The sequence below is a fragment of the Pseudomonas sp. B1(2018) genome, from assembly GCF_003097365.1.
Classification (GTDB): domain Bacteria; phylum Pseudomonadota; class Gammaproteobacteria; order Pseudomonadales; family Pseudomonadaceae; genus Aquipseudomonas; species Aquipseudomonas laurylsulfatiphila.
In genome coordinates this window covers 1-335,607 of the sequence record NZ_PYUK01000007.1, presented here as the reverse complement: position 1 = coordinate 335,607, position 335,607 = coordinate 1, and the positions used below count along the sequence as shown (strand labels likewise).

The 335,607-nt window shown below is 59.9% G+C and carries 292 protein-coding genes, 3 tRNA genes, 1 other RNA gene and 6 pseudogenes; 127 read left to right on the top strand and 175 right to left on the bottom strand.

Features of this window, described 5'->3' with window-relative positions:
• Window positions 1-569 precede the first annotated feature (569 nt).
• Entirely contained in the window at window positions 570-830 is a 261-nt protein-coding gene (locus C9422_RS14100; protein ID WP_116581072.1) for a DUF6429 family protein, read from the bottom strand.
• Window positions 831-1,465: 635 nt separating this feature from the next.
• On the opposite strand from C9422_RS14100, the gene C9422_RS14095 reads away from it, so the two are divergent.
• From C9422_RS14095 to C9422_RS14075, 5 genes are all read left to right on the top strand, one after another.
• Window positions 1,466-1,942 carry a formate dehydrogenase subunit gamma gene (locus tag C9422_RS14095; RefSeq protein ID WP_056855147.1) on the top strand — a complete coding sequence of 159 codons (477 nt, stop codon included), beginning with the start codon at window positions 1,466-1,468 and terminating at the stop codon, window positions 1,940-1,942.
• Entirely contained in the window at window positions 1,942-3,501 is a 1,560-nt protein-coding gene (locus C9422_RS14090) for an NADH-quinone oxidoreductase subunit NuoF (RefSeq protein ID WP_116581064.1), read from the top strand. Before C9422_RS14095 ends, C9422_RS14090 begins: the two co-directional genes overlap by 1 nt.
• Entirely contained in the window at window positions 3,498-6,380 is a 2,883-nt protein-coding gene (fdhF, locus tag C9422_RS14085) for a formate dehydrogenase subunit alpha (protein WP_116581063.1), read from the top strand. The genes C9422_RS14090 and fdhF overlap by 4 nt, the downstream gene beginning before the upstream one ends.
• Window positions 6,377-6,598 (top strand): formate dehydrogenase subunit delta, encoded by a 222-nt coding sequence (locus C9422_RS14080; protein ID WP_116581062.1) that lies wholly within the window; start codon window positions 6,377-6,379, stop codon window positions 6,596-6,598. The genes fdhF and C9422_RS14080 overlap by 4 nt, the downstream gene beginning before the upstream one ends.
• Window positions 6,599-6,877: 279 nt before the next feature.
• Window positions 6,878-7,918: a DMT family transporter gene (locus C9422_RS14075; protein WP_007971954.1), complete on the top strand. Its 1,041-nt coding sequence runs from the start codon at window positions 6,878-6,880 to the stop codon at window positions 7,916-7,918.
• Window positions 7,919-7,945: 27 nt separating this feature from the next.
• On the opposite strand, the gene C9422_RS14070 is transcribed toward C9422_RS14075, so the two are convergent.
• The 8 genes from C9422_RS14070 to C9422_RS14035 form a co-directional block, all read right to left on the bottom strand.
• Window positions 7,946-8,293, bottom strand: coding sequence for a potassium channel family protein (locus tag C9422_RS14070; protein ID WP_116581061.1), 348 nt, complete (start codon window positions 8,291-8,293; stop codon window positions 7,946-7,948).
• Window positions 8,294-8,581: 288 nt separating this feature from the next.
• Window positions 8,582-10,225, bottom strand: a complete 1,644-nt coding sequence (locus C9422_RS14065; protein ID WP_116581060.1) for a fatty acid--CoA ligase — start codon at window positions 10,223-10,225, stop codon at window positions 8,582-8,584.
• 23 nt (window positions 10,226-10,248) lie between these two features.
• Entirely contained in the window at window positions 10,249-12,027 is a 1,779-nt protein-coding gene (locus C9422_RS14060; RefSeq protein WP_116581059.1) for an acyl-CoA dehydrogenase C-terminal domain-containing protein, read from the bottom strand.
• A 6-nt stretch (window positions 12,028-12,033) separates the two neighbouring features.
• The gene (locus tag C9422_RS14055; protein WP_116581058.1) at window positions 12,034-14,553 is read right to left on the bottom strand and encodes an RND family transporter; all 2,520 of its coding nucleotides are present in this window, start codon (window positions 14,551-14,553) and stop codon (window positions 12,034-12,036) included.
• Between the two features lie 16 nt (window positions 14,554-14,569).
• The gene (locus tag C9422_RS14050) at window positions 14,570-15,661 is read right to left on the bottom strand and encodes a YCF48-related protein (protein ID WP_116581057.1); all 1,092 of its coding nucleotides are present in this window, start codon (window positions 15,659-15,661) and stop codon (window positions 14,570-14,572) included.
• 192 nt (window positions 15,662-15,853) lie between these two features.
• Window positions 15,854-17,212, bottom strand: coding sequence for a DUF1329 domain-containing protein (locus C9422_RS14045; RefSeq protein ID WP_116581056.1), 1,359 nt, complete (start codon window positions 17,210-17,212; stop codon window positions 15,854-15,856).
• 41 nt (window positions 17,213-17,253) lie between these two features.
• Window positions 17,254-19,257, bottom strand: coding sequence for a DUF1302 domain-containing protein (locus C9422_RS14040; protein WP_116581055.1), 2,004 nt, complete (start codon window positions 19,255-19,257; stop codon window positions 17,254-17,256).
• Between the two features lie 123 nt (window positions 19,258-19,380).
• Entirely contained in the window at window positions 19,381-19,947 is a 567-nt protein-coding gene (locus tag C9422_RS14035; protein ID WP_116581054.1) for an alpha/beta hydrolase, read from the bottom strand.
• A gap of 354 nt (window positions 19,948-20,301) precedes the next feature.
• On the opposite strand from C9422_RS14035, the gene C9422_RS14030 reads away from it, so the two are divergent.
• Window positions 20,302-21,354: an AraC family transcriptional regulator gene (locus C9422_RS14030; RefSeq protein ID WP_007971971.1), complete on the top strand. Its 1,053-nt coding sequence runs from the start codon at window positions 20,302-20,304 to the stop codon at window positions 21,352-21,354.
• Between the two features lie 132 nt (window positions 21,355-21,486).
• Here the strand turns inward: C9422_RS14030 and C9422_RS14025 are convergent, their stop codons facing one another.
• The 10 genes from C9422_RS14025 to C9422_RS13985 all read right to left on the bottom strand — a co-directional run bounded on the left by C9422_RS14025 (window position 21,487) and on the right by C9422_RS13985 (window position 31,499).
• Window positions 21,487-24,165 carry an RHS repeat-associated core domain-containing protein gene (locus C9422_RS14025; RefSeq protein WP_165824776.1) on the bottom strand — a complete coding sequence of 893 codons (2,679 nt, stop codon included), beginning with the start codon at window positions 24,163-24,165 and terminating at the stop codon, window positions 21,487-21,489.
• Between the two features lie 106 nt (window positions 24,166-24,271).
• Window positions 24,272-24,412 (bottom strand): hypothetical protein, encoded by a 141-nt coding sequence (locus C9422_RS32215; RefSeq protein ID WP_165824774.1) that lies wholly within the window; start codon window positions 24,410-24,412, stop codon window positions 24,272-24,274.
• Window positions 24,413-24,719: 307 nt separating this feature from the next.
• Window positions 24,720-25,730: a YeiH family protein gene (locus tag C9422_RS14020; protein ID WP_007979219.1), complete on the bottom strand. Its 1,011-nt coding sequence runs from the start codon at window positions 25,728-25,730 to the stop codon at window positions 24,720-24,722.
• Window positions 25,727-26,053 carry a Rieske 2Fe-2S domain-containing protein gene (locus C9422_RS14015; RefSeq protein ID WP_007979217.1) on the bottom strand — a complete coding sequence of 109 codons (327 nt, stop codon included), beginning with the start codon at window positions 26,051-26,053 and terminating at the stop codon, window positions 25,727-25,729. Before C9422_RS14015 ends, C9422_RS14020 begins: the two co-directional genes overlap by 4 nt.
• Window positions 26,050-26,712: a DsbA family oxidoreductase gene (locus tag C9422_RS14010; protein WP_116581053.1), complete on the bottom strand. Its 663-nt coding sequence runs from the start codon at window positions 26,710-26,712 to the stop codon at window positions 26,050-26,052. Before C9422_RS14010 ends, C9422_RS14015 begins: the two co-directional genes overlap by 4 nt.
• A complete protein-coding gene (locus C9422_RS14005) occupies window positions 26,709-28,040 on the bottom strand; it encodes an MFS transporter (protein ID WP_007979212.1) in 1,332 nt (443 codons plus the stop codon). Before C9422_RS14005 ends, C9422_RS14010 begins: the two co-directional genes overlap by 4 nt.
• A gap of 92 nt (window positions 28,041-28,132) precedes the next feature.
• Entirely contained in the window at window positions 28,133-29,185 is a 1,053-nt protein-coding gene (locus C9422_RS14000; RefSeq protein WP_116581052.1) for a 3-keto-5-aminohexanoate cleavage protein, read from the bottom strand.
• Window positions 29,186-29,285: 100 nt separating this feature from the next.
• The gene (locus C9422_RS13995) at window positions 29,286-30,134 is read right to left on the bottom strand and encodes a TauD/TfdA family dioxygenase (protein WP_007979208.1); all 849 of its coding nucleotides are present in this window, start codon (window positions 30,132-30,134) and stop codon (window positions 29,286-29,288) included.
• Between the two features lie 13 nt (window positions 30,135-30,147).
• On the bottom strand, window positions 30,148-31,128 hold the full coding sequence (locus C9422_RS13990; protein WP_116581051.1) for a quinone oxidoreductase: 981 nt from the start codon (window positions 31,126-31,128) through the stop codon (window positions 30,148-30,150).
• A gap of 107 nt (window positions 31,129-31,235) precedes the next feature.
• Window positions 31,236-31,499: a hypothetical protein gene (locus tag C9422_RS13985; RefSeq protein WP_116581050.1), complete on the bottom strand. Its 264-nt coding sequence runs from the start codon at window positions 31,497-31,499 to the stop codon at window positions 31,236-31,238.
• A 119-nt stretch (window positions 31,500-31,618) separates the two neighbouring features.
• On the opposite strand from C9422_RS13985, the gene C9422_RS13980 reads away from it, so the two are divergent.
• The 4 genes from C9422_RS13980 to C9422_RS13965 all read left to right on the top strand — a co-directional run bounded on the left by C9422_RS13980 (window position 31,619) and on the right by C9422_RS13965 (window position 34,878).
• On the top strand, window positions 31,619-33,541 hold the full coding sequence (locus tag C9422_RS13980) for an alkaline phosphatase D family protein (protein WP_116581049.1): 1,923 nt from the start codon (window positions 31,619-31,621) through the stop codon (window positions 33,539-33,541).
• Between the two features lie 140 nt (window positions 33,542-33,681).
• On the top strand, window positions 33,682-34,164 hold the full coding sequence (locus C9422_RS13975; RefSeq protein ID WP_116581048.1) for an adenylate kinase: 483 nt from the start codon (window positions 33,682-33,684) through the stop codon (window positions 34,162-34,164).
• 208 nt (window positions 34,165-34,372) lie between these two features.
• Window positions 34,373-34,627, top strand: coding sequence for a type II toxin-antitoxin system prevent-host-death family antitoxin (locus C9422_RS13970; protein ID WP_056728535.1), 255 nt, complete (start codon window positions 34,373-34,375; stop codon window positions 34,625-34,627).
• Window positions 34,624-34,878 (top strand): Txe/YoeB family addiction module toxin, encoded by a 255-nt coding sequence (locus C9422_RS13965; RefSeq protein ID WP_116581047.1) that lies wholly within the window; start codon window positions 34,624-34,626, stop codon window positions 34,876-34,878. Before C9422_RS13970 ends, C9422_RS13965 begins: the two co-directional genes overlap by 4 nt.
• 8 nt (window positions 34,879-34,886) lie before the next feature.
• Here C9422_RS13965 and C9422_RS13960 read toward each other — a convergent pair whose 3' ends face one another.
• Entirely contained in the window at window positions 34,887-36,062 is a 1,176-nt protein-coding gene (locus tag C9422_RS13960) for an aspartate aminotransferase family protein (RefSeq protein WP_116581046.1), read from the bottom strand.
• A 102-nt stretch (window positions 36,063-36,164) separates the two neighbouring features.
• On the opposite strand from C9422_RS13960, the gene C9422_RS13955 reads away from it, so the two are divergent.
• Complete coding sequence (locus C9422_RS13955; protein WP_116581045.1) at window positions 36,165-37,070, top strand: LysR family transcriptional regulator; 906 nt, start codon at window positions 36,165-36,167, stop codon at window positions 37,068-37,070.
• Window positions 37,071-37,131: 61 nt separating this feature from the next.
• A complete protein-coding gene (locus C9422_RS13950) occupies window positions 37,132-38,145 on the top strand; it encodes a sensor domain-containing diguanylate cyclase (RefSeq protein ID WP_116581044.1) in 1,014 nt (337 codons plus the stop codon).
• Window positions 38,146-38,149: 4 nt separating this feature from the next.
• Here C9422_RS13950 and msrA read toward each other — a convergent pair whose 3' ends face one another.
• The 3 genes from msrA to msrB are packed head-to-tail and all read right to left on the bottom strand — an operon-like array spanning window position 38,150 to window position 41,212.
• Window positions 38,150-38,857, bottom strand: a complete 708-nt coding sequence (gene msrA, locus C9422_RS13945; RefSeq protein ID WP_116581043.1) for a peptide-methionine (S)-S-oxide reductase MsrA — start codon at window positions 38,855-38,857, stop codon at window positions 38,150-38,152.
• A 30-nt stretch (window positions 38,858-38,887) separates the two neighbouring features.
• On the bottom strand, window positions 38,888-40,660 hold the full coding sequence (locus tag C9422_RS13940) for a cytochrome c biogenesis protein DipZ (protein ID WP_116581042.1): 1,773 nt from the start codon (window positions 40,658-40,660) through the stop codon (window positions 38,888-38,890).
• A 33-nt stretch (window positions 40,661-40,693) separates the two neighbouring features.
• The gene (gene msrB / locus C9422_RS13935; RefSeq protein WP_116581041.1) at window positions 40,694-41,212 is read right to left on the bottom strand and encodes a peptide-methionine (R)-S-oxide reductase MsrB; all 519 of its coding nucleotides are present in this window, start codon (window positions 41,210-41,212) and stop codon (window positions 40,694-40,696) included.
• 275 nt (window positions 41,213-41,487) lie between these two features.
• On the opposite strand from msrB, the gene C9422_RS13930 reads away from it, so the two are divergent.
• The 4 genes and pseudogenes from C9422_RS13930 to C9422_RS13915 all read left to right on the top strand — a co-directional run.
• Window positions 41,488-42,207 carry a response regulator transcription factor gene (locus C9422_RS13930; protein WP_116581040.1) on the top strand — a complete coding sequence of 240 codons (720 nt, stop codon included), beginning with the start codon at window positions 41,488-41,490 and terminating at the stop codon, window positions 42,205-42,207.
• On the top strand, window positions 42,204-43,724 hold the full coding sequence (locus C9422_RS13925) for a HAMP domain-containing sensor histidine kinase (protein WP_116581039.1): 1,521 nt from the start codon (window positions 42,204-42,206) through the stop codon (window positions 43,722-43,724). Before C9422_RS13930 ends, C9422_RS13925 begins: the two co-directional genes overlap by 4 nt.
• A 180-nt stretch (window positions 43,725-43,904) precedes the next feature.
• Window positions 43,905-44,117: pseudogene (locus tag C9422_RS13920) on the top strand (ATP-binding protein); the annotation flags it as partial.
• Window positions 44,118-44,297: 180 nt separating this feature from the next.
• Window positions 44,298-44,510 (top strand): annotated as a pseudogene (locus tag C9422_RS13915) (ATP-binding protein); the annotation flags it as partial.
• A gap of 138 nt (window positions 44,511-44,648) precedes the next feature.
• Here C9422_RS13915 and C9422_RS13910 read toward each other — a convergent pair.
• The 4 genes from C9422_RS13910 to C9422_RS13895 form a co-directional block, all read right to left on the bottom strand.
• Window positions 44,649-45,404 carry a class II aldolase/adducin family protein gene (locus C9422_RS13910; RefSeq protein ID WP_116581038.1) on the bottom strand — a complete coding sequence of 252 codons (756 nt, stop codon included), beginning with the start codon at window positions 45,402-45,404 and terminating at the stop codon, window positions 44,649-44,651.
• Window positions 45,401-46,351: a GTP-binding protein gene (locus C9422_RS13905; RefSeq protein ID WP_116581037.1), complete on the bottom strand. Its 951-nt coding sequence runs from the start codon at window positions 46,349-46,351 to the stop codon at window positions 45,401-45,403. Before C9422_RS13905 ends, C9422_RS13910 begins: the two co-directional genes overlap by 4 nt.
• Window positions 46,348-48,096, bottom strand: a complete 1,749-nt coding sequence (locus C9422_RS13900) for an amidohydrolase (protein ID WP_116581036.1) — start codon at window positions 48,094-48,096, stop codon at window positions 46,348-46,350. Before C9422_RS13900 ends, C9422_RS13905 begins: the two co-directional genes overlap by 4 nt.
• Before the next feature lie 81 nt (window positions 48,097-48,177).
• Window positions 48,178-49,782 carry a 5-guanidino-2-oxopentanoate decarboxylase gene (locus C9422_RS13895; RefSeq protein ID WP_116581035.1) on the bottom strand — a complete coding sequence of 535 codons (1,605 nt, stop codon included), beginning with the start codon at window positions 49,780-49,782 and terminating at the stop codon, window positions 48,178-48,180.
• 310 nt (window positions 49,783-50,092) lie between these two features.
• On the opposite strand from C9422_RS13895, the gene C9422_RS13890 reads away from it, so the two are divergent.
• From C9422_RS13890 to C9422_RS13860, 7 genes are all read left to right on the top strand, one after another.
• The gene (locus tag C9422_RS13890) at window positions 50,093-50,998 is read left to right on the top strand and encodes a LysR substrate-binding domain-containing protein (protein WP_116581034.1); all 906 of its coding nucleotides are present in this window, start codon (window positions 50,093-50,095) and stop codon (window positions 50,996-50,998) included.
• Window positions 50,999-51,300: 302 nt separating this feature from the next.
• The gene (locus C9422_RS13885) at window positions 51,301-52,392 is read left to right on the top strand and encodes an ABC transporter ATP-binding protein (protein WP_116581033.1); all 1,092 of its coding nucleotides are present in this window, start codon (window positions 51,301-51,303) and stop codon (window positions 52,390-52,392) included.
• 89 nt (window positions 52,393-52,481) lie between these two features.
• Window positions 52,482-53,594: an ABC transporter substrate-binding protein gene (locus tag C9422_RS13880; protein WP_102701075.1), complete on the top strand. Its 1,113-nt coding sequence runs from the start codon at window positions 52,482-52,484 to the stop codon at window positions 53,592-53,594.
• Between the two features lie 10 nt (window positions 53,595-53,604).
• Window positions 53,605-54,477: an ABC transporter permease gene (locus tag C9422_RS13875; RefSeq protein WP_015093576.1), complete on the top strand. Its 873-nt coding sequence runs from the start codon at window positions 53,605-53,607 to the stop codon at window positions 54,475-54,477.
• Between the two features lie 7 nt (window positions 54,478-54,484).
• Entirely contained in the window at window positions 54,485-55,312 is an 828-nt protein-coding gene (locus tag C9422_RS13870; protein WP_116581032.1) for an ABC transporter permease, read from the top strand.
• A 210-nt stretch (window positions 55,313-55,522) separates the two neighbouring features.
• Window positions 55,523-56,227 (top strand): hypothetical protein, encoded by a 705-nt coding sequence (locus tag C9422_RS13865; RefSeq protein ID WP_116581031.1) that lies wholly within the window; start codon window positions 55,523-55,525, stop codon window positions 56,225-56,227.
• Between the two features lie 381 nt (window positions 56,228-56,608).
• Entirely contained in the window at window positions 56,609-58,039 is a 1,431-nt protein-coding gene (locus C9422_RS13860) for a PLP-dependent aminotransferase family protein (protein ID WP_116581030.1), read from the top strand.
• A gap of 105 nt (window positions 58,040-58,144) precedes the next feature.
• Here C9422_RS13860 and C9422_RS13855 read toward each other — a convergent pair whose 3' ends face one another.
• The 10 genes from C9422_RS13855 to C9422_RS13810 form a co-directional block, all read right to left on the bottom strand.
• A complete protein-coding gene (locus tag C9422_RS13855) occupies window positions 58,145-58,945 on the bottom strand; it encodes an N-acyl homoserine lactonase family protein (RefSeq protein WP_116581029.1) in 801 nt (266 codons plus the stop codon).
• Window positions 58,946-58,959: 14 nt separating this feature from the next.
• Complete coding sequence (locus C9422_RS13850) at window positions 58,960-59,919, bottom strand: diiron oxygenase (RefSeq protein ID WP_116581028.1); 960 nt, start codon at window positions 59,917-59,919, stop codon at window positions 58,960-58,962.
• Window positions 59,920-59,986: 67 nt separating this feature from the next.
• Window positions 59,987-60,745 carry a TauD/TfdA family dioxygenase gene (locus tag C9422_RS13845; protein WP_116581027.1) on the bottom strand — a complete coding sequence of 253 codons (759 nt, stop codon included), beginning with the start codon at window positions 60,743-60,745 and terminating at the stop codon, window positions 59,987-59,989.
• A gap of 21 nt (window positions 60,746-60,766) precedes the next feature.
• Window positions 60,767-61,639 (bottom strand): branched-chain amino acid aminotransferase, encoded by an 873-nt coding sequence (locus C9422_RS13840; RefSeq protein WP_116581071.1) that lies wholly within the window; start codon window positions 61,637-61,639, stop codon window positions 60,767-60,769.
• A 31-nt stretch (window positions 61,640-61,670) separates the two neighbouring features.
• Window positions 61,671-63,011, bottom strand: a complete 1,341-nt coding sequence (locus C9422_RS13835) for a KamA family radical SAM protein (RefSeq protein ID WP_116581026.1) — start codon at window positions 63,009-63,011, stop codon at window positions 61,671-61,673.
• A gap of 32 nt (window positions 63,012-63,043) precedes the next feature.
• Entirely contained in the window at window positions 63,044-63,688 is a 645-nt protein-coding gene (gene yfcF / locus C9422_RS13830; protein ID WP_116581025.1) for a glutathione transferase, read from the bottom strand.
• Window positions 63,689-63,920: 232 nt separating this feature from the next.
• A complete protein-coding gene (locus tag C9422_RS13825) occupies window positions 63,921-64,406 on the bottom strand; it encodes a cupin domain-containing protein (protein WP_116581024.1) in 486 nt (161 codons plus the stop codon).
• A gap of 84 nt (window positions 64,407-64,490) precedes the next feature.
• Entirely contained in the window at window positions 64,491-64,985 is a 495-nt protein-coding gene (locus C9422_RS13820; RefSeq protein ID WP_046040191.1) for a RidA family protein, read from the bottom strand.
• Between the two features lie 49 nt (window positions 64,986-65,034).
• A complete protein-coding gene (locus tag C9422_RS13815; RefSeq protein ID WP_116581023.1) occupies window positions 65,035-66,315 on the bottom strand; it encodes an acetyl-CoA carboxylase biotin carboxylase subunit family protein in 1,281 nt (426 codons plus the stop codon).
• A 42-nt stretch (window positions 66,316-66,357) separates the two neighbouring features.
• Complete coding sequence (locus tag C9422_RS13810) at window positions 66,358-67,458, bottom strand: hypothetical protein (protein ID WP_116581022.1); 1,101 nt, start codon at window positions 67,456-67,458, stop codon at window positions 66,358-66,360.
• 148 nt (window positions 67,459-67,606) lie between these two features.
• Between C9422_RS13810 and C9422_RS13805 the strand changes: the two genes are divergently transcribed.
• Together C9422_RS13805 and C9422_RS13795 are read left to right on the top strand one after the other, a co-directional pair.
• Window positions 67,607-69,025, top strand: a complete 1,419-nt coding sequence (locus tag C9422_RS13805; RefSeq protein ID WP_116581021.1) for a PLP-dependent aminotransferase family protein — start codon at window positions 67,607-67,609, stop codon at window positions 69,023-69,025.
• 622 nt (window positions 69,026-69,647) lie between these two features.
• Window positions 69,648-69,926 (top strand): DUF3077 domain-containing protein, encoded by a 279-nt coding sequence (locus tag C9422_RS13795; protein WP_116581020.1) that lies wholly within the window; start codon window positions 69,648-69,650, stop codon window positions 69,924-69,926.
• A gap of 91 nt (window positions 69,927-70,017) precedes the next feature.
• On the opposite strand, the gene C9422_RS13790 is transcribed toward C9422_RS13795, so the two are convergent.
• The 7 genes from C9422_RS13790 to cyoA all read right to left on the bottom strand — a co-directional run bounded on the left by C9422_RS13790 (window position 70,018) and on the right by cyoA (window position 76,869).
• Window positions 70,018-71,529, bottom strand: a complete 1,512-nt coding sequence (locus tag C9422_RS13790; protein WP_116581019.1) for a Fic family protein — start codon at window positions 71,527-71,529, stop codon at window positions 70,018-70,020.
• Window positions 71,530-71,607: 78 nt separating this feature from the next.
• On the bottom strand, window positions 71,608-71,799 hold the full coding sequence (locus C9422_RS13785; RefSeq protein ID WP_116581018.1) for a hypothetical protein: 192 nt from the start codon (window positions 71,797-71,799) through the stop codon (window positions 71,608-71,610).
• A gap of 223 nt (window positions 71,800-72,022) precedes the next feature.
• Window positions 72,023-72,910 (bottom strand): heme o synthase, encoded by an 888-nt coding sequence (cyoE, locus tag C9422_RS13780; protein ID WP_007970374.1) that lies wholly within the window; start codon window positions 72,908-72,910, stop codon window positions 72,023-72,025.
• A gap of 11 nt (window positions 72,911-72,921) precedes the next feature.
• A complete protein-coding gene (gene cyoD, locus C9422_RS13775) occupies window positions 72,922-73,269 on the bottom strand; it encodes a cytochrome o ubiquinol oxidase subunit IV (RefSeq protein WP_007970373.1) in 348 nt (115 codons plus the stop codon).
• Window positions 73,270-73,896, bottom strand: a complete 627-nt coding sequence (locus C9422_RS13770) for a cytochrome o ubiquinol oxidase subunit III (RefSeq protein ID WP_007970372.1) — start codon at window positions 73,894-73,896, stop codon at window positions 73,270-73,272.
• A 3-nt stretch (window positions 73,897-73,899) separates the two neighbouring features.
• A complete protein-coding gene (gene cyoB / locus C9422_RS13765) occupies window positions 73,900-75,930 on the bottom strand; it encodes a cytochrome o ubiquinol oxidase subunit I (RefSeq protein ID WP_008000699.1) in 2,031 nt (676 codons plus the stop codon).
• A 3-nt stretch (window positions 75,931-75,933) separates the two neighbouring features.
• Window positions 75,934-76,869: a ubiquinol oxidase subunit II gene (gene cyoA, locus C9422_RS13760; RefSeq protein ID WP_007970370.1), complete on the bottom strand. Its 936-nt coding sequence runs from the start codon at window positions 76,867-76,869 to the stop codon at window positions 75,934-75,936.
• A 27-nt stretch (window positions 76,870-76,896) separates the two neighbouring features.
• On the opposite strand from cyoA, the gene C9422_RS13755 reads away from it, so the two are divergent.
• Window positions 76,897-77,157 (top strand): hypothetical protein, encoded by a 261-nt coding sequence (locus tag C9422_RS13755; protein WP_007970369.1) that lies wholly within the window; start codon window positions 76,897-76,899, stop codon window positions 77,155-77,157.
• Between the two features lie 551 nt (window positions 77,158-77,708).
• Here the strand turns inward: C9422_RS13755 and C9422_RS13750 are convergent.
• Both C9422_RS13750 and hmpA read right to left on the bottom strand, forming a co-directional pair.
• Window positions 77,709-78,218: a disulfide bond formation protein B gene (locus C9422_RS13750; RefSeq protein WP_007970367.1), complete on the bottom strand. Its 510-nt coding sequence runs from the start codon at window positions 78,216-78,218 to the stop codon at window positions 77,709-77,711.
• Window positions 78,219-78,422: 204 nt separating this feature from the next.
• Window positions 78,423-79,604 carry an NO-inducible flavohemoprotein gene (gene hmpA / locus C9422_RS13745; protein ID WP_116581017.1) on the bottom strand — a complete coding sequence of 394 codons (1,182 nt, stop codon included), beginning with the start codon at window positions 79,602-79,604 and terminating at the stop codon, window positions 78,423-78,425.
• A 156-nt stretch (window positions 79,605-79,760) separates the two neighbouring features.
• Between hmpA and norR the strand changes: the two genes are divergently transcribed.
• The 4 genes from norR to C9422_RS13725 all read left to right on the top strand — a co-directional run bounded on the left by norR (window position 79,761) and on the right by C9422_RS13725 (window position 83,415).
• Window positions 79,761-81,311: a nitric oxide reductase transcriptional regulator NorR gene (norR, locus tag C9422_RS13740; protein ID WP_116581016.1), complete on the top strand. Its 1,551-nt coding sequence runs from the start codon at window positions 79,761-79,763 to the stop codon at window positions 81,309-81,311.
• Window positions 81,312-81,500: 189 nt separating this feature from the next.
• A complete protein-coding gene (locus C9422_RS13735) occupies window positions 81,501-82,403 on the top strand; it encodes a chemotaxis protein CheV (protein WP_007970363.1) in 903 nt (300 codons plus the stop codon).
• 3 nt (window positions 82,404-82,406) lie between these two features.
• On the top strand, window positions 82,407-82,889 hold the full coding sequence (locus tag C9422_RS13730) for an N-acetyltransferase (protein WP_007970362.1): 483 nt from the start codon (window positions 82,407-82,409) through the stop codon (window positions 82,887-82,889).
• A gap of 199 nt (window positions 82,890-83,088) precedes the next feature.
• A complete protein-coding gene (locus C9422_RS13725) occupies window positions 83,089-83,415 on the top strand; it encodes a hypothetical protein (RefSeq protein ID WP_116581015.1) in 327 nt (108 codons plus the stop codon).
• A gap of 176 nt (window positions 83,416-83,591) precedes the next feature.
• Here C9422_RS13725 and C9422_RS13720 read toward each other — a convergent pair whose 3' ends face one another.
• The gene (locus tag C9422_RS13720) at window positions 83,592-83,849 is read right to left on the bottom strand and encodes a hypothetical protein (protein WP_116581014.1); all 258 of its coding nucleotides are present in this window, start codon (window positions 83,847-83,849) and stop codon (window positions 83,592-83,594) included.
• Between the two features lie 213 nt (window positions 83,850-84,062).
• Here C9422_RS13720 and C9422_RS13715 point away from each other — a divergent pair, with 213 nt between their 5' ends.
• Complete coding sequence (locus tag C9422_RS13715) at window positions 84,063-85,037, top strand: D-glycerate dehydrogenase (protein WP_116581013.1); 975 nt, start codon at window positions 84,063-84,065, stop codon at window positions 85,035-85,037.
• 178 nt (window positions 85,038-85,215) lie between these two features.
• Entirely contained in the window at window positions 85,216-85,725 is a 510-nt protein-coding gene (locus C9422_RS13710) for a DUF2165 family protein (RefSeq protein ID WP_116581012.1), read from the top strand.
• 23 nt (window positions 85,726-85,748) lie between these two features.
• On the opposite strand, the gene C9422_RS13705 is transcribed toward C9422_RS13710, so the two are convergent.
• Window positions 85,749-86,651, bottom strand: a complete 903-nt coding sequence (locus C9422_RS13705; protein ID WP_116581011.1) for a DMT family transporter — start codon at window positions 86,649-86,651, stop codon at window positions 85,749-85,751.
• A gap of 151 nt (window positions 86,652-86,802) precedes the next feature.
• Between C9422_RS13705 and C9422_RS13700 the strand changes: the two genes are divergently transcribed.
• Window positions 86,803-87,678, top strand: coding sequence for a helix-turn-helix domain-containing protein (locus tag C9422_RS13700; RefSeq protein WP_116581010.1), 876 nt, complete (start codon window positions 86,803-86,805; stop codon window positions 87,676-87,678).
• 558 nt (window positions 87,679-88,236) lie between these two features.
• On the opposite strand, the gene C9422_RS13695 is transcribed toward C9422_RS13700, so the two are convergent.
• The 5 genes from C9422_RS13695 to C9422_RS13675 all read right to left on the bottom strand — a co-directional run bounded on the left by C9422_RS13695 (window position 88,237) and on the right by C9422_RS13675 (window position 94,302).
• Window positions 88,237-90,666: a TonB-dependent receptor gene (locus C9422_RS13695; RefSeq protein ID WP_116581009.1), complete on the bottom strand. Its 2,430-nt coding sequence runs from the start codon at window positions 90,664-90,666 to the stop codon at window positions 88,237-88,239.
• A gap of 254 nt (window positions 90,667-90,920) precedes the next feature.
• Window positions 90,921-91,910: a FecR family protein gene (locus tag C9422_RS13690; protein ID WP_116581008.1), complete on the bottom strand. Its 990-nt coding sequence runs from the start codon at window positions 91,908-91,910 to the stop codon at window positions 90,921-90,923.
• Window positions 91,907-92,479 carry an RNA polymerase sigma factor gene (locus tag C9422_RS13685; protein ID WP_116581007.1) on the bottom strand — a complete coding sequence of 191 codons (573 nt, stop codon included), beginning with the start codon at window positions 92,477-92,479 and terminating at the stop codon, window positions 91,907-91,909. The genes C9422_RS13690 and C9422_RS13685 overlap by 4 nt, the downstream gene beginning before the upstream one ends.
• Window positions 92,480-92,732: 253 nt before the next feature.
• Complete coding sequence (locus C9422_RS13680) at window positions 92,733-93,140, bottom strand: HPF/RaiA family ribosome-associated protein (RefSeq protein WP_007970346.1); 408 nt, start codon at window positions 93,138-93,140, stop codon at window positions 92,733-92,735.
• 214 nt (window positions 93,141-93,354) lie between these two features.
• The gene (locus tag C9422_RS13675; protein WP_116581006.1) at window positions 93,355-94,302 is read right to left on the bottom strand and encodes a LysR substrate-binding domain-containing protein; all 948 of its coding nucleotides are present in this window, start codon (window positions 94,300-94,302) and stop codon (window positions 93,355-93,357) included.
• A 135-nt stretch (window positions 94,303-94,437) separates the two neighbouring features.
• Here C9422_RS13675 and C9422_RS13670 point away from each other — a divergent pair, with 135 nt between their 5' ends.
• The 3 genes from C9422_RS13670 to C9422_RS13660 all read left to right on the top strand — a co-directional run bounded on the left by C9422_RS13670 (window position 94,438) and on the right by C9422_RS13660 (window position 96,442).
• Window positions 94,438-95,814 carry an L-serine ammonia-lyase gene (locus C9422_RS13670; RefSeq protein WP_116581005.1) on the top strand — a complete coding sequence of 459 codons (1,377 nt, stop codon included), beginning with the start codon at window positions 94,438-94,440 and terminating at the stop codon, window positions 95,812-95,814.
• Window positions 95,815-95,885: 71 nt separating this feature from the next.
• Window positions 95,886-96,149: a hypothetical protein gene (locus C9422_RS13665; RefSeq protein ID WP_165824773.1), complete on the top strand. Its 264-nt coding sequence runs from the start codon at window positions 95,886-95,888 to the stop codon at window positions 96,147-96,149.
• Window positions 96,125-96,442, top strand: coding sequence for a DUF3509 domain-containing protein (locus tag C9422_RS13660; protein WP_116581003.1), 318 nt, complete (start codon window positions 96,125-96,127; stop codon window positions 96,440-96,442). Before C9422_RS13665 ends, C9422_RS13660 begins: the two co-directional genes overlap by 25 nt.
• Here the strand turns inward: C9422_RS13660 and C9422_RS13655 are convergent.
• Window positions 96,439-96,939, bottom strand: a complete 501-nt coding sequence (locus C9422_RS13655) for a phosphate-starvation-inducible protein PsiE (RefSeq protein ID WP_007970338.1) — start codon at window positions 96,937-96,939, stop codon at window positions 96,439-96,441. The two genes, C9422_RS13660 and C9422_RS13655, sit on opposite strands and share 4 nt — an antisense overlap.
• 275 nt (window positions 96,940-97,214) lie before the next feature.
• Between C9422_RS13655 and C9422_RS13650 the strand changes: the two are divergent.
• Window positions 97,215-97,454 (top strand): annotated as a pseudogene (locus C9422_RS13650) (YebG family protein); the annotation flags it as partial.
• Between the two features lie 116 nt (window positions 97,455-97,570).
• Here C9422_RS13650 and C9422_RS13645 read toward each other — a convergent pair.
• Window positions 97,571-98,590, bottom strand: coding sequence for a Glu/Leu/Phe/Val dehydrogenase dimerization domain-containing protein (locus C9422_RS13645; protein WP_116581001.1), 1,020 nt, complete (start codon window positions 98,588-98,590; stop codon window positions 97,571-97,573).
• Between the two features lie 183 nt (window positions 98,591-98,773).
• On the opposite strand from C9422_RS13645, the gene C9422_RS13640 reads away from it, so the two are divergent.
• Window positions 98,774-99,577, top strand: a complete 804-nt coding sequence (locus C9422_RS13640; RefSeq protein WP_116581000.1) for a SirB1 family protein — start codon at window positions 98,774-98,776, stop codon at window positions 99,575-99,577.
• 86 nt (window positions 99,578-99,663) lie between these two features.
• On the opposite strand, the gene maiA is transcribed toward C9422_RS13640, so the two are convergent.
• Genes maiA through hmgA form a run of 3 tightly spaced genes read right to left on the bottom strand, consistent with a single transcriptional unit; the run spans window position 99,664 to window position 102,924 of the window.
• Window positions 99,664-100,299 carry a maleylacetoacetate isomerase gene (gene maiA, locus C9422_RS13635; protein ID WP_116580999.1) on the bottom strand — a complete coding sequence of 212 codons (636 nt, stop codon included), beginning with the start codon at window positions 100,297-100,299 and terminating at the stop codon, window positions 99,664-99,666.
• Between the two features lie 12 nt (window positions 100,300-100,311).
• Entirely contained in the window at window positions 100,312-101,616 is a 1,305-nt protein-coding gene (fahA, locus tag C9422_RS13630; RefSeq protein WP_116580998.1) for a fumarylacetoacetase, read from the bottom strand.
• Between the two features lie 3 nt (window positions 101,617-101,619).
• Window positions 101,620-102,924 carry a homogentisate 1,2-dioxygenase gene (gene hmgA, locus C9422_RS13625; protein ID WP_116580997.1) on the bottom strand — a complete coding sequence of 435 codons (1,305 nt, stop codon included), beginning with the start codon at window positions 102,922-102,924 and terminating at the stop codon, window positions 101,620-101,622.
• Window positions 102,925-103,089: 165 nt separating this feature from the next.
• Here hmgA and C9422_RS13620 point away from each other — a divergent pair, with 165 nt between their 5' ends.
• Complete coding sequence (locus C9422_RS13620) at window positions 103,090-103,890, top strand: IclR family transcriptional regulator (protein WP_116580996.1); 801 nt, start codon at window positions 103,090-103,092, stop codon at window positions 103,888-103,890.
• A gap of 60 nt (window positions 103,891-103,950) precedes the next feature.
• On the opposite strand, the gene C9422_RS13615 is transcribed toward C9422_RS13620, so the two are convergent.
• From C9422_RS13615 to C9422_RS13595, 5 genes are all read right to left on the bottom strand, one after another.
• Window positions 103,951-104,262: a hypothetical protein gene (locus tag C9422_RS13615; protein WP_007970328.1), complete on the bottom strand. Its 312-nt coding sequence runs from the start codon at window positions 104,260-104,262 to the stop codon at window positions 103,951-103,953.
• 64 nt (window positions 104,263-104,326) lie between these two features.
• Entirely contained in the window at window positions 104,327-105,016 is a 690-nt protein-coding gene (locus C9422_RS13610) for a hypothetical protein (protein WP_116580995.1), read from the bottom strand.
• A gap of 168 nt (window positions 105,017-105,184) precedes the next feature.
• Window positions 105,185-107,731 carry a LuxR C-terminal-related transcriptional regulator gene (locus C9422_RS13605; protein WP_116580994.1) on the bottom strand — a complete coding sequence of 849 codons (2,547 nt, stop codon included), beginning with the start codon at window positions 107,729-107,731 and terminating at the stop codon, window positions 105,185-105,187.
• A 142-nt stretch (window positions 107,732-107,873) separates the two neighbouring features.
• Window positions 107,874-109,244 carry a DUF1329 domain-containing protein gene (locus tag C9422_RS13600; protein WP_116580993.1) on the bottom strand — a complete coding sequence of 457 codons (1,371 nt, stop codon included), beginning with the start codon at window positions 109,242-109,244 and terminating at the stop codon, window positions 107,874-107,876.
• Between the two features lie 24 nt (window positions 109,245-109,268).
• Window positions 109,269-111,062, bottom strand: a complete 1,794-nt coding sequence (locus tag C9422_RS13595; protein ID WP_116580992.1) for a DUF1302 domain-containing protein — start codon at window positions 111,060-111,062, stop codon at window positions 109,269-109,271.
• A 773-nt stretch (window positions 111,063-111,835) separates the two neighbouring features.
• Between C9422_RS13595 and C9422_RS13590 the strand changes: the two genes are divergently transcribed.
• A complete protein-coding gene (locus tag C9422_RS13590) occupies window positions 111,836-112,606 on the top strand; it encodes an N-acetylmuramoyl-L-alanine amidase (RefSeq protein ID WP_116580991.1) in 771 nt (256 codons plus the stop codon).
• Between the two features lie 74 nt (window positions 112,607-112,680).
• Here the strand turns inward: C9422_RS13590 and C9422_RS13585 are convergent, their stop codons facing one another.
• The 4 genes from C9422_RS13585 to C9422_RS13570 form a co-directional block, all read right to left on the bottom strand.
• The gene (locus C9422_RS13585; protein WP_116580990.1) at window positions 112,681-113,592 is read right to left on the bottom strand and encodes an SDR family oxidoreductase; all 912 of its coding nucleotides are present in this window, start codon (window positions 113,590-113,592) and stop codon (window positions 112,681-112,683) included.
• 295 nt (window positions 113,593-113,887) lie between these two features.
• Window positions 113,888-114,790, bottom strand: coding sequence for an alpha/beta fold hydrolase (locus C9422_RS13580; protein ID WP_116580989.1), 903 nt, complete (start codon window positions 114,788-114,790; stop codon window positions 113,888-113,890).
• On the bottom strand, window positions 114,790-115,572 hold the full coding sequence (locus C9422_RS13575) for a class II aldolase/adducin family protein (RefSeq protein ID WP_007970317.1): 783 nt from the start codon (window positions 115,570-115,572) through the stop codon (window positions 114,790-114,792). Before C9422_RS13575 ends, C9422_RS13580 begins: the two co-directional genes overlap by 1 nt.
• A gap of 215 nt (window positions 115,573-115,787) precedes the next feature.
• Window positions 115,788-116,243, bottom strand: coding sequence for a flavodoxin (locus C9422_RS13570; RefSeq protein ID WP_116580988.1), 456 nt, complete (start codon window positions 116,241-116,243; stop codon window positions 115,788-115,790).
• A gap of 102 nt (window positions 116,244-116,345) precedes the next feature.
• On the opposite strand from C9422_RS13570, the gene C9422_RS13565 reads away from it, so the two are divergent.
• Window positions 116,346-116,822: a PAS domain S-box protein gene (locus C9422_RS13565; protein ID WP_116580987.1), complete on the top strand. Its 477-nt coding sequence runs from the start codon at window positions 116,346-116,348 to the stop codon at window positions 116,820-116,822.
• A gap of 54 nt (window positions 116,823-116,876) precedes the next feature.
• On the top strand, window positions 116,877-117,482 hold the full coding sequence (locus tag C9422_RS13560) for a hypothetical protein (protein ID WP_116580986.1): 606 nt from the start codon (window positions 116,877-116,879) through the stop codon (window positions 117,480-117,482).
• Window positions 117,483-117,485: 3 nt separating this feature from the next.
• On the opposite strand, the gene C9422_RS13555 is transcribed toward C9422_RS13560, so the two are convergent.
• Window positions 117,486-118,445, bottom strand: a complete 960-nt coding sequence (locus C9422_RS13555) for a MerR family transcriptional regulator (protein ID WP_116580985.1) — start codon at window positions 118,443-118,445, stop codon at window positions 117,486-117,488.
• Between the two features lie 223 nt (window positions 118,446-118,668).
• Here C9422_RS13555 and C9422_RS13550 point away from each other — a divergent pair, with 223 nt between their 5' ends.
• The 7 genes from C9422_RS13550 to C9422_RS13515 all read left to right on the top strand — a co-directional run bounded on the left by C9422_RS13550 (window position 118,669) and on the right by C9422_RS13515 (window position 123,224).
• On the top strand, window positions 118,669-119,238 hold the full coding sequence (locus tag C9422_RS13550) for an antibiotic biosynthesis monooxygenase (protein ID WP_116580984.1): 570 nt from the start codon (window positions 118,669-118,671) through the stop codon (window positions 119,236-119,238).
• Window positions 119,239-119,409: 171 nt separating this feature from the next.
• A complete protein-coding gene (folM, locus tag C9422_RS13540) occupies window positions 119,410-120,120 on the top strand; it encodes a dihydromonapterin reductase (protein WP_116580983.1) in 711 nt (236 codons plus the stop codon).
• A 20-nt stretch (window positions 120,121-120,140) separates the two neighbouring features.
• Entirely contained in the window at window positions 120,141-120,701 is a 561-nt protein-coding gene (gene folE / locus C9422_RS13535; protein WP_102701473.1) for a GTP cyclohydrolase I FolE, read from the top strand.
• Between the two features lie 2 nt (window positions 120,702-120,703).
• Window positions 120,704-121,075, top strand: a complete 372-nt coding sequence (gene folX / locus C9422_RS13530; RefSeq protein WP_007970304.1) for a dihydroneopterin triphosphate 2'-epimerase — start codon at window positions 120,704-120,706, stop codon at window positions 121,073-121,075.
• A 99-nt stretch (window positions 121,076-121,174) separates the two neighbouring features.
• The gene (locus C9422_RS13525; RefSeq protein WP_116580982.1) at window positions 121,175-121,471 is read left to right on the top strand and encodes a DUF1244 domain-containing protein; all 297 of its coding nucleotides are present in this window, start codon (window positions 121,175-121,177) and stop codon (window positions 121,469-121,471) included.
• A complete protein-coding gene (locus C9422_RS13520; protein WP_116580981.1) occupies window positions 121,464-121,802 on the top strand; it encodes a HopJ type III effector protein in 339 nt (112 codons plus the stop codon). Before C9422_RS13525 ends, C9422_RS13520 begins: the two co-directional genes overlap by 8 nt.
• 165 nt (window positions 121,803-121,967) lie before the next feature.
• Window positions 121,968-123,224 (top strand): aspartate aminotransferase family protein, encoded by a 1,257-nt coding sequence (locus C9422_RS13515; RefSeq protein ID WP_116580980.1) that lies wholly within the window; start codon window positions 121,968-121,970, stop codon window positions 123,222-123,224.
• 163 nt (window positions 123,225-123,387) lie between these two features.
• Here C9422_RS13515 and trxB read toward each other — a convergent pair whose 3' ends face one another.
• Window positions 123,388-124,344: a thioredoxin-disulfide reductase gene (gene trxB / locus C9422_RS13510; RefSeq protein ID WP_007970300.1), complete on the bottom strand. Its 957-nt coding sequence runs from the start codon at window positions 124,342-124,344 to the stop codon at window positions 123,388-123,390.
• Between the two features lie 315 nt (window positions 124,345-124,659).
• On the opposite strand from trxB, the gene cysZ reads away from it, so the two are divergent.
• Window positions 124,660-125,415 carry a sulfate transporter CysZ gene (cysZ, locus tag C9422_RS13500; protein ID WP_116580979.1) on the top strand — a complete coding sequence of 252 codons (756 nt, stop codon included), beginning with the start codon at window positions 124,660-124,662 and terminating at the stop codon, window positions 125,413-125,415.
• Between the two features lie 215 nt (window positions 125,416-125,630).
• Here cysZ and C9422_RS32025 read toward each other — a convergent pair whose 3' ends face one another.
• The gene (locus C9422_RS32025; RefSeq protein ID WP_133249015.1) at window positions 125,631-126,428 is read right to left on the bottom strand and encodes a hypothetical protein; all 798 of its coding nucleotides are present in this window, start codon (window positions 126,426-126,428) and stop codon (window positions 125,631-125,633) included.
• 31 nt (window positions 126,429-126,459) lie between these two features.
• On the opposite strand from C9422_RS32025, the gene C9422_RS13490 reads away from it, so the two are divergent.
• Window positions 126,460-127,659, top strand: coding sequence for a glycosyltransferase family 1 protein (locus C9422_RS13490; protein WP_116580977.1), 1,200 nt, complete (start codon window positions 126,460-126,462; stop codon window positions 127,657-127,659).
• A gap of 119 nt (window positions 127,660-127,778) precedes the next feature.
• Here C9422_RS13490 and C9422_RS13485 read toward each other — a convergent pair whose 3' ends face one another.
• The 3 genes from C9422_RS13485 to C9422_RS13475 form a co-directional block, all read right to left on the bottom strand.
• The gene (locus tag C9422_RS13485; protein WP_007970295.1) at window positions 127,779-128,882 is read right to left on the bottom strand and encodes an NADH:flavin oxidoreductase; all 1,104 of its coding nucleotides are present in this window, start codon (window positions 128,880-128,882) and stop codon (window positions 127,779-127,781) included.
• Window positions 128,883-129,070: 188 nt separating this feature from the next.
• Window positions 129,071-129,553 (bottom strand): glutathione peroxidase, encoded by a 483-nt coding sequence (locus C9422_RS13480; RefSeq protein WP_008046206.1) that lies wholly within the window; start codon window positions 129,551-129,553, stop codon window positions 129,071-129,073.
• 122 nt (window positions 129,554-129,675) lie between these two features.
• Window positions 129,676-130,161, bottom strand: coding sequence for a peptidylprolyl isomerase (locus tag C9422_RS13475; protein WP_007942189.1), 486 nt, complete (start codon window positions 130,159-130,161; stop codon window positions 129,676-129,678).
• Here C9422_RS13475 and C9422_RS13470 point away from each other — a divergent pair.
• The 3 genes from C9422_RS13470 to C9422_RS13460 all read left to right on the top strand — a co-directional run bounded on the left by C9422_RS13470 (window position 130,130) and on the right by C9422_RS13460 (window position 133,520).
• The gene (locus C9422_RS13470) at window positions 130,130-130,456 is read left to right on the top strand and encodes a DUF3565 domain-containing protein (RefSeq protein ID WP_033047364.1); all 327 of its coding nucleotides are present in this window, start codon (window positions 130,130-130,132) and stop codon (window positions 130,454-130,456) included. The two genes, C9422_RS13475 and C9422_RS13470, sit on opposite strands and share 32 nt — an antisense overlap.
• A 61-nt stretch (window positions 130,457-130,517) precedes the next feature.
• Window positions 130,518-132,617 carry a phosphate acetyltransferase gene (gene pta, locus C9422_RS13465; protein ID WP_007970292.1) on the top strand — a complete coding sequence of 700 codons (2,100 nt, stop codon included), beginning with the start codon at window positions 130,518-130,520 and terminating at the stop codon, window positions 132,615-132,617.
• Window positions 132,618-133,520 carry an acyltransferase gene (locus C9422_RS13460; protein ID WP_116580976.1) on the top strand — a complete coding sequence of 301 codons (903 nt, stop codon included), beginning with the start codon at window positions 132,618-132,620 and terminating at the stop codon, window positions 133,518-133,520.
• Window positions 133,521-133,674: 154 nt separating this feature from the next.
• On the opposite strand, the gene cysN is transcribed toward C9422_RS13460, so the two are convergent.
• From cysN to C9422_RS13435, 4 genes are all read right to left on the bottom strand, one after another.
• On the bottom strand, window positions 133,675-135,573 hold the full coding sequence (gene cysN, locus C9422_RS13455) for a sulfate adenylyltransferase subunit CysN (RefSeq protein WP_007970287.1): 1,899 nt from the start codon (window positions 135,571-135,573) through the stop codon (window positions 133,675-133,677).
• Window positions 135,574-135,626: 53 nt separating this feature from the next.
• Window positions 135,627-135,968: a four helix bundle protein gene (locus C9422_RS13450; RefSeq protein ID WP_116580975.1), complete on the bottom strand. Its 342-nt coding sequence runs from the start codon at window positions 135,966-135,968 to the stop codon at window positions 135,627-135,629.
• Window positions 135,969-136,072: 104 nt separating this feature from the next.
• Window positions 136,073-136,990, bottom strand: coding sequence for a sulfate adenylyltransferase subunit CysD (gene cysD, locus C9422_RS13445; RefSeq protein WP_116580974.1), 918 nt, complete (start codon window positions 136,988-136,990; stop codon window positions 136,073-136,075).
• 258 nt (window positions 136,991-137,248) lie between these two features.
• Window positions 137,249-138,007 carry a Nif3-like dinuclear metal center hexameric protein gene (locus C9422_RS13435; protein ID WP_116580973.1) on the bottom strand — a complete coding sequence of 253 codons (759 nt, stop codon included), beginning with the start codon at window positions 138,005-138,007 and terminating at the stop codon, window positions 137,249-137,251.
• 103 nt (window positions 138,008-138,110) lie between these two features.
• Between C9422_RS13435 and algW the strand changes: the two genes are divergently transcribed.
• Window positions 138,111-139,271, top strand: coding sequence for a Do family serine endopeptidase AlgW (algW, locus tag C9422_RS13430; RefSeq protein ID WP_007970284.1), 1,161 nt, complete (start codon window positions 138,111-138,113; stop codon window positions 139,269-139,271).
• Window positions 139,272-139,392: 121 nt separating this feature from the next.
• Here the strand turns inward: algW and hisC are convergent, their stop codons facing one another.
• The 10 genes from hisC to C9422_RS13375 form a co-directional block, all read right to left on the bottom strand.
• Window positions 139,393-140,445, bottom strand: a complete 1,053-nt coding sequence (gene hisC, locus C9422_RS13420) for a histidinol-phosphate transaminase (RefSeq protein ID WP_116580972.1) — start codon at window positions 140,443-140,445, stop codon at window positions 139,393-139,395.
• Window positions 140,446-140,447: 2 nt separating this feature from the next.
• A complete protein-coding gene (gene hisD, locus C9422_RS13415; protein ID WP_104450951.1) occupies window positions 140,448-141,773 on the bottom strand; it encodes a histidinol dehydrogenase in 1,326 nt (441 codons plus the stop codon).
• Between the two features lie 125 nt (window positions 141,774-141,898).
• Window positions 141,899-142,534, bottom strand: a complete 636-nt coding sequence (gene hisG, locus C9422_RS13410; RefSeq protein WP_007970278.1) for an ATP phosphoribosyltransferase — start codon at window positions 142,532-142,534, stop codon at window positions 141,899-141,901.
• Between the two features lie 127 nt (window positions 142,535-142,661).
• A complete protein-coding gene (murA, locus tag C9422_RS13405) occupies window positions 142,662-143,927 on the bottom strand; it encodes a UDP-N-acetylglucosamine 1-carboxyvinyltransferase (RefSeq protein ID WP_007970276.1) in 1,266 nt (421 codons plus the stop codon).
• A gap of 22 nt (window positions 143,928-143,949) precedes the next feature.
• Window positions 143,950-144,189: a BolA family protein gene (locus C9422_RS13400; protein ID WP_015093504.1), complete on the bottom strand. Its 240-nt coding sequence runs from the start codon at window positions 144,187-144,189 to the stop codon at window positions 143,950-143,952.
• A 114-nt stretch (window positions 144,190-144,303) separates the two neighbouring features.
• Window positions 144,304-144,609, bottom strand: a complete 306-nt coding sequence (locus C9422_RS13395; RefSeq protein WP_007970274.1) for a lipid asymmetry maintenance protein MlaB — start codon at window positions 144,607-144,609, stop codon at window positions 144,304-144,306.
• Window positions 144,606-145,247, bottom strand: coding sequence for a phospholipid-binding protein MlaC (locus C9422_RS13390; RefSeq protein WP_116580971.1), 642 nt, complete (start codon window positions 145,245-145,247; stop codon window positions 144,606-144,608). Before C9422_RS13390 ends, C9422_RS13395 begins: the two co-directional genes overlap by 4 nt.
• Window positions 145,248-145,258: 11 nt before the next feature.
• Window positions 145,259-145,726, bottom strand: coding sequence for an outer membrane lipid asymmetry maintenance protein MlaD (gene mlaD, locus C9422_RS13385; protein ID WP_007970271.1), 468 nt, complete (start codon window positions 145,724-145,726; stop codon window positions 145,259-145,261).
• A complete protein-coding gene (gene mlaE, locus C9422_RS13380) occupies window positions 145,726-146,523 on the bottom strand; it encodes a lipid asymmetry maintenance ABC transporter permease subunit MlaE (protein WP_095965888.1) in 798 nt (265 codons plus the stop codon). The genes mlaD and mlaE overlap by 1 nt, the downstream gene beginning before the upstream one ends.
• Complete coding sequence (locus tag C9422_RS13375; protein ID WP_116580970.1) at window positions 146,523-147,332, bottom strand: ATP-binding cassette domain-containing protein; 810 nt, start codon at window positions 147,330-147,332, stop codon at window positions 146,523-146,525. The genes mlaE and C9422_RS13375 overlap by 1 nt, the downstream gene beginning before the upstream one ends.
• A gap of 276 nt (window positions 147,333-147,608) precedes the next feature.
• Here C9422_RS13375 and C9422_RS13370 point away from each other — a divergent pair, with 276 nt between their 5' ends.
• The 10 genes from C9422_RS13370 to C9422_RS13325 all read left to right on the top strand — a co-directional run bounded on the left by C9422_RS13370 (window position 147,609) and on the right by C9422_RS13325 (window position 154,694).
• On the top strand, window positions 147,609-148,583 hold the full coding sequence (locus C9422_RS13370; RefSeq protein ID WP_116580969.1) for a KpsF/GutQ family sugar-phosphate isomerase: 975 nt from the start codon (window positions 147,609-147,611) through the stop codon (window positions 148,581-148,583).
• On the top strand, window positions 148,583-149,107 hold the full coding sequence (locus C9422_RS13365; protein WP_116580968.1) for an HAD family hydrolase: 525 nt from the start codon (window positions 148,583-148,585) through the stop codon (window positions 149,105-149,107). Before C9422_RS13370 ends, C9422_RS13365 begins: the two co-directional genes overlap by 1 nt.
• Before the next feature lie 7 nt (window positions 149,108-149,114).
• Window positions 149,115-149,687: an LPS export ABC transporter periplasmic protein LptC gene (gene lptC, locus C9422_RS13360; protein WP_104450947.1), complete on the top strand. Its 573-nt coding sequence runs from the start codon at window positions 149,115-149,117 to the stop codon at window positions 149,685-149,687.
• Window positions 149,674-150,222, top strand: coding sequence for a lipopolysaccharide transport periplasmic protein LptA (gene lptA / locus C9422_RS13355; protein WP_104450946.1), 549 nt, complete (start codon window positions 149,674-149,676; stop codon window positions 150,220-150,222). Before lptC ends, lptA begins: the two co-directional genes overlap by 14 nt.
• Window positions 150,222-150,947 carry an LPS export ABC transporter ATP-binding protein gene (lptB, locus tag C9422_RS13350; RefSeq protein ID WP_007970262.1) on the top strand — a complete coding sequence of 242 codons (726 nt, stop codon included), beginning with the start codon at window positions 150,222-150,224 and terminating at the stop codon, window positions 150,945-150,947. Before lptA ends, lptB begins: the two co-directional genes overlap by 1 nt.
• A gap of 245 nt (window positions 150,948-151,192) precedes the next feature.
• Window positions 151,193-152,686: an RNA polymerase factor sigma-54 gene (locus tag C9422_RS13345; RefSeq protein WP_033047360.1), complete on the top strand. Its 1,494-nt coding sequence runs from the start codon at window positions 151,193-151,195 to the stop codon at window positions 152,684-152,686.
• Between the two features lie 74 nt (window positions 152,687-152,760).
• On the top strand, window positions 152,761-153,069 hold the full coding sequence (gene hpf / locus C9422_RS13340; protein ID WP_007941242.1) for a ribosome hibernation-promoting factor, HPF/YfiA family: 309 nt from the start codon (window positions 152,761-152,763) through the stop codon (window positions 153,067-153,069).
• A gap of 12 nt (window positions 153,070-153,081) precedes the next feature.
• On the top strand, window positions 153,082-153,546 hold the full coding sequence (gene ptsN, locus C9422_RS13335) for a PTS IIA-like nitrogen regulatory protein PtsN (protein ID WP_116580967.1): 465 nt from the start codon (window positions 153,082-153,084) through the stop codon (window positions 153,544-153,546).
• A gap of 2 nt (window positions 153,547-153,548) precedes the next feature.
• Entirely contained in the window at window positions 153,549-154,406 is an 858-nt protein-coding gene (rapZ, locus tag C9422_RS13330) for an RNase adapter RapZ (protein WP_116580966.1), read from the top strand.
• A 15-nt stretch (window positions 154,407-154,421) separates the two neighbouring features.
• Window positions 154,422-154,694 (top strand): HPr family phosphocarrier protein, encoded by a 273-nt coding sequence (locus C9422_RS13325; protein ID WP_116580965.1) that lies wholly within the window; start codon window positions 154,422-154,424, stop codon window positions 154,692-154,694.
• Window positions 154,695-154,774: 80 nt separating this feature from the next.
• Here C9422_RS13325 and pmbA read toward each other — a convergent pair whose 3' ends face one another.
• A complete protein-coding gene (pmbA, locus tag C9422_RS13320) occupies window positions 154,775-156,121 on the bottom strand; it encodes a metalloprotease PmbA (protein ID WP_102702298.1) in 1,347 nt (448 codons plus the stop codon).
• Window positions 156,122-156,229: 108 nt separating this feature from the next.
• Here pmbA and yjgA point away from each other — a divergent pair, with 108 nt between their 5' ends.
• Window positions 156,230-156,754: a ribosome biogenesis factor YjgA gene (yjgA, locus tag C9422_RS13315; protein WP_007970253.1), complete on the top strand. Its 525-nt coding sequence runs from the start codon at window positions 156,230-156,232 to the stop codon at window positions 156,752-156,754.
• Between the two features lie 103 nt (window positions 156,755-156,857).
• Here yjgA and tldD read toward each other — a convergent pair whose 3' ends face one another.
• The 8 genes from tldD to mreB form a co-directional block, all read right to left on the bottom strand.
• Window positions 156,858-158,300: a metalloprotease TldD gene (gene tldD, locus C9422_RS13310; RefSeq protein WP_007970251.1), complete on the bottom strand. Its 1,443-nt coding sequence runs from the start codon at window positions 158,298-158,300 to the stop codon at window positions 156,858-156,860.
• A gap of 12 nt (window positions 158,301-158,312) precedes the next feature.
• Entirely contained in the window at window positions 158,313-159,167 is an 855-nt protein-coding gene (locus tag C9422_RS13305) for a carbon-nitrogen hydrolase family protein (protein ID WP_116580964.1), read from the bottom strand.
• Between the two features lie 157 nt (window positions 159,168-159,324).
• Entirely contained in the window at window positions 159,325-163,128 is a 3,804-nt protein-coding gene (locus C9422_RS13300; RefSeq protein WP_116580963.1) for a YhdP family protein, read from the bottom strand.
• A gap of 75 nt (window positions 163,129-163,203) precedes the next feature.
• Window positions 163,204-164,661, bottom strand: coding sequence for a ribonuclease G (gene rng, locus C9422_RS13295; protein WP_007970246.1), 1,458 nt, complete (start codon window positions 164,659-164,661; stop codon window positions 163,204-163,206).
• 57 nt (window positions 164,662-164,718) lie between these two features.
• Window positions 164,719-165,315, bottom strand: coding sequence for a nucleoside triphosphate pyrophosphatase (locus C9422_RS13290; RefSeq protein ID WP_116580962.1), 597 nt, complete (start codon window positions 165,313-165,315; stop codon window positions 164,719-164,721).
• A gap of 32 nt (window positions 165,316-165,347) precedes the next feature.
• Window positions 165,348-165,839 (bottom strand): rod shape-determining protein MreD, encoded by a 492-nt coding sequence (mreD, locus tag C9422_RS13285; protein ID WP_007970244.1) that lies wholly within the window; start codon window positions 165,837-165,839, stop codon window positions 165,348-165,350.
• On the bottom strand, window positions 165,839-166,975 hold the full coding sequence (gene mreC, locus C9422_RS13280) for a rod shape-determining protein MreC (protein ID WP_116580961.1): 1,137 nt from the start codon (window positions 166,973-166,975) through the stop codon (window positions 165,839-165,841). The genes mreD and mreC overlap by 1 nt, the downstream gene beginning before the upstream one ends.
• A 143-nt stretch (window positions 166,976-167,118) precedes the next feature.
• Window positions 167,119-168,156: a rod shape-determining protein MreB gene (gene mreB, locus C9422_RS13275; RefSeq protein ID WP_002555108.1), complete on the bottom strand. Its 1,038-nt coding sequence runs from the start codon at window positions 168,154-168,156 to the stop codon at window positions 167,119-167,121.
• A 211-nt stretch (window positions 168,157-168,367) separates the two neighbouring features.
• Between mreB and gatC the strand changes: the two genes are divergently transcribed.
• The 6 genes from gatC to C9422_RS13245 all read left to right on the top strand — a co-directional run bounded on the left by gatC (window position 168,368) and on the right by C9422_RS13245 (window position 173,631).
• Window positions 168,368-168,655 (top strand): Asp-tRNA(Asn)/Glu-tRNA(Gln) amidotransferase subunit GatC, encoded by a 288-nt coding sequence (gatC, locus tag C9422_RS13270; protein ID WP_007976465.1) that lies wholly within the window; start codon window positions 168,368-168,370, stop codon window positions 168,653-168,655.
• Between the two features lie 16 nt (window positions 168,656-168,671).
• Window positions 168,672-170,123, top strand: a complete 1,452-nt coding sequence (gatA, locus tag C9422_RS13265; protein WP_007976467.1) for an Asp-tRNA(Asn)/Glu-tRNA(Gln) amidotransferase subunit GatA — start codon at window positions 168,672-168,674, stop codon at window positions 170,121-170,123.
• Between the two features lie 10 nt (window positions 170,124-170,133).
• Entirely contained in the window at window positions 170,134-171,579 is a 1,446-nt protein-coding gene (gene gatB, locus C9422_RS13260; RefSeq protein ID WP_116580960.1) for an Asp-tRNA(Asn)/Glu-tRNA(Gln) amidotransferase subunit GatB, read from the top strand.
• Window positions 171,580-171,767: 188 nt separating this feature from the next.
• Entirely contained in the window at window positions 171,768-172,142 is a 375-nt protein-coding gene (locus C9422_RS13255; RefSeq protein WP_116580959.1) for a septal ring lytic transglycosylase RlpA family protein, read from the top strand.
• Window positions 172,143-172,192: 50 nt separating this feature from the next.
• A complete protein-coding gene (locus tag C9422_RS13250; protein ID WP_116580958.1) occupies window positions 172,193-173,254 on the top strand; it encodes a calcium/sodium antiporter in 1,062 nt (353 codons plus the stop codon).
• Window positions 173,251-173,631: a carboxymuconolactone decarboxylase family protein gene (locus C9422_RS13245; protein WP_116580957.1), complete on the top strand. Its 381-nt coding sequence runs from the start codon at window positions 173,251-173,253 to the stop codon at window positions 173,629-173,631. The genes C9422_RS13250 and C9422_RS13245 overlap by 4 nt, the downstream gene beginning before the upstream one ends.
• A gap of 99 nt (window positions 173,632-173,730) precedes the next feature.
• On the opposite strand, the gene C9422_RS13240 is transcribed toward C9422_RS13245, so the two are convergent.
• The 9 genes from C9422_RS13240 to C9422_RS13200 all read right to left on the bottom strand — a co-directional run bounded on the left by C9422_RS13240 (window position 173,731) and on the right by C9422_RS13200 (window position 185,388).
• A complete protein-coding gene (locus tag C9422_RS13240; protein ID WP_116580956.1) occupies window positions 173,731-174,672 on the bottom strand; it encodes an AEC family transporter in 942 nt (313 codons plus the stop codon).
• 159 nt (window positions 174,673-174,831) lie between these two features.
• A complete protein-coding gene (gene garD, locus C9422_RS13235) occupies window positions 174,832-176,385 on the bottom strand; it encodes a galactarate dehydratase (protein WP_116580955.1) in 1,554 nt (517 codons plus the stop codon).
• A gap of 11 nt (window positions 176,386-176,396) precedes the next feature.
• Window positions 176,397-177,776, bottom strand: a complete 1,380-nt coding sequence (locus tag C9422_RS13230) for an MFS transporter (protein WP_116581070.1) — start codon at window positions 177,774-177,776, stop codon at window positions 176,397-176,399.
• Window positions 177,777-177,979: 203 nt separating this feature from the next.
• Window positions 177,980-179,425 carry an aldehyde dehydrogenase family protein gene (locus C9422_RS13225; RefSeq protein ID WP_116580954.1) on the bottom strand — a complete coding sequence of 482 codons (1,446 nt, stop codon included), beginning with the start codon at window positions 179,423-179,425 and terminating at the stop codon, window positions 177,980-177,982.
• A gap of 61 nt (window positions 179,426-179,486) precedes the next feature.
• Window positions 179,487-180,398 carry a 5-dehydro-4-deoxyglucarate dehydratase gene (kdgD, locus tag C9422_RS13220; RefSeq protein WP_007981458.1) on the bottom strand — a complete coding sequence of 304 codons (912 nt, stop codon included), beginning with the start codon at window positions 180,396-180,398 and terminating at the stop codon, window positions 179,487-179,489.
• A 413-nt stretch (window positions 180,399-180,811) separates the two neighbouring features.
• The gene (locus C9422_RS13215) at window positions 180,812-181,561 is read right to left on the bottom strand and encodes a FadR/GntR family transcriptional regulator (protein WP_015093478.1); all 750 of its coding nucleotides are present in this window, start codon (window positions 181,559-181,561) and stop codon (window positions 180,812-180,814) included.
• A 186-nt stretch (window positions 181,562-181,747) separates the two neighbouring features.
• Entirely contained in the window at window positions 181,748-183,475 is a 1,728-nt protein-coding gene (locus tag C9422_RS13210; protein WP_116580953.1) for an ABC transporter ATP-binding protein/permease, read from the bottom strand.
• Between the two features lie 97 nt (window positions 183,476-183,572).
• Window positions 183,573-184,133 (bottom strand): response regulator transcription factor, encoded by a 561-nt coding sequence (locus tag C9422_RS13205; RefSeq protein WP_007973041.1) that lies wholly within the window; start codon window positions 184,131-184,133, stop codon window positions 183,573-183,575.
• Window positions 184,126-185,388, bottom strand: a complete 1,263-nt coding sequence (locus C9422_RS13200) for an ATP-binding protein (RefSeq protein WP_015093476.1) — start codon at window positions 185,386-185,388, stop codon at window positions 184,126-184,128. Before C9422_RS13200 ends, C9422_RS13205 begins: the two co-directional genes overlap by 8 nt.
• 417 nt (window positions 185,389-185,805) lie before the next feature.
• On the opposite strand from C9422_RS13200, the gene C9422_RS13190 reads away from it, so the two are divergent.
• The 10 genes from C9422_RS13190 to C9422_RS13145 all read left to right on the top strand — a co-directional run bounded on the left by C9422_RS13190 (window position 185,806) and on the right by C9422_RS13145 (window position 199,165).
• Window positions 185,806-186,522 carry an SIMPL domain-containing protein gene (locus C9422_RS13190; protein ID WP_116580952.1) on the top strand — a complete coding sequence of 239 codons (717 nt, stop codon included), beginning with the start codon at window positions 185,806-185,808 and terminating at the stop codon, window positions 186,520-186,522.
• Window positions 186,523-186,969: 447 nt separating this feature from the next.
• On the top strand, window positions 186,970-188,595 hold the full coding sequence (locus C9422_RS13185) for an ABC transporter substrate-binding protein (protein ID WP_007973045.1): 1,626 nt from the start codon (window positions 186,970-186,972) through the stop codon (window positions 188,593-188,595).
• 303 nt (window positions 188,596-188,898) lie between these two features.
• On the top strand, window positions 188,899-190,500 hold the full coding sequence (locus C9422_RS13180) for an ABC transporter substrate-binding protein (RefSeq protein WP_116580951.1): 1,602 nt from the start codon (window positions 188,899-188,901) through the stop codon (window positions 190,498-190,500).
• A gap of 174 nt (window positions 190,501-190,674) precedes the next feature.
• Entirely contained in the window at window positions 190,675-192,108 is a 1,434-nt protein-coding gene (locus C9422_RS13175; protein ID WP_116580950.1) for an OprD family porin, read from the top strand.
• 78 nt (window positions 192,109-192,186) lie between these two features.
• Complete coding sequence (locus C9422_RS13170; protein WP_116580949.1) at window positions 192,187-193,782, top strand: ABC transporter substrate-binding protein; 1,596 nt, start codon at window positions 192,187-192,189, stop codon at window positions 193,780-193,782.
• 73 nt (window positions 193,783-193,855) lie between these two features.
• Complete coding sequence (locus tag C9422_RS13165) at window positions 193,856-194,866, top strand: ABC transporter permease subunit (RefSeq protein WP_007973049.1); 1,011 nt, start codon at window positions 193,856-193,858, stop codon at window positions 194,864-194,866.
• 10 nt (window positions 194,867-194,876) lie between these two features.
• Window positions 194,877-195,788, top strand: a complete 912-nt coding sequence (locus C9422_RS13160) for an ABC transporter permease subunit (protein WP_007973050.1) — start codon at window positions 194,877-194,879, stop codon at window positions 195,786-195,788.
• Between the two features lie 10 nt (window positions 195,789-195,798).
• The gene (locus tag C9422_RS13155; protein WP_007973051.1) at window positions 195,799-196,767 is read left to right on the top strand and encodes an ABC transporter ATP-binding protein; all 969 of its coding nucleotides are present in this window, start codon (window positions 195,799-195,801) and stop codon (window positions 196,765-196,767) included.
• Window positions 196,767-197,747: a peptide ABC transporter ATP-binding protein gene (locus tag C9422_RS13150; protein WP_007973052.1), complete on the top strand. Its 981-nt coding sequence runs from the start codon at window positions 196,767-196,769 to the stop codon at window positions 197,745-197,747. Before C9422_RS13155 ends, C9422_RS13150 begins: the two co-directional genes overlap by 1 nt.
• Before the next feature lie 230 nt (window positions 197,748-197,977).
• Complete coding sequence (locus C9422_RS13145) at window positions 197,978-199,165, top strand: hypothetical protein (RefSeq protein WP_116580948.1); 1,188 nt, start codon at window positions 197,978-197,980, stop codon at window positions 199,163-199,165.
• A 193-nt stretch (window positions 199,166-199,358) separates the two neighbouring features.
• Here the strand turns inward: C9422_RS13145 and C9422_RS13140 are convergent, their stop codons facing one another.
• The 3 genes from C9422_RS13140 to C9422_RS13130 form a co-directional block, all read right to left on the bottom strand.
• The gene (locus C9422_RS13140) at window positions 199,359-199,613 is read right to left on the bottom strand and encodes a hypothetical protein (protein WP_007973054.1); all 255 of its coding nucleotides are present in this window, start codon (window positions 199,611-199,613) and stop codon (window positions 199,359-199,361) included.
• 146 nt (window positions 199,614-199,759) lie between these two features.
• Complete coding sequence (locus tag C9422_RS13135; protein WP_116580947.1) at window positions 199,760-200,995, bottom strand: MFS transporter; 1,236 nt, start codon at window positions 200,993-200,995, stop codon at window positions 199,760-199,762.
• Between the two features lie 220 nt (window positions 200,996-201,215).
• Window positions 201,216-202,799 (bottom strand): peptide chain release factor 3, encoded by a 1,584-nt coding sequence (locus C9422_RS13130; protein ID WP_007973058.1) that lies wholly within the window; start codon window positions 202,797-202,799, stop codon window positions 201,216-201,218.
• Window positions 202,800-203,244: 445 nt separating this feature from the next.
• Between C9422_RS13130 and C9422_RS13125 the strand changes: the two genes are divergently transcribed.
• The 7 genes from C9422_RS13125 to C9422_RS13090 all read left to right on the top strand — a co-directional run bounded on the left by C9422_RS13125 (window position 203,245) and on the right by C9422_RS13090 (window position 211,259).
• Window positions 203,245-203,934, top strand: a complete 690-nt coding sequence (locus C9422_RS13125; protein WP_178082421.1) for an ABC transporter permease — start codon at window positions 203,245-203,247, stop codon at window positions 203,932-203,934.
• Window positions 203,935-203,954: 20 nt separating this feature from the next.
• Entirely contained in the window at window positions 203,955-204,848 is an 894-nt protein-coding gene (locus C9422_RS13120) for a glycine betaine ABC transporter substrate-binding protein (protein WP_116580945.1), read from the top strand.
• A 12-nt stretch (window positions 204,849-204,860) separates the two neighbouring features.
• Window positions 204,861-205,514: an ABC transporter permease gene (locus C9422_RS13115; protein WP_007973063.1), complete on the top strand. Its 654-nt coding sequence runs from the start codon at window positions 204,861-204,863 to the stop codon at window positions 205,512-205,514.
• Window positions 205,511-206,668: a betaine/proline/choline family ABC transporter ATP-binding protein gene (locus C9422_RS13110; protein ID WP_116580944.1), complete on the top strand. Its 1,158-nt coding sequence runs from the start codon at window positions 205,511-205,513 to the stop codon at window positions 206,666-206,668. Before C9422_RS13115 ends, C9422_RS13110 begins: the two co-directional genes overlap by 4 nt.
• A 920-nt stretch (window positions 206,669-207,588) precedes the next feature.
• On the top strand, window positions 207,589-208,752 hold the full coding sequence (locus C9422_RS13100; protein WP_007973066.1) for a type III PLP-dependent enzyme: 1,164 nt from the start codon (window positions 207,589-207,591) through the stop codon (window positions 208,750-208,752).
• Window positions 208,753-209,007: 255 nt separating this feature from the next.
• Window positions 209,008-210,186, top strand: coding sequence for an alpha-xenorhabdolysin family binary toxin subunit A (locus C9422_RS13095; protein ID WP_116580942.1), 1,179 nt, complete (start codon window positions 209,008-209,010; stop codon window positions 210,184-210,186).
• Between the two features lie 59 nt (window positions 210,187-210,245).
• Window positions 210,246-211,259 (top strand): alpha-xenorhabdolysin family binary toxin subunit B, encoded by a 1,014-nt coding sequence (locus C9422_RS13090; protein WP_116580941.1) that lies wholly within the window; start codon window positions 210,246-210,248, stop codon window positions 211,257-211,259.
• Window positions 211,260-211,360: 101 nt separating this feature from the next.
• Here C9422_RS13090 and C9422_RS13085 read toward each other — a convergent pair whose 3' ends face one another.
• Window positions 211,361-212,131, bottom strand: a complete 771-nt coding sequence (locus tag C9422_RS13085) for a tetratricopeptide repeat protein (RefSeq protein ID WP_116580940.1) — start codon at window positions 212,129-212,131, stop codon at window positions 211,361-211,363.
• Window positions 212,132-212,812 (bottom strand): Fe2+-dependent dioxygenase, encoded by a 681-nt coding sequence (locus tag C9422_RS13080; protein WP_116580939.1) that lies wholly within the window; start codon window positions 212,810-212,812, stop codon window positions 212,132-212,134.
• A gap of 207 nt (window positions 212,813-213,019) precedes the next feature.
• On the opposite strand from C9422_RS13080, the gene C9422_RS13075 reads away from it, so the two are divergent.
• A complete protein-coding gene (locus tag C9422_RS13075; protein WP_116580938.1) occupies window positions 213,020-215,344 on the top strand; it encodes a TonB-dependent siderophore receptor in 2,325 nt (774 codons plus the stop codon).
• 237 nt (window positions 215,345-215,581) lie between these two features.
• Window positions 215,582-218,110, top strand: coding sequence for a sulfite reductase flavoprotein subunit alpha (locus C9422_RS13070; RefSeq protein WP_116580937.1), 2,529 nt, complete (start codon window positions 215,582-215,584; stop codon window positions 218,108-218,110).
• A 119-nt stretch (window positions 218,111-218,229) separates the two neighbouring features.
• Here C9422_RS13070 and C9422_RS13065 read toward each other — a convergent pair whose 3' ends face one another.
• The 4 genes from C9422_RS13065 to ptsP form a co-directional block, all read right to left on the bottom strand.
• A complete protein-coding gene (locus C9422_RS13065; protein ID WP_116580936.1) occupies window positions 218,230-219,771 on the bottom strand; it encodes an alkaline phosphatase in 1,542 nt (513 codons plus the stop codon).
• 101 nt (window positions 219,772-219,872) lie between these two features.
• On the bottom strand, window positions 219,873-221,612 hold the full coding sequence (locus C9422_RS13060; protein WP_116580935.1) for a PTS fructose-like transporter subunit IIB: 1,740 nt from the start codon (window positions 221,610-221,612) through the stop codon (window positions 219,873-219,875).
• An 11-nt stretch (window positions 221,613-221,623) separates the two neighbouring features.
• Window positions 221,624-222,565 carry a 1-phosphofructokinase gene (gene pfkB / locus C9422_RS13055; protein WP_116580934.1) on the bottom strand — a complete coding sequence of 314 codons (942 nt, stop codon included), beginning with the start codon at window positions 222,563-222,565 and terminating at the stop codon, window positions 221,624-221,626.
• Window positions 222,565-225,426: a phosphoenolpyruvate--protein phosphotransferase gene (gene ptsP, locus C9422_RS13050; protein WP_116580933.1), complete on the bottom strand. Its 2,862-nt coding sequence runs from the start codon at window positions 225,424-225,426 to the stop codon at window positions 222,565-222,567. The genes pfkB and ptsP overlap by 1 nt, the downstream gene beginning before the upstream one ends.
• A gap of 290 nt (window positions 225,427-225,716) precedes the next feature.
• Between ptsP and cra the strand changes: the two genes are divergently transcribed.
• Together cra and C9422_RS13040 are read left to right on the top strand one after the other, a co-directional pair.
• A complete protein-coding gene (gene cra / locus C9422_RS13045) occupies window positions 225,717-226,712 on the top strand; it encodes a catabolite repressor/activator (protein ID WP_116580932.1) in 996 nt (331 codons plus the stop codon).
• Window positions 226,713-226,715: 3 nt separating this feature from the next.
• Window positions 226,716-227,492 (top strand): TatD family hydrolase, encoded by a 777-nt coding sequence (locus tag C9422_RS13040; RefSeq protein WP_116580931.1) that lies wholly within the window; start codon window positions 226,716-226,718, stop codon window positions 227,490-227,492.
• On the opposite strand, the gene C9422_RS13035 is transcribed toward C9422_RS13040, so the two are convergent.
• From C9422_RS13035 to C9422_RS13015, 5 genes are all read right to left on the bottom strand, one after another.
• The gene (locus tag C9422_RS13035; protein WP_104450898.1) at window positions 227,493-227,882 is read right to left on the bottom strand and encodes a hypothetical protein; all 390 of its coding nucleotides are present in this window, start codon (window positions 227,880-227,882) and stop codon (window positions 227,493-227,495) included.
• 244 nt (window positions 227,883-228,126) lie between these two features.
• The gene (locus C9422_RS13030) at window positions 228,127-230,157 is read right to left on the bottom strand and encodes a methyl-accepting chemotaxis protein (RefSeq protein WP_116580930.1); all 2,031 of its coding nucleotides are present in this window, start codon (window positions 230,155-230,157) and stop codon (window positions 228,127-228,129) included.
• Between the two features lie 205 nt (window positions 230,158-230,362).
• Complete coding sequence (ampE, locus tag C9422_RS13025) at window positions 230,363-231,199, bottom strand: regulatory signaling modulator protein AmpE (RefSeq protein ID WP_116580929.1); 837 nt, start codon at window positions 231,197-231,199, stop codon at window positions 230,363-230,365.
• Window positions 231,196-231,756: a 1,6-anhydro-N-acetylmuramyl-L-alanine amidase AmpD gene (gene ampD / locus C9422_RS13020; protein ID WP_116580928.1), complete on the bottom strand. Its 561-nt coding sequence runs from the start codon at window positions 231,754-231,756 to the stop codon at window positions 231,196-231,198. Before ampD ends, ampE begins: the two co-directional genes overlap by 4 nt.
• A gap of 62 nt (window positions 231,757-231,818) precedes the next feature.
• A complete protein-coding gene (locus C9422_RS13015; protein WP_116580927.1) occupies window positions 231,819-234,005 on the bottom strand; it encodes a DUF1631 domain-containing protein in 2,187 nt (728 codons plus the stop codon).
• 263 nt (window positions 234,006-234,268) lie between these two features.
• On the opposite strand from C9422_RS13015, the gene nadC reads away from it, so the two are divergent.
• Window positions 234,269-235,117 carry a carboxylating nicotinate-nucleotide diphosphorylase gene (gene nadC / locus C9422_RS13010; RefSeq protein ID WP_007973096.1) on the top strand — a complete coding sequence of 283 codons (849 nt, stop codon included), beginning with the start codon at window positions 234,269-234,271 and terminating at the stop codon, window positions 235,115-235,117.
• A gap of 136 nt (window positions 235,118-235,253) precedes the next feature.
• On the opposite strand, the gene C9422_RS13005 is transcribed toward nadC, so the two are convergent.
• On the bottom strand, window positions 235,254-235,559 hold the full coding sequence (locus C9422_RS13005; RefSeq protein WP_015093442.1) for a DUF6388 family protein: 306 nt from the start codon (window positions 235,557-235,559) through the stop codon (window positions 235,254-235,256).
• Window positions 235,560-235,861: 302 nt separating this feature from the next.
• Here C9422_RS13005 and C9422_RS13000 point away from each other — a divergent pair, with 302 nt between their 5' ends.
• The gene (locus tag C9422_RS13000; protein ID WP_116580926.1) at window positions 235,862-236,401 is read left to right on the top strand and encodes a hypothetical protein; all 540 of its coding nucleotides are present in this window, start codon (window positions 235,862-235,864) and stop codon (window positions 236,399-236,401) included.
• 14 nt (window positions 236,402-236,415) lie between these two features.
• On the opposite strand, the gene C9422_RS12995 is transcribed toward C9422_RS13000, so the two are convergent.
• From C9422_RS12995 to rlmE, 16 genes are all read right to left on the bottom strand, one after another.
• Window positions 236,416-236,491: transfer RNA gene (locus C9422_RS12995), tRNA-Thr, on the bottom strand.
• Window positions 236,492-236,630: 139 nt separating this feature from the next.
• Window positions 236,631-238,736: a polyribonucleotide nucleotidyltransferase gene (gene pnp / locus C9422_RS12990; protein WP_007973102.1), complete on the bottom strand. Its 2,106-nt coding sequence runs from the start codon at window positions 238,734-238,736 to the stop codon at window positions 236,631-236,633.
• A gap of 206 nt (window positions 238,737-238,942) precedes the next feature.
• Complete coding sequence (rpsO, locus tag C9422_RS12985; RefSeq protein WP_015093441.1) at window positions 238,943-239,212, bottom strand: 30S ribosomal protein S15; 270 nt, start codon at window positions 239,210-239,212, stop codon at window positions 238,943-238,945.
• 142 nt (window positions 239,213-239,354) lie between these two features.
• A complete protein-coding gene (gene truB / locus C9422_RS12980; protein ID WP_116580925.1) occupies window positions 239,355-240,272 on the bottom strand; it encodes a tRNA pseudouridine(55) synthase TruB in 918 nt (305 codons plus the stop codon).
• A gap of 3 nt (window positions 240,273-240,275) precedes the next feature.
• The gene (rbfA, locus tag C9422_RS12975; RefSeq protein WP_007973108.1) at window positions 240,276-240,677 is read right to left on the bottom strand and encodes a 30S ribosome-binding factor RbfA; all 402 of its coding nucleotides are present in this window, start codon (window positions 240,675-240,677) and stop codon (window positions 240,276-240,278) included.
• Between the two features lie 159 nt (window positions 240,678-240,836).
• Window positions 240,837-243,362, bottom strand: coding sequence for a translation initiation factor IF-2 (gene infB, locus C9422_RS12970; RefSeq protein ID WP_007973110.1), 2,526 nt, complete (start codon window positions 243,360-243,362; stop codon window positions 240,837-240,839).
• A 27-nt stretch (window positions 243,363-243,389) separates the two neighbouring features.
• Entirely contained in the window at window positions 243,390-244,871 is a 1,482-nt protein-coding gene (gene nusA / locus C9422_RS12965) for a transcription termination factor NusA (protein WP_007973112.1), read from the bottom strand.
• A gap of 59 nt (window positions 244,872-244,930) precedes the next feature.
• Entirely contained in the window at window positions 244,931-245,389 is a 459-nt protein-coding gene (rimP, locus tag C9422_RS12960) for a ribosome maturation factor RimP (RefSeq protein ID WP_007973115.1), read from the bottom strand.
• Window positions 245,390-245,527: 138 nt separating this feature from the next.
• Window positions 245,528-245,604, bottom strand: a tRNA-Met gene (locus C9422_RS12955).
• 97 nt (window positions 245,605-245,701) lie between these two features.
• A tRNA-Leu gene (locus tag C9422_RS12950) sits at window positions 245,702-245,787 on the bottom strand.
• A gap of 22 nt (window positions 245,788-245,809) precedes the next feature.
• Entirely contained in the window at window positions 245,810-246,193 is a 384-nt protein-coding gene (secG, locus tag C9422_RS12945; protein WP_017336473.1) for a preprotein translocase subunit SecG, read from the bottom strand.
• A gap of 4 nt (window positions 246,194-246,197) precedes the next feature.
• Window positions 246,198-246,953, bottom strand: a complete 756-nt coding sequence (tpiA, locus tag C9422_RS12940) for a triose-phosphate isomerase (RefSeq protein ID WP_007988681.1) — start codon at window positions 246,951-246,953, stop codon at window positions 246,198-246,200.
• Between the two features lie 66 nt (window positions 246,954-247,019).
• A complete protein-coding gene (gene glmM / locus C9422_RS12935) occupies window positions 247,020-248,357 on the bottom strand; it encodes a phosphoglucosamine mutase (RefSeq protein ID WP_116580924.1) in 1,338 nt (445 codons plus the stop codon).
• Between the two features lie 16 nt (window positions 248,358-248,373).
• Window positions 248,374-249,225, bottom strand: a complete 852-nt coding sequence (folP, locus tag C9422_RS12930; RefSeq protein ID WP_102698876.1) for a dihydropteroate synthase — start codon at window positions 249,223-249,225, stop codon at window positions 248,374-248,376.
• Between the two features lie 8 nt (window positions 249,226-249,233).
• Window positions 249,234-251,144: an ATP-dependent zinc metalloprotease FtsH gene (gene ftsH, locus C9422_RS12925; protein ID WP_033047686.1), complete on the bottom strand. Its 1,911-nt coding sequence runs from the start codon at window positions 251,142-251,144 to the stop codon at window positions 249,234-249,236.
• A 199-nt stretch (window positions 251,145-251,343) separates the two neighbouring features.
• Window positions 251,344-251,976, bottom strand: coding sequence for a 23S rRNA (uridine(2552)-2'-O)-methyltransferase RlmE (rlmE, locus tag C9422_RS12920; RefSeq protein WP_007988685.1), 633 nt, complete (start codon window positions 251,974-251,976; stop codon window positions 251,344-251,346).
• A 105-nt stretch (window positions 251,977-252,081) separates the two neighbouring features.
• Between rlmE and C9422_RS12915 the strand changes: the two genes are divergently transcribed.
• Window positions 252,082-252,390: a YhbY family RNA-binding protein gene (locus C9422_RS12915; RefSeq protein WP_007942889.1), complete on the top strand. Its 309-nt coding sequence runs from the start codon at window positions 252,082-252,084 to the stop codon at window positions 252,388-252,390.
• Between the two features lie 9 nt (window positions 252,391-252,399).
• Here the strand turns inward: C9422_RS12915 and C9422_RS12910 are convergent, their stop codons facing one another.
• The 8 genes from C9422_RS12910 to grpE form a co-directional block, all read right to left on the bottom strand.
• Window positions 252,400-252,804 (bottom strand): MFS transporter, encoded by a 405-nt coding sequence (locus tag C9422_RS12910; RefSeq protein WP_116581068.1) that lies wholly within the window; start codon window positions 252,802-252,804, stop codon window positions 252,400-252,402.
• 28 nt (window positions 252,805-252,832) lie between these two features.
• Window positions 252,833-253,309, bottom strand: coding sequence for a transcription elongation factor GreA (gene greA, locus C9422_RS12905; protein WP_032829443.1), 477 nt, complete (start codon window positions 253,307-253,309; stop codon window positions 252,833-252,835).
• 2 nt (window positions 253,310-253,311) lie between these two features.
• Entirely contained in the window at window positions 253,312-256,533 is a 3,222-nt protein-coding gene (carB, locus tag C9422_RS12900; protein ID WP_116580923.1) for a carbamoyl-phosphate synthase large subunit, read from the bottom strand.
• A gap of 117 nt (window positions 256,534-256,650) precedes the next feature.
• A complete protein-coding gene (gene carA, locus C9422_RS12895) occupies window positions 256,651-257,787 on the bottom strand; it encodes a glutamine-hydrolyzing carbamoyl-phosphate synthase small subunit (protein WP_095965946.1) in 1,137 nt (378 codons plus the stop codon).
• Between the two features lie 259 nt (window positions 257,788-258,046).
• Window positions 258,047-258,850 carry a 4-hydroxy-tetrahydrodipicolinate reductase gene (gene dapB, locus C9422_RS12890; RefSeq protein ID WP_007973131.1) on the bottom strand — a complete coding sequence of 268 codons (804 nt, stop codon included), beginning with the start codon at window positions 258,848-258,850 and terminating at the stop codon, window positions 258,047-258,049.
• Window positions 258,851-258,860: 10 nt separating this feature from the next.
• Window positions 258,861-259,985 (bottom strand): molecular chaperone DnaJ, encoded by a 1,125-nt coding sequence (dnaJ, locus tag C9422_RS12885; protein ID WP_007973132.1) that lies wholly within the window; start codon window positions 259,983-259,985, stop codon window positions 258,861-258,863.
• A gap of 296 nt (window positions 259,986-260,281) precedes the next feature.
• Window positions 260,282-262,198, bottom strand: a complete 1,917-nt coding sequence (gene dnaK, locus C9422_RS12880; protein ID WP_007973133.1) for a molecular chaperone DnaK — start codon at window positions 262,196-262,198, stop codon at window positions 260,282-260,284.
• Window positions 262,199-262,300: 102 nt separating this feature from the next.
• Window positions 262,301-262,867: a nucleotide exchange factor GrpE gene (grpE, locus tag C9422_RS12875; RefSeq protein ID WP_007973134.1), complete on the bottom strand. Its 567-nt coding sequence runs from the start codon at window positions 262,865-262,867 to the stop codon at window positions 262,301-262,303.
• A gap of 240 nt (window positions 262,868-263,107) precedes the next feature.
• Here grpE and recN point away from each other — a divergent pair, with 240 nt between their 5' ends.
• Window positions 263,108-264,781, top strand: a complete 1,674-nt coding sequence (gene recN, locus C9422_RS12870) for a DNA repair protein RecN (protein ID WP_116580922.1) — start codon at window positions 263,108-263,110, stop codon at window positions 264,779-264,781.
• 181 nt (window positions 264,782-264,962) lie between these two features.
• Here recN and fur read toward each other — a convergent pair whose 3' ends face one another.
• The gene (fur, locus tag C9422_RS12865) at window positions 264,963-265,367 is read right to left on the bottom strand and encodes a ferric iron uptake transcriptional regulator (RefSeq protein WP_003197684.1); all 405 of its coding nucleotides are present in this window, start codon (window positions 265,365-265,367) and stop codon (window positions 264,963-264,965) included.
• Between the two features lie 97 nt (window positions 265,368-265,464).
• Here fur and C9422_RS12860 point away from each other — a divergent pair, with 97 nt between their 5' ends.
• A complete protein-coding gene (locus C9422_RS12860) occupies window positions 265,465-265,992 on the top strand; it encodes an outer membrane protein assembly factor BamE (RefSeq protein ID WP_007973139.1) in 528 nt (175 codons plus the stop codon).
• Window positions 265,993-266,053: 61 nt separating this feature from the next.
• Here C9422_RS12860 and C9422_RS12855 read toward each other — a convergent pair whose 3' ends face one another.
• The 3 genes from C9422_RS12855 to C9422_RS12845 are packed head-to-tail and all read right to left on the bottom strand — an operon-like array spanning window position 266,054 to window position 268,206.
• The gene (locus C9422_RS12855) at window positions 266,054-266,368 is read right to left on the bottom strand and encodes an RnfH family protein (protein ID WP_116580921.1); all 315 of its coding nucleotides are present in this window, start codon (window positions 266,366-266,368) and stop codon (window positions 266,054-266,056) included.
• Window positions 266,361-266,795 (bottom strand): type II toxin-antitoxin system RatA family toxin, encoded by a 435-nt coding sequence (locus tag C9422_RS12850; protein WP_116580920.1) that lies wholly within the window; start codon window positions 266,793-266,795, stop codon window positions 266,361-266,363. Before C9422_RS12850 ends, C9422_RS12855 begins: the two co-directional genes overlap by 8 nt.
• A gap of 7 nt (window positions 266,796-266,802) precedes the next feature.
• Window positions 266,803-268,206, bottom strand: coding sequence for a sodium-dependent transporter (locus C9422_RS12845; RefSeq protein ID WP_007973143.1), 1,404 nt, complete (start codon window positions 268,204-268,206; stop codon window positions 266,803-266,805).
• A 118-nt stretch (window positions 268,207-268,324) separates the two neighbouring features.
• On the opposite strand from C9422_RS12845, the gene smpB reads away from it, so the two are divergent.
• Window positions 268,325-268,807, top strand: coding sequence for an SsrA-binding protein SmpB (gene smpB, locus C9422_RS12840; RefSeq protein WP_007973144.1), 483 nt, complete (start codon window positions 268,325-268,327; stop codon window positions 268,805-268,807).
• 152 nt (window positions 268,808-268,959) lie between these two features.
• Here the strand turns inward: smpB and C9422_RS12835 are convergent, their stop codons facing one another.
• Complete coding sequence (locus C9422_RS12835; protein WP_007973145.1) at window positions 268,960-269,727, bottom strand: GntR family transcriptional regulator; 768 nt, start codon at window positions 269,725-269,727, stop codon at window positions 268,960-268,962.
• 261 nt (window positions 269,728-269,988) lie between these two features.
• On the opposite strand from C9422_RS12835, the gene C9422_RS12830 reads away from it, so the two are divergent.
• From C9422_RS12830 to C9422_RS12770, 12 genes and pseudogenes are all read left to right on the top strand, one after another.
• Complete coding sequence (locus C9422_RS12830) at window positions 269,989-271,683, top strand: lactate permease LctP family transporter (protein WP_007973146.1); 1,695 nt, start codon at window positions 269,989-269,991, stop codon at window positions 271,681-271,683.
• A 150-nt stretch (window positions 271,684-271,833) separates the two neighbouring features.
• The gene (locus tag C9422_RS12825) at window positions 271,834-272,658 is read left to right on the top strand and encodes a (Fe-S)-binding protein (protein WP_015093424.1); all 825 of its coding nucleotides are present in this window, start codon (window positions 271,834-271,836) and stop codon (window positions 272,656-272,658) included.
• Window positions 272,655-274,112, top strand: coding sequence for a LutB/LldF family L-lactate oxidation iron-sulfur protein (locus tag C9422_RS12820; RefSeq protein WP_116580919.1), 1,458 nt, complete (start codon window positions 272,655-272,657; stop codon window positions 274,110-274,112). Before C9422_RS12825 ends, C9422_RS12820 begins: the two co-directional genes overlap by 4 nt.
• The gene (locus tag C9422_RS12815; protein WP_116580918.1) at window positions 274,109-274,780 is read left to right on the top strand and encodes a lactate utilization protein; all 672 of its coding nucleotides are present in this window, start codon (window positions 274,109-274,111) and stop codon (window positions 274,778-274,780) included. The genes C9422_RS12820 and C9422_RS12815 overlap by 4 nt, the downstream gene beginning before the upstream one ends.
• On the top strand, window positions 274,777-277,587 hold the full coding sequence (locus C9422_RS12810; RefSeq protein WP_116580917.1) for an FAD-binding and (Fe-S)-binding domain-containing protein: 2,811 nt from the start codon (window positions 274,777-274,779) through the stop codon (window positions 277,585-277,587). The genes C9422_RS12815 and C9422_RS12810 overlap by 4 nt, the downstream gene beginning before the upstream one ends.
• A 189-nt stretch (window positions 277,588-277,776) precedes the next feature.
• Window positions 277,777-278,052 (top strand): hypothetical protein, encoded by a 276-nt coding sequence (locus C9422_RS12805; RefSeq protein ID WP_116580916.1) that lies wholly within the window; start codon window positions 277,777-277,779, stop codon window positions 278,050-278,052.
• Window positions 278,053-278,225: 173 nt separating this feature from the next.
• Window positions 278,226-278,504, top strand: a complete 279-nt coding sequence (locus tag C9422_RS12800; RefSeq protein ID WP_116580915.1) for a hypothetical protein — start codon at window positions 278,226-278,228, stop codon at window positions 278,502-278,504.
• Window positions 278,505-278,598: 94 nt separating this feature from the next.
• Window positions 278,599-278,992, top strand: a transfer-messenger RNA (tmRNA) gene (ssrA, locus tag C9422_RS12795).
• Window positions 278,993-279,107: 115 nt separating this feature from the next.
• Window positions 279,108-279,450: pseudogene (locus tag C9422_RS12790) on the top strand (integrase); the annotation flags it as partial.
• 228 nt (window positions 279,451-279,678) lie between these two features.
• On the top strand, window positions 279,679-280,965 hold the full coding sequence (locus tag C9422_RS12785) for a hypothetical protein (RefSeq protein ID WP_116580914.1): 1,287 nt from the start codon (window positions 279,679-279,681) through the stop codon (window positions 280,963-280,965).
• 2,240 nt (window positions 280,966-283,205) lie between these two features.
• A complete protein-coding gene (locus C9422_RS12775) occupies window positions 283,206-283,790 on the top strand; it encodes a restriction endonuclease subunit S (protein ID WP_116580913.1) in 585 nt (194 codons plus the stop codon).
• Window positions 283,787-285,166, top strand: a complete 1,380-nt coding sequence (locus C9422_RS12770; RefSeq protein ID WP_165824775.1) for a class I SAM-dependent DNA methyltransferase — start codon at window positions 283,787-283,789, stop codon at window positions 285,164-285,166. Before C9422_RS12775 ends, C9422_RS12770 begins: the two co-directional genes overlap by 4 nt.
• Before the next feature lie 289 nt (window positions 285,167-285,455).
• Here C9422_RS12770 and C9422_RS12765 read toward each other — a convergent pair whose 3' ends face one another.
• From C9422_RS12765 to C9422_RS32390, 3 genes are read right to left on the bottom strand one after another with little or no spacing between them, the layout of a single operon-like run.
• Window positions 285,456-286,763 carry an McrC family protein gene (locus tag C9422_RS12765; protein WP_116580911.1) on the bottom strand — a complete coding sequence of 436 codons (1,308 nt, stop codon included), beginning with the start codon at window positions 286,761-286,763 and terminating at the stop codon, window positions 285,456-285,458.
• A complete protein-coding gene (locus C9422_RS12760) occupies window positions 286,760-289,348 on the bottom strand; it encodes an AAA family ATPase (RefSeq protein WP_116581067.1) in 2,589 nt (862 codons plus the stop codon). Before C9422_RS12760 ends, C9422_RS12765 begins: the two co-directional genes overlap by 4 nt.
• Window positions 289,349-289,380: 32 nt before the next feature.
• A complete protein-coding gene (locus C9422_RS32390; protein ID WP_218279148.1) occupies window positions 289,381-289,554 on the bottom strand; it encodes a hypothetical protein in 174 nt (57 codons plus the stop codon).
• Between the two features lie 752 nt (window positions 289,555-290,306).
• On the opposite strand from C9422_RS32390, the gene hsdR reads away from it, so the two are divergent.
• The 3 genes from hsdR (at window position 290,307) to C9422_RS12735 (ending at window position 296,576) form a co-directional block, all read left to right on the top strand.
• Entirely contained in the window at window positions 290,307-292,673 is a 2,367-nt protein-coding gene (hsdR, locus tag C9422_RS12745; protein ID WP_116580910.1) for an EcoAI/FtnUII family type I restriction enzme subunit R, read from the top strand.
• 88 nt (window positions 292,674-292,761) lie between these two features.
• Window positions 292,762-294,231: a class I SAM-dependent DNA methyltransferase gene (locus C9422_RS12740; protein ID WP_116580909.1), complete on the top strand. Its 1,470-nt coding sequence runs from the start codon at window positions 292,762-292,764 to the stop codon at window positions 294,229-294,231.
• On the top strand, window positions 294,228-296,576 hold the full coding sequence (locus tag C9422_RS12735; RefSeq protein WP_116580908.1) for a restriction endonuclease subunit S: 2,349 nt from the start codon (window positions 294,228-294,230) through the stop codon (window positions 296,574-296,576). Before C9422_RS12740 ends, C9422_RS12735 begins: the two co-directional genes overlap by 4 nt.
• A gap of 263 nt (window positions 296,577-296,839) precedes the next feature.
• Here the strand turns inward: C9422_RS12735 and C9422_RS12730 are convergent, their stop codons facing one another.
• Entirely contained in the window at window positions 296,840-297,103 is a 264-nt protein-coding gene (locus tag C9422_RS12730; RefSeq protein WP_007973164.1) for a hypothetical protein, read from the bottom strand.
• Between the two features lie 225 nt (window positions 297,104-297,328).
• Between C9422_RS12730 and C9422_RS12725 the strand changes: the two are divergent.
• Window positions 297,329-297,526 (top strand): annotated as a pseudogene (locus C9422_RS12725) (hydrolase); the annotation flags it as partial.
• A gap of 162 nt (window positions 297,527-297,688) precedes the next feature.
• Here the strand turns inward: C9422_RS12725 and C9422_RS12720 are convergent.
• The 3 genes from C9422_RS12720 to C9422_RS12710 form a co-directional block, all read right to left on the bottom strand.
• A complete protein-coding gene (locus C9422_RS12720; protein ID WP_116581066.1) occupies window positions 297,689-299,536 on the bottom strand; it encodes a CocE/NonD family hydrolase in 1,848 nt (615 codons plus the stop codon).
• Between the two features lie 88 nt (window positions 299,537-299,624).
• Window positions 299,625-301,067, bottom strand: coding sequence for a YfcC family protein (locus C9422_RS12715; protein WP_116580907.1), 1,443 nt, complete (start codon window positions 301,065-301,067; stop codon window positions 299,625-299,627).
• Between the two features lie 106 nt (window positions 301,068-301,173).
• Complete coding sequence (locus C9422_RS12710; protein WP_116580906.1) at window positions 301,174-302,094, bottom strand: LysR family transcriptional regulator; 921 nt, start codon at window positions 302,092-302,094, stop codon at window positions 301,174-301,176.
• A 229-nt stretch (window positions 302,095-302,323) separates the two neighbouring features.
• Here C9422_RS12710 and C9422_RS12705 point away from each other — a divergent pair, with 229 nt between their 5' ends.
• The 4 genes from C9422_RS12705 (at window position 302,324) to C9422_RS12690 (ending at window position 306,581) form a co-directional block, all read left to right on the top strand.
• On the top strand, window positions 302,324-303,547 hold the full coding sequence (locus C9422_RS12705) for an OprD family porin (protein WP_116580905.1): 1,224 nt from the start codon (window positions 302,324-302,326) through the stop codon (window positions 303,545-303,547).
• 373 nt (window positions 303,548-303,920) lie between these two features.
• Entirely contained in the window at window positions 303,921-304,382 is a 462-nt protein-coding gene (locus C9422_RS12700; protein ID WP_116580904.1) for a cysteine hydrolase family protein, read from the top strand.
• Between the two features lie 315 nt (window positions 304,383-304,697).
• On the top strand, window positions 304,698-305,060 hold the full coding sequence (locus C9422_RS12695) for a DUF6124 family protein (RefSeq protein ID WP_116580903.1): 363 nt from the start codon (window positions 304,698-304,700) through the stop codon (window positions 305,058-305,060).
• Between the two features lie 114 nt (window positions 305,061-305,174).
• Window positions 305,175-306,581: a DUF2252 domain-containing protein gene (locus C9422_RS12690; RefSeq protein ID WP_116580902.1), complete on the top strand. Its 1,407-nt coding sequence runs from the start codon at window positions 305,175-305,177 to the stop codon at window positions 306,579-306,581.
• 414 nt (window positions 306,582-306,995) lie between these two features.
• On the opposite strand, the gene C9422_RS12685 is transcribed toward C9422_RS12690, so the two are convergent.
• Both C9422_RS12685 and C9422_RS12680 read right to left on the bottom strand, forming a co-directional pair.
• On the bottom strand, window positions 306,996-307,829 hold the full coding sequence (locus C9422_RS12685) for a phosphatase PAP2 family protein (RefSeq protein ID WP_116580901.1): 834 nt from the start codon (window positions 307,827-307,829) through the stop codon (window positions 306,996-306,998).
• A gap of 34 nt (window positions 307,830-307,863) precedes the next feature.
• Entirely contained in the window at window positions 307,864-308,535 is a 672-nt protein-coding gene (locus C9422_RS12680) for a histidine phosphatase family protein (RefSeq protein ID WP_033047688.1), read from the bottom strand.
• Between the two features lie 260 nt (window positions 308,536-308,795).
• On the opposite strand from C9422_RS12680, the pseudogene C9422_RS32905 reads away from it, so the two are divergent.
• Together C9422_RS32905 and C9422_RS32900 are read left to right on the top strand one after the other, a co-directional pair.
• A pseudogene (locus C9422_RS32905) lies at window positions 308,796-309,809 on the top strand (methyl-accepting chemotaxis protein); the annotation flags it as partial.
• 42 nt (window positions 309,810-309,851) lie between these two features.
• Window positions 309,852-310,715, top strand: coding sequence for a methyl-accepting chemotaxis protein (locus tag C9422_RS32900; RefSeq protein WP_371317832.1), 864 nt, complete (start codon window positions 309,852-309,854; stop codon window positions 310,713-310,715).
• A 146-nt stretch (window positions 310,716-310,861) separates the two neighbouring features.
• On the opposite strand, the gene C9422_RS12670 is transcribed toward C9422_RS32900, so the two are convergent.
• The 8 genes from C9422_RS12670 to C9422_RS12630 all read right to left on the bottom strand — a co-directional run bounded on the left by C9422_RS12670 (window position 310,862) and on the right by C9422_RS12630 (window position 321,433).
• Window positions 310,862-311,281: a type II toxin-antitoxin system VapC family toxin gene (locus C9422_RS12670; RefSeq protein ID WP_116580899.1), complete on the bottom strand. Its 420-nt coding sequence runs from the start codon at window positions 311,279-311,281 to the stop codon at window positions 310,862-310,864.
• Window positions 311,278-311,523: a plasmid stabilization protein gene (locus C9422_RS12665; protein ID WP_007973186.1), complete on the bottom strand. Its 246-nt coding sequence runs from the start codon at window positions 311,521-311,523 to the stop codon at window positions 311,278-311,280. Before C9422_RS12665 ends, C9422_RS12670 begins: the two co-directional genes overlap by 4 nt.
• An 87-nt stretch (window positions 311,524-311,610) precedes the next feature.
• Window positions 311,611-312,984 (bottom strand): DUF1329 domain-containing protein, encoded by a 1,374-nt coding sequence (locus C9422_RS12660; RefSeq protein ID WP_116580898.1) that lies wholly within the window; start codon window positions 312,982-312,984, stop codon window positions 311,611-311,613.
• A 133-nt stretch (window positions 312,985-313,117) separates the two neighbouring features.
• Window positions 313,118-315,073, bottom strand: coding sequence for a DUF1302 domain-containing protein (locus C9422_RS12650; RefSeq protein ID WP_178082420.1), 1,956 nt, complete (start codon window positions 315,071-315,073; stop codon window positions 313,118-313,120).
• Window positions 315,074-315,113: 40 nt separating this feature from the next.
• Window positions 315,114-316,415, bottom strand: a complete 1,302-nt coding sequence (locus C9422_RS12645; protein WP_116580897.1) for a phospholipase — start codon at window positions 316,413-316,415, stop codon at window positions 315,114-315,116.
• 238 nt (window positions 316,416-316,653) lie between these two features.
• Complete coding sequence (locus tag C9422_RS12640) at window positions 316,654-318,222, bottom strand: FGGY-family carbohydrate kinase (protein ID WP_116580896.1); 1,569 nt, start codon at window positions 318,220-318,222, stop codon at window positions 316,654-316,656.
• Between the two features lie 20 nt (window positions 318,223-318,242).
• Window positions 318,243-319,832 (bottom strand): glycerol-3-phosphate dehydrogenase/oxidase, encoded by a 1,590-nt coding sequence (locus C9422_RS12635; protein WP_116580895.1) that lies wholly within the window; start codon window positions 319,830-319,832, stop codon window positions 318,243-318,245.
• Window positions 319,833-319,837: 5 nt separating this feature from the next.
• Window positions 319,838-321,433 carry an FAD-binding oxidoreductase gene (locus tag C9422_RS12630; RefSeq protein WP_116580894.1) on the bottom strand — a complete coding sequence of 532 codons (1,596 nt, stop codon included), beginning with the start codon at window positions 321,431-321,433 and terminating at the stop codon, window positions 319,838-319,840.
• 210 nt (window positions 321,434-321,643) lie between these two features.
• On the opposite strand from C9422_RS12630, the gene C9422_RS12625 reads away from it, so the two are divergent.
• On the top strand, window positions 321,644-322,672 hold the full coding sequence (locus C9422_RS12625; protein WP_116580893.1) for an AraC family transcriptional regulator: 1,029 nt from the start codon (window positions 321,644-321,646) through the stop codon (window positions 322,670-322,672).
• Window positions 322,673-322,691: 19 nt separating this feature from the next.
• On the opposite strand, the gene C9422_RS12620 is transcribed toward C9422_RS12625, so the two are convergent.
• The 8 genes from C9422_RS12620 to C9422_RS12585 all read right to left on the bottom strand — a co-directional run bounded on the left by C9422_RS12620 (window position 322,692) and on the right by C9422_RS12585 (window position 331,654).
• Window positions 322,692-323,060, bottom strand: coding sequence for a glyoxalase superfamily protein (locus tag C9422_RS12620; protein WP_104450850.1), 369 nt, complete (start codon window positions 323,058-323,060; stop codon window positions 322,692-322,694).
• 288 nt (window positions 323,061-323,348) lie between these two features.
• Complete coding sequence (locus tag C9422_RS12615; protein ID WP_116580892.1) at window positions 323,349-324,806, bottom strand: amidohydrolase family protein; 1,458 nt, start codon at window positions 324,804-324,806, stop codon at window positions 323,349-323,351.
• Between the two features lies 1 nt (window position 324,807).
• On the bottom strand, window positions 324,808-325,668 hold the full coding sequence (locus C9422_RS12610; RefSeq protein WP_007973204.1) for a MurR/RpiR family transcriptional regulator: 861 nt from the start codon (window positions 325,666-325,668) through the stop codon (window positions 324,808-324,810).
• Window positions 325,669-325,682: 14 nt separating this feature from the next.
• On the bottom strand, window positions 325,683-327,032 hold the full coding sequence (locus C9422_RS12605; RefSeq protein ID WP_102698907.1) for a gluconate:H+ symporter: 1,350 nt from the start codon (window positions 327,030-327,032) through the stop codon (window positions 325,683-325,685).
• Window positions 327,033-327,253: 221 nt separating this feature from the next.
• A complete protein-coding gene (locus C9422_RS12600; RefSeq protein ID WP_116580891.1) occupies window positions 327,254-328,699 on the bottom strand; it encodes a SulP family inorganic anion transporter in 1,446 nt (481 codons plus the stop codon).
• Window positions 328,700-328,910: 211 nt separating this feature from the next.
• Complete coding sequence (locus C9422_RS12595; protein WP_116580890.1) at window positions 328,911-329,804, bottom strand: NAD-dependent epimerase/dehydratase family protein; 894 nt, start codon at window positions 329,802-329,804, stop codon at window positions 328,911-328,913.
• A 103-nt stretch (window positions 329,805-329,907) separates the two neighbouring features.
• Complete coding sequence (locus tag C9422_RS12590) at window positions 329,908-330,819, bottom strand: LysR family transcriptional regulator (RefSeq protein WP_007973212.1); 912 nt, start codon at window positions 330,817-330,819, stop codon at window positions 329,908-329,910.
• Between the two features lie 244 nt (window positions 330,820-331,063).
• Window positions 331,064-331,654: an NAD(P)H-dependent oxidoreductase gene (locus tag C9422_RS12585; RefSeq protein WP_104450844.1), complete on the bottom strand. Its 591-nt coding sequence runs from the start codon at window positions 331,652-331,654 to the stop codon at window positions 331,064-331,066.
• A 163-nt stretch (window positions 331,655-331,817) separates the two neighbouring features.
• Between C9422_RS12585 and C9422_RS12580 the strand changes: the two genes are divergently transcribed.
• Entirely contained in the window at window positions 331,818-332,132 is a 315-nt protein-coding gene (locus tag C9422_RS12580; RefSeq protein ID WP_116580889.1) for a putative quinol monooxygenase, read from the top strand.
• Here the strand turns inward: C9422_RS12580 and C9422_RS12575 are convergent.
• The gene (locus C9422_RS12575) at window positions 332,122-332,886 is read right to left on the bottom strand and encodes a sulfite exporter TauE/SafE family protein (RefSeq protein ID WP_116580888.1); all 765 of its coding nucleotides are present in this window, start codon (window positions 332,884-332,886) and stop codon (window positions 332,122-332,124) included. The genes C9422_RS12580 and C9422_RS12575 overlap by 11 nt on opposite strands.
• Before the next feature lie 215 nt (window positions 332,887-333,101).
• On the opposite strand from C9422_RS12575, the gene C9422_RS12570 reads away from it, so the two are divergent.
• The 4 genes from C9422_RS12570 (at window position 333,102) to C9422_RS12555 (ending at window position 335,479) form a co-directional block, all read left to right on the top strand.
• On the top strand, window positions 333,102-333,986 hold the full coding sequence (locus C9422_RS12570; protein WP_116580887.1) for a LysR family transcriptional regulator: 885 nt from the start codon (window positions 333,102-333,104) through the stop codon (window positions 333,984-333,986).
• A 42-nt stretch (window positions 333,987-334,028) separates the two neighbouring features.
• On the top strand, window positions 334,029-334,607 hold the full coding sequence (locus tag C9422_RS12565) for an NAD(P)H-dependent oxidoreductase (protein WP_116580886.1): 579 nt from the start codon (window positions 334,029-334,031) through the stop codon (window positions 334,605-334,607).
• Between the two features lie 49 nt (window positions 334,608-334,656).
• The gene (locus tag C9422_RS12560) at window positions 334,657-335,028 is read left to right on the top strand and encodes a MerR family transcriptional regulator (RefSeq protein WP_116580885.1); all 372 of its coding nucleotides are present in this window, start codon (window positions 334,657-334,659) and stop codon (window positions 335,026-335,028) included.
• Between the two features lie 106 nt (window positions 335,029-335,134).
• On the top strand, window positions 335,135-335,479 hold the full coding sequence (locus C9422_RS12555) for a cupin domain-containing protein (RefSeq protein ID WP_007900627.1): 345 nt from the start codon (window positions 335,135-335,137) through the stop codon (window positions 335,477-335,479).
• Window positions 335,480-335,607 lie beyond the last annotated feature (128 nt).

Here is a 335,607-nt window from a genome sequence, read left to right as displayed (position 1 = left end):
GCTCAGCAATCGTTGGTTACATCTTTGATTTCTCGCGGAGTAACTTGTGATGCTGATAATCTGTTGACTAGCAGTCTGACTCCACAAGCACCCACACGAATTGCTTGATTCAGTTGTTAAAGAGCGGCTGGTCAAGATCTTTCGTCTCAACCGAGGCGTGCACTATACAGCACACGCTCTCAAATAACACCCTTAAAAGCGCATGATTTTTTTAACAAAATCAATTACTTAAGCCAAACTCAGCATCGAACTGCTCGTTAGCGGGAGGCGAATAATACAGGATTAAAACACGTGGTCAACCCCCGTCTAAAAATTCTTTTCCCTACCTAAAGAGCCTGGGTTGCCACTATGAAAACTTCCAAGGTCCGAACAAAACATCAGGGCAGCAGAGTACCCAGACCACGTCGTCACTAAATCGCCCCTTATTTCGTAGACGCTGACTGACCGCTTTTGGCTGTGGATTGCTGCCTGTCGCGACAGGCTGAAAACAACCCAGGCTGAGTGGGGGGACTGAATGGGGATGCATTTATTTTCGATATCAATCCAACCATCGTGACCGCAGTATGAAGTCAGGTATCAGAGCTCGACTCAAGCTCGCCTTGAGTTTTCACGCCGAACAATTGGTCGGCTATCCACCGACCTCGCTCCAGCCCTTCCTCCGTTAACCAAATTGATTTGTTCCTGCTCACCGGATTACTGATGAAACCATGTTCATGCAATCGGTTCATGGTCTCGAAGTCGAACCCTTTCCAAGCGTTGCCGCTGTCGAAACTGAAGGTTGCCAAAAGGGCAAGCACGGCGTCTTCAATGAGTTTGTCGTCGTATTCCATGATCATTGCTCCACTCATGATCAATAGCTGTCGTCGACTCTATGGTGAGCGTTCCATCCCCGCAGACATCCATGAAATTATAATAGTGCGCTCAGCCAGGCGGCACGGGTTAGCAGGCCCACGGCTTTTGCATCCAGCTTTTCAACTGAGCAGGTATCGCCAGGCAACTGATCCAGCATTGATGCTGTCTGGGCTGGCGCTTTCGCGGGCAAGCCCGCTCCCACAAGGTTGTGTAGCGGCATAGGTCAACGCATCTGCTCCGTAAAACGGCCCTTGGTTCTGATGCTTTTTCTCTCCCGTATTGCTTGTTATACATCATTCATCGACCGGCCCTCCGGGCATTAGGCCAGTGTGTGAACGCCCCGTGCGGCACTCATCTAGACTTAATGGATAGTCGTAGGCAGAACCGAGCACGTCGCTTTGGTGCAGGTCGATCAATAGCGGCGTGGCAAGCTGCCCTTTATGCCCAGTAGAGGTGCGGCGAAGACCGTGCCGGGCACAACAAGATGCCCGCTCAGGGTGCCCTGGCCAACGGCCAAATTGCCACGATACCGTGACGTGGTGTGAGTGCCGCAGCCGACACTTTCGGACGACCGACGACCTTCTGGTTTGTCCGTGACCGTGAGGATTGCTGAATGCCTGATGAGATGTTGCACCTGCCTGTGGTCAACAGTTTGCTGGAGCGCCACAAGGGCTCTGCGGGTGCGCTGTTGCCCATTCTTCATGATATTCAGGAGCGTATCGGTTACGTCCCCGATGTCGCCGTCCCCGAGATTGCCCATGCCCTGAACCTGAGCCAGGCCGAGGTTCGTGGGGTGATCAGTTTTTACCATGACTTCCGTACCGCGCCGCCCGCGCGGCATATCCTGCGGCTGTGCCGGGCCGAGTCGTGCAAGAGCCGTGGTGCCGAGCAGTTGGCCGCGCAGTTGCGTGAGCGTCTGCAACTGGATGATCACGGCAGCAGCGCCGATGGCAGCATCAGTTTACGGCCGGTGTATTGCCTTGGTGCTTGTGCCTGTTCGCCCGCGTTGGAACTGGATGGCCGGGTGCATGCGCGGCTCAGTGCCGAGCGTCTGGATGCCTTGCTCGACGCTTGCCGGGAGGACGCGTGATGCCAGCTTTCTATGTGTCTGGTGATTCGGTTGCCCGTGCCGTGGGTGCAGAAGATGTTGTGGTAGCTCTTATCACCCATGCCCGGGGACGCGTTGTGCCGCTGGAGATAAAACGCACCAGCTCGCGGGGCCTTTACTGGCTGGAACCACTGCTGGAAGTGGACACGCCGCAAGGCCGTTTCGGCTTCGGTCCGCTGACAGATGCTGATGTGCCGTCTGTGCTCGAAGCGCTCAAAGGCGACCCGTCTTCTCATCCACTGGCCCTGGGCCTGGTGGAAGAGTTGCCCTATCTGAAAACTCAGCAGCGCCTGTTGTTCGCCCGCGCTGGCATCACCCAGCCGCTACACATCGACGATTACCAGGATCATGGCGGTTTCGAGGGTTTGAAAAGAGCCATCGCCATCGGAGGCGAACAGACTGCGACTGAGGTGTTCGATTCCGGTCTGCGTGGCCGAGGCGGTGCAGCCTTCCCCGCTGGGATCAAATGGCGCACGGTGCGCGCTACCGAAGCCACGCAAAAGTATATCGTGTGCAACGCCGACGAAGGCGACTCCGGCACTTTCGCCGACCGTATGTTGATGGAAGGCGACCCCTTCCTGCTGATCGAAGGCATGGCCATTGCTGGCCTGTGCGTCGGCGCCACCTATGGCTACATCTATGTGCGCTCGGAATATCCGGATGCCGTGATCATCCTGCGCAACGCGCTGCAGATTGCCCGGGAGAACGGTTACCTCGGCGCCAATGTTGGCGGCAGCGGTCAGGCCTTTGATATGGAAGTGCGCGTCGGTGCCGGTGCGTACATCTGCGGTGAAGAAACCGCGCTGCTGGACTCCCTCGAAGGCAAGCGCGGGATCGTCCGCGCCAAGCCGCCGATCCCTGCCTTGAAGGGCCTGTTTGGCCAGCCGACGCTGGTGCACAACGTGCTGACCCTGGCCTCGGTGCCGCTGATTCTGGCCAAGGGTGCGCAGTTCTATCGTGATTACGGTATGGGCCGTTCCCTGGGCACCATGCCCTTCCAGTTGGCGGGCAATATTCGTCATGGCGGGCTGGTGGAACGGGCTTTTGGCCTGTCGCTGCGGGAGCTGGTGGAAGACTACGGCGGAGGTACCGCCAGTGGCCGGCCGCTAAAGGCTGCGCAGGTGGGCGGCCCGCTCGGCGCCTGGGTGCCGCCGTCGCAATTCGACACGCCGCTGGATTACGAAGCCTTCGCCGCCATCGGCGCGATGCTCGGTCACGGTGGTGTGGTGGTGGCGGACGACTCATTGGACATGGCCCACATGGCGCGTTTCGCGATGGAGTTCTGCGCCGAGGAATCCTGTGGCAAATGCACGCCGTGCCGCATCGGCTCGACCCGGGGCGTCGAGGTGATCGACCGCCTGCTGGCCGCGCCTGACCAGAGCGGTCGCGATGAGCAGGTGATCATCCTCAAGGACCTGTGCGACACCCTGCAATACGGTTCGCTATGTGCGTTGGGCGGCATGGTTTCCTTTCCGGTCGCCAGCGCCCTCAAGCACTTCCCCGCCGACTTCGGCTTGCAGCCCTCGGAGGCCGAGCAATGATTACTCTCTTCGACCCGAACACCGATATCGATCTGGGCACCCCTGCCCGTGAGAGCCAGGTGCAAGTCACCCTGAGCATCGACGGTCGCAGCATCAGCGTGCCCGAAGGCACCTCGGTGATGCGCGCCGCCGCGCTGCTGGGCACCACCATTCCAAAACTCTGTGCCACCGACAGCCTGGAAGCCTTCGGCTCCTGCCGCATGTGCCTGGTGGAGATCGACGGCATGCGCGGTTATCCGGCGTCCTGCACCACGCCGGTCACTGAAGGCATGAGCGTACACACCCAGACGCCGAAGCTCGCGACCCTGCGCCGTAACGTCATGGAGTTGTACATCTCCGATCACCCGCTGGACTGCCTGACCTGCTCGGCCAACGGCAACTGCGAGCTGCAAACCGTGGCCGGTCAGGTCGGCCTGCGGGAGGTGCGTTACGGCTATGAAGGCGACAACCATCTGGCCGATGTGAAGGACACGTCCAACCCGTATTTCGACTACGACCCGAGCAAGTGCATCGTCTGCAACCGCTGCGTGCGCGCCTGCGAAGAAACCCAGGGCACCTTTGCCCTGACCATTACCGGGCGCGGTTTTGAATCCCGCGTGGCCGCCGCCGGTGGGGATAACTTCCTCGACTCGGAATGCGTGTCCTGCGGCGCCTGTGTACAAGCCTGCCCTACTGCGACCCTGATGGAAAAAAGCGTGGTGGAACTCGGCCAGCCCGAACGCAGCGTGATCACCACCTGTGCCTACTGCGGCGTGGGCTGCTCGTTCCGCGCCGAGATGAAAGGCGACCAGCTGGTGCGCATGGTTCCGGACAAGAACGGCCAGGCCAACCACGGCCACTCCTGCGTCAAGGGGCGCTTTGCCTGGGGCTACGCCACCCACCCGGATCGCATCACCAAACCGATGATCCGCAAGCACATCAACGACCCGTGGCAGGAAGTCAGCTGGGATGAAGCGGTGACCTACGCCGCCAGCGAATTCCGCCGGCTGCAGCAGAAATATGGCCGCGACTCCATTGGTGGCATCACCTCCAGCCGCTGCACCAACGAAGAAACCTACCTGGTGCAAAAACTGGTGCGCGCCGCGTTCGGCAACAACAACGTCGACACCTGTGCGCGGGTTTGCCACTCGCCGACCGGTTATGGCTTGAAACAAACGTTGGGCGAGTCCGCCGGTACCCAGAGTTTCGACTCGGTGATGCAGGCCGACGTGATCCTGGTGATGGGCGCCAACCCCAGCGACGCCCACCCGGTGTTCGCCTCCCAACTCAAACGGCGTCTGCGTGAAGGCGCGCGGCTGATCGTCATCGATCCACGACGCATTGATCTGGTGGACTCGGTGCACGCCCGCGCCGAATACCATTTGGCCCTGCGCCCGGGCACCAACGTCGCCATGCTCAACGCGCTGGCTCATGTCATCGTCACCGAAGGCTTGCTCAATCAGGCCTTTATCGACGCCCGTTGTGAGGGCAGCGATTTCGCGACCTGGAGTGAGTTCGTCAGCCGTGCGGAAAACTCGCCGGAAGCCCTTAGCCCTGTCTGCGGTGTCCCCGCTGCCGACATCCGTGCGGCTGCGCGCCTGTATGCCACCGGTGGCAATGCGGCGATCTACTACGGTTTGGGCGTCACCGAACACAGTCAGGGCAGTACTTCGGTGATGGGCATCGCCAACCTCGCGATGGCCACCGGCAACATCGGCCGCGAAGGCGTGGGCGTAAACCCGTTGCGGGGGCAGAACAACGTGCAGGGATCCTGCGACATGGGCTCCTTCCCCCATGAGTTGCCTGGCTACCGACACATTTCCAACGAGGTGGTACGGGCGCAGTTCGAACAGGCGTGGAACGTCACCCTGCAACCCGACCCGGGCCTGCGCATTCCCAACATGTTCGAGTCGGCCCTGGCAGGCAGTTTCAAGGGTCTGTATTGCCAGGGCGAAGACATCGCCCAGAGCGATCCGAATACCCAGCACGTCACCGCCGCTTTGTCGGCCATGGAGTGCGTGGTGGTGCAGGATATTTTCCTCAACGAAACCGCCAAGTTCGCTCATGTGTTCCTGCCGGGCAGTTCGTTCCTGGAAAAGGACGGCACCTTCACCAACGCCGAACGGCGCATCTCCCGGGTGCGCAAGGTCATGGACCCGCTGGGCGGTAAGGCCGACTGGGAAGGCACCGTGGCCCTGGCCAATGCCCTGGGTTACCCGATGAACTACAAACATCCGTCGGAAATCATGGATGAAATCGCCAGCCTGACGCCGACCTTCACCAACGTCAGCTATGCCGAACTGGACCGCCACGGCAGCCTGCAATGGCCGTGCAACGCCGAGGCGCCGGACGGTACGCCGACCATGCACATCGAGGAGTTCGTGCGCGGCAAGGGGCGTTTCATGCTCACCGGCTACGTGCCCACCGAGGAGAAGGTCAACACTCGCTATCCGCTGCTGCTGACCACCGGGCGCATCCTCAGCCAGTACAACGTCGGCGCCCAGACCCGGCGCACCGACAACGTGGCCTGGCACGACGAAGACCGCCTGGAAATCCACCCGACCGACGCCGAGAGCCGTGGCATCAACGAAGGAGACTGGGTCGGCATCGGCAGCCGCGCCGGGCAGACCGTGCTGCGTGCGCGGATCACCGAACGGGTCGCCCCGGGCGTGGTGTACACCACTTTCCACTTCCCGGAATCGGGGGCCAACGTGATCACCACCGACAACTCCGACTGGGCCACCAACTGTCCGGAGTACAAGGTCACGGCCGTGGAAGTCAGCCGCGTGTATCACCCTTCGGAGTGGCAGAAGCGCTTCCAGGAGTTCAGCGAAGAACAGGACCGTTTGCTCAAGGATCGCCGCCACGCCCGTGGTGATAAAGCCGAGGTGCGCCGATGAGTACTGACAACCTGATCAAGATGGCCAACCAGATCGCCCAGTACTTCGCCAGCCAGCCGGACCAGCAACAGGCGGTGCTCAGCGTGCGCAATCATCTGCAGATGTACTGGGCACCGAGCATGCGCAAGGAATTACTTGCCTGGCAGACGGAGCACCAGGGGGCGGATTTGCACCCGCTGGTGCAGGCGGCGGTGAGTGGGGCGGGTTGGGAGGCTTAGTCGGAAGGAGCCCGGATGAATACCTGTGGGAGCGGGCTTGCTCGCGAAGGCGTCAGTCCAGACAACATTGATGTTGAATGTACTGGCCCCTTCGCGAGCAAGCCCGCTCCCACAGGGTTATGTGTTGGGGTCGAGATTCAGGTTAGCCTTGAAGTGATCGGGGGCTTTCAATGATTCACGGCAGGTGTCGGGAAATCATCGCGGGCAGGCCACAAGCGCTCATTTCCTGCACTGAGCGTATCCTGTTCACGACTATCGTCCCTGAGCCCCGGAACCACCATGACCAAAAGCATTCTCTACGCCCTGGGCGCTGCGGCCCTGTTCGGCGCCAGCACGCCCTTGGCCAAGTGGCTAGGCTTGAATGTGTCCCCCCTCCTCCTCGCCGGCCTGCTTTACCTGGGCAGTGGCGTCGGGCTGACGCTAACCCGCCTGATCCGTGATCGTGGCTGGCAGCCGACAGGCCTGACAGCCCCTGAATGGCCATGGTTCATCGGGGCCATTGTGTTCGGTGGCGTTCTGGGGCCGGTTGCATTGATGTTTGGACTGACCCTCACCTCTGGCACCACCGCATCACTGTTGCTGAACCTGGAAGCCGTGTTGACCGCACTGATGGCCTGGGTGGTGTTCAGGGAGAACGCAGACCGGCGCATTGTTGCGGGGATGATCGCCATTGTCGCCGGGGGCGTATTGTTGGCGTGGCCTCGCACTTCGGCAGAGGTTCATGGCTGGTTGGGGCCTGTCGCGGTGGCGCTGGCCTGTTTTTGCTGGGCCATTGATAACAACCTCACCCGTAAGGTGTCTGCGTCGGATGCGTTGTTTATTGCCGGCACCAAAGGGTTGGTAGCTGGGGTCGTCAATTGCGCACTGGGAATCGCGCTGGGCATGCACCTGCCAGCATGGTCGCTGCTTGGGCCAACCCTGCTGGTGGGCTTTCTGGGGTATGGCGTGAGTCTGGTGCTGTTCGTCCTGGCGTTGCGGGGGCTTGGTACGGCGCGCACTGGGGCTTACTTTTCTACGGCACCGTTCCTGGGAGCCGCGATAGCGATCCTGTTTTTCGGTGAAGCCGTGACGTGGGTGTTTTGGATCGCTGCCGGCCTGATGGGGCTTGGGGTCTGGATTCATCTGACCGAGAGTCACTCACACGAGCATCGGCACGAACCGCAAATCCATGACCACAAACACGTCCATGATGAGCATCATCAGCATGAACACGACTTTGAGTGGAATGGTGAGCAACCCCATAGCCATGTGCACCAACACTCACCGATCGTCCACAGTCATCCGCACTTTCCCGACATCCATCACCGACACTCGCATTGAGCCCCGGAGGCTGTGGCCATCACGTCCTTACTCGACGTCCTTCTGCCGTGACGCCGTCACCGTCACTTCAATCGCCCGGACACTGATCGCCGCGAATGTCGCCGTCATCAGCACCCCATTGAACCCCAGCAGGATCGCCAGTACCCGAGACACGGCCAGTTTGGGCACCAGTTCTCCGTAGCCGATGGTCAGGCCGGTCACGAAGGCGAAGTAGACGCCGTCATACGGGCTCCACCCTTCCAGTTGGGCGATGATGAGGCCGAACGCGATGATCACCAGCAGCAGTATCGAGAAGATCGGCCACACCACTTTGAAGTAGAACCAGACGGCCTTGTAGAACTCGTGGCGGACGTTTGATGCACGGGTGAGGTTCATGTCGTGGGCTTCCTGGGGTTTGACTGATGCACAGCGGTTCAATACCCCGTTCAGCTTGGCACAAGCGCTGAAAACTGCGACCAATGGGGCGTTATCTCTGGCCAGGACTATGACAAAGATGACGCCAAGCGGGCTATCCGGAAACCGCCCGGCGCCGGTGGATTCCTGTAGGAGCGAGCCTGCTCGCGATGGTCGTCAACGATAACGCGTGCTTCCTGTTTAAACGCGGCGCGCTCCAGTCCATCGCGAGCAAGCTCGCTCCCACAACAACAGTGCCAGGTTTATCCCTCAGTTCACTTCCGTTTCCCGGATCAGCTTCTTGTTGATCTTGCCAACACTGGTCTTGGGGATTTCGGCAACGAACTTGAACTGCTTGGGGATCGACCATTTGTTGATGCGGCCGCCGTCGACGAAGGCTTGCAGGTGCGTCTCCAGAATCTTGCGGTCCAGGTATTGCCCCGGCTCGCACACCACCATTGCCATGGGCCGTTCGCCCCACTGCTCATCGACAATGCCCACCACCGCGACGGACATGACGCCCGGGTGTTCGCTGATCAGGCTTTCCAGTTCCAGGGAGCTGATCCACTCGCCGCCGGTCTTGATCACGTCCTTGATGCGATCCTTGATTTCCACGCCGCCCTGTTGGTCGATCGAGGCCATGTCGCCGGTGTGCAGCCAGCCGTTGTGCCACAGCTCCGCACCTTTGTCCGGGGCTTTCAGATAGCCCTGGGTCAGCCACGGTGCGCGCACCACGATCTCGCCCAGGGACTCGCCGTCATGGGCCACGTCGTTGCCTTCGGCGTCGATGATCTTCAGGTCGACCAGCGGCACCGGTGTGCCGGTCTTGATGCGGATCGGCAACTGGGCTTCGGCAGATAGCTGAAGGTCCTCGTCGCGCAGGTAGGTCAGGCACAGCAACGGGCAGGTTTCCGACATGCCGTAGCCGGCGTGCACCACCATGCCTTTGGCGCTGGCTTCACTGGCGATGCCAAGCGTCAGCGCACTGCCGCCCAGGAGCATTTTCCAGCCGTCGAAACGGGTCACCTTGCCTTGCTCACAGTTGAGGATCATCTGCAGGATGGTCGGCACGCAGTGGGAGAAAGTCACCTTCTCTTCGCGGTACAGCTTGACCAGGCTGTTGGGTTCGTAGCGGCCCGGGTAGACCTGCTTGATGCCCATCAGCGTCGCGACATACGGCACGCCCCACGCATGCACGTGGAACATCGGCGTGATCGGCATGTACACATCGTCGGAACGCAGCAGCGGCTGGCCTTGATAGACGCCCAGGGTGCCGACGGCATTCAGGGTGTGCAGCACCAGTTGCCGATGGCTGAAGTACACGCCTTTCGGGTCGCCGGTGGTGCCGGTGGTGTAGAACAGCGTGGCGACCGAGTTCTCGTCGAAATCCGGGAAGTCGTACTGGTCCGGGGCCAGGGACAGCAACTGCTCGTACTCACCGAGCACCGGCAGCGAGGTCGCGGTCGCCTCGTCATCGGTGAGCTGCAGGTAGCCTTTTACCGTTTCCAGCCGTCCGTGGATCTGTTCGACCAAGGGCAGGAAGTCGTCATGCACCAGCACCAGGTCATCCTCGGCGTGGTTCATGGTGAACAGCACCTGCTCCGGCGACAGACGAATGTTCACCGTGTGCAGCACCGCGCCGATCATCGGCACGGCGAAGAAGCATTCCAGGTAGCGGTGGCTGTCCCAGTCGAGCAAGGCCACGGTGTCACCGGCCTTGACCCCGGCCGCCGTCAGCGCATTGGCCAGGCGGCGGATGCGCTGGTTGAGCGTCTGGTAGCTGTAGCGCAGTTTGTCGGCGTAGACGATTTCCCGGCCCGGCTCGTAACGCACGCCGGACAGCAGCAATTGCTTGATCAGCAAGGGATAGGCATAAGCGCCGTCGGCGGGCGGGATTATTTTTGTTTTCAGCATGGTTGGAGTTCCTTGTCCTTCGATCAGAACTGATCGGCTTTCAGCTCGTAGAGGCAGTCACTACCGGCCTTGACCGATGCGCTCAACGAGTGGATACGCGGCAGCAACCGGGCGAAGTAGAAACGCGCGGTGGCCAGTTTGCTGGTGTAGAAGTCGTCTTCGGCATCCCCGCTGATGACGGCCTTGGCCATGCGCGCCCACATGTAGGCGTATGCGGTGTAGCCAAACACGTGCAGGTACTCGACCGAGGCCGCGCCGATTTCATTCGGGTTGCCCTGGGCCCGGTCCAGCAGCCACGCGGTCAGCTCGTCGAGGGTGTCCACGGCGGCATTCAGCGGCTTGGTGAACTCGTCGAGGTCGGCACTGGCGTTAGCGGTAAAGTTGCGGATTTCCGAGGCGAACAAGCGGTAGAGCGCCCCGCCGCTGCCGACGATCTTGCGCCCGGCCAGGTCCAGGGACTGGATGCCGTTGGTGCCTTCGTAGATCTGGGTGATGCGCACGTCGCGCACCAATTGCTCCTGGCCCCACTCGCGGATGTAGCCGTGGCCGCCGAAGACCATCTGACCGTGCAAGGTGGTTTCCAGCCCCATGTCGGTGAGGAATGCCTTGGCCACCGGGGTCAGCAGCGCCACCAATTCCTGCGCGCGATTGCGCGTGACTTCGTCTTCGCTGTACCTGGCCGTGTCCAGTTGCAACGCGACGTAGCTGGAGAACGCACGGCCGCCTTCGTTCAAGGCTTTCATGGTCAACAGCATGCGGCGCACGTCCGGGTGCACGATGATCGGGTCGGCGGCCTTATCCTTGTTCTGCGCACCGGTCGGCGCACGGCTTTGCAGGCGGTCGCGGGCGTAGGCGACAGCGTTCTGGTAGGAACGCTCGCCCTGGGCCAGGCCCTGGATGCCCACACCCAGACGTTCGTAGTTCATCATGGTGAACATCGCCGCCAGGCCTTTGTTCGGCGCGTCGACGATCCAGCCGGTGGCGCCATCGAAGTTCATCACGCAGGTGGCGGAGGCCTTGATGCCCATTTTGTGTTCGATGGAGCCACACGACAGCGCATTGTTTTCACCCAGCGAACCGTCGGCGTTGACCAGCACCTTGGGCACCAGGAACAGCGAGATGCCCTTCGGCCCCGCCGGTGCATCCGGCAGGCGCGCCAGTACCAGGTGGATGATGTTCTCGGTCAGGTCGTGGTCGCCGCCGGTGATGAAGATCTTGCTGCCGCTGACCTTGTAACTGCCATCGGCCTGGGGTTCGGCCTTGGTGCGAATCAGGCCCAGGTCGGTACCGGCGTGGGCTTCGGTCAGGCACATCGAACCGGTCCAGGTGCCGGCGTACATGTTCGGCAGATAGCGTTGCTTGAGCTCTTCGCTGGCATGGGCCTTGATCGACAGGCAGGCACCGGCGGTCAGCATCGGGTACAGGCCGAACGACAGGCTGGCCGAGTTGACCATCTCTTCGACCTGAGCCGAAATCGCCTTGGGCATGCCCATGCCGCCGTACTGCGGATCACCGCCGACACCGACCCAACCGCCCTCGGCGAAGGCTTGATAGGCCCCGGCAAAACCCTCTGGCGCGGTGACCGAACCATTGCTCCAGGTACAACCCTGTTCGTCGGTGGCGCGGTTCAAGGGTGCGATGACTTCGCCAGTGATCTTGCCGGCCTCTTCGAGGATGGCGGCGGCGGTTTCTTCATCGATCACGTCGGCCAGGCCGGGCAAACTGGCCCAGAGCCGGGACACCTGGAAAACCTCGTTGAGTACGAAGCGCATGTCGCGCAGGGGAGCTTTGTATTCAGACATCTTGGCTTACTCGGAAGTGGTCAGGGCATGGGGCATGCCCGGACGTTCAGTGGATTCAGTGTTCTCGGCGGCGGTAGCGGAGCCCGGCTGCGGGGCCCGTTCGCGCAGCAGGAAATACGACAGGGCTGGAATCAGGATCAGCGCACCGAGCATGTTCCACAGGAACATGAAGGTCAGCAGGATGCCCATGTCGGCCTGGAACTTGATCGGCGACCAGACCCAGCACACCACGCCGGCGGCGAGGGTGATGCCCACCAGCCCGACCACCCGGCCGGTGAAGGACACAGCGTTGCGGTAGGCCTGGGACAACGGCAGGCCCTGGCGCTGGAAGTGCAGTTGCACGCTGAGCAGGTACAGGGCGTAGTCCACGCCGATGCCGACGCCGAGGGCGATCACCGGCAGGGTCGCGACTTTCACGCCGATGCCCATGGCCACCATCAAGGCCTCACAGAGGATCGAGGTCAGCACCAGCGGCAACAGCGCCACCAGCGTGGCCCGCCAGCTGCGGAAGGTGATCAGGCAGAACAGCGTTACTGCCGCGTACACGTATAGCAGCATGGTGTGATTGGCTTCACGCACCACGATGTTGGTCGCTGCCTCGATACCGGCGCTGCCGGCGGCGAGCAGGAACTGGCGATCGTCGCTGCTGTTTTCCTTGGCGAATTTGTCAGCGATGGCGACTACCGCATCGAGGGTTTCAGCCTTGTGATCCTTGAGGAACGCGATCACCGGCATCAGCGAGCACTCGGTGTTGAACAGCTCCGGGGAGTTGACCGAGGCTTGCTGCGCGGCGTAGTTGAGCACGTCCTGGTTGCGCTGGATGCTGTTGAGCTTGGGGTTGCCTTCGTAGGTGCCGGCGGTGATCTGTCGTACCGCGTTGACCAGCGAAGCCGTGGCCTGCACACCCGGATACTGTTGCAGTTCCCAGGCCAGGCGGTCGGCGAGCACCAGGGTCTTGTAGTTCAGGCAGCCTTCCGGCGCGGTCTTGATCATCACCGCGAACAGGTCGCTGGACAGCGCGTAATGCTGGGTGATGTAGGCGTTGTCGCGGTTGTAGCGCGAGTCGGCGCGCAACTCCGGCGCACCGCTTTCCAGGTCGCCGATTTTCAGGTTGAGGCTGACCACATAGCCGCCAATGCCCATCAGCACCGCGACCAGCACGGCGCCCGTGGCCCACTTGGCAGTAGTGAAGCGATCGAGCGCGTCCCACAACCGGCCGAAGCCTTTGTGCTTTTCGGCACGGGTATCGATTTTCAGCGCGCGTTCGGCGGCCTTGGTGCCAACACCGACATAGGACAGCGCCACCGGCATCAGCAACAGCGAGGTGAAGATCAGCACCGCGACGCCGATGCTGGCGGTGATCGCCAAATCCTGGATCACCGGGATGTCGATCAGCATCAGCACCGCAAAGCCCACGGCATCGGCCAGCAACGCGGTGACGCCGGCGATGAACAGGCGGCGGAAGGTGTAGCGCGCAGCGATCAGCTTGTGGGTGCCACGGGCGATGTCCTGCATGATGCCGTTCATCTTCTGTGCCGCATGGGACACGCCGATGGCGAAGATCAAAAACGGCACCAGCACCGAGTACGGATCGATGGCGTAGCCGAGCCAGGCGACGATGCCCAGCTGCCAGACCACCGCGACCAGCGAGCAGCCGACCACCAGCAAGGTGCTGCGCACGCAGCGGGTGTAGGCGTAGATGATGGCCAACGAGGTGACCACCGCCAGACCGAAGAACATCATCACCTGGATCAGGCCGTCGATCAGGTCGCCCATGAGTTTGGCGAAGCCGATCACCCGCACCTTGTAATGGCCGGTGCCTTCCACCCCGGACTTACGCGCAGCGCTGTCGCCGGCGTATTCGATCTTGTCGCGCAACTGCTCTTCGAGCATCTGCGAGAACGCGTGGTAGTTGATGCGCTGGCCACCGGCGGCGGCCTTGTCCAGCAGCGGCACGATCAGCATGGTCGACTTGAAGTCGCTGGCCACCAGGCTGCCGACAATGCCGGCACGGGAAATGTTCTGGCGCAGCTGTTCGATCTGCTCAGGCTGCCCTGAATAGGTGTCGGGCATCACCGGGCCACCCTGGAAACCGTCTTCGGTGACTTCGGTCCAGCGCACCGCCGGACTCCACAGCGACTTCATCCAGGCGCGGTCGACGCCTTCGGTGAGGAACAGTTGGTCGTTGACCTGCTTGAGCACGTCGAGGTATTCGGGATCGAAAATATCGCCCTGGGTGTTCTCCACCACCACCCGCACCGAATTGCCCAACCCGCGCAGGGAGGCGCGGTTTTCCAGGAAGTTCTGGATGTACGGCTGGCTCTGCGGAATCATTTTCTCGAAGCTGGGGCGCAGCTCCAGGCGCGTCGCCGCCATGTAGCCGAGCACCACGGTGGCCAGGGCCATCAGCAGCATGAACAGCGGACGGAAGTTGAACACCAGGCGTTCCAGGCGGTTGCCGGAGCGGTGGTCGAAATCACGCACATCTCGGATCACCGGCATGGCGTCTTGTTTGATGTTGCCCATGTCTGGGTTCTCGCTCTTAGGGTTCGAGGGCTGGATCGGCGGACAGCGTCCGGGCACCACGGCTTCCCGCCAGCACCAGTGCGCCGTCGGTGGACTGCGCAGCACCGGCGACCGGCGTCGGTGCCGGTTGCCGCACCAGATGCATCTGCGCGCCCGTCCCCTGGCTGACCAGCATCTGCCCGCCCTGGGTGAACAAGCGATAATTGCCACGGGCATCGATCAGGCCCGCGGTGATGCTGACGTGCAGGCCGCTGTCCAGCGCAGTCCAGCTCTGGCCGCCATCGGTACTGCGCAGCACGTTGCCGCGCAGGCCGTAGACCAGCACTTCGCCGGGCTTGCCGAGCACGCCGAAGAAGCTGCCCTGATACGGCGTCGGCACGGCATTGAAGCGTTGGGCGTTGTCGTCCCACTTGAGCAACAGGCCTTGCTCGCCGGCGATGTACAACCCATCGCCAGTGGAGGCGATGGCGTTGAGGTGAAAGCCCTGTGGGTTGTCGGTGCGGTCCTGGAATGGCGTCCAGGTCTGGCCGCCGTCGTCGGTGCGCAGGATCAGGTTGAACACGCCGACCACATAGCCGGTTTTTTCGTTGGCGAACCAGACGTCGAGCAGCGGTTTGTCCGCGCCCTGATCGACTAGCCTTTGGCCCTCGGTAGCCAGAAGCGGCCATTGCTCGTTGCCCGGCTCGGCCTTGGCCAGCGCCGTGTAATGCTTGATCAGCAATTCGCCGATCTGGCGACCATCGAGTTGCTTTTGCCAGGTCGCGCCGGCGTCGCTGCTGTGCAGCACCACGCCGTCATTGCCGACCGCCCAGCCTTGGGTGGTGGTCGGAAAATTCACCGCAGTGAGGTCGGCACTGGCCGGTACGACGGCCTGCTGCCAGTGGTTTCCCGAATCATCGGAAAACAGAATATGGCCACGCTGGCCGACGGTAATCACGCGCCCGCCGGCGCGGGTCATGCCGGACAACGGGCTGTTGATCGCCAAGGCACTGACCCTGGCGGGCAGGTCCAGCACATCGACGTAATCGGCCGCCTGGGCGATGCCCTGCGACAGGCCGAGCACAACACCGAACGCCAAACGCACAATATTATTTTTATACGAACACATGCTGCGTCCTCTTCGGAAAACCGCGTCGAGGCACACTTGCGTGTGCCAGACGTGCAGGTCATGCCCTTGTAGGAGCGAGCTTGCTCGCGATGGTCGTGAACGATGACGCGTGCTGTCTGGATGCCCGCGTCGCCTTCTGGTCCATCGCGAGCAAGCTCGCTCCTACAGGGTGAGCGTTTGCTTGCGGTTGACTTAGCGAATGCCGGCGCCTGCCAGCGATTCCGAAGACCACTGCGCCTTGGAGAGCGGCTCGATGTACTTGATGCCGCCGTAAGGACCGACCACACCGTTGATGTTGTACGAACCACCCACCAGGTCGTAGATCATGAAGGGCGTCGAATCCGGAACCTGCTTGTCATAGCTCTGGCTCAGGAAGGCGAAGGAACCACGATAGAGCTGACCACGGGCGTCATATTGATCCGAGGCCAGAGCGGTCCAGCTGTCTTCGTCGAGGTAGAAACGGCGCTTGGCGTAGATGTGACGGGCACCGGCCTTGAGGTTGCCTTCGACGACCCACACGCGGTGTTTTTCCCAGCGCACGAAGTCAGGCGACAGGTGATTGGCAGTGGTCAGCGACTTCGGATCCTGGACGTAGGTCAGCTTGTAGGTGTTGTAGGGCACGATCATTTCCTGCTTGCCCACCAGCTTCCAGTCGTAGCGGTCCAGCGCACCGTTGAACACGAACACGTCGTCGTAGGTGCCTGCACCGGCGGTACCCGGGTTAGGCGTGTCGTACGCCAGGCTCGGCGCCAGTTTCACCCGACGCTGACCCGGCAAGTACTGCCAGGCACGACGCGGCTGCTGCAACGGGTTGGCGGCGTCCTTGAGCATGATCGCCTCACCGGCCCGGCGCGCAGGGCCGGTGTATGCCAGCTTCATCTGGTAGTACACGTCGGCGCTGCTGATCGGCTGCGAGAGGTTTTCATAGATCGGGTAGGAGATGTTCGCCTGCCCGGTGGTCGCCAGGCTCGGCACACCGGCGGAGTCAACGTTCCAGGAGTCGTACTTGGAGCTGATGCTGACGCCCTGGTAGCGCAACAGGAAGTTCCACATCGCTTCGTTGCCCGACTGCGGAATCGGGAACGGAATGCCCGGCAGCACGTTGTCGATGGCCAGGCCACCTTCCAGGGACTTGGCGCCGCTGGCGTTCTTCACGCCGTTGTCCAGAATCGCTTGAGGCAGCGAAACGGTGCGGTGCGTCGGGAATACGTCGACACGGAACGTCGGGAAACGCTTGGCCAGTTCTACCGTGGTTGCCGTGAGCAGGCCCTTGTATTGATCGACGTTCTTGCCGTCGATCACCAACAGCGGCTTTTCGCTGGCAAACGGATCCGGGCGCATGCTGTCGCCGGCTTTGAAGCCGGCCGGCGCGGTGGTCAGGCCACCGTTGTAGGCGGGGATGGAGCCATCGGCGTTCCCGGCTTTTTCAGCCCCTACCTGTGTCAGGCTGGTGCCCAGTTTGGCAGCTTCCTGGGCTGAAACAGCGGCCTGTGCCTGGGCGGCAAGGACCATGGCCAGCGAAGCGGCCAACACGGTTTGTACAAATTTCATCTTGTTATTCTCCTGCTTGCATTGAGCAAATCAGTGGTGAATCAGAATGTTGTTTTCATCGTCAGGTACACGGCGCCACGGTCCTCGGTCGTGGCACCCCCTCCGGAGAAGGACGAGTAGCCGCCGGCGTAGCAGGCGTAGTTTTCGTTGCCGCTGAAGGCGTTCGGGGTGGAGCCGTCGCCGCCGTTCGGGCCGGTGCTCACACCGCTGACGTTGCACTTGTCGGTCTGGCCGAAGGAGTCCACGTACTTCAGGTCGACAAAGTATTTGTTGTACACAATGGCGCCGACGCCCACGGCATAGTTGCCGGTGTCCTTGGCACCGCCACCGGAGACCGGCGACACGCCATCGAGACCGACGTTGACGGACATCGGCGCGTTGAGATCGACACCGGGAAACACCTGGTACCAGGTCGGTGTGAAGTTGACTGCCAGGCCCCAGTTGTCACGGGTCGGCGCGTCGATGCCGCGATAGCTGTCCTTGCCCTTGTAGAGCGCTTCGTTCTTGCTATCGAGCTTGAGCAGGTTGCTGTAGTACAGCTCGGCCAGCACGGTGGCCTGATCGAATACCGGGGTTTTCGGCAGGGTCATCAGACCGTTGAGTGTCCAGTGCAAGGTGTCGCCTGTGGCGCTCATGCTGTCGCCACGGCTCGGGGTGTCGTAGACCACACCGGTGGCGTCCGTACGTGCAGGCAGCAAGCCCAGACCTTGACCCAGGCCCAGCGGGCTGCGGGTACTGACGATCGCCGGGATACTGGCCAGCGGCATGTTGTGGCGAACGTTCAGGTCCGAACCGACGCTGATCCCGCCGACATCCTTGGACAGGCTCAGGCCAAGGATCTTGATGTTGTCGGCATAGGCCAGTTGATAGGTGGCGGTGTCCAGCGAATTGAGAGTGTTGATCACCGCCGGCACTTGCCCCGCCGGACGGGTGCCGTTCGGGTTGGCCGAGGTAATGCCCCTGGCGTCCAGATAGGCTTGCGGCAGGATTTCCGAAGTTTCGCGGTAGTAAACGCCGAGGGTGCCATCCAGCCACGCCGGCGACCACTTGGCCATGACGCCCCAGTCGCCGCTGTCATGCGGTGTCAGGTCCTTGCCGCGACGCACATTGGTCAAGGCGTTGCACGGCGCCAGGCCACAACCCAGCGGGCTGCCCGGTACCACGGCGTTGGTGTTGCCCAACAGGAACGATTGCGCGCCGAAGCCGACCAGGTCGGAACCACCGTAATAGGTGCCCGCTTCCGGCAGGCGCGCGGCATCCCAATTGAGGAAATACTGGGCACCCACGGTCAGCTCGGGATTGACGGTGAACGTCATCGACAGCTGGTTACGCGGAACGAACAGTTCCTTGGCTTCGGTACCCGGCGACGCGGCAAGCTTGGCCAGGTCGAGACCGGACTGGCCATAGCTGACCGAGTGCACCGGGTTGAGAATGGTCTCGCCCCAGAACACGTTGTGCTGGCCGGCCTTGACGCTGAACATCGACTCCTCGCCCACTTCGGTGCTGTAGAACACGAAGGCATCGAGGATTTCGCCGGAAGGACCGCTGTAGTAGCGCTGGGCATAGTTGCTCAGGTGCGGGCTGCCGTTGCCGACGTTGTCATGGGTGACCCCGGCCAGGCGCGGGTCGTTGGCAATCAGGCCGGAACGCGCATCGTTGCCGTTGACGAACGGGTTGGAATTGGAGCCGGTGTTGTCATAGGCCTTGTCGTACCAGCTGGCGGCGCTGACGCGAAAACCCATGGCGTTCTTGTAGACCACGTCCATTTCGGTCAACAGGTCGATACGGTTGGTGATGTTGGTGCCGGCCTTGCGGAAGTTGTAGTCGCCGTCGTTGTTGTTCGGCGTTCCCAACATGCGTTTGTCGGCGCTTTCGGTGCGCACGCCGTAGTTGTACTTGATGGTGTTATCCACCCGTACGTTCCAGTCCGGATTCCCCGTCTCGATTTCGGCCCCATGGGCCACCGGTACGCTTGCCGCGAGAATGGCCGAGGCCAGCAAGGTGTAGCGTGGAGCGGTGAAGCCATGACTCTTGTTGTTGTGCATTGCGTTGTCTCCGCCTTTTTGTATTTGTTTTTAGCGCAGCCGCCCTCACGCAAACCTCTTCGGGTTTGCGTTTAAGGAATGAGGGCAAATGCCGGTGGCGTACTGCCAGTCCAGCTCCTTGTACTAGCGGTCCAGCTCCAGGATGAGTGCTTCGGCTTGTGGCCAGTGGCCAAATCCTGCGGCCGGATTGAGGTGACCGACATCGCCCAGATTGAGCAATTCGGCGCCCCAGCCTTCTGCCATGCGGGCGACCGCAGGCAGCGTGGCAAGGTGATCGTTGGTGCTGCCGGCGACGATGCTGCGAAATGGCAGCGGGCCTTGTGGCAGAGGATTCCAGCCCTGGCTACGCAGGGTTTCGGAAGATGGATAGTTTGCCGGCCAGACCGCATCGAGGTCCGGTGGCGCGGCCAGCAAAGCGCCCTTGATCGGACGGCTGTAATGCGCAGCCCAGTGCGCGACCATCAGTACGCCGGCACTGTGGGCCACCAGAATCACCGGCCCGTCGATCTGTTCGAGTTCGTGCTGGATGGCCCGCACGCGAGCCATGCAATCGAGCTTGTCGGTCTCCAGTGGCGGGACGCTACGCACGTTGCTCAGCCTGGCTTGCAGCAACGTTTGCCAATGTTCGGCCACGTGCTCGCGCAGACCTGGAACGATCAGAACGGTGGCGGCAGTTTGCAGTTTGTCCACGGTCAACACCTTCGCTTTCTCGATAACTCGACTGGCTGTTTTCGCCAGGGGCTTTTTGTAGGGTCGACATTAAATTGCGCCCACCCGAAGCGCTTTACATTGGACGTCAGGCACTTTTCTTTTGATGACAAATTGTCGGACACTCGGACGCGTGACCGCCGGTCTAAAAACCCCGCAGGTTGGCGCAAGGTCACTGTAATCAACGGATGAGCGCTGATGGCTCCATGCAGCGTAGAAGATGAGTGAGCGCACAGCATGAAAACCATCAACGACATGACAACTGTTCAACTGTTGATACGCTGGATATAGTCGCCACGCTCACGCCAATCACCACCGGCACAGGGAAGCCCTCGCATGACCAAGCTTGTTCGCGCCGCCGTCTTGACCAACTACCTTGAGGTCACCCAGTACCTGGGTTTCAACCCGCGCGACGTGCTGGCCGCTGTCGGCCTGAGCAGGGCCCAACTGCAAGCCCCTGAACACCGCATCCAGATCGATGCCGCCGTACGCCTGCTGGAAGACTCCGCCACCGCCAGCGGTTGCCAGACCTTCGGCCTGAGCATGGCCGAGTCGCGCCAGCTCTCGGACTTCGGCGTGGTCAGCCTGCTGCTCAGTCACCAGCGCACCCTGCGCGATGCGTTGCAGGTCGTGGTGGATTACCGACACCTGATGAACGACTCGCTGGCCATCTTCATCGAAGAGGCCGGCAAGATGGTGATCATTCGCGAAGAGGTGGTCACCGAAACGCCCATGCCCAGCCGCCAGGCCACGGAGCTGGCCATCGGCGTGATGTTCCGGCTGTGCTCGGCCCTGCTGGGCTCACACTGGCATCCCTACAGCGTCAACTTCATGCACCAGGCACCGGACAACCTGCACCTGCACCGCCGGCTGTTTGGCTGCAAACTGGAGTTCGGCAGCGAGTTCAACGGCATCGTCTGCCCCGACATCAGCCTCGACATGACCAACCCCAACGCCGACCCGGCCATGGCCCGCTACGCCCAGAGCTACCTCGACTCGCTGCAGGGCCACGAAGGCACCTCGATGCTGTTCGAAGTACGCAAGGCCATCTACCTGCTGCTGCCCATGGGGCGCGCCACCATCGAACAGGTCGCCCAGAGCCAGGGCATGAACGTGCGCACCCTGCAACGCCGCCTCAAGGACGACGGCTGCGCCTTCAACGACGTGATCAACGACGTGCGTCGAGACCTGGTGCTGCGTTACCTGGACAACCCGAACTACTCGCTGAGTCGGATTGCCGACATGCTTGGTTATTCGATGGCGAGTTCGTTTACGCGGTGGTTTATCAGCCAGTTCGGGATGCCGCCGGCGACGTGGCGGGCGCAAAAGCAGGGGGCTGCGAAAATGCAGGTGGATGCTGTGGGGCAGGTTGTTCCGAAAGAAACCTGATTCGGTTGGATTACCGATATCCTAAAATTTTTTACTTCGCATCTAAGTCGTTCGCACTTAAGTCGGTCCTCCGCCCTCCTATAGAGAATCAATCATTGGCCAACCAACAGCCGCCATCGTTTGATGTGTGCTTTAGGAACGACTCAAGTTTTGATGTATTTCACGATGATGCCGTTTAAGGATATCTGACCGTTTAAATTTTTCGTTACAGTCCAGCACCGTGCAGCGAAAAGGCCGCGCGTCACTGTGAATGACGCTATGGTTGTTCAACGTACCCAACTGCTTAAACTTTCTGCCACATTTCGTGCATGCATAGAGCCGCTCATCGGTATGCACTTTTAGATGTATGTTAAGGTTCCACTTTGTTTTAAAAGACTTCCTGCAAGTGGGACAGACATGAGGATTTGACACTCCGGATGAAACACCCGACGGACCGGGAACGTGAGCCGACTCTCTATCCTCCCGGCCGGAAGGAGCTGCTTGATCCCCTGTCAAGGCATTTGGCACTCTAGAAACAGGACCTGACGGGCCGGGGACGGGAGGCGCCGGAGTGCCCGATGTCGGTTGGAACAATTGGGTCTCGTCAATATTATACAAATCCTCCAAGCTGGCAGGCTCTTCTTGATCCCCTATCGGGTCGCCAACTTCGGTAGAGTTAACTGGGGTTCGGGGACCAACAACGTTGGTTTCAATTATGTCTGTCGGTATAGGTGGATTGGTCGTCGTTACAGGTGGACTGGCCGTCGGTTCAGGCAGAGCAAACCCACGTTGACGATCTAAAGAGCGTTCGTACAACACGCCCTGAACACGCGCCGCCGCCGCCCCTGCTGCATCAAGTAACTCACCGCCTTCTTCTACATACTTTGTTTTAAGTACCCTCATCCGCCCGTCACTGTCAGCAAAACTCACCGGCGAATTCCTAACAAAACAGTACAGATTCAACCCATCCACCGCCCCTGCCGGGTCCGGATTGATCCAGCGACTCAACCACGGCGCAAAATAGCGATAACCGTAGTAATACAACCCGGTCGCATCCCGCTCCTTGCCCGAATAACGCAGGGTTTTCCAGGCGCTGCTCTGGTCGCTGTGGTTCTCCCAGGCCGTGCCGCCGAACGGGTAATACGCTTCCCGACTCTGCACGTTGGCGTGATCGTCGAGTTCCAGCGTGCCGGAGCCCAGATGGTCGGTCAGGTGATAACGCAACGCGAACGTCGGCGCCTGCGACCCTTGCAGCCATGTCACCCGATTGCGCCCGGCCTCCAGGTCAAGCACCTGATGCGCAGGGGCGCCGTTGCGAAAGTGGATCTCCAGTCCCGGCAGGTAGCGCACTTCGCTGGTCACGGTTCGAGCGTCGGTCAGGGCCGTGCGGACTTTGCGCAGGCGCTTGCCTCCGCCACCGTAGAGGTAGCGTTCGGTGTCGTCGGCTTCATTCTCCCGTTGCACCGGCGACACGCTGGTCAGCTGGTTGCGCAAATCCCAGGTCATGACTTGGCCGCGCTGCAGACAGCGCAGGTTGCCATTGCGGTCGAAACGGTTGTCGAAATCCAGCGGCTGATCCTCTTCGAGCAGGCTGCGATTGCTGTTCGCGGCAACGGCCCAGCTCCGGGTGAAGGGTTGCGCGCCGAGGTGCCGCAGTTCGGTCATGTTGCCGGCCGGGTCGTAGTCGTATTCCTCGCGGTAGTTCAATACAGCGTTGGGGTCTGCGGAGGTTCGATACTGGCTGACGGGATAAACCGAAGATCGCTCGGCCTCCCAACCCGTGGCGCCGATCAACTGGCCGAGGCTGTCATAGTCGAAGGTGCGCAACGCCTCTATGCGCTGGTTCTTGAAGAAGCGCACTGGCAATGCGTGGTCCTTGATGCCCACGATGTTGCCAGCCGCATCGACTTCGTAACTCAGATCCTGCACGGGTGACGCGCCAGGCAACCCCGCGGCCAGACGCAACAAGCGCCCGTCGCTGGGGGCGTACTCGGCCTCGGTGACCACGCCATTGCCGGCGGTTTCGCGTTCGACCTGACGGCTCGGGTTGTAGCGAATGTCGTGGACCAGGCACTGGCCGGGGGCAGGGTTGTTCGCCGGTTGCAGCCAGCCCTCCTTGAGCTGCCCAGCCACGGTGTAAGCGAATCGCCGACGGTGGCCGCCGGCATCGACAAGGCTCAGCAAATCCCCCGCCGGACTGTAAGACCAGCGACTCTCCAGCCCCACCCCGGGCTCAAGTAATGCATCACGTGCCGACTCGTCCAGCGGCCAATCGGGTGTGTCCAACTCCGTGAGAAAGTGGCTGATTTCACTTTGCGCCAGCCCCAGCAAATCGTACTCGGGCATATGCCGGGTACCGGCGGGATCGTCGTGGCGAATCAGTCGACCACACTGATTGCCGACTTCGATATCGGCGGCGCCGTATGTGAAACGCTCGACCACCCGCCCCGCCTCACCACGTGCCTGCTCCAACACCGTCGTCGGGCGTAGCGAGGTGTCGTATTCTAAGTCCTGCCGCGAGCCTCGACTGTCCCACTGGCTCAGGGTTTCACCGGCCTGCCCCAGCAGTAACACCCGCCAACCGGCGTCGACGCTATCCGTCGCCAGCACAGTCCCTGTCAGGCTGAAACCGTGCCCCATCGCCGGAACCGGCAACCGCGCATCCCACTGCTCAACCCCACGCCCCGCCGCATCGAACACCTGCCGCGTGACCCGGGGCCTCGGCGTTTGTCCGACCGCCGCGCGCCAGTAGCCCACGCCACGCACAGCGAGCCCTCGCGGATCCATGGCCGTAAGGGTGGGCGTGGCGTGATGCACAGAGGGATTGTTCATGGGCTCTGGATAGCATTCGCGGTCGGCCAGCGTCTACTGTCAGAAATTACAGGTGAAGCCAGGGCATGAACGTGCGCCCCCTTCAACGCCCACGACGGCTGCGCCTTCAATCGCTGGCAAGCCAGCTCCCACAGGGGACCGTGCCCACGCTGAAACTGTAGGAACAGCCGGTCGACGCTCGATTGCTGGCGATGAACTCCAGTGCGCCGCGCTCATCCAGTTCACCCGCGTTATCGTTAACGACCATCGCTGGCAAGCCAGCTCCCACAGGGGGCCGTGCCCACGCTAAAACTGTAGGAGCCAGCCTGCTGGCGATGGACTCACGTGCGCCGCGTTTATCCGGTTAACACGCGTTATCGTTGACGACCATCGCTGGCAAGCCAGCTCCAAGGGACCGCGTCCGAGTCCAAACCTGTGAAAGCCGCAAAAAAAAACGGCGACTGCTGGTACAGTCGCCGCGAAAGACCGGTGTTTGTGACACCGGTCGAGAGCCCCACGGCATGAGGAGTCAACGCCGTTTGGCCCTGCCATAAAACCTGTGCGTGACGAGGTGTTCAGAGCCCCCAGCGCAGCAGCAACAACACCAGCACGACGAGGAACACCGTCTCCCCCACCATCAGCAGGATCGGCTTGATCCCGACCGCCGCCAGCTCGCGCAAGCGGGTCTTCATGCCCAGGGCACTGATGGAAATCACCAGGCACCAGCGCGACAGTTCGTTGACCGTGCCTTGCACCGCCGGCGCTATCCATCCAGTGCTGTTGATGCAGGCCAGGATCAGAAAGCCGACGGCGAACCACGGCAACAGCGGCGGGCGCTTGCCGGTCGGGTCGGCGCCTTGCATGCGGGTGATCATCGCGGCGGTGACGATCACCGGCAGCAGCATCGCAACGCGCATCAGCTTGACCACCGTGGCCGTGTCGCCGGTCTCGGTCGACATGCTGTAGCCGGCGCCGACCACCTGGGCCACGTCGTGGATCGTGGCGCCGAGGAAAACCCCCGCCACCTGTGGCGACAACTGCAGCCAGTTGGCGATCATCGGGTAGACGATCATCGCCAGGGTCGACAGCGCCGAGACGCCGATCACAGTGAACAGCGTGGCCCGCTCTTTCTGCGGATGGTTCGGCAGCGCCGCTGCCAGTGCCAGGGCCGCCGAAGCGCCGCAGATGGCGGTCGCGCCGCCGGTGAGCATGCCGAACAGGCGCTGGAAACCCAGGGCCTTGGCGGCGATCACAGAGACGCTGATGGTCACCACCACCAGGATCACCACCAGCGCAATTGGCTTCCAGCCCAGCGCGGCCATTTGCTCCAGGGTGATGCGCATGCCCAGCAGCGCCACGCCAATGCGCAGCACCGTGCGGGCGGTGAACTCGATACCGGCCTTGCACGGGCCGTCATCGGCGAGAAAATTCAGGGCCATGCCCAGCAGCAAGGCGAACAGCATGACCGGCGCACCGTAGTGCTCGGACAGGAACGACGCGGCGGCCGCCACGATCAGGCTGACGATAAACCCCGGTGCCAGTTCGCGCGTGCGACTGTGGATGCGGGTGAGAGCAATGGCGCTCATGGCGCGGCCTCCTCGGAAACGATGACGATAAACGCCTGGTCGTCGATGATCTCGACCGGGTAGTTGGTGACTTTGACTTGCCTGGAGTTGAGCAAATAACCGCTATGCAAATCGAAGCGCAGGCCATGGGCGCAGCATTGAATCACCCGGCCCTCAAGACGCCCGCCACACAGCGAAGCGCCCTGATGCGGGCAGCTGTCGTCGATGGCAAACAGCTGCCCGTCGACGTTGAACAACGCCAGGCTTTTGTCCTCGAATTCGAACAGCGCCCGGCCACCGGCCTGCGGGTGTTTGCCGGCCGGCACGGGAATGCGCCGGGTCATGCTGGCTGCCGCTCGCGATCACTTTCCTTGAGGGCCTCGTTCATGGCCCCGAGCAGCGCCTGAGCAGGTTGTGCACCGATCACCGTCATGCGGTTGTCGAACTTGAAGCTCGGCACGCCACTGGTCGCGCCGGGAGATCCTTCGAACGGCGTGGCATCGCCCTTCAGGCAATCGAGCAGCCCTTCCGGAGCGACGCCGCAGGAGCGGGCAATGCCCAGCAAGGTCTCGCGGCAACCGAGGTTTTCACGTCTCTGGAAATAAGCGGCGAACAGTCGTTCGAGCAGCATTTCACGCTGACTGGCATTGCCCAGTTCGCTGACACGCTCGAACAATCGATGGGCGTCCGCGGTATTGGGCATCGTCTCGATGCGGCTGAGGTCGATGGCCAGGCCAACCGCACTGGCCGCCTGCTGGACCTGCTTCTGGCGCATGGTCATGGCGTCGGCATTGCCCAGGCGCTTGCGGTAGAAGTCGGCAAAGGGTTCACCCTCTACCGGAATCTGAGGCAACAACTGCACGCCATGCCACACCGTGGTGATCTGCACGTCCGGGTGACGACTGCGAAACTGCACCTGCGCATGCTCCAGTTGGCGTTTGCCGATCAGGCACCAGGGGCAGATAAAATCGAAAAACACATCAATACGTAAACGACGACTCACAACTTCACCTCTAAACCCGCTTCACCGACAGGGTCAGGCACGCTCTGACCCTGAAGCCGGGCAATATCTCTGTGGTAATGACACTTGGCATAAAAGAACACCGCCGCCGCCGCGAGGCTGACCAGTGGCACCAGTTGAAACGCGGCATGCAGACCGATGAGGTCGGACACCCGGCCGGTGATGAACGGTCCCGGTGCCAGCCCCAGCATGTTGTTGGCCAGGGTCAGCGTGGCGAACGCAGTACCGTGCACCGAGTAATGGGTCAGGTTGGCAACCATCGCACCGGCGGGGCCGGTGGTGCCCGTGGCAATCGCCATGCCCAGGCAGATCAGCAGCAGTTGCACTGGCCCTGCCTGCAAGGCAAACGCCGCCGACAACAGCAGGCAACTGCCCAGGCAGAAGCCGATGGCCAGGCTGACCTTGCGCTCCGGCGAGTTGCGACACAGGCGGTCGCTGAGCATGCCGCACAGGATCATGCCCGCACCGCTGCACAACACGATGATCGCCGCCATGCCGCCGGCCTTGTCGGTGGGCATGTCGTAGTAGCGGTTGAGGTAGCTGGGAATCCACACCATCACCGTACCGCCGACGAACAACTGCAAGCCGCTGGCGATGTAGGTCGACACCACCGAACGGCTGGACCACAGCGTGCGTAGCGGACGCTTGACCGCCGCAGCCGTCTTGTTCGCAATCTGCGCGGCACGTTGTGGCGCAATGCGCGCTTCCTTGACGATGAGCGGATAAAGCAGCGCCAGCACCAGGCCAAACAACGACATGCCGGCGAACGACCAACGCCAGCCGAGCTTGGCGGCAATCGCACCACCCAACGCCATGCCCAACACCGAACCGAACATCCCGCCTGCCATGAAGGCACTGGCCAGGGTGGCCCGCATGTGTTTGGGGAACACCGAAATCACCACCGCGATGCCCACGCTGCCGTAGGCGGCTTCGCCGACACCGACCATGAACCGAGCGATGAACATCTGTTGGTAGTCCTGCGCCAACGCGCAACCCAGGGTCGCCACGCTCCACAGGAACGCCATCAGCGCCAGGCTCTTGACCCGGCCGAAGCGGTCGGCCATCAACGACAGGGGAAACGTCAGCAGGCCGACCATCAGGGCAACGATGCCGCTGAGCAGACCCAACTGTCCGTCGCTCAACGCCCACTCAGTCTTGAGCAGGGGGAATACCGCGTTCAGTACCTGACGCGACATGTAATCGGAAATCAACAGGCCGAACGTCAAGGCAAAGACGATCCAGGCATATTGGCGCGCAACGCCGACTCCGCTGGAGTCGTCATCGTCAGCGGCTATTGGGTGAAAGGCCATGCAGCCTCCTCAAGAGCTTTGTTTTATTTTTGTTATCAAGCGTGTAACGGTCAGGCGGACGAGAGGTCACGGCCTCTCGTCCCGACCCTCGGTCAACCGCGTTGCGGTACACCTTTTTGCCCAGCCTTGCGGTTGGGGGCCATGCCGTTGGCCAACAGGGTTTCTTCGATGGTTTCGTACTGCACGCCGATGCGGTAGATCTCGCGGGCTTCTTTGCCGGTGGCGATTTCGCGGCCCAGTTCGTGGGCGATGCGCACGGTTTGCTGGATCTGTGCCACCGAGCCGAAACGATCGCCCTTGTGATCAATGATAGTGTCTTCATTGCCCACGCGCGGGTGCATGCCCATGGCCATCGACATGGTGTTGAATGGCATGACGTTCTTGAGCAACGATTCGGAGGTCAGGGTGCAACCGTCCGGCGCGCGGTGGATGAAGTTGAAGAAGTTGAACGGGTTCGGGCCGTCGAAGCCGCCACCGATGCCGATCCAGGTCAGGTTCAGCGGGCCCTTGTAGATGCCCCTGCGCACCAGGCGCTCGAGGGTTTCCATGGCGTGCATGCCGGTCAACTGGAAGTGCGGCTGGATGCCGTTCTCCGTCAGGCGCTTGAGGTGCTCGGCAACCCAGGCCGGGCCTGCCGGCACGGTCATTTCGCTGTAGGCGGCCTGGAACATCGGGTTGGCCAGGGAGGTGCCTTCCAGGTATTCCGGATACAGCAGCTCCATGATGTTCATCTGGGTGGTGTTGATCGCCACGGTGACCTGATCCGGCTTGGGGGTCAGCTCGGCCAGCATGTGGCGAGTGTCGTCGGACAGCCACTTGGCCGCTTCACCGTCGCTTTCCGGGGCGAAGGAAATCGAACCGCCGACCTGGATGATCATGTCCGGCACGGCTTCACGCACACCGGCGATCAGCTCGTTGAATTTCGACAGGCGCTTGGAGCCCTTGCCGTCCAGTTCACGCACGTGCAAGTGCAGAACCGTGGCGCCGGCTTCATAGCATTCGACCGCTTTCTGGACTTGCTCGTCCATGGTCAGCGGGATGTCTTCCGGAAAGTCTTCCGGCATCCACTCCGGGCCGTACGGGGCCACGGTGATGACTACCTTTTCCATGTTTTCCGGGTGCAGCGAGTCGTCGAAGAATTGCATGGTCTACTCCAGTTCTTATGCCAGTTCTTATGATTGTCCCGCCCACCCGGGGTCGTGCCGGGTAAGCGTGCTTAAGAGTGCGAATGCAGGTGGCGTTCGATCAGAACGTCTTGTCGCCGATGATCCCGGCACGTTCCATCTTGCGATGGCAGGGCGGGTAATCCATGACGGCGTAATGCTGGGTACTGCGGTTGTCCCAGATGGCGATGCTGTTCGGCTTCCAGCGCCAGCGCACCTGATACTCGGGGATGTACGCCTGACTGATCAGGTAGCGCAGCAACTCGCCGGCGCCGGGGTTGGCGTCCTGGCCGAAGCGCACCCGCTCAGGGGTGTGGTAGTTGCTGAAGTGGGTGGTGAAGGCGTTGACGAACAGCACCTTCTCGCCGGTTTCCGGATGGGTGCGCACCACCGGGTGCTCGGCGTCCGGGTACATCGCCTTGAGCGCCAGACGCTTTTCAATCGGCATCGCCGCACCGAAGCTCGCTTCGATGCTGTGGCGGGCACGCAGGTCGGCGATCTTGACCTTTACGTCTTCCGGCAAGTTCGCATAGGCCTGGACCATGTTGGTCCACATGGTGTCGCCACCCACAGGCGGGCATTCCACGCAACGCAGCACGCAGCCCATCGGCGGTGCTTCGCGCCAGGTGGCGTCGGTGTGCCAGGCGTTTTCATAGCGGTCCATCGGCTGGTCCGGATTCTTGTAGATCCGCACCAATCCCGGATGATCCGGATCACTGCCGGCCACCGGATGATCTTCCAGCTCGCCGAAACGTCGGGCGAAGGCCACGTGCTCGGCGCGGGTAATGTCCTGATCGCGCAGGAACACCACGCGGTGCTTGAGCAACTGGGCACGAATCTCGGCAAACAGACCGTCGTCATGCACCGCGTCGGCCAGGTTGACGCCGATCAGTTCGGCGCCAATGCTGCAGGTCAATTGTTCGACTTTCATGGCTGGCCGCTCCTTAAACGACGAAAATCGAAGAACCGGTCGTCTTGCGCGATTCAAGGTCGCGATGGGCCTGCACCGCGTCCTGCAGGGCGTAGTGCTGGTTGATCTCGATCTTGATCCGGCCGCTGCCGACGTGGTCGAACAATTCGCCGGCCAGGGCGGCTTTTTCGGCCGGATCGCTGATGTAGTTGGCCAGGGCAGGACGGGTCAGGTACAGCGAACCTTTCATCGCCAGCATCACCGGGTCGAACGCCGGGATCGGTCCGGATGCGGTACCCACGCAGACCATCAGGCCACGGGGTTTCAACGAATCCAGCGAACCCATGAAGGTGTTCTTGCCGACACTGTCGAACACCACGTTGACGCCCACGCCGTCGGTCAGTTCGCGAACACGAGCGGCGACGTCTTCATGGCTGTAATTGATCGTATGGTCGCAACCGTGAGCCCGGGCGATTTCCGCCTTTTGCTCGGTCGAAACCGTGCCGATCACGTTCAGGCCCAGCAACTTGGCCCACTGCGAAACGATCAGGCCGACACCGCCGGCAGCGGCGTGCAGCAGGATGGTGTCGCCGGCCTTGAAGTCGTAGATGCGGCGCATCAGGTACGAAGACGTCAGGCCGCGCATGGTCATGGCGGCGGCGGTTTCGAAGCTGATGGTTTCCGGCAGCTTGATCAGCGGCGCGGCCGGGATCAGGCGCTCGGTGCTGTAGGCGCCGAGGGTATTGAGAAAACCGGTGTAGGTGACGCGATCACCGACTTCGACGTTGGTGACCCCTTCACCAACGGCCTGGACCACGCCGGAAGCCTCGACGCCCATGCCATTAGGCAGCGGAATCGGATAGGTACCGTTACGGAAATAGGTGTCGGCGTAGTTCAAGCCAACCGCCACATGACGGAGACGAACCTGGCCTGGACCGGGTTCGCCGACTTCGACGTCCTCGTAACGTAGAACTTCGGGACCACCGGTTTCATAAAAGCGTACGGCTTTGGCCATTTTTCTTATTCTCCAATCTGCAATATGGGCGTGTTGCATCGAATTGCGCTGATTGGACTGTAGGACGAGGCCTGTTGTGACGCTTCTCATCAGGCGACAATGGCTTTTCATTTCATGACAGGCGGGGGCGCTCCCTCCTTGCCGTCGTTCGGCTGGTCAGTGGTTTTTTCGCCAGCGGCCGGTGCTTGCGGCTTGCCGAATCCGGCCTTGGCGTTTTCGGCCTTGCTCTTGTGGATATCGCAGCCCTCCAACTCGCTGACCTGGGTGCAACCGGACTGCTCGAGCTGTTTGCGGTACTTGTCGTTGATGGCATGGGCCGGGGATTGGGCAATGAGCAAAATGGCCAATGCCGGCAGGATGATTTTGTACATGCGTTCCTCTCTCCCATTGAAAAATGCCGACACATGGCGCGGCAGACTCACTCTAGCCTGCCCCGTCGCCACCTGCGCTATCATCGCCCGCCTCGATGCCCCAGGAGCCTTGAACCCGGATGTCCGAAACACTGCCACTGCCCGATGATCACCCAGCCCTGCCGCCGGTCCTGGCAGGCCCGCTGCTGCGGCGCCTCGAGCCCACGCGGCTGGTGCTGTGGCTGGTGGGTTCCCGGGCGCTGGCGTTGACCTTGCGCCTGCAGGGCGTCGGTGACATCCGCCTCGACAGCGGGCAATGCACGGTGATTGCCGTAGGGGCTCATGCCTTTGTGCACATGATCGACGTGCCACTCGATGGCGCCCTGCCCTGCGACGAGTCGATCGACTACGACCTGCTGATCGACGGTGCAGAACACGGCATCGCTGACTGGGCGCCGCACCTGCTGTACGGCGATGCCCCTTGCCCGAACTTCGTCCTGCGCGCACGGGTCGATCAGTTGCTGCACGGTTCCTGCCGCAAGCCTCACCACCCGGCGGCAGACGGCTTGCTCTGCGTCGACCGCTTGCTGGCGCAGGAACATGCAGCCAGGGACCGCCCGGCACTGCTGATGATGACCGGCGATCAGGTCTACGCCGACGATGTCGCAGGGCCAATGCTGCGGGCGATTCACGCCTTGATCGAGCGCCTGGGCCTGTTCGGCGAACACCTCGAAGGCGCCGTGGTCAGCGACAGCGCCAGGCTCTACGAGCATCCGGCCAGTTACTACCACCGTGCGGACCTGCTGCCGGCGCTGCAAAGCAATGAAACCCTGCGCGAGCGTTTCTTCGGTGGCGCACGCAAGCCGATCTTCACCAGCAGCAGTGCCGACAATCACCTGGTGACCTTCGCCGAAGTCATGGCCATGTACTTGCTGGTCTGGTCGCCCGTGCCCTGGGCTCTGATCGCCCCCCAGGTACCGACGCTGACACCGGAGCGGCTCCAGCGCTACGCCCTTGAACAGACGCGCATCGATGCCTTCACGGCCGGCCTTGGCAACGTCGCCCGGGCACTGGCGCATCTGCCGACGCTGATGATTTTCGACGACCACGACATCACCGATGACTGGAACCTGTCCGCCCAATGGGAGGAAACGGCGTACGGCCATCCGTTCTCCCGGCGCATCATCGGCAACGCACTGCTGGCGTACATGCTGTGCCAGGGCTGGGGCAACAACCCGGACGCCTTCGCTGCCCTGCTGCACAAGGCCGGGGCGTTGAGCAGCAGCACACAGGAGCGCCACCTCGACAGCAGGGTTCAGGACGACCTGATCGATGACCTGCTGAAATTCCAGCACTGGCATTACGTGCTGCCGACCACCCCGGCCATGGTCGTGATCGACACCCGCACCCGGCGCTGGCGCAGCGAAATGAACCTCAAGCAGCCTTCCGGCCTGCTCGACTGGGAAGCCCTGAGCGAACTGCAACAGGAACTGCTGGACCACCCGAGCGCGATCATCGTTTCACCGGCGCCGATCTTCGGCGTCAAACTGATTGAAACCGTGCAGCGAGTCTTCAGCTGGTGCGGTTATCCACTGCTGGTGGACGCGGAAAACTGGATGGCCCACCGCGGCGCGGCCCAAGTGATCCTGAACATATTCCGCCACTCGCGCACGCCGGGTAACTACGTGGTGCTGTCGGGCGATGTGCACTACTCCTTCGTCTACGAAGTGCTGATCCGCCATCGCAAGGCCGGGCCACGCATCTGGCAGATCACCAGCAGCGGCATCAAGAACGAATTCCCGGCCACCCTGCTCGAATGGTTCGACCGCCTCAACCGCTGGCTGTACTCACCACGCTCGCCGCTGAACTGGCTGACCAAACGTCGACGCATGCGCATCGTGCCGCATGTCCCGGAACACGCCGAAGCTGGAGAGCGGCTGTGGAACTCGGCGGGGATCGGGCAGGTGTTCTTTAATGAAAAGGGTCAGCCGCAGGACATTTTTCAACACAACGCCAATGGCTCACCAAAGACACGAATGGTTGCGCCGGAGGGTGAGTACTAAAGGTATAACCCCTGTGGGAGCGAGCTTGCTCGCGATGGCGGCGTATCAGTCGACATCGATGTTGGCTTTGAGTCCGTCATCGCGAGCAAGCTCGCTCCCACAGTGATCCTCGTCAGGCACATAGGTAGAGGCAACTCGGCATGAACCTCACCCGCACCCTGATCATCGGCAACTCCGGCTCCGGCAAGAGCTGGCTGGCCGAACGACTGACCGGCCACCTGCAAGTGCCATGGATCGATCTGGATAAAATTCACTGGCTGTCCGACGAACACAGCATCCCCCGCCCCCGCGCCGAAGCATTGGCCATGGCACGGATCGCAGCCGACGAGCAGCGCTGGGTAATCGAAGGAGTTTACGGCTGGATCGCCAGCGAAATCCTCCATCGCGCCACAGCGTTGATCTGGCTGAGCATCGGCGACAAGGAATGCGTCGCCAACATTCGCCAGCGGGAAACACAGGATGACGAACGGTTGGTGGCATTGCTGGAGTGGGCTGGCAGCTACCGCAAGCGAGATGACTCAAGTGGATTTGCTGCACACCAGCGCCTTTTCGATGGGTTCTGCGGCGAGAAAATCCGATTGGCGGATCGAAAGGAAATCGTAGCGCTGATTCATCACCTGTAGGATTGCGTAGCTGCGGTCGGACACAAACCCAATGGATGGCATGTAGCTCAGAATGGGATTACATCTGTCACGGAAACGTCCTGAGGAACATTCGGCGATACTCGATACTGACGTGAATGCACTGTCTGCGTAACAACCACTCGTAGGTATCGCCTTGCTAACATGTACTCATTTCTGTACGGTCTTTGCATCAAGCGAGGACAATCACATGGAAACCATCAACTACACCAACGCTCGGGCACACCTGGCGCAAACCATGGACCGGGTGAATGAAGATCGCGCCCCGCTACTGGTAACCCGTCAGAAAGGCGAGCCGGTAGTGATGATGTCATTGGCCGAATACAACGCTCTCGAAGAGACTGCCTATCTGCTGCGCTCCCCCGCTAACGCTGAGCGCCTGATCAAATCAATCGGTAACCTGCGAGCCGGCAAAACCAAAACCAGGCAACTGATTGAAGAATGAATATCGAGTTCACCCCGGAAGCCTGGGACGATTATCTCTGGTTCCAGCAGAACGATAAGGCTGGGCTCAAACGTATCAACCTGTTGATCAAGGCTATCCAGCGCGAGCCCTTCGACGGTCTGGGAAAACCCGAAGCGCTCAAGCATAACTTGAGCGGATTCTGGTCACGCCGGATTACGGCTGAACATCGTCTGGTCTACGCCGTTGAAGACGGCGAAATACGCGTCGTGATGTGCAGGTACCATTACTGAGCAGAACTTCAGCTCTCTTTCACCACACCACTCACCCCTCTGACAATCATCTCCACCTCCCGCCCATCAATCGTCAGCGGCGGTAGCAGGCGAATGGTTTTGCCCCGCGTGACGTTGATCAGCAAGCCATGATCCCGCGCAGCGATCAGGCTCAGGTCACGGATCGGTTGCTTGAGTTCGATGCCGATCATCAGCCCCTGACCACGGATCGCCATGACGTTCGGGTTGCCCGCCAACTCGGTGCGCAATCTGTCGAGCAGGCGCGCGCCCTGGAGCCGTGCGTTTTCCAGCAGCCCTTGTTCTTCAACGATATCCAGTACGGTGCAACCGACCCGGCAGGCTAATGGATTACCGCCGAAGGTGCTGCCGTGGCTGCCCGGCGTGAACAGTTCGGCCGCCTTGCCACGGGCCAGGCAAGCGCCGATGGGCACGCCGTTGCCCAGGCCTTTGGCCAGGGTCATGACGTCCGGAACGATGCCTTCGTGCTGGAAGGCGAACCACTGGCCGGTGCGGCCGATACCGGTCTGGATTTCATCGAGCATCAACAGCCATGAGCGCCGGTTGCACAGTTCGCGCACGGCCTTGAGATAGCCCGGTGGCGCCAGTTGCACACCGCTTTCGCCCTGGATCGGCTCCATCAGCACCGCCACGATCCGCGAGCCATGGGCTTGTTGCACCTTGTCCAGTGCGTCGAGGTCGCCGAACGGTACTTTGACGAAATCCCCCGGCAGCTTGTTGAAACCCAGGCGTACCGCCGGGCCATCGCTGGCCGACAAGGTGCCGAGGGTGCGGCCATGGAACGCGTTCTCCATGACCACCACCAGCGGCTGTTCGATACCTTTGTGCCAGCCGTGCAGCCGGGCGATTTTCAGTGCGGTTTCGTTGGCTTCGGCCCCGGAGTTGTTGAAAAACGCCCGGTCCATGCCCGCCAGCCGCGTCAGTTTCTGCGCCAGCCGTTGTTGCCAGTCGATGCTGTAGAGGTTCGACGTGTGCAGCAGCAACCCGGCCTGTTCGGTGATGGCGGCGACGATTTTCGGGTGGGAGTGGCCGACGTTGGTCACCGCCACACCGGCGACCGCATCCAGGTATTCGCGCCCGGCCTGATCCCACAGGCGAGTGCCCAGGCCCTTGTTGAAGCTCAGGGCCAGGGGTTGGTAAGTGCTCATCAGGCAGGCGGCGGTCATGACGTCAAGCTCCAGCAAGGGTCGGTGTTTTTGCAGTATGGTTAGCCACCTGAGCTGGATAAACGCTGTAAAACTTCAATCATTTAAAAGCTGGGCTTGATAATGGATCTGTTCCAGGCAATGAGCGTCTACGTGAAAGTGGTGGAGACCGGCAGCATGACCGCCGCCGCTTTGCAGTGCGATATGTCCACGACCATGGTCGGCAACCACCTCAAGGCCCTGGAGCAGCGGCTGGGTGTACGCCTGCTCAATCGCACGACGCGGCGTCAGCGGCTGACCGAGTTCGGCGTCGCGTATTACCAGCGTTGCCTGGAAGTGCTGGGGCTGGTGGCCGATTCCGAGCGTCTGGCCGAGCAGGCCCTCGACGAACCGAGCGGGACGCTGCGCATCACCGCTCCCCTGACCTTCGGCACCGAACGCCTGGCGCCGGCACTGAGTGAGTTCAGCCGGCAAAACCCGCGGGTGAAACTTGACGTGGTATTGACCAACAGGCGCCCGGATCTGCTGGAAAACGGCCTGGACGTAGCCTTTCGCCTCGGCGCGCTGGAGCCCTCCAACCTGATCGCCCGCCCGCTGATCGACTACACCCTGACCATGTGCGCATCCCCGGACTATCTGGCCCGTCGCGGCACACCGCAAACGCCTGAAGACCTGCGACACCACGATTGCCTGTCCTTTGCCTACCCGGCCGGGGATGACTGGCAATCGGTGCAAAAGGAATGGCGCCTGGCCGGCCCCGAGGGCGAAGTCAGCGTGGGGGTCGGCGGGCCGATGCTGATCAACAGTTCGGCCGGATTACATCAGGCGGCGCGGACCGGCATGGGCATCGTGATGATGCCCGACGCCCTGGTCGAGCAGGACCTCAAGGACGGAAAGCTGTTGGCCCTGATGCCCGATTACTGCCCGCCCCGCCGGCCGATGCACCTGGTCTATGCCCAGGATCGCCACCGTTTGCCGAAACTGCGACGCTTCGTCGAATTCGCCGTACAGATGTGGGGCAAGCACTAGTCGGCCGAACAGGCCATGCACTAATCTGCTGACAGGCGAGTCACTGGCAAGGAGAGCTCAGATGGGCGAAGCATCGAATATCGAACCGTTGAAGTTCAATGTCGAAGACATGAGCGACGGCATGCTGCACACCATTCTCGAGCTGGTCAGCGACGGCATTTGGGACTGGAACGCCAACACCGGTTTCGTCTACCGCACGGCACGCTGGTACGAGATGCTCGGCTATACGCCTCATACTCTGGACAACAACGTGCTGACTTGGGAAAACGTCATCCATCCCGATGACTACCCACGCGTCATGGCCCTGTTTGACGACTACCTGAGTCAGCGTGCCTGCGGTTATCAGGCCGAATATCGCTGCCGCATGCAGGACGGCAGCTACCTGTGGATAGAAGACCGCGGCCACATCCTGGCGCGCAATGCCGATGGTTCGGTAGCGCGGATGATTGGTGCGCATCGCAGCATTGAAGACAAGCGCCGACTGTTCGAGGCGCTCGAACGACGCAATCACTCCCTCGAAGCGTTGATCGAAGAACGCACTCAGGAGTTGTCACGGGTCAATCATCAATTGCAGCTGCAGCTCGAAGAAAACCGCAAGCTGGCGCAAACCGATGCGCTGACCGCCGTTGCCAATCGCTATCGACTCGAACAGGTCCTGCCCCAGGCCTGCGACCGCGCCCAGCGCTTTCGCGAACCCCTGTCCTTGATCGCCATGGACATCGACGACTTCAAGACCATCAACGATCACTACGGCCATGCCTTGGGCGATGCCGCGCTGGTGCATGTGGTCGAGAACGTCAAACGCTTCGTGCGCGAGGGCGACCTGCTGGCCCGTTGGGGCGGCGACGAGTTCATCATGACGCTGCCCAACACCCCGTTGGCCGAAGCCCGGAGCCTCGCCGAGAAGATCCGCCACGGCCTTGCGGACTTGCTGCCCGTGGGAGACTTTCAGGTGACCATGAGTTTCGGCGTGGTCCAGCGCTTTGAAGAAGAACAGCAGACTGGCCTGATGGCACGGGCCGATCAGGCGCTGTACCGCTCGAAAATCGCCGGCAAGAACGTGATCTCGGGATAACCCCTTACCTCCCCGCCTTCACCAACACCGGTTGCTCCTGATAGCGATCCGGGTACAGCTGCTTGAGCTGCGCCACTTTCGGTAGATCGTTGATCACGATGTAGGGATAGGTCGGATGTTCGGTGAGAAAATCCTGATGTTCCTCCTCCGCCGGGTAGAAGCCGTTGTAGCTTTCCAGCCGGGTCACGATCGGTTTGTTGAACGACTTGGCGGCGTCGAGCTGGGCGATGTAGGCCTGGGCGACTCGTTGCTGTTCGCTGCTCCTGGTAAAGATCGCCGAACGATACTGGGTGCCGGTGTCCGGTCCCTGGCGATTGAGTTCGGTCGGGTTGTGCGCCACCGAGAAGTAGATTTGCAGCAAGGTGCCGTAGCTGACCTGAGCGGGATCGAAAGTGACTTCGACCGACTCCGCATGGCCGGTATTGCCGTCGCTGACGCGCTCGTATTGCGCGGTATCGGCCGCCCCGCCCGCGTAACCGGAGACGGCGTTTTTCACGCCTTTGACATGCTGGAACACCCCTTGGACACCCCAGAAGCAGCCGCCGGCGAACACCGCGGTTTCGCTGCGGGCCTGGGTGGTTTCGTCGAGGGCCGGCGGTGGAATGAGCACCGCCTCTTCGGCACCACCGAAGGAGAAGGCCGAGCATTGGCTGATGATGCCGGCAGCGGCCAGCCCCAACAATGTACGGCGCCAGGTGAACAGGGTTTTCATGAAATGGACTCCTGAAAAAAACAAGGGCAATCAGCCGAAGGTAAAGGCGTAGGCCGATGCGCCCGGATCAAGAAACTCGATGCTGAAGGTCCGGTCTTGCACACCACCGCTCTGGCGCACCAGTTGATACAAACGCTGCTCGGTCACGGTGCCGCTGCCATCGGGCGCCACGTCCATACCGTGGTCGTCACCCGGTGTCTTGCCGTCGATCAGCACCTTGAAGCGCACCGGTTTGCCATCGGCACCGGGGCCCAGCACCAGATGCAAGTCACGGGCGTGGAAGCGGTAGACGATGCGGCTGTCCGTTGCGCTGGCAGTGGCTCGCTCGGAGCCGACATGCCACTGACCGCTCAGGCTCCAGTCGTTGAGCGCCAGTTGTGCAGGCGGGTTGTAGGTGGCGACCTTGTCCGGCACCAGCGCGGTTGGCGGCACGAAATGCTCGGCACGCTGGTAGCCGACATAGGTTTCCGGCGACTGCACTTCGCTGCTGTCCGGCGCCATTTGCACGCCATCGGCCTTGGCCTCGATCAGCCCGTCCGACACCTTGCCACCCGCCTCACGCAGCAGTTGCTGGATGACCCGCTCCGACTCGGCGTACTCGCCTTCACCGAAGTGGTGATAACGAATACGGCCCTGAGCGTCGGCAAAGTAATGCGCCGGCCAGTACTCATTGTTGAAGGCACGCCAGATCTTGAACTCGTTGTCGATGGCCACCGGGTAGTGGATGCCCAGGTCCTTCATGGCTTTGGTGACGTTGTTGACGTCACGCTCGAAGGCAAACTCCGGCGCATGCACACCGATCACCACCAGGCCCTGATCGCGATACTTCTCGGCCCAGGCTTTCACATAAGGCAGCGAGCGCAGGCAGTTGATGCAGGAGTAGGTCCAGAAATCCACCAGCACCACCTTGCCTTTCAAGGCCTGGGCATCGAGGGGTGGCGAGTTGAGCCATTGCACGGCGCCCTCCAGTGGCGGCAGGCTGCCTTCGACCGGCAAGGTGCCCGGGGATTTCTCGGCCACTTGCACCGCGCCGCCGGTAGTCGAGTTCTGCGCCATCATCGCCCCGCTGTTACGCGGTAACTTGCCGGACAGTTTCTCCACCAGCGCTTGCTCGATACCACCGGTAGACGCCGTGGAAAACCGCGCCAGAATCCCCGTATCCAGGCCCAGGCCAATCGCCGCCACACCGGCCAGCATTGCGCCGCCCAAGCCACGACGAACCCATTCGCCTGCGCCAATCGAGCGTTTCATCGCCGTGAAAACCTTGCCGCCCAACAGCAACGCCAGCGCGAGGGAGGTGGCAGCACCCGCGGCATAAGCCAACAGCAAAAAGGTGGTCTGGATGCTCGCGCCTTGCAGCGCCGCACCCGTCAGCAGCAGGCCCAGGATCGGCCCGGCGCAGGGCGCCCACAACAGGCCGGTTGCCACGCCTATCAGGAACGAGGCACCAGGACGTGGCCGCGCATCGGCGCCCGCCGCTTCCGACAAACGACTGCCCGCCGCCACCAGCGGCCGGGTCAGGCGCTCGGCCAACTGCGGCAGCAACAACGTCAGGCCGAACAACGCCACGAACACCAGTGCCAGCCAGCGCCCGTACTGATTGAGCTGCACCACCCAGCCACCGCCCACCGCGGCCAATGTGGCAACCAGCGCGAAGGTCAGCGCCATCCCGACCAGCAGCGGCAATCCGCTTTTGACGAAGGGTTGCCCGGTGCGGGCGAAGACAAACGGCAACACCGGCAGAATGCACGGGCTGACAATCGTCAGCACACCACCGAGATAAGCGAGGACCAGCAGCCACATGGCGTTTACCTGCAAAAAGTGAGTGGAAGGGAATCACACCGTCTTCGGCACGAATTTCAGCGCCAGGCCGTTCATGCAGTAGCGCAGGCCGGTGGGTTTCGGGCCGTCATCGAAGACATGGCCCAGATGCCCGCCACAGCGCCGGCAGTGCACCTCCTCGCGGACCATGCCGAACGCACGGTCCTGCCGGGTGGCCACGGCCTCGTCCAGCGGAGCCCAGAAACTCGGCCAACCGGTGCGGCTGTCGAACTTGGTGGCCGAGGAAAACAGCGGCAGGTCGCAACCGGCACAGGCGAAAGTACCGTCGCGGTGCTCGTTGTTCAGCGGGCTGCTGTAGGCCCGTTCGGTGCCCTCCTCGCGCAGGATGTCGTACTGCTCGTCACTGAGGATCGCGTGCCATTCGCTGTCGCTGTGGGTCACTTCGAACTCCTCGGCCGCGCTGGCCTCACTGATCAAGGCCGAGCCTGTGGAAAACTTCGGCAACAGGCCGATCGCCAGGGCTGCAACGCCCAACCCGCCGCCCGCCAGAAGAAATTGCCGTCGTGAAAACATGCTCGCCTCCAAAATTCCAGGGGTGTTTCATGCAACACAGCCTAGGCTTTGGGTGATCGCCAAATCCTCACGGGAAGTTAAACAATTCGTGATAACTCGGGCCCCGAAAAACCCGCACAATGGGTATGCCCTTAACTGGCTTCACTGACTTCACTGGCTTCACTGTAGGAGCTGCCGCAGGCTGCGATCTTTTGATCTTTAAAAACAAGATCGCAGCCTGCGGCAGCTCCTACAGTGAGTGGCACTACGCACAATGCGCTGAAGGATTGACCTGGATGGAACAGACCAAACGCGTCCTCGTGGTCGAGGACGACCAGCACATCGCCGACCTGATCTGCCTGCATCTTCGCGATGAGCAGTTCGAGGTGGTGCACAGCGCCGATGGCGATGAAGGCATGCGCCTGCTGCAGCAAGGCAACTGGGACGCACTGGTCCTCGACCTGATGCTGCCCGGTGTCGACGGCCTGGAAATCTGCCGCCGCGCCCGGGCCATGGCGCGCTACACGCCAATCATCATCACCAGCGCGCGCTCCAGCGAAGTGCACCGGATTCTCGGCCTGGAGCTGGGCGCCGACGACTACCTGGCCAAGCCCTTTTCCATGCTCGAGCTGGTGGCCCGGGTCAAGGCGCTGCTCCGCCGGGTCGATGCCATGGCGCGCAACCTGAAGATGGACGCCGGCAGCCTGCTCACCGACGGCCTGGCCATCGACCCGATCACCCGCGAGGTGGCCCTCGACGGACGACGCCTGGACCTCACGCCCCGGGAATTCGACTTGCTGTACTTCTTCGCCCGCCAGCCCGGCAAGGTGTTTTCGCGCATGGACCTGCTCAACGCCGTGTGGGGCTACAGCCACGAAGGCTACGAGCACACGGTCAACACCCATATCAACCGCCTGCGCGCCAAGATCGAGGCCGACCCGGCGCAACCGGTGCGCATCCTCACGGTCTGGGGCCGCGGCTACAAATTCGCCACCGGGGAGGAGCCGCAGCCATGAGGCTGACCCTGACGCAACGCCTGTCCCTGGTGTTCGCCGTGCTGCTGCTGGTGTGCTGCGGCACGTCGGCGTGGATGCAGGTGCGCTCCAACCAGATGCATGAACAGGAAGTGGTGCAAGGCTTGTCCCGCGACCTGGCGCAGCACATCGCCAGCGACACGGTGCTGATGGACACCCAGGGCCTGATGCCCAACGCCGTGCGCGATTTGTTCAGCAAGCTGATGCAGGTCAACCCCAGTGTCGAGGTGTACCTGCTCGACACCGAGGGCAAGATTGTCGGCAGTGCCGCGCCCGAGGGCCGGATCCGTCGGGAGCGGGTCGACCTCGCGCCGATCCAGCGCCTGCTGCGGGGCGATCCGCTGCCGATTCCCGGCGACGACCCGCGCAGCGTCGATGCCCGTAAAGTGTTCAGCGCAGCACCGCTGAAGGTGGATGGCAAACCGGTGGGCTATCTCTACGTGGTCCTGCTCGGTGAGGATCACGACCGCCTGGCCGAACGCGGTGCAACCAGCGCGGCGCTCAACACAGCACTGCTGTCCATCGGCCTGGTGGCATTGCTGTGCCTGATTGCCGGTCTCACCGCGTTTGCCCTGATCACCCGGCCGTTGCGCCGCTTGACCGAAACCGTGAGCCAGTTCGACATTGATGGCGTACCGGTCACAGCGCCCCTGCCCGTCGCGGTGGAAAAAGCCGCCAGCCACGATGAAATCGCCGTGCTCGATGCCGCGTTCCGGCAGATGCAGGCCCGCCTGGGCGAGCAATGGCGTTCGTTGACCCGCCAGGACCAGGAGCGCCGCGAACTGGTGGCGAACATCTCCCACGACTTGCGCACGCCGCTGGCCTCGCTGCACGGCTATCTGGAAACCCTGTCGCTCAAGGACGCCACGCTGTCCCCTGCCGACCGCCGTCGCTACCTCGGCATCGCGCTGGACCAGAGCCGCAAGGTCGGTGGTCTGGCGCAGTCGCTGCTGGAACTGGTACGGCTGGAGCACGGCTTCGTGCAGCCGGTGCTGGAGCGCTTTTCCCTGACCGACCTGGCCCAGGACATCTTCCAGAAATTCGAACTCACCGCCGAAGCGCGCCAGGTCGAACTCAAGGCCACGTTCGCGCCAAACGCCTCGGCGGCCTGCGCGGATCTCGGCTTGATCGAACGGGTGCTGACCAACCTGTTCGACAATGCCTTGCGCCATACACCACCAGGTGGAGACATCGAACTGGGCCTGCGCCCGCAAGGGTCATTCATCGAGGTCACGGTCAGCGACACCGGCCCGGGCATCGCCCCGGAACTGCGCGAAGGTTTGTTTCTGCGCCCGTTCAATATCGGCGGCGCACGGCGTGATGGGGGGTTGGGGCTGCGGATTGTGCATCGCATCCTGCAATTGCATGGGCGCGAAATTCAGTTGATCGATATACCGGGGCGGGGGGCGACCTTTCGGTTTTCGTTGCCGATCGATGAAGAGACAGCGTCGGCGCTGGCGGTGCGGTCGATGAACCTCAATACACCGCGGCAGGCCTGAGAGACCGAGGCGCCTGCATCGCGAGCAAGCTCGCTCCCACAGGGTTTTCGGGTGTTCACAGATTTTGCGTACACCCACTAACCCTGTGGGAGCTGGCTTGCCAGCGATGAGGCCAGCCAGAACAACCGAAAACTTCGATCAGCCCCGATACCCCGGCGCCACACGATCCAGTATCCGCAACTGCGCCCGTTCAACATCGGTGGCGCACGGCGTGATGGCGGGCTGGGGCTGCGGATTGTGCATCGCATCCTGCAATTGCATGGGCGCGAAATTCAGTTGATCGATATACCGGGGCGGGGGGCGACCTTTCGGTTTTCGTTGCCGATCGATGAAGAGACAGCGTCGGCGCTGGCGGTGCGGTCGATGAACCTCAATACACCGCGGCAGGCCTGAGAGACCGAGGCGCCTGCATCGCGAGCAAGCTCGCTCCCACAGGGTTTTCGGGTGTTCACAGATTTTGCGTACACCCACTAACCCTGTGGGAGCTGGCTTGCCAGCGATGAGGCCAGCCAGAACAACCGAAAACTTCGATCAGCCCCGATACCCCGGCGCCACACGATCCAGTATCCGCAACTGCGCCCGTTCAACATCGGTGGCGCACGGCGTGATGGCGGGCTGGGGCTGCGGATTGTGCATCGCATCCTGCAATTGCATGGGCGCGAAATTCAGTTGATCGATGTGCCGGGGCGGGGGGCGACCTTTCGGTTTTCGTTGCCGATCGATGAAGAGACAGCGTCGGCGCTGGCGGTGCGGTCGATGAACCTGAATACACCGCGGCAGGCCTGAGAGACCGCGGCGCCTGCATCGCGAGCAAGCTCGCTCCCACAGAGTTTTCGGGTGTTCACAGATTTTGCGTACACCCACTAACCCTGTGGGAGCGAGCTTGCTCGCGATGAGGCAGGCACAAACAACCCGAGATTCCGATCAGTCGCGATAACCCGGTGCCACCCGATCCAGCATCCGCAACAACGCCGCCCACGCCAGTTGCATGGCATCCGGATCGTTCAACTCACCGTCTTCCAACGGCCGCCCCGGATCATTGAACTGCCGCTCGGTATGCGCGCAGACCTCATGCGACGGCAGAACAACTTCACCGGCCGCTTGCGCGGCCAACTGGATTTCGCAGGCCTTTTCCAGGTAATACATGCGCATGAACGCCTGCCCTACCGTCTCGCCCACCGTCAGCAAGCCATGGTTGCGCAGCATCATCACCGGCTTGTCACCCATGTCCGCCACCAGCCGTTGTTGCTCACTCAAGTCCAGCGCCACGCCTTCGTAATCGTGATAAGCGACGCGGCCGTAGAACTCCATGGAAATCTGGTTCACCGGCAACAACCCGCACTTCAACGCCGCCACCGCGCACCCGGATTTAGTGTGGGTGTGCAGCACGCATTGCGCATCTTCCCGGGCACCGTGGATGGCGCTGTGGATCACGAAGCCGGCCGGATTCACCGGGTACGGCGAGGGCTCTACGGCATGGCCGTTGAGGTCAATTTTCACCAGGTTGGACGCGGTGATTTCGTCGAACATCAGCCCGTAAGGGTTGATCAGAAAGTGATGCTCCGGCCCCGGAATGCGCACCGAGATGTGGGTGAAGATCAAATCGGTCATGCGAAAGTGCGCAATCAGGCGGTAGCAGGCCGCCAACTCTTCACGCAAACGTTGCTCTGTCGATGTCATATCCCGGCAACCTCTTTCACAGTGCAATCTTCCAGCCCTTGCCCCAAGGCCTCCCAGCCATCGAAACCCCGGCGAGCGATGAACACCAGGCGTGTGGCATCGGCCCGGACGTCATCCAGTGCCGGCAGAAACTGACTGCGGGTGCCGACATGTTGCAGCCAGTGCGCCGTGCTGCCCGGCGTCAGCAGCACCAGGCCTTTGACCCGGAATACATCGCTGGGCAGCGCCCTCAACCAGCCACGCAAGCACTCGGCATCGAGGGCCGCATTGCTCTGCCACAACCAGCTGCTGAACATCTCGCCGTGATCGCCATCGGACACCCGGGTCAGCGGTTTCTGTGCCCGAGGCTCAAGGTCCAGATCGGTATCCAGCCACAACGCATCGGGCAACTCGGCTTGCACACTTTCATGCACACGCGTCCTGGCGCCCAGTGCATCGCGCAACGCCTGCAACTGCGCCTCATCGACCAGGTCGGTCTTGTTAAGCAACAGCAGGTCGGCAGCGGCCACCTGCGCCCGAGCCAGGCGCGCGTATTCACCCTCGAGTTGCAGATGGCGGGTGGCGTCGACCACCGTGATCACCATATCCAGTTGCATCTGGCTGCGCAGCTGTGGATAAGCCAGGGTCTGCACGATGCGCTGCGGATCGGACACTCCGCTGCACTCGATGACGATGCGCTCCAACCTTGGTTCAAGCTGCGCCAGGCTGGCGAGTTGCGCCAGCAGGTCTTCCTGCACCGTGCAGCAGATGCAGCCGTTCTGCAGGCTGTACACCGCGTCGGTGACTTCGGAAACGATGGCCGCATCGATGTTCAGCTCGCCGAAATCGTTGACGATCACCGCCAGCCGACTGCCTTCGGCACGGCGCACCATACGGTTGAGTAGTGTGGTTTTACCGGCGCCGAGAAAACCCGACACCACGGTCACAGCGATACGTGGGGAAGTCATTCTGCCTTGCCCTCCAGCACCGGTGGTTCGCCTTGCCAGACGGCTTTGAGGCCGACGGTTTCCAGCGTTGAGTGGCGGTCGTAGACCAGTTGCCCTTCAACGAAGGTCAGCAGCACCTGGGTCTTGTGAATGTAGTTGCGTGCCGGTGCAGCGAACAGGTCACGGTCGATGACGATCAGGTCCGCCGACTTGCCCACTTGCAGGCTGCCGGTGCTGTGTTCCAGGCCCATGGCCACGGCGCCGTTGCTGGTGATCACGGTCAGCGCCTGTTCGAGGCTGATCGGGTCACCGAAGCACGCCGGGTCGTCGTTCCACGGGTTCTGCCGGGTGATCATGGTTTCCAGCGCCAGCCACGGGTCGATGGACGCCACCGGCCAGTCGGTGCCCATCACCGCCGTGCCACCGGCGGCGAGCACGCCTTTGAAGTCGTAGATGCGCTTGAGGCGTTCCTGGCCGTAACCGGAACGCGCGCCGCTGGCGAACGGCGTCGGATACCAGGCGGCCGGGGAAAACTCGGCGATGACATTCAGTTCCTTGAAGCGCGGCAGGTTGCCGGGGTGCAGCAAGGTGCTGTGGGCGCACTGGTGGCGAACACCGCTGAAACCGTTGCGACGACGGGCCTCGGCCACGGCATCGAGGAACACGTCGGAGGCGCCGTCGCCGGTGCAGTGGGCGATCACGCGGATGCCCTTGCGGTCCATGTCCACCACCATGTCGGTGATGTGTTCCGGGGTCAGGTTGAGCTTGCCGCGCCAGCTCGATTCCTGCGGCCACGGGGTCAGCAGGTACGAAGACTTCGGCTCCACGGTGCCGTCGAAGTGGAACTTCACCGCGTTGGCGCTCAGGCGCGCGCTGCGGTAGTAGTGACGTTCGCCGGCCAGCAGCTCCCAGCGTCGACGCACCGGGAAGATGTCGTCCTGCCAACTGATCGCCGCTTCGATGCGCACCGTCAGTTCGCCGCTGTCGTCGAGTTCCTTGAGGGCCTGCAAACGCTGTTCGCAGACGTGCACGTATTTGCTCGCCGTGACGCCGCGCGAGCTCTGGAAGTGCACGCCATCGCGGTAGGCACGGCGCAGCACGCTGACCGGAGTTGGTGGCATGGCGGCGTGGATCATTGCATAGGCACCGTCGATCATCAGGCCGGTGGGTTCGCCGGTCAGCTCGTCACGCTCGAAATAACCATTGCGCGGGTCGGACGTGTGGCGGTCGATGCCGGCCAGCTCCAGGGCCTTGGAGTTGACCATCATGGTGCCCCACATGCGGTCGAGCAGTGCCACCGGGCGGTCCGGCATCACGCTGTCGAGCCACTCGCGGCCGGGGGTCAGGCCAGCCTCGCGGAAGGTGTAGCGTACCCAGTACTGGCCGTAGATCCAGCCGTCGCCGGGATGGCTGTCGGCGTAGGCGAGGATGCTTTCGCGCAACTGCTCCGGGGTAGGGTCTTCAATGCCGACGTCGAGGTCATCGGCGTAGCGCGGCGCCAGCGCGAGGTCGGGGTGCGTGTGCATGTCGTGCAGGCCCGGCATGCAGAATGCGCCTTGCAGGTCGTGCACGCGGGTGTTCGGGCCCTTGAACATCTCGATCTGGCCGAGGCTGGCGACTGCGATCAACTTGCCGTCGCGGATAGCCACGGCCTCGGCCCACGGGTTGGCCGGGTCCTGGGTGTAGATACGTCCGTTGGTGAGGATCAGGTCGGCGTAGGTCCCCTGCACGGAATGGGTAGAGGAAAAGTTATCGGACTCAGCCATGTAAGCCACCTTCGAGTTCAGGAGATTGAAAGGTCGACCGGACGTTGTGCGTGTCGGCGACCTGAAAAATTTGTTGTTGTTTTAGTCAGCCAGAAACATGGTGGCGTCGACCTCGATCATCACCGGCTCATCGCTGCTGCCGAGTTGCCCCAGCAGCTCGCGCAAACCGTCCAGGTCGCGTGCCCGGTGATGGCTGACGTGGCAGCTTTGCGCGAGGGCGGCGAAGTCCGGCGTGAGGATGTCCACCCCCAGCAACGGCACCGCCTTGGCGTTCATGTAGTCGCGGATTTCGGCATAGCTGCTGTTGTTCCACAGCAGCAGGATCACGCCGACGCCGGCCTCTTTGGCGGCGATCAGTTCGGCGCTGGAAAACTGCAAGCCACCGTCGCCGACCAACGCCACCACCGGGCGCGAAGGTTGGGCCAGCTTGGCGCCGATGGCGGCGGGCAAACCGTAGCCGAGGGTGCCGTAGCCACTGCCGGCGTTGAACCAGCTGTTGGGGGTTGGCGCCCGGTAGCCGAGCGCGCCCTGGTACACCGGTTGGGTCGAATCGCCGACGATCAGTGGCTGCGGCAAGTGATCGCGCAGGGTATCGAGCAGCGCTTGCATACGGGATTGTCTGGCGCTCCAGCCGGCGTGTTCGAGGGCGTTGACCTTGCCCGCTCGCTCAGCCGCCCAGGCTGGATCGGCCTGGCGCTGCGGCAGTCGATCGAGCAACAACAGCAAGCCTTGCCCGGCATCGCCCAGCAGGCCGACCGAGGCCGCTTGTACACCGAGTATTTGCATGGGATCGATGTCCAGGCGAATCAGCGGTGCCTTGAACTGCACAGGGCCAAGACCGAAAAAGTCGTAGTCGGTTTCCCCGAGTTCGGTGCCGACGGCCAGCACCAGGTCGGCCTCGGCAAATAGCTCACGACCATGGGCCGAGGACTGCACACCGTCGAGCAGCAAAGGATGTTCGGGGGCCAGCAAACCGCGGGCGTTGGTGGTCAGCGCCACAGGGGCCTGCAGGCGTTCGGCGAGTGCGGTGAGCGCCTCACTGGCCTGGCGTGCGCCACCACCGGCGAGAATTAACGGACGCTTGGCGTTGTTGATCAGGGCCACGGCGTCATCGATGGCTTCCGGCGCCGGGGCCGGTGCGGCCGGCAATGAACGCGGGTGCAGGTCCAGCCCGTCGGCAGACATTTCCAGCACATCCAGCGGAATCTCGATGTGCACCGGCCGCGGCCGCGTACAGCCGAACAAGGCAAAGGCCCGTGCCAGCACTTCCGGCAATTGCGACGGGTGTTGCAGCGTATGGCTGAAAGCACAGACCCCGGCGACCAGCGCGCGCTGATCCGGCAATTCATGCAGGTGGCCATGGCCCAGGCGCAGGTGTTCGCGACGGTTGCAGGTAGAAATCACCAGCATCGGCACCGAGTCGGCATAGGCCTGGCCCATCGCGGTGATGATGTTGGTCATGCCCGGTCCGGTGATGATGAAGCACACTCCGGGCTTGCCGCTGGCACGGGCATAACCATCGGCCATGAACCCGGCGCCCTGCTCGTGGCGCGGGCTGATGTGCTTCAGGCGACTGCCGTGCAGGCCACGATACAACTCGACGGTGTGCACGCCGGGAATGCCGAAGACGGTTTCAACACCATAGCCTTCCAGCAACTGAACGAGCGCCTCGGCACAACGGGTCATGCAGCACCTCTTGGATAAGGGGCCAACTCGGCCCAACGACGGATGGGGCTAGTATTGTTGAATCAACCGATACAACAATCGATTTTTTTTGGCCTGACTGTTCGATTTACGTCACCATACAGAAGAGCAAGCGCTAACCTTGTGGCGAGGGAGCTTGCTCCCGCTGGGTCGCGCAGCGGCCCCATTACCCATCGCCTGTTGGGCCAGATGTACTGCAAAAACAGCTTTGCGACTGCTGCGCAGTCGAGCGGGAGCAAGCTCCCTCGCCACAGGTCTGGCTCATGTCTTCAAACATTCAATGGGATGATTTATGCGTTTTCCTTCGATGACAGCCCTTCGTGCGCTGGATGCGGTTGCCCGCACAGGCAGCGTGTCGGTCGCGGCCCGTGAACTGAACCTGACCCGCAGCGCCATCAGCCACCAGATCAGCAAGCTCGAGGAGTGTGTCGGTTTCGCCCTGACCGAGCGCATTGGCCGAGGCATCGGCCTGACGTATCAGGGCGAACGCTATGCGCGGGAAGTGCACGGGATTCTGTTGAACCTGCTCGACGCCGGACAGTTGGTCGACGACCAGGAGATTTCCGGACGGTTGTGCGTCAGTTGCGCGCCGGGGTTCGCCACCTATTGGTTGTGCCACCACATCGGTGCTTTTTTGCGGCAGTACCCGCAAGTGCAGTTGCAACTGGTTTCCCCGCGCACGCCGGACGACACCAACAACCACAACGTCGACCTGTTCATCGCCTACGGGATTGGCGACTGGCCGGAAATGAATGTTGAAGAGATTGTGGCTTTGCGCTTCTTCCCGGTGTGCAGCCCGCGCCTGATCAACGCCTTGGGCGGCCTGAAAAGCCCGCAGGAACTGAGCAGCTACCCCTTGTTGCACATGACCGACTACTCGGACTGGCGCGTGTGGCTGACCGCCGCGGGGGCTTCCGCGGTCAACGCGACGAGCGGCATCCTGTTCTCCGATGCCCACTGCGCCCAGTCCGCGTGCATTGCCGGCCAGGGCATTGCTATTGGCGACAACCTGATCAGCGGCGATGCCTTGTCCAAGGGTTTGCTGGTGCGCCCGTTCGACATCGGCATCGATTTGCACCGTGGCTACTACCTCGCGGCAGACCCGCAAAAGGCCGACCGCGCCGTGGTCCAGGCCTTCGGCAACTGGGTCAAGACCCAGCTGCAATCGTCCCGCCAGACCTGGCAGGACACCCTGTAAAAGCACATCACATTCCCCTGTGGGAGCGAGCTTGCTCGCGATGAGGCCACCACAGTCACCATTGATGTCGCCTGATAAATCGCTATCGCGAGCAAGCTCGCTCCCACAGGGTAGAAGCTCTATTTCGGGGCCTCTGGCCGAGGCGAAATACACAGCTTATTTGTTCAATAAAACTAACCAATACGAGCAAAATAATTCCATTGATGTAGCGATATTTTTAACAATAATAAGTCCCCAAAGCCCATTTCGGATTCGCATCCGTCCTCGTACGTCTTATGGGCAATAAAAAGAGGAACCTCATTGTGTCCAGCCGTTCAGCGATCCAGCTCAGCGCTCAAGGTATCAGCCAGTATTACGGCCGTTTCGCGGCGCTGGATAACGTCGATCTCGACGTTCGCCAAGGCGAATTTCTTACCCTGCTGGGTCCGTCCGGCTCGGGCAAGACCACCTTGCTGATGATTCTGGCCGGCTTCCTCAGCCCGACCTCGGGCAAGCTGATGGAGCAAGGCGTCGATATCATCCGGCGCTCCGCCGAGAAGCGGAACTACGGCATGGTGTTCCAGGGTTATGCGCTGTTCCCGCACATGAGCGTGGCCGACAACGTGGCCTACCCGCTGCGCATCCGCAAAGTCCCCGTTGAAGAACGCAATCGCCGGGTCAAGCACATCCTCGAAGTGGTCGGCCTCGGTGCGCATATGCACAAGAAACCCGCCGAGATGTCCGGCGGCCAGCAGCAGCGCGTGGCGATTGCCCGGGCGCTGGTGTTCGAGCCGGAACTGCTGTTGCTCGACGAACCGCTGTCGGCGCTGGACAAGAACCTGCGCGAACAACTGCAAACCGAGCTGCAACGCATCCACCGTCAGGTCGGTACCAGTTTCGTGTTCGTCACCCACGACCAGAACGAAGCGTTGGCGCTGTCCTCGCGCATCGCGATTTTCAACCACGGCAAGCTGACCCAGGTCGACACCCCGGAAAACATCTACAACCGCCCCGAGAGCCGTTTTGTCGCCGAGTTCCTCGGCAAGATGAACCTGTTCCCGCTGGACAACCTGACCCGCAACGGCCAGAACGCCAGCGGCCGCTGCGGCACCAGCGTATTGCATGCCCAGGCGCCGAACGCACTGAGTGCGGCACCGATCGTGCTGGCCGTGCGCCCCGAGCACATGGAATTGCACAGTGAGTGCCCGACTCGCGACGGCTACAACGTGATGCCCGCGCAACTCACCGACAAGGTCTATCAAGGCTCCAGCACCCATCTGGCACTCAAGGTCGGCGGCGATACGCTGCCGATCAACCTGTCCGTGCCCGGCAATCACCCGGGCGCTTCGATGCCCAGCGGCGCGCCGGTGTGGCTGAGCTGGCCGGTGCAGCAAAGCTTCCTGCTTCAGGCCTGAACCCCCAAAAAAAGCGTCACAAAGCTCTCTTCCAATGACAACAAAAAGGCCGGTGCCCACGCAGGCACCGGCCGACTGAGGACTTGCCCATGCGCCAGGATCACCAACAAGACTGCATCGAAGTGCTTATCGACAAGGCCCGCGACGGTCAGATCAACCGCCGCACCTTTATCCAGGCCATGGGCCTGCTGGCAGCGGTGCCCCTGGCGCTGCGCAGCGGCATCAGCTGGTCGGCGGACAAGCCGCTGGTGGTGGTCAACTGGGGCGGCGACGCCCTGAACGCATTCCGTTCGGCATGGACCGACACCTTCACCAAGAACACCGGCATCCAGGTGCGCATCGACGGTGCCGGCCCGACCGAAGGGGCCATCCGCTCGCAGTTGGCCAGCGGCCAACCGAGCTGGGACGTGGTCGACGTCGAGAGCTACAGCGCCATCGTGCTGGGCCGGGAAAAGATCCTGCAGCCACTGGACTACAACACCATCAAGCGCGATCAGGTGGCCCCGGCGCTCTCCTCCGACTTCGGCATCGCCAGCTACCAGTTCAGCTACGTGATGGCCTGGGACAGCGAAAAATTCGGTGAAAACGGGCCCAAGACCTGGGCCGATTTCTGGGACGTGAAGAAATTCCCCGGCAAGCGCACGCTGTACAAGTGGATGAACGGCATGCTCGAAGCGGCGTTGCTCGCCGATGGCGTTCCGCCTGACCAGCTGTACCCGCTGGACGTGCCACGGGCGCTGAAGAAGATCGACGAGATCAAACCTCACGTCCTGTCGTTCTGGAGTTCGGGTGCCGAGAGCCAGCAACTGATGGTCGACGGCGAGGTGTCGGTGGGTGCGATCTGGCACACCCGCGCCAAGCTGCTCAGCGAAGACACCGACAACCGCGTGCGCTGGAGCTTCGACAACGGCTTCATCAACTCCAGCAGTTGGGCGGTATTGAACGGCAACCCCGGCGGCACTCAACCGACCATGCAGTTCATCCAGCAAGCCTTGCAGCCTGAAGGCCAGCTCAAGCTGTTCGAACTGCTGGGCAATGGGCCTTCCAACAGCGCCACGGAAAAGCTGATGTCGGCCAAGCAACTCGAAGCCAACTGCGCCTCTGAAGAAAACCTGAAGAAGCAGATCGCTCTCAACGCCCAGTGGTACGCCGACAACTACTCCAAAGCCCTGGAAGAGTACCTGACGCGGTTGTCCAAGTGAGCCTGTGACCATGACCACCACCCTGACCTCGACCCTGACCGCCCCCAAGCCCCGCTTCAGCTCGCCGGGCCTGGAGCGCGGCCTGCTGCTGTTTCCGCTGCCGGTGTTGCTGCTGGTCTTCTACGTACTGCCGTTCCTCGGCGTGGTCGGCTGGAGCTTCTCGCTGCCGACGCCGGGCATCGAGCAGTACCAGCGCATCGCCACGGACCCGGCGATCCACGAGATGCTCTGGCGCACGTTGCGCCTGTGCCTGACCGTCAGTGGCCTGGCCTTGATCATCGGTTACCTGCTGGCCTACTGCTGGGTGTTCAGCCCGCCGTTCTGGCAGCGCGTGGTGGAGATCTGCATCTTCATTCCGTTCTGGATTTCCGTACTGGTGCGGGCCTTCGGCTGGTTGATCGCCCTGCGCAGCAACGGCGTGCTCAACAATGGCCTGATGGGCATGGGGCTGATCGACCAGCCGCTGCAACTGAGCCGCAATGAGATAGGCGTAGTCATCGGCATGCTCCACGTGATGATCCCGTACGCGGTGTTCCCGCTGCTGTCGACCATGCGTCAACTCGACCAGCGTGTGCTCATGGCCTCTCGCGGCCTGGGGGCCGGTGCCTTGCGCACCTTCTGGCAAGTGCTGCTGCCGCAGACCCTGCCGGGCATCCTGGGCGCGTTCATCATGGTCTTCGTGTTCTGCCTGGGCTTCTTCATCACCCCGGTGCTGTTGGGTGGCGGGCAAACGGTGATGATCGCCGAGTATGTGTTCCTGCAAATGTTCCAGACCAGCAACTGGGGCCTGGGCGCAGCACTGAGCGTGGTGTTGCTGGCCCTGGTCAGCGCGCTGATCTGGGTGCTGTTGAAAATGACCCGCGTCAACCGACTGGTAGGCTGAGATCACTATGAATACCCATCGCACAAGCCTGAGTACGCGGCTGTTGGCCGTGGTCGCCATGGCCTTCATGCTGTTCCCGCTGCTGACGGTCATTCCAGTGTCGTTCACCAGCAAGCGTTTCCTGTCGATGCCCGAAGGCAACTGGTCGCTGCGCCACTACGAAGCGCTGGTGAGCAACCCGGACTGGTTCCACGCCATCAGCCAGAGCCTGACCATCGCCTTCGCCACCAGCGTCATAGCCACCTTGCTGGCCGCGAGTTTCAGCCTGGGCATCTGGTACATGCGCTCGAAATGGGCCACGGCCCTGATCGGCCTGGTGCTGCTGCCGATGGCGATCCCGCCGGTGATTTCCGCGCTGGTGCTGTACTTCATGGAGACCAAGCTCGGTCGCTTCGCGCCGGGCATGGGCTACGACACCCTGACCGGCGTGGTGATTGCCCACGTGATCATGGTGGTGCCGTACGGCGTGGTGACCATGCTGGTGGCCCTAAGCCAGATCGACCGGCGCATCGAACTGGCCTCGCGCAACCTTGGTGCCAGCCTGATGCAGACCACGTTCATGGTGATCCTGCCGAACCTGAAACTGGGTCTGGCCTCCACCGCGCTGTTGGGCTTTGCACTGTCCTGGGAAGAAGTGGCGGTGACGCTGTTCATCACCAGCGTCAACGTCGACACCCTGCCCAAGCGCATCTGGAGCGGCTTACGCGATAACGTCGACCCGAGCGTCGCGGCGATTTCGGTGTTGCTGATCTCGCTGACGTTGCTGGTGCTGATCGGACGGTTGGTGATGCAGTATCTGGCGGATAAACGAGCGCAGAAACTCCTGCATCCCTGACTGAATACGCACCCCTGTAGGAGCTGCCGCAGGCTGCGATCTTTTAATCCTGATTTTCAAGATCAAAAGATCGCAGCCTGCGGCAGCTCCTACAGGGGCTTCGTCTATTGGGCCGTGACAACGCGGCGTCGGTCCAATAGATTAGGCGGCCTGAAAAAGCCCCCGGGCTTTCTCGCCCCTATTCAAGCTGAAAAAAGTAGTGAAATTTCAATGTCCGATTCCAACACCGCTGAATCCGTAGTCACCTTGTCGTCCAAAGCGGAATACGAAAACTCCATCAATCTTTCACAACACGTACCCCAGGCGAAAACCATCAGCGAGATGGTGCTGGACGCTTTCCAGTCCACCCGCGAGAGCGACCAGATCCGCGAACTGCGCGCCGCCATTCGGCAGGCCCACGACAGCTTCGACGACGACAAGGCCTATGAACTGATGGGCCAGCTCAAGCAACTCAAGGACGCCGAAGCCGCCGACATCGCCGCGCTGGAAGACCTGAGCAGCAAGTTCCCGATCAGCCGCATCCTCTCCAGCTTCAAGGACGACCCGGCGTTCCAGGAAATCGTCTACGGCCTGGCCCTGAAGGTGCTGAACCAGACGCACCAGGCCATCAGCAACCCGAGCGGCGGCAAGAGCAAGGCCGCCAAGGCCAAGAAAGAAGTCGAAGTGTTCACCATCAGCAAGGACGGCATCAGCGTCACCCTGCCGCTGCGCACCCCGCGCTCGCGCCTGAACGTCGACCGTGAAGCCCTGGAGTTCCTCGGTTTCATCTTCGTGGGTGAAGGCGAAGAGGCGGAACTGGAAAGCGAGACGTTCCTGGACAACAGCGGCGCCGAGCAGGCGGTCAACCGCAAGAACATTATCACCGCCCTGCAACAGCAGACGGCGTTCGATGGGTACAGCATCGCCGCGCAGTAATACCTGATGTTGTGACTTGCGAGCTTGTCTGTGGCGAGGGGGCTTGCCCCCGTTCGGCGGCGAAGCCGTCGTAAACTCGGTGAATGCGGTTTTCCTGAAAGACTCAAATAGCTTGATTGGGGTGGCTGCGCCACCCAGCGGGGGCAAGCCCCCTCGCCACAGGCAAGCTCCCTCGCCACAGGTCACTCACTGACTCAAATAAGAGCCCTGCCCTAGCGCAGGGCTTTTTATTGCCCGTGATTCGGGCAAAACCGCGATTACTCTTCCAGTATCGACGCAGAACAACACTTCCCTTCACCCATGAGCACCACGGGTCCGCCTGCGGGGAGCGTCAACTCACTTTCCAGCCCAGACCTCGGTGGTGCAACTGCTGAGGTCATCATGAACACGACCCCTTTGTATCGCCAACTGGCCAATCACTATCTGGACGCTATCCGCAGCGGCACCTTGAAAACCGGTGAACGCTTGCCCTCGATCCGCTTGATGATGGAAAAACACGCCGTCAGCCTGTCGACCGCGGTGCAGGTGTGCCGGGAACTGGAAGACTGCGGCGTGCTGGAAGCCCGACCGCGTTCCGGCAACTACATTCGCCAGCCCGACACCCTGCCCAGGCCCGCCCCGGTTGCCTCGGCGCCAGCGCTGGATACCAGCGCCTATGTCGGCATTCATCAACAGGTCTCAACGGTGCTCAAGGCCAGTCAGCGCGCAACGGTCAAGGTCAATTTCGCCAGCGCCTACTGCGCGCCGGAGCTTTATCCGCTGAAGACCTTGCAAGACAACATGATCAAGTCGCTGCGCTACGACACCTGCCTGCTCGGCGCCGCGGGCTCGACCTGCGGCAACAGCGCATTGCGCCACCTCCTGGCGCGGCGGGCGCTGGCCAGCAAGACCCACCTGGCCCCCGAACGGGTCGTGATTACCAACGGCGCCACCGAAGCGATCAACCTGGCCTTGCGTGCGGTCACCCGCCCCGGCGACACCGTGGCCGTGGAGTCGCCGACCTTCTACGGTCTGCTGCAAATTCTCGAAAGCCTGAGCCTGCGGGTACTGGAAGTCCCGGCCTCGGCCCACACCGGGCTCAATCTGGCGGCCCTGGAAGGGCTGCTGCAAGGCCCTGAACGGGTCAAGGCGTTGATCGTCATTCCCAACCTGCAAAACCCGCTGGGCAGCATCATGCCCGACGCCCACAAGGCACGGCTGGTGCAACTGTGCGCCGAGCACGACACCGTGCTGATCGAGGACGATACCTACGGCGACCTGGTGGACACCGAGCAGCCGCTGTCCACGCTCAAACATTGGGACCGCAGCGACAACGTGATCTATTGCGCCTCGTTGAACAAAACCCTGGCACCCGGCATGCGCCTGGGCTGGATCAGCGCCGGGAAATGGCACGACCGTGTGGAGATGCTCAAGCACACGCAGTCGCGGGGGTGCGAGCTGTTATCGCAACTGGCGGTCAGCGAATTCATGCGCACACCGTCTTATGAGCGTTACCTTCGACGGTTGAGGAAAACCCTGACCGTACAACGCGCGCAGATGAGCACGGCGATCACCCGCTATTTTCCCATCGGCACCAGCGTGACCCACCCACAAGGCGGCACGTTGTTATGGGTGGAATTGCCTCGCCGGCATTCATCCATGGCGTTTTTTCACGAGGCGCTGAAGGTCGGCATCCAGATTTCTCCTGGGGATATCTTTTCCAACACCGAGCGCTTCAATCACTTTGTGCGCATTGGCTGCGGCGCGCCGTATTCGCCGCGGATCGATGAGGCCTTGGCGACCTTGGGCAACATCCTAAAAAACCAGTTCTAACCACAATCCCCCTGTAGGAGCTGCCGCAGGCTGCGATCTTTTGATTTTGATTTTTAAAGACCAAAAGATCGCAGCCTGCGGCAGCTCCTACAGGGGGTGTGGGATTTATCGGGGGGGTTGGTGCAGGCAAATGATATGCGGGTCGTCATTCCAGTGCGGGAAGCGCTCGGCGATCAGCGGGTCGTGGCCGGGGATGACGTGGTCTTCGCCATCGGCCAGGCGGTCGATCTCGGTGAAGGCTTCGAGGGTTTGCGCCAGGTCATCGAGGATCGGGAACGGACTGCGCTCACGAATGTTGACCCACAGGTGCGCGGCATCCGAGGCCAGTACAATCCAGCCGCGCTCAGTATTCACCCGCACCACCTGGCTGCCGGGCGTATGCCCGCCCACCGGGTGCAAGGTCACGCCGGGAACGACCTCGACGACTCCACCGTGCAAACGCATCCGCCCTTCGAACAGCGGCGGCAGCGCCGACATTACGTCCTCGACCTCGTAGGTTTTGTTCAGCGTGCGATGGGACATTTTCGGCCCGGTGCAAAAACGCAGTTCCGCTTCCTGCAAATGCACGGTCGCCTTCGGGAACAGCCCGAGGTTGCCGGCATGGTCCCAGTGCAAATGAGTGAGGATCAGGTGCTCGACCCGGGCCGGATCGATGTCCAGCTGCCGCAGGGATTCTTCCGGCAGGCGGTACATCTGGCGATTGCGCCGGTCCGCCGTGGCCGGCTGGAAACAGGTGTCGACCACGATCACCTGCTGCTCGTTGCGGATGACCCAGAAGTAGTAATCCAGCGGCATCGGCGCATTCGGATCACCGCAACAGGCGTCGTAGAGAAAATTCTCCCTGGCGGTGCGCTGGGCGTTTGCGCCGACACGGATGGCGAACACTTCGTACACAGGCGTGGACATAGTCACCTCCGGGCTCAGGCGGCCGCCGTGGTTTTGAGGGTCGGACGGAAGTCGAAATCGATCTGCTCGCTGATGCCCAGGTCCTGTGCCAGTTTATGCAGGCCGCTGTAGTCGCGCATGATGGTCGCGTTCCTGTTGCTTTCGCGGGTATCGGCAATGATCAACGCCGCCTCCTCGACCCCGAGCTGCGTCAGAATCGCCTCCCACATCGAGTAGTCCTGAGCGATAAAGGCACTCAGCGCCACCGACAGGTTGCGTGCGAAAAATTCCCGCTGGGTCGGCTGCATATTGGCGTACATGACCTTCGCCACTTCAGCCAGCACCTTGCTGTGTGCGTATTCGTCGCGGTTGTGCTCCTCGGCCACCTGGCGGTTCTGCGGCTGGATGGTCTGGTCATCCGCCAGCAAATCCAGATAGGCGTTGACGCTGATTTCGGCCACCACCGCAAAGGTGATCGCCGCCAGATCCCGCTGCCATGGCTCGGTCAGCTCTGCCTGCAAGGCCTTCAGGCGCAGGTAAGTGACGGACGGCGGCAGATCCAGATCCTGATCCAGCGCCCGCTCCAGCCTGGTCCGTTCGATGGCGCGCAGGTGCATCAGCGTGTGGTAGTGCTCGTCGATCAGGGTCTGTTGCATGGCCTCGCGAAAATGCCAGTCGTCCTTGCCCAGGTACTGATTGGCAATGACGCTGAGGGCCGGATTGACAATGTGTTCTTCGGCGGTGACGGTGCGCAGGTTGTAGCCGATCCAGCCCCAGGTCACCACGCTGCTTTTGAGCTCGTCACTCAAGGCCTGGAATGTCGGGTGATGGAAAAACGGCACCATGCACTCCGGGTAATCCGGGCGCAGCGGGTCGAACGCTTCAATGATCTGGGCCCTGTCCGGCGCACAAACGGAGGCGCGCCGGGTCCAGGCCTGGTTGAGCCGCACGATCAGTTGATGATCGACCTGGGCGATCTCGATTGCTGTTTGCATGACGCGATACCTGTAAGACGCGTACCCGCCAAGGGGTACGCCAAAAGAATGAAGGGCGCCGGAAAAATCAGGCCAGCCAATAGCGGGTCAGGTTGCGCGCCGGATCAGTGTAACGACTGCGGGCGTGAATCATCCGCCAGTTGTCCCAAATCAGCAGGCATCCGTCGGGAATCAGCACCGGAATGTTGTGCTCGACGAAGTACGCCTCGCCGAGCGCGGCAAACCTGGCCAGCGGCGAGGTGCTGTTGGCGACCAGGGATTGTTGTAGAGCTTCCTTTGACGGGTTTACATCGCCATAGTGAAACTGGTTGTAACTGAAGCGGAAAATATCCCCGTCCTCCGTGGGCGTGAGGATGTACTCCTTGACCCGCCGTTGTCCCGGTTCGCCCGGTTTGGCGGTGGCGACAAATTCTACGGGCGTGTCATCCAGCCACTCTCGCAATTCTGGTTCACTGCGCTCCAGGGACTTGAGAAATTCGTAGCCGTCCACCAAACCGGTGTGCCCGCCGCCACACGTCGCCTGTTTATGGCAATGCAATGCCAGGTAACGCGGCGGCGGCCCGTACACAGGCGCCTCTGTGTGCGGGCCAATGCCGTTCATGCTCTGGGAATACGGCAAGTCTTCGTAGCCTGGCTTGCGGGTAATGGCGAAGGCTGTCTGGCCGTTGAACTGCGGAATGATCGAACCGAACTCATGCAAGGTGCCTACGACATCATCGGCAAACTCTTCCGCGGTCAGCACGGTCCAGCCCAGCGTCGACAGCTCTTCATGACGATGGCCGAGCGAAATGTAAGGTTGAGACGCAACAATCCCTTGATCTGACATGGTGAGATTCCTGGCAGGTGATCAGGCGTTTACGGTTGAGGTGTAGGCGGCAATGAAGTCGCGGCAGGCTTCGCCCGGTCGGTAGCGCTGCTCATCGATGCTCTGCACCGGGGTAATTTCGGCGGCGGTGCCGGTGAGAAAACACTCGTCGAAGTCGCCGAGCTCCGTAGGCAGAATCGTCCGTTCGACCACCTGATAATCCAGCGCCCTGGCCAGTTCGATCACGGTTTGCCGGGTGATGCCGTTGAGAAAACAATCCGGCAGCGGCGTGTGCAGCGTCCGGCCTTTGACGAAAAACACATTGGCGCTGGTGGCTTCGGCGACGTGGCCGCGCCAGTCGAGCATCAAGGCATCGTGGTAACCCGTGCTCTCGGCGTCGTGCTTGCTCAGCGTGGCGATCTGGTAATGCCCGGAGGCCTTGGCCTCGAACGGGCTGCTGCAGGGTGGCGGACGGCGCCAGCTCGCGGTTTTCAAGCGGATGCCGGCCATGCGCGCCGCCGGGTCGAAATAGCTCGGCCACTGCCAGCAGGCAATGGCCACGTGCACACGGTTGAAGCGCGCCGAGGTGGAGATCATTTCACTGCCGCGCCAGGCCACCGGGCGCAGATAACCCTCGAGCACCTTGTTGCGTTGCAGCAGTTCCTGGCTCGCCGCTTCCAGTTCGGCCAGCTCATAGGGAATGGCAAAATCCATCAGGTGCGCCGAGCGGTACAGCCGCTCGCTGTGCTCTCGCAGCTTGAAAATTTTACCGTTGTAGACCCGCTCGCCTTCATACACGGTGCTCGCGTAATGCAGGCCATGGGTCAGTACATGCAACTGCGCCCGGGACCACTCGACGAACTCGCCGTCGAGCCAGATGACACCCTCGCGCTGATCGAACGGGATACTGCTCATTTCCATATCTCCCCATTGCTCATGAATGTTCCTACGCCGTTTCCAGCAACACCGGTATCAATTCCGGCACGGCGGCGAGCTCGGTCTGAAAGAAGAACGAACGCTCGCCGAAGGCCGGTTGCAAGTCGTCGAACCAGGTCACCTGCGGATCGAAGCGCGCGTAGAACGTGCGCAACACCCATTGCGGATTGCGTGCCTGGAGGAACTGCAGGACGAAGACTTTTTCCCCGGCGACGGTCTCGATGCCGTTGATCAGCACCTTGCCGTAGAAGGTGCTCATGGACGGCCCGCGCACCGTTCGCGCAAGCCCCGACACCGTGCGGTACGCCGCCTGGAAGATCTCGAAAGCCCGGGCTAGCGGCATCGCGAAGTAGTGGCTGGGGCCGGTGTCACGCTCGACGAACATGTAATAAGGCACGGCCCCGAGCCGCACGCCCTCGGTCCATAGTGCGGCCCAATCGGCGGGGTTTTCGTTGATGTGGCGGATCACCGGCGCCTGCATGCGCAGCGTCGCGCCCGTCGAGCGGATGCGCTCGATGGCCTGGCGGGCAATGGCCTGGCGGATCTCCACCGGGTGGTTGTAGTGGCCCATGATCGACAGGTTCTTACCCACCGCGACGATGCGCCGGAACAGTTCCAGCAGCTCGGGCGCATCCTTGTCGCTGACAAAACGCTGCGGCCAGTACGCCACCGATTTGGTGCCGATGCGGATGCTCTTGAGGTGTGGCAATTGCAGCAACGGCTCGATGTAACCGGCCAGCGAGCGGGTGTTCATGATCATCGGGTCGCCGCCGGTAATCAGCACATCCGTGACTTCGGTATGCACCCGCAGGTAACTGACCAACTCCTGGGACTCGCGAGCATTGAACTTGAGTTCTTCCTCGCCGATGAACTGCGCCCAGCGGAAACAGAAGGTGCAGTACGCGTGACAGGTCTGACCGGCACCGGGGAAAAACAGCACGGTCTCGCGGTACTTGTGCTGGATGCCCGGCAGGACTTTGCCGTTGAGCGTGACGCCGTTGTGGGTCAGCTGCCCGGCCGGATGCGGGTTCATGCGCAGCCAGATCGCCTCGATCCGGCGCTTGATCGCCGCGCTGTCATCCAGTTCGATCAGTTGTTTGAGCGAGGCATATTCCTCTGGCAGCAACATGTCCTTGTGGGGAAAGGTCATGCGAAAAACAGGATCGTCCGGAATGTTGTTCCAGTCGATCAGCGTGCCCAGCACGTATTCGTTGGTGCGAAACGGCATGACCCGGGCCACCACGGTCATGGCCTCCTGCAACGCCGGCGTCAGCTTGTGCCAGTAAGGTGTGTCGCGGATGGTGCGTGAGTTATAGGGTTTGTAGCGTTCGTGCTCCGACAGTCCTTGCATGGCCGCGCTCCTGGTGGTTGCCCTGAGTGTTGTTAGGCGATGGCCGGCGCTTTGCGCTCTATGTCCATCCACGCCCGAACGCTGTCGCGATCCCACTGGCGACGCACATAGGCCTGGAGCCGTGCCGGCACCGGGTCGCCGTTGGCAACCAGGCGGTTGAGCATGATTGCCAGGTCGGTGTCGGCAATGCTCCAGTCACCGAACAGATGTTCGGCGCCCTCCTCCAGCAAATGGTCGGCGACGAACAACAGGCGCTCGACGGCGGCTTGGGCCTCGTCGGACAGCGCGGTGTTTTTCTTGCCGAAGTACACCAGGTCAAACGGGCGCTCCTTGCGCACCACCAGCAAGTCACTGCGCAACCAGGCCTGCAATTGACGGGCGCGGGCACGCTGCTGGAGGCCCTGCGGATAAAGTTTTTTATGCCCCGGGCAGAGTTCATCGAGGTACTCGGCAATCGCCGAGGATTCCGACAAGGCAAAATCGTCGTGAACCAAGGTTGGAATTTTGCAGGTCAGCGAAAGATCGCGATAACTCGCCCGATAGTTTTCGCGTGATTTCAGATCCACCGTGACAAGTTCAAATGAAAGTTGCTTTTCCTTGAGCGCGACAAAAGCCGACATCGCAAAAGCGCTGACATGATCGGCGCCAACATACAGTTTGAGCTTCCTGTTTTCCATAGAGCACTCCATTCACTGACTGCAGGGATTAACGTGCATTGGAGGTGATCGTAGTTAGTTGAATGGAGGCTGAATAGATACAGAATTTGTCCGTTTCAATCGATACAGAAAGTTGTTTTTTACCGGCAGACACGCAGCCAAAAGCGCTGCAAATGGGGATACAGGGGCAGGCCTCTAAAACAAAAAAAGGGAGCCAACGAAGATTGGCTCCCTGGGTTGATGCGTTGGGAAATTACGGCTGGGTGGTGATCAGGCCATGGCTGTCGGCAAAGTTCGAGAGCAGTGCCATTTGTGGCATGTTGCTCATGTTGAGCATCGCCAGAGGCTCGTGTTTGCTGGTGTTGACGAAGCCATGCCGGGTCCAGGCCGGCACCAGCAGCACGTCGCCGCTGCTGACGTTGACCGCATCGGCATCGCCGAGGGTCAGCACGCCGCTGCCACACTGGATAACGAACAGATGCCACCAGGAGTGGGCATGACCGTTGAGCGTTACACCGGGGTTCAGCCATTGCATGGCGATCGCCATCCCGGGCGTCACTGCACAGCCGTCAATGCTCTTGTCGTTAGCCAGCGCGACAATATCAACATCGCTGGCCTCAAGGGTCTGACGCATATCCGCAAGTTCGGTGCCTTTCCACACCTTGGCACTTTGCTGTCGATGATGCAGGCTCTGACGAAAGTCCTTGTATGAAAAAAACGCACCTTGAAAGCTATCCATTCGCACGTCCTTTCTTTTTATTTCCCACACTTTAGCGCTAAACCTTAAGTGATAGGGTTCAGCGCTGTAAAGTCTGGAATTAATTTACAAAACCGATGGGCGCAAGGCGGCAATCATGTCCACTTCTATCGCGGCATTCTTCGGTAATTGATAAACACCGACTGTAGTGCGCGTATGTTTACCGGCATCCCCCAACACGTGGCTGAACACATCCGAGGCGCCGTTGGCCACTTCGCTCAAGTCGACAAAATCCGCCGTGGACTTCACATAGACCGTTACCCGGATCAATGACTTGATCTTGTCCAGAGAACCGATGGCATCGACGATCAACGCCAACCCGCGCATCGCACTGATGCTGGCAGCCGCTTGCGCATCGGCCATGCTGAGGTCCAGCCCGACGCGGCCTGGGTAATGGATCTTGCCGTTCATGCGTGGCACCAGGCCGCTGATGTACAGCTCATCGTGATGACGGATCAGCGGCGCGTAATGCCCGCCTGCGGTGTTTTCGCCGTAGATGTCATAGCCAAACTCTTTGGCCAGGGCGATGAAACGTTCATCGCAGGTCATGTGCTGGATCATTGATCGAACCCTCTTGATCGGTAATGCAAAAAAACGGCTGCTTGCGGGCTCAGCACACGGCGCGGGTGGCCGGTGCCAGGCAAGTGACCTCGATGCGTGACTCAATCGACTCGGCCAGGCGCAACAGGTCGTGGCTCAGTTGCCCGTAGTGTTCGTTGAACAACACGATGTGGCCGACGAACGAGAAGTTGTCTTTCACTAGTGCACTGACCGAGTCGCCAATCCGCTTGGCGTACTGCCCTTCCACCAGGTCGATGCGCAGAGCGCGGGCCAGGGCCTCGATGTCTGGCGTTGCCCGCAGGATGCCGCCGGCCGGCGCCCGGAGCAGGCGAATGCCGCAGTAGCCGCGAGCCACTGGCTCATGCTGCTCGGTCTTGCCTTCCACCGCCCAGCGCACCCAGCGTTCCCACGGATCGAAATTGACGAAGGCGCGCTTGGCCAGGTCCCAGATGTGCATGCCGCCGGGGCGCATGTTGGTTTCCACAGCGCTGGTCAGGTTGTCGCAGCGCAGGAACACTTCGTTGTGCCAGGCACCGTTGTCCCGGGACACCAGACCCGCCATATGCCGACCGGCAGCCATCAAGCGCGCCTGGGCCTCAGCCGGCAGCGGTGCGGGCACGACTTGCTGGATCTCGGCGCGGTAGGCGCCTTCGGTGGTGGTTTTTTCAGTCACCCAGGTGCTGCCGGCCACACAGTCCCAGCTGTATTCGCGAGCGTTCTGCACCAGCTCTTCAAGAACGATGCCGCCTTCGCGGTAGGGCTTGAGGGCGAGCCAGGCGTCATCGCACTCCGAAGGGTGATGGATCACGCGACAGCCTCGGCTCGCCCCTTCGCAGGCTGGCTTGATGAAGGCCTTGCCGCCCAGTTCGACGACGCGCTGGCGCAGTTCCGGCAGGCTTTCGACCCGCACGGAAAACACCGGCCGGTATTCGTCAGGGGAGGTGCTGGCCGTCGCTTCAAGCCGGCGAAAGATCTGCTTGTCCAGGCCCGCCCGCGCTTCGTCCGGGGTAATGCCCGGCAGGCCGAAGTGACTGGCCAGCGCGGCACCGAGCAGCACGCCGCGATCGGAGAACGGCAGCACGCCGATCAGCTTCCAGCTGTCGGCATTCAGGCACCCCACCACGAGTTCAAGGGACGCCGCCACGTCTTTCTCGGCCAGCGAAGTGCTGCAGACGTGATCGGCCACCTGGTCGTCATGGGGCTGAATCTTCTCGACCAGCAGGATGAGCCTGGCGTTGTAGAGCGACTTGCACAGCTCGCGCAGTTTCTGGATGTCGTGAACCCGATTGCCGTTGTAACCGACCACTACCACGCATGAAGTCGTATTCATAATGCCCCCGACCTGCAAAGTGAAACCCGCAACGGCGATGACTCAGTCATGCAACGACGCATTGGATTGACGGTTGAGCCAGTACCAGGCCAGGATCCCGCCGGCGCCGATGGCGGCGAGGACCAGCGCGTTGTACGGCGCCGGCACCACTCGCATGATCAACACGGTCAGCCCGGCCCCCACACCCAGGGACACTTCCTTGACGAACATGTTGTTTTGCTTGACCGAGAAGTAATCGAGGTAGCTGAAGGCGCATTCGGCGATCGACAGCAGCGCCACCCAGATCAGCGCCCCGACAAGGGTTTCGACGTGGAACGCGGCTGGCGAAGACAACACGGCAAAGCCGCCGACGATGATCCCGATCACCGCCACGACCTTGAAGCGCCCGGTGCGCTCGATCAGCTTCATCACCGGCACCTGGGCGAACACCACCACGGCGCTGTTGAGGATCAGCATCAAGCCGTACCAGGCCGGCAGCTCGCCGGTCTTGAGCAGGATCGCCTGTGGCAGGATCGAGAACACCCCGAACAGCTTGATGCCCATGATGATCCCGGCAATCACCCACGGCAGTTTGTTGCCCCAGCTGCTGCCGACCTGACTGGCCGGACGGGCCAGCACCGGTTCGCTGGTGAAGGTCGCGCCGAGGGCGATCGGCAGGCACAGCAACACGAACGCCGCCGCACCAAGGAAAAACATCGTTGGGGTGAGCAGCGGCGACAGCAGGATCAAACCGGCCACCAGGCTGCCCATGTTCATGGCCACGCGGTTGTAGGCCGCGCCTTCCTTGGTCTGGGCCGCTTCGCTCTTGATCAGGTAACCGGCGATGGCAATGCCGTAGGCAAAGAGTGCGGCGGCAAACATCACCATGCCTTGATTGCTGGTCAGCGCCAGCAGCACCAGGCCAAGGCCGGCACACAGCAGCGTGACGCTCAGGGAGCGGCGGCCAAGCACCAGTAAAGTCAGGGGCAACAACAGCAACAAGGCACGATATCCAAGGGCCAGGATGCTGTTGGTGGCCGTGTCGAGCCAAACGTTGGCCTTGCCCAGCACTGCGAACAGCGAAACAGCCGTGATGATCCGGATCGTGAATAACCGCAGGTTAATGACCGGCTTGGCCACCGCGACCGTTGTTTCGACACTCATGCAGCACCTCAGGAACCGGATGAACGCCCGCCGACAAAGGCCGACATTCAGAAAAGTCTGTAAGGGCATGGTAGAGAGAGAGGCTTGTCCTGATCAGGGCAAGTTCGTATAGAATCCAACGAACTTTACTGCCGGAGAGACCAGTAAAATGCAGGTTCAACGTGCAGTCATCAAAGCCATTGAATTCCAGCCCGGCGCGCCGCTGGTGCAGCAGATCGTCGATCAGCTGACCCAGGCGATCAGCACCGGTGGCCTGCCCCACGGCGCCAAGCTGCCGCCGATTCGCGAACTCTCCGACTTGATGAACGTGGGCAAGTCCACGGTGGTCGATGCGCTGGACCGCTTGCGCGCCAAAGGGCTGGTGGTGTCACGCCAGGGCTCGGGGCATTACGTGCATCGCTCCGAAGCGGCGCTGAAAAGTGGCACAGGCCCGGACCTGCAACCCCAGGACACCCTGAGCGTGGTACGCCGCGCACTGCTGCTGGACAACGGCGCACTGCGCCCCGGCTGCGGTTTCCTGCCGACCTCCTGGCTGCCCGCCGAAGAATTGCAGAAAGCCGTGCGCGGCACCCTGCGAGCGACCTCGTTGCGCATGGGCGAGTACGGCGTGGCCGGCGGTTACGTGCCGTTGCGCCAGGCCTTGCGGGTCAAACTGGCGACCTTCGGCATCGAAGCGCCGGTGGACCAGATCATCACCACCGCCAACACCATGCAGGCCATCGACCTGCTGATGCGACTGCTGGTCAAACCCGGCGACACCGTACTGCTCGACGACCCCTGCTACTTCAACATGCACGCCAACCTGGCGCTGCACGGGGCCAAAGTCATCACCATCGCCCGGGATTGCGACGGCATGGACCTAGACGCGCTCGAGCAACTGCTGATCGCCCACAAACCCGTGCTGTACATGACCAACAGCACACTGCACAACCCCACCGGCCACTCGTTCACCCCGGCCCAGGTCTACCGCTTGCTGGAACTGAGCCACCGCCATGGCTTCCACATCGTCGAAGACGATCTGTACTGCGACATCCAGCAACGCCGCACCCCGCGCCTGGCGGCCAGCGGGCTGGATAATGTGAGTTATGTGTCGGGCTTCTCCAAGACCCTGACCGCCAACAGCCGCGTCAGCTACACCGTGCTCTCACCACAACTGGCGGCGCGGATGGTCGCGCTGAAAATGGCCTGCGGTGGCGTGACCTCGGAACTGGCGGAGCAGATCACCTGCACCATGCTCAGCGACGGCAGCTACGCCAAGCATGCGCGGCGCACGGTGGATCGGTTGTATGAATCCAACAGCCGAGTGGCCAGTTGGTTGGCGGAGGCCGGGTGTTCGCTTTCCTCGTTGCCCGGCGAAGGCGTGTTTATCTGGGCGCGGTTGCCGGATGGATTGCATGCCGAGAACCTGGCTCGACAAGGGCTGGAGAACAACATGGTGTTGGCACCGGGGACCTTGCTGAGCAAAGGGCCGCATGCCAGTCAGTTCCTGCGTTTCAATGTGGCGCACAGCGATAGTCTGCAGGTGCGGGAGCGGTTTTTCCGGTTGCTGGATAAACCCCATAAATAACTGACTGCTCTCAATCCTGTGGGAGCGGGCTTGCTCGCGAAGAGGCCGTCACATCCAGCATCAATGTTGCCTGGCACACCGCCTTCGCGGGCAAGCCCGCTCCCACAGGAGGTCAGCGTCGTACATAAAATTGGCGGCACCACCCATCCAATGTGGGAGCGGGCTTGCCCGCGAAGAGGCCGTCACATCCAGCATCAATGTTGCCTGGCACACCACCTTCGCGAGCAAGCCCACACAGGGGTTGTGGTGTCCCGGTCATCCCCGGCCAGCAGATCGCTACGATTGCCGACTCCATCCTTGCCGGTTAACTTCGCCCGGTCGCTGCCAATTCAGCGACCGGGCCTGAGAACCCGGGTAAACTGCACGCGCACTAGCGCCCAAATCACGATTGTTGGCGTTTTTTTATGCCCGCATTTCGTGCAATGGCGGCTGTGCGTGGGAGACCTTTGGGTCTGCCGGGTCGTGCAACCGGTTTCTCAGCCTGCGCATAGCTGCCACCCATTCGCCTGAGAACGAACGTGGCGGCTCTACTTTGATTTCTGGAGTATTGCCAATGCACGCTAATGATCTGTCCACTTCACCGGTCATCCCACATCACCTGACCTACAGGAGGTGAAGCCCAATGACCAATCCCCAAGACCTCAAAACCATCAGCCTCACCCCATTCTCCTACCACGCCAACGAACCACTCTTCCGCATCAACGCCGGTGTCCCGGTGATCGAAGCCCTCTACCACGCCTCCGACCTGCTCCACCTCGCCAAATTGCTCGCCTCAGACGCCGCCATGGTCCGCGACTCCGACCGACACGCCTGGGCCTCGCATTTTTTGCAGGACATGAGCAAAGCAATCATCGATGACGTGGTGAAAGTGCTCGACGCACCGTGTAACAACCGCGTTTGAATGAAAAAGCCCCGCGCTTCTAGAGAAACGTGGGGCTTTGAATGTTCGTGTCGTGCCCTGAATCATACTTACTAGTGCAGCACTCTAGTCGCTACTCGACAGCAGTTTCAGCTTGTAGTTTTTCCTCTTCCTGCGCCCTAAGCAAGGCTTGCGTGACCTGCTCGATGTAGTCAAATACTTCTTCCTGAACCGAGTACTTGAATTGCTTACGGCGGTGCTTCGACACCATGCCATTTTGCGCTAGGCACATCATCGCCAGGTTGGACAAGTCACTGCCCCTGACGTCGTAGCGCTCATCGACTGCCTTGACGATCTTGTCGTAGTTTTCGAGAAAAACAGTCTCCTCACGCAACTCAACTTCAAGCGCTCGCTTGGCCATTTCCAGAGTAAACCGTACGCCTGGCGTGGCATCCCAGAAACGATAGATTGCCGGATGCCCCGTGAAGTTGAACGACAAGTTTCCTTGATCAATCCATCGGACGTCCCAGAACTCACGCGCAGGACGAGAGAACTCCTGCAAGGTTTCCAGATACAGACGCTCTTCTCGCTTCATTGCAACCGATACGGGGAGCAGAAAGCCGTTTTCCAAAGCACCTGCACGGCACAGTGTCTGATGGATGAGAAAGCGAGAAAGTCGACCATTTCCATCCATGAAAGGGTGTAGGAAGACGAAACCGAATGAAATGACTCCGGCGGCAACTAGTGGGTCAACGTGCTTTGTCGCTTCATTTCCCAAAGCCATAAGCTGATCCATCAGCTCCCGACACAGATCAGGTGCAGGCGGAACAAACGTTACACCCGCAGCACCTTGCAGACCATTTGCCAAGTGGTTCTGCTCATGGCGGAACGCAGCAGCCATATCATAGGGATTGGAAATCGTCGCATTCTGGAGGGTCACCAAATAATCCTCGCTCAATGGAATGCGTTCATGCGCCTGTCTGAGCAATTGAATAAAACGTCTGGATTTTTCCTCGCTCGGCGAATCCTTCTCGATGGCAAACGAGTCCCGGGTTTCATTCAGGTAGGCCCAGTTGATCGCTCGATCCATCATTCCTGATGGCAGGTTCTGAATGAATTGCTGGGCGCGCGCAAGAATATCGTGCTCTAGCAGAGCAGTGATTTGAGGTGTCCGTTCAACCGTCGCGCAGTAAGCCAAAGTGCCAATACCGTTGAACTCCACACGCCAGCGAGAGTTGCGCTCCCCTGGCATCGTCAAATACTGTTTCGGGTCGAATAAAGGGATGAAGCTACCCTTTACTGGAGAGTGCTGAGTCAAGCCTTCGCCAGTGAACGCTTCGTAAAGGAAACAAGCCTTGCGGATGTAGATCCCGTTCGGAGCTTTTTGCAATTCGGCCTCAAGTGCTTGTGCCGGAATCTGAGGTAACGCTTGGGCTAGAATGGTGAGGTTGATGCCTTCATGCTTCAAGGCGAAGAGCACATGCCCCAACAGATCGTCTGAAGCAGGGGCAATCCCAGGTGGAACTGCCAATGTGTCACCGATTCGCTCAAGCCGTGTAACGGGCTGCACCTTGGCGGGCTGGCGCAAAGGAAAGGCTGAAAGCTGCAGCGTGTCTTGCAGGCATGCGTACCCAGCTGAACTCATCGCGCAGATCCTCCTTTTGATCAGGCCGGACATTTTTTCTTTAGTCGGCCAATAAAATCTTAATATTCCAAGATTATCTCAATTTTTTCTTAAGTCGCAGTTTAAATGCTTGTCGCCTGGAAGCGCATGCGCCTGGAGTTCTTGCGTACTCATATCAGCGATTTGCAAGTCTTCCACCGCATTGCGGCCCTTCATAAACATGGCTTCGCGTTGAACGCTCATTTCTTCAACGCCCTGTATCAACTCGTCAAACAGGTTCCGTTCTCTCATTCATCCCTCCTCTAATGTCATCGAAGACGTATACGTCGCCGATGTTGTCTGCCCTACTGATCTATTAATGGGTGGATAGAGACCCTACCCGAGCAATGCAGGTGCCGGCGTTAGGACACTTCCCAAATGCCATACTCCGTTTTCCGAAATGACTAAAATCCCCCCAAACAAAAAACCCCGCTCTTCTCTCGAAGGCGGGGCTTTTCGTTACAGCATCTAAACCTTACGGCGCGTACGTCAGCAGCAACTCGGTCGGCACTTTGAAGTCCAGGGACATCATCACGCTCAACGCGGTAATGGTGAAGATCGAGAACACGAACAGCTTGCGTGCCCAGACCGTGTCATCCACTGCCTTGTAGCCGGTCCAGGCCATGTACAGCCAGTACATGCCCATGGCCGCTGCGACGGCGAGGTAGCTCATGCCGGCGTAGCCGCTGAAGGTCAGCATCAAGGTCGCCACGAGGAAGGCCAGGATGTAGATCAGGATGTGCTTCTTGGCCACTTCGATCCCGCGCTTCACTGGCAGCACCGGAATCGATGCGGCCAGGTAATCGTTGAAGCGGAAGATCGCGATGGCGTAGGAATGCGGCATCTGCCACAGGCTGAACATCACCAGCAGGGTCAACGCGGCCATGTCGAAGGTGTTGCTCACCGCGACGTAGCCGATGACCGGCGGCATGGCGCCCGACAGGCTGCCCACCAGCGTGCCGTGAACCGACTTGCGCTTGAGGTACAGGCTGTAGAAGCCGACGTAGATCACGAAGCCGATAACCGCGAACAGCGCAGCCAACGGGTTGGCCACCTTGTACAACAGGGCAACGCCGGCGACACCCAGGACGGTCGCATAAACCAGCGCCAGTTTCAGGGAGATCAAGCCCTGGACCAGCACCCGGTTCTTGGTGCGTTCCATCTTCAGGTCGATGTCGCGGTCGATGCAGTTGTTGAACACGCAACCGGAGGCAACCACCAGGGACGTGCCGATCATGGCGGCCAGGAAGATGGCCAGATCGACATGCCCTTTGGAGGCCAGGAAAAATCCGCCTGCCACAGAAAGCACGTTACCGAAAATGATCCCCGGTTTGGTGATTTGGATAAAGTGCTTAAGGGACATGCGGATCTACCTCACTTCGCCATCATGAACGTGTGGATGCTGAACATGATCCACAGCGACAAGCCAACCAGCAGGACAATCACGATCGCGGCAAAGACAAACGCAATCACGTTGTTACGCTGCGCGGCCGAACGGTCCAGGTGCAGGAAGTACACCAGGTGCACCAGCACCTGGATAACTGCGAATGCGACGACGATCATCAGGGTGATCGACTTCGGCAGCGTCGGGTACATCACCAGACCGAACGGGATCAGGGTCAGGATCACCGACAGGATGAAGCCGATGGCGTAGGACTTGACGCTGCCGTGACCGGCGTCGTGGCTGTCGTGGCCATTGTGGGAATGAGCTGCGTTAGCCATTTACATAGTCCCCATCAGGTAAACAACGGTGAATACGCAGATCCACACTACGTCCAGGAAGTGCCAGAACAGGCTCAGGCAGCTCAGACGGGTCCGGTTGGTCGCCGTCAGGCCTTTTTTCTGCACCTGGTACATCATGATCGCCATCCAGATCAGACCGCTGGTCACGTGCAGACCGTGGGTGCCGACCAGGGTGAAGAACCCGGACAGGAAGCCGCTGCGGTTCGGGCCGTAGCCTTCGGAGATCAGCATGTGGAACTCGTTGATCTCCATGCCGATGAAGCCGGCACCGAACAGGAAGGTCATGGCCAGCCAGCCCAGGACCTGCTTCTTGTTGCCACGGAAGAACGCCAGCATGGCGAAGCCGTAGGTGATCGAACTGAACAGCAGCAGAGCGGTTTCGCCCAGTACGTATGGCAGTTCGAAGATGTCGTGGCCCGACGGGCCACCCGCTACGTTGTTAACCAGTACCGCGTACGCCGCGAAGATCGACGCAAACAGAATGCAGTCGGTCATCAGGTAGAGCCAGAAACCGTATACGGTCATCTCGCCCGAGTCGTGGTGATGGTCATCATGCCCATGTCCATCGACATGGGTGTGTCCAGCATTGGTCACTAAGTTCGACATGGTTTAAGCCTGTTCCAACGAGGTTTCAACACGGGTGGCGGTGGCCGGGATTTTCCCTGCCGCAACCAGACGCTTGTGCTGCTCGGCTTCGATGCGCTCGATCACGTCGACCGGCACCATATAGCCTTGATCATCACGGGCCGCGTGGATCGCGAAGTAGATCACGGTGCCAGCCAGGCTCGCGATCGCCAGCCACCAGATGTGCCAGATCATCGCGAAACCGAACACGGTCAACAGCGCGCCCATCACCACACCGGTCGCGGTGTTGTTTGGCATGTGGATCGGCTCGTACTTGGCCGGAACCTTGTACGCGGTGCCGTTTTCCTTGGCTTCGGTGAACGGGTCGACAACGTCGGCTTTTGGCAGCACGGCGAAGTTGTAGAACGGAGGTGGCGACGAGGTCGACCATTCCAAGGTGTGTGCATTCCACGGGTCGCCGTGTTCGCACATGTTTTCCGGCTTGTTGCGGTCACGCACGCTGACGTACAGCTGGATCAGCTGGCAAGCGATACCCACGGCGATCATCACCGCACCGAACATGGCGACGTACAGGTACGGCACCCACTCAGGGTTGGTGGTGGCGTTCAGACGACGGGTCATGCCCATGAAGCCCAGTGCATAGAGCGGCATGAACGCGACGAAGAAGCCCGAGATCCAGAACCAGAATGCAGCCTTGCCCCAGCCTTCGTGCAGCTTGAAGCCGAACGCTTTAGGGAAGTAGAAGCCGAAACCGGCGATGTAACCGAATACCGCACCGCCGATGATCACGTTATGGAAGTGCGCGATCACGAACAGGCTGTTGTGCAGAACGAAGTCGGCACCCGGGATGGCCAGCAGTACGCCGGTCATGCCGCCGATGGCGAAGGTCACCATGAAGCCCAGGGTCCACAGCACCTGGCTGGTGAAACGCAGACGGCCCTGGTAGATGGTGAACAGCCAGTTGAATAGCTTCACACCCGTCGGGATGGAAATCAGCATCGTCGCCAGACCGAAGAAGGCGTTGACGCTGGCACCCGAACCCATGGTGAAGAAGTGGTGCAGCCAAACCATGAAGCCCAGGATCGAGATTGCGCCCGATGCGTAGATCATCGAGTGGTGGCCGAACAGTTTCTTGCCGGTGAAGGTCGAGATGACTTCGGAGAAGATACCGAACGCCGGCAGGATCAGGATGTACACCTCAGGGTGACCCCAGGCCCAGAACAGGTTCACGTACATCATCGGATTGCCACCAAGTTCGTTGGTGAAAATGTGGAAATCCATGTAACGGTCGAGGGTCAGCAGTGCCAGGGTAGCGGTCAGGATCGGGAACGAAGCCACGATCAGGACGTTGGCCCAGGTGCAGGTCCAGGTGAAGATCGGCATGTCCATCAGCTTCATGCCAGGGGTACGCATTTTCAGCACGGTAGCGAGGAAGTTAACCCCCGTCAGCGTTGTCCCCAAACCGGATAGCTGTAGCGCCCAGATGTAGTAGTCCATCCCCACGCCAGGGCTGTATTGCAGGCCCGACAGCGGCGGATAGGCAACCCAGCCGGTCTTGGCGAATTCGCCGACGCCCAGGGACAGGTTGATCAGCACCACGCCGGAAACCAGCAGCCAGAAGCTCAGGGAGTTCAGGAACGGGAAGGCAACGTCACGCGCGCCGATCTGCAGCGGCACTGCAAGGTTCATCAGGCCGGTGAAGAATGGCATCGCCATGAAGATGATCATGATCACACCGTGAGCGGTGAAGATCTGGTCATAGTGTTCAGGTGGCAGGTAGCCAGGCGAACCCTCGGTGGCCATGGCCAGCTGGGTACGCATCATGATGGCGTCGGCAAAGCCGCGCAGCAGCATGACCATGGCGACGATGATGTACATCACGCCGATTTTCTTGTGGTCGACCGACGTCAGCCACTCGGTCCACAGGTAGGTCCACTTCTTGAAGTAGGTGATTGCAGCGAACAACGCCAGACCACCGAGCGCGATCATGGAGATGGTCACCATGACGATCGGCTCGTGGAACGGGATCGCTTCCCAACTTAATTTACCAAACATCGTTTACTCCTCTGCCCCGGCAGCTGAATGCGAGTTCATGTCCGTAGCGGCCACTTCTTTCTCTTTCTTCTCGTGGTGCACCTTAGGCCCTGGTTTCATGCCTTCGTACTTGTCGACGATGGTCTGGAACAGGTTCGGTGTCACCGAGGAGTAGAGCTCGACTGGGTTGTTCTGGCTTGGCTTGGCAAGGGCTGCGTATTCAGCTTGTTCAAGCTGTTTAGGTGCCTTTTTGACTTCACTTACCCAGGCGTCGAAATCTTCCTGGGAAGTTGCGATCGCTTTGAATTTCATGCCGGTGAAACCAGCGCCGCTGTAGTTGGCGGAGATACCGTCCATTTCAGCGTTTTCGTTGGCGATCAGGTGCAGCTTGGTCTGCATGCCCGCCATCGCGTAGATCTGGCCACCCAGCGCAGGGATGAAGAACGAGTTCATCACGGCGTCAGAGGTAATGCGGAAGTTGATCGGGGTGTGCGCCGGGAACACGATCTTGTTGACCGTGGCGATGCCTTGTTCCGGGTAGATGAACAGCCACTTCCAGTCCAGCGCGACCACTTCGATGGTCACCGGCTTCACGTCCGATTCCAGTGGCTTGTACGGGTCCAGAGCGTGGGTAGACTTGTAGGTGACGTAACCCAGGGCAATGATGATCAGCACTGGAACGGCCCACACCGCGATCTCGATCTTGGTGGAGTGGTTCCATTTCGGGGTGTAGGTGGCGTTGGTGTTGGACGCGCGGTATTTCCAGGCGAACAGGAAGGTCATGACGATGACCGGAATCACGACCAACAGCATCAGCAGCGTTGCGGTGATGATCAGGTTTCGCTCGTCCAGACCGACCTGGCCCTTGGGATTGAGCAAGGTCATGTTGCAGCCTGACAGCAACAACGTGCCGATCAGCGGCAATAAGCCTAGTAGTCTGGGGTACCTGTTTTTACTCATCTCACGACCTCTAAAGCAGCTTGCGCAATGCAGTTGGGTTTTGATCGCCAACACTTCACCCTGCCAAGGGTTGGCATTTTTCTTGGATTGAATAAGGGCATGCCCGTCGTGCGTCAGACGCTGTACGACAAATCCCGGGCCTGCGGTGAGTTCTTATTCGAATTCGTGGTCAAAGGCCTTGTTACAGACCAATTCCATTTGGTGCGGGTAGTTGGAGGCTCCGACACCTGGGCATCGCATGAAGCCACCAGACCTCTCGACACCCTGTTCCTGCTCACACCTGGTTAAGATTTGAACAGCGTCGGGAATTCAGTGCGGGCGATTGTAGATATGTAGCGTTTTATAAACCATGTCTCATCCCGAAATAATTTTTATCCGAACCGGCAACAATCATTCATCAATTTCGCAAAAGTGGCGCATCTTATCGAAATTGATTCTCAACAAAAACACCAAAATAAGTAGGTCTTCCACCCACAGTTCAGACAGTATCGGGTGCCTCCCTGCTACCCTTGATCCTGCCAGAGGCCCGATATGACGGGGACTGCGGCCATTCGCCAGGCCCTGTTAAAACTGCCTGTTCGGGTCCGGAACGGAAAAAACCGGGAGCCTGTAAAACAGCCCAATTTCGTTACGATTCCATGTGCCAATCCGGCTTCCATGAACGCCCTGCGACACTGACTCTGTGACAACATGTCGCACACGTGTCGCACCCTTGGCTGCCCCACATCACGGTCTTTTTACCAGGCCTCCGGAATGCGCCCCTCAACACAAAAAAAGCCCCGCTCCTCTGTGCAAGGAACGGGGCTTTTTTGTCCGACAATGTGCGGCGGCAGATGACCTCAGCGCAGCGCTTTGCGGTTACGCGACGTCAACAGCGGCACCAGCACCACGATCAGTACGAACGCCACCAGCGCCCACTGCGCCAGCGACAAACCGAGGATCGGCGGGTATGGCGTGGAGCAGAAGCCATCGACCTGGAAACCCAGCGGGAAGATCTTCGCCAGCGGCAAGTCATCGACAATCGGTTGCAGCACATCGATGCCGCAGCTGACTGCCGGATAGAACTGCGTATAGACGTGATGCCCGGCAACGCCTGCGCCGGCCAGCGCGCAGATCACCACCAGGGTTTCGAACACCGTGATGCTGCGACGGTTGCGCATGGCCGCGCCGATGAAGGCGAAGATCGCGATCAGCAGCAACGCATAACGTTGCAGGATGCACAGCGGGCAAGGCGCCTCGCCCAGGACAATTTGCATGTACAGCGCGCCGCCGATCAACGCCAGGCAAATGATGCCCAACAACACCAGGTAGCGCCGTTCACGCCCCAACCGCATGGATTCATCGCTCATCGCGTTTCCCTTCAAGATTCGAGTGCCCGCCAGTCTACACGCTGGCCCGGACCTTTGAGAGTCTGGAGCATGTCCGGGGGATTCGGGGAGGAATAGACGACAAAGCGGTTAAGGAGGGATTAACTTTTAAAAGATCGCAGCCTCCGGCAACTCCTACATCGGAATGGATTGCATCCTGTAGGAGCTGCCGAAGGCTGCGATCTTTTACTCCAGCGCCGCTGCCGGCCCGAAGAACTCATAGCGGCTTTGCTTCTCCGGCACACCCAGTGCCTTGAGATGGCGCTTGATGGACGCCATGAAACCTTTCGGCCCCAGGAAGTAGACATCCAGATCACGCTGCTCCGGCAGCCATGCATTCAACTGCTGCTGGCTCAACAGACCGACCTTGTGCGCCGCCGGGCTCACGCCGTCGTCCTCGGAATAGCAGTAGAAACGCTTGAGTTGCGGGTGACGCTCGGCCAGGCCATCGATCCAGTCGCGGAAAGCATGCACACTGCCGTTGCGCGCGCAGTGGATGAAATGCACCGGCCGCCGGGTCTCCAGCGCCGCTTCGAGCATCGCCAGGGTCGGGGTGATGCCGACGCCGCCGCTGATCAGCACCAATGGTTTGTCGCTGGCGGTCAGGGTGAACTCGCCCGATGGCGGGAACAACTGGATGCTGGCGCCGACATGCATCTGGTCATGCAGGTAGTTGGAAGCGCGACCACCGGCTTCGCGCTTGACGCTGATGCGGTACTGGCCTTTGTTTGCCCGCGCCGACAGCGAGTAGTTGCGACGGATCTCTTCACCGTCGAGGATCAGTTTCATGCCGATGTACTGGCCGGGCTCTGCCTCGAGGATCGGGCCTTTGTCCGCCGGTTCGAAGTAGAACGACGTGATCTCGGCGCTCTCCTGGACCTTGTCCACCACGATGAACTCCCGCGCCCCGCGCCAGCCGCCGTGGGCCTGTTCTTTTTGGTCGTAAACGCTGGCTTCGGCACCGATCAGGATGTCCGCCAGTTGACCGTAGGCCGCGCCCCAGGCCGCGATCACTTCCGGGGTGGCGATCTCTTCGCCCAACACTTCGGCGATGGCCCGCAGCAGGCAGCTGCCGACGATCGGATAGTGCTCCGGCAGGATCTGCAGGGCCACGTGCTTGTTGATGATCTTGGCCACCAGGTCGCCCAACTGGTCGAGCTGGTCGATATGGCGCGCGTACATCAATACGCCGTTGGCCAAGGCACGCGGCTGGTCACCGCTGGCCTGGTGGGCCTGGTTGAACAGCGGGCGGACTTGCGGGTATTCGGAGAGCATCATGCGATAGAAGTGCGTGATCAGCGCCTCGCCACCGCTTTCGAGCAACGGTACGGTGGATTTGACGATGGCACGGTCTTGAGCGCTCAGCATAAGGTGACTCCTGGTCTTCTTGGGTTGCTAACGGATTACCCTGTGCGTATCAGCTTTCATGCCAACTATTTAATCGTTAAAAATCAATAGGTTAATAACGTAATAGTCATTTCGACACTGCCTGTTTTATAGTCATACCGACTACATGGAGTCACTATGACTGCAAAACCACTGCTCACCGCCTTGCTGCCCCTGGTCTCCGACCTGTCCCGCGAACTGCCCGAGGGCGAGCGTTATCGCCGCCTGCTGGAAGCCATGCGCGCCCTGCTCCCGTGCGATGCCGCCGCCCTGCTGCGCCTTGATGGCGAATGGCTGGTGCCACTGGCCGTCGACGGCTTGAGCACCGACACCCTCGGTCGGCGCTTCAAGGTCAGTGAGCACCCGCGCTTCGCAGCGCTGCTCAGTGGCTCCGGCCCGACCCGTTTCGCTGCCGACAGTGACTTGCCCGACCCCTATGACGGTCTGGTCGATGGCCTGGATGATCATCTGGAAGTCCACGACTGCATGGGTTGCCCCTTGTTCATCGACGAGCGCCCCTGGGGTCTGCTGACCCTCGACGCCCTCGATCCGGAGCGCTTCGAGCCGATCGAACTGGATGCCCTGCAAGCCTTCGCCAGCCTCGCGGCCGCCACGGTCAACGCTGCGGAGCGCATCGAGCGGTTGAACAACCGGGTCGAAGATGAGCATCAGCGCGCCGAGGTCTACCGCCAGGCCAGCGGCCAGCAGAACCGCGAGATGATTGGCCAGAGCAAGGCCCACAAGCGTCTGGTCGAAGAAATCAGCCTGGTGGGCGGCAGCGACCTGACCGTGCTGATCACCGGCGAAACCGGGGTCGGCAAGGAGTTGGTGGCCCAGGCCATCCATGCCGCCTCTCCCCGCGCCGACAAGCCGATCATCAGCCTCAACTGCGCCGCGTTGCCCGACACCTTGGTGGAAAGCGAGTTGTTCGGCCATGTCCGCGGCGCCTTTACCGGGGCGATGAACGACCGCCGTGGCAAGTTCGAGCTGGCCAATGGCGGCACGCTGTTCCTCGATGAAGTCGGTGAGTTGTCGCTGACCGTGCAGGCCAAGCTGTTGCGCGTGTTGCAGAGCGGTCAGCTGCAGCGATTGGGCTCGGACCAGGAGCATCAGGTCGACGTGCGCCTGATCGCGGCGACCAACCGCGACCTCGCCGAGGAAGTGCGCAGCGGTCGTTACCGTGCCGACTTCTACCATCGCCTCAGTGTGTACCCACTGCTGGTGCCGGCCCTGCGCGATCGCGGGCGTGATGTGCTGCTGCTCAGCGGTTACTTCCTCGAGCAGAACCGTTCGCGCATGGGCCTCAACAGCCTGCGCCTGAACAGCGACGCCCAGGCCGCGCTATTGGCCTACGACTGGCCCGGCAACGTGCGCGAGCTTGAACATTTGATCGGTCGCAGCGCCTTGAAAGCCCTGGGCAATTGCAAGGAACGGCCGAAGATTCTCAGCCTGAGCGCCGCCGACCTGGACTTGCCCAACGCCAGCGTTGAAACCGCTGCCGAGCAACCTGTCGCCACCGTCACTCAAGAGCCGATCGGCGATTTGCGTGAGGCCACCGAGCGTTATCAGCGCCAAATGATTGGTGCCTGCCTGGAACGGCACAACAACAACTGGGCAAGCGCGGCCCGTGAGCTAGGCTTGGATCGGGCGAACCTTGGGCGGATGGCCAAGCGGTTGGGGATGAAATAAGCAAAGATCGCAGCCTGCGGCAGCTCCTACAGGGATCGCATTTCTCTGTAGGAGCTGCCGCAGGCTGCGATCTTTTGATCTGCCCTCGAGTCACTGAAACTAAAGACTGCCCCCGACAAGTCGATAACCCGGCATCGAAGTCATGGCGATCCCGGGATTGCCCGTCACCTTTTTCCAGAGAAGGTTCTTATGTCCTCCACCAAAGCCCGCGCAGACTCACTTTCGCTCCTGCTGTTTACCCTGCGCAGCGGCAAGCTGATGGCGATCAACCTGCTCAAGGTCAGTGAGATCATTCCCTGCCCGCCACTGACCCGGCTGCCGGAGTCACACCCCCACGTCAAAGGCATCGCCACCCTGCGCGGTGCATCGCTGTCGGTGATCGACCTCAGCCGCGCCATTGGCGAGCGCCCACTGGAAGACCCGAACGGCGGCTGCCTGATCGTCACGGATGTCAGCCGCTCCAAGCAGGGCCTGCACGTGCAGGCCGTGAGCAAGATCGTCCATTGCCTGACCACCGACATCCGCCCGCCGCCCTTTGGCTCCGGTGGTTTGCGCGCCTACATCACCGGCGTGACGTCGGTCGATGGCACCTTGGTGCAGGTACTGGACATCGAAAAAGTCATCCATGGCATCGCCCCGGCACAAATCGAAATGGCGCCGACCGAACTGAGCATGGAAGACGCCGAACTGCTCGGCAACGCGCGCATCCTGGTGGTCGATGACAGCCAGGTCGCCTTGCAGCAATCGGTGCACACCTTGCGTAACCTTGGCCTGCAATGTCATACGGCCCGCAGCGCCAAGGAAGCCATCGACTGCCTGCTGGATCTGCAAGGCACCGCGCAGCAGATCAACCTGATCGTCTCGGACATCGAAATGTCCGAGATGGACGGCTACGCCTTCACCCGCACCCTGCGGGAAACCCCGGACTTCGCGCATCTTTATGTCTTGCTGCACACGTCGCTGGACAGTGCGATGAACGCCGAGAAAGCACGACTGGCGGGGGCGAACGCGGTGCTGACCAAATTCTCTTCGCCAGAATTGACCCAGTGCCTGATCACTGCGGCCAAGGCTGTCGCCGAACAGGGATATTGAGCCTTGGCCGAGGACTTTTGCTGGCTGATGCGGCGCGACCTCACTGAAGTCGTGCCCTCACCCGATTGGCCAGCCGGCCTGCAACTGAGCGAATACCATCCCGAAATCGGCGCAGCCGTGCACCGGTTGATGGAATTCGGTTACCTCGAAGGTGGCGGTCGCGTGGCAGCGCTGGACATGTGGCAATGGCAGTTCGAGAACGACCCGGAGTATGACCCGGCGCTGTGCTTCATCGCCCGGGATGCCGAAGGCATTGTCGGCGTGTGCCAGTGCTGGACCAGCGCCTACATCAAGAACCTGGTAGTGCATCCACGGTTTCAGGGCCGAGGATTGGGGCGTGCCTTGTTGTTGCAGGCGTTCAAGGTGTTCCAGCAACGTCGCGAAGGATTTGTGGACTTGAAGGTGCTGGAAGACAACCACCGGGCGCGGCGATTGTATGAAAGTGTCGGGATGCGTGCCGTTCGCCGAGAGCCGGTTCCAGACTGATACGCCGCAATCGTCGGAGCGCTGCCCGGCTCGCTCCCACAGGGTTATGTGTCATGCACAGAATTTGTGGTCGTACTCGGTCACTGTGGGAGCGGCGGTGCGGCGATCCGACTTGCCCGCGAAGAGGCCGGCAAAACCGCCTCAAAACCTTCAGGCATACTCCAGCCTTGGCCATTGCACATCCAAGGACGCCTGAACCATGAAAGCAGCCACCCTGACTTTTCTCTGCCTCACCGCCCTCACCTCTCAGGCCCACGCCTCCAGCCCCGACGCCTGGGCCGCCTACGACAAGGCCGTACTCGCCAGTTGCACCAAGGCCAGCGGCCTGACGAACAGTAAACCGGTCGGCAACGCCGCACAGTTCGATGACCGGGTTGGCTATACCGCGCTCCTGCTCCAGGGCCAGTACCCGCAAAAGCACATGAAAGGCGCACAAGGCACCGAGCTGTGCCTCTACAACAAAAAGAGCAAAACCGCGTACGTCACCGAATGGGACTCCATCCGCCCGGCCGCCAAGGCCAATTGAGTGGTGCACATTTCGTTGCGGGCAGCTTGATCAAAAACCCTGCTACCGGCAACGGCCCCATCGCGAGCAGGCTCGCTCCCACAAGGGATCCTCAGTGAACAAGGAATTTGCGTACGACACAGACCCACTGTGGGAGCGAGCCTGCTCGCGATGACGGCAGGCCAGGCGATGGAATTTCAGCGCTTGCCCATCGACCGACGAGTTCCCGGCGGTGCCATGCCCGGCGTCTTGGTGTGGCCGTTCTTGGCGCCGTTCTTGTACCACGGCTGGTTCGAGCCTTTGGCTGCCGCCAGTTCGCCCGGCTTGAACGGGAACTTGAATGCCGGGATTTCGGCTTTGGTTTCGCTGTCGGCGCTGGAGTCGACGCTGTCTGGCATCTCTGCCTGCACGTCGCTCTGGGCGTCGGCGACCGATGGTTGTTTCGGGGAAGTCATGAAAGCTCCGGGTGATGCATGAAATGTCGGGCCCGGTAAGTGAGCCGCATGCCGCAGTATAAGAAGTACGGCAGTATAACGGAACGGCAGCGACAAGCTTCAATCGACAAGCTTCAAATTAAAAACCATGAGGGCGGCTTTTAGACTTGCAGCTTGTCGCGTGAAACTTGTAGCTTGCTAAGCATTCTTCACCGCCCGACGAGCCCGCCTCCCATGAAAAAGACTGTCCTGGCCTTCAGCCGCGTCACCCCGGCAATGGTCGAACGCCTGCAACAGGATTTCGACGTCATCGTGCCGAATCCGAAAAACGGCGACATCAACGCCCAGTTCAACGAAGCCCTGCCCCACGCCCACGGCCTGATCGGCGTTGGTCGCAAACTCGGCCGCGCCCAATTGGAAAACGCCGCCAGGCTGGAAGTGGTGTCCAGCGTCTCGGTGGGCTACGACAACTATGATCTGGCCTACTTCAACGAACGCGGGATCATGCTGACCAACACGCCGGACGTGCTCACCGAAAGCACCGCCGACCTGGCGTTCGCGCTATTGATGAGCAGCGCGCGCCGCGTCGCCGAACTGGATGCCTGGACCAAGGCCGGGCAATGGCAGGCCACTGTCGGTGCGCAGCTATTCGGTTGCGATGTGCATGGCAAGACCCTGGGCATCGTCGGCATGGGCAACATCGGTGCCGCCATCGCCCGACGCGGTCGACTGGGATTCAACATGCCGATCATCTATAGCGGTAACACTCGCAAGACCGCGCTGGAACAGGAACTCGGAGCACAGCACCGCAGCCTTGATCAATTGCTGGCCGAAGCTGATTTCGTCTGCCTGGTGGTGCCGCTCAGCGAGAAAACCAGACACTTGATCAGCCATCGTGAACTGGCGCTGATGAAGCCGAGCGCCATACTGGTGAACATCGCCCGTGGCCCGGTGGTGGATGAACCGGCGCTGATCGAAGCGCTGCAAAACAAGCGCATTCGTGGAGCCGGGCTGGACGTCTACGAAAAAGAACCGCTGGCCGAGTCGCCGCTGTTCCAACTGAACAATGCCGTGACCTTGCCGCACATCGGCTCGGCCACCCATGAGACCCGCGATGCCATGGCCAACCGTGCCTTGGCCAACTTGCGCAGCGCCCTGTTGGGCGAGCGCCCGCAGGATCTGGTCAACCCGCAAGTCTGGAAGGGTTGAACTAAACGGGCAGGCGTTATAAGCGCCTGCCCGCTTAACAAATAACGCACACTCAATTAACTAAACAACTTTCTGAATACACACTCTGCAACTCAGTCAGCAGCCAAACAACAAAACCTCGAGATAGACTCTCCTTGTTTACCCTGACACTACGGGATCAACAACGGAGATCACCAACTTGAACCCACTCACAACCAGTCACGTCATTCGACTCAGCAAAGTCTTACTGACGCTGTTTATCAGCCTCTTCGGACTACTGATGCTGTATAACAATTTCACCGATTACTCGACCAACTATGAATACATCAGCCACATCCTGAGCATGGACACTACCAATGATCAAAACAAATACAGACACAGGGCCATTACTTCCACCCTGCTTCACCACCGCATTTACTGGCTGATCATCACACTGGAAGTGATCTACACCCTAAGCTGCCTGCTCGGAACCTATTATCTTTACAAAAACATCAACGCCAGCCAAGAACAGTTTCACGAAGCTAAAAAACCTGCACTCATCGGATTATTGATTGCCATCTTTCTTTATTACATCGGCTTTCAAACAATCGGCACCGAATGGTTCAACATGGATGAGTCGAAAACTTGGAACTACAATGACAGGGCTGGGCACATTGTTGATTTCATCTTTCCGTTATTGATATACATCGCGATAAAAATCGAGCACTGAATTACTCAGCACTCGATTCGCCCTCAGGCCAGTTTGCCGTTGCCCGATACCTGCGACACTTTCGGTTTGCGAAACACCAGTACGTTCCCCGACATCACCAACACCAGCCCCAATAACGCCGGTACTGTCCATTGATAGCCCTCGGCAAACGCCGACACGTTGAGCGCCACCACCGGAAACAGCACGGTGCAGTACGCCGCCCGTTCAGGCCCCATGCGGCCGACCAGTGTGAGATAGGCGGTGAAACCGATCACCGACCCGGGAATCACCAGGTACAACAGCGAGCCGATGTAACGCGCGCTCATTTCAACATCGAAGGGAATGCCTTTGACCAGGCACCACACCGAGAGCATAGCCGCCCCGTAGGCCATGCCCCAGGCATTGGTGGTCAGCGGCTTGAGACCGGCCTTCTGTTGCAGGCTTGAGAGCATGTTGCCCGCCGAGAAACACAAGGTGCCGCACAGGGCCAGACCAAGGCCGAGCAAGGTTTCCGGGCTGGCGGTATGCCCGGCCAGCTCCGGCCAGAACAGCAAGCCCAGCCCAAGCAGACCCAGCGCACCGCCCATCAGCACGTTGCGGGCGATTCTTTGACCGAAGAACACTCGCGCGTTGAGGGCATTCCATAGGGTGGCAGTGGAAAACACGACGGCCACCAGACCGCTGGGGATCCACTGGCTCGCGGTGAGGAAGCACATGAAGTTGACGCAGAACAGGCACAGGCCCTGAGCCAGGCAAATCAAGTGCCCGCGACGGTTCATCACTTGCAGGCGCCGACTGAGCAGCAGGATCACGAACAGCACCAGCGCGGCGAGGCCGAAGCGATAGACGATCGACACGGGAATCGCCACCACGCCCAGTTGCCATTTCAAGGCAATCCAGGTGGTGCCCCAGATCAGCACGGTCAGCAGGTACAAAGAAAGGTTCATGGCAAAGGCTCCTCGATAGGCGCCCAGTGTCCGGCGTCACGCCTTGGGGTACTTGCATAAACTTGCGCTTTTGTCTGGCGACAGGCTGGCAGGCGCACGTCTACGGAGTAGGATGCAGGGCGTTGGATGCTGGTGTTAGAGAGCAACGATCATGGCTGCACTGGATACCCTACAAGTCTTTCAAGCCCTCAACAGCTCGCCGAATGCTCGTCTGGAGCACAGCGCCGAGCTGGGTGACGGCATGTCTGCCGCCTTGTGGAGCAATCACCACGACGCCCGGGAATACGAGGCGCCCAGCCACCACACGTTGTCCTGTTACATAGCTGGCGGCACCGGCACCTTCCGTCGCGGTCAGCCCGGCAACAAGGGCGGCCCGGACAAACTGTGCATCCTGCCGGCCGACCACCAGTCAGGCTGGGTGATCAACGGCGACATCCGTCTGGCACACCTGTACTTCAGCCCCGAACAATTTGCCCTCGGCTGCGTCACCCTGCTTGATCGCGAGCCACGGGAAATGCAGCTGCACGAGCAGACCTTTCTCGATGACCCGCAGCAGGCGCTGCGCTTTCGGCAGTTGATCCGCTTGAACTGGGACGAGCCGGGCGAGCGCCTGCTGACCAGCAGCCTGGCCCACGAACTGCTCAGCCATGCCCTGCTCAGCCAGGTCAACGCCCGGCAAGGCCTACGCCTCAAAGGTGGATTGGCCGCACATCAGCGCCGGCATCTGGTGGAGTACATCGACAGCCATCTGGACCAGGCCATCAGCCTGGGTCAATTGGCGGCTTTGTGCGCGTTGTCGGAGTACCACTTCGCGCGGATGTTCCGCGAGAGCTTCGGTTTGCCGCCCCACCAGTACCTGCTGGCGCGGCGCCTGAACCGGGCGCGGGAATTGCTGCGCACGACCTCGCAGCCACTGGGGGAGATTGCGCTGGCTTGCGGCTTCTCCAGTGCCAGCCATTTCACCAATCGCTTTCGCCAGGCATTGGGCGCAACACCCGGCGAGTATCGACAGGCGTTTTTGCGCTAGAGCATTGCAATCCCTCTGGCTGCGATCTTTTAACCCGCCACAGCAAGATCAAAAGATCGCAGCCTTCGGCAGCTCCTACATTAAAACTCCAACTGCGATCTTTTAACCCACCACAGATCTCCTGTAGGAGCTGCCGCAGGCTGCGATCTTTACCTGCCACAGCAAGATCAAAAGATCGCAGCCTTCGGCAGCTCCTACATTAAAACTCCAGCTGCGATCTTTTAACCCATCACAGATCTCCTGTAGGAGCTGCCGCAGGCTGCGATCTTTACCTGCCACAGCAAGATCAAAAGATCGCAGCCTTCGGCAGCTCCTGCATTAAAACTCCAGCTGCGATCTTTTAACCCACCACAGCCCCCCTGTAGGAGCTGCCGCAGGCTGCGATCTTTACCTGCCACAGCAAGATCAAAAGATCGCAGCCTTCGGCAGCTCCTGCATTAAAATTCCAGCTGCGATCTTTTAACCCACCACAGCCCCCCTGTAGGAGCTGCCGCAGGCTGCGATCTTTTAATCCGCTACGGCAAGATCAAAAGATCGCAGCCTTCGGCAGCTCCTGCATTAGAACTCCAGGGTGCTGGACAGCGTCACCTGCCGCGAATCGCCCATGGACACAAAGAACCGGCTCGCCGCCGAGGTGTAGTAGGTGCGGTCGAACAGGTTCTTCACGTTGAGCTGGAACTTGACCCTCTGCCCGTCGACCTGGGTGTCGTAGGTGGCGAACGCATCGGCCACGGTGTAGCTCGGCAGGTCGAAATCGTTCACCGCGTTGCCCGCGCGCTCCCCCACATAACGCGCCCCGGCGCCGACCCGCAGCTGATCACCGCCAATGACGCTGCCGAAGTCATAGACCGCCGACAACGAGCCGCTGTTCTTCGCCACGTTTTGCAGTTGATTACCCTTGTAATCCGGGTCTTCGGTGACTTCGGCATCGGTGTAGGCGTAGCTGCCGATCATGCTCCAGCGATCGGTGAGTTGACCGCTCAAGTCCACTTCCAGGCCACGGGAACGCACTTCGCCAGCGGCGCTGTAGATCGTGGTCGGGCCTTCGGCGTTGGCCACCAGCACATTGCGTTTCTTGATGTCGAACAGCGCGATGTTGCCGGTGACGCGGCCCGGCAGATCAAGCTTGGCCCCCAACTCCCAGGACTTGGCTTCTTCCGGCGCGATGCCGCCGTCAAGCACGGTACTGCTGCCGCTCAACGGCGCGATGGTCGAGTTGGGTTTGAACGATTCGGTGTAGCTGCCGTAGAACGACAAGGCATCGGTGTACTTGTACACCAGGCCCGCGCGCGGCACCCATTTCTGCCCGTTGCCGTCGGTGTTGGCGTGGAACGGCACGCCTTTGCCGGCGTATTGGTCGTACGCCTGGAAACGCGCGCCGGCCACCAGAATCCATTGCTCGTTGAGGTGGATGGAATCCTGCAGGAAGGCCGAATCGCTGCGCAGTTCATCGGTCTGCGCGCTGTCCGCCGGGCTGACAGTGGTGCCCGGCACTTCCTGGCCATAGATCGGGTTCACGTAGCTGAAGTTGGTACGGCTTTTCTGGCGGATCAGGTCTTCGCGATAGATCTTGCGGTATTCGTCGTCGATGCCGAACAGCAGGTCGTGCTGCAGGCCGAGCACAATCACGTTGCCTTCGAGGCTGGCGGTGGTGAATCGGTCGGTGCTGATCGCGTTCTGCGTGCCGTCCATGCTGCGGGTCAGGGTGCCCTTCTTGGTGTCGATGGCGGTTACGCGCACCTGGCTGGCGTCGTAGGTTTCGCGGTTCCAGCTGTAGCCGAAATGGGCTTTCCAGTTGTCATTGAGTTCGTGATCAGCCTCGAAATGATACAGATCCGAACGCCCTTCCATGTTGTTGAACGGCTCGTCTAGACGCTCGTTGCGCGAGATGTCCAGCGGGTGGTTGGTCCGTGGGTCGATCAGCGTGCCGCGGTCGAACGGCGTGAGGAATTCGCGGTGCTCATAGGCGAACAGCAGCTGGGTGCTTTCGCCGTACCAGGCCACCGACGGCGCAATCAGGCTTTCACGATGCACGCCGAAGTTGCGCCAGTAATCTTCATCTTCGTAGTCCAGCACCATGCGATAGGCCAGCCCGGAATCGCCGAGGGCGCCGGTGCTGTCGAGAGTGCCGCCGCTGCCGTTCTTGCCGTCGCCATAGCTCGAACCGCGCGCGGTCAGTGCATTGTATTGCTCAAGTTCGGGCTTCTTGCTGACCATGTTGACCACGCCGCCCGGATCCTGGATGCCATAGAGCAACGAGGCCGGGCCCTTGAGCACTTCGACCCGGTCCACACTGGCGTTGAGGCCACGGCCCTGCACGATCGGCATGCCGTCGCGCATGATCGAGCCGTTACGGTTGTCGCCAAAACCGCGGACCATCACCGAGTCCTGGGTGCTGCCCAGGGTATTGGCCTGGGTGATGCCGCTGACGTTGGCCAGGGCGTCATCGAGATTGCGCGGTGCCTGATCGCGGATCACCTGGGCCGGGACGACATTGATAGTCTGCGGGATGTCCTGAATCGGGGCCGAAGAGCGCATCACCGAAGAGATCGGTGGCGGCTGGTAGCTCATGGACTCATCCATCACCGAGGTGATAGTGGTCGCGCCCAGTGTCAACGCACCTTCAGTCGGCCGCGGTTCCAGCGCCATGGTATGGCCGTCGGTGCGGCGGAACGTCAATCCCGAACCGGTGAGCAGACGTTGCAGGGCCTGTTCAGCGCTCATCTGGCCATTGACCGCCGGCGCATTGAGGCCGTACGGCGCTTCATCGGTGTAGACGACGCTGATGCCGGTTATCCGGCTGAAATCACTCAGGGCCTGGGGCAGCGGTTTGGCGGCCAGCGAGAAACTGAACTGCGCACGCGACTGACTGCTGCCCGACTCTGCAGCCAGCGCCAGGCCAAGCGGCAACAACGCCGATGCCGAAAAGCTCAATGCAGACACACCCAACCATTGTTTGACCGAACCCGATTTTGCCCTGGACTTCATGACTCATGACCTGTGTAGAACCGCAACGGATGCGAATGACTCGCAGTTTCAGTCACTACACGGATGGCGATCGGGTTTACCTCATCACAATTTGAAAATATTTTTTATTCAGGGTGATGTGGTGTTTGAACTGGCCCCTTCGCGGGCAAGTCGAATCGTCGCACCGCCGCTCCCACAGGTACTGGGTCGGTCACACTATCAGGGCAACACACAACCCTGTGGGAGCGGGCTTGCCCGCGAAGAGGTCAGCAGCCTCAACGCAAAATAATCAGATGCCCCAACACCTGATGCTGCTCAAACCCCAACACCCCCTGCAAAGAACTCAACACCGCCTGCGGATTCCTGCTCGGGAAGCTGCCACTGACCCGGCGTGCCGCCAGTTCATCGTTGAGCAACACGATCCGTCCGGGGTAATAGCGCCCCAGATCCCGCACCACATCGGCCAACGTCGCCTTGTAGTAATTGAGCCAGCCCTGGCGCCAGGCCAACTGCGCTTCGCTGTCCACCGCGTGGAGCTTTTGCGCCGTGCCATCGCCGTAGGCGACTTGCTGGCCGGCGGTGAGGATTTGCTGTTCGGCGTCCTGGTCCGCCGTCACCCCGACTCGCCCGGACAGCACCGTGACCTGTGCACCGCGGGGTTGCAAACGGACTTCGAACTGCGTGCCCAGGACGCGCGCCTGGCCTTTCTCAGCGTCCACCACAAACGGCTCACCGGTGTGAGTAACGCTGAAAAACCCGGCGCCACGACGCAGTTGCACATGCCGCTCGCCGCGACTGAAATCCACGGCGATGGCACTGTCGGCATCCAGTATCACCTGCGTCTGATCGGCCAGGGTGACGGTGCGGATTTCCCCCGGTGCCGAGACGAAGTCCGCGCCCAAGTCATCGATCCAGCGCGATGGTTGCCAGCCTGTACCGACACAGACCATCAGCAGCAGACACGCCGCCATCGCCAGCGCACCGGACCAGCGCCCGACCATGCTGCGCCGAGACTTGTCCATGGCGTTGAGATAACTCTGCAAGGCCAGGGCATCTTCATCGGCCAGCGTGCGCGCCGGTCCTTCGCTCAGCTCCCACAAGACCTGCGCCCGGGCATAGGCCTCGGCATGGGCGGGATCGGCCTGCAACCAATGACTGAAAGTCGCCTGATCAGCACTGCTGGGCTGGTCATGCAACAGACTCAGCCAGGCCAGCGCTGCCTGTTCCTGAGCGGGCGTCGGGGTGACGCGTTCGAAGTGGTTCACGGTGCTTTCCCTGGCGTACGCGGTTCGGGTTCCCGAAGGCTGGCCTTGCAAGCTTCGAGGGCGCGCATCATATGTTTTTCCACGGCACTTTGGGACAAACCCATGGCCTTGGCGATCTCGGCGTATTTACGGCCGTGAATGCGATTGAGCAGAAAGATCTGCCGCGTGCGCTGCGGTAACGCGCGCAATGCGGCTTCGACGTGGCGCAGATCGTTGCCCGCCTCCAGCGCCGCTTGCGGTCCGCTGCCATGGCTGTCCGGTGCTTCCACCAGCATGCCTTCGCTGGCCCGCACCCGGGTGCCTTCACTGCGCAAATGATCGATGGCGATGTTGCCGGCGCAGCGCAACAGGTAGGTACTGAGTTCCTCGACTTGCACCAGCGGCCGCCGCCAGAACCGCAGGAACAAGTCCTGAACCAGGTCCGCCGCCGTCGCGCTGCAGCCGACACGCCGATTTACCAGCGCTTCCATTTGCGAACGCTGGGAGAGAAACACCTGGAGAAAATGCGCACGGTCGCCGCGCTGTTGATCACGCTCGATATCGTGGGAGTCGGGTGGGAGAGTCATCATTGTTCAAGTTTCGACCTGGAGACCGGGGGGGCCACAACAGCGTCGGGGGGGCCGGCAAGGTCGCAATATTAATGATAAATATTCTCATATGCAAAAGATCGGGTGCAGCCTTCTATCTTGCCCGTTGGTTCACCGCAATCCTGACTGTCCCCACAGCCCATGCCAACGACCATGGAATCCAAAAGCCACCGAAACGAAAACGGGCCTGCAATGCAGGCCCGTTCTGATGGGAAGGTAAAAAGTGAATCAGGTATCAGCCGTTAAGCGCCGCCTGTTCGTTTTCCAGAAACTCTTCTTCCAGCAGCTGGTCGGCATGGGCGCCACTCTCGATGGGCACCACATTTGCTCGTTTGCCGCGTAATTTGCCGAACATATGCTCCAGCGCATGTTCAAGTTTGGTGGCTGCTCCGTCGATCGCCTGCTCCATGGTGGAGGCCTTATGGGTGACGGAAACCGGTTGATGGCCTTTTGGCCGCGCCTCCAGCTGGCAGCGCATGTCGTGGGGACCCGGCTTGTCGCCGTTCTCGTCCCGCAGGTGAACCTCGACGCGTGTCAGGTCCTCTTCGTAGCGTTCGAGCGTGCTCTCAATGGTCGTACGTACCCACTCCTCCAGTCGTTTACTGCCTTGAATATGGTTATCGCTATTGACTTGGATTTGCATAGTTCATCCCTTATTTCAGCTAGCTCGCGAGAGGCCGGTCAGCTAAGCCCTTGGGCGTCATCACCGTGACCTCTTGGTTACACAATCGGTCTGTACGCTGAACAATTCAACCCCTAAAAAAAGATAAATTTTCAATCGCAAAAAAAGCCGGACAACGGGTAAAAGCGCTGTTAAGGTCGGGAGTTGGGTCGCCCTGCTCCTGCGTAACAATTGCTCACATTTGCTGCTCCCCCAACGGGTGCAGGCTGCGAAAACCCCCCGCCTCCTCCACCAACCAATCGTGCACCGCGCGCACACCCGGATGGCTCAATGCCCCCGGTGCGTAAAGCAGCATGTAGCGCTTGTGATTGGGCACCGCCAGGCCAAACGGCACGATCAACGCCCCCCGTTCCAGCTCATCATTGAGCAGCGTTCGTCGGGCAATCGCCACGCCCATCCCGGCGATGGCAGCTTCGATGGTCAGGTGATTGCGATTGAAGGTATGCCCGCGTCGAACATCCGCCCCTTCGAAGCCGATGGCGTTGAGATAAAACTCCCATTCCGCATATTCGTAGCTGCCGCGCCAGGCGGTGATGTCGTGCAACAACGGAAAATGCATCAGGTCTGCCGGACCGTGCAGCGGCGGACGGCCACGCAACAGGCTCGGCGCACACACCGGAAAAATCTGTTCATCGAGCAAGGCTGTGGATAACAGGCCCGGGTAGCTGCCGTCGTTCAGGTCGATTGCCAGGTCGAAGTCGCCTTCATGCAACGGCACGCTGCTGTCCTCGGCCACCAGGCGCAACTGGATGTCCGGAAAGCGCTGCTGCAAGCGCGGCAGGCGCGGCGTCAGCCATTTACTCAGGAATGATGGAATCGAACGCACCCGCAGAATCCCGCTGATCATGCCCGCATCCAGTCGGCGCAATTCCGCGTCGATGCTGCCAAAGGCCTCGTTGACGGTAATGGCCAGGCGCTGGCCCTCGGCGCTCAGCTCCACGCCACGGGCACGGCGGTGAAACAGGCGAAAGCCCAGGCGCTCTTCCAGCTGGCGGATCTGCTGGCTGACCGCTCCCGGTGTGATGTGCAGTTCTTCGGCGCAGCGGGTAAATGACAGGTGCCGCGCGGCACAGGCAAACACGTTCAGCCAGACATAGGTCTGGGCATGTAATTGACGGCTCATCGTTTAGTCCTGCTAAAGGATGTCTTAGGAAATTTCGTTGGTCACGTAGGACCTTGGCGGGCAGTATCGCCGACATAGCGCTTGTCCTACAAAAATGGCGGCGATTCCTCTTCCATTGCTTGTACAGGCTTTAGCATGGCTATCAGTGTTTTCGATCTCTTCAAAGTCGGCATCGGCCCGTCCAGTTCCCACACCGTCGGTCCGATGCGCGCCGCCGCGACCTTCGCTCAACAACTGCTCGAACAGGGTTTTCTGACGGACGTGCGACGCGTGGAGATTCGGCTTTACGGTTCTCTGTCGGCGACCGGCGTCGGCCACGCGACGGACCGCGCCTGCGTCATGGGCCTGATGGGCGAATGGCCCGACAGCATCGATCCGACCACCATCGACAGTCGCATTCACACCCTGGGCGAAACCGGCAATTTGAGTCTGGCAGGCGTTGTGGACATTGCCTTCGACTGGCGACGCGATCTCCTGCTGCTTGAAGAGAGCCTGCCCTACCACCCCAATGCCATGTCCTTGACGGCTTTCAGTGAAACCGGCGAGCTGTTCGAGCAAACCTATTACTCGGTGGGCGGCGGTTTCATCATCGAAGCCGCCGAAGCCGAGTCCGGGATCGCACCGGCCGGCGATGTGGTGCTGCCCTACGATTTCTCCAGCGCTGCCGAATTGCTCAGGCTGTGCAACGAGCACGGGCTGCGGGTCAGTGAGCTGATGATGGCCAACGAACGGGCATGGCGTGGTGATACCGAGATCCGCGAGGGCCTGTTGCACATCTGGTCGGTGATGCGCGAATGCGTCGAGCAGGGCTTGCGTCACGAAGGCATCCTGCCCGGCGGCCTGAATGTTCCACGCCGAGCGGCGAAACTGCATCGCAGCCTGCAGGAAATCGGCAAGCCGAATGTCATCACCTCCACCTTGTCGGCGATGGAGTGGGTCAACCTGTACGCCCTTGCCGTGAACGAAGAAAACGCGGCAGGCGGGCGCATGGTCACGGCGCCGACCAACGGCGCAGCGGGCATCATCCCGGCGGTGCTGCACTACTACATGAAATTCAATGCCGATGCGTCTGACGACGACGTGGTCGCGTTCTTCCTGGGTGCAGCCGCTGTTGGCATCCTGTGCAAGAAAAACGCATCGATCTCGGGGGCCGAAGTCGGCTGCCAGGGCGAAGTCGGCTCTGCCTGCGCCATGGCCGCCGCGGGCCTGGCAGAGGTACTGGGCGCCACCCCGGAACAGTTGGAAAACGCCGCTGAAATCGGCCTGGAACACAACCTTGGCCTCACTTGCGACCCGGTGGGCGGACTGGTGCAAGTGCCGTGCATCGAACGCAACGCCATCGCCGCCGTGAAAGCCATCAACGCCACGCAAATGGCCCTGCGCGGTGACGGCAAGCACTTCATTTCCCTGGACCGGGTGATCCGCACCATGCGCGATACCGGAGCCGACATGCACGACAAGTACAAGGAGACGTCACGGGGCGGTCTGGCGGTGAACTGGGTGGAGTGTTGACCGTTTTGGTTGCACGCCCGCCGTTATTGCCCTGAAACGTGCAGGAAACGCGCCCCCCTGTAGGAGCGAGCTTGCTCGCGAAAAACCAGAAGGCACCGTGGGGTGTCTGGGTTTACGCGTTATCGTTGACGACCATCGCGAGCAAGCTCGCTCCTACAGAAGGTGTTTTTTGTCCGACAATTTTTCCGGCATGGGCCTTGCTACTTCCCTGCTGGAACAATGATGGCGAAATGGCCGATGGTCTGGCAGTGCGAACCAACCTGATCACGGCCGGTCAACAACTGCACGTTCAATCAGGCGGTGACGCATCATGGACAACCCTTTCCAGCTCATAACCGATGCCTTTGCAGCGGATTACCAGATCAACCTGAGCATTCAGGGCCCGGACGGCAGCATCATGCTGACCCTATCCAACAATGGCCGCGTGGTGGCCAAACGCATGATCAGCGCCGAACAACGCAATGACCCCCAGCGCCTCAAGCGCCTGGTTCAAAGCATTCAGTTCGGCATTGCCATCGAACAGGGCGACAGCGCCGTGGCCATCCTCGAAGCCATGACCACCGGCAGCGGACCGGCCTTGCCGCCCCCTCCCCTCAAAGGGCGGCTGCGCCCCACGCTCGGGCTCTAGATTTCGCCCTTCTCGACCTCTGGATGTTCACTGGAACCCGCGCCGGTCTTGCGTTGCGGGTTTTCGATCTTCACCGAGGGAAACTGCGACGAAGCGTAACGCACCACCAGAATCGCAAAAGCCAACAGCAGGATCCCGCCGCACAGGTAAATGATCCCCAGGTCCGGCGGGTTGTGGTGCGAAACGTTGGAAATCAGCAACCGCGTCAGCGCGGTGATCGCCACGTAGATCAGGAAACGCACGGGCATGTGGTTGGTCTTGAAGTAAATCCCGACCATCGCCCCCAGCTCCAGGTAGATGAACAGCAGCAGGATGTCATCGATCTTGATGTGCCCCTCTTCGATCATCCCGAGAAATTCCATTACCGCCGCCCACGCGGTCACCGCACCGATGGCGAACAGCGCCAGGTAATGAAAGGTCTCGACGAACAGATTGCCCAGGGACTCGGCCAGTTCATGCACGCTCTGCCGCAGTTTTTCGGCCCAGTTGATTTTCACGATGATGCTTCCTTAGGTCGGGTCGACCGGATGATGCGGGTTGGACGTGACGGTTTTTCTGCATGCAGAAAAAAGGCCAGCCCATGATGGCTAGCCGTTCCGGATTACGCGCCGTGGCGTTTGGTCGCACCTGTGCGGGCCTCGCCTGACAAATGTCGAAACCGGTCTACATTAAAAAGCCACTACCCAAAAGACAGGGTTTCGCTTATCCTTTAGCTGTATATAGATACAGTAGTCGAAACCGACAACCAATGTGAAGGCATGTGAGGTGGTGAATGGCCGTCGAAGTGGTATACCGCAGCAGCCGAGATCTGGAGCGCTTGTTCATGGATAAAGCCGAAGCTGACCGTCATGACAAAATGCTCGAACTGGCAGAATTGCTGGCTGAAGTGTTGCAAAAAGCCGTTCCGTCCCTGACCGAGCAGCAAGTGGAAGAAGCCGGGATCTACATGGCGAAGAATCGCGATGTGTTCGCCAAGGCGTTCAAGAGCCAGCCGGACGCCCTGTCCGAACTGCTTGTGGCACCTGTTGAAGTCACCGAGCCGGTTGCAGTGGCCGCTCCTGTGGAAGAGGCAAACGCTGAGCCGGTTGCCCCGGCCAAGCCAGCCAAGGCTGCGATCTTTTGATCTTATTATCGATACAGCACCTTTTCCGCCAACTCGTCCGCCACCCGAGCCGGCGAACGTTTTTCCGCCTGGGCGTGGGCAAACACCTCGGTCAGGCGCGAGCTGATTTTCGACAGGTGTGCGGTGATGGTCGACAGTTCTTCGCCACGGTGCTTGAGCGACACATAGATCAACCCGCCAGCGTTGATCACGTAGTCCGGAGCGTACAGGATGCCGCGACGTTCCAATTGGTCGGCAACATCCAGATGCGTCAGCTGATTGTTCGCCGAGCCGGCCACTGCCGAGCAGCGCAATTGCGTCACGCTGTGGCTGTTCAGCACCCCACCCAACCCGCATGGCGCCAGAATATCGCAAGGCGTGCTGAGCAGTGCGTCGTTGGCAATGGGGTGAGCCCCGAGTTGTTCCATCGCCAGTTGTACCTTGCCGTGATCGATATCGCTGACCAGTAGTTCGGCCCCGGCGGCGTGCAACTGTTCTGCCAGGGCATAACCGACGTTGCCCAGGCCTTGAATGGCGACGCGCAGGCCTTCGAGGTTATCGCTGCCCAGTCTCGCCATCGCAGTGGCGCGAATGCCGGTGAATACGCCCATCGCCGCGTGCGGCGCCGGGTCACCTGCCGAGGTGGTGCTGGTGACGTGTTGGGTCTGTTGGGCGATGCAATCCATGTCCGCCACTGAGGTGCCGCTGTCGATGGCCGTGATGTAGCGCCCGTCCAGCTGATTGATACAGCGCCCGAAGGCTTCGAACAGTGCGGCGCGGTTGGCCACATGAACGGGGCGAATGATCACCGACACGCCGCCGCCCTGGGCCAGGCCGGCCAGTGCCGCCTTGTAACTCATGCCTTGGGCCAGGCGCACCGCATCCTCGACCGCAGACTCGTCGCTGGGATAGGCAAGATAACGACAACCACCCAGGGCAGGCCCCAGTCGGCTGTTATGAATGGCAATGACCGCCTTTAACCCGGTGACCGGGTCAACGCTCAGATGCAGCGATTCAAGGCGAGTGCTTTGCATGAGAGCGAACATCGTAAGGCTCCCGAATCACTTCTTGTAGACGCCAGTATAGGCTTGCGCCCGAAAATTGCAGAAGCGCACCGGAATAAGCGTAGCCGCCATGCAGGCTTTCGGAAATAACCGGAATTCGCGCTTGTACGACACTGGACGAATGCCGGAGAGGGGACTAAAACGAGGCATTGCCCGGAGATTTTGATGACCCCGCGCCAATCGTTCTTCGCCTGCCTGCAACGTTCACCGCCCGCGCTGTTCGAGGCGGCGCTATGGATTGCGGTCGAGCATGACGGCGAAGTGAACCCACAAGCGGTATTGACCGATTTCCAGGAGTTGCAGCAACGGATCAGCGCTGGCTTGCCGATGCTGCCGGTCAGTGAACTGGCCCAACCGCTATTGCGACGCATGAACGACCTGGGCTTTGCCCAGGACGACTTCACGCCCTTGCGCCCGCAAGTGGCACTGCTCGACAAGGTACTGGAACGCCGACGAGGGCAACCCTTGACGCTGGGGTTGATTGCACTGGAGTTGGCCAAGGGCCTGGAGATCCCCATGGTCGGGGTCAACTTTCCCGGGCACTTCCTGCTGCGGGTGCCGGGCGCCGATCATTTGCTCGATCCCTGCGGCGGTCGTCGACTTTATCCGAACGATTGCCGAGAGTTGTTGCACCGCCAGTATGGCCCGAACATGAAGCTCAGCGCCGACCATCTGGTGACCGCCGAACCGGTGCAGATGCTGCAACGGCTGTCGCGCAACCTGCGCCAGTTGTACCTCTCCCACGACGACTTCATCAATGCCCTGATCGACGCCGGGCGCGTCCTGGAACTGGGCAATGCCAGTAGCGCCGACTATCTGGCCCGGGCCAGCCTGTATCAACGGCTGGACTGCCCGAACGCCGAGCGTTTTGACCTGGAACACGCACTGCTGCTCAGCGACGATCCCATCCAGCGGATTCGCCTCACGGAACGGCTGGGGCATCTGCCGCCGAATGCCGTCGTCCATTAAACGCAAAAGATCGCAGCCTGCGGCAGCTCCTACGAGGATCGGGTAGGAGCTGCCGCAGGCTGCGATCTTTTTACGCCGCTTCTGATTCAAGGCGTGTCTGGCTGATTCGCCGGATGCGCCTGGATGAACGCCGGGTGCGTCGCCGCCAACGCCGCCACGCGACGAATCCGAGGATAAGCCTCAAGAGAAACATTGAAACGCTCGGCCGCGTACAACTGCGGGATCAGGTAGACGTCCGCCAGCCCCGGCTCGTGGCCGAAGCAGTAACCGTCATCGCCGATCAACTGCTCTACCGTGGCCAGGCCCTGGCCGACCCAGTGACTGATCCACTCCACCACCTGTGGTTCGTCGTGGCCCGACTGGCGCAGCCGGTTGAGCACGCTGACGTTGTGCAGCGGGTGAACATCGCAGCCGATCACTGCCGCCACGCCACGCTCATGTGCTCGGGTGACGAGGTCCTTGGACAGCAGTGGCACCTGTGGATAACGTTCCTCCAGGTATTCGATGATCGCGGGAGACTGGATCAGCAACTCGCCTTCATCGGTACGCAAGGCCGGCACGCGGCCCTGCGGGTTGATGCCCAGATAAGGCGGCTGTCGATGCTCGCCGCCCTGGGGCGCGATCAGGTTGACGGGCAGGGATTGATAGTCCAGACCCTTGAGCGCCAACGCGATACGCACCCGGTACGAAGACGTCGAACGGTAGTAAGTATAGAGTTCCATGCCCCGCTCCTCTCAGCGCGCCGGCAGTACTTTGCCGCGGCACTCACCGAAACCGATGGACGCGAAACCGTCGCGGCGGCAACGGCCGCGCAGGATGATTTCGTCACCGTCCTCAAGGAACTTGCGCACCTCGCCCGAGGCCAGTTCGATCGGCTTCTTACCGCCTTCGGTGATTTCCAGCAGGCTGCCGAACTGACCGTTCTCCGGCCCCGACAAGGTGCCCGAACCGAACAGGTCACCGGCCTGCAATTGGCAGCCGTTGACGCTGTGGTGCGCAACCATTTGCGCCACGGTCCAGTACATGTGCTGTGTGTTGCTCAGGGTCAGGCGATGGGCCGGCAGGTTCTGCTCGCGCATGGCCTCGGTGAGCAGAAGCACTTCCAGTTCGATGTCGAACCCGCCGGTGGCTTGATCGCGCTTGTCGAGCAGGTACGGCAGCGGCTGCGGATCGCCTTGCGGACGCGCAGGCTGGGCACGACGGAACGGCTCCAGCGCTTCGGCGGTGACGACCCACGGCGAGATGCTGGTGATGAAGCTTTTCGACAGGAACGGCCCCAAAGGCTGGTATTCCCAGGCCTGGATGTCCCGTGCCGACCAGTCGTTGAGCAGGCAGAAACCGGCGATGTGATCGGCGGCGTCGCCGATGGCAATCGAGTCGCCCATGTCGTTGCCCTGGCCGATCCAGATGCCCAGCTCCAGTTCGTAGTCCAGGCGCGCACAAGGGCCGAACGTCGGCTCGCTCTGACCGGCCGGCAACGTCTGGCCTTTCGGGCGGCGGACGTCGGTACCGGACGGGCGAATGGTCGACGCACGACCGTGGTAGCCGATCGGCACGTATTTGTAGTTCGGCAGCAAGGGGTTGTCGGGACGGAACAGTTTGCCGACGTTCTGCGCGTGCTCGATGCCGACGTAGAAGTCGGTGTAATCATTGATTTTTGCCGGCAGGTGCATCTCGCAATCCGCCGCCAGCGGCAGCAGTCTTGCGCCCTGGGCTTCGATCTTGCCGTGCAGGGTGCTGCCCTCGGCGAACAGTTCCAGCAAACGCTCGCGCAACGCGACGCGAGCCTCACGCCCCAGTTCGAAGAAGGCATTCAACTGACCGTCAAGGGTCGCTTCGACCGCAGCTTTCGCAGCGCCATCGAACAACCCGGCCTCCAGGGCCGCTTGCAGGTCAAAGATGTGTTCGCCGATGGCCACGCCACTGCGCGGTGCCGAGCCGTTAAGGCTGAACACGCCCAGCGGCAGGTTTTGCAGGGGGAAATCCGCATGGCCGTTGGCGGATGCAACCCAGCTGCGAGTGATGGAAGTCTGCGTCATGGGTTATCTCCGGGTCGGGTCGAAAGTGGCGGGCAGCGTAGCCCAGCAAGCATCGTAAGTGTTTTGCAGTTGCGGGCAATCGAGGGCGAAACGGCTCGGACGCAATACCTGGCTGGTCTCGAACATGAATGCCATGGTGTTGTCGATTTTCGCCGGTTTGAGGTCTGCGTTGACGGCTTTGGTGCACGTCTCTCCGTCGGGACCGTGGGCGCTCATGCAGCTGTGCAAGGACGCACCGCCGGGCACAAAGCCTTCGGCCTTGGCGTCGTATTCGCCCTGGATCAAACCCATGAATTCGTTCATCAGGTTGCGATGGAACCAAGGTGGACGGAAAGTTTTCTCGGCCACCATCCAGCGCGGCGGGAAGATCACGAAGTCGAGGTTGGCCAGGCCATGGACGCTGGTCGGCGAGGTCAGCACGGTGAAGATCGACGGATCCGGGTGATCGAAACTGACGGTGCCAATGGTGTTGAAACGGCGCAGGTCATATTTGTACGGCACGTTGTTACCGTGCCAGGCAACCACGTTGAGCGGCGAATGATTGAGCTCGCACGCCCACAGCTGGCCGAGGAATTTCTGCACCAGCGTGGTGGGTTGTTGAAGGTTCTCGTAGGCCGCCACCGGGGTCAGGAAGTCCCGCGGATTGGCCAGGCCATTGCTGCCAATCGGCCCCAGGTCCGGCAGACGCAGCGGCGCGCCATGGTTTTCGGCGACATAACCACGGGCCTGCGGGTCGAGCAGTTCGATGCGGAATTTAAGACCGCGTGGCAGCACGGCAATTTCCAGCGGTTCCAGTTCAAGCACGCCCAGTTCGGTGGCAATGCGCAGGCGCCCCAGTTCAGGCACCAGCAACATCTCGCCGTCGGCATTGAAGAACACGCGCTCCATGGAACGGTTCGCACGGTAGTTGTAGATGCTGATACCGGCCGGTTTTTCCGCGCCCGAGTTGGCGGCCATGCTCACCAGGCCGTCGATGAAATCGGTCGGCTCGGCGGGAATGTCCAGCGGGTTCCAGCGCAGGCGGTTGGGGGTTACCTCACCCAGCGGGCCGCCGGCCAGTTGCCGGTCCAGCTTGACGAATGCCGGGTGATTGGCCGACGGCTGAATGCGGTACATCCACGTCCGCCGCGCCTCGCTGCGCGGCATGGTGAACGCCGTGCCGGAGAACAGTTCAGTGTAGAGACCGTACGGGGCTTTTTGCGGGGAGTTCTGGCCAACAGGCAGTGCGCCGGGCAAGGCTTCGCTGCTGAATTCGTTGCCGAAGCCTGACAGGTAGGCCAGCGCTGGCATCGTTGAATCGGGGTTCATGGAGCCTCCTGAACAGGGAGTCGGCAGTGGCCGCTCACTCTGTTGCAGAGGTCGAGGCACGCCTGGGTTGTTTTTATCGTAATTTGATTACGCATAACGTAATTTGATTGGTATTGACCGTCAAGCTATAAAGACGCCCATTCGTAACAGGATCAAACTGCCTCCATGCAAAAGCCCACCAGCGACAACAACGGTAAACAGAAAGTCCGCTCGGCCGAGGTGGGCACTGACATCCTCAAGGCTCTTGCCGAGTTGTCACCTTCGACTTCGCTGTCGCGCCTGGCCGAACACGTGCAGATGCCGGCGAGCAAGGTCCATCGCTATTTGCAGGCGCTGATCGCCAGCGGATTTGCCGAACAGAACGCAGCGACCAACCATTACGGCCTGGGTCGTGAAGCCTTGCGCGTGGGGTTGGCAGCACTCAACAGTATGGACGTGCTGAAAGTCGCCGCCCTGCCCCTGGCCGAGCTGCGCGATGACTTGAACGAAACCTGCTTTCTGGCGGTATGGGGCAATCAGGGCGCGACCGTGGTGCACATCGAACCGGCAGTACGTGCGGTGACGGTGGTGACACAACTGGGCTCGGTGCTGCCGCTGCTCAGCTCTTCGACGGGATTGGTTTTTGGTGCCTACCTGCCGAAACGCGAGACCGAGGATCTGCGCGTGCAGGAATTGCAGGCCCACGCAGCCCATGTGCTGGCAGACGATCAGGCCTACGCAGCCCAGTGCGAACAGATCCGCGCACGCGGTTTGCACCATGTACACGGTTTGCTGCTGCCAGGGGTGGATGCCTTGTCGGCACCGGTGTTCAACGCGATGGGCAGAGTGGTTGCCGTGCTGACGGTGGTGGGTCCGACATCTTTGTTCCATGCCGATGAAAACGGGCCGGCGGCGCAGCGCCTGTTATCCGCCAGCCGTGCGGTCAGCTGGCGCATGGGGTATGAAGCCGCCACCTCCGCTACCTGACTGCCACAGCTGTGCCAACCTAGCGGGGGGTTGGCACAACTGCTTTTATGAAAACACCAATCAGCTCAAAAAGTCCCGGGCAATGGCTGCACCCATTTCATTGAGCTCATCAATTTTTACACCATCGAATCGATATTCCTGGTCAAACGTATACGGTTCGGAAAAGATCCCCAAATCCTCACTGTCAAACTTTGGAACCTCCCCATCCTGCAACTTAAGAAAAAACGCCGACACCAGTGACTCAGAGTAAATAACCGTCAAATCCTCAGCTGACACAACGGCATTTATATAGACCTTATCGACATCAATACCACGACCACTGAGCCTTGCGTGCAGCTTGGCCCGAACCAATTCTTTTGTCAGTTGTTCCATATCCTAAAACTCCATAATTAATAATTATAATTTTTTTGCCATAGCCAGCGCTTTTACCAAACACTCAGACCAGAAAGTCCGGGGCGATTTCGATCACCAGGTCACTGACATCCTTGATTGTAAGTTGCGGATGCAAATCAGATTCCTGGGCACTGTAAGCGACCGTATAAACACCAACTCCTTCACCGTGATAGTAAGGAATCTCATTCTTTTGAAAATGAGCAAAGACATCTTCGGCCAGGCTTCGGGATTGAAGTATCTTTCGCCCGCCCGCGTCTGCGACAAAGTGGGTCAAGTACAGGGTATCGATATTGATTTCCGGGAGCTGATACTTCAACGCCGCATGCACCTCTTCGATGCCGGATACTTTGATCGAACGTTTTGAAAGGTTGATTGAGGGCGCTTCGGCCAACCAACGGACAACATCAATTACGATGCGCTCAAACGCTATCAGGTCCAACCCTTCAACCCGATGCTCCGGCTCGAAAGAATACTGCCGATTGAAAATCCCGGTGATACCCTGGATATAATTAGGCAGTGTCTCTTTCTCAACCCACTCCAGCGTCTCATCGAATAACGTCCTGGATTCGCTGACGTCAGTGCCAACAATATCAACCAACGTATTCAAATAGGTCTTGAACGGGTTGATCCCGAGTTCCCCCAAGCGCGAAACCAACAGCACTTCGACTGCGAAATCCGCGCGAATGCGCTTCAAAAGCAAAATCTTGCTGTAAGAAAAAAAACTTTCGTCCATACAGACTTCCTGTCTTGAATAGCCGAACATCCTGCTCGGCGAATCGAATCAATGTACTGACAGTACGACTAAATTCCAACCTGCCAGCGCCGGCAATCATACTAATCAACACGATTATTTATGCACGCGACAGTATGTTTTAATTCATGTCCAGACTAAAACCAATCCTTACAAAACTTGCATTATCAATCCCAACTTCTTCGCCATGGCAACTGCCTGTGTACGTCGTTCCACACCCAACTTACTGTGAATGCGCCGGGCATGGGTTTTCACCGTATGCAACGAAATGAACAGTTGTTCGGCGATTTGCTGATTGGAGTTGCCTTGGGCAATCAGGTCCAGTACTTCAAGCTCTCGCCCACTCAGCAAACTGACATCGGCGTCCCTATCGACCACTGCCGCCGCTCCCTGTAGACGAGAGATCAGACTTGGCTGGCGCAAACTCAAATCACGCAATGCCTGTTGCCCATGACAACGCTTCACCAAGGCCAGGCCGGCCTCCAGTGCGGCATGAGCCATGTCCGGCTCGCCCGTCAGGTCCGCCACTTCGCAGATTGCCAATTGCAACTCCGTTTCCAGCGCCAGCATGGCCTGTTGTTGCGCCTGCTTGAGTAACACCTTGAGACGATCCAATGGATTTTGCGCCAATTGAAGTTGAGTCTCGGCCAACACCAACTGGTATTCGATACGCGCAATCAGTTGCAGCGTGGCGGGTGGTGCCTGGCGTGCATGGGCCCCGCGATAATGACGCAAGACTCGGGTCAGCGCTTCCCGGACCAACTCCGAGCGCCCTTGCTGCAGCCAGAAATGACTGCTGATTTGCAGCAGTACGCTGCGATAAACCGTGTCAGGGATCTGCCGTTGCTGCATCAACCGCTCGGCTTCGCGCAGACGATCAAACGCATGGGCATAATCGCGTTGGTTGGCGGCCATCTGCGCTTGCCCGAGAAAGCCATACAGGGCGTGCTTGTCCTGGCTTTGCAGGCAGTCCTCCAGGCCGGACTGGAAGAAACCGGCGGCCAGTTCATCTTGTCCCTGACAGAGGGCCAACCGTCCTCGCCGCAGGGCAATTCGCCCCAATAGCGGCGTCGGTCGATCAGCCTCTTGAGACAACAGCGCAACAGTATCAGCCAACAAGCTCTCGGCACGTCGGGGCGCTCCGCGCATCTCCAGCAATTGTGCGTGATCGAGTTCAAGCAGTCCTTCGAACAATAGCGAGCCATGGGCACGCGCCAGGCACAGCGCCTCCCGATTTAACGTCTGTGCCACATCGAGTTCGCCGTTGAGCAACGCCTGCTGGGTCAGCCCTGACAGGCACAACACGCGCGCCGGCCAGGCATCGACGCCCAGCTCGGCCAGCGCATCGAGAAAGTGCGTACGGGCCGCCTCCATACGGCCTTGCAAATGCAGCAGGCAACCCTGTTGCGCCTGCCAGCGTGCCAGCAGTTGCCGTTGCTGCGCCTGCGTAGGCTGCGGGGCAAATCGTGCCAGTTGCTCAATGCACGCGGCGGCCGGATCGAAACGTCCGGCAAACAACAACGCCGCACTGACCAGCCCCACCACTTGCGGTGTAACAAGAGTCAGCTCAGCCTGTTGACGCTCATGGAGCTTCAACAACAGACAGATATTTTCACGCCGGAACAAATGTTCGAGGCTGAAGTGCTGCAACAGACTGACCGCCACTTCGAACTCCTGCGCCAACAGCGCCTGCTCGAACGCACCTTGCCAGTCCTCTGCGGCGCTGAACCATTGGCACGCGCGGCGATGCCAGGATCGCCCGGCCGGGGTCGGCTCTTCAGCCATTGCCCGGGCCAGTGGCTCGAAGATCCGCAACCACTCGACGGAGTCCTCCCAAGGCTCAATGAAGCAGCCCATGTCCTGCAACGCGTGCAGCCACTGCGCGCCCTCTCCCGCACCGAAAAGATGCTCGCACAAGCTGGCGTTGAAGCGTGGCAGATGTACCAACACCTGCCAGACCTCAACCAACTCCGGCGGCAAGGTGTTGAACAACTCGTGCTGCAGATAATCAAGCAACGTTGCCGAACGCCCCTGCTCACTCGACCACGGGCAACCATTGAGTAAAGCGATCCGCACACCCGCGCACCAGCCACCGCTGCGCTCAACCACCCTCTTGGCCGTCTGGGCCGCCAGGGTCGGCTCGACATGACCGAGCAACAGCCCGACCTCGGCCTCGGTAAACGCCAGCGCCCGGCCTTCGCACTCGTACACTTCATCATCGAGCAGCAGCCGCGGCCAGTTGCAGGAGGGTCGACGACGGGTACCCAGCCACCAGGTCAGCACCGGGTTGGCGACGGCCAACAGGCGATCGAGCATGCGGTCGAGTTCCGGGTTGGGTGCGCGGCAGTAATCATCCAGAAACAGCCAGGTCGGCGTCTGTAATCGGGCCAGATGCGCCAGCAGCCCGGACTCATCCGCCGAGGGCAGATCCAGCGCTTGCGTCAGGCGCAACAGAAAATCGGCAGCACTCAACGACGCCCCCGCCAGCGGCAGCCAACAGACCCGACAGTGCTCCGGCGCCCGCAACAGGCACTCGGTGAGCAACGCGCTCTTGCCACTGCCAGGTGGTGCGCAAAGCAACTTCACCCTCGCGGTCGATACCAGCATGGGCTCGATCAACCGCTCGCGGGACAGATGATGGGACGACAGTCGGGGCACAAGGCCTGGGCGGTCCGGACAGTGCGTCATTGCAGTCATTGTGATGCGCCTTTTTTTATAATTCTGGCGCCACCCTAGACCCCTCCCGAGCGCTTGTTGAAGAAGTATTCAACACACTGATCGCCCCCTATAAAAAAGGTGACCGTAAAGTCACCCTTTTGTGTAGGAGCCTGTAGGAAACCTACCTGACTCCCGTGCTGCGCAAGGCTGCTGGCGTGTAGTCCCCCGCTTTTGCATCGATGTTGAATTCGAAGCTGCGCTTTTCTTCGTTCTTCATTCCCAGTGCGATATAGCGACCGGCAATCAGGTCATACAGCGCTTCGACGGTGTAGGCCGGCACCTGGTGATCGTAGTAGAACTGGGCATGCCCTTCGGCGACGCGCCAGAGTTGGCCACGTCCGTCGTAGTGGTCGGCCAGCGCCACTTGCCAGCTGTCTTCGTCGATGTACATGTGGCGCTTGGCGTACACGTGCCGTTCGCTCGGCTTGACCGTGGCGACGACTTCCCAGACCCGGTGCAACTCGTAGCGGGTCAGGTCCTGGTTGATGTGCCCGGCCTTGATCACATCCGTGTACTTGAGGTCTGGCGAGTCGAGCTTGTAGCTGTTGTAGGGAATGTACATCTCCTTCTTGCCGATCAGTTTCCAGTCGTAGCGATCCGGCGCGCCGGAAAACATGTCGAAGTTATCGGTGGTGCGCAGGCCATCGGATGAGGTGCCGACACCGTCATAGGCGACCTGTGGCGCACGCCGTACCCGACGCTGGCCGGCGTTGTAGATCCAGGCCTTGCGCGGTTCCTTGACCTGATCGAGCGTCTCGTGAACCAGCAGCACGTTGCCCGCCAGCCGCGCCGGTGCGGTCACTTCCTGCTTGAAGTAGTTGAGGACGTTATCGTCGCTGCCCGGTTTCAGATCACTGAGCAAAGACGGCACGGCGACTTCGTCCTTGAAGCGGATCACCGTGAAATCACCATTGGACTGTGGTGTCGCCTGGGTGATGGTGCGACGCAGATTGCCGCCGTGGTAACGGGTGACGTGGTTCCAGATCACTTCCACACCATTCTTCGGAATCGGGAACGCGTAGTAGCGATTGCCGGTGAAGTTGGCCAGACCGTTACCGTCGTTGATCGGTGTTACGTTCAGTGCACTGCGCTTGGCCGACTCATAGATTTCGGCCGGTAACGCCACGGTGCGGTGGCTGGGATAGACCGGAATCCTGTAAGTCTCGGGGTAACGCTTGAACATCGCTATCTGACCATCGGAAAGCTTGTCCTTGTACTTGTCGACGGTCGCTGCGGTGATCACGAACAAGGGCTTTTCGTTGGCGAACGGATCGGCCAGGAAACCCTTGCTGTCCACCGCGCCAGCGTTTTTCGGGATGCCACCGGTCCAGGCCGGAATCGAACCATCGGCATTGCCGGCTTTCTCGCCACCGAGTGGGGTCAGGATGGTACCAAGCTTGTTGGCTTCCTCTGGCGACACCGCGGCCATCACGTTGGCGGCCAGCAGACTCAGAGCCAGAACGGTGCCCAATTGCAGAATCATCTTGCGCATTGAATTCATCCTTTTTCAGCCAGATCAGAAGTTCACACCAAAGCTCAACGCCACGAAGTCACGGTCGGTGAGGACGTTGTAGTCGCCGCCGAAAAAATCGGTGTAACTGAGGCTTGCGGTATAGGTGTTGCGATAGTCCGCATCGACACCGAGGCTGATGGCCTTGGCGCCTTCGTTGAACAGGCCGTTGGGGCCATAACCGGAGACGTCGTGGGACCACGAGAGATTGGGCCTGACGTTGATCCCGGCGATGAGGTTGTTGTAGTCGAGGATGGCCCGAGCGCGATAACCCCATGAAGTCGAGGTCACGAAGCCGTCGGTATCGCCGCCGAAACCATACTGGCCATATACCGAGTCGCGGCCGTAGCGCAGTTTGCTGCGTGCTTCCAAACCACCGACCCGAACCACCGCCGCCTCACCCACCAGGGTCAGGCGATCGGCACCGGCGACCTGATCGATGAAGTGCGTCAGGGTGCTCTGGATCTGCGTCACCTCCTTGCGGCGGTAACCCTTGTTGTCAGCCCCCGGTGACGTGGCGATGGGCGATGCCGCACCGCCTGCTATCGGATTGAGCATGGCCAGGGTCAGGTCATTGGTGTTGACCTGCACCGGGAGGTTGGGGCGGTAGCTGATTTCCCCGCTCCACGCAGTGCCGGTCGATAAGGTGGTGGCGAAGCTGGCGCCGTAGAGGCGGATGTCCTCCGGGTATTCGAGGTAATACTGGCCGCGACCGAGCATCACACTCTGGGCCAGGCCTGAACCGCTGCCGGGGGCGATTCGGTTGGCGGCGGCTACGATTCCCGGAAGGCTTGCCAGCGTGCTGAGCCCGGCGGTGGTGGTCCCGACGTTGGGGCCGCGGCTGTGGTAGTTCATGAAGTACAGGCCGTACTCGGTGTCGTCCCCCAGCCAGCGCAACGCCGTACCCCACTGTCCGGAATCCCGGGCATCACGGTCGCCGCCACGGGGAACGATCACGCCCTCTTTGCTGACCTCGAAGCCCTGGCCAAAGGCAGCCGCAATCGGTTGCAAGGGTGCAATGGCCGGGTTGGCGACGGTGTAGCCCTTGTTGCAGCCATCGGCCACCACATCGACACCAAAGAAGGTGCCGCAGTTATCGACGACCGTCTGGTCCCATTCCAGTTGATAGAAGCCTTCCACGGTCAACTTCTCCGTCAGGCCCTGGGAGGCGAACAGCATGTTGACCGGGATCAGTCCCTCCTTGATCTCGGCTCCAGGGCGACGGAACGCGGACACGTCGACCGGATTGATGCTGTTGATCGAGTTGCCGATGAAGGTGCTCTCGCCCCAACTGACCACCTGCTTGCCGGCACGCACCGTGCCCGGCAAATCGGCGAGGGAGTAGTTGTGATAAACGAACGCGTCGAGGATTTGTCCACCTGAAGACTTGGCGCCCTCTTTGCGATTGTGATCGCTGATGTCCTTGAATGGGCGGCTTTCATCCTTCAGCTCGAAGTCGTACCAGTACTTGCCACGCACAAACGCGCCGGTGTCGCCGTACTTCAGTTCGAGGTCGTGAATACCCTTGAAGATCTTCGAGAAGGTTTCGCCTCTCTTGAAATTCAGGCGCCCGTCGTCACCGGTCGAAGACTGACCGGAACCGCCATTGACGGTGCCTACCAGGGCATCATCCGCATCCCGCATGCCCCAACTCGCGCCGACCGACAATGAGGAGTCGAACGTCCCCTCGATTTCCCCGATGCTGAACGAAATGGCCTGAGCCTGGGCACAGCAGCCCAATGCGACCGCGGCCGCCAGCGCCTGCGGTGTGAAGATGGCGCGCATTGTTGTTTTTGTCATGCGTCTTCCCCGGTGAGTGACAGAAGGCGTCACCCTACTGCCGGGGCACCGGGATCGATAAGCGCACCAAAGAGGTATTCGTGCTGTACCTCTAAAGGATGACTGGCACAGGGTCATCACCCGGACGTCGAGCAGCCGAATCCTGACTGTTGCCCGGGCTGCAACAGTGCATGTCGGGAATTGGTATTTTTCCTACAGCAAAGAGGGCTTATTCTTATCTGGCTGCCACGGAGTCTGCGCCGTGACTGAAAGATTTCAGATGAATCGAGGATTCGGTTCATCACCCCGTGTTCACTGACGTTGATTTGTAGCTCCTGATCCAACGTCTTACTTTGGCCGCTGCGTTTGCAGCGGCCTTTTTTATGGGGCTCATTCTCAGCGTGGGCACGATCCGCTGCAGGAGCTGGCTTGTCGGGTCGCCGCATCGCAGCGATGGTCGCTAACGATAACGCGTGTAACCTGGATAAACGCGGCGCACTTGAGTCCATCGCCAGCAAGCTGGCTCCTACAGGTATTGCGTGAAAAACGACGCGGACGCGGTCCCTTGTAGGAGCTGGCTTGCCAGCGATGGTCGTTAACGATAACGCGGGTGAACTGGATGAACGCGGCGCACTTAAGTCCATCGCCAGCAAGCTGGCTCCTACATTTCTTTCAGAAAGCACCTACAAACATAGGTAAACACCTATCGCACTCGGGCCATTAAGTTGACCAGCAAGTCGGCGAACAACCTTGAACTTCGTCCGGCTTCAAACTTACTTATTGCGAGTGCAACCATGAAGCCCATCAACTACAACCAGTATCGCTCAGCCAGAAGCTTCAACAGCCGAATACGCTTTCTGGTTCTTCACTACACCGCCACTAACTTTGCAAGTTCTGTCAGTGCCCTGACCGGCCCGAATGTCAGCGCGCACTATCTGATTCCGGATATCACTGACCCCAGTTACCTGAAAGCCGGTTACTCCGGGCAGGAAGTGTTCAACCTGGTGGATGAAGGCCAGCGCGCGTGGCACGCGGGTGTCAGTCAGTGGGGCAACCGCGGCAATTTGAATGACACGTCAATCGGCATTGAGGTGGTCAACCTGGCGACTGACAACAACGGCGAGTTCACCTTCCCGCCGTATCACCCCGAGCAGATTGCTGCGATTGAACAACTGGCGCTGAACATCCTCAAGCGCTACCCGGATATCACGCCGACGCAGGTGTTGGGCCACTCCGATATTTCAATCGGCCGCAAAAGCGACCCGGGGCCGATGTTTCCCTGGCAGGCGCTGTACCTGAAAGGCGTCGGCGCCTGGTTCGATGAAGCCACTCGGGACCAGTATCTGAGCCAATACACCACATCGGGCGTTCCAGGCCGAAGCGAATTGCTGGGGCTGTTCAAGTCCTATGGATACGATGTTTCGGGCGCCTCGACGGAGGGTGGTTTTCAACAGTTGGTGCGGGCATTCCAGATGCATTTTCGCCCGGAAAAATTCGACGGAAAAATGGATGCACAGACAGCCGCCAATCTGAAGGCACTGGTATTCAAATACTTTTCCGGCTGATCGATGGCATACGATTTCCAATCCGAGAAATGCAGCAACCGGCAAGGTCAGTCAATGTGACCTTGCCGGCAATTTCAGAGTGAATACTTCTGCAAATTCCCCATCATTTCCTTCAGCGCTTCGATATTGTCCTTCGGATGCGCCGCACCCTCGAAGTCGCAAATCTGCTGCCAGTGCGCCGCCACGTCTTCCGGTGAGAAGCCGGCCCGTGGATCGAACCCGACGCCGAGGCTGCGCTCCCAGCGGACCTTGCCCATCCAGCCACCGCCGACTTCAAACAGACCGGAGGTTTCCTGGCAGGTCTCGCTGGCCAGGTACACCACCAGCGGGCTCACCAGTTCCGGCTTGAGCTGTTCGAAGACTTGCGGCGGGATCAGCCCTTCGGTCATGCGCGTGCCGCCGGTGGGGGCGATGGCGTTGACCAGGATGTTGTTCTTGCGGCCTTCGATGGCCAGGGTGCGGGTCAGGCCGTAGAGACCGAGCTTGGCCATGCCGTAGTTGGACTGGCCGAAATTGCCATAGATACCCGAGGTCGACGCGGTGAAAATCACCCGGCCGTAATTCTGCTCGCGCATGTGTGGCCAGGCGGCACGGGTGACTTTGTAGGCACCTTCGACGTGGACGCGGTAAACCAGGTCCCAGTCGGCGTCTTCCATTTTGTGGAAAGTCTTGTCACGCAGGATCCCGGCGTTGTTGACCACCACGTCGACGCGACCGAAGACGTCCAGGGCGTGCTGGACCAGTTTGTCACCGTCAATGACCGAATCGTGGTTGGCCTCGGCGATGCCGCCGGCCTCGCGAATGTCCGCTACCACGCGGGCGGCGGCCGAAGCGTTGGCGCCTTCGCCCTGGGTCGAGCCGCCCAGGTCGTTGACCAGGACCCTGGCGCCCTGTTTGGCGAACAGCAGTGCATGCGCCCGTCCCAGGCCGCCACCGGCACCGGTGATGATCACGACTTTATCTTCGAAGCGCACAGACTCATTCATGGGGGGACTCCAGCAGGCCAAGGGACGATGAGTCAGAGTGTCCGGTACGGCGCAGCGGGTCACAATCAACACGGGGGAGGCTGAATGGTGCGCGATAAGGCTGGGGGATGATTGATAGAGAAATAGACACGAACCCTGTGGCGAGGGGGCTTGCCCCCGTTGGGCTGCGAAGCGGCCCCAAACCATACAGCGCAGTGATTCAGATATAACGCGTTCAGCAGGTTTACGACTGCTTCGCAGCCGAACGGGAGCAAGCTCCCTCGCCACAGAAGCAGAGCAGGTTCAACGCTGCGAATCAGGAGCAGGCGACTTTGCGCGGTGGGGAAAGCAATTGATCGCGAAACGCCAGGTAATGCCTGAGGACCTCGCAGGGTGCCTCGATCTGCGGGTAGTGACCGATGTCGGGCAACACCACGGTGTCCGCGTCCGGGATCAGTTCCCGGTAACGCTCGACCATATGCGCACCGGAGATCGGATCGACCCCGCCATCAATCACTCGCAGCGGCACTTCACCGCGCTGCATCGCGCTCACCCAGCGGTTGCGCCAGACCCGTCGCTCCGGAATGTAGGCGATCAATTTGTGCATGATGCGTGGCCCGCGATGGCTTTCGACCAGGCTCCAGAAGTCATCCATCTGGCTTTCACTGGGACGGGTTTGCGGGCCGAAAATCTGCCGAAAGCTTCTCACCAGGCCATCACGGCTGAAGGCGCGGCCAATCATCCAGCCCAAAGGACTGAGCAAGAGTTTTTGCATCAATACCGGGCGGTGGGTTTCCGGAAACAACCCGCCGTTGAGAAACACACAACTGGCCAGCTCCACCCGCGACTCGTAATGCCGGGCCAGCAGTTCCTGGGCCACGCTGTCGCCATAGTCGTGTGCGAACAGGTGCACCGGCTGCTCGACATTCAGGTGTTCAAGCAGTGCCTGTTGCAGATCCGCTTGCTCCAGCAGGCTGTATTCGTGATTCGCCGGTTTGACCGAATCGCCGAAGCCGAGCATGTCGCAAGCGATCACGCGAAAGCGCTGGGTCAATGGCTGCCACAGGTAATGCCAGTCCCAACTGGCGGACGGAAAACCGTGAATCAGCAACAGCGGCTCACCCTGCCCCGCCGTCCAGTAACGGATGCTGTGGCCACGGAATACGAACGTCTGGCTGCGTTTGCGCCAGACACACAGAGGAATCTCGGCGAGTGCCATTAGAGTTTATAACCCGGGTCCAGTTTATCGAGCTTGCGCAGCAGCGCCGGCCACGCCAGCGCTCCGCCCATTCCTTGAGCACTTCTGGTGACACCCGCGATCATGGCTTTGGCGCCGGCCAGAATCTGCGGTTCGATGGCAATCAGTTCAGCCGCACCGTTTTGCGCCATGACTTGAATGTCGCAGGCACGTTGAAAGGTAAACATCATCAGGAACGTATCGGCGATGGTGCTGCCGCAGGTCAGCAGACCGTGGTTATGCAGCATCAGGAAATTGTTTTCACCGAGGTCGGCCTGCAGCCGCACCTTCTCTTCATGGTTGAGCGCCACACCTTCGTAGGCATGGTAGGCCAGACTGGAAAGCACGAACAACGATTGTTGGCTGATCGGCAGAACGCCCTGCTTCTGTGCCGAGACCGCCACCCCTGAAGCCGTGTGGGTGTGCAGCACACAAACAACATCGTGACGCACTTCATGCACGGCGCTGTGGATGGTGTAACCCGCCGGATTGATCTCGTAAGGACTGTCCATCAGCTTGTTGCCGGCCTGATCCACCTTGACCAGGCTCGACGCGGTCATTTCGTGAAACATCAAACCGAATGGGTTGATCAGGAAATCTTCGGTGCCGGGTACCTTGGCGGAGATGTGGGTAAAGATCAGGTCATCCCAACCGTGTTGGGCGACCAGGCGATAACAGGCCGCCAGGTCAACGCGAGTCTGCCACTCGGCAGCACTGACCAGGTCTTTGACACTGTGTGGCGATTGGACGGGAGCGACAGTCACGGCAAGGAGCCTCGGTGTTTTTTTATTATGGAGTGTTTCCTATGTTTACCGAGTCTAGTCAGCCCTTGAGGTTCGTGTAGTTGCATTGGCAGCCAGCTTGATGTCCCAGCGAGTCAGTCGCCCTGCTGCCCTGGATCCATGTCAAACGACCGGCGCCAGCAAGGGGCTGACAGGCCGCTTTTGCCGCCTGACCGGCGTTGATGGCGGGTTATCCGTCACTCGCGCAGTGCGCTGATCAGCTCCGCCAGCCAAGGCTCGGCGTCCGTTTCGGGGGTCACGCTTTCGCTGGCATCCAGGCGTAGCATTGGCAGCACTTCGCGAATGCCCAGTTCACCGAACAATTCACGCATCTGCTCGCCGCCGCCACAAAAAGTATCGCCATAACTCGCATCGCCCAATCCGATCACTGCCCCCGGCAAACCGCGCCAGGCCGCTGGCAATTGATCACGAATGGTCGAATACAGCGGTTGCAGGTTGTCCGGCAATTCGCCCATGCCGGTGGTCGAGGTCACCGCCAGAAAGGCTTCGGGGCCAAACGCCTGGACGTCGGCGAGGGTCGCACGCGGGTTGTGCCAGGTTTCAAAACCAGCGGCTTTCAACAGGCTGGCGGCGTGGCGGGCAACTTCTTCGGCCGTGCCGTACACCGAGCCGGAAATGATGGCGACTTTCATCAATCTGATCCTGAATCCGAGTAAAAGACCCGGATATTAACACCACAGTCGTGATTATTCTTTTAGAATGCAATTGACAATCAATCAGGAAAGGATGCTTCGATGATTAATGCTCAACTGCTGCAAATGGTGATCAACGCCTCTAACGACGGCATCGTGATTGCCGAAAAGGAAGGCGATCAGGACAAAATCCTCATCTACGTCAACCCCGCGTTCGAACGCCTGACGGGCTACTCCAGCGAAGAAATCCTCTATCAGGATTGTCGTTTCCTGCAGTCGGGGGATCGTGACCAGGAAGCCCTGCCGTTGATTCGCGACGCCTTGAACCGAGAAGGTTCCTGCCGGGAAATACTGCGCAACTACCGAAAGGACGGCACACCGTTCTGGAATGAGCTGTCCCTTTCAACGGTGAAAAATCCAGCGGACGGGCAAACCTACTTTGTCGGTGTGCAGAAAGACGTCACGGTGCAAGTCAAGGCGCAACAGCGCGTGGCACAACTAGAGGGGCAGGTGGCTGAACTCCAGGCCGAGCTTGCCGCGCTCAAGGCGACGAACGGCAAAAACAAAACTCAGAATTAATGGTCAGTAACTACAATCACCAATGACTTTGTAATTATATCTTTCGAGCTGGCCATGCAACGCGACGCGCTCCTGACCCAGGATGAGCTGGATTTCATCCAGACCATGCAACACAACCCGCAACTCAATGTGCGGGATGCGACGTCGAGCCTGCTCGTCAACGGTGGATCGCAAATCCGTGACCTGCTCACCCGCCTGGCGGCCCATGAGCAGGTCACCATTCAAGCCAGCTTCGAAAACCAGCAAATAACCTTCCCCCTGCACCTGGTGGAAGACGAGTTCCATGCGATGCATTTGCGTCTCGGCGTGCCGAGCATCTATGAAGACGGGCCCATGGTCCGGCCTTGGCGCCTGGTACTGGACGAGCCGGTAGCGCTGGAAAACGCCCAGGGTCAACCCGGCACCCTGTGGGTACACGAAGTGTCGTGCAAAGGGGTTTTGCTGGAGATTCGCAACAAGACCAAGCCACCGAAGCATTTCGCCTTGTGGTTCAGCCCTTCAGGCTATGAGCGGATTGCCTTGCGCGGCACCTTCGAGAAAGAAAACGAACAGGGCTTCTACGCCTATCAACTGAACCAGAGCGATACGGACGAAGCCGAGCGTCTGCGCCAGTTCATCCTGCAACAGCATCGCTTGACCCACCCAACGCTGCATCTCTGAACTTCAAGTATCCAGATTTCCCGCCAGGAACTGCTTCAGACGCTGGCTCATGACCTTCCCTTCATTGCCCAGGCAACCGATCGATGACCCGGCCAGGCTTTCCTGCGCCAGGTCGGAAGCATCTCCAGCCAACAACAATCGACACTCCAGGCCCAAGGCAAGGCGATTCAAGCGCCGTGGCAACTCGGCATTCGGCACCTGATTGGAAAACAACACCAGTGCCATGGGCTTGATCCTTTCACACATCAGCGCCAGTTCCTCGAATGGCTGGCCTATGTTCAATACGCGAATGGCTGATGGCCCGGAACTCAGGAACAGGGCGGCAACCAACAGCTCCAGCTCCCGGCAGTGACCATCCAGGGCACAGATGACCACGCGACGCGGCTGCTTCTCGCGCGTCAACAGCAAGCGCTGCACGACCCGCGAACGCAGAAAACCATCCAGGAACAGCCACTCGCTGGTTACGCCGAACTGGTCCTGGCTTTGCAACAACTGCTTCCACACGGGGATCAGAATGTCCTGAAATACCACCGGCAGGGCGTAGCTGGAAAAGATTTGCCCGTAGACCTGCTCCAGCTGAAGGTCGTCAAACCCGTTGACCGCTGCAAGAACCTGTTGCCGCCACTGTGCGTAATCGGCTTCCACGAGGTTGGTGGGAATGATGTGCGACAACGCCTGGAGCGGCTCGGTCCTGGCCAGGATCTTGCCGACCCTGCTGACCGCAACACCGCGCTCTATCCAGCCGAGAATGCTGCGGACACGCTCAATATCGGCCATCGAATACAGTCGATGCCCGCTATCGGTGCGTGTGGGAACAATCAGGCCATAACGTCGCTCCCAGGCGCGAAGCGTGACCGGGTTGACACCTGTCAGTCGCGCCACCTCGCGAATGGGAAAAAGCTCTTCCTGTTCGAGCGCGACGGCCTGCGTAGATACTGAAGCGACGTCTGTAAGTATGGGCATCCTGTTGAAACATCCCTGTATCGTCCGTCCGATATTCTAACGCCCCCGCCCCGTAAAGTTTCCGTAAAAAATCGATACTGCGAAGGAACGGGTAAACGTCACAGACGCCACGGGCAGAATCAGGAATAATCCTTGCTTGTTTCAAGTCGCAGCCCACCACCCCGGCGCTGCGCCTGGCGAAGCGCCTATCCGGAGCGACGCAAATGCCTTATGGAGATACACAATGTCTACCCCACCCGTCACGCTGATGGTTGCGCGCCGCGTTGCCAATGGACGTTATCAGGACCTGATCGCCTGGCTGCGCGAAGGCGAGCAATTGGCCACCGACTTTCCCGGCTACCTCGGCTCCGGCGTACTCGCACCGCCGCCCGACGATGACGAATTCCAGATCATTTTCCGCTTCGCCGACGAACAGACTCTGCACGCCTGGGAACATTCTGTCTCTCGCAGCGCCTGGCTCGGACGCGGCAGCGACCTGTTCGCCCACCCGACAGAACACCGGGTCAGCGGTATCGAAGGCTGGTTTGGCGTCGCCGGTCAACGCCCGCCGCGCTGGAAACAGGCCGTGGCGATCTGGCTGGCGTTCTTTCCGGTCTCGCTGCTGTTCAACTTTGTGCTGGGGCCGCTGATCAGTGACATGAGCCTGCTGCCGCGGGTGTTCATCAGCACGCTGTGCCTGACGCCGCTGATGGTTTACTTGTTCATTCCGTTGTCGACCCGTTTGCTGGCCAATTGGCTGAACAGTGCGCCAGCTCGACCGCTGCCCGCAGAACCCACCGTCCAAAATCGCTGATCCCCCTGTGGGAGCGAGCTTGCTCGCGATGAGGGCGTGTCAGTCAACATATGTGTCGTCTGACAGTCCGCAATCGCGAGCAAGCTCGCTCCCACAGTTGTTTCCCCCCGCAATAGGTAGAGCGCTGCCGTCGCTGGTATAGTTTTGCTCTCACCGCGACGCGAGCCGTTCATGACTTCTTCCGCAGCCCCTATCCTGATTACCGGCGCCGGCCAGCGAGTCGGCCTGCACTGCGCCCGGCGATTGCTGGAAGACGGCCATCGCGTGATTTTCAGCTACCGCAGCGAGCGGCCCGGCGTACAAGCCCTGCGCGACCTGGGGGCCACCGCCGTGTTCGCCGACTTCGCCAGCGAGGCAGGGATCCTCGCCTTCATCGGTGAACTCAAAACCCACACCGACTGTTTGCGGGCGATTGTCCACAACGCCTCCGAATGGCTGGCCGAAACACCGGACACTGACGCCGCCGCATTCACCCGCATGTTCAGCGTGCACATGCTGGCGCCCTACCTGATCAACCTGCATTGCGCCGACCTGCTGCAACGCTCAAGCCCCGCAGACATCGTGCACATCAGCGATGACGTGACCCGCAAGGGCAGCAGCAAGCACATCGGCTATTGTGCCAGCAAAGCCGGACTCGACAGCCTGACCCTGTCCTTTGCCGCCAGGTACGCGCCGGACATCAAGGTCAACGGAATTGCGCCGGCCCTGCTACTGTTCAACCCTGAAGACGACGCGGCCTACCGCGCCAAGGCGCTGGCCAAGTCCGCGCTGGGCATCGAACCCGGCTGCGAAGTGATCTACCAGAGCCTGCGCTATCTGCTCGACAACCCTTATGTCACCGGCACCACCCTGACCGTCAACGGCGGAAGGCACATCAAATAAGTGTCCCGCGAGGATTTTCCATGACGTTATCCCTGCCCCAGAATTATCGAGAGATCCTCATCGGCCTCGGTGAGAATCCAGACCGCGAAGGCCTGCTCGACACCCCGGTGCGCGCAGCCAAAGCCATGCAGTACCTTTGCCATGGTTACGAGCAAAGTGTCGAAGAGATCGTCAATGGCGCGCTGTTCGCCTCCGACAACGATGAAATGGTGATCGTCGACAACATCGAGCTGTATTCGCTTTGCGAACACCACATGCTGCCCTTCATCGGCAAGGCGCATGTGGCTTATATTCCAACCGGCAAGGTGCTGGGGCTGTCGAAAATCGCGCGGTTGGTGGACATGTTCGCCCGGCGCCTGCAAATCCAGGAAAACCTCACCCGGCAAATCGCCGACGCCGTGCAACAGGTGACCGGTGCGGCAGGCGTCGCAGTGGTCATCGAAGCGCAGCACATGTGCATGATGATGCGCGGCGTCGAGAAACAGAATTCGACCATGAACACCTCAGTGATGCTCGGCGCCTTCCGCGAGTCGAGCAACACCCGCCAGGAGTTCCTGCAATTGATTGGACGGAGCAAGTAGCAATGCCACAACTTCAGCCAGGCATGGCACGTATCCGGGTCAAAGACCTGTGCCTGCGTACCTTCATCGGCATCAATGAGGATGAAATCCTCAACAAGCAGGATGTGCTGATCAACCTCACCATTCTGTACGCGGCCCAGGAAGCGGTACGTGACAACGACATCGATCACGCGCTGAACTACCGCACGATCACCAAGGCGATCATCGCCCACGTGGAAGGCAACCGCTTTGCGCTGCTCGAACGCCTGACCCAGGAAATTCTCGACCTGGTGATGGCCAACGCCTCGGTGCTCTACGCCGAAGTCGAGGTCGACAAGCCCCACGCGCTGCGATTCGCCGAGTCGGTGTCGATAACACTCGCGGCAAGCCGCTAAGCTTCAAGCTTCAAGCTTCAAGCGGTAAGCTAGAAGCCACCGCAATCCAAATCTTGCAGCTTGAAGCTTGCCGCTCAAAGCTGTCTCGCAGAGACCCCCATGAACGATCAACAACGCCTGGAACTCGAAGCCGCCGCCTTTCGTCGGCTGGTGGCCCACCTGGACAGCCGCAAGGATGTACAGAACATCGACCTGATGAACCTCTCGGGCTTCTGCCGCAACTGCCTGTCCAAGTGGTACAAGGCAGCGGCGGATGAGCGCCAGATCGACGTCAGCCTCGACGAAGCCCGCGAAGTGGTTTACGGCATGCCGTACGCCGAATGGAAAGCCCAATATCAGCAAGAAGCCAGCGCCGAACAACAGGCGGCGTTCGCCAAAGGAAAACCCAATGAGTGATTTGAACACCCTGCGCGCCAGCCTCAACAGCGGCGAACACGCCTTTGCCGATACCCTGGCGTTCATTGCAGGCGGCTACGACTACCAGCCTCAGGCCTTCAACAACGGCGGTGTGGAAAACGCGGCCGGGCAGAATGAAGGCTCGTGCAAGACCCTGGGTCTGGCGCTGCTCGAAGGCTTGAGCGATGAAGAAGCCTTGTTGGCTTTCGGCGAGCATTACCGCTCGGTTGTTGCCACACCTGAAGGCAGCGACCACGGCAACATCCGGGCGCTGATTGCCCACGGCCTGGCGGGTGTGAAGTTCACTCAACAGCCGCTGACTCGCCGCTGATACCCAAAAGATCGCAGCCCTGTAGGAGCTGCCGCAGGCTGCGATCTTTTGATCTTTGCACATTCCGACTTTTAAGATTGACCCGGCAACTTTATTTCGTTTGCCCCGCAGCACCGCTCCCGGCTTAGATAAAAAGAAGTCCTCCTTCTTCCGAGCCGGTCATTCATGCGCAGCGAAACCATCAGCCAGTCGATCAACATCGTTCACCCTGTCACGCTCAGCCACGGCAAAAACGCCGAGGTCTGGGACACCGATGGCAAACGCTACATCGACTTTGTCGGCGGCATCGGCGTGTTGAACCTCGGCCATTGCCATCCGCGCATCGTCGAGGCCATTCGCGAACAAGCCACGCGGCTGACCCACTATGCATTCAACGCAGCGCCCCATGTGCCTTACCTCGAACTGATGGATCGCCTCAGTGCGTTCATGCCCGTGGGTTACCCGGTCAGCGGCATGCTCACCAACAGCGGCGCGGAAGCGGCGGAAAACGCCCTGAAGATCGTCCGTGGCGCCACCGGCCGCAGCGCGGTCATCGCCTTCGACGGGGCTTTCCACGGCCGCACGCTGGCCACCCTCAACCTCAATGGCAAAGTGGCGCCCTACAAACAGAAAATCGGCGTGCTGCCGGGCCCGGTGTATCACCTGCCCTTCCCCAGCCAGGACAACGGCGTCACCTGCGCCGAAGCCCTCAAAGCCATGGAGCGCCTGTTCAGCGTCGAGATCGATGTCGAAGACGTCGCCTGCTTTATCGTTGAACCGGTGCAGGGCGAAGCGGGCTTCCTGGCCATGGACGTCGAGTTCGCCCAGGCGCTGCGCAAGTTCTGCGACGACAAGGGCATTGTGCTGATCGCCGATGAAATCCAGTCCGGCTTCGGCCGTACCGGCCAGCGCTTCGCGTTCTCGCGGCTGGGCATCGAACCGGACCTGATCCTGCTCGGCAAAAGCATCGCCGGCGGTGTGCCGTTGGGGGCGGTGGTCGGGCGCAAATCACTGCTGGATAACCTGCCGAAGGGCGGACTGGGTGGCACTTATTCCGGCAATCCCATCGCCTGCGCCGCCACACTGGCGACCCTCGATGAAATGACCGATGCCAACCTGCACGCCTGGGGCACACAACAGGAAGAAGCGATTGTCGGCCGCTACGAAACCTGGCGTTTGAACAACCTGACGCCGTATCTGGGCCGACTGACCGGTGTAGGTGCGATGCGCGGCATCGAGTTGATCAACGCCGATGGCTCGCCTGCGCCGGCTCAATTGACCCAACTGCTGGCGCTGGCGCGGGATGCGGGCCTGCTGCTGATGCCCAGCGGCAAATCGCGGCACATCATTCGCTTGCTGGCGCCATTGACCATCGAGGCTGCGGTGCTGGAAGAAGGGCTGGATATTCTTGAAGCCTGCCTGGCAAAACTGACTCAAGCATAAAGCCCCTGTAGGAGCTGCCGCAGGCTGCGATCTTTTGATTTTGATTTTTACAAACAAGATCAAAAGATCGCAGCCTGCGGCAGCTCCTACAGGGTTGGGTGCATTTGTCTTCACAATAAAAAAACCGGCCGAAGCCGGTTTTTTCATTTCGACGAAAGCAGAATCAAGCGTTCTGCAGATTGTCGAGGTAACGCTCGGCATCCAGTGCCGCCATGCAACCGGCTCCAGCCGAAGTGATGGCCTGACGGTACACGTGGTCGGCCACGTCACCGGCGGCGAAGATGCCTTCGAGGTTGGTGGCGGTGGCGTTGCCGTCACGGCCACCCTGCACGACCAGGTAACCGTCTTTCAACGTCAGCTGGCCTTCGAACAGCGAAGTGTTCGGGGTATGGCCGATGGCGATGAACACACCGTCGACTTTCACTTCGTCGAAGCTGCCGTCGTTGTTCTTCAGGCGGGCACCGGTCACGCCCATGTTGTCGCCCAGCACTTCATCCAGGGTCGCGTTCAGCTTCAGCTCGATCTTGCCTTCGGCAACACGGGCGTTCAGCTTGTCGATCAGGATCTTCTCGGCGCGGAAAGTTTCGCGACGGTGGATCAGGGTGACTTTGCTGGCGATGTTGGCCAGGTACAGGGCTTCTTCGACAGCGGTGTTGCCGCCACCGACCACAGCAACCGGCTTGTTGCGATAGAAGAAACCGTCGCAGGTTGCGCAGGCGGAGACGCCTTTGCCCATGAACGCTTCTTCCGATGGCAGGCCCAGGTAACGGGCGCTGGCGCCGGTGGCGATGATCAGGGCGTCGCAGGTGTAAGTCGCACTGTCACCGGTCAGGGTGTATGGCTTGGCAGCGAAGTCCACGGCATTGATGTGATCGAAAACGATCTCGGTTTCAAAGCGCTCGGCGTGCTCGCGCATCCGCTCCATCAGCGCCGGGCCGGTCAGGCCGTGGACGTCGCCCGGCCAGTTGTCGACTTCGGTAGTGGTGGTCAATTGACCGCCGGCCTGCATGCCGGTGATCAGCAGCGGCTTGAGGTTGGCACGGGCGGCATAGACCGCAGCGCTGTAACCGGCAGGGCCGGAACCGAGAATAATCACTCGCGAATGACGGACTTCAGACATGACCTGCTCCTGTTGACCGGCCCGGAACACCTGGCGCGGAACGCCGGATTGCCGGCTGGAATAAAAAAGAACGGTTGAAAGCACTTGGGGAAGGCTTGAACCCGACCGTCCTGTAAAAAGATTGGGTGCAGCGTATCGAGGGGGCGAAGATTAAGGAAATACGGTTTAACAATCCAGCTCATAGGTGGTCTCTATGCAATCTGCCCGACGATATCGACGTCTTTGTTACAGTGAATGTCGATACCGCCACCGCGCTTTCGCCTGTGAAGCAAAGCCGGTAAGGTCGGCGCGTTTTCCCTCTGCCCGGAGCACCTTATGCCCGCCCCTGTTCTGTCCGGCCCGCAATACTTGCGCGAAGGCCTCAAGCTGGTGCTGAGCCCCAGCCTGCGTTTGTTTGTATTGTTGCCGCTGGCGATCAACCTGGTGCTGTTCGTCGGATTGATCTACCTGGCCGGCCATCAATTCAGCCTGTGGGTCGACACACTGATGCCGTCCCTGCCCGACTGGCTGAGTTTTCTCAGCTACATCCTCTGGCCGCTCTTCGTGGTGCTCGTCGTGCTGATGGTGTTCTTCACCTTCACCCTGCTCGCCAACGTCATTGCCGCGCCATTCAACGGCTTCCTCGCGGAGAAAGTCGAAGTGGTGGTGCGCGGCACCGATGATTTTCCGGCCTTCAGCTGGGGCGAACTGATTGCGATGATCCCGCGCACCCTGGCTCGGGAAATGCGCAAGCTCGGCTATTTCCTGCCGCGGGCGATCGGGCTGTTCATCCTCTCGTTCATCCCGGTGGTGAACATCATCGCCGCACCGCTGTGGCTGTTGTTCGGGGTGTGGATGATGGCGATCCAGTACATCGACTACCCGGCGGACAACCACAAGCTGGGCTGGAACGAGATGCTTGGCTGGCTGCGCGAGAAGCGCTGGCAGAGCATGAGTTTTGGCGGGATTGTTTATCTGGTGTTGCTGATTCCGGTGGTCAACATCCTGATGATGCCGGCGGCAGTGGCCGGGGCTACGCTGTTCTGGGTGCGTGAGCGGGGTGCCGAGGCGCGGGGGATTCCTGCCCGATGACAGACGTCATGCAGGCAGCAAACTGGCAGAACCAGTTGAAGACCCTTTATCAGCGGACCTGATTCTCCCAGAGACGTTTGGCAAAAAACCTGCGGTAAGGACGCTTGATCCTTGCCGCAGATTCCTCAGGAGGGGCCGTACTCCGTCACCTTCGAATTTGACCGCCTGCAGCGGGGAGATGAAAACAGTTTCGCGAATTGCCCTCTCCGACTCGATTACTCAACGTGAAACACAATCATCCCGCTAGGCGAAGACATGCCGTTCACAAACGCCACCGCTTTGACGCCCTTGAGACCGCGGTCCCACGAACGGTTGTAACGCCAAAGACCAGGCATTAATTTTGTGGCCTCGCCCAGGATACTACCGTCATAGTTCTGTATCTGAACAGCGCTCGCTGCAGGGTCACAGCCCACGACAATTGGCACAGGGCCTTGCCGATATCGGCTATCGTCCATGGGTGCCGCAATCAATGGCGCATCGCTATTTACGGACACAGTGAACCTTCGCTCTACGCTTGGATAGGAGGGCTCTCCATTCACAATCTGTCCAGTCCTGACGGACCACTGACCCACGACCCACTTATGGAGGTATCGCCACTTTGTGCCTTCAACGATAGCCTCGGCCCAGATGGTGTTATCCGGATTCAAAATGTGAACCTTGGCACCTTGTAAACAGTCCCCCGCCAACATCACGTATCCAGGGGCATGTTGACTGTTTTGTGGGGGGTAAAGAGTCGTTGGCGGATTCAACGCGACTGCGTCAGTTCCTTCTGCCACCTCTGACGAAAGTTGTAATTGATATGGATTTTTTGTCTGGTCGATCATGATATTAGTGCTCCAGTTCGCGGCGGAATTGCCGGTAAGCGGAACCTTTTTAGCGCTGCGACAGCGTGCAAACAACCTCTCAAAACTGACAGCCCAGGCGAACGGCGCGCTGTTTCCTGAATCGGATTCTGCGTAACCGGCCTCGGTTTCAACTGCCCAGGCTTGATGAACACAAGTTTGCATCGTCACAAATCCATCATCCCGACGTCACACTGACGACATGGCCCCAGCCGACACTGGGGTCATGACAACAGCTCTGCATATCACCCTGATCACCGAAACCTTTCCTCCGGAAATCAACGGCGTGGCCAACACCCTGGGTCGCTTGTGCGACGGTTTGCGCGCGCGCGGGCATCAGGTGGAACTGGTGCGACCACGCCAGGGCTGCGACCAGCAGTTGGGCAGCGACGATGAATTGCTTCTGTGCCGCGGCTGGCCGCTACCGGGCTATCCTGGTCTGCAATGGGGTCAGTCGTCGATGCACAAGCTGCTGCGGCGCTGGACGCGTCACCGTCCGGACGTGCTCTACATTGCCACCGAGGGTCCGTTGGGCCTGTCGGCCTTGCGTGCGGCACGGCGTCTGGGGATTTCCGTGGTCAGCGGCTTCCACACCAATTTCCAGCAGTACTCCAACCAGTACGGCCTTGGTTTGCTCACGCGCCTGCTGACTCACTACCTGCGCTGGTTCCACAACCGCTCGACCATGACCCTGGTGCCCAGCGTCAGTCAGCGCATGGAGCTGGAACGACGGCATTTCGAACGACTGGCGTTGCTCTCCCGAGGGGTCGACAGTGAGTTGTTCCACCCGGCCAAACGATTAAGTGCCCTGCGTGAGCAATGGGGACTGACCGAGGAAGACATCGCCGTCATTCACGTCGGACGCCTGGCCCCGGAAAAGAATCTTGGCTTGCTCAAACGCACCTTCAATACCCTCAAGGCGAGTTATCCCCGGCGTACCCTGAAACTGATCGTGGTCGGCGACGGGCCGCAGCGCCAGGAACTGCAAAACGAAATGCCCGACGCGATTTTCTGCGGCACCCAGCGGGGTGAAGCCCTGGCGTGTCACTACGCATCGGGCGATGTGTTTCTGTTTCCTAGCCTAACCGAAACCTTCGGCAATGTGGTGCTTGAAGCACTGGCCTCGGGGCTCGGCGTGGTGGCCTACGATCAGGCAGCGGCCGCCCAGCATATTCGCCATGGCTACAACGGTGTGTTGGCGATGCCGGGGGATGAAGAAGCGTTCTGCGATGCAGCGGCATGGCTGCTGGAGGACGGGGAAGCCTTGCGCAATGTGCGGCTCAATGCGCGCCAGCATGCCAGTCGCCAGGGTTGGGCGACGATAATCGAGCAGTTCGAGGGACAGTTGCGGGGGGCTTGTGCCGGGGAGATGGTGGTGCCGAATGCACCGATTGTTCCCTGATTTTGTAGTGCTCTTTAGTCAGCCATCGCGAGCAAGCTCGCTCCCACAGGGGGTTTGTGTACGACACAGAACCAATGTGGGAGCGAGCTTGCTCGCGATGAGGCCTTCCCGGTCGCCGCTTAAACCAGCGTCATCAACGCTTCACGGCTGAACGGCAGGATGTCTTCCTCACGACCGTCGCGCACTTTCTGTGCCCAGTCCGGGTCCACCAGCAATGCACGACCGACCGCCACCAGGTCGAACTCGTCGTTGTTCAGGCGCTCCAGCAGTTTTTCCAGGCTGGCCGGTTGTGCCACTTTGTCGGTGTTGACCATGAACTGCAGGAACTCGCCATCCAGGCCGACGCTGCCCACTGTAATGGTCGGCTTGCCGGTGAGTTGGCGGGTCCAGCCAGCCAGGTTCAGCTCGGAACCGTCGAACTCCGGCTCCCAGAAGCGGCGGGTCGAGCAGTGGAAAATATCCACGCCGGCATCGGCCAACGGCTTGAGGAACTCGCCCAGGGCCTCCGGGGTTTGCACTAGACGCGCGGTGTAATCCTGCTGCTTCCACTGGGAGAAGCGGAAGATGATCGGGAAACCTTCACCGACCGCGGCACGCACGGCCTGAATCAATTCAATGGCGAAGCGCGAACGGTTGGCCAGGCTGCCGCCGTATTCGTCGGTACGCTGGTTGCTGCCCTCCCAGAAGAACTGGTCGACCAGGTAACCGTGGGCGCCGTGGATTTCCACGCCGTCCATGCCGATGCTCTGGGCATCCTTGGCAGCCTGGGCGAACGCGGCGATCACATCCTGGATATCCTGTTGGGTCATGCCGTGCACAACGACCTGGCCGTCCTTGATTTTTTCCGACGGGCCATAGCCCGGTACGCTGGCGTCCGGTTCGGTGCCGATACGGCGTACGCTGCCCACATGCCACAACTGCGGAACGATCTTGCCGCCTTCGGCGTGAACGGCGTCGACGACTTTCTTCCAGCCGGCCAGCGCCGCTTCACCATAGAAGTGCGGAACGTTCGGGTAGCCGTTGGAAGCCTTGTGACCGACGGTGGTGCCTTCGGTGATGATCAGGCCAACGCCTGCTGCGGCGCGACGACGGTAGTATTCGATCACTTTGGAATTCGGCACGCCGCCCGGAGAAAAGGAGCGGGTCATCGGCGCCATGACGACACGGGTCGGCAATTCGAGGGTGCCGAGGTGGAACGGTTTGAACAGGGCTTTTACGGGCATGGGACGCTCCACGGAAGAATGACTTTATGACGGTGATAATATGGAGAGCCCAACGCATTGAACAGCATTATTGATTTCGGTGATTAACAGTCAAAAGACAGAAAGCAAAAGATCGCAGCCTTCGGCAGCTCCTACACCGGATCGTAGGAGCTGCCGAAGGCTGCGATCTTTTGATCTTGATCTATGGCTTAACTCAGCGCTTTTTCAATCGCATGAACAATGGTCGGATCATCCGGCGCCGTACGTGGCGAGAACCGCGCCAGTACCCGGCCATCCTTGCCCAGCAGGAACTTCTCGAAGTTCCAGGTGATATCGCCGGGGAATTCCGCGCCCTCGCCCGCCAGCAAGCGGTACAACTGATGACGGTCATGCCCGTTGACTTCCAGCTTGCTGGACAACGGGAAGGTCACACCATAGTTGAGGCTGCAGAAATCCTTGATCTCCTGCTCAGTCCCCGGTTCCTGCCCGGCAAACTGGTTGCACGGCAGGCCCAACACGCTGAAGCCTTTGCCCTTGTATTGTTGGTAGAGGTTTTCCAGCGCCGCGTATTGCGGGGTCAGGCCGCATTTGGAGGCGACGTTGACCACCAATACGACTTGGCCTTTGAAAGGCGCCAGAGGTAGCTCCTGTCCATCCAGGGCTGTCAATTTAAGGTCGTGAAAAGCACTCATGGCGTACTCCAGATTCCCGTGTTCTTCTCGAAACAGCCACTTGGCGGTGTCGTCAGGGACAGCCGCAGACTAAAAAGGCGCCCTCGGGGCGCCTCTCCAGTTATCTGAGCTTAGCGCAGAAATCAGTGATGATGGCCACCTTCGCCATGGACGTGGCCATGAGCGATTTCTTCCTGGCTGGCGTCACGGATGGCAACGATCTTGACCTGGAAATTCAGGCGCTGACCGGCCAACGGGTGGTTGCCGTCAACGGTGACATCGTCGCCGTCCAGATCACGGATGGTCACGATCTGCATCTGGCCGTCCGGAGCGGAAGCGTGGAACTGCATGCCCACTTCCAGCTCGTCGACGCCTTCGAACATGCTGCGGCTCAGGGTGCTGACCAGTTCGGCCGCGTATTCGCCGTAAGCGTCTTCAGGTTCAACGGCTACGGTCAGCTCGTCGCCGACAGCCTTGCCTTCCAGAGCCTTTTCCAGACCCGGGATGATGTTGCCTGCGCCTTGCAGGTAGACCAGCGGCGCGCCGCCGGCGGAGCTGTCGATGACCTCACCAGCGTCGTTGGTCAGGGTATAGTCGATGGAGACAGCCTTATTGGCGGCGATCAGCATGGGGCGAAACCTTTTGTATAGGAATATAGAAAGGCCCAGTTTAGCGAAGCAATCGACCGAAAGCGAACACAACCCGGACAAACGGGATTCGACGGTCACAGGCTTCCATCAGGACGAGGACGGCCACTGGGTGGCCGAGCTTTCCTGCGGCCACACCCAACACCTGCGGCACCAGCCGCCATGGCAATCCCGCGCCTGGGTCATGGACCCTGTGTTGCGCCAGGAAAAAATAGGCCAGCCCTTTGATTGCGGTTGGTGCGCACAAGGCACGGTTAGCGATAACCTTGGCGACTGAATTTCGGTAATCGACCAGCCATAGGTCGTGACCATTGCCATGCACCTTCCAGAGAATCCGCATGCAAACTTTTTTTATCGCGCCCACCGATTTTGGTGTGGGTCTGACCTCCATCAGCCTCGGGCTGGTGCGTACCCTTGAGCGCGCCGGGCTCAAGGTCGGCTTTTTCAAACCGATTGCCCAGCCGCATCCGGGCGACACGGGCCCGGAACGTTCCACCGAACTGGTGGCGCGTACCCACGGCTTGAAACCGCCTCAGCCACTGGGCCTGGCCCATGTCGAGCGCATGCTCGGCGACGGCCAGCTCGATGAGTTGCTCGAAGAAATCATCACCCTGTATCAGCAGGCGGCCATCGGCAAGGACGTGCTGATCGTCGAAGGCATGGTGCCGACCCGCAGCGCCAGCTACGCCGCGCGGGTCAACCTGCACCTGGCGAAGAGCCTCGACGCCGAGGTGATCCTGGTCTCGGCACCGGAAAACGAAGTGCTGACCGAACTCTCCGGTCGCGTCGAGTTGCAGGCGCAATTGTTCGGCGGCCCGAAAGATCCGAAAGTCCTCGGCGTGATCCTCAACAAGGTCAAGACCGAGGAAAGCATGGAGGCCTTCGCCACGCGCCTGAAGGAGCATTCGCCGTTGCTGCGCAGTGGTGATTTCCGCTTGCTCGGCTGCATTCCGTTCCAGCCGGAACTGAACGCGCCGCGCACCCGCGACGTCGCCGACCTGATGGGCGCGCAAGTGCTCAACGCCGGTGATTATGAAACCCGGCGCATGACCAAGATCATCATTTGCGCCCGCACCATGCGTAACACCGTGGAGTTGCTCAAGCCCGGCGTGCTGGTGGTGACCCCCGGCGACCGCGACGACATCATCCTCGCCGTCAGCCTCGCGGCCTTGAACGGCGTGCCGCTGGCCGGCCTGCTGCTGACCAGCGACACCCTGCCCGACCCGCGCATCATGGACCTGTGCCGCGGCGCCCTGCAGGCCGGGCTGCCGGTGCTGTCGGTGAGTACCGGCTCCTATGACACCGCCAACCTGCTCAATGGCCTGAACAAGGAAATCCCCATCGACGACCGCGAGCGCGCCGAAATCATCACCGATTTCATCGCTGGCCATCTCGATGCCAACTGGTTGCACCAGCGCTGCGGTACACCGCGCGAGATGCGCCTGTCGCCAGCGGTGTTCCGCTATCAATTGATCCAGCGCGCCCAGGCGGCCAACAAGCGCATCGTGCTGCCCGAAGGCAGCGAGCCGCTGACCGTGCAGGCCGCCGCGATCTGCCAGGCCCGTGGTATCGCTCGCTGCGTATTGCTGGCCAAGCCCGAGGATGTGCAGGCCGTCGCTCGCGCCCAGGGCATCGAGCTGCCGCCTGGCCTGGAAATCATCGATCCGGATTTGATCCGCGAGCGCTACGTCGAGCCGATGGTCGCGCTGCGCAAAAGCAAAAGCCTCAACGCACCAATGGCCGAGCAACAACTGGAAGACACCGTGGTGATCGGCACCATGATGTTAGCCCTGGATGAAGTCGACGGGCTCGTATCGGGCGTGATCAACACCACCGCCAACACCATCCGCCCGGCCCTGCAGCTGATTAAAACCGCGCCCGGCTGCACCCTGGTGTCTTCGGTGTTCTTCATGCTGTTCCCCGAAGAAGTGCTGGTCTACGGCGACTGCGTGATGAACCCGCACCCGAGCGCCAGCGAACTGGCCGAGATCGCCCTGCAAAGCGCCGACTCGGCCGCCGCATTCGGCATCACGCCACGGGTGGCGATGATCAGCTACTCCAGCGGCGAATCGGCCAGCGGCGAGGAAGTCGAAAAGGTCCGCGAGGCCACCCTGCTCGCCCACGAACAACAGCACTCGCTGCTGATCGACGGCCCCTTGCAGTACGATGCCGCGGCCAACGAAAGCGTGGCCCGGCAGCTGGCGCCGAACAGCCAGGTGGCCGGTCGTGCCACGGTGTACGTGTTCCCCGACCTCAACACCGGCAACACCACCCACAAAGCCGTGCAGCGCAGCGCCGACTGCGTCAGCCTCGGGCCGATGCTGCAAGGCCTGCGCAAACCGGTGAATGATTTGCCGCGCGGCGCGCAGGTCGACGACATCGTCTACACCATCGCCCTGACCGCGATTCAAGCCGCCAACCGACCTATGGATGTGTAAATGCTGGACTTCCTACCCGCCCCGTTGCGCGGCGTGATCGCCTCGCTGCTGCTGGCATTGAACACGATTTTGCTCTGCTCGTTCCTGTTCTGCGTGGCGCTCGTCAAGGCATTGCCGTTCGCCCTCACCCAACGCATCGCGGGCTGGCTGATGAGCCATACCCATGAAGCCTGGATCAGCCTCAACAAAGGCTGGATGAACCTGGTGCGCCGCACGCGCTGGCACATCAGCGGCCTGCAAGGCCTCGACTACCGGCACTCGTACCTGATCACCAGCAACCACCAGAGCTGGGTCGACATCCTGGTGCTGCAATACGTGCTCAACCGACGCATTCAACCGTTGAAGTTCTTTCTCAAGCAGGAGCTGATCTGGGTCCCGGTGATTGGTCTGGCCTGGTGGGCGCTGGGCTTTCCGTTCATGAAGCGCTACTCCAAGGCCTATCTGGAGAAGCACCCGGAGAAAAAAGGCAAGGACCTGGAAACCACCCGCAAGACCTGCGCGAAATTTCGCGACAACCCGGTGGGCATCTTCAACTTCGTCGAAGGCACGCGCTTCACCGAGGGCAAGCACAAGCAACAGCAATCCCCCTTCAAGTACCTGCTCAAGCCCAAGGCCGGCGGCATTGCCTTTGTGCTGGATGCGATGGGCGAACAACTGGAGTCCATCGTCAACGTGACCATCCACTACCCGGCCGGGCGCCCTGGTTTCTGGGACTTGTTGTGCGGGAACATTGCGGATGTGGTGGTGCATTTTGAAGAGCTGAAGATTCCGCCGCAGTTCATCGGCAAGAACTACGACCAGGATGGTGAGTATCGATTGCAGTTCCAGGGCTGGATCAATCAGATGTGGCAGGACAAGGATGCGCTGCTTGCGCAGATGCATCGGGAGTTCCCGGGAGCTTAAGATCAAAAGATCGCAGCCTTCGGCAGCTCCTACACAGAGGTGCGCGTTTACCCTGTAGGAGCTGCCGAAGGCTGCGATCCTTTGACAATCTCCAGGCCACAAAAAAACCCGCCGATGATCACTCATCGGCGGGTTTTTCATTTCTGGCTAGCGCTTAAATCGCACCGCGCTCGCGCAGCAGACCCAGCACTTGCTTGACGCCCTCTTCCAGCGACACGGACTGGGTGTCGATCACCAGATCGGCATCCAGCGGCACGTCGTACGGGAAGGACTCACCCGGAATGTTATCCCCGGCCGCCGCGTACAGGCCTTGCGGATCACGCTCGGCACAGACAGTCGGCGAAGCCTGGACGTAGACCGTCAGCAGACGATCCTTGCCGATCAGTTCCCGGGCCTGTTCACGACCTTCGGCGCTCGGTGCAACGAACGCCGCCAGGGTCAGCAGACCGGCTTCGTTGAACTGACGCGCAACGTGTGCGGCACGACGCCAGTTCTCGGTACGCCCGGCGCGATCCTGTGGCAGACCTTTGTTCAGGTCGTGACGCAGGTTCTGGCCATCGAGTACGAACACCGCGCGACCCAGGTCGAACAACTTGCGTTCAACGGCATACGCCAGAGTGCTCTTGCCCGCGCCCGACAAGCCGCTGAACAACACGGTGGCCGGTTGCTGGCCGAAGCGCTGTGCGCGCTCTTCGGTGGCGACGTGGGCTAGTTTGCCGTGGTGGGTACTGGTGCCATGGGCCAAAGGCTGGGCAACGATCATGCCGGCGCCGACGGTGCCATTGGTCAGGCGGTCGATGATGATGAAGGCACCGGTGGTGCGGTTGCTGTCGTAACCGTCGAGGGCAATCGGCGCGTCGAGCGCGATCTTGACCTTGCCGATTTCGTTCAACTGCAACGCGCTGGCCGGACCTTCTTCCAGGGTGTTCACGTCGACCTTGTTGACGATGCTGGCGATGGAGCCCGGCACGTAACTGGTGGCGCGCTTGATGTCGTATTTCTTGCCCGGCAGCATCGGCTCTTCAGCCATCCACACCAGCATGGCTTCGAAGCTGTCGGTCACCGGCGGCACGTTGTCGGCGTGAACCAACAGGTCACCACGGGAGATGTCGATTTCGTCTTCCATGGTCAGCGTGACTGCCTGACCTGGACCTGCGTGTTCCAGCTCACCTTCGAAGGTGACGATGGACTTCACACGGCTGCTCTTACCCGACGGCAGCACCACGACTTCGTCGCCTTTCTTGACGATGCCGCTGGCCAGCGTACCGGCGAAGCCACGGAAGTTCAGGTTCGGACGGTTGACGTACTGCACCGGGAAACGCAGGTCGGTGAAGTTGCGATCGCCCGCTACTTCCACGGTCTCGAGGATTTCCATCAGCGACTGGCCGGTGTACCACGGCGAGCGCTCGGACTTGTTCACCACGTTGTCGCCCTTCAATGCCGACATCGGCACGAAGTGCATGCTGGTGGGCTTCATCTTCAGGCCTTCGGCGAACTGCAGGTAGTCGGCCTTGATCGACTCGAACACGCCTTGGTCGAAGTCCTTGAGGTCCATCTTGTTGATGGCCACGACTATGTGCTTGATGCCCAGCAACGAGGCGATGAAGCTGTGGCGACGGGTCTGGGTCTGCACGCCATAGCGGGCGTCGACCAGGATGATCGCCAGGTCACAGGTGGACGCACCGGTGGCCATGTTGCGGGTGTACTGCTCATGGCCGGGGGTGTCGGCGATGATGAATTTGCGCTTGGCGGTGGAGAAATAGCGGTACGCGACATCGATGGTGATGCCTTGTTCACGCTCGGCCTGCAGGCCGTCTACCAGCAACGCCAGGTCGATGTCTTCGCCGGTGGTGCCGACTTTTTTCGAGTCGCGGGTGATCGCTTCCAGGTGATCTTCGTAGATCATCTTGGAGTCGTGCAGCAGGCGCCCGATCAGGGTGCTCTTGCCGTCGTCGACGTTACCGCAGGTCAGAAAGCGCAGCAGCTCTTTACGTTCGTGCTGGCCCAGGTAGGCGAGGATGTCCTCGCTGATCAAATCAGATTGGTGGCTCATTGCATTCAAGCTCCAAGCTGTAAGCTTCAAGCGGCAAGCTTGTCGGCGTACAGCTAGTCAGAAATTTTGTCGATCAACCCGCACAGCATTTTTGAAAGCTCGCGAGTTTCCATAATCCAATTTTCAGCCAGCGGGTCTGCGATGTAAGCAATGTCTCGACCGATGATGATCTGCGTGCGTAACTCCGCGTTGGAGGCCTTTGCAATCCAGAGAAATCGAACTTTTTCTCTGTTGCTTCGCCGCTCCATGCCTTCAGCAATATTGGAAGGCACCGAAAGTGCGGAGCGGGTAATTTGATCTTTGAAACCAAAATCCCCACATCGCGCAAATTCTCTATAGATTCCCACCGCTAAATACTTGCTACGCTGCCAAACAATCAGCTTCTCGAAATCCATTACGAGTCATCCGATGACGGCTCGCAACAACCGGCTGCAAGCACCAAACTGCAACGTTACGCATACCGCCTTTAACTTGCAGCTTGCCGCTTGTAACTCGAAGCTTAAAAATACCCTTGACGTTTTTTGTCTTCCATCGAGCCTGCGCCATCGTGGTCGATGACACGGCCCTGGCGCTCGGAAGTTCGCGTCAGGAGCATTTCCTGAATGATGTCCGTGAGGCTTTCGGCCTCGGACTCCACCGCGCCCGTCAACGGGTAGCAACCAAGGGTACGGAAACGCACTTTCTTTTTGACGATGCGCGCTTTGTCTTCATCGCTCAGGTGCTCGAGGATGCGCTCGTCGTCGATCATGATCAGCGTACCGTTCTTCTCGATGACTTCACGCTCGGCGGCGAAGTACAGCGGGACGATCGGGATGCCTTCAAGGTAGATGTACTGCCAGATGTCCAGTTCGGTCCAGTTCGACAGCGGGAAGACGCGGATCGACTCGCCCTTGTTGACCTTGCCGTTGTAGACGTTCCACAGCTCGGGACGCTGGTTCTTCGGGTCCCAGCGGTGCTTGCTGTCGCGGAACGAGTACACGCGCTCCTTGGCGCGGGACTTCTCTTCATCGCGACGGGCGCCGCCGAACGCTGCGTCGAAACCATGCTTGTCGAGTGCCTGCTTCAGGCCCTCGGTCTTCATGATGTCGGTGTGCTTGGCGCTGCCGTGGGTGAACGGGTTGATGTTCTGCGCCACGCCGTCCGGGTTGATATGGGTGATCAGGTCGAGGCCCAGCTCGGCGACCATCTTGTCACGGAAGGCGTACATCTCCTGGAATTTCCAGCGAGTGTCGACGTGCATCACCGGAAACGGCAGCTTGCCCGGGAAGAACGCCTTGCGTGCCAGATGCAGCATCACGGCGGAGTCTTTACCGATGGAGTACAGCATCACCGGGTTGTCGAACTCGGCGGCCACCTCGCGGATGATGTGGATGCTTTCCGCCTCCAGCTGTTTCAGATGCGTCAGTTTGTCGACCATGGCTACTCACGAAAGCTTTCTTATGAACGGCCAGCGGGCCGTGTTCGAGCGGGGATCCTAGCACAGCGACCTCTTCTAATCAGGACGCCAACTAGATCGAAAGAGCATATGAATATGCCTGCCCGTTTGGGCTATTGAACGGCGAACACATCCCTGTAGGAGCTGCCGAAGGCTGCGATCTTTTGATTTTGACTTTGATTTTTACAAGCAAGATCAAAAGATCGCAGCCTTCGGCAGCTCCTACACAGGTTGACCAGGTCAAATCGGGTTTGGGCAATCGATGAAGATGTGCTCCAGCGCAAAGCGCCGCGCCAGATAATCCCCCAGCGCCTGAACGCCGTAGCGCTCGGTGGCATGGTGACCGGCGGCGATGAAGCTGATGTCGTTTTCCCGTGCACTGTGGAAGGTCTGCTCGGAAGCTTCGCCGCTGAGGTACAGGTCGACGCCGGCCGAAATGGCCTGATCGATGTATCCCTGGCCGCCACCGGTGCACCAGCCGACGCGGCGGATCATGGCGCTGCCTTCAATCAACAGCGGCTCACGGCCCATGACTTCCTGTACGCGGCGGGCGAAATCCCGGGGCATCATCGGCTCATTCAGCGAACCGACCAGACCGACAATCTTCAGGTTATCCGGGTCCAGCGGACCTTCGACGGTGATGTCGAGCTGCCGCGCCAACTGCACGTTATTGCCGACATCCGGGTGCAGATCCAGAGGCAGGTGATAGGCCAACAGGCTGATATCGTGCTTGAGCAGGGTCTTCAAGCGGCGCTGCTTCATGCCGGTGATGCACGGGTTTTCACCCTTCCAGAAGTAGCCGTGATGCACCAGCACCAGATCGGCATTGGCCTCTACCGCGGCATCCAGCAACGCCTGGCTGGCAGTGACGCCACTGACAATGCGCATCACTTGCGGACGGCCTTCGACCTGCAAGCCATTGGGGCAGTAATCGGCGATTTTGGCGCTGTTGAGGTAACGGTCGGCTTCTTCGACCAGGGTGCTCAGGGCGACGGCCATGAAAGACTCCTAAATATCCCGTTCAGAGGCGCGTGCGGCCTCGTATAATGCGCGTCATTATGAGCGGTCTCTTACCGCCTGCAACTCTCTCAGGAACTGCTTAATGCTCAAGGCGCTGCGTTTTTCCGGCTGGCCGCTGTTGGCCGGCGTGCTTGTCGCTCTTTTGATAATCCAGCGTTACCCGCAGTGGGTCGGGCTCCCGAGCCTCGACGTCAATCTGCAGCAAGCGCCGCAAACCACCAGCATGCAACAGGGCCCGGTGTCTTATGCCGACGCGGTCACCACCGCAGCGCCGTCGGTGGTGAACCTGTACACCACCAAGGTCATCAACAAACCCAATCATCCGTTGTTCGAAGATCCGCAGTTCCGCCGTTTCTTCGGCGATAACTCGCCCAAGCAGAAACGCATGGAGTCGAGCCTCGGTTCCGGCGTGATCATGAGCCCGGAAGGCTACATCCTGACCAACAACCACGTGACCAGCGGCGCCGACCAGATCGTCGTGGCGCTCAAGGACGGTCGCGAAACCCTGGCCCGGGTGATCGGCAGCGACCCGGAGACTGACCTCGCGGTGCTGAAGATCGACCTGAAAAACCTGCCGTCGATCACCGTCGGGCGCTCCGACAACATCCGCATCGGCGACGTGGCGCTGGCCATCGGCAACCCGTTCGGCGTCGGCCAGACCGTGACCATGGGCATCATCAGTGCCACCGGGCGCAATCAACTGGGCCTGAACAACTATGAAGACTTCATCCAGACCGATGCCGCGATCAACCCCGGCAACTCGGGCGGTGCACTGGTAGACGCCATTGGCAACCTGACCGGCATCAACACGGCGATCTTCTCCAAATCCGGTGGCTCCCAGGGCATCGGTTTCGCGATCCCGGTAAAGCTGGCGATGGAAGTCATGAAGTCGATCATCGAGCACGGCCAGGTGATTCGTGGCTGGCTGGGTATCGAAGTGCAGCCGTTGACCCAGGAACTGGCCGAATCCTTCGGTTTGTCCGGGCGTCCGGGCATTGTCGTGGCGGGGATTTTCCGCGATGGTCCGGCACAGAAGGCCGGCCTGCAACTGGGTGACGTGATTCTTGCCATCGATGGCGAACCGGCCGGCGATGGCCGCCGCTCGATGAATCAGGTGGCGCGGATCAAGCCGACCGACAAGGTCACGATCCAGGTGATGCGCAACGGCAAGGAACTCAAGCTGACCGCGGAAATCGGTTTGCGTCCGCCGCCGGCACCGGTCAAAGAGAAAGAAGAAGAGTAAGCGGCATCCAAAACCAATGTGGGAGCGGGCTTGCTCGCGAAAGCGGTGTGTCAGTCGACGCAGAAGTTAACTGACACACCGCTTTCGCGAGCAAGCCCGCTCCCACAGGGTTGGCGGCGTTTCAGAGGTCGCCCAGACCGTCGATCAGCGCCTGGTTCTGCTCTGGCGTGCCGATGGAGATCCGCAGGAACTGGGCAATCCGCTCCTGCTTGAAGTGCCGGACGATTACGCCCTGCTCACGCAACTTCGCCGCCAGCCCCGCCGCATCGTGTTGTGGGTGACGGGCGAAAATGAAGTTCGCCGCTGATGGCAGCACTTCAAATCCCTTGGCCTGCAATTGCCCGACGACCTTCTCGCGATTCTCGATCACCAACCGGCAGGTCTTGTCGAAATACTCGCGATCCTCGAACGCGGCAGCGGCGCCGACATTCGCCATCCGATCCAGCGGATAGGAGTTGAAGCTGTTCTTGATCCGCTCCAGCGCCTCGATCAGGTCCGGATGCCCCACCGCCAGGCCAACCCGCAGACCGGCCAGGGAGCGGGACTTGGACAGGGTCTGGGTCACCAGCAGGTTGGGATAACGATCGACCAGAGTGATTGCCGTCTCGCCGCCGAAATCGATGTAGGCCTCGTCCACCACGACCACCGAATCCGGGCTGGCCTTGAGAATCTGCTCCACCGCTTCCAGCGCCAGCAGGCAGCCGGTCGGTGCGTTCGGGTTGGGGAAGATGATCCCGCCGTTCGGCCTGGCGTAGTCTGCCGGGTTGATCCGGAATTGCTCGTCCAGCGGCACCGCGTCGAAATTGATGCCATACAGTCCGCAGTAGACCGGATAGAAGCTGTAGCTGATGTCCGGGAACAGCAGCGGCTGATCGTGCTGCAGCAAACCGTGGAAGATGTGCGCCAGGACTTCGTCGGAACCGTTGCCGAGGAACACCTGATTGCCCTGCACGCCGTAGTACCTGGCGACCGCATTCTTCAGCAGGTCGCTGTTCGGGTCCGGGTACAGGCGCAGGTTGTCGTTCAGTTCGGTCTGCATCGCGGCCAAGGCCTTGGGCGATGGACCATACGGGTTTTCGTTGGTGTTGAGCTTCACCAGCTTTGCCAGTTTCGGCTGCTCGCCCGGCACGTAAGGCACCAGGTTCTTGACGAACGGGCTCCAGAATTTACTCATGTTCAGTTCCCCTGCTTGTCGTCAACGATGCGATATTCGGCGCTACGCGCGTGCGCGGTCAGCGACTCGCCACGGGCCAGCACGGATGCGGTCTTGCCCAGTTCCGATGCGCCCTGCTCGGAACAGAAGATGATCGACGAGCGTTTCTGGAAATCGTACACGCCCAGCGGCGAAGAGAACCGTGCAGTGCCGGAGGTCGGCAACACGTGGTTCGGGCCTGCGCAGTAGTCGCCCAGGGCTTCGGAGGTGTGACGGCCCATGAAGATCGCGCCGGCGTGGCGGATCTGCGGCAGCCAGGCTTGCGGATCGGCAACGGACAACTCGAGGTGCTCCGGCGCGATGCGGTTGGCCACTTCGATGGCCTGTTCCATGTCGCGAACCTTGATCAGTGCACCACGGCCATTGATCGAGGTTTCGATGATTGCGGCACGCTCCATGGTCGGCATCAACTTGGCGATGCTGGCGGCGACCTTGTCGAGGAACCCGGCATCGGGGCTGACCAGAATGGCCTGGGCGTCTTCGTCGTGCTCGGCCTGGGAGAACAGGTCCATGGCGATCCAGTCCGGATCGGTCTGGCCGTCGCACACCACGAGGATTTCCGAAGGGCCGGCGATCATGTCGATGCCGACCTGGCCAAATACGTGGCGCTTGGCGGTAGCCACATAGATGTTGCCCGGGCCGACGACCTTGTCGACCTTCGGCACGCTTTCGGTACCGTAAGCCAGCGCAGCAACGGCCTGGGCGCCGCCGATGGTGAACACGCGGTCGACACCGGCGATGCAGGCCGCAGCCAATACCAGCTCGTTGATTTCACCACGCGGGGTCGGTACGACCATGACCACTTCGGTCACGCCGGCCACCTTGGCCGGAATCGCGTTCATCAGCACCGACGACGGGTACGACGCCTTGCCGCCCGGCACATACAGACCGGCACGATCCAGCGGCGTGACTTTCTGGCCCAGTACGGTGCCGTCCGCCTCGGTGTAACTCCAGGAGTCCTGCTTCTGCTTCTCGTGGTAGCTGCGCACGCGGGCTGCGGCGACTTCCAGTGCTTCGCGCTGGGCCACGGAAATGCGGGTCAGTGCCAACTCCAGACGCTCGCGCGGCAGGATCAGGTCGGCCATGGACTTCACGTCCAGGCCGTCGAACTGACGGGTGAAGTCCACCAGCGCCGCGTCACCGCGCTCGCGCACGGCCTTGATGATGTCCAGCACCCGCTGATTGACCGAGTCGTCAGACACACTTTCCCAGCTCAGCAGATGATCCAGATGATGCGCGAAATCCGGGTCAGCAGCGTTGAGTCGGCGAATTGCAGTCAGTGCGGTCATAGCGAGAGCCTCATAGGAATGGCAAAAAACTCAGGCGCCCGAAGCTAACATTCGATCCGCTTGGGCACCTGAGAATTCTGGCTATGAGGCGGATAGACGGCGCGACTTAAGGTCGCGCAGGTGAATCAGCCGCGGTGTCGAGACTCCACTGCCTTGCGCAGGGTGTCGATCAACGCCTGGATACGGGCGTGCTGCATTTTCATCGAAGCCTTGTTGACGATCAGGCGGGAGCTGATGGCCGCGATGAAATCCTGTGGCTCCAGGCCGTTGGCCCGCAGCGTGTTACCGGTGTCGACCACGTCGATGATCTTGTCCGCCAGACCGATCAGCGGCGCCAGTTCCATCGAACCGTAAAGCTTGATGATGTCGACCTGACGACCCTGTTCGGCGTAGTAACGCTTGGCAACATTGACGAACTTGGTGGCGATGCGCAGACGGCCCTTGGGCTCGACTGCACCGACTTTACCGGCGGTCATCAGCTTGCACTGGGCAATTTGCAGGTCCAGCGGCTCGTACAGGCCCTGGCCGCCGTATTCCATCAGCACATCTTTACCGGCGACGCCGAGGTCGGCAGCACCATGTTCGACATAGGTCGGCACATCGGTAGCACGCACGATCAGCAGACGGACATCGTCCTGGGTCGTGGGGATGATCAGCTTGCGGCTCTTGTCCGGATTCTCGGTCGGCACGATGCCCGCTTCAGCCAGAAGCGGCAAGGTGTCGTCAAGGATGCGGCCCTTGGACAGTGCGATAGTCAGCATGGGAAACGTCAGCCCTTAATCAGGAATCTTATGCCCGGTCGCAATCGGCGCCGGACACGCGTCGAGCCGGAAACCGGCTCGACCTACAACAATCCAACGGGCACCTCCCTGTGCCCATGCAGCAGTACTAGCCCGGAACGCGACGGATCTTGGCGCCCAGCATCTGCAGTTTTTCCTCGATGCACTCGTAGCCACGGTCTATGTGGTAGATGCGGTCGATCAGGGTGTCGCCCTCGGCAACCAGGGCCGAGATCACCAGGCTGGCCGAAGCACGCAGGTCGGTGGCCATCACTGGCGCGCCCTTGAGCTTCTCGGTGCCGGTGACGATGGCAGTGTTGCCCTCGACCTGGATCTTGGCGCCCATGCGGTGCAGTTCGTAGACGTGCATGAAGCGGTTTTCGAAAATCGTTTCGATCACAGCGCCCGTGCCTTCGGCAATAGCGTTGAGGGAGATGAACTGCGCTTGCATGTCGGTCGGGAACGCCGGGTACGGAGCGGTCCGCACGTTGACGGCTTTCGGACGTTTGCCGTGCATGTTCAGCTCGATCCAGTCTTCGCCGCAGGTGATTTCGGCACCGGACTCACGGAGTTTTTCCAGAACGGCTTCGAGGATGGTCGGATCCGTGTCCTTGACCTTAACGCGACCGCCAGTCACAGCCGCCGCCACCAGATAGGTGCCGGTTTCGATACGGTCGGGCATCACCTTGTAAGTGGTGGTGTGCAGACGCTCGACGCCATCGATGGTGATGGTGTCGGTGCCGGCGCCGGAAACCTTGGCGCCCATGGCGTTGAGGAAGTTCGCCAGGTCGACCACTTCAGGTTCGCGCGCGGCGTTGGCCAGGACACTACGACCCTTGGCCAGTGCAGCGGCCATCATGATGTTTTCGGTACCGGTCACACTGACGGTATCGAAGAAGAAGTGCGCACCGCGCAAGCCGCCCTCTGGCGCCTTGGCCTTGATGTAGCCGCCTTCGACGTCGATGACCGCGCCCATGGCTTCCAGGCCCCGGATGTGCAGGTCAACCGGACGCGAACCGATGGCGCAACCGCCAGGCAGCGCGACTTCGGCTTCGCCGAAACGGGCAACCATCGGGCCCAGCACCAGAATCGACGCACGCATGGTTTTAACCAGTTCGTACGGTGCGACCAGGGTCTTGATGGTGCGCGGGTCGATTTCGACGGCGAGTTTTTCGTCGATCACCGGCTCGATCCCCATGCGACCGAACAGTTCGATCATAGTGGTGATGTCGTGCAGGTGCGGCAGGTTGGCAACGGTCACCGGACCATCGCACAGCAGCGTGGCAGCAAGGATCGGCAGGGCAGAGTTCTTTGCCCCGGAGATGCGGATTTCGCCGTCAAGACGAGCACCGCCAGTAATAATCAATTTATCCATAAGAATCTCGACGCCCTTGGGCTCAGGTGCGCTCGGCCCAGGCCGCGCTGCTGAAAAATTTCATTGTGACCGCATGGATGCTGCCATCGGTGATCCATGGGTTCAAATGGGCATAGATCTGCTGCTGACGCTTCACCGGGCTCATCGCCGCCAGTTCATCGCTAATCACATTCAGCTGGAAATTGCAGCCTTCGCCCTCGACTTCTACCAACGTTCCGGGCAGCTTTCCTTCAAGGAAGCTCTTCACTTCTACGGCCTGCATGCTCAACCTCAATCGGCGCCCTGTGCGCGCGGGTCGGACATCATACAAAAAAGCCCCGCGCCTGCGAACCCCGCGAAGCAGGACTCTGACGGGGGGCTTCTTTATAGATGCGGGTTAGGGATGCGCCAACAGCTCGGTCAGCTCGCTGACCTGAGCGATTTCACGCATGTCTTCCGGCATTCCACGGATGCTCAACGCCTTGCCGGCTGCCTGAGCATCGCGGATGAAGCACAGCAGCAATGACAAACCGACACTGCTGGACTTGGTCACCGCCGAACAATCGACCACCAGCGCCGCAGCCTTGCTGGCCTTGATCAGCGCCTTGCCCTGCTCACGCAGGCCAGGGCCGGTGCGGTAATCCAGCACGCCACTGAGTCGCAGCTCACCCGCTTCGTCCATCTGGACTGCCGACTCACTCATTGGGTCTGTTTCTCGGTGGATTCCTTGGCCTTGGCGACTTCCCCGGCCCAACCATTGATGGTCTTGTCCAGGTCGTTGCCATTGCGCTGCATCGCATCGGCGAACTGATCGCGGAACAGCTTGCCGATATTGATGCCATTGATGATGACATTACGCAGTTTCCACTCGCCGTTGATCTTTTCCAGTGTGTAGGACACTGGATAGATCGCGCCGCTGCTGCCTTTGACAGTCATGCCAACGCTGGTACGGTCGCCCGACTCGTCCTTGGCCGGTTCAACGGTGATGCCCTGGTTGTTGTACTCCAGCAAGGCATTGCCATAGAACTGGAACAGGCCCTTCTTGAAGTTTTCTTCGAAGGTCTTCATCTGCTCAGGCGTAGCTTTGCGCGAGTACTTGACCGTCATGATGCTCTTGGAAATACCCTCGGCATCCACGACCGGCCCGACGATGGTGTTCAGCGCCGTATAAAAGTCTTGCGGATCCTGCTTGTACTTCTCTTTGTTTGCCGCCAGGTCCGCGAGCATACGGTTGGTTGTGTCCTGCACCAGATCGTGCGCCGAAGGCGCCGCTACGGCGTGGGACACCAACGGAAACACCGCGAGCATTACCAACAGGCCACGTCGCAAGGTAGAGATCATTTAACAGTTCCTCATTTAGCTTCTTTGCTAACGGTATTGAGCAGGAATTTACCGATCAGGTCCTCGAGCACCAGCGATGACTGCGTGTCATGGATGGTTCCACCATCCTTGAGCAGGGTGTCTTCCCCGCCCACGCTGATACCGATGTACTTCTCACCCAACAACCCAGCAGTCAGGATAGATGCAGTGGAGTCCGCCGGCAGATTATCGATGCGTTTTTCCAGCTGCATGGTCACCCGACCGGTAAAGCTGTCGCGATCCAGATCGATGGCCGTGACCTTGCCGATGGTCACACCGGCCATGGTCACCTTTGCTCTGACAGTCAAACCGGCGATATTGTCGAAGTAGGCGTAAAGTTTATAGGTGTCGGTGCTCGGAGTCGGGGACAGCCCACTGACCCGCAACGCCAACAAGAGCAAAGCCAGGATGCCAGCCAGCAAGAAAAGGCCGACACCGATTTCCAGGGTGCGGTTTTGCATCAGAAATCTCCAAACATCAAGGCGGTCAGAATAAAGTCCAGGCCGAGCACTGCCAACGAGGCATAGACAACGGTCTTGGTAGTGGCACGACTGATCCCCTCGGAAGTGGGTTCGCAGTCATAGCCTTGGAATACGGCGATCCAGGTCACGACAAAGGCAAAGACGATGCTTTTGATGATCCCGTTGAGCACATCCTCAGTGAACGTCACGCTGTTCTGCATGTTCGACCAGTAGGAACCTTCATAGACCCCCAGCCAGTCGACAGCGACCCACGAGCCGCCCCAGATGCCCACCACGCTGAAAATCATCGCCAGCACCGGCAGGGAAATGAAGCCGGCCCACAAGCGTGGCGCGATGATGTACTTGAGCGGATCAACCCCGATCATTTCCAGGCTGGACAACTGCTCGGTGGACTTCATGTTGCCGATTTCCGCGGTCAACGCCGAACCTGCGCGCCCGGCGAACAGCAAGGCGGTCACCACCGGCCCCAGTTCTCGCAGCAGCGTCAGCGCAACCATCTGCCCGACAGCCTGCTCCGAACCATAGCTGGAAAGGATGTTGAAGCCCTGCAGCGCCAGCACCATGCCGATGAACACCCCGGAGACCACGATGATCACCAGGGACATCACGCCCACCGAATGCAGCTGCTTGACCAGCAGCCCGAAGCCGCCACCGATACCACCGCGACCAAGCAAGGCATGAAACAGGAACAAGGCCGAACGCCCGAACACCGCCAGCACATCGATGCCGGCCTGGCCGAAGCGGCGAACGCGCTCTATCAATGAAATTCTGCGCATCAGCGCTTCCCCAGAATATCTGCGCGGTAATCCGTCGCTGGAAAGTGGTACGGAACCGGCCCATCGGGGTCACCGGTCATGAACTGACGAATGCGCGGTTCATCCGAGTTCATCAATTCGTCCGGGGTCCCCTGCCCCAAGACCTGGCCATCGCCCACCACATAAATGTAATCGGCAATGCTCGCGGTCTCGGCCAGGTCGTGGGAAACCACGATGCTGGTGATGCCCAGCGCATCGTTGAGCAAGCGAATCAGGCGCACCAGAACGCCCATGGCAATGGGGTCCTGGCCGACAAAGGGTTCGTCGTACATGAGAATCTGTGGGTCGAGCGCAATCGCCCGGGCCAGCGCAACACGACGCTTCATGCCGCCGGACAGCTCGTCGGGCATCAGGTCGATGGCTCCGCGCAAACCGACGGCCTGCAATTTGAGCAGGACGATGTCACGGATCATTTCTTCCGGCAGTTGCGTATGAACCCGCAACGGAAACGCGACATTCTCGAAGACATCGAGGTCGGTAAACAGCGCGCCGCTCTGAAACAGCACGCCCATATGCTTGCGCGCATCGAAAAGGTCGCTGCGCGACAGCTTCGGCAGGTTCTGGCCGTTGACCCAGACTTCGCCCTTGGTGGGGCGCAGCTGGGCGCCCATCAGGCGCAGAAGCGTAGTCTTGCCGCACCCGGAAGGCCCCATGATGCCGGTGACCTTGCCACGCGGGATACGGATATCGACATTATTGAAAATGCTGCGCGCACCGCGCTTGAAGGACAGTCCCTTCAGCTCGACCGCGTAGGCGTTATCGGCACTCATCTAAACTCCTTGCGATGCAGCCTCTCACTCGGACGCCTGGCTTTCTGACGAAAGCACATACCTCCCGGGCAGGCCGAACTGGCGGCGAACTATATCACTGCAAAGGCTGCACGCCCAAGGCCAAAGCCGAGTCATGTGCAACGGCAGGAGTGGTTCAAAGCCCCGTCTAGAGGGTTTCAGGTAACAAGGAATGACAATGCACGACGAACTTGCGTGAGGGATTCGATCATAACCGCTATAATCGCCGCCTTTTCATCAGGCTATACGATTTCTGACATGAGCCAATCCAGCGACCTGATTCAATCAGCACAACGCACCATCCGCCTCGAAGTAGAAGCCGTGCAAGGCCTGCTACCGCAAATCGACGCAGATTTCGTACGCGCTTGCGAGATGATTCTGGCCAGCAAAGGCCGCGTGGTCGTGGTCGGCATGGGCAAGTCGGGGCACATCGGCAACAAGATCGCCGCGACCCTGGCCAGCACCGGCACCACGGCATTTTTTGTGCACCCGGCGGAAGCCAGCCATGGTGACATGGGCATGATTACCCGCGACGACATCATTCTGGCGCTCTCGAATTCCGGCTCCACCAATGAAATCGTTACCCTGCTGCCACTGATCAAGCGCCTGGGCATACAGTTGATCAGCATGACCGGCAACCCTGATTCGCCGCTGGCCAAGGCCGCCGAGGTCAACCTGAATGTTCACGTCGAACACGAAGCCTGCCCGCTGAACCTGGCACCCACCTCGTCGACCACCGCCGCACTGGTCATGGGCGACGCCCTGGCGGTCGCGCTGCTGGAAGCCCGTGGCTTTACCGCCGAAGACTTCGCCTTTTCCCACCCCGGCGGCGCCCTGGGCCGACGCCTGCTGCTGAAAGTGGAAAATGTCATGCACGCCGGCCAGGAACTGCCGCAGGTCCAGCGCGGCACCCTGCTCAAGGACGCCTTGATGGAAATGACCCGCAAGGGCCTGGGCATGACCGTCGTCCTCGAGGCCGACGGCAAGCTGGCCGGAATCTTCACCGACGGTGATTTGCGCCGCACACTGGACCGCAGCATCGACATCCACAGCGCTGTCATCGACCAGGTCATGACGGCCCATGGCAAGACCGCCCGCGCCGAAATGCTGGCCGCCGAAGCGCTGAAAATCATGGAAGACCATAAAATCAACGCGCTGGTCGTGGTCGACAGCGAAGACCGCCCGGTCGGCGCCTTGAACATGCACGATTTGCTGCGCGCAGGAGTAATGTAATGAGTGTGGACCTGCTGCAACGCGGCAAACAGATCAAACTGGCGGTGTTCGATGTCGACGGCGTGCTGACCGATGGACGCCTGTACTTCCTCGAAGACGGCAGCGAATTCAAGACGTTCAACACGCTCGACGGCCAGGGCATCAAGATGCTGATGGCCGCTGGCGTGCAGACTGCGATCATCAGTGGCCGCAAGACCCCGGTGGTCGAGCGCCGAGCCAAAAACCTCGGCATCCCGCACCTGTATCAGGGCCGCGAAGACAAACTGGTGGTACTCGACGAACTGCTGGCTCAACTGAATTTGAGCTATGAACAGGTGGCCTACCTCGGCGACGACCTGCCGGACCTGCCGGTGATTCGCCGCGTCGGCCTGGGCATGGCGGTGGCCAATGCCGCCAGTTTCGTGCGCGAACATGCTCACGGCATCACCCTCGCCCGTGGCGGCGAAGGTGCCGCTCGCGAGTTCTGCGAATTGATCCTGCGCGCCCAGGACCGCCTCGATGCGGCCAATGCGGCGTACCTGTGAGCCCGATATGCTGAGCAAAAAGTTTCGCAACACCCTGCTGTACAGTTGCATCGCGGCGATATTCGCCGCGGTTGGCTACTGGAACATCAGCCCGGAACGCTTCCTCGACAAGCCGGTAACGCCGGTCGATGAAAGCGCGATCGACTATTACGCCATCAACGCCCACAGCGTGCAGTACCTGCCGGACGGCAAGCTGCAATATGATCTGGTGTCCGACAAGGTCGAGCACCTGAAGGCGACCGAGGTGACACTGCTGACCAACCCCGACCTGAACGTGTTCCGCGGCACCGAATTCCCGTGGCACGTCCAGAGCCTGCGCGGCGAGGTCAACCCTGACGGCACGCAGGTCGAGCTGATCGATGATGTGCGCATCACGCGCTTCGACGAGAAAAACCGCAAGACCCTGATCACCAGCACCCGCATGACCGTGTTCCCGCAGCAGCAATATGCGCAGACCGAGCAAGACGTTAGAATCGACGGCGCTGGCGGTGTATCGACTGGCAAGGGAATGAAAGCGTATTTGAAAGAAAGCAGGATACACCTGCTATCGAACGTAAGAGGACAGTATGAGGCTCGTTAAAACCCTCCCGATTTTGCTCAGTCTGGGCGCAGCACTGGGAAGCGTGAGCGCCTGGGCTCTGCCGGAAGACCAACAGCAGCCTATCCGCATTCAGGCCGACGATGCCCAACTGGACGACAAGCAAGGTATTGCTACCTACAAGGGTGACGTGATCATCACCCAAGGCTCGATGAAGGTGACAGGCAACACCGTTACCATCACCCGCACCCCGACTGGCGACATTGACGTAGTGACCTCGGTGGGCAACCTGGCGTACTTCGAGCAATTGCAGACTGCTGGCGATACCAAGCCTGTTCAGGGTTGGGGCGTGACCATCCAGTATCACGCCACACAAAATCGCGTCGTGTTGATCGACAAGGCCAAGGTTGTCGACAAGGACAACAACGTCACCCAAGGCGAGAAAATCGTCTACGACACCGAGAAGAAGCTGGCCAGCGCCGGGCGCGCCACCGGCAGCAAGGTGACCGAGTCGCGTCCGCGCATCGACATGGTGATCCAGCCGAAGAAGAAAACCGACGAGAAAAAGGCCCAGTAATGGCAACTCTGAAAGCTCAGCATCTGGCCAAGAGCTACAAGAGCCGCCAGGTCGTGCGCGATGTCAGCCTGTCCATCGACAGCGGTCAGATCGTCGGCCTGCTTGGCCCGAACGGCGCAGGCAAGACCACCTGCTTCTACATGATCGTGGGCCTGGTGCAAGCCGACCAGGGCCGCGTGCTGATCGATGACCTGGACGTCAGCCACCAGCCGATGCACGGCCGCGCAAAAGCCGGTATCGGCTATTTGCCGCAAGAAGCATCGATCTTCCGCAAATTGTCGGTGGCCGACAACATCATGGCCATCCTCGAGACCCGCAAGGAGCTCGACAAGGCCGGTCGCCGCAAGGAACTGGAAAGCCTGCTGCAGGAATTCCACATCAGCCACATCCGCGACAACCTCGGCATGAGCCTGTCCGGTGGTGAGCGCCGCCGCGTGGAAATCGCCCGCGCCCTGGCCACCAACCCGAAATTCATCCTCCTCGATGAACCGTTCGCCGGCGTGGACCCGATTTCGGTCGGCGACATCAAGCAGATCATCTACCACCTCAAGGCCAAAGGCATTGGCGTGCTGATCACGGACCACAACGTTCGTGAGACCCTGGATATCTGTGAAACCGCCTATATCGTCAATGACGGCCAACTGATTGCCGAAGGTGACGCAGAGACCATCCTGGCCAATGATCTGGTGAAGGAAGTGTACCTGGGCCATGAGTTCCGCCTGTAAACGCTGAGCTGTGCCCAGGCGGTCGCCCGGGCACCGGTCTCGCGATTCATCGGCTCTTCATGCAAAGCAGGATGTTCAGCCCCCAACAAGGGCAGCACCGCAACACAAATTTATAGTTTTTTATTGTTACAGCGCTCTAGGCAAATCCTTCAGTTTCAGGCATATAATTTGCTTATGTTTGGCGCCCCGGCGCCCTGTAGTGGATGGCGCATGTGCGCCGGCGAATAAGGTGTTAAGCCCCTGCCATGAAACCATCGCTAGTCTTGAGAATGGGCCAGCAGCTGACGATGACACCTCAGCTGCAACAGGCCATCCGCCTGCTCCAATTGTCGACCCTGGACCTGCAACAGGAAATCCAGGAGGCCCTGGAGTCCAATCCGATGCTCGAACGCCAGGAAGAAGGCGACGACTTCGACAATTCCGACCCCTTGGCCGACAACGCCGAACAAAAACCCAACACCGACATCCAGGAACCCTCCTATCAGGAAAGCGCCCCGACGGTTGACAACCTCGAAGAGGGTGACTGGAACGAGCGCATCCCCAATGAACTCCCCGTCGACACTGCGTGGGAAGACGTTTACCAGACCAGCGCCAGCAGCCTGCCCAGCAATGACGATGACGAGTGGGACTTCACCACCCGCACCTCGGCCGGTGAAAGCCTGCAAAGCCACTTGCTGTGGCAACTGAACCTGGCCCCGATGTCCGACACCGATCGCCTGATCGCCGTGACCCTGATCGACTGCATCAACAATCAGGGCTATCTGGACGAAACCCTCGAGGAAATCCTCGAAGCCTTCGACCCGGAACTGGACATCGAACTGGACGAAATCGAAGCCGTCCTGCACCGCATCCAGCAGTTCGAGCCTGCGGGTATCGGCGCACGCAACCTGGGCGAATGCCTGTTGCTGCAATTGCGCCAGCTGCCCGCCAAGACCCCTTGGCTGACCGAAGCCAAGCGCCTTGTCACCGATTACATCGACCTGCTTGGCAGCCGCGACTACAGCCAGTTGATGCGCCGCATGAAGCTCAAGGAAGATGAGCTGCGCCAGGTCATAGAGCTGGTCCAGAGCCTCAACCCGCGCCCGGGCTCGCAGATCGAGTCCACCGAAGCCGAGTACGTCGTTCCTGACGTTATCGTCCGCAAGGACAACGAGCGCTGGCTGGTGGAGCTGAATCAGGAGTCGGTGCCACGACTGCGGGTCAACGCCCAGTACGCCGGTTTTGTGCGCCGCGCCGATACCAGCGCCGACAACACGTTCATGCGCAATCAGTTGCAGGAGGCCCGCTGGTTCATCAAGAGCCTGCAGAGCCGCAATGAAACCCTGATGAAGGTTGCCACCCAGATCGTGGAGCATCAGCGCGGGTTCCTCGAATATGGCGACGAAGCCATGAAGCCGCTGGTCCTGCATGACATCGCCGAAGCGGTCGGCATGCATGAGTCGACGATTTCACGGGTGACTACCCAGAAGTTCATGCACACCCCCCGGGGCATCTATGAGCTGAAATACTTTTTCTCCAGTCACGTAAGCACCTCCGAAGGCGGCGAATGCTCGTCCACGGCGATCCGGGCGATCATCAAAAAACTGGTTGCCGCGGAAAATCAGAAAAAGCCGTTGAGTGACAGCAAGATCGCTGGTTTACTGGAGGCACAAGGCATTCAGGTGGCTCGCCGCACCGTCGCCAAGTACCGCGAATCCCTCGGGATCGCGCCTTCGAGCGAACGCAAGCGGTTGATGTAGAGCCACGCCACAGCGTTCCAGTGGTAGATCATCTGATCTACCGCTTTATGCACTGGCAACGAAGGAGAAGCTGTATGCAAGTCAACATCAGTGGACACCAACTGGAAGTGACCGAACCTCTTCGCACCTACATCGGCGAAAAACTCGAACGATTGGAGCGACATTTCGACAAGATCACTAACGTGCAGGTCACGATGACCGTCGAGAAGCTGAAGCAGAAAATCGAAGCCACGCTGCATATTCCCGGGAATGAAGTGGTCGCCAATGCGGAACATACCGATATGTACGCTGCGATCGATGCACTCACCGACAAGCTGGATAAACAACTCAAAAAGCATAAGGAAAAGACCCAGAGCCTCCTTCAGGGCGCAACCGGTCGTTAACACTCCCAACCCATGATCCGACTTGAAAGTATCCTGACCCCCGGCCGTTCACTCGTGAACGTGCCGGGCGGCAGTAAAAAGAAAGCCCTCGAACAAATTGCCAATCTGATCGCCCGCGAAGTGCCGGCCCTGGAGATGCAAGATGTCTTCGAGGCGCTGATTGCCCGTGAAAAACTCGGCTCCACCGGTTTTGGCAACGGGATCGCTATTCCACACTGCCGTCTCAAGGGGTGTGTATCGCCCATCAGTGCATTGATGCACCTGGACGCCCCTATCGATTTCGACGCCATCGACGGCGCGCCGGTTGACCTGCTGTTCGTTCTGCTGGTCCCGCAAGCCGCTACCGATGCGCACCTTGAGCTGCTGCGACAGATCGCCAGCATGCTCGACCGCAAGGACGTTCGCGAAAAACTGCGTAATGCCGCAAGCAACGAAGCCCTGTATCAGGTTGTCCTGGACGAGCAAAACGGTCAGTAATCATGCGTTTGATCATCGTCAGTGGCCGTTCCGGCTCGGGTAAAAGCACCGCCCTCAATGTCCTTGAGGACAACGGCTACTACTGCATCGACAATCTGCCTGCCGGCCTGCTGCCGGAACTGGCCGAACGAGCGTTGATTCATACCGAGCTGATGCAGCCGCTGGTGGCCGTCTCCATTGACGCCCGCAACCTGCCCAGCCACCTGTCACGCTTCCCCGACCTGCTCGAAGAAGTCCGCAGCCGCCACATCCAGTGCGATGTCCTCTACCTGGATGCCGACGAAGAAACCTTGCTCAAGCGCTTCTCGGAAACCCGCCGGCGTCACCCCCTGAGCAACGCCAACCGCTCGCTGGCCGAAGCCATCAACGTCGAAAGCGTCCTGCTCGGGCCGATTGCCGACCTCGCCGATCTCAAGATCAACACCACCAGCCTGAACCTCTATCAGCTGCGCGACACCATCAAGCTGCGCCTGTTGAACCAGCCAGAACCCGGTACTGCGTTCCTGGTGGAATCCTTCGGATTCAAGCGTGGCATGCCGGTGGACGCCGACCTGGTGTTCGATGTGCGCTGCTTGCCCAACCCTTACTGGAAACCGGAATTGCGCGAGCAGTCCGGGCTCGATCAACCGGTTGCCGATTACCTGGCGGCACAGCCGGATGTGGAAGAGATGTTCCAGGACATTTCCACATACCTGCTAAAGTGGCTGCCTCGTTTTGCCGCCAGCAACCGCGCCTACGTCACCATTGCCATTGGCTGCACGGGCGGACATCACCGCTCCGTCTACCTGACCGAGCGTCTGGGGCAGCTGCTGCAAAAAACCCTGAAGAACGTCCAGGTTCGCCACCGCGACCTCAGCTAAAGGATTCACATCGCGATGCCTGCTCTGGAAATCGAAATCATCAATAAACTGGGCCTGCACGCCCGCGCTTCTGCAAAATTCGTTGGGGTCGCAGGTCAGTTCCCGTGCCAGATCCGGGCCGGTCGCACACCAGAGTCCATGGTCGATGGCAAAAGCATCATGGCGATGATGATGCTGGCCGCCGGCAAAGGCACCAAGATCCACTTGAGCACAGAAGGCGAACAGGAACAGGAAGCCCTGGATGCGCTGGTGGCGCTGATCAACAACTTCTTCGACGAAGGCGAATAAAGATCAAAAGATCGCAGCCTGCGGCAGCTCCTACAGTGGTTTGCGCCGAAGGCTGCGATCTTTTTGTGTAGCGGGGAGGCTTAGCTACCCGCTACGGTCATCCGCTCGATCAGCACCGAGCCTGTACGAATGTTGCTACGCAACTCAAGATCATTACCCACGGCCACGATCTGCTTGAACATGTCGCGCATGTTGCCGGCGATGGTCACTTCCTGGACCGCGAACTGGATTTCGCCGTTCTCGACCCAGTAACCCGCCGCGCCGCGGGAATAGTCACCGGTCACCATGTTCAGGCCCTGCCCCATCAGCTCGGTCACCAACAGCCCGCGTCCCATGCGCCGCAGCAAGGCCGCCTGGTCTTCTTCGCCATGGGTGACGAACAGGTTATGCACCCCGCCGGCATTGGCGGTGCTCGGCATGCCGAGCTTGCGGCCGGAGTAGGTGCCGAGGATGTACGACACCAACTCGCCTTTTTCGACGAACGGCTTGGCGTAGGTTGCCAGACCATCACCATCGAACGCCGCGCTGCCCATGGCACGCATCAAGTGTGGGCGCTCGTCGATGGTCAGCCACTCCGGAAACAGCTTCTGGCCCAGCGTACCTTCAAGGAACGACGACTTGCGATACAGGCTGCCGCCGGAAATCGCCGACAGGAAACTGCCGAACAGGCCACCCGCCAACTCTGCGGAAAACAGCACCGGCACCTCGCAGGTCGGCACCGGACGCGCGCCCAGACGGCTCGCCGCCCGTTGCGCGGCACGCTGGCCGATGCTTACCGGATCGGCCAGCAAGTTGCCCTGACGGTTCACGTCGTACCAGTAATCACGCTGCATCTGGCCGTCCGCTTCAGCAATCATCACGCAGCTGAGGCTGTGGCGAGTCGACGCATAACCACCGATAAACCCGTGACTGTTGCCATAAACGCGGCAGCCCTGATGGGTGCTGAGGGTGGTACCGTCGGCGTTCTTGATCCGGCTGTCGGCGGCAAACGCCGCGGCTTCACAGGCCAGGGCCTGCTCGATGGCTTGCTCCGGCGTGATGTCCCACTGGTGAAACAGGTCGAAATCCTGAAGATCCCGCGCCATCAACGCGGCATCGGCCAGGCCCGAGGCTTCGTCTTCCGAGGTGTGTTTGGCGATAGCCAGAGCAGCGGCCACCGTTTCGCGAATCGCTTCCGGACCGCTGGCCGACGTGCTGGCCGAGCCCTTGCGCTGGCCTACGTACAGGGTGATGCCAAAACCCTGATCGCGGTTGAACTCGACCGTTTCGACTTCACGCTGGCGCACCGACGTCGAAAGGCCCTGTTCCAGGGAGACGGCCACTTCACAGGCGCTGGCTCCCTGGCGCCTGGCTTCAGCGATGATCTGCTCGACCTGTTCCTGCAGTGCCGGCAATGCTTGTGGGCCGACGCTTTCAACTGCACTCATGCTGTTCTCCACTCAAATTCTGCTTTCGGTAACGGTCATCGAGCGACCGGGCCGGACAAGCGGCCCCCGACTGGTTATCATGGCGACGTTTCTTTGCGGACTGCCACCATGGTTGATTCTTACGACGACTCCCTCGATACGGGAGAAAAAAGCAAATCCCAGGTCAAACGCGAGCTGCATGCTCTGGTTGACCTCGGCGAGCGCCTTACAACGCTCAAGCCTGACTTGCTCAACAAACTGCCTTTGACCGACGGATTGCGCCGGGCACTGGCCGATGCGCCCAAGCACACCGCGAATATCGCGCGTAAACGGCACCTTCAGTTCATCGGCAAACTGATGCGCGATCAGGACACTGACGCGATTCTGGTTCTGCTCGATCAACTCGATGCCTCCACCCGTCAATACAACGAACGCTTCCATAACCTGGAACGCTGGCGCGATCGTCTGATTGCCGGTGACGACGCCGTACTGGAAAAATTCGTCGTCGAATACCCCGACGCGGATCGCCAGCAACTGCGTTCCCTGATCCGTCAGGCCCAGCATGAGGTTGCGCAAAACAAGCCTCCTGCTTCCAGCCGTAAAATCTTCAAGTACATCCGTGAGCTGGACGAGACTCAACGCGGACTGCGTTAAGTCATCGCAGCCCTTGTAGGAGCTGCCGAAGGCTGCGATCTTTGCTTTTTAAAGATCAAAAGATCGCAGCCTTCGGCAGCTCCTGCAAAGGCGGTGTATCTCCTTACGACCCCGTGCCACCCACGGTGATCGCATCAATCTTCAGCGTTGGCTGGCCGACACCCACCGGCACCGACTGCCCATCCTTGCCGCATGTGCCCACGCCGCTGTCCAGCGACAGATCATTACCGACCATCGACACCTTGCTCATGGCTTCCGGACCGTTGCCGATCAGGGTCGCCCCCTTGACCGGAGCGGTGATCTTGCCGTCCTCGATCAGGTACGCCTCGCTGGTGGAGAACACGAACTTGCCGCTGGTGATGTCCACCTGACCGCCGCCGAGGTTGGCGCAATAGATGCCGCGTTTCACCGAGGCGATGATTTCTTGCGGATCGCTTTCGCCGGCGAGCATGTAGGTGTTGGTCATGCGCGGCATCGGCAGATGCGCGTAAGACTCGCGACGACCGTTGCCGGTGCGCGCCACACCCATCAGGCGGGCGTTGAGCTTGTCCTGCATGTAGCCCTTGAGTACGCCGTTTTCGATCAGGGTGGTGCACTCGGTAGGCGTGCCCTCGTCATCGACGCTCAGCGAACCGCGACGACCGGCCAGGGTGCCGTCATCGACGATGGTGCACAGCTTGGAAGCAACCATCTCGCCCATGCGCCCGCTATAAGCCGAGCTGCCCTTGCGGTTGAAGTCGCCTTCCAGGCCATGCCCGACGGCTTCGTGCAGCAGCACGCCCGACCAGCCGGAGCCGAGTACCACCGGCAAGGTACCGGCAGGCGCCGGAATGGCTTCAAGGTTGACCAGCGCCTGGCGCAACGCTTCACGGGCATAGCCCATGGCGCGGTCTTCACCGAGGAAATAGCGGTAATCGGTGCGGCCGCCACCGCCATGACCGCCGCGCTCGCGGCGACCGTTCTGCTCGACTATCACACTGACGTTGAAACGCACCAGCGGGCGTACATCCGCCGCCAGGCCGCCGTCGGTGGACGCCACCAGAATCCGCTCCCAGACACCGGCCATGCTCACGGTGACCTGCTGGATGCGTGGGTCGAGGGCGCGGGTCGCGGCGTCGACGCGCTTGAGCAAATCGACCTTTTCGGCACGGGTCAGCACTTCCAGGGGGTTGTCCGGCGCATACAACTGCGCGACATCCTGGCTGGTGAAGGCCTGTACGGTACCGTGCTGCCCGGCCCGGGAAATCGAACGGGCGGCACGCGCCGCCGCGCCCAGGGCTTCAAGGGTGATGGCATTGCTGTAGGCAAAACCGGTTTTCTCACCCGATTGCGCACGCACGCCGACACCCTGGTCAAGGTTGAAGCTGCCTTCCTTGACGATGCCGTCTTCCAGCGCCCAGGACTCGGAGATTTGCCCCTGGAAATACAGGTCGGCGGCATCGATGCCCGGCCCGGCCAGATCGCCGAGCACGCCTTGCAGGCTCTCGATCGTGACGCCACCTGGCGCCAGCAGGTGTTCACTGACTGAGGACAACAACTCGCTCATATGCTTTACGCCTTAAATTCGTGTTTCTGATGCAGGTCGCTGGGCGCCCTGCGAGAAAAAGCGCCGGTGACTGGACACCGGCATCCGCGCCCGGATGGACGCCTGTTCGCTGCTGTCGCGTTCGGCCAGCAGCACGGCCTCGCCTTGATCCTGTTGTTCCAGCACCCGTCCCCACGGGTCGACGATGGCGGCATGCCCGAAGGTTTCCCGCGGCCCCGGATGCGTGCCGCCCTGAGCAGCCGCAAGCACATAACACTGGGTCTCGATGGCCCGCGCACGAATCAGCACATCCCAATGCGCCGCGCCGGTCACCGCGGTGAAGGCCGAGGGAGCGGTAATCAGTTCCGCGCCGGCAGCACGCAGTTCGCTGTACAGCTCGGGAAAGCGCAGGTCATAGCAGACCGTCAGGCCGACCCGGCCAACCGGAGTGTCCGCCACGACCACACCGCTGCCATAAGCATAGTCATCGGACTCACGGTAACGGCCACGATTGTCCGCCACGTCCACGTCGAACAGGTGCAGCTTGTCGTAGCGCGCCACCGTTTCGCCCTGGTCATCGACCAGCAACGAACAGGCATGCGCCTTGGCCGCCGGCTGATCCATCGGCGGCAACGGCAATGTGCCGGCCACTATCCATAACCTGAGGTCGCGTGCGGTCTGTTTCAACCAGGGCAGGATCGGGCCTTCGCCCAGGGCTTCGGCGCGCCCGATGTCGGCAACGTCGCGCCGGCCCATGGCGGCGAAATTTTCCGGCAATACCGCGAGTTTCGCGCCGCCGGCGGCCGCTTGCTCAAGCAGTCGACGGGCCTGGGCCAGATTGGCCAGCACATCGCTCTGGCTGACCATTTGAATCACCGCTACAGACATGGCCTTTTCCCTATTGAAACAATGCGTTCCTGTAGGAGCTGCCGCAGGCTGCGATCTTTTTACCTTTATTTTTCAAGATCAAAAGATCGCAGCCTGCGGCAGCTCCTACAGGTGAACCGTACAGCCATGCTACTCCATAGGTCTGGAAAATGGTTTTTCAAAAAGCCTTGTCGAAGGTGATTTTCGGTTCTTTCCACGGCCCTTTGACGGTGTACTTCACACTGGCGAAACGGGAGACCCGGTCACCGATCAGCTTGTCGATCAGGAACAACGCCCCGCCGACCGCCGGCGCACCAACGATCAGCGCGGCAATCGGCAGGTTATTGGTCACCGGCAGGGTCACCATCAGTTTCGCATCGATCTGATCGGCCACCATGTTCAGCGTGCCGTCGAGTTCGATGGTGCTCGACGGGCCAGTCAGCTGGATTGGCTGACGGGTGACATACACACCATTCGTCCCGACCAGCAGCCCCTTGACCCGGTCGTAGCTCAGGCCTTTGCCGAACAGGTCGGAGAAGTCCAGGCGCAGGCGCCGGCCGATGGAGTTGAAGTTGAGCAAACCAAATACCCGCAGCGCCTGGGCACTGCCTTCGACTTCGACGAACTGGCCCTGATTGAGGGTCGCATCGAGCGATCCGGAGAAACGCTTGGTCGCCACCCACGCCGGCGAGCCGGGCCAGCGGCCATCGACATCCATATAAAAGTCCCGGCTGGTGACACTCGGCGCAAACCCCCAGCCCTTGAGCACGTCGGCGAGGTTCTTGCCGCTCATGCGGCCCTTGTACCAGCTGTTGCTGGCGCCGGGTACGCCTTCCCAGCCACCACTGCCCACCAGCAACATGCCCTTGAGTCCCAGATCCAGCGAGTTGAACACAATGCCCCTGGCCGTCGGGCGAACCTTCAGCGACCAGGTACCGACCAGATCCTGGCCCTGGAATAACTGATTGATCGTGATGTCCATCGCGGGGATTTTCGTCGGGTCCACCGACGCCAACGGATCCGGCGAGTTCTCATCGGCCAGCACGGTCGGGTCCGGTGCAGGCAAGCGCACGGTTTGCAGATTGATCGTGACTGGCGTGGCCTTCGAATCGGGCAGGTTGGCGCTGCCCTTGATCTGCTGGCTGTCGAGTTGCAGCGCCCAGGCGGAGGGTTTGCGCGCCAGCTGAATCGAAGCCTGATCAAGCGTGGTGCCGATACCGCTGAGCTTGCCTACCTTGAAGTCCGCACCGCTGAGCAATTGCTTGGCGCTGCCGCCGGGGTCCTGCCCGGCGTATTTATCCACCAGATCCTTCCACGGGCCTACATCCAGCTCGGACAACACGCCCCGTACCCGCAGGCCTTTGGTGCCCGGCAGCACAGCCTCGCCGCCGCCGAGGAACAAGTCCCCGCGCCCCTCAGCGAAATTGTTGGCCGGGGCTGCAAACGTGAAACTCGCCAGATCCCCGTAGTTCACCCAATAGCGCCGCTCGTCGCCCTGTAACGTCATGCGAAACGTCGTGTCGCGCCCGACATCGGCGGCCATGCCGAAGGGCGCAGGCAAATCGACCGCCACGCCCTTGAGGTTGGAGTTGACCCGCAATTGGCTGTCGGGGCCATTGAGGGTCAGTTGCAGTTGATAAGGGATCACGCCACTCACCGGCAGAGGCTGGGTCACCTTCAGCCAGTCGGTCAGTTTCTTCACCTCGACCTGGCCCGACGCGGTTACCCGAGTATTGAGCTTACCCGGGCTGCCATCGGCAAAAATCTGTGCAGTGACCGGTTTGTCGAATGCCCGGGCGCCGATGTTCTGCCCGCTCAGGCCTTTGGCGCTGTCGAAACGGAAGTCACCTTTGAGCTGGGTCAGCTCCAGCACCGGCTCGGCCAGTTTCAAGCGTGCCCTGGCGGTCTTGAAATCGACGAGGATCTTCGGTTCCTCGCCTTTTGCCAGCGGAATATCCAGCTTCAACTTGCCGCTCAGTTCACCCTCGCCTTCCCAGCCGGCAAAGGTCGCCCCGGTGCCGATCGGCGCCTCCTGGAGGATTTTCAGGCCATCGCCCAAACCGCCGGCAAATCCGCCATCAAGGAACAAATGAACGTTCTGCCCCGCAGGCACATGGGGAATGTTGACGTAAACATCGCTGACCTGGGTGTCGAGCAACTGGCCTTTGCTGGCCAGAATCCGCACGCCGCTGTCTTCGACAAACACATCGCCGCTGACCTTGCTGACATGGGGCCAGCCCGGCTGGAAGGCCAGTTCGGCATCGTGAACCTTGAAGTACAGGCTGATGCTGCGATCGACGTCTGCGGCACCGTGGTTGAGCGACCCTTGATACTGGAAGAAGCCCTGGTCCACTGCGCCCTTGAGAATCGCCGTGCGCAGCCATTCGTCCAGCGCCGGGCTGAGGACCGTCGGCAAGTACTTGGCGGTGTAGCGACCGTCGCCATCCACCATGCCCACCCGCAGGTCCATGTAGTCTTCCTGGGTGTGATCGAAATGCAGGCGAATCAGGAAGTCGCCGGCAATCTTGCCCTCCTCGCCCAGCACCTTCAGATACGGCGCAATCAGGGTGAAGCCTTCTTTATCGAGCTTCCAGGTCAGTCGCGCGTTGGCCTGAATGTACTGCCATGGCTTGGCGAAAATCGGGTCCAGGTGCAGCATGAAATCCTTGCTGTCCATGCGCAGCTCGCCGTGCCCCAGGTCACCGCTGATGCTGCCGCTGACATTTCGCGCCGCCGGCGCACCGTGATAAGCATCGAAGCCCACCTGGTCGAGGTTGGCGGCAAAGCTGAACTTGCTGTCGTCGGTGGCATTGGGTCGCACGTCGATCAACACATTGCGCAGTCCGCCCTTCACCTTGAGCCGCTCGACAACGGTGGCAAAGCCTTGAGGAAACGGCGCCAGGGCATTGAGCAGCGGCGTGAGCGGGGTCAGATCGACGCGGTCGGCCTGTAGATGCCAGAGTTCTTCGGTCTTGTCGGTGGCGGCGCTTTGCTTGAGCTGCAAGTGCGTTTCCCAGCGGATGTCACCCAGGTTCATTGCCAGGGAATCCAGGGTCACCTGCACGCCTTCGGCACTGCGCTCGAAGTAACCATTGAGCGCCAGGTTGTTGATCTGGATCGGCTTGCGCTCGGCGTAGGCGCCCTTGAGTTGTGGCGCGTTCAAGCGCACTGCAGCGCTTTGCAAGAGGCCTTTGCCCCAGGTCAGCCACAGCTCGCCGCCGGCCTTGATCTCGGAGAAATTCCATTGCTGGCTGACGCGCTCGGGCAGCCACTTCGACCAGTCGCTTTGCGGCAGGCTCAGGTAGACCTCGGCTTCACCGTCCTGCCATTGACTGGCTCGAATGCGGGTACGCAGGCTCATGGCCACGGGCTGGCCGTCGGGCAGGGTCAGGCGGGCGTCGAGACGCTGCCGCGACGCACCGGTTTTCAGATTCAGGCCGACGTAGGTCAGGGTCAGCGGCGAATGTGCAAAGGGCTGCAAGGTCACCTGGCTGTCGAGTACCGACAGTTGCTGGATCATCTGCATGCGATTGAGCAATTGTTCCGGATCGATCGGCTGATGCTGTTGCACCGGCAAACCTTCCAGCGCCCATTGACCGTCGTCGCCCTCCTTGACGCTGATCTTCAGGCCGCTGAGTTCCAGATGAGCGATGCGTACCTGACGTGCCAGCAGACTGGCCCAAAGGTCCGGCACCGCGCGCACCTGATCCAGGTGCAGGGCATTGGCGCCCTCGCCGACGGTCACGTCGTGCGCCATCAATACGGGGGCGAATCCACTCCAGTTGCCTTCCAGCTCGCCGATTTGCAGCGGCATGCCCAAGGCATCGCTGGCTTTGGTTTCGATATCGGCACGGTACTCGGCGACCAGCGGCGTCAGCTCCCGGCCAAGGCTGACGTAGAGCGCCATCAACACCAAAACCAACGCGCACAGGCCTAGACCCCAGCGGGTCAGTGCGGCCAAAATGCGTGTCAGACGGTCCATGTCAGATGGCCCCCATGGCAAAAGTTTTGCAAAAAGCTGAGGCCAGCCATTCTCGAATAATCAAAACGAAACGCTTCAGAGCAGCACCACGTCGTATTGTTCCTGGGAATACATGGTTTCGACCTGGAAACGGATGGTGCGCCCGATAAACCCTTCCAGCTCGGCGACGTTGCCCGACTCCTCGTCGAGCAGACGGTCGACAACTTTCTGATTGGCCAATACACGATAGCCCTCTGCCTGATAGGCGCGAGCCTCACGCAGGATTTCGCGAAAGATTTCGTAGCAAACGGTTTCCGGCGTCTTGAGTTTGCCGCGGCCCTGACAGGCGTTGCACGGCTCGCACAAGACCTGTTCAAGGCTTTCGCGGGTGCGCTTGCGGGTCATCTGCACCAGGCCCAACTCGGTGATACCGATGATGTTGGTCTTGGCGTGATCGCGTTCCAGCTGCTTCTCGAGCGTGCGCAGCACCTGGCGCTGGTGCTCTTCATCCTCCATGTCGATGAAGTCGATGATGATGATTCCGCCGAGGTTGCGCAGGCGCAATTGGCGGGCGATGGCCGTCGCGGCTTCGAGGTTGGTCTTGAAGATGGTTTCTTCGAGGTTACGATGACCGACGAACGCCCCGGTATTGACGTCGATGGTGCTCATGGCTTCCGCCGGGTCGACCACCAGATATCCGCCGGACTTGAGCGGGACCTTGCGCTCGAGGGCCTTCTGGATTTCGTCTTCGACGCCATACAGGTCGAAAATCGGCCGCTCGCCCGGATAATGCTCCAGACGGTCAGCAATCTCCGGCATCAATTCGGCGACGAATTGCGTGGTCTTCTGGAAGGTTTCCCGGGAGTCGATGCGGATCTTCTCGATTTTCGGGCTTACCAGGTCACGCAGGGTGCGCAGCGCCAGACCGAGGTCTTCGTAGATCACGCTGGGCGCGCTGATGGTTTTGATCTGGGCGCTGATCTGATCCCAGAGCCTGCGCAGGTAGCGGATGTCCATAAGGATTTCATCGGCGCCGGCGCCTTCGGCTGCCGTACGCAGGATGAAACCGCCAGCCTCCTTGATACCTTCCTTGGCCACGCAATCGGTGACCACTTGCTTGAGACGTTCGCGCTCGGCTTCGTCTTCGATCTTCAGGGAAATCCCGACATGGGCGGTACGCGGCATGTACACCAGGTAGCGTGAAGGGATCGACAGCTGGGTGGTCAGGCGTGCGCCTTTGGAACCGATCGGATCCTTGGTCACCTGCACCACCAGGCTCTGGCCTTCGTGCACCAGTGCGCTGATGCTCTCGACCGCAGGGCCTTCGCGCAGGGAAATTTCCGAGGCGTGAATGAACGCCGCGCGATCCAGGCCGATATCGACGAATGCCGCCTGCATCCCCGGCAATACCCGCACGACTTTGCCTTTATAGATGTTACCGACGATCCCGCGCTTTTGCGTACGCTCGACGTGGACCTCTTGCAGGACACCGTTTTCGACCACCGCCACGCGCGACTCCATCGGCGTGATGTTGATCAGGATCTCTTCACTCATGGCAGGGTCTCGTTCAGGCATGTTCACGATAATGGCCGCATCTGTTCAGAACGTTGCTTAGCGTGCGTTCCGGGTTTGCCAACAGGGTATGCCGAAATGGCCGAGCAGTTCCGCGGTTTCGCAAAGCGGCAGTCCGACCACAGCTGAATAACTTCCATTGAGCCCGGCGACAAACACCGCACCCAGTCCTTGAATGCCATAACCGCCCGCCTTGTCCTGTGGTTCACCGCTGGCCCAGTAGGCCACGGCTTCATCACGACTGATATCCCGAAAACGCACGCGACTGGTGACAACCCGGGACTCGCAGCGTTCGCCATCCAGCAGCGCAATCGCGGTCAGGACTTCATGCTCGCACCCCGACAACATCATCAGCATGGCGCAGGCATCCGCTTGATCAACCGGTTTGCCGAGAATTTTTCCATCGAGCACCACGGCGGTATCGGCACCGAGCACGCAGAACGGTTCGTCAGACACGACGCTGCCGCGCCCGGCCTCGGCCTTGCCGCGCGCCAGACGCTCGACATAGGCCGTCGGGGACTCTTGATCTGTAGGAGTTTCATCGATGTCCGCACTGACGGCGGAGAACGGAACGCCGATCTGCGTGAGCAATTCACGCCGGCGTGGCGAGCCAGAGGCGAGGTACAACCGTTTCATCAAGACCTCTCCCTGTCTAATGCCTGAGCGAATTAATTGATTTTGTAGCGTCGACGCAATCCGCGCAAACCGAAACTGATCCAGGGCCAGAGCAATGCACTGACCAGTGCCGGCAGCACCAGCGCCAGCGTCGGCTGACGATTGCCGGTCAAGGCACTGAGCCAGAGTTGTACCAACTGGGCAAGACCGAAGATCACCAGGATCACCAGGCTCTGCTGCCACATCGGGAACATCCGCAGGCGTTGTTGCAGCGCCAGCACCAGATAGGTGATGAGCGTCAGGATCAAGGCATTCTGCCCCAGCAAGGTACCGTAGAGCACGTCTTCAGCCAGCCCCAGGCAAAACGCCGTCACCATCCCGACCGTCTGCGGCAGGTTCAACGCCCAGAATGCCAGCAACAAGGCCAGCCATAGCGGGCGCAGGATTTCCATGAATTGCGGCAATGGCGAAACGCTGAGGAGTAGACCGACGGCGAACGTCAGCCAGACTATCCAGCCGTTTCGGGATGCTTTTACACCGCCCATTATTCTCTCCCCACTGGAGTGGCCGGCGCGGAGACTGGCGGTTTGGCGGCAGGCTTCGCGGCAGCGGGTTGCGCCGCCGGCGGTTTAGCCGCCGCAGGATGTGTGGCCGCAGGCTTGGCGGGCGTGGTGGCTGGCTTGACGGGTGCGGTGGCCGCAGGCGCCGCCGTGGCAGGTATCGCCGGTGCGGCGGCCGGTGCGGCAGGGACCGCGGGGCTGACCAGTTTCGGAACCGTCGCCGGAATGGTCGGCCCACCGCCCTGTGCATCCAGGCTTTCCTGGGCCTGGGCGGCAGCGTTGGCGCGTTCTTCCGGGGTACGGGTGTCGCTGAACACCAGCAGCAGGTAGCGGCTGCGGTTCAAGGCGGCGGTCGGAATGGCGCGGACAATGGCAAACGGCTGGCCGGAATCGTGAATCACTTCCTTGACCGTCGCCACCGGATAACCGGCCGGGAAACGTTGGCCGAGACCAGAGCTGACCAGCAAGTCGCCTTCCTTGATGTCGGCGGTATCGGCCACATGACGCAATTCGAGGCGCTCCGGGTTGCCGGTACCGCTGGCAATCGCCCGCAATCCGTTACGGTTCACCTGCACCGGGATGCTGTGGGTGGTGTCGGTCAGCAACAGGACGCGGGAGGTGTAGGGCATCAACTCGACCACTTGGCCCATCAGGCCACGGGCATCGAGCACCGGCTGACCGAGGACCACGCCGTCGCGCTCACCTTTGTTGATGATGATGCGATGGGTGAAGGGGTTGGGGTCCATGCCGATCAACTCGGCCACTTCGACCTTCTCGTTCACCAGTGCCGAAGAGTTGAGCAACTCGCGCAGCCGAACGTTCTGCTCGGTCAGGGCGGCAAGCTTCTGCATGCGCCCCTGCAACAGCAGGTTCTCGGTCTTGAGTTTTTCGTTTTCGGCGACGAGTTCGGTCCGGCTGCCAAACTGACTGGCAACGCCTTCCCAGAGTCGTCCGGGCAGGTCGGTGATCCAGTAGGCGTCCATCAGCACCAGCGACATCTGGCTGCGTGCAGGCTTGAGCAGACTGAAACGGGCATCGACCACCATCAGCGCGACCGAAAGCACGACCAGCACCAACAGGCGCACGCCCAGTGAAGGGCCCTTGGTGAAAAGCGGTTTAATAAGCCGCTCCTCCCAGGCAAATGTTCTGTTTATTCATACGGCAGCAATCCGGCCTGGATGCAGACTGACAGAAGATAAACGCGAACAGGCAGCACTGCAAAGTGCCGCCTGCGCGCTCAACAGCATAGAAGCGATCCGGCGACTTATTCGCTGGAAAGCAGGTCCATGGTGTGTTTATCCATCATTTCCAATGCACGGCCACCGCCGCGAGCAACGCAGGTCAGCGGGTCTTCGGCAACGATCACCGGCAGACCGGTTTCCTGGGCCAGCAACTTGTCCAGGTCACGCAGCAAGGCGCCACCACCGGTCAGCACCAGACCGCGCTCGGCGATGTCGGAAGCCAGTTCCGGAGGCGATTGCTCCAGGGCGCTTTTCACGGCCTGAACGATGGTTGCCAGGGACTCTTGCAGAGCTTCCAGCACTTCATTGGAGTTCAGGGTGAATGCGCGTGGAACGCCTTCGGCCAGGTTACGGCCACGAACGTCGACTTCGCGAACTTCGCCGCCCGGGTAGGCCGTGCCGATTTCCTGCTTGATGCGCTCGGCGGTGGATTCACCGATCAGGCTGCCGTAGTTGCGACGCACGTAGGTGATGATCGCTTCGTCGAAGCGGTCTCCGCCAACGCGAACGGATTCGGCGTAAACCACACCGTTCAGGGAGATCAGCGCGATTTCGGTGGTACCGCCACCGATATCCACGACCATCGAACCGCGAGCCTCTTCAACCGGCAGGCCGGCACCGATCGCAGCCGCCATTGGCTCTTCGATCAGGAACACTTCGCGGGCACCGGCACCAAGGGCCGATTCACGGATGGCGCGACGCTCAACCTGGGTGGATTTGCATGGAACGCAGATCAACACGCGCGGGCTAGGCTGCAGAAAGCTGTTTTCGTGAACCTTGTTGATAAAATACTGCAGCATTTTTTCGCAAACGCTGAAGTCGGCGATCACACCGTCCTTCATCGGACGAATGGCAGCAATGTTGCCCGGAGTACGGCCGAGCATGCGCTTGGCTTCGGTGCCGACAGCAACGACACTTTTCTGGTTACCGTGTGTCCGAATGGCCACAACGGAGGGCTCATTCAGGACGATACCGCGCTCGCGCACGTAAATAAGGGTGTTGGCAGTGCCCAGGTCAATGGAAAGATCGCTGGAAAACATGCCACGCAGTTTCTTGAACATGGGAAAGGGACCCTAGGCAACGCGTGGGTAAAAAAGTGCGGCAAACTCTAACAACGACAGGGATTTTGGGCAAGGCGCCAATATGTTAAATTGGCCGCTTTTCTGTGCACCAAGCCCCACAATCGCGGCCTTATGACCGTAGAAGTGCGGTAGTGTTCCGACAATCTAACACACGGACGCCGTCCGTTTTGTTTTCCACTGGAGAATCCCAATGGCGCTTGAACGCTCCGACGTGGAAAAAATCGCTCATCTGGCCTGTCTGGGCCTCAATGATGCCGATCTTCCACACATCACTTCGGCCCTCAACAGCATTCTCGGGCTGGTCGACGAAATGCAGGCGGTCAATACCGACGGTATCGAACCGCTGGCCCACCCGCTGGAAGCCAGCCAGCGCCTGCGCGCGGACGTCGTGACCGAGACCAATAACCGCGAGGCCTACCAGTCCATCGCACCAGCGGTCGAAAACGGCCTGTACCTGGTTCCGAAAGTCATCGACTAAAGGGAAAGAGCCTGCAATGCATCAATTGACTCTGGCCGAGATCGCCCGCGGACTCGCCGATAAAAAGTTTTCCTCCGAAGAGCTGACCAAAGTCCTGCTGGCGCGCATCGCCCAGCTCGATCCACAGCTCAACAGTTTCATCAGCCTCACCGAAGATCTGGCGCTGACGCAGGCGAAAGCCGCTGACGCCCGCCGGGCCAATGGTGAGAGCGGCGCCCTGCTCGGCGCGCCGATCGCCCACAAGGACCTGTTCTGCACCCAGGGCATTCGCACCAGTTGCGGCTCGAAGATGCTCGACAACTTTAAAGCACCGTACGACGCCACTGTCGTCGCCAAGCTGGCTGCCGCCGGGGCCGTGACCCTGGGCAAGACCAACATGGACGAATTCGCCATGGGTTCGGCCAACGAGTCGAGCTACTACGGCGCGGTGAAAAACCCGTGGAACCTGGAACACGTGCCGGGCGGTTCGTCCGGTGGTTCGGCGGCGGCGGTGGCCGCTCGTCTGTTGCCGGCTGCCACCGGCACCGACACCGGCGGTTCGATCCGTCAGCCGGCGGCCCTGACCAACCTCACCGGCCTAAAACCGACGTACGGTCGCGTTTCGCGCTGGGGCATGATCGCCTACGCCTCCAGCCTCGATCAGGGCGGCCCGTTGGCGCGCACGGCCGAAGACTGCGCGATTTTGTTGCAAGGTATGGCCGGCTTCGATCCGAACGACTCCACCAGCATCGATGAACCCGTGCCGGACTACAGCGCCAGCCTCAACGGCTCGCTGCAAGGCCTGCGCATCGGTGTGCCGAAGGAATACTTCAGCGCCGGTCTCGACCCGCGCATTGCCGAACTGATCCACAACAGCATCAAGGAGCTGGAAAAACTCGGCGCCGTGATCAAGGAAATCAGCCTGCCGAACATGCAGCACGCGATTCCTGCGTACTACGTGATCGCCCCGGCGGAAGCCTCTTCCAACCTGTCGCGTTTCGACGGCGTACGCTTCGGCTATCGCTGCGAAGACCCGAAAAACCTGGAAGACCTGTACAAGCGTTCCCGTGGCGAAGGTTTCGGCGCGGAAGTGCAGCGCCGGATCATGGTCGGTGCCTACGCGCTGTCCGCCGGTTACTACGATGCCTACTACCTCAAGGCGCAGAAGATCCGTCGTTTGATCAAGAACGACTTCATGGCGGCCTTTAATGAGGTCGACATCATCCTCGGCCCAACCACGCCGAACCCGGCCTGGAAGCTCGGCGCCAAGAACAGCGACCCGGTCGCTGCGTACCTGGAAGACGTCTACACCATCACCGCCAACCTCGCTGGCCTGCCGGGCCTGTCGATGCCGGCCGGTTTTGTCGACGGTCTGCCGGTCGGCGTGCAACTGCTCGCCCCGTATTTCCAGGAAGGTCGCCTGTTGAACGTTGCCCACCAGTATCAGCTCAACACTGACTGGCACACCCGCACCCCAACCGGCTTCTGAGGAGACACACATGCAATGGGAAGTCGTGATCGGGCTGGAGATTCACACCCAGCTCACCACCCGGTCGAAAATCTTTTCCGGTAGTTCCACCCAGTTCGGCTCCGAACCGAACACCCAGGCCAGCCTGATCGACCTGGGCATGCCCGGCGTGCTGCCGGTGCTGAACCAGGAAGCGGTGCGCATGGCGGTGATGTTCGGTCTGGCGATTGACGCCGAGATCGGCCAGCACAACGTGTTCGCCCGTAAAAACTACTTCTACCCGGACCTGCCCAAGGGCTACCAGATCAGCCAGATGGAATTGCCGATCGTCGGCAAGGGCCACCTGGACATCGCCCTGGAAGACGGCACGGTCAAACGCGTCGGCATCACCCGCGCGCACCTTGAAGAAGACGCCGGCAAGAGCCTGCACGAAGAATTCAGCGGCGCCAGCGGCATCGACCTGAACCGTGCCGGCACGCCGCTGCTGGAAATCGTTTCCGAACCGGACATGCGCAGCGCCAAGGAAGCCGTGGCTTACGTCAAGGCGATCCACGCACTGGTGCGCTACCTGGGCATCTGCGACGGCAACATGGCCGAAGGTTCGCTGCGTTGCGACTGCAACGTGTCGATCCGTCCGAAAGGCCAGGTCGAATTCGGCACCCGCTGCGAGATCAAGAACGTCAACTCGTTCCGCTTCATCGAGAAAGCGATCAACAGCGAAATCCAGCGTCAGATCGAGCTGATCGAAGACGGCGGCAAGGTGATCCAGCAGACCCGCCTGTACGATCCGAACAAGGACGAAACCCGTCCGATGCGCAGCAAAGAGGAAGCCAACGACTACCGTTACTTCCCCGATCCGGACCTGCTGCCAGTCGTGATCGAAAACACCTTCCTCGACGACGTGCGCGCCACCCTGCCGGAATTGCCGCCGCAGAAGCGCGAGCGCTTCCAGGCGCAGTTCGGTCTGTCGGCGTACGACGCCAACGTGCTGGCCACCAGCCGCGAGCAGGCGGACTACTTCGAGAAGGTCGCGAGCATCAGCGGCGACGCCAAGCTGGCGGCGAACTGGGTGATGGTCGAGTTGGGCAGCCTGCTCAACAAACAGGGCCTGGATATCGAACAGTCGCCGGTTTCCGCCGAGCTTCTGGGCGGCATGCTGCTGCGCATCAAGGACAACACCATCTCCGGCAAGATCGCCAAGGTCGTGTTTGAAGCGATGGCCAACGGCGAAGGCAGCGCAGACGAGATCATCGACAAACGCGGCCTCAAGCAAGTGACCGACACTGGCGCGATCTCGGCGGTGCTGGATGAAATGCTCGCGGCCAACGCCGAGCAGGTCGAACAATACCGCGCGGCAGACGAAGCCAAGCGCGGCAAGATGTTCGGCTTCTTCGTCGGCCAGGCCATGAAAGCTTCCAAAGGCAAGGCTAACCCGCAACAAGTGAACGAATTGCTGAAAAGCAAGCTCGAAGGCTGATGAGAATGGAGCCAGCTCTAAATACTGGCTCTATTCCCTGTGGCGAGGGAGCTTGCTCCCGCTGGTCTGCGAAGCAGACCCAAATAGGTCACCGCATTTTTTCAGAAAATGTGTTGTCTGATTTTGCGACCGCTTCGCGGTCGAGCGGGAGCAAGCTCCCTCGCCACAACTATTTTGCGAGCCTTCGAATGAAACGTCTGCTTGGCGCCTGCGCCCTCCTCTCGCTCCTGGCCGGTTGCGCCAGCACCGATACCGTCGATCCACACGGCTACGACAAAACCGGCGTGGCTTCGTACTACGGCGCCAAACACCAAGGCAAACGCACCGCCAACGGCGAGCGTTTCAACATGAATTCCATGACCGCCGCCCATCGCCAGCTACCCTTCGGTACGCGGGTGAAGGTCACCAACCTGAATAACGACAAGTCCTGCGTGGTACGCATCAATGATCGCGGGCCGCACACCCGTGGCCGCCTGATCGACCTGTCCCAGGAAGCCGCCGAGCGCCTGGGCATGCTGCGCAGCGGCACCGCGCGGGTTCGCGTGCAAGCCCTCGACGACTGACCGATGGAGCCCCGACCATTTTCGGACTAGCCGACTTACCCCTGATCAGCGTGATCGAATTGCTCAGCGGATTGTTCCTGCTGATTGTCGGTGCCGAATTGATGGTGCGCGCCGCCGTACGCATTGCCGCCCGCTTGCACATTCGCCCCCTGATCATCGGCCTGACCATCGTCGCCCTCGGCAGCAGCGCACCGCAGATGGCGGTCAGCCTGCAGGCGACCCTGGCGCAGAATGCCGACATCGCCGTCGGCAGCGTGATCGGCAGCAGCATTTTCAACATCCTCGTCACCCTCGGGCTGTCCGCCCTGATCATTCCTTTACGGGTTTCCCGGCAACTGGTGCGCCTGGATATTCCACTGATGATCGGTGCCAGCCTGCTGGTGTTCGTACTCGCCTGGAATGAAGAACTGACCCGTGTCGATGGCGTGATGCTGCTGACGGCACTGGCGATATACCTGGGCTTGCTGCTGCGCCAGTCGCGGCACTCGGCACGCCCGGTATCGAGCCATGACCATCATGCGCAAGCGCCATGGCTGAGCAGCCTGCTGATGATCGTCGCCGGGCTGGCGATGCTGGTGTACGCCGGGCACTTGCTGCTGGGCGCCGCGGTTGCGGTCGCCACCGATCTCGGGTTGTCGGAGCGGATCATCGGCCTGACCATCGTCGCCGTCAGCACCTCACTGCCTGAGCTCGCCACCTCGTTGATCGCGGCAATGCGCGGTGAACGTGATATCGCCGTGGGCAACGTGATTGGCAGCAACCTGTTCAACCTCCTGGGTGTGCTCGGCTTTACTGCGCTGGTGGCACCGTCGCCGCTGTCGGTGTCGCCCAACGCCCTGGATTTCGACCTGCCGGTGATGCTCGGCGTCGCGGCGCTGTGCCTGCCGGTGTTCTACTCCGGCTACCGGGTGACCCGCGCCGAAGGCCTGCTGTTTCTGGGTCTGTACCTGGCGTATGGGCTGCACGTGGTGTCGTTCACCACCGGCATGCCACTGGCCGGCAAGCTGGAACACCTGATGCTGTTTTTCGTCCTGCCGGCGCTGGTGGCGTTCTTGCTGTTCACGTCGCTACGCGCCTGGCATCGCCAACACCATAAGAAGGAAGTCCCATGACCGAGAATAAGAAAACCGGCGTTGAAGTTCGTCGCCAAGTAATGGGCGACGCCTTCGTCGACCGCGCACTGGGCAACGCCACCGAGTTCACCCAGCCGCTGCAGGACTTTGTCAATGAACACGCCTGGGGCGGCGTGTGGAATCGCGAAGGCCTGCCGCTGAAAACCCGCAGTCTGATCACCCTCGCCGCCCTGACCGCGCTCAAGTGCCCGCAGGAATTGAAAGGTCACGTGCGCGGGGCCTTGAACAACGGCTGCACCGTGGAGGAAATTCGCGAGGCGTTGCTGCATTGCGCGGTGTATGCCGGCGTGCCGGCGGCGATCGATGCGTTCAGGGCGGCGCAGGAAGTGATCGACAATTACCAGAAGCCGGAATAATTTTCCTGCTTTAAAAGATCGCAGCCTGCGGCAGCTCCTACATTGGAGGGCGCGCTCCTGTAGGAGCTGCCGCAGGCTGCGATCTTTTGACCTTTACCGCTAAATCCACCCACCCCACTGCAAAAAGAAGATCCCCACATTGGTGGTGACCGCCGCCATCAGCGTGGTGATCACGATAATCGCTGCCGCCAGTTCATGATTGCCCTCGGCCGCCCGCGCCATCACAAAACTGGCAGCGGCGGTCGGGCTGCCGAAGTACAGAAACAGAATCCCCAATTCCGCGCCGCGAAAACCCCACAACCACGCGCCCAGCGTCGCCAGTACCGGCAAGCCGATCATCTTCACCAGGCTTGAACTCAGCGCCATGTTGCCGCTTTTGCGCAGCGCCGCCATGGACAAGGTGCCACCGATGCAGATCAGTGCCAATGGCAAGGTGGTTTGTGCCAGATACTGGCCGGAGGTCTCCAGCCACCCTGGCAAGCCGATCTTGAAATAGGCGAAGGGCGCCGCCGCCATCACGCTGAGGATCAGCGGATTGCTGAACACGCTTTTGCAGATGCTCCACGGATCGGATTTGATCACCGGGCTGTACACCGCCAGGACGATGGTCGAGAGCGTGTTGTAGAACAGGATCACCAGCGCCGCGAGGATCGCCCCGAGGGAAATCCCGTAGTCGCCGTACATGCTGGCCGCCAGCGCCAGGCCGATCACCCCGTTGTTACCGCGAAAGGCGCCCTGGGTATAGATCCCCCGATCTTCCCGCGGACACTTCCAGATCGCCCAACCCCAGGCGATGGCAAAGCCCACCAGGGTCGCGAGGGAGAAATAGATCAGCAACGCCGGCTGCAACGCCGCGTGCAAGTCAGCATGCAGGATGCCCAGAAACAGCAGCGCCGGCATGGTGACGTTGAACACCAGGGCCGACGCGGTGTGGATGAAGTTGTCGTTGATCCAGTCGATGCGCTTGAGCAGCACACCCAGAAACAGCATGGCGAATACCGGCGCGGTGATGTTCAGGGTTTCGAGGAAAATTGCCAGCATGCCGGAGAGGACCTTGGGGTGGGCGTCGTTAGGGGGCTAATGATAAGCCACACCGGGCACATTAAGATCAAAAGATCGCAGCCTGCGGCAGCTCCTACATGGGAACGCGTGTTCTGTAGGAGCTGCCGCAGGCTGCGATCTTTTCCAGGCAACACAGTCTCAGGTAATCGGCGCCGGGTTGAACAGGGTGATGTCGTTATGCAACTTGTGCTGCTCGGCCCACGTCTGCTTCTTGCCGCTCGCCACATCCAGGTAGTAGTGGAACAGCTCCCAGCCCAGCTCCTCGATCGATGCGCGGCCGGTGGCAATGCGCCCGGCGTCGATGTCGATCAGGTCCGGCCAGCGTTGCGCCAGTTCGGTCCGGGTCGACACCTTCACCACCGGTGCCATGGCCAGCCCGTAAGGCGTGCCGCGACCAGTAGTGAACACATGCAGGTTCATCCCCGCCGCCAGTTGCAGCGTCCCGCAGACAAAGTCGCTGGCCGGGGTCGCGCAGAAGATCAGGCCCTTGCGCTTGAAACGCTCGCCAGGGCCGAGCACGCCGTTGATCGCGCTGCTGCCGGACTTGACGATCGAGCCCAGGGACTTCTCGACAATGTTCGACAGCCCGCCCTTCTTGTTGCCCGGCGTGGTGTTGGCGCTGCGGTCCGCTTCGCCCTTGGCCAGGTAACGGTCGTACCAGTCCATTTCCCGCACCAGCTCCTGGGCGACGTCCTGGTTTTCCGCGCGGGAGGTCAGCAGGTAAATGGCATCGCGCACTTCGGTGACTTCGGAAAACATCACCGTCGCACCGGCCCGCAGCAACAGGTCCGAAGCATAACCGAGCGCCGGGTTGGCGGTGATGCCGGAGAACGCATCACTGCCGCCACACTGCATGCCGAGAATCAGCTCGGACGCCGGCACGGTTTCCCGGCGACGTTGATCGAGCTTCTTCAAACGGGTTTCGGCCAGCGCCATGATCTGCTCGATCATCTCGGTGAAGCCGTGGCTGGCGTCCTGCAAGCGGTACAGCCATGGCTCGCTCAGATCCACCGAACTGTCGTTCTCGTGCATCACCTGCCCGGCCTGCAATTTCTCGCAGCCCAGGCTGATCACCAGCGCTTCGCCGCCCAGGTTCGGGTTGCGCGCCAGGTTGCGCACTGTGCGAATCGGGATGTACGCGTCGGTGGCGGTGATCGCCACGCCACAGCCGTAGCTGTGGGTCAGCGCCACCACGTCATCGACGTGCGGGTACTTGGGCAGCAACTCGGCCTTGATGCGCTTGACCGCATGATCGAGCACGCCGGTCACACATTGCACGGTGGTGGTGATGCCGAGAATGTTGCGCGTGCCGACGGTGCCGTCAGCGTTGCGATAACCCTCGAAGGTGAAGCCTTCCAGTGGTGCTTGCGCGGCGGGCACGTCGGTGGACAGCGGCAGGCTGTCCAGCGGTGGCGCGGTCGGCATGCGCAGTTGATCTTCCTTGACCCAGCTGCCGCGGGGAATCGGCTGCAAGGCATAGCCGATGACCTGGCCGTAACGAATTACCTGGCCGCCCTCGGGAATGTCTTCCAGGGTGACCTTGTGGCTCTGTGGCACGAAGTCCACGGTGACCAGGCCGTCCGCAAATTCGGTACCGGCCGGTACGCCCTGATCGTTGACCACGATCACTACGTTATCCCGCTCGTGCAGGCGGATGTAGCGCGGCGAGTCGGAATGTTCAATCAACTGCATGACGCCGCTCCTCAGGAATGCGCTTGAGATAATTTGCCAGGGGCTTCAGTACCATTCGCGGGAGGCTCTTTGAGCACCACACGCTTGATCGGGCCTACGATCACCAGGTAGCTGAACACCGCGACCAGTGCGTTGCAACCGACGAATACCAGCGCCCACTTGAACGAACCGGTGGAGCTGATGATGTAACCGATGACGATCGGGGTGGTGATCGAAGCCAGGTTACCGAAGGTGTTGAACAGGCCGCCGCTCAGACCGGCGATCTGCTTGGGCGAAGTATCGGACACCACGGCCCAGCCCAGTGCGCCAACGCCTTTGCCGAAAAACGCCAGGGCCATGAAGCCGACGACCATCCATTCTATGTCGACGTAGTTGCACGCCACGATGCTGCTGGAAACCAGCAGGCCGGCAATGATCGGCGCCTTGCGGGCGAAGGTCAGGGAATGGCCCTTGCGCAACAGGTAATCGGAAATCACCCCGCCGAGCACACCACCGATGAAGCCGCAGATCGCCGGCAAGGACGCGATGAAACCGGCCTTGAGGATGGTCATGCCACGCTCCTGCACCAGGTACACCGGGAACCAGGTCAGGAAGAAGTAAGTGATGCCGTTGATGCAGTACTGGCCCAGGTACACGCCGAGCATCATGCGATTGGTCAGCAACTGACGGATGTAGTCCCATTTCGGGCCGTCGGTCTTCTTGCCTTTGCCCTTGTCCTTGTCCTTGTCCTGGTCCATGTCGACCATGCCGCCGTTGTCGGCGATGTGCTTGAACTCGGCATCGTTGATCATCGGGTGTTGGCGCGGGCTGTGGATAACCTTCAGCCAGATCCCGGAGAAGATGATGCCGATCACGCCCATGACGATGAACACATGCTGCCAGCCGAAGCTGTAGACGATCCAGCCCATCAGCGGTGCGAACAACACGGTGGCAAAGTATTGCGCCGAGTTGAAGATCGCCGAAGCGGTGCCGCGTTCAGCGGTCGGAAACCAGGCCGCGACGATGCGTGCGTTGCCGGGGAAGGATGGCGCTTCGGCCAGGCCGACCAGAAAGCGCAGCATGAACAGCGCAACCACCGCCGTGGACATGCCGAACTCGCCGACATAACCCTGCAGGACGGTGAACAGCGACCAGGTGAAGATGCTCAACGCGTAGATTTTTTTCGACCCGAAACGGTCCAGCAACCAGCCACCGGGGATTTGCCCGGCCACGTAGGCCCAACCGAATGCGGAGAAGATATAACCGAGGGTGACCGCGTCGATGCCGAGGTCTTTTTGCAGGCTCGAGCCGGCGATGGCGATGGTCGCGCGGTCGGCGTAGTTGATCGTGGTCACCAGAAACAGCATGAGCAGGATCAAATAGCGGACGTGAGTCGGCTTGGTCGATTGCATGTTGATGTACTCCCACTGATTATTTTTATGCGCGGGTGAATCTTGTGTCCTGTAGGAGCTGCCGCAGGCTGCGATCTTTTGATCTTTAGCGCCATCAAAGGCACCGAAAATCAAGATCAAAAGATCGCAGCCTGCAGCAGCTCCTACATGGGTTTGCGGTATCGGTGCCACCGAGGTGGCACCGGATACAGCGGTGTTGCGTGTTACGAACCGATGTAAGAGGTTTTCACGACCGTGTAGAACTCTTGCGCATAGCGACCTTGCTCACGTGATCCATAGGATGAACCTTTACGCCCACCGAACGGAACGTGGTAATCCACACCGGCGGTCGGCAGGTTGACCATCACCATCCCGGCCTGGGAGTGACGCTTGAAGTGGTTGGCGTATTTCAGCGAGGTGGTGGCAATGCCCGCCGACAGCCCGAACTCGGTGTCGTTGGCCATGGCCAGCGCGGCTTCGTAATCGGCGACGCGGACGATGTTGGCCACCGGGCCGAAGATCTCTTCGCGGCTGATGCGCATCGATGATTCGCTGTCGGCAAACAGGGTCGGCGCGAGGAAGTAGCCCTCGGTCTCGCAGGTCACCAGACCACCACCGCTGACCAGACGTGCACCTTCGGACTGGCCGATGTCGATGTACTTCATGTCCTGTTCAAGCTGCGCTTGCGAGACCACCGGACCGATATCGGTGCCAGCCTTCAATGCATGGCCGACCTTGATCGACTTCATGCGCTCGGCCATGGCTTCGACGAACTTGTCGTGGATGCCAGCGGTAACGATGAAGCGGCTGGATGCGGTGCAACGCTGGCCGGTGGAGTAGAACGCGCTCTGTACCGAGAGCTCGACCGCTTGTTTGAGGTCGGCATCGTCGAGAATGATCTGCGGGTTCTTGCCGCCCATTTCCAGCTGGACCTTGGCCTGACGCGACACGCAGTTCACAGCGATCTGACGACCCACGCCCACCGAACCGGTGAAGCTGATGCCATCGACTTTCGGGCTGTTGACCAGCGCTTCGCCGACTACGCGACCGCTGCCCATCACCAGGTTGAACACGCCGGCCGGGAAACCGGCGCGGGAGATGATTTCCGCCAGGGCCCAGGCGCAACCCGGCACCAGATCCGCCGGTTTGAGCACCACGCAGTTGCCATAGGCCAGGGCCGGGGCGATTTTCCACGACGGGATCGCGATCGGGAAGTTCCACGGGGTGATCAGACCGACCACGCCCAAGGCTTCGCGAGTGACTTCAACGTTGACGCCCGGACGTACGGACGGCAGGTAGTCGCCGGACAGACGCAGGCATTCACCGGCGAAGAACTTGAAGATGTTGCCGGCGCGGGTCACTTCGCCGATGGCTTCGGGCAGGGTCTTGCCCTCTTCCCGGGCCAGCAGGGTGCCGAGTTCTTCGCGACGGGCGAGGATTTCAGTGCCGACTTTATCCAGGGAATCGTGGCGCGCCTGGATGCCGGAAGTGGACCACGCCGGGAACGCGGCACGGGCGGCGTCGATGGCTGCGTTGACCTGGGCCAGGTCAGCCTTGGCGTAATCGCCGATGGCATCGGTCAGTTCGGACGGGTTGATGTTGGTCGAGTAATCGCCGCCGGAAACCCACTCGCCGTTGATGTAGTTATCGAAACGCTTTGCATCTGCCACTTTAAGATCTCCTCACGCAAAAAGCCGCTGATTGCTCAGCGGCCTTACTTAATCGGATGTGTTACTGCGCACCCTGCTTGTCGATCAGCGCGGCGAGCATTTCGTACTCTTCGCCGGTCAGATCGGTCAGCGGTGCACGAACAGGGCCCGCGTCGTAGCCGGCAATTTTTGCCCCGGCCTTGACGATGCTCACGGCATAACCGGCCTTGCGGTTACGGATGTCCAGGTACGGCAGGAAGAAGTCGTCGATGATCTTGCCGACGGTGGCGTGATCTTCGCGAGCGATCGCGTGGTAGAAGTCCATCGCGGTTTTCGGGATGAAGTTGAACACCGCCGAGGAGTAGACCGGCACGCCCAGCGCCTTGTAGGCCGCGGCGTAGACTTCGGCGGTCGGCAGACCACCCAGGTAGCTGAAGCGATCACCGAGGCGACGACGGATCGACACCATCAACTCGATATCACCCAGCCCATCCTTGTAGCCGATCAGGTTCGGGCAGCGCTCGGCCAGGCGTTCCAGCAGCGGCGCGGTCAGGCGGCAGACGTTGCGGTTGTAGACCACCACGCCGATGTTGACCGATTTGCACACGGCTTCAACGTGGGCGGCAACGCCGTCCTGGCTGGCTTCGGTCAGGTAGTGCGGCAGCAGCAACAGGCCCTTGGCACCCAGACGCTCGGCTTCCTGTGCGTACTCGATGGCCTGGCGGGTCGAACCGCCCACGCCGGCCAGGATTGGCACGCTGGTGGCGCAAGTGTCGACCGCAGTCTTGATGATTTCCGAATATTCGCTGGCCGCCAGAGAGAAGAACTCACCGGTGCCGCCCGCGGCGAACAGCGCCGAGGCGCCGTATGGGGCCAGCCATTCGAGACGCTTGATATAACCCGCGCGATTGAAGTCGCCCTGAGCATTGAAATCGGTAACCGGGAAAGACAGCAGACCGGCAGAGAGGATGGACTTCAGTTCTTGTGGATTCATTATTCGAACACCCTGGATAGCGACGTTGTGTGAGAAAACCGTTCAGCCCGCGCTGAAGTTGTAGGTCATCGTACAACTTAAAATACAACCGTCAACTGCATTTCATCGCTGGGGGTGGAAATTGTTCGACACGAAAATGCAAAACCCTTGTTTTAAAGGGCTTACGCTGAATGGAACAGGGATGATCACACCTCGAAAAACAGGTGCTCAGGAGATACGTTGTCGGAAGATTGTGGTGAGGGATAGAGGCTGACTGTAGGTTTTGTGGGATGGCTTACGGCCTCTTCGCGAGCAAGCCCGCTCCCACATTTGAATTTCTGCGAACTCACAATTTGTGAACGACACCGATCAAGTGTGGGAGCGGGCTTGCTCGCGAAGGGGCCGTAAGCCAATACCGCCTTGGATCAGAACACTCAGCCCCGCTGCGCTTCAGCCTCTTCATGGGCATGGCGCAATCGCTCACGACTGTTGGTCAGGTGCAAACGCATGGCGGCCCGGGCCGCATCGGAATCCTGACGGGCAATGGCGTCGTAGATTTCCTCGTGCTCACGGCTCAGGCGACCCATGTAGTGCTGCTGGTCGTCATGGGCCAGGCGCGCGGAATTCAACCGGGTGCGAGGGATAATGCTGGTGCCCAGGTGGGTCATGATGTCGGTGAAATAACGGTTGCCGGTGGACAGCGCTATTTCGAGGTGGAAGGCGAAATCCGAAGCCACGGCATCACTGGCATGGGCGGCGCTTTCATTCAACGCATCGAGGGCGGCGCGCATGTTGGCCAGTTGTTCCGGACTGCGACGTTGCGCCGCCAGCCCGGCAGACTCCACTTCCAGGCTGATGCGCAACTCCAGGATCGCCAGCACATCGCGCAAGGTCACCACGGTCGCCGGGTCGATACGAAAGCCACTCGGGCTCGGTGTGTCGAGCACGAAGGTGCCGATGCCATGGCGGGTTTCCACCTGGCCGGCCGCCTGCAGACGGGATATCGCTTCGCGTACCACCGTGCGGCTGACACCATGGGCATCCATGATGGCCGACTCGGTGGGCAACTTGTCGCCACGCTTGAGATGACCGTCGCGGATCTGCTCGGACAGCACCGTCACCAGTTCCTGAGCGAGGCTGCGGCGCTTGCGTGGGAGGCGTGGTGTGTCGATCGGGTTTTCCATGGTGTACGTCGGTCTCGAAAAGTTCGGCGGCTGAAAGCGCATCATAGCGCAATGCGGTTGTACGATCACCCATCCCCCTGACCCCCTGTAGGAGCTGCCGCAGGCTGCGATCTTTTGATCTTGCTTCTTTAAAATCAAGATCAAAAGATCGCAGCCTGCGGCAGCTCCTACCAGGGGCGGGGGTGTTTATGCGGTCACGGTCTGGTCCACCAGATGGCCATTTTCGATACGAACATGCCGCGGATGGAAGCGCTTGAGGCTGCTGCGATGGCCGACACTGACAATGCTCAGCCCCGGCAATTCATCGATCAGCGCCTGGTACAGCGTGGCCTCGTCTTCTTCGTCCATCGCCGAGGTCGCTTCGTCCATGTACAGCCATTGCGGTGCATAAAGCAGCGCACGGGCAAAGGCCAGGCGCTGCTGCTCACCCGGAGACAACATGCGCTGCCAGTGGTTGGCTTCGTCGAGACGGGCAATCAGATGCGGCAAACGACAGGTTTCCAGCACCTGCACGTAGCGCTCGTTCGGATAGGTATCACCGGGCTGTGGATAACTGAGGACATCACGCAGGGTGCCAATCGGCAGATACGGCTTTTGCGGCAGGAACAGGTAACGCGCCGATGGCAGGCGAATACTGCCGTGGCCGGCCGGCCACAGGTGTCCCATTGCCCGCAGCAGGGTCGACTTGCCGCTGCCGGAGCGACCGCTGAGCATCACGCGCTCGCCCTCCTCCACGGTCATCTCGGCGTTGGTCAGCAGGTGACGACCTTCCGCCAGGTCGAGGCCGAGGTTGTGCACCTTCAGGACGGAGCCCGAATTCTGCACGTCGATGGCGGGGGCACGCTCTTCGTTGTCACGCATGGCCTGGTGGAAGCTCAGCAGACGATCGCAGGTGGCGCGCCAGGAAGCGAGGCTCTGGTAGGCGCTGATGAACCAGCTGAAGCTTTCCTGCACATTGCCGAACGCCGAGCTGATCTGCATCAGCTCGCCCAGTTCGATCTTGCCTGAGAGGTAACGCGGCGAGGCCACGATGAACGGGAAGATGATGGCTGCCTGGCTGTAACCGGCGGTGAAAAACGTCAGGCGCTTGGACACCTTCATGATGTCCCAGAAGTTATGCCAGACCATCCCGAAGCGACTGCTCAAACGCCGATTTTCGTTCGGTTCGCCGTTGTACAACGCAATGCTTTCGGCATTCTCGCGAATCCGCACCATGGAGAAACGCAGGTCGGCTTCGAAGCGTTGTTGTTGGTTGTTCAGACCGATCAGGCGTCGACCGATCAAATGCGTCAGCCAACTGCCCACCACGGCGTAAACCAGCACGCACCAGAACATGTAGCCGGGAATGGTGATGCCGAACACTTCGATACTGCCCGACACGCCCCACAGAATGATGGAGAACGACACCAGGCTGACGATATTGCGCAGCAGCCCGATACCCAGTTCAAGGGTGTTGGAGGTGAAGTTGTTGAGGTCTTCGGAAATCCGCTGGTCCGGGTTATCGGTGTAACCGCCCTGCTCCAGCTGGTAGTAGTTTTTGTCTGCCAGCCAACGGCTGAAATGCTTTTCGGTGAGCCACGCCCGCCAGCGGATCGTCAGCATCTGCGTCAGGTAGAGCCGATACACCGCGCCGATGATCGCCACTGCCGCAATCGCACAGAAATACAGGATCAGTTGCCAGAATGCTGCCTCGTCCTTCTTTTGCAGGGCGTTGTAGAAGTCCTTGTACCAGGTGTTGAACCACACCGAGATCCCCACGCTGATCAGCGACAGCGCAATCACTGCGATCAGCAGCGTCCAGGCCTTGACCTTCTCTTCACTGCGCCAGTAAGGCGTGATCATTGCCCACACTTTGCGAAAAAAATGCCCGCGCACGGCGTCGTTGACCGCGGAATACTCAGCGTTCTGATTCATGGATAAGGCTCGATAAAGAAAAGAACACGCACGAACCGATCATAGATGATCGGTCCGGTTTGTCGCGAGATACGGCCCGCATTCGTTCAGCGCAGGTTCAGCGGCGAACGGGGCGCTTCTGCAGTTTGCGCTGCAGGGTGCGGCGGTGCATGCCCAGGGCGCGGGCAGTGGCGGAGATGTTGCCTTCGTGCTCGGTCAGCACGCGCTGGATGTGCTCCCACTGCAGGCGGTCCACGGACATCGGGTTTTCCGGCACCAGACTGTCGAGGTCGGCGTGTTCGGACAGCAGCGCCGCCAGCACGTCGTCGGCGTCAGCCGGTTTGCACAGGTAGTTGCAGGCACCGCGCTTGATCGCCTCGACAGCGGTGGCAATGCTCGAATAACCGGTGAGGATCACCACGCGCATTTCCGGGTCCATTTCCAGCAACTTGGGCAACAGCACCAGGCCCGAATCGCCGTCCATTTTCAGGTCCAGGGCGGCGTAATCCGGCAGATCGGCCTTGGCCAGTTCCAGGCCTTCTTCGGCGGAACCGGCGGTGCTCACGCGAAAACCGCGGCGGGCCATGGCGCGGGCCATGACGCGGGTGAATGTGGCGTCGTCATCGACCAGCAACAAATGCGGCAGTTCTTCGCCTTCGACTTGGATCTCTTCACTCATGTTCGTCTCCTCGGGCGACACGGGGAAGGCGCAGCTCGGTGAGCGTGCCGCCTTCCTCATGACTGTAGAGTTTCACTGAGCCGCCGGCGCGTGTCACGCTGGCCTTGCTCAAAAACAGGCCCAGGCCGAAACCTTTGCCCTTGGTGGTAAAAAACGGCTTGCCGATTTGCTCGGCGATGGCCAGCGGCACACCGGCGCCATGGTCACGGATGCTGATGGTGAGGTTTTCCCAATCCCAGTCCAGCGTCACCTGCAGCCCTTCGGGGCAGGCGTCGGCGGCGTTGTTCAGCAGATTGAGCAACGCCTGGGTCAAATCCGGCGGCGGCGCCATACGGGGTACCGCGCCCTGGCCGAGGCGCTGGAAGCGATAGCTGGCTTCCGGGCGCATCAGGTGCCAACGATTGAGGGCTTCATCAAGCCAGTCGGTGACATCCTGCATCTCCACCGCCAACCGACGATTGGCCTCTGCGGCGCGCACCAGATGCTGCAAGGTCTCTTTACACAGTTTGACCTGATCCTGCAGCACGCTCAGGTCATCCTGCAACATCGGGTCAGGGTGGTCCTGACGCATTTCCTTGAGTAACACGCTCATGGTCGCAAGCGGCGTGCCCAGTTCATGGGCGGCACCGGCGGCCTGGGTGGCAACGGCCAACAGTTGCTGATCGCGCAGGCCTTCTTCGCGGCGAATGGCGCGCAACTCTTCCTGACGACGCAGTTCTTCGGCCATGCGTGCGGCGAAGAACGTGATGACCGCTGCCGCAAGGGCAAAACTCAGCCACATCCCGTACACCTGCAGGTTTTCCCGGGCGATGGGGAAGGTTTGCAGCGGGTAGAACTGCGCCAGCAGCAGTGTGTACATCGTCAGCGCGATCCCCGAGAGGATCACCGAATAACGCCATGGCAACGTCACGGCGGCAATGGTCAGCGGCACCAGGTAATAGGAGACGAAGGGGTTGGTCGAGCCACCGGAGAAATACAGCAATGCGCTGTGGATAAACAGGTCGCAAGCCAGTTGCACGGCGTATTCGAGCTCGGTCACCGGCCACGAGGTACGCAGGCGAATCGCTGTGAACACGCACAACAGCATCGAACAGGCGAGGGTCGCAGCCAGTTGAAACCAGGGCAGAGGCAACAGTTCGAGCCAGTAGGCCAGGCCCACGGAACCGGCCTGGGCGGCCAGCACCAATGTACGGATGAATGTCAGCCGCCAGAGGTTCTGGCGAGTGGCGGAAGTGATTTGAACGGGGGCGAGCATGAGCTCTCCTGATGAGCGCTCCAGGCGGATCGCAGGGAGTATAACCAAGCGCGGGGGCTGACAGGCAAAAGTGCGGCAAACGGCCACAGTCATTGGCGTGGAACTGCGTGAAATGAACTCTGTGGCGAGGGGGCTTGTCGGACCGCCGCACCGCCCCGTTCGGCTGCGAAGCAGTCCTGAAACCTGCCGCCGCATTTTATCGGTTGAACCAAGTGAGGCAATCTGCGACTGCTTCGCAGCCGAACGGGGCGGTGCGGCGGTCCGACAAGCCCCCTCGCCACAGCAAGCTCGCTCCTGCAAAGGGCCGCATGCATCTGTATAGAAGTTGTAACTGTGCGAACCAGAGCATAAAAGCTAGAGTCTGATGGTTTCACGCAGGTCCGGACCATACCCCTGCGCACCTCTCAAGGAGCCTTCATGCACACATTCCGCCGCAGCGCCGCCCTCCTCGCCCTGAGTCTCGGCACCGTCGCCAGCCTCCCGGCCCTGGCCGCCGACGAGTTGCATTACAACCAGATTTCCCTGCGCGCCGAAGTCAGTCAGGAAGTGGCCCGCGATCTGATGATCGTGACGCTCTACACCGAAGAACAGAACAGCGACCCGGCCAAACTCGCCGCCGACGTCAGCACCACCATGAACAAGGCGCTGGCCCAGGCCAAGCAGGTCAAGGACATCACCCTGCGCCAGGGCAGTCGCAACAGCTACCCGATCTACGACACCAAGGGCCAGAAAATCACCGGCTGGCGCGAGCGCGCCGAATTGCGCCTGGAAAGCTCGGACTTCGCCGCGCTGTCGAAGCTGACCGGCGAACTGCTCACCGACCTGAAAATGGGTGGCATGGACTTCGCCATCGCCACCCCGACCCGTAAAGCCAGCGAAGACGCCCTGCTCAAGGACGCCGTGGCCGCCTTCAAGGCCCGCGCCCAACTGGCCACCGATGCCCTCGGTGGCAAAAGCTACAAAATCGTCAACCTGAACCTCAACAACAACGGTTATCCACAGCCTTACCTGCGCGCGCCGATGATGATGAAAGCGGCCGCCATGGACGCCGCCCCCGTGACACCGGATGTCGAAGCCGGCACCAGCCAGGTCGGCATGACCGCCGATGGTTCGATTGAAGTGCTGATGCCTTGAATCGATAGCCCGTAAACCAAAACGGCGATCATCAAAATGATCGCCGTTTTTTTTGGCAGTTTTCAGGCATGAGCTATAACTGGATAGGTCAACCCGAGAAATGCCGTCGATTGGCCACTATCGGTGCAACAATAACCACTCTTATTCACGCCATGCCCACCCCACAATCCGGGGTATGAATAAGTAACACCCCCGCCCCACGCGGGAGCAACCCGAGTCAGGCGCGCACTGTAAAAGTGCGTCACTTGCACCGTAAAAACGCCGCGCAAACGGTCAAATGCGTCAGGAATTATACAAATGCGACATTAAGGTACGTTCGTGCCACCGTTTAAGGCTTGTAGTCACTCTGGATCTTGCATTGGGTATGGCCCCTGCATAAGTATCCGCAGGCACGACTCACGAGGTCGTCCTCTAATTCCAAAAATGACAACAAATCATGAGGCCACCATGCTTAAACAAGCGGTCATTCCGTTTTTAGTCGGCGCCAGCCTGTTGGCTAGTGCACCGTTCGCTCAAGCTGCGACTAACCTGGTGTTCTGCTCCGAAGGGAGCCCGGCCGGTTTCGATCCAGGTCAATACACCACCGGAACCGACTTCGACGCCTCTGCAGAAACCATGTTCAACCGCCTCACCCAGTTCGAGCGCGGCGGCACCGCTGTCATTCCAGGTCTGGCGACCAGCTGGGACGTCTCCGATGACGGCCTGACCTACACCTTCCATCTGCGTGAAGGTGTGAAGTTCCACACGACCCCGTACTTCAAGCCGACTCGTGAGTTCAACGCCGACGACGTGCTGTTCACCTTCAATCGCATGATTAACAAGGATGACCCGTTCCGCAAAGCGTACCCGACCGAATTCCCGTACTTCACCGACATGGGGATGGATACCAACATCACCAAGATCGATAAAGTCGACGACAAAACTGTCAAGTTCACCCTCAAGGACGTTGATGCCGCGTTCATCCAGAACATGGCCATGAGCTTCGCCTCGATCCAGTCCGCCGAGTACGCTGCCCAGCTGCTCAAGGAAGGCAAGGCCGCCGACATCAACCAGAAGCCGGTCGGCACTGGCCCGTTCGTGTTCAAGAGCTACCAGAAAGACTCCAACATCCGCTACACCGGGAACAAGGACTACTGGAAGCCTGACGACGTGAAGATCGACAACCTGATCTTCGCCATCACTACCGACCCGTCGGTACGTATCCAGAAGCTGAAGAAGAACGAGTGCCAGGTCACCCTGTTCCCTCGTCCGGCCGACCTGAAGGCGCTGAAAGAAGACAAGGACCTGAAGCTGCCTGACCAGGCTGGTTTCAACCTGGGTTACATCGCCTACAACGTGATGCCCAAGGTCAAGGGTCAAACCGATGCCAACCCGCTGGCCGAGCTGAAAGTTCGCCAGGCATTGGACATGGCGGTCAACAAGCAACAGATCATCGACTCCGTGTACCAGGGCGCCGGCCAGCTGGCCGTCAACGCCATGCCACCGACCCAGTGGTCCTACGACACCACCATCAAGGATGCGCCGTACAACCCTGAGAAAGCCAAAGAGCTGCTCAAGGAAGCCGGCGTGAAAGATGGCACCGAAATCGTGCTCTGGGCGATGCCGGTACAGCGTCCATACAACCCGAACGCCAAACTGATGGCAGAAATGCTGCAGTCCGACTGGTCCAAGATCGGCCTCAAGGTCAAGATCCAGAGCTACGAGTGGGGCGAGTACATCAAGCGCTCCAAAGGTGGCGAGAACCAGGCGATGCTGATTGGCTGGAGCGGTGACAATGGTGATCCGGACAACTGGCTGAACGTGCTGTTCGGCTGCGACTCGCTGGAAGGCAACAACTTCTCCAAGTGGTGCGACAAGAAGTTCGACGACATCGTCAAGCAAGCCAAGCGCACTTCCGACCAGGCCAAGCGCACCGAACTGTACAAGCAGGCGCAACACGTCCTCAAAGATGCAGTCCCAATGACACCTATCGCTCACTCGACGGTGTTCCAACCTATGCGCGCCAACGTGCAGGACTTCAAGATCAGCCCATTTGGCTTGAACTCCTTCTACGGCGTCAGCGTCAGCAAATAAGGTTTTGCAACGGCGACGTTTCTGACGTCGCCGTTGCTTTATCTACCGAGCAAGCAGGAATTTGCCTACATCCAAATCCGCAGCTGACTACAGCATCGGGTGAGGACGCGTCGCCATTTCCTACGAGTCTTTAGGACTCTACGCATTTACTGCCGGACCCGTGGCTCATACCGTCGGGATCCGACCAGTACACGCGTGGGTCATCGGTTACTGCTGCGTGCATGGCTTGAAATCAGTGACGCCTCCACGTCTACGGACGGGGCGACCGCTCATTGACAACACTTTGAGAGAAAAGGGAGCGTTATGCGCCATACCTTGGTTTTATCCGCATTGCTGGGCACCGGCCTGTTGGCCGCCACCTCCATCAGCCAGGCCGCCAACAACAGCCTGGTATTCTGCTCCGAAGGCAGCCCCGCCGGTTTCGACACGGCGCAGTACACCACTGCGACCGACAACGACGCCGCCGAACCGCTGTACAACCGGCTGGCAGAGTTTGAAAAAGGCGCGACCAACGTCGTACCGGGCCTGGCTACGAGCTGGGACATCTCCGAGGACGGCCTCGAATATACGTTTCACCTGCGCGAGGGAGTGAAGTTTCATACCACCAAATACTTCACGCCAACCCGCGACTTCAACGCCGACGACGTGCTGTTCACCTTCAATCGCATGCTCGATCCGCAACAACCATTCCGTAAGGCTTATCCGACAGAGTTTCCGTACTTCAACGGCATGAGCCTGAACAAGAACATCGCCAAGGTCGAAAAGACCGGGCCACTGACCGTGGTCTTCACGCTCAACAGCGTGGACGCCGCGTTCATCCAGAACATCGCCATGAGCTTCGCCGCCATCCTGTCGGCTGAATACGCCGACAAGCTATTGGCCGAAGGCAAGCCGAGCGACATCAACCAGAAGCCGGTCGGCACCGGGCCGTTCGTGTTCAAGAGCTATCAGAAAGACTCGAACATCCGCTACACCGGCAACAAGCATTACTGGGCTCCTGACCGGGTCAAGCTCGACAACCTGATTTTCGCCATCAACACCGACGCCTCGGTGCGCGTGCAGAAACTCAAGGCCGGCGAGTGCCAGATCACCCTGCATCCGCGCCCTGCCGATGTGCCCGCACTGAAGAACGACACGGCCCTGCAACTGATCGAGAAGCCTGGTTTCAACCTCGGCTACATCGCCTACAACGTACGCCACAAGCCGTTCGACCAGCTTGAAGTGCGCCAGGCGCTGGACATGGCGGTGAACAAACAGGGCATTCTCAACGCCGTTTACCAGGGTGCGGGGCAACTGGCGGTCAACGCCATGCCGCCGACCCAATGGTCCTACGACGACACGATCAAGGACGCCGCCTATAACCCGGAAAAAGCCAGGGAACTGCTCAAGGCCGCCGGCGTCAAGGAAGGCACTGAAATCACCCTCTGGGCCATGCCGGTCCAGCGTCCGTACAACCCCAACGCCAAGTTGATGGCCGAAATGCTCCAGGCTGACTGGGCGAAGATCGGCCTCAAGGTCAAGATCGTCAGCTATGAGTGGGGCGAGTACATCAAGCGCACCAAGAATGGCGAGCACGACATCAGCCTGATCGGCTGGACCGGTGACAATGGTGATCCGGACAACTGGCTGGGCACGCTCTACAGCTGCGACGCCATTGGCGGCAACAACTATTCGATGTGGTGCGATCCGGCCTACGACAAGCTGATCAAGCAGGCCAAGGTCGTCACCGACCGTGACCAGCGCACCCAGCTCTACAAACAGGCGCAGCAGTACCTCAAGCAGCAGGTGCCGATCACGCCAGTCGCCCACTCAACGGTCAACCAGCCGCTGAGCGCCAAAATCGAAGGGTTCAAGGTGAGCCCGTTCGGTCGCAACGTGTTCTCGGGTGTCAGCATAGAAAAATAACCGATTAGCCAGAAATGCCGGGGGGCGGATTTTCCGCCCTCACGCAGACGCTTTGCCGTCTTTTGCCCATTTGGCTGACAGCAAACGTTTGCGATGCCGTGAATGAGTTCTAAACCAATAGCCGGATCACAAAAAAAAGACCGGTATAAAAAAAGAAAGTAAGGAGCTTTACCCATGAAACTGAGCAGCACCGCGTTATTGGCCTTGGCCATAAGCAGCGTAACCGCCACGGCTTACGCAGAAACTCAAAGCCAGGCTTTCACCCCGGTTACCGTGAACGAGAAGAACGCCCAAAGCGAAGCCACCGGATTTGTCGAAGGCCAGTCGATCACCGGCACCACGCGTAACTGGTACGCCAACGAGCAACTGAAACGTGGTGCAAAATTCAAATACAACGATCACGGCACGCTGGCCGAGACCGATCGTCGTATCAACTGGGTCCAGGGCACTATCGTCAAGTACAACTCGGGCTTCACCGAAGGGACTGTCGGTTTCAGCACCGAAGTGGCGGCCTACAACGCCATCGCACTGGACCGGGACCGCAAAGACCTGGCCTCCGGCAACGGTGGCGCACCGGGCTCTCGTCCAAACGCGGGCAACAACCGTACCCTGACCAAAGAGGGCGGCGACGCTCAAGGCCAGTGGAGCAAAGTGGGCCTGGCCAACGTCAAGGCCCGTGTCTCCAACACCACCCTGACCGCCGGCCGCATGAACTTCAGCAGCCCGATGGTCGACGTGATCGGTAACCGCGCACTGCCTTCGAGTTTCGAAGGTGTGGCCATCCACAGCGAAGAGCTGAACAACCTGGCCTTCGACCTGGCCACCTTCGACCGCAACTCACCGCGTACCGAAGAAAGCCAGCGTAAATTCCGCACCGAATACGCCAACGGCATCGTCGAGACCGATCACGTCTACACCGGCGGCCTGACCTACACCCCATTTGCCAGCCTGACCACCAGCCTCTGGGCGACCCAGGCGGAAGACATCTGGAACCAGTACTACTTCGGCGCCTCCCACGTTCTGGGCGACAGCCAGGTACTGAGCCTGACCACCGGCCTGAATTACTACAAAACCCAGGACACCGGTAAGGCCCTGATCGGCACTATCGACAACGACACCTACTCCCTGTCGTTCGGCCTGACCCACCAGGCCCACACCCTGACCCTCTCGTACCAGGAAGTGAACGGCAACGAGTACTTCGACTACCTGCACGAAACCAACGGCATCTACCTGGCCAACTCCCTGCTGTCGGACTTCAACGGCCCGAACGAAAAATCGTTCCAGGTTGCCTACGGCTTGAACATGGCCGAATACGGCGTGCCAGGCCTGAAGTTCAACATCTACCAGGCGCGCGGCTGGGGTATCGACGGCACTCACTACACCGGCAACGGCGGCGTGCCCGGCAAGGGTTACGACGGCATCCAGTCCCAGGATGGCGAACACCACTATGAATACGGCATCGGCGCGACCTACGCCGTGCAGAGCGGCCCGCTCAAGGCCACCACGATCCGCGGCACCTACACGGCTCACCGTGCCAGCGAAAACCAGGCTGACGGCAGCATCAACGAGTTCCGCCTCGTGACCACGGTTCCGTTCAACATCCTGTAATGCACGTGCCGAACGGCTGATTCGATGACGAATCGACCGTTCGGCTTTTGTCCTTTAACTGATTGCAGAGGGTTCTTGATGAAAATGCTTCCCCTACGTGCGGCCATCGCGGCTGCGTTGCTCAGTGTCGCTGTCGGCGTCTCGGCCAAACCCTTGGTGGTTTGCACCGAAAACAGCCCCGAAGGCTTCGACATGGTCCAGTACACGACTGCAGTCACAGCCGACGCCGTGGCCGAAACCATCTTCAATCGCCTGGCGGACTTCAAGCCCGGCACCACTGATGTGATTCCGGCACTGGCCGAATCCTGGGACATCAGCGAGGACGGTCTGACGTACACGTTCCACCTGCGTAAAGGCGTCAAGTTCCACACCACCGAATACTTCAAGCCGACCCGCGACATGAATGCCGACGACGTGGTCTGGAGCTTCCAGCGTCAGCTGGACCCGAACCACCCATGGCACAAGCTGTCGAGCGTAGGCTTCCCGTACTTTGAAAGCATGGGCTTCAAGGAACTGCTGAAAAACGTCGAGAAAGTCGACGACAACACAGTCAAGTTCACCCTGACCCGTCGCGAAGCGCCGTTCCTGGCCGACATCGCCATGGCGTTTTCTTCGATCTACTCCGCCGAATACGCCGACCAGTTGCTCAAGGCCGGCAAGACCGGCGATCTGAACAACAAGCCCGTCGGCACCGGCCCGTTCGTCTTCCAGCGCTACAACAAGGATGCCCAGGTGCGTTTCAAGGCCAACCCGGACTACTTCCGTGGCAAGGCACCGGCTGACTCATTGATCTTCGCCATCGCCACCGACAACAACGTGCGCCTGCAGAAGCTCAAGGCCAACGAATGCCAGGTCGCGCTGTACCCGAAACCGGACGACATCCAGAGCATCAGGAAAGACACCAAGCTCAAAGTCGACGAACTGAACGCGATGACCGTTGCGTACATCGCCATCAACACCACTCACAAATACCTGAGCGACGTGCGTGTGCGTAAAGCCATCGACATCGCCTTCGACAAGGAAGCAGCCGTCAACGCGCTGTTCGGCAAAGGCAATGCGACCGCGGCGGTCAACCCGTTCCCGGACACTCTGCTGGGCTACAACCACGACCTGAAGAACCCGCCCCGTGACCTGGACAAGGCCCGCGCCCTGCTCAAGGAAGCCGGCGTACCAGAAGGCACGGTATTCACCCTGTTCACCCGTAACGGCGGTGGTGCCACCAACCCGAACCCGATGCTCGGTGCACAGATGATGCAAGCCGACCTGGCCAAGGTCGGGATCAAGATCGACATCCGCGTGATGGAATGGGGCGAAATGCTCAAACGCGCCAAAAACGGCGAGCACGACATGGTTTCCGCCGGATGGGCGGGCGATAACGGCGACCCGGATAACTTCCTTACGCCTATGCTCAGTTGTGAAGCGGCCAAGAACGGAGAAAACTACGCACGCTGGTGCAATGACAAGTTCCAGGCACTGATCGATCAGGCCCGGGAGAAAACCGATCCGGCCGAACGTGCAGCGCTCTACGAGCAGGCCCAGGTTATTTTTAACCAGGACCAGCCATGGATCAGCATGGCGCACACTAGAATGTTTACCGCAATGCGCAACAACGTAGAGGGCTATCACATTAGCCCCCTCACCACGAACAACTTCGCCACCACCCAGGTGAAGTAGATAAGAAAACTCCCGGCATTCCTGACACAGGGATGCCGGGCACGCCTAACCGGCTGATGAGGTACACCTTACGATGTTTAGTTTTATTGCCCGCCGACTGGGGTTACTGATCCCCACGTTTTTCGGCATCACCTTGCTGACATTCGCGTTGATTCGCATGATCCCTGGCGACCCCGTGGAAGTCATGATGGGCGAACGCAGAGTCGACCCGGAAATGCACGCTCAGGCAATGGAACGCCTAGGTCTGAACAAACCCCTGTATGCCCAGTACCTGGATTACATCGGCAAACTGGCCCACGGCGACCTCGGGGAATCCCTGCGTACCCGTGAAAGCGTCTGGAACGAATTCACCTCCCTGTTCCCCGCGACCCTGGAGCTGTCCATGGCCGCCCTGTTGTTCGCCGGCATCCTGGGCCTTCTGGCCGGGGTGATCGCGGCACTCAAGCGAGGGTCCCTGTTCGACCATGGGGTGATGGGTGTCTCCCTGGCGGGATACTCGATGCCGATCTTCTGGTGGGGCCTGATCCTGATCATGTTCTTCTCGGTGAGCCTGGGCTGGACCCCGGTATCCGGACGGATCGACCTGCTCTACGACATCGAGCCACGCACCGGCTTCATGCTGATCGATACGCTCCTGGCCAACGAGCCGGACGCCTTCTTCGACGCCCTGCACCACCTGATCCTGCCGGCCATCGTGCTGGGGACCATCCCGCTGGCGGTGATCGCGCGGATGACCCGCTCCTCGATGCTCGAAGTACTGCGTGAAGACTACATCCGCACCGCCAAGGCGAAGGGCCTGTCGCCATCGCGCGTGGTGTTCGTGCACGGCCTGCGTAACGCGCTGATTCCGGTACTGACCGTGGTCGGCCTGCAAGTCGGCACCCTGCTGGCCGGTGCGGTCCTGACCGAAACCATCTTCTCGTGGCCCGGCATCGGCAAATGGCTGATCGAAGCCATTGGCGCCCGAGACTATCCCGTCGTGCAAAACGGCATCCTGTTAATCGCCTGCCTGGTGATTCTGGTCAACTTCGTAGTGGACATCCTCTACGGCTTTGCCAACCCACGCATCCGTCATCAGCGCTGAGATCATGACCATGACCACTCCAATTCCATCGGTAGCAGTCGATCAAAGCCTGCTGTACCCGTCTCCGTACAAAGAATTCTGGCAAGCGTTCTCCAAGAACAAAGGCGCCGTCGCCGGCCTGATGTTCATGCTGCTGGTGATTTTCTGCGCCATCTTCGCCCCGTGGGTCGCCCCCCACAACCCGAGCGAGCAGTACCGCGATTTCCTGCTGACCCCGCCGGCCTGGCTGGAAGGTGGGCAACTGCAGTTCCTGCTCGGTACCGATGAACTGGGTCGCGACCTGCTGTCGCGCCTGATTACCGGCTCGCGCCTGTCGCTGCTGATCGGCTTGTCGTCGGTGGTGATGTCGCTGATCCCGGGGATCCTGCTGGGTCTGTTCGCCGGGTTCTTCCCGCGCGTGCTCGGCCCGACCATCATGCGCCTGATGGACATCATGCTGGCCCTGCCGTCCCTGCTGCTGGCCGTGGCGATCGTCGCCATCCTCGGCCCTGGCCTGATCAACACCGTGATCGCCATCGCCGTGGTGTCCCTGCCGTCCTACGTTCGTCTGACCCGCGCCGCGGTGATGGGCGAGCTGAACCGCGACTACGTGACCGCCGCGCGCCTGGCCGGTGCCGGCCTGCCACGCCTGATGTTCGTCACAGTGCTGCCCAACTGCATGGCGCCGCTGATCGTTCAGGCCACCCTGAGCTTCTCTTCGGCGATCCTCGATGCCGCCGCACTGGGCTTCCTCGGCCTTGGCGTACAACCGCCAACGCCTGAGTGGGGCACCATGCTGGCTTCGGCCCGCGACTACATCGAACGCGCCTGGTGGGTGGTGAGCCTGCCTGGTTTGACCATTTTGCTCAGCGTGCTGGCAATCAACTTGATGGGTGACGGCCTGCGCGACGCGCTGGACCCGAAACTCAAGAACGCCGCCTGAGGAGATTCCCATGTCACTGTTAGAAATCAAGAATCTCAACGTTCGCTTCGGCGACAAGAACGCCACGCCAGTGGTCGACGGCCTCGACCTGAAAGTGGACAAGGGCGAAGTGCTGGCCATCGTTGGCGAGTCCGGATCCGGCAAGTCCGTGACCATGATGGCGCTGATGGGCCTGATCGAGCACCCCGGCATCGTTACCGCCGACTCGCTCAGCTTTGACGGCAAGGACATGCTCAAGCTGAACAATCGCCAGCGTCGACAAATCGTCGGCAAAGACCTGTCCATGGTCTTCCAGGATCCGATGACCGCGCTGAACCCGAGCTACACCGTCGGCTTCCAGATCGAGGAAGTGCTGCGCCTGCACCTGAAAATGTCCGGCAAGGCAGCCCGCAAGCGTGCCATCGAACTGCTGGAAAAAGTTGAAATCCCGGGCGCCGCCAGTCGTATGGACGCCTACCCGCATCAACTGTCCGGCGGTATGAGCCAGCGTGTCGCGATTGCCATGGCGATCGCCGGGGAACCGAAACTGCTGATCGCCGACGAACCGACCACGGCACTCGACGTGACGATTCAGGCGCAGATCATGGACCTGCTGCTGGCGCTGCAGAAAGAGCAGAACATGGGCCTGGTGCTGATCACCCACGACCTCGCGGTCGTGGCCGAAACCGCCCAGCGCGTGTGCGTGATGTACGCCGGCCAGGCGGTCGAAGTCGGTCAGGTGCCACAACTGTTCGACATTCCGGCCCACCCGTACAGCGAAGCGCTGCTCAAGGCGATTCCGGAACACAGCCTGGGTGCCTCGCGCCTGTCGACCCTGCCGGGCATCGTTCCCGGTCGCTACGACCGTCCGCAGGGTTGCCTGCTGTCGCCACGCTGCCCGTACGTGAAAGACAACTGCCGTCAACAACGTCCGGCCCTTGACCAGAAAAGCAACAGCCTCGCTCGCTGCTTCTACCCGCTGAACCAGGAGGTGGCGTAATGGCCGTCGTTCTTACCGCCCGCGACCTGACCCGTCATTACGAGGTGTCCCGAGGCCTGTTCAAGGGTCACGCCACCGTGCGCGCCCTCAACGGCGTGTCGTTCGAACTGGAAGCCGGCAAGACCCTCGCTGTCGTCGGTGAATCCGGTTGCGGCAAATCCACCCTGGCCCGTGCCCTGACCCTGATCGAAGAGCCGTCCTCGGGTTCCTTGAAAATCGCCGGCCAGGAAGTGGCAGGCGCCGACAAGGCCCAGCGCAAGCAACTGCGCAAAGACGTGCAGATGGTGTTCCAGAGCCCGTACGCCTCGTTGAACCCACGGCAGAAAGTCGGTGATCAGCTGGCCGAGCCACTGTTGATCAACACCAACCTGAGCGCTGCGGAACGTCGTGAGAAAGTCCAGGCGATGATGAAGCAGGTGGGCTTGCGTCCCGAGCACTACCAGCGTTATCCACACATGTTTTCCGGTGGTCAGCGCCAGCGGATCGCCCTGGCCCGGGCGATGATGCTGCAACCCAAAGTGCTGGTGGCAGACGAACCGACCTCGGCGCTGGACGTGTCGATTCAGGCACAGGTGCTCAACCTGTTCATGGATCTGCAGCAAGAGTTCAACACCGCCTACGTGTTCATCTCCCACAATCTGGCGGTGGTTCGCCACGTGGCCGACCATGTGATGGTGATGTACCTGGGTCGCCCGGTGGAAATGGGGACGAAAGAGGACATCTACTCCCGTCCCCTGCACCCCTACACCCAGGCACTGTTGTCGGCGACGCCCGCCATCCACCCGGATCCGGACAAGCCGAAAATCAAGATCGTCGGCGAGTTGCCTAACCCGCTGAACCCGCCACCGGGCTGCGCCTTCCACAAGCGCTGCCCGTATGCCACTGCGCGTTGCAGCACTGAAGAGCCGGCCCTGCGCCTGCTCGACAACCGCCAGGTGGCCTGCCACTACGCCGAGCAATTCCTCGACGGCGCGGCGTAAAAAAGCGCCTCAGTCATTGGGGCGCGCTTGAATCAGGCAAACCCCTTCTCTTGCGATTGCGCATCAATCGACGGAGGAGGGGTTTTCTTTTGCTTGCACAAGCGCACGGCCATTTCTGACAGTTACGCACGCCCAGCTGCTTTGTTTGAATCCTGTCGGAGAGTCATGTGTCACGTGACACAAGGCGTAGACCCGGAAACATTCAAACTACAGGGACAGGTGCAAGCATCATGGAAATTCAAGCAACAGACGAAAACGCTGGTCAGCTAGACCCGGCATTTGGTGTTGTTGGTCAGATCCGGCCCAATTTTCTGGCCGGCTCGGCCAGGGCCGTTGTGTTGTCGGCTGAAGGCTCCCTGACCTACGCCACTCGGCAGGGAGAGGGTTTCACTCTGTACCGCACCGATTCTGACGGTATCAAGGACAAGGCGTTTGGCAATGACGGGAACACAGGTGAGTGGCAATTCGTCAGCGGTAAAAAGGCAAGTCCGTCGCGTTTGCTACTGCAAGAGGATCGCAAGATCCTGGTGATCGGTGATACCCGGGAACCCGACGGTATTGGCCGGGCAGCACTGAGACGCTTTCATGCCAACGGCAGCCCTGACCTGGACTTCGGCAGTGTCGTCGTTCCTGTAGCACAGCATGATTATTCCCAAGTGGCATTGATCGACGGTTGCCTGCAGGGTGATGGAAAAATACTTGTGGCGTTCAGCTATTTCATCAGTGAGTCCGAAGGGTCACTGCTGGCTCGCCTGCACAATAATGGCGAACTCGATACCGGTTTCGGCAAAAGCGGTTTTGTCGAGATCGAAACCGGGGGCGACTTCATCCGGCTTTGCAGCGTTGTGATTCAAGACGGAAAAATCGTTGTTGGCGGAACCACCACATCCGGTCAGCTCGTTCTTGCACGATTTGATCTGGAGGGGCAGGTCGATAGCCAATTTGGTGTCGATGGTTTTACTTTCCTGGCATCAACCGATGGCTCACTCAAAATGAGTCAACTCATTCAGCAGGCTGATGGCAAGCTGGTATGCGCCGGCGGTCTCAAGGAGAGCATGGGCATGGCGATGAGGTTTACCGCAGACGGTCACCCCGATAAGGAGTGGAATGGCGGGCTTCCTGTATTCACCAACACCGGTCCTGAAACATTCTGGCGATCCCTGGCCCAGCAGCCGGATGGCAAGATTGTCGTGGTCGGCAACAACCGGGCACTCCATATCATCGCTGGCAGGTTGTTGCCCAATGGAGACTATGACATCCGCTTCGGCGGGACTGGCTCCGGGTGGGTTTCTTTCGGTCCTTCAGGAGGATTGCCGTGGGATGTGAAGGTCCAGGGCGGTGCTCGCATTATCGTTGGCGGCGAGGCTTTCATCGAAATGGGGAATCGCGGCCCGGTCGTCTACGGGCTTCAGGCCTGATCCCGTTCTCGACGGCGCGGCATAAAACAGTGGGAGCGGGCTTGCTCCGGGCGGCGTTCCGACGAAGGCGTCAGGCCAGTCAGTATCAATGTCGACTGACAGACCGCTTTCGTCGGAACGCCGCCCGGAGCAAGCCCGCTCCCACAGGGGCGGCGTTTTAACCCAACTCCTTCTACCGCTCGCCATCGAGCGACTACGTCTGGCTATCGCCCTCTTCTTCATCGGAGTCCGGCTCGTCGGTGGTCGAGTCATCGTCGTTGTCAGCACCACCCTGCCCCTGATCTCCCGGTTCCGATTCGGATTTGGCGAGCATCAACCCCGCGTATCCCGCTTGCCCGCTCGAAGCCTGCTCCCCGTGATCGATGCACTCGGCCCACGCCGTCGACGTCCCGAGCGATAGCATCACCAACACTTTCAACAGCAGTAAAACGCGAAACAACCTGTTCATAGCCGATTCCTTCCTTTCGTGGAGTGCCTGTCTGGCGCTGAGTGAAATCTAGTTCCGATCAGCCGGGTTCTCCAGATTGGACGCTGACGAGCGAGCAGAAATGCACTCGGCAGAAAGACCGGTTTCAAATATACCCAATAGCCGGATCAACTAAGCGAAACCGCTCGGCCAGGTTGCCCCTCAAGCTTGTCTGGAGCGCGAGGACGGGTGGCCTGATAAATCATGGGTATGGACAGCAGCGCCAGTGCCGCACTGGCCAGCCACACACTGTGCCCGCCAAAGTGACCGTACAACTGACCGCCAAGCATGGGCGACAACAGTGCACTCGCACTCCAGCTCATGAAGAACACGCCAAAGTACTGCCCGCTTTTTCCACGTTGCGCATGCTGCATGACCCGTGCATTCAGTGGCGGCATGAACAGCGCCTCGCCCAATGTCCAGACCACCGTCGACAGACAGGCATAGAGCAGCCCGGAACCCAACGGCAACATACCGAGCCCACAGGCCAGCAACAGACTGCCCGCCACCAGTTGGCGACGCGTACCCCAGCGTTCGCCCCAATGGGTCAACGGAATCTGTAACGACACCACCAATACGGCATTCAATGCGAACTGCCAGCCGATCGCTTCGGTGCTCAGGCGATAGTAATCACGCAGGTAGTTACCCAGCGTGCTGTACACCGTGTCGAATGCCATCCCGAGCAAGAGCGTCGTCGCCAGTAACCAGAGAAAGGGTTTGTCGCGATACGGCACGCGTGAGCCTGAGCCGGTATCAGGTTTCTCGTCAGGCACCAGCACCGGTCGGCGCCATGTCGTGCGGACAAACCAGAGCAAGGCCAGCAGGGTCATGGCTGCGCTGGCGAAGAACACCCAGCGAAAATCGGTCTGCGCCAAAACGCCGCCCGCCACCCCGGCAACGGCCATTCCGAGGTTCCGGGCTACCCGGCTCAAGGCCTGTGCCCGGGAACGCTGCGCAACCTCGCAATACTCCATGATCAGCCGCTGATGCAGCGTACGGATCGCCCCGTCGACGGCCCCGCTGAGCAACAGCAGCCCGGCCAGCAACGGCACCTGCGTGACCAGCCCGAGCAGGATCAGCACCCACATCGACACAAAGAACAACGCCGCGGTGAGCCGTGCCGTGCGCACATGGTCACTGAGCAAACCACCGAGCATCGAGCCGATCAGCAATCCAGCGCCATAGGCCGACAACAGCCAGCCAACGGTTTCAATCGCCAGCCCCAGTTCCTGACGCAGGTACAGCGCCATGAACAACTTGACCATGCTGCTCAGTCGATTGATGAACAACAGCGCCGCGAGCACCCAGGCCATCACGCCGAAATAGCCGTCCAGCCTCAGCAGATGAGTCAGCCGATGCGTCATTCCCTTGATCATCAAGATGGCCGCTGTTTGCGAAATGTGTCTTGAACACTAAACGCCAACGACTGACTTGTCGCGGGCAAAACTCCCACATAGGGCAAAAACGGAGGCGGGCTACAAATGCGAAGGAAAAGACCTACGCAATCGCCTCCAGCGGAAAATCAATCCACAAAAAAAAGCCCACTGCTTTCACAGTGGGCTTTCGGGTGTCGCCATTGAGCGCTTAGTGATGCTCGCGGGTCGCACGGAATTTCACGTCCGGCCAGCGCTCTTCCATCAGTGCCAGGTTGACCCGCGTAGGCGCGAGGTAGGTCAGGTGACCGCCGCCGTCCAGTGCCAGGTTTTCCACAGCCTTGTTGGAGAATTCCTCAAGCTTCTTCTTGTCGCTGCATTCGATCCAGCGCGCGGAATAAACAGTGATCGGCTCGTAGGAGCACTCGACCTTGTATTCCTCTTTCAAACGGCTGGCGACCACATCGAACTGCAGCACACCGACGGCGCCGAGGATGATGTCGTTACTGCGTTCCGGGAAGAACACCTGGGTCGCGCCTTCTTCGGCCAACTGCTGCAAGCCCTGGCGCAGTTGCTTGGATTTCAGCGGATCCTTCAGGCGCACGCGGCGGAACAGCTCCGGGGCGAAGTGCGGGATGCCGGTGAAGCCCAGGACTTCGCCTTCGCTGAAGGTGTCGCCGATCTGGATGGTACCGTGGTTGTGCAGGCCGATGATGTCGCCGGCAAACGCCTCTTCCAGTTGCTCACGCTCGGAGGAGAAGAAAGTCAGCGCGTCGCCGATCCGCACGTCCTTGCCGGTGCGCACATGGCGCATCTTCATGCCTTTTTCGTACTTGCCGGAGCAAATACGCATGAAAGCGATGCGGTCGCGGTGTTTCGGGTCCATGTTCGCCTGGATCTTGAAGATGAAGCCCGAGAACTTCTCTTCCACCGGCTCCACGGTGCGCTCGTTGGCCACCCGGGCCAGCGGGCGTGGAGCCCAATCAACGACGGCGTCGAGGACGTGGTCGACACCGAAGTTGCCCAGGGCCGTACCGAAGAACACCGGGGTCAACTGGCCGTCGAGGAATTCCTGCTGGTTGAACTCGTGGCAGGCGCCCTGCACCAGCTCAAGCTGTTCGAGGAAACGCTCGTACTCGTCACCCAGATGCGCACGGGCTTCATCGGAGTCGAGCTTCTCGATGATCTTGGTTTCAGTGCGCTCATGGCCGTGACCGGCGGTGTACACGATGATGTAGTCGTCGGCGAGGTGATACACGCCTTTGAAGTCACGGTAGCAACCGATCGGCCAGGTGATCGGCGCGGCCTTGATCTTGAGGACGGCTTCGATTTCGTCGAGCAGTTCGATCGGGTCGCGGATGTCACGGTCAAGTTTGTTGATGAAGCTGACGATCGGCGTGTCACGCAGACGGCAGACGTCCATCAGGGCGATGGTCCGTGGCTCTACACCTTTACCGCCGTCGAGGACCATCAACGCCGAGTCCACCGCGGTCAGGGTGCGGTAGGTATCTTCGGAGAAGTCTTCGTGGCCCGGGGTGTCGAGCAGGTTGATCATGTGCTCGCGGTACGGGAACTGCATGACCGACGTGGTAATGGAAATACCACGTTGCTTTTCCATTTCCATCCAGTCGGAGGTGGCATGGCGGTCGGATTTACGAGATTTCACCGTACCGGCTACCGCGATCGCCTTGCCCATCAGCAAGAGTTTCTCGGTGATGGTGGTCTTACCGGCATCGGGGTGGGAAATAATGGCGAAAGTGCGGCGTTTCGCGACTTCGGCGGCCTGTTTGGTCATGGGAAATCGCCTGGCAGGTGATTCAAAAAAGGGCGGCGAGTATAGCTTAAAAAGTGATCGACGGACCACCGTCCATACACCCCGATCCCCCTGTAGGAGCTGCCGAAGGCTGCGATCTTTTGATCTTCGGCGTCATTGAAAACGCCAAAAGATCGCAGCCTTCGGCAGCTCCTACAGGTGGCCACATGGCATTTAATGTGGGAACCTTTTAAAGCACGGAGACGTCCACTCCCCCGTAACGACCACTCGTCGGGGCCTGAAACACCCGCATTTCAGCCTGACGAGGCTGTGCTCATGGCTCGATTGCATGCCGTTTTACCGGCCTGTACGAGCTGCTTCTCGCGATCATTTTTTCGGCAACCAGGAATGGCATTGCCACACGAAAATGTGTTCGCCGACTGAAAAAAGGAGTCCGCCTGTGGCTATCCGCTATGGCAAAGGGCTGATGGGAGGCGCGTTGGTAATCGCCCTTCTGGCCCTGCTGATCCAATGGATCGGCATCAACACGATCGAACACTACCGCGACGATTTGCTGTTTTACCTGCAAGCTCATCTGATTCTCGTCCTCGCTTCCATGCTGGCCGCCCTTGTCGTGGGCCTCCCCGCCGGTATCTTGCTCAGCCGCCCGTCGATGGTCGGTAGCGCTGAACGCTTCATGCAGTTCTTCAACATTGGCAACACCGTTCCGCCCCTGGCCGTCCTGGCCATTGCCCTGGGCATCCTCGGCATCGGCAGCGGCCCGGCCATCTTCGCCCTGTTCCTCGCCTCCTTGCTGCCTATCGTGCGCAACACTTATGAGGGCCTGAAAAACGTTCAGGGCTCGCTCAAGGAAGCCGCCGTCGGCATCGGCATGACCCCGCGCCAAGTGCTGTGGAAAGTCGAGCTGCCGAATGCCGTGCCGATCATCATCGGTGGCGTGCGCGTGGCGTTGGCGATCAACGTCGGGACGGCGCCGCTGGCGTTCCTGATCGGCGCCAACAGTCTTGGCAGCCTGATATTCCCCGGCATTGCCCTGAACAATCAGTCGCAATTGCTGCTCGGTGCAGCCTGCACCGCGTTGCTGGCCCTGTTGCTGGACGGCATGGTCACACTGGGCAGTCGCCTCTGGCTCGAACGCGGCCTGCGCCCGTCTTAAGCCTCGGTAAAGGAACTCTCATGAAAACAACAAGCTTTTTACTAGGCTGCGTTCTGCTGTGTGCAGGATTTGCCCAAGCCGCGGAAAAACCCTTGATCCGCATCGGCGCACGGGTATTCACCGAACAGACCCTGCTGGCGGAAATCACCGCGCAATACCTGCGCGCCAAGGGTTACGACGTGCAAGTGACCGGCGGTCTCGGCAGCAACCTCGCCCGCAGCGCCCACGAAAGCGGTCAACTGGACATGCTCTGGGAATACACCGGTGTGTCGCTGGTGGCCTACAACCATGTGACGGAAAAACTCGACAGCGAACAGTCCTACGCCCGGGTGAAAGAACTCGATGCGAAAAAAGGCCTTGTCTGGCTCACTCAGTCGAAATTCAGCAACACCTACGCCCTCGCCCTGCCGAAGAACGTTGCCGATGAATACCCGCAGATCAACACCATCAGCGAACTGAACGCGGTATTGCAGGACGAAGCGAAGAGCAATCATCTGGTGGCTTTGGACACCGAGTTCGCCAATCGATCCGACGGCCTGGGCGGCATGGTCCAGCTGTACGACATGAACCTGACCCGCAACAACATCCGGCAGATGGATGCCGGGCTGGTCTATACCGCGCTGCGCAATGGCCAGGTGTTTGCCGGCCTGGTCTACACCACTGATGGTCGCCTCAATGCCTTCAAGCTGAAATTGCTCGAAGACGACAAGCACTACTTCCCCGACTACACCGCCGCGCCCGTGGTGCGTCAGGCCTATCTCGATGCGCATCCGCAACTGGCCGCACAGCTCAAGCCACTGGCGGAACTGTTCGACGACAACACCATGCGCGAGCTCAACGCGCGGGTGGATGTCGATCACCAGAGTCCTTCAGCCGTGGCCGCCGATTTCCTGCGCCAGCATCCATTGAACTGAGAAGGAGAAGTCATGGAATTCTTGAACGCCTTTTCCCATCTCGACTGGCAGCAGGTGATGCATCTGACCGGGCAACACATCACGCTGGTCGGCATCGCCGTGACCCTGGCGATTCTGGTCGGCGTGCCACTGGGCATCCTGATGACGCGCTTCCCGAGTCTCGCCGGACCCTTGCAGGCCAGTGCCACGGTGCTACTGACGGTTCCGTCGATTGCCCTCTTCGGCCTGTTGCTGCCCTTCTACTCGAAATTCGGCCAGGGCCTCGGCCCGATGCCGGCGATCACCGCAGTATTTCTCTATTCACTGCTGCCGATCATGCGTAACACCTACCTGGCCCTGACCAGCGTCGAACCGGGCATCCGCGAAGCAGCGCGAGGCATCGGCATGACGTTCGGCCAGCGCCTGCGCATGGTTGAGCTGCCCATCGCCGTGCCAGTGATCCTTGCCGGCGTGCGCACCGCCGTGGTCATGAACATCGGCGTCATGACCATCGCCGCCGCCATCGGTGCCGGTGGCCTCGGTGTACTCATCCTCGCTTCCATCAGCCGCAGCGACATGTCGATGCTGATCGTCGGCGCCGTGCTGGTCAGTGTGCTGGCGATCATCGCGGACCTGATCCTGCAAGTACTGCAGCGCTCGCTGACTCCAAAAGGACTCCTGAAATGATCGAACTTCAAAACCTCAGCAAGACCTTCCAAAGCAACGGCAAGGACGTGAAAGCCGTGGACTCGGTGAGCCTGACCGTCAATGAAGGCGAAATCTGCGTGTTCCTCGGGCCATCGGGTTGCGGCAAAAGCACCACGCTGAAAATGATCAACCGCCTGATCAAACCCACCTCGGGCAAGATCCTGATCAACGGCGAAGACACCACCGGCCTCGACGAAGTGACGCTGCGCCGCAACATCGGCTACGTGATCCAGCAGATCGGCCTGTTCCCGAACATGACCATCGAAGAAAACATCGTGGTCGTGCCGAAACTGCTCGGTTGGGACAAACAGAAATGCCACAACCGCGCCCGCGAGTTGATGAGCATGATCAAGCTCGAACCCAAGCAGTACTTGCATCGCTATCCACGGGAGTTGTCCGGTGGCCAGCAACAGCGGATCGGCGTGATTCGCGCCCTGGCGGCAGATGCGCCCTTGTTGTTGATGGACGAACCGTTCGGCGCGGTCGACCCGATCAACCGCGAGATGATCCAGAATGAATTCTTCGAGATGCAGCGGGCGCTGAACAAGACCGTGATCATGGTCAGCCATGACATCGACGAAGCGATCAAACTCGGCGACAAGATCGCGATCTTCCGCGCCGGCAAGCTTTTGCAGATCGATCACCCGGACACCTTGCTCGCCCACCCGGCAGACGACTTTGTCAGCAACTTCGTCGGCCAGGACAGCACGCTGAAACGCCTGCTGCTGGTGAAAGCCGAAGACGCGGCGGACAACGCGCCCTCCGTCAGCCCGCAAACCCCGGTGGCCGAGGCGCTGGAATTGATGGACGAGCATGACCGTCGCTACGTGGTGGTGACCTGCACAGAGAACAAGGCCCTGGGTTACGTAAGACGTCGCGACTTGCACCGTCAGACCGGCACCTGCGCGCAGTACCAGCGTGAGTTCAACGCCACGGCGGCGTACGACGAGCATTTACGCATCCTGCTGTCGCGCATGTACGAGTTCAACCGGTCGTGGTTGCCGGTGATGAATGCCGAGCGGGTGTTTTTAGGTGAAGTGACGCAGGAGTCGATTGCGGCCTACCTGAGTTCGGGGCGTTCGCGGGGGATGAAAACCAATATCGTCTCGCCGGCCGAGGCAGTAGTCGCCTGACAGCTTGCTCGGTAAAAATACAAAACCTGTGGGAGCGAGCTTGCTCGCGATGGCATTTTCAAAGCCAACATCGTAGTTGACTGACATAACGCTATCGCGAGCAAGCTCGCTCCCACAGTTCTTGTGCAATTTTTCAGGGATTCGCAGACCGGAAAAAAATATCAACAGCATCGGATGCAAAAGCTATCCGAACATACCTTTTGAAATAGCCAAATCTCCCCTCAGCCCACCTTCTCGCTGCCAACGTCGCCGATGTTGACGCCATCACACTTACCTATGAATTGGCTCACAACAGCATCGAACGTGCAGGTATTTTTAACACTTCGCAATTCTTGGGGAACATCCGACTGTCATCTGAGTCGGTTACAAAGAGTGATGTCCGCAACGCGCGTCAGAAGAGTGCAAAAACGCGACATTTTTTGTTGATCTCAAGCCCCTCACGCCCTAAAGTTCGCGCCGAACGTCCATGCTGGAAACGATCCATCCGGCTCAAGTACTGACGACGAGACAGCAAGGCCAAGGGAAAGCTGCACTTCCCATGGCCTTTTTGCTTTCGGCGACATGCCTTGGGAAGTAGGCGAACCAAAGTGGGGATACGGAGGACGTTCAGGAGGGTGTGTCATCAATGAATTCACGAGTGCGCCGGAGACTGCTTTTGCGCAGGGCAAGGCGCGAGGACCGCAGTTTGGTTGTTCCAAATGAGGGACGAGCAACGCAGCCCTGCGCAAAAGCAGGCCCGGCCCTTCGGGTTGTGCCTGAGCGCGCGCCATGCTGCGTTGCAGGCCTTGCGAAGGGAATGACCATTAGCGGCGGCCTGCGCCTTGCCTGGCACGCGCTCAGGCGCAACGCACTCGAGAATTCATTGATGACACACCCTCGCACCCATTGATAATTTTAGTTTGCCAGTAGGAGTTCCCAGCATGTCGATCCAGGTCGAAGACTATTTCGCGCGTGAAACCTTTCAGAAAATGAAGGCGTTCGCCGACAAACAGGAAACCCCGTTCGTGGTGATCGACACCGCGATGATCGCCCAGGCCTACGACGACCTGCGCGCCGGTTTCGAATTCGCCAAGGTCTACTACGCGGTCAAGGCCAACCCGGCCGTCGAAATCATTGACCTGCTCAAAGAGAAAGGCTCGAGCTTCGACATCGCCTCGATCTACGAGCTGGATAAAGTGCTGAGCCGTGGCGTCAGCGCCGATCACATCAGCTACGGCAACACCATCAAGAAATCCAAGGACATCCGCTACTTCTACGAGAAGGGCGTGCGCCTGTTTGCCACCGACTCCGAAGCCGACCTGCGCAACATCGCCAAGGCCGCCCCGGGTTCGAAAGTCTACGTGCGTATCCTGACCGAAGGCTCGACCACCGCCGACTGGCCTTTGTCGCGCAAATTCGGCTGCCAGACCGACATGGCCATGGACCTGTTGATCCTCGCCCGCGACCTGGGCCTGGTGCCGTACGGCATCTCGTTCCACGTCGGCTCGCAGCAGCGCGACATCAGCGTCTGGGACGCGGCGATCGCCAAGGTCAAAGTGATCTTCGAGCGCCTGAAAGAAGAAGACGGCATCCACCTGAAGCTGATCAACATGGGCGGCGGCTTCCCGGCCAACTACATCACCCGCACCAACAGCCTGGAAACCTATGCGGAAGAAATCATCCGCTTCCTCAAGGAAGACTTCGGTGATGACCTGCCGGAAATCATCCTGGAACCAGGCCGCTCGCTGATCGCCAACGCCGGCATCCTGGTCAGCGAAGTGGTGCTGGTCGCACGCAAATCCCGTACCGCGGTCGAGCGTTGGGTGTACACGGACGTGGGCAAGTTCTCCGGCCTGATCGAAACCATGGACGAAGCCATCAAGTTCCCGATCTGGACCGAGAAAAAGGGCGAGATGGAAGAAGTGGTCATCGCCGGCCCTACCTGCGACAGCGCCGACATCATGTACGAAAACTACAAGTACGGCCTGCCGTTGAACCTGGCCATCGGTGATCGCCTGTACTGGCTGTCGACCGGTGCGTACACCACCAGTTACAGCGCTGTTGAGTTCAATGGTTTCCCGCCGCTGAAGTCGTTCTACGTATAAATCCCGCCCGTTATATAAAAAAGGCCTGTGAGTAATCACAGGCCTTTTTTTATTTTCACCGCAGCACCAACTCTCAACACATTAAGTTTCGATATCGGAACATCGAACCTTATCCAGCAGAAACAGTAAATCGCCAATTTTCCTCCACCATCAGACACACACTGAAACTCTTCACAACTTAACTTTAACCACAGCCACCATTACTTTTCAGTGACGACAACACCCCCATAACGCAATAACATAAAAGGGATTTTCATGTTAGCTACTGAAGAACAGGTCATTACCGCAGAACAACTCAATTCATTGACATCGGATTTCATGGGGGCCGTTTCCGGCACTCTCGAGGGTGTCGAGCGTGAAAAAGGATTATTGGTCACAAATGACGATATCAAAAAAATCAAACGCTACGTCAATGCCGGGCTTAAACTCCCTATCGAAATTAATGAAATAGAACAGATATACAAGTTCGACCAAGTGAATATTACGGGACTCACATCTGCCGATATGCAAGTCCTGTTCCTACCCATGAGAAGCCATGCGGCCTCTTGGTCACCACTGGAGTCCAACATGAAGAAAGTCGGCTCGGACCTTCATGTGTTTGCCGACAATTTCACTTCAAATAGCCAATCCATTATTAAGTATCTGGAGAGCCTTCCCAGTTACATTAGCGGAACTGGAAAAGTCGGTGACCTGAGTCCGGAGGAAATCGACAATCTTCCGGAAATCCAATTGACTGAAGGTGAAAAGAAAAAAATCCCGGCACTACTGGAGCTGGTTGAAGAGCTTAAAACCGTTATTACCGAACACAGCGCAAGCACAAAGACCACCAAAGACCAGATCAGCGAATTCAAATTGCAAATCGATGCACTGAAGTCGAAACTGGGTTTAAAAGTAACCCTGTGCAACAGCCATAACTTCGATGAAAAAATAAAAAAACTCAATGATAATCTGAAACTTCTCAATGACCGTATCGACCAAAAACTCGCGGAAATCGGAGAGTATTCCAAAAACAAATGGCTGGGGGTCATCGGTGGCGTATTTGGCCTTCTCATTAGTTCTACAATATATGGAGCCAAGGCCAACAAGGCTCGTAATGAACTGGAGCAGCTAACAACCGATCGACGCAAAATCGAATCAGAGATCGCAACCACCAATACGGTCCTCGCGTCGTTGCTGGCATTCGAAACCAGCCTCCAGGACCTGCTCCTCAGGATTGAAGATGCTGCTGGCAGTTCATCAAACCTCGAAAGCCTCTGGGAGTTGATACAGACTTACGTCGAATCCTCCAGCAAAAAACTGGTTGACGTTACCAATGCCATGTACTTGGTAACTTTTGCCACCAAACTAATCACGATGATGGATAACTGGTCAGCGATAAAAAAACAGGCGGGCGATTTACTGACTGCTTTCAACAATGCCACAAGCGACGCCTGACATCCCGGCTTGTGCTCCCATGCCAAACCCGAAATTGATTCTTTAAAAACGGAAAAATCATGACCCTACATACTCTCGGCTCGCAATTTCAATACCCCTCTCCCGACATGAAGAAAATCAAGCAAAACAGGGATGAGATCCACTATAAAATCCGCACATTGAGCACTGTCTATCTACCGGTACTCGGGGAGCAATTGGCATCGTTAGAGGAGGAATTGAAAGCCATCGACAAGCAAGCACTAAGCACCCTGACTCTGCTGCCTAACGCATTACCCATTGGCGAAATTCAACGTTTTCATACCATCATCGAGAAGATGAAACTCGAGCCCTCCACCCCCGAGCAACAGAAGGCCATAGACAGTTTTTACGAAGAAATCAATTCGTTGATTAAAAACGGAACGTCCGAAGTATTAAAGTATTCAACAACGCTGAACAACAATCTGGCGAACTTCAAAGCAGTGACCCTCAGCGACAATCAATACCGCATCAAGGAACTGGAAGATTCCATCGCCAACATCAGCCCGCATATAGCAGAACTGGAAAGCGACATTGAGAAACTGACAACTGACGAATCAGAGCTGAACGGTGCCATTAAACTCATTGAAGCAACGGACACCTTCTCACTGATCAAGGAGCTGTTTCTCACGGCGGAAAAACTTGCAGGGCTTAACCTCTCCGCGCCTCAAGTTGAACTCGTCAAGACTGGCATCGCCGCCGCTGGCAAGATTCTCAACTTAATCAGTGACAGAATCAAATATGATCACCTGATTGAAGCCCGGCGCCACATTCAGGCGCGCCTTGATGACCGCCGTCGAAACCTGGTCAGTATCAAACAAGATGTAAAGATCTTGCAGGACCGAAAAGATCAGTTGGTGGAATTCCAGTCCGTGCAAACACCGAGAGAGGCCTACACGAATGAGATAAGCACCCTCGCCGACGCCATTGATAAATTCCTGGAGATTAATGAACATGACGCTACCGACGATTTCAGTTCGGTTGTTAAACGATTCATTGAACAGTCGAACATCTTCATCAAACACTTGAAGAACCTTCGTCAGGAATGGAGAAGCTAAACCGGGCCCGCTCCACCTGGAAGTAGCATCCTGATCAGCGCGAGCGAAGGCACCCACAACGCCATTTCGCTCGCACTGATGACAACTGCAGCTCTCGGTATCTAGGCCACCTGCGCCTGATTTTGCAATTGTTCGGCACGCTGCTGAAAGCGCGAGGCCAATGCCCGCAGATCGGGGTGGGAAGCCTGCAGCAGTGCCTGGCCGCTCACCCGCAGGAAGTTCAGGCTGCCAGCCTCCAATGCCCGATGAAGCCATACCAGGGCCTCTTCGACTTTCCCGCCCTGCGCCAGAACCGCCGCATAACTGAACTGCCCGCGAAAATCCCCGCCCTCCGCAGAACGTCTATACCACTCGAAAGCGGCATCCGGATCGGCCCGGCAAAATCGGCCCTCCTCCAGATAGCGCCCCAGCAGGTTCATCGACTTCGCATGTCCGAGGTCCGTCGCACGCCGGTACCAGCCCAGCGCCAATGCCTGATCTTCGACCACACCGCGCCCGGTGGCCAACAGATTGGCGAGGTTGTACATCGCCCAATCCAGCCCACCCTGCGCTGCAATCCGGTAATGCCGCGCCGCAATCGAGGCGTCGGCAACACAACCCCAACCATGCTCATGACAACGGCCGAGCATATTGCGTGACATCAGGTGCCCCTGGCGCGCAGCGATGCCAAACCAGCGCAACGCCAGCGGCTGGTCCTGCGCGATTCCATGGCCGTCGAGCAGAATCTGCCCGAGCAAGGCCTGGGCCTCGACTTCACCTTCACGTGCGGCGATCAGGATGGCCTGGGCCGCGCGGGCTGGACTTTCGTCGAGCATGGAGCGCAGGCGCTCGCCATCGAGCATTTCCTCGCGGCGTAAACGAAAATCCGCCACTTACACCTCGACCCAGCGACGCAACAGGTTGTGATAAGTGCCAGTCAGGCTGATCAGCGATGGATGATCAGGGACATCGCGGGTCAGTTGCTGGATGGCCCCGTCCATCTCGAACAACAGGGCGCGCTGACTGTCTTCGCGCACCAGGCTTTGCGTCCAGAAAAACGAGGCGAGTCGCGTTCCGCGTGTCACCGCGTTGACCTTGTGCAGGCTGGTGCCGGGGTACAGCACCATGTCGCCGGCGGGCAGTTTCACTCGCTGGGTGCCGAAGGTGTCCTGGATTTCCAGCTCGCCGCCGTCGTAATCCTCGGGTTCGCTGAAGAACAGCGTGGCAGACAAATCCGTGCGCACCCGCTCGATGCTGCCTTTGGGCTGACGCACCGCGTTGTCGATATGGAAATCGAAACTGCCGCCGGCGGTGTAACAGTTCACCAACGGAGGAAAGACTTTGTGCGGTAGTGCAGCCGACATGAACAGCGGATTCTTCCACAGCCGCTCCAGCATCGCCGCGCCGATCTCCTTGGCCAGCGGATGCCCTTCCGGCAGTTGCAAATTGTGCTTGGCCTTGGCCGACTGGAAGCCGGCGGTGATCTTGCCATCGGCCCAATCAGCCTGTTCCAGAGCCTCGCGAATGCGCTGCACCTCGTCTTTCTCGAACAGGCCTGGAATGTGCAGCAGCATGACAAGACACCTGAATACAAAGGGGGTGCCAATGGTATTGATTCTTATTGCCTATGTAAAACACATCTGACGAATGAGTCAGCAGAAACCGTAAGGTTAAATTGTAAAGATTGTAAATTCAGTGCGAATAGTAATGTTTCGCAATTGTTACGAATACCTATTTACCCTATATTCCGCGGCCTCAAATCCTTGGGGAGGGGAATTCAAATGTCGCGTCAACAACCACAAGTACCGGTCAGTTCACCACGCCTGCTCGCATCGGCCATCGGCATGGCGATTACTGCCGGCTCTGCGGGCCACATGGTTTTCGCGGCGGAAAAAACCGACGGGAAAGCACCGGACAATGTGATTTCGCTGGGCGCCACCGCCATCACCGGCGAAGCCCAGGACGAGACAACCTACAACGTAGAGAAAGCCTCCTCGCCCAAGTACACCGCGCCGCTGATCGACACGCCGCGCTCGGTGACCGTTGTTCCGCAACAAGTCTTGAAAGACACCGGTTCGCTCAACCTGCAGGACGCGCTGCGCACGGTTCCAGGCATCACCTTCGGTGCCGGTGAAGGCGGCAACCCGCAAGGCGACCGTCCGTTCATCCGTGGCTTCGACGCCCAGGGCGACACCTATCTGGACGGCGTGCGCGATACCGGCTCCCAGAGCCGCGAGATCTTCGCCGTTGAATCGATTGAAGTCAGCAAAGGCCCGAACTCCGCGATCGGCGGCCGTGGCGCAGCCGGCGGCAGCATCAACCTGGTGAGCAAGAAAGCGCACCTGGGCGATTCGCTCGACGGTGGTTTCACCTGGGGTTCCGACCAGACCCAGCGCTACACCTTCGACGGCAACTACCAGTTCACCGACACCGCCGCTGGCCGTCTGAATCTGCTGAGCCACGAGAGCAACGTCGCCGGGCGTGACAGCGTCAACTACGACCGCTGGGGCGTTGCACCGTCCCTGGCCTTCGGCCTGGGTACGGAAACTCGCGTCAACCTCGACTACTACCACCTGGAAAGCAACGACACGCCGGATTCGGGCATTCCGTATTCGATCCCGGCCGGTGGCTCGGCTGCGCGTACCAAAGCCAATCCGGACAAGCCGAACGATGGCGGCGACAGCAGCAACTTCTATGGCCTGAACGACCGCGACTTCCGCAAGACCCGTGTCGATACGGCGACCTTCGCCATCGAGCACGACCTGAGCGACGCGCTGACCATCAAGAACACCCTGCGTCACGGTACCAGCATGCAGGATTACATCCTGACCCAGCCGGATGACAGTAAAGGCAACGTCAACAATGGCAGCGTCTGGCGTCGGGCGAACACCCGCGTGAGCAACACCGAGACCACCACCAACCAGACCGACCTGTTTGGTGATGTCTACATCGCCGGGTTCAAGAACAGCTTCTCCACCGGTGTCGAGTACACCCATGAGGAAAACGAAAAATCCTCGTACAACGTCAACACCGACACCACCCCGGGAACAGCCGCGGTAACCACCAACTGCTCGCCGGCCCTGATCGGCGCGCCAAGCGGCTACAACTGCACCTCGCTGTCCAACCCGAACCCGAATGATCCGTGGAACGGCGCCATCTCGCGCAACTACGCCGGCACCGACACCAAGGCCGACACCTACGCACTGTATGTGTTCGACACCCTGACGTTGTCCGAGCAGTGGTTGGTGAACATGGGCCTGCGCTACGACCATTTCGACACCAGCTACAAAACCTTCAACGGTTCCAGCGTGACCACGTCCAAGGGCGATGACACCAGCGAATTCGTCACCGGTCAGTTCGGCGTGGTGTACAAACCAGCGGAAAACGGCAGCATCTATGCGTCCTACGCGACGTCCGCCACCCCACCGGGTAACACCCTGGGCGAAGGTTCGGAAGGCAACCCGTTGGGTGGCACGCCGGATCGCAACGGCAACCTGCTGAAAAGCGATATGGAGCCGGAAACCACCAAGAACTACGAAATCGGTACCAAGTGGGACCTGTTGAACAATCGTCTGTCCGTGACCGCCGATATCTTCCGCACCGAGAAAGACAACGCTCGTGTGCAGACCAACACCACCACTTATGAGAACGCCGGCAAAACCCGCGTTCAAGGTATCGAACTGTCGGCCAGTGGCAAGCTCACCGATAAATGGCAAGTGTTCGCCGGGTACGCCTACATGGACAGCGAGCAAGTCGATGGCGGCGATCTGCCGGCCAACAAAGCCAACAATGGCAACGAACTGCCTAACACGCCGAAGAACAGCGCCAGCCTGTGGACGACCTATCAGGTCACGCCGAAGCTGACCATCGGCGGCGGTGCGTTCTATGTCGATGACGTGTTCGGCAACGTAGCCAACACCACCATGGTTGACTCCTACGTTCGTTACGACGCGATGGCAGCCTACAAGCTGAGCAAAAACGTCGACCTGCAACTGAACGTGCAGAACCTGACCGACGAAACCTACTACGACAAGGCGTTCTCGACTCACTTCGCCAACCAGGCGGCCGGGCGCACCGCGTTGCTGAGCACCAACTTCCACTTCTGATCGACGGCCCCTGTAGGAGCTGCCGCAGGCTGCGATCTTTTGATCTTGATTTTTGCGCATCCAAAATCGACAACAGAGCAAAAGATCGCAGCCTGCGGCAGCTCCTACAGAGGCACTGGCCAAGCCCCGTTCATTCACATGAACGGGGCCTTTGTGCGTAAAAAAGAATGCTTCTCGACAACCCCACGGCATAATGCGCGCCGTGATGAATCAACTTGAACGAACAAGGCGAGCGACGTGTTGAAGAAAACCCTGTTCCAGTTGCACTGGTTTTTCGGCATCAGCGCCGGGCTGGTCCTGGCCCTGATGGGCATCACCGGGGCGATGGTGTCGTTTCAGGATGAAATCCTGAGCACACTCAATCCTTCTGTGTTGCAGGTCGAAAAACAGGTCGCCGGCGTGTTGCCGCCTGCCGAACTGGTGGAGCACATCGAAGCCGCGTCGGGCAAAAAAGTCTCGATGCTCACCGTGGAAACCGACAGCGGCAACGCCGCCAAAGTATGGTTCACGCCGCCGCCGGGCGAACGCCGTGGCGAGATGCGCTACTTCGACCCGTACACCGCCGAGCTCCTCGGCGATGCCTCCGGCCAGGGTTTCTTTGGCCTGATGCTGCAACTGCACCGCTTCCTCGCCATGGGTGACACAGGCCGGCAGATCACCGGCGCGTGCACCTTGATCCTGGTGTTCTTCTGCCTGTCCGGCCTGTACCTGCGCTGGCCGCGCCAGTGGAGAAGCTGGCGCGCCTGGCTGACCCTGGACTGGAAGAAAAAGGGTCGCAGCTTCAACTGGGACCTGCACTCGGTGGCCGGCACCTGGTGCCTGGTGTTTTACCTCCTGGCAGCGCTGACCGGTTTGTCCTGGTCCTACGAGTGGTACAACAAGGGCCTGACCCGGTTGCTCTCCGACTCACCGCAGAACGAACGCGTTCGTGGCGGACGTGGTCCTGCGCCGCAAGGTCCGGCACCAACAGCCGATTACGCGGCGATGTGGAGCAGCATCTACAGCGCGGCCGGCCCGCAACTCAGCTCCTATAACGTGCGCATGCCGCCAGTGGCCGGTCAGCCTGCGACCGTCTATTTCCTGCTGAAAACTTCGCCTCACGACCGGGCGTTGAACCAGATCACCCTCGACCCGGCCACCGGCGTGGTCAAACGGGTTGACCGCTACAGCGACAAGAGCCTCAAGGCGCAACTGCTGACCAGCATCTATGCGCTGCACGTCGGCAGTTACTTCGGCATCGTCGGGCGCATCATCCTGACCCTCACTGCGCTGAGCATGCCGCTGTTCTTCGTCACCGGCTGGTTGCTGTACCTGGATCGTCGCCGCAAAAAACGCCAGATCAAGGACGCTCGCCAAGGTCTCGTTACACCCGCTGATGATGCACCGGCCTGGCTGATCGGTTTCGCCAGCCAGAGCGGGTTCGCCGAACAACTGGCCTGGCAGACCGCCGGGCAATTGCAGGCCGCGGGCCTGCCGGTGAAGGTGCAGCCCCTGGCGGACGTCAGCGAACGGGATTTGCAGGACTCGAACAACGCGCTGTTCGTCGTCAGTACCTTCGGTGATGGCGAAGCGCCGGACAGCGCCCGGGGTTTCGAATGCAAGGTACTGGGCCGCACGCCGAGCCTGGAGCGCCTGAACTATGCCGTCCTCGGCCTCGGCGACCGGCAATATCAACACTTCTGCGGATTCGCCAAACGCCTGCACACCTGGCTCGGCGAACACGGCGGCACGACCTTGTTCGCCCCGGTGGAAGTCGACGGCGGCGATCCTTACGCCTTGCGCCACTGGCAACAGCAACTGGGCCTGCTGACCGGCCAGGCGCCCGTCGACACCTGGCAAGCGCCGAGCTACGACAACTGGACCCTGACCCATCGCGAGTTGCTCAACCCGGACAGCAGCGGTTCCCCGGTGTACTTGCTGGGGCTCAAGCCACCCACCACCAGCAGCTGGCTGGCCGGTGACCTGGTGGAAGTCTTGCCGCGCAATTGCCCATGGGCGATCGAGCATTTCCTCGATGGCCTGGGGATTCACGGTGAGACCAAGGTGCAGCTCAACGGCCTGCAGGAAACCCTCGAACAGGCCCTGGCCAGCCGCCAGTTGCCGCAGAACCGCGCCCATCTGGTCGGCCTGCACGCGCAGGCGCTGGCAGAGGCCCTCGTGCCGCTGGCCATGCGCGAGTACTCCATTGCATCGATCCCGGCCGATGGCGTGCTGGAACTGATCGTGCGCCAGGAAGTGCATGCCGATGGCAACCTCGGCGTTGGTTCCGGCTGGTTGACCGAACACGCCCCTGTGGGCAGTTCCATCAGCCTGCGCGTGCGGCGCAACAGTGGTTTCCATCTGCCGGCCCAACCGGTGCCGATGATCCTGCTGGGCAATGGCACGGGGCTGGCCGGGTTGCGCAGCCTGCTCAAGGCACGGATTGCCGACGGCCAGCAACGTCACTGGCTGCTGTTTGGCGAGCGCAATCGCGAGCACGACTACCTGTGTCGAAAGGAGCTGGAGGAATGGCTGATCAATGGCGACCTGGCGCGACTGGACCTGGCGTTTTCACGTGATCAGGCCGAAAAGATCTACGTACAGGATCGCCTGCGCGAATCGGCGGCCGAACTGAAGCAGTGGCTGGCGGACGGTGCGGTGATCTACATCTGCGGCAGCCTTCAAGGCATGGCTTCGGGTGTGGACCAGGTACTCAACGAGGTGCTGGGCGCCGCCGCAGTGGAGCGCCTGATCGAACAGGGCCGCTACCGCCGCGACGTGTACTGATTCACCACATCCCCATGTGGGAGCGGGCTTGCTCGCGAAGGCGTCGTGTCAGTCGAAATCATCTGTGCTGACACTCCGCTTTCGCGAGCAAGCCCGCTCCCACATGGGTTCAGTGCCGATCAAACCGGCTGCAACTTCTGCTCAAACACCGACACCCCATCCAGATCGCGCAACACCACGCTCAACTCCCCGCTCTGCGCATCGATGTTCACCTCGCCAAAAAACTGAAACCCGCCAAACGGCGAGAGGTTCTGCGCCGGTGGAGCCTTTTCGAACACCGCTTCAGGACCAAAGGTCTTATCCAGCGGATTCGGTCCGTAGCTGCCGGCATTCAAAGGCCCGGCGACGAACTCCCAGAACGGTTCGAAATCCTGAAACGCCGCCCGATCCGGATGGTAATGATGGGCCGCGCAGTAATGCACATCCGCAGTCAGGAACAGGAAATTGCGCACCTGCTGCGCCCGCAGAAAACCGAGCAATTCGGCGATTTCCAGTTCGCGTCCCTGGGCCGGGCCGGGGTCACCGTTGGCCACCGCGTCCCACCGCGTGACACCGGGTCTGACTTCGCCGTCCCCTTCGCCGAGGCCGATGGGCATGTCGGCGGCGATCACTTTCCATTGCGCATTCGAGGCCTGCATTTCGCGCTTGAGCCAGTCCAGTTGCTCGCGACCGAGGAATGGCTTGGCCTCGCCCAGATTGTCGTCATTGGCCCCGCGATAACTGCGCATGTCCACCACGAACACATCGAGCATGGGCCCGTAACCGAGCTTGCGATAGATGCGCCCGCCGCCATCGGCGCTCTGCCAGCGCATCGGCGCGTATTCGAGCCAGGCCTGGCGTGCGCGGTCCACCAGGCTGTGGATATCTTTGCTCTGGTAACGCGCACCCAGCTGCTTGCCGGGCGACCAGTTGTCCACCACTTCGTGGTCGTCCCACTGCCAGATCTGCGGGACCTCGGCGTTGAAGCGACGGATGTTTTCGTCCATCAGGTTGTAGCGGTAATTACCACGGAACTCATCGAGGGTCTCGGCGCTTTTGCTCTTGGCCTCGGTGGTGATGTTGCGCCATACCCGGCCGCCTTCTGTGGTGAGCTGCGCCCGGATCGGGATATCGGCGTAAATGATGTCGCCGCTGTGGATAAAGAAGTCCGGCAGCCGCCGGCGCATCGCCTCGTAGATGCGCATGCCGCCAAAGTCCGGGTTGATGCCGAAGCCCTGGCCGGCGGAGTCGCCGCTCCAGACAAAACGGATGTCGCGCCGGGTCTGCGGCACGCTGCGCAAGTGACCGAACCAGGGCTCGCTGGCAACGCCGCTCTGAGCGTCTTCAAATTGCACTCGATAGAAAATCGCCTGGTCGGCGGGCAGCCCGTTAAGTTCGACCCGGGCGGTGAAATCGGTACGCGCATCGGCCAGGGGCGAGACGAATCGCCGAGGGTTGGGAAACAGGCTGCGGGTGTCCCATTCCACCACCATCCGTGCGGGGCGGTCGCAGCGGCTCCAGATGATCGCCCGGTCACCCAGCAAGTCGCCGGACTGCACGCCGTCGGTGAGTTGCGGCCGATCCTTGACCGAAGCGATCACCGCCGGCGCCAGCCCCGGCAGCAGCAATCCGACACCGACCGCTTGCATGACACGACGGCGCCCGAGGTTGAAATCGCTCATGGTGGTCTCCCTGGAATGGAAAAGATCGCAGCCTGCGGCAGCTCCTACATGGGAAGATTGTGAACACCTGTAGGAGCTGCCGAAGGCTGCGATCCTTTGATCTACGCCTTGGCCGGCTCCAGTGCCAACTCCACGGTCTCCGACCGCTTGACCAGCGCATACACCACCGCCGTCAACAGACTCCCCGCGACGATCGCCAGCAGATACAACAGTGCATGGTTGATCGCATTCGGGATCGCCAGCACGAACAAACCGCCGTGGGGCGCCATCAATTTACAGCCGAAATACATCGACAGCGCACCGGTCAGCGCGCCGCCGGCGATGCTCGCCGGAATCACCCGCAACGGATCTTTCGCCGCAAACGGAATCGCCCCTTCGGAGATAAAGCATAGCCCCAGCACCAGCGCTGCTTTACCGGCTTCGCGTTCAGTCTGCGCAAACTTGCGCCGGGCAATCAACGTGGCGATGCCCAGGCCGATCGGCGGCACCATGCCGGCGGCCATGGTCGCCGCCATCGGCGCGTAACTCTGCGACGCCAGCAACCCGACCGAGAACGCATAGGCCGCTTTATTGATCGGCCCGCCGAGGTCGACGCACATCATGCCGCCCAGCAGTACACCGAGCAGGATCGCGTTGGTGGTGCCCATGCTGTCGAGGAAATGGGTGAGCCCGGCAAGCATCCCGGCCACCGGTTTGCCGACCACGTAGATCATCACCAGACCGGTGAACAGACTCGCCAGCAACGGAATGATCAAGATCGGTTTCAACGCCTCAAGGCTCTGGGGCAAACGCGCATATTTATTGATCGCCCTGGCCGCATAACCGGCGAGGAAACCGGCAACGATCCCGCCGATGAAACCGGCACCCAGGGTGCTCGCCAGCAATCCGCCGATCATCCCCGGCGCGAGGCCCGGACGGTCGGCGATGGAGTAGGCGATATAGCCTGCCAGCAGCGGCACCATCAACTTGAACGCAGTGTCGCCGCCTATCTGCATCAACGCCGCTGCCAGCGTGCCCTCTTCCTTGAAAGCGGTGATGCCGAACACGAACGACAAGGCGATCATCAAGCCACCGGCGACCACCATCGGCAACATGAACGACACGCCGGTCAACAGGTGTTTATAGACGCCCGTCTTCTCCTGTTTGGCCGTTGTTTGGGCAGCGTTCGCTGCGCTTTCCTGCTGCCCTTCGGCCAAGGCTTTTTTCAAGGTTGCTTCGGCTTGCTTGAGAGCAATGCCGGTGCCACAGCGATAGATTTTCTTGCCGGCGAAACGCTCGGTGGCGACTTCGATATCGGCCGCCAACAGCACCACATCGGCCTCGGCAATCGCCGCTGCGCTCAGTGGATTGCGCGCACCGACCGAGCCTTGGGTTTCCACCTGCAAGTCATAACCCAGGCGCTTGGCTGCTTGCTGCAAAGCCTCGGCGGCCATGAACGTGTGAGCGACGCCTGTCGGGCATGCGGTAACGGCCACCAGTCGCGGCACGTTCCGGGCTACAGCCACTGGCTCGATGACCGCTTCGGAAGCGGCGTAAATCTGCGCTTCCTGCGCACCACGTCGCAGCACGGCTTCCACGTCTTGCAGGGCCTGGGCCGGGGTGCTCTGGAACACTCGCTTGCCGACAAACCGCGCCATGTCCACGGGCGCGCTGGTCACCAGCAGCACCCACTCGGCCGCGTCGAGGGTGGCCGCCGACAGTTGCTTTTCCGGATGTGCGGCGTCGGTGATTTCGACACTGGTGCTCCAGCCCTGACGCTGGGCCGCGGCATCGAGCAGCCGGGCACACAGCACACTGGTGACCATGCCGTTCGGGCAGGCCGTAACGATGGCTAACTTCATGACAAACCCTCTTATTGTTCTGTCAGGGGACGCACGCGCACACCCTGTTCGAGCTGCGCCAGTTGCGCTGCATCGCCAATGCCGAATCCGATCTGGGTCACTGCCATCGCGGCAATCGCCGTGGCAGTGCGCAAGGTTTGCTCCGGCGTATCGGCGCTGAGCAAGCCGTGGAGCATTCCCGCCAGCAATGAATCACCCGCGCCCACCGTGCTGGCGACACTGACCCTGGGTGGCGTGGCATGCAGCGCCGAGCCGACGCTGAACCAGTTCACGCCTTCGGCGCCGTGGGAAATCACCACATGCTCGATGCCCTGGGCGTGCAAACGCTCCGCCGCCAGGGCTTGCGCACTGTTCGACACGACCTCGCAGTCCAGCACCTCGGCCAGCTCTTCAGCGTTGGGTTTGATCAGCCAGGGTCCCGCTTTGAGCGCGGCACGCAATGCATCGCCGCTGGTGTCGAGGGCAACGTTCAGCCCCAGCGTCTTCAAGCGCAAAATCAGTGCCTGCAACCACTGCGCACTGACGCCCAACGGCAAGCTTCCGGCGACCACCACCGCATCGTGGCCCGGGGCAATTTGCTCCAGTCGATCGATCAAGGCCTGCTGCGCCGCTTCGCTGACCTGGGGCCCCGGTCCGTTGATGTCGGTGATGCGTCCGTCGCTTTCCGCCAGCTTGATGTTGCTGCGGGTTTCACCGGGAACGCGGATGAAGGCGTCGACAAAACCGCGTTTGGTGAATAGCGTTTCAAAGGCTTGCAGGTTGTCTTCGCCAAGAAAACCACTGACGGTCAACTGATGCCCGAGGTCGGCCAGCACTTGCGCCACGTTCACGCCTTTACCGGCGGCGTGGGTGTGCATGACATCGCTGCGATTGACCTGACCGGCTTCAAGGCGCGGCAACTGTACGGTCAGGTCCAGCGCCGGGTTGAGGGTCAGGGTGAGAATCCGTGCCATTACAAGGCCTCCACGAGTGCGCGCACTTCATTCGCGCTGCCCACGGCCAAGGCCTGACGGGCAAGGGTTTGAGTCTGAGTGAAGCCCAGTTCGCGAATCCGCGCCTTGACCTCGGCAATACTGCGCGCGCCGACACTGAGCTCATCCACCCCGAGGCCCACCAGCACCGGCACCGCCAGCGGGTCGGCTGCCAGCTCGCCGCACACGCCGACCCATTTGCCGTGGGCATGGGCCGCACGCACGGTGATGTCGATCAGTTGCAGCACCGCCGGGTGCAAGCCATCGGCCTGGGCCGACAGCGTCGGATGGCCACGGTCGATGGCCAGGGTGTATTGGGTCAGGTCGTTGGTACCGACGCTGAAAAAGTCGACCTCCCTGGCCAGCACCGGCGCCAGCAAGGCCGCCGACGGCACTTCGATCATGATCCCCAGTTGCAGGTCGGCAACCGGGATTTCCAGGCGCAGACGTTCGGTCATGTCACGGGCCTGACGCCATTCATCAACGCTGCCGACCATCGGGAACATGATCCGCAGCGGACGGTTGTCGGCAGCCCGCAGCAAGGCACGCAGTTGCGCCTCCATGATCTGTGGGCGCTGCAAGGTCAGGCGAATGCCGCGCACGCCGAGGAACGGGTTTTCTTCCTTCGCAATCGGCCAGTACGGCAGCGGTTTGTCACCACCGACATCGAGGGTACGCACCACCAGCGGCCGCCCGGCCAAGCCGTCGAGGACGCGGCGGTACTCGGCTTCCTGGGTCGCCTCGTCGGGCGCTTGCGGGTGGGCCATGAAAATCAGTTCGGTGCGCAACAGGCCGATACCTTCGGCGCCCTGCTCCACCGCACTGGTGACGCCGGCACTTTCGCCGATATTGGCGAACACTTCGACGGCATGGCCGTCGGTCGTCAGTGCCGGCTGGTGGCGTTGCTCGGCGGCTGCCTTCAAGCGCTGCTCGCGGGTATCGCGTTCGGCCGTGGCGCGCTGCAAGGTCGTCGCATCAGCGTCTACATGCAGACGCCCACGCTGGCCATCGAGCAGCAATGGCGTACCCGACGCCAGCAGCAACACGCCAGGGCCGGCGCCGACCAATGCCGGAATGCCCAGGGCCCGGGCAACAATTGCACTGTGCGCCGTAGCGCCACCCCGTGCAGTGAGAATCCCGGCCACACGAGCCGGGTCAAGTCGCGCGACGTCGGACGGGCCGACCTCGTCCATCACCAGAATGTACGGCTGATCCGGTTCGCTCGGGGTTTCGATACCACTGAGTTGCAGCAATACCCGACGCCCGATGTCGCGCAAGTCGGCAGCGCGCTCGGCGAGCAAGGCATCCTGCAATGCTTCCTGCTGCCGGGCCGCCGCCTCAATCACGACCATCCACGCGGCCTCCGCGCTTTCGCCCTGCTTGAGGCGCGTATCGACCTCATCGGTCAGTTCCGGGTCGTCGAGCATCTCCTGGTGGGTGACGAAGATTTCGCGAATGGCTTTGCTTTTGCTGCGCTCGATCAATCCCTGGATGTCACGGCGCACCTGCGCCAGCGCCTGCTGGAGACGTTCGCGCTCGATGGCGGCAGACTCACCGCGTAGTGGGTAATCGATGGTTTGCAGGACTTGAATATGCGCCGGGCCGATGGCGATGCCCGGTGCGGCGGCAATGGCCTGAACCACGCTGCCGGATAGCGGGGCGAGGATCACTTCGGCCATATCGGCAACAACTTCCCGTGCCTGGCTGACTGGCGGCAGCGGCTCGACTTCTTCACCGAGGCCTTCTTCGATAGCGGCCAACAGGGCTGGCAACGCATCCGCCGCGATGCCCGGTTCGGCGATGAATTCCAGGACCTGCCCGCGACGGGCGCCGAGGCTGAGCAGCTTGCTCAGGCTCTTCACCGACACCGCGCTGTCGTGGCCATCGACGATTCGCACGCGGATTTCACCCTCAAAACTTTTCGCCAGTTGCGCGAGGATCTTCGCCGGCCGCGCATGCAAACCGTGGGCATTGGCCAAGGCAATGCGCGCACTGGGCCAGTCGGCGGGCACTTCACCACCGAGCACTTCGAGGACTTTGCGGCTGCTGGTGGCGTGCCCCAATTCATGGCCACGCCCTTCGATCAGCAACGCACACAGGCGCTCGAGCAGGGCCTGATGGGCTTCACCGAGGCTGGCCAGGCAGAACAATCCATTGAGTGGCTGGCCGAGATAGCGCAGCGGTTTGTCCGGGGTGACGAAGGCCAGGCCGGGGCGCTTCACCGTTTGCTCGCTGTGCAGCCACCACAGGCCATCACCCAACGGCAGCGCTTCGACCTGTTGCAGCACGGCGGAGAAACCATTGCTCACGCAGTCGGCCTGGCGCAACAAACGTGCGCCGCGCCAGACCAGTTCTTCGAAATCTTCGGCCGCCACACCGAGACCGATCATCTGCGCATCCAGCGCCAGCTCCTGCGGCGCGCCTTGCAGCAATTTCAGCAGCGCTTCAGCGGAACCGGCGCGACGCAGGGCCTGGCCCAGATCCGTCTCGCCGAGGGCGCGGGTGAGCAATTGCAACAGACGCAGATGTTCATCGGATTTGGCGGCGATACCGATCGCCAGGTAAACGATATGACCGTCGCCCCAGTCCACGCCCTCTGGGAACTGCATCAGGCGCACACCGGTGGTGAACACCTGGTCGCGGGTTTCGGGGGTTCCGTGGGGGATGGCAATACCTTGACCGAGAAAGGTCGAGCCCTGGGCCTCCCGCGCCTGCAAACCGGCCAGATAGCCCTCGGCAACCAGGCCGTCGGTGACCAGATGCCGGGCCAGCAATTGCAGCGCTGCGGACTTATCCACGGCCGACTGGCCCATGGAAATCTGCTCTACAGTGAGCTCGAGCATGCTTTCTCCTTTTTGGCGCCTTGGGGCACCAGGTATTGTTTTGAATGAGTCAGCTCAGGCGCTTGGTCGTCACTTTTGGCGGTTTCACGGCAGAACCGGCCAAAGGCGCCTTTAACGTAGAAAATACGCCTGCTGAAACGTTTAATCTAGAATGAATGGCACGTTACTCGATAATGTCCCATCCTTGAAGCTCAACTTGTCGGATGCGTTGCGACAATGGTCGCCTGCCTTAATCGGTTAGGATTGACGAAAATGTCGAGGCAATCTCGAAAAAACAAGGAAACAGCGGGTTGAAACTCAGTGATATTGCCCAGTTGGCCGGTGTGTCCGTCACCACCGCCAGCTATGTCATCAATGGCAAGGCCGAACAACAGCGCATCAGCAGCGCCACCGTCGAACGCGTGCGCGCGGTCGTTGAACAACATGGCTTCACGCCTAATCCACAGGCCGCCGGCTTGCGCAGCCGACACACGCGCACCTTGGGGTTCATTCTGCCGGATCTGGAAAACCCCAGTTACGCACGAATCGCCAAATTGCTGGAACAAGGCGCCCGCGCCCGCGGTTATCAGTTGCTGATCGCCAGTTCCGACGATGCCCCGGACAGCGAACGGCAATTGCTGCAACTGTTCCGCGCCCGGCGCTGCGACGCGCTGATCGTTGCCAGTTGCCTGCCGGCCGGCGACGACAGCTATCGCCAGTTGCAGGCCAAGGGCATACCGATCATTGCCATCGACCGGGTCATGGACCCCGAGCGCTTCTGCTCTGTGATCAGCGACGACCGCGAGGCCAGCCTGCAACTGACCCGCAGCCTGCTGGAGCCGCTGCCCAAACAGATCGCCCTGATCGGTGCCCGCCCGGAGCTGAGCATCAGCCGGGAACGTACCGCGGGCTTCAAAGAGGCCCTCACCGGGTTCAACGGCGAAGTACTGATCGAAGAAGGCGAATCCTTCAGCCGCGAGTGCGGCAAACAATTGATGGAAGAGTTGCTGCTGCGCCTGGGCCATTTGCCCGATGCGCTGGTGACCACCTCCTACGTACTGCTTCAGGGCGTGTTCGATGCGCTGCACGACTTCCCGTTGAAAAACCGCCCGCTGCGCCTCGGCACGTTCGGCGACACCCAGCTGCTGGACTTCCTGCCGCTGCCGGTCAACGCCATGGCCCAGCAACACCAGTTGATCGCCGACAAGGCCCTCGCGCTCGCTCTGACGGCCATCGAGCAGTCGGATTACCGGCCCGGCGTGCAAGCCATCCCGCGCACGTTCAAGCAGCGTATTCTTCAGGACTGAGCCGTGGAGTTGATCGACACCCATACCCACCTGGATTTTCCGGACTTCGACGCCGATCGCCAGGCGCTGCTGGCCGAAAGCCGCGCCCTCGGGGTGCGGCGGATCGTGGTGCTGGGGGTTTACCAAGCCAACTGGCAGCGGGTCTGGGAGCTGGTGCAAAACGATCCCGACCTGCATGCGGCGTTCGGTTTGCATCCGGTGTACCTGGACGATCATCGCCCTGAAGACTTGAGCGAACTCGGCGATTGGCTGACCCGCCTGGCCGGCCATCGGCAACTCTGTGCGGTGGGCGAAATCGGCCTGGACTACTTCATCGAATCCCTCGATCGCGAGCGCCAACAGGCGTTGTTCGAGGCGCAATTGCAACTGGCGGCGGACTTCAATCTTCCCGCATTGATCCATGTGCGGCGTAGCCATGCGGCGGTGATTGCCACACTCAAACGGTTTCGCCTGAAACGTGCCGGGATCATCCATGCCTTCGCCGGCAGCAAGGAGGAGGCGCGGGAATACATCAAGCTCGGTTACAAGCTCGGCCTTGGCGGTGCCCCGACCTGGCCACAAGCGCTGCGCATGCACCGCGTGCTCGCCGAACTGCCACTGGATTCGGTGGTGCTGGAAACCGACTCGCCGGACATGGCGCCCGCCATGTTCCCCGGCCAGCGCAACAGCCCGGCACACTTGCCGGCGATCTGCGCGGCACTGGCGCCATGGATGGCAATCAGCCCGGAACGACTGGCGGCTGCCAGCACCGCCAACAGCTGCGAAGTGTTCGGCTGGTAATCAGTCAGCGTGAGCCCTGGCAGCTTCCAGGATCAGCGTCAGGTGCTGACGCCGGCGGAAGTAGCGAACCACCGCGAAATACACGAACAAGACGATCAGCGAAGCATTCAGCTGTTCGATGACACTGAGCATTCCCACCCACTCCATCACCAGTGCCACCAGCAAGGCCGTGCAGACCATCACCCGCAGGCTGGCGCGCAACAGCGAAAAAGAGTCGAGAGACTTGAAGCGCTTGATCTGTTCCGGACAACGTAACTGAACGTGTTTCCGGCAGTGGGCACAGGCAAACGCTTCATTGATCGCAATGGCGTTGAGTTGCCAGGGTTGAAGCAGCAACGTGCGCTGACAATGCGCGCAGCGTCCCTGGACTCCTGTTGTTGCAGCAGACATGACGAAGCTCCTCCATGGGGTAAGCCGCGTAACTCTTCCTTGATTGAAATCCAATAGCCAGATGACGGACAGAATCAGGAAGATTCTCACCGCGAAAGGGAAAAAGTATTACGAAACTTACCGACAGTACACCAAAACCGTGGGAGCGGGCTTGCCCGGGAAAGCGATAGTCCAGTCACATTAATGTTGGATGTGCCGCCGTCTTCGCGGGCAAGCCCGCTCCCACAGGGTCCCGAGGAAACCTTCAAACCCGGAATGCACTGATCAACTGTTTCAACTCCACGACCTGAGCCGACAACGCCCGGCTGGCGTCTTCGGTCTGGTGCGCACCTACAGCGGTACGCTCACCGGCGCGATTGATCTCGACGATGTTCTGGTCGATATCGTGCGCCACGGCGGTTTGTTGCTCCACGGCGGCGGCGATCTGCTGGTTCTGGTCGACGATCATGCCGACCGCTCCCAGAATATTTTCCAATGCCCGCTGGACCTTTTCCGACTGCCCCACCGTGCCATTGGCCATTTCATGGCTGGTGCCCATGGCCTTGACCGCCGCGCCGACACCGCCATGGAGCTTGGCGATCATCTGCTCGATTTCTTCGGTCGATTGTTGGGTACGCTTGGCCAGGGTCCGGACTTCATCGGCGACCACGGCGAAACCGCGCCCCTGCTCACCGGCCCGTGCAGCCTCGATAGCGGCATTGAGCGCCAACAGGTTGGTCTGCTCGGCGATGCTCTTGATCACTTCCAGAACGCGGCTGATGGACTGGCTGTCGCTGGCCAGTTGATTGATCACCAGCACCGACTGATCGATTTCGCTGGCCAGTGCGGCGATGCTGCCTTGCTGCGACTCCACCAGGCCGCGACCGCTGATGGTTTCGTCGTTGACACTGTGGGCGCTGCTCACTGCCGCTGCAGCACTGCGCGCGACCTCCTGGGAAGTGGCCGACATCTGGTTCATCGCCGTGGCCACTTGTTCGATCTGCGTGCGCTGCCCGGCGACGGCCTGGTTGCTTTGCGCGGAAACGCTTTCCACCTGACCGGCCTGGCGCTCGACTTCGCTGACGGTCTGCCCGACCCGCTCGATCAGGTCATGGATTTTCTTCACGGTGCCGTTGAACACCTCGCCCAACTCGCCCAGCTCGTCACGGCTATGGGCGCTGAAGGTCACCGTCATGTCGCCGGCCGCCACCTTGTCCATCACTGCTCCCAGGCGCTTGAGCGTGGTGCGGGTCGAGGCATAGAAAGCGCCGTAGAGATAAAAGATCAACACGAACACGACGGATAACGCCACGGCCTGCAAGACCATGTGCGTGCGGTTCTGGTCCAGGCGTTGCTGCAACTGCGGCCCCAGATACTTGAGGGTTGCTTCGTTGAGTTGGTAAGTCTGGTCCATCAGGGCGCTGACCTGATCGTAAAAGCCCTGCCACGGCGCATCGAGGGTATCGGCCATGACCACTTGCTCTTCGAACAGCTCGCTGGCTTTCTTCAAGGATGCCCGGCTGCTATCGGCCTGAGCGGCCAGGGTATCGCGGGCGGCTTTGCTGGAACCCAAGGCGTCCTGCAACTTCAGGCCATATTCGGCCTGGAGCTTTTCAATCTGCGCCAGCAATTCATCGAAACGAGTACTCGACGCCGAGTTGATGAAACCCTGCCCCAACGAATAAGACCCCATTGCCCGACCTTCGCCCAGAATCTGTGTGACACGCGGGGTGACGAGGGTGACGAGCTCACTCAACTGGCGCATGTCGCTCTGATTGTCGCGACTGAGGCCGGACTGGCTGGTGATGAGCTGGCCGAAAATCTGCGCGCTGCCCACCAGCTTGCCGATCAGGGCACTTTTGCTTTGCAGGGAGTTTTCCGTTTGCTGGGCCTTGAACGCGGCGATCATCTCATCGCGTTTGCCATCAAACACCGCGACCTGCTCCGGGTCGCTGGTCATCGCCGTCAGCCCTTGCAGGCGAGTCAGAATATTCTGCTCGAGGGTGCTGATCTTCGATTCGACATTGCCGGCCTTGCCGGATTGGCCGAGGCTGACATTGATCTGCACCAGGTTGTTCAGGGTTTCCAGATCGCGCCGTAACGTCAGGCTGCTGCCCAACAGGTCGAGACTTTGCAGTTCGATGCGCGTGCCCTGGAATTCGCGGTAGGAGTCACGCACCAGATAGAAGTTGGTCACCAGCATCGGTACCAGGAACAGTACGCTGATCAGGCTGAACTTCATGCCGAAGCTCAGACGATTCATCAGTGCAACAGCGGGATAGAGCAAGCTCTTCACTGGATGTCTCCCTTCAATTTCTTATTTTTTTTATTGGCAGGCGCAGACAGACAGCAGATAGCCACTATGCGGCGCTATCTCTGTATAACTTAAATCGGCAGGAAGTTTTGTAACTTAAGGTTAACGACAGGGTTCATCCGCACTGGCGGATGAACCATTGTGGTGAGGGGGCTTGCCCCTCACCACAAGAGCATCGACTGCTGGCCTAATGCAGGACCGTCCACAACGCAAACCCGGCATACCAGAGCACTGCGGCACGCAGCAGCAGGTCCCAGATGCGATCCAGGTTGTTGATACCTTCTGCGCCAGCCACCGGTGCCGGAATTTCACCGGCCACCAGCCCGACTTTCACGATCAATTGCGCAGCGCTGATGTTCCAGTTCAGCAGTTCATGCAGCATCACCCGACTGACCGCGACAAAATTGCCGACCAACGCCAGGCTCGCCGCCAGCAGACGCACCGGCAACCAGTCGAAGGCGTGACGCAGTTGCCCGGCGCGCTCGACCAGCGCCGGGTTTTTCCCGTGCTCTTCGGCCAGCGCCAGCAGCCGATAACTCAGCGCCGCGACCGGGCCCAACAGGAAGTACCAGAAAATCACCGCGAAAAAGCTCTGGTAGGCCTCCCACAGCAAATGCCCTTCGACCTGCTCCAGCAACTGCTCGCCACTGTCTGCACAGATATCCAGATCGCGCTTGGCGACAAGGGCCGCTGCTTGCAGATCCTCCCGACGCCAGGCATCGCGGAACGGCCCGAGATCGCCCAGCAGGTCACCGCGCCCCAGGCTGTAGATCACGACCAGCAAATGGATCGGCAACGCGAGCAACCCGTAGGCCACCGGTTCGATGACGACCAGCAGCAAACCCAGCAATGCCACCGGCAACAAGACCACGACCGACAACACCAACCATGGCCGGCCCGAAAACCGCGGGCTGGCCTCAAGCTTGTTCAGCTCGTGTGTCCAGCCACTGTCACGCTGAACCCGATGGCGCAGGGCCGAGAACTTTTCGATCCATACCGCCAACAGCAACACCAGAAAACTCATTGCCCATCCTCTTGTGCCAGAGCGGCGCGATAACGTGCCCAGTCGAACGCCGGTCCCGGATCGGTTTTGCGCCCGGGTGCAATGTCGCTGTGCCCGCAGATACGCTCTGTAGTGATCGCCGTGAACGTCCGTTGCAACTGACGGGTCAGGGCCGTCAACGCGCCATATTGCGCGTCGGTGAACGGCAGATCATCCGTGCCTTCAAGCTCGATGCCCACGGAAAAATCGTTACAGGTTTCCCGCCCTTCGAAGCACGAGACCCCTGCATGCCACGCACGCTCAAGGCATGAAACAAACTGGGTGACCGTTCCGTCACGCTCGATCAGGAAGTGCGCGGACACCCGCAAATCCGCAATCCCTTCAAAATAGGGATGTTCGGTGACATCCAGGCGATTCTGGAAAAATTCCTGCACCTTGCCAGTGGCGAACTGCGCCGGTGGCAGGCTGATGTTGTGAATCACCAGCAGGGAAATCTCGTCTGTGGGGCGCGCATTGAAGTTGGGTGAGGGGCAGACATGCACACCCTGAATCCAACCGCTCGCGGGGTCCAACTGCATACCGATTCCTTCAACGTCGACTGTGTTGGCACAGTATGCCGCGATATTCCCCCAAGGCGCGATCACTTGCCGCGCTTGAGGCGCTTGAGGTTGCCGATCACCCGTTCGAGAGCTCGCTCGAACAGCAAGGTGTCGTCAAGCACTCGCGCCCTGCCATTGCGCAGCTCCAGGGCCAGGTCAGGGCGACTGCGCTCGAGCACTTTCATGCCGGTGCGGTTGACGAAGATGTATTTGCCGGTGGCTGTAATGATGGCCACCAGTTTGCAGCGAAGGCTGTTTTCCGGGTCTTCCTGAAACTCGACCCAACAGCCCGGAAGCATTTTATCGACCTGGCGCAAACCCGCATCGTCCGCCAGCAAACGTATCGGCTCACTGTGCACCTGACTTTCCTCGGCCAAGTGCAGGACGACAGGCGTCAGCACCTCGATCATCAGCGACGCACTGGCGGGTGAGCCCCCCGCTGCCTGAACGTGCAAGCTCTCCAGCTCGCTGAAAAACTCGCTGGCGGCAAACGGATCGAAGGCCGACGAATTCAGCCCGTCGCGCAACGACTTGAGCAAATCCGGTACCAGGGCCAACATCCTGGTCGCATCGGACTCGTGGTGGTGCTGAACGCTCCAGACCAATTGCTCCAGGGTACGCACATCGGCATGCCACTCAGCCGACCGATCGCCATGTTTGAGGTAAGTCAGCAGCAGTACTTTGCTCCAGGCCTCCTGGACAAACCCCAGTACGCCTTGCGGCAGGTACTTGCCAAACAACGCCTGATTCAACACCTGCTCGACACGCTGGCGGGCCAGCCCGGTCTTGGCTCGTCCTTCCTCGGCATCACGAATGCGTTGCTCGAGCAACTCGCTGCGACGGCGCTCGTCCTGGGTAAACGCAAGAAAGTCGGCCAGCAGTTCGGAAAAAATCGCGGGCTCATAGACAAAGTCATTCAACAAACGCTGTACGACCTGATGGATGCGCACGTACAGGCTGTCACGCTGATGATCGTCACAGGTGTCCCACCCCATTGCCGCGTTGGCGATTTCGTTGAGAAGGCGTCGTGCCGGATGACTGCTGCGACTGAAGAAACTCTTGTCGAGCAGCGCCACCTTGACCAGTGGAATCTGCAATCGGCCGATCAGCGCCTTGAGCGGATCCGGCAGATTGCGATCATCGAGCATGCACTCGAACAGCATGGCGACCAGGTTGATCACATCTTCATCGGCCTCCTCGAAAACCCGCGACCTGCCGCTTTTGACGCTGACCCGGGTCAGTAACTGTTCGAGCTGGTTGCGCAGGTCAAAATCGTCCACGACTGCCGGGGCCGGCACGTATTGCTGCAAATGCGACAGCAGACGCAACAGATCGCGCGTGGAAATCGGCAGCGCAGTGGCACTGACTTCCAGCGTTGGCGACAGGCTGCCGCGAACGTTGAACAGCAGGGCCTGCAGCGCGGCGAAAACCGCCTGGACATTGTCATCGATGGGCAAGCAGACCGGGGTGGCGCCCTCATCGGTCGATTCGACGGGGGTACTCTCGGGCCGGTCCGTGGTACGGCGCACCGGGGCCGGTTTAAGGTCGGGCAACACACCGGTAGCGAGCAGCAGTTGATTGGCTTCGGCGTAAAGCTGATCGGCCTCGCTGAGGACATAACGCTCGAACAACCCGAGGATAATCAGCTTGACCTTGATCTCCAGCCCCAGCTGGCGCGCAGCCTGCAAGAAGTATTCGCAGAGCATCGCCGGACTCAGGGGGTTGTGCAGATCGCCCAACCCCTTGCCCGACAAAGCGCAGAGTCGGGCCGTCAGTTGATCCAGGGCGAAACCGTCGCGGTCCAGCACCCGGCTGACCATCGCATCCACTGCGACCGTACGCTCGCGCTCGTCATCGGTTTGCGCCAAGGATGCATCGGCCGCCAAGGCCTGGGGTATGGCCGCAATGGCAGGGTCGTATTGGGCAAGCCGGATGAATGCGCCGAAAAACTGCTCGAGAAACACCCGCTCGATGCTTTTGTGCTTGAGACGCAAATCGCGCATCGCTTGAAAGAAGATGTTCTGCTCGACGTCACAATGGGCTTGATCGGCCATTTCGAAGAGGGTGTCGTCGGCGTTGTCGAATAACGCCTGCAATCCGTGTCGCAACTGTTGCGCGGCCTTGTCGCGAACCTGGAGAAGAATCGCCGGCAGTCGGGCGAGTGGCGAGTGAGCCACCTGGTCGGTAGTTGCCTTGTGCAAAGGCACTACATTCCCGTCGTTGTGCATTCGGCCTCCCTGGAACGGTGATGCTTCAAATCGTCAAACTGATGACGTCAAATACAAGGCGAATTATCTTGTAAAAGCTCACCTTTGCGCCAGAAGACTCTGCACCTCATCTCAAACAGGCGTTTGCTCGGTAGCGATGACCCGCACCGACACCCCAGGGATTCGACCAAATGCAGGCACCATTGCCAACGTAATGCTCTGATGCCTTGGGTTGGTCCGGGCCATGGCCCTATAATCGAGCCACCTTGTTTGTGGAGTCCGTTATGCCGAATCTACGTCTCGCCGATCTGACCGCCGAAATCGAAGCCAACGTGCGCCGTGCGTTGCGTGAAGACATCGGCAGCGGCGACATCACCGCGCAGTTGATCCCGGCTGAACGCCTGGCCAAAGCCACCATCATCACCCGCGATGCGGCCGTCATCAGCGGTACCGCCTGGGTGGATAACGTGTTTCGGCAACTGGACCCACGGGTGGCAGTGCACTGGCAGGTTGCCGACGGTGAACGGGTGACGCCCAATCAGGTGCTGTTCCACCTCGAAGGCCCGGCGCGCTCACTGCTGACCGGCGAACGCAGCGCCCTGAACTTCCTGCAACTGCTCTCCGGCGTGGCGACTCGCGCGCAATACCTGGCGGACTTCGTGGCCGAGACCCAGGTCAAGCTGCTCGACACCCGCAAGACACTGCCGGGGCTGCGCCTTGCGCAAAAGTACGCGGTGACCTGCGGCGGTTGCCACAACCACCGCATCGGCCTGTATGACGCCTTCCTGATCAAGGAAAACCACATCGCCGCCAGCGGCGGCATCGCGCAGGCCATCGCCGCCGCGCACAAGATCGCCCCGGGCAAACCGGTCGAGATTGAAGTGGAAAGCCTGGATGAACTGAAGGAAGCGCTGGCGGCCGGTGCCGACATCATCATGCTCGACGAATTGAGCCTGGACGACATGCGCGAAGCCGTGCGCCTGAACGCTGGCAAGGCCAAGCTGGAAGCCAGCGGCGGGATCAACGAGAGTACGTTGTTGCCGATTGCCCGGACCGGGGTGGATTACATTTCGATCGGTGCAATGACCAAGGATGTGAAGGCGGTCGATCTGTCGATGCGCTTGAGTATCTGATCACAGGCATGTGAGTTGCCAAAACTGTAGGAGCGAGCTTGCTCGCGATGTACCTGAGAGAGCGCCATGTTTAACCAGTAAACACGCGTTATCGTTAACGACCATCGCGAGCAAGCTCGCTCCTACATGATGAGTGTCAAACCACCAGATTGTTCATCTCGCAGTATTCTTCCCACTCGACGCCCAGCACCTCGGCCGCTTCTTTGTGCAGCTTCAGGCGTTCTGTCTCGTACTCCTCCGGGGTCGAGGTGTACTTGAGCGTCAATTCCCACGGCTGCAAGCCCTGGGCTTCGGCTTCATCCTCGAAGGCCCATTGAATCTGGTCTTTCTGATCGTCCGGACTCAAGTCCTTGATCTCGTCCATCAATTCGGGCGCGTCCAGCACGTACTTCTTGAGGGCTTCTTCGTGTCTTTCTTCTTGGCTCAATTCTTTTACGGTCATGTTGTTCTCGCTGATCTGGGGAATGGAAGATGGATCTGGATCATCAAGGATCTCTCTGACGCAGAAGAACCGCTTGTAGCCCGGTCTGTCTGGCCTTCAGAACCATTCGGGATCATCTGAAAACTGCTGGGCGAAGCTCATGCAGGCTCCGAATATAGGATGTTTGTCGGACGATTTGCACGTCTCTTTACATCTCCCCACAAAAAGTTGTGCACAGGATGTGCTGCTGGGGGCGGGAACATAAATTCAAATCCCCAGTCATAGCGATGTGCCATACCGGCATTTCACAAGGAACCTCAGTGATGCGCAGCATTTCCAAATCTTCGTCTGTTGTACTTACAACCGCATTGTTCGCCAGCCTGGCACTACCGTTTCCGGCGCTGGCCGCTATCGAAGTGAGCAGCGGCCCCTCCTCGTTTGGCGACAAGATCCCGGTTCTGCACTACGAGTACGACAAATACACCCTGGTCAAAACCGGGATCAGTGCCGATGACCTGCAAAGCATGCAAAAGTCGTTGAAGGACACCTCGGGGAATGTCGAAGACCTGAAGAAAACCGTCAGCGAACAACAACGCACGATTGAGGATCTCAAGCGCGGCAACGGTTCCAGCTCAAGCTCCAGCAGCAGGGAAATCGACGAACTCAAGCGCAAGGTGGCCGAGCAGGAGCGCGACATCAACAACCTCGGCAAGCAGGTTGAAGAACTCAAACGCAATAGCGGCTCCAGCTCCAGTTCAAACAGCAGCGAGATTTCCAGCCTGAAACGGGAAGTCAGCGACCAGGACCGCGAACTCGACAACCTCAAGCGGACCGTCGAGGACTTGAGCAGAAAGGTGAAATAACCAGGGGGGGGAGATGGTGCCCGAGACAGGAATCGAACCTGCGACCTTCGCGTTACGAGTGCGCTGCTCTACCGGCTGAGCTACACGGGCGGTGGGCTAAACCTAGCACTGCTATCGAGGTCCGGCAACTTCGCGCAATGTCTCGATGTTTCGCAGACAAAAAAATGCCCCGTCGTTTTCACGGCGGGGCATTTTTTACAACGTTGAAGCGGTCAGGTGTGAGGCGCGATTAAACGCCCGAAGCCTTGGCTGCTGCCACGTCTTTGATGGACAGCTTGATACGGCCGCGGTTGTCCACGTCCAGTACCAACACTTCCACTTCCTGGCCTTCTTTCAGGATGTCGGTCACTTTCTCTACGCGAGCGTCGCTCAGCATGGAGATGTGAACCAGACCGTCCTTGCCCGGCAGGATGTTGACGAATGCGCCGAAGTCGACGATGCGCTCAACCTTGCCGACGTAGATCTTGCCGATCTCGGCTTCAGCGGTGATACCCAGAACGCGCTGACGTGCTGCTTCAGCGGCTTCCTTGGTTTCGCCGAAGATCTTGATCGAACCGTCGTCTTCGATGTCGATCGAAGCCTTGGTTTCTTCGCAGATCGCACGGATGGTCGCGCCGCCTTTACCGATGACATCACGGATCTTGTCGGTGTCGATTTTCATCGCGATCATGGTCGGAGCGTTGGCCGACAGTTCGGTACGCGACTGGCCAATGATCTGGTTCATCTGGCCGAGGATGTTCAGGCGCGCTTCCAGGGCTTGGCCCAGAGCGATCTCCATGATTTCTTCGGTGATGCCCTTGATCTTGATGTCCATCTGCAGCGCGGTGACGCCTTTGGCGGTACCGGCTACCTTGAAGTCCATGTCGCCCAGGTGGTCTTCGTCACCCAGGATGTCGGTCAGGACGGCGAACTTCTCGCCTTCTTTAACCAGACCCATGGCGATACCGGCAACCGGAGCCTTCATTGGAACGCCAGCGTCCATCAGGGCCAGGGAAGCACCGCAAACGGAAGCCATCGAGCTCGAACCGTTGGATTCGGTGATTTCCGAAACCACGCGGATGGTGTACGGGAACACGTCAGCGGCAGGCAGCATGGCCGAAACCGAACGACGGGCCAGACGGCCGTGACCGATTTCGCGACGACCAGCGCCACCCATGCGACCACACTCGCCCACCGAGAACGGAGGGAAGTTGTAGTGCAGCATGAACGGGTCTTTTTTCTCGCCTTCCAGGGTGTCCAGCAGCTGTGCATCACGGGCAGTACCCAGCGTTGCAACGACCAGGGCCTGGGTTTCGCCACGGGTGAACAGGGCCGAACCGTGGGTCTTTGGCAGAACACCGACTTCGATGTTCAGCGGACGTACGGTGCGGGTGTCGCGACCGTCGATACGTGGCTTGCCGTTTACGATGTTTTCGCGAACGGTGCGGTATTCGATTTCACCGAAAGCCGCTTTGACGTCGGAAGCGGAAGGCTGGCCTTCTTCACCGGACAGCTTGGCAACGACCTGGTCCTTCAGTTCGCCCAGGCGAGCGTAACGGTCGGCCTTGACGGTGATGGTGTAGGCCTGGGAGATCGCTTCGCCGAACTCGGCACGGATAGCGCCCAGCAGTTCGGTGGCTTCTGGCGCAGGAGCCCAGGTCCAGGTTGGCTTGGCAGCTTCGGCAGCCAGTTCTTTGACCGCGTTGATCACAACCTGGAACTCGTCGTGAGCAAACAGTACCGCGCCCAGCATCTGGTCTTCGGTCAGCTCTTTGGCTTCCGATTCAACCATCAGCACGGCGTCCGAAGTACCGGCAACGACCATGTCCAGGCTCGAAGCAGCTTGCTGCTCGTAAGTCGGGTTCAGCAGGTAGCCGGTGCTTTCGTGGAAAGCTACGCGGGCAGCGCCGATCGGGCCATCGAAAGGAATGCCGGAGATGGCCAGGGCAGCCGAGGTACCGATCATCGCAGCGATGTCCGGATCGGTCTTCTTGCTGGTGGAAACGACGGTGCAGACAACCTGCACTTCGTTCATGAAACCTTCAGGGAACAGCGGACGGATCGGACGGTCGATCAGTCGGGAAGTCAGGGTTTCTTTCTCGGAAGGACGGCCTTCGCGCTTGAAGAAACCGCCAGGGATCTTACCGGCAGCGTAAGTCTTTTCTTGGTAGTGAACAGACAGAGGGAAGAAGCCCTTGCCTGGATCGGCTTGCTTGGCACCGACTACGGTCACCAATACGCTGACGTCGTCGTCAACGGTGACCAATACTGCGCCGGAGGCCTGACGGGCGATGCGGCCAGTCTCGAGGGTAACGGTCGACTGACCGAACTGGAATTTTTTGATTACCGGGTTCACGGTGTCCTACCTTCTTTGTGGCTCTTGGGGGAACTGGTTTCTTGCGAAATTCTTGGGCAATGTCGGGAATCGGCCCGAGCGGTTTGTCCAGGTGTTACTCAGGCAAAGCAGGTATCCAGATAAAACTTGAGGCTGGGAGCCTGCCATGCGCCGGCGGGAAACCCGCTGGTGCACGACAGACAACCAACCTCTAGCGCAATCGCTTATTAGCGACGCAGACCCAGGCGACCGATCAGAGTCTGATAGCGACCCAGATCCTTGCCTTTCAGGTAGTCCAGCAGCTTACGACGCTGGTTAACCATGCGGATCAGACCACGACGGGAGTGGTGGTCTTTACCGTTGGCCTTGAAGTGACCTTGCAGCTTGTTGATGTTGGCGGTCAGCAGTGCAACTTGCACTTCTGGCGAACCAGTGTCACCAACAGCTTGCTGGTAGTCAGCAACGATTTGAGCTTTTTCTTGAACGTCGAGAGCCATGAGGCAATCCTTTTATCAGGAAACTGTTTCAGAAAAACAGTTTCAACAGGCCAGGGACAAATCCCTGTATCTAAAAATGAGTAGTGACCGTGCCTGTTAACAGCCACCCTCGCCAGCCCGGTATTACGCGGACTGGTTTCGGTCATTCTGACCGAATCAGTCGACGCGGCGCGATGCGCCCGTCTTCGCTCACTTCACCGATACCGATGAAGCGACCATTGTGATCCTGTACCCGCACCATGCCGAACTTCGGAGCATCCGGGGCACGCACCGGCTGACCGTTGAGCCAGTAGAACGCGCTTGCTTCGGAGAACTGCAACAGTGGCCAATCCAGCAGGCCGCTGTCTGATGGCATCAGGAAGCGATCGACCGCTTCGTTGCCGCCTTCGGCATGTACCGCTTCCAGCTCTTCGAGGGTAACAGTCTGCGCCAGGGTGAATGGCCCGGCCTGGGTACGTCGCAGTTCTGCAACATAAGCGCCACAACCGAGTTGCTCACCGATATCCTCCACCAGGGTACGGATATAGGTGCCTTTGCTGCAATCCACCGCCAGCCGCGCAGTATCTCCTTCGAAGGCCAGCAATTCCAAGCGCGTAATAGTAGCAGAACGCGGTTCGCGCTCCACTACTTCGCCTGCACGAGCCAGCTTGTACAGCGGCTGGCCATCACGCTTGAGCGCCGAGTACATCGGCGGTATCTGACTGATTTGCCCACGAAATTTCGGCAGTACAGCCTCGATATCGGAGCGACCAACGGTCACCGGGCGTTCCTGCAAAACTTCACCTTCGGCATCCGCCGTGGTGGTGGTCTTGCCCAGTTGCGCCAGGGTTTCGTAACCCTTGTCGGAATCGAGCAGGTATTGCGAGAACTTGGTGGCCTCGCCGAAGCACAGCGGCAACACGCCGGAGGCCAAGGGATCGAGACTGCCGGTATGACCTGCCTTTTCGGCGTTGAGCAACCAGCGAACCTTCTGCAAGGCCGCGTTGGAGGTGAACCCCAGCGGCTTGTCGAGAAGGATAATGCCGCTGACGTTACGACGGATACGTTTGACCTGAGCCACCGGTTACTCCTTGGTGTCTTCGGCTTCTGCCGCAACCGGATGCTGATTGTCTTCAGCCACTGCGCGCTCGATCAATGCCGACAGATGCGCACCACGCACGACGCTTTCGTCGTAGTGGAAGTGCAGCTGTGGAACGCTGCGCAGCTTCATCTCGCGAGCCAGCTGCATGCGCAGGAAACCGGCGGCGGAGTTCAGCACCTTGATGCTTTGTGCGATTTCTTCGGCGCTGTCCTGCCCCATCACGGTGATGAAGATCTTGGCGTGACCGACGTCACGGCTGACTTCCACTGCGGTAATGGTGACCAGGCCGACGCGCGGGTCTTTGACTTCACGACGGATCAGTTGTGCCAGCTCACGCTGCATCTGATCGCCGATACGTTGGGTACGGCTGTATTCTTTTGCCATGTCTTGTTACCTGTAACTGCCCCACGGTGAAACCCGCAAGGTCTGAAAGCGGCAAACGCCCGGCCTGACAAAAGCCAGACCGGGCGTTGCGTTTAGAGTCCTGGTGACGAATTGCGCATTTGCATGCGGCTACCCGTCACGGCTCCTGAAGTGCGCGAATTAGAGGCTGCGAGCAACCTGCACCTTCTCGAAGACTTCGATCTTGTCACCGACCTTGACGTCGTTGTAGCTCTTCACGCCGATACCGCATTCCATGCCGGCACGTACTTCGGAAGCGTCATCCTTGAAGCGGCGCAGGGATTCCAGCTCGCCTTCGAAGATAACGATGTCTTCACGCAGTACACGGATTGGACGGTTACGGTGCACAACACCTTCGATAACCATGCAACCGGCGATCGCGCCAAACTTCGGCGAACGGAACACGTCACGCACTTCGGCGATGCCCAGGATGTTCTCGCGAACATCGCTGCCGAGCATGCCGGTCAGGGCTTTCTTGACGTCTTCGATGATGTCGTAGATCACGTTGTAGTAACGCATATCCAGACCTTCCTGCTCGACGATCTTGCGCGCACCGGCATCGGCACGCACGTTGAAGCCGAACAGTACAGCGTTGGAGGCCAGTGCCAGGTTGGCATCGGATTCGGTGATACCACCGACGCCGCCACCGACCACACGCACTTGCACTTCGTCGTTACCCAGGCCGTTCAAGGCGCCGTTCAACGCTTCGAGCGAACCACGGACGTCGGATTTGAGGACGATGTTGAGCGTCTTCTTCTCTTCCTGACCCATGCTTTCGAAGATGTTTTCCAGCTTGCCGGCGTGAGCGCGAGCCAGTTTGACTTCGCGGAACTTGCCTTGACGGAACAGAGCCACTTCACGGGCTTTCTTCTCGTCGGCAACCACGCTCATCTCGTCGCCAGCGTCCGGGGTACCGTCCAGGCCGAGGATCTCGACAGGGATGGCCGGACCGGCTTCCTTGATTGGCTTGCCGTTCTCGTCGAGCATGGCGCGCACGCGGCCATAGTTCGAACCGACCAGGACCATGTCGCCCTGACGCAGGGTACCGTCTTGAACCAGCACGGTAGCCACCGGGCCACGGCCCTTGTCCAGGCGGGATTCAACCACGACACCACGGCCAGGGGCCGATGGGGTTGCAGTCAGTTCCAGGACTTCGGCTTGCAGCAGAACGGCTTCGAGCAGTTCGTCTACACCGGTACCCATCTTCGCCGAAACCGGGACGAATGGAGTATCGCCACCCCACTCTTCCGAGGTCACGCCGTGAACCGACAGTTCGCTACGGATGCGATCGAGGTCAGCACCTGGCTTGTCGATCTTGTTCACAGCGACAACCAGCGGAACGCCAGCAGCCTGGGCGTGCTGAACAGCTTCGATGGTTTGCGGCATTACGCCGTCGTCCGCTGCAACCACCAGGATCACGATGTCGGTCGCCTTGGCACCACGGGCACGCATCGCGGTAAACGCGGCGTGACCAGGGGTGTCGAGGAACGTCACCATGCCACGGTCGGTTTCAACGTGGTATGCGCCGATGTGCTGGGTAATACCACCGGCTTCGCCAGCAGCAACCTTGGCACGACGGATGTAGTCGAGCAGGGAAGTCTTACCGTGGTCAACGTGGCCCATTACGGTCACGACCGGCGCACGGGAAACTGCCTCGCCTTCAAACTTCAGGGACTCGGCCAGGGAATCTTCCAGGGCGGTGTCGCTGACCAGGGTCACTTTGTGGCCCAGCTCTTCGGCAACCAGTTGGGCAGTTTCCTGATCCAGTACCTGGTTGATGGTCGCTGGAGTACCCAGTTTGAACATGAACTTGATGATTTCAGCAGCCTTGACCGACATCTGCTGGGCCAGATCGCCCACAGTGATGGTCTCGCCGATCTTCACTTCGCGCACGACAGGGCCGGTCGGGCTCTGGAAACCGTGGGCGTTGCGCTTCTTCAGCTTGGCCTTGCCGCGACCACCACGACGGAAGCCATCGCTTTCTTCGTCGGTAGTACGTGGGGCAACGCGTGGCGCTGGCGCCTTTTCCTTGACCGAAGCACGATGCGGAGCGTTTTTGCGCTCGCCATCGCCACCACCGCGACGATTGTTGTCGTCGGCTCGTGGTTTGTCCGGACGACGCTGTTCGTCGCGCTTGCGAGTGTCTGCCGCAGGTGCCGGAGCGGCTGCCACAACCGGTGCGCTTTCACGCACTGGCTCGGCTACCACAGCAGGAGCTGCAACAGGTTCGGCTGGAGCGGTCGGCGCAGCAGCAGGCTGGCGACGCGCTTCTTCTTCAGCGCGACGCTTGGCTTCTTCTTCAGCCTTCTGACGTGCAGCATTTTCTACTGCGCGACGTTCATCCAGTTCACGCTTGCGCTCGGCTTCGATTTCTTCCGGGCTGCGCTGTACGAAGACTTTCTTCTTGCGTACTTCAACGCTGATGCTTTTGCTGCCGGCAACCCGCAGGGTGCTGGTGGTTTTACGCTGCAGCGTAATCTTGCGTGGTTCTTCCACTTTCGCCTTGTGGCTGCTTTTCAAGTGAGTCAGCAACGATTGCTTCTCACTGTCAGTCACACTTTCTTCGGCGGCGGTGTGCGGCAGACCTGCCTCACGCATCTGCTGCAACAGGCGCTCTACCGGTGTTTTGACCTCATCGGCCAGTTGTTTCACCGTGACTTGCGTCATGCACTTCTCTCCTCAGGCCGCGCCTAATTACTCGAACCAGTGGGCTCGGGCGGCCATGATCAACTTGCCGGCACGATCATCGTCAATGCCGTCGATGTCGAGCAGGTCGTCAATAGACTGCTCGGCCAGGTCTTCGCGGGTAACTACGCCGCGCACCGCCAGTTCCATCGCCAAATCCTTGTCCATACCCTCAAGCGAGAGCAGGTCTTCGGCCGGATGGGCGTCTGCCAGCTTTTCCTCAGTAGCGATGGCTTTGGTCAACAAGCGATCCTTGGCACGAGCACGAAGCTCGTTGACGATTTCCTCGTCAAAGCCGTCGATGTTGAGCATTTCTTCCAGCGGTACGTAGGCAATCTCTTCCAGGCTGGTGAAGCCTTCATCTACCAGCACCTGAGCCAGCTCTTCGTCGACTTCCAGCTCGTCGATGAAGTTGCGCAGGATGTCGCCGGTTTCTGCTTGCTGCTTAGCCTGGATGTCCGATTCGGTCATCACGTTCAGGGTCCAGCCAGTCAACTGGCTGGCCAGACGCACGTTCTGACCACCGCGACCAATGGCCTGAGCCAGATTGTCTGCGCCAACGGCGATGTCCATTGCGTGGGCATCTTCGTCAACGATAATTGCCGCAACCTCGGCCGGGGACATGGCGTTGATCACGAACTGAGCCGGGTTGTCGTCCCACAGAACGATGTCAACACGCTCACCGCCCAACTCACCCGACACTGCCTGGACGCGCGAACCGCGCATACCGATGCAAGCGCCTTGCGGGTCGATGCGTTTGTCCTTGGAGCGGACGGCGATCTTGGCGCGGGATCCCGGATCACGGGACGCAGCCATCACTTCGATCAGGCCTTCGGCAATTTCCGGCACTTCGATGCGGAACAACTCGATCAGCATTTCCGGCGCGGTACGCGACAGGATCAGCTGCGGGCCGCGGTTCTCGGTGCGGATTTCCTTGAGCAGCGCACGCAGACGCACGCCAACCCGGAAAGTTTCGCGAGAAATGATGTCTTCACGGGCCAGCAACGCTTCGGCGTTGTTGCCCAGATCAACGATCACGTTGTCGCGGGTGACTTTTTTCACGGTGCCAGAGATGATTTCACCCAGGCGCTCGCGATAAGCGTCAACAACCTGAGCGCGCTCGGCTTCGCGAACTTTCTGCACGATGACTTGCTTGGCAGTCTGTGCAGCAATGCGGCCGAATTCGATGGACTCGATTTTCTCTTCGACAACGTCACCGACCTTGGCGCCAGGGTGCGTTTCAGCAACCTTGCTCGGCCAGGTTTCGATGGCCGGATCGTCCAAGTCTGCCTCTTCGACGACCGTCCAGCGACGGAAAGTCTCGTAGGCACCCGTGTGGCGGTTGATTTCCACACGCAGATCAACTTCGTCTTCGAAACGCTTTTTGGTCGCAGTGGCCAGGGCCAGCTCCAGCGCTTCAAAAATCACGTTTGCCGGTACACCCTTTTCGTTGGATACCGACTCAACAACCAGCAGTACTTCTTTGCTCATCGTACGCCTCGCCTTTCGCAAGCCATTGGATCCGCGGGATCCGCAGTATCTGGCACGCCTCAGTCAAAACTGGGAATAATGTTGGCCTTGTCGATCATATCGATCGGCAACAGGAACTCATGGTCTTCTACCTGCACCACGACATCCTGCTCTTCTACGCCGCGCAGAAGGCCCTGAAAGTTGCGTCGTCCTTCAAAAGGCGAGCGCAGCTTGATCTTCACTTGTTCACCGGCAAATTTTGCAAACTGCTCAAGAGTGAACAGAGGGCGTTCCATGCCAGGCGAGGAAACTTCAAGGGTGTATTCAACGGAGATCGGATCTTCAACATCCAGCACACCGCTGATCTGACGGCTGACGATGGCACAATCGTCCACCAGCACGCCGCCTTCTTTATCGATATAAACGCGCAACATCGAGTGACGACCCTGAGCCGAAAACTCGATACCCCAGCATTCATAGCCTAGGGCCACGACCACCGGGGCCAGCAAGGCCTGCAACTCTTCTAGCTTGCTCGACACCTGAACCCCCTAGTGCATGTATGTGCATGCTATGCAAAATAAAAAAATGGGCGAAACGCCCATCCTTGAAACGCCGTCGAACAGCGGCGTAGAAAGTGTCCAGCTAACAAAAAGCCCCTTAAAAGGGGCTCCTTAAACTGGTTGCGGGGGCCGGATTTGAACCGACGACCTTCGGGTTATGAGCCCGACGAGCTACCAGACTGCTCCACCCCGCGACAAAGCTGGGGCGGAAGTATACGACCGATCCCCTACAGGGTCAATGTAACCTTCCACCTGCAAGAAAGCCCGCAACAGCGGGCTCTCCTGACTAATTGGTACCGAGAAGGGGACTCGAACCCCTACACCCTATGGGCACAACCACCTCAAGGTTGCGTGTCTACCAATTCCACCACCTCGGCAATACTACGTTTGAAACCCTTCTTACTTCTGCTCTTGAGCTGGAGGTACGTCAGTCGCTGGAGTAGCCGACTTTTGCTCTTGAAGCACCGGGACATCATCAGAAGCCGGTTGTTGCTTTGGAACTTCCAGTACCGCTGGATTTGGGAGACCTACTTGAGTCAGCTGGTGAGCCTTCTCTTTAGCAAAGTAACCTAACCCCAAGCTGGTTATGAAGAAACCTGCGGCAAGTATAGCAGTAAACTTACTAAGAAAGGTAGAGGAACCTTGGCTTCCGAACACAGTATTTGAAGCACCTGCTCCGAAAGACGCGCCAGCGTCCGCACCTTTACCCTGCTGCAGCAAAACCAGAGCTACTACGCCCAATGCACCCAGCAGATGAAAAACGACTACGACTGTTTCCAGCATTTTTTCAGTTTCCCGCGGCGCGACAAATCGCACCGAACTCATCTGCATTCAGGGAAGCCCCACCAATGAGACCCCCATCGATATCCGGCATGCCGAACAGTTCGACCGCATTGGCCGCCTTCACGCTGCCGCCGTATAGAAGCCGCACACCTTGTGCGACTTCAGAATTCTCTGCCGCCAACTGGGCGCGAATGGCTGCGTGCACATCCTGCGCCTGTTGCGGCGTTGCAGTCAGCCCGGTGCCAATGGCCCAGACCGGCTCGTAAGCGATCACTGCCTTGGCAAAGGCACCGACACCCAGCTCCTCAATGATACTGCCCAGCTGACGCGAGACAACCTCAAGAGTTTTTCCGGCTTCACGCTGCTCAAGGGTTTCCCCTATGCACAACACCGGAATCAAGCCACATGCCTGTGCCGCTGCGAACTTGCGGATCAGCATTCCGTCCTGCTCGCCCATGATCTGGCGGCGTTCGGAGTGCCCGACAAGCACCAGGGAACAACCTGCATCCACCAACTGACTCGGTGCAACTTCACCGGTCAACGCACCTTGCCCGGACTCCACCGCAGAATTCTGCGCGCCGACCGAAATCGACTTTCCTTTCAAGCCATCAATCACTTGATTGATATGCAAAAAAGGCGGGAATACCGCGACATCAACATCGCTCGGCAAGGCCAAGTCACGAAGGCCGTTGATCAGCTCAGCGACGCTGGCGCGGGTACCGTGCATCTTCCAGTTACCAGCTACCATAGGGCGACGCATGCTGTACCTCGTCGGTCAAAGTGGGCGCAGATGTTACCCAACACAATCAAGGCTGGCAAGCCGAATTCAGGCAGAAACTTCAGTAACCAGTTTTGCCAGCTCTTCGGCATAGCCGCGAACCAGGGTTTCGTCTTCACCTTCGACCATCACACGCACCAGCGGCTCGGTTCCGGACTTGCGCAACAGCACACGCCCCCGACCTGCCATGGCCTTGGTCACACGTTCGCTGGCTTCCTTGACCGATGGATGCTCCAGGGGATTTGCACCACCGCCGAAACGCACATTGATCAGCACCTGAGGGCACTTGCGCAGCGCCTGACGAGCCTGCGCCAGACTTTCATCCCGCGCGCGCAGCCCCATCAGCACCTGCAGCGCAGCAATGATTGCATCACCGGTGGTGGTGTGACTGAAGCACACAACGTGTCCGGAGTTTTCACCGCCCACGATCCAGTTGCGCTCCAGCAATTCGGCAATCACGTAGCGGTCACCGACATTGGCACGCACGAAGGGAACACCGAGATCAGCCAGGGCCAGCTCCAGCCCCAGGTTACTCATCAGGGTTCCAACGACGCCGCCCTGCAGCTTGTCGCGCTCATGCAGGTCACGGGCAATGATGAACAGCAACTCGTCGCCATCGACCACCGCACCCGTGTGGTCGACCATCTGAACACGATCGCCGTCACCATCGAAGGCGATGCCCAGATCGGCATGCTCAGCCACGACGGCAGCCTGCAGCGGCCCCATGTGGGTCGAACCGCAATTGTCGTTGATGTTCAACCCGTTCGGCTGCGCCGACAGCACGACGACTTCCGCGCCCAGCTCACGGAACACACTCGGCGCCACTTTATAGGTCGCACCGTGAGCACAGTCGATCACGATCTTCATGCCGGTGAAGCTGGTGCCGGTGGGCACACTGCTCTTGCAGAATTCGATATAGCGTCCCGAAGCGTCGTTGATTCGCGATACCTTGCCGATCTTGCTCGACTCCACCACGGTCATTGGCGTATCGAGCAATTCTTCGATCATCAGCTCAACCTCATCCGGAAGCTTGGTGCCCTTGCCGGAGAAGAACTTGATGCCATTGTCATCATGCGGATTGTGCGACGCACTGATCACGATGCCGGCCTCGGCATGGAAGGTGCGCGTCAGGTAGGCAATCGCCGGGGTCGGCATCGGACCCAGGAGCATTACATCGGCACCTGCGGAAGTAAGCCCCGCCTCAAGTGCAGACTCGAACATGTAGCCGGAGATCCGGGTGTCCTTGCCTACCAATACCTTGCAGGCGCCCATCTTGCGGAACGCCATGCCGGCAGCCCAGCCGAGCTTGAGCATGAAATCAGGAGTAATCGGGTACTCGCCGACACGCCCACGAATACCATCGGTGCCAAAATATTTTTTGCTCATAAGTGCTCCATCATTCTTATTCGGCTGATTCCACTGCGGCGATCATCCGCACCACATCCACTGTTTCGGCTACATCATGGACGCGCAATATACGCGCACCCTTCGCCGAAGCCAGCGCCGCGAGCGCCAAACCGCCATACAGCCGGTCTCCCACCGGACGATTCAATGCCTGGCCAATCATGCTCTTTCGCGAAACCCCGACCAACAGGGGGCGCCCCAGGGCATGCAGGGCTTCCATATGTTTGAACAAGCTCAGGTTGTGCTGCAAGGTCTTGGCGAAACCAAAGCCGGGGTCAAGAATGATCCGCTCCGCTGGAATGCCCACCAACGAACATTGAACCATGCGCTCGGCGAGAAACTCACCGACTTCCCTTGTAACGTTCTGATACTGCGGATTGTCCTGCATATCGCCTGGCTCGCCCAGCATATGCATCAGGCAAACCGGCAGACCGGTGGCCGCCGCGGCATCCAGCGCGCCATCGCGACGCAACGAACGTACGTCATTGATCAACCCGGCACCCAGACGCGCCGTTTCACGCATGACGGCTGGCGTTGAGGTGTCGACCGAGATGATCACGTCCAGCTCGCGAGCAATGCGCTCGACAATCGGCGCTACGCGCTCCAGCTCTTCCAGCGGCGACACCGCCCTGGCACCGGGACGGGTGGACTCGCCACCGACATCGATCAGCGTCGCGCCGGCCGCCACCATGGCTTCGGCGTGGCGCATGGCCGCGTCGAGCTGGCTGTATTGGCCACCATCGGAGAACGAGTCTGGAGTGACATTGAGGATACCCATGACATGCGTCTGGGCCAAATCAAGAACCCGGTTGCCGCAAGGCAACCGGGTCGAGGACTGAACAGAAGTCATTTCAAACCTTATACGTCAGCAGCAGGACCGCCGATCGGTGTTTCCGGACGCTCATCCTGTACCACCGGCGGGGTGCCGGAAGTACCCGTGCCACCCGACCAGTCGCGTGGCTCGCGAGGCGTACGACCCGCCATGATGTCGTCGATCTGCTCGGCATCGATGGTTTCGTACTTCATCAAGGCATCAGCCATGGCATCGAGCTTGTCACGGTTGTCGGTGAGAATCTGCTTCGCCGTGCCGTAGCACTGATCGATGATGCTACGCACTTCGGAGTCGATCAGCTTGGCTGTCTCGCCGGAGAAGCTTGCATTTTGACCGCCACCGCCGCGACCGAGGAATACTTCACCCTCTTCTTCGGCATACATCAACGGACCGAGTTTTTCCGAAAGACCCCACTTGGTCACCATGTTCCGCGCAATCTGGCTGGCACGCATGATGTCGTTGGAAGCACCGGTGGTCACGCCATCGAAGCCCAGGGTCATTTCTTCAGCGATACGACCGCCATACAACGAGCAGATCTGGCTGATCAATGCACGCTTGGACAGGCTGTAACGATCCTCTTCCGGCAGGAACATGGTCACACCCAACGCACGACCGCGCGGGATGATCGACACCTTGTACACCGGATCATGCTCAGGCACGACGCGCCCCACAATGGCGTGGCCCGCTTCGTGATAAGCCGTGTTCTGCTTTTCTTTCTCGGACATGACCATGGACTTGCGCTCGGCGCCCATCATGATCTTGTCTTTCGCCAGTTCGAATTCTTTCATTTCGACGATGCGCTTGCCGGCACGGGCAGCGAACAGCGACGCCTCGTTCACCAGGTTGGCCAGATCGGCACCGGAGAAGCCCGGGGTACCACGAGCGATCACGGCCGGAGCAACGTCGTCACCCATTGGCACTTTGCGCATGTGAACCTTGAGAATCTGTTCGCGGCCACGAATGTCCGGCAGACCGACCACAACCTGACGGTCGAAACGGCCTGGACGCAGCAACGCAGGGTCCAGCACGTCAGGACGGTTGGTCGCGGCAATCACGATGATGCCGTCATTCATTTCGAAGCCGTCCATCTCGACCAGCAACTGGTTGAGCGTCTGCTCGCGTTCGTCGTGACCACCCCCCATGCCAGCGCCACGATGGCGACCGACCGCATCGATTTCGTCGATGAAGATGATGCATGGAGCGTGTTTCTTGGCCTGTTCGAACATGTCGCGAACACGGCTGGCACCCACACCGACGAACATCTCGACGAAGTCGGAACCGGAAATGGTGAAGAAAGGTACTTTGGCTTCGCCGGCGATAGCCTTGGCCAGCAGGGTTTTACCGGTACCCGGAGGACCGACCATCAGCACACCGCGAGGAATCCGGCCACCCAGGCGCTGGAACTTGCCCGGATCGCGCAGGAACTCGACCAGCTCGCCGACCTCTTCCTTGGCTTCGTCGCAACCGGCAACGTCAGCCAGGGTAGTTTTCACCTGATCCTCGGAGAGCAGGCGCGCCTTGCTCTTGCCAAAGCTCATCGGCCCGCCCTTGCCACCGGCACCGCCCTGCATCTGCCGCATGAAGAACATGAACACGGCGATGATCACCAGGATCGGGAAGCTGGCGACCAGGAGTTGGGTCCAGATGCTTTGCTGCTCAGGCTGCTTGCCTTCGACCACGACGTGGTTGTCCACCAGGTCGCCGATCAGGCCGTTGTCCTGGATCGCCGGGCGAATGGTCTTGAAGCTGTCGCCATCGTTGCGCTTGCCGGTAATCACGTAGCCATCAACCGCCACGCGCTCGACCTTGCCATCCTTGACCTGCTGGATGAAGTCGGAATAGTTGAGGGTCTGCGGCTCGTTAGGGCTGGAGAAGTTGTTCATCACCGTCACCAGGACAGCCGCGATGATCAACCACAGGATCAGATTCTTTGCCATATCGTTCAATTAACTACCCTCTGAAGCAAGCTCCGCTACTGGCGCGCGCTTCGCATGATATTCACCGGCCTAACTTACTACATTACCTACAACTTGGCAGGCGCCGTCTGTAACCCTTTGTGAAACACTTCCTACACAATATTCGCTAATTCTGACAAGGCGTAATACAAAAATCCTATCACCCCGATCGAAAATTCACTCATTCCTCACTGCGACCGCGGAAACCGCGACCCAGCAGGTACTGCTCGCGAGAACGGTCGCGCGACGAGGTCGGCTTGCGCATCTGCACCTTCTCGAACTGCTGGCGAACGCTCTTGTGGAACTCGTCGAAACCTTCGCCCTGGAAAATCTTGATCAAAAAATCACCACCGGGCTTGAGCACCCGCGTCGACAGATCCAGCGCCAGTTCGCACAGGAACATCGCGCGCGGCATATCAACGGCCGGCAATCCACTCATATTGGGGGCCATGTCGGAAATCACAAGGTCTACTTCTTTATTTCCGACGGCGTCGAGGATCTGGGCCAGCACGGCGTCCTCGGTAAAGTCGCCTTGAATGAAGGTGACGTCGGGGATGCTGTCCATTTCAAGAATGTCAGAAGCGATCAGTGTGCCCTGCCCGCCAATCAGACGACTGGTCACCTGCGACCAGCCACCCGGAGCCGCACCCAGGTCGATTACGCTCATGCCAGGGCGGATCAAACGGTCCTTTTCCTGGATCTCCAGCAGCTTGTAGCTGGCGCGGGAACGGTACCCGTCTTTCTGTGCCATTTTGACGAATGGGTCGTTGAAATGTTCTTGCAGCCACTTAAGGCTTGTCTTGGAACGGGCCACGGGATACCTCGGAATTAAAACGGGTCGTGATTAACTGGGCGGTCCCGGACTCGCTCGGGTAAACTGGCCGCCGCTTTTTACAAGATCAGACGCAGGGGTCAGATTATGCCGCTCACTCAAGAGCAGAAGAAACAGTACAAATCCATTGGCCACCATCTGAAACCGGTTTTGATTGTGGCAGACAATGGTTTGACTGAAGGTGTGTTAGCCGAACTCGAACGCGCTTTGGCGGATCACGAGCTGATCAAGATCAAGCTCAACATCCTCGATCGCGAATCGCGCCTGGCGTCCATTGCAGAGCTCTGCAAGGTCGGCAAAGCGGATCTGGTTCAGGTCATCGGCAAGATGGCGCTGATCTACCGCAAGAACTTCAGCGTCAACAAGCAGCTGTCGAACGTCCATCGCTTCAAGTGATGGCAAGGGTCAAGGGTGTGCCTGGCGCACCCTGCCACTCCATCCCGGCACCGGCTGCAACACCAGCACCAGCCCGGAAAAACCCAGAACAAGATAGCTGAACGCCTGCCAACGCAGCGCATCCGGCCATCCGAAGCGCACCACGAAGTACATCGCGCACGCATACAGTGCCATCAACAGCAGTTGCCCGCGTATATCCCGCCATAGACTGACAAGGCCCTCGGCCTTAATCAGCACCAAAGCCTGAAAAATCAAACACGCCGTAGCGAATCCCACTACCAACGCATTGAGCGTGCCTGCTATTTCGTCGATCAGTAGCGGCGCCAGGCCAATTCGGCCCAGCACCGGCAACAGACCCACTTGTAACAGCCACAAGCCACCGACCCACAACATCTGGGTCAGTTGCCAAAGCATGGCGCCCGCACGAAACGGGCGCCAGCCTTCAGACGTGGCGAACTTCGACAATCTCGTACTCGATAACACCGCCAGGCGTTTTCACGGCGACCACATCACCCTCTTCCTTGGCAATCAAGGCGCGAGCGATCGGCGAACCGACGGAAATCTTGCCGAGCTTGATGTCAGCCTCGTCCTCACCAACGATCTGGTAAGTCACGCTTTCATCGGTTTCGACGTTGGCGATTTCGACGGTGGTGCCGAAAATCACCTTGCCGGTGTGAGGAATGGTCGTCACATCGATGATCACCGCGTTCTGCATGCGGCCTTCGATGTCACGGATCCGCGCCTCGACCATACCCTGCTGCTCGCGGGCAGCGTGGTATTCGGCGTTTTCCTTCAAGTCACCCAACTCGCGGGCCGTACCGATGTCCTGGCTGAGCTTCGGACGAACGACCTTGGTCAGGTGAGTGTGCTCTTCTTCCAGGGCGCGAGCGCCCTGAACGGTCATTGGGTACTTCGTTATGCTCATGCCTTCAATCCTGCGTGTAGATCCTGCAAGCGGCGCACGGTCTTCTCGGGACCGAACTTCAGCGCTTCGCAGATGGCTTCGCCAGCAGCAATGGTGGTGGTGCAGTAAATCTTGTGCTGCAGGGCATTACGACGAATGGAGTACGAATCAGCGATCGACTGACGACCTTCGGTGGTGTTGATGATCAGCGTGACTTCGTCATTCTTGATCATGTCGACCACGTGCGGACGACCCTCGGTCACTTTGTTCACACGGCGCACTTTCAGGCCTGCAGCCTCGATCAGCTTGGCAGTCCCGGCAGTGGCAACCACTTCGAAGCCCAAGTTGATCAGATCACGGGCCACGCCCGCAACCAGTGGCTTGTCGTCATCACGTACGCTGATGAACGCAGTACCGCCGGTCGGCAACACTTCGCTGGCACCCATCTGGGCCTTGGCGAACGCTTCACCGAAGGTGTCGCCCACGCCCATCACTTCACCGGTCGACTTCATCTCCGGGCCGAGGATCGGGTCAACACCAGGGAATTTGGCGAACGGGAACACCGCCTCTTTCACGCTGTAGAAGTTCGGGATGATTTCCTTGGTGAAACCCAGTTCTTTCAGGGTTTTACCGGCCATCACGCGTGCTGCGATCATCGCCAGGGAAACACCGATGCACTTGGACACGAACGGTACGGTACGGGAAGCACGCGGGTTGACTTCGATGACGTAGATGTCTTCGCCTTGCAGCGCCAACTGCACGTTCATCAGGCCGACCACGCCCAGTTCCAGGGCCATTTTCTTGACCTGCTCGCGCATCTCGTCCTGGATGTGCGCCGGCAGCGAGTACGGCGGCAGCGAGCACGCGGAGTCACCGGAGTGAACACCGGCCTGCTCGATGTGCTGCATGATCGCGCCGATCACCACGTCCTTGCCGTCGCAAACCGCATCCACGTCCATCTCGATGGCGCAGTTGAGGAAGTGGTCCAGCAGCACCGGGCTGTCGTTGGACACTTGAACCGCTTCACGCAGGTAGCGCTTGAGTTCTTCTTCTTCGTAGACGATTTCCATCGCACGACCGCCCAGTACGTAGGACGGGCGCACCACCAGCGGGTAACCGATCTTGGCCGCGGCACGAATGGCTTCGTCTTCGCTGCGCACGGTGGCGTTTGGCGGCTGACGCAGGTTCAGGCGCTGGACCATTTGCTGGAAGCGCTCACGGTCTTCGGCGCGGTCGATGGCGTCAGGGCTGGTGCCGATGATCGGCACGCCGGCAGCTTCCAGGGCGCGGGCCAGTTTCAGCGGGGTCTGGCCGCCGTACTGGACGATCACGCCTTTCGGCTTCTCGACGCGAACGATTTCCAGCACGTCTTCCAGGGTCACTGGCTCGAAGTACAGGCGATCAGAGGTGTCGTAGTCGGTGGAAACGGTTTCCGGGTTGCAGTTGACCATGATGGTCTCGTAACCATCATCGCGCAGGGCCAGTGCCGCGTGAACGCAGCAGTAGTCGAACTCGATGCCCTGGCCGATACGGTTCGGACCGCCACCCAGGATCATGATCTTGTCGCGACCCGATGGCGCCGCTTCGCACTCTTCTTCATACGTCGAGTACAGGTAAGCGGTGTCAGTGGCGAACTCGGCCGCGCAGGTGTCGACGCGCTTGTAGACCGGGAAGATTTCCAGCTTGTGACGGTGAGCACGCAGGGCCTTCTCGGTCACGCCCAGCAGCTTGGCCAGACGCATGTCGGAGAAGCCTTTGCGCTTGAGACGGAACATCAGGTCACGGTCGATACTGGTCAGACCCAGGGTCTTGACCTTCTCTTCGTCCTTGATCAGGTCTTCCATCTGCACCAGGAACCAAGGATCGATCATGGTCATGCCGAAGATATCTTCAACACTCATGCCGGCGCGCATGGCGTCCGCCACGTACCAGATACGCTCGGCGCCCGGCACGGTCAGCTCGCGCTTGAGCACGCTCATGCTTTCCGGATTGGCCAGATCAACCTTCTCGTCCAGGCCGCAAACACCAACTTCCAGGCCGCGCAGGGCTTTGTGCAGGGATTCCTGGAAGGTACGGCCGATGGCCATGACTTCACCGACCGACTTCATTTGAGTGGTCAGGCGCGCGTCAGCCTTGGAGAACTTCTCGAAGGCGAAACGTGGCAACTTGGTCACGACGTAGTCGATGGACGGTTCGAAGGACGCCGGGGTCTTGCCGCCGGTGATGTCGTTCGACAGCTCGTCGAGGGTGTAGCCCACAGCCAGCTTGGCCGCGACCTTGGCGATCGGGAAGCCGGTGGCTTTCGAAGCCAGCGCCGAGGAGCGGGATACGCGCGGGTTCATTTCGATCACGACCATGCGGCCGGTGTTCGGGCAGATACCGAACTGAACGTTGGAACCACCGGTTTCCACGCCGATCTCGCGCAGCACCGCCAGGGAGGCGTTACGCAGGATCTGGTATTCCTTGTCGGTCAGGGTCTGTGCCGGAGCCACAGTGATCGAGTCACCGGTGTGCACGCCCATCGGATCGAAGTTTTCGATGGAGCAGACGATGATGCAGTTGTCCTTCTTATCGCGGACAACCTCCATCTCGTACTCTTTCCAGCCGATCAGCGATTCGTCGATCAGCAGCTCTTTGGTCGGCGACAGGTCCAGACCACGGGCGCAGATTTCTTCGAACTCTTCACGGTTGTAAGCGATACCGCCACCGGTGCCGCCCATGGTGAAGGACGGACGGATGATGCACGGGAAGCCAAGCTTCTCGAGGACCGCGTTGGCCTCTTCCATGCTGTGGGCGATACCGGAACGCGGGCACGCCAGGCCGATGGACTTCATCGCCTTGTCGAAACGCGAACGGTCTTCAGCCTTGTCGATGGTATCGGCGTTGGCACCGATCATCTCTACGCCGAACTTCTCCAGAACGCCTTCGCGCTCCAGGTCCAGGGCGCAGTTCAGGGCGGTCTGGCCACCCATGGTCGGCAGCAGCGCGTCCGGACGCTCTTTCTCGATGATCTTGGCAACGGTCTGCCACTTGATCGGCTCGATGTAGGTGGCGTCGGCCATGGCCGGGTCGGTCATGATGGTGGCCGGGTTGGAGTTCACCAGGATGACGCGGTAACCCTCCTCGCGCAGGGCTTTACAGGCCTGGGCGCCGGAGTAGTCGAATTCGCAGGCCTGGCCGATCACGATCGGGCCAGCGCCGAGAATCAGGATGCTTTTAATGTCTGTACGTTTTGGCATGGGTTTGTCACTCAAATCCGCAGGTCAGTCGGCAAGCCGTCTTGTTCAATCTCTGAAGCCTTGAGGGGGCCGCCGGTGCGGGGCCACCCTCAAGCTTTGCTACATCAAGGCGAGCGATCAGCGTCGCTTGGCCATCTCGTTGATGAAGCGATCGAACAATGGCGCTACGTCGTTCGGGCCAGGGCTGGCTTCCGGGTGACCCTGGAAGCTGAAGGCGCTCTTGTCGGTACGCTCGATCCCTTGCAGGGTGCCGTCGAACAGCGATTTGTGGATCGCACGAACGTTGGCCGGCAGGGTGGCTTCGTCCACGGCAAAACCGTGGTTCTGGCTGGTGATCATCACCACACCGGTGTCCAGGTCCTGGACCGGGTGGTTGGCACCGTGGTGGCCGTGACCCATTTTCAGGGTCTTGGCACCGGAGGCCAGGGCCAGCAGTTGGTGACCGAGGCAGATACCGAAGACCGGGATCTCGGTTTCCAGCACGTCCTTGATCGCCTGGATCGCGTAGTCGCATGGCTCCGGATCACCAGGGCCGTTGGACAGGAACACGCCGTCCGGCTTCAGCGCCAGCACATCGGCAGCTGGCGTCTGGGCAGGCACTACGGTCACGCGGCAACCGCGCTCGACCAGCATGCGCAGGATGTTCACCTTGACGCCGTAGTCGTAGGCAACCACGTGGTACGGCAGCTCGGAGGCTTCGATGGTCGCGTGGCTGTCGGTTTTCAGGTCCCAGACAGTCGAACGCCACTCGTAGCTGTCCTTGGTGCTGACAACCTTCGCCAGATCCATGCCTTTCAGGCCAGGAAAACCCTGGGCGGCGGCGATGGCGGCTTCTTCGGAAATGTTGTCACCGGCCATGATGCAGCCGTTCTGCGCGCCTTTTTCACGCAGGATGCGCGTCAGGCGGCGGGTGTCGATACCGGCGATGGCCACAACATTGTTGGCCTTCAGGTAGTCGGACAGGGACATCGTGTTACGCCAGTTGCTCGCCACCAGAGGCAGGTCACGGATGACCAGGCCAGCGGACCAGACGCGGTTGGACTCGGCGTCTTCCGGCGTGGTGCCGGTGTTGCCGATGTGCGGATAAGTCAGGGTAACGATCTGTTGGGCGTAGGAAGGATCGGTAAGGATTTCCTGATAGCCGGTCATTGCGGTGTTGAACACCACCTCACCAACGGTCTGACCGTCGGCTCCAATGGCTTCGCCGCGAAAAATGCTGCCATCAGCAAGGGCGAGTATGGCTGGCTTAGTCAAGAAGACCTCCCGTAAATAAAGCCTGAAAGGGCGATCGCAGGTTGTAAAAAAGCGGAGTGACGTATGGACACGTCACCCCGCTTCTTCACTGAATTATTCTGCGCGCTTTTAGTGGACACACTAAAGCTGTAGCTTACAGAAAAAGGCCTTTTTGGTCTACCGCCAATGAGCCTTAAAGGCTGGAGAATGCGACAGGACGTCGCTTGGCGGAACAAAACCGGGCTCAAACGCGGTGCGCGAGCCCGATTTCGGGTGCATCTTAACGCAGATCGAGCACGTCTTGCATGTCGTAAAGGCCAGGCTCGCGCCCGTCCAGCCACAATGCAGCACGTACCGCACCCTTGGCGAAGGTCATGCGACTGGACGCCTTGTGGGTGATCTCGACACGCTCGCCGTCGGCGGCGAACAGCACGGTGTGATCACCGACGATGTCGCCGGCACGCACAGTGGCGAAACCGATGGTTTCACGATCACGCGCACCGGTCTGGCCTTCACGGCCATACACCGCCACTTTCTTCAGGTCACGGCCCAACGCATCGGCAATCACCTCACCCATGCGCACGGCAGTGCCGGACGGCGCGTCGACTTTATGCCGATGGTGAGCCTCGGTGATTTCGATATCGACATCATCGCCCAATACGCGAGCGGCCGTGTCGAGCAGCTTCAGGCACAGGTTGACCCCGACACTGAAGTTGGCCGCGAAGACAATCGGAATGTCCTTGCCCGCTTCCGCCAGCAACTGCTTTTCTTCAACACTGAAGCCCGTGGTCCCGATGATCATGGCCTTGCCGTGTTTACGGCAGAAAGCCAGGTTCTTCAGGGTCACCGTCGGGTGCGTAAAGTCGATCAGCACGTCGAACTCGTCCACCACCCGATCCAGATCGCCGGACAGCGGCACGCCGATGCGACCGATAGCCGCCAGCTCACCGGCATCCGCACCGACCAGCGTGCTGTCAGGACGATCCACTGCCGCCGTCAACCCGGCGCCTGGCGCCTGCTGCACTGCTTCAATCAGGGTCTTGCCCATGCGCCCGGCGGCGCCCATCACTGCAATACGTCGCATGCCTGTCTCCTTACAAATCGCCGAAGAAGCGTTTCACGCCTTCGAACCAACCAGTGGTTTTCGGCGAATGGCTGTTGTCGTCCGCCAGCGAACTGCGGAATTCCTCGAGCATTTCGCGCTGGCGACGGCTCAGGTTGACCGGCGTCTCGACCGCCACACGGCACATCAAGTCGCCCGCACCACCGCCACGCACAGGCGCGACACCCTTGCCACGCACACGGAACTGCTTGCCGGTCTGGGTACCCTCGGGGATCTTCAACTTGACCCGGCCATCAAGGGTCGGAATCTCCAGCTCGCCACCCAGCGCCGCATCGACGAAGCTGATCGGCACTTCGCAGAACAGGTGCTTGCCATCACGCTGGAAGATCGAGTGCTCGCGCACGTTGATCACCACGTACAGGTCGCCGGTCGGGCCACCCTGGGCTCCCGCCTCGCCTTCGCCGGACAGACGAATGCGGTCACCGGTATCGACGCCGGCCGGCACTTTCACCGACAGGGTCTTGTACTCTTCGACGCGACCTTCGCCGTGGCAGGAATCGCACGGATCGGAAATGATCTTGCCCTGGCCATGGCAGCGCGGGCAGGTCTGCTGTACCGAGAAGAAGCCTTGCTGCATGCGCACCTGGCCGATACCGCCGCAGGTCGGGCAAGTCACCGGCGAAGAACCTTTCTTGGCACCGGAGCCATCGCACGGCTTGCAATTGACCAGCGTCGGAACGCGGATATTCACGGTCGTGCCGCGAACCGCTTCTTCCAGGTCCAGTTCCAGGGTGTAGCGCAAGTCACTGCCGCGCTGAGCGCCGCCACGGGAACCGCCGCGACCTCCACCGAAGAAGTCACTGAAGACATCGCCAAAGATGTCGGAGAAGTTCTGGCCACCGAAACCGGCACCGCCGCCGCCCATGCTCGGATCGACACCGGCATGGCCGTACTGGTCGTACGCCGCACGCTTGCTGGAATCCGACAGCACCTCGTAGGCCTCGTTGGCCTCCTTGAACATCTCTTCCGACGCTTTGTCATCGGGATTACGGTCCGGGTGGTGCTTCATCGCCAGGCGACGGTAAGCCTTTTTCAGGTCCGCTTCGCTTGAGCCACGCTCAACACCCAACACTTCGTAATAGTCACGCTTTGCCATAAGTCTTTGCACTCTTGAGGACGTCCGGCAAAACCCTCCTGAGTCTGCCGAACTCGTTGAGCCCCAATACAGGCCCGGACCCAACTCACGTCAATTCAACGATCCTGGTCTTTGATTCGATGCGGTACTTTCAGCTCGAAAAGCAGGAGCATTTCCGGCCATACCGCCAGCACGCGAACGCTGTCGCATGCTGTAAAAATTCGCGTATTCCAGATACGCCAACGCGGGAGCAAGCTCCCGCGCGGCGACATCCTACCAGTCACCGCCTAAAGGCAGTCAACCGGCCGACCAACAACTTACTTGTGGTCTTTGACTTCTTCGAACTCGGCATCGACAACGTCGTCAGCCTTCTCAGCCGATTCGCCCTGCGGTGCAGCGCCTTCAGCAGGCTGAGCCTGTTCGGCGTACATCTTCTGCGCCACTGGAGCGGAGACTTTCGACAGCTCTTCAACCTTGGCGTCGATAGCGGCCTTGTCGTCGCCTTTGACGGCGGCTTCCAGGGCTACTACAGCAGCTTCGATTGCAGTCTTCTCTTCGGCAGTCACTTTATCGCCGGCATCGGTCACCATTTTGCGCGTCGAGTGAACCAGTGCGTCGCCCTGGTTACGGGCAGCGGCCAGCTCTTCGAACTTGCGGTCTTCCTCGGCGTTAGCCTCGGCATCACGCACCATGCGCTCGATTTCCTCGTCGGACAGACCGGAGTTGGCCTTGATCACGATCGACTGAGTCTTGCCGGTAGCCTTGTCCTTCGCACCGACGTGCAGGATGCCGTTGGCGTCGATATCGAAGGTCACTTCGATCTGCGGCACACCACGTGGAGCCGGTGGAATGTCGGCCAGGTCGAACTTGCCCAGGGACTTGTTCTGAGCAGCTTGCTTACGCTCGCCCTGCAGCACGTGAATGGTCACGGCGCCCTGGTTGTCGTCGGCGGTCGAGAACACTTGCGATTTCTTGGTAGGAATCGTGGTGTTTTTCTCGATCAGCGCGGTCATCACGCCACCCATGGTTTCGATACCCAGGGTCAGCGGGCTGACGTCGAGCAGCAGAACGTCTTTCACGTCGCCGGCCAGTACCGCGCCCTGGATGGCAGCACCCATGGCAACCGCTTCGTCCGGGTTGACGTCTTTACGCGCTTCTTTACCGAAGAACTCGGTGACCAGCTTCTGAACCAGTGGCATACGGGTCTGACCGCCCACCAGGATCACGTCGTTGATCGCGCCAACATCGATACCGGCATCTTTCATTGCGATGCGGCAAGGCTCGATGGTGCGCTGAACCAGGTCTTCCACCAATGCTTCGAGCTTGGCGCGGGAGATCTTCACGTTCAGGTGCTTAGGACCGGTGGCGTCTGCAGTGATGTACGGCAGGTTCACGTCGGTCGACTGGCTCGAGGACAGTTCGATCTTGGCTTTTTCAGCGGCTTCTTTCAGGCGCTGCATGGCCAGCGGATCACCCTTGAGGTTCATGCCGCTTTCTTTCTTGAATTCGTCGACGAGGTAGTCGATCAGACGAATGTCAAAGTCTTCACCGCCCAGGAACGTGTCACCGTTGGTGGCCAGTACTTCGAACTGGTGCTCGCCATCGACTTCAGCGATCTCGATCACGGAAACGTCGAAAGTACCACCGCCCAGGTCATAAACGATCACGGTGTGATCGCCCTTGGCCTTGTCCATACCGTAAGCCAGAGCAGCAGCGGTCGGTTCGTTGATGATACGTTTTACGTCCAGACCGGCGATGCGGCCGGCGTCTTTGGTCGCCTGACGCTGGCTGTCGTTGAAGTAGGCCGGAACGGTGATCACCGCTTCAGTCACGGTCTCGCCGAGGTAGTCTTCGGCGGTCTTCTTCATTTTCTTCAGGATTTCAGCCGAGATTTGTGGCGGCGCCATTTTCTGGCCGTTCACTTCAACCCAGGCGTCGCTGTTGTCAGCCTTGACGATCTTGTAAGGGACCATCTGGATGTCTTTCTGCACGACTTCTTCGTCGAAACGACGACCGATCAGACGCTTCACCGCATACAGGGTGTTGTGCGGATTGGTCACAGCCTGACGCTTGGCCGACTGGCCAACCAGGATTTCGCCATCGTTGGCATAAGCGATGATCGACGGCGTGGTGCGCGCGCCTTCAGCGTTTTCAATAACTTTGGCCTTGCCGTTTTCCAGCACGGAGACGCAGGAGTTGGTAGTCCCCAGGTCGATACCGATAATTTTGCCCATGTTCACTCTCCCGAAACTTTGGATTTGGTTGCCGCAGCAGTGGTGGCTAACTGCGGTAGCACTTAAACGCTTGACTTATAAATGGGGGCCTTGCGGCGGATTTCAAGCCTGCTCGTCAATCGAAGGCGAAACCGGCGCAGGCGCCTTGCTGACCACGACCATCGCCGGGCGCAGCAGGCGTCCATTGAGCTGATAGCCCTTCTGGAACACCTTCAGAACGCTGTTCGGCTCGACATCGGCGCTTTCCTGCATGGCCATCGCCTGATGGTGAACGGCGTTGAACGGTTCGCCATGCGGGTCGATCGCTTCAAGCTGATAACGCTTGAGGGTGTCGTGGAACATTTTCAGGGTCAGTTCGATGCCTTCGCGCATCGGACGGATGCTTTCGTCGTCCGGGCTGGACAGCTCCAGGCCGCGTTCCAGACTGTCGACGATCGGCAGCAGGTCGCCGGCGAATTTTTCCAGCGCGAACTTGTGAGCCTTCTCCACATCCTGCTCGGCGCGACGGCGGACGTTCTGCAGATCGGCGGCTACACGCAAAGCCTGATCCTGAGCACCTGCCAGTTGCTCTTCGAGCACTTGTACACGAGCCGCCAGGTCTTCACCCGAAGCCTCGGGCGCCTGGTTGGCGTCTGGGTTTTGCGTATCCACTGTCTGTTCGTCAGCCATAGATTTCTCCTTTCAATATCGTCCGCGAGCTCAACTCGCGCTTCTGCCCAGCTATATGGGGCCGCAAAATCCGGCTTCAAGGGGCGCCGATGATTAACCCTACAAAAAACAATCGCATTGTCATGCCGGCTCGCGATAAGGGATTGGTCGGACCGATCGAATCGAGCTAACGAGGGGCATTGTCAGCCAGAAACAAAACACTGTATAAATAACCAGACCTAACACCTGGGAGCGGCCCATATGCTGGTGCACCTGTCCGTACACAACTACGCCATCGTTGAACATCTCGATCTCGAACTCGATCGCGGGATGAGCGTGATCACCGGGGAAACCGGCGCGGGCAAGTCGATCATGCTCGACGCGCTGGGCCTGACCCTGGGCGATCGTGCCGACAGCGGCGTGGTCCGCCCGGGCGCCGACAAGGCCGATATCCTGGCCACCTTCGATCTGGCCGACATTCCGGAAGCCAGCGCCTGGCTGGCCGAACGCGACCTCGAAAACGACGGCCCGTGTATCCTGCGCCGAGTGATCACATCCGAAGGTCGTTCGCGTGGCTACATCAACGGCACGCCCTGCCCGCTTGGCGATCTCAAGGCGCTGGGCGAGCTACTGATCGACATTCACAGCCAGCACGAACACCAATCCCTGCTCAAGACCGACACCCACCGTCGCCTGCTCGATGAATATGCCGGCGCGACGGATCTGGCCCGCCAGGTTCAACTCGCCGCCCAACGCTGGCGCCAGACCCGCCAGGAACTGGAGCGGCTCTCCAACTCCGGCGACGAGCAACGTGCACGTCATCAATTGCTCAGCTATCAACTCGAAGAGCTGGAAAACCTTGGCCTCGGTGACAATGAGCTTGAGCAGCTGGAACAGGAGCACAAGAACCTGACGAACGCCGAAACCCTGCTGGGCATTTGCCGGCAAGTCGTCGAACAATGCAGCGAAAGTGATTCCGGAAATGTACTCAATGCCCTCACCGCCAGCCTCAACCGCCTGTCGAGCGTGAACAGCTCGATCGGCGCCCTGGGCGAAGCCAGCAGTTTGCTGACCAGCGCACAGATCCAGGTTGAAGAGGCCGTGGGCGAACTGAACCGCTTCCTCGACAATTTCGATGCCGATCCATCGCGCCTTCAATACCTGGAAGAACGCCTCGATGCGATCTACACCCTGGCGCGCAAACACCGCATCCAGCCGACTGAAGTGGCCGAGATGCAGCAGAAACTGCTGGATGAAATCGAGACCCTGAACGCCAACGACGAATCCATCGAGCGCCTGAGCGATGAGCTGTCGTCCTATGCCCGGCACTATCAGGAAAAGGCCCGGGAGCTGAGCGATCTAAGGCATCAAGCTTCGAACAGCCTGGCCAGCGCCGTGGAGCAGGAGATCCAGCGACTGGGCATGCCCGGTGGCCGCTTCACCATTGAACTGCGCCCGAACAGCGGCAACGAACTGCTGCCAAACGGGCTCGAACAGGTAGAACTGCTGGTCAGCGCCAACCCCGGCCAGCCGCTGAAGGCCCTGGCGAAAGTGGCATCCGGCGGCGAACTGTCGCGGATCAGCCTGGCGATTCAGGTGATCACCGCACAGACCTCCCGTGTACCGACCCTGGTGTTCGACGAAGTCGACGTCGGCATTGGCGGCCCGACCGCAGAAATCGTCGGCCAGTTACTGCGCAGGCTCGGCGAGCGTGGGCAGGTGCTGACCGTGACCCACCTGCCGCAAGTGGCAGCGCAAGGTCATCAGCATTTATTTGTGCATAAAGTGCGCGGCGAAGATGCCACCCGCACGGCGGTTTCCAAACTGAGCAAAAACGAGCGCGTCGAAGAAGTCGCGCGAATGCTGGGCGGCATAGACCTGACCAAGGAATCCCTGGCGCACGCCAAGAAAATGGTCGTCACCGCAAAAATCTGAAGCGCCCCCTGTAGGAGCTGCCGCAGGCTGCGATCTTTTGACTTTGCCCTTTCTAAAAGCACAGATCAAAAGATCGCAGCCTGCGGCAGCTCCTACAGAAACCTTGTGCACCGCAGAAAGCACGAAGGCGACCCTGGGGTCGCCTTCGCTCGTTTCGCGAACGGATGTTCGCGCGACATGCTTACTTTTTCTTGCGCACGTACAGCACCAGATTGTGATCAACCATCTCGAAGCCATACTTGTCGACGATTGCTTTCTGAAGCCGCTCGATTTCTTCGTCGAAGAATTCGATCACTTCGCTGGTTTCGACGTTGACCATATGGTCGTGATGCTTCCCGTCGTCCAGTTCGAAGACCGCATGGCCTCCATCGAAGTTGTGCCGCACCACAAGGCCAGCTGCCTCGAACTGGGTCAGAACACGGTAAACCGTGGCCAGACCGACGTCCTCACCAGCCTCCATAAGGGCCTTGTAGACATCCTCGGCACTCATGTGGCGTTGCTCGGCGGAGTCGAGCATTTGCAGAATTTTGACCCGTGGCAGGGTCACTTTGAGGCCGGCTTTGCGTAGTTCGCTATTTTCAACCATGGTCAGCTTTCTCGCGATGCTGCTTCGCAGCTTCTCTTAATGCGGGTATGATCGGCGTTTACGTTGTCCCAGCCAAGATAGTGGAAGTCGCCCACCGATGCAAAACACCAAGCTCTTGCTAACCAGTTTCACCTTTGTGGGACTGCTCGCACTCGCCGGTTGTTCATTCCCCGGGGTTTACAAAATCGACATCCAGCAGGGCAATGTCGTCACGCAGGACATGATAGACCAGTTACGCCCGGGAATGACCCGCAAGCAAGTACGGTTTATCATGGGCAACCCTCTGCTGACTGACACGTTCCATGCCGATCGCTGGGATTATCTGTACAGCCTGCAGCCGGGTGGCGGTGAACGCCAACAGGAACGCATCAGCGTTATCTTCAACCCAAATGATCAGCTTGTCAGCCTCTCCGGTGATTTCATGCCAGGCGTGAGCCGTGACGAAGCCATTCTCGGCAAGGACAGCGGCACGACAGTGGCTGCCCCGGCAGAAAACGTCGAGAAGCCAAAACCGGAAAAGCCGGTCAAGCCAGGTTCGTTGCTGGACCAGATCCAGAAGGACGTCGACGGCGTAGAAACCGTTCCGGTCCCGACACCGCAACCTCTGGACACCTCGCCGCAATAATTTGCGACGCAATAAAAAGCCCGGCATGTCCGGGCTTTTTATTGTCTGGCGTTCAAGCCACTCACTGATTCCGCACTTTGGCCTCGGCCGCTTTTGCCGCGCGCAGTCGGCGTACCTCTTTCGGGTCGGCCAACAGGGGTCGGTAGACCTCGATACGATCTCCTGCCTGAACAGGCCGACGCTCTGGATCGGCTACAACCTTGCCGAAGATCCCTACGGGACAATTGGCCAGATCCAGCTCCGGAAACTCCCCAGCCAGGGCGGACCCAAGCAAGGCTGCCCGCACGCTCGTCCCGACCGGCACCGTCAGCGTCAGCAGCACCTGACGGTCCACGGCCGCGTAGACCACCTCGATTTCAATCATGACCTCAACCATGTATCTGCTTGGCACGCTGGCAGAACGCATCCACCAGAGTGTTGGCCGCCTGATTGAACAGCGGCCCCAAGGTGGCACGAACCAGTGGCCCGGCATAATCGAACGACAGATCGAGGCTGATCTTGCAGGCTTTGTCAGTCAGCGCCTTGAATACCCAGATGCCATGCAATTGGGTGAAAGGACCCTCTTCGAGGTTCATTTCGATCGACTGCCCGGGAACCAGGGTGTTGCGCGTGACGAAATGCTGGCTGAGGCCGCCCTTGGCCACCCCAACGCTCGCCCGCATATGCTCGGATGAGCTCTCCAGGACTTCGGCCGACGAGCACCACGGCAGAAACTCCGGGTAGCGCGCCACGTCGTTGACCAGGTCATACAGCGCTTGTGCCGGGTACGGCAGCAAGGCCGAACGTGAAATATGTGTCGTCATGTCAGCGTCACTTCCACAGCTGGGCGGCAAACACTACGAGGATGCCGATGGGCGCCACATAGCGCATCAAGAACAAGGACAGACCAAACAGCGCAGGGTTGCGGATCGACAACTCGTCGCGCACCGCTTCACGCCCCATGATCCAGCCCGCAAACACCACGAAACACAAACCGCCAAGCGGCAACATGAGTCGCGAGGTGAAGAAATCGATCACGCCAAAGAAGTCGAGACCACCGGTTGCTCCCCACTGGTAGAGGTGGAACATCCCGCCTTCGTTCACGAAGAACTTGGCCTCCTTCCAGATATTGAAGGAGAACACCGTGCCCAGGCCGACGAACCAGCAGCTGAAAGCCAGCCAGAAGGTGACCCAGGCACGACTCACTTTAGTGCGCTCCACCAGATAGGCCACCATCGGTTCAAGCAGAGAAATCGCCGAACTCCAGGCAGCAACCGCCACCAGAACGAAGAACACCACCCCCATCAACTGCCCGAACGCCACGTTGCCGAAGGCAAACGGCAGGCTGACGAACATCAGTCCCGGCCCTTCGCTCGGGTTCAGGCCCGCCGCGAAAACAATCGGAAACAATGCCAGGCCGGCCACCAGGGAAACGAAGGTGTCGAGCAGCGCCACACCAACGACAGTCCCCGATATCGACGAGCTCTTCGGCATGTAGGCGCCATAGATCATGATCGAGCCGACGCCCACGCTCAGGGAAAAGAACGCATGCCCCATCGCGGGCAACAAGCCGTCCAGGACCTTTTCGGGGTGGAAGTCGAACATGAAATGCACGCCCTCCATGAAATGACCGGTGGTCATGCTGTAGCCCAGCAGCACGAGGACCATCACGAACAACAACGGCATCATGATGCGCAGACTGCGCTCAAGCCCGGCGACCACACCCTTTGCGATCACCACCGCCGACAGCAGCATGAAAATCGTGTGCCAAAGTGTCAGGCGCCAGGGGTCGGCAATGACATTGCCGAAGTAAGCCCCCACCTGATCCGCCGTCACACCCTGAAAATCGCCACGCCCCATGTCGATGATGTAATCCAGCGACCAGCCGCCCACCACACTGTAGAACGACAGGATCAGTAACGCCGTGATCATTCCGGCAAATGCGCCCCAGGACCATTTGCCCGAGTGCCCCGCCTCGACCGCCAGCGCCTTCAAGGCATTGGCCGGGCTCTGTCGTGCACGCCGACCGATCAGCGTTTCGGCCAGCATGACCGGCACGCCAATCAGCGCGATGCAGGCCAGGAACATCAGCACGAAGGCACCGCCGCCATAGACACCGACCATGTACGGGAATTTCCAGATACTACCCAGCCCCACGGCCGAACCGGTCGCGGCGAGTATGAAGACCCAGCGGCTAGCCCAACTGCCGTGGACAGAAACCTTGTCTGTCGACATCGTTATCACGCCCAAGCGTTCAAAAAAGAGGCCGCATTGTCCGGGATTCAATCAACCTGCTCAAGCACGTAGCAACCCCGTAGCCGACTCTGTTGTAACTCCCTATAATGCCGCCCCTATGGCTAAACAGAAGAAACACCCAACAGGGACCATCGCGCAAAATAAAAAGGCGCGACACGATTACTTCATCGAGCACAAGTTCGAGGCTGGTCTGGTCCTGGCCGGCTGGGAAGTAAAAAGTCTGCGGGCAAGCAAGCTGCAACTGGTTGACAGTTATGTCCTGCTCAAGGATGGCGAAGCCTGGCTGCTCGGCAGTCACATTACGCCCCTGACGACCGCCAGCACCCACGTCATCGCCGACCCGGTGCGCAGCCGCAAGCTGCTGCTCAACCGTCGCGAGCTGGACAAGCTGTCCGCTGCGGTGCAGCAAAAGGGTTACGCCTGCGTGTGCCTGTCCTGGTACTGGAGCAAGCACATGGTCAAGTGCGAGATCGCCTTGGGCAAGGGCAAGAAGGAATACGACAAGCGCGATACCGAGCGCGAACGCGACGCGGGTCGCGAGTTGCAGCGTGCGGTGCGCAACAAGGGCAAGGAAGACTGATTTTTCTGCCGGATTGCTGCATTGTGGCGAGGGAGCTTGCTCCCGCTGGGGTGCGAAGCGCCCCTCGCTTGACGGCGTCCATCACTTAAACTGCTGACGACTGCTGCGCAGCCGAACGGGAGCAAGCTCCCTCGCCACGCCCCCCCTCCACATCACATCCCCTTGCGCCGCTCCGCCCGGGCCACACGCTGCACTTCCTGACGCACTTCTTCGAGCACCTCCTGCACATACAGAATGTGCCGGCTGGAAACTTCCCGCGCCTGCTCCGCCCGCCCTTCGATAATCGCCTGGTACAACTCCCGATGCTGCGTGATCAGCATGTCGCGGGTTTCAGTGCGCTGCTTGTACATGCCGCCGATGTTGGTCACCACGTTGCGCTTGAGCAAGTCGAACAGCCCGCGAATGGTATGCAGCAGCACGGCATTGTGGCTGGCCTCGGCGATCGCCAGGTGAAAGCTTGCGTCCGCGGCCCCCTCTTCGGCACGGCTCACCTCTTCGTGGCGCGAATAGCAGTCCTGCAACTTGTTGAATGCCGCGGTCAGCCGCTCGCGATCCACATCAGTGGCGCGCAACGCCGCGTAGTAGGCGCAGGACGCTTCCAGCGTATGGCGAAACTCGAGCAGGTCGCGCTGCGCCTCAGGGTTGCTTTCCAGCAGCTGCAACAAGGGATCACTGAAGGTGGTACCCAGTGATTCCACCACATAGTTGCCGCCGCCCTGGCGACTGACCAGCAACCCCTTGGCGGTCAGCTTCTGAATGGCTTCACGCAACGAAGGGCGGGACACGCCAAATTGTTCGGCCAACGCGCGCTCGGCCGGCAAGCGCTCTCCGGCCTTCAGTGTGCCCTCGAGGATCATGCCCTCAAGCTGCTCGACAATATCGTCAGACAAACGGCGCTGACGAATCTGATCAAACCCCATAACTCGATTTCTCCACGATCCGACGACTCGCCGGGGCTCTATTCTGGCCTATCGGCGCCGCGCCAGCACCTGCCACAACGCATTTGGTCATACCAGACGGACGACCTGCGCACTTTGCATTCGACAAAAGTTTTAGGGCGGCAAATTGACACACCGCCCACAAGGCTTTTACCCTAGCCAACAGCGATTGTAAATTGGTCTTACCAATTATCCAAGAACGCTGATCAGTGCCTGACCAACAACAATTAGGGGCCACCCCATATGCAAACCTGGCAACAGCTCTATACCCCGCTCGGCAGCCTCGGCCTGTCCGCACTCGCCGCCGTCATCCCCATCGTGTTTTTCTTCCTGGCCCTGGCCGTGTTCCGCCTCAAAGGGCACGTGGCCGGCAGCATCACCCTGGCGTTGTCGATCCTGGTGGCGATCTTCGCTTTCCAGATGCCGGTCGATATGGCGCTCGCCGCCGCCGGGTATGGCTTCGCCTATGGCCTGTGGCCGATCGCCTGGATCATCGTGGCAGCGGTATTCCTCTACAAACTGACGGTCAAGAGCGGCCAGTTTGAAGTCATCCGCAGTTCGGTCCTGTCGATCACCGATGACCAGCGCTTGCAGGTGCTGCTGATCGGCTTCTGCTTCGGTGCATTTCTGGAAGGTGCCGCCGGTTTCGGCGCGCCAGTGGCGATTACCGCCGCACTCCTTGTAGGACTGGGCTTCAACCCGCTGTACGCCGCCGGCTTGTGCCTGATCGCCAACACTGCACCCGTAGCCTTCGGCGCCCTCGGCATTCCGATCATCGTGGCCGGGCAAGTGACCGGTATCGACGCCTTCAAGATCGGCGCCATGACCGGCCGCCAACTGCCGCTGCTGTCGCTGTTCGTGCCGTTCTGGCTGGTGTTCATGATGGACGGCCTGCGCGGCGTGCGGGAAACCTGGCCAGCCGCGCTGGTGGCCGGTTTGAGCTTTGCCGTGACCCAGTACTTCACCTCGAACTTCATCGGCCCGGAACTGCCGGACATCACCTCGGCCCTGGCCGCACTGATCTCCCTGACCCTGTTCCTGAAAGTCTGGCAACCAAAACGCGCCGCCGGCCAGCACATCGTCGGTGCTGTATCGGCCTCCGTGGTGAGCGCCAGCGTCGGTGGTTTCGGCCAGAAACGCACAACCGTGGCTTCGCCCTACAGCCTTGGGGAAATCTTCAAGGCCTGGTCGCCGTTCCTGATCCTGACCGTACTGGTCACGATCTGGACCCTGAAACCGTTCAAGGCGATGTTCGCCGCTGGCGGCTCGATGTACAGCTTCGTGTTCAACTTCGCCATTCCGCATCTGGACCAGATGGTGATCAAGGTCGCGCCGATCGTGGCTACGCCAACGGCCATTCCGGCAGTGTTCAAACTCGACCCGATTTCTGCCACTGGCACAGCGATCTTCTTCTCGGCGCTGATCTCGATGCTGGTGCTGAAGATCAACGTCAAAACTGGTCTTACCACTTTGAAGGAGACCTTCTACGAACTGCGCTGGCCGATCCTGTCCATCGGCATGGTGCTGGCGTTCGCCTTCGTCACCAACTACTCGGGCATGTCCTCGACCATGGCCCTGGTACTGGCTGCGACGGGCGCGGCGTTCCCCTTCTTCTCGCCATTCCTCGGCTGGCTGGGCGTGTTCCTCACCGGCTCCGATACTTCGTCCAACGCCCTGTTCAGTTCGCTGCAAGCGACCACCGCGCACCAGATCGGCGTCAACGACACCTTGCTGGTGGCGGCGAACACCAGCGGCGGCGTGACCGGCAAGATGATCTCGCCACAATCGATTGCCGTGGCCTGCGCCGCGACCGGCCTGGTGGGCAAGGAATCGGATCTGTTCCGCTTCACCCTCAAGCACAGCCTATTCTTTGCAACGATTGTCGGCTTGATCACCCTGGCCCAGGCCTACTGGTTCACCGGCATGCTGGTGCACTAAGGACTACAAGCAAAACGGTAAAAACCGACGCCGGGCCACGCCCCCGGCGTCCGCAATTCACACCCCGGTCTGTAAGGCTGCTGAAAGCTTCCGGCTCTATATTCAGCAGCCTCAACAGACGAATAACCGGGACCACCCGGAGACCGCCTGATGAGCGAGCTTTTTTACAACGCTGTGCCGAATGCGACCCGTGTCGCCCCGCCACTGCCCGAGCCTCGGCAATACCCCAGCGAGAAACCGTCACGGGTTTACCTGTTCGGGACCTGCGTGGTCGATTTGTTCTACCCCGAAGCCGGGATGGATGCGATCCACCTGCTGGAACGCGAAGGCATTCGTGTCGAGTACCCGCAAGGGCAAAGCTGCTGCGGACAACCGGCCTACACCTCGGGTTACACCGAACAGGCACGGACCGTGGCGCGCTCGCAACTGGCGCTGTTCGCCGGTGATTATCCGGTGGTGGTGCCGTCAGGCTCTTGTGCCGGGATGTTGCGCGAACACTATGCCGACTTGTTCAAGGACGAGCCACACACGTTGAAACAGGTTCAGGCGCTGGCTGCCAGAACCTTTGAGCTGGCCGAGTTCCTGTTGTTTGTCTGCAAGGTGCAGTTCAAGGACAGCGGCGAGCCGGTGAAAGTGGCGCTGCACACTTCGTGTTCGGCACGCCGCGAAATGAACACCCACCTGCACGGCCGCGAATTGTTGTCGCAGCTGAGCAATGTGGAGCGGGTCAATCACGATCACGAAAGTGAATGCTGTGGCTTTGGCGGGACATTCAGCGTCCGTATGCCAGACATTTCCGGCGCGATGGTGGCTGACAAGACCCGGGCGTTGAAGGAATCCGGCGCGCACAAGGTATTGAGTGCCGATTGCGGCTGTTTGATGAACATCAACGGCTCGCTGGAAAAACAGCAGGAAGCGTTGCGCGGTCAGCATCTGGCCAGCTTCCTCTGGCAGCGTACCGGAGGTGCTCGATGAGCACCTCCACGATTATTCCTACGGTTGCCGTAGAAGAAGATTTCCGCACCCGCGCCCACAACGCGCTGGGTGATGCGCAATTGCGAGGCAACTTTCGCAAGGCGATGGATTCACTGATGACCAAACGGGCAGCGGCGTTCAGCGATGCCCATGAAAGAGAACACTTGCGCGCACTGGGCAATGCAATCCGTGCCCGCGCGCTCTCCAAGTTGCCCGACCTGCTCGAGCAACTGGAACAGAACCTGACCCGCAACGGTGTGACAGTGCACTGGGCGGAAACGGTGGACGAGGCCAATGGCATCGTCCTCTCGATCATCCGCGCTCACGAGGGGCGGCAAGTGATCAAGGGCAAATCGATGGTCAGTGAAGAGATGGAAATGAACCATTTCCTGGCTGACCGGGGCATTGAATGCCTGGAATCGGACATGGGCGAGTACATCGTCCAGCTCGACCACGAGAAGCCTTCACACATAATCATGCCGGCGATCCACAAGAATGCCGGTCAGGTCGCGTCCTTGTTCCACGACAAACTTGGGGTGGAATACACCAAGGACGTTGACCAACTCATTCAGATCGGTCGCAAGGTCTTGCGGCAGAAATTCTTCGAAGCGGACATCGGCGTCTCCGGTGTCAACTTCGCCGTGGCCGAAACCGGCACCCTGCTGCTGGTGGAAAACGAAGGCAACGGGCGCATGACCACCACCGTACCGCCCGTGCACATTGCAGTTACCGGTATCGAAAAAGTCGTGGAAAACTTGCGCGACGTGGTGCCGTTGCTGTCGCTGCTGACCCGCTCGGCCCTGGGCATTCCGATCACGACCTACGTCAACATGATCTCCGGCCCGCGCAAGGAACATGAACTCGACGGCCCGCAGGAAGTGCACCTGGTACTGCTCGACAATGGTCGCAGCCAGGCCTTTGCCGACAGTGAATTGCGCCAGACCCTGAACTGCATCCGCTGCGGTGCCTGTATGAATCATTGCCCGGTGTATACCCGAATCGGCGGCCATGCCTATGGGGAGGTTTACCCCGGCCCTATCGGAAAAATCGTCACCCCGCACATGGTCGGCCTGGCGAAAGTCCCGGATCACCCGAGCGCTTCTTCGCTGTGCGGTGCCTGCGGCGAAGTGTGTCCGGTGAAAATCCCGATCCCTGCTCTGCTGCGGCGTCTGCGGGAAGAAAACGTCAAGGCCCCGGACAGCCCCCATCAAGTGATGCGTGGCCAGGGCAGCAAGTATTCGCGCAAGGAACGGTTCCTCTGGAACGCCTGGGCGAAACTCAACAGTTCGCCGACGCTGTATCGCCTGTTCGGTTTCTTCGCCACCCGCCTGCGCGCCCTCACGCCGAGCAATGTCGGCCCGTGGACACAAAACCACAGCGCACCGAAACCCGCCGCCCGCTCACTGCATGACATGGCCCGCGAGCACTTGGCCAAACAGGGAGACCGCCGATGAGCGCCAAGCAAAATATCCTCGCCAAACTGCGTAAAAGCCTGACAGGCACCACGCCAGTGGCCGACAACTTTGATGTCGATCTGGTGACCCAGCCTTACACCTACGCGCCTGAGCAACGCATTCCACAGCTGCGCAAACTGATGGAAGCGGTGCACACGGAAATCCACCTGACCTCCGGTGAAGAGTGGCCGGTGCTGTTGGCGCAATTGCTGCGGGATCGCCAGTTGCCGAGCCTGCTGATCGCACCGACAACGCCCCACGGTCAACGCATCACACAGCATTGGGCGAATAATCCCGATCTGCCGACGCTCAAGGCCTACGACCGCCCGGTCGAAGAATGGAAAGCCGAGCTGTTCAACGACACCCCGGCGAGCCTGACCGGCAGCCTCGGCGCCATCGCGGCAACCGGCAGCCTGATTATCTGGCCGACCCGGGAAGAACCGCGTTTGATGAGCCTGGCGCCACCGGTGCATTTCGCCCTGCTCAAGGCCAGCGAAATCCGCGACAATTTCTATCAGGTGCAGCAGGAGTTCGAATGGGCCCAGGGCATGCCGACCAACGCGTTGCTGGTGTCCGGCCCGTCGAAGACCGCCGACATCGAACAAGTGCTGGCGTACGGCGCCCACGGTCCGAAAGACCTTGTGGTGTTGATCCTGGAGGACCAATGAGTCTACCGGCCGCTTTCCTGCGAGATGCACAGCAACTGATTCCACAAGAGCGACGTTTCGACGACCCGCTATCGACCCTGGCCTTCGGCACCGATGCCAGTTTCTATCGATTGATTCCGCAACTGGTGATCCGCGTCGAGTCCGAAGACGAAGTGGTGGCGCTGCTGCAACTGGCGCAACGCGATCAGGTGCCGGTGACCTTCCGCGCCGCCGGTACCAGTTTGTCCGGCCAGGCGATCAGCGACTCGGTGCTGATCGTGCTGGGCGACAACTGGAACGCGCGCGAGATCCGCGACCAGGGCACGCAAATCCGCCTGCAACCGGGTGTGATCGGCGCCCAGGCCAACGCCTGGCTGGCGCCGTTCGGACGCAAGATCGGCCCGGACCCGGCCTCGATCAATGCCTGCAAGATCGGCGGCATAGTCGCCAACAACGCCAGCGGTATGTGCTGTGGCACGGCGCAAAACACCTACCACACCCTGGCCGGTATTCGTCTGGTACTGGCCGATGGCAGTCGTCTCGATACTGAAGATGCCACCAGCGTCGCGGCGTTTCGCCAAAGCCATGCCGCACTGCTGGAGCGCCTGGCGACTCTGGGTCGCGAGACCCGCGCCAACGCTGATCTGGCTGCGAGAATCCGCCACAAATACCGTCTGAAAAATACCACCGGCCTGTCGCTCAATGCCCTGGTGGATTTCGACGAGCCTGTGGATATCTTGAGCCACTTGCTGGTGGGCTCCGAGGGTACGCTCGGGTTCATCAGCGCGGTGACCTACGACACGGTGATCGACCACCCGAACAAGGCCTCGGCCCTGATTGTCTTCCCGGATGTCGAGACCTGCTGCAACGCGGTCACCGTACTGAAAAGCCAACCGGTGTCGGCCGTGGAACTGCTGGACCGGCGCAGCCTGCGCTCAGTGCAGGACAAACCCGGCATGCCGCCTTTCGTACAGCATCTGTCGAACAATGCCTGCGCCCTGCTGATCGAATCCCGCGCCGCGTCGTCCGCCCTGCTGCATGAACAACTGGCGCAGATCATGGCGTCGCTGCAGACGTTCCCGGTGGAAAAGCAGGTCGACTTCACTGAGGACCCACGGGAAAACGCCCGTCTATGGGCCATCCGCAAAGACACCTTCCCCGCCGTCGGTGCGGTGCGCAAGACCGGCACCACGGTGATCATCGAAGACGTCACCTTCCCGGTCGAACAACTGGCCATCGGCGTCAATCGCCTGATCGAACTGTTCGACAAACATCACTACGATGAAGCGATCCTTTTCGGACACGCCCTGGAAGGCAATCTGCACTTCGTCTTCACCCAAGGCTTCAACAACTCGGAAGAAGTCGCACGCTATCAGGCGTTCATGGACGACGTGGCGCAACTGGTGGCAGTGGAGTTCGGCGGTTCGCTGAAAGCCGAACACGGCACCGGACGCAACATGGCGCCCTTCGTCGAACTGGAATGGGGCAGCGATGCCTACCAGTTGATGTGGCAACTCAAGCGTCTGCTCGATCCCAACGGGATTCTCAACCCGGACGTGGTGCTCAGCGAAGATCCGCAGATCCACCTCAAGCACCTCAAGCCCTTGCCGGCCGCCGACGAGATTGTGGACAAGTGCATCGAATGCGGCTTCTGCGAACCGGTCTGCCCGTCGAAGGGCCTGACCCTGAGCCCACGCCAGCGCATCGTGATCTGGCGCGACATTCAGGCGCGAAAACGCGCCGGCATCGATACCACCGAACTCGAAGCCGCGTACGAATACCAGGGCATCGACACTTGCGCCGCCACCGGCCTGTGCGCGCAACGTTGCCCGGTCGGCATCAACACCGGCGAGCTGGTGAAAAAACTCCGTAGCCGCACGGCAACCCATACGAAAACCGCCAGCTGGCTTGAAGGAAATTTCGCCACGGCGCTACAAGGGGCGCGGTTCACCCTGCACGTCGCCAATGGCGCACGGATGTTGTTGGGCGCGCCACGCCTGGCAAAACTCTCGGCGGCGCTGACGAAGCTGTCCAAAGGTCAGGTCCCGCAATGGACCAACGCCATGCCGCAGCCGGAAAAAGCCATCCGTTTCAGTCCTGCCGTGTCGGACGAACGCCCTCGGGTGGTGTACCTGGCGGCGTGTGTGTCGCGGGTCATGGGGCCGGCGGCGGGGGATAAAGAGCAGGTGTCGTTGTACGACAAAACCCGCGGGCTGCTGGAAAAGGCTGGTTACCAGGTGGTCTTCCCGGACAATCTGGACAACCTCTGCTGCGGCCAGCCATTCGCCTCCAAAGGCTACGCCGAACAAGCCGAACACAAGCGCCAGGAACTGATCGGCGCCTTGCTGCACGCCAGTCGCGGCGGGCTCGACCCGATCTATTGCGACACCAGCCCCTGTACGTTACGGCTCACTCAAGACCTTGGCGACGTTCGACTGGACCTCTACGACCCGGTGCGTTTCATCCGCACGCACCTGATGGATCGCCTCGACTTCACACCACAGGAAGCACCGATTGCGGTGCACGTCACCTGCAGCACCCAGCACCTTGGCGAAAGTCAGGCGCTGATCGATCTGGCGCGCAAATGCAGCAAAAACGTGGTCATTCCCGAAGGCATTCACTGCTGCGGCTTCGCCGGCGACAAGGGTTTCACCACGCCGCAATTGAATGCCCATTCGCTGCGCACGCTCAAGGACGCGGTGCAACAATGCAGCGAAGGCATCTCCACCAGCCGCACCTGTGAGATCGGTTTGACGCAACATGGCGGCATTGACTACCACGGACTAGTCTATCTGGTGGACCGCGTTACCCAGGCTAGGGTGCCCTGATAGAAGGACCCAAGGAAGGTGCATAGATGTACCTACTTGCCGGAATCGATAGCTCCACAGTAAAAAACAGAACCCTGAGGTGCCACCGCAGTCCACTGATCAAGTCCCGCCAATGCGGGACTCTCCCAACACTCGGTAGCTCGATTTGATGGCCAGCAATGCCTGGCCCTTCAGCTCAAGGAGATACACATGAATCGTTCTGTGCTGTTAGGTTTGTTTATTACTGCCTCTATGCTCGCCTCCCCCTCGTTTGCCGCAGAAAAAGATCAGTGCGCGGTCAATCTGCAAACCATCGAAAACGCAAAGGCACAGATTCCTCCGGAAATGGTTGACCAGGTAAAAGCCTCCGTCGAGCAAGCCGAAGCCGACCATGCAAAAGGCACCAAGCAGGGCACTGATGATTGCGTCGCCGAGACCAACGACGTCATCAAGGCCCTCACCGACGCGAAAAAAGGCGGGAAGTAATCCGATACGAAGCAAAACAAAACCCGCCAACGGCGGGTTTTTTTGCATCCGGGGTCTGGGAATGTGTAACCGCCCGCATCGAGGGAAAAGCTTGGCACGCTGTCTGAAAAAACCGAATTCTTGCGTTGAATCGTAGTCTTTGAGGTAGGCCCCATCCGTTCAAGGTGATATCCATGAAGCGCACCACACTCGCTGGTCTGTTCATTTCCGCTGCAATATTGGCCTCTCCTGCATTGGCGGCGGACAACAACCTGTGTACGAGCAAACTGCAAGAGCTCAAAGGCAAAGTGAACGCGCTGCCGGCGACCTCCGGAAGCACCGCCATGGAGATCAAGAGACTGATGTCCAGCGCCGAAGCCTCACAAGCCTCCGGAGACGACACAAAATGCGTCACCGAAGCCACCCAGGCATTGGCACTCGCTGACAAACAGAGCAACCAGCCAAACCCATGATGTGTGGTGGCCTACCTTCGGGTTGGCCTTCTGAGTCGCGTTGACGTACACTGTGCAGGCTTGTTGCTCACTTGATTCACAGAGCACCAGGCTCGGGGCCGTTTAGGATTCGACGCCGGTTGCGAAACTTTAGGTGCATGCCGAGTTGGTAACAGAACTCGTAAATCCACTGTTGCAACTTCCTATAGTTGCCAATGACGAAACCTACGGGGAATACGCTCTCGCTGCGTAAGCAGCCTTAGCCCTTCCCTCCTGGTACCTTCGGGTCCAGCAATCATCAGGGGATGTCTGTAAACCCAAAGTGATTGTCATATAGAACAGAATCGCCGTGCAGTACGTTGTGGACGAAGCGGCTAAAACTTACACAACTCGCCCAAAGCACCCTGCCCGTCGGGTCGCTGAGGGTTAACTTAATAGACACGGCTACGCATGTAGTACCGACAGCGGAGTACTGGCGGACGGGGGTTCAAATCCCCCCGGCTCCACCAAATGATCAATCAAAGACGTCCACGGACGTCTTTTTTTGTGCCTGAAATCCAGTGAAAACAGGGTTTTAGAGCCGCGGAGTGCTTTCCAGGTTTTTTGAGTTCCAGGCGGTTTGGTATTCCCGGCTACCCGGCGCTAACCAAGAAACATGGCACTCGACTCTATCCCAAGTTTTTTCTTGCGCCAGCCAGGAAGAAGACCGTGAAGCCATAGAGCTGCTTGCACAGGGCATCGACCCCAAAGGTCAGCGTAATGAACTGCAGGAAGCCAAACGAGCGGAAACGGAATATATGTTCGAGAACGTAGCCACCGCGTGGTTCGAATTTAAGAAGGATTCCGTCACCCCGACGTATGCCGAAGACAACTGGCGCTCATTCACGCTACATGTATTTCCGAGCATTAAATCAACGCCGTTATCAGAAGTGAGGCCCCGATAGTCATCAAGCTCCTTTGGCCGATTTGGCAACCGGCTTAGCTACACGAGACGGGATGCCCGGACGCTTACGGGTGTTTGGGCCACAGCTCCCTTGAGAGGGCGTTAAAGTTAGGAGTGATGGGTACGGCTATCTGGCATAACTGGCGATTGGTAGTGAGTTTTGACAAGGGGTCCCGTTCCATTAAAATTGCGCACCTCGCAAAGCCAGAACGACCAAATGGCATTTGATCCCCAAGGAAGGAATCTTCTCTAATGACCGGTGAAGTGGACCAGCAACCCTCCGCGCAAAATCCACTACCCGAAACGCCAACGGAGATATCGAGATCTACCAGCTACCGGCAAGCGCTGTCTGGACTGCTTGCCGACATCAAATGGTGGCTGCCCTTGGCAGCGACATTAATTTCAATATCACTTCTAACCAAGTATTTGTGGCTTATCCATCACCCAGAATTGATTCTGAGCTCTTTGGGAAACCCATCGAACCTTGTAGCTTGGTTGTTTTTTACTTTACTCGTTCTAGCTGCGCTGCTGGTTATCGTATCAGTGCCGTCATTAGCCTTCATGATGTGTATTACGCAATGTTCGCCTGGAAGGGAGTTGGAAAAAACGCTCGCCTTTCGATTTAGCCTTATTGTCGGTGGAGGATACGGACTACTCTCGCTTAACCTACTGGGATCAACCTTTGGTATAGCCGTTGCTCCTGGCTACTTTTTCGTATTTGTGGCATTTGCTGCCGCTTGGGCAGCGTGGCATGTCCTCTGCAGCGAAGCGTCACTCAAGGAAAAAGTACTGGAGCTCTCGCCTGGGCCTCGTAAACCTTGGCGCAGAAAAGGCTATCGCACCGTTCGGCTTGGCTGGCTAGGTCTATTGCTCGCTTTTACTTCAATGAGCGGAGTGTTTCCAGCTCAACTGGGTATCATGGCTTGGCGCGGCGGAGAGAACGGCTGGGAAGCGCTTGGGGCGATCGGCGTCTGCTTGTTGATCATGTGTCTTTACCTAGCGCCTGTTATGTCTTTCTATTTATCGGAAGGTAACGTGCTGCAACGCACCGGTCGAGCGGCTCTTGCTCTGCTGGTATGCGTTTTTGCCAATGCCGTTCTACTTCCTGCAATTTTGGATTTGTGGGTCTATTCGGCAGGCAATCTGATCAAGATCAGGGACAATACCGAGCTAAGCTATGTTCTTGACGAAAAGGATTACCCACAGGGGGTTTTTAATAAAAATCTCTGGCAGCTAGAGGCCTACGAAGGGCCCAATGGTTTGTATAGCGTGAGGGCGTTCCGTCAGTTTCGCTTCGGGGATATATTATTGATCTGCCCTGGCCGGCACAGAAATGTCGGTTTGAAGAAGATCGGTAGCTACGCGCATCTGTGCATTACGTTGTCTGACGCCAAGGTGAAAGTGGCGGCGCCTGTTGTAAGCAAGGACATCGCAGTGCTTCCCAAGCTGGACTGTATTTTGGCGGCTCAAACGCCTACACCCACTCCGCTGTTGATTAAAAACACGGGGACATGCCTGTACCGAAGTCTTTATAAGTGAACGTACTCCGCCCTGCGAATCAGGCACGAACCTGTACTCTGGCGTTTGCTTTTCTCAGGTATCCACTGGCACAGAACGCACGGCTCCTTACGACCGGGAGCGATGGTATGACCCCATGAAAATCTGGCCTCCTTGGCGCATCTGAAGAGGCGGGCGGGCGGAGGCTCTGCCGACTGACGAATTCGGCACCTGGAGATTCTGGGTGGGAGAAGGCAAAACATGAACGCCTGGGGCATGCCTGACTGTCAGTCAGGTGTAGCCTTTCCATGGGCTGCCGCACCGGTGCCACTGTTATTGCGAATGGCAACAAATCGGATTTGTCAGGCCGATTGTCACGAAGAGAGCTGCGGCAATGCCCTGTACGGCGTGGGTTGCAGCAGTAATACGAGCGCCCGTCTCTTTCCGGGAGAACGAGACGGGCACGGATTGGCGCAACGAAGTGTGCCGAGAGGTGAGGTTGCTGCAACGCAGCGAGGTAGGTCCATCGTCTGCCGAAGTGGACAGATAAGTCGAGTAGGCATCTATCACTCTTGAGAAGTGACCGTGCGAGCCGCCAGACGCTAATCGCACTAGGGGAAGAACCACCTTAAAGGTTCTGGCTATCTGGGCTGGTGCTGCCCACGACAGCGATCCGTGCGCCAAATTTTATACCCACTCGAAAAGGCGGTCTTGCATCACGGGGGAAACGCACAAGTAGTGGCGACTGTCGCCCTTCCGTCGCCACGCTCCAAGCCCAGCCCTGCATGTGTTGTCGCCGGTGTCGCCACATCACTAGCCATAGCACTATGACAAGTTCGACTGTAACGCTGAAGCCGCATTGCACTCGATAGAGATCGAGGGTAGTTACTGACTTATATAAAGATGGCGGGGCGCTAATCAAATTTGAAATGGGGGGGGGTGGAACGAAGTGGCCTCGAGAAAAAGCGAATGAATCCTCCGATCGGAGCGATCAAAGATCGCTGAATCGGAAAGTTTGGCGGGAAAAGCAAAGTCTCAAAAGTCCGCATGATCAGTGCCTATTGCAAACCCAACAACAGACCGGACTCGACATTTACTGAGAATCACCTGGTCGATGACGCTTTCGGCTCCGCGCCAATGTCCACCATAGCGGTAGTGATGAACCACATAGCCAAGTCACCGCACAACTAGCGCCGCCCTCAATCATCGAGCCGAACTCATTGCTCCATGGAATTCGGATACCAGGACAACCTTTAGCGGACGGGACTGAGTAGCACTCACCGATCTGTTGATAAACGCGTTGAGCGGGGATACCGGACAGATATCGAAAGGTTAGATCCCAGACGCCAAGACGCGCGGCTAGCGACAACTTTATAGCACCTCGATCCGTTCAGTGCGGCAATCCACTACCCCATCGGTCCTTCAGCAACGAACCTGCTCGGCCAGCTTTTTTTGCGCCAACCCTGCGCCCTTCTCTTTCTCTCGGAAAGAGACGGGCGCTCCTACAACTGCTGCAGCCCATGTCGTACAAGGCATTGCGGCCCCTTCCTGACAATCAGCACGACAAATACGAAAGGTTACTAGCACCAGCAATGCAGGGGATGGGGATGGTGCCGCAGCCTACGGAATGGACTGTACCTGACTGACAGTCAGGCACGCCCCGGTCATCGCTTCACTGCCTTCACCCGACTCAGGATCTCGGGGCATTCGTCTCGTCAGCCAACACAGCCTCCAACCGGCCACTTTTTCGGAAGTACTCTGGAGGCCAGATCAGGAGATGCCCAAGCTCTCGGTCGTAAAGAGCCGCTAGTCTCGCGTTAGTGGACAACCCTCACAGCTCACAGGGACCTTGATCCTCTGATAACACTCAACATCCGAAGCGGGACGACGGGGGGAAAAACTGAAGGTTAACGAGGATTGGCAATGCAGATCTGGATGCGATCGCGCACCCTGAACGAGGGGGAACACCTGGCCTAAAGATGAGAATTTCTGCCTCGCGGCGTTAAAACACCAATCGCAGTACCGCAGATACTGTTGACGACAACCTTAAGCAAAGCTATATTGACCTCACACCAATCGTAGTACCGACGGTACTGCTTTAATATTTTAGGAGCCACAATGAAAAAAGCGAAGCTCTATAGCGTGATTTTACCCTGGTTGTGGCTACTTCAGAATTTCAGCTTTCACTACGAGCACACCGTACCGGGTAACGGGGCGGACTCCTCGACGTACATTGGGGTAAACTCCCACTTAGAGCAATCAAAGAAAATGGGTAGACGTCATTGAATATCAAAAAGCTATCCGAAATTATGGAGGTCCGCGCAGGTCATACCTTTAGGGGTAAGGCAGAGGACGGCAGCCGCAATGACGGTTACAAAGTAGTTCAAATTAAGGATATCCGCGAAGGAGGCGTTGACTTTTCTACTCTTCCCTTTGCTGCGGTAGAACTAGGTAAAGCAAAAAATATATTGCACTCTGATGATATCCTCATTCCCCTACGTGGGAATAGAATAGAAGCCGCCCTTATTACATTACCTAATGAGCTTCCTGTTATCACTACGAATCAAATCGCGATTCTAAGTGCGCCGAGGGCGGACGTTAAATCAGCCTATATATGTTGGTACCTTAACTCTAACGAAGGCCGCTCCCAAATATCGCGCCTTAAAGTAGGCAGTGTCATATCCAACATAGGGCTAAAAGATTTATCAAATCTCCCAGTACCCCTACCAAACCTACACACCCAGATAAAAATAGCCAAAGCTTACAAAAATTGGATATCCCAAAAAAAAATCCTTGAGTCACTAACCAACAACGGCGAAAAAATTCTAGACACTTTCTGCACTAAACTATTGAGAGAAGACCCGTGAATAAACTTGATCATTCAATCATCGGCACGATCATATCGGACCTTTGCTCAAATACCAATCTCGACACTCAAGAATATAAAGATTTTTTTGTTAGCGTTTTTTTTGTTTTTTTTATTTCGATCCATCGGCGTAGCCTCACCAAAAACATAGATCTAAATTTTTTAGAATCAATACCAACGCCACATAACGACAATCTACTCCCTAATCTTCTGCTAGCTGCGGAGCAGGTTGACGCCACTTATAAAAATGAGTTATGCCTTAGAGAAACCATAGAACACTTAATAACGCGCGCTGGAAAGGAAAACGGTACCGCCTTTACACAAGCATGCCTCCAACTATGTGACGTAGTTTCAAAAAATGAATTCCCTGCTGTCGCTGGCGATTGCTTTGAAAAAATTATTCAGAGTTTTTCAGAGATACAAGGAAAGAAGGCCGGGGAGGCCTATACCCCTCGTGAGCTAGTGGAGATGATGGTAGAAATCGTCGAGCCAAGGGGAGGAGAAAGTGTATACGACCCTGCCTGCGGATCCGGTGGGTTTTTAATTTCGGCAAATACCAAAGCGTTGAACTCTAAAAGTAATGCGCCACTCCAAGTCCACGGGAGGGAGATAAATTTATCGGCTGCACGGATTGCGAGAATAAATTGCATCGTGCATGGAATTATCGATAGCGATATTCGTACCTCAGACTCACTCCAAACTTTAGAGGTTTCTGCTTACGATATAGTACTTGCTAACCCCCCCTTCTCGCTTGCTACAGATAGCTACGAGAGAAGTGCTACCTGCTCATATTTCGACTTCGGCACCCCTCCTCCAAACAATGCTGACTTCGCTTTTTTACAAATGATAATAAAATCACTTAAGCCGGGTGGCCGCGCTGCTGTACTCATTCCAAACGGGGTTCTTTTTCGGAGTGGAGTAGAAGGAGCCATCAGGAAGAAAATCATCCAAGCTGGAATAATTGAATCAGTAATTTCTCTTCCTGCAGGAATGCTAAAAAATACTGGAATCCCAACTGCCATCTTAGTATTAAAAAAGCCAGGGGCCCCCAACAAGCCTATTTTATTAATCGACTCAGCTGAAGCAGAAAAACATATAAGCGATGACCTACCCACCTCGCTAAAACATCTATTCAGCTCAACTATAGAAAAATATAAAAACTTCGAGGAAATCGAAGGCATCTCAAAACTCATAACAACTGATGAGTTAGAGCGCAACAGTTACATCTTAAATATCTCAAGATACATGCTCACTCAGCAAATGCAAAAAGCATCACTCCCTGATCTTACTAGAAAACAGAGAGAACTAGAGGATCGCTTGGCAGAATTGCAAAGAGAGCTCCGCGAGTTATTGACTGAAAATGATATGAGCATTTAGCAACCTTCGAAGCCTTACAATGTGCCCCGCTCTTTTTAAACTTTGAGTTTCACCGTTAAATGGCTAGCGGCGAACCCTCGGGCGCAAGCATAAACCCGGCGCCCTACTTCTCGTTCATTTCATTCAGTTGAACAATATTTTTCGACTTCTAAACCACAAAATTTTCAAACAGCAAATCGGTCTTACATCCAAGCCTCACATAGCATCTCAGCCTGCGCCTGCACCAGTTGAGCCGCCTCTCCTGTTAATCCGGCGGGTATTTGTATTTGCGCAGGATACGCTTGTCCTTTTAAGCCAGCTGCGGCCATACATGGGCGGCCTGGTTTAAGCAGCGCGCGAAGTCTACCCCTTCGCCTGCCAGAAGTACGTCTTCATCAAGATCGAATGGCAACACCCAAAGCCGCAACTCTGGGTTGAAATCAAAGGGGGGCAAAGGTTGCGAAAATTGAGCGGTTCGCGGATAGATCAACGCCAGCTCTCCACGCCCGGCGAGATACTTCTGGCCGTAGGTAAAGAGCTGGTAGAAGTCGGCCTGGCTCAAGCCGTATTTGTTCAACCTGTCGGCGCTATCCAGCCGCTTCCACTTGGTATCCAGTACCCAAGTGTGCAAGCCTCGCTGCAACAACAGGTCCGGCTCCAGGCGGAACATGGCGCTTCCATCGTGCTGACACAGGCTATGCCGGGCTGCCTGTGCGGTAAGACGCGCACTCGGCACCAGCCGACTAAAGAGCCAGCCTTCCACGTAGTTTTCGAAGAGCTTTTCCATCGGAAACAGCAGACTCATCCCCTGCCACTCACCGCTCACGGCAATAGGCATTTGCTGATTGAGGATCAGCGCGCACCATGGCTTGATCGCTTGGTAATGCGCCATGAGCCGATCGCAACTCCAGGCGCGTAAATCGTGGCTCACCTGCCAGCTAGCAGGCACCTCGGCCAGCATCGCCCGTAGCTCGTTGGCCAGGCGCCAATTAGAGGCATCCTGAGTATTCTTGGCCACCTGCTCTAGAGCAAGCTTGAGCAAGCGGTTCTCGGTTCGGTCCGGCAGGAAAACATCATGCCGGATCTGGAAGTGATGCTGTCGCCCCGGCGGCTGTCGCATCTGCGCCACCACATTGAGCTGGCCACGCAAAAAACGCTGTTCTTCCTCAAGACGCCGATAGTCGAAGCGCACACCGCGCTTGACCAACAAATCGAGCTCGGCAAGAAATTGTCCCATCACCCACTCACTAAGCGGTGCGTCGAACAACTCTAAGCTGGCCACCGAGGCCTCACGCGGCTTGAGCTTTAAAGCATGCTGAATCAGCTTGCGCAGTAGACGCCGGCTCTTTGCCAGGCAATCGTCCTGCTCATGATGCTTGGGAAGAATCTCCAAGCGCGTGCCACATGGCGTTTGCAACACGCCCACATAGGAGTCCCACTTCAGCGCACGTCGCCCCTCAACCTGCAGCAACGTGGCGCCATTGCGGTTAAAGCTCGCACTCAGCTCACACAGCCAGTCGAAAGCGCTTTCGGAAATCTGCGCACAGTCCAGACTACCGGGCGCGACATCGGCCGTTGTCAGGCGAGCGTATTCACGAACAGTGACGAACGCGCTCACGCACCCGTCGCCTCTAGCGCTTTTGCTGACTCCTCGACCTGGGTATTCGCCGCGATGACACCCATATATGCAGAAATACGCTTGAACGCCGCATCATTGATACGCCATACCGCCCCCTGTACCGGCACGCTGATGTTGCCGAACAGTGCCGCCACATCCTGCTTGTCTTGTTCCACGAAACGATCAAGCGCCGGCTTGCGGTGATCATTGAAAACCCACTGAATACGCTGCCAGTCCTCGAAAAAATACTCCTGTAACAGCGGCAGAATCTGGTTACGAAAGATCGCCTCCAGGCGCTCCAGCGAGCCATCATCTTCAAGCGGCATAAAGTAGGCGTGGCCCAGGCAATGATCCCGGTCCAGCAGGACCTCGATGCGCTGGTTCATCACCCGCAGCAGTTGGCCGATGTTCAGCCCCTGTACCTCTACTCCATCCAGCAACTCTGGCCGTGGCGGCATCTCACGGAACACGAAGCGACGGCGCAGGGCCATATCCAGCCCGGCCAATGAGCGATCGGCGGTATTCATGGTGCCGATTAGATACAGATTGCTCGGGACACTAAAACGGTGCTTGGAGTAAGGCAGCACCACAGACAAAGCCTCATCCCCACCGGCTCGTTTAGATGTCTCGATTAGAGTGATCAGCTCACCGAAGATGCGCGAAATATTGCCCCGGTTGATTTCATCGATAACGAGTACACGTGCATCTGTCGTTGCACTGCTTTCCTGCGGTTTCATAAGCTGCTCAACCATCGCCGCAAAAAGGCTCTGATAGCCATTGACGATGAACTTCTCCATTTCACCCTCGGCGACTTTTTCAAATACACGTCCCTGACGAATATCCTCAACGTCAATCTCACCGCTGCGAACATGCGCCAACAACTGCCGCAACAAACTTAGCGGCAATGGCAACATACCGCCCCTGGGCTTATCGAACTCTACAACATCGTGCCCAACACTACGCACCACATACCCTTGTCCAAAACGCTGACCTACATGCAGCAACGAGCCAGCGGTCATCTCGGGGGCGCCTAATAGTGCTTTGAGTTTTTCTCGATTCAATGTCGGATCACGCAGTTCATAGAGCGTCATCTGACTGAACTGTCCATTGAGCAACTCAGTGTGCGGCAACGACGGCTGGTATTGGCGCAACCACTTCACCGGGCGCATTTGCGAGTAACCGGAGTCAAACTCTGAGTGAGGCTTAAACTGGTAGTTCCCCATCACCTCGCCGATAGCGCGAAACTTAAAGTTGCCATCTGACACGATGATCAGATCCCCCACCTTCATCCGGGAGACAAAGGCAGTCACGCTGGTGATGCCATAGTCCGTAGCGGGGTTAGCAGGCACCACACCAGCTGCAGCGAATCGCTCCTGGACTTGCTGCCGGTTGGCGCACCCCAAAAAGTCAATTGCACCACCGTACCCCAGCAGCACATAACCACCGGCTAAGCACTCCTGATAAATGCTGGCGTCTTCGCCCAAGGTGTTGCCCAGCGACATTTTCCAAATCCGTCTCTGGCCAACCTCGGTCGGTGCCTCAGCCTGCTGCGTGACCTTGGCGGCCGCCGCCTCGCAGAGTGACTTAAACACTCCATCCACTACCTCATAGCGCAATTGCTGAGTTGCCTCGTCAGGGGTCGCCCGCAGCCCTTCAACAAAGTCCTCATAGCTAAAGCTCTGGTGGAAGGTTACGAAGCGGATGCGATCCTGATCCGCCAACTCATCGAAGCGCAGCTTGAGCGCACGGCGATTGCCCTGCTGCTCATGGAGGTACACAGGGTCAAGCACCTGCAGAGCCGCCTCAATGGTCGCGTAGGTTTTACCGGTGCCCGGTGGGCCGAACAGAATCTGGTTAAGGGCAGGCGCTGCATTGGCCGTCGTCACGTTGGGCTCCTCTTGCTCGGCTTGGCTATAGTCTCGGGGCACTAAACCTGCTCCACTCAGCGTCAGTTGTTTTCCCTTAAGCACTCTGTCAACAGACTCAAGCCAACTATTCATATCTGCCTGCGTCGGGCAGAGACTCGAGTCAATTTCCCAAGCCAAATTGTTGGCGTCCATCAGAGTGCGATGGTCAGCTACCTTTCGCAAAGAACAACGAATCTCCCCCCTGTCCCAATACAAGCTAAAAACAGGCTTTCCTTTCAGGCCGTTCTGCTTCCGAACACCAATACGAAGATCCGCAGGGTTGATGTTCACTGTCCAGTGATCGGCCTGTGGGTATCGTTGGCGAAAACAGTTCAACAACCTCCAAACCCACACCTGCCCCTCAGGAGTACCCTTGTTTAAAAGTTGCAAGACTCGTTGATCGGCGTAGCCATCGATCACCATCGACCCGATACCTGAATCATTGCGTTTCTGAAACCGTTGATACTCCAGCCACTGCTTAAGCCCATTGTGTACATTACCGCTGTTGCTGGCGCCGATCGCAGCATGCTCGCCCTTCGGTCCATAACTCCGGTAGAGCCGCTCTAGCTCATCGAGACCATCAATTTCAAATACATCGCTGCCGCAATTTTTCGAGACGATATTCACACCGGTGAAGTAGTTGCTGGCAGTGTTTTGGGATTTGCCCGTGGCGATCATCCAGTCCTTGAACAATTGGCTGACGTTCTGGCTCAAAGTGTGCTCTCCAACAAGGATTCGGCTTCCGGTAGGCGTAATTTGCCGGAGATCAGGCGGGGTAAGAGGGTGTCGTGGAATTGGGTTAGTCTCCCATGAAGGGCCTGATTGCCGATGCTACTGACATCTTCCGGCACTGCTTGCAGCAACGCCTGGCCCAATTCACTCATACATAACACTCCCAATGGCGCCCACGGTAAGGAGGGCCAACCAATACTCAAAAACGGGTGTCGTACAAGCGATGGGAAACCGAAGGTAGACTCAAAGACAGCACTTTAAGCTCCAGCACTTTTAGAGGGCCATCCCTGGAATACGCCACCTGCCATCATTCTGCGATGCCCGTCACCTTATCGACTGGCGGGGCACGGGTAAAGCCGCGTCCTGAGCTTTTCATCCCCATACTCAGTTCGTCGGTACACACTCATGCGATATGGGAGTTCTCGACGCGCCCGGTACAAGCTACGGAGATGCTCATTCCGGACTGCTTGTTTACTGGCAGAATCGACCGCACCGCTCAGCAAACGTGTGTATGTCGAATATGGAATCACAGCACTAGACGCCATCCCCTACGATCTAGCGTTGTTTCCAGCTGCCTACCTGGATCGGGAACGTCCGAACATGCTTCGCCAAATAGGTGAGGCACGCCAACGAAAACTACTTCAGTACCAACAAGTCGCTTGTGGCACTATTCACCCTAGCCATCTTCAGCCCGCCCTAGTGCGCGATCCAAGATAAAAGTACTGTCGGGACGACGCGAAACACTAGTCGTGTTATGGCCTAAGCTTATCTTGCCTACAACTTCAATCACCAAAGCCTGATCTTCCCCCGCGCCAGCATCAAACAAGGTACATTTACGCTCATCGAGCACGATCAGTAGTGCCGGAATGGAGCGACCAGGCCGGCTTGAAAGGGAATTGGGGTTATGGACAAAAAGTCGCTTTCCGAGCGGGACATCTGCAGCAAGTACATCGCCCCAGCCATTCAGAAAGCTGGGTGGGACATGCACAAGCAGGTGCGCGAGGAAGTCAGCTTTACCAAAGGCCGCATTATCGTCCGGGGCAAACTGCATAGCCGGGGTGAAGCACGCCGTGCAGACTTCATCCTCTACCACCAGGCCAACCTACCTATTGCTGTGATTGAGGCGAAGGACAACAAGCACTCCGTTGGCTCCGGCATGCAGCAGGCTCTCGGCTATGCAGAGGCGCTGGACGTGCCGTTCGTATTCTCCAGCAATGGCGATGGCTTTCTGTTTCATGACCGCAGTGGCACAGGCAGCCAGGTAGAAACCGAGCTCACCCTTGATCAATTCCCCAGCCCTGCCGAACTTTGGCAGCGCTACTGCCAGTGGAAGGGGTTGGATAATACTGCCCAGCACAAAATCGAAGCGCCCTACTACGACGACGGCTCCGGGCGCATGCCTCGCTATTATCAGATGAATGCGATCAACCGCACTGTCGAGGCGGTAGCGCGCGGCCAAGACCGTATCCTGCTGGTGATGGCTACGGGCACCGGTAAGACATACACAGCCTTCCAAATCATCTGGCGGCTGTGGAAATCGAAACAGAAGAAACGCATCCTGTTTCTGGCCGACCGCAACATCCTGGTCGACCAGACCAAGAACAACGACTTCAAGCCCTTCGGCCAGGCGATGACCAAAATCGCCAAACGCCAGATCGATACCTCCTACGAGATCTACCTGTCGCTCTATCAGGCCGTCACCGGCACTGATGAAGAAATGAACATCTACAAGCAGTTCTCCCGCGACTTCTTTGACCTAATCGTGATCGACGAATGCCACCGTGGCAGCGCCTCCGAGGATTCAGCCTGGCGTGAGATCCTCGATTACTTCTCCAGCGCCACCCATGTCGGCCTTACCGCCACACCGAAGGAGACCAAAGAGGTATCCAGCATCACCTACTTCGGTGAACCGATTTACAGCTATACCTTGAAGCAAGGCATCGAAGACGGCTTTCTCGCTCCCTACAAAGTGGTGCGCATCGACTTCGACAAAGACCTGCAAGGCTGGCGGCCACCCAAAGGCATGCTCGATAAAAATGGCGAGCTGATCGAAGACCGCATCTACAACCTCAAGGATATGGACCGCACCCTAGTTATTGAGGCCCGCACCCAACTGGTGGCGCAGAAAGTCACCGAACTCCTCAAGGCCACCGATCCTTTTCAGAAAACCATCGTCTTCTGCGACGACATCAATCACGCCGAGCGCATGCGTCAGGCCCTGGTCAACCTCAACCCCGAGCGTGTGGCCGAGAATCGCAAATACGTCATGCGTATCACCGGTGATGACCAGGAAGGCAAGGCCGAGCTGGATAACTTCATCAACCCGGAAGAGCGCTACCCGGTGATTGCTACCACCAGCAAGCTGATGACCACCGGCGTCGATGCTCAGACCTGCAAGCTGATCGTGCTCGACCAGCACATAAAATCGATGACCGAGTTCAAGCAAATCATCGGTCGTGGCACTCGCATCAATGAGGACTACGGCAAGTACTGGTTCACCATCATGGACTTCAAAAAGGCTACCGAGCTATTTGCGGACCCAGCCTTCGACGGCGACCCGGTGGTGATCTACGCCCCCAACAGTGATGACTCGCCCGTACCGCCGGACGATCCGCTTGCCGATGAAGACGGCATCAGCGCAGGCAACGATAACGAGAGCGATGACCTGGAATTTACCGGCGAAGATGAGGGCAAAAAACGCATAAAATACGTCATCGACAACGTCCCGATTTACGTCATCGCCGAGCGTGTGCAGTACTACGGCCCGGATGGCCGACTGATCACCGAATCGCTGCACGACTACACCCGCACCTGCGTGCAAAAGCAATTCGCCTCGCTGGATGACTTCCTTCGGCGTTGGAGTGATTCCGACCAAAAGAAAGTCATCATTGAGGAGATGGCAGTCCAGGGTGTGATGTGGGAAGCCTTGGCCGAAGAAGTGGAAAAGAAACAGGGCAAGCCGCTCGATCCGTTCGATCTTATTTGCCATGTCGCATTCGATCAGCCTGCCCTATCACGGCGCGAGCGAGCCGAGCAGGTGAAAAAACGCAACTATTTCGCCAAGTACTCTGGCGCAGCCCGCCAAGTACTGGAGGCCTTGCTGGATAAATACGCCGATACCGGCATCGAGCATATTGAGGACATCAAAATCCTGCAGCTTGACCCATTCAGTCAAATCGGTGCGCCCATCGAGTTGGTCAAGGCCTTTGGCGGCAAGGCTGGCTACAACAAGGCTATTCACGAACTGGAAGACGAGCTTTACGCAAGCTAAGGGCTAATCACCGACGACATGCCAAAGCGGTCGTCCCCACTATCCGGTAGAATTTCGCCCCCCTTGCGGTACGCGTTGAGAGAACTTCATGTCCATTAGCTCCACCATCAAGTCCATCCAGGACATCATGCGCAAAGACGTTGGCGTAGACGGCGACGCCCAACGCATTGGCCAGTTGGTTTGGCTGTTGTTCCTGAAAATCTTCGATGACCGCGAGCTGGAATGGGAGCTGATGGACGACAACTACCGCTCGCCCATTCCCGAGAGCTGCCGATGGCGCACCTGGGCCGCCGACCCGGAAGGCATGACCGGCGATGCGCTGAAGGACTTTATCGACAATAACCTGTTCCCCCAGTTGCAGAACCTGCAAGAGTACAGCAACACGCCCTCGGCCTTTGTGGTGCGCAGCGTGTTTGAAGACGCATACAACTACATGAAATCCGGGCAGCTGCTACGGCAGGTAATCAATAAGATTCAGGAAGGCGTGGACTTCAACAAGGCTCAGGAGCGTCACGAGTTCGGCAACCTTTATGAGCAACTGCTGCGCGACCTGCAGAACGCAGGCAACGCTGGCGAGTTCTACACCCCGCGTCCGGTCACCGAGTTTATGGTGCGCATGGTCGATCCTAAGCTGGACGAAAAGGTTATGGATCCGGCCTGCGGGACAGGCGGCTTCCTCACTTGTGCCATCGAGCACAAACGCAGCCGCTATGTAGAAACCGCCGAAGACGAACGCACCCTGCAGGCCAGCATATTTGGTGTGGAGAAAAAGCCACTGCCCCACCTGCTGGCAACCACCAATATGATCCTGCATGGCATCGAGGTGCCTAGCCAGATCCGCCATGACAACACCCTGAGCAAACCGCTGATCAGTTGGGGACCGAGCGAGCGCGTGCACTGCATCGTCGCCAACCCACCGTTCGGCGGTATGGAAGAAGATGGCATCGAAACAAACTTTCCCGCGGCCTTTCGCACCCGCGAAACTGCCGACCTGTTTCTGGTGCTGATCATGCAGCTGCTCAAGGACGGTGGTCGCGCTGCCGTGGTGCTGCCCGATGGCTTTCTGTTTGGCGAAGGCATCAAAAGCCGCATCAAAGAAAAGCTGCTGACTGAGTGCAACTTGCACACCATCGTTCGCCTACCTAACGGCGTGTTCAGCCCCTACACCGGCATCAAGACCAACCTACTTTTCTTTACCAAGGGCACACCGACCAAACAGGTGTGGTTCTACGAGCACCAATACCCGACAGGTGTGAAGAACTACTCCAAGACCCGCCCCATGCGCATCGAAGAGTTCACTGTGGAGGAAGCTTGGTGGGGTAAAGAGGCCGACGGTTTTGCTGCGCGGGAAGAAAACGAATTTGCCTGGAAGGTCAGCGTCAAAGATCTACAAGCGCGCAACTGGAACCTGGACTGCAAAAACCCGCATATCGGCGAGCAGATCAGCCACAACCCCGTCGAGTTGCTACGTGACTACGCCACGCTGCAAGGCGAAATCAGCGACCTGCGCGATCAGCTCAAGGCCGTGCTGGCTGAAGCTCTGGAGCGCCAGATATGACGGCGTTGCTCACCGATAACCTGCCGCTGTTAGCCGGTGCGCCCAATGGCATCAAGAAGCTGCGTGAGTTGATTCTGGAACTGGCGGTGCGCGGCAAGCTGGTGCCGCAAGACCCGAGTGATGAGCCGGCCAGTGAGTTACTTATGCGCATAGCCGAGGAAAAGGCGCGGTTGGTCGCGGAGGGAAAGATCAAAAAGCAGAAGGTGCTGGCGGAGATTGCTGAAGAAAAAATGTCGTTTGACTTGCCTGCGGGATGGTGTTGGACCTCCCTAAACGAGATCGCAGCTATGCGAGGTGGCAGTACACCATCGATGTCAAAACCAGGGTTTTGGAATGGTGACATCCCTTGGGTTTCCCCTAAGGACATGCATGATGGTGACATAACAGATAGCGAGCTAAAGGTCACGCAATTAGCACTGGAAAAGACCAGCCTGGAGTTAGTGCCACTTGGCTCTATTTTGTTAGTGGGCCGAAGCGGCATCCTAAAACGGAAGCTACCCGCTCAAATAACCGCAGTGCCTTGCACGATAAACCAAGACTTAAAAGCGATTTCACCGTTCCAACCTCAGCCATCAAACTATGTGCAGCTTTTGCTGCGTGGCACTGAGCGCGTCATTTTGAAGGAAGATGTCAAACAAGGAACTACGGTCCAGAGCCTTGTTTACGAAAAGCTCTTCGCCAGACCATTTGGTTTACCGCCCCTCGCCGAACAACACCGCATCGTCGCCAAAGTCGATGAGCTGATGGTCCTGTGCGACCGCTTGGAAGCCCAGCAGGCCGACGCCGAAAGCGCCCACGCCCAACTGGTGCAGGCACTGCTCGACAGCCTGACCCAAGCCAGCGACGCGACCGACTTCGCCACCAACTGGCAACGCCTTGCCGAACACTTCCACACCCTGTTCACCACCGAACCCAGCATCGACGCCCTCAAACAAACCCTGCTGCAACTGGCCGTGATGGGCAAACTGGTGCCGCAGGATGCCAGCGATGAGCCGGCCAGTCAGCTGCTTAAGCGGATTGCTGAGGAAAAGGCGCGGCTGGTGGCGGAAGGGAAACTTAAAAAGCATAAGCCTCTGGACGAGATCGTTGATGAAGAACGCCCGTTCTTGCTGCCGCCAGCTTGGACATGGGTAAAGCCTGAAGAGTTTTCGATGAAAATTACCGATGGCGAACACTTCAAGCCAGATACGGAAAAAACAGGTGTTTATTTCCTGTCGGCTAAAGACATTCGAGATGATGGGGTTTCGCTGGAAAATCCATTGTTCATTTCTGAAGAGACCGCAAAAAAGGCGTTACAAAGATGCGACCCTCAGTACGGTGATTTACTCATAGTTAGTCGCGGGGCAACTGTTGGACGAATGTGTAAGGTCAATGTACGTGAGAGATTTTGTCTCTTAGGTAGTGTGATATTGATCAAGCCATCTGAGCATGTTCTCAGCGATTTTCTATCGATTACCCTTAAATCACCCGACTCATTTCGCCAGCTAGTTAATGCATCTGGATCTACGGCGCAGCCTGCAATTTATCTACGCGACCTGAAGAAAATTGCACTGCCGCTGCCTCCCCTCGCCGAACAACACCGCATCGTCGCCAAAGTCGACCAACTAATGGCTCTCTGCGACCAACTCAAAACCCGCCTAACCCAGGCCCGCCAGTTGCACGAACAGTTGGCCAGCACTCTGGTCGAACGCTCCCTCGCTGAAGATGCCCAACAGACTCCTAATGCCACGGATAGGCAAGTAGCCCGCACCCTCCTAGCCGCAGAGGTCACTCATCGGCTGCACAGCCAACGCACCTTCGGTCAACGCAAGTTGCAGAAGGTGATTTACTTGGCTGAACACGCAGCCAGGCTTGCCGTTATCCAAGGTAACTACCTGCGCGACGCCGCCGGCCCCCACGATCGCCAGTTGATGAATAAGGTCGAAGGTGAGATGCAAACCCATCAGTGGTATGAGCGCATCGAGCGCGAGACGGTTGGCCATGCTTACCGCCCACTTTCCCAAGCAGGGCAGCATCGGCAGGCATATAGCAGCGCCTGGTCGGTCGCTGAGCGGGCCACCATTGAGCAGGTCATCGAACTAATGCGGGACTGGGATACAGATCGTTGCGAAATGACTGTGACGCTCTATGCCGCCTGGAACGACTTTATTCTCGAAGGCCGCCCGATTTCCGATGAAGCCATCGTGGAGGAAGTCACGCATAGCTGGAATGACACCAAGCTGCGTTTTGGCAAAACTGAATGGTTGGCGGTACTCGCAGAGATGAAAAAACACACAATCCTAATGCCCACCGGCTTTGGCAAACGTACCAAGGGCGGCATGCTCAGCTTGCCCGGCTTCGAGTAAACAGATGATCCTTTTGGCCGTCCTTTGCAAGATACGAAAACGAAGCATATTGCTCATTCCAGCTTGTCTCGGTATTCCAATCGGTATTCCAAAGAAATACAAAAAATTGATATTAATCAATTAAATCAAATATCTAAAAATCCAATTCAACTTACCCCGGCCCACCAATTGAGACACCAACGAAGCCCACCCTGTGTGGGCTTTGTTGTTTCTGGCTGTATCGCAGGTCCTACAACAGTCTGAAACAGGACCCACGCCAACGATCAGTACTTGATGTCCCGGGCTGTGCGACGGGTATCCTGCTTGGTGCTGCGCTTGTCCTGACGACATTCCACGTTACTCTTGTCACTGCCCTTTCTGCAGGCATCCTTGGTTTGCCGAGCAGTGGAGCGCCCTTCCTGCCTGGTATCGCGAGCTTCACGCCGTTGTTCACCCTGCTCGGTCGCGTAGACAGGTAGCATCACCCACTGCACACCAGCGGCGATGAGTAGCGTCGCCAGGGCTTTCAAATAGTGCTTGGGAATCATGATGTTTCTCCAACTCCATTCCGCTCAGTCGCTTCGTTCACTCAAGCGGGAATTCAGCGAGAACCTGTATTGCATCGTACGCTCCCAACTCACAAAAGCACTTTGTGGCAGGTGAAATCTGACGAGAGGGTTACATAGACATTCACGCAAGGCCGCTAAGTGCAGGAGGCGGCCAGCGAGACCATCCACAATATTTTGATCACTGCCATTCCCTCGGAGAAACCCATGCGCCAAGCCCTCCTGATCATCGACGTACAACCCAGCTTCGCCCCACCACAGTGGCTGGTCGACGGTATCCAGGCACTCATCGGCACCCTGCCCAGTGTCGCCACGGTCGAGCGTCACGACGAGTCCATAACCCCCTTCGAAAAACAGCTTGGCTGGCACCCCGCGCCGGACGATGACAGCCTGATTGCCAGCGATGGTCGTTAACGATAACGCGTGTGAACTGGATAAGCGCGGCGCACTTGAGTCCATCGCCAGCAATCGAGCGTCGACCGGCTGCTCCTACAATTTCCCGGAAATGCGTGAAGAACCTTTTTTTCTCAGCCCCGGTTGATAAACAGCAACCCCGGCCGCCCTGCATCAATCCGAATCGATAGCCTGACAATCCAGATCCGCCAGCACTTCGGGTGCAAGAGTAGTCAGCACCAGGCGTGAGGCGAAGTCTGCGCACATATGAACCGTGTTGGTCGCGATGCGCTTGTACAAGGCCCGGCCCTCGGCCTCACCGCTGTTGGGATTGACGTCGAAGTGCGGGAAATTGCTGCTGGCAATGTCCAGGCGCACGCGGTGCCCGCGCTTGAACAGGTTGCAGGTGGCAAACGGCTCGATCACGACTTTTACCCGTTGCCCCGGAGTCAGTAGCTGCGGTTTCTCCCACGAGTCGCGGTAACGGCAGCGCACGATTCCGTCGGTGATGTTCATCGCATAGCCATCCGGATAAACGTCCACCAGTTTGGCGGTGAAGTCGGTATCGAGGCCGTCGCTTTCCACCCACAGTTCAATGCTTAGCGGGCCGGCGACGATCATGTCTTCGGTCAATGGCAGGGTCTGGAAACTCAGCACATCGGCACGTTCGGCCAATGGCCGGTCATTGCCCTGGGTACCGAAAAAATCCGCTCGCTCACGTTGATCGAATGCGCCACCGACGAATACCGGAGCACCGGAGGTCAGTGCGCCGCCGATGGTCGGCACCGGATGATCGGGGTCGGCGCGATAGATCAGGCTCGACTCACATGCTGAAGGCGGTTCCGTGCTCAATTGGCGCTGTTCGTTCAGGTACAGGTTCAGGGACCGACTGCCCGGAAGCGGCCACTGCGAGCTCTTCAACCAGCGTCCGCCATGTTGCAGTCGGCCGTGCTGATCTTTCGAACCATCGCCCCCGCCCATCAGAAATACCTGGACCGGCGCCGTGGCCGCAGCCTCGCCGGTCTGGTCCTTGAGCGAGCGAGCAAACCAGTCCAGTCGACAATCCAGCCAGGTGCGCGCGACGTTGCCATCGAAGTTGGCCGCCGCACCGAACTCGACATCGCCGCTATGGCTGATGTTGCGATCGCCGTGCAGCCACGGTCCCATGATCAAATGCTGGGCGCTGCGGTTGTGGCGGCTGAAGGCACGGTAGTTGGCCAGCGTCGAGCTGACATACGCGTCGTACCAACTGGACATGAACAGCACCGGAATATCCGGCAGGTGGTCGTAGTGTCCTTCGGCATAGATGCCGGGCTTGCGCCAGTAATCGCTGAAAGTACCCTGCGCCCATTGTTCCAGTAGATAGGCTTCGTACTCCGGAACATGGCGAATCGGCGAGTATCCGGCCTGCCACGGCATGCGGGCGAACCACTGGTGTATGTCTTCTTGCTCGAGGGCTTCGCGGATCTTTGGGTTGGCGATCGCGGCGGGACTTTCCTTGGCCTGCCGCCAGGCCCACGTCGCCTGTTTCAATTCGAACGCGCCACCCTGGCGAATGCCGCACTGGAACGCGTTCGCAAAGCCGCCGGAGTCGAGCACCATGCTTTGCAGTCCCGGTGGATGCAGGCAGGCCATCGCCAATTGCGTATGGGCCGCATAGGACAAACCCATGCTGCCGATTCGCCCGTTGCACCAGGGTTGCTCGACGATCCAGGCGAGGGTGTCAAAACCGTCTTCGCCTTCCGAGGTGTATTTGGTGAATACGCCTTCGGAGGCGTAGCGCCCGCGACAATCCTGAAAGATCGCCACGAAGCCTTGCGCGGTAAAACGCTCGGCCATGGCCCCGCGGGAGATGTGCTGGGCGTCGAGTTGTTTTTCCGAGCGCGAGGGGCTGTTCTTGTTGTAGGGCGTGCGCTCGATCACCACCGGCCACGGGCCTGCGCTATCGGTTGGCAGGTAAATATCGGTCGCGAGGTGAATGCCGTCACGCAGACGGATCATCTGGTCACGCAGCAAGCGCATGGCGGGCAATGCCTGTTCGTTCAGCGAAGTCATATCAGAACCTTGTGGAAACCGGCGCCCATCCCCTTGCGGGTGGACGCCTTGGAACTCAGTAACCGGTGGTCACTGCGACCGCCAGCAACACCATCGCCAGCACGGTATAGATCAGGAACAACGGCAAGATGTAGCGCGCCCACTGACCCCAGCCGACTTGTGCGGTGGCGAGCAGCACCAGCAGACCGCTGGAGGTCGGGGTGATCATGTTGGTCAGGCCATTGCCGAGCAAAAACGCATACACCGTGGTTTGCGGGCTGACACCGGAGAGTTGGCCGAGTGGGCCGAAGATCGGCATGGTCACGGCCGCCTGACCGGAGGTGGACGGGATCAGCACATCCAGGCCTAGCTGCGAGAAGAACATCGCGTAGGCCGAAACCACCGGGCCATGATCACTGACCACGCTAGCCAGGCCGTTGACGATGGTGTCGAGCACCTGACCGGTGCTGAGGATGATTTCCACCGCAGTCGCCAGACCGATCAACACACCGGCGATCAGGACTTTTTTCATGCCGTCGACAAAAGCACTGGCGGCGGTGCTGGCGCCCATGCCGTGGATCGCTGCGAAGATCACGCTCAGCAGCAGATAGAACGCCGACAGTTCGTGGTACTTCCAGCCCCAGCGGTTTGACGCAAACACCATGAAGCCCACGCCGAAGGCCAGCACCAGCAGGTTGAGCAAATGGCGCAACGGCAGCGGTTGGCTTTCGAAGGTAATGACCGCGCTGGCGTCATAGCCGTGTCGACGAATGCTCCACAGCACGAAGACAATGCCAACGGCGAGGAACAACGCGTAAGCGGCAATGCGCATGCTCATGCCGCTGAAAATCGGCAGCCCGACCATCGGTTGCGCCACGGACAGTGCGACCGGATTGGTGATCGATGCCAGATAACCGATCTTCACTGAAATACAGACGATGGCCAGCCCGATCAGGTTCGACAGCCCCAGTCGATTGGCCATCGCGACCATCAGCGGCACGATCAGGATGAATTCCTTGGCCAACCCCATGAAGGTGCTGCCGGCGGAGAACACCAGCATCAGCATCGGCACCAGCACGTAGATGTTGCCGCGCGTCATGCCGAGCAGGCGTTCGAGCCCGGCGTCGATCACCCCAGCCTTGTTCAGCACACCGAACATGCCGCCGATGAACAGCACCATGAAAATCAGTCCGGCGCGTTTCTCGATGCCCTGCGGGATCGCCATGAACCCTTCGATCAGCGACACCGGGCGGGCCACCGCATCCTTGGCTGTGCGTGGTTCGACAGCCAACAGATGAGTGAGGGAATGACTCTTTTCCAGGACTTGATAAGACCCCGGTACCACCAGCCCGTTCTGGCGCTGGAAGCTGCCGGAGTTAACTGCATACGTGAACCCGACCGCGAGCAACACGATGCTCAGCAGGATGATGGCCGGGTTGATGGTTTTGCGTACGGTCGGCTTGACGGGTTGCGTCTGACTTTCGGCGGCACCCGGTTGTGCGAGGTCGATCTGGGACATGGCGGTGAGCCCTTTGGTGTTTTTATTTTGAGTGTCAATGTTTCGATGGGGCAGACACTAGGGCAAACGCCAAGGGGCTACAACGTTATGCGTGGAGCGGGTCGGGCTATGCGTTTTGTGATGCGTGGACGGTCTTCATCGACTCGTTCAGACGCTGTTTGAGATGGGCGGCAAAGGCACTCACCATCGGTGGGCGCTGCTCGTCCCGACGGAATGCCAGACCGAATTCGTAGCGCAGTGTCGGGCGAAAAGGTCGGGTGACAACCGGCAAATGAGTGAAGTGACTGGCCAGTAATCCATTGACGATCGACACCCCCAGGCCCTCGGCGACAAAGCTGCAGGCGGCGCCGACCGAATGCACTTCGATGCGCACTTGCGGTGTCAGGTTGACGGCTCGAAACACCTGATTGAGCTCGGCGCGCAAGGCCCGTTGCCGGCCCAGCAACACCAGCGGCACATTGCGCAGATGCTGCACGTCGATCACTGCATGGCGGGTCAACGGATGATCCGCGGGCATGACACAGACGCCTTCGGTTTCCAGTACCGGTTCAATGTCGAAGTCGGACAGTTCCGTAGGCAAACGCACGAAGCCGAGATCGGCAGACCGGTCGAGCACGGCGCGCTCGATGGTGTCGTACGAGCCGGTGAGCAACTCGACGACGATGTCGTCGTGACTCTTGAGAAATTCGGCAACGATTTTCGGCAGCAGCTCCTGGGTCATGCTGGTCGGCACGCCCACCTTGAGCAGGCTCTTGTGCGAGCGACCGATGCGCAGCTCATCGGCCATGCGTTGAATGCGCTGCATGCCATCCACCAGACCGCTGACCTCGGCGAGCAGCTCTTCAGCTTCCGGCGTGGCCATCAAACGACCCTTTTTGCGCAGGAACAAGGCGAAGCCCAATGCTTCTTCCAGCTGCGTGAGCAAGCGGCTGACGGCCGATTGGGATAGCCCCATGCGAGTGGCGGCGCCGATGGTCGAACCGGTGGCCATGATGGCTTTGAAAGCCTCGAGTTGCTTGATATTCACGCTGCCGATTCCCCTGGTTTTGCAACGGTGCACGCCCGCGAAAAACCAGCTTTCGCATAGCCTGATGCGCTTCTCGCATAACGTTGTGGACGCGCTGTGGAGCCGTTAGTGTCCGCCGCAATGCGCCGCTGAGTCCAGCTTCGCAGGCCAACAAAATCGAGACCCATCCCGATTCCGGGACCTTTGCGACTGCCCATAAAACCGATAATGCGGGGCTGAGGAAAACACCATGCGTGGACTGTTCACGAGAGGCGGCATTGTGTCCGCAGGATTGCTGGCGGGTCTGTCGCCAGAGCTGATGGCCCAAGGATTTTTCGAGGATTCCCAAGGCAAACTGACCTTGCGCAATTACTACTTCAACGATGGCTATCGCGACGGTGGCGAGGACCGCAAAGAGTGGGCGCAGGGTTTCTTGCTCAACCTGCAATCGGGCTACACCGAGGGTACGGTGGGGTTCGGTCTGGATGCGCTGGGCCTGGCCGGCCTGAAGCTCGACTCCAGCCCGACCCATGCGGGCACCGGTTTGCTGCCGGTGCACGACGATGGCCACGCAGCGGATGGTTTTTCCAGCCTGGGTATCACTGCAAAAATGCGAATCGGCGAGGCCGTGATCAAGGCCGGTAACCTGATGCCGAGGATTCCGGTGCTGGTCTACAACGATGGGCGCCTGTTGCCGCAAACCTTTCGCGGTACGCAAATCGAATACAGCGGCATTCGCGATCTGTACTTGCACAGCGGTCATCTGGACAAGTTCAAGCAGCGCAACTCCACCGACAGCGTCGATATCTATCCACAGGGCTACACCGGCAGCAAAGGCACTGACTTTGATTTTGCCGGCGCCACCTACAAGTTCACGCCCACCCTCAGCGGCACCTGGTATTACGGGGAGATGCGTGAGTTCTACCGGCAGCAGTTTTTCGGTCTGGTGCATAAACAACCGATGGGCAGTGGCAGCCTGACCAGCGATTTGCGCTACTTCATCAGTGGCGATGCCGGTGAGGCACGCAATGGTGCGGTGGATGCCGATATGTTCAGCGGCCTTTTCACCTATCGCCTCGGCGGCCATGCACTTGGCCTGGGTTATCAGAAAGTCAGCGGCGATACGGCATTGCCCTACACCAGCGTGTCGACGGTCTATTCGTTTTCCAATGCCGGCGTCGGAAAGTTCATCCAGGCCGGTGAGCGGACCTGGATGCTGCGCTACGACTATGACTTCGCTGCGTTTGTGCCTGGCCTGAGCCTGATGACCCGTTACTACAAGGGCGAGAACGGGGACTACAAAGGACGCGAAGCCCGGGAGTGGGAATCCGACACCAATCTGCGATATGTCATACAGAGCAGCGCGTTCCAAGGCGTAGGCATCGAAGTGCGAAAAGCCACTTATCGTTCTACCTACGCCAGCGATCGAGATAACTATCGCCTGTACCTGACTTATGACATCGCATTGTGGTAACCCATTGACCCGGCCCACCCATCAAAGCTGACAAGGCCCGCCCAGTGCGTAATGCTGCTCACTTAAGAGATAGAGCGAACAATAAGCATCCTGTGGCGAGGGAGCTTGCTCCCGCTGGACTGCACAGCAGTCCCATTTTTTGGGCCGCTTCGCGCCCCAGCGGGAGCAAGCTCCCTCGCCACAGATACAGTGTTCGTCCTTAAGTGAACCGCATTACACCCAGTGCAGGCCTTATTGCATCCGGGGTTTGATCATTCATGCCTCACACCGCACCCTGTGGGAGCGGGCTTGCCCGCGAAGAAGCCAGCGAAACCGCCCGGATGTTTTCCAACCGCAGGTCCCCGCGTCACCACCCTCTCTCCCGGAGAAACCCATGCGCCAAGCCCTCCTGATCATCGACGTACAACCCAGCTTCGCCCCACCACAGTGGCTGGTCGAAGGTATCCAGCCACTCCTCGGCACCCTGCCCAGTGTCGCCACGGTCGAGCGTCACGACGAGTCCATAACCCCCTTCGAAAAACAGCTTGGCTGGCACCCCGCGCCGGACGATGACAGCCTGATCCCCGCCGACCGCATTTTCATCAAGCACGGCTACGCCCCCACGCCGCAAACCATCGACTACCTGAAAAGCCTGAACGTCGAGCGCGTGCTGGTGTGCGGCCTGCAGACCGAAACCTGCTGCCTGGCGGCGGGGTTTGCGCTGTTTGATGCGGGCTTGCAGCCAACCTTGATTACGGATTTGACGGTGGGGTCGTCGCTGGACCGGACGGGAGGGTTGGGGGTCAGGCTTTGGGAGCATCATTTCAAGCACACGGTGAGATCGAGCGACCTGTGACTTCACCGCGTCCTAGGACATTTCCCGCAAAACGCATCGCCTTTCATGAACTGGCGGACGCAGCTTCTCGACGATAGCCTTCTTGGGTCGCTGCACATCAGCGATCGGCTTTGACAGGCTGAAGAGCAACCTTCCACTCCTCCTGATAAAACGGCATGCTTCCGCGCGTTCTGTCTTTATGGTGGCTGTGCGTGGGGCATCTTCGGATGCACCGGTTTTGTGCTCTCCGGTCTGTCAACCCGCGTACAGCTGCCACCCACATCTGATTGACAGCAGATAGTTGGCAGCTCCTTCAACCAAAGACGGAGCACAATCTTGAAAAAACATAGCCCCAACCCGCCAGACACTTCACCAGACTCAACTACCGAATCACCCGACTTATCCAACCTCTCCAAAACTACCGAACCCGCCATCAGCGCCCGCCTGCGCAACCCCAATCACCTCGACCCCGTCAGCCACGTCTTCACCATCCGCCCCAACATAGACACGCCGTCCCTGCTCACCCACGCCAGCGAAACCCTCGCCTCGCTCAACGTCATGAGCACCGACCTTGCCTGCGATCTTGAGAGTTCGCGTCGCAACATCGCCCTGGCGATCCAGCAGTTGGCCGTGCTGGCGCAACTGCTGGTGAACCGGGCACTGGACAACATCGCGCCACTCGACGAAGCAGAGGTTTGAGAGGGATCGAGACATGCCGATGCCAGACAGGTGAGCCGCCGGGCAAACACGAACCCGCAAAGCCCTTCTACACTCAATCCGCAATCGCCCTGTCCCCCCCTCGAATAGGCCCCCATGACCACCCTCACCGACCGTTTTAAGCAAGGCAAGGATGCACGCAAGAAGTGCTCGCGCAGTTCGCAAGCGTCCCTGGGCAATGTCGACCGCGACCCGATTCCGCTGATCAAGGCGTCTAGTGAAGGACGCGTCAAATCGCTGGTGGAGCTGCGCTACGGGCGCATGCTGGTGTCGCCGTTCACCTTCTATCGCGGCAATGCGCTGCTGCAGGCCCATGACCTGGCGGGCACTTCGAACATGGGGCTGGTTTCGCCGATTTGTGGCGATAGCCACTTGATGAATTTCGGCGGTTTCGCAACGCCGGAACGCAACCTGCTGTTCAGCGTCAACGACTTCGATGAAGCCCATCCCGGGCCGTGGGAGTGGGACTTGAAACGCCTGGTGGCGAGTTTTCTGGTGGCCGCCCGCGACTTGCGCCATGGCGAGTCGGTTGAAGAAAGCATCTGCCATGAGGTGGTGAGTGCCTATCAGAAAACCATGCTCGAATGCGCCGAACAAAGTTCGCTGGAAACCTGGTACGAATCCATCAGCTATGACGACCTGCTGGCGCAGGCCAACAAAAGCACTCTGGAGCACGTGGAACGCGCCATCGAAAAAGCCGAGCGTCGCACCCATGCCGAACTGCTGCCAAAAATCAGCGAACGCGACGCCCATGGGCGTCTGATCATTCGCGATGACCTGCCGGAAATTTTCCACCTGCACAAGAACACCACGCTGCTGGACGCCGATGATGACTGGTTGCGCCTCTCGGACTGGCGCCCGCTCTACGACACCTTCATGCGTGACTATCGCGGCACCCTGCAAGCGGACCGCCGTGATCTGCTCTCGCGTTTTCATGTGCAGGACATGGCGTTCAAGGTGGTGGGCGTCGGCAGTGTCGGCACCCGTTGCCTGGTGGCGCTGCTGACCGACGATCAGCAGTTCCCGTTGTTCCTGCAATTCAAGGAAGCGCGGCGTTCGGTGCTCGCCGGCTACGTGAAGGCCAGGTCGCGGGTGCGGCATGAAGGGCAGCGGGTGGTTGAGGGTCAACGCTTGATGCAATCGGCCAGCGACCTGTTCCTCGGCTGGACCACCGGCCCCAGCGGGCGGCATTTCTATGTGCGGCAATTGCGCGACATGAAAATTTCCGCCGAACTCGAGACTTTCGATGGCGATGCCTTCGCGGCCTATGGCCGGCTTTGCGGCCGGGCCCTGGCTCGGGCCCATGCCAAGGCTTCCGGGCACGCGGCGGTGATCAGCGGCTACATCGGCAAGAGCGAGGCATTGGCTGATGCGCTTTACAAATACGCCAAGGGCTATACCGAGCAGAACGAGCGCGATTTCGAGCGATTCCAGCAGGCTTGCCGCAAGGGCCGTTTACGTGCGCGGTCGGAAGCCGACTTTGCTGCGGATCATTTGCCGTAGCGGTGTCGCAGGCTCTGGTGCGGGGCTTTGATCGAGATGAATTTTTCTTCACCCCACCCTCTCGCGCCAGCCTGTACATTTCGCTCGCTCATTCAAGAAACTACGGTTTGCCCGCCCTCCCGCGGGCTTTTTTTTTGGTTGTTTCGGGGAGCATACCTATCCATTTCTGCGGTAACTGCCGCCTATGGCTTCGCTTTTACAGCACCGCGAGGCGAACTAACGCTCGACCTCATTGTTTGGTGGTGCACGTTCCCCTGTAGGAGCTGCCGAAGGCTGCGATCTGGAGATTGCTGAAGATCAAGATCAAAAGATCGCAGCCTTCGGCTGCTCCTACAGATATTTCGTTATCTGTTTTCCCTTGGGATTCCCCCAAGCCGAGGCGTCTGTGCGCCGCGGTGCAGTTGTTACGCCCACTCAATTCACTGGCTGAGTCTGAGCCGCCGGCACCGGTTGTTGCGCTTTGGAGAGCACCGGCTGTTCCAGCCTCGCTCGCCCGTAGAACGCCAGCGCCGTCAGCAAACACGCCAGCCACACGAAGATCCCGGCCCAAAAGGTGTGGGACATGTAGTGCCAGCCTTGCAGCACCCGCGTTGTGCCGTAGATGAAACCGAGGGTCAGCGAGCCGTACATGATCGCCTTGGAATAGCGCCAGCGATAACGGCGCGCCACGAAGTACAACGCCAGCATGGTGAAACCGCCCGAGGCATGTCCGCCCGGCCAGCAGCGCCCTTCACCGGCAACTTTCAGCAGGTCGAAATTCTCGTACCACTCGACGTGCTCCATTTTGCCGCCGTACAGGGTGGTCTCGATCGGGCAATACACGCTGGTGTGGCCCTTGAGATAGTGAATCACACCGGTGCTGATGGAGAACGCGAACACCACGTAGAGAAAATCGCGACGGTGGCGGGTGGCAAAGCGCAGCACCGGTGCGACTTTGATTTTTTCCAGGAAGGCGATGATTTTCGAATGTTTTTCAGCCTTCAGGCGCGGCCAGAGAAACGACAGCAAGGCACCGATAATCGCAATTTCGCCAGTCCAGTTCGGGATGATCCGCGCCCATTTATGCGTGATTTTTTCGAACAGGTGGACCTGGTCCAGCGGGTACGTCTGCGTCACCGGGTCAAAAAAATAGTTGTTGAAGGCGATGTCGATGCTGGTCATGTCGAACATCAGGAACACCACGACCGCGCAGGCCAGCGGAATACCGAAATTCACCCAGTAAAAGCGGTAGCGAGAGGCGGTCAGCATTGTGAATCCTGATTCAGAAAGAGGAAGGAAAAACTCAATGAGTGCTCACCGAGCTCCAGTCGGAAGCTTCGATAAAGCCAAGCATGTGCGGAGTCTGTGGGGTTTCGGCGGAAATAAACAGCGAAGCGCCATAACCCAGGGTCGAAGGCGGTAACGCGAGCTCTTTTTCCAGTTGCTCCATGCACTCGCTGTGAGTCACCAGAACCAGGTTACGCCCGGCCACTTTATGCGCAAGCGCGTCACGCAGCATGGTGCCCTTGCAACTGATCAGCCAGTCCTCTCCCGTGCCCACCTTGTTGAACATGAAGTTGGCCGTCTGAGCCGTACGCAGGATCGGGCTGTGATAGATGTCGGCCTTGCCCAGGCCAAGGTGTTTGAACTGTGCCCCGAGGCTCTCGGCAATGCTGCGAGAGCGCTCGGTAATGCCGTCATTGCCAACCAGGCAAGGCGCCGAGGAGTGATCGCAACGCTCGACGTGGCGCACCAGCACGATCACGTCGCCCTTGGCCCATCCAGTCATCAAAGCCTGTGCACCGGCCACATTGCCGTGAGCCAGGTCCGGTGCAGTGGCGGGACGCAGCAAAAAAAAGGTCAACGGAATCACCAGCAGCGCCGAGGCCAACACCACCGCAGCGTTGCGATAGCGGGCGAAGCGCTTCAGATCGATCGAGCGTTTTATCCCGAAAAGACTCAGTCTCAATTCCACATCAAGCCGCCTCGCCGGCACGCACCACCTCATTAGATCCCGGGAGGTTAAAGAAGCGTGCGTCGGTGGCAGGTGAAACACATGTGAAAAAAAGCTTAAAAGCACTGTAAAAATCTTGTTACAGAATCCGTTTGGAAAAATCCTTTCAGCTCCCGCCATTGCTGCCGATACATCCTGCTTACACAGCTTGGCGGCCCCCAAAAAAAACAATCTTCCAGCCAACCGACAACAAAGAAGCACTACGTTCCTGGAGGAATTTGATGAATAGCTGGTTCGGCAACATCAGCGTGAACCTGAAACTGGGCCTTGGATTTGGCCTCGTGCTGGCACTGACCTGCGTCCTCGCCCTGACCGGCTGGAGCAGCCTGGGCGGGTTGATCGACCGCAGCAACTGGATGAGCGACATCACCCAGCTCAACGCCGGCCTGACCAAGCTGCGTGTGGTCCGCCTGCAATACATGCTGACCAACGGCGACGAAACCGCCGCGCAGGGCGTGCAAACCACCCTCGACGCCTTCTCGGCCCAACAACAGGCCCTGCTGGCGAAGTTCAAGAGCCCGGAAAACCTCAAGCTGCTCCGGGAACAGGGCACCGTGATTGAGGCCTACAGGACATCCCTGGGCAAGATGCGCAACGCTTATCGCGCCGGCAACAGCGCCCGCGACGCCATGAGCGTCAACGCCGAAACCGCCAACTCGCTGATCAATGACATCAACACCCGCGTGCAGCAAATGCCCCTGAGCGACCAGCGCTTCGAACAGTTCCAGGCCATTACAGCGGCCAAGGAAGCGTTCCTGTTGGCGCGTTACGAAGTACGTGGTTACACCGCCACCACCAATACCGAAACCGAGCAAAAAGCGGTCGGCCAACTGGACACCGCCATCGCCAGCCTGAAACCGCTGAATGCGCATTTCGCCGACACCCAGCAAGACGCCCTGCGTCAGCTGGAAACCGCGCTGGGCAACTACCGCAATGCCTTGCAGGCCTACAAGGCCGCCAGCAACGACGCGGTGCAGGCGCGCAAGGAAATGACCGACCAGGGCGCCGCCATCGTGTCCCAGAGTGATCAGCTGTATCAGATCCAGCTCGACCGCCGGGACGCCGAAAGCGCCCAGGCACGCACGCTGCAACTGATCAGCACATTGCTGGCATTGTTGGTGGGCATCATTGCCGCCGTGGTCATCACGCGCCAGATCACCCGTCCATTGCGCGAAACCCTGGCGGTGGTCGACCGCATCGCCAGCGGTGACCTGTCCCAGAACGTGCTGGTCACCCGTCGTGACGAACTCGGCGTGTTGCAACAAGGCATCGCACGCATGGGCGTGACCCTGCGCGACTTGATCAGCGGCATCCGCGACGGCGTGACCCAGATCGCCAGCGCCGCCGAGGAACTGTCGGCCGTGACCGAACAGACCAGCGCCGGGGTCAACAGCCAGAAAGTCGAGACCGATCAGGTCGCGACCGCCATGCACGAGATGACCGCCACCGTGCAGGAAGTCGCGCGCAACGCCGAAGAAGCTTCGCAAGCCGCTGCGGCGGCGGACGGCGAAGCCCGTGAAGGCGACAAAGTGGTCAACGAAGCCATCGCCCAGATCGAGCGCCTGGCCAGCGAAGTGGTGCGTTCCACCGAGGCCATGAGTGTGCTGCAACAGGAAAGCGACAAGATCGGCAGCGTCATGGACGTGATCAAGGCCGTGGCCGAACAGACCAACCTGCTGGCGCTCAACGCCGCCATCGAAGCGGCCCGCGCCGGTGAAGCCGGTCGTGGTTTTGCCGTGGTGGCCGACGAGGTTCGCGGCCTGGCCCAGCGCACGCAGAAATCCACAGAGGAAATCGAAGGCCTGGTGGCCGGCCTGCAGAACGGCACGCAACAAGTGTCCGCCGTGATGAACAACAGCCGCGTCCTCACCGACAGCAGCGTGGCCCTGACCCGCAAGGCCGGCGAGTCACTGGAGAGCATCACCCGCACGGTGTCCAACATCCAGTCGATGAACCAGCAGATCGCCGCGGCGGCCGAACAGCAAAGCGCCGTGGCCGAGGAGATCAGCCGCAGCATCATCAACGTGCGCGATGTGTCGGAGCAGACGGCTGCGGCGAGCGATGAGACCGCCAAGTCCAGCGTTGAGCTGGCGCGGCTAGGTGGTCAATTGCAGCAGATGGTGAGCCACTTCCGCGTTTGACCGTATACCTGCGGTGATTGAAAGACCCATTCGAGGGCAAGCCCGCTCCCACAGGTAAGGTGTCGAACACAGAATCTGTGAACGACTCAAAACCCTGTGGGAGCGTGGCTTGCCCGCGATGGCAATCTACCTGTCAGCGAAGATGTTCAGGCCTCCCAAGGATTGATGACTTCAATCCCGGAAAATCCGAAATCTCGAACATTGCGGGTGGCTATGGCAGCCCCATGGCTTCGGCAAATGGCGGCAATTTGCGCATCTGCCATTGAAACTGCACGCCCGTTTGCTTCAGCACCCGCTGTCAGCGCTGCGTACTCAACAGCGGCATGCGCATCAAATGGCAAAATCCTGCCAGCAAAGTCCTCTTCGAACATTGCCATGGCATGGGCTTCAAGTTTTTGTTTGCGCTTGCCCGAAGGCAGGCGCGCGATGCCGTGGAGTACTTCCGCCACCGTTACCGCACTGACTGCCAGATCCATCGCCGGCTGCGCATCAACCCAGGCAAGCACCCGGCTTTCAGGCTCGACTCGCATAAACTCTGAAAGAACGTTGGTATCGAGCACTATCATTCAGAAAAATCCACCGCCGTTGCTTTCTCTGAACGCTCAGGCAGATCAAGCTCGACTCCACCCAGAGTGCTGAAACGATTGCGGATCCTACTTCCAAGTCCACCGGCGCGATCAACAGTCGCCAAGGCCCTGCCCAGAATCAGGCGAGCCTCTTCTTCCATGGAATGTCCGTTATGAGCCGCTGTGATGCGCAGTTGCTCCTTGAGCTTCTCATCAAGGTTTCTAATTGTGATGCTGGCCATGATGCCTCCTGCAATCAATGAAATCATTGATTGCAGGCTAGCACATTCTGGCAAACCAAAACCCGGCAATCTTCCGAATGGCCAATATCACCGCGTCCCACGCTGGCGCAATGCCGACGGCATGAAGTACGCGTCTTCCGGCACCGGTTGGGTGAAGTCCACGGTGCCCTGCTCTTCGTTATCCAGGTTCTGCACGTAGTAACGACGCGCCTGCAGGTCATGGAATACGTCCAACGCGCTCCAGGTGGTGGGCAGGTCGTAGAAGTTTTTCAGGTAGGCCATCGACACCCGCCACAACTCCCCTCGCCCGTCGTATTGATCGACCAAGGCGGCGCCCCAACTGTCCTCGTCGAGAAACAGCACACGCTTGGAATAGATATGCCGCGCACCCGGCTTGAGCGTGCCTTCGACCACCCAGACCCGGTGCAGCTCATAACGGGTGTATTGCGGATTGAGGTGGCCCGGTGTGAGCAGCTGCGCGTACTTCACTTCGGGGCTGCCGACTTTGTAGTTGTTGTAGGGAATGTAGACCTCTTGCTTGCCCTTGAGCTTCCAGTCGTAGCGGTCCGGCGAGCCGTTGAACAGGTCGGTATCGTCCGCCGTGCGCAGGCCGTCGGACGAGGCGATCGGGGTGTCATAGGCGAGGTTCGGCGCCCGCCGCACACGGCGTTGGCCCGCATCGTAGACCCAGGCCTGACGTGGGTCCTTGAGCTGGTCCAGGGTCTCGTGAACCAAGGCCGCACCACCCGCCAGGCGGGCCGGGCTCTTCACGAAGGCCAGGTAGTAGAACAGGATGTTTTTCAGGTCGGCGAATTGCCCGCCCGGGCGGTAATAGTTGAAGAGCCCCTCCTGCTGCGAGGTCACAAGCGCGAAGCTGCCGTTGCGTTGCACCGGCGCTTCCGAGGCACGACGGACCACATAGATGCCGCGATAACGGGTGATGTGGTTCCACAGCACCTCGACCCCGTCCTTGGGCACCGGGAACGGCACACCGCCATAGGCATCGGCAAATCCGGTGCCGCCATCGAGCAGCTTGGTCGCGGTGGCATTCTTCAAGGTGTTGTCATACAGCCACTGCGGCGCCGAGCCAGAGCGGCGTGAAGGATAGACCGGCATCTGGAAGGTGTCGGGGTAGCTGTTGAACAGGGCGATCTGACCCGGGCTGAGGTGGGCCTTGTACTGTTCAAGGTTGGCCTTGGTAATGGTGAACAGCGGCTTGTCCGCCGCATAGGGGTCCGGGTGATGCTGGCCAGGCTTGTAGCCCGCCGGCGCCTGGGTGATGCCGCCGGTCCAGGCCGGAATGGTCCCGGCGGCGTTGCCGGCACGCTCGGCGCCCATTGGGGTCAGGGTGGTTTTCAGTTGTTCGGCCAGTTGGGGCGTGACCGCGGCCAGCGCGCTGCCGGCGGCCAGGCTCAGGAACAGCGCCAGGGTGGTCTTGGTCAGTCGTGAAGTGTGAAACATGATCGTTCTCCGAAATACAAAAACCTGTGGGAGCTGGCTTGCCAGCGATAGCGGTGGGTCAGCCAACATTGATGTCGAATGTGCTGCCGTCATCGCGGGCAAGTCCGCTCCCACAGGGGGATGAGATGAGCTTTCACAAGAAGTACTTGAGGTTGAAGCCGATGTTGTCGCGGTCACGCAGGCCGTTGTCCTGCCCGCCGCCATAGAACTCGGTGTACTGCAGCTCGGCCTCCAGCCTGTTCTGGTAGTTGGCCTTGATCCCCAGGGTGTAGGCCTTGCGGCCCTCGATGACGTTGCCCGCCTGATAGCTGTTGCCCTCGAAGTCATCCTTGTAGACGACATAAGGCGAGACGTTGACCCCGGCATACACGTCGTTCCAGGTGCCGTTGAGCATCGCGGTGTAGCTGTAGGAGTTGCGGTTGACCTGGTCGTCGCGCTCGCCACCGGACACATAGGAAAAGTTGCCGGTGCCCGCGTAGTAACGGTTGCTGCCGTCATAAGCGGTGTACTGCAGGCTGCTGCCGCGCAGGTGCTCGGACGCCAGCTCGAATACGCCGAACATCGAGTCGAACGACAGGCTCGGGCCAAAGTTGTAGATGGTGCCCAAGGACGTGTTGAACGCTTCCACCCGCTCGGCGTTATTGATCTGGCTGTCGAGCGTGACCTGCTGCCCGCCGATGTTGATGGTCTGGCCGCCCGCCGCTGCGGCGGCACCGTTGGCCAGGTCGCCGATCAGGTCGTTGGTGGCGGCGACCCCGATGGGCAGGTTCGGCCGATACGCCACTTCACCGAACACCGACGCCTGGCCCAGGGTGGTGTTGAAACTGAAGCCGTACATGCGGATGTCTTCGGCGTAGCGCCGGTGCGCCTGAATATTGCCCAGCACATCCACGGTCGCCAGGCCGTTGGCCAACTGCCCCGCCTGGCTGCCGGCGACACCGGTCAACAGGTTGGTCAGGGCATTCATGTCGATGCCCTGGTACCCGCCCAGATCGGCGGAAATGGTCGGTTCCTTGGCGTGGTAGTTGACCATGTACAACCCGAACTCGGTGCTGTTGAGTGCTTCTGCGATGTAGCGAAAAGCGAAACCGAACTGGCCGTCGTTGCGCGCGTTGAAATCCTTGCCGATCGTGGCCACCTTGACGGTGTTGCCAAAGGTCGGGGTGACCCCGTTGGCATACAGGCCGGTGGTGCTCAGGGCCTGGTTGAGCAGCGGGTTGTTGCCCAGCGCGCTGTACAGATCGATCACGTTGCCGAAGCCTGGCACCGGAGTGTCCAGCGCGGTACCGCTGAAGTTGTTGTAGGCGGTGTTGCCGCCGTCGGCGAACAGGTCCGTCTGCGAGTAGAACGTGCCGACCGGGTCGATGCGGGTTTCCTTCCAGTTGGTCTGGTAAAAGCTTTCCATGGTCAGGCTGTCGGTCAGGCCGATGTTGAAGCTCAGTGCTTCCACCGGGACCAGCACTTCCTTGACTTCGGCCCCGGGCAAACGGTACTTGGCCGCATCCACCGGGTTGGTGGTGTTGATCCCGCCACGGTAGAAAATCCCCTCGCCCCAGTTGAACACCTGGCGCCCGATACGTGCGGTGACCGGCATCTGCGCCACGTCCCAATTGCCATAGAGGTAGGCGTCGAGCAACTCCACCCGGCTGCCGGCGATGTCGCGGGTCTGGCTGGTGAAATGGTCGTCCTGCGGGTAACTCTGACTGGGTTGCGACGGGTTGTTGTTGTCGTAGTAATCGTTGCGCTTGTCCATCAGTTGGGTGTCGTAGAACGCGGTACCGCGCACGAACATCCCGTAGTTCTGATAGTTGGCCTCGAGCTCCGAGGTGATCTTGTACACCTCGGAAACCAGCCCCGTGTCGAAGTTGCGATTGCCGTCGTTGGTGTTGACGTCGTCGTTGTTCTTGTCCCGGCCCTGGACCCGCCACAAGCGGCCATAAGACAAGGTACTGTCGAATGAACCGGTGACCTGGTTGTCCAGCACGCTGAACTCCTCGGCCTGCACGCCGTCGACCGCGCACAGTTGCAGCAGCCCTGCCAGACCCACGCCGGGAAGCGCCGCGCCAGACAGGCGAAATCGAGTGCTCATGATCTGTTCCTCTTTCCCTGGATTATTGTTTTTGTGTGCGTTACTGCGATGGCTGGGGCGCCAATCCCGCACTGGCATAAATCCGGCTGTGCGCGCCGAAATGTCCCAGCAGTTTGAACAGCTGTCGGTTAAGTGCCGGATGGTCGAAGTCTTCGCGCTGCAACTGATTACCGCGGCTGAAATCGCCGGTGATCGGTGCTGTGTCCAGCCATTGGCCGATGGCTTCATCGAACGCTGCGGACTCGTCGACGGACTCGGCACTCACCACTTCGCGCAGGTAGTCCACCGAGTACGGCGGGTAACGGGCGTCCTGGGCGGAATCGGCATAGGCGTCGAGCATCGGATGGGGCTGGCCCGTGCGCAGCAATCGACGCAACCAGCTCGACTGATACTTCTCCACTTCCATGTGCCGGGTCGCAACGCGTTCGATGGACGCCTGCTTGTCGGCCGCGAAACCGGCCAGTGCCTTGCCTTCCAGCAGAAGCAGACTGGCGAGGTCGACACCGGGCAATGGCTTGGCGTGATAAGGCTGGGTCAGGTCCTGAATGTGGTGCAGGCCCCAGCCGAGAAAGCGATAACCCCAATACGGATGGCCGGTGGCAAAGGCCAGTCGCGCCAATCCCATGTATTGATAGGCGCGCCAGTCAGGCCAACTGCGTTCGAGAAATCCGGCAGCGGCGTACACCACCGGGCTCTCATGGAAGAACCCCATGTGGAACGGAGCCTGGGAGCTGTACTGAAACCGCGCATCACCGAACGGCTGCGAGCCGAAGCCGTACAGCGCGCCGACGTCGCCGGGGTTGTCGCTGAACAGGTTGATGTCGTGACCGTAGTCCGGCTCATCGGCAGCGCTGGCCAACACGGCCAGGGGCGCGACTTGTTCGTGGTCAGCGACAACGATGAAGCGCTGGCGATTCCACGGTGACAGGGTCTGCTCGACCATGACCTGCTCGGCCTTGAGGTGTTCACGCTCGGGTTGATCCTTGCCCGGCATCGGCTGGATGACCATCGCCAGATGAATCTGTGGATTGATGCGCAGTGCGGTGAGAAAGTCGTGGCGCAGATTGTCCCCAGGCACGGCTGGCAATCGCAGGTTGTCGGGGCGCGGCGGGTACTGGGCGAAGTGCTCGCGGGCGAAGCGCTCCTGCTCGTCGAGCAACGCGCTCACGGCCTCGTATTGTTGCGAGAGAAACTGCTCCAGCGGCTCGACTTCGACCTGCGGTGCGTCGCGCAAGGCCGGCAGGTCCTGCAACGCCAGGTAGCTGCCCACCGTATGGTTGGACCAGCCCCACGCCGTCGGCGCCGTTCCACAAAGCAGCAACAGGAGGAATGTCAGCTTCATTGCCTGGTTCTTATTGGATGTGCAGTGAGGGTTGAGCCTAACAACCGCCCCTGCCCCTGACACTGTCCAATCTCACCAGAAAAGTTCTCCGATAGCGCCACATGCACGACGCAAAAAACACCACGGACAATGTGGGAGCGAGCTTGCTCGCGATGGCGGTGGGTCAGTCACCATTGATATCGAATGTACTGCCGTCATCGCGAGCAAGCTCGCTCCCACAGGGTTCCCGGGTATTTTCCTAAGCGGGGTAACCGGTGATTTTGCGGATGCTCTGGTACAACGGCTTGAGCTGTCGATACATGCGCAGGTAGACCTCTTTGTACAGTCGCTCATAGACCTGCTGCGCCTCGGGTTGCGGAAGGAATACCGCACCGACCCGCGTCATCGCGGCCATCGCCGTGGGGAAATCCGCGTGCAGTCCCAGCCCCACCGCGCAGCAAATGGCCGCGCCCAGGCCGGAGGCTTCGTAGACATGCGGACGCTCGGCCGGCAGGCCGAAAATGTTCGCCGTAAGTTGCATCGCGGCATCACTCTGGGAGCCGCCACCGGCGACGCGCAAGCGCGTGATGGAGACACCCGAACGCTTCTCGATCTTCTCCATGCCCTGGCGCAAGGCATACGCCAGGCCTTCGAGGATGGCCCGGTAAATGTGTGCGCGGGTATGCACGTCGCCGAAGCCGATCATCGCGCCCTTGGCTTCCACACCCGGCTCGCGGATGCCGGGCGACCAGTAGGGTTGCAGCATCAACCCCATGGAGCCCGGCGGCACGGCCTCGACCAGCGCATCGAAGAGTTGCTCGGGCTCCACGCCCTGGGCTTTGGCCTGCTGCATTTCCCGCAGGCCGAACTCATTCTTGAACCAGCTGACCATCCAGTAGCCGCGATAGATCATCACCTCGCAGTTGAACTGATCCGGCACCGCCGCGGGGTAAGGCGGAATCAACGGGACGATTTCCAGGTAGCGCGAGCGGGTGCTGGTGATCGTCGCCGTGGTGCCGTAGGACAGGCACACGGTGTCGGCGTCGACGACGCCGGAACCCACGACTTCGCAGGCCTTGTCGGCCCCCGCGGCAATCAGCGGCAGCCCCTCGGGAATGCCGGTGTGGCGGCTGGCCTCGGCGCTGATGTAGCCGAGGGTTTCACCGGGCTTGTGCAGGCTTGGCAGTTGCTCGGGACGCACCGCCAGCGCCTGCCATTTCCAGTCGGTGGGTGCGGCCCATTTCAGGCGTTTGAAGTCGAAGGGCAAGTAACCGACGCAACAGCCCACGGAATCGACAAAGCGCCCACAAAGACGATGGGTGAGAAACCCCGAGAGCAGCAGGAACTTGTCGGTCGCCGCCCACACTTCAGGCTGGTGGCGGACGATCCAGTTGGCCTCGGCCTGGGCGCGGAAGTAGTCCACCGTGGCTTGCGCGCCGACCAGTTTGAACAACCAGCCCCACGGTCCCTTGATACCGCCTTCGACTTCGCTCTGACGCTGATCGAGCCACAGAATGGCCGGGCGCAACGGCTTGCCCTGGGCATCGACGTTGATCACCGTGCCGCGTTGGGTGGTCAGGGACACACCGGCAATCTGCGAGCGATCGATCCCGGTTTGCTGCCACACCTGCTGGCAGGCTTCACCCAGTTTTTCCCAGTAATACTCCGGGTCCTGCTCGGCCCACCCCGGTTGTGCCGAGTAATAGGCCTGCAACTCGACCTTGCCCTTGCCCAGCAGATTGCCCTGCAGGTCGAAGAGCAGCGCGCGCACGCTCTGGGTGCCATTGTCGATGGCCAACAGGTAACGCTTGTTCGGGTGGTTATCCATGGAGCTCTCTTCAATGGGCATCAATGCGTGGCATCCGGCAATCCGTGATGGCGTTGCCACAACGCCCGATATCGCTGTATCTCCTGCTGCCAACGCTCATCGTCCCAGCCCAGTCGTGGCTGGCAGAGTTGGCGAATGTCCGCAAAACAATCCTCGCCGCCGCGCGGCAGCAGCAGGCCCAGACGGGTGCGGCGCAGCAGCAGGTCATCGAGATGCAGAACCATTTCCGCCTCGCAGGCAACGGCCAGTTCCGCCCACAAGGTGTCCGTGCTGCCTACCCTTTCATGGCCCAATCGGGCGATCAGTCGCGCCAGCCTCGGCAGGTCACGGCCATGCCGCCCGGCCAGGCGCCGCCACTGGCTGGTGCTGAGCCCCGGTATCGCCAGCGGCGGCACGACGGCGAACACCGGCGCGGCGTCATCGTTGAAGGGCCGCTCGAGCATGCTCGCGCAGGCCCTGAGCACTTCGATCGCCTGCGGGCGAAAGGTGGTCAGCTTGCCGCCGGCCAGGGTCACGCAACCCGGCTCCTGCCACAGCACATGCTCACGGGTTTCATTCGACGGCTTGAGTTCACCCGCCACGTTGCCCACCACCGGGCGCACGCCCGACCAGGTCGACAGCACATCGGCTGCGACCACTTCAGCGCCGGGAAATTGTTGAGTGCAAGCCGCCAGCAGATAGTCGAGCTCCTCGGCGCTGATACTCGCGCTTTGATCCAGATCCTCGCGATGATCGAGGTCCGTGGTGCCGACCACCGTGGCACCCTCCCAGGGGAAAACGAACACCGGTCGACGGTCACGCTCGTGCAGGAAGGTGAAGGCTTGCGCCACGGGCAGGCGCCAGCCCGGCAACAACAGATGACTGCCACGCAACGGGCGCAACTGGCGAGGCGCATCGGGCAGGCGCAAGCGCTCGGCCCACGCGCCGGTGGCCACGGCCAACACCCCACAACGCACTGTCAGTGATCCGCCCCCCTCGCAGTCTTCGACCTGAACCCCGCAAACGCGTCCCTCCTCACGCAGCAATTGCTGCACGCGCACGCCGTTGAGCACCACGGCGCCGTCGGCCCGGGCCTCGCCCAGAACGCGCATCACCAGGCGGGCATCATCGGTCAGCGCATCGACAAAACAGGTGCCGCCCAGCAGGTCATGGTCCTTCACCCCGGGGGCCAGATACCGCAGTTGCTGCGCGTCATGAAAGCGATGGCTGCGCCGCCCGGCCAAGGCGTCATAAATGGACAGCAAACCACCCAGCACCCGCGGTCCGGGAAAACCGCCACGGTAATGCGGCATCATGAAACTCATCGGCTCGACCAGCCCCGGCGCTTCGTCCAGCAGCCTCTGGCGTTCACGCACCGAATCGCGGGTCAGGCGCCACTGGCCCTTGGCGATGTAACGCAAGCCGCCATGGACCATTTTCGAAGAGCGGCTGGAGGTGCCCCAGGCGAAATCGCGCTGCTCCAGCAGCAGGCAACGCCACCCTCGGCGCGCGGCTTCGCGCAGGATGCCGGCGCCGCTGATGCCGCCGCCGATGACGATCAGGTCCCAGGTTTCAGCCGCCAGCGTCGGCAGCACCTGCTGACGCCACGCCGCGTTCCAGTCCAGGCTCATGGCCGTCACTCCTGCAACAGCGTGCCAGGGTTCAGTCGCCCGGCCGGATCGAAGTGCCGACTCAATGCCTGCAGGGTGTCCATCGCCAGCGCGCCCTTCTCGCGCAGCAGGTACGGCGCGTGGTCCTTGCCCACGCCATGCTGGTGACTGATGGTGCCGTGGTTGTCGACGATGGTCTGGCTGGCCGCCTGCTTGAGTGCCTGCCAGCGCGCCAGGGTGGCGGGGTAATCCGCCGCCGGGCGAAACACGTAGGTGGTGTAGATGCTCGATCCTTCGCCGTAGACGTGGGACAAGTGGGTGAACACGTGGACCCGTTCGCCCTCCGCCGCCAAGGCGTCGCGCAGGCTGCTCTCGATCAGCGTGAGCAGGTTATCGACGTTGCTCCAGTCGGTGGCCGTTTCCAGGGTGTCGACCACGTAACCGGCGTTCCACAGGTTCTCGCGCAGGTAGGGAAAGCGGAAGCGGTTCTGCGCCCACTTCTTGCCGAGCAAGGTCCCGGTAAACACCCCGCCGAACGCCTTGAGGTGCTGCCGGGCCTGACGCAGGGACAGCGCATTTTGCCGACGGTTGCCGGTCACGCCGAACGTCAGCAGGCATTTGCCCTCGCCGGCGCCGCGCAGGGCCAGGTACTTTTCCAGCCAGGCGATCTGCTGCGGGTGACCGGCCAGCGCCAGCTGTGTTTCGGTTTCCACCGCGTTGGACAGGCGCAGCATCGACAGCGGCACGCGCGCCTGGGCCAACTGGCGGATGGCTTGCAGCGCCTTGGGCCAATCGGGCAGGAACACTCCGTAGAAACGTTCATCGGCGGGCAGTGCGCTGACCCGTACCTTCACCTCGGAAATGATCCCGAAACGGCCCTCACAGCCCAACACCAGTTCGCGCAGATCAGGGCCGGCCGCCGAGGCCGGAAAGGAGGGAATGTCCAACGGTCCGGCAAAGGTTTCCAGGGTCCCGCCGGCGAACAATTGCTCGATTCGCCCATAGCGCAATGACTGCTGGCCACTGGAGCGGCTGGCGACCCAACCGCCCAGGGTCGACAGCTCCCACGACTGCGGGAAATGCCCCAGGGTGTAACCACGGGCGCGTAATTGACTTTCCACCTGCGGTCCACTGGTGCCGGGGCCGAAGGTGGCCAGCAGGCTCTCTTCGTCGAGGTCCAGCAGGCGACTCATGCGGGCCAGGGAAACCGTCACCACCGGCCGCGCGGAACTCGGCGGGTTGATGTGACCGGCCACCGAAGTGCCGCCGCCATAGGGAATCAGGCACAGGTCCTGTTCATGGGCGAGCAGCAGTAAACGGCGAATCTGTTCAGCGCTCGTGGGATAGGCCACGGCGTCGGGATAATTGCCCAGCTCGCCCTCACGCAACGCCAGCCAGTCCGGCAGGCTCTGGCCGCGAGCATGCAGCAAACGATCATGGGCATCCACGCTGTACAGGAAGTGTTGCTGCAACCGCGACGGGGGCACGCGGGCCAATGCCGTCTCAAGCGTCGCGTCGGGCAGTGCTCGACCGTCACCCACCCGCCGGGCGAGAAAACTCGCGCCCTGGGCCGGCAGTTCGACCACCGTGGTTGCATCTCCCCAGCCGTTCCAGCGTCGCATGCGTGTGTCCTTTTGCGGTTCTTATCAGTGATATTTCAGGCCCCCATACTAGTCAGCCGCCGGAAAGTGTCACGGTCGCATCGGGCCAGTTCGAGTAGCCAATTGAGTCAAACGTCGCGCAGGCGTCAGCCATTTACTTTAGCCGTGGTTTCAAATTACCTTTCAGGGCATTCATCCGCGCACGCGGGCCTTGATCAAAGGAAGACGATCATGCAATCCCTGGGCTTCACTTCCGTTCCGCCGCTGCTCAAATACCTGCGTCATGCCGAACAACTGGGCATGGCCATCGAGCCTGCGTTGGCGGCTGCCGGGTTGCAGGCACAGCAGTTGAGCGACAACAGCCTGCGGTTGCCCGGTGAAGCCCATGAACGGCTGCTCGATTATTTCTGCGAACACTCGGGCGATCCGTTGTTCGGTCTCAACGCCGCGCGCTTTGTGTTGCCCAACTCCTGGAGCGTGCTGGGTTACATCACCATGAACTGCGCGACACTGGGCGATGCGATGAGCCGCATCATGCCGTTCGAGAAACTGGTGGGAGACATGGGCGTCAGCCGCGCCGAGGTGCAAGGCAGCGACGTGCACCTGATCTGGACCTGCCGCCATCAACGCCCGCGAATTCGCCGGCACCTGGTGGAAAACGTGCTCGGCTCCTGGCTGCAATACGCGCGCTGGATCGCCGACACGCAACTGTCGCCGGCCGCCGTCTGGCTGGAACATGCCTGCCCGGCCGACACGACGCTGGCACAGTACGAGCAGTTCTTCGACTGCCCGGTACTGTTCGACCAGCCTTATTCGGCGCTGATTGTGCCGTTGCCGTATTTGCAGTTGCCCTTGCGCCAGGCCGATGCGCAATTGCTGCGCACGCTGGAAGAACATGCCCAGGGGTTGATGGCCACACTGGAGGACGCGTCGCTGGAACAGCGGGTCAAAAGCATCCTGCGCCAGCTGCTCAAGGAGGGCCTGCCACGCAAGGAGCAGGTGGCCGAGCATCTCGCCGTGTCCGTGCGCACGCTGCAACGCCAGCTGCATCAGGCCGGTACGTCGTACCAGCAGATCCTCGATGACCTGCGCCAGGAACTGGCCGAGCATTACCTGCTCAACAGCACCTTGCCGATCCAGGACATCGCCCAATACCTGGGCTTCACCGAACCCCGCTCGTTTCACCGCACGTTCAAAAGCCGACGCGGGATGCCGCCCGGCGAGTTTCGCCAAACCCACCGGGTGCCGAACGAAGGCTGAAGGCTCAGGGATTGTAGGCTCAGAGACTGATCGCGTTGGTGAACACCAGCCGATTGCCGAACGGGTCGGCGATGGTCATGTCCTGGCTGCCCCACGGCATGGCCTGTATCTGTGGATGGGAAAACCTGTACTCCCTGGCCAACAGTTGCTGTTGAAATTGCTCCAGCTCATCCGTCTCGATCCGCAGGGCAGAACCCGGCGTGCTGTCGCCATGGTGTTCGGACAAGTGCAGCACACAATCGCCACGGGAGATTTGCAGGTACAGCGGGAAATCCGCTTCAAGTCGATGTTGCCAGTCGATCTTGAAACCGAGGAAGTCGACGTAGAACTCCACTGCCTTGGCTTCGTCGAAAATACGCAGGACCGGAGTGGTTTTGCCGAAGCTCATCGGATTGCTCCCAGACAATGAAAGACCTGTAGGAGCGAGCTTGCTCGCGATGGTCGTTAACGATGACGCGTCTCTACTGGATAAACGCGGCGCTCTTTTGTCCATCGCGAGCAAGCTCGCTCCTACAAAATACGTAACCGCCGAACCGCAATGATGGCCGGGCTTGATGTCAGCAATTCGGCTGGGTGGGGGGATTCTTTAATTGCACATTGCCACTATGTGATACAGGTCAAAAGATCGCAGCCTTCGGCAGCTCCTACAGGGAGCGATCTTTTCGTCCCGACTCAATCAATGAAACCCGTCACGCAAATCCCCTTGCCGCGCCAAAAACCGCCCTTCCCTGCTCCCGTTGGCCTGGCCATCGCGGTAACTCAACACACCGTTGACCCATACGCCCTCGATGCCTTGTGCCGCCCGCTGTGGATCGTTGAAATCAGCCACATCCCGGATGGTCGCCGGATCGAACAACACCAGGTCGGCCCAATGGCCTTCGCGGATTTCACCGCGTTCCTTCAAACCGAAACGCGCCGCCGACAGCCCGGTCATCTTGTGCACGGCGGTGTGCAGCGGGAACAGTCCTACGTCACGGCTGAAATGTCCGAGCACCCTGGGGAATGCGCCCCACAGGCGTGGGTGTGGGAACGGGTCTTCCGGCAAGCCGTCGGAGCCGACCATCGACAGCGGATGCGCGAGGATCCGGCGCACATCCGCCTCATCCATGCCGTAGTACACCGCACCGGCCGGTTGCAGTTGGCGGGCGGCATCGAGCAACGACAGGTTCCATTCGGCGGCGATGTCCATCAGGTCGCGGCCGCCCATCTCCGGGTGCGGCGTCGACCAGGTGATGGTGATGCGGTGGGCATCGGTCACCTGCTTGAGGTCCAGGGTTGATGAGCTCGCGGCATAGGGATAGCAATCGCAGCCCACGGGGTGTGATTTCGCTGCTTCTTCCAGGGACGCCAGCAATTGCGGACTGCGCCCCCAGTTACCGGCTCCGGCGCATTTGAGGTGGGAAATGATCACCGGGCTCTGCGCATGGCGACCGATCCGGAACGCCTCGTCCATGGCCTCCAGCACCGGCTCGAATTCACTGCGCAAATGGGTGGTGTAGACCGCGCCAAACGCGGTCAACTCTTCGGTCAGTTGCATCACTTCTTCGGTCGACGCCGAGAAGGCGCTGGCATAGGCAAGGCCGGTGGACAGGCCCAGCGCACCGGCCTCGAGGCTCTCGCGCAGTTGCTCGCGCATCGCGGCGATTTCTTCGGTTGTGGCGGTGCGCAACAGATCGTCGAGGTGGTTGCTGCGCAACGCGGTATGACCCACCAACGCGGCGACGTTCAGCGTGGTGTTCGCCGCTTCGACCGCCGCCCGATAGTCGCGGAAGGTCGGATAAACGAATGCAGCGGCCGTGCCGAGCAGGTTCATCGGATCCGGCGGATCCCCGCGCAAACTCACCGGTGAAGCACTGATCCCGCAGTTGCCGACGATCACCGTGGTCACGCCCTGGCTGAGCTTGGGCAGCATCTGCGGCTGACGAATGACCACAGTGTCGTCATGGGTGTGCACATCGATGAAACCCGGCGCCAGCACATGGCCCTGTGCGTCGATTTCTTCGTTGGCACGGGCATCGCGCAAGTCGCCGATACGCTCGATGCGCCCGTTGATAATGGCCACGTCGGCGGGATAGCCTGGGCTGTTGCTGCCGTCGATGATCAGGGCGTTGCGAATCAGCGTGTCGTACTGCATGTCAGTCTCCCAGCGGCAAGTGATCGTCGCCGCCGCGGTATTCGTCGAGGGCGAGTTTGATCCGCCGCAGACGTTCTTGATTGTCTTCAGGGTTGGCCAGGGCCAGCTCGGTGGCGAGCACATCGATGGCCAGCAGCATGCCGTAGCGCGCCGCCGTGGGTTTGTAGATGAACGAGGTTTCGGCGCTTTGCAGCGGCAGGACGATATCGGCCAGTTGCGCCAGCGGCGAATCGCCGCGAGTGATGGCCAGAATGCGCGCGCCGTAGTTGCGCGCGAGCTCCACCGTTTCAATCAGTTCCGGGGTGATCCCGGTCAGCGAGCAGACAATCACCACCTGTTCGGCGCTGAGGCTGGCGGCGGTGACGCGCATCATCACCGCATCGTGGCACGCCGTGATCGGATAGCCCAGGCGCACCAGGCGCACTTGCAGTTCATCGCTGCACAGGGTCGAGCAGCCGCCCATGCCGAAGGCGTGAATCATCCGCGCCTTGCCCAGCAGTTTTACCGCATCGGCGAAACGCGACTCATCGAATGCCGCCAGGTGCTGGCGCAAGGTCGATTCGATGTCACCGACAATCTGCCCGTAGAACGCCGACTGCTCGGGGGTGCCCGCCGGGTCGAGAAACCGGCTGCCGACACCGCTGGCCTGGGCCAGCTGCAAACGCAAATCACGCAGATCCTTGCAGCCGACCGTACGGGCGAAACGCGACAGCGTGGCGCTGCTGACCTCTGCCCGCAGCGCCAGTTCATCGAGGCTGGCGGAGGCGGCGAAGCCTACGTCGTCGAGCATCAGGCGGGCGATGCGTCCTTCACCGGCGCTGAAGGAATCCTGGCGGGCGCGGATCTGGTAGAGGATGTCCATGCAAGTGGCTCCGGCTAAATCAGGTAGGAAAGGCCAACGGTCAGTCCGAAGGCAATGACCGAGATCAACGTCTCGAGCACGGTCCAGGTCTTGAAGGTTTGGGCAACGGTCATGTTGAAGTATTCCTTGATCAACCAGAAACCGCCGTCGTTAACGTGGGAAAAGATAACCGACCCGGCGCCCGTCGCCAGCACCAGCAGCTCCGGATGGGGATAACCCAGACCAATGGCCACCGGTGCGACCACGCCTGAAGCGGTGGTCATGGCCACAGTGGCAGAACCGGTGGCGATGCGCATCAGCGCAGCAAACAGCCAGCCCATCAACAGCGGCGACAGGTGAAACTCGTGGGCCAGGCCGACAATTTGATCGGTGACGCCGGCGTCCACCAGAATCCGGTTCAGGCCACCGCCGGCGCCCACCAGCAGGGTGATGCTCGCGGTCGGCGCCAGGCATTCGTTGGTGAACTTGAGGATCGATTCGCGGTTGAAGCCCTGGGCCAGGCCGAGGGTCCAGAAGCTCAGCAAGGTGGCCAGCAACAGCGCGATCACCGAGTTGCCGATGAACAGCAGGAACTGGTTGAAACCACTGCCCGGCGTGGAAATCAGATTGGCCCAGCCGCCGATCAGCATCAACACCACCGGCAACAGGATGGTCGCCATGGTGATGCCGAAACCCGGCAGGCTGTCGCGCGGTTCACGCTCGAGGAACTGGCGCTCCAGCGGGTTTTCCGCCGGCAATTGAATGCGCGGCACGATGAACTTGGCGTACAGGGGACCGGCGATGATCGCGGTCGGAATGCCGATCAGGATCGCGTACATCAACGTCTGCCCCACCGACGCCTGATACACCTGCACCGCCAGCATCGCCGCCGGGTGTGGCGGCACCAGCGCATGCACCACCGAGAGTCCGGCGACCATCGGCAAGCCGACCATCAGGATCGACACGCCCACGCGCCGCGCCACGGTAAAGGCAATCGGCACCAGCAAGACGAAACCGACTTCGAAAAACAGTGGCAGCCCGACCAGAAACGCGATGGTCACCATCGCCCAATGCGCGTTCTTCTCGCCAAAGCGGTCGATCAAGGTCCGCGCCACCTGCTCGGCGCCGCCGGACTCGGCCATCATCTTGCCGAGCATGGTGCCCAGCGCCACCACCAGTGCGATGTGCCCCAGGGTTTTGCCGACACCGGCCTCGTACGCCCCCACCACGCCGGACGGAGGCATCCCGGCGACCAGCGCCAGGCCAAGGGAAATCAGGGTGATGACAATGAACGGATTGAGCCGGTAACGGGCGATCAGAACGATCAGCGCGATGATGGCAACGGCGGCATACACCAGCAGCCAATAGCCGAAGGACAGGGTCATGCGGTACTCCTCGAGAGGGTCACGTCGAAATATTTGTGAAACTCTTAAAACATTTCGGCAGGCGATTTTCAAACGAGGTGAAAGTAATTTTCGTGCAGAGGTAAGGGATGTCGCACAGAGGCATGGCGTGTCGCGAATTATGAAAGTCGGCTGTATGAATTTTCATCTCCGACAGGCCGATCTTTCCCCGCTCAGCGTGGGAAAGATCGAATGATCTGACCTCAGTCGTGCTGCATCCGGGCACGCTTGAGCAGTTTCTTGCAGCGCTCGGACAAGTGCAGCACTCGCAAGTGCTTGCCGGCCTTGGCGTAGCGCTCGCGCAAGGTGCCTAGCGCGGCGATGGCCGAGTAGTCGACGAAGCTCAGGTGCTGGCAATCCAGGGTCACTTGCGCCGGGTCGTTGGCCGGATCGAACTGATTGAGAAAGGGTGTGGTCGAGGCGAAGAACAGCGTGCCATGCACCCGGTACAGCTTGCTGCCGTCGTTCTCCAGATGACTGTCGGCATACAGCTGGCGGGCCTGCTGCCAGGCAAAGTTCAGCGCCGCAATGATGATGCCGCAGAGCACCGCGGTGGCCAGGTCGGTGAACACGGTAATCACTGTCACCGCGATGATCACCAGCACGTCGTTGAGCGGCACCTTGTTCAGCACCCGCAACGAGGCCCAGGCGAAGGTCTGTTGCGACACCACGAACATCACTCCGACCAGCGCGGCCAATGGAATGCGCTCGATCAGCGGCGACAGAAACAGGATGAACAGCATGATCCACACCCCGGCCACCACCCCGGACAAGCGCCCGCGGCCGCCGGAACTGAGGTTGATCACGGTCTGGCCGATCATGGCGCAACCGCCCATGCCGCCGAATGCACCGGACACCACATTCGCCGCCCCCAGCGCCACGCACTCGCGGTCCGGGTAGCCACGGCTCTCGGTGATTTCGTCGGTGAGGTTGAGGGTCAACAGGGTTTCCAGCAACCCGACCAGCGCCATCAGGATCGCGTAGGGCGCAATGATGCGCAGGGTGTCCAGATTCCACGCAATGTCCGGCAACGCCAGCGTCGGCAGGCCACCGGCTATGTGCGCCATGTCGCCCAGGGTGCGGGTTGGCAAGCCAAGCAGATACACCGCCAGGCCCACACCGAGAATCGCTACCAGCGCAGGCGGCACGGTGCGGGTCAGGCGCGGCAGCACGTAGACAACGGCCATGGTCACCGCGACCAGGCCGAGCATCATGTACAGCGGCGTGCCGCTCAGCCAGGCCTCACCGTCCTTGAAGTGCTCCAGTTGCGCCAGGGCAATGATGATCGCCAGGCCGTTGACGAAGCCGAGCATCACCGGGTGCGGCACCATGCGCACCAGCTTGCCGAGCTTGAGCAGCCCGAACGCCATCATGATCAGCCCGCCCAGCAACACCGTGGCCAGCAAGTACTGCACACCGTGTTGTACCACCAGCGCGACGATCACCACGGCCATCGAGCCGGCCGCGCCGGACACCATGCCCGGCCGCCCGCCGAACAGCGCGGTCAGGGTGCAGATGATGAACGCGCCATAGAGCCCCATCAGCGGATTGAGATGGGCCACCAGGGCGAAAGCGATGCACTCGGGCAACAGGGCGAAGGACGTGGTAAGCCCGGCCAGGACATCGGCGCGTAGACGTTTTGCTTTCATGGGGGGGGACCGCACACAGGGAGAGACGAAAAAGAGTGTGCGGATGTTACGGAATCGAGGGCCGACCGGCCATCATCTGTGTCATCGAAAATGCCATCGCGGGCAAGCCCGCTCCCACAGGTTTTGTGTCGTTCACAAAATGGGCGAACAACACAAAACCTGTGGGAGCGTGGCTTGCCCGCGATGAACGATGACGCGGTCTAAAGCGAACTCAAACCATCTCGTCGCGAATCCACTCAATCACCGAAGCGCGCTTCGGCACCCACCCCAACAGTTCCCGCGCATGCTTGCCGCGCACCCGACTGTTGGAACCCAGACCATAGTTGGCCATTTCGTAGCCCCACTCGGCTTCGGCATCCTTGAGCGGCCAGTCCTGTGGCTCGCCCAAATTCAGCGCCTGGGCCATCGCCGTGGTCATGTCGATGAACGACGCTTCACCGCTTTCAACGAAGTAGAACGTGCCCGGTACATTTTTGGTCAGCGCCAGCAGGTACAGCGCAACCACGTCTTCGATATGCACGTTGGACCAGATGTTGCGGCCCGTGCCGACATGGCGCACCACGCCGCTTTTGCGCGCCTGTTTGAGCAGGCGCGGCAGCTGCACGCTGTCGCGATGGACGCCCAGGCTGTGGCCGTAGATCAAGGTGTTGCAGATCACTGCCGAGTTCACACCTTCCATGGCTGCCGCCAGGATCAGCTTATCGATGGCCACGCGCGCCGCCTTGTCGACGGTCGGTTCCGGCAGGTCGTCTTCGAAGTAGATGACATCACTGGATTGGCCGCCCGAGGCATCACCGACAATGCTCGAGCCGCTGGTGTGCAGGAACACCTTGCCAGAGCCGCGCAAGGCATCGAGCAAGGCTTCCACGGCGCCACGATGATCGCTGCTGGCCGCGTTGATCACTGCATCGGCAGCGAGCGCCTGATCGGTCAACAGGTCGCGGTCGTCCAGACTGCCCACCACCGCAGAAATGCCCAGTGCACGCAGCTCATCGGCCTGTTCGGCGCTGCGCACCAGACCGGTGACAGCGTGGCCGGCCTGGACCAGGCCCGTGGCGATGGAACCGCCAATAAATCCGGCAGCGCCGGTAACGAATACGTTCATGGAGAAACTCCCTGCGTGGATAAGTGATGCAAGGAGTATCCGGTAGCGATCACTGCCGAAAAATGCCCTCTGACCCAATTCACTTTTGCGCAGGAGTCACGAATCAGCCTTTGAAATCCGCGCTCGCATAATCCGCCAACTTGCCCTGGATAAAATCCAGGAAGCATTGAATCCGCAAGGCCAGCTGCGAGTTGCGGTAGTACACCGCATTGATCGGCTGGCGGTAGCCGCTGTTGAATTCGGCCAGCAACACTTTCAAGCGTCCGGCACGAATGTCCTCGATGGTCATGAAGTGCGACAGGCTGGCGATGCCCTGCCCGTCCAGTGCCAGATGGCGGATGGTCTCGCCGCTGGAGGCGCTGATCGAGGCCTGGATCGGCCAGCGATCGCCATGCACGTAACGCAGCGGCCATTGGTTGAGGCCTTCGTTCTGGGTGAACCCCAGCAGCGTATGGTCGGCCAGGTCGGCCACGGCTTGCGGTGTGCCGTGCTTTTCCAGGTAGGCCGGGCTGGCGACGATGTGCAGCGGGCTGCAACCCAGGGAGCGGGCATGCAGTGTCGAGTCGGTCAGGGTGCCAATGCGAATGGCGATGTCGGTGCTCTGCTCCAGCAGGTCGATGATCAAGTCGTTGCTGTTGAGTTCCAGCTGGATGTCCGGGTAGAGCCTGCGGAATTCATCGATGTAGGGCACGATGGCGTGCAGCATGAAGGGGGATGCCGCGTTGATCCGCAGGCGCCCGGACGGTGTTTGCTGGCGTGAGGACAGGCGCTCTTCGAGCTCGTCCATCTGATCGAGAATGCGCTTGGCGTGCTCGAAGAAGTACTTGCCCTCCTCGGTCAGGTCCATGCGTCGCGTGGTGCGATTGATCAAGGTGGTGTCGAGCTTGGCCTCCAGCCGCGACAGCGTACGGCTGACCGCCGAAGGCGTTTGCCCGACCTGCTCGGCCGCCGCGGAAATCGACCCGCATTCAATCACGCAGACGAATATCTGCAATTCATCGGATCTGGCTTTCACGTGTGTCCCTTATCGATAGTCCTGCGCCGCTTCTTTTGAGTTGAGAGGAACCATTGTGGCGAGGGGGCTTGCTCCCGCTCGGCGGCGGAGCCGCCGCAAAGTCAGCAAACGCGCAGTATCTGAATCACCGCATGCGCCGGTTATGGGTCCGCTTCGCGCACCAGCGGGAGCAAGCTCCCTCGCCACAAAAGCGCGCCCTCGCCACAGTTCAGCGCTCGCTTCAGGTATCGATAGTAGCCGAGCGTCATGCCTTCAGGCCAAACACCTCAGTCAAATGCTGCTCATAACGCGCCACATCGCCCTCGATGTTCGGGCGCTTCATCACGTCCACACAGAGGAACGTCGGCAGACCGGTCATGCCAAGGAACTCGTTGGCCTTGTGGAACGGGAAGTACACCGCGTCCACACCTTTGGCTTCGAAGAAATCGGTCGGGTCGTCGAAGGCTTGCTGCGGGGCATTCCACGTCAGCGACAACATGTACTGCTTGCCGTGGATCAGGCCGCCGCTGCCGTATTTTTGCGAGGCGTCGGAACGGGTGCGGCCGTCGCTGGCGTAGAGGCTGCCATGACCTTCGGTGAAGACTTCATCGATGTACTTCTTCACGGTCCACGGCGCGCCCATCCACCAGCCGGGCATCTGGTAAATGATCACATCGGCCCAGAGAAACTTGGCCACTTCTTCGGCGACGTCGTAGCCCTCGTCGATGAAGGTGGTTTTGATATCCACACCACCGCGATCCAGCACGCTCAACGCGGCTTCATGCAAGGTGGTGTTGTAGCGGCCGTCGGAGTGCGCAAATTGTTTGCCGCCGTTGAGCAACAGGACTTTTTTCATGGAAGGTCTCGGGAAGGGTCGGGAATTCGATGGCGGCAGAGTACCGGTCGGCCTCGCGCGGAATAAGCGTCGATTTGGCAAAATTCATTTGACCCACAAGCACGAATCCACAGGCGATTGTTGCCTTAGACTGGCGCCCATTCTGACCTGAGGAGAGATGTAGATGAGTGAAATCCAGGGCTTCATCCTGCACGCCAAGACCCGTCCGGAAAAATCCGACGCCTTCGAAGCGTTTTTCAGCGGCTATGTGGAAGCAAGCCGCGCCGAACCCGGTTGCATCGAATACCACATGCTGCGCGACAAACAGGACCCGACCCTGTTCATCTTCTACGAGATCTGGCAGTCCCAGGCCCATCTGGACGTGCACTCGAACCTGCCGCACATGAAGCAGTTCCTCGAGCAGCGCGATGAATATCTGGAACGGGATTTCGAAATCCGCGCCATCGACATGATCAGCCCGTCGTCCGCTAGCCGCTGATCAGCAAATGGCCGCCGAGCACACCCAGGCCAACGAAAAACACGCGCTTGAACCACAGGGCGCTGATCCGCTGGCGCAGCGATTGCCCCAGCCACATGCCGAGCATGGCCGGGATCAGCGCCAGCAGCGACGCGCTCAACTCGCCCCCGCCGAGCGCGCCGCGCCATAACAAGCCACCGGCCAGGGCCAGGGTCGAGACGGTGAACGACAGGCCCAGCGCCTGCACCAGTTCGTCCCGGCTCAAACCCAGCGCTTGCAGGTAGGGCACCGCCGGTATCACGAACACGCCAGTGGCCGACGTGATGACGCCGGTCAGAAGGCCACACAGTGGACCGAGCCAGCGTTCACGCTGGGGGCCTACGCGCAAGGTCGGCAGGCACAATCCGCTCAGCGCATACAGCAACAACGCAGCGCCCAACCCTCGCACCACCCAATGGCCACCGCTCATGCCGATCCACAGCGTGCCTGCGCCGGTGCCGATGAAGATCGCCAGCAACATCGGCCACAGTCGTTTGACCAACCCGGACAAATGCCCGCCGAATGCCAGTTGCCAGACGTTGGTGAGCGTTGCCGGAATGATCAATAGTGCGGCTGCCTGTGACGGGGCCATAGCCAGCCCCAGCAGTCCCATGGCAACTGTTGGCAAGCCGAGGCCGATCACGCCCTTGATCATGCCGGCCAGCACAAAGGTGCCGATCACCAGCAGTGACAAGGCCAATCCGAGATTCTGGTAAAACGCCGAGAGTGTATTCATGGGGCTATGGTGGGCCCGCGGGGGTTGATTGAAAATCTGCCATATACTGAGGTTGACTCTTGCTTTGACAGAGGCTGAGAATTTCGCTGAAGCGACTGGCCCCTTCGCGGGCAAGCCCGCTCCCACAGGGGATTTGTGAACGACACATAACCACTGTGGGAGCGGGCTTGCCCGCGAAGGGGCCAGTCCAGACAGCAAATAAACCGGGGATGACAATGCACTTCGACCTGACCGACCTACGCCTGTACCTGAACATCCTCGACACCGGCAACATCACCGCCGGCGCCGCACGCAGTCATCTGTCACTCGCAGCGGCCAGCGCACGAATTCGCGCCATGGAGGCCTCACTGGGCGTCGAGTTTCTTCAGCGCAACCGTCGCGGGGTCAGCCCGACGCCGGCCGGCGATGCCCTCGCCCGGCACGCCCGGGTTCTGCTGCAACAGGCCGAACGTCTGCAACAGGAACTGGCCGAATACGCCAAGGGCGTCAAAGGCCAGGTGCGGCTGCTGTGCAATACCACGGCGATCACCGAGTACCTGCCGGAGTTGCTCGCGGACTTCCTGCACAGCCACCCTAACCTCGACATCGACCTGCAGGAACTGCCCAGCACCCGCATCACCCACGCATTGCGCCAGGGCGCGGCGGCCCTGGGCATCGTTTCCGACGCGGTGGACACCGATGACTTGCAGACCCGAGCGTTCCGCGATGATCCGCTGGTGCTGATCATGCCCCGCGAACATCCCCTGGCACAGGCAACCTCGGTGAGCTTCACCGACACGCTGCATCACGACTACGTCGGCCTGAATGCCAACAGCGCGCTGGCGGTGTATCTCGAAGAACAGGCACTGCACGCCGGCCTGCGCATGCAGATCCGCATCCGCGCCGATGGCTTTGATGGCGTGATGCGCATGGTCGCCCGTGGCGCGGGCCTGGCGATTGTGCCGCTGGCTGCGGTCGAGCGCGGGTCCGGTGGACTGTCCTTCAAGAGCCTCGCCCTGCAGGAAGCCTGGGGCCAACGCAAACTGCTGCTCTGTGCACGGGACTTCGCCGCATTGCCCGGTTATGCCAAGGCCCTGCTGCATGCCTTGACTCTCCCCTGAGGGGCAGACTTTATCCTTGAGGTTTGATCTTCAAGGACAGCGATGATGGGTAAACGAATACTGGTGATCCTCGGGCATCCGTCCAGCAACAGCTTCTGCGCTGCCCTTGCCGAGCGTTACGCACTGTCGGCCGTACGCGCCGGGCATGAGGTGCGTCAGTTGTTTCTCGGCAACCTGGATTTTGACCCGGTGCTGCGCGAAGGTTATCAACAGGTCCAGCCGCTGGAGGCCGACTTGCATAACGCCCAGGCCGACATTCTGTGGGCCGAACAGCTGACCCTGGTTTATCCGATCTGGTGGGGCGGCATACCGGCCTTGCTCAAGGGCTTTTTCGACCGGGTGTTCTTGCCGGGTTTTGCCTTCAAGTATCGCCAGGGCAAAGCCTTCCCCGACAAACTCCTGCACGGCCGAACCGCCCACCTGCTGGTGACCATGGACACACCGCCCTGGTACTACCGTTGGATCTATCGCATGCCCGGTTTGCATCAAGTCCGTAAAACCACACTGGAATTCTGTGGCATCAAGCCAACCCGCACCCTCACCTTCGGGCCCATTCTCGGCGCCAGCGCCGACCGGCATGCGGCCTGGTTACGCCAGGCCGAAGCTATCGCCAGCGCTTGAGTCGGTCGATAATGCGCCGAGCTTTATCCTCGGAGAAAAGGACCTTCCCATGTACATCGGCCAAGCCGCGCAACGTTCCGGAACCACTGTCAAAAGCATCCGTCACTACGAGTCGATTGGCCTGTTGCCTGCCGCCCGACGTCAGGGCAAGTACCGCATCTATGACCAGCACAGCGTCGATCTGCTGATCTTCATCAAATGTGCCCAGCAGCTGGGTTTCAGACTCAAGGAATTGCAGTCAGCCTTCGCCGGACATCAGGGCCCGCAGTTGCCATGGGAACGGGCCCATCAGGTCATCGCCAGCAAGAAACAGGAAATCGCCGAACGGATAGCGGTGTTGTCGCAACAGCACGCGCAATTGGTCGAGTTCGAAAACAGTCTCGAACAATCCAGGCTCGACTGTACGTTGACCCGTCTTTGAGGGCTGTGCGTTTCTGGACAGCTCAGTGTCGAGCACAGACAACTGACCCAGGGACAGGCGCTATAGGGTGCGACTTCAGTTCTTGAGCCCACTGCCCGGAGTCATCATGACCGCACCGATTACCGTTCTTCGCGACACCCACCCGCTGCCCGTGCTCGACGCCTGCAAATGGGAAAAGCTCGAAGGCGACCCGCACACCGTCAACCTCAACGCCTACACCAGTGAAGACGGCAGCAAGATCATGGGCACCTGGATCTGCACGCCCGGCAAGTGGTACGTGGAATACGTGAAGTGGGAGTACTGCCACTTCCAGGAAGGCTACTGCATCATCACCCCGGAAGGCATGGCGCCGATCCACCTGCGCGCTGGCGACATTTTTGTCATCGAGCCCGGGATGAAAGGCACCTGGGAAGTGGTGGAGACCGTGCGCAAATATTTCGTGTTTGCCTGATACAAAATGTATGGTCAGCCCATCTCCTGCAACCTCTTTGGCTGTTTTCGGTAAAGCTGGCTTGCGCTAATGTATTCGGGCTCGTTGTGAGCGTTGCTGTAACAACGCTCGGCCCTCGATGAGTAGCC

Bases quoted from the DNA above. Each gene is read 5' to 3' on its own strand.
- C9422_RS14100 (WP_116581072.1), bottom strand. From the start codon at position 830: ATGGAATACGACGACAAACTCATTGAAGACGCCGTGCTTGCCCTTTTG.
- C9422_RS14095 (WP_056855147.1), top strand. From the start codon at position 1,466: ATGCCTGATGAGATGTTGCACCTGCCTGTGGTCAACAGTTTGCTGGAG.
- C9422_RS14090 (WP_116581064.1), top strand. From the start codon at position 1,942: ATGCCAGCTTTCTATGTGTCTGGTGATTCGGTTGCCCGTGCCGTGGGT.
- fdhF (WP_116581063.1), top strand. From the start codon at position 3,498: ATGATTACTCTCTTCGACCCGAACACCGATATCGATCTGGGCACCCCT.
- C9422_RS14080 (WP_116581062.1), top strand. From the start codon at position 6,377: ATGAGTACTGACAACCTGATCAAGATGGCCAACCAGATCGCCCAGTAC.
- C9422_RS14075 (WP_007971954.1), top strand. From the start codon at position 6,878: ATGACCAAAAGCATTCTCTACGCCCTGGGCGCTGCGGCCCTGTTCGGC.
- C9422_RS14070 (WP_116581061.1), bottom strand. From the start codon at position 8,293: ATGAACCTCACCCGTGCATCAAACGTCCGCCACGAGTTCTACAAGGCC.
- C9422_RS14065 (WP_116581060.1), bottom strand. From the start codon at position 10,225: ATGCTGAAAACAAAAATAATCCCGCCCGCCGACGGCGCTTATGCCTAT.
- C9422_RS14060 (WP_116581059.1), bottom strand. From the start codon at position 12,027: ATGTCTGAATACAAAGCTCCCCTGCGCGACATGCGCTTCGTACTCAAC.
- C9422_RS14055 (WP_116581058.1), bottom strand. From the start codon at position 14,553: ATGGGCAACATCAAACAAGACGCCATGCCGGTGATCCGAGATGTGCGT.
- C9422_RS14050 (WP_116581057.1), bottom strand. From the start codon at position 15,661: ATGTGTTCGTATAAAAATAATATTGTGCGTTTGGCGTTCGGTGTTGTG.
- C9422_RS14045 (WP_116581056.1), bottom strand. From the start codon at position 17,212: ATGAAATTTGTACAAACCGTGTTGGCCGCTTCGCTGGCCATGGTCCTT.
- C9422_RS14040 (WP_116581055.1), bottom strand. From the start codon at position 19,257: ATGCACAACAACAAGAGTCATGGCTTCACCGCTCCACGCTACACCTTG.
- C9422_RS14030 (WP_007971971.1), top strand. From the start codon at position 20,302: ATGACCAAGCTTGTTCGCGCCGCCGTCTTGACCAACTACCTTGAGGTC.
- C9422_RS14025 (WP_165824776.1), bottom strand. From the start codon at position 24,165: ATGAACAATCCCTCTGTGCATCACGCCACGCCCACCCTTACGGCCATG.
- C9422_RS32215 (WP_165824774.1), bottom strand. From the start codon at position 24,412: ATGGTCGTTAACGATAACGCGGGTGAACTGGATGAGCGCGGCGCACTG.
- C9422_RS14020 (WP_007979219.1), bottom strand. From the start codon at position 25,730: ATGAGCGCCATTGCTCTCACCCGCATCCACAGTCGCACGCGCGAACTG.
- C9422_RS14015 (WP_007979217.1), bottom strand. From the start codon at position 26,053: ATGACCCGGCGCATTCCCGTGCCGGCCGGCAAACACCCGCAGGCCGGT.
- C9422_RS14005 (WP_007979212.1), bottom strand. From the start codon at position 28,040: ATGGCCTTTCACCCAATAGCCGCTGACGATGACGACTCCAGCGGAGTC.
- C9422_RS14000 (WP_116581052.1), bottom strand. From the start codon at position 29,185: ATGCAATTCTTCGACGACTCGCTGCACCCGGAAAACATGGAAAAGGTA.
- C9422_RS13995 (WP_007979208.1), bottom strand. From the start codon at position 30,134: ATGAAAGTCGAACAATTGACCTGCAGCATTGGCGCCGAACTGATCGGC.
- C9422_RS13990 (WP_116581051.1), bottom strand. From the start codon at position 31,128: ATGGCCAAAGCCGTACGCTTTTATGAAACCGGTGGTCCCGAAGTTCTA.
- C9422_RS13985 (WP_116581050.1), bottom strand. From the start codon at position 31,499: ATGTACAAAATCATCCTGCCGGCATTGGCCATTTTGCTCATTGCCCAA.
- C9422_RS13980 (WP_116581049.1), top strand. From the start codon at position 31,619: ATGTCCGAAACACTGCCACTGCCCGATGATCACCCAGCCCTGCCGCCG.
- C9422_RS13975 (WP_116581048.1), top strand. From the start codon at position 33,682: ATGAACCTCACCCGCACCCTGATCATCGGCAACTCCGGCTCCGGCAAG.
- C9422_RS13970 (WP_056728535.1), top strand. From the start codon at position 34,373: ATGGAAACCATCAACTACACCAACGCTCGGGCACACCTGGCGCAAACC.
- C9422_RS13965 (WP_116581047.1), top strand. From the start codon at position 34,624: ATGAATATCGAGTTCACCCCGGAAGCCTGGGACGATTATCTCTGGTTC.
- C9422_RS13960 (WP_116581046.1), bottom strand. From the start codon at position 36,062: ATGACCGCCGCCTGCCTGATGAGCACTTACCAACCCCTGGCCCTGAGC.
- C9422_RS13955 (WP_116581045.1), top strand. From the start codon at position 36,165: ATGGATCTGTTCCAGGCAATGAGCGTCTACGTGAAAGTGGTGGAGACC.
- C9422_RS13950 (WP_116581044.1), top strand. From the start codon at position 37,132: ATGGGCGAAGCATCGAATATCGAACCGTTGAAGTTCAATGTCGAAGAC.
- msrA (WP_116581043.1), bottom strand. From the start codon at position 38,857: ATGAAAACCCTGTTCACCTGGCGCCGTACATTGTTGGGGCTGGCCGCT.
- C9422_RS13940 (WP_116581042.1), bottom strand. From the start codon at position 40,660: ATGTGGCTGCTGGTCCTCGCTTATCTCGGTGGTGTGCTGACGATTGTC.
- msrB (WP_116581041.1), bottom strand. From the start codon at position 41,212: ATGTTTTCACGACGGCAATTTCTTCTGGCGGGCGGCGGGTTGGGCGTT.
- C9422_RS13930 (WP_116581040.1), top strand. From the start codon at position 41,488: ATGGAACAGACCAAACGCGTCCTCGTGGTCGAGGACGACCAGCACATC.
- C9422_RS13925 (WP_116581039.1), top strand. From the start codon at position 42,204: ATGAGGCTGACCCTGACGCAACGCCTGTCCCTGGTGTTCGCCGTGCTG.
- C9422_RS13910 (WP_116581038.1), bottom strand. From the start codon at position 45,404: ATGACATCGACAGAGCAACGTTTGCGTGAAGAGTTGGCGGCCTGCTAC.
- C9422_RS13905 (WP_116581037.1), bottom strand. From the start codon at position 46,351: ATGACTTCCCCACGTATCGCTGTGACCGTGGTGTCGGGTTTTCTCGGC.
- C9422_RS13900 (WP_116581036.1), bottom strand. From the start codon at position 48,096: ATGGCTGAGTCCGATAACTTTTCCTCTACCCATTCCGTGCAGGGGACC.
- C9422_RS13895 (WP_116581035.1), bottom strand. From the start codon at position 49,782: ATGACCCGTTGTGCCGAGGCGCTCGTTCAGTTGCTGGAAGGCTATGGT.
- C9422_RS13890 (WP_116581034.1), top strand. From the start codon at position 50,093: ATGCGTTTTCCTTCGATGACAGCCCTTCGTGCGCTGGATGCGGTTGCC.
- C9422_RS13880 (WP_102701075.1), top strand. From the start codon at position 52,482: ATGCGCCAGGATCACCAACAAGACTGCATCGAAGTGCTTATCGACAAG.
- C9422_RS13875 (WP_015093576.1), top strand. From the start codon at position 53,605: ATGACCACCACCCTGACCTCGACCCTGACCGCCCCCAAGCCCCGCTTC.
- C9422_RS13870 (WP_116581032.1), top strand. From the start codon at position 54,485: ATGAATACCCATCGCACAAGCCTGAGTACGCGGCTGTTGGCCGTGGTC.
- C9422_RS13865 (WP_116581031.1), top strand. From the start codon at position 55,523: ATGTCCGATTCCAACACCGCTGAATCCGTAGTCACCTTGTCGTCCAAA.
- C9422_RS13860 (WP_116581030.1), top strand. From the start codon at position 56,609: ATGAACACGACCCCTTTGTATCGCCAACTGGCCAATCACTATCTGGAC.
- C9422_RS13855 (WP_116581029.1), bottom strand. From the start codon at position 58,945: ATGTCCACGCCTGTGTACGAAGTGTTCGCCATCCGTGTCGGCGCAAAC.
- C9422_RS13850 (WP_116581028.1), bottom strand. From the start codon at position 59,919: ATGCAAACAGCAATCGAGATCGCCCAGGTCGATCATCAACTGATCGTG.
- C9422_RS13845 (WP_116581027.1), bottom strand. From the start codon at position 60,745: ATGTCAGATCAAGGGATTGTTGCGTCTCAACCTTACATTTCGCTCGGC.
- C9422_RS13840 (WP_116581071.1), bottom strand. From the start codon at position 61,639: ATGAGCAGTATCCCGTTCGATCAGCGCGAGGGTGTCATCTGGCTCGAC.
- C9422_RS13835 (WP_116581026.1), bottom strand. From the start codon at position 63,011: ATGCAAGGACTGTCGGAGCACGAACGCTACAAACCCTATAACTCACGC.
- yfcF (WP_116581025.1), bottom strand. From the start codon at position 63,688: ATGGAAAACAGGAAGCTCAAACTGTATGTTGGCGCCGATCATGTCAGC.
- C9422_RS13825 (WP_116581024.1), bottom strand. From the start codon at position 64,406: ATGGATAGCTTTCAAGGTGCGTTTTTTTCATACAAGGACTTTCGTCAG.
- C9422_RS13820 (WP_046040191.1), bottom strand. From the start codon at position 64,985: ATGATCCAGCACATGACCTGCGATGAACGTTTCATCGCCCTGGCCAAA.
- C9422_RS13815 (WP_116581023.1), bottom strand. From the start codon at position 66,315: ATGAATACGACTTCATGCGTGGTAGTGGTCGGTTACAACGGCAATCGG.
- C9422_RS13810 (WP_116581022.1), bottom strand. From the start codon at position 67,458: ATGAGTGTCGAAACAACGGTCGCGGTGGCCAAGCCGGTCATTAACCTG.
- C9422_RS13805 (WP_116581021.1), top strand. From the start codon at position 67,607: ATGCAGGTTCAACGTGCAGTCATCAAAGCCATTGAATTCCAGCCCGGC.
- C9422_RS13795 (WP_116581020.1), top strand. From the start codon at position 69,648: ATGACCAATCCCCAAGACCTCAAAACCATCAGCCTCACCCCATTCTCC.
- C9422_RS13790 (WP_116581019.1), bottom strand. From the start codon at position 71,529: ATGAGTTCAGCTGGGTACGCATGCCTGCAAGACACGCTGCAGCTTTCA.
- C9422_RS13785 (WP_116581018.1), bottom strand. From the start codon at position 71,799: ATGAGAGAACGGAACCTGTTTGACGAGTTGATACAGGGCGTTGAAGAA.
- cyoE (WP_007970374.1), bottom strand. From the start codon at position 72,910: ATGTCCCTTAAGCACTTTATCCAAATCACCAAACCGGGGATCATTTTC.
- cyoD (WP_007970373.1), bottom strand. From the start codon at position 73,269: ATGGCTAACGCAGCTCATTCCCACAATGGCCACGACAGCCACGACGCC.
- C9422_RS13770 (WP_007970372.1), bottom strand. From the start codon at position 73,896: ATGTCGAACTTAGTGACCAATGCTGGACACACCCATGTCGATGGACAT.
- cyoB (WP_008000699.1), bottom strand. From the start codon at position 75,930: ATGTTTGGTAAATTAAGTTGGGAAGCGATCCCGTTCCACGAGCCGATC.
- cyoA (WP_007970370.1), bottom strand. From the start codon at position 76,869: ATGAGTAAAAACAGGTACCCCAGACTACTAGGCTTATTGCCGCTGATC.
- C9422_RS13755 (WP_007970369.1), top strand. From the start codon at position 76,897: ATGCAGTTGGGTTTTGATCGCCAACACTTCACCCTGCCAAGGGTTGGC.
- C9422_RS13750 (WP_007970367.1), bottom strand. From the start codon at position 78,218: ATGAGCGATGAATCCATGCGGTTGGGGCGTGAACGGCGCTACCTGGTG.
- hmpA (WP_116581017.1), bottom strand. From the start codon at position 79,604: ATGCTGAGCGCTCAAGACCGTGCCATCGTCAAATCCACCGTACCGTTG.
- norR (WP_116581016.1), top strand. From the start codon at position 79,761: ATGACTGCAAAACCACTGCTCACCGCCTTGCTGCCCCTGGTCTCCGAC.
- C9422_RS13735 (WP_007970363.1), top strand. From the start codon at position 81,501: ATGTCCTCCACCAAAGCCCGCGCAGACTCACTTTCGCTCCTGCTGTTT.
- C9422_RS13725 (WP_116581015.1), top strand. From the start codon at position 83,089: ATGAAAGCAGCCACCCTGACTTTTCTCTGCCTCACCGCCCTCACCTCT.
- C9422_RS13720 (WP_116581014.1), bottom strand. From the start codon at position 83,849: ATGACTTCCCCGAAACAACCATCGGTCGCCGACGCCCAGAGCGACGTG.
- C9422_RS13715 (WP_116581013.1), top strand. From the start codon at position 84,063: ATGAAAAAGACTGTCCTGGCCTTCAGCCGCGTCACCCCGGCAATGGTC.
- C9422_RS13705 (WP_116581011.1), bottom strand. From the start codon at position 86,651: ATGAACCTTTCTTTGTACCTGCTGACCGTGCTGATCTGGGGCACCACC.
- C9422_RS13700 (WP_116581010.1), top strand. From the start codon at position 86,803: ATGGCTGCACTGGATACCCTACAAGTCTTTCAAGCCCTCAACAGCTCG.
- C9422_RS13695 (WP_116581009.1), bottom strand. From the start codon at position 90,666: ATGAAGTCCAGGGCAAAATCGGGTTCGGTCAAACAATGGTTGGGTGTG.
- C9422_RS13685 (WP_116581007.1), bottom strand. From the start codon at position 92,479: ATGATGACTCTCCCACCCGACTCCCACGATATCGAGCGTGATCAACAG.
- C9422_RS13680 (WP_007970346.1), bottom strand. From the start codon at position 93,140: ATGCAAATCCAAGTCAATAGCGATAACCATATTCAAGGCAGTAAACGA.
- C9422_RS13675 (WP_116581006.1), bottom strand. From the start codon at position 94,302: ATGAGCCGTCAATTACATGCCCAGACCTATGTCTGGCTGAACGTGTTT.
- C9422_RS13670 (WP_116581005.1), top strand. From the start codon at position 94,438: ATGGCTATCAGTGTTTTCGATCTCTTCAAAGTCGGCATCGGCCCGTCC.
- C9422_RS13660 (WP_116581003.1), top strand. From the start codon at position 96,125: ATGGACAACCCTTTCCAGCTCATAACCGATGCCTTTGCAGCGGATTAC.
- C9422_RS13645 (WP_116581001.1), bottom strand. From the start codon at position 98,590: ATGTTCGCTCTCATGCAAAGCACTCGCCTTGAATCGCTGCATCTGAGC.
- C9422_RS13640 (WP_116581000.1), top strand. From the start codon at position 98,774: ATGACCCCGCGCCAATCGTTCTTCGCCTGCCTGCAACGTTCACCGCCC.
- maiA (WP_116580999.1), bottom strand. From the start codon at position 100,299: ATGGAACTCTATACTTACTACCGTTCGACGTCTTCGTACCGGGTGCGT.
- fahA (WP_116580998.1), bottom strand. From the start codon at position 101,616: ATGACGCAGACTTCCATCACTCGCAGCTGGGTTGCATCCGCCAACGGC.
- hmgA (WP_116580997.1), bottom strand. From the start codon at position 102,924: ATGAACCCCGATTCAACGATGCCAGCGCTGGCCTACCTGTCAGGCTTC.
- C9422_RS13620 (WP_116580996.1), top strand. From the start codon at position 103,090: ATGCAAAAGCCCACCAGCGACAACAACGGTAAACAGAAAGTCCGCTCG.
- C9422_RS13615 (WP_007970328.1), bottom strand. From the start codon at position 104,262: ATGGAACAACTGACAAAAGAATTGGTTCGGGCCAAGCTGCACGCAAGG.
- C9422_RS13610 (WP_116580995.1), bottom strand. From the start codon at position 105,016: ATGGACGAAAGTTTTTTTTCTTACAGCAAGATTTTGCTTTTGAAGCGC.
- C9422_RS13605 (WP_116580994.1), bottom strand. From the start codon at position 107,731: ATGACTGCAATGACGCACTGTCCGGACCGCCCAGGCCTTGTGCCCCGA.
- C9422_RS13600 (WP_116580993.1), bottom strand. From the start codon at position 109,244: ATGCGCAAGATGATTCTGCAATTGGGCACCGTTCTGGCTCTGAGTCTG.
- C9422_RS13595 (WP_116580992.1), bottom strand. From the start codon at position 111,062: ATGACAAAAACAACAATGCGCGCCATCTTCACACCGCAGGCGCTGGCG.
- C9422_RS13590 (WP_116580991.1), top strand. From the start codon at position 111,836: ATGAAGCCCATCAACTACAACCAGTATCGCTCAGCCAGAAGCTTCAAC.
- C9422_RS13585 (WP_116580990.1), bottom strand. From the start codon at position 113,592: ATGAATGAGTCTGTGCGCTTCGAAGATAAAGTCGTGATCATCACCGGT.
- C9422_RS13580 (WP_116580989.1), bottom strand. From the start codon at position 114,790: ATGGCACTCGCCGAGATTCCTCTGTGTGTCTGGCGCAAACGCAGCCAG.
- C9422_RS13570 (WP_116580988.1), bottom strand. From the start codon at position 116,243: ATGAAAGTCGCCATCATTTCCGGCTCGGTGTACGGCACGGCCGAAGAA.
- C9422_RS13565 (WP_116580987.1), top strand. From the start codon at position 116,346: ATGATTAATGCTCAACTGCTGCAAATGGTGATCAACGCCTCTAACGAC.
- C9422_RS13560 (WP_116580986.1), top strand. From the start codon at position 116,877: ATGCAACGCGACGCGCTCCTGACCCAGGATGAGCTGGATTTCATCCAG.
- C9422_RS13555 (WP_116580985.1), bottom strand. From the start codon at position 118,445: ATGCCCATACTTACAGACGTCGCTTCAGTATCTACGCAGGCCGTCGCG.
- C9422_RS13550 (WP_116580984.1), top strand. From the start codon at position 118,669: ATGTCTACCCCACCCGTCACGCTGATGGTTGCGCGCCGCGTTGCCAAT.
- folM (WP_116580983.1), top strand. From the start codon at position 119,410: ATGACTTCTTCCGCAGCCCCTATCCTGATTACCGGCGCCGGCCAGCGA.
- folE (WP_102701473.1), top strand. From the start codon at position 120,141: ATGACGTTATCCCTGCCCCAGAATTATCGAGAGATCCTCATCGGCCTC.
- folX (WP_007970304.1), top strand. From the start codon at position 120,704: ATGCCACAACTTCAGCCAGGCATGGCACGTATCCGGGTCAAAGACCTG.
- C9422_RS13525 (WP_116580982.1), top strand. From the start codon at position 121,175: ATGAACGATCAACAACGCCTGGAACTCGAAGCCGCCGCCTTTCGTCGG.
- C9422_RS13520 (WP_116580981.1), top strand. From the start codon at position 121,464: ATGAGTGATTTGAACACCCTGCGCGCCAGCCTCAACAGCGGCGAACAC.
- C9422_RS13515 (WP_116580980.1), top strand. From the start codon at position 121,968: ATGCGCAGCGAAACCATCAGCCAGTCGATCAACATCGTTCACCCTGTC.
- trxB (WP_007970300.1), bottom strand. From the start codon at position 124,344: ATGTCTGAAGTCCGTCATTCGCGAGTGATTATTCTCGGTTCCGGCCCT.
- cysZ (WP_116580979.1), top strand. From the start codon at position 124,660: ATGCCCGCCCCTGTTCTGTCCGGCCCGCAATACTTGCGCGAAGGCCTC.
- C9422_RS13490 (WP_116580977.1), top strand. From the start codon at position 126,460: ATGGCCCCAGCCGACACTGGGGTCATGACAACAGCTCTGCATATCACC.
- C9422_RS13485 (WP_007970295.1), bottom strand. From the start codon at position 128,882: ATGCCCGTAAAAGCCCTGTTCAAACCGTTCCACCTCGGCACCCTCGAA.
- C9422_RS13480 (WP_008046206.1), bottom strand. From the start codon at position 129,553: ATGAGTGCTTTTCACGACCTTAAATTGACAGCCCTGGATGGACAGGAG.
- C9422_RS13470 (WP_033047364.1), top strand. From the start codon at position 130,130: ATGGAGACAGCCTTATTGGCGGCGATCAGCATGGGGCGAAACCTTTTG.
- C9422_RS13475 (WP_007942189.1), bottom strand. From the start codon at position 130,161: ATGCTGATCGCCGCCAATAAGGCTGTCTCCATCGACTATACCCTGACC.
- pta (WP_007970292.1), top strand. From the start codon at position 130,518: ATGCAAACTTTTTTTATCGCGCCCACCGATTTTGGTGTGGGTCTGACC.
- C9422_RS13460 (WP_116580976.1), top strand. From the start codon at position 132,618: ATGCTGGACTTCCTACCCGCCCCGTTGCGCGGCGTGATCGCCTCGCTG.
- cysN (WP_007970287.1), bottom strand. From the start codon at position 135,573: ATGAGCCACCAATCTGATTTGATCAGCGAGGACATCCTCGCCTACCTG.
- C9422_RS13450 (WP_116580975.1), bottom strand. From the start codon at position 135,968: ATGGATTTCGAGAAGCTGATTGTTTGGCAGCGTAGCAAGTATTTAGCG.
- cysD (WP_116580974.1), bottom strand. From the start codon at position 136,990: ATGGTCGACAAACTGACGCATCTGAAACAGCTGGAGGCGGAAAGCATC.
- C9422_RS13435 (WP_116580973.1), bottom strand. From the start codon at position 138,007: ATGGCCGTCGCCCTGAGCACCCTGGTCGAAGAAGCCGACCGTTACCTC.
- algW (WP_007970284.1), top strand. From the start codon at position 138,111: ATGCTCAAGGCGCTGCGTTTTTCCGGCTGGCCGCTGTTGGCCGGCGTG.
- hisC (WP_116580972.1), bottom strand. From the start codon at position 140,445: ATGAGTAAATTCTGGAGCCCGTTCGTCAAGAACCTGGTGCCTTACGTG.
- hisD (WP_104450951.1), bottom strand. From the start codon at position 141,773: ATGACCGCACTGACTGCAATTCGCCGACTCAACGCTGCTGACCCGGAT.
- hisG (WP_007970278.1), bottom strand. From the start codon at position 142,534: ATGCTGACTATCGCACTGTCCAAGGGCCGCATCCTTGACGACACCTTG.
- murA (WP_007970276.1), bottom strand. From the start codon at position 143,927: ATGGATAAATTGATTATTACTGGCGGTGCTCGTCTTGACGGCGAAATC.
- C9422_RS13400 (WP_015093504.1), bottom strand. From the start codon at position 144,189: ATGCAGGCCGTAGAAGTGAAGAGCTTCCTTGAAGGAAAGCTGCCCGGA.
- C9422_RS13395 (WP_007970274.1), bottom strand. From the start codon at position 144,609: ATGAGTGAGTCGGCAGTCCAGATGGACGAAGCGGGTGAGCTGCGACTC.
- C9422_RS13390 (WP_116580971.1), bottom strand. From the start codon at position 145,247: ATGATCTCTACCTTGCGACGTGGCCTGTTGGTAATGCTCGCGGTGTTT.
- mlaD (WP_007970271.1), bottom strand. From the start codon at position 145,726: ATGCAAAACCGCACCCTGGAAATCGGTGTCGGCCTTTTCTTGCTGGCT.
- mlaE (WP_095965888.1), bottom strand. From the start codon at position 146,523: ATGCGCAGAATTTCATTGATAGAGCGCGTTCGCCGCTTCGGCCAGGCC.
- C9422_RS13375 (WP_116580970.1), bottom strand. From the start codon at position 147,332: ATGAGTGCCGATAACGCCTACGCGGTCGAGCTGAAGGGACTGTCCTTC.
- C9422_RS13370 (WP_116580969.1), top strand. From the start codon at position 147,609: ATGAGCCAATCCAGCGACCTGATTCAATCAGCACAACGCACCATCCGC.
- C9422_RS13365 (WP_116580968.1), top strand. From the start codon at position 148,583: ATGAGTGTGGACCTGCTGCAACGCGGCAAACAGATCAAACTGGCGGTG.
- lptC (WP_104450947.1), top strand. From the start codon at position 149,115: ATGCTGAGCAAAAAGTTTCGCAACACCCTGCTGTACAGTTGCATCGCG.
- lptA (WP_104450946.1), top strand. From the start codon at position 149,674: ATGAGGCTCGTTAAAACCCTCCCGATTTTGCTCAGTCTGGGCGCAGCA.
- lptB (WP_007970262.1), top strand. From the start codon at position 150,222: ATGGCAACTCTGAAAGCTCAGCATCTGGCCAAGAGCTACAAGAGCCGC.
- C9422_RS13345 (WP_033047360.1), top strand. From the start codon at position 151,193: ATGAAACCATCGCTAGTCTTGAGAATGGGCCAGCAGCTGACGATGACA.
- hpf (WP_007941242.1), top strand. From the start codon at position 152,761: ATGCAAGTCAACATCAGTGGACACCAACTGGAAGTGACCGAACCTCTT.
- ptsN (WP_116580967.1), top strand. From the start codon at position 153,082: ATGATCCGACTTGAAAGTATCCTGACCCCCGGCCGTTCACTCGTGAAC.
- rapZ (WP_116580966.1), top strand. From the start codon at position 153,549: ATGCGTTTGATCATCGTCAGTGGCCGTTCCGGCTCGGGTAAAAGCACC.
- C9422_RS13325 (WP_116580965.1), top strand. From the start codon at position 154,422: ATGCCTGCTCTGGAAATCGAAATCATCAATAAACTGGGCCTGCACGCC.
- pmbA (WP_102702298.1), bottom strand. From the start codon at position 156,121: ATGAGTGCAGTTGAAAGCGTCGGCCCACAAGCATTGCCGGCACTGCAG.
- yjgA (WP_007970253.1), top strand. From the start codon at position 156,230: ATGGTTGATTCTTACGACGACTCCCTCGATACGGGAGAAAAAAGCAAA.
- tldD (WP_007970251.1), bottom strand. From the start codon at position 158,300: ATGAGCGAGTTGTTGTCCTCAGTCAGTGAACACCTGCTGGCGCCAGGT.
- C9422_RS13305 (WP_116580964.1), bottom strand. From the start codon at position 159,167: ATGTCTGTAGCGGTGATTCAAATGGTCAGCCAGAGCGATGTGCTGGCC.
- C9422_RS13300 (WP_116580963.1), bottom strand. From the start codon at position 163,128: ATGGACCGTCTGACACGCATTTTGGCCGCACTGACCCGCTGGGGTCTA.
- rng (WP_007970246.1), bottom strand. From the start codon at position 164,661: ATGAGTGAAGAGATCCTGATCAACATCACGCCGATGGAGTCGCGCGTG.
- C9422_RS13290 (WP_116580962.1), bottom strand. From the start codon at position 165,315: ATGAAACGGTTGTACCTCGCCTCTGGCTCGCCACGCCGGCGTGAATTG.
- mreD (WP_007970244.1), bottom strand. From the start codon at position 165,839: ATGGGCGGTGTAAAAGCATCCCGAAACGGCTGGATAGTCTGGCTGACG.
- mreB (WP_002555108.1), bottom strand. From the start codon at position 168,156: ATGTTCAAGAAACTGCGTGGCATGTTTTCCAGCGATCTTTCCATTGAC.
- gatC (WP_007976465.1), top strand. From the start codon at position 168,368: ATGGCGCTTGAACGCTCCGACGTGGAAAAAATCGCTCATCTGGCCTGT.
- gatA (WP_007976467.1), top strand. From the start codon at position 168,672: ATGCATCAATTGACTCTGGCCGAGATCGCCCGCGGACTCGCCGATAAA.
- gatB (WP_116580960.1), top strand. From the start codon at position 170,134: ATGCAATGGGAAGTCGTGATCGGGCTGGAGATTCACACCCAGCTCACC.
- C9422_RS13255 (WP_116580959.1), top strand. From the start codon at position 171,768: ATGAAACGTCTGCTTGGCGCCTGCGCCCTCCTCTCGCTCCTGGCCGGT.
- C9422_RS13245 (WP_116580957.1), top strand. From the start codon at position 173,251: ATGACCGAGAATAAGAAAACCGGCGTTGAAGTTCGTCGCCAAGTAATG.
- C9422_RS13240 (WP_116580956.1), bottom strand. From the start codon at position 174,672: ATGCTGGCAATTTTCCTCGAAACCCTGAACATCACCGCGCCGGTATTC.
- garD (WP_116580955.1), bottom strand. From the start codon at position 176,385: ATGCAGTTGATTGAACATTCCGACTCGCCGCGCTACATCCGCCTGCAC.
- C9422_RS13230 (WP_116581070.1), bottom strand. From the start codon at position 177,776: ATGCAATCGACCAAGCCGACTCACGTCCGCTATTTGATCCTGCTCATG.
- kdgD (WP_007981458.1), bottom strand. From the start codon at position 180,398: ATGAATCCACAAGAACTGAAGTCCATCCTCTCTGCCGGTCTGCTGTCT.
- C9422_RS13215 (WP_015093478.1), bottom strand. From the start codon at position 181,561: ATGGAAAACCCGATCGACACACCACGCCTCCCACGCAAGCGCCGCAGC.
- C9422_RS13210 (WP_116580953.1), bottom strand. From the start codon at position 183,475: ATGAATCAGAACGCTGAGTATTCCGCGGTCAACGACGCCGTGCGCGGG.
- C9422_RS13205 (WP_007973041.1), bottom strand. From the start codon at position 184,133: ATGAGTGAAGAGATCCAAGTCGAAGGCGAAGAACTGCCGCATTTGTTG.
- C9422_RS13200 (WP_015093476.1), bottom strand. From the start codon at position 185,388: ATGCTCGCCCCCGTTCAAATCACTTCCGCCACTCGCCAGAACCTCTGG.
- C9422_RS13190 (WP_116580952.1), top strand. From the start codon at position 185,806: ATGCACACATTCCGCCGCAGCGCCGCCCTCCTCGCCCTGAGTCTCGGC.
- C9422_RS13185 (WP_007973045.1), top strand. From the start codon at position 186,970: ATGCTTAAACAAGCGGTCATTCCGTTTTTAGTCGGCGCCAGCCTGTTG.
- C9422_RS13180 (WP_116580951.1), top strand. From the start codon at position 188,899: ATGCGCCATACCTTGGTTTTATCCGCATTGCTGGGCACCGGCCTGTTG.
- C9422_RS13175 (WP_116580950.1), top strand. From the start codon at position 190,675: ATGAAACTGAGCAGCACCGCGTTATTGGCCTTGGCCATAAGCAGCGTA.
- C9422_RS13170 (WP_116580949.1), top strand. From the start codon at position 192,187: ATGAAAATGCTTCCCCTACGTGCGGCCATCGCGGCTGCGTTGCTCAGT.
- C9422_RS13165 (WP_007973049.1), top strand. From the start codon at position 193,856: ATGTTTAGTTTTATTGCCCGCCGACTGGGGTTACTGATCCCCACGTTT.
- C9422_RS13160 (WP_007973050.1), top strand. From the start codon at position 194,877: ATGACCACTCCAATTCCATCGGTAGCAGTCGATCAAAGCCTGCTGTAC.
- C9422_RS13155 (WP_007973051.1), top strand. From the start codon at position 195,799: ATGTCACTGTTAGAAATCAAGAATCTCAACGTTCGCTTCGGCGACAAG.
- C9422_RS13150 (WP_007973052.1), top strand. From the start codon at position 196,767: ATGGCCGTCGTTCTTACCGCCCGCGACCTGACCCGTCATTACGAGGTG.
- C9422_RS13145 (WP_116580948.1), top strand. From the start codon at position 197,978: ATGGAAATTCAAGCAACAGACGAAAACGCTGGTCAGCTAGACCCGGCA.
- C9422_RS13140 (WP_007973054.1), bottom strand. From the start codon at position 199,613: ATGAACAGGTTGTTTCGCGTTTTACTGCTGTTGAAAGTGTTGGTGATG.
- C9422_RS13135 (WP_116580947.1), bottom strand. From the start codon at position 200,995: ATGACGCATCGGCTGACTCATCTGCTGAGGCTGGACGGCTATTTCGGC.
- C9422_RS13130 (WP_007973058.1), bottom strand. From the start codon at position 202,799: ATGACCAAACAGGCCGCCGAAGTCGCGAAACGCCGCACTTTCGCCATT.
- C9422_RS13125 (WP_178082421.1), top strand. From the start codon at position 203,245: ATGGGAGGCGCGTTGGTAATCGCCCTTCTGGCCCTGCTGATCCAATGG.
- C9422_RS13120 (WP_116580945.1), top strand. From the start codon at position 203,955: ATGAAAACAACAAGCTTTTTACTAGGCTGCGTTCTGCTGTGTGCAGGA.
- C9422_RS13115 (WP_007973063.1), top strand. From the start codon at position 204,861: ATGGAATTCTTGAACGCCTTTTCCCATCTCGACTGGCAGCAGGTGATG.
- C9422_RS13110 (WP_116580944.1), top strand. From the start codon at position 205,511: ATGATCGAACTTCAAAACCTCAGCAAGACCTTCCAAAGCAACGGCAAG.
- C9422_RS13100 (WP_007973066.1), top strand. From the start codon at position 207,589: ATGTCGATCCAGGTCGAAGACTATTTCGCGCGTGAAACCTTTCAGAAA.
- C9422_RS13095 (WP_116580942.1), top strand. From the start codon at position 209,008: ATGTTAGCTACTGAAGAACAGGTCATTACCGCAGAACAACTCAATTCA.
- C9422_RS13090 (WP_116580941.1), top strand. From the start codon at position 210,246: ATGACCCTACATACTCTCGGCTCGCAATTTCAATACCCCTCTCCCGAC.
- C9422_RS13080 (WP_116580939.1), bottom strand. From the start codon at position 212,812: ATGCTGCTGCACATTCCAGGCCTGTTCGAGAAAGACGAGGTGCAGCGC.
- C9422_RS13075 (WP_116580938.1), top strand. From the start codon at position 213,020: ATGTCGCGTCAACAACCACAAGTACCGGTCAGTTCACCACGCCTGCTC.
- C9422_RS13065 (WP_116580936.1), bottom strand. From the start codon at position 219,771: ATGAGCGATTTCAACCTCGGGCGCCGTCGTGTCATGCAAGCGGTCGGT.
- C9422_RS13060 (WP_116580935.1), bottom strand. From the start codon at position 221,612: ATGAAGTTAGCCATCGTTACGGCCTGCCCGAACGGCATGGTCACCAGT.
- pfkB (WP_116580934.1), bottom strand. From the start codon at position 222,565: ATGGCACGGATTCTCACCCTGACCCTCAACCCGGCGCTGGACCTGACC.
- ptsP (WP_116580933.1), bottom strand. From the start codon at position 225,426: ATGCTCGAGCTCACTGTAGAGCAGATTTCCATGGGCCAGTCGGCCGTG.
- C9422_RS13035 (WP_104450898.1), bottom strand. From the start codon at position 227,882: ATGTCTGCTGCAACAACAGGAGTCCAGGGACGCTGCGCGCATTGTCAG.
- ampE (WP_116580929.1), bottom strand. From the start codon at position 231,199: ATGAGTTTTCTGGTGTTGCTGTTGGCGGTATGGATCGAAAAGTTCTCG.
- ampD (WP_116580928.1), bottom strand. From the start codon at position 231,756: ATGCAGTTGGACCCCGCGAGCGGTTGGATTCAGGGTGTGCATGTCTGC.
- C9422_RS13015 (WP_116580927.1), bottom strand. From the start codon at position 234,005: ATGCACAACGACGGGAATGTAGTGCCTTTGCACAAGGCAACTACCGAC.
- nadC (WP_007973096.1), top strand. From the start codon at position 234,269: ATGCCGAATCTACGTCTCGCCGATCTGACCGCCGAAATCGAAGCCAAC.
- C9422_RS13005 (WP_015093442.1), bottom strand. From the start codon at position 235,559: ATGACCGTAAAAGAATTGAGCCAAGAAGAAAGACACGAAGAAGCCCTC.
- C9422_RS13000 (WP_116580926.1), top strand. From the start codon at position 235,862: ATGCGCAGCATTTCCAAATCTTCGTCTGTTGTACTTACAACCGCATTG.
- rpsO (WP_015093441.1), bottom strand. From the start codon at position 239,212: ATGGCTCTCGACGTTCAAGAAAAAGCTCAAATCGTTGCTGACTACCAG.
- rbfA (WP_007973108.1), bottom strand. From the start codon at position 240,677: ATGGCAAAAGAATACAGCCGTACCCAACGTATCGGCGATCAGATGCAG.
- infB (WP_007973110.1), bottom strand. From the start codon at position 243,362: ATGACGCAAGTCACGGTGAAACAACTGGCCGATGAGGTCAAAACACCG.
- nusA (WP_007973112.1), bottom strand. From the start codon at position 244,871: ATGAGCAAAGAAGTACTGCTGGTTGTTGAGTCGGTATCCAACGAAAAG.
- secG (WP_017336473.1), bottom strand. From the start codon at position 246,193: ATGCTGGAAACAGTCGTAGTCGTTTTTCATCTGCTGGGTGCATTGGGC.
- tpiA (WP_007988681.1), bottom strand. From the start codon at position 246,953: ATGCGTCGCCCTATGGTAGCTGGTAACTGGAAGATGCACGGTACCCGC.
- glmM (WP_116580924.1), bottom strand. From the start codon at position 248,357: ATGAGCAAAAAATATTTTGGCACCGATGGTATTCGTGGGCGTGTCGGC.
- folP (WP_102698876.1), bottom strand. From the start codon at position 249,225: ATGACTTCTGTTCAGTCCTCGACCCGGTTGCCTTGCGGCAACCGGGTT.
- ftsH (WP_033047686.1), bottom strand. From the start codon at position 251,144: ATGGCAAAGAATCTGATCCTGTGGTTGATCATCGCGGCTGTCCTGGTG.
- C9422_RS12915 (WP_007942889.1), top strand. From the start codon at position 252,082: ATGCCGCTCACTCAAGAGCAGAAGAAACAGTACAAATCCATTGGCCAC.
- C9422_RS12910 (WP_116581068.1), bottom strand. From the start codon at position 252,804: ATGCTTTGGCAACTGACCCAGATGTTGTGGGTCGGTGGCTTGTGGCTG.
- carB (WP_116580923.1), bottom strand. From the start codon at position 256,533: ATGCCAAAACGTACAGACATTAAAAGCATCCTGATTCTCGGCGCTGGC.
- dapB (WP_007973131.1), bottom strand. From the start codon at position 258,850: ATGCGACGTATTGCAGTGATGGGCGCCGCCGGGCGCATGGGCAAGACC.
- dnaJ (WP_007973132.1), bottom strand. From the start codon at position 259,985: ATGGCAAAGCGTGACTATTACGAAGTGTTGGGTGTTGAGCGTGGCTCA.
- dnaK (WP_007973133.1), bottom strand. From the start codon at position 262,198: ATGGGCAAAATTATCGGTATCGACCTGGGGACTACCAACTCCTGCGTC.
- grpE (WP_007973134.1), bottom strand. From the start codon at position 262,867: ATGGCTGACGAACAGACAGTGGATACGCAAAACCCAGACGCCAACCAG.
- recN (WP_116580922.1), top strand. From the start codon at position 263,108: ATGCTGGTGCACCTGTCCGTACACAACTACGCCATCGTTGAACATCTC.
- fur (WP_003197684.1), bottom strand. From the start codon at position 265,367: ATGGTTGAAAATAGCGAACTACGCAAAGCCGGCCTCAAAGTGACCCTG.
- C9422_RS12860 (WP_007973139.1), top strand. From the start codon at position 265,465: ATGCAAAACACCAAGCTCTTGCTAACCAGTTTCACCTTTGTGGGACTG.
- C9422_RS12855 (WP_116580921.1), bottom strand. From the start codon at position 266,368: ATGGTTGAGGTCATGATTGAAATCGAGGTGGTCTACGCGGCCGTGGAC.
- C9422_RS12850 (WP_116580920.1), bottom strand. From the start codon at position 266,795: ATGACGACACATATTTCACGTTCGGCCTTGCTGCCGTACCCGGCACAA.
- C9422_RS12845 (WP_007973143.1), bottom strand. From the start codon at position 268,206: ATGTCGACAGACAAGGTTTCTGTCCACGGCAGTTGGGCTAGCCGCTGG.
- smpB (WP_007973144.1), top strand. From the start codon at position 268,325: ATGGCTAAACAGAAGAAACACCCAACAGGGACCATCGCGCAAAATAAA.
- C9422_RS12835 (WP_007973145.1), bottom strand. From the start codon at position 269,727: ATGGGGTTTGATCAGATTCGTCAGCGCCGTTTGTCTGACGATATTGTC.
- C9422_RS12830 (WP_007973146.1), top strand. From the start codon at position 269,989: ATGCAAACCTGGCAACAGCTCTATACCCCGCTCGGCAGCCTCGGCCTG.
- C9422_RS12825 (WP_015093424.1), top strand. From the start codon at position 271,834: ATGAGCGAGCTTTTTTACAACGCTGTGCCGAATGCGACCCGTGTCGCC.
- C9422_RS12820 (WP_116580919.1), top strand. From the start codon at position 272,655: ATGAGCACCTCCACGATTATTCCTACGGTTGCCGTAGAAGAAGATTTC.
- C9422_RS12815 (WP_116580918.1), top strand. From the start codon at position 274,109: ATGAGCGCCAAGCAAAATATCCTCGCCAAACTGCGTAAAAGCCTGACA.
- C9422_RS12810 (WP_116580917.1), top strand. From the start codon at position 274,777: ATGAGTCTACCGGCCGCTTTCCTGCGAGATGCACAGCAACTGATTCCA.
- C9422_RS12805 (WP_116580916.1), top strand. From the start codon at position 277,777: ATGAATCGTTCTGTGCTGTTAGGTTTGTTTATTACTGCCTCTATGCTC.
- C9422_RS12800 (WP_116580915.1), top strand. From the start codon at position 278,226: ATGAAGCGCACCACACTCGCTGGTCTGTTCATTTCCGCTGCAATATTG.
- C9422_RS12785 (WP_116580914.1), top strand. From the start codon at position 279,679: ATGACCGGTGAAGTGGACCAGCAACCCTCCGCGCAAAATCCACTACCC.
- C9422_RS12760 (WP_116581067.1), bottom strand. From the start codon at position 289,348: ATGATCGCCACGGGCAAATCCCAAAACACTGCCAGCAACTACTTCACC.
- C9422_RS32390 (WP_218279148.1), bottom strand. From the start codon at position 289,554: ATGAGTGAATTGGGCCAGGCGTTGCTGCAAGCAGTGCCGGAAGATGTC.
- hsdR (WP_116580910.1), top strand. From the start codon at position 290,307: ATGGACAAAAAGTCGCTTTCCGAGCGGGACATCTGCAGCAAGTACATC.
- C9422_RS12740 (WP_116580909.1), top strand. From the start codon at position 292,762: ATGTCCATTAGCTCCACCATCAAGTCCATCCAGGACATCATGCGCAAA.
- C9422_RS12735 (WP_116580908.1), top strand. From the start codon at position 294,228: ATGACGGCGTTGCTCACCGATAACCTGCCGCTGTTAGCCGGTGCGCCC.
- C9422_RS12730 (WP_007973164.1), bottom strand. From the start codon at position 297,103: ATGATTCCCAAGCACTATTTGAAAGCCCTGGCGACGCTACTCATCGCC.
- C9422_RS12720 (WP_116581066.1), bottom strand. From the start codon at position 299,536: ATGCGCTTGCTGCGTGACCAGATGATCCGTCTGCGTGACGGCATTCAC.
- C9422_RS12715 (WP_116580907.1), bottom strand. From the start codon at position 301,067: ATGTCCCAGATCGACCTCGCACAACCGGGTGCCGCCGAAAGTCAGACG.
- C9422_RS12705 (WP_116580905.1), top strand. From the start codon at position 302,324: ATGCGTGGACTGTTCACGAGAGGCGGCATTGTGTCCGCAGGATTGCTG.
- C9422_RS12700 (WP_116580904.1), top strand. From the start codon at position 303,921: ATGCGCCAAGCCCTCCTGATCATCGACGTACAACCCAGCTTCGCCCCA.
- C9422_RS12690 (WP_116580902.1), top strand. From the start codon at position 305,175: ATGACCACCCTCACCGACCGTTTTAAGCAAGGCAAGGATGCACGCAAG.
- C9422_RS12685 (WP_116580901.1), bottom strand. From the start codon at position 307,829: ATGCTGACCGCCTCTCGCTACCGCTTTTACTGGGTGAATTTCGGTATT.
- C9422_RS32900 (WP_371317832.1), top strand. From the start codon at position 309,852: ATGGGCGTGACCCTGCGCGACTTGATCAGCGGCATCCGCGACGGCGTG.
- C9422_RS12670 (WP_116580899.1), bottom strand. From the start codon at position 311,281: ATGATAGTGCTCGATACCAACGTTCTTTCAGAGTTTATGCGAGTCGAG.
- C9422_RS12665 (WP_007973186.1), bottom strand. From the start codon at position 311,523: ATGGCCAGCATCACAATTAGAAACCTTGATGAGAAGCTCAAGGAGCAA.
- C9422_RS12660 (WP_116580898.1), bottom strand. From the start codon at position 312,984: ATGTTTCACACTTCACGACTGACCAAGACCACCCTGGCGCTGTTCCTG.
- C9422_RS12650 (WP_178082420.1), bottom strand. From the start codon at position 315,073: ATGAGCACTCGATTTCGCCTGTCTGGCGCGGCGCTTCCCGGCGTGGGT.
- C9422_RS12645 (WP_116580897.1), bottom strand. From the start codon at position 316,415: ATGAAGCTGACATTCCTCCTGTTGCTGCTTTGTGGAACGGCGCCGACG.
- C9422_RS12640 (WP_116580896.1), bottom strand. From the start codon at position 318,222: ATGGATAACCACCCGAACAAGCGTTACCTGTTGGCCATCGACAATGGC.
- C9422_RS12635 (WP_116580895.1), bottom strand. From the start codon at position 319,832: ATGAGCCTGGACTGGAACGCGGCGTGGCGTCAGCAGGTGCTGCCGACG.
- C9422_RS12630 (WP_116580894.1), bottom strand. From the start codon at position 321,433: ATGCGACGCTGGAACGGCTGGGGAGATGCAACCACGGTGGTCGAACTG.
- C9422_RS12625 (WP_116580893.1), top strand. From the start codon at position 321,644: ATGCAATCCCTGGGCTTCACTTCCGTTCCGCCGCTGCTCAAATACCTG.
- C9422_RS12620 (WP_104450850.1), bottom strand. From the start codon at position 323,060: ATGAGCTTCGGCAAAACCACTCCGGTCCTGCGTATTTTCGACGAAGCC.
- C9422_RS12615 (WP_116580892.1), bottom strand. From the start codon at position 324,806: ATGCAGTACGACACGCTGATTCGCAACGCCCTGATCATCGACGGCAGC.
- C9422_RS12610 (WP_007973204.1), bottom strand. From the start codon at position 325,668: ATGGACATCCTCTACCAGATCCGCGCCCGCCAGGATTCCTTCAGCGCC.
- C9422_RS12605 (WP_102698907.1), bottom strand. From the start codon at position 327,032: ATGACCCTGTCCTTCGGCTATTGGCTGCTGGTGTATGCCGCCGTTGCC.
- C9422_RS12600 (WP_116580891.1), bottom strand. From the start codon at position 328,699: ATGAAAGCAAAACGTCTACGCGCCGATGTCCTGGCCGGGCTTACCACG.
- C9422_RS12595 (WP_116580890.1), bottom strand. From the start codon at position 329,804: ATGAACGTATTCGTTACCGGCGCTGCCGGATTTATTGGCGGTTCCATC.
- C9422_RS12585 (WP_104450844.1), bottom strand. From the start codon at position 331,654: ATGAAAAAAGTCCTGTTGCTCAACGGCGGCAAACAATTTGCGCACTCC.
- C9422_RS12580 (WP_116580889.1), top strand. From the start codon at position 331,818: ATGAGTGAAATCCAGGGCTTCATCCTGCACGCCAAGACCCGTCCGGAA.
- C9422_RS12575 (WP_116580888.1), bottom strand. From the start codon at position 332,886: ATGAATACACTCTCGGCGTTTTACCAGAATCTCGGATTGGCCTTGTCA.
- C9422_RS12570 (WP_116580887.1), top strand. From the start codon at position 333,102: ATGCACTTCGACCTGACCGACCTACGCCTGTACCTGAACATCCTCGAC.
- C9422_RS12565 (WP_116580886.1), top strand. From the start codon at position 334,029: ATGATGGGTAAACGAATACTGGTGATCCTCGGGCATCCGTCCAGCAAC.
- C9422_RS12560 (WP_116580885.1), top strand. From the start codon at position 334,657: ATGTACATCGGCCAAGCCGCGCAACGTTCCGGAACCACTGTCAAAAGC.
- C9422_RS12555 (WP_007900627.1), top strand. From the start codon at position 335,135: ATGACCGCACCGATTACCGTTCTTCGCGACACCCACCCGCTGCCCGTG.